The organism is Pseudomonas sp. PvP001 (genome assembly GCF_040546375.1).
Taxonomy (GTDB): Bacteria; Pseudomonadota; Gammaproteobacteria; order Pseudomonadales; family Pseudomonadaceae; genus Aquipseudomonas; species Aquipseudomonas coleopterorum.
The window spans coordinates 515,498-970,185 of record NZ_JBEPNQ010000001.1; the positions used below are offsets into that span (position 1 = coordinate 515,498).

At 63.3% G+C, this 454,688-nt stretch carries 405 protein-coding genes, 5 tRNA genes, 20 pseudogenes and 1 riboswitch (2 of these 431 running past the window's edge); of the genes and pseudogenes, 209 read left to right on the forward strand and 221 right to left on the reverse strand.

Annotated elements, in window-relative coordinates; translation table 11 throughout:
- The 5 genes from ABMD26_RS02270 to ABMD26_RS02290 all read right to left on the reverse strand — a co-directional run.
- Positions 1–1,163 carry the 5' portion of a dipeptide ABC transporter ATP-binding protein gene (locus ABMD26_RS02270; RefSeq protein ID WP_354307435.1) on the reverse strand. Its footprint begins 550 nt before the window's first position, so 1,163 of the gene's 1,713 nt are visible here — the first part of the coding sequence; it begins with the start codon at positions 1,161–1,163; its stop codon lies beyond the left edge, outside the window.
- On the reverse strand, positions 1,160–2,023 hold the full coding sequence (locus tag ABMD26_RS02275; RefSeq protein ID WP_354307437.1) for an ABC transporter permease: 864 nt from the start codon (positions 2,021–2,023) through the stop codon (positions 1,160–1,162). Before ABMD26_RS02275 ends, ABMD26_RS02270 begins: the two co-directional genes overlap by 4 nt.
- On the reverse strand, positions 2,020–3,012 hold the full coding sequence (locus tag ABMD26_RS02280; protein WP_134722641.1) for an ABC transporter permease: 993 nt from the start codon (positions 3,010–3,012) through the stop codon (positions 2,020–2,022). The genes ABMD26_RS02275 and ABMD26_RS02280 overlap by 4 nt, the downstream gene beginning before the upstream one ends.
- Complete coding sequence (locus ABMD26_RS02285) at positions 3,009–4,676, reverse strand: ABC transporter substrate-binding protein (RefSeq protein WP_354307439.1); 1,668 nt, start codon at positions 4,674–4,676, stop codon at positions 3,009–3,011. The genes ABMD26_RS02280 and ABMD26_RS02285 overlap by 4 nt, the downstream gene beginning before the upstream one ends.
- Positions 4,677–4,997: 321 nt before the next feature.
- Positions 4,998–5,177: a helix-turn-helix domain-containing protein gene (locus tag ABMD26_RS02290; protein ID WP_354307441.1), complete on the reverse strand. Its 180-nt coding sequence runs from the start codon at positions 5,175–5,177 to the stop codon at positions 4,998–5,000.
- On the opposite strand from ABMD26_RS02290, the gene ABMD26_RS02295 reads away from it, so the two are divergent.
- On the forward strand, positions 5,103–5,510 hold the full coding sequence (locus tag ABMD26_RS02295; protein ID WP_354307443.1) for a rhodanese-like domain-containing protein: 408 nt from the start codon (positions 5,103–5,105) through the stop codon (positions 5,508–5,510). The two genes, ABMD26_RS02290 and ABMD26_RS02295, sit on opposite strands and share 75 nt — an antisense overlap.
- Before the next feature lie 6 nt (positions 5,511–5,516).
- Here ABMD26_RS02295 and ABMD26_RS02300 read toward each other — a convergent pair whose 3' ends face one another.
- From ABMD26_RS02300 to ABMD26_RS02310, 3 genes are all read right to left on the reverse strand, one after another.
- Positions 5,517–6,287, reverse strand: a complete 771-nt coding sequence (locus ABMD26_RS02300) for a molybdopterin-dependent oxidoreductase (RefSeq protein WP_134722637.1) — start codon at positions 6,285–6,287, stop codon at positions 5,517–5,519.
- Positions 6,280–6,903: a cytochrome b/b6 domain-containing protein gene (locus ABMD26_RS02305; protein WP_320522055.1), complete on the reverse strand. Its 624-nt coding sequence runs from the start codon at positions 6,901–6,903 to the stop codon at positions 6,280–6,282. Before ABMD26_RS02305 ends, ABMD26_RS02300 begins: the two co-directional genes overlap by 8 nt.
- Before the next feature lie 452 nt (positions 6,904–7,355).
- Complete coding sequence (locus ABMD26_RS02310) at positions 7,356–7,961, reverse strand: hypothetical protein (protein ID WP_354311783.1); 606 nt, start codon at positions 7,959–7,961, stop codon at positions 7,356–7,358.
- Positions 7,962–8,184: 223 nt separating this feature from the next.
- On the opposite strand from ABMD26_RS02310, the gene ABMD26_RS02315 reads away from it, so the two are divergent.
- Positions 8,185–8,880, forward strand: a complete 696-nt coding sequence (locus ABMD26_RS02315; RefSeq protein WP_056842950.1) for a heavy metal response regulator transcription factor — start codon at positions 8,185–8,187, stop codon at positions 8,878–8,880.
- Positions 8,853–10,256: a heavy metal sensor histidine kinase gene (locus ABMD26_RS02320; protein ID WP_191999766.1), complete on the forward strand. Its 1,404-nt coding sequence runs from the start codon at positions 8,853–8,855 to the stop codon at positions 10,254–10,256. The genes ABMD26_RS02315 and ABMD26_RS02320 overlap by 28 nt, the downstream gene beginning before the upstream one ends.
- A gap of 7 nt (positions 10,257–10,263) precedes the next feature.
- Here the strand turns inward: ABMD26_RS02320 and ABMD26_RS02325 are convergent, their stop codons facing one another.
- Entirely contained in the window at positions 10,264–10,848 is a 585-nt protein-coding gene (locus ABMD26_RS02325) for a CGNR zinc finger domain-containing protein (RefSeq protein WP_354307446.1), read from the reverse strand.
- Between the two features lie 93 nt (positions 10,849–10,941).
- On the opposite strand from ABMD26_RS02325, the gene ABMD26_RS02330 reads away from it, so the two are divergent.
- Complete coding sequence (locus ABMD26_RS02330; protein ID WP_354307448.1) at positions 10,942–11,883, forward strand: alpha/beta fold hydrolase; 942 nt, start codon at positions 10,942–10,944, stop codon at positions 11,881–11,883.
- An 8-nt stretch (positions 11,884–11,891) separates the two neighbouring features.
- Here ABMD26_RS02330 and ABMD26_RS02335 read toward each other — a convergent pair whose 3' ends face one another.
- The gene (locus ABMD26_RS02335; protein ID WP_177331285.1) at positions 11,892–12,317 is read right to left on the reverse strand and encodes a lysozyme inhibitor LprI family protein; all 426 of its coding nucleotides are present in this window, start codon (positions 12,315–12,317) and stop codon (positions 11,892–11,894) included.
- 67 nt (positions 12,318–12,384) lie between these two features.
- On the opposite strand from ABMD26_RS02335, the gene ABMD26_RS02340 reads away from it, so the two are divergent.
- From ABMD26_RS02340 to fabF, 5 genes are all read left to right on the forward strand, one after another.
- Entirely contained in the window at positions 12,385–12,885 is a 501-nt protein-coding gene (locus ABMD26_RS02340) for a DUF1543 domain-containing protein (protein WP_354307451.1), read from the forward strand.
- Between the two features lie 98 nt (positions 12,886–12,983).
- Positions 12,984–13,601: a TetR/AcrR family transcriptional regulator gene (locus ABMD26_RS02345; protein ID WP_354307453.1), complete on the forward strand. Its 618-nt coding sequence runs from the start codon at positions 12,984–12,986 to the stop codon at positions 13,599–13,601.
- Positions 13,602–13,672: 71 nt separating this feature from the next.
- On the forward strand, positions 13,673–14,779 hold the full coding sequence (locus ABMD26_RS02350; RefSeq protein WP_354307455.1) for an efflux RND transporter periplasmic adaptor subunit: 1,107 nt from the start codon (positions 13,673–13,675) through the stop codon (positions 14,777–14,779).
- The gene (locus ABMD26_RS02355) at positions 14,776–17,877 is read left to right on the forward strand and encodes an efflux RND transporter permease subunit (RefSeq protein ID WP_354307457.1); all 3,102 of its coding nucleotides are present in this window, start codon (positions 14,776–14,778) and stop codon (positions 17,875–17,877) included. The genes ABMD26_RS02350 and ABMD26_RS02355 overlap by 4 nt, the downstream gene beginning before the upstream one ends.
- Positions 17,874–19,163, forward strand: a complete 1,290-nt coding sequence (gene fabF, locus ABMD26_RS02360) for a beta-ketoacyl-ACP synthase II (RefSeq protein WP_354307459.1) — start codon at positions 17,874–17,876, stop codon at positions 19,161–19,163. The genes ABMD26_RS02355 and fabF overlap by 4 nt, the downstream gene beginning before the upstream one ends.
- Before the next feature lie 187 nt (positions 19,164–19,350).
- Here fabF and ABMD26_RS02365 read toward each other — a convergent pair whose 3' ends face one another.
- From ABMD26_RS02365 to ABMD26_RS02390, 6 genes are all read right to left on the reverse strand, one after another.
- A complete protein-coding gene (locus ABMD26_RS02365; RefSeq protein WP_354307461.1) occupies positions 19,351–22,653 on the reverse strand; it encodes a hypothetical protein in 3,303 nt (1,100 codons plus the stop codon).
- 665 nt (positions 22,654–23,318) lie between these two features.
- Positions 23,319–26,621 carry a hypothetical protein gene (locus tag ABMD26_RS02370; protein ID WP_354307463.1) on the reverse strand — a complete coding sequence of 1,101 codons (3,303 nt, stop codon included), beginning with the start codon at positions 26,619–26,621 and terminating at the stop codon, positions 23,319–23,321.
- A gap of 665 nt (positions 26,622–27,286) precedes the next feature.
- Positions 27,287–30,589: a hypothetical protein gene (locus ABMD26_RS02375; protein ID WP_354307465.1), complete on the reverse strand. Its 3,303-nt coding sequence runs from the start codon at positions 30,587–30,589 to the stop codon at positions 27,287–27,289.
- Between the two features lie 443 nt (positions 30,590–31,032).
- Entirely contained in the window at positions 31,033–31,497 is a 465-nt protein-coding gene (locus ABMD26_RS02380; protein WP_354307467.1) for a hypothetical protein, read from the reverse strand.
- Complete coding sequence (locus ABMD26_RS02385) at positions 31,448–33,088, reverse strand: Ig-like domain-containing protein (RefSeq protein ID WP_354307469.1); 1,641 nt, start codon at positions 33,086–33,088, stop codon at positions 31,448–31,450. Before ABMD26_RS02385 ends, ABMD26_RS02380 begins: the two co-directional genes overlap by 50 nt.
- Positions 33,069–33,968, reverse strand: a complete 900-nt coding sequence (locus ABMD26_RS02390) for a hypothetical protein (RefSeq protein ID WP_134721045.1) — start codon at positions 33,966–33,968, stop codon at positions 33,069–33,071. The genes ABMD26_RS02385 and ABMD26_RS02390 overlap by 20 nt, the downstream gene beginning before the upstream one ends.
- Positions 33,969–34,531: 563 nt before the next feature.
- Here ABMD26_RS02390 and ABMD26_RS02395 point away from each other — a divergent pair.
- The 3 genes from ABMD26_RS02395 to ABMD26_RS02405 all read left to right on the forward strand — a co-directional run bounded on the left by ABMD26_RS02395 (position 34,532) and on the right by ABMD26_RS02405 (position 36,595).
- The gene (locus tag ABMD26_RS02395) at positions 34,532–34,681 is read left to right on the forward strand and encodes a hypothetical protein (RefSeq protein WP_167649255.1); all 150 of its coding nucleotides are present in this window, start codon (positions 34,532–34,534) and stop codon (positions 34,679–34,681) included.
- Positions 34,682–34,946: 265 nt separating this feature from the next.
- On the forward strand, positions 34,947–36,173 hold the full coding sequence (locus tag ABMD26_RS02400) for an MFS transporter (RefSeq protein ID WP_134721047.1): 1,227 nt from the start codon (positions 34,947–34,949) through the stop codon (positions 36,171–36,173).
- 149 nt (positions 36,174–36,322) lie between these two features.
- A complete protein-coding gene (locus ABMD26_RS02405; RefSeq protein WP_049859274.1) occupies positions 36,323–36,595 on the forward strand; it encodes a hypothetical protein in 273 nt (90 codons plus the stop codon).
- An 89-nt stretch (positions 36,596–36,684) separates the two neighbouring features.
- On the opposite strand, the gene ABMD26_RS02410 is transcribed toward ABMD26_RS02405, so the two are convergent.
- Together ABMD26_RS02410 and ABMD26_RS02415 are read right to left on the reverse strand one after the other, a co-directional pair.
- Positions 36,685–37,638 carry a FecR family protein gene (locus ABMD26_RS02410; protein WP_122741961.1) on the reverse strand — a complete coding sequence of 318 codons (954 nt, stop codon included), beginning with the start codon at positions 37,636–37,638 and terminating at the stop codon, positions 36,685–36,687.
- Between the two features lie 48 nt (positions 37,639–37,686).
- The gene (locus tag ABMD26_RS02415) at positions 37,687–38,205 is read right to left on the reverse strand and encodes a sigma-70 family RNA polymerase sigma factor (RefSeq protein ID WP_049859273.1); all 519 of its coding nucleotides are present in this window, start codon (positions 38,203–38,205) and stop codon (positions 37,687–37,689) included.
- 183 nt (positions 38,206–38,388) lie between these two features.
- Between ABMD26_RS02415 and ABMD26_RS02420 the strand changes: the two genes are divergently transcribed.
- Both ABMD26_RS02420 and ABMD26_RS02425 read left to right on the forward strand, forming a co-directional pair.
- Positions 38,389–40,845: a TonB-dependent siderophore receptor gene (locus ABMD26_RS02420; protein WP_354307473.1), complete on the forward strand. Its 2,457-nt coding sequence runs from the start codon at positions 38,389–38,391 to the stop codon at positions 40,843–40,845.
- 25 nt (positions 40,846–40,870) lie between these two features.
- Positions 40,871–42,439 (forward strand): PepSY-associated TM helix domain-containing protein, encoded by a 1,569-nt coding sequence (locus ABMD26_RS02425; protein WP_354307475.1) that lies wholly within the window; start codon positions 40,871–40,873, stop codon positions 42,437–42,439.
- 21 nt (positions 42,440–42,460) lie between these two features.
- Here the strand turns inward: ABMD26_RS02425 and ABMD26_RS02430 are convergent, their stop codons facing one another.
- Positions 42,461–42,934, reverse strand: a complete 474-nt coding sequence (locus ABMD26_RS02430; protein WP_049859259.1) for a nuclear transport factor 2 family protein — start codon at positions 42,932–42,934, stop codon at positions 42,461–42,463.
- Between the two features lie 25 nt (positions 42,935–42,959).
- Complete coding sequence (cynS, locus tag ABMD26_RS02435; RefSeq protein WP_134721075.1) at positions 42,960–43,427, reverse strand: cyanase; 468 nt, start codon at positions 43,425–43,427, stop codon at positions 42,960–42,962.
- 126 nt (positions 43,428–43,553) lie between these two features.
- Here cynS and cynR point away from each other — a divergent pair, with 126 nt between their 5' ends.
- Both cynR and tspO read left to right on the forward strand, forming a co-directional pair.
- The gene (cynR, locus tag ABMD26_RS02440) at positions 43,554–44,435 is read left to right on the forward strand and encodes a transcriptional regulator CynR (RefSeq protein ID WP_354307477.1); all 882 of its coding nucleotides are present in this window, start codon (positions 43,554–43,556) and stop codon (positions 44,433–44,435) included.
- Positions 44,436–44,518: 83 nt separating this feature from the next.
- Positions 44,519–44,959, forward strand: coding sequence for a tryptophan-rich sensory protein TspO (gene tspO, locus ABMD26_RS02445; RefSeq protein ID WP_056842973.1), 441 nt, complete (start codon positions 44,519–44,521; stop codon positions 44,957–44,959).
- A gap of 27 nt (positions 44,960–44,986) precedes the next feature.
- On the opposite strand, the gene ABMD26_RS22070 is transcribed toward tspO, so the two are convergent.
- Both ABMD26_RS22070 and ABMD26_RS22075 read right to left on the reverse strand, forming a co-directional pair.
- Entirely contained in the window at positions 44,987–45,850 is an 864-nt protein-coding gene (locus ABMD26_RS22070; protein WP_375143220.1) for a methyl-accepting chemotaxis protein, read from the reverse strand.
- Positions 45,842–46,624 (reverse strand): annotated as a pseudogene (locus ABMD26_RS22075) (MCP four helix bundle domain-containing protein); the annotation flags it as partial. The gene ABMD26_RS22070 and the pseudogene ABMD26_RS22075, both read right to left, overlap by 9 nt.
- A gap of 169 nt (positions 46,625–46,793) precedes the next feature.
- On the opposite strand from ABMD26_RS22075, the gene ABMD26_RS02455 reads away from it, so the two are divergent.
- Positions 46,794–47,984 (forward strand): sensor histidine kinase, encoded by a 1,191-nt coding sequence (locus ABMD26_RS02455; RefSeq protein WP_354307481.1) that lies wholly within the window; start codon positions 46,794–46,796, stop codon positions 47,982–47,984.
- 98 nt (positions 47,985–48,082) lie between these two features.
- Here the strand turns inward: ABMD26_RS02455 and ABMD26_RS02460 are convergent, their stop codons facing one another.
- A complete protein-coding gene (locus ABMD26_RS02460) occupies positions 48,083–48,718 on the reverse strand; it encodes a LysE family translocator (protein ID WP_192065989.1) in 636 nt (211 codons plus the stop codon).
- 110 nt (positions 48,719–48,828) lie between these two features.
- Here ABMD26_RS02460 and ABMD26_RS02465 point away from each other — a divergent pair, with 110 nt between their 5' ends.
- Complete coding sequence (locus tag ABMD26_RS02465) at positions 48,829–49,719, forward strand: dihydrodipicolinate synthase family protein (RefSeq protein ID WP_354307483.1); 891 nt, start codon at positions 48,829–48,831, stop codon at positions 49,717–49,719.
- Between the two features lie 32 nt (positions 49,720–49,751).
- Here the strand turns inward: ABMD26_RS02465 and ABMD26_RS02470 are convergent, their stop codons facing one another.
- Together ABMD26_RS02470 and ABMD26_RS02475 are read right to left on the reverse strand one after the other, a co-directional pair.
- The gene (locus ABMD26_RS02470) at positions 49,752–50,453 is read right to left on the reverse strand and encodes a response regulator transcription factor (protein ID WP_049859251.1); all 702 of its coding nucleotides are present in this window, start codon (positions 50,451–50,453) and stop codon (positions 49,752–49,754) included.
- A 48-nt stretch (positions 50,454–50,501) separates the two neighbouring features.
- Complete coding sequence (locus ABMD26_RS02475; RefSeq protein ID WP_354307486.1) at positions 50,502–52,169, reverse strand: phosphoethanolamine transferase; 1,668 nt, start codon at positions 52,167–52,169, stop codon at positions 50,502–50,504.
- 349 nt (positions 52,170–52,518) lie between these two features.
- On the opposite strand from ABMD26_RS02475, the gene ABMD26_RS02480 reads away from it, so the two are divergent.
- The 6 genes from ABMD26_RS02480 (at position 52,519) to ABMD26_RS02505 (ending at position 57,168) form a co-directional block, all read left to right on the forward strand.
- Positions 52,519–53,265: a phosphatase PAP2 family protein gene (locus ABMD26_RS02480; RefSeq protein ID WP_354307488.1), complete on the forward strand. Its 747-nt coding sequence runs from the start codon at positions 52,519–52,521 to the stop codon at positions 53,263–53,265.
- 55 nt (positions 53,266–53,320) lie between these two features.
- A complete protein-coding gene (locus ABMD26_RS02485; protein WP_134721633.1) occupies positions 53,321–53,653 on the forward strand; it encodes a hypothetical protein in 333 nt (110 codons plus the stop codon).
- Between the two features lie 379 nt (positions 53,654–54,032).
- Positions 54,033–54,491, forward strand: a complete 459-nt coding sequence (locus ABMD26_RS02490; RefSeq protein WP_354307490.1) for a thiol-disulfide oxidoreductase DCC family protein — start codon at positions 54,033–54,035, stop codon at positions 54,489–54,491.
- Between the two features lie 46 nt (positions 54,492–54,537).
- Complete coding sequence (locus ABMD26_RS02495; RefSeq protein ID WP_354307492.1) at positions 54,538–55,149, forward strand: LbetaH domain-containing protein; 612 nt, start codon at positions 54,538–54,540, stop codon at positions 55,147–55,149.
- Positions 55,150–55,269: 120 nt separating this feature from the next.
- Positions 55,270–56,454 carry a DUF2252 domain-containing protein gene (locus tag ABMD26_RS02500; RefSeq protein WP_354307494.1) on the forward strand — a complete coding sequence of 395 codons (1,185 nt, stop codon included), beginning with the start codon at positions 55,270–55,272 and terminating at the stop codon, positions 56,452–56,454.
- 66 nt (positions 56,455–56,520) lie between these two features.
- Positions 56,521–57,168: an FMN-dependent NADH-azoreductase gene (locus ABMD26_RS02505; protein WP_191999789.1), complete on the forward strand. Its 648-nt coding sequence runs from the start codon at positions 56,521–56,523 to the stop codon at positions 57,166–57,168.
- A 56-nt stretch (positions 57,169–57,224) separates the two neighbouring features.
- On the opposite strand, the gene ABMD26_RS02510 is transcribed toward ABMD26_RS02505, so the two are convergent.
- Complete coding sequence (locus ABMD26_RS02510) at positions 57,225–59,249, reverse strand: methyl-accepting chemotaxis protein (RefSeq protein WP_354307497.1); 2,025 nt, start codon at positions 59,247–59,249, stop codon at positions 57,225–57,227.
- Positions 59,250–59,583: 334 nt separating this feature from the next.
- On the opposite strand from ABMD26_RS02510, the gene rbsK (ABMD26_RS02515) reads away from it, so the two are divergent.
- Genes rbsK (ABMD26_RS02515) through ABMD26_RS02525 form a run of 3 tightly spaced genes read left to right on the forward strand, consistent with a single transcriptional unit; the run spans position 59,584 to position 62,937 of the window.
- On the forward strand, positions 59,584–60,510 hold the full coding sequence (rbsK, locus tag ABMD26_RS02515; RefSeq protein WP_320522386.1) for a ribokinase: 927 nt from the start codon (positions 59,584–59,586) through the stop codon (positions 60,508–60,510).
- 31 nt (positions 60,511–60,541) lie between these two features.
- A complete protein-coding gene (gene fucP, locus ABMD26_RS02520) occupies positions 60,542–61,873 on the forward strand; it encodes an L-fucose:H+ symporter permease (protein WP_354307499.1) in 1,332 nt (443 codons plus the stop codon).
- A complete protein-coding gene (locus ABMD26_RS02525) occupies positions 61,870–62,937 on the forward strand; it encodes an aldose 1-epimerase family protein (protein ID WP_354307501.1) in 1,068 nt (355 codons plus the stop codon). The genes fucP and ABMD26_RS02525 overlap by 4 nt, the downstream gene beginning before the upstream one ends.
- A gap of 5 nt (positions 62,938–62,942) precedes the next feature.
- On the opposite strand, the gene deoR is transcribed toward ABMD26_RS02525, so the two are convergent.
- Positions 62,943–63,713: a DNA-binding transcriptional repressor DeoR gene (gene deoR, locus ABMD26_RS02530; RefSeq protein ID WP_354307503.1), complete on the reverse strand. Its 771-nt coding sequence runs from the start codon at positions 63,711–63,713 to the stop codon at positions 62,943–62,945.
- A 119-nt stretch (positions 63,714–63,832) separates the two neighbouring features.
- Between deoR and deoC the strand changes: the two genes are divergently transcribed.
- Both deoC and ABMD26_RS02540 read left to right on the forward strand, forming a co-directional pair.
- Positions 63,833–64,513, forward strand: a complete 681-nt coding sequence (gene deoC / locus ABMD26_RS02535) for a deoxyribose-phosphate aldolase (protein ID WP_056842988.1) — start codon at positions 63,833–63,835, stop codon at positions 64,511–64,513.
- A 111-nt stretch (positions 64,514–64,624) separates the two neighbouring features.
- Entirely contained in the window at positions 64,625–65,596 is a 972-nt protein-coding gene (locus tag ABMD26_RS02540) for an LLM class oxidoreductase (protein WP_354307505.1), read from the forward strand.
- 55 nt (positions 65,597–65,651) lie between these two features.
- Here the strand turns inward: ABMD26_RS02540 and ABMD26_RS02545 are convergent, their stop codons facing one another.
- Positions 65,652–66,383: a GntR family transcriptional regulator gene (locus tag ABMD26_RS02545; RefSeq protein WP_354307507.1), complete on the reverse strand. Its 732-nt coding sequence runs from the start codon at positions 66,381–66,383 to the stop codon at positions 65,652–65,654.
- 115 nt (positions 66,384–66,498) lie between these two features.
- Here ABMD26_RS02545 and ABMD26_RS02550 point away from each other — a divergent pair, with 115 nt between their 5' ends.
- A complete protein-coding gene (locus tag ABMD26_RS02550; protein WP_354307509.1) occupies positions 66,499–67,854 on the forward strand; it encodes a class-II fumarase/aspartase family protein in 1,356 nt (451 codons plus the stop codon).
- A 71-nt stretch (positions 67,855–67,925) separates the two neighbouring features.
- Positions 67,926–69,227 (forward strand): C4-dicarboxylate transporter DctA, encoded by a 1,302-nt coding sequence (dctA, locus tag ABMD26_RS02555; RefSeq protein ID WP_049859236.1) that lies wholly within the window; start codon positions 67,926–67,928, stop codon positions 69,225–69,227.
- 303 nt (positions 69,228–69,530) lie between these two features.
- Here dctA and ABMD26_RS02560 read toward each other — a convergent pair whose 3' ends face one another.
- From ABMD26_RS02560 to ABMD26_RS02580, 5 genes are all read right to left on the reverse strand, one after another.
- On the reverse strand, positions 69,531–70,226 hold the full coding sequence (locus tag ABMD26_RS02560) for a DUF4286 family protein (protein WP_090357652.1): 696 nt from the start codon (positions 70,224–70,226) through the stop codon (positions 69,531–69,533).
- 21 nt (positions 70,227–70,247) lie between these two features.
- Positions 70,248–71,141: a fumarylacetoacetate hydrolase family protein gene (locus tag ABMD26_RS02565; RefSeq protein ID WP_354307512.1), complete on the reverse strand. Its 894-nt coding sequence runs from the start codon at positions 71,139–71,141 to the stop codon at positions 70,248–70,250.
- Between the two features lie 3 nt (positions 71,142–71,144).
- Positions 71,145–71,969 (reverse strand): 2-keto-4-pentenoate hydratase, encoded by an 825-nt coding sequence (locus tag ABMD26_RS02570; RefSeq protein WP_354307514.1) that lies wholly within the window; start codon positions 71,967–71,969, stop codon positions 71,145–71,147.
- Complete coding sequence (locus tag ABMD26_RS02575) at positions 71,966–72,772, reverse strand: IclR family transcriptional regulator (protein WP_354307516.1); 807 nt, start codon at positions 72,770–72,772, stop codon at positions 71,966–71,968. The genes ABMD26_RS02570 and ABMD26_RS02575 overlap by 4 nt, the downstream gene beginning before the upstream one ends.
- 145 nt (positions 72,773–72,917) lie before the next feature.
- Positions 72,918–74,096: a fumarylacetoacetate hydrolase family protein gene (locus tag ABMD26_RS02580; RefSeq protein WP_354307518.1), complete on the reverse strand. Its 1,179-nt coding sequence runs from the start codon at positions 74,094–74,096 to the stop codon at positions 72,918–72,920.
- A gap of 122 nt (positions 74,097–74,218) precedes the next feature.
- Here ABMD26_RS02580 and ABMD26_RS02585 point away from each other — a divergent pair, with 122 nt between their 5' ends.
- The 3 genes and pseudogenes from ABMD26_RS02585 to ABMD26_RS02595 all read left to right on the forward strand — a co-directional run bounded on the left by ABMD26_RS02585 (position 74,219) and on the right by ABMD26_RS02595 (position 77,796).
- Entirely contained in the window at positions 74,219–75,199 is a 981-nt protein-coding gene (locus tag ABMD26_RS02585) for a LysR family transcriptional regulator (RefSeq protein ID WP_354307520.1), read from the forward strand.
- Positions 75,200–75,323: 124 nt separating this feature from the next.
- A pseudogene (locus ABMD26_RS02590) lies at positions 75,324–76,872 on the forward strand (UxaA family hydrolase).
- A 54-nt stretch (positions 76,873–76,926) separates the two neighbouring features.
- A complete protein-coding gene (locus ABMD26_RS02595) occupies positions 76,927–77,796 on the forward strand; it encodes a shikimate dehydrogenase family protein (RefSeq protein ID WP_354307522.1) in 870 nt (289 codons plus the stop codon).
- 54 nt (positions 77,797–77,850) lie between these two features.
- Here ABMD26_RS02595 and ABMD26_RS02600 read toward each other — a convergent pair whose 3' ends face one another.
- The 3 genes from ABMD26_RS02600 to ABMD26_RS02610 all read right to left on the reverse strand — a co-directional run bounded on the left by ABMD26_RS02600 (position 77,851) and on the right by ABMD26_RS02610 (position 80,686).
- Entirely contained in the window at positions 77,851–78,921 is a 1,071-nt protein-coding gene (locus tag ABMD26_RS02600; RefSeq protein ID WP_354307524.1) for a diguanylate cyclase, read from the reverse strand.
- Positions 78,922–79,104: 183 nt separating this feature from the next.
- Entirely contained in the window at positions 79,105–79,581 is a 477-nt protein-coding gene (locus ABMD26_RS02605) for a (R)-mandelonitrile lyase (protein ID WP_354307526.1), read from the reverse strand.
- A gap of 196 nt (positions 79,582–79,777) precedes the next feature.
- Positions 79,778–80,686: a LysR family transcriptional regulator gene (locus tag ABMD26_RS02610; RefSeq protein ID WP_192065944.1), complete on the reverse strand. Its 909-nt coding sequence runs from the start codon at positions 80,684–80,686 to the stop codon at positions 79,778–79,780.
- Between the two features lie 202 nt (positions 80,687–80,888).
- Here ABMD26_RS02610 and ABMD26_RS02615 point away from each other — a divergent pair, with 202 nt between their 5' ends.
- From ABMD26_RS02615 to ABMD26_RS02640, 7 genes and pseudogenes are all read left to right on the forward strand, one after another.
- A complete protein-coding gene (locus tag ABMD26_RS02615) occupies positions 80,889–81,788 on the forward strand; it encodes an arginase family protein (RefSeq protein WP_354307528.1) in 900 nt (299 codons plus the stop codon).
- Between the two features lie 229 nt (positions 81,789–82,017).
- A complete protein-coding gene (locus ABMD26_RS02620; protein WP_049859224.1) occupies positions 82,018–82,719 on the forward strand; it encodes a glutathione S-transferase family protein in 702 nt (233 codons plus the stop codon).
- Between the two features lie 130 nt (positions 82,720–82,849).
- Complete coding sequence (locus ABMD26_RS02625; RefSeq protein WP_122741933.1) at positions 82,850–83,413, forward strand: TetR/AcrR family transcriptional regulator; 564 nt, start codon at positions 82,850–82,852, stop codon at positions 83,411–83,413.
- Between the two features lie 235 nt (positions 83,414–83,648).
- A pseudogene (locus tag ABMD26_RS22080) lies at positions 83,649–84,326 on the forward strand (PAS domain-containing protein); the annotation flags it as partial.
- 114 nt (positions 84,327–84,440) lie between these two features.
- Positions 84,441–84,914, forward strand: a pseudogene (locus tag ABMD26_RS22085) (methyl-accepting chemotaxis protein); the annotation flags it as partial.
- 63 nt (positions 84,915–84,977) lie between these two features.
- The gene (locus ABMD26_RS02635; protein ID WP_134721135.1) at positions 84,978–86,102 is read left to right on the forward strand and encodes an alkene reductase; all 1,125 of its coding nucleotides are present in this window, start codon (positions 84,978–84,980) and stop codon (positions 86,100–86,102) included.
- Positions 86,103–86,156: 54 nt separating this feature from the next.
- Positions 86,157–86,486 (forward strand): ArsR/SmtB family transcription factor, encoded by a 330-nt coding sequence (locus tag ABMD26_RS02640; RefSeq protein WP_049859220.1) that lies wholly within the window; start codon positions 86,157–86,159, stop codon positions 86,484–86,486.
- Positions 86,487–86,510: 24 nt separating this feature from the next.
- On the opposite strand, the gene ABMD26_RS02645 is transcribed toward ABMD26_RS02640, so the two are convergent.
- The gene (locus tag ABMD26_RS02645; RefSeq protein WP_134721137.1) at positions 86,511–86,924 is read right to left on the reverse strand and encodes a winged helix-turn-helix transcriptional regulator; all 414 of its coding nucleotides are present in this window, start codon (positions 86,922–86,924) and stop codon (positions 86,511–86,513) included.
- Between the two features lie 85 nt (positions 86,925–87,009).
- Here ABMD26_RS02645 and ABMD26_RS02650 point away from each other — a divergent pair, with 85 nt between their 5' ends.
- Positions 87,010–87,864, forward strand: a complete 855-nt coding sequence (locus ABMD26_RS02650) for an SDR family oxidoreductase (protein WP_134721139.1) — start codon at positions 87,010–87,012, stop codon at positions 87,862–87,864.
- A 64-nt stretch (positions 87,865–87,928) separates the two neighbouring features.
- Here the strand turns inward: ABMD26_RS02650 and ABMD26_RS02655 are convergent.
- A pseudogene (locus tag ABMD26_RS02655) lies at positions 87,929–89,135 on the reverse strand (MFS transporter).
- A gap of 115 nt (positions 89,136–89,250) precedes the next feature.
- On the opposite strand from ABMD26_RS02655, the gene ABMD26_RS02660 reads away from it, so the two are divergent.
- The 8 genes from ABMD26_RS02660 to ABMD26_RS02695 all read left to right on the forward strand — a co-directional run bounded on the left by ABMD26_RS02660 (position 89,251) and on the right by ABMD26_RS02695 (position 97,087).
- Positions 89,251–89,874 carry a TetR/AcrR family transcriptional regulator gene (locus ABMD26_RS02660; protein ID WP_134721143.1) on the forward strand — a complete coding sequence of 208 codons (624 nt, stop codon included), beginning with the start codon at positions 89,251–89,253 and terminating at the stop codon, positions 89,872–89,874.
- Between the two features lie 264 nt (positions 89,875–90,138).
- Complete coding sequence (gene paoA, locus ABMD26_RS02665) at positions 90,139–90,789, forward strand: aldehyde dehydrogenase iron-sulfur subunit PaoA (RefSeq protein WP_090362117.1); 651 nt, start codon at positions 90,139–90,141, stop codon at positions 90,787–90,789.
- A complete protein-coding gene (locus ABMD26_RS02670) occupies positions 90,786–91,736 on the forward strand; it encodes an FAD binding domain-containing protein (RefSeq protein ID WP_354307536.1) in 951 nt (316 codons plus the stop codon). The genes paoA and ABMD26_RS02670 overlap by 4 nt, the downstream gene beginning before the upstream one ends.
- A gap of 56 nt (positions 91,737–91,792) precedes the next feature.
- Positions 91,793–94,003: an aldehyde oxidoreductase molybdenum-binding subunit PaoC gene (gene paoC, locus ABMD26_RS02675; protein WP_354307538.1), complete on the forward strand. Its 2,211-nt coding sequence runs from the start codon at positions 91,793–91,795 to the stop codon at positions 94,001–94,003.
- Positions 94,004–94,037: 34 nt separating this feature from the next.
- Positions 94,038–94,952: a LysR family transcriptional regulator gene (locus ABMD26_RS02680; RefSeq protein WP_134721150.1), complete on the forward strand. Its 915-nt coding sequence runs from the start codon at positions 94,038–94,040 to the stop codon at positions 94,950–94,952.
- A gap of 99 nt (positions 94,953–95,051) precedes the next feature.
- Positions 95,052–95,540 (forward strand): MarR family winged helix-turn-helix transcriptional regulator, encoded by a 489-nt coding sequence (locus tag ABMD26_RS02685; RefSeq protein WP_134721152.1) that lies wholly within the window; start codon positions 95,052–95,054, stop codon positions 95,538–95,540.
- 155 nt (positions 95,541–95,695) lie between these two features.
- A complete protein-coding gene (locus tag ABMD26_RS02690) occupies positions 95,696–96,115 on the forward strand; it encodes an organic hydroperoxide resistance protein (protein WP_134721154.1) in 420 nt (139 codons plus the stop codon).
- 144 nt (positions 96,116–96,259) lie between these two features.
- Positions 96,260–97,087 (forward strand): EamA family transporter, encoded by an 828-nt coding sequence (locus ABMD26_RS02695; protein ID WP_056843013.1) that lies wholly within the window; start codon positions 96,260–96,262, stop codon positions 97,085–97,087.
- A 16-nt stretch (positions 97,088–97,103) separates the two neighbouring features.
- Here ABMD26_RS02695 and ABMD26_RS02700 read toward each other — a convergent pair whose 3' ends face one another.
- Positions 97,104–98,018: a LysR family transcriptional regulator gene (locus ABMD26_RS02700; protein ID WP_056843014.1), complete on the reverse strand. Its 915-nt coding sequence runs from the start codon at positions 98,016–98,018 to the stop codon at positions 97,104–97,106.
- Between the two features lie 141 nt (positions 98,019–98,159).
- Here ABMD26_RS02700 and ABMD26_RS02705 point away from each other — a divergent pair, with 141 nt between their 5' ends.
- Positions 98,160–98,555: a RidA family protein gene (locus tag ABMD26_RS02705; RefSeq protein WP_122741922.1), complete on the forward strand. Its 396-nt coding sequence runs from the start codon at positions 98,160–98,162 to the stop codon at positions 98,553–98,555.
- Positions 98,556–98,602: 47 nt separating this feature from the next.
- On the opposite strand, the gene ABMD26_RS02710 is transcribed toward ABMD26_RS02705, so the two are convergent.
- Positions 98,603–99,370: an SDR family oxidoreductase gene (locus ABMD26_RS02710; protein WP_134721156.1), complete on the reverse strand. Its 768-nt coding sequence runs from the start codon at positions 99,368–99,370 to the stop codon at positions 98,603–98,605.
- Between the two features lie 121 nt (positions 99,371–99,491).
- Between ABMD26_RS02710 and ABMD26_RS02715 the strand changes: the two genes are divergently transcribed.
- Positions 99,492–100,373: a serine hydrolase domain-containing protein gene (locus ABMD26_RS02715; protein ID WP_134721158.1), complete on the forward strand. Its 882-nt coding sequence runs from the start codon at positions 99,492–99,494 to the stop codon at positions 100,371–100,373.
- A gap of 28 nt (positions 100,374–100,401) precedes the next feature.
- Here ABMD26_RS02715 and ABMD26_RS02720 read toward each other — a convergent pair whose 3' ends face one another.
- The 4 genes from ABMD26_RS02720 to ABMD26_RS02735 form a co-directional block, all read right to left on the reverse strand.
- Positions 100,402–101,910 carry a tripartite tricarboxylate transporter permease gene (locus tag ABMD26_RS02720; protein ID WP_043188531.1) on the reverse strand — a complete coding sequence of 503 codons (1,509 nt, stop codon included), beginning with the start codon at positions 101,908–101,910 and terminating at the stop codon, positions 100,402–100,404.
- A complete protein-coding gene (locus tag ABMD26_RS02725) occupies positions 101,910–102,371 on the reverse strand; it encodes a tripartite tricarboxylate transporter TctB family protein (protein WP_197978988.1) in 462 nt (153 codons plus the stop codon). Before ABMD26_RS02725 ends, ABMD26_RS02720 begins: the two co-directional genes overlap by 1 nt.
- Positions 102,359–103,312, reverse strand: a complete 954-nt coding sequence (locus ABMD26_RS02730) for a tripartite tricarboxylate transporter substrate binding protein (protein ID WP_134721160.1) — start codon at positions 103,310–103,312, stop codon at positions 102,359–102,361. The genes ABMD26_RS02725 and ABMD26_RS02730 overlap by 13 nt, the downstream gene beginning before the upstream one ends.
- A 169-nt stretch (positions 103,313–103,481) precedes the next feature.
- Complete coding sequence (locus tag ABMD26_RS02735; protein ID WP_122741916.1) at positions 103,482–104,165, reverse strand: RraA family protein; 684 nt, start codon at positions 104,163–104,165, stop codon at positions 103,482–103,484.
- Between the two features lie 220 nt (positions 104,166–104,385).
- Between ABMD26_RS02735 and ABMD26_RS02740 the strand changes: the two genes are divergently transcribed.
- Positions 104,386–105,363: a hydroxyacid dehydrogenase gene (locus ABMD26_RS02740; RefSeq protein WP_354307544.1), complete on the forward strand. Its 978-nt coding sequence runs from the start codon at positions 104,386–104,388 to the stop codon at positions 105,361–105,363.
- 43 nt (positions 105,364–105,406) lie between these two features.
- Here the strand turns inward: ABMD26_RS02740 and ABMD26_RS02745 are convergent, their stop codons facing one another.
- A complete protein-coding gene (locus ABMD26_RS02745; protein ID WP_122741914.1) occupies positions 105,407–106,138 on the reverse strand; it encodes an IclR family transcriptional regulator in 732 nt (243 codons plus the stop codon).
- A 249-nt stretch (positions 106,139–106,387) separates the two neighbouring features.
- On the opposite strand from ABMD26_RS02745, the gene ABMD26_RS02750 reads away from it, so the two are divergent.
- From ABMD26_RS02750 to ABMD26_RS02780, 7 genes are all read left to right on the forward strand, one after another.
- The gene (locus tag ABMD26_RS02750) at positions 106,388–106,552 is read left to right on the forward strand and encodes a hypothetical protein (protein WP_167335519.1); all 165 of its coding nucleotides are present in this window, start codon (positions 106,388–106,390) and stop codon (positions 106,550–106,552) included.
- Positions 106,553–106,610: 58 nt separating this feature from the next.
- Positions 106,611–107,513, forward strand: coding sequence for a SctD/MshK family protein (locus ABMD26_RS02755; RefSeq protein ID WP_354307547.1), 903 nt, complete (start codon positions 106,611–106,613; stop codon positions 107,511–107,513).
- A 28-nt stretch (positions 107,514–107,541) separates the two neighbouring features.
- Positions 107,542–107,919, forward strand: coding sequence for a hypothetical protein (locus ABMD26_RS02760; protein WP_354307549.1), 378 nt, complete (start codon positions 107,542–107,544; stop codon positions 107,917–107,919).
- Complete coding sequence (locus ABMD26_RS02765) at positions 107,909–108,301, forward strand: tetratricopeptide repeat protein (protein ID WP_320497292.1); 393 nt, start codon at positions 107,909–107,911, stop codon at positions 108,299–108,301. Before ABMD26_RS02760 ends, ABMD26_RS02765 begins: the two co-directional genes overlap by 11 nt.
- The gene (gene sctV, locus ABMD26_RS02770; RefSeq protein ID WP_354307551.1) at positions 108,298–110,433 is read left to right on the forward strand and encodes a type III secretion system export apparatus subunit SctV; all 2,136 of its coding nucleotides are present in this window, start codon (positions 108,298–108,300) and stop codon (positions 110,431–110,433) included. Before ABMD26_RS02765 ends, sctV begins: the two co-directional genes overlap by 4 nt.
- A 101-nt stretch (positions 110,434–110,534) precedes the next feature.
- On the forward strand, positions 110,535–111,779 hold the full coding sequence (locus tag ABMD26_RS02775; RefSeq protein WP_354311784.1) for a type II and III secretion system protein family protein: 1,245 nt from the start codon (positions 110,535–110,537) through the stop codon (positions 111,777–111,779).
- 4 nt (positions 111,780–111,783) lie between these two features.
- Positions 111,784–112,191 (forward strand): hypothetical protein, encoded by a 408-nt coding sequence (locus ABMD26_RS02780; RefSeq protein WP_354307553.1) that lies wholly within the window; start codon positions 111,784–111,786, stop codon positions 112,189–112,191.
- 3 nt (positions 112,192–112,194) lie between these two features.
- Here ABMD26_RS02780 and ABMD26_RS02785 read toward each other — a convergent pair whose 3' ends face one another.
- Positions 112,195–112,881, reverse strand: coding sequence for a tetratricopeptide repeat protein (locus ABMD26_RS02785; RefSeq protein WP_354307555.1), 687 nt, complete (start codon positions 112,879–112,881; stop codon positions 112,195–112,197).
- Positions 112,882–113,171: 290 nt separating this feature from the next.
- Here ABMD26_RS02785 and ABMD26_RS02790 point away from each other — a divergent pair, with 290 nt between their 5' ends.
- From ABMD26_RS02790 to ABMD26_RS02855, 14 genes are all read left to right on the forward strand, one after another.
- Positions 113,172–113,828, forward strand: a complete 657-nt coding sequence (locus tag ABMD26_RS02790; protein ID WP_354307557.1) for a hypothetical protein — start codon at positions 113,172–113,174, stop codon at positions 113,826–113,828.
- Between the two features lie 42 nt (positions 113,829–113,870).
- Positions 113,871–114,080 carry a hypothetical protein gene (locus ABMD26_RS02795; protein WP_122741907.1) on the forward strand — a complete coding sequence of 70 codons (210 nt, stop codon included), beginning with the start codon at positions 113,871–113,873 and terminating at the stop codon, positions 114,078–114,080.
- A gap of 44 nt (positions 114,081–114,124) precedes the next feature.
- On the forward strand, positions 114,125–114,544 hold the full coding sequence (locus ABMD26_RS02800; RefSeq protein WP_354307559.1) for a hypothetical protein: 420 nt from the start codon (positions 114,125–114,127) through the stop codon (positions 114,542–114,544).
- On the forward strand, positions 114,544–115,338 hold the full coding sequence (gene sctJ, locus ABMD26_RS02805; protein ID WP_354307561.1) for a type III secretion system inner membrane ring lipoprotein SctJ: 795 nt from the start codon (positions 114,544–114,546) through the stop codon (positions 115,336–115,338). Before ABMD26_RS02800 ends, sctJ begins: the two co-directional genes overlap by 1 nt.
- Entirely contained in the window at positions 115,335–116,009 is a 675-nt protein-coding gene (locus ABMD26_RS02810; RefSeq protein WP_354307563.1) for a type III secretion protein, read from the forward strand. The genes sctJ and ABMD26_RS02810 overlap by 4 nt, the downstream gene beginning before the upstream one ends.
- The gene (locus ABMD26_RS02815; RefSeq protein WP_354307565.1) at positions 116,002–116,604 is read left to right on the forward strand and encodes an HrpE/YscL family type III secretion apparatus protein; all 603 of its coding nucleotides are present in this window, start codon (positions 116,002–116,004) and stop codon (positions 116,602–116,604) included. The genes ABMD26_RS02810 and ABMD26_RS02815 overlap by 8 nt, the downstream gene beginning before the upstream one ends.
- On the forward strand, positions 116,601–117,932 hold the full coding sequence (locus ABMD26_RS02820) for a FliI/YscN family ATPase (RefSeq protein WP_502948295.1): 1,332 nt from the start codon (positions 116,601–116,603) through the stop codon (positions 117,930–117,932). The genes ABMD26_RS02815 and ABMD26_RS02820 overlap by 4 nt, the downstream gene beginning before the upstream one ends.
- Complete coding sequence (locus tag ABMD26_RS02825) at positions 117,929–118,408, forward strand: hypothetical protein (protein ID WP_354307567.1); 480 nt, start codon at positions 117,929–117,931, stop codon at positions 118,406–118,408. The genes ABMD26_RS02820 and ABMD26_RS02825 overlap by 4 nt, the downstream gene beginning before the upstream one ends.
- Positions 118,401–119,444, forward strand: a complete 1,044-nt coding sequence (gene sctQ, locus ABMD26_RS02830; protein WP_354307569.1) for a type III secretion system cytoplasmic ring protein SctQ — start codon at positions 118,401–118,403, stop codon at positions 119,442–119,444. The genes ABMD26_RS02825 and sctQ overlap by 8 nt, the downstream gene beginning before the upstream one ends.
- Complete coding sequence (gene sctR / locus ABMD26_RS02835; RefSeq protein ID WP_122741902.1) at positions 119,437–120,093, forward strand: type III secretion system export apparatus subunit SctR; 657 nt, start codon at positions 119,437–119,439, stop codon at positions 120,091–120,093. Before sctQ ends, sctR begins: the two co-directional genes overlap by 8 nt.
- Before the next feature lie 34 nt (positions 120,094–120,127).
- The gene (locus ABMD26_RS02840) at positions 120,128–120,397 is read left to right on the forward strand and encodes an EscS/YscS/HrcS family type III secretion system export apparatus protein (protein ID WP_122741901.1); all 270 of its coding nucleotides are present in this window, start codon (positions 120,128–120,130) and stop codon (positions 120,395–120,397) included.
- A 9-nt stretch (positions 120,398–120,406) separates the two neighbouring features.
- On the forward strand, positions 120,407–121,225 hold the full coding sequence (gene sctT / locus ABMD26_RS02845; protein WP_354307572.1) for a type III secretion system export apparatus subunit SctT: 819 nt from the start codon (positions 120,407–120,409) through the stop codon (positions 121,223–121,225).
- A complete protein-coding gene (locus ABMD26_RS02850; protein ID WP_354307574.1) occupies positions 121,222–122,268 on the forward strand; it encodes an EscU/YscU/HrcU family type III secretion system export apparatus switch protein in 1,047 nt (348 codons plus the stop codon). Before sctT ends, ABMD26_RS02850 begins: the two co-directional genes overlap by 4 nt.
- Positions 122,269–122,366: 98 nt before the next feature.
- Entirely contained in the window at positions 122,367–125,000 is a 2,634-nt protein-coding gene (locus ABMD26_RS02855) for a hypothetical protein (RefSeq protein ID WP_354307576.1), read from the forward strand.
- A gap of 82 nt (positions 125,001–125,082) precedes the next feature.
- Here ABMD26_RS02855 and ABMD26_RS02860 read toward each other — a convergent pair whose 3' ends face one another.
- The 6 genes and pseudogenes from ABMD26_RS02860 to ABMD26_RS22095 all read right to left on the reverse strand — a co-directional run.
- A complete protein-coding gene (locus tag ABMD26_RS02860; protein WP_354307577.1) occupies positions 125,083–126,021 on the reverse strand; it encodes a hydroxymethylglutaryl-CoA lyase in 939 nt (312 codons plus the stop codon).
- Complete coding sequence (locus ABMD26_RS02865; RefSeq protein WP_354307579.1) at positions 126,018–127,208, reverse strand: CaiB/BaiF CoA transferase family protein; 1,191 nt, start codon at positions 127,206–127,208, stop codon at positions 126,018–126,020. The genes ABMD26_RS02860 and ABMD26_RS02865 overlap by 4 nt, the downstream gene beginning before the upstream one ends.
- A 101-nt stretch (positions 127,209–127,309) precedes the next feature.
- A complete protein-coding gene (locus ABMD26_RS02870; RefSeq protein ID WP_049859202.1) occupies positions 127,310–129,169 on the reverse strand; it encodes an ABC transporter ATP-binding protein in 1,860 nt (619 codons plus the stop codon).
- 40 nt (positions 129,170–129,209) lie between these two features.
- Positions 129,210–131,021 carry a putative bifunctional diguanylate cyclase/phosphodiesterase gene (locus tag ABMD26_RS02875; protein WP_354307581.1) on the reverse strand — a complete coding sequence of 604 codons (1,812 nt, stop codon included), beginning with the start codon at positions 131,019–131,021 and terminating at the stop codon, positions 129,210–129,212.
- 130 nt (positions 131,022–131,151) lie between these two features.
- A complete protein-coding gene (locus ABMD26_RS22090; protein WP_414704796.1) occupies positions 131,152–132,210 on the reverse strand; it encodes a methyl-accepting chemotaxis protein in 1,059 nt (352 codons plus the stop codon).
- 72 nt (positions 132,211–132,282) lie between these two features.
- A pseudogene (locus ABMD26_RS22095) lies at positions 132,283–132,792 on the reverse strand (MCP four helix bundle domain-containing protein); the annotation flags it as partial.
- Between the two features lie 208 nt (positions 132,793–133,000).
- On the opposite strand from ABMD26_RS22095, the gene ABMD26_RS02885 reads away from it, so the two are divergent.
- From ABMD26_RS02885 to ABMD26_RS02900, 4 genes are all read left to right on the forward strand, one after another.
- On the forward strand, positions 133,001–133,549 hold the full coding sequence (locus ABMD26_RS02885; RefSeq protein WP_354307583.1) for a TetR/AcrR family transcriptional regulator: 549 nt from the start codon (positions 133,001–133,003) through the stop codon (positions 133,547–133,549).
- The gene (locus ABMD26_RS02890; protein ID WP_354307585.1) at positions 133,546–134,673 is read left to right on the forward strand and encodes an MFS transporter; all 1,128 of its coding nucleotides are present in this window, start codon (positions 133,546–133,548) and stop codon (positions 134,671–134,673) included. Before ABMD26_RS02885 ends, ABMD26_RS02890 begins: the two co-directional genes overlap by 4 nt.
- Positions 134,674–134,769: 96 nt before the next feature.
- Complete coding sequence (locus ABMD26_RS02895) at positions 134,770–136,020, forward strand: MFS transporter (protein WP_354307587.1); 1,251 nt, start codon at positions 134,770–134,772, stop codon at positions 136,018–136,020.
- Positions 136,002–137,243 (forward strand): arsenic transporter, encoded by a 1,242-nt coding sequence (locus ABMD26_RS02900; protein ID WP_354307590.1) that lies wholly within the window; start codon positions 136,002–136,004, stop codon positions 137,241–137,243. Before ABMD26_RS02895 ends, ABMD26_RS02900 begins: the two co-directional genes overlap by 19 nt.
- Positions 137,244–137,264: 21 nt before the next feature.
- Here the strand turns inward: ABMD26_RS02900 and ABMD26_RS02905 are convergent, their stop codons facing one another.
- From ABMD26_RS02905 to ABMD26_RS22105, 3 genes and pseudogenes are all read right to left on the reverse strand, one after another.
- Complete coding sequence (locus ABMD26_RS02905) at positions 137,265–139,349, reverse strand: TonB-dependent siderophore receptor (RefSeq protein ID WP_354311786.1); 2,085 nt, start codon at positions 139,347–139,349, stop codon at positions 137,265–137,267.
- A gap of 134 nt (positions 139,350–139,483) precedes the next feature.
- Entirely contained in the window at positions 139,484–140,347 is an 864-nt protein-coding gene (locus tag ABMD26_RS22100; RefSeq protein WP_414704798.1) for a methyl-accepting chemotaxis protein, read from the reverse strand.
- Positions 140,342–141,124: pseudogene (locus ABMD26_RS22105) on the reverse strand (MCP four helix bundle domain-containing protein); the annotation flags it as partial. The gene ABMD26_RS22100 and the pseudogene ABMD26_RS22105, both read right to left, overlap by 6 nt.
- A gap of 249 nt (positions 141,125–141,373) precedes the next feature.
- Here ABMD26_RS22105 and ABMD26_RS02915 point away from each other — a divergent pair.
- Entirely contained in the window at positions 141,374–142,972 is a 1,599-nt protein-coding gene (locus ABMD26_RS02915; RefSeq protein ID WP_354307596.1) for a putative bifunctional diguanylate cyclase/phosphodiesterase, read from the forward strand.
- Here the strand turns inward: ABMD26_RS02915 and ABMD26_RS02920 are convergent.
- Positions 142,963–143,985 (reverse strand): aldo/keto reductase, encoded by a 1,023-nt coding sequence (locus ABMD26_RS02920; RefSeq protein WP_354307599.1) that lies wholly within the window; start codon positions 143,983–143,985, stop codon positions 142,963–142,965. The two genes, ABMD26_RS02915 and ABMD26_RS02920, sit on opposite strands and share 10 nt — an antisense overlap.
- Before the next feature lie 224 nt (positions 143,986–144,209).
- Here ABMD26_RS02920 and ABMD26_RS02925 point away from each other — a divergent pair, with 224 nt between their 5' ends.
- The 4 genes from ABMD26_RS02925 to ABMD26_RS02940 all read left to right on the forward strand — a co-directional run bounded on the left by ABMD26_RS02925 (position 144,210) and on the right by ABMD26_RS02940 (position 147,297).
- Positions 144,210–144,434 carry a hypothetical protein gene (locus ABMD26_RS02925; RefSeq protein ID WP_090357561.1) on the forward strand — a complete coding sequence of 75 codons (225 nt, stop codon included), beginning with the start codon at positions 144,210–144,212 and terminating at the stop codon, positions 144,432–144,434.
- A 131-nt stretch (positions 144,435–144,565) separates the two neighbouring features.
- A complete protein-coding gene (locus tag ABMD26_RS02930; protein ID WP_354307605.1) occupies positions 144,566–145,510 on the forward strand; it encodes a fatty acid desaturase in 945 nt (314 codons plus the stop codon).
- A gap of 2 nt (positions 145,511–145,512) precedes the next feature.
- Positions 145,513–146,304: a phosphate/phosphite/phosphonate ABC transporter substrate-binding protein gene (locus ABMD26_RS02935; protein WP_354307609.1), complete on the forward strand. Its 792-nt coding sequence runs from the start codon at positions 145,513–145,515 to the stop codon at positions 146,302–146,304.
- Positions 146,305–146,415: 111 nt separating this feature from the next.
- Positions 146,416–147,297, forward strand: coding sequence for an alpha/beta fold hydrolase (locus ABMD26_RS02940; protein ID WP_354311787.1), 882 nt, complete (start codon positions 146,416–146,418; stop codon positions 147,295–147,297).
- A gap of 46 nt (positions 147,298–147,343) precedes the next feature.
- On the opposite strand, the gene ABMD26_RS02945 is transcribed toward ABMD26_RS02940, so the two are convergent.
- The 8 genes from ABMD26_RS02945 to ABMD26_RS02980 form a co-directional block, all read right to left on the reverse strand.
- Positions 147,344–147,895 (reverse strand): DUF2514 family protein, encoded by a 552-nt coding sequence (locus tag ABMD26_RS02945; RefSeq protein ID WP_354307612.1) that lies wholly within the window; start codon positions 147,893–147,895, stop codon positions 147,344–147,346.
- Positions 147,895–148,335 (reverse strand): lysozyme, encoded by a 441-nt coding sequence (locus ABMD26_RS02950; RefSeq protein WP_354307616.1) that lies wholly within the window; start codon positions 148,333–148,335, stop codon positions 147,895–147,897. The genes ABMD26_RS02945 and ABMD26_RS02950 overlap by 1 nt, the downstream gene beginning before the upstream one ends.
- A gap of 89 nt (positions 148,336–148,424) precedes the next feature.
- On the reverse strand, positions 148,425–148,796 hold the full coding sequence (locus ABMD26_RS02955) for a chemotaxis protein (protein ID WP_354307619.1): 372 nt from the start codon (positions 148,794–148,796) through the stop codon (positions 148,425–148,427).
- A gap of 184 nt (positions 148,797–148,980) precedes the next feature.
- Entirely contained in the window at positions 148,981–149,709 is a 729-nt protein-coding gene (locus ABMD26_RS02960) for a polysaccharide lyase family 7 protein (RefSeq protein ID WP_122741879.1), read from the reverse strand.
- A 6-nt stretch (positions 149,710–149,715) separates the two neighbouring features.
- Entirely contained in the window at positions 149,716–149,901 is a 186-nt protein-coding gene (locus ABMD26_RS02965) for a Com family DNA-binding transcriptional regulator (protein WP_082223552.1), read from the reverse strand.
- 282 nt (positions 149,902–150,183) lie between these two features.
- Positions 150,184–150,777: a hypothetical protein gene (locus ABMD26_RS02970; RefSeq protein ID WP_354307624.1), complete on the reverse strand. Its 594-nt coding sequence runs from the start codon at positions 150,775–150,777 to the stop codon at positions 150,184–150,186.
- Between the two features lie 34 nt (positions 150,778–150,811).
- Positions 150,812–151,510: a replication protein P gene (locus tag ABMD26_RS02975; RefSeq protein WP_354307628.1), complete on the reverse strand. Its 699-nt coding sequence runs from the start codon at positions 151,508–151,510 to the stop codon at positions 150,812–150,814.
- Entirely contained in the window at positions 151,507–152,262 is a 756-nt protein-coding gene (locus tag ABMD26_RS02980; protein ID WP_354307632.1) for a DnaT-like ssDNA-binding domain-containing protein, read from the reverse strand. Before ABMD26_RS02980 ends, ABMD26_RS02975 begins: the two co-directional genes overlap by 4 nt.
- Before the next feature lie 106 nt (positions 152,263–152,368).
- Between ABMD26_RS02980 and ABMD26_RS02985 the strand changes: the two genes are divergently transcribed.
- A complete protein-coding gene (locus tag ABMD26_RS02985) occupies positions 152,369–153,196 on the forward strand; it encodes an XRE family transcriptional regulator (RefSeq protein WP_049859781.1) in 828 nt (275 codons plus the stop codon).
- A gap of 42 nt (positions 153,197–153,238) precedes the next feature.
- On the opposite strand, the gene ABMD26_RS02990 is transcribed toward ABMD26_RS02985, so the two are convergent.
- The 4 genes from ABMD26_RS02990 to ABMD26_RS03005 form a co-directional block, all read right to left on the reverse strand.
- A complete protein-coding gene (locus ABMD26_RS02990) occupies positions 153,239–153,583 on the reverse strand; it encodes a DUF1654 domain-containing protein (protein WP_134721233.1) in 345 nt (114 codons plus the stop codon).
- Between the two features lie 184 nt (positions 153,584–153,767).
- Positions 153,768–154,565: a sulfite exporter TauE/SafE family protein gene (locus ABMD26_RS02995; RefSeq protein WP_354307638.1), complete on the reverse strand. Its 798-nt coding sequence runs from the start codon at positions 154,563–154,565 to the stop codon at positions 153,768–153,770.
- Positions 154,566–154,569: 4 nt separating this feature from the next.
- Positions 154,570–156,135, reverse strand: coding sequence for a bifunctional protein tyrosine phosphatase family protein/NAD(P)/FAD-dependent oxidoreductase (locus ABMD26_RS03000; RefSeq protein WP_354307641.1), 1,566 nt, complete (start codon positions 156,133–156,135; stop codon positions 154,570–154,572).
- 41 nt (positions 156,136–156,176) lie between these two features.
- Positions 156,177–156,506 carry an ArsR/SmtB family transcription factor gene (locus tag ABMD26_RS03005; RefSeq protein WP_049859180.1) on the reverse strand — a complete coding sequence of 110 codons (330 nt, stop codon included), beginning with the start codon at positions 156,504–156,506 and terminating at the stop codon, positions 156,177–156,179.
- 92 nt (positions 156,507–156,598) lie between these two features.
- Between ABMD26_RS03005 and ABMD26_RS03010 the strand changes: the two genes are divergently transcribed.
- Positions 156,599–157,462 carry an MBL fold metallo-hydrolase gene (locus tag ABMD26_RS03010; protein ID WP_354307647.1) on the forward strand — a complete coding sequence of 288 codons (864 nt, stop codon included), beginning with the start codon at positions 156,599–156,601 and terminating at the stop codon, positions 157,460–157,462.
- 79 nt (positions 157,463–157,541) lie between these two features.
- Here ABMD26_RS03010 and ABMD26_RS03015 read toward each other — a convergent pair whose 3' ends face one another.
- From ABMD26_RS03015 to ABMD26_RS03040, 6 genes are all read right to left on the reverse strand, one after another.
- On the reverse strand, positions 157,542–158,321 hold the full coding sequence (locus ABMD26_RS03015) for an ABC transporter permease (RefSeq protein ID WP_354307650.1): 780 nt from the start codon (positions 158,319–158,321) through the stop codon (positions 157,542–157,544).
- Positions 158,318–159,199, reverse strand: a complete 882-nt coding sequence (locus tag ABMD26_RS03020; RefSeq protein ID WP_134721242.1) for an ABC transporter ATP-binding protein — start codon at positions 159,197–159,199, stop codon at positions 158,318–158,320. The genes ABMD26_RS03015 and ABMD26_RS03020 overlap by 4 nt, the downstream gene beginning before the upstream one ends.
- A 74-nt stretch (positions 159,200–159,273) precedes the next feature.
- Positions 159,274–160,728 carry an allantoinase AllB gene (allB, locus tag ABMD26_RS03025; RefSeq protein ID WP_354307655.1) on the reverse strand — a complete coding sequence of 485 codons (1,455 nt, stop codon included), beginning with the start codon at positions 160,726–160,728 and terminating at the stop codon, positions 159,274–159,276.
- A gap of 11 nt (positions 160,729–160,739) precedes the next feature.
- Positions 160,740–161,531, reverse strand: a complete 792-nt coding sequence (locus ABMD26_RS03030) for an SDR family NAD(P)-dependent oxidoreductase (RefSeq protein ID WP_354307659.1) — start codon at positions 161,529–161,531, stop codon at positions 160,740–160,742.
- Between the two features lie 21 nt (positions 161,532–161,552).
- On the reverse strand, positions 161,553–162,623 hold the full coding sequence (locus tag ABMD26_RS03035; RefSeq protein WP_354307663.1) for an ABC transporter substrate-binding protein: 1,071 nt from the start codon (positions 162,621–162,623) through the stop codon (positions 161,553–161,555).
- A gap of 4 nt (positions 162,624–162,627) precedes the next feature.
- Positions 162,628–163,455: a cysteine hydrolase family protein gene (locus tag ABMD26_RS03040; RefSeq protein ID WP_354307667.1), complete on the reverse strand. Its 828-nt coding sequence runs from the start codon at positions 163,453–163,455 to the stop codon at positions 162,628–162,630.
- A 350-nt stretch (positions 163,456–163,805) separates the two neighbouring features.
- Between ABMD26_RS03040 and ABMD26_RS03045 the strand changes: the two genes are divergently transcribed.
- The 6 genes and pseudogenes from ABMD26_RS03045 to ABMD26_RS03070 all read left to right on the forward strand — a co-directional run bounded on the left by ABMD26_RS03045 (position 163,806) and on the right by ABMD26_RS03070 (position 166,711).
- Positions 163,806–164,702, forward strand: coding sequence for a LysR family transcriptional regulator (locus tag ABMD26_RS03045; protein ID WP_354307671.1), 897 nt, complete (start codon positions 163,806–163,808; stop codon positions 164,700–164,702).
- Between the two features lie 295 nt (positions 164,703–164,997).
- Positions 164,998–165,120, forward strand: a pseudogene (locus ABMD26_RS03050) (exonuclease); the annotation flags it as partial.
- Positions 165,121–165,177: 57 nt separating this feature from the next.
- A complete protein-coding gene (locus ABMD26_RS03055; protein WP_354307675.1) occupies positions 165,178–165,303 on the forward strand; it encodes a hypothetical protein in 126 nt (41 codons plus the stop codon).
- Between the two features lie 104 nt (positions 165,304–165,407).
- Positions 165,408–165,869, forward strand: coding sequence for a hypothetical protein (locus ABMD26_RS03060; RefSeq protein ID WP_354307679.1), 462 nt, complete (start codon positions 165,408–165,410; stop codon positions 165,867–165,869).
- 72 nt (positions 165,870–165,941) lie between these two features.
- On the forward strand, positions 165,942–166,352 hold the full coding sequence (locus tag ABMD26_RS03065) for a FaeA/PapI family transcriptional regulator (RefSeq protein ID WP_354307683.1): 411 nt from the start codon (positions 165,942–165,944) through the stop codon (positions 166,350–166,352).
- Positions 166,352–166,711: a hypothetical protein gene (locus ABMD26_RS03070; protein ID WP_354307686.1), complete on the forward strand. Its 360-nt coding sequence runs from the start codon at positions 166,352–166,354 to the stop codon at positions 166,709–166,711. The genes ABMD26_RS03065 and ABMD26_RS03070 overlap by 1 nt, the downstream gene beginning before the upstream one ends.
- On the opposite strand, the gene ABMD26_RS03075 is transcribed toward ABMD26_RS03070, so the two are convergent.
- Positions 166,665–167,114, reverse strand: coding sequence for a hypothetical protein (locus tag ABMD26_RS03075; protein WP_354307690.1), 450 nt, complete (start codon positions 167,112–167,114; stop codon positions 166,665–166,667). The genes ABMD26_RS03070 and ABMD26_RS03075 overlap by 47 nt on opposite strands.
- Positions 167,115–167,320: 206 nt before the next feature.
- Positions 167,321–168,235: a hypothetical protein gene (locus ABMD26_RS03080; protein WP_354307694.1), complete on the reverse strand. Its 915-nt coding sequence runs from the start codon at positions 168,233–168,235 to the stop codon at positions 167,321–167,323.
- A gap of 131 nt (positions 168,236–168,366) precedes the next feature.
- Here ABMD26_RS03080 and ABMD26_RS03085 point away from each other — a divergent pair.
- A pseudogene (locus ABMD26_RS03085) lies at positions 168,367–170,437 on the forward strand (DNA cytosine methyltransferase).
- Between the two features lie 274 nt (positions 170,438–170,711).
- Here the strand turns inward: ABMD26_RS03085 and ABMD26_RS03090 are convergent.
- Complete coding sequence (locus ABMD26_RS03090; protein WP_354307698.1) at positions 170,712–170,990, reverse strand: hypothetical protein; 279 nt, start codon at positions 170,988–170,990, stop codon at positions 170,712–170,714.
- Between the two features lie 102 nt (positions 170,991–171,092).
- Between ABMD26_RS03090 and ABMD26_RS03095 the strand changes: the two genes are divergently transcribed.
- The 3 genes from ABMD26_RS03095 to ABMD26_RS03105 all read left to right on the forward strand — a co-directional run bounded on the left by ABMD26_RS03095 (position 171,093) and on the right by ABMD26_RS03105 (position 173,366).
- A complete protein-coding gene (locus ABMD26_RS03095; protein ID WP_354307701.1) occupies positions 171,093–171,833 on the forward strand; it encodes a hypothetical protein in 741 nt (246 codons plus the stop codon).
- A gap of 82 nt (positions 171,834–171,915) precedes the next feature.
- Positions 171,916–172,317, forward strand: coding sequence for a hypothetical protein (locus tag ABMD26_RS03100; protein ID WP_354307704.1), 402 nt, complete (start codon positions 171,916–171,918; stop codon positions 172,315–172,317).
- Positions 172,239–173,366, forward strand: coding sequence for a tyrosine-type recombinase/integrase (locus ABMD26_RS03105; RefSeq protein ID WP_354311788.1), 1,128 nt, complete (start codon positions 172,239–172,241; stop codon positions 173,364–173,366). Before ABMD26_RS03100 ends, ABMD26_RS03105 begins: the two co-directional genes overlap by 79 nt.
- A gap of 69 nt (positions 173,367–173,435) precedes the next feature.
- Here ABMD26_RS03105 and ABMD26_RS03110 read toward each other — a convergent pair.
- The 9 genes from ABMD26_RS03110 to thrS form a co-directional block, all read right to left on the reverse strand.
- Positions 173,436–173,512 (reverse strand) — tRNA-Pro (locus ABMD26_RS03110).
- A gap of 89 nt (positions 173,513–173,601) precedes the next feature.
- Positions 173,602–173,958: a MerR family transcriptional regulator gene (locus ABMD26_RS03115; RefSeq protein ID WP_043188397.1), complete on the reverse strand. Its 357-nt coding sequence runs from the start codon at positions 173,956–173,958 to the stop codon at positions 173,602–173,604.
- Positions 173,939–174,241, reverse strand: coding sequence for an integration host factor subunit alpha (gene ihfA, locus ABMD26_RS03120; protein WP_002553164.1), 303 nt, complete (start codon positions 174,239–174,241; stop codon positions 173,939–173,941). The genes ABMD26_RS03115 and ihfA overlap by 20 nt, the downstream gene beginning before the upstream one ends.
- Before the next feature lie 3 nt (positions 174,242–174,244).
- Complete coding sequence (gene pheT, locus ABMD26_RS03125) at positions 174,245–176,623, reverse strand: phenylalanine--tRNA ligase subunit beta (RefSeq protein WP_354307761.1); 2,379 nt, start codon at positions 176,621–176,623, stop codon at positions 174,245–174,247.
- Between the two features lie 27 nt (positions 176,624–176,650).
- Positions 176,651–177,667: a phenylalanine--tRNA ligase subunit alpha gene (gene pheS / locus ABMD26_RS03130; RefSeq protein WP_043188391.1), complete on the reverse strand. Its 1,017-nt coding sequence runs from the start codon at positions 177,665–177,667 to the stop codon at positions 176,651–176,653.
- Between the two features lie 109 nt (positions 177,668–177,776).
- Entirely contained in the window at positions 177,777–178,133 is a 357-nt protein-coding gene (gene rplT, locus ABMD26_RS03135; protein WP_043188388.1) for a 50S ribosomal protein L20, read from the reverse strand.
- Positions 178,134–178,160: 27 nt separating this feature from the next.
- On the reverse strand, positions 178,161–178,355 hold the full coding sequence (rpmI, locus tag ABMD26_RS03140; protein ID WP_002553160.1) for a 50S ribosomal protein L35: 195 nt from the start codon (positions 178,353–178,355) through the stop codon (positions 178,161–178,163).
- 60 nt (positions 178,356–178,415) lie between these two features.
- Positions 178,416–178,967, reverse strand: coding sequence for a translation initiation factor IF-3 (gene infC / locus ABMD26_RS03145; RefSeq protein ID WP_177327948.1), 552 nt, complete (start codon positions 178,965–178,967; stop codon positions 178,416–178,418).
- Complete coding sequence (thrS, locus tag ABMD26_RS03150; protein ID WP_049859166.1) at positions 178,967–180,889, reverse strand: threonine--tRNA ligase; 1,923 nt, start codon at positions 180,887–180,889, stop codon at positions 178,967–178,969. Before thrS ends, infC begins: the two co-directional genes overlap by 1 nt.
- A gap of 151 nt (positions 180,890–181,040) precedes the next feature.
- Between thrS and ABMD26_RS03155 the strand changes: the two genes are divergently transcribed.
- Complete coding sequence (locus tag ABMD26_RS03155) at positions 181,041–181,535, forward strand: hypothetical protein (protein WP_354307776.1); 495 nt, start codon at positions 181,041–181,043, stop codon at positions 181,533–181,535.
- A gap of 290 nt (positions 181,536–181,825) precedes the next feature.
- Positions 181,826–182,038, forward strand: coding sequence for a cold-shock protein (locus ABMD26_RS03160; RefSeq protein ID WP_032631434.1), 213 nt, complete (start codon positions 181,826–181,828; stop codon positions 182,036–182,038).
- A 64-nt stretch (positions 182,039–182,102) separates the two neighbouring features.
- Here ABMD26_RS03160 and ABMD26_RS03165 read toward each other — a convergent pair whose 3' ends face one another.
- Complete coding sequence (locus ABMD26_RS03165; RefSeq protein ID WP_354307781.1) at positions 182,103–182,420, reverse strand: I78 family peptidase inhibitor; 318 nt, start codon at positions 182,418–182,420, stop codon at positions 182,103–182,105.
- Between the two features lie 149 nt (positions 182,421–182,569).
- A complete protein-coding gene (locus ABMD26_RS03170) occupies positions 182,570–182,875 on the reverse strand; it encodes a hypothetical protein (RefSeq protein WP_192065844.1) in 306 nt (101 codons plus the stop codon).
- 144 nt (positions 182,876–183,019) lie between these two features.
- Here ABMD26_RS03170 and ABMD26_RS03175 point away from each other — a divergent pair, with 144 nt between their 5' ends.
- Complete coding sequence (locus tag ABMD26_RS03175; RefSeq protein ID WP_122742370.1) at positions 183,020–183,259, forward strand: hypothetical protein; 240 nt, start codon at positions 183,020–183,022, stop codon at positions 183,257–183,259.
- Positions 183,260–183,289: 30 nt separating this feature from the next.
- On the opposite strand, the gene ABMD26_RS03180 is transcribed toward ABMD26_RS03175, so the two are convergent.
- From ABMD26_RS03180 to ABMD26_RS03210, 7 genes are all read right to left on the reverse strand, one after another.
- Complete coding sequence (locus ABMD26_RS03180) at positions 183,290–184,309, reverse strand: nucleoside hydrolase (protein ID WP_056843048.1); 1,020 nt, start codon at positions 184,307–184,309, stop codon at positions 183,290–183,292.
- 28 nt (positions 184,310–184,337) lie between these two features.
- A complete protein-coding gene (gene rbsD / locus ABMD26_RS03185; protein ID WP_122741869.1) occupies positions 184,338–184,742 on the reverse strand; it encodes a D-ribose pyranase in 405 nt (134 codons plus the stop codon).
- A complete protein-coding gene (gene rbsK / locus ABMD26_RS03190; RefSeq protein WP_354307794.1) occupies positions 184,739–185,656 on the reverse strand; it encodes a ribokinase in 918 nt (305 codons plus the stop codon). The genes rbsD and rbsK (ABMD26_RS03190) overlap by 4 nt, the downstream gene beginning before the upstream one ends.
- Before the next feature lie 12 nt (positions 185,657–185,668).
- Positions 185,669–186,691 carry a LacI family DNA-binding transcriptional regulator gene (locus tag ABMD26_RS03195; RefSeq protein WP_354307797.1) on the reverse strand — a complete coding sequence of 341 codons (1,023 nt, stop codon included), beginning with the start codon at positions 186,689–186,691 and terminating at the stop codon, positions 185,669–185,671.
- A gap of 1 nt (position 186,692) precedes the next feature.
- Positions 186,693–187,685, reverse strand: coding sequence for an ABC transporter permease (locus tag ABMD26_RS03200; RefSeq protein ID WP_056843052.1), 993 nt, complete (start codon positions 187,683–187,685; stop codon positions 186,693–186,695).
- Entirely contained in the window at positions 187,682–189,226 is a 1,545-nt protein-coding gene (locus ABMD26_RS03205; protein ID WP_134721352.1) for a sugar ABC transporter ATP-binding protein, read from the reverse strand. The genes ABMD26_RS03200 and ABMD26_RS03205 overlap by 4 nt, the downstream gene beginning before the upstream one ends.
- Positions 189,227–189,296: 70 nt before the next feature.
- Positions 189,297–190,253 (reverse strand): sugar ABC transporter substrate-binding protein, encoded by a 957-nt coding sequence (locus tag ABMD26_RS03210; protein ID WP_354307801.1) that lies wholly within the window; start codon positions 190,251–190,253, stop codon positions 189,297–189,299.
- Positions 190,254–190,602: 349 nt separating this feature from the next.
- On the opposite strand from ABMD26_RS03210, the gene ABMD26_RS03215 reads away from it, so the two are divergent.
- From ABMD26_RS03215 to ABMD26_RS22110, 3 genes and pseudogenes are all read left to right on the forward strand, one after another.
- Positions 190,603–191,943 carry a cation:proton antiporter gene (locus tag ABMD26_RS03215; protein ID WP_354307802.1) on the forward strand — a complete coding sequence of 447 codons (1,341 nt, stop codon included), beginning with the start codon at positions 190,603–190,605 and terminating at the stop codon, positions 191,941–191,943.
- A gap of 278 nt (positions 191,944–192,221) precedes the next feature.
- Complete coding sequence (locus tag ABMD26_RS03220; protein ID WP_167649270.1) at positions 192,222–193,667, forward strand: ATPase domain-containing protein; 1,446 nt, start codon at positions 192,222–192,224, stop codon at positions 193,665–193,667.
- 21 nt (positions 193,668–193,688) lie between these two features.
- Positions 193,689–193,883 (forward strand): annotated as a pseudogene (locus tag ABMD26_RS22110) (response regulator transcription factor); the annotation flags it as partial.
- Between the two features lie 200 nt (positions 193,884–194,083).
- On the opposite strand, the gene map reads toward ABMD26_RS22110, so the two are convergent.
- A complete protein-coding gene (gene map, locus ABMD26_RS03230) occupies positions 194,084–194,842 on the reverse strand; it encodes a type I methionyl aminopeptidase (protein WP_338109035.1) in 759 nt (252 codons plus the stop codon).
- Between the two features lie 381 nt (positions 194,843–195,223).
- Here map and ABMD26_RS03235 point away from each other — a divergent pair, with 381 nt between their 5' ends.
- The 7 genes from ABMD26_RS03235 (at position 195,224) to ABMD26_RS03265 (ending at position 201,729) form a co-directional block, all read left to right on the forward strand.
- The gene (locus ABMD26_RS03235; RefSeq protein ID WP_354307805.1) at positions 195,224–196,684 is read left to right on the forward strand and encodes a sugar porter family MFS transporter; all 1,461 of its coding nucleotides are present in this window, start codon (positions 195,224–195,226) and stop codon (positions 196,682–196,684) included.
- A 51-nt stretch (positions 196,685–196,735) separates the two neighbouring features.
- Complete coding sequence (locus ABMD26_RS03240) at positions 196,736–197,065, forward strand: DUF3253 domain-containing protein (RefSeq protein WP_208598845.1); 330 nt, start codon at positions 196,736–196,738, stop codon at positions 197,063–197,065.
- Positions 197,066–197,157: 92 nt separating this feature from the next.
- Positions 197,158–198,381, forward strand: a complete 1,224-nt coding sequence (locus tag ABMD26_RS03245) for an MFS transporter (protein ID WP_192065829.1) — start codon at positions 197,158–197,160, stop codon at positions 198,379–198,381.
- Positions 198,382–198,417: 36 nt separating this feature from the next.
- A complete protein-coding gene (locus tag ABMD26_RS03250) occupies positions 198,418–198,573 on the forward strand; it encodes a hypothetical protein (RefSeq protein WP_192065827.1) in 156 nt (51 codons plus the stop codon).
- 106 nt (positions 198,574–198,679) lie between these two features.
- Positions 198,680–199,930, forward strand: a complete 1,251-nt coding sequence (locus ABMD26_RS03255) for a D-mannose isomerase (protein WP_354307815.1) — start codon at positions 198,680–198,682, stop codon at positions 199,928–199,930.
- A gap of 113 nt (positions 199,931–200,043) precedes the next feature.
- Positions 200,044–200,268 carry a DUF6555 family protein gene (locus tag ABMD26_RS03260; protein ID WP_049859148.1) on the forward strand — a complete coding sequence of 75 codons (225 nt, stop codon included), beginning with the start codon at positions 200,044–200,046 and terminating at the stop codon, positions 200,266–200,268.
- A 171-nt stretch (positions 200,269–200,439) separates the two neighbouring features.
- Positions 200,440–201,729, forward strand: coding sequence for an MFS transporter (locus ABMD26_RS03265; protein WP_090357382.1), 1,290 nt, complete (start codon positions 200,440–200,442; stop codon positions 201,727–201,729).
- Between the two features lie 180 nt (positions 201,730–201,909).
- Here the strand turns inward: ABMD26_RS03265 and ABMD26_RS03270 are convergent, their stop codons facing one another.
- Positions 201,910–203,373 carry a glyceraldehyde-3-phosphate dehydrogenase gene (locus tag ABMD26_RS03270; RefSeq protein ID WP_134721355.1) on the reverse strand — a complete coding sequence of 488 codons (1,464 nt, stop codon included), beginning with the start codon at positions 203,371–203,373 and terminating at the stop codon, positions 201,910–201,912.
- Between the two features lie 294 nt (positions 203,374–203,667).
- Between ABMD26_RS03270 and mfd the strand changes: the two genes are divergently transcribed.
- Positions 203,668–207,117 (forward strand): transcription-repair coupling factor, encoded by a 3,450-nt coding sequence (mfd, locus tag ABMD26_RS03275; RefSeq protein ID WP_056843064.1) that lies wholly within the window; start codon positions 203,668–203,670, stop codon positions 207,115–207,117.
- Position 207,118: 1 nt separating this feature from the next.
- Positions 207,119–209,443, forward strand: a complete 2,325-nt coding sequence (locus ABMD26_RS03280) for a DEAD/DEAH box helicase (RefSeq protein WP_320497330.1) — start codon at positions 207,119–207,121, stop codon at positions 209,441–209,443.
- A gap of 17 nt (positions 209,444–209,460) precedes the next feature.
- Here the strand turns inward: ABMD26_RS03280 and ABMD26_RS03285 are convergent, their stop codons facing one another.
- Entirely contained in the window at positions 209,461–210,387 is a 927-nt protein-coding gene (locus ABMD26_RS03285) for a Gfo/Idh/MocA family protein (protein ID WP_191999855.1), read from the reverse strand.
- A 196-nt stretch (positions 210,388–210,583) separates the two neighbouring features.
- Between ABMD26_RS03285 and ABMD26_RS03290 the strand changes: the two are divergent.
- From ABMD26_RS03290 to ABMD26_RS03320, 7 genes and pseudogenes are all read left to right on the forward strand, one after another.
- Positions 210,584–210,949, forward strand: a pseudogene (locus ABMD26_RS03290) (nitrate- and nitrite sensing domain-containing protein); the annotation flags it as partial.
- Positions 210,950–211,028: 79 nt separating this feature from the next.
- Positions 211,029–211,820 (forward strand): nitrate- and nitrite sensing domain-containing protein, encoded by a 792-nt coding sequence (locus ABMD26_RS03295; protein WP_354307829.1) that lies wholly within the window; start codon positions 211,029–211,031, stop codon positions 211,818–211,820.
- 273 nt (positions 211,821–212,093) lie between these two features.
- Positions 212,094–213,419: a CmpA/NrtA family ABC transporter substrate-binding protein gene (locus ABMD26_RS03300; RefSeq protein WP_134721358.1), complete on the forward strand. Its 1,326-nt coding sequence runs from the start codon at positions 212,094–212,096 to the stop codon at positions 213,417–213,419.
- 27 nt (positions 213,420–213,446) lie between these two features.
- A complete protein-coding gene (ntrB, locus tag ABMD26_RS03305; RefSeq protein ID WP_082484494.1) occupies positions 213,447–214,322 on the forward strand; it encodes a nitrate ABC transporter permease in 876 nt (291 codons plus the stop codon).
- A 9-nt stretch (positions 214,323–214,331) separates the two neighbouring features.
- Complete coding sequence (locus tag ABMD26_RS03310; protein ID WP_043188292.1) at positions 214,332–215,132, forward strand: ABC transporter ATP-binding protein; 801 nt, start codon at positions 214,332–214,334, stop codon at positions 215,130–215,132.
- Positions 215,133–215,795: 663 nt separating this feature from the next.
- Positions 215,796–216,887: an enoyl-CoA hydratase/isomerase family protein gene (locus tag ABMD26_RS03315; RefSeq protein WP_354307840.1), complete on the forward strand. Its 1,092-nt coding sequence runs from the start codon at positions 215,796–215,798 to the stop codon at positions 216,885–216,887.
- A gap of 14 nt (positions 216,888–216,901) precedes the next feature.
- A pseudogene (locus ABMD26_RS03320) lies at positions 216,902–218,054 on the forward strand (acyl-CoA dehydrogenase family protein).
- Between the two features lie 56 nt (positions 218,055–218,110).
- Here ABMD26_RS03320 and ABMD26_RS03325 read toward each other — a convergent pair.
- A complete protein-coding gene (locus ABMD26_RS03325; RefSeq protein WP_122741852.1) occupies positions 218,111–218,884 on the reverse strand; it encodes an enoyl-CoA hydratase in 774 nt (257 codons plus the stop codon).
- Between the two features lie 243 nt (positions 218,885–219,127).
- Between ABMD26_RS03325 and ABMD26_RS03330 the strand changes: the two genes are divergently transcribed.
- Complete coding sequence (locus tag ABMD26_RS03330; RefSeq protein WP_134721361.1) at positions 219,128–220,144, forward strand: alpha/beta fold hydrolase; 1,017 nt, start codon at positions 219,128–219,130, stop codon at positions 220,142–220,144.
- A gap of 9 nt (positions 220,145–220,153) precedes the next feature.
- Positions 220,154–221,113: a D-2-hydroxyacid dehydrogenase family protein gene (locus ABMD26_RS03335; RefSeq protein WP_354307849.1), complete on the forward strand. Its 960-nt coding sequence runs from the start codon at positions 220,154–220,156 to the stop codon at positions 221,111–221,113.
- Between the two features lie 6 nt (positions 221,114–221,119).
- Here the strand turns inward: ABMD26_RS03335 and nagZ are convergent, their stop codons facing one another.
- Positions 221,120–222,118, reverse strand: coding sequence for a beta-N-acetylhexosaminidase (gene nagZ / locus ABMD26_RS03340; RefSeq protein WP_354311789.1), 999 nt, complete (start codon positions 222,116–222,118; stop codon positions 221,120–221,122).
- Positions 222,119–222,175: 57 nt separating this feature from the next.
- Positions 222,176–222,883, reverse strand: a complete 708-nt coding sequence (locus ABMD26_RS03345) for a TetR/AcrR family transcriptional regulator (protein WP_122741848.1) — start codon at positions 222,881–222,883, stop codon at positions 222,176–222,178.
- 229 nt (positions 222,884–223,112) lie between these two features.
- Here ABMD26_RS03345 and lexA point away from each other — a divergent pair, with 229 nt between their 5' ends.
- Positions 223,113–223,721, forward strand: a complete 609-nt coding sequence (lexA, locus tag ABMD26_RS03350; protein WP_049859132.1) for a transcriptional repressor LexA — start codon at positions 223,113–223,115, stop codon at positions 223,719–223,721.
- A gap of 9 nt (positions 223,722–223,730) precedes the next feature.
- The gene (gene sulA, locus ABMD26_RS03355) at positions 223,731–224,207 is read left to right on the forward strand and encodes an SOS-induced cell division inhibitor SulA (RefSeq protein WP_049859131.1); all 477 of its coding nucleotides are present in this window, start codon (positions 223,731–223,733) and stop codon (positions 224,205–224,207) included.
- Between the two features lie 62 nt (positions 224,208–224,269).
- On the opposite strand, the gene ABMD26_RS03360 is transcribed toward sulA, so the two are convergent.
- The 7 genes from ABMD26_RS03360 to ABMD26_RS03390 form a co-directional block, all read right to left on the reverse strand.
- Complete coding sequence (locus ABMD26_RS03360) at positions 224,270–224,503, reverse strand: hypothetical protein (protein ID WP_049859130.1); 234 nt, start codon at positions 224,501–224,503, stop codon at positions 224,270–224,272.
- A 50-nt stretch (positions 224,504–224,553) separates the two neighbouring features.
- Positions 224,554–225,075, reverse strand: coding sequence for a DUF6586 family protein (locus ABMD26_RS03365; RefSeq protein ID WP_354307859.1), 522 nt, complete (start codon positions 225,073–225,075; stop codon positions 224,554–224,556).
- Between the two features lie 126 nt (positions 225,076–225,201).
- The gene (gene topA / locus ABMD26_RS03370; RefSeq protein ID WP_354307863.1) at positions 225,202–227,814 is read right to left on the reverse strand and encodes a type I DNA topoisomerase; all 2,613 of its coding nucleotides are present in this window, start codon (positions 227,812–227,814) and stop codon (positions 225,202–225,204) included.
- A gap of 99 nt (positions 227,815–227,913) precedes the next feature.
- Positions 227,914–228,165, reverse strand: a complete 252-nt coding sequence (locus tag ABMD26_RS03375) for a DUF1653 domain-containing protein (RefSeq protein WP_049859128.1) — start codon at positions 228,163–228,165, stop codon at positions 227,914–227,916.
- A gap of 104 nt (positions 228,166–228,269) precedes the next feature.
- Complete coding sequence (gene fadA / locus ABMD26_RS03380; RefSeq protein WP_043188265.1) at positions 228,270–229,445, reverse strand: acetyl-CoA C-acyltransferase FadA; 1,176 nt, start codon at positions 229,443–229,445, stop codon at positions 228,270–228,272.
- Positions 229,446–229,448: 3 nt separating this feature from the next.
- Complete coding sequence (fadB, locus tag ABMD26_RS03385) at positions 229,449–231,626, reverse strand: fatty acid oxidation complex subunit alpha FadB (protein WP_354307869.1); 2,178 nt, start codon at positions 231,624–231,626, stop codon at positions 229,449–229,451.
- Positions 231,627–231,945: 319 nt separating this feature from the next.
- On the reverse strand, positions 231,946–232,383 hold the full coding sequence (locus tag ABMD26_RS03390; RefSeq protein ID WP_354307873.1) for a hypothetical protein: 438 nt from the start codon (positions 232,381–232,383) through the stop codon (positions 231,946–231,948).
- Positions 232,384–232,492: 109 nt separating this feature from the next.
- On the opposite strand from ABMD26_RS03390, the gene ABMD26_RS03395 reads away from it, so the two are divergent.
- Complete coding sequence (locus ABMD26_RS03395; protein ID WP_134721369.1) at positions 232,493–232,936, forward strand: universal stress protein; 444 nt, start codon at positions 232,493–232,495, stop codon at positions 232,934–232,936.
- Between the two features lie 59 nt (positions 232,937–232,995).
- On the opposite strand, the gene ABMD26_RS03400 is transcribed toward ABMD26_RS03395, so the two are convergent.
- On the reverse strand, positions 232,996–234,909 hold the full coding sequence (locus ABMD26_RS03400; RefSeq protein ID WP_134721370.1) for an ATP-binding cassette domain-containing protein: 1,914 nt from the start codon (positions 234,907–234,909) through the stop codon (positions 232,996–232,998).
- Positions 234,910–235,089: 180 nt separating this feature from the next.
- Between ABMD26_RS03400 and ABMD26_RS03405 the strand changes: the two genes are divergently transcribed.
- Positions 235,090–237,021 (forward strand): transglycosylase SLT domain-containing protein, encoded by a 1,932-nt coding sequence (locus tag ABMD26_RS03405; protein WP_354307879.1) that lies wholly within the window; start codon positions 235,090–235,092, stop codon positions 237,019–237,021.
- A gap of 33 nt (positions 237,022–237,054) precedes the next feature.
- Here the strand turns inward: ABMD26_RS03405 and ABMD26_RS03410 are convergent, their stop codons facing one another.
- From ABMD26_RS03410 to yegS, 3 genes are all read right to left on the reverse strand, one after another.
- Positions 237,055–237,858, reverse strand: coding sequence for an MOSC domain-containing protein (locus ABMD26_RS03410; RefSeq protein WP_134721372.1), 804 nt, complete (start codon positions 237,856–237,858; stop codon positions 237,055–237,057).
- A gap of 65 nt (positions 237,859–237,923) precedes the next feature.
- Positions 237,924–238,853: a chemotaxis protein CheV gene (locus tag ABMD26_RS03415; protein ID WP_354307883.1), complete on the reverse strand. Its 930-nt coding sequence runs from the start codon at positions 238,851–238,853 to the stop codon at positions 237,924–237,926.
- Positions 238,854–238,935: 82 nt separating this feature from the next.
- Entirely contained in the window at positions 238,936–239,838 is a 903-nt protein-coding gene (gene yegS / locus ABMD26_RS03420) for a lipid kinase YegS (RefSeq protein WP_134721374.1), read from the reverse strand.
- Between the two features lie 342 nt (positions 239,839–240,180).
- Here yegS and ABMD26_RS03425 point away from each other — a divergent pair, with 342 nt between their 5' ends.
- Entirely contained in the window at positions 240,181–241,650 is a 1,470-nt protein-coding gene (locus ABMD26_RS03425; RefSeq protein ID WP_122741839.1) for a mannose-1-phosphate guanylyltransferase/mannose-6-phosphate isomerase, read from the forward strand.
- On the opposite strand, the gene ABMD26_RS03430 is transcribed toward ABMD26_RS03425, so the two are convergent.
- Positions 241,647–242,861, reverse strand: a complete 1,215-nt coding sequence (locus ABMD26_RS03430; protein ID WP_354307890.1) for a molybdopterin molybdotransferase MoeA — start codon at positions 242,859–242,861, stop codon at positions 241,647–241,649. The genes ABMD26_RS03425 and ABMD26_RS03430 overlap by 4 nt on opposite strands.
- Positions 242,854–243,393, reverse strand: a complete 540-nt coding sequence (moaB, locus tag ABMD26_RS03435; protein ID WP_056843089.1) for a molybdenum cofactor biosynthesis protein B — start codon at positions 243,391–243,393, stop codon at positions 242,854–242,856. Before moaB ends, ABMD26_RS03430 begins: the two co-directional genes overlap by 8 nt.
- Before the next feature lie 72 nt (positions 243,394–243,465).
- On the opposite strand from moaB, the gene mobA reads away from it, so the two are divergent.
- The 3 genes from mobA to ABMD26_RS03450 all read left to right on the forward strand — a co-directional run bounded on the left by mobA (position 243,466) and on the right by ABMD26_RS03450 (position 244,524).
- Entirely contained in the window at positions 243,466–244,050 is a 585-nt protein-coding gene (mobA, locus tag ABMD26_RS03440) for a molybdenum cofactor guanylyltransferase MobA (protein WP_354307896.1), read from the forward strand.
- 113 nt (positions 244,051–244,163) lie between these two features.
- Positions 244,164–244,385: a YgdI/YgdR family lipoprotein gene (locus ABMD26_RS03445; protein ID WP_049859114.1), complete on the forward strand. Its 222-nt coding sequence runs from the start codon at positions 244,164–244,166 to the stop codon at positions 244,383–244,385.
- A 62-nt stretch (positions 244,386–244,447) separates the two neighbouring features.
- A tRNA-Pro gene (locus tag ABMD26_RS03450) sits at positions 244,448–244,524 on the forward strand.
- A 40-nt stretch (positions 244,525–244,564) separates the two neighbouring features.
- Here ABMD26_RS03450 and ABMD26_RS03455 read toward each other — a convergent pair.
- Together ABMD26_RS03455 and ABMD26_RS03460 are read right to left on the reverse strand one after the other, a co-directional pair.
- The gene (locus ABMD26_RS03455) at positions 244,565–245,455 is read right to left on the reverse strand and encodes a pseudouridine synthase (RefSeq protein ID WP_134721377.1); all 891 of its coding nucleotides are present in this window, start codon (positions 245,453–245,455) and stop codon (positions 244,565–244,567) included.
- Between the two features lie 55 nt (positions 245,456–245,510).
- Positions 245,511–245,825, reverse strand: coding sequence for a transcriptional regulator (locus ABMD26_RS03460; protein ID WP_134721643.1), 315 nt, complete (start codon positions 245,823–245,825; stop codon positions 245,511–245,513).
- A gap of 180 nt (positions 245,826–246,005) precedes the next feature.
- On the opposite strand from ABMD26_RS03460, the gene ABMD26_RS03465 reads away from it, so the two are divergent.
- The 7 genes and pseudogenes from ABMD26_RS03465 (at position 246,006) to ABMD26_RS03495 (ending at position 250,189) form a co-directional block, all read left to right on the forward strand.
- Positions 246,006–246,320, forward strand: coding sequence for an ElaB/YgaM/YqjD family protein (locus ABMD26_RS03465; RefSeq protein ID WP_049859771.1), 315 nt, complete (start codon positions 246,006–246,008; stop codon positions 246,318–246,320).
- 1 nt (position 246,321) lies between these two features.
- Positions 246,322–246,711 (forward strand): phage holin family protein, encoded by a 390-nt coding sequence (locus ABMD26_RS03470; protein ID WP_049859111.1) that lies wholly within the window; start codon positions 246,322–246,324, stop codon positions 246,709–246,711.
- Entirely contained in the window at positions 246,708–247,079 is a 372-nt protein-coding gene (locus tag ABMD26_RS03475; protein WP_049859110.1) for a hypothetical protein, read from the forward strand. The genes ABMD26_RS03470 and ABMD26_RS03475 overlap by 4 nt, the downstream gene beginning before the upstream one ends.
- Before the next feature lie 175 nt (positions 247,080–247,254).
- A pseudogene (locus ABMD26_RS03480) lies at positions 247,255–248,588 on the forward strand (deoxyguanosinetriphosphate triphosphohydrolase).
- 188 nt (positions 248,589–248,776) lie between these two features.
- Positions 248,777–249,403 (forward strand): response regulator transcription factor, encoded by a 627-nt coding sequence (locus tag ABMD26_RS03485; protein ID WP_049859108.1) that lies wholly within the window; start codon positions 248,777–248,779, stop codon positions 249,401–249,403.
- Between the two features lie 8 nt (positions 249,404–249,411).
- A complete protein-coding gene (locus ABMD26_RS03490) occupies positions 249,412–249,741 on the forward strand; it encodes an Hpt domain-containing protein (RefSeq protein WP_134721378.1) in 330 nt (109 codons plus the stop codon).
- A 103-nt stretch (positions 249,742–249,844) separates the two neighbouring features.
- Complete coding sequence (locus tag ABMD26_RS03495; protein ID WP_049859106.1) at positions 249,845–250,189, forward strand: YggL family protein; 345 nt, start codon at positions 249,845–249,847, stop codon at positions 250,187–250,189.
- A 53-nt stretch (positions 250,190–250,242) separates the two neighbouring features.
- Here ABMD26_RS03495 and ABMD26_RS03500 read toward each other — a convergent pair whose 3' ends face one another.
- The 9 genes from ABMD26_RS03500 to rlmM form a co-directional block, all read right to left on the reverse strand.
- Complete coding sequence (locus ABMD26_RS03500; RefSeq protein WP_354311790.1) at positions 250,243–251,154, reverse strand: hydroxymethylglutaryl-CoA lyase; 912 nt, start codon at positions 251,152–251,154, stop codon at positions 250,243–250,245.
- Positions 251,141–253,072, reverse strand: a complete 1,932-nt coding sequence (locus ABMD26_RS03505; protein WP_354307914.1) for an acetyl/propionyl/methylcrotonyl-CoA carboxylase subunit alpha — start codon at positions 253,070–253,072, stop codon at positions 251,141–251,143. The genes ABMD26_RS03500 and ABMD26_RS03505 overlap by 14 nt, the downstream gene beginning before the upstream one ends.
- Positions 253,069–253,869: an enoyl-CoA hydratase-related protein gene (locus ABMD26_RS03510; RefSeq protein WP_354307918.1), complete on the reverse strand. Its 801-nt coding sequence runs from the start codon at positions 253,867–253,869 to the stop codon at positions 253,069–253,071. Before ABMD26_RS03510 ends, ABMD26_RS03505 begins: the two co-directional genes overlap by 4 nt.
- A gap of 33 nt (positions 253,870–253,902) precedes the next feature.
- Positions 253,903–255,510, reverse strand: coding sequence for a carboxyl transferase domain-containing protein (locus tag ABMD26_RS03515; RefSeq protein WP_354307922.1), 1,608 nt, complete (start codon positions 255,508–255,510; stop codon positions 253,903–253,905).
- A gap of 51 nt (positions 255,511–255,561) precedes the next feature.
- Complete coding sequence (locus ABMD26_RS03520) at positions 255,562–256,740, reverse strand: isovaleryl-CoA dehydrogenase (protein ID WP_354311791.1); 1,179 nt, start codon at positions 256,738–256,740, stop codon at positions 255,562–255,564.
- An 80-nt stretch (positions 256,741–256,820) separates the two neighbouring features.
- Entirely contained in the window at positions 256,821–257,189 is a 369-nt protein-coding gene (locus ABMD26_RS03525) for a MerR family transcriptional regulator (protein ID WP_056843100.1), read from the reverse strand.
- Between the two features lie 144 nt (positions 257,190–257,333).
- Complete coding sequence (locus ABMD26_RS03530; protein WP_134721383.1) at positions 257,334–257,939, reverse strand: MiaE family protein; 606 nt, start codon at positions 257,937–257,939, stop codon at positions 257,334–257,336.
- An 87-nt stretch (positions 257,940–258,026) separates the two neighbouring features.
- Positions 258,027–258,272, reverse strand: a complete 246-nt coding sequence (gene tusA / locus ABMD26_RS03535; RefSeq protein WP_134721384.1) for a sulfurtransferase TusA — start codon at positions 258,270–258,272, stop codon at positions 258,027–258,029.
- A 110-nt stretch (positions 258,273–258,382) separates the two neighbouring features.
- The gene (gene rlmM, locus ABMD26_RS03540) at positions 258,383–259,447 is read right to left on the reverse strand and encodes a 23S rRNA (cytidine(2498)-2'-O)-methyltransferase RlmM (protein WP_134721385.1); all 1,065 of its coding nucleotides are present in this window, start codon (positions 259,445–259,447) and stop codon (positions 258,383–258,385) included.
- Between the two features lie 138 nt (positions 259,448–259,585).
- On the opposite strand from rlmM, the gene acnA reads away from it, so the two are divergent.
- From acnA to ABMD26_RS03590, 10 genes are all read left to right on the forward strand, one after another.
- Positions 259,586–262,336 carry an aconitate hydratase AcnA gene (gene acnA / locus ABMD26_RS03545; RefSeq protein ID WP_354307935.1) on the forward strand — a complete coding sequence of 917 codons (2,751 nt, stop codon included), beginning with the start codon at positions 259,586–259,588 and terminating at the stop codon, positions 262,334–262,336.
- 295 nt (positions 262,337–262,631) lie between these two features.
- Positions 262,632–263,846 (forward strand): PepSY-associated TM helix domain-containing protein, encoded by a 1,215-nt coding sequence (locus tag ABMD26_RS03550; protein ID WP_192065753.1) that lies wholly within the window; start codon positions 262,632–262,634, stop codon positions 263,844–263,846.
- Positions 263,843–264,385, forward strand: coding sequence for a PA2404 family protein (locus ABMD26_RS03555; protein ID WP_354307941.1), 543 nt, complete (start codon positions 263,843–263,845; stop codon positions 264,383–264,385). Before ABMD26_RS03550 ends, ABMD26_RS03555 begins: the two co-directional genes overlap by 4 nt.
- Positions 264,382–264,717: a hypothetical protein gene (locus tag ABMD26_RS03560; RefSeq protein ID WP_056843105.1), complete on the forward strand. Its 336-nt coding sequence runs from the start codon at positions 264,382–264,384 to the stop codon at positions 264,715–264,717. The genes ABMD26_RS03555 and ABMD26_RS03560 overlap by 4 nt, the downstream gene beginning before the upstream one ends.
- Positions 264,714–265,277, forward strand: a complete 564-nt coding sequence (locus ABMD26_RS03565; protein ID WP_354307945.1) for a DUF6162 family protein — start codon at positions 264,714–264,716, stop codon at positions 265,275–265,277. Before ABMD26_RS03560 ends, ABMD26_RS03565 begins: the two co-directional genes overlap by 4 nt.
- 26 nt (positions 265,278–265,303) lie before the next feature.
- Positions 265,304–266,233 carry a metal ABC transporter substrate-binding protein gene (locus ABMD26_RS03570; protein WP_049859092.1) on the forward strand — a complete coding sequence of 310 codons (930 nt, stop codon included), beginning with the start codon at positions 265,304–265,306 and terminating at the stop codon, positions 266,231–266,233.
- Positions 266,230–266,979, forward strand: a complete 750-nt coding sequence (locus ABMD26_RS03575; RefSeq protein ID WP_354307951.1) for a metal ABC transporter ATP-binding protein — start codon at positions 266,230–266,232, stop codon at positions 266,977–266,979. Before ABMD26_RS03570 ends, ABMD26_RS03575 begins: the two co-directional genes overlap by 4 nt.
- Positions 266,979–267,878, forward strand: a complete 900-nt coding sequence (locus ABMD26_RS03580; RefSeq protein ID WP_049859090.1) for a metal ABC transporter permease — start codon at positions 266,979–266,981, stop codon at positions 267,876–267,878. Before ABMD26_RS03575 ends, ABMD26_RS03580 begins: the two co-directional genes overlap by 1 nt.
- Positions 267,879–268,757, forward strand: a complete 879-nt coding sequence (locus ABMD26_RS03585; RefSeq protein ID WP_354307955.1) for a metal ABC transporter substrate-binding protein — start codon at positions 267,879–267,881, stop codon at positions 268,755–268,757.
- Positions 268,758–268,904: 147 nt separating this feature from the next.
- Positions 268,905–270,470, forward strand: coding sequence for a methyl-accepting chemotaxis protein (locus tag ABMD26_RS03590; RefSeq protein ID WP_354307959.1), 1,566 nt, complete (start codon positions 268,905–268,907; stop codon positions 270,468–270,470).
- A gap of 57 nt (positions 270,471–270,527) precedes the next feature.
- Here the strand turns inward: ABMD26_RS03590 and ABMD26_RS03595 are convergent, their stop codons facing one another.
- Entirely contained in the window at positions 270,528–271,184 is a 657-nt protein-coding gene (locus tag ABMD26_RS03595; protein ID WP_090357287.1) for an alpha/beta family hydrolase, read from the reverse strand.
- 166 nt (positions 271,185–271,350) lie between these two features.
- Here ABMD26_RS03595 and ABMD26_RS03600 point away from each other — a divergent pair, with 166 nt between their 5' ends.
- The 4 genes from ABMD26_RS03600 to ABMD26_RS03615 all read left to right on the forward strand — a co-directional run bounded on the left by ABMD26_RS03600 (position 271,351) and on the right by ABMD26_RS03615 (position 273,828).
- On the forward strand, positions 271,351–271,560 hold the full coding sequence (locus ABMD26_RS03600) for a DUF6434 domain-containing protein (RefSeq protein ID WP_043188013.1): 210 nt from the start codon (positions 271,351–271,353) through the stop codon (positions 271,558–271,560).
- Between the two features lie 84 nt (positions 271,561–271,644).
- Positions 271,645–272,532: a YghX family hydrolase gene (gene yghX / locus ABMD26_RS03605; RefSeq protein WP_354307968.1), complete on the forward strand. Its 888-nt coding sequence runs from the start codon at positions 271,645–271,647 to the stop codon at positions 272,530–272,532.
- Between the two features lie 37 nt (positions 272,533–272,569).
- Entirely contained in the window at positions 272,570–273,508 is a 939-nt protein-coding gene (locus ABMD26_RS03610) for a class I SAM-dependent methyltransferase (protein ID WP_354307972.1), read from the forward strand.
- Between the two features lie 176 nt (positions 273,509–273,684).
- Positions 273,685–273,828, forward strand: a complete 144-nt coding sequence (locus tag ABMD26_RS03615; RefSeq protein WP_156463138.1) for a hypothetical protein — start codon at positions 273,685–273,687, stop codon at positions 273,826–273,828.
- A 60-nt stretch (positions 273,829–273,888) separates the two neighbouring features.
- Here the strand turns inward: ABMD26_RS03615 and ABMD26_RS03620 are convergent.
- The 7 genes and pseudogenes from ABMD26_RS03620 to ABMD26_RS22125 all read right to left on the reverse strand — a co-directional run bounded on the left by ABMD26_RS03620 (position 273,889) and on the right by ABMD26_RS22125 (position 281,868).
- A pseudogene (locus tag ABMD26_RS03620) lies at positions 273,889–275,950 on the reverse strand (hybrid sensor histidine kinase/response regulator).
- 570 nt (positions 275,951–276,520) lie between these two features.
- Positions 276,521–277,276: a precorrin-6A synthase (deacetylating) gene (cobF, locus tag ABMD26_RS03625; RefSeq protein WP_354307978.1), complete on the reverse strand. Its 756-nt coding sequence runs from the start codon at positions 277,274–277,276 to the stop codon at positions 276,521–276,523.
- Positions 277,277–277,351: 75 nt separating this feature from the next.
- A complete protein-coding gene (locus ABMD26_RS03630; RefSeq protein ID WP_134721396.1) occupies positions 277,352–279,577 on the reverse strand; it encodes a TonB-dependent siderophore receptor in 2,226 nt (741 codons plus the stop codon).
- A gap of 406 nt (positions 279,578–279,983) precedes the next feature.
- Positions 279,984–280,490: a peptide-methionine (S)-S-oxide reductase MsrA gene (gene msrA / locus ABMD26_RS03635; protein WP_134721397.1), complete on the reverse strand. Its 507-nt coding sequence runs from the start codon at positions 280,488–280,490 to the stop codon at positions 279,984–279,986.
- Between the two features lie 69 nt (positions 280,491–280,559).
- Positions 280,560–281,129 (reverse strand): methyl-accepting chemotaxis protein, encoded by a 570-nt coding sequence (locus ABMD26_RS22115; protein ID WP_236707073.1) that lies wholly within the window; start codon positions 281,127–281,129, stop codon positions 280,560–280,562.
- A gap of 9 nt (positions 281,130–281,138) precedes the next feature.
- Positions 281,139–281,354 (reverse strand): annotated as a pseudogene (locus tag ABMD26_RS22120) (PAS domain-containing protein); the annotation flags it as partial.
- Complete coding sequence (locus tag ABMD26_RS22125; protein WP_502948296.1) at positions 281,335–281,868, reverse strand: PAS domain-containing protein; 534 nt, start codon at positions 281,866–281,868, stop codon at positions 281,335–281,337. The pseudogene ABMD26_RS22120 and the gene ABMD26_RS22125, both read right to left, overlap by 20 nt.
- Before the next feature lie 785 nt (positions 281,869–282,653).
- Between ABMD26_RS22125 and ABMD26_RS03645 the strand changes: the two genes are divergently transcribed.
- Both ABMD26_RS03645 and ABMD26_RS03650 read left to right on the forward strand, forming a co-directional pair.
- Entirely contained in the window at positions 282,654–282,875 is a 222-nt protein-coding gene (locus tag ABMD26_RS03645) for a hypothetical protein (protein ID WP_049859078.1), read from the forward strand.
- A 428-nt stretch (positions 282,876–283,303) separates the two neighbouring features.
- Positions 283,304–284,566 carry an OmpP1/FadL family transporter gene (locus ABMD26_RS03650; protein WP_056843121.1) on the forward strand — a complete coding sequence of 421 codons (1,263 nt, stop codon included), beginning with the start codon at positions 283,304–283,306 and terminating at the stop codon, positions 284,564–284,566.
- A 55-nt stretch (positions 284,567–284,621) separates the two neighbouring features.
- On the opposite strand, the gene ABMD26_RS03655 is transcribed toward ABMD26_RS03650, so the two are convergent.
- The 12 genes from ABMD26_RS03655 to cobO all read right to left on the reverse strand — a co-directional run bounded on the left by ABMD26_RS03655 (position 284,622) and on the right by cobO (position 294,855).
- Entirely contained in the window at positions 284,622–284,747 is a 126-nt protein-coding gene (locus ABMD26_RS03655) for a hypothetical protein (RefSeq protein ID WP_274604582.1), read from the reverse strand.
- The gene (locus ABMD26_RS03660; RefSeq protein WP_354307991.1) at positions 284,744–285,952 is read right to left on the reverse strand and encodes an MFS transporter; all 1,209 of its coding nucleotides are present in this window, start codon (positions 285,950–285,952) and stop codon (positions 284,744–284,746) included. The genes ABMD26_RS03655 and ABMD26_RS03660 overlap by 4 nt, the downstream gene beginning before the upstream one ends.
- Positions 285,953–286,049: 97 nt before the next feature.
- Entirely contained in the window at positions 286,050–286,769 is a 720-nt protein-coding gene (locus tag ABMD26_RS03665; protein ID WP_354307995.1) for an adenosylcobinamide-GDP ribazoletransferase, read from the reverse strand.
- 2 nt (positions 286,770–286,771) lie between these two features.
- Positions 286,772–287,344, reverse strand: coding sequence for an alpha-ribazole phosphatase family protein (cobC, locus tag ABMD26_RS03670; protein ID WP_134721401.1), 573 nt, complete (start codon positions 287,342–287,344; stop codon positions 286,772–286,774).
- Positions 287,341–288,396 carry a nicotinate-nucleotide--dimethylbenzimidazole phosphoribosyltransferase gene (cobT, locus tag ABMD26_RS03675; RefSeq protein WP_134721402.1) on the reverse strand — a complete coding sequence of 352 codons (1,056 nt, stop codon included), beginning with the start codon at positions 288,394–288,396 and terminating at the stop codon, positions 287,341–287,343. The genes cobC and cobT overlap by 4 nt, the downstream gene beginning before the upstream one ends.
- The gene (gene cobU / locus ABMD26_RS03680; RefSeq protein ID WP_134721403.1) at positions 288,393–288,914 is read right to left on the reverse strand and encodes a bifunctional adenosylcobinamide kinase/adenosylcobinamide-phosphate guanylyltransferase; all 522 of its coding nucleotides are present in this window, start codon (positions 288,912–288,914) and stop codon (positions 288,393–288,395) included. Before cobU ends, cobT begins: the two co-directional genes overlap by 4 nt.
- Before the next feature lies 1 nt (position 288,915).
- Positions 288,916–290,382: a cobyric acid synthase gene (locus ABMD26_RS03685; protein WP_134721404.1), complete on the reverse strand. Its 1,467-nt coding sequence runs from the start codon at positions 290,380–290,382 to the stop codon at positions 288,916–288,918.
- Positions 290,379–291,371 carry a threonine-phosphate decarboxylase CobD gene (gene cobD / locus ABMD26_RS03690; protein ID WP_134721405.1) on the reverse strand — a complete coding sequence of 331 codons (993 nt, stop codon included), beginning with the start codon at positions 291,369–291,371 and terminating at the stop codon, positions 290,379–290,381. The genes ABMD26_RS03685 and cobD overlap by 4 nt, the downstream gene beginning before the upstream one ends.
- On the reverse strand, positions 291,364–292,257 hold the full coding sequence (gene cbiB / locus ABMD26_RS03695; RefSeq protein ID WP_167649271.1) for an adenosylcobinamide-phosphate synthase CbiB: 894 nt from the start codon (positions 292,255–292,257) through the stop codon (positions 291,364–291,366). The genes cobD and cbiB overlap by 8 nt, the downstream gene beginning before the upstream one ends.
- 11 nt (positions 292,258–292,268) lie before the next feature.
- Positions 292,269–292,916, reverse strand: a complete 648-nt coding sequence (bluB, locus tag ABMD26_RS03700) for a 5,6-dimethylbenzimidazole synthase (RefSeq protein WP_134721407.1) — start codon at positions 292,914–292,916, stop codon at positions 292,269–292,271.
- Positions 292,913–294,247, reverse strand: a complete 1,335-nt coding sequence (locus ABMD26_RS03705) for a cobyrinic acid a,c-diamide synthase CobB (protein WP_354308010.1) — start codon at positions 294,245–294,247, stop codon at positions 292,913–292,915. The genes bluB and ABMD26_RS03705 overlap by 4 nt, the downstream gene beginning before the upstream one ends.
- The gene (cobO, locus tag ABMD26_RS03710; RefSeq protein ID WP_049859066.1) at positions 294,244–294,855 is read right to left on the reverse strand and encodes a cob(I)yrinic acid a,c-diamide adenosyltransferase; all 612 of its coding nucleotides are present in this window, start codon (positions 294,853–294,855) and stop codon (positions 294,244–294,246) included. The genes ABMD26_RS03705 and cobO overlap by 4 nt, the downstream gene beginning before the upstream one ends.
- Before the next feature lie 163 nt (positions 294,856–295,018).
- Positions 295,019–295,239: riboswitch (cobalamin riboswitch) on the reverse strand.
- A 120-nt stretch (positions 295,240–295,359) separates the two neighbouring features.
- Between cobO and ABMD26_RS03715 the strand changes: the two genes are divergently transcribed.
- Positions 295,360–296,673 carry a PQQ-dependent sugar dehydrogenase gene (locus ABMD26_RS03715; protein WP_049859065.1) on the forward strand — a complete coding sequence of 438 codons (1,314 nt, stop codon included), beginning with the start codon at positions 295,360–295,362 and terminating at the stop codon, positions 296,671–296,673.
- Positions 296,674–296,712: 39 nt separating this feature from the next.
- Here the strand turns inward: ABMD26_RS03715 and ABMD26_RS03720 are convergent, their stop codons facing one another.
- The 5 genes from ABMD26_RS03720 to ABMD26_RS03740 all read right to left on the reverse strand — a co-directional run bounded on the left by ABMD26_RS03720 (position 296,713) and on the right by ABMD26_RS03740 (position 301,384).
- Positions 296,713–297,258, reverse strand: coding sequence for a C40 family peptidase (locus tag ABMD26_RS03720; RefSeq protein WP_049859064.1), 546 nt, complete (start codon positions 297,256–297,258; stop codon positions 296,713–296,715).
- 108 nt (positions 297,259–297,366) lie between these two features.
- Positions 297,367–298,002: a C40 family peptidase gene (locus ABMD26_RS03725; protein WP_049859063.1), complete on the reverse strand. Its 636-nt coding sequence runs from the start codon at positions 298,000–298,002 to the stop codon at positions 297,367–297,369.
- 312 nt (positions 298,003–298,314) lie between these two features.
- The gene (hda, locus tag ABMD26_RS03730) at positions 298,315–299,019 is read right to left on the reverse strand and encodes a DnaA regulatory inactivator Hda (protein WP_049859062.1); all 705 of its coding nucleotides are present in this window, start codon (positions 299,017–299,019) and stop codon (positions 298,315–298,317) included.
- Positions 299,020–299,171: 152 nt separating this feature from the next.
- Positions 299,172–300,245, reverse strand: a complete 1,074-nt coding sequence (locus tag ABMD26_RS03735; RefSeq protein WP_049859061.1) for an AI-2E family transporter — start codon at positions 300,243–300,245, stop codon at positions 299,172–299,174.
- A 95-nt stretch (positions 300,246–300,340) separates the two neighbouring features.
- Positions 300,341–301,384 (reverse strand): DUF2066 domain-containing protein, encoded by a 1,044-nt coding sequence (locus tag ABMD26_RS03740; protein WP_134721409.1) that lies wholly within the window; start codon positions 301,382–301,384, stop codon positions 300,341–300,343.
- A 275-nt stretch (positions 301,385–301,659) separates the two neighbouring features.
- On the opposite strand from ABMD26_RS03740, the gene purM reads away from it, so the two are divergent.
- From purM to ABMD26_RS03765, 5 genes are all read left to right on the forward strand, one after another.
- On the forward strand, positions 301,660–302,718 hold the full coding sequence (purM, locus tag ABMD26_RS03745) for a phosphoribosylformylglycinamidine cyclo-ligase (RefSeq protein WP_354308027.1): 1,059 nt from the start codon (positions 301,660–301,662) through the stop codon (positions 302,716–302,718).
- Complete coding sequence (gene purN, locus ABMD26_RS03750) at positions 302,718–303,365, forward strand: phosphoribosylglycinamide formyltransferase (protein ID WP_354308031.1); 648 nt, start codon at positions 302,718–302,720, stop codon at positions 303,363–303,365. The genes purM and purN overlap by 1 nt, the downstream gene beginning before the upstream one ends.
- Positions 303,366–303,373: 8 nt before the next feature.
- Positions 303,374–304,084: a DUF3108 domain-containing protein gene (locus ABMD26_RS03755; RefSeq protein ID WP_354308035.1), complete on the forward strand. Its 711-nt coding sequence runs from the start codon at positions 303,374–303,376 to the stop codon at positions 304,082–304,084.
- Between the two features lie 331 nt (positions 304,085–304,415).
- Positions 304,416–305,774, forward strand: a complete 1,359-nt coding sequence (locus ABMD26_RS03760; protein ID WP_049859056.1) for a dicarboxylate/amino acid:cation symporter — start codon at positions 304,416–304,418, stop codon at positions 305,772–305,774.
- A gap of 253 nt (positions 305,775–306,027) precedes the next feature.
- Entirely contained in the window at positions 306,028–306,210 is a 183-nt protein-coding gene (locus ABMD26_RS03765; RefSeq protein ID WP_049859055.1) for a hypothetical protein, read from the forward strand.
- Between the two features lie 54 nt (positions 306,211–306,264).
- On the opposite strand, the gene ABMD26_RS03770 is transcribed toward ABMD26_RS03765, so the two are convergent.
- The 7 genes and pseudogenes from ABMD26_RS03770 to ABMD26_RS03800 all read right to left on the reverse strand — a co-directional run bounded on the left by ABMD26_RS03770 (position 306,265) and on the right by ABMD26_RS03800 (position 314,479).
- Entirely contained in the window at positions 306,265–306,807 is a 543-nt protein-coding gene (locus tag ABMD26_RS03770; protein WP_354308043.1) for a DUF2058 domain-containing protein, read from the reverse strand.
- A gap of 26 nt (positions 306,808–306,833) precedes the next feature.
- A complete protein-coding gene (mazG, locus tag ABMD26_RS03775) occupies positions 306,834–307,667 on the reverse strand; it encodes a nucleoside triphosphate pyrophosphohydrolase (RefSeq protein ID WP_134721412.1) in 834 nt (277 codons plus the stop codon).
- Positions 307,668–307,704: 37 nt separating this feature from the next.
- Positions 307,705–309,949 (reverse strand): annotated as a pseudogene (relA, locus tag ABMD26_RS03780) (GTP diphosphokinase).
- 76 nt (positions 309,950–310,025) lie between these two features.
- Positions 310,026–311,418: pseudogene (rlmD, locus tag ABMD26_RS03785) on the reverse strand (23S rRNA (uracil(1939)-C(5))-methyltransferase RlmD).
- Positions 311,418–312,320 (reverse strand): cysteine synthase CysM, encoded by a 903-nt coding sequence (cysM, locus tag ABMD26_RS03790; RefSeq protein WP_056843139.1) that lies wholly within the window; start codon positions 312,318–312,320, stop codon positions 311,418–311,420. The pseudogene rlmD and the gene cysM overlap by 1 nt, the downstream one beginning before the upstream one ends.
- Before the next feature lie 81 nt (positions 312,321–312,401).
- Positions 312,402–313,763 (reverse strand): HAMP domain-containing sensor histidine kinase, encoded by a 1,362-nt coding sequence (locus ABMD26_RS03795; RefSeq protein ID WP_354308049.1) that lies wholly within the window; start codon positions 313,761–313,763, stop codon positions 312,402–312,404.
- Complete coding sequence (locus tag ABMD26_RS03800) at positions 313,760–314,479, reverse strand: response regulator transcription factor (protein ID WP_134721415.1); 720 nt, start codon at positions 314,477–314,479, stop codon at positions 313,760–313,762. The genes ABMD26_RS03795 and ABMD26_RS03800 overlap by 4 nt, the downstream gene beginning before the upstream one ends.
- Before the next feature lie 199 nt (positions 314,480–314,678).
- Here ABMD26_RS03800 and ABMD26_RS03805 point away from each other — a divergent pair, with 199 nt between their 5' ends.
- Together ABMD26_RS03805 and ABMD26_RS03810 are read left to right on the forward strand one after the other, a co-directional pair.
- On the forward strand, positions 314,679–317,432 hold the full coding sequence (locus ABMD26_RS03805) for a response regulator (RefSeq protein WP_049859769.1): 2,754 nt from the start codon (positions 314,679–314,681) through the stop codon (positions 317,430–317,432).
- A gap of 50 nt (positions 317,433–317,482) precedes the next feature.
- Positions 317,483–317,914, forward strand: a complete 432-nt coding sequence (locus ABMD26_RS03810) for a hypothetical protein (protein WP_354308057.1) — start codon at positions 317,483–317,485, stop codon at positions 317,912–317,914.
- 598 nt (positions 317,915–318,512) lie between these two features.
- On the opposite strand, the gene ABMD26_RS03815 is transcribed toward ABMD26_RS03810, so the two are convergent.
- A tRNA-Asp gene (locus tag ABMD26_RS03815) sits at positions 318,513–318,589 on the reverse strand.
- A gap of 19 nt (positions 318,590–318,608) precedes the next feature.
- A tRNA-Val gene (locus tag ABMD26_RS03820) sits at positions 318,609–318,684 on the reverse strand.
- Between the two features lie 161 nt (positions 318,685–318,845).
- Here ABMD26_RS03820 and rdgC point away from each other — a divergent pair.
- From rdgC to sugE, 3 genes are all read left to right on the forward strand, one after another.
- Positions 318,846–319,766 carry a recombination-associated protein RdgC gene (rdgC, locus tag ABMD26_RS03825; RefSeq protein WP_049859046.1) on the forward strand — a complete coding sequence of 307 codons (921 nt, stop codon included), beginning with the start codon at positions 318,846–318,848 and terminating at the stop codon, positions 319,764–319,766.
- A gap of 221 nt (positions 319,767–319,987) precedes the next feature.
- Complete coding sequence (locus tag ABMD26_RS03830) at positions 319,988–320,944, forward strand: bile acid:sodium symporter family protein (RefSeq protein WP_354308062.1); 957 nt, start codon at positions 319,988–319,990, stop codon at positions 320,942–320,944.
- Positions 320,945–321,060: 116 nt separating this feature from the next.
- Positions 321,061–321,375 (forward strand): quaternary ammonium compound efflux SMR transporter SugE, encoded by a 315-nt coding sequence (gene sugE, locus ABMD26_RS03835; RefSeq protein ID WP_049859044.1) that lies wholly within the window; start codon positions 321,061–321,063, stop codon positions 321,373–321,375.
- A gap of 226 nt (positions 321,376–321,601) precedes the next feature.
- On the opposite strand, the gene pepN is transcribed toward sugE, so the two are convergent.
- The 4 genes from pepN to ABMD26_RS03855 all read right to left on the reverse strand — a co-directional run bounded on the left by pepN (position 321,602) and on the right by ABMD26_RS03855 (position 326,385).
- On the reverse strand, positions 321,602–324,259 hold the full coding sequence (gene pepN, locus ABMD26_RS03840) for an aminopeptidase N (protein ID WP_354308067.1): 2,658 nt from the start codon (positions 324,257–324,259) through the stop codon (positions 321,602–321,604).
- A 12-nt stretch (positions 324,260–324,271) separates the two neighbouring features.
- Positions 324,272–325,102, reverse strand: coding sequence for a DUF2797 domain-containing protein (locus ABMD26_RS03845; protein ID WP_090362085.1), 831 nt, complete (start codon positions 325,100–325,102; stop codon positions 324,272–324,274).
- Between the two features lie 26 nt (positions 325,103–325,128).
- Entirely contained in the window at positions 325,129–325,389 is a 261-nt protein-coding gene (locus ABMD26_RS03850) for a YeaC family protein (protein ID WP_043187898.1), read from the reverse strand.
- A gap of 72 nt (positions 325,390–325,461) precedes the next feature.
- Positions 325,462–326,385, reverse strand: coding sequence for a LysR family transcriptional regulator (locus tag ABMD26_RS03855; protein ID WP_122741792.1), 924 nt, complete (start codon positions 326,383–326,385; stop codon positions 325,462–325,464).
- Positions 326,386–326,493: 108 nt separating this feature from the next.
- Between ABMD26_RS03855 and ABMD26_RS03860 the strand changes: the two genes are divergently transcribed.
- Both ABMD26_RS03860 and ABMD26_RS03865 read left to right on the forward strand, forming a co-directional pair.
- Positions 326,494–327,696, forward strand: coding sequence for an MFS transporter (locus ABMD26_RS03860; RefSeq protein ID WP_056843147.1), 1,203 nt, complete (start codon positions 326,494–326,496; stop codon positions 327,694–327,696).
- Between the two features lie 280 nt (positions 327,697–327,976).
- Positions 327,977–328,903 carry a DNA-3-methyladenine glycosylase family protein gene (locus tag ABMD26_RS03865; protein ID WP_134721417.1) on the forward strand — a complete coding sequence of 309 codons (927 nt, stop codon included), beginning with the start codon at positions 327,977–327,979 and terminating at the stop codon, positions 328,901–328,903.
- Between the two features lie 40 nt (positions 328,904–328,943).
- Here ABMD26_RS03865 and ABMD26_RS03870 read toward each other — a convergent pair whose 3' ends face one another.
- The 3 genes from ABMD26_RS03870 to ABMD26_RS03880 all read right to left on the reverse strand — a co-directional run bounded on the left by ABMD26_RS03870 (position 328,944) and on the right by ABMD26_RS03880 (position 333,097).
- Positions 328,944–330,650 (reverse strand): amidase, encoded by a 1,707-nt coding sequence (locus ABMD26_RS03870; protein WP_354308080.1) that lies wholly within the window; start codon positions 330,648–330,650, stop codon positions 328,944–328,946.
- A 17-nt stretch (positions 330,651–330,667) separates the two neighbouring features.
- On the reverse strand, positions 330,668–331,048 hold the full coding sequence (locus ABMD26_RS03875; protein ID WP_122741788.1) for a RidA family protein: 381 nt from the start codon (positions 331,046–331,048) through the stop codon (positions 330,668–330,670).
- Between the two features lie 78 nt (positions 331,049–331,126).
- Entirely contained in the window at positions 331,127–333,097 is a 1,971-nt protein-coding gene (locus ABMD26_RS03880; protein WP_122741787.1) for a BCCT family transporter, read from the reverse strand.
- Between the two features lie 244 nt (positions 333,098–333,341).
- Here ABMD26_RS03880 and ABMD26_RS03885 point away from each other — a divergent pair, with 244 nt between their 5' ends.
- Complete coding sequence (locus tag ABMD26_RS03885) at positions 333,342–334,115, forward strand: CHAD domain-containing protein (protein ID WP_354308087.1); 774 nt, start codon at positions 333,342–333,344, stop codon at positions 334,113–334,115.
- 33 nt (positions 334,116–334,148) lie between these two features.
- Here ABMD26_RS03885 and ABMD26_RS03890 read toward each other — a convergent pair whose 3' ends face one another.
- Complete coding sequence (locus ABMD26_RS03890; protein WP_376787083.1) at positions 334,149–335,294, reverse strand: methyl-accepting chemotaxis protein; 1,146 nt, start codon at positions 335,292–335,294, stop codon at positions 334,149–334,151.
- Between the two features lie 727 nt (positions 335,295–336,021).
- Here ABMD26_RS03890 and ABMD26_RS03895 point away from each other — a divergent pair.
- Positions 336,022–336,450, forward strand: coding sequence for a DUF2231 domain-containing protein (locus ABMD26_RS03895; RefSeq protein WP_049859035.1), 429 nt, complete (start codon positions 336,022–336,024; stop codon positions 336,448–336,450).
- Entirely contained in the window at positions 336,447–337,739 is a 1,293-nt protein-coding gene (locus tag ABMD26_RS03900; RefSeq protein WP_049859034.1) for a PQQ-dependent sugar dehydrogenase, read from the forward strand. Before ABMD26_RS03895 ends, ABMD26_RS03900 begins: the two co-directional genes overlap by 4 nt.
- Positions 337,740–337,826: 87 nt before the next feature.
- On the opposite strand, the gene ABMD26_RS03905 is transcribed toward ABMD26_RS03900, so the two are convergent.
- Positions 337,827–339,023 carry an aminotransferase class V-fold PLP-dependent enzyme gene (locus tag ABMD26_RS03905; protein WP_354308097.1) on the reverse strand — a complete coding sequence of 399 codons (1,197 nt, stop codon included), beginning with the start codon at positions 339,021–339,023 and terminating at the stop codon, positions 337,827–337,829.
- A 163-nt stretch (positions 339,024–339,186) separates the two neighbouring features.
- On the opposite strand from ABMD26_RS03905, the gene ABMD26_RS03910 reads away from it, so the two are divergent.
- On the forward strand, positions 339,187–340,368 hold the full coding sequence (locus tag ABMD26_RS03910) for an MFS transporter (RefSeq protein ID WP_354308101.1): 1,182 nt from the start codon (positions 339,187–339,189) through the stop codon (positions 340,366–340,368).
- A gap of 12 nt (positions 340,369–340,380) precedes the next feature.
- Here the strand turns inward: ABMD26_RS03910 and ABMD26_RS03915 are convergent, their stop codons facing one another.
- Positions 340,381–342,069: a Na/Pi cotransporter family protein gene (locus tag ABMD26_RS03915; RefSeq protein ID WP_354308105.1), complete on the reverse strand. Its 1,689-nt coding sequence runs from the start codon at positions 342,067–342,069 to the stop codon at positions 340,381–340,383.
- Between the two features lie 356 nt (positions 342,070–342,425).
- Here ABMD26_RS03915 and ABMD26_RS03920 point away from each other — a divergent pair, with 356 nt between their 5' ends.
- Both ABMD26_RS03920 and ABMD26_RS03925 read left to right on the forward strand, forming a co-directional pair.
- Positions 342,426–344,606 (forward strand): TonB-dependent siderophore receptor, encoded by a 2,181-nt coding sequence (locus tag ABMD26_RS03920; protein ID WP_354308108.1) that lies wholly within the window; start codon positions 342,426–342,428, stop codon positions 344,604–344,606.
- Positions 344,607–344,674: 68 nt separating this feature from the next.
- Positions 344,675–344,836 (forward strand): DUF2986 domain-containing protein, encoded by a 162-nt coding sequence (locus tag ABMD26_RS03925; protein WP_282349772.1) that lies wholly within the window; start codon positions 344,675–344,677, stop codon positions 344,834–344,836.
- Between the two features lie 19 nt (positions 344,837–344,855).
- Here the strand turns inward: ABMD26_RS03925 and ABMD26_RS03930 are convergent, their stop codons facing one another.
- Positions 344,856–345,251, reverse strand: a complete 396-nt coding sequence (locus ABMD26_RS03930) for an NUDIX hydrolase (RefSeq protein WP_354308113.1) — start codon at positions 345,249–345,251, stop codon at positions 344,856–344,858.
- Between the two features lie 125 nt (positions 345,252–345,376).
- Between ABMD26_RS03930 and ABMD26_RS03935 the strand changes: the two genes are divergently transcribed.
- Positions 345,377–346,147 (forward strand): SDR family NAD(P)-dependent oxidoreductase, encoded by a 771-nt coding sequence (locus ABMD26_RS03935; protein ID WP_354308117.1) that lies wholly within the window; start codon positions 345,377–345,379, stop codon positions 346,145–346,147.
- Positions 346,148–346,246: 99 nt separating this feature from the next.
- Here the strand turns inward: ABMD26_RS03935 and ABMD26_RS03940 are convergent, their stop codons facing one another.
- Complete coding sequence (locus tag ABMD26_RS03940; RefSeq protein WP_354308121.1) at positions 346,247–346,945, reverse strand: tRNA (adenine(22)-N(1))-methyltransferase; 699 nt, start codon at positions 346,943–346,945, stop codon at positions 346,247–346,249.
- Positions 346,946–346,999: 54 nt separating this feature from the next.
- Positions 347,000–347,998, reverse strand: coding sequence for an alpha/beta hydrolase fold domain-containing protein (locus ABMD26_RS03945; RefSeq protein WP_354308125.1), 999 nt, complete (start codon positions 347,996–347,998; stop codon positions 347,000–347,002).
- A 138-nt stretch (positions 347,999–348,136) separates the two neighbouring features.
- On the opposite strand from ABMD26_RS03945, the gene ABMD26_RS03950 reads away from it, so the two are divergent.
- Positions 348,137–348,904, forward strand: coding sequence for a substrate-binding periplasmic protein (locus ABMD26_RS03950; protein WP_502948332.1), 768 nt, complete (start codon positions 348,137–348,139; stop codon positions 348,902–348,904).
- A gap of 746 nt (positions 348,905–349,650) precedes the next feature.
- On the opposite strand, the gene ABMD26_RS03955 is transcribed toward ABMD26_RS03950, so the two are convergent.
- Positions 349,651–351,840: an OsmC domain/YcaO domain-containing protein gene (locus ABMD26_RS03955; RefSeq protein WP_354308131.1), complete on the reverse strand. Its 2,190-nt coding sequence runs from the start codon at positions 351,838–351,840 to the stop codon at positions 349,651–349,653.
- Between the two features lie 203 nt (positions 351,841–352,043).
- Between ABMD26_RS03955 and proP the strand changes: the two genes are divergently transcribed.
- Positions 352,044–353,546 (forward strand): glycine betaine/L-proline transporter ProP, encoded by a 1,503-nt coding sequence (gene proP, locus ABMD26_RS03960; protein ID WP_122741775.1) that lies wholly within the window; start codon positions 352,044–352,046, stop codon positions 353,544–353,546.
- 39 nt (positions 353,547–353,585) lie between these two features.
- Here the strand turns inward: proP and mnmH are convergent, their stop codons facing one another.
- Both mnmH and selD read right to left on the reverse strand, forming a co-directional pair.
- Positions 353,586–354,683 carry a tRNA 2-selenouridine(34) synthase MnmH gene (gene mnmH, locus ABMD26_RS03965; RefSeq protein ID WP_134721435.1) on the reverse strand — a complete coding sequence of 366 codons (1,098 nt, stop codon included), beginning with the start codon at positions 354,681–354,683 and terminating at the stop codon, positions 353,586–353,588.
- On the reverse strand, positions 354,683–355,717 hold the full coding sequence (selD, locus tag ABMD26_RS03970) for a selenide, water dikinase SelD (RefSeq protein WP_090357171.1): 1,035 nt from the start codon (positions 355,715–355,717) through the stop codon (positions 354,683–354,685). The genes mnmH and selD overlap by 1 nt, the downstream gene beginning before the upstream one ends.
- Before the next feature lie 144 nt (positions 355,718–355,861).
- Here selD and ABMD26_RS03975 point away from each other — a divergent pair, with 144 nt between their 5' ends.
- From ABMD26_RS03975 to ABMD26_RS04010, 8 genes are all read left to right on the forward strand, one after another.
- The gene (locus ABMD26_RS03975; protein ID WP_354308142.1) at positions 355,862–356,713 is read left to right on the forward strand and encodes a putative selenate ABC transporter substrate-binding protein; all 852 of its coding nucleotides are present in this window, start codon (positions 355,862–355,864) and stop codon (positions 356,711–356,713) included.
- Positions 356,710–357,507, forward strand: a complete 798-nt coding sequence (locus ABMD26_RS03980) for a phosphonate ABC transporter ATP-binding protein (RefSeq protein WP_354308146.1) — start codon at positions 356,710–356,712, stop codon at positions 357,505–357,507. Before ABMD26_RS03975 ends, ABMD26_RS03980 begins: the two co-directional genes overlap by 4 nt.
- On the forward strand, positions 357,501–358,328 hold the full coding sequence (locus ABMD26_RS03985) for a PhnE/PtxC family ABC transporter permease (protein ID WP_122741771.1): 828 nt from the start codon (positions 357,501–357,503) through the stop codon (positions 358,326–358,328). Before ABMD26_RS03980 ends, ABMD26_RS03985 begins: the two co-directional genes overlap by 7 nt.
- The gene (phnE, locus tag ABMD26_RS03990; RefSeq protein ID WP_191999976.1) at positions 358,325–359,092 is read left to right on the forward strand and encodes a phosphonate ABC transporter, permease protein PhnE; all 768 of its coding nucleotides are present in this window, start codon (positions 358,325–358,327) and stop codon (positions 359,090–359,092) included. Before ABMD26_RS03985 ends, phnE begins: the two co-directional genes overlap by 4 nt.
- A gap of 153 nt (positions 359,093–359,245) precedes the next feature.
- On the forward strand, positions 359,246–360,085 hold the full coding sequence (locus ABMD26_RS03995) for an NAD-dependent epimerase/dehydratase family protein (RefSeq protein WP_134721440.1): 840 nt from the start codon (positions 359,246–359,248) through the stop codon (positions 360,083–360,085).
- 42 nt (positions 360,086–360,127) lie between these two features.
- Positions 360,128–361,111 carry a TRAP transporter substrate-binding protein gene (locus ABMD26_RS04000; RefSeq protein WP_134721441.1) on the forward strand — a complete coding sequence of 328 codons (984 nt, stop codon included), beginning with the start codon at positions 360,128–360,130 and terminating at the stop codon, positions 361,109–361,111.
- A 64-nt stretch (positions 361,112–361,175) separates the two neighbouring features.
- The gene (locus ABMD26_RS04005) at positions 361,176–361,703 is read left to right on the forward strand and encodes a TRAP transporter small permease (RefSeq protein WP_134721442.1); all 528 of its coding nucleotides are present in this window, start codon (positions 361,176–361,178) and stop codon (positions 361,701–361,703) included.
- Complete coding sequence (locus ABMD26_RS04010; protein WP_049859016.1) at positions 361,704–362,984, forward strand: TRAP transporter large permease; 1,281 nt, start codon at positions 361,704–361,706, stop codon at positions 362,982–362,984. It abuts the gene before it with no gap.
- Between the two features lie 102 nt (positions 362,985–363,086).
- Here ABMD26_RS04010 and galE read toward each other — a convergent pair whose 3' ends face one another.
- On the reverse strand, positions 363,087–364,166 hold the full coding sequence (gene galE / locus ABMD26_RS04015) for a UDP-glucose 4-epimerase GalE (RefSeq protein WP_354308162.1): 1,080 nt from the start codon (positions 364,164–364,166) through the stop codon (positions 363,087–363,089).
- A gap of 312 nt (positions 364,167–364,478) precedes the next feature.
- Between galE and ABMD26_RS04020 the strand changes: the two genes are divergently transcribed.
- Genes ABMD26_RS04020 through ABMD26_RS04030 form a run of 3 tightly spaced genes read left to right on the forward strand, consistent with a single transcriptional unit; the run spans position 364,479 to position 367,965 of the window.
- A complete protein-coding gene (locus tag ABMD26_RS04020) occupies positions 364,479–365,648 on the forward strand; it encodes a glycosyltransferase family 1 protein (RefSeq protein ID WP_354308166.1) in 1,170 nt (389 codons plus the stop codon).
- A complete protein-coding gene (glf, locus tag ABMD26_RS04025; protein ID WP_354308170.1) occupies positions 365,636–366,847 on the forward strand; it encodes a UDP-galactopyranose mutase in 1,212 nt (403 codons plus the stop codon). Before ABMD26_RS04020 ends, glf begins: the two co-directional genes overlap by 13 nt.
- Positions 366,844–367,965 carry a beta-glucosidase gene (locus tag ABMD26_RS04030; protein WP_502948297.1) on the forward strand — a complete coding sequence of 374 codons (1,122 nt, stop codon included), beginning with the start codon at positions 366,844–366,846 and terminating at the stop codon, positions 367,963–367,965. Before glf ends, ABMD26_RS04030 begins: the two co-directional genes overlap by 4 nt.
- 242 nt (positions 367,966–368,207) lie before the next feature.
- On the opposite strand, the gene ABMD26_RS22130 is transcribed toward ABMD26_RS04030, so the two are convergent.
- From ABMD26_RS22130 to ABMD26_RS04050, 5 genes and pseudogenes are all read right to left on the reverse strand, one after another.
- Positions 368,208–368,972, reverse strand: a complete 765-nt coding sequence (locus ABMD26_RS22130; RefSeq protein WP_414704802.1) for a methyl-accepting chemotaxis protein — start codon at positions 368,970–368,972, stop codon at positions 368,208–368,210.
- Positions 368,973–369,065: 93 nt separating this feature from the next.
- Positions 369,066–370,043, reverse strand: a pseudogene (locus ABMD26_RS22135) (HAMP domain-containing protein); the annotation flags it as partial.
- 141 nt (positions 370,044–370,184) lie between these two features.
- Positions 370,185–372,761, reverse strand: a complete 2,577-nt coding sequence (locus ABMD26_RS04040) for a bifunctional diguanylate cyclase/phosphodiesterase (RefSeq protein ID WP_320522221.1) — start codon at positions 372,759–372,761, stop codon at positions 370,185–370,187.
- A 497-nt stretch (positions 372,762–373,258) separates the two neighbouring features.
- Positions 373,259–374,614, reverse strand: a complete 1,356-nt coding sequence (nhaA, locus tag ABMD26_RS04045) for a Na+/H+ antiporter NhaA (protein WP_354308177.1) — start codon at positions 374,612–374,614, stop codon at positions 373,259–373,261.
- A 116-nt stretch (positions 374,615–374,730) separates the two neighbouring features.
- Positions 374,731–375,627: a LysR family transcriptional regulator gene (locus ABMD26_RS04050; protein WP_134721449.1), complete on the reverse strand. Its 897-nt coding sequence runs from the start codon at positions 375,625–375,627 to the stop codon at positions 374,731–374,733.
- Between the two features lie 118 nt (positions 375,628–375,745).
- Here ABMD26_RS04050 and ABMD26_RS04055 point away from each other — a divergent pair, with 118 nt between their 5' ends.
- The 8 genes from ABMD26_RS04055 (at position 375,746) to dctM (ending at position 384,443) form a co-directional block, all read left to right on the forward strand.
- Positions 375,746–376,618, forward strand: coding sequence for an HTD2 family dehydratase (locus ABMD26_RS04055; protein ID WP_354308182.1), 873 nt, complete (start codon positions 375,746–375,748; stop codon positions 376,616–376,618).
- 33 nt (positions 376,619–376,651) lie between these two features.
- Entirely contained in the window at positions 376,652–377,815 is a 1,164-nt protein-coding gene (locus ABMD26_RS04060; protein WP_049861337.1) for an acyl-CoA dehydrogenase family protein, read from the forward strand.
- 10 nt (positions 377,816–377,825) lie between these two features.
- Positions 377,826–379,175, forward strand: a complete 1,350-nt coding sequence (locus ABMD26_RS04065; RefSeq protein ID WP_134721451.1) for an MmgE/PrpD family protein — start codon at positions 377,826–377,828, stop codon at positions 379,173–379,175.
- A gap of 15 nt (positions 379,176–379,190) precedes the next feature.
- Positions 379,191–380,390, forward strand: coding sequence for a CaiB/BaiF CoA transferase family protein (locus ABMD26_RS04070; RefSeq protein ID WP_122741758.1), 1,200 nt, complete (start codon positions 379,191–379,193; stop codon positions 380,388–380,390).
- 36 nt (positions 380,391–380,426) lie between these two features.
- Entirely contained in the window at positions 380,427–381,251 is an 825-nt protein-coding gene (locus ABMD26_RS04075) for an HpcH/HpaI aldolase/citrate lyase family protein (protein ID WP_134721452.1), read from the forward strand.
- A gap of 174 nt (positions 381,252–381,425) precedes the next feature.
- Positions 381,426–382,424 (forward strand): TRAP transporter substrate-binding protein, encoded by a 999-nt coding sequence (locus ABMD26_RS04080; protein WP_049861365.1) that lies wholly within the window; start codon positions 381,426–381,428, stop codon positions 382,422–382,424.
- A gap of 103 nt (positions 382,425–382,527) precedes the next feature.
- Positions 382,528–383,160 (forward strand): TRAP transporter small permease, encoded by a 633-nt coding sequence (locus ABMD26_RS04085; RefSeq protein ID WP_354308195.1) that lies wholly within the window; start codon positions 382,528–382,530, stop codon positions 383,158–383,160.
- The gene (gene dctM / locus ABMD26_RS04090) at positions 383,160–384,443 is read left to right on the forward strand and encodes a C4-dicarboxylate TRAP transporter large permease protein DctM (RefSeq protein WP_043187778.1); all 1,284 of its coding nucleotides are present in this window, start codon (positions 383,160–383,162) and stop codon (positions 384,441–384,443) included. The genes ABMD26_RS04085 and dctM overlap by 1 nt, the downstream gene beginning before the upstream one ends.
- Positions 384,444–384,487: 44 nt before the next feature.
- Here the strand turns inward: dctM and ABMD26_RS04095 are convergent, their stop codons facing one another.
- The 3 genes from ABMD26_RS04095 to ABMD26_RS04105 form a co-directional block, all read right to left on the reverse strand.
- Complete coding sequence (locus ABMD26_RS04095; protein WP_354308201.1) at positions 384,488–385,723, reverse strand: PrpF domain-containing protein; 1,236 nt, start codon at positions 385,721–385,723, stop codon at positions 384,488–384,490.
- 35 nt (positions 385,724–385,758) lie between these two features.
- A complete protein-coding gene (locus ABMD26_RS04100; RefSeq protein ID WP_354308205.1) occupies positions 385,759–388,680 on the reverse strand; it encodes a PAS domain-containing hybrid sensor histidine kinase/response regulator in 2,922 nt (973 codons plus the stop codon).
- Between the two features lie 361 nt (positions 388,681–389,041).
- Positions 389,042–389,116 (reverse strand) — tRNA-Gln (locus tag ABMD26_RS04105).
- Positions 389,117–389,364: 248 nt separating this feature from the next.
- On the opposite strand from ABMD26_RS04105, the gene yghU reads away from it, so the two are divergent.
- Positions 389,365–390,204: a glutathione-dependent disulfide-bond oxidoreductase gene (gene yghU / locus ABMD26_RS04110; RefSeq protein ID WP_354308209.1), complete on the forward strand. Its 840-nt coding sequence runs from the start codon at positions 389,365–389,367 to the stop codon at positions 390,202–390,204.
- Between the two features lie 215 nt (positions 390,205–390,419).
- Here yghU and ABMD26_RS04115 read toward each other — a convergent pair whose 3' ends face one another.
- From ABMD26_RS04115 to ABMD26_RS04125, 3 genes are all read right to left on the reverse strand, one after another.
- Complete coding sequence (locus ABMD26_RS04115; protein ID WP_320497411.1) at positions 390,420–390,629, reverse strand: hypervirulence associated TUDOR domain-containing protein; 210 nt, start codon at positions 390,627–390,629, stop codon at positions 390,420–390,422.
- Between the two features lie 79 nt (positions 390,630–390,708).
- Positions 390,709–391,842, reverse strand: coding sequence for a metallophosphoesterase (locus ABMD26_RS04120; RefSeq protein WP_354308215.1), 1,134 nt, complete (start codon positions 391,840–391,842; stop codon positions 390,709–390,711).
- A gap of 233 nt (positions 391,843–392,075) precedes the next feature.
- On the reverse strand, positions 392,076–392,981 hold the full coding sequence (locus tag ABMD26_RS04125) for a LysR substrate-binding domain-containing protein (RefSeq protein WP_320522213.1): 906 nt from the start codon (positions 392,979–392,981) through the stop codon (positions 392,076–392,078).
- Positions 392,982–393,183: 202 nt separating this feature from the next.
- On the opposite strand from ABMD26_RS04125, the gene ydiJ reads away from it, so the two are divergent.
- From ydiJ to ABMD26_RS04140, 3 genes are all read left to right on the forward strand, one after another.
- A complete protein-coding gene (ydiJ, locus tag ABMD26_RS04130; protein WP_354308221.1) occupies positions 393,184–396,213 on the forward strand; it encodes a D-2-hydroxyglutarate dehydrogenase YdiJ in 3,030 nt (1,009 codons plus the stop codon).
- Positions 396,214–396,308: 95 nt separating this feature from the next.
- Positions 396,309–397,124, forward strand: coding sequence for an alpha/beta fold hydrolase (locus ABMD26_RS04135; RefSeq protein ID WP_192065610.1), 816 nt, complete (start codon positions 396,309–396,311; stop codon positions 397,122–397,124).
- Positions 397,121–398,290 (forward strand): PAS domain-containing sensor histidine kinase, encoded by a 1,170-nt coding sequence (locus tag ABMD26_RS04140; protein ID WP_354308227.1) that lies wholly within the window; start codon positions 397,121–397,123, stop codon positions 398,288–398,290. The genes ABMD26_RS04135 and ABMD26_RS04140 overlap by 4 nt, the downstream gene beginning before the upstream one ends.
- A gap of 29 nt (positions 398,291–398,319) precedes the next feature.
- Here the strand turns inward: ABMD26_RS04140 and ABMD26_RS04145 are convergent, their stop codons facing one another.
- The 7 genes from ABMD26_RS04145 to ABMD26_RS04175 all read right to left on the reverse strand — a co-directional run bounded on the left by ABMD26_RS04145 (position 398,320) and on the right by ABMD26_RS04175 (position 406,338).
- Positions 398,320–399,447 (reverse strand): catalase family protein, encoded by a 1,128-nt coding sequence (locus ABMD26_RS04145; RefSeq protein ID WP_192000030.1) that lies wholly within the window; start codon positions 399,445–399,447, stop codon positions 398,320–398,322.
- A gap of 46 nt (positions 399,448–399,493) precedes the next feature.
- Positions 399,494–400,591, reverse strand: a complete 1,098-nt coding sequence (locus tag ABMD26_RS04150) for an alpha/beta hydrolase (RefSeq protein ID WP_354308232.1) — start codon at positions 400,589–400,591, stop codon at positions 399,494–399,496.
- Between the two features lie 231 nt (positions 400,592–400,822).
- Positions 400,823–402,067: a saccharopine dehydrogenase family protein gene (locus ABMD26_RS04155; RefSeq protein ID WP_354308236.1), complete on the reverse strand. Its 1,245-nt coding sequence runs from the start codon at positions 402,065–402,067 to the stop codon at positions 400,823–400,825.
- A 27-nt stretch (positions 402,068–402,094) separates the two neighbouring features.
- The gene (locus ABMD26_RS04160; protein WP_134721462.1) at positions 402,095–403,192 is read right to left on the reverse strand and encodes a carboxynorspermidine decarboxylase; all 1,098 of its coding nucleotides are present in this window, start codon (positions 403,190–403,192) and stop codon (positions 402,095–402,097) included.
- A gap of 412 nt (positions 403,193–403,604) precedes the next feature.
- On the reverse strand, positions 403,605–404,477 hold the full coding sequence (locus ABMD26_RS04165) for a rhomboid family intramembrane serine protease (RefSeq protein WP_122741747.1): 873 nt from the start codon (positions 404,475–404,477) through the stop codon (positions 403,605–403,607).
- Positions 404,474–405,448: a metallophosphoesterase gene (locus tag ABMD26_RS04170; protein ID WP_414704778.1), complete on the reverse strand. Its 975-nt coding sequence runs from the start codon at positions 405,446–405,448 to the stop codon at positions 404,474–404,476. The genes ABMD26_RS04165 and ABMD26_RS04170 overlap by 4 nt, the downstream gene beginning before the upstream one ends.
- Positions 405,445–406,338: an NAD(+) kinase gene (locus ABMD26_RS04175; RefSeq protein WP_043187749.1), complete on the reverse strand. Its 894-nt coding sequence runs from the start codon at positions 406,336–406,338 to the stop codon at positions 405,445–405,447. Before ABMD26_RS04175 ends, ABMD26_RS04170 begins: the two co-directional genes overlap by 4 nt.
- Before the next feature lie 167 nt (positions 406,339–406,505).
- On the opposite strand from ABMD26_RS04175, the gene ABMD26_RS04180 reads away from it, so the two are divergent.
- Both ABMD26_RS04180 and ABMD26_RS04185 read left to right on the forward strand, forming a co-directional pair.
- Positions 406,506–407,453 carry a DUF1853 family protein gene (locus ABMD26_RS04180; RefSeq protein ID WP_354308248.1) on the forward strand — a complete coding sequence of 316 codons (948 nt, stop codon included), beginning with the start codon at positions 406,506–406,508 and terminating at the stop codon, positions 407,451–407,453.
- Positions 407,454–407,524: 71 nt separating this feature from the next.
- On the forward strand, positions 407,525–408,073 hold the full coding sequence (locus tag ABMD26_RS04185; RefSeq protein WP_354308252.1) for a cytochrome b: 549 nt from the start codon (positions 407,525–407,527) through the stop codon (positions 408,071–408,073).
- 4 nt (positions 408,074–408,077) lie between these two features.
- Here the strand turns inward: ABMD26_RS04185 and ABMD26_RS04190 are convergent, their stop codons facing one another.
- Positions 408,078–408,968 carry a 1-aminocyclopropane-1-carboxylate deaminase/D-cysteine desulfhydrase gene (locus tag ABMD26_RS04190; protein ID WP_354308256.1) on the reverse strand — a complete coding sequence of 297 codons (891 nt, stop codon included), beginning with the start codon at positions 408,966–408,968 and terminating at the stop codon, positions 408,078–408,080.
- 65 nt (positions 408,969–409,033) lie between these two features.
- The gene (locus tag ABMD26_RS04195) at positions 409,034–411,070 is read right to left on the reverse strand and encodes an oxidoreductase (RefSeq protein WP_354308260.1); all 2,037 of its coding nucleotides are present in this window, start codon (positions 411,068–411,070) and stop codon (positions 409,034–409,036) included.
- A gap of 188 nt (positions 411,071–411,258) precedes the next feature.
- Between ABMD26_RS04195 and ABMD26_RS04200 the strand changes: the two genes are divergently transcribed.
- Positions 411,259–412,374: a nitrilase-related carbon-nitrogen hydrolase gene (locus tag ABMD26_RS04200; RefSeq protein ID WP_354311793.1), complete on the forward strand. Its 1,116-nt coding sequence runs from the start codon at positions 411,259–411,261 to the stop codon at positions 412,372–412,374.
- A 4-nt stretch (positions 412,375–412,378) separates the two neighbouring features.
- Positions 412,379–413,401: an AraC family transcriptional regulator gene (locus tag ABMD26_RS04205; RefSeq protein ID WP_122741740.1), complete on the forward strand. Its 1,023-nt coding sequence runs from the start codon at positions 412,379–412,381 to the stop codon at positions 413,399–413,401.
- An 18-nt stretch (positions 413,402–413,419) separates the two neighbouring features.
- Here the strand turns inward: ABMD26_RS04205 and ABMD26_RS04210 are convergent, their stop codons facing one another.
- The 13 genes from ABMD26_RS04210 to mtnA all read right to left on the reverse strand — a co-directional run bounded on the left by ABMD26_RS04210 (position 413,420) and on the right by mtnA (position 428,533).
- On the reverse strand, positions 413,420–414,268 hold the full coding sequence (locus ABMD26_RS04210; RefSeq protein ID WP_354308266.1) for a DUF2242 domain-containing protein: 849 nt from the start codon (positions 414,266–414,268) through the stop codon (positions 413,420–413,422).
- 131 nt (positions 414,269–414,399) lie between these two features.
- The gene (locus ABMD26_RS04215) at positions 414,400–414,750 is read right to left on the reverse strand and encodes a lipopolysaccharide assembly protein LapA domain-containing protein (RefSeq protein ID WP_354308269.1); all 351 of its coding nucleotides are present in this window, start codon (positions 414,748–414,750) and stop codon (positions 414,400–414,402) included.
- Between the two features lie 21 nt (positions 414,751–414,771).
- Entirely contained in the window at positions 414,772–415,065 is a 294-nt protein-coding gene (ihfB, locus tag ABMD26_RS04220) for an integration host factor subunit beta (RefSeq protein ID WP_049861359.1), read from the reverse strand.
- Between the two features lie 111 nt (positions 415,066–415,176).
- Positions 415,177–415,476: a hypothetical protein gene (locus ABMD26_RS04225; RefSeq protein ID WP_049861360.1), complete on the reverse strand. Its 300-nt coding sequence runs from the start codon at positions 415,474–415,476 to the stop codon at positions 415,177–415,179.
- A gap of 179 nt (positions 415,477–415,655) precedes the next feature.
- A complete protein-coding gene (locus ABMD26_RS04230) occupies positions 415,656–415,955 on the reverse strand; it encodes a hypothetical protein (RefSeq protein WP_090357097.1) in 300 nt (99 codons plus the stop codon).
- Between the two features lie 151 nt (positions 415,956–416,106).
- Complete coding sequence (gene rpsA / locus ABMD26_RS04235) at positions 416,107–417,795, reverse strand: 30S ribosomal protein S1 (protein WP_049861362.1); 1,689 nt, start codon at positions 417,793–417,795, stop codon at positions 416,107–416,109.
- A gap of 121 nt (positions 417,796–417,916) precedes the next feature.
- Positions 417,917–418,603 (reverse strand): (d)CMP kinase, encoded by a 687-nt coding sequence (cmk, locus tag ABMD26_RS04240; protein ID WP_134721471.1) that lies wholly within the window; start codon positions 418,601–418,603, stop codon positions 417,917–417,919.
- The gene (locus tag ABMD26_RS04245; RefSeq protein ID WP_502948298.1) at positions 418,600–420,861 is read right to left on the reverse strand and encodes a bifunctional prephenate dehydrogenase/3-phosphoshikimate 1-carboxyvinyltransferase; all 2,262 of its coding nucleotides are present in this window, start codon (positions 420,859–420,861) and stop codon (positions 418,600–418,602) included. The genes cmk and ABMD26_RS04245 overlap by 4 nt, the downstream gene beginning before the upstream one ends.
- Positions 420,854–421,963: a histidinol-phosphate transaminase gene (hisC, locus tag ABMD26_RS04250; RefSeq protein WP_354308282.1), complete on the reverse strand. Its 1,110-nt coding sequence runs from the start codon at positions 421,961–421,963 to the stop codon at positions 420,854–420,856. The genes ABMD26_RS04245 and hisC overlap by 8 nt, the downstream gene beginning before the upstream one ends.
- Before the next feature lie 17 nt (positions 421,964–421,980).
- Complete coding sequence (gene pheA, locus ABMD26_RS04255; protein WP_043187723.1) at positions 421,981–423,075, reverse strand: prephenate dehydratase; 1,095 nt, start codon at positions 423,073–423,075, stop codon at positions 421,981–421,983.
- Complete coding sequence (serC, locus tag ABMD26_RS04260) at positions 423,075–424,160, reverse strand: 3-phosphoserine/phosphohydroxythreonine transaminase (protein WP_354308288.1); 1,086 nt, start codon at positions 424,158–424,160, stop codon at positions 423,075–423,077. The genes pheA and serC overlap by 1 nt, the downstream gene beginning before the upstream one ends.
- A gap of 178 nt (positions 424,161–424,338) precedes the next feature.
- A complete protein-coding gene (gyrA, locus tag ABMD26_RS04265) occupies positions 424,339–427,143 on the reverse strand; it encodes a DNA gyrase subunit A (protein ID WP_354308292.1) in 2,805 nt (934 codons plus the stop codon).
- A gap of 313 nt (positions 427,144–427,456) precedes the next feature.
- Positions 427,457–428,533 carry an S-methyl-5-thioribose-1-phosphate isomerase gene (mtnA, locus tag ABMD26_RS04270; RefSeq protein ID WP_354308296.1) on the reverse strand — a complete coding sequence of 359 codons (1,077 nt, stop codon included), beginning with the start codon at positions 428,531–428,533 and terminating at the stop codon, positions 427,457–427,459.
- Between the two features lie 107 nt (positions 428,534–428,640).
- On the opposite strand from mtnA, the pseudogene ABMD26_RS04275 reads away from it, so the two are divergent.
- From ABMD26_RS04275 to ABMD26_RS04290, 4 genes and pseudogenes are all read left to right on the forward strand, one after another.
- A pseudogene (locus ABMD26_RS04275) lies at positions 428,641–429,970 on the forward strand (TRZ/ATZ family hydrolase).
- 57 nt (positions 429,971–430,027) lie between these two features.
- On the forward strand, positions 430,028–430,726 hold the full coding sequence (gene ubiG / locus ABMD26_RS04280; protein ID WP_049860980.1) for a bifunctional 2-polyprenyl-6-hydroxyphenol methylase/3-demethylubiquinol 3-O-methyltransferase UbiG: 699 nt from the start codon (positions 430,028–430,030) through the stop codon (positions 430,724–430,726).
- 2 nt (positions 430,727–430,728) lie between these two features.
- Positions 430,729–431,400 (forward strand): N-acetylmuramic acid 6-phosphate phosphatase MupP, encoded by a 672-nt coding sequence (mupP, locus tag ABMD26_RS04285; RefSeq protein WP_354308303.1) that lies wholly within the window; start codon positions 430,729–430,731, stop codon positions 431,398–431,400.
- A 23-nt stretch (positions 431,401–431,423) separates the two neighbouring features.
- On the forward strand, positions 431,424–432,164 hold the full coding sequence (locus ABMD26_RS04290) for a YciK family oxidoreductase (protein WP_134721478.1): 741 nt from the start codon (positions 431,424–431,426) through the stop codon (positions 432,162–432,164).
- Positions 432,165–432,276: 112 nt separating this feature from the next.
- Here ABMD26_RS04290 and ABMD26_RS04295 read toward each other — a convergent pair whose 3' ends face one another.
- The 7 genes from ABMD26_RS04295 to ABMD26_RS04325 all read right to left on the reverse strand — a co-directional run bounded on the left by ABMD26_RS04295 (position 432,277) and on the right by ABMD26_RS04325 (position 440,127).
- Positions 432,277–433,059, reverse strand: a complete 783-nt coding sequence (locus ABMD26_RS04295) for an iron-containing redox enzyme family protein (RefSeq protein ID WP_122741730.1) — start codon at positions 433,057–433,059, stop codon at positions 432,277–432,279.
- 47 nt (positions 433,060–433,106) lie between these two features.
- Positions 433,107–435,569: an EAL domain-containing protein gene (locus ABMD26_RS04300; protein WP_354308313.1), complete on the reverse strand. Its 2,463-nt coding sequence runs from the start codon at positions 435,567–435,569 to the stop codon at positions 433,107–433,109.
- A gap of 149 nt (positions 435,570–435,718) precedes the next feature.
- On the reverse strand, positions 435,719–437,545 hold the full coding sequence (locus ABMD26_RS04305) for an ABC transporter ATP-binding protein (RefSeq protein ID WP_354308317.1): 1,827 nt from the start codon (positions 437,543–437,545) through the stop codon (positions 435,719–435,721).
- A complete protein-coding gene (locus tag ABMD26_RS04310; protein ID WP_354308321.1) occupies positions 437,538–438,173 on the reverse strand; it encodes a DsbA family protein in 636 nt (211 codons plus the stop codon). The genes ABMD26_RS04305 and ABMD26_RS04310 overlap by 8 nt, the downstream gene beginning before the upstream one ends.
- A gap of 4 nt (positions 438,174–438,177) precedes the next feature.
- Positions 438,178–439,116 carry an oxygen-dependent tRNA uridine(34) hydroxylase TrhO gene (gene trhO, locus ABMD26_RS04315; RefSeq protein WP_122741726.1) on the reverse strand — a complete coding sequence of 313 codons (939 nt, stop codon included), beginning with the start codon at positions 439,114–439,116 and terminating at the stop codon, positions 438,178–438,180.
- 160 nt (positions 439,117–439,276) lie between these two features.
- Positions 439,277–439,573: a BolA family protein gene (locus ABMD26_RS04320; protein ID WP_354308327.1), complete on the reverse strand. Its 297-nt coding sequence runs from the start codon at positions 439,571–439,573 to the stop codon at positions 439,277–439,279.
- A 14-nt stretch (positions 439,574–439,587) separates the two neighbouring features.
- Positions 439,588–440,127 carry a DUF2059 domain-containing protein gene (locus tag ABMD26_RS04325; protein ID WP_122741724.1) on the reverse strand — a complete coding sequence of 180 codons (540 nt, stop codon included), beginning with the start codon at positions 440,125–440,127 and terminating at the stop codon, positions 439,588–439,590.
- Between the two features lie 223 nt (positions 440,128–440,350).
- On the opposite strand from ABMD26_RS04325, the gene ABMD26_RS04330 reads away from it, so the two are divergent.
- Together ABMD26_RS04330 and ABMD26_RS04335 are read left to right on the forward strand one after the other, a co-directional pair.
- Positions 440,351–441,727 carry a class II fumarate hydratase gene (locus tag ABMD26_RS04330; protein WP_354308332.1) on the forward strand — a complete coding sequence of 459 codons (1,377 nt, stop codon included), beginning with the start codon at positions 440,351–440,353 and terminating at the stop codon, positions 441,725–441,727.
- Positions 441,728–441,823: 96 nt separating this feature from the next.
- Positions 441,824–442,018, forward strand: a complete 195-nt coding sequence (locus ABMD26_RS04335) for a DUF6316 family protein (RefSeq protein ID WP_122741723.1) — start codon at positions 441,824–441,826, stop codon at positions 442,016–442,018.
- Positions 442,019–442,025: 7 nt separating this feature from the next.
- Here ABMD26_RS04335 and ABMD26_RS04340 read toward each other — a convergent pair whose 3' ends face one another.
- Positions 442,026–442,853 (reverse strand): substrate-binding periplasmic protein, encoded by an 828-nt coding sequence (locus ABMD26_RS04340; protein ID WP_192000046.1) that lies wholly within the window; start codon positions 442,851–442,853, stop codon positions 442,026–442,028.
- A 204-nt stretch (positions 442,854–443,057) separates the two neighbouring features.
- Here ABMD26_RS04340 and ABMD26_RS04345 point away from each other — a divergent pair, with 204 nt between their 5' ends.
- Together ABMD26_RS04345 and ppnP are read left to right on the forward strand one after the other, a co-directional pair.
- Complete coding sequence (locus tag ABMD26_RS04345; protein ID WP_354308340.1) at positions 443,058–443,600, forward strand: 3'-5' exonuclease; 543 nt, start codon at positions 443,058–443,060, stop codon at positions 443,598–443,600.
- A gap of 72 nt (positions 443,601–443,672) precedes the next feature.
- Positions 443,673–443,954, forward strand: coding sequence for a pyrimidine/purine nucleoside phosphorylase (ppnP, locus tag ABMD26_RS04350; protein WP_049860991.1), 282 nt, complete (start codon positions 443,673–443,675; stop codon positions 443,952–443,954).
- 34 nt (positions 443,955–443,988) lie between these two features.
- On the opposite strand, the gene ABMD26_RS04355 is transcribed toward ppnP, so the two are convergent.
- Positions 443,989–445,746: an ABC transporter transmembrane domain-containing protein gene (locus ABMD26_RS04355; protein ID WP_354308347.1), complete on the reverse strand. Its 1,758-nt coding sequence runs from the start codon at positions 445,744–445,746 to the stop codon at positions 443,989–443,991.
- 141 nt (positions 445,747–445,887) lie between these two features.
- On the opposite strand from ABMD26_RS04355, the gene ABMD26_RS04360 reads away from it, so the two are divergent.
- A complete protein-coding gene (locus tag ABMD26_RS04360) occupies positions 445,888–446,067 on the forward strand; it encodes a PA1571 family protein (protein ID WP_049860993.1) in 180 nt (59 codons plus the stop codon).
- Positions 446,068–446,148: 81 nt separating this feature from the next.
- Here the strand turns inward: ABMD26_RS04360 and pdxB are convergent, their stop codons facing one another.
- Positions 446,149–447,291: a 4-phosphoerythronate dehydrogenase PdxB gene (pdxB, locus tag ABMD26_RS04365; protein WP_134721486.1), complete on the reverse strand. Its 1,143-nt coding sequence runs from the start codon at positions 447,289–447,291 to the stop codon at positions 446,149–446,151.
- A gap of 324 nt (positions 447,292–447,615) precedes the next feature.
- On the reverse strand, positions 447,616–448,095 hold the full coding sequence (locus ABMD26_RS04370; protein WP_049860995.1) for a DUF1289 domain-containing protein: 480 nt from the start codon (positions 448,093–448,095) through the stop codon (positions 447,616–447,618).
- A 381-nt stretch (positions 448,096–448,476) separates the two neighbouring features.
- Here ABMD26_RS04370 and acnB point away from each other — a divergent pair.
- Positions 448,477–451,087, forward strand: a pseudogene (gene acnB, locus ABMD26_RS04375) (bifunctional aconitate hydratase 2/2-methylisocitrate dehydratase).
- Between the two features lie 144 nt (positions 451,088–451,231).
- On the opposite strand, the gene ABMD26_RS04380 reads toward acnB, so the two are convergent.
- Positions 451,232–454,688, reverse strand: the 3' portion of a protein-coding gene (locus ABMD26_RS04380; protein ID WP_354308351.1) for an NAD-glutamate dehydrogenase. 1,403 nt of this gene lie beyond the right edge of the window; 3,457 of the gene's 4,860 nt are visible here — the last part of the coding sequence; its start codon lies beyond the right edge, outside the window — the gene reads right to left on this strand; its stop codon occupies positions 451,232–451,234.

Sequence of the window (454,688 nt, forward strand, 5' to 3'; positions counted from 1 at the left end):
CAGCGCGGGTCGAACGAACTGAGCGGGTCCTGATAGATCACGCTGATGTCGCGCCGCAGCGCCCGCCGCTGGCTTTCGGCGACCCGTGCGTCGGCGCTGCCGTTCCAAGGTTGATCGAGGAAGCGCACCTGGCCATCGTCCGTTTCGAGCAGTCCCAGGGCCATGCGCGCCACGGTGGTCTTGCCCGAACCGGATTCACCGACGATGCCCAGGGTCTGGCCGGCGCGCAGTTCGAAATCGACGCCGTCGACCACCTGGCGCACCTGCTGGTCAGGCCCGACATAGCGCTTGCCCAGGCCACGGGCGTGCAATAGCACGGGCTGATCGAGCCGTGGCGCGCGGGCGAGCGTGGCGGCAGGTTGACCGGGGCTGAGGCGGGTACCGCGTTCATGCTCCGCCGGAACCGCATCGAGCAGGCTGCGGGTGTAGGGATGGCGCGGCGCGGTCAGGACCTGATGCATGCTGCCCTGCTCCACCACTTCACCGTGCTGCAACACCAGCACCTCGTCGGCCAGTTGCGCGACCACCGCCAGATCGTGACTGATGATCAACAACGAACTGCCCTGTGCCTTGATCGCCTGCAGTACACCGAGAATCTGCGCCTGCACGGTGGCGTCCAATGCGGTGGTCGGCTCGTCGGCGATCACCAGGCCCGGATCGAGCGCCAGGGCGCTGGCGATCAACGCACGCTGACGCAATCCACCGGACAACTCGCCCGAGCGCTGTCTGGCGCGCAGGGCCGGTTCCGGCACCCCGACCCGTTCCAGCAGTTGCAGCACCCGCGCGGCACGGGAAGCACGATCGCCCCAACCATGGGTCTGCAGCACTTCGAGGATTTCCTTGCCGACCGGCCGCAGCGGGTCGAGCGAAACCAGAGCATCCTGCAACACGAAACCGATGTCCTTGCCGCGCACTCGACGCCACTGGCGGTCGCTCAAGGCCAGCAAATCGAGATCACCGTATTGCAGGCGCCGTGCCCGCACCTGCGCGCCCTCTCCGGCCAAGCCGATCAGGCTGCGCGCGGTAACGCTCTTGCCCGAGCCGGATTCCCCGACCAGGGCCAGGGTCTTGCCCGGTTCCAGGGTGAACGACAGGTTGCGCACCACGCTTTGCCCGGCGAACTCCACGCTCAGGCCTCCGACGATCAGCGTCTTGTGGCTCATGTCAGGCGGCCCTCCAGGCGTTGTTGCAGATAGCGACCGGCGACGGTGGTCGACAAGGTGGTGAGTACGATGAACAGTCCAGGGAAAAACGTCAGCCACCAGGCGTTGGCAATGAAGTCGCGGCCCATGGACAGCATGGTGCCCCACTCCGGCGTGGGCGGCCGCGCTCCCAGGCCGAGAAAGCTCAGCGCCGAGGCCCAGACGATGGCCTGCCCCACACCCATGGTCAGGGTGACGATCAGCGGGCGCATGGCGTTGGGCAGCAGCTGTCGCCAGATGATGCGTCGAGTCGGGTGGCCCAGGGCGCGCGCCGCTTCGATGTAACCGGCGTTGCGCACCGCCAGCACCCGCCCACGGACCATCCGCGCATACCCCGGCGCGGCGCCCAGGCCGGTGGCGATGATCAGCGGGCCGATGCCGCTGCCGAAGATGGCCACGAACAGCAACGCCAGCACCAGGCTGGGAAAGGCGAACAGGATTTCCAGCAACCAGCCCACCCCGCGGTCGGTGCGCAGCCCGCCCAGGCCGCCGAGCAGGCCGAGAACAATGGCGATGCTCATCGCCAGCGCCGTCGCCGCCAGGCCGACGAACAGCGACAGGCGCGCGCCGTGGATCACCCGTGAGTAGATGTCGCGACCGGACTGGTCGGTGCCGAACCAATGCGCCCAACCAGGCGGATGAAAGGCGTCGCGCGGAACGATGGCCAGTGGGTCGCCGTGGGCGAACAGCTGCGGTACCAGCGCGGCCACGATCACCAGCGTCAGGAAACCGATGGCAAGGCTCGCGCCCAGACGGATCCGACGGGGTCGACGTTGAGTGCGCAGCGGCAGCGCCGGGCTCTCCAGAATCAGATCGCTCATGCCAGGGTTTCCTTCTGCCGTGGGTCGATCCACTGGTACACCAGGTCGACCAGAATGTTGGCCAGCACATAACCGGCCGCGACCACCAGGCTGATGCCGATGGTCAATGGCAAGTCCTGCAGTTGCACCGCTTGATACAACTGACGGCCCAGGCCCCTGCGGGAAAAGATCACTTCGATCACCACGGCGCCGCTGATCAGCGCGCCGATCGCCCATCCGGACAACGACACGCCGGGCAGCACGGCATGCCGCAGTGCGTGCTTGAAGCGTACCGCTGCGTCGCTCAGGCCGCGGGTGCGTGCGGTCAGCACGAAGGGCTGGTCCAAGGTCAGTTCCAGGGATTCACGGGTCACCTGGCCAATGAAGCCGGCCAGCGGCACCGCCAGCGCGATCGTCGGCAGCACCAGGGTCCGCCAGCCGTCGCTGCCCGCCGGTGGGAACAGGCGCAGGCCGAAGGCGAACACCGCCAGCAGCACGATGCCCAGCCAGAAATGCGGCAGGGCCGCGCACAGGGTTTCAGCCAGGGATGCCAGGCGCCCGACCCAGCTGCGGCGGCCGGCGGTGAACACGGTCAGGGCCAGCACCAGCAGCCAGGCCAGCACCAGTGCGCTCAAGGTCAGCTCCAGGGTCGGTCCGGCCTGTTCGGCCAGTACCCGCGTGACCGGCATGTGCTGGGAGTAGGAAACCCCCAGGTCGCCCTGCACCAGGCGCACCAGGTACAGCCCGTACTGGACCGCCAGGGGCCGGTCCAGGCCGTACTCGCGGGTGACCTCGGCGATGGTCTCCGGGGTCGGGTTGCCGCTGGGTCCACCCAGGATGGCCTGTACCGGATCGCCCGGCATCAGGCGCAGGGCGAAGAAGGTCAGCGTGGCGACGGCCCACAACACCAGCAGACCACCGCCCAGGCGCACGGCGGCGCGGCGGCCCAGACGAATCAAGCGCTGGCGCCGGGGGTCCGGCGACGAAACGGTTAAAGATGTCGTGGTCATTTGTTCACCCAGGCGTCATAGAGGTAGGTCACCGCCAGCGAGGTTTCCAGACGAACCCCCTGGGTCGTCTTGTAGATGCCCAGCCGGGTGCTTTGTGGGTAGGTGGTCAGTTGCAGATACTGGCTGGAGGCTACGGCCTGCGCCTGGTGGTACAACGCCTGGCGTTGGCTGGGGTCCTGCGTGGCCAGGGCCCGTTGCACCAGCTCGTCGAACTGCGGATCGCTGAAGCCTGCGGTGTTCTGGTGATAACCGCCCACCCCAGCAGGCTGGATGAACGCGCTGCTGAAGATGATCCGCAGCACGTCGGCGGTGTTGGTGTTCCAGTAGCCGACGCGGATGTCGTAGTCCCAATCTGCCTGACGCTTGGTCGCCTGGACGTCGCTCATCTGCTCCATGATCAGCTCGATGCCGGCTTGCCGCGTGGTGGCCTGCACCTGCTCCCACAGAGTGAATTCCGACGGCGGCGTGCGATTGCCCAGCACCACCGTCACCTGCAGGCGCTTGCCGTCCTTGAGGCGATAGCCCTCCTCGTCACGGCCGGTCCAGCCGGCCTCGTCGAGCAGTTGCGCGGCGCGCGCCGGGTCGTAATCCTGGGCGTGTTCGAAGTCGGGGCTGTAGAAGCGGGTGGCTTTGCTCAGCGGACCACCGGCACGGGGAAACTCGCCGAAGTAGACGCTTTTCAAGACACCGTCGATGTCGGCGCTGCGCACGAAGGCTTCACGCACCTTGATATCGTTGAACGGCGCGCGGCGGATATTCAGCGTGCCGTTGGTAGGGTTGCCGGGGCGCTGGGCAATGATCAGTTGCAGGTCCGGGTTGCGGCGGGCCGCTTCGTGGGATTCGGGCGGCAGGACTTCGATCACGTCCACTTCACCGGCCTGCAGTGACGCGAACCGCACGGAAGGCTCCTGAATGAACTTCCAGACGATGCGATCCAGGTACGCAGGCCCCTGATGGTGGGCCGTGGGCGGCGCCGAGTTGTAGTGCGGGTTGCGTTCGAGTACCACCTGGCTTTGCCGGTCCCAGCGCGCCACCTTGAACGGGCCGGTGCCGACCGGGCTTTCGCAGTTGACGTCGCGCGGACGCAGCAGCGCCTGGGGCGATTCGATACCGAGGAAGCCCTGCGCCAGCACTTCCAGAAACGCCGCGTAGGGTGTAGCCAGATGCACCTGAGCGGTATAGGTGTCGAGCACATCGGTGCGTTGGTACTGACGGATGTAGCCGCCGGCGGTGCTCGACTGGGTCTTGGGGTTGGCCATGTGGTCGAGGTTGGCCTTGACCGCTGCGGCGTTGAACGGCGTGCCGTCGGTGAAGCGCACGTCGTCGCGCAGGTGGAAGGTGTAGGTCAGGCCATCGGGCGAAATGTCCCAGCTTTTCGCCAGCCAGGGTCCGATACGCCCCTCGGCGTCCATCGACACCAGCGAGTCGAGGACTTGCTGGGCGAGAAACACTTGCGGCATGTCGCCGGCCACGTGTGGGTCCAGGCAGGTCGGTTCGCGGTCGGTGGCATAGATGAGCGTGCCGCCACTGACCGGGGCGTCGGTGCGTGCTGCAGCGGTGGGATGATTGTCACAACCGCTCAACAGGAAGCTGACGGCCAACAGGCTGGCCCACGCGATACCGCCATGGGGTGTTGCAGAAGAACGCGGATGAAAGTCTGGCATGGGTCGGGCTGCGCCTTGTGTCGATGCTGAAGCTCACAAGGGGTGATTGCACAAGCCATGCCGACCGCCCCGCCACGGTGTTTCGGGGCTTTGCGGGTTTTGCTGAATGGACTGACGGGGCAGTTTGTTGAAGGGGTGTTGGCTGGCAGACAGTTGCTGCTACGGGGATCCCACAGCCGACGCGGCCAAAGGAACACCCCGATCCCCTGTAGCAGCGGCGCAAGCCGCGTCCGGGGGCGCCGCGTTGTTTCAGGCGGACCGCATCCACCGCCGACGCGGCTCGCGCCGCTGCTACAGAAGCGCCGCGTCCGGGGGCGCCGGTTACCGATGCCGTGCTCCGAAGCTGTCGCGGTAGAAGGACGGTGCCAGGCCGACGGTCTTGCGAAACGCCACCCGGAAACTTTCCGCCGACGCGAACCCACAACGTTGAGCTATCTGTTCGGTGTCGAGCCCACTGGTTTCCAGCAACGAACGAGCCCGGGCCATTCGTTCGTGCTGCAACCAGGCTTTGGGCGTCGTGCCGGTCGCATCATTGAAGCGCGCAATGACATTGCGTTCGCCGCCGGCCACGTGCCAGGCGCGATCAACCTGCCAACCCGCACGATCACGCCCGAACGCCTTGCTGCGTTCCCGGCCGATACCCTGTTCGTCGTCTATTGCGCCGGGCCGCATTGCAATGGCGTACACCGCGCAGCGGCGCGATTGGCCGGTCTGGGATACTCGGTCAAGGAGATGATCGGGGGCATCACCGGTTGGCTCGAGGAAGGTCTCCCGCTTGCACGAGCGGATGAGCAACCCGCAGCGACGACAACGGTAACGTCGTGCGCCTGCTGAGCGCCTTCAGATGCCGCTGAACCAGTTGTAGCCTTGATCTTCCCAGTAGCCGCCGGGGTAGTCGTTGCTGACGAAGATTTCGACGATGTGCTTGGGGTTCTTGAAGCCCAGCTTGGTCGGCACCCGAACGCGCAACGGATAGCCGTATTCGGGCGGCAGAGCGACTTCAGCGTAATCCAGGGCGAGCAGCGTCTGCGGGTGCAGCGCGGTGGGCATGTCCAGGCTGGAATAGTAGCGGTCGGCGCACTTGAAGCCGACGAACTTGGCAGTGGTGTCGGCGCCGATATGTTCCAGAAAGGTTTTCAGCGGCACCCCACCCCACTGGCCGATGGCGCTCCAGCCCTCGACGCAGATCAGGCGAGTGATGTCGGTGCGCTGGGGCAGCTTGCGCAGGCCTTCCAGGGTCCAGGGTGCCTTGTCGCGGACCAGGCCGGACACGGCGAGGGAATAGCCGGGTACGTCGATATCGGGAATGTCGTCTTCGCCGTAGAACGCGTTGAACGGGAACGGCTGGGTCATCTGCGCCTTGCTGTAGGTGGGTGCCAGCCGCTGGCCGCTGAACAGCCAGGCCTGCACGCGATCGTTCCAACGCGACATGGCCCACAGCACCTTGTCGACCTGGTCGCCGTCCTGCAGGTTGCAGCCGCTGAGCATCGCCATGGCGCCGACGGTCAGGCCGCCACGCAGGAAATGTCGGCGCTGGAGGTTTTCCAGCTGAGTGCGCTGGGCAGGCTCGAGTCTGATCGGGGGGCTGCGTCGGGGTTTGGGTTCATTCATGGTCGGTCTTCCCGGTGTTCAGCGGTCGTACGCCGCCGGTGATCATCGGTGGCAGGGTCTTGGGCACCAGCAGCACTAGGACCAGGTGCACGATCACGAACGCGCCGATGGCCGACATCGACGCGAAGTGCACGTAGCGAGCGAAGTCATAGCCACCCAGCAGGGCGACCAGTTCCTGGAATTGGATGGGCTTCCAGATGGCGACGCCGGAGATCAGAATCAGCACGCCGGCCGCCAGCACCAGCCAGTACATCAGGCGCTGCACGGCGTTGTAGACGCCCTTTTCGTGGACCAGTCGCAGACGCAGGGCGTCGCGCAGATCACGCTTGACCGCGCTGGGGGTCACCGGCAGCAGGTCGCGCTTGAAGTGGCGGCTGCCCAATCCGTAAAGCACGTAGATCAGGCCGTTGATCACCAGCAGCCACATCACCGCAAAGTGCCAGGCCAGTGCGCCGCCCAGCCAACCGCCCAACGTGAACGAGGGCGGGAAGCGGAAGGCGAACAGGGGGGACGCGTTGTAGATGCCCCATCCACTCATGAACATGCAGGTCATGCCAAAGGCATTGATCCAATGGGTGAGACGTACCGTGAGTGAATGTATGCGTTGCACGGCCATGGAAAGGGCCTCCCCTGTTTAAAAACCACTGCCCCTGGTGGGAGCCCTGCCCTTGTGGGAACCCTGCCATTGTGGAAGCACTGCCCCTGTGGGAGCACTGCCCCTGTGGGAGCACTGCCCCTGTGGGAGCACTACCCTTGTGGGAGCACTGCCCCTTGTAGGAGCACTGTCCCTTGTGGGAGCGGGCTCTGCCCGCGAAGCAGGCGCCGCGGTATGGCTGAAGCACCGCAGCGCCTGCTTCGCGGGCAGAGCCCGCTCCCACAGAGGTTCTCCTCACAGAGGTTCTCCTCACAGAGGTTCTCCTCACAGAGGTTCTCTTCACAGAGACCCTCCTCACAGAGGTCCTCCTCACAAAGGTCCTCCTCACAGAGATCCCCCTCACAGAGATCTTCCCCACAGGGAACCGGCTCGCTCAGGGGCCTGGCACCTATGGGGAGAGCATCACCCGCTGCTTACATCGGCGGCTGGAAGCCGTCCTTGCCTACGGCCACACCGCGTGCGGTCTTGCCGTCGTCAGCTGGGAACACGACGATCTTGGCGCCCTTGACCAGCTGCTCCGCCTTGCCCGCTTCGACGTAGGCGATCGGCACGTCTTCAGGCACCACCACCTGCTTCTCGCCACCCTTGTAGTTCACGGTCAAGGTGCGGCCATTGGTCTGGGCCAGCTTGCCCACGGTGCCGTTGGTCATGGTGCCGGTGGTGCCGTCGGCGTTTTCCCAGCCGTAGTGCCCTTCGCCGCTGCCCTTGAGGCTGGGTTCGAAGACCGTCACTTCCAGCGCCTTCAGGGTGCCGTCCGCCTGAGGCGTGGCGGCCGAGCCGATGAAGCTGTCGGCCTTGATCGAATCGATGTTGGCCTTGGACACCAGGCGGATGCCGGTCTTGTCGGTCAGGCCGATGGTCTGATGCGCACCGCTGCGGGTGGTGAAGGACAAGGTGTTGTTGTCAACGCCATCGACCGTGCCCCGCATTGGTTTCACGACTGGCATGTCCGCAGCCGACGCCATCATGGCGGCACTGAGCAGCAACGTGCCGAGGGTGGTCGACAGGGCAGTTTTGATCTTCATCGGTACGACTCCTTGGGGTAGGTGTGCATGCATCCTCGGCCCTCGATGGGTACGCGTGCATGACCGGGCGATGACATTTCTGTCATTCAAGCAACGACGCTATCGATGACAGGAATGTAACCGACAGCGTCGTGCCGCTCGTTTAGACTGCACGGCGCGGGCCCCGTTCGCCGCGCAGTCTGAAACCGAACCGTCAACGCCCCAGCGAGCCTGATCGATGCACATCCTGTTGATCGAAGACGACATCAAGACCGGCGAGTACCTGAAAAAGGGCCTCGGCGAGTCTGGCTACAACGTCGACTGGGCGCAGCACGGCGCCGACGGTTTGCACCTGGCCCTGGAAAACCCCTACGACCTGCTGGTGCTCGACGTGATGCTGCCCGGCATCGACGGTTTCCAGATCATGGAAGTGCTGCGCGCCCGGCAGGCCGTGCCGGTGCTGTTCCTGACCGCCCGCGACCAGTTGCAGGACCGCATTCGCGGTCTGGAACTGGGCGCCGACGACTACCTGGTCAAACCCTTTTCCTTCACCGAACTGCTGCTGCGCATCCGCACCATCCTGCGTCGCGGCAGCGCGCGGGAAGCCGATCGATTCCATCTGGCTGACCTCGAACTGGACCTGCTGCGCCGTCGAGTGACCCGGCAGCAGGAGGTGATCACCCTGACCAACAAGGAGTTCGCCCTGCTGCACCTGCTGCTGCGCCGCGAAGGGGACGTCTTGTCGCGAACCCAGATCGCTTCGGAGGTGTGGGACATGAATTTCGACAGCGACACCAATGTGGTCGACGTGGCGGTCAAGCGTCTGCGCAGCAAGATCGACCAGCCCTACCCGGTCAAGCTCATCCACACCGTGCGCGGCATCGGCTACGTTTGCGAGGTGCGCGCATGCGACGCCGACGCCCAGCATCCCTGACCCTGCGCTCGACCCTGGCCTTTTCCCTGGTGGCGATGCTTACCGTGGCGGGCGCCGGCTGGTACCTGTACGAGTCGATGAAGACGTCGGTACTTGCGCGCAGCGACAACGCCGTGCTCGGGCGGCTCGATCACTTTCGCAAATTGCTGCACTACGATCTGACCCTGGACAAGCTCTCGAGCAGCCCGCAGATCTTCCAGAACATGCTCGGCAGCGAAGACGACATCTTCGTCATCGCCGAGGTCGGTCAGCCGCCGGTGATCCAGGTCAACCCGCTGCGCGCGACCCTGCCGCCCCTGCCCGAGGTGGCCCAGGACGCCGTGCCCACCGCGTCCGACCTGCGCACCGGTACGGCGCCGTCCGGCATACCGCTGCGCGCCGCGAGCGTCTTGACCACGTCCGGCGGGCGCGAGGTGAAGCTCACCGCCGCACACATCATGGTCAAGGAAATGGCCATGCTCGGCGAGTTCCGCCAGCGCATCTACCTGGCCGTGGGCATGGCCTTTCTGCTCACCGCCCTGCTCGGCTTCGTCCTGCTGCGGCGCGGCCTGCGGCCCCTGCGCGAGATGGCCGCGCACGCCACCGACATCTCCCCTGCCCGCCTGCACAGCCGCATGAGCAGTGACAACACGCCCGTCGAACTCCAGCAACTGAGCGACGCCTACAACGCCATGCTCGATCGTCTGGCCGAGGGCTACCAACGGCTGACCCAGTTCTCCGCCGACCTGGCCCACGAGATCCGCACCCCGGTAGGCTCGCTGATGGGCCATTGCCAGGTCGCCTTGCGCCAAGGCCGCAGCGCCGACGAGTACCAGGCGCTGCTGGCATCGAACCTGGAGGAGCTGGAGCGGATTTCACGCATCGTCGAAAGCATCCTGTTCCTGGCACGCGCCGAAGACACCCAGGCCGTGGTGCAGCGTCAGCCGCTGCAGGTGCATGACGAACTGGAACGGGTGACCGAGTATTTCGAGGGTCTTGCCGAAGAGCGCAGGATTCGTCTGTCGATTGCCGGCGACGCTACCCTGCACGCCGATCCGCTGTTGCTGCGTCGAGCCTTGAGCAACCTGGTGGCCAACGCCATCCGTTATGCCGACCCGCACAGCGAGGTACAGATCGACGTGGCGTCGACGGCGACACAGTGCGTGATCAACGTGGAGAATCAGGGCCCTGCGTTGGACCCGGCAACGCTGACCCACCTGTTCGACCGGTTCTATCGCGGCGACGCGTCGCGCCAGCACAACTCGGACTCCAACGGCCTGGGCCTGGCTATCGTCGCGGCGATCATGCAACTGCACGCCGGTGAAGCCAGCGTCAGCCAGCCGCAGCCCGGACGCATTCGTTTCGCCCTGAGCTTTCCAGTCTTGGGCAGGGCCTGAAACGGGCCTATTCAGGTTTCTTCCGGGCGCGAAAGGCCGCCACCTTCATGCGATTGCCGCAGGTCGCCATGCTGCACCAGCGGCGCCGGTGCGACTTGCTCAGGTCATGGAACAGCAATATGCAGTCATGGGCCTCGCATTGGCGTACGAACTCGAACTTGTCCCCCGTGACCAGGCTGACCAGCGCATCGGCCACCGGCCACAGCAGGCTTGCCGGACCAGCGTCCCTGGGCCGGGTGACGACACGAAACGCCTGGGCTGCATCCTCCCAGCTCAGGTAGCTGACCGGACGCCCTGCTCCCAATACCTGATTGACCACCGAGGGATCGGCTTCCACCCCCGCCATCGCTGCCTCCAGCACCGCCCTGGCATTGCTGCGCAGGGCGTGGGCCTGAGCCAATAGTCCATCGAAAACCTCGGGGCGATCCTGCGCGGCGAGCAGCCCTGCCGACTCAAGCCACGTCAGCACATCCTCGTCGTCGCGCAGGCAGTCCTGGCGTTGCTCGCCGACACCGTACTCGGTATTGAGGAAATCCAGGGCGATATTGTCCGCCACAAAAAGCGTATCGGGCGCAGTGCGGGTCGAGCTCATGATGACCTGTAACTTATGAAATTTGTTTGACAGGTTACCAAATTAGTCCGTAACCTTCAAATACACACATAGAAGGTTACACAAGGAGGCATCATGACTACGCCCACATCCACAGCAGCAGCCGCGCTTGCCGCGTCATTGCTCATCGGCGGTACCCACGCAGCCCAAGCCGACGACACCGTCCACTACCGCCACGAGCAGGTCGGCGACGTGAAGGTGTTCTATCGCGAGGCGGGCAACCCCAGCGCGCCTACCGTGTTGCTGCTGCACGGCTTCGCCGCCTCGTCGTTCATGTTCCGCGACCTGATCCCGCAATTGGCCGACCGCTACCACGTGATCGCCCCTGACCTGCCCGCGTTCGGCTTCACCGAAGCGCCCGCCCGGGGGCAGTACGCCTACACCTTCAGCCAACTGGCGCAGACCATCGGCCAGTTCACCGAACAGCTGAAGCTGGAGAATTACGCGCTGATGGTGCATGACTACGGCGCGCCGGTGGGCTGGCGCCTGGCCGTGGCTCACCCGGAGCGCGTGACCGCGATCATCTCGCAGAACGGCAACGCCTATGAGGAAGGTCTTGGTGCCGGATGGGCGCCGATTCAAACGTACTGGCGCGAGCCTACGCAGGCGCACCGCGACGCCCTGCAGGACTTCCCGACACCGGCGTCGATCAAATGGCAGTATCTGGAAGGTGTGAGCGACCCCAGTGTGGTCTCGCCGGACGGCTACACGCTGGAAGGCCTGCAGATCTCACGCCCCGGCAATGCCGACATCCAGCTCGATCTGGTGCTGGACTACGCCTCCAACGTGGCGATGTATCCCAAGTTCCAGGCGTACTTCCGCGAGTACCAGCCGCCGCTGCTGGCAGTGTGGGGCAAGCACGATCCGTTCTTCCTTCCGGCGGGCGCCGAGGCTTGGAAGCGTGACCTGCCCAAGGCGGACATCCGATTCTACGACACCGGGCACTTCGCTCTGGAAACCCACGGGCGGGAGATCATCCCGGTGATCCGTGAGTTTCTGGACGAGCACCTGAAGTAACGGCGCTACTACAGGTCCTGCGGCTGAAACCGCACCGCCAGCGTGTCGGCGCGGACCTTGGTGGCCTTCAACAGGCACATCTGAGCGTTGATCCGGTCGAGCGTGCCGCCGGTCAGGCCCGCCTCGACGGCGCAGTCGGCGTCGCGAAACTGGATCCACAGCCGCTGCGCATCGCGCATCGCCGTGCGCTTGGTGCCTTCCAGGGTTTTCATGCCGGCCTGGTAGTTGGCATTCAAGCGTGCGTCCTGCCGCTTGGTCTCGTCGGCGGCGCAGCTGACCATGCCGGTGGTGGAACTGTTGCTGTCCATGCAGGTGGTGTACGCCGAGCTGTAGTCGGACGCCGAAGTGGAACCTTCGGCCGAAGCCAGGGTGGCCTGGCCTGCGCAGAGCGACAGCAACGCAGCAGTGAGCAAAGGCTTGCAGAGGGGTGTCATAAAAGACCTTTCGAATTCGTGAAAAAGTCTGGATCTTACCAGCCCCCACCCTCCAAGGATCCCACCCATGCTTTACATCGTTTTACTTGGCGGCAAGCACCCCAGGGCACGCATCGAAGTGCACGACATCGCCTGCGCGGTCGCCGACAGCCTGGAGGCCAGCTACCCGCAGTTGCGCGCAGACTGGTTCGGTACTCAGAAAGGCTTGCACATCGACGCCTGGATGGCTGTGGACGGCGTGGAGCAGTGGAAGGTCGAATTCAGCCCGCTGGCGCCCGCCGCGGGCATGCCGCGTCTGTATGTGATCAATCTGGGCGGGTACGAGGCGCGCTCGTTCGGCGAAGCGCACCACTACGTGCTGGTGGTGGCGCAAAACGCTCGCGATGCCAGAAACCGCGCCCGGCGGCTGTACCTGGAGCAGTGGCGCCAGCCCCACACCGACTCCGTCCTGGATGTGGACGATTGCGTACCGATCGAGCAGGTGGGTGGCCGCTACGTGCACCTGGTCGAAGGGCCTCATCGGGGCGTCGAGCAGCGCAATGAGTACATCGTGCTGCCGGCGGGCTGACCGGAGCCTGGGGTCCGGATCACCCGAGAATGAACTTGTGACCATAACCCGTTACAGTCACGCTCTGTCGATCCACGCCCAAGAGCCCAACAGTCGCCATGACCCGTCAGCCCCCCACGTTCCCCTCACGAGGCCCGTCCGATCACAGCGTTCGCGATCAGATCGTCGAGGCCGCCATGCAGCATTTCGGTCACTACGGTTACGAAAAAACCACGGTGTCGGACCTGGCCAAGGCCATAGGCTTTTCCAAGGCCTATATCTACAAGTTCTTCGAATCCAAACAGGCCATCGGCGAGAGTATCTGCGCCAGTCGGCTGACCATGATCATGGCCGTCGTCGACCAGGCGATGGACGAAGCCAGCGGCCCGTCCGACAAGCTGAGCCGTCTGTTCAAAGCGTTGGTGGAGGCTGGCGCTGAACTGTTCTTCCATGATCGCAAGCTGTATGACATCGCCGCCGTTGCAACCCGTGATCACTGGCCCTCGGCGGAGGCCCACCGCGAGCGCCTGCACCGGTTGATCGAGCAGATTCTGCGCGAGGGCCGGGACAGCGGGGAATTCGAGAGCAAGACGCCGCTGGAAGAAGCCAGTCATGCGGTGTTTCTGGTGATGCTTCCCTATATCAGCCCCGTGCAACTGCAATACAACCTGGAGACCGCCGCCACCGCTGCGCAGCAGCTCCCCGCGCTGATACTGAGAAGTCTGTCGGCGCCATAAGTGACCATTGACTGAATTAGTCACTCGTATCAAAATCGGGTTCCTTTCCGCTTGTGCCCGTAAGGAATCCCATGTCTCGGCTTCGCGCCTCCGCGCTCGGTGTCTGCCTGCTCCCTGTGCTTCTCACGGCCTGCGACCGTCCGCCGAGCGTTGCCGACCCGCGCACCCAGCCGCCCAAGGTCAGGGTGGTCGAGGCAGGTCCTGCGCCAGAGGGTCATCGCGCCTTTACCGGCGTGGTCACGGCGCGCGTGCAAAGCGATCTGGGCTTTCGGGTGAGTGGCAAGGTGATGGAGCGCTTCGTCGATACCGGCCAGGCGGTGAGCCGCGGACAGCGCTTGATGCGCCTCGATCCGGCCGATCTGGCGCTGCAGTCCAACGCCCGCGAGCAGGCAGTCGCCGCCGCCCAGGCATTGGCCACGCAGACCGCGAACGATGAGCGACGCAATCGGCAACTGGTCGCCAGCGGTGCCATTTCCGCCGCCAACTACGACCGCTTCAAGTCGTTGGCCGACACAGCCCGCGCCGACCTGGTAGCGCTTCAGGCCCAGGCCGCCGTGAGCCGCAATGAGCAGAGCTATGCCACCCTGAGCGCCGATTCCGACGGTGTGGTGGTGGCCACCCTGGCCGAACCGGGTCAGGTGGTGAACGCCGGGCAAGCGGTGGTGAGGCTGGCCAAGGCAGGCCTTCGCGAAGCGGTGGTGCAACTGCCCGAGACGCTGCGGCCAGCGCTGGGCAGTTCGGCACAGGCTACCCTGTTCGGCGCCTCCGGCAATGGCGGCATCGCCACGCTGCGGCAGCTGGCCGACGCTGCAGATCCACTGACTCGCACCTTCGAAGCCCGGTATGTGTTGGGCGGCGAGCAGGCCAATGCGCCGCTCGGTTCGACCGTGACCCTGTTCATCGCATCGAACCCTTCCGTAGCCGACGCCCTGAGCGTGCCCATCGCCGCCATCCATGACCCAGGCACCGGGACGGGTGTGTGGACCGTCGAAGGCGAGCCTTCCAAGGTCGTGTGGCGGGCGGTTCAGGTCATTGGCCTGAGCGACGCCATGGCCACGGTGCGTGGTCTGCACCCAGGCGAACGCTTGGTTGCCCTGGGCCCTCACCTGCTGCACGAGGGGCAAGAGGTGCTGGTGGCGCCGCAGGATCTGCGCGCCCAGACCGGGGACCAGCCATGAGCGGTAGCCGCTTCAACCTCTCGGCCCTGGCCGTGCGGGAACGGTCGGTCACGCTGTTCCTGATCCTTCTGGTCGCCGTCGCCGGCACCCTGTCGTTCTTCAAGCTGGGGCGTGCCGAGGATCCGCCGTTCACCGTCAAGCAGCTGACCGTGGTCACGGCCTGGCCCGGTGCGACCGCACAGGAGATGCAGGACCTGGTCGCAGAGCCCCTGGAGAAGCGTCTTCAGGAGCTACAATGGTACGACCGCAGCGAAACCTATACCCGCCCGGGCCTGGCCTTCACCCTTCTATCGCTGCAGGACAAGACGCCGCCGGCCCAGGTCGAACAGCAGTTCTACCAGGCCCGGAAAAAGCTCGGTGACGCGGCGAGCACCTTGCCGGCAGGCGTGGTCGGGCCGCTGGTCAACGACGAGTTCGCCGACGTCACCTTCGCCTTGTTCGCCCTCAAGGCGCGCGGCGAGCCGCAACGCCTGCTGGTGCGTGAAGCCGAATCCCTGCGCCAACGGCTGCTGCATGTGCCAGGGGTGAAGAAGGTCAACATCATCGGCGAACAGTCCGAACGGATCTTCGTGTCCTTTTCCCATGAGCGTCTGGCGACCCTGGGTCTGTCCCCCCAGGACCTCTTCGCCAGCCTGAACGACCAGAACCGTCTCACGCCGGCCGGCTCGATCGACACCCGAGGTCCCCAGGTCGTGGTGCGGCTCGACGGTGCCTTCCAGACCCTGGACGCCATTCGCAACACCCCGGTGAACGCTGGCGGACGCACGCTGAAGTTGGCCGATGTGGCGACCGTGGAGCGTGGCTATGAAGATCCGGCGACCTTCATGGTGCGCCATCAAGGCGAACCGGCGCTGATCCTGGGCGTGGTCATGCGCGATGGCTGGAACGGTCTGGATCTGGGCAAGGCGCTGGCCGCCGAGACGGCGCGGATCAATGCGGCCATGCCGCTGGGCATGACCTTCGCCCAGGTCACCGATCAATCGGTGAACATCGGTTCGGCGGTCGACGAATTCATGATCAAGTTCTTCGTCGCCCTGCTGGTGGTGATGGTGGTGTGCTTCCTGAGCATGGGCTGGCGCGTCGGCGTGGTGGTCGCCGCGGCGGTACCACTGACCCTGGCCATGGTGTTCGTGGTGATGGAGGCCACCGGCAAGCACTTCGACCGCATCACCCTGGGTTCGCTGATCCTCGCGCTGGGATTGCTGGTGGACGATGCGATCATCGCCATCGAGATGATGGTGGTGAAAATGGAGGAAGGCTACGACCGCATCAAGGCGTCGGCCTATGCCTGGAGCCACACCGCCGCACCCATGCTCGCCGGCACCCTGGTGACCGCCGTGGGCTTCATGCCCAACGGCTTCGCGCAGTCCACGGCCGGTGAATACACCAGCAACATGTTCTGGATCGTCGGCATCGCGCTGATCGCTTCCTGGATCGTGGCGGTGGTGTTCACGCCGTATCTGGGGGTGAAGATGCTGCCGACGATCAAGGCCGTCGAAGGCGGTCATGCGGCGATCTACGACACCCATTACTACAACCGCTTTCGCACGTGCCTGAGCTGGATCATCCGCTGGAAATGGCCGGTGGCGGGCATCGTAATACTGGCCTTCGCGCTGGCCATCGTCGGCATGGGCCTGGTCAAGAAGCAGTTCTTCCCGACCTCCGATCGCCCGGAAGTGCTGATCGAGGTGCAGATGCCCTATGGCACGGCCATCGAGCAGACCAGCGCGGCCACGGCCAAGATCGAAGCCTGGCTGCGCAAGGATGACGCGGCCAAAATCGTCACCGCCTACATCGGCCAGGGTTCGCCGCGGTTCTATCTGGCCATGGCGCCCGAGCTTCCCGACCCCTCCTTTGCCAAGATCGTCGTGCTCGCCGACAGCCAGGCGGCTCGGGATGCCCTGAAGCTGAGAATCCGCGAGGCGGTGGCGCAGGGTCTGGCGCCCGAGGCGCGGGTACGGGTCACGCAGCTGGTCTTCGGGCCCTATTCACCCTACCCCGTCGCCTACCGCATCATGGGGCCGGATCCGCAGGTCCTGCGGGACATCGCCGGCAAGGTCGAAGCGCTCATGCAGGGCAGTCCGATGATGCGCACCGTCAATCAGGACTGGGGGCCGCGGGTTCCTGCCTTGCATTTTTCCCTGAACCAGGACCGGTTGCAGGCGCTGGGCCTGAGTTCGGCCGCCGTGGCCGAACAGTTGCAGTTCCTGCTTTCAGGGGTGCCGATCACCGCCGTGCGCGAAGACATCCGTTCGGTGCAGGTGGTGGCCCGCGCCGCAGGGCCGGTGCGCCTCGACCCGGCGAAGATCGAAGGCTTGACCCTGGCCGGCGCGAACGGCCAGCGCATACCGTTGGCGCAGATCGGGTCCGTCGAGGTGCGCATGGAAGATCCCATCCTTCGACGCCGCGATCGCGTACCGACCCTGACCGTGCGCGGTGACATCGCCGAGGACCTGCAGCCGCCGGATGTCTCCACGCAATTGAGCAAAGCGCTGCAACCGATCATGGCGGCGCTGCCCGACGGCTACCGCATCGAGCAGGCCGGGTCGATCGAAGAATCGGCGAAGGCCACCGCCGCACTCGCGCCGCTGTTCCCGATCATGATTGCCATCACCCTGCTGATCATCATCGTGCAGACACGCTCGATGTCCGCCATGGCCATGGTCTTCCTCACCGCCCCCTTGGGCCTGATCGGCGTGGTGCCCACGCTGCTGCTGTTCAACCAACCCTTCGGCATCAATGCCCTGGTCGGTCTGATCGCGCTGTCCGGGATTCTGATGCGCAACACGCTGATCCTCATCGGACAGATCCACCTCAATGAGAAGAATGGCCTGGCGCCCTTCGACGCAGTGGTCGAAGCCACCGTGCAACGCGCCCGGCCGGTGCTGCTGACGGCGCTGGCGGCGATCCTGGCGTTCATTCCGCTGACCCATTCGGTGTTCTGGGGCACCTTGGCCTACACGCTCATCGGCGGCACGTTCGGCGGCACGCTGATGACCCTGATCTTCCTGCCCGCCATGTATTCCATCTGGTTCCGCATCCGCGCGGGTGGCGATACAACCCATCATTCAACGAAAGACCTGGAGAGACACCCATGAACAATCGAGATGGCCAGAAACGCATCGTCGTCACCGGAACCGGTCTGGTCACCCCGCTGGGCTGCGGCGTCTACGAAGTGTGGCGCCGACTGCTGGCGGGCACGTCGGGCATCGGTGCGCTGCCCGCGCATATCGGCGAAGGCACGGGCGTTGCCGTGGCTGGGCAGGTGCCCACCCTGGAAGCGGACCCGGTAGCCGGCTACAACCCGGAAGCGCTGATACCGGCCAAGGAACGCAAGAAAATGGACCGCTTCATCGAGTTCGCGCTGGTCGCCGCCCATGAAGCGCTGACCCAGGCGCAATGGCATCCCACCGACGAAGCTCGGCAACAGCGCACGGCGACCGTCATCGGTTCGGGCGTGGGCGGGTTCGGCGCGCTCGCAGGCGCCGTGCGCACGACGGATGAGCGCGGTCCGCGACGATTGTCGCCGTTCACCGCCCCGTCGTTCCTGGCCAACATGGCCGCCGGACACGTCTCCATCCATAACGGCTTCAAAGGCCCCTTGGGCGCGCCGGTCACCGCCTGCGCCGCGGGCGTGCAGGCCATCGGCGATGCCGCGCGGCTGATCCGCAGCGGCGAGGCGGACATTGCCATCTGCGGCGGCACCGAAGCGGCCATCGACCGGGTCACCCTGGGCTGTTTCGCTGCCGCCCGTGCCCTGTCCACCGGCTTCAACGACCGCCCTGAAGAGGCCAGCCGCCCCTTCGACCGGGATCGCGACGGGTTCGTGATGTCCGAAGGTGCAGGCCTGCTGGTCATCGAGTCCTTGGAACACGCCCTGGCCCGCGGCGCGACACCGCTGGCGGAATTGATCGGCTACGGCACCAGTGCCGACGCCTACCACCTCACGGCAGGTCCGGAAGACGGCAGCGGTGCTCGCCGCGCCATGGAACAGGCCTTGCGCCAGGGCGGTATCGATGCGCAAGACGTCCAGCACATCAATGCCCACGCCACTTCCACCCCGGTCGGCGACAAAGGTGAGATGGCGGCCATTCGTGCGTTGTTCGGCACCCGTAGCGGACTGGCCATCACCTCGACCAAATCAGCCACCGGCCACCTGCTCGGCGCCGCTGGCGGGATCGAGGCCATCTTCACCGTGCTGGCCTTGCGCGACCAGATAGCGCCGCCGACCCTGAACCTGCAAACGCCGGATGAAGCGGCCGACGGGCTCGACCTGGTGGGCCCGATCGCACGCAGGGTGGCGATGACCCACGCGCTTTCCAATGGCTTTGGTTTTGGAGGGGTGAACGCCAGCGCGCTGTTTAGGCGGTGGGAGGGTCGGTGAGTCGCGGCAGGTGGAGCTATCTGCAGGCCTGGTTATAAAAGCCCGCCGCAGCCCTGTAGGAGCGGGCTGCGGCGGCGAAAGGACCGATGAGCAGATTCGATCCGGACGTACAGCCTGCCTCAGGCTGATTAAACCGTAGTTTTATAAGTTTTGCTTAGGTTACGACAACCCTTATCGAAGTCTACAGCTAAACTACGTAGCTGATGTTATCCATATATAGTTTTTTAGAGGCTTTGACATGCAAACTCACTTGCGCCACCTTTCTAAAACAATAATAGGTGCTATCAAGCTGTACCCCGCCACTTATAATAGGCTCCTGAAAACTAATAGATCCACCGCCCTCAAAAACTATAACGATCGTCTCTATCACTGATTCATCCTGACTTACCCCTAACCTAAAATATCTTACCGGCGACTCGAAACTGTAGATGATATATCCCATATAAACTGCATCCGCAGTAAAAACAATTGATTTTCCTGTGACGAATGGGGGCTGTTGGAAGGATTCGCTCAACCCAAAATTACCTCCGCCACTTGCGGTAATCCGGTACCCTGGAAGCCGGATGATTCTGGGGTCTACATTTACAAACGCTTCGAAATCCTCCCTGATCGGCTGCGTGATTGGCATGCCTCTGTCAATCTCTACCGGCGCAGACTTGGAGTCGCTATACAACGCGCCTTGTGTCCGAGCAACCTTGTACTCGAACGTCACCGCCTGACTTTCGTTTTTCAATACTTCAGCTTTGCTGATCTTGAAATCCATGGGCGTTGTCGCATCGACGACTTGAACCGGCGCCGTGGCCTCCTCGGAGCCTGCCTGGCCCGTGAAGTTGGCATAGACCCACTGCCCCGCTGCCCGTCCTTCATAAGCGGGCACCCGTACAGTCACCCCATCCGCAGGAATGGTCGTCGGGTCCAGGTACCCACTCTCGGCACCGGTCACGACAGGTGCAGGCAAATCCAGTTTCACAGTAGCCATGACAGCATCTCCTTCAGGAAACAAGGTAGCGGCACTTTCCAACCCAGTGCCGGACAGGTCGACTTTCAGTTCCACACCCAGCGTGGAGGCGTTTTCCAACCGCAGCAGCAGGCTACGCTCGAGCACCCGGCGGATGCCGGAGGTGACTTCCGACGGTTGCACGGTATAGGGTCCGGACACGCGTTCGCTGTAGGCCTCGCCATCGTCCAGCGTGCCTTTCACATGCATCCAGAATGTCTGCCCTTCAGCAATCAAAGGCCAAGGGGCTACGACCACGGTGGCACTGCCGGCAAAGGTATCGAGGTTCAGCGCGGGAGGCGTGCCTGCGGCTTCGACGAAACGCGGCGCGCTCAATGCACTTTCCGGCAGTGGCAACACCCGCAGGCTCAAGGTCGGCGAAGCCACCCCCGACGTGCCGCCCACCAGGATCACGTTCGTCACTTCCACCGTCTTGCCCAAACTGGCCGCAAGGACGCTCGCCGGCACCGGCGCCCGCGCCTCGCCGTTGGTGGCATCGGCCCAGTCGAATGCCAGATCCCGGCCCTCCACACGCCACACCACCGCAAGGATGTCCCCAGGTTTGAGACGGGCATCGCGCACCACCACGGTCGCCGTGTTGGCGTCGGAGGTGCCGGCTTTCACCGGGTTCAGCGGGTTCACTGGCTTGTCGCTGGCGTCCCACACCTCGGGCATCGGCCACGTCTGGCTGGCGCCGCTGATCACCGAAATCAACACATGCCCCGACCGACCGATTCGGCCATCCGGCCGCACCAGCTCGTACCAGACGTCCACGCTTTGATCCAGATTGGGATCGATCAGGGTGGCGCGATCCACCGATACCCGGATCACCCCGGTGCTGGACACGGGCGCTTCGAGGATCCGAGCAGCGCTTTGCCCCTGCCAGTGCACCCTCAACGTACCGCCGACGAATGCGGCGTTGGTGACATTGACCTTGACGTTGAACAGCCCTGTCAGGTTGTCCACGTCCAGTTGGTCATCGGCACTGAGTTCCGGCTCGAATCCCGGCACGGGCAGCAGGGTGGTTTCCCCGGCGACGTTGAGCGGCAGCATGTCGGACGCGTAGGTTACTGGCGCAGTGCCTGGCACGACCAGGTTGTAGTAGAGCTCGACGCTGCCCCCGGCGATTTCCTCGGCCCAGCCCTTCTGCACCTTGAAGGTCACGGCGTAGCCGGCAGTGGCTGACGTAACCGTGTGGGTCAGCTCATGGTGAAAGATATCGCCCGCGCCGTTGATGCCTTCCCAGACCAGTTGCACCTGGGTGTCGTGCACGAACGCAGTGTTGGCCGGGGCGGTGAGGTCGAAGCTGGCGCCAATGATCTTGTCCGGGTCCAGCAGACCGCCTGGAGCATCGAGGGATTTAGGGGCTGGCAGGTCGATGGCGGTGCCGATCACCTGCGCCTGGGCATTGAATGAACGCGCGGTGGTACCGTTGGTGACCGCTTCGTAGAACACGATCGTCTCGCTGTTGACCAGGCTGCGGCCCAGCACGTTGGGCACGGTGAAGGTGTGGAACGCCGCGCCGCCGAACCTGATCGGGCCAAGACTGAAGTCCAGATAAGGCCAATCCTCAGGCTGGCCGGTGAAGTGCAGGGTGATGTCGGCGGTGGGGCTGATGTTGTTTTGCATCACCATGATGTCGATGTCCGAGCCGGCCAGGCTGTCCATGTTCAAGGTGTCGTTGACTTCGCGCGCGATGAGGGGCGCAAGCAAGGTGGCCACGGGCGTCACGTTGCTGAAGGCGCTTTGGCTGTAGAGCGAATAGTTTCGTACGGCGTCGTAGACGTGGTAGCGCACCACGATGTTGTTGCCGGGACGCGCGGCGACGATCGCCTGCGGCACCTCGACATACACCACGCGCCCCACCTGAGCCGCGGTCAGAGGTGGCGCCACAACCCCGGCCCCGCCCCAGAACACGGTGATCACATCGCCTTCGGCCATGTTGGCGTACGCCGGCACCCCCACCGGCACGGTGGTCACGGCGTTGGGATCTGAAATGCTCTCGGGAACGTCCACAGGCGCACTGAGGTAGGGGTTGACCCCTGGCTCGCCAGGATCGCCCGGCGGGTTGCCCGGCACCGTGGTCTTGACCCGCACGCTGACCGGGTAGGAGGCCTCCTCGTTGACACCGTTGAAGCCGGTGAAGGCGTGGTAGTGCACGGTGTTGTCCGAGTCACCGCGCGGCAGCTCGCGTGCCGGAATGTAGGTCAGCAGCGACTGGTTCTCGTCGATCACGACACGGGTGTCGACGATGTTGTCGTTGAGGTAGAGCACCACGTCCTGACCGGTTTCGATACCGTAATAGACAGGCACCACGACCGGGGCCTCGCCGGATTCGACGTGGCCCTGGTTGAGGCCACCGGAGTGGTTGGCGGGAATGCCGGGCGGTGACAGGGTGGGCGGGATGAGATGGCGCGCGCCCAAAGTGCGTAAGGCCGAGGACGCGTTGCGGTTGAACAGTTTGGCCAGCAGTGCGCGGGGCGGATTTTTCACGATGGTTCACCTCGGAGAAGTTGAGGGAGTATCGAAAGTGTGAGGAGCAGTGCGATGAATCAAGTATCGCCTGGTGAAGGAAGTTAGTCTGGGATATTGATAAAAGCAAACGGCGTCATAACTGGTCAGATAGGCGAGAAAGTGCATATAACTTCATGTATCGAAACGGGTTTTGTGGAGGCGTAGCGCTGATCGCGGCAAGAAAGAAATTAAGTATATTTTTGTACATGGAATCTTGTTGGGAAAAACATAATTCAATGTGGCCATAACTTGCGTGCCAAGGTCGGCATTGATCGGGCGGCTGCCTGGAGTCACTAAAAATACGTGCAGCAATGTCATGCTTTTTTTATTGCAAAGAGAATCGACGCCAGCTTGAACAACCGGGAGTGGTTGGCAGTGTGAAGGAAGGTAAACGGCAGGTTGAACACGTTCAGCTGCTTAAACGCCAGCGCGCTGTTCGGCGGTGGGAGGGTCGGTGAATCGCGGCAGGTGGAGCTATCTGGAGGCCTGGTTATAAAAGCCCGCCGCAGCCAAGTGGGAGCGGGCTGCGGCGGCGAAAGGACCGATGAGCAGATTCGATACGGATGTACGGCAAGACGGTGGCTAAGTGAACCGTTTTTTTACGGCTTTACGTGGCTCACGACTACACTTGTCGAAGTCTACAGCTAAACTACGTAGCTGATGTTATCCATATATAGTTTTTTAGAGACTTTGACATACAATGTCACTTGCGCCACCTTTCTAAAAAAATAATAGGTGCTATCAAACTGTACCCAGCCACTTATAATAGGTTCCTCAAAACCAATAGATCCACCGCCCTCAAACCTTATACCGATCCTATCTATCACTGATTCATCCTGACTTACCCCTAACCTAAAATATCTTACCGGCGACTCGAAACTGTAGGTGATAGATCCCGTATAAGCTGCATCCGCAGTAAAAACAATTGATTTTCCTGTGACGAATGGGGGCTGTTGGAAGGCTTCGCTCAACCCAAAATTACCTCTGTTCCTTAGGGCAATCTCGCACCCTGGAATCCGGATGATTGTGGGGTCTACATTTACAAACCCTTCGAAATCCTCCCTGATCGGCTGCGTGATTGGCATGCCTTGCGCAATCTCTACCGGCGCAGACTTGGAGTCGCTGTACAACGCTCCTTGCGTCCGAGCGACCTTGTACTCGAACGTCACCGCCTGACCTTCGTTTTTCAATACTTCAGCTTTGCTGATCTTGAAATCCATGGGCGTTGTCGCATCGACGACTTGAACCGACGCCGTGGCCTCCTCGGAGCCTGCCTGACCCGTGAAGTTGGCATAGACCCACTGCCCCGCTGCCCGTCCTTCATAAGCGGGCACCCGTACAGTCACCCCATCCGCAGGAATGGTCGTCGGGTCCAGGTACCCATTCTCGGCACCGGTCACGACAGGTGCAGGCAAATCCAGTTTCACAGTAGCCATGACAGCATCTCCTTCAGGAAACAAGGTAGCGGCACTTTCCAACCCAGTGCCGGACAGGTCGACTTTCAGTTCCACACCCAGCGTGGAGGCGTTTTCCAACCGCAGCAGCAGGCTACGCTCGAGCACCCGGCGGATGCCGGAGGTGACTTCCGACGGTTGCACGGTATAGGGTCCGGACACGCGTTCGCTGTAGGCCTCGCCATCGTCCAGCGTGCCTTTCACATGCATCCAGAATGTCTGCCCTTCAGCAATCAAAGGCCAAGGGGCTACGACCACGGTGGCACTGCCGGCAAAGGTATCGAGGTTCAGCGCGGGAGGCGTGCCTGCGGCTTCGACGAAACGCGGCGCGCTCAATGCACTTTCCGGCAGTGGCAACACCCGCAGGCTCAAGGTCGGCGAAGCCACCCCCGACGTGCCGCCCACCAGGATCACGTTCGTCACTTCCACCGTCTTGCCCAAACTGGCCGCAAGGACGCTCGCCGGCACCGGCGCCCGCGCCTCGCCGTTGGTGGCATCGGCCCAGTCGAATGCCAGATCCCGGCCCTCCACACGCCACACCACCGCAAGGATGTCCCCAGGTTTGAGACGGGCATCGCGCACCACCACGGTCGCCGTGTTGGCGTCGGAGGTGCCGGCTTTCACCGGGTTCAGCGGGTTCACTGGCTTGTCGCTGGCGTCCCACACCTCGGGCATCGGCCACGTCTGGCTGGCGCCGCTGATCACCGAAATCAACACATGCCCCGACCGACCGATTCGGCCATCCGGCCGCACCAGCTCGTACCAGACGTCCACGCTTTGATCCAGATTGGGATCGATCAGGGTGGCGCGATCCACCGATACCCGGATCACCCCGGTGCTGGACACGGGCGCTTCGAGGATCCGAGCAGCGCTTTGCCCCTGCCAGTGCACCCTCAACGTACCGCCGACGAATGCGGCGTTGGTGACATTGACCTTGACGTTGAACAGCCCTGTCAGGTTGTCCACGTCCAGTTGGTCATCGGCACTGAGTTCCGGCTCGAATCCCGGCACGGGCAGCAGGGTGGTTTCCCCGGCGACGTTGAGCGGCAGCATGTCGGACGCGTAGGTTACTGGCGCAGTGCCTGGCACGACCAGGTTGTAGTAGAGCTCGACGCTGCCCCCGGCGATTTCCTCGGCCCAGCCCTTCTGCACCTTGAAGGTCACGGCGTAGCCGGCAGTGGCTGACGTAACCGTGTGGGTCAGCTCATGGTGAAAGATATCGCCCGCGCCGTTGATGCCTTCCCAGACCAGTTGCACCTGGGTGTCGTGCACGAACGCAGTGTTGGCCGGGGCGGTGAGGTCGAAGCTGGCGCCAATGATCTTGTCCGGGTCCAGCAGACCGCCTGGAGCATCGAGGGATTTAGGGGCTGGCAGGTCGATGGCGGTGCCGATCACCTGCGCCTGGGCATTGAATGAACGCGCGGTGGTACCGTTGGTGACCGCTTCGTAGAACACGATCGTCTCGCTGTTGACCAGGCTGCGGCCCAGCACGTTGGGCACGGTGAAGGTGTGGAACGCCGCGCCGCCGAACCTGATCGGGCCAAGACTGAAGTCCAGATAAGGCCAATCCTCAGGCTGGCCGGTGAAGTGCAGGGTGATGTCGGCGGTGGGGCTGATGTTGTTTTGCATCACCATGATGTCGATGTCCGAGCCGGCCAGGCTGTCCATGTTCAAGGTGTCGTTGACTTCGCGCGCGATGAGGGGCGCAAGCAAGGTGGCCACGGGCGTCACGTTGCTGAAGGCGCTTTGGCTGTAGAGCGAATAGTTTCGTACGGCGTCGTAGACGTGGTAGCGCACCACGATGTTGTTGCCGGGACGCGCGGCGACGATCGCCTGCGGCACCTCGACATACACCACGCGCCCCACCTGAGCCGCGGTCAGAGGTGGCGCCACAACCCCGGCCCCGCCCCAGAACACGGTGATCACATCGCCTTCGGCCATGTTGGCGTACGCCGGCACCCCCACCGGCACGGTGGTCACGGCGTTGGGATCTGAAATGCTCTCGGGAACGTCCACAGGCGCACTGAGGTAGGGGTTGACCCCTGGCTCGCCAGGATCGCCCGGCGGGTTGCCCGGCACCGTGGTCTTGACCCGCACGCTGACCGGGTAGGAGGCCTCCTCGTTGACACCGTTGAAGCCGGTGAAGGCGTGGTAGTGCACGGTGTTGTCCGAGTCACCGCGCGGCAGCTCGCGTGCCGGAATGTAGGTCAGCAGCGACTGGTTCTCGTCGATCACGACACGGGTGTCGACGATGTTGTCGTTGAGGTAGAGCACCACGTCCTGACCGGTTTCGATACCGTAATAGACAGGCACCACGACCGGGGCCTCGCCGGATTCGACGTGGCCCTGGTTGAGGCCACCGGAGTGGTTGGCGGGAATGCCGGGCGGTGACAGGGTGGGCGGGATGAGATGGCGCGCGCCCAAAGTGCGTAAGGCCGAGGACGCGTTGCGGTTGAACAGTTTGGCCAGCAGTGCGCGGGGCGGATTTTTCACGATGGTTCACCTCGGAGAAGTTGAGGGAGTATCGAAAGTGTGAGGAGCAGTGCGATGAATCAAGTATCGCCTGGTGAAGGAAGTTAGTCTGGGATATTGATAAAAGCAAACGGCGTCATAACTGGTCAGATAGGCGAGAAAGTGCATATAACTTCATGTATCGAAACGGGTTTTGTGGAGGCGTAGCGCTGATCGCGGCAAGAAAGAAATTAAGTATATTTTTGTACATGGAATCTTGTTGGGAAAAACATAATTCAATGTGGCCATAACTTGCGTGCCAAGGTCGGCATTGATCGGGCGGCTGCCTGGAGTCACTAAAAATACGTGCAGCAATGTCATGCTTTTTTTATTGCAAAGAGAATCGACGCCAGCTTGAACAACCGGGAGTGGTTGGCAGTGTGAAGGAAGGTAAACGGCAGGTTGAACACGTTCAGCTGCTTAAACGCCAGCGCGCTGTTCGGCGGTGGGAGGGTCGGTGAATCGCGGCAGGTGGAGCTATCTGGAGGCCTGGTTATAAAAGCCCGCCGCAGCCAAGTGGGAGCGGGCTGCGGCGGCGAAAGGACCGATGAGCAGATTCGATACGGATGTACGGCAAGACGGTGGCTAAGTGAACCGTTTTTTTACGGCTTTACGTGGCTCACGACTACACTTGTCGAAGTCTACAGCTAAACTACGTAGCTGATGTTATCCATATATAGTTTTTTAGAGACTTTGACATACAATGTCACTTGCGCCACCTTTCTAAAAAAATAATAGGTGCTATCAAACTGTACCCAGCCACTTATAATAGGTTCCTCAAAACCAATAGATCCACCGCCCTCAAACCTTATACCGATCCTATCTATCACTGATTCATCCTGACTTACCCCTAACCTAAAATATCTTACCGGCGACTCGAAACTGTAGGTGATAGATCCCGTATAAGCTGCATCCGCAGTAAAAACAATTGATTTTCCTGTGACGAATGGGGGCTGTTGGAAGGCTTCGCTCAACCCAAAATTACCTCTGTTCCTTAGGGCAATCTCGCACCCTGGAATCCGGATGATTGTGGGGTCTACATTTACAAACCCTTCGAAATCCTCCCTGATCGGCTGCGTGATTGGCATGCCTTGCGCAATCTCTACCGGCGCAGACTTGGAGTCGCTGTACAACGCTCCTTGCGTCCGAGCGACCTTGTACTCGAACGTCACCGCCTGACCTTCGTTTTTCAATACTTCAGCTTTGCTGATCTTGAAATCCATGGGCGTTGTCGCATCGACGACTTGAACCGACGCCGTGGCCTCCTCGGAGCCTGCCTGACCCGTGAAGTTGGCATAGACCCACTGCCCCGCTGCCCGTCCTTCATAAGCGGGCACCCGTACAGTCACCCCATCCGCAGGAATGGTCGTCGGGTCCAGGTACCCATTCTCGGCACCGGTCACGACAGGTGCAGGCAAATCCAGTTTCACAGTAGCCATGACAGCATCTCCTTCAGGAAACAAGGTAGCGGCACTTTCCAACCCAGTGCCGGACAGGTCGACTTTCAGTTCCACACCCAGCGTGGAGGCATTTTCCAACCGCAGCAGCAGGCTACGCTCGAGCACCCGGCGGATGCCGGAGGTGACTTCCGACGGTTGCACGGTATAGGGGCCGGCCAGGCGTTCGCTGTAGGCCTTGCCATCGTCCAGCGTGCCTTTCACGTACATCCAGAATGTCTGCCCTTCGGCGATCAAGGGCCAGGGATCTACCGCTATCGTGGCACTGCCGGTGAAGGTATCGAGGTTCAGCGCGGGAGGCGTGCCTGCGGCTTCGACGAAACGCGGTGCGCTCAATGCGCTTTCCGGCAGCGGCAACACCCGCAGGCTCAACGTCGGCGAAGCCACCCCCGACGTGCCGCCCACCAGGATCACGTTCGTCACTTCCACCGTCTTGCCCAAACTGGCCGCAAGGACGCTCGCCGGTACCGGCGCCCGCGCCTCGCCGTTGGTGGCATTGGCCCAGTCGAATGCCAGGTCTCGCCCCTCCACACGCCACACCACCGCCAGGATGTCCCCAGGTTTGAGACGGGCATCGCGCACCACCACGGTGGCCGTGTTGGCATCGGAGGTGCCGGCTTTCACCGGGTTCAGCGGGTTGACCGGCTTGTCGCTGGCATCCCACACCTCGGGCATCGGCCACGTCTGGCTGGCGCCGCTGATCACCGAAATCAACACATGCCCCGACCGACCGATCCGGCCATCCGGCCGCACCAGCTCGTACCAGACGTCCACGCTTTGATCCAGATTGGGATCGATCAGGGTGGCGCGATCCACCGATACCCGGATCACCCCGGTGCTGGACACCGGCGCTTCGAGGATCCGAGCAGCGCTTTGCCCCTGCCAGTGCACCCTCAACGCACCGCCAACGAATGCGGCGTTGGTGACGTTGACCTTGACGTGGAACGACCCGGTCAGGTTGTCCACGTCCAGCTCGTCAGCAGCGGTGAGTTTCGGCTCGAACTCCGGGATGGGCAGCAGGGTGGTTTCCCCGGCGACGTTGAGCGGCAGCATGTCGGACGCGTAGGTTACTGGCGCAGTGCCTGGCACGATCAGGTTGTAGTAGAGCTCGACGCTGCCGCCAGCGATTTCCTCGGCCCAGCCCTTCTGCACCTTGAAGGTCACGGCGGCGCCGGCAGTGGCTGACGTAACCGTCTGGGTCAGCTCATGGTGAAAGATATCGCCCGCGCCGTTGATGCCTTCCCACACCAGTTGCACCAAGGTGTCGTGCACGAACGCAGTGTTGGCCGGGGCGGTGAGGTCGAAGCTGGCGCCAATGATCTTGTCCGGGTCCAGCAGACCGCCTGGAGCATCGAGGGATTTAGGGGCTGGCAGGTCGATGGCGGTGCCGATCACCTGCGCCTGGGCATTGAATGAACGCGCGGTGGTACCGTTGGTGACCGCTTCGTAGAACACGATCGTCTCGCTGTTGACCAGGCTGCGGCCCAGCACGTTGGGCACGGTGAAGGTGTAGAACGCCGCGCCGCCGAACCTGATCGGGCCAAGACTGAAGTCCAGATAAGGCCAATCCTCAGGCTGGCCGGTGAAGTGCAGGGTGATGTCGGCGGTGGGGCTGATGTTGTTTTGCATCACCATGATGTCGATGTCCGAGCCGGCCAGGCTGTCCATGTTCAAGGTGTCGTTGACTTCGCGCGCGATGAGGGGCGCAAGCAAGGTGGCCACAGGCGTCACGTTGCTGAAGGCGCTTTGGCTGTAGAGCGAATAGTTTCGTACGGCGTCGTAGACGTGGTAGCGCACCACGATGTTGTTGCCGGGACGCGCGGCGATGATCGCCTGCGGCACCTCGACATACACCACGCGCCCCACCTGAGCCGCGGTCAGAGGTGGCGCCACAACCCCGGCCCCGCCCCAGAACACGGTGATCACATCGCCTTCGGCCATGTTGGCGTACGCCGGCACCCCCACCGGCACGGTGGTCACGGCGTTGGGATCTGAAATGCTCTCGGGAACGTCCACAGGCGCACTGAGGTAGGGGTTGACCCCAGGCTCAATTGGGTCGCCCGGCGGGTTGCCCGGCACCGTGGTCTTGACCCGCACGCTGACCGGGTAGGAGGCCTCCTCGTTGACACCGTTGAAGCCGGTGAAGGCGTGGTAGTGCACGGTGTTGTCCGAGTCACCGCGCGGCAGCTCGCGTGCCGGAATGTAGGTCAGCAGCGACTGGTTCTCGTCGATCACCACACGGGTGTCGACAGGGTTGTCGTTGAGGTAGAGCACCACGTCCTGACCGGTTTCGATACCGTAATAGACAGGCACCACGACCGGGGCCTCGCCGGATTCGACGTGGCCCTGGTTGAGGCCGCCGGTGTGGTTGGCGGGAATGCCGGGCGGTGACAGGGTGGGCGTGATGAGATGGCGCGCGCCCAAAGTGCGTAAGGCCGAGGACGCGTTGCGGTTGAACAGTTTGGCCAGCAGTGCGCGGGGCGGATTTTTCACGATGGTTCACCTCGTAGAAGTTGAGGGAGTATCGAAAGTGTGAGGAGCAGTGCGATAAATCAAGTATCGCCTGGTGAAGAAAGTTAGTTCGGGAGATTGATAAAAGCAAACGGCGCCATAACTGGTTAGATGGGCGAGAAAGTGCATATAACTCCATGTATCGAAACGAGTTTTGCGGAGGTGTGGGGTTGATGGAGGCAAGGAAGAAATTAAGTATATTTTTGTACATAAAAGCTTACTAAGTAACCAATTATTCAACAGGGTTCCAGGAAATGAATTGCAGACGTGCAACAACTTTGTACGCTGCCAGACAAGGTATTGTGCGTAAAAACGCCCGGACTGACGTGCTTTGCTGCTACTCGCCGAGCTCAAGTAATCTTGGGTCATCAGCTCGCAAGCCTCCGAGTGATAACTGGAGGCCTGCGTATAGCGTCACTTTCCGTTTACCGCGCTTTTGAAAGAGAAATAGTAAACGTACGCGGCGCAGAGGATTCACCGACGCCCTGGAGCTCCTTGGCTGTCAACGAGTGAGGTCCTGTTGCCAGCCCTGTCAGGACCAGGCTCCAGACACCGCTGGCGTCCACGGTGGCGATGCCCTTGGCGGCCTGACCGTCGTAGATCATTACCACCGGGCTGGCCAGGGCCGTGCCTGTAAGCGCAATACGGGTATCGGACGTGCTGCCGCCATTGCTGACTTCGCCCTGCGAATCCCGCACGCTGACGATGACCGGTCGCGTCCCGGCCAGAACGCTGAACGTGCGTGGCGCAGACACAAGGCCGTTGCCATAGATCGCCTTGACGGTGAGCGAGTGAGGCCCAGGCAACAGACCGGTCAGGTTGAAGATCCAGACGCCGCCGTTACCGGCGGTGGCTCTGCCCCTGGAGGTCTGAGCGTCGAAAACTTCCAAGACCTGACCCCGCCGAAGCGATCCCGGCCAGCAGCACATCGGCATCGGATGTGGTGCCACCTTCGCTGACCTCGCCGTGGGAATCGTGCACACTGGAAAGGATGGGTTTCATCTCGGCCAAGGTGCTGAACGTCCGCGCAACCGACACCTGACCGCTGCCGTACATGGCCTTGGCGGTTACCGAGTGAGCGCCGATTGCCAGCCCCGTCAGGTTGAAGGTCCATGCTCCGTTGGCGCTCACATGGGCACTGCCCAATGCGGTCTGGCCGTCGAACAGCTCTACAGCCTGATGGGCTGCAGCTGTACCGGAGATCGTCAGGTGGGTGTCGACCGTTGTGCCACCGTTGCTCACCTCACCCTGCAAATCGCGCACGCTGTCGATGGTCGGTTTGGCATCGACCCAGATGATGAACGTACGCGGCGCCGAGACCAGCCCTGATCCATAGCGCGCCTTGGCCGTGATCGAATGCGTGCCGATCGCCAGATTCGTCAGGGACGCGGTCCACTCGCCATTGCTGCCAACCGCGACAGTGCCTTTCGAAGTCTGGCCGTCAAAGAGCTCCACGCTCTGCGCCGCCATCGCTGCACCTGTGACCGTTACCGACGTGTCGGTGGTTGCCGATCCCTGGCTCAGCTCCTTGCCCGAATCCCGCACGCTGGTAATCGCCGGATTAATTTCCGGCCTGGGTGGGGTGACGGCTTGTTCGCTGACATGAAAGCTGTAAGGCGATGCGGCGCTGAGGTCGACCCGAACCAATGGAATGACCTGGCCCGTCACAGTGAAATAGTCACGTTGTATGAACTGCGCACCTGCCAGGCCGACTTCGCGGGTCTGCTGGGAAAGATAGAACACCGCTTCCAAAGGCAGCGCAGTCGTGGTACCGGTCGGCCATGTTTCGAGCATGACCTCATTGTGATAAGGCCGCTCCTGGCTCGGCACCAGAAAATGATCACGCACCGCCAGGCTTAGAGCAAAGTCGTCAGGGTCAGCACCGAACGAGCACTGGTGATAGTTACGCTGCGAATGATTGCCGCTGCCACCTACAGCGTTGTAATGGGTTTTCCACCGCTCGATAGTATTGACGGGGGGTGTCTGCGCGGCACACGCTCTGCTGTCACGTGGATACAACGAGTGCGGGCCACAGCCTTTTTCGGTTGTCCGACCGTCAGTACTTGCATCGCTCGGGTATGAGCACAACACCCTCACGTCACGTTGGCCATCCTGGGCACTGGCGGCGTTGTTCTTGAAGATGAACCCCTGCGTCTGGTTAGCGATGAACCGTTGAATACCAAGATCTTTTCGCAAGTAGGAAAAGGATATACCGCCAATCGTGATCGATGTGGGGCTTGGGTCCCATGCGTGATAGCGAGTATTGGCACCCGTCGTGCGCATGAAGACACCGTTGCAGAAGTAAGCCGCCTTGCCATTGCAATCGTTGCGAGTGTCCGTGTACCGCCTGTTCAATGCCTCGGCAACGAGCCGACCCTGCTCGAAGGTCTCGGACACAATCGACACACTGATATTGTCGGAACGTATGGTGGTGCCGACGCCGCCCACTTTGTAGGTGTAGTTAAACGGTGTAGCTGACATTGTCTATATAGATTGGTTTTGCACCCGAAGTATAAAGTATCACCTGGCTTATCTTGCCATAAAAGTAATAGGCGCTATCCACTTCAAGCCAGCCATTTATACGGGGAGGCTGAAACCTGATGATTCGATCGCCCTCGAACCGTATTTCAATCACGTCCATGATGGGGGCATCCTGGTTCAGCCCTAGTCTGAACGTGCTGGCCAGCGACTCGAAAATGAATTGAAAGATTGCCCCTCTGCTTGAGCGCGAAGTACAGACAATGGATTTTCCTGTGATGAATGGCGGCTGCTGGAAGGATTCGCTCAGTTGAAATTCCCCATTGCTGTCCGCGACAATCCGGCACCCTGAAAGCTGGATGACTTTGGGATCTACACTTGCAAACCCTTCGAAATCCTCCCTGAACAACTGTTTGATTGGCCTGCCTCTTTCAATATCTATCGGCGCAGGTTCAGAATCGCTGTAAACACCTCCTTGCGTCTGAGCGACTCGATATTCGAATGCCACCGCTCGGTTCTCGTTCTTCAGCACTTCAGTTTTGCTGATCTTGAAATCCAAGGGCGCTGTCGTGCTCACCACTTGCACCGGCGCAGTTTGCTCCCTCGATCCATTCTGCCCCGTGAACCTGGCATAAACCCACTGCCCGGCTGCCTGCCCCCCATAAGCCGGCACCCGTACATTCACCCCATCCGCAGGAATGGTGGTAGGGTCCAGATACCCATTCTCGGCACCGGTTACGACAGGTGCGGGTAAATCCAGTTTCATAGTAGCCATGACAGCATCTCCTTCAGGAAACAAGGTAGCGGCACTTTCCAACCCAGCGCCGGACAGGTCGACTTTCAACTCCACACCCAGCGTCGGGGCGTTTTCCAGTTTCAGCAACAGTGTTGATTGTTCAAGAAACTAGTCCGGACGATTGACAAATGCAAATAGCGAAACCCGTAATAAGACAAACAAGAAAGTGCGCGCAAGCCCATGTATTGAAACGTATTTCGTAGAAATGCCACATCCAAAACCACGAACACAAAATTAAGTATATTTTTGTACAAAAGAGCCAACCCAGAAAACAACCATTCACTAAAACCGCAAATTAGGTATCGATGCCGGCACTGGCCAGGTGACTGACTAAAACAACTACAGTTGGCCGCAGCAAACTTGCACCGTTCTCTAACTTCAGGATTCTCGTGATTTCAGGTCGTTCATGGATCGGTCGCTGTCGATTCGTCAGGCCGTGTACGGCTTGGCAGGAATTCCAGTGGCCAGCAAACCGGAGGCTGGCGTCTCGGACGTTGAACAGAAAGATGAATGGATTCAGCCCCAACCCCAGCGGGCGTTGGGCCGAGCGACCCCTCCCGTGCTGCAGTGAAGATATGTTCATCCTTGCCCCCGCTTTTCCGCCCTAGACTCCAGGGGCAAACATCATGAACTGACAGGAGTTGACCATTATGTTTTCCCACGAAAGCACTGGATTGATCGCGTTGTACATCATCGTCGCGCTGATCGTGGTAAGTACCGCAGGGCATATTGCGCACAGCCACTGGCAGTATCGTCAGGGCAAGCGTGACCGATCTTTGGAGCGTAATGGACGGGACTGACTGGGCTGGGGCCAGGCGCTCGGTTCGTGGGGAGAATGATGTGCTGGATCTTCGGACGGATCGTGCGGCTGGATAAATGAACGCGTGTAGGCAGGCCTCTTCGCGACCAAAGAGCTCGCTGCCTGCCCCGCTGAATCGATCGTGCTGATGATGACTATCAAGGCTCGCGCCTCGGTGATGGTCGCCACCCTGCCTTATACTCGCCGCCAATCCCCCCGTTACCTCCGCTTGCTCGCAGGCGACTGTCTCCTTGGAATCCATTCCCATGCCAAGTCCCCATCAGGCCGCCCCAGGCCTTTCCGAACCCAATTCGCAGAGCGTCAAGCAGCAGTGGCTGGCCATTCTTTCGGTAGCCGTTGGCGCCTTCGCCTTGGTGACCAGCGAATTCCTGCCCGTGGGCGTACTCAACGATGTCGCCAGCGATCTGGGCATCAGTGCCGGGCAGGCTGGCCTGATGGTCACCCTGCCCGGCATCATGGCCGCCCTGGCCGCGCCGTTGCTGTCGGTGGGCATCGGCGCCATGGACCGTCGCTACCTGCTGACCGGCCTGACGCTGATCATGATCATCGCCAACTGCATCGTCTCCTTCGCCAATGATTTCAACGTGCTGTTGTTCGGCCGGGTATTGCTGGGAGTCAGCATTGGTGGCTTCTGGGCGACCGCCATTGCGTTGAGCGGTCGCCTGGCACCCAGGGGTGTCGGCGTGGCCAAGGCCACGTCGATCATCATGATGGGCGTGACCCTGGCCACGGTACTGGGCGTGCCCGTGGGCACCTGGCTCAGCGGCTTGATGGGCTGGCGCATGACTTTCCTGGTCACTGCGCTGGTGGGTGTGCCGGTGCTGCTGGCGCAGATCTTTTTGCTGCCGCCGCTGCACCCGGACCGCGCCATTCGGGTCAGCGACCTGCCGGCCCTGTTCACCAATCCCCAGGCGCGGGTGGGTTTGATCGCCGTGCTGCTGATCGGTCTGGCGCATTTTGCCGCGTACACCTATGTCGCGCCGTTCTTCAAGCAAAGTGCCGGTTTCGACGGGCCGACCATTGGCTCGCTGTTGCTGCTCTACGGGATGGCCGGGGTGCTGGGCAACGTGTTCGCCGGCTTCGCCGCCAACCGCAACGTGCGCTACACCTTGCTGCTGGTGGCGCTGATGATCGGCACCAGCACGGCCCTGTTCCCGCATTTCGCCACCGGCCTTGTCGGCGCCGCGATGCTGATCGCTCTGTGGGGTTTTGCCTTCGGCGCGTTCCCGGCCTGCTCCAGTATCTGGATGTTCGTGGTCGCGCCCAAGGACGTCGAGCGCGGCATGCCGCTGTTCGTCGCGCTGTTTCAGGTAATCATCGCGCTGGGTTCGTTCTTCGGCGGGCAGATCGTCGACCAGCTGGGCAGCTCGGTGCTGCTGAGCCTGGCCACAGCCTTGGTCGGCGCAGGTTTTGCGACGGTGCTGGTGTTGGGCCGCAAGGTCAGCAACAACGTGGTGGCCCAGCCCTGTTGAGCCCGCGTGCGCTGACGATCCCGGCAGGATTGTCAGCGCACCTGCGCAGATTGCAAAAAAATTTTGAACTGACTTTCCGCCCATTCACCTAATGATCAGCCTGTGAATATTCCCACAGGCATTGTGTCAATATCGGCACTCTCCGAGAGGTGGTCAACGTGGCTAAAGACGAAAAGAAAACCAAAAGTGACGCTTCGAAAGCCAGCAAGGAATTGAAGGACAAAAAGTCGTCACCGGAAAAGAAATCTGCCGCAGCCTCAGCGCTTTCGAAGTCCTCCGACAAGGAGAAAAAAGACAAGAAGAAAGACGCCGAGCCGAAGAAAACCGCAAAGAAAGCTGACAGCAAGCCGGAAAAGGCTGAGAAAGCCAAGAAGTCCGACAAAGTGGAAAAAGCTGAAAAGCCTGCGAAGAAGAAAAAGTGACATTCGCTGTCTGCTAGGGCCCCGCGCCCTAGCGTTCCCTCTGTATTCCCCTGCCTCTCCTCCCCCGGCTATCCCGTTCTCGACGCCTTTCACGCGCGCGTCTGATTCACCACCACCACGGTCAGCCAAGGCATTCGATAGATCCGTACCGGTTGAGTCCGGGCAAGCACATCGAGCATGCCGGGAACATCGTCGAGGTTGAACACACCGCTCACCGCTGTGCTGGGCAAGCGACCGGCGATGACCAGCGAGCCGGGCAGGTAACGTTCGATGTCAGCGAATACCTCGGCCAGCGGCTGCCGATTGAAGATCAGCTTGCCGCGCTGCCACGCCGACGCCGTACCCAGGTCCAGAACGCCTGTCGCCGACGGTGTCGCGCCAGCGGTGTAGGCCAGGCGCTGAGCGGCCTTCAACGGCACTACGGCGCCACCGGACGAGACCCTCACTTCTCCTTCCGTTACCCCTACACGCACCTGTTCACCCTGGCGGTCGACATCGAAACGAGTGCCCACCGCCTGCACGCTGCCGCCTAAGGACTGAACCACGAACGGCCGCATGGCATCCTTGCTGACTTCGAACAACGCCTCACCCTTGAGCAGGCTGATCTCGCGCCGCGCTGCCGAGTAATTCACCGACAAGGCCGAGCCGCTGTTCAACCAGACCTGGCTGCCGTCTTCCAGGGTCAACGCCCGGCGTTCACCGACCGCCGTGGCGTAGTCGGCGAAATAGACCTTGGCCGGCTCGCTCAAGCCGGTCAACGCCAGCGCGCCCAGCCCGGCGGCCAATGCCGCCCAGCGCAGCGGCCGTCGCTCGCGCCTGGGTGGAGCGACGAAGGTTTGCGCTGTGTGGGTCTGTGGCAGTGCCTGCCACATCGTTTCGGCCAGCCGTGCTGCGGCTTCATGGTCCGCACTCTGCCCACGCCAACGGGCGAAAGCGTGGCGATCGGCATCACTGGCCTGGCCGGACGTCAGGTGCACCCACTGCTCGATGGCCTGGTCTTCCAGATCAGTGGCGCAAGGGGCGCGGTTCACAGGTTCGGTCATGGTGAGGGGCTCACAGGCGCCGCCGGAAGGAAATCGGTTGCGTGCATTCTAGAGGCACTCCGACTGACGAAGCCAATCGCGGCAATGACGCATGGCGAGCACCAGGTACTTGCCCACCGAGCTTTCCGAGACCCCGAGGCGCAGGGCGATCTGGGCGTGGGTCAGGCCTTCCAGACGGCTGAGCAGCAACGCCAGGCGGGCGTTGCTGGGCAAATGCTGCAGGGCATGGTCGAGTTGCTCGATGGCCTCGGCAGCCAGGAAGGTGCGCTCCGGCGAGGCGATGGGATCGCAGGGCTCTTCGTCCGGCTCCTCGACCTGCAGCGCGCAATAGCGCCGCTCCTGGCGCAGGCGGTCGATGGCCAGATTGCCCGCCACGCGGAACACGAACGCGCGAGGTTCGAGAATCTGCGCCGTGTCTGCCAACCCGGCCAGGCGTACGTAGGTGTCCTGGGCCACGTCGGCCGCCTTCTCCACATTCCCCAGGCGCCGAGCCAGAAAGGCCAGCAGGTCGGCATAGTGCTCCTGAAAGACCATCAGCAAAGGGTTGGAATTGGGTGACACGGACATTCGCACGGCCCCGGCGGTTGAGGGCCGCATCCTATCCCAATTGAGAACTCTTATCATCAGAATGGCGGATGATAATGAAAATAATTTCAATCTGGACGGCAAGGTTTGCCCTGCTCGTTCGTCGTTGGAGAGAGACCCCTGATTCTCGGGCATTTCATCTTCATTCGATAACGGACGTTTCAGATGCAGGCACGTTTTCCGCACTTCGCTCCCGCCGCCGGTCGCACCCTGACCCTGGCGCTGATGCTGGCCATGACGACCGGCTTGCCGATGCTTTCACTTTCGGCACAAGCGGCCGAAGCCAGCACGGCGCTGGACCTGCAATCGGTCGAGCAGTCGCTGGACCAGGCATTGACCCGGTTGGCGGACCAGGCCAACGTGCGGTTGATCTTCAACTCGGCGGACGTGGCCAACCTGCGTGCTCCTGCCTTGAAGGGCCGGTACACCCTCAGCCAGGCCATGGAAATCCTGTTGCGCGGCAGCGGCTTCACCTGGCAACTGCTGGACGAGCGCACCCTGGTGCTGCAGAAACTGCCCGCCCGCGATGACCAGGCCATGGCCTTGGGCGCCACCACCGTCAATGCCATGAACGACCTGGGCAGCACCACCGATGGCACCGGCTCCTACACCACCGGCAGCAGCAGTACCGCCGCCAAGCTCAATCTGAGCCTCAAGGAAACCCCGCAGACCGTCAGCGTGGTGACCCGTCAGTTGATGGACGACAAGAAACTCACCAGCCTGGACAAGGTGCTCGAACAAACCCCAGGCATCACCTTCCAGTACCGCAACTTCGGCGGCCACGTGTACACCTCGCGCGGGTTCTCGCTGCTGGCGGAAAGCTTTCTGGTCGATGGCGTTCCCGGTCAGGGTTACCAGATCACCGGCTGGATGAAGCCCGACACCGCCATCTACGATCGCGTCGAGGTCCTGCGCGGCGCGAGCGGTCTGTTGGTGGGTGCCGGCGAGCCGGGTGGTGCGGTGAATCTGGTGCGCAAACGCCCGACCGCCGAACCTCGGCTGACGGTGCAAGCCAGTGCCGGATCCTGGGACCGTTACCGCATGGACCTGGACGCCAGCGGCAAGCTCAACGATGCCGGCAACGTACGCGGACGGCTGGTCACCGCCTACGAAGACAACGGCTCCTACCTGGACGAGCGCAACACGCGCACGCCGCTGGTGTACGGCATCGTCGAGGCCGATCTCGATCCTGACACCACGGTGAGCCTGAGCCTGCGCCACCAGCAGAACGTCATCAACGGCTATTCGATCTACGGCCTGCCGCGCTACAGCAACGGCAACGCGCTGGACATATCCCGCTCCACCTCCCTGGTGCAGGACTGGAACCGGCACCAAAGCGAGATGAGCGAAGCGTTCGCCGAAATCGAACATCGCTTCAACGAGCGCTGGTCGAGCACCACTTCGGTGACCGTGTCCCAAGGCAGCTTCGATCAGCAGATCGCCTACGCGCGCCGGACCATCAGCCCGGTGACCAATACCGGCTCGGTGTTCCAGGCGGCGCTGTTCCGCCAGGACGAAGTGACCAGCACCGGCCTGGACAGCCATGTCAGCGGCAACTTCGATGCCTTCGGCCTGACCCACGACGTCACCGTCGGCGGCACCTGGTCGCGCCAGGAAGCCAATACCCAGCAGGCCACGGCCAGCCTGCGCAACCAGCCGCTGAACATCTTCGACGTGGATCACCACGCCATCGCCAAGCCCGCCCGGCCGGCGTGGACCACGGACATCGACATGACCGAGGAGCGTGCGGGCCTGTACGCCAACTCCCGGCTGCGCCTCAGCGAGCCATTGAGCCTGGTGCTCGGCGGCCGCGCGAGCTGGTACGACTACACCTACGACATCAAGCGCGGCGCCGCCCTGCCCTATGAGTCCAAGGTGACGCGCAAGGTCACGCCCTACGCCGGGCTGATCTACGACATCAACGATGACTGGTCGTGGTACGCCAGCTACGCGGAAATCTTCAACGCTCAGGGCAACTACGTCGACACCCGCGGCACACCGCTCTCCCCCTCCGAGGGTGACAACTACGAGACCGGCATCAAAGGCGCCCTGTTCGACAACCGCCTGAACCTGTCGATGGCGTTGTTCTACATCAAGCAGACCGACGTCGCCCTGGTGGACCTGGCCAACACCAACTGCACCAGCAACGACTCCGAGGGCACCTGCTACGTCAATGGCACCATCAAGCGCAGCAAGGGCATCGACCTGGAGGCCAGCGGCGAGATCCTGCCGGGCTGGCAAGTGTTCGGTGGCTACACCTTCAATTTGCTGCGCAACAACACCGAGGACGTCGAAGTCGCCTACGAGACGCCCAAGCACATGCTGCGCCTGCAGACCAGCTACAACCCGCCCGGCACCTGGGACCGGCTGACCGTGGGCGGCGGTGTTTCGGCGCAGTCCTACTACAAGGCATCGTCGACCACGGGGCTGGACTTCGGCAGCCAGGGCTACGCCATCTGGGATGCCCGCGTGGCCTGGAAACTGGACGATCACTGGCGGGTGCAACTCAACGCCGAGAACCTGTTCGACAAGCGCTACTACACCACCGCAGTGGCGGTCGACCGTTCGAACGTGTTCGGCGAGCCGCGCAGCTACATGCTGACATTGCGAGGCGATTTCTGATCGGATCGGTACAGGACGCATTGCAGTGAAGGGCTCGCTGCGCCGGTCGATGGCCTGGCTGCACACCTGGTGTGGCCTGGTGTGCGGCTGGGTGCTGTGCGTGATTTTCCTCACCGGCTCGCTGAGCGTGTTCCGCGAACCCATCACGCGCTGGATGGAGGCGCAGCCAATCGCCACGTCCGACGCTGGCGCTTGGGTGAACGAGGGGCTGGCCGCATCCCAGGCGCAGCGCTACCTTGCGACACATGCCTCGGGCGCACGGCTGTGGCGGGTGCAGTTGCCGGCGCATCCGGGTGAAGCGGTGCGCCTGCTCTGGCGGGACGACAGCGGCACCCGGCAGATCGCCCTCGATCCTGCGACCGGCACACCGTTACCGCCGGCGGCGCTGCGCCAGACCGAAGGGGGCCGGCATTTCATGTCGTTCCACTACATGCTGCAACTGCCGGTGCTGGGATTCTGGATCGTCGGCGCACTGACCGTCGGCTTTCTGGTGGCGCTGGTCTCCGGCGCAATCATCCACCGGCGTATCTTCGCCGACTTCTTTACCTTCCGGCCCGGTACCGGCCCGCGTGCCTGGCTCGATGCGCACAATGCCGCGGCCGTGCTGACGCTGCCGTTCCTGCTGATGATCGCCTACACCGGGCTGTGCATCTTCGCCAGCACCTACATGCCCTGGCCCGTGCAAGCGGTGTACGGTTCGGACGATGGCGCCTATGCACGCTTCACCGCCGAGCTCGCCGCCGAACCGACCGAAGCCCGCTCCGTGATGCAACCGATTGGTACGGCGCCGGACTGGGAGAGTCTTCTCGACCAGGCCCGTACGCTCACCGGGCAACCGGCGCAGATGCTGCTGGTGAATGCACCAGGCGCCGCCAATGCGAGCGTACGCATCATCGGCCGTGCGGACCTCGGGCAGCCTGCGGACCACCTGTTCACGCCCCAGGCCAGCGTGCTGTTCGACGCGGCCAGCGGTGACGTGCTGCAGGTCCGGCGGCCAGACCCGGCCAGCGTGTCCCTGGGCTCCCGGATAGAAGGCGTGGTGCGCTCCCTGCACTTCGCCGACTTCGGCAGCTGGGCACTGCGCTGGGTGTACTTCGCCAGCGGCCTGCTGGGTACATCGATGATGGTGGCGGGCACCGTGCTGTTCTCGATCAAGCGACGGATCAAGGGCCAGCGCGAATTTGGCGACGCCACGCGACGCTTCTACCACTGCGTCGAGGCCTTCAACGTGGCATGCAGCGTCGGCATCGGGATGGCGTGCTGTGGTTATTTCTACGCCAACCGCCTGCTGCCGCTCGAGTTACCGGACCGTGCGCAATGGGAAATACGCGCCTTTGTGCTGATCTGGGCGGCGACCTTGTTGCACGCGCTGTGTCGGCCACGCCTGCGGGCATGGACCGAGCAGCTGGGCCTGACCGCGATACTGTGTCTGTGCCTGCCGCTGCTCAACCAATGGACCACGGGCCAGGCGTTGTGGCACTACGCATGCGTCGGCGACTGGCAACGGGCGAGCGTGGAAGCGGTGTGCCTGGGCTTTGGTGCGTTGCTGGTATTTGCCTTGAAGAAGCTGCATCGGCAGCGCTCGCTGCCCTGATTGCTGCCCGTCATCTCCTCCTCAAAGCCCCAGATCACTCAAGCCTGGGTGATCGTCGGGGCGGCGGCCCAGGGGCCAGTGGTATTTGCGCTCGGACTCGGCAATGGGCAGGTCGTTGATGCAGGCGAAGCGCCGTTGCATGAGCCCGTTGGCGGCAAACTCCCAGTTCTCGTTGCCGTAGGAACGAAACCAGTTGCCCGAATCGTCGTGCCACTCATAGGCGTAACGCACGGCGATGCGGTTGTCGGCAAAGGCCCACAGTTCCTTGATTAGGCGATAGTCCAGCTCTTTGCGCCATTTGCGTTCGAGAAACGCCTGGGCCTGGGCGCGCCCTTCGATGAACTCGCTGCGGTTACGCCAGTAGGTGTCCTGGGTATACGCCAGCGCCACCTTGGCGGCATCGCGGGAGTTCCAGCCATCCTCGGCGCCACGCACCTTCTGGATCGCGGTTTCAAGGGTGAACGGCGGCAGTGGCAGGCGTTTCTCTTCGCTCATGTCGATGCTCCTAGAGTCGATGCTCCTAGAAAGGTTTGTAAGGCAGGAATTTGCCGTCCAGCGTGATCACGGCGCGCGATCCGCCTTCTGGGTCTTCGACCTTCTTGATGTCGAGCTTGAAATTGATCGCGCTGATAATGCCATCACCGAACTGCTCGTGGACCAGCGCCTTCAGGGTCGTGCCATAGACCTGGACCATCTCGTGGAAGCGATAGATCGTCGGATCGTTCGACACGTCTTCGGCATTGCCGCGCAGGGGTATGGTCTGCAACTCGACCACCGCTTCGGCGTCCAGCCCCAACCGTTCGGCCACCACTTCGGCCACTGCCTGAGGCAATGGATGCTGGCCCAACAGCGCGGCGGTCACATACACCGTGCTCAACCCGGTGCCTTCGGCCAGGCCCGCCCAGGTCAGGTTGTTCACGGTCTTGGCCTGCAGGACGCGCTCGGTCAGGGTCTGGCGTGGTGCCTTGGAAACGTTGCTCTGGGACATGGTCGATTCTCCGGATGGGAACGCAAGGTCAGGTGTAACGCTTGGAAGCACAGAATCAACAAAACCCACCATAATGGCCAAGACTCATTTCAGATCATTTCCATAATTCCAACTTATGGTGAAGCCGTGCTGCTACGTCATATCCGCTACCTGCTGGCCGTTGCCGATCACGGTAATTTCACCCGCGCCGCCGAGGCGCTGCACGTGTCCCAACCTGCGTTGTCGCAACAGATAAAGCAACTGGAATCGAGCATGGGCGTGCCCCTGTTCGACCGCAGTGGCCGCAGCATCGTCCCCACCGATGCCGGTCGCGTGTACCTGGAACATGCGCGGCGCTCGCTGCGAGAGCTGGAGGCGGGTCGGCGCGCGGTGATGGACGTCAGCGACCTGTCGCGTGGCCAACTGCGCCTGGGCGTCACGCCGACTTTCAGCGAATACCTGGTGGCGCCGCTGATCGACCGTTTCTCGGCACAGTACCCAGGGGTGGCGATCAGCCTCACGGAAATGTCGCTGGAACAGATCCTCGACGCCCTGGCCCGCGATCTGTTGGATGTAGCCATCGGCTTTACCGGCGAGCATGGCGCCGACATCGATGCGCAACCGCTGTTCGAGGAGAAACTGTGCCTGGTCACGGCAGGCTCGGCGCTGGACCCCGGCCTGCAGAACAAGGCGCTGACCCTGGCCGATCTGCAGACGCTGCGCTTCGCCCTGCTGGCCCCGGCCTTTGCCACGCGCATCTCGGTGGATGCCTGGTGCCGCAAACAGCGCTTCACGCCCAACATTGCCCTGGAAGCGAATTCGATCGCCATATTGCTCAAGGTGATCAAGCAGGGGCGCATGGTGACGATCCTGCCCGATGCCATCGTGCGCGAGCAGCCCGACCTCTACGAGCTTCGTACCAGCCCGGTGCTGCCCAGGCGCACGGCGGCCTTGCTGCGGCGCAAGAACGGCTATCGCAGCGTCGCCGCCGATGCGTTCGCCCAGTTGGTAAAAGGTTCGCAGGCGTGAACGCACCGGTACCGGCCGCAAACTTTTTCCGGATTCAGGCGTCAGCTTGATAGCGACCTTTCGCTATAGAACAAGGACTCACCATGGTTTTCTTCATCTTCCTCCTGGCCTGCGCCGCTGCAGCAAGCACCGGCATCATCTTCAAACCCGGCCAGTGGTACGCCTCGTTGGTCAAACCCCGTTTCACCCCGCCGAACTGGGCCTTTCCCGTAGCCTGGACGGTCATCTACCTGCTGCTGGCCTGGGCCGGCTACCGCCTGACCCAACTGACCGGCAGCGAGACGGTCCTGGCGCTCTGGGCCGCGCAGATCGCCCTCAATACCCTGTGGACACCGGTATTCTTCGGCGCCCACCGCCTGCTGGCCGGTCTGGTGATCATCGTATTGCTGTGGCTGGTGACCGCCGCCATGGTGGTTCTGGCCATCCGCCTGGACCTGATCACCGGGCTGATCCTGTTCCCCTATCTGGCCTGGCTGTGCGTGGCGGCCGCGCTGAACTTCTCGATCCTGCGCAACAACCGCTGAGCGCGGTGCCACGCCGCCTGACTCAGGTCAGATGGCGAACTCACCCACCAATGCCGTCAGGCCGACCGCCAGTCGCGACACCTCGCCACTGGCGGTCGCCGTCTGGGTGGCCCCTGCCGCACTCTGCATCGACAGATCGCGAATGCTGGTGATGTTGCGGTCGATCTCCCGCGCCACCTGAGCCTGCTCTTCGGCAGCGGTCGCGATCACGGTGTTGCGTTCGCTGATCAGGTTGATCGATTCGGAGATCTGGCTGAGCGAGGTACTGGCATGCTGCGCCACGGCCGACGAATCGCTGGCCATCTGCTGGCTCTGCTCCATGGCCTGGACGGCCTGCACCGAATCGGTCTGCATCGAGCCGATCATCTTCTCGATTTCCTGGGTCGATTGCTGCGTGCGGTGCGCCAGAGCGCGCACTTCATCCGCGACCACGGCAAAGCCTCTGCCCTGCTCACCGGCGCGGGCCGCTTCGATGGCGGCGTTCAATGCCAGCAGGTTGGTTTGTTCGGCAATGGCACGGATCACCTCGACCACCGTGTTGATCTCCCGCGCCCGAGCCGACAGCTGCTTGACCTGAGTGCTGGTGCTGCCCACGTTGGTCGCCAGCGCCTGGATAGCGGTCAGGGTCTGTTCGACCTTGCCCAGACCATCCCTCGCCAGCGATTGGGTGGTGGCCGAGGCGTCGGCGGCTTCGGCCGCGTTACGCGCCACCTCGTCGACCGCCGAGCTCATCTGGGTGACCGCACTGGCCGCCTGATTGACTTCATCGTTCTGGCGCACCAGACCCCGGCTGGATTCCTCGGTCACCGCGCTCATCTCTTCCGAGGCGGCGGCCAACTGGCTCGAGCTGTCGGAAATGTGCGCGATCGTCTGCCGCAGGTTGGCCTGCATCCGCGCCAGCGCCGTGAGCATGCTGGCGGCTTCGTCCTGGCCAACCACGACGATCTGTTCGGTCAGGTCCTTGCGCGCGATGCGCTGGGCTATCTGCACGGCTTCGTTGATGGGCTGGGTGATGCTGCGGATCAACAGCGCAGCGAGCAGGATGGTCGCCAGCACTGCTGCGGCGATCAGCGCAATGACCCAATTGCGTCCGGACTCGAAGGTCGCCAGCGCCGCATCGCCGGCGTCGGTGGCACCGCGATCGTTCAGCGCCATGAGCTCTTTGACCTTGCCTTCGAGGGTGTTGGTCAGCGGGCGAATGGCCGTGTTGATCAGAGCAGTTGCCGCAGCGGTGTCGGCCGCACGCAGCATGGGCTCCAGCTGGCCCAGCAATTGGTCGTAAGCAACCGCATCGGACCGTATGGAATCGTAGAGTTTACGGTCATCGTCGCTCCCGACGGTGCTTTCGTAGTGCGCGATGGTTTCCTGAAAAGCACGACGATAGCCCGCAAACGCGGCGATCGTCTGTTCACGAAGCGCGGCATCGGTGGTAGTGGCGCCGCGCAAGCTTTCGAGCCGCAACCTCAGCAGCCCGCTGTTCATCTGTCCTGCGTCACGGATACCCAGCATCCAGTTCGTCTCGACGTCCTGCTCGGCCTCGTAGAGCTTGTTCATCTGGACGATGGAAAGGCAACCAAGGAGTATCACGACCACGACAATGGCCGAGAAGAATGCAATAGCGCGGGGGGCGAGGTTCAGGCGTCGAATGATCATGCAGAATTCCATTGCGATCAGGGGTTGATGCCATGAGTCATCGGCCTGCGGCGCAAACACTTGAGCTAGAGGGGCCTGGGTAAATGTAAGCAAGCGCGAGTACGGGGCTGCTGTATGCCTGTACAGCCATTGGAGGGCAACCTATGTATAATCGCCCGCTTCAACGAATATGGGTCCGCGCATGTCCAACGCCGATTACGAGGGTTCGCTCCCACCACCTGCCGAAATGACCGTCATCCCCGTCATTCTGCGCCTGGTCAAAGAGGCGACCGGTCTGAGATTTGCGGCGGTGGCCAGGGTCACGGCCACACGCTGGGTCGCCTACGCAGTGGACGACTCGGCTCATCTGGACATACGGCCGGGCGATCAGCGGCCACTTGCGCAGACGTTGTGCAACGAAGTCCGTCAGCGTCGCCAGTCACTGGCCTATGGTGAAGGCATGCACGGCTTGGCCGACGGGCGCTACGAGCCGGAAACCCAACCGGACCTGGAAACATTCAAAAGCCATATCTCGGTGCCCATCATCACCTCAGCGGGCGTGTTCGTAGGGACCCTCTGCGGACTGGACCCGGAACCGGTCGCGGTCGAAAATGCCAGCGTGATCGACACCCTCGAACTGTTTGCGCAACTGCTGGCCAGCCATCTGGAACTTCACGCGCGGCTGCACGACAGCCAATCGGAACTGGGTGCATCCGAGGAAACCGGGCGCTTGCGCGAGCAATTCGTGGCGGTACTGGGCCACGACCTGCGCACGCCGATCAGCGCCGTGCGGATGAGTGCCGATCTGCTGGAAGGCCAAGTCAGCGACAAGCGCTCCAAGACCCTCGTAGCCGCGATCCAGAGCAGCGCCAAGCGCATGTCGGCGTTGATCGACGACGTGCTGGACTTCACCCGCTGCCGCCTGGGCAGCCGCTTCGTGATCAACCTGAACCGCGTCGACAACCTGTTCGAAGCGTTGATCCCGGTCATAGCCGAAATCCGCCATGCCCACCCGCTGGCCGATGTCAGCTATCACTACACCGATGCCAAACCCGTCCAGTGCGATTTCGGACGCATCAGCCAGCTGGTCTCCAACCTGCTGTCGAACGCCGTACACCACGGCGCACCCGGCGGACCGATCAGCATCGATGGACGCATCGAGCAGGACAGCCTGGTGCTGTCGTTTTGCAACGAAGGCCTGCCCATCCATCCCGACCGGATGGAACTGCTGTTCAAGCCGTTTACCCGCGCCGACAACGACCGGAATAACGAAGGATTGGGCTTGGGTCTCTACATCTGCTCGCAGATCGCCGAATCCCATGGCGGACAGTTGCAGGTCACCTCCAGCGATCTGCATACGGTGTTTACCGTGCGATTGCCGGTACTTGGATAGCGCTGCCACCACGCCCCTATAGCAGCGGTGCAAACCGCGTCACGGCGTGTGCGTTGCATCAGGCCAGCGCCGGATGACACGCCCCACCCACCACCATCTCACGCTCTACCGAACAGAAGCCTCAAGCCTGCTCCGGCAAACACCATCGCCAAGGCGCCCTCGATCCAGCGGCGCGCCTTTTGATAGGCGCGCACCATCGGCGCTGTGGAAAACACCACCGCGTAGCCGCCGAAGATGGTCACGCTGAGCACGGCGCAACCGGCCAGGATGATGGCGACCGTCGAAGTGGTCGCCCCTGGCCCCAGACCGAGGGTCATCGTCGCGATCCAGCTCAAAATCGCCTTCGGGTTGGTGAGGTGCATCAACAGGCCACGCTGATAGAGCTTCCATCCGGATGCCTTGGGCGCCGATGACAACTCGTTGGCAAAGCGTTCGTTGGAGGTCAGCGCCGAGCGGCAGGCCTTGCTGGCAAGAAAGAGCAGATAGGCGCCCCCTATCACCTTCAAGACGATGAGCGCCTCGGCGTATTGAACGATAACGGCGGAAACCCCTGTCGCGGCCATGGATCCCCAGAAGAACGAACCGCTGATGACACCCGCTGCCAGCATCAGCGCCGGCCGTCTGCCCTGGTGCATCGCTACGCTCATGATCCGCATGTTGCTGGGGCCGGGGCTGGCGGCGCCCATGATGTAGGTCACGAACACCAGCAGTAGAAGGTGAATATCGAATGACATTGAAGGACTCCATTCCAAGGCAGCGGCAGGTTATCGGTTCGGATACCTTATAGTACCGTCACGCTTTGAAGTATCCCCAGCCGCCATTTTCAATACCGAGGAGCTCTTGCATGTTCACAGGTCTCAGCGCGTTCCCATTGACCCCGCTGCGCGATGGCAAGGTAGACGAAAACGCCTTCGTCGGCCTGATCGAAAACCTGGTCTCGGCCGAGGTCGATTCCATCGGCGCCTTGGGATCGACAGGCAGCTACGCCTATCTCAACCGCGAGGAGCGGCGCCTCGCCGCCCAGCTGGCCGTTGGCGCGGCAGGTGACGTGCCTGTGATCGTCGGCATCGGCGCGGTCGCCACGCGGGACGTGCTGCTGCTGGCCGAAGATGCCCAGGCTGCCGGCGCGTCGGCGCTGCTACTGCCGCCGGTGAGCTATCAGGCGCTTCGTGCGGATGAAGTGTTCGAACTCTATGAAACGGTCGCCCACCGGGTATCGCTGCCGTTGGTGGTCTACGACAACCCCGGTACCACGCATTTCCAATTCACCGACGAGCTTCACGGGCGCATCGCCGCCCTGCCCAACATCGCGTCGATCAAGATCCCGGCTGTCCCGGCCGACCCGACAAAGGCGTCAGCCAGGGTCGCGAGCCTGCGGGCGGTCATCCCCGGTCACGTCAGCATCGGCGTGAGTGGCGATGCGGCCGCAGTGAACGGCCTGAATGCAGGCTGTGAGTTGTGGTACTCCGTGATGGGCGGCCTGTTTCCGCGAACCGCACGGGCACTGGTCGAGGCAAGCCGATCCGGGCAACCCGAGCGAGGCCTTCAGGAGTCTGCCCGGCTCGAACCGTTGTGGGCCCTGTTTCGCGAGTACGGCAGTCTGAGGGTCATTGCCACGGCCGCCGAAATCCTCGGCCATGCCGCAACGAACTGCCTGCCGCTGCCGCTCAAGGGGCTCGACGGGCCATCGACCCAGCGAGTCGCACAGGTCGTGCAGACACTGCAGCTGGCCTGAGGCGCTTTATCGCCCCGTGACCATGCCCAGGCTCAGGGCCGGGCGGTTACCAAGCCCACGTCCGACGGTGCCTGCAGCCTGTAACCCATGCTATGCACGGTATGCAGCAACGGCACCTCGAACGATTTGTCGATGGTTCGGCGCAGCATGTAGATGCCGGTTCGCAGGCTGTCCGAATCGGGCGTTTCCTCACCCCACAGCGCCAGTTCCAACTCGCGGCGCTTCACGATGGCGGGGCTCTTGCGCATCAACAGCTCCAGCAGCACGAGGGTGGTGGGGTTGAGCTTGAGCAACCTGCCCGCCCGCTTTACCTCCAGTGAATCCAGATCGAAGCTCAGGTCATGGACCTCCAGCACGTTTTTCCTCATCCCGGCCGAGCGCCGGCTCACCGTCTCGACGCGGGCAAACAGCTCGGACAAGGCGAACGGCTTGACGATGTAGTCGTCGGCGCCGACGCGAAATCCCGTCAGCCGGTCTTCCAGCTCGTCACGGGCAGTCAGCATCAGAATGGGCGTGTGCCGCCGGGAGACCGAACGCAGCTTGTGACAGACCTGGTTGCCGTCCATGCCGGGCAGCATCACATCGAGAATGATGGCGTCATAATTGCCGGTCATCGCCAGGTGAAGCCCGGTCACGCCATCCAGTGCGCCGGTCACTTCACACCCCTTGAGCACGAAGTATTCCGAGACGTTGGCGAGGATATCGGCATGATCTTCGATGACCAGTATGCGCATGAGACTCTCTTTTTATGTAAGGCACGAGTACGCAACACAACTACCCACTCAACGCTGGACCGGCATTTGTTTCGTGGCCACCAGCGCATTGCCGCTCACCCCTCTGCAGCCGGCAAACATGTCCAGCGCACTGTTGTAGACCCGCGTCTGGACATTCAACAAGCCTAGCATCGAGTGAAAGAGATTGTCCTGACTCAGCGGATCGTTGCGTGTGCGCTGCAAACAATGAGTGTCGACGGTAAGCGCACGTTGGTAACTGTCGGAAAACCATACCAGCAGCGGGACGTGTTTCTGCTGGTCAGGTGCCAACATGTAGGGCGTGCCGTGCAGGAACACGTTGTACTCGCCGAGAGACTCGCCGTGATCGGAGAGATAGATCATGGCGGTGGCCACACGGTCCTGGTTGTTGCGCAGGGTATCGATCAGCCGCGCCAAAACGTGATCGGTGTACAGCACGGTATTGTCGTAGGCATTGACGATACTTTCCCGGCTGCAGGCGTCCAGCGCGTTGCTCTTGCACACCGGAGTGAAGTGCTCGAAGGCTTGCGGATAGCGCTTGTAATACTCGGGGCCGTGACTGCCCATCTGGTGCAGGACCAACACGGTATCGTTGGAAAGGTGATCGATGAAGGCCTGCAAACCCTGCAGCAGGATTTCGTCCCTGCACTCGCTGTCTGCGCACAGAGCCGGGTCCTTGCCGTGGCTGACATCCAGCTGGGTGACCCGGTCGCAGGTGCCCTTGCAGCCGGACTGGTTATCCCACCACACCACGTCCAGGCCGGCACGCTTGAGCACGTCCAGCAACCCTTCCTGATTTTTCGCGACGGCTGGTTTGTACTGCTTGCGGCCCATGTTGGAAAACATGCAGGGCACCGACACGGCGGTTTCGGTGCCGCAGGAGTGCACGTCGGTGAACGACACCAGGCCCTGCTCAGCGGCCAGTTGCGGTGTGGTATCGCGCCCATAACCCAGGATACCGAAGTTATCGGCCCGGGCACTTTCGCCCACCACCAACACGGTCAGCGATTTGGTGGGGTGGTTGGCCACGTTCACCGCACGCACCGCATCCTCACCCAAGGGCAAGAAAGGATGCTCGACGGTCGACACCTGCTCGCGGGCATAACCGATCGAGGCGCCGATGTAGTTGCTGGGCACCACCATCAGGCGCAACTCGTGGTGATTGCGCAACAGTGACGACAGCCCCTGATAGTCCAGCAATGCAACGCCGGTAACGATGCCGGCACAGCCGGTGCCGATGAGCACTTTGTTGAGCAGCTCGCGATGGGGTTTGCGGTAAGCAATAGGTGTCTTCCACAACAGCACACACGGCAGCACGCCCAGCCCAAGGAGGTAGACCCACAGCAGGGGCGACAGCAGGCCTTCCACTTCGGTGACGTTGGTTTCGATCAGGTTGCGGAACATGCCTGCGTCAACCACGATTCCGTAGTGCCCCATGAAGTAGGTCACACAGGCGCTGACCAGAAACAGCACCATCAACAGCGGTTTCAACAGTTTGGGAAAGGCCAGCATCGTCAACACGAAGTTGAAGACGCACAACAGCAACACCCCAAACGCCCAGGCCAGTTGCGTACCTGCGCCCTCGCCGCCCGTTATGGACGCCAGGTGTTGCCAAAGTGGTGTGTTGAAAGCAATCAAGAGAAACAGGCTTGCAGCCAGTGTGACTAATTCCGGACGAACAGGTTTTATCTTGAACATGCGAGTCTACTGTCAGGCAGATAGGCGGGCCGTGCGCAATGCGCCGGGTATCGACAGCGCGGACTGTAATCTCGAATAACTCAAACTTTCGTGAAAGATTTGCGAGGAAAAGCTTGCTGGAAAAAAACCCGAAGTGTGCTTCACCGGCGCATTGATCATCAGTCGCAGTCACCTGCTGAACGCTGCGCACCTAACGCATTTTTCACATCTTCTTCACCCATCACTGAAGGCCGGAAATCTATCGTCGCCAGCACAGCACGCTGCAGGCAGCACCTCTGGCTGAGCAACGCTTGCGAGACTTCGTGCCTACCGCCCTCATTGATTGTCTACCCACCGATCGGAGCCGTTCATGGCTATCGAAATACCTTCCCGTGCGTCCCGGCCTTTTGACTTTCGTTTCGCCCTGGGTGTGCCACTCGCCCTCATGGCAGTGATGCTGTGGCTGTATCCGCCGGCACTGGACTTTGCGCTTGCACAACTGTTCTACGTACCCGGCAGCGGCTTCATCGGACGGCAAAGTTACTGGCTGGAAAACATCCTGCACGACCGCGCCAAACAGGCCGTGATCGCCTTCGCCGTACTGGCGCTGGCCGGATTCATCGTCAGCCTGTGCAGCCCGAAGTGGCGGCAATGGCGCCGGCCTTTGGGCTACGTGGTGCTGTCGATGGCCCTGACGACTGCGGTGGTAATGCCACTCAAGGTGCTCACCGCCGTGCATTGTCCGTGGAGCTTGAAGGAGTTCGGCGGTCAGGAAACCTACACGCCCCTGCTCAGCCCACGCGCCGAGACCGAAAAACCCGGTTTGTGCTGGCCGGGCGGACACGCGTCGAGCGGCTTCTCGCTGCTCGCGCTGTTCTTCTTCTGGCGCGACCGCCGCCCACGCACCGCGCGAATCGCCCTCGCCGTGGCGCTGGGATTGGGGGCGATCTTTTCCCTGGGCCGCATGGCGCAGGGCGCCCATTTCCTCTCCCACAACATCTGGACCCTGCTGATCGATTGGATGATCTGCGTGCTGTGTTACCGCTGGATTCTCTATCGCCCTGCGGCGTCCCGGATCACCCGCAGCCAGGCCACGATGGTCCCCGGAGATCGCTGAAATGAGCGCCAGACGCCAGCCGTTCAAACAGACGAGCCTGCTGTTGGCTCTGGCAATGGCTGCCGCCCTTCTGAGCGCGTGCCAGACGACACGCGAGCGACTGTTGGCCGAAGGCTACCCCGCGCCGTTCGCCAACGGCTTCGAGGACGGCTGCAGTAGTGGCCGCAACGCGGCGCAGGCGCTGGGTGAGTTTCGCAAGAACGTCCCCACCTACCTCGCGGATCGCCAGTACGCCACCGGCTGGGACGACGGCTTTCGCCAATGTCAGGCCAGCGTCGCCAGCGATTTCCAGCGCCGCATCGGCACCGACAGCAAGGCCGACCGCGACTGGCGGCATGCCCGGGATCAAGACATGGGCAGGGCCTTGGGTCGTACGTCGCATGACTAGGCAGATCGGTTAGATTGCCGTCACTTCGCGACCATCGTTCGGATGCTCCGCATCGACTATTAGCGTCGCGCGGGCCAGACGAATACGCGGCGGCGCCGTCGTAGTGATAGCGCAGATGAGCAAGCGGCATACCGATTGCCGCACGCGGCGATTGCCACGGTTTGCGTGACCTCCGTATCCACCCGCCAACAGTCCTTCCATTCTGCGAGATCCCCAATTCTGCAACAAGCCGAAAGATATGCTGTGTCGTTGAGCTCGCCGCAAGGCAGCAACTGCGTTAAAAATGGCGTGAAAGGCTGAACGTGGTGTCTATGTAGCGTGAAGAACATTGCCCTGTTTTCAGGCGCCGCTTGCCAATACCCACACGGAACGCTCATCGATGCACGAGAACACCCACTGGCCGCTGACACTCTACTTCGACGGTGACTGCCCCCTGTGCGCTCACGAGATCAAGGTCCTGAGCGCTCGCGCCTCACCCGATCGCCTGCGTTTCGTCGACATCAGCGATCCGGCGTTCGATGCCCCATCCCTGGGGTTTACCCGTGCGCATATGGAGTCGCTGCTGCATGCCCGCTTCGCCGACGGAACATGGGTCACCGGCCTGGACGCCACACTCTGGAGCTGGCGAGCCGCAGGCCTGGGCATCTGGGCGGCACCGTTGTCGTGGCGCTGGGCCCGGCCGCTGTTGAACGTGGGCTATCGCCTGTTCTGCCGCTGGCGCCCGCACCTGGCATGGCTGCCCCACCCCGACGGCAGCGCGCGCTGCCGTGGCGACAGCTGTGCGCTTCCCGATACAGATCGTGCGGCGCGCAGGCAGCCGCCTTCTGAGCCTCGGTGAGCGCCGGGGCAGAACACGCGATTTCCATTACTCATGCAGGTTGTCCATGAACACGTTCGAAATCCACACCTTCATCGCTCGCTGGCACTCGCTGGGCCTGCCACGATCGACCCCATGGCAACTGGCTCAGGATTGCGAAAACCAGGTTCTGACATTGCTCGATCGTCTCGGCGAGGGTTATCGGCGTCACGGAAACTGCGCCATTCACGAAAGCGCGGTGGTGGAAGAAGGCGCAGTACTCAAAGGCGCCATCATCATCGGTGAAGGAGCCTTCGTCGCTGCGGGTGCGTACCTGCGTGGCGGCGTCTACCTGGGCAGACAGTGCATCGTGGGCCCCAGCTGCGAGCTCAAGAGCACCTTCATGCTGGACGGCAGCAAGCTGGCCCATTTCAATTTCGTCGGCGACTCGGTGATCGGCGAAAAAGTGAACATCGAGGCCGGCGCGATCATCGCCAATTACCGCAATGAGCTGGACGGAGCGAACATCCGTATTCGCCATGGCGATGACATCATCGACACGGGCGTGAACAAGTTCGGTGCCTTGGTGGGCGACGGCTGCAAGATCGGCGCGAATGCGGTGATCGCACCCGGTGCGCTGCTACAGCCCGACACCCGAATTCCACGTCTGGGCTTGGTCGATCAATTCGCTCATGGTTGATCAGGGCGATGGATGGGGTGCAGGCGAGGGACACAGCCATTGCTCTGAAAAAACGTAGAAACATTTTGAAACACGCGGCGCATCTCCCTACTCCAACGTCTTTCCCTCAAAGACTAATCCATGAAGACGCCCCGTCCTGCCGCACGTTTGGAACCGCTCGAGCAACTGCGTAACTTGAAGATGGCGCGATCCGCCCATGCCTATGTGCGGGGCAGCACGGTGCAGTTTTATGACTGGCTGCAGTCGCAGTCGGGCCGACGCTTGCCCAGTGGTCCGCCGGTGTGGATCTGCGGCGACTGCCATGCCGGCAATCTCGGCCCGACCGGCGATTCGAAAGGCCGCATCGATATCCATATCCGCGACCTGGACCAGACTGTCATCGGCAACCCGGTGCACGATCTGGTGCGGCTGGGTTTGTCGCTAGCGACCGCCGCACGCGGCTCGGACCTGCCGGGCGTCGCCACGGCGCGCATGCTGGAAGAAATGATGGTGGGTTATGAACAGGCCTTCGAGAACAACCACGACGAAGAACCGCAACGCCCCGCTCAGGTGAAGGCCGGCATGCGCAGCGCCGTGCAGCGGACCTGGAAGCACCTGGCTCAGGAACGCATCGAGGACATGCGCCCGACGATTCCATTGGGCAAGCATTTCTGGGCCTTGTCCAAGGCCGAGCGCAGCGCCATCAAGACGCTGTGCGCCACCGATGAGATTCATGCCTTGGTCACGTCGTTGAAAGGGCGATCGGGCAGCGACAGTGTCGAACTGCTGGACTCGGCGTACTGGGTCAAGGGTTGCAGCTCCTTGGGGCTCAAGCGCTACGCCGTGCTGCTGGGCGTGGGCGAAGATGACGATCAGGAGTTGTGCCTGCTCGACATCAAGGAAGCCGTGGCGGCCGCAGCGCCGCGCACGGTTCGCGCAGGCATGCCGCGGGACAACGGCAAGCGCGTGGTCGAAGGCGCCCGGCACCTGTCACCGGGCCTGGGTAATCGCATGCTAGCCACGCGCATGCTTGACCATGGCTTCTTCATTCGCGAACTGCTGCCTCAGGACATGAAGCTTGAGCTCGATCAGTTGAGCGAAACCGAAGCCATGCGTGCGGCGAGTTACCTGGCCAGCGTGGTCGGCACGGCCCATGCCCGGCAGATGGACCTTTCGACCAGAGCCGCCTGGATCCGCGAGCTGCAAACCAACCGCTCCAACACCCTGGATGCGCCTTCCTGGCTTTGGTCCAGCGTGGTGCATCTGGTAGGCAGCCACGAGCAAGGCTATCTGGAACACTGTCGCCGCTACGCGCTGCAGAATTGAACATCGGCGCTTGCGTCGAGGACTAAATTGAAACCTTGCGCAGCCCCTCACTCAGGAACCCCGTGTATGCATATTCTTCACATTGCCAGCTCTCCCCGCGGGGAGCGCTCTGCCTCCCTGAAACTGGCCGATCGCTATCTCGAAACGGCTGCTTCGGTTGAGCCCGACACGACCGTCGACGTACTGGATGTCTGGACCACCGACCTGCTGCCATTCGACGGCCCCGCGTTGAAAGCCAAATACGCGGACCTGGAGGGTGTGGAAATGACCGCCGAGCAGGCGGCTGTCTGGAAGCAGATACATGCCTTGGGCGAGCGTTTTCACCGCGCGGATGTGATCGTGTTCAGCGTGCCGATGTGGAACTTCGGTGTGCCCTACCGCCTCAAGCACCTGATCGACTCGGTGTCGCAGCGTGGCGTGCTGTTCGACTTCGATGACAAGGGCATGGTCGGCCTGCTCAAGGGCAAGAAAGTGGTGGTGCTGGCCACCCGCGGGGTGGCGCTTGGCGAGGATTACCCGACCGAAGACTTCGACCATCAGGTGGCCTTTCTGCGGACCTGGGCCCGCATGGTAGGGATTCCGGCCATCGATACCGTCGAATCGGAAGGCACCCTCGGCGATGCCGCAACCGCCGAGGCCAACTTCAACGCCGCCCTGGATGCAGCCGCGAAGCTGGCCACGACACTGACGTCTTCAAGCGGCCCATCGCACTAGACTTCGGTATGCCGATCCGCCGGTTGGCGCGGATCGGCACCGCTCACCTCCCCTCCTTACACCTTGAACCGCGAGACCACCGTGCGCAGCTCGGTCGCCAGCAAGGTGAGTTCTTCCGCCGTCACGGCGTTGTCCTCGATACCTTCCATGAGCGCCAGGCTGCCATTGCGGATCTGGGTCACGTTGCGGTTGATGTCCTCCGACACCGCGTGTTGCTGCACCGCCGCGCTGGCTATCTGAGTGTTCATGCCGACGATCTGTTCGACGCCATCGCTGATGGCATCCAGGCTGGTCGAGGCGGCATCGGCCGACTGCAAACATTCCTGGGCACGCTGCTTGCCGGCCTTCATCTGCTCGACGGCCGCAGAGGTGGCCGATTGCAGTTCCTGAATGATTCGGCGGATTTCTTCGGTGGAGTTCTGCGTACGTGAAGCCAGGGTCCGCACCTCGTCGGCGACCACCGCAAAGCCACGCCCCTGCTCCCCGGCACGGGCGGCTTCGATGGCAGCGTTCAAGGCCAGCAGGTTGGTCTGGTCGGCGATGTTGCGGATCACCTCGATCACCCCGCCGATCTGCTGGCTGTGCTGGGCCAGTGCCGAGACCTTCTGCGCGCTGCGCTCCACCTCATCGGCCAGGGCCTCGATGGTGACTTTGGTTTCATGCATCTTCGCCAACCCGGCCTGGGACGACTGACTGGCGTGTTCGGCAGCGTGGGCCGCCCCTTCGGTGTTCTGCGCCACGTCGGCCACGCTGGTGGTCATCTCGTTGATGGCCGTGGCGACCTGTTCGGTCTCGCTTTGCTGAGTGTTCATCGATTGCTTGGCCCGATCGATGGACACGCCCATGCGCGCGGCGGCATCGGAAACCGACTGCGAGCTGCGCTCGACCTGGGTCAGCGAGCTGCCGAAGGCCTGCACCATGTGGTTCAGGCTGTTGCCCACGTCGGCCATTTCGTCCCTGCCACGCACCTGGACGCGTGCGCTCAAGTCACCTTGGCCGATGAGCCGGGTGGCCTGCAACACATCCTCGATGCTGCGGCGCATGGCGCTGTAGATGCCGCAGAACACGTACACCAGCAGCAGGCCGACAACGGCGAACATGCCAAGGATGAACAGCCGCTCCGAGGTCTTTTCCTGAGCCCGGTGCGCCAGGCGGTTGAGGAGTTCTTCCTGCAGCGTGTCCTGCGCCTTGTACAGCTCGGCCACGACCGCGTTGCCTTTGGCGGGCACGTTCTGCACGTTGACCAGCGTGTCACTGGTGGAGGACGTGACCGCTTCCAGGTCCGCACGGAAGCCGGTCAGGCTCATGAACGCACTGTCGATAGGTGCCTGAATGCGATCGGCCAGGGCGGGCTCTCGCCGACGCAGCAGCTCCAGGCTTTGCTGAAGCTCCTTGTGGATCAGCAATTCGGTCTTGAGCATCGACTTGATCACGCCCCGCGTCGCCGGGCTCAACGGCTGCCCCTCACGCAGCCCGCTGGCCAACCCGCGCAGTTGCCCGACGATGTTGATCTGGCGGGGCAGACGCAGCGTGCTCAGGTCGATCATGAACAGCGATGCGTAATCCTCATCCAGCACCATGCCCGACGTGGCGGAGACGTAGTAGACGAAATTCAGGGTCTCGATCAGTTGGTCGTTCCATTGATCGAACATGCCCCCAGGATCGACGCCGGGCTTGGCCAGCGACATCAAGCGCGTGGCCGAGGCATGCAGGCGTTCCACGCGATCGCCGGTCTGCAGAGCGTCGTTGAACTGGCGGTCAGTGGTGGCCAGTTTCGAGAAGGCGTCTTCGATCTTTGCCTGATTGGCCAGCACATCGGCCTGTGCGGTCTGATCGCCGCTGAGCAGGCGGTTGGTCAACGCGCGCTGCATCATGGACAGGCGCAGGATCGGCGTCACATCCAGCAGGTAGCGCTGCCCGGTCTGCTCCGAGCGTATGACCGCCAGGCTGTCATTGAGCTGAACGATGAAGCGGGTACCGAGCAGGAGCAGCGGGACCAGAACGATGATGGCGAGCACCGCGAATTTGGTCTTGAAGCGTAATCGGTTGGCGAGCGTTACGGCAGGAGCAAGGATGTTCATAGGGTTCTCACAGCCCGGAATGGACGGTTAGTGGTTAATCGTGAGTGAGAACGGTCCATTTCTCGGACGCCGGGGCTCTGTCCGGCCCCTTGGCCGAGCACAGGTGTTCTGTGCTCAAACGTCCGTATCGGTTGGGTTTCGAATAACTTTACGAGGATTTGTACAGATATCTTTATTTGTACAGGTTTTGAACTTCATGACATGAGTAATGTCGCGGAGACATCACTGCGGGGATCGAAAAAATAAAGATTGAATACTCACAGAAAATGTTATTTAAATAACATAAATAACAGCCGACGGTGGGTCCGTCGGCGCTGGCGAGGTCACAACAACAATGAGCAAGATCGCAGTCATCGGCAGCAACATGGTCGACCTGATCACCTACATCGAGCGCATGCCCGCCCAAGGCGAAACCCTCGAAGCACCGCGTTTCGCCATGGGTTGCGGCGGCAAGGGGGCCAACCAGGCCGCGGCGGCGGCCTTGCTGGGTGCCGACGTCCTGATGCTGAGCAAGGTCGGCGACGACGGCTTCGCCGATACCACCCTGGCCAATTTCCAACGGCTGGGCATCGACTCGCGCTTCGTCGAGCGGGTACCGGGCGTGTCCAGCGGCGTGGCGCCGATCTTCGTTCAGGAGAACTCCCACAACAGCATCCTGATCGTCAAAGGCGCCAATGCCCATCTGCATCCGGCCGACATCGATCGCGCCGAGGCGCAATTGCGTGATTGCGCCCTGATCGTGCTGCAACTGGAAATCGAACTGGCGAGCGTGTACCACGCCATCGAGTTCGCTCGACGCCACGCCATTCCGGTGCTGCTCAACCCCGCCCCTGCCCTGGCCGGCCTGAGCAACGACCACCTGGCGCTGCTGGACTTCCTGATTCCCAACGAGAGCGAACTGGCGCTCATCAGCGGGCTGCCGGTGAACTCTGCCGACGAAGCGGCGCACGCCGCGCGAACCCTGGTGGCCAAGGGTGTACGCCACGTCATCGTCACCTTGGGTGAACAAGGCGCCCTGTACGTCGGCGCCGAAGGCGAGTGGCAGGTCCCGGGCGTCAAGGTCGAGGCGCGCGACACCAGTGGCGCGGGCGACGCCTTCATCGGCTGCTTCGCGAAGCACTGGAGCCAGGACGCCGATATCCGTCAGGCGATGCAACAAGCGGTGGCCTACTCCGCCTGCTCGGTCACCGGCCTGGGCACGCAGTCTTCCTACCCGGATGCAGAAACGTTTGCACGCTTTCTGGATGCATCGGCTCGCTGACACCTCACCAGCACTCTCGCGGAGAACAATAATGAACAAACCTGCGCTGCAACAAACCCCGGACGGGTTCTACCTGAACCGTACGCCATGGTTCGCCTTCATCCTGCTGTGTCTGATCTTCGCCCTGTGGGCCGCCGCGGCTGGCATGAACGACGTGCTGATCGCCCACTTCAAGAAGGCCTTCCTGCTCAGCGACTTCCAGTCGGCCTTCGTCCAGTCGGCGTTCTACCTGGGCTATTTCTTCGTCGCCATACCGGCAGCCCTGGTGGTGCGCCGTTTCAGCTACAAGACCACGATCCTGGTCGGCCTGATGCTGTACCTGTTCGGCTGCGCGCTGTTCTTCCCTGCCGCGTCCACCGCCAAGTACGGCATGTTTCTGATCGCCCTGTTCGTCATCGCCGCCGGCCTGTCGTTTCTCGAGACCGCCTGCAACACCTATTCAACCCTGATGGGTCCGCGGGAAACCGGCACGCGACGCCTGAACATCTCCCAGACCTTTCACCCGTTCGGAGCCATGACCGGGGTGTACGTGGGCAGCTTCGTGATGTTCAAGGACACCGACGCCAGCCACGAGCAGCTGGCGCAGATGAGTGCCAGCGAAGCGGCCGTGCAGCAGTTGCAGATGATCCAGTCGACCTTGCTGCCGTACAAATGGATGATCGCGGTGCTCATTCTGATGTTCATCCTGATCGCCATCACCCGCTTTCCCGCCTGCAAGGGCAACCGCACCAGCAGCGAACCCCGGGCCAGCCTGGGTGAAAGCCTGGGACGCCTGCGCCGCAACCCGCGCTTCTGTTTCGGCGTGCTGGCGCAGTTCCTCTACGTCGGCGCTCAGGTGGGCGTCTGGAGCTTCACCATTCGCCTGGCCATGCAGATGGGCGGCATGAACGAACGCAGCGCCTCATGGTTCCTGCTGATCACCTTTGCCGCCTACTTCGTCGGCAAGATGATTGCCAACGTGCTGATGCGCAAGATGCACCCCGCCAAGGTGCTGGCTCTGTACGGCGTGCTGTGCATCCTGCTGCTGGCCTACACCATCTTCGTACCCAACATCACCGCGGTGTACGCAGCCGTGGGTGTCAGCGTCTTTCTCGGTCCTTGCTGGCCGACCATCTACGGCCTGACCATCGACGGGCTCGGCGAAGATACGGGTGTCGGTGGTTCGCTGTTGGTGATGAGCATCGTCGGCGGTGGCGTGATCCCGATCTTCCAGGGCCTGCTCAGCGACGCCAACAACGGCAACATGCAGATCGCCTATACTGTGCCGCTGCTGTGCTTCGTGGCGATCGTGCTGTACGCGGTGCGCTGCATGCGCCAGCCACAACCGGCCCTGAGCGGCTCGGCCGCGGCGGTGGCGCAATGAGTGCCGAATGCCTGCGCCTGCCGCTGTACCCGCAACTGTGGGACAGCACCCGTCGAACCCTGCTCGAGTCGCGTCAGTTCACCGTACACGCCTGGACCTACCCCAGCGGGGTCAAGGCACTGTCGCTGGAGAACAGCCGCGGCAAGCTGGTGATACTGCCCTGGCAGGGTCAGATGATCTGGTCGGCCGAGTTCGATGGCCGCGACCTGACCATGCGCAACATGTTCAGCCAGCCTCGCCCCAGCGACAGCATCATCGGCACCTATGGCTGCTTCATGTTCCACAGCGGCCTGCTGCGCAACGGTTGCCCAGGCCCGGAAGACACCCACGCGCTGCACGGCGAGATGCCCTGCGCGCCGATGGACGAGGCCTGGCTGGAAAGCGGTGAAGACGAGCATGGCGCCTACCTGCGCCTGGGCGGTACCTGCGAGTACGTGCAGGGTTTCGGCGACCACTACCGGGCCAGTCCCAGCGTCACCCTGCGCCCGGCCAGTGGGGTATTCGAGATCGGCATGGAAGTGGTCAACCTGACGGGCAAGGCCATGGACCTGATGTACATGGCGCACATGAACTATGCCTATGTCGAAGGCGCGCGACTGAGCCAGCCGCTGGGCTGCGAGCGCACCCGAGTGCGCAGCAGCGTGCCGGCCCACGTACGGCCGACGCCAGCCTGGAGCGACTACATGGCGCAGCTGAGCCAGGATCCGCAAGCCTTGGAAGTGCTCGACTCCCCTGCCCTGTACGACCCGGAAATCGTCTGCTTCTTCGATGAAGTCCGCAGTGATGCCAAGGGGCAGGCGCATTTCTTTCTGGAACACCCCGACGGCGCGGCCTTCTACACCGGCTACAGCCCGCAGCAGTTCGAGCATGCCGCGCGCTGGATCCTGCACAACGCGGATCAACAGGTCGCCGCGTTCGTCTTGCCCGCCACCTGCGAACCGGAGGGTTACCGCGCCGAACTGGCCAAGGGCAACGTGCGCAGCCTGGCACCCGGTGCGCGCGCCGAGTTCAGCGTGCGCACCGGTTTTCTCAGCGCCACGGAACGGCGAGCGCTGCCGACGTGACCTGCCTACACCACCAGTTGAGCACCGCCGGCCTGGATGGCCTCGCGGTACGCGCGGGGGATTTTCTTGTCGCTGACCACGCACTGGAAGTCGCTCAACGCGCCGAAATGCGCCGTGCGCACGGCGTCGAACTTGGAGTGATCGGCCAGCAGCAGGCACTGCCGCGCCTGACGCATGACCTTCTGCTTGACCTCCACCTCGTGGAAGTTGAAGCAGGTGACGCCGCACTCCAGGCTGACGCCGGCCGCGGAAACGAATGCCCAGGTGAGCCGTACGCTGTCGAGAATGCTGGCTTCGACCTGGCTCTCGAACACCTGGTTCTTGCGGTGGAAAACGCCACCGCACAGGACGATGTTGCAACGGGTTTTCTGCTGCAGCTTGAGCAGCACGTTCAGCGAGTTGCACACCGCGGTGAACTCGAGATCGTCGGGAATGAAGTCGACCACGAAGGGCACCGTCGTACCGCAATCGAAGAACACCGTGTCGCCCGGCTGAATGAAGGCGGCCGCCAGCTTGCCGATCCGGCGCTTTTCCTCGACATGCCGGGTGTCCTGCTCGCTGACCCGGTAATCCCCAGGCTCAGGGTCGTCGTGGGCGCGCGTGATGTAGCCGCCCAGCAACCGCAACTGTTCCGGATGCCGGCTCAGGTCGCGGCGCAGGGTCATTTCGGACACGTCGAGCAAGGCCGCCATTTCGCGCAGATGCACGGCTTTCTGGTCTTGCAGGACCTGTTGGATCTGTTTGACTCGGTTGGTTTTCTTGACGTCCACGGGCATCCAGGCAATCCGTTGGTGAGGTAGATACGGTTGATACCGCGAACAAAGTAACACCAATTGTTAATTTTATAACGTGTGGGCCAAGGCCCCGTGTTTCCACTGATGACAGGAATCGCTTCATGACTTCACTCGACCCCACCGCACTGGCGCAGACCATCGATCACACCTTGCTGGCGGCCGATGCCAGCCGCGAACAGATTGCCACGCTTTGCGCGGAGGCACGTGAACACGGGTTCTACTCCGTGTGCGTGAATTCCAGCCAGGTGCCCGTCGCGGCCCGGCATCTGGCGGGATCCGCCGTCAAGGTCTGCGCCGTGGTGGGCTTCCCGCTGGGTGCCGGCCTGAGCGCCGCCAAGGCGGCGGAAACCGTGCTGACCATCGCCGCCGGCGCACAGGAAATCGACATGGTGCTGAACATCGGCTGGCTCAAGGAAGGGCTGTACACCGATGTCCGGGACGATATCGCTGCGGTGCTGCAGGCCTGCGGCGAGGTACCGCTCAAGGTCATCCTGGAAACCTGCCTGCTCGACGACGCGCAGAAGGTACGTGCCTGCGAGATCTGCCGCGAATTGGGCGTGGCGTTCGTGAAAACCTCCACGGGTTTCAGCCGCAGCGGCGCCACGCTCGAAGACGTCGCCCTGATGCGCCGGGTGGTTGGCCCGGACATCGGCGTCAAGGCGTCGGGCGGCGTGCGTGACGTGGCCACCGCCCAGGCGATGATCCAGGCCGGCGCCACCCGTCTGGGCACCAGCTCGGGAATCGCCATCGTCACCGGCGGCCAGGCGGGCAGCGGCTACTGAGCCCACGTGCGATTGAGGAATGTTTTTCACCAGTGTCGATCCAAAAGGTCGGAAACAGACGTCAGGCTGACCGTTAGACTGATGTCATCTCTTGAATCTTGGACAGACACCATGAATGTACGAAATCAGGACACTCAATCGCACGATCTGGCTGACCATGACGCGTTCAGCCGTACCTTCCAACCGGACCAGTTGAGCATCGGCTTCATTGCCCCGGCCTGCGGCTACCCCGACAGCCCGTTCCCCAGCCTGTCGGACCAGGCCGAGATCGTGCAGAGCCTGGATCGCAGCGACGCCGCGGCCCTGTGGCTGCGCGACGTACCGTTCTACGACCCCTCGTTCGGCGACACCGGCCAGGTACTCGATCCGCTGGTGTACGCCGGCTGGCTCGCCGCCCTCACCCAGCGCATCGCGATCGGCACCGCCGGATTCGTCACGCCCCTGCGTGAACCGGTGATCACCGCCAAGCAGATCACCACCGCCGACCAATTGCTGGGCGGACGCTTTCTCGCCGGCATGGCCTCCGGTGACCGACCCACCGAATACCCGGCCTTCGGCGTCGACTTCGGCACCCGTGTCGAGCGCTATCGCGAAGCCGTGGCGTTGATCAAGACGTTGACCTCGGTGTCATTCCCACGCCTGAAGACCGAGCATTTCGGCCATCTGCGCGGGGACATCGACCTGGTACCCAAGCCGGCAGCCTCGCGCATCCCGCTCATCGCCATAGGTCGGGCCGGGCAGAGCCTGGAGTGGCTGGCCGAACACGTCGACGCCTGGATCTGGCACGGCGACGCCCAACGCATGCCGGAAGTGGTGCCGCACTGGCGCGAAATGACCGCAGCGCGGGGCTTCGTGCCCTTCGGCTACGGTGCGATGTTCGATCTTGACAGCAATGCCGACGCCCCATTGCAGACCGGCCGAGTCCTGCGCGGCGGCCGCCATGCCTTGAAGCAGTTCTTCGCGCAGCAACGCGATGCCGGCATCAACCATGTCGCCCTGAACCTCAAGCCGACTCGACGTCCGGCATTGGAGGTGATTGCGGAGCTTCAGGAACATGTGCTTCCCGAGTTCTCGCTGGCATAAGGTTCATCAGTCCCTCTCGCCTCGGTGTGCTGTAGGCCGCCTGGGATAGCAGGGTCTAGAGCTTGTCCCGGCGCATCTGTGACACCAGAGTGAAGCGGTCCTGGGGGTGGGTGGTTTCCGAAACCACCATCACCGCCCCGTCCTTGTCGCGGTATTGCCGCAGAATGTTCAGGCCGGGTGAACCGACGTCCGCATTGAGGCTTCTGGCAATCTCGACCGAGAGCAGTACCGCACGCACCTGCTGATCCACCACATCGATGTACCGGCCGAAATGCCGTTCGATCAGGGCGGCAATCAGCTCGTCGGGATGCTGGTTGGCCAGTTCGATCACTTCCGAATAGATGTCCTGAGCGTATACATCGGTCCAGCAGAGCGGCGCGCGCGGGTTTTCCTGATCGACGCGCAGGCTGGATACCCGAAAGTAATGCTCCCCTGGCTCAAGGCCCAAGCGCTTGGCCTGCGCGATGTCGGCCACGAAATGCAGGACGTTCTGAATGCTGCGCACTTGGGTTTCGGCCAGATGCACCAGATCCGATACCGAGGCCAGCGACTGCGAGTATCCACCGATGGGTGTGGCCGACTCGACCCGTGTGCCGACTCGCTTGCGGCGTGACACCAGGCCCTGATTCTGCAGCTGGGTAATCGCCGCGCGCACGGTGTGCCGACTCACCGCATAGAGGTCGCACAGCTCCAGCTCGGTGGGCAGCAAGGTGCCCACCGGAAATCGACCGCTGGAAATCCCTTCCCTCAAGTCCTTCGCAACGACCTCATAGCGCGTCTGGCTCATACCTTCCATCAGTCTCAAGCGATCAACGAGTTGACAGTGTACCAGTGCGCGCGCAATTATTATGTACGTACATATAAATATGTACGGTTAATAACAAACATAACAGGATCCTCTCATGTCCAGCACCGTCTTTGATTCCGCTCTCTTTCGTGACATGTTCGGCACAGCGGAAATGCGTGCCGTGTTCTCCGACCAGGCGCTGATCGAACGCTATATCGAAGTGGAAGTGGCACTGGCGCGCGCGCAGGCACGCTGTGGCGTCATTCCCGGCGAGGCCGCCGAACGCATTGCCGAAAGCGCCACCTATGCATCCCTCGACCTGGCGCTCATGCAGCATGAGACCGAAATCGTCGGGTACCCGATTCTCCCGCTGGTCGAGCAACTGTCGAAAACCTGCGGCGATGCAGGTCGCTACGTCCATTGGGGGGCGACCACCCAGGACATCATGGACACCGCCGTCGTACTGCAAGTCCGCGCCGCGCTGCTGCTGATCGAGCGTGATATCAAAGCGGTGCGGGGCTTGCTCGCCGACCTCGCCAGGCGCTACCGCGACACCCCCATGGCCGGTCGCACCCACCTGCAGCACGCCCTGCCGATCACCTTTGGCTACAAATGTGCCGTGTGGTTGAGCATGTTCGATCGCCACGCCGAGCGTCTGGTCGAACTGCGTCCGCGGGTGGAAATCGGCCAATTCGCAGGCGCCGCCGGAACCCTGGCGTCCCTGGGCGACAAGGGTCTTGAGGTGCAGGAAGCGCTCATGGCGGAATTGAACCTCGGCGTTCCGCAAGCCACCTGGCACGTTGCCCGGGACGGCCTGGCCGAAACCCTGAATTTCCTCGGCCTGGTCACCGCGTCCCTGGGCAAGGTCGCACTGGACGTCATGATGATGATGACCAGCGAACTGGGCGAGGCGTACGAACCTTTCGTCAAGGGACGCGGCGCCAGCAGCACCATGCCGCAGAAGCGCAATCCCATTTCCTGCGAACTGATGTATGCGGCCGCCAAAGGCGTGCGTCAGCAGGCCGGGCTGATGCTCGACGCCATGATTCAGGACTTCGAACGCTCCACCGGTCCATGGCAAGCCGAATGGATCGCCATTCCCGAAGCCTTCGCCTTGAGCGCCGCGTCGCTGGCCCAGGCCAGGTTCATGCTGGCGGGTCTGGAAGTACGTCCCGAGCGCATGCGCAAGAACCTCGACATGACCCAAGGGCTGATCGTGGCCGAAGCCGTGATGATGGGCCTTGCGCCAGCGCTGGGTCGTCAGGTTGCGCACGACGTGGTCTATGCCGCCTGCCGCCTGGCCAACGATGAAGGCACCAGCCTTCTCGACGCGTTGCTTGCCCAGGGCGAAGCCACCGCTGAACTCGATATCGAAGAACTCAAGCGACTGACCGATCCGGCCAACTATCTGGGCCTGGCACCGCAGATGGTGGATATCGCCCTGGCCCGCGAGGGCAGCGTCAAACGCTGATTGTTCGAAGGCTCGCCGCGATCGAGCCCTTCTGCCTATTGCTCGCCTATAACAACAACGAGACTGCAGACATGACGACCCTCAACAAAAAGCCGTTCTACAAGGACCTGACCTTCCAGGTCATCGCCGCCATGGTGCTGGGCATTGCCTTCGGCTTCCTGGCGCCGGAACTGGCAGCCAAGTTCAAGATTCTCGGGGATATCTTCCTCAAGTTGATCAAGACCGCCGTTGCCCCTCTGGTATTTTTCACCGTGGTCCACGGCATCGCTTCGGCGGGTGATATAAAGCGGGTCGGCAAGGTCGGCCTGCGCGCGCTGATCTACTTCGAAATCGTCTCCACCATCGCCCTGGCCATTGGCTTGCTCTGGGGCAATCTGCTGAACATCGGCTCGGGCATGCACGATGCGCATCCGAGCAGCGCCACTGCCGCCGCAGCGACTGCGGCAGTCGCCAAAGGTCACGCGCCGGCCTCGACCCTGGACTTCATCTACGGCATCTTCCCCGACAACTTCGTCGGTGCCTTCGCAGGTGGGCAGTTGCTGCAGGTACTGGTCATCTCGGTTTTGTTCGGCTTTGCCCTGCTGGCGCTCAAGCCTGAACGTCGCAGCGTCATCGAAGATGGACTGAGCCGCATTTCCGAATGCTTCTTCGAGTTCATCAACCTGATCATGAAGTTCGCCCCTTTGGGTGCCTTCGGCTCGGTGGCCTATGCCGTAGGCAGCAACGGCGCAGCGGTCCTGATGTCCCTCGCCAACCTGGTGCTGATGTTCTACGTCTGCATCGCTTTCTTCATCTTCGTTGTGCTCGGCATCGTCTGCCGAATCTCGGGGTTCAGCCTGTGGCGCTTCCTTAAGTACATCAAGGATGAAGTCTTCATCGTACTCGGCACCGCTTCTTCCGAGAGTGCGCTGCCTCGGCTGCTGCAGAAGCTCGAGAAGTTCGGTTGCTCCAAGCAGAGTGTGGGACTGGTGCTGCCGACCGGTTACGCCTTCAACCTGGATGGCACCTCCATCTACATGTCGCTGTGCGTGCTGTTCATCGCCAACGCTTATGGCGTACCTCTGAGCTGGGAACAGCAATTGGGCATTATCGCCATCATGCTGGTGACGTCGAAAGGTGCCGCGGCGGTGTCTGGTGGCAGCTTCGTGGTCTTCGCCGCCACGGTCACCGCCATCGGTTCGCTGCCAGTGGAAGGACTGGCGTTGCTGTTCGGGGTGTACCGGTTCATGTCCATGGCGATCGCCACCTGCAACACCATAGGCAACAGTGTGGCCACGGTGGTGGTGTCGAAGTGGTCCGGCGAGTTTACCGAGCACACCGCGCGGGCGGAGTACCATCGGGTATTGGGGCGCAACCCGCAGGCAGCGCTCTGAGCGTCGGCAAGTCGGACTTGGTGAACAGGGCTCATGGGTTTATCCAGCCGTAGGCCATGGCCACCCATGCGCTTGCTCTCTCTGGCCCTGGACGAAGCCAGCGAGAGCAAGCGCCGAGCCGCGGTGCAGTCGGCCACAGGGGAAGTGGCGCCCAAGCTGGGCGAATACACCAACGACGTTCTACCTGGCCTTCTACGTCGGCTGGACCAAAGCGATATCGGCGGTGCCAGTGTCCAGGGAGGTGGTCACGTCACGGGAGTGAGCGTCCAGCATCGAAGTGGCCATGCTGGAGGCGCTAACGCTTTACCCCGCAGCGCTCGGGGTTTTGCAGCGGGTGTACTCCAACTGGTAAAGGGTCGCTTCCGGGGTGCTGGACTGCCCTTCCAGCAACCGGTGCAGCTCGACCATGAAGGCATCGCCCGCGGCCTCGACATAGTCGGCAGCACAGCCTTCGATCATGACGATCCAGGCTGGAATCTGGGTGCCTTCGGCGCGGGCCTTTTTCTCGGCGGTTTCGACCTTGCTGACCGCCTCGTCAGCCACGCACAAATGCACGCCCGTGATGCCCTGCCTGTCAGCCAGCGGGGCCAGGACCCGTTGACGCAACGCATCGGAAACGGGCTTGTGCTGCTCCTGTTCGACGTCGAAGCGGACAGTCAGTAGATAGGCGCCCTGCCCCACGCCGCTGGTGTACGTCACATCGCAGATCGAGCGTGCGACGTTGCGATAGGATTTCACCGACTGCTGCGTCCAGGGCGTCGGCGTATTGAGACGCGACAGGTAGTCCTGTCCGCCCAGGACCTGCACGCTGTCAGCCTCGTAAAGGTTGAAGTAGGTCGGCCCCGCATTCAGCGCAATGTAGCGACGCCCGCGCAGAAAGCCTGGAATACCGGCACGCTCGGGCATGTGCTCGCGGTTGTGCCATTCATAGAACTCATCCCGCGCTTCCGGCAGAAGATCGTGCCAGATCGCGACCACACCTGTTCCTGCAAAACTCATGGTGTTCTCCTCGGGTAGTAGTCAGTCAACGTTCGGATGGCGACCGGCTACCCAGGCAGCACCCATTTCGGCCACGTAAGGCACCACTGCCTGAGTTTGCTCGCCCAGCCCCTGGCCGCCGACGCGCATCGTGTCACCCGCCTTGAGGAACAAGGGTGGCTTCTGCCCCAGGCCAACTCCCGGTGGGGTACCGGTGATGATCACGTCGCCAGGCATCAGCGGCATGAAACGGCTCAGGTACGCAACAATGTGGGCGACGCTGAAAATCATCGTGCGGGTGTTGCCGGTCTGCAGGCGCTTGCCGTTGACGTCCAGCCAAAGGTCCAGCGTCTGTGGGTCGGCGATCTCGTCACGGGTAACCAGCCATGGCCCCAGCGGCGCGAAGGAAAAACCGCTTTTGCCCTTGGCCCACTGGCCTTCGTATTCGAGCTGGTAGGCCCGTTCCGACACATCGTTGGCCAGGCAGTAACCGGCGATATGATCCAGCGCCTGCGACTCCGGGATCTGCCAGGCAGGCGTGCCGATGACGATGGCCAGCTCCACTTCCCAATCGAGCTTTTCCGCGCCGGTGGGCAGGATGACCGGATCGTTGGGCCCGCTGATGGAGCCGGTGTGCTTGTTGAACACCACCGGCTGGCTCGGGATGGGCGTGTTGGTTTCTGCGGCGTGGTCGGAGTAGTTCAGACCGATGCAGATCAGGTTCGGCACACTGCCCACGCAAGGACCCAGGCGAGTGCCGGGCGCCACCGAGGGCAATTTTTCAATGTCGACGCCGCGCAACTTGTGCAGCACATCCGGGCTGAGGGCCGATGCATCGATGTCATCGACGATGCCCGAAAGGTCGCGGACCTCTCCCTTCGAATCCAGAATGCCTGGTAGTTCCTGCCCCGGTGAACCGAAACGAACTAAGCGCATGTATTACTCCTTGAGCGTTGAGAAATGGACAGACATGGAGCCTGCACGGCCGAACCGAATGTGCAGCGGTTCATTGACGGGTACATCGAGCACACCGGCATAGGATCCGGTGATGATCACCTGGCCTGCCCGCAGGCCTATCCCCTGTGCAGACAGAAAATTGGCCAGCCAGACGATGGGCAGAATGGGGTCGGCGTCCGGGTGGCGCCCGTTGATTTCGATTGGCTGGGCGGCACCGCGCACTGAAATGTCCAGTTCGGATGGCAACCTTGCACAGGACAACGTCGTCCGCGGCCCAAGGACCAATCCGTGGTTGAACAGGCCGTCGGCCAGCAATTGCTCGAACGGCAGCGATTGCGGATCGGCGTATCGGCAGCCGATCACCTCCAGGGCCAAGTGGGTGTCGCCGATGGCAGCGATGACGTGTTCTGCGGTGTAGGGTTCGCCTCGTACCGGCAGATCGCGGGTCAGGATGCAGGCAAGCTCCGGCTCGATCCGCGCCTGCTGGGTATCGGCGGGTACGCCATAGCGCTCGCCGCGGACGATGCTGTCGCTGTAGAGGGGCGCCACGATCCACTTGCCGGTGGGCGGCAATGCACATTTCCATCCGCCCACGGTCTTGCCGGCCAATGGCCCGACGCGCTGCTGAATGGCGAAGCCTTCGGCCAGGCTGGTGGGCCGGCCAGACTCCGGCAGCGCTGTCAGGCGGATACCTTCGCGGCGGGCGTGGACCAGGGCAGCGGCTGCGGTGTCCAGCGCAGTTGCTGTTTCACTATGGACTGTTTCGCTATGGACTGCTTCACTGCGGGCGCAAGGCTGCTCGTTCATGGCCGCACCGAGTGCACATCGTTCTGCCGCGGCCACACCGTGCCCACCTTGTGGGCGGCGTCTTCGAGCAGCGCATACAGCTCTTCGTAGCGCTCCGGCTGCATGCGCATGACCGGGCCTGCGATGCTCATGGTGCCCACCACCGACCCGCCGGGAATGAGCCTGACCGGCACCGCGATCGCCCACACCCCGGCCTCGGCCTCTTCAATGACCAGACCATACCCGCGCTCGCGTGTCAGCTTCAGGTCGCTGAGCAGCGATTCGATGGTGCTGAGCGCTTTGGGCCCTTGACCGGGATTCGCCTCGGTGCTCCCCAGTCCACTGCGCAGCGCAAGCTCGACGGCCTGCTCATCGGGCATCGACGCCAGCCAGGCCTTGCCGTTGGCCGTCGCGTACAGATTGATCGGGTGATCCATGGCGGGCGAATAGACCAACCCAGGCGCCGCGCCTTGCGCCGACGAAAGCCAGGACAGGCTGCCTTCGCTGACGACGGTGAGCCGCACCAGTTCCTGGCACTGCCTGGCAACCTGTTCGATGATCGGCTGAACGCGCTCGGGCAAGCCGATGCCGTGCAGGTAACGCTGGCCCAGCAGCGCCAGCTTCAGGGTCAGGCGATATTGCGACGTTGCCTCGTCCTGCTCCGCCCAGCCTTGCTCGACCAATTGCGCAAGCACGCGGTGAGCGGGCCCCTTTTCCAGACCCAGGTCGGCAGCGATGTCGGACATACGCATCCAGCGGGCTTCACGCGCCAGCAGCTCGATGGCTTCAAGACAACGGTCGACGGCACCTTTGACGACTCTCATATTTTTCTCGACTTATCTTTGACATCACGGTGGATTTGATCAACATTGCTCTTAACGGAACAGTGTTCCAACAGTATGCAGTCCCCGTTGGATAAGTCAAACCGCTGCGGATATTCCATGCATGTACCAGAGAATCCGATCTCGCCTACAGCAAGCCTCGCGCCGCGAGGTTGTGCATCACCGCCCGCAGGCCGTAGGTCCATGGGGCAGCCTCATGGCTATAGGTCACCGTGTTGCGCAGGCTGCCCAGCAGCTCGCTGCCGATGCTGACCTCGTCGCCCTGCTTGTGGGTGAAGCCGCTTCCGGGGGCTTCACGATCCTGGGTGGGCGCAAAGAGAGTGCCCAGAAACAGCATGAAGCCATCAGGGTATTGATGTTCACCGTTCAGCGTCTGGGCCACGAGTTCCAGGGGATCCCGGCTGATCAACGCCATGGAGCTGCTGCCTTCCAGGGTGAAGCCGTCCTCACCCTGAACGTGCAGATCGACCACACAATTGCGCACGTCGTCGAGGCTGAATGTCTCGTCGAACAACCGAATGAACGGACCGATGGCGCAGGACGCATTGTTGTCCTTGGCCTTGCTCAACAGCAGCGCACTGCGACCCTCGAAATCACGCAAGTTGACGTCGTTGCCCAAGGTCACGCCATGCACCAGCCCCTGACTGTTCACCGCGAGCACGATCTCCGGTTCCGGATTGTTCCATTCGGATTGGCGATGGATGCCTATTTCGCTGCCACTGCCGACCGCGGCCATCACCGGCGCCTTGGTGAAGATCTCCGCATCCGGACCGATCCCCACCTCCAGATACTGCGACCACATCCCCTGCTCGATGAGCACGGCTTTCAGACGCATCGCCGCAGGCGAGCCGGGTTCGATGGCGCGCAAATTGTCGCCTATCGCCTCCTGAACGAGCCGCCTCACGCTTTCGGCCTTGGCCGCGTCACCTCGCGCCTGCTCCTCGATCACCCGCTCGATCATGCTGGATGCGAAGGTCACACCTGCGGCCTTGATCACCTGGAAATCGGCCGGCGGCAGCAGCGACGGCTCGTTCGGATCGGCATGGTTGCCGGTATTGGCCAGCAACGCCTCGACGGTGCCGATGTACCGGCCCGGCGTCAGACGAACCGCCGACACCGGCGAGCGGTGCTCCAACAGGTCGCTCATCGTGGAAAAGCTGTCGGAAAGATCGAACACGCCTTCATGACGAATCACGATCGGCGAGGGTCCCGCGATAGCACCTGGGACCCAGGCGCGGCCAATCAGTGTGCCGGCTACGCCATCCACCGGCAGCGTGTTCTGGCGCGTCAGTTTCAAAAGTCCCATCGCAGGCTCCATTTCAGTCGGCTATCGGAGCCTTGAAAGTACTGGACGGGCTTCGAAAATCCCAATGACTCAATCTCACCCATCAATGCTGTTTCGTTATCGACGCGCAGGGGCGCACCTACATGCACAGCGACCACATCACGTTTTCCAGCGTCACCCGGTGGCTGAAGATAAAGCATCTGGTTCTGGTCAACAGCCTGGCCAAGACCCGGAACATGCACACCACGGCGCAACACATGAATGTCACCCAGCCGGCCATCAGCAAGCTGCTGCGCGACCTGGAAGAGTTGCTGGGTTTTGCGCTGTTCGAGCGACAGACCCGCAATCTGGTGCTGACCGAGCTGGGCGTGTTCGTCGCCCGCTACGCACGCGTTACCCTGGAAGACACGGAGTCATTCGTGGACCAGGTCAACAAGCTGCGCAAAGGCGGCCATGGCCACTTGAAGATCGGCACCATCTTCGCAGCCACCTCGGTCGTGCTGCCCGAGGCCATCGCCTGCATCAAACGCAAACGTCCGCTGCTGGCCATCGAGGTGATCGAGCAAACCAGCAATCAGTTGCTGGAGATGCTGGAGCAGAAAAAACTCGACCTGATCATCGCGCGCTTCACCCACGATGATTGTCAGTCGTTCGAATTCGTCCCGCTGGGGCCCGAGCCGTTTTGCCTGGTCGCCAACCATGCCCATCCGCTCTGCCAGCTCGACCATGTACCCTGCGAAGCGCTGAGCGAGTGGCCATGGGTCATGTACCCGTTCAATACCCCCATTCGCAGGCGCATGGAGCGCGCCTTCCGGCTGTTCGACATCGCGTCGCCCACCAATACGGTGGAAACCATTTCGATGCAAACCTTCCTGCAGTTGCTCCAGTCCGGCCCGATGCTGGCCATGCTGCCGGAGTCGATGGTCCAGTCGCACGTGCAGAGCGGACAGTTGCGAGTGCTCAGGACGCCCTTCAGCGTCGAGTCCCAGGATTACGGTGTCATCACCCGAAAGGACGAGCAGGTATCGGAACCGACGCAGAGCTTCATCGATACGCTGCTCGGGTTCGCCAGCCAGAGGCGCGCTGCCTCCGGCGATGCATGCGCGCGTCGACCCCTGCCATGAGACAAAGTTATCGAGCAATCGAAAGCTCTCATTGGGCAGCCTTTGCGCCGAATCCTATAGTGCCGGCACAAGAATGCGGCGCGCACTGGCGACCGCGCATCACCCCGCAGCCCGTGAGGATGCAATGGACCTGATCATGAAAACCGGCGCCGCCCCCGTGCTGCGCTTGAATGCCCTGGACGATGTGTTGATCGCCAGACGGCCCTTGCTCGAAGGCGAAGTACTCGAGCAGGAGGGCATCACCGTTCGGCAATCGATCGTTCCGGGCCACAAGGTTGCCTGCCGCCGTATCGAAGCCGGTCAACCCGGTGAGGCGCTATGGGCAGATCATCGGTTTCGCCATCGCCGCCATCGAACCCGGCGATCACGTCCATGTACACAACCTGGCCATGGGTGAGTTCTCGCGTGATTACGCATTCGGTGTCAATGTACGGGCTGCGTCGACGCCAACCCGGATACCCACCTTCATGGGCATCGTACGCCGCGACGGACGCGTGGCGACGCGCAACTACATCGGCATTCTCACGTCGGTGAATTGCTCGGCCACGGTGGCCCGCGCCATCGCCGACCATTTCCGCAGGGACATCAACCCTGCCGCCCTGCAGGCGTATCCGAACGTGGACGGCGTCGTGGCACTGACCCACTCGGCCGGTTGTGCGGTCGATGCCTCGGGCGATGGCCTGAGCCTGCTGCGGCGGACGCTGGCCGGCTACGCGACCCATCCCAACTTCGCAGCAGTGCTGGTCATCGGCCTGGGCTGCGAGACCAATCAGATCGACGCCTTGCTCAGCACTCAAGGCCTCTCGCGCAGTGACACCCTGCGCACATTCAGCATTCAAGAGACCGGCGGCACGTCCAAATCGATTGCCAAGGGGATCGCCCAGGTCCAGGCACTGCTCGGCGAAGCCAACCGGGTCCGACGCGAGCCGGTCGGCGTGCAGCACCTCACCGTGGGGCTGCAGTGCGGCGGGTCGGATGGCTACTCGGGCATAACGGCCAATCCCGCGCTGGGCAATGCGGTGGATCGGCTGGTGGCCTGCGGGGGCACCGCGATTCTTTCCGAAACGCCGGAAATCTACGGCGCCGAGCACCTGCTCACCCGTCGAGCCGTCAGCCGCGAGGTGGGCGAGAAGCTGATCGCGCGAATCCACTGGTGGGAACGCTACTGCGCGCGCATGGGCGCCGAATTGAACAACAACCCCTCGGCGGGCAACAAGGCAGGCGGCTTGACCACCATCCTGGAGAAGTCGCTGGGGGCGGTGGCGAAGGCCGGCTCCAGCAACCTGACGGACGTCTACGAGTACGCGCAAACCGTGACGGCCCATGGCCTGGTGTTCATGGACACCCCTGGCTACGACCCGGTCTCGGCCACGGGGCAAGTGGCCGGCGGGGCCAACCTGATCGCCTTCACCACGGGCCGCGGTTCGGCCTATGGATGTGCGCCTGCGCCTTCGATCAAGCTGGCGACCAACAGCGCCCTGTGGGCTCGACAGCGCGAGGACATGGACATCAATTGCGGCGAGATCGCCGAAGACAAGCTGACCATCGAAGCCTGCGGCGCGGCGATATTCGACGCGATGCTGCGTATTGCTTCAGGCGAGCGCAGCATGAGCGAGCAACACGGGTACGGGCAGAACGAGTTCGTACCCTGGCAGATCGATGCCGTGACCTGAGTGTGCAGCGACGCTTTCGACACCGCGCCTATCATCACCGGACATTGGGTAATCATGGCCACACACATCAAAGGCTCCACTCGACTCTACGGATTGGTCGGCCATCGGTTGGCCGCCGCCAAATCCCCACAGCTGCTCAATCCAGTATTCATGGACCAGGGCGAAGACGCGGTCTGCATTCCGTTTGAGGTAACGCCCGATGGCTTGTGCAACTTCGTGATCGGCGCCAGAGCCTTGAACAACCTGGCAGGCCTGCTGGTCACCATGCCACACAAGCAAAGCATTTTGGCTCTGGTCGACGAGCTTCACCCAACGGCTCGCCAGGTGGGTGCAATCAACGTGGTCCGATGCGAAAGCGATGGACGCTGGATCGGTGCAGTGTTCGACGGTCTGGGCTGTGTTCTGGGCATGCAACAGGAAGGTCACGAGCCTGCGGGCAAGAGCGTGCTGTTGGTGGGCGCGGGCGGTGCAGGACGAGCGATCGCCTTCGCTGTCGCAGGCGCGGGCGCCCGGTCACTCACAGTGTGCGATGCCGACGAGCAGCGAGCTCGGAGCCTGGCCGAGTCCGTGGCGGCAGAAACGGGCTGTGCCACACGTGTGGGCCCACCCGACCCGCGCGGTCACCATATCGTGATCAACGCAACACCTCTGGGCATGGGCGCAAACGACCCCCTGCCCGTCGACCCGGAACGGCTCGAGCCCGACATGCTGGTCGTCGATATCATCAACTCGCCCCACTCGACACCCCTTTGCCGAGCGGCGCGCGAGAAAGGCTGCAGCACCCAGGACGGCGGCCATCTGCATCGCGGCCAGGCACGCCTGGTTCTGCGGTTCCTGGGATTGAATCAGGACGCGGATGGCGAACCTGGTGGCTTGCCTCCAGAACACGCTCGACCGGATCAGGCCATGACTCGAGCGTCATGAGGGCTGTGCTCGTTCAGGCCAGCGGCGGGACAGCAGTGATGCAGGTTTGCCCCGTCATGCGCCCGCTGTCGACCCGCCAGCTTCGGAATACTGCACACACAGCTGGTTCTTGCCACTGCGCTTGGCGCGGTACAACGCCTCGTCGGTGGCCTTGATCCAGTCGCGCTCGCTGGCGTATTGATGGGAGTACGGCACCAGGCCGATACTCAGCGTCACCTCGATGGGCACGGTCGCATCAACCCAGTCGGAAAACTGCCTGCGGATGTCGTCCAACCGCTGAGTGGCTTCACCCAGGCTCATATCGAACAGCAGCAGACAGAATTCATCGCCACCATAACGCCCAGGGGCAGCCGATGCGCCCAGTCCTGAACGCAGCAGATTGGCCAGGCGGCCGATGATCGCGTCGCCCATCAGATGGCCGTGCTCGTCGTTGATGCGCTTGAAGTTGTCGATGTCTATCAACGCCACCATCGCGATGACCTCACCTCGTCGGCATCGAGGAAAGATCTCTACCAGCTTTTCCATCCACGAAGCGTGGTGCAGCAGGCGGGTCATGCCGTCCAGCTTGCTGATGAGCTTGAAGGCTTTCTTGTGCACCGCTAACTGCACAGAAACGTCGTAGCTGGCGCGGGCCACGATCAGCGGATAGATGATCAGCATGGGCAGGCAGGCCAGTTGCTGCAGCGCGCTGGTCGCCAACGACAACTCGAAGCCCCTCAGGCCCAGGGCCAGAAGCAGCCCCACCCCCTGCAACCCGACAGTGATCCGCAACAGACGCCATCCGCCCGCAGCCATCGCGTTCATGGCGACCATGGACAGCAGCAGCACGGATGGCAGCAGGTTCAGCGCCATCAGCCCCGCCCAGCAGCCGGCGAACAGGCCATCCAGCGCGAGGCTGCGCAGTTCGACCGCGAACGGATCCGCGGCTCTGCGTGCGAGCAGGTAGGCAAAGGTCGGCCAGACCATGAGGTTGGTCAGCATCGCAGCCCACGCCCACATCGGCGTGTCGGGGTCGACCCCCAGCACCGTACCGATGAACGTTGCACTCAACAGGCAGCCGATGGAACGGGGCCCGTAGATGCGGCGTGCAAACGTTTCTCCCAACTCACGACGACTGAGTGGCATTCCAAGGCTCTCCGGCGCTGCAATCGATGTGCCCTATCAGAGCTTGGCAGTGCCGGTGATCCGCCAAGGACTTCAGGTCAGGCGGGGTGGCACTTTGGCATCGATTTTATCGCAAGCCGAGGATGCAGTCAGCAGCCATTCGGTAGACACACACAACTTGGCGACGAGCGCCGGGCCGCCCTTTCACTGCGCCTGGCCGTAGTCCTCGTCGGTGACCTGCTCCAACCACTCCACGACATTGCCGTCCAGGGCTTCGGCAATGGCAATGTGGCTCATGCCGGTATTCGGCGTTGCGCCGTGCCAGTGCTTGACCTGGGGAGGAATCCACACGGTGTCGCCGGGACGAATCGATTGCCGGACCTGACCCTCCTGCTGCACGTATCCGGCGCCTGCGGTCACGATCAGCGTCTGCCCCAGTGGATGAGTGTGCCAGGCCGTACGCGCCCCCGGATCGAAGGTCACGGTGGCGCCGCCGATGCGTGCGCCGTCGCTGCCTTTGAACGGCGCATCGACGCGTACCTTCCCGGTAAAGTATTCAGCGGGTCCGACGGCGGACGGCTGGGAACCTGCAGGCGTGACGGTGATATTCATGGGCTGAGCTCCTTCACTTTCGAAAGCTGACAAGGACAATGAGAGCGCGGCGATCGCGAGTGTTTTCATCGAGCGTCCTTTTGGGGTTCGTGCAAGAGCTTCCAATCTACCGGTTACCTGCCCGTTCGATTAGTCGTGGGAAGCTGCATGCATAAGTGAGCGGAGCTCATCAATGCGGCGGGAAGACAGGCATGGTCTTCCTTCGTCGCCTTTGAACTATCGCAAGGTTTAATGAATGGATTCGCCAATGAAGGTTAGGAAGCGTTCAGTCCCTTTCAGGCGGAGTAAGGCCTTCGTCGTTCAGGGCAGTCTTCAAAAAAGCTATCAACGCTTTCAGTGCGCTAGGCATCCGATGTCTGGAAAGGTAAACCGCATGGATGCCTAGCGGTGACAACTTGGTGTCGGGAAAGAGGCGTACGAGACGTCCGTCTGCAATCTCTTGCGCAACGGCAAAACCAGGTAGCATGGCAATGCCCGTTCCGCTCAGCGCAGCCCGCACCACGATCGCGGCTTCGTTGGTCGTGAAACTGCCCGTGACCGGGACCAAGACCGTGCCCGTAGCTTGCTTGAACTTCCATTCGCTCCGCCCGAAGTGGGCGTAGGTCAGACAGTTATGGGCCGTCAGGTCTTCAATAGCATCAGGTGTTCCGCACCGACCCAAATATTCAGGACTGGCGCAGATGTAGGAGTGAACACTTCCCAGCCTGGTCGCGATCAGAGTGGGATCCAGATCGTTGGTCACTCGGATAGCCAGATCGATACCGTCCTGCGCCAGGTTCGTCATGCGATCCACGACCTGCAGGTCAACAGAAACCTGCGGGTTCAGCTGCAGGAACTTCATCAAGATATCGGTCAGGCAATGTTCTGCAAAGATGGACGATGCAGTCACCCGAACGAGCCCTTTCGGTGTGCAGTGCGACGCAGTACCCACGGCAGACACCGTTTCGCTGAGTCTGATGAGTTCCTCGCAGATCGGAAGCGTCAACTCACCCGCCGGTGTCAGGCTGAGTTTGCGAGTGGTTCGATGCAGCAGACGTGCCTGGGCCCATTCCTCGATCGAACCTACGTATCGTGAAGCCATCGCGCGCGACATTCCCAAGTGCTCTGCGGCGCCGGAAATGCTGCTTCGCTTGACAGCCTCCAAAAAAACCTTGGCGGCGATGATCCGGTCCATTCGCTCGATCCATGCAACAAAGCGTCAACCATAGCCCGGTATATCTGCACTGGACAAGCAAATAGACTGCGGACACAACGCTGGTTATGAAGTTCGAGACTTCCATATTTTTGGACGCAGAGGCTGGCCCTGCCAGTATCCGACTCAAACCAGGGAAAGTCGCACCCATGCCTACTCAATGTTCATCGAGAGTCCAATATCCATGTCTTTTAGCGAAGGTAAAACGCTGCGCTTGATTTTTCCCCAGTGGCAAGGTGGCAACAATGCGCCGTATCACTTGGGTGCAGAGTTGCTTGCCTGGTTGGCGCCCGAGCACTCAGGCCCCACAGAACATGTTCCCGTAGAGCCTCCCTCTGCAGGGGCACCGCTCGAAGAGTTGGGGATCGTTGGGCGCCGCGCGTTGCTGAAACAGCTGAACAGCGCGCAAACACTATTGAGCCGACACTCTGCGGACCGCTTGGTCATACTCGGTGGAGACTGCCTCGTTGACTTGGCTCCATTTGCTTATTTGAACGAACGCTACCAAGGCGACCTTGCTATTCTCTGGGTGGATGCTCATCCCGATATCATGACGCCAGAGCAATTCAACAATGCGCATGCCATGGTCCTTGGCATGCTGCTCGGCAATGGCGATCCGGACTTCGTCCAAGCAGTGGCCCATCCGCTGAAGCCGCAAAACATCCTGTATGTGGGAATGCATGATCCTACCGATTGGGAGGCTTCCGAAATCGATCGTCTGGGTTTGCAGAATGTGAGTCCAGCCCAGATCACTCAGCAAGGAAGCAGCGCCGTTCTTGATTGGTTCAAATCGACGGGTGCAAAGCACTTGGCCATTCATCTGGATCTGGATGTGCTGGACCCCAGACTGTTCCGCTCGCTTCTGTTTGCCAATCCCCATGCCCCAGAAAAATCGTTAGAGGGGGTGGCGCAAGGTCAGCTAAGTATCGAACAGGTACTGGACGTGCTGAGGGATATTGCCAAGATCACTGATGTGGTGGGGTTGGGCATTACCGAGCATCTTCCCTGGGATGCCTTGGCGCTCAAGAACATGCTTGCCAGGCTGCCGCTGATTGGAAACGCAGGAAGATCCAATCCGTCATGAACATCATCCTATCGGGCACCGCCCTTGGTGTGAGCGCGCGACTGACAGTGGTCTTCCTTGCTCTGAGAAGCACCAGCGACGGTCCGAGATTGTCATCTTGAGCTACAGATCTTACGGTCAATAGACCACCTAACGAATGTCAGGTGATCTATTGACCGTAACTCTTGGGAAGTCTATGGTGAGCCTACCTAACAAACGTTAGGTAGGCTAATTTCCAAAGGACGCGCCCATGACCACCAAACTGCAGCTCTTCACCTCCCCCTCCGCCTTCCCCAATCCGCAACGGCTGCGGTTGTTCATGCACGAGAAGGGCATCGCCGATCAGTTCGACGAGGTCATCTACGACATGGCTCCGGGTGGTCAGCAGCGCGGCTGGCGCCACCTGAACATGAACCCGTGGGGCGAAACGCCGACGCTGCAACTGGCCGATGGCAGCTACCTGGCCGAAACGGCGGCCATCGCGCGTTATCTGGACCAGACTTATCCAGGTCGCAAGATCATGGGCGACAGCGCGCTGGAACAGGGCCTGGACACCATGTGGGACAACCGCATCTGGGTGCACATCCTCTATCGCATCGTCACCGCGTTCCATGTGTTGCACACCGGGCTGGGGTTCAAACTCGAACTGACCAGGAACGAAGCATGGGGCGAGCATTGCCGCAAAGAAGCGCTGGCCCATGCGGCCCTGGTAAACCGTCATCTGGCCGATGGCCGTGAATGGCTGCTGGGCGGCGCCGAGCCGACGTTCGCCGATATCACCCTGGCCACTGCCATCGCTTTCTCCAAGTTTCCGGTCAACGCCACCCCGCTCGACGAGCGTTTCGAACATCTGGACGCCTACTGGCAGCGCTGGCAGCAACGCCCGGCCTTCAAGGCGGCCTACGCGGATCGCAGCAGCGGCATCCCGGAGCTGGACTCGCCTGCTGCGTGAGGTGCCGCAAGGGGTATCGATAACCGCGACCGCCAACCCTTGGCGGTCGCGGTGTGAGTCATGCCGGTCCCTTTTGTTTTAAGATGACCGGCTTCCCCGAGAACACGTCCGACGCACACAAGGCACGACAATGAGCATCAATGCCCGCGAGGCCATACTTCTGGCTGCCCGCAACATTGCCCAGTCACAGGGCTACAACGGCCTGAATTACCGCGACCTGGCGAGTGCCGTGGGTATCAAGCCGGCCAGCATCTATTACCACTTCCCCAGCAAGGCCGACCTGGGCATTGCCGTGGCTCGACGGTACTGGGAAGACGGAGCGGCGGCACTTGAAGTCATCTGCGAGCAAACCCCGAACCCTCTGCAGGCACTGCAACGCTTCCCGGAGATCTTTCGGCGCTCGCTCGAGGCAGATAACCGGCTGTGCCTGGGCAGCTTCGTGGGGGCCGAGACCGATAATCTTCCCCCTGCCATGGCCGAGGAGATTCAGGCGTTTGCCCAGGTCAACATCGCCTGGCTGAGCCGTCAGCTGGTCGCTGCACAGGTGTGCGACGCGGGCGACAGTGACGCGCGGGCGCGGGCTATTTTTTCGGCCGTGGCCGGTGCCCAGCTCATTGCCCGAAGCCGGGCGGACATCTCGTTGTACGACACGCTGATCGAATCCTACCGAGCCTATGGGCCGCTGCCGGCGTGAAGCCGTAATGGATTCAACTCCGCGCTGCGGAAATAAAAGCGGTTACTCATCGGCTTTCCCAACTATTTACTAAACGTTGATTGAGCTTTGCGATTACCGGTCGATACCCCTTGAAGATGGATACATCCAATCCGAGGGTAACAACGTGTTCAATTCAGCGCTGAAACGTAAGTTGCAATCCCAGGACGCTGAAATAATCAAACACCAAGGATTGGTGAATGCTCTGGACCGCTCGATGGCAATCGTCGAGTTGGGTCTGGATGGCAAAGTCATTCGTGCCAACGATAACTTCTTGAGGACCATGGGCTATCGCGCCGAGCAGATTCTCGGCGTGGCACATTCGGATCTTTGTCCGACCGCGTTGGTTCGCAGCTCGGCGTATAACGAGTTCTGGGGTCGTCTTCGAGCCGGAGAGTTCGTTTCCGGCACCTTCCAGCGGATCGGTGCGGACGGCCGAAAGGTGTGGCTGGAGGCCAGTTACAGTCCGGTGATGGATGAGCAGGGAAAAGTCTGCAAGGTCGTCAAGTTCGCACTGGATGTCACGCAAAAGGTGCTCCAGGACGCCGAGGCCAACAGCAAGCTCAATGCGCTGGATCGAGCGATGGCGGTCATCGAGTTCGACCTCAACGGCAATATCATTCAGGCCAACCAGAACTTTCTGAATACCATGGGCTATGCCCAGACTGACTTGAAAGGTAAGCATCACAGAATGTTCTGCGAACCCGATCTGGTCGGCAGCAGTGAATACACTGACTTCTGGAAACGACTCAACTCGGGAGAAGTCTTCAGTGGTCAGTTCAAGCGCATCGGCAAGCACGGAAGGACGCTGTGGCTCGAAGCGACCTACAACCCCGTCTTCGATGCGGACGGCACCCTGACCAAGATCGTCAAGTTCGCCAGCGACATCACCGAGCGCGTGGAGAAGTTCGAGGAAGACTCGCGCAGTGCTTCGCGCGCCTACCATATCTCGGCCGAAACCGAGAAAGTCGCCGAGCAGGGCGCCGAAGTCATTCAGCAGACGGCGGTGGAAATGCGCCTGATCGCCGACCATATCGAGTCCTCTGCGCGCCTCGTGGGGCAACTGGGTGATCGCTCGGAGCAGATCACGGCGATCGTCAACACCATCCGCAGCATCGCTGACCAGACCAACCTGCTGGCCCTCAACGCAGCCATCGAAGCGGCGCGCGCCGGCGACCAGGGTCGCGGCTTTGCCGTGGTGGCCGACGAAGTCAGGCAACTGGCGGGGCGCACCAGTCGGTCGACCAGCGAGATCGCCGAGATGATCGGCAAGATTCTGGCCGAGACCCGGGATGCGGTGACCAGCATCAACTCCACCCACGAAGGCGCGCAACGCGGTGTCTTGCTGGCGGAACAGGCCGGCCTGGTCATTCTGCAGATCCGCACCGGTACCAGCGATGCCGTGGAGGCGGTCAGCATGTTCGCGTCCAAACTGGATGAATCGGAGGTCATTCCAAAGACGGCAGTTGGCTGGATGGGCTGATTCACATAAACACATTCGAATGTGTTAATGTATGGCCACTTTCAATAGCCCTACGGAATCACCATGACCGACGCCAGCTTGTTCACCCCTCTCACACTCGGTGGCCTGACGCTCAAGAACCGCATTGCCCTCCCTCCTCTGACGCGGTCCCGGAGCAGCCAGCCGGGCGACGTCCCCAATGCCTTGATGAGCACCTATTACCGGCAGCGCGCGAGCGCCGGGTTCATGATCACCGAAGGCACGCAGATAGAACCACGCGGCCAGGGTTATGCCTGGACGCCTGGCATCTACAGCCAGGAGCAGATTGCCGGCTGGCAACAGGTGACCCGCGCCGTTCATGAAGAAGGCGGTGTGATCTTCTGCCAGCTCTGGCACGTCGGGCGGGTGTCCCATGACAGCCTGCAACCTGACAACCAGCCACCCGTCGCGCCCTCCGCCATTGCAGCAACGGCGGTGAAAGTGTTTATCGAGACCGGCCCCGAAACGGGCGAGCTGGCAGACCCCAGCCTGCCTCGCGCACTGTCCACGGCAGAGGTCAAAGCGCTGGTGGAGTTGTACCGCGTGGCCGCCGTGAACGCGAAGGAAGCAGGCTTCGACGGCGTCGAACTGCATTCGGCCAACGGTTACCTGCTCAATCAGTTCCTGTCCGAACACACCAACCAGCGCACCGACGAATACGGCGGCTCTCTGGAAAACCGTCTGCGCTTTCTGCGTGAAGTGACCGAAGCGGTGATCTCCGTGTTCGGCCGCGAGCGTGTCGGCGTGCGTTTCGCGCCGCTGTTCGAAACCACCGAGGAGGCCCGTGTCTACCTGGGCCTGGTGGAAAGCGATCCTCATGCCACCTACGTTCAGGCGGCGGCCATGTTGAATTCGCTGGGGATCGGTTACCTGTCCATTGCCGAAGCCGACTGGGACAATGCTCCGGAGTTGCCTGTGAGCTTCCGCCAGGCACTGCGCGAAACCTTCGACAATCCGATCATGTATTCCGGCTGCTACACCCGGGAAAAAGCCGAACGGGTGCTCGCTGACGGTCATGGCGATCTGTTCGGATTCGGCCGCACGTTCATCGCCAACCCGGATTTGCCGAAGCGCTTCGCGCACGGCGCACCCCTCAATCCGGTCGACCACGCAACGCTTTATGGCGGTGGAGAACGGGGTTACATCGACTATCCGTTCATGACCCCTTAAAATAAATGCTTCCGGGCGGGTTCACCCTCGCCCATCACAGGGTCAGGCATCCACATGACGGCGTTGAACGAGGCATTGAAAGTTCTATCCAGCCCTACGCGGCGAGCCGTCCTGACCTGGCTCAAGGATCCTCATCGATCGTTCGCAGGCTACAGCCAGCTGTACGATTTCAGTGTCCACGGCGTCTGTGCCAGCCTGATTCAGGACAAGGCCGGGCTGTCGCAGCCGGCCACCTCCATCTGCCTCAAAGCCTTGCTCGACCAAGGTTTCGTCGAAGCCAGCAAAGTGGGCAAATGGACCTACTACAAACGCAACGAGGAGCAGATCACGGCGGCGATGGCCGGGTTGCTGACCGATCTGGAAGTCGACATCGCGGATCGATAGCGGCCGCCGCTGGCGCACGCTCCATCATGCCGAGTTCTGGTCCTGCGCTTCGCGCCCTCTTTTGAAATCCATGATCTGGGGCAGGTTGTCCTCGATCCAATCCACCACCGTTTCCAGCTTCGCAGCGGCCTGAGTGCCCAGCGGCGTCAGGCTGTACTCGACGTACGGTGGTACCACCGGCAGCGCCAGACGCTGCACCAGTCCGTCGCCTTCGAGCCGTTGCAGCGTCTGGGCGAGCATCTTCTCGCTGACGCCGCCGATCTTGCGCCGCAGCTCGCTGAAGCGATGGGTGCCTCCCAGCAGCACCACCAGCACCAGCACGCCCCAGCGACTGGTCATGTGCTGGAGTATTTCCCGCGAAGGACAGTCCGCCTGCAAGACTTCGCCGCGACGCAGCTTCTCGGCAAAACGGTGCGAATCGCTTTCAGCATGAGACATGGCACTTACCTTTTCGTACGTACTTACTTTTCGTAAGCTTCTATTTTAGCATCGGATTTTCTTCAACGAGAATCGAGGTGCTTTCATGATCGCCATTACCGGTGCCACGGGCCAATTGGGCCGCCTGGTCATCGATGCATTGCTGAAAAGCCAGAAACCCGCAACCCTGATCGCGTTGGTGCGTGACCCGGCCAAGGCGCGCGACCTGGTCGCCAAAGGCATCGCCGTGCGGGCAGCGGACTACAACGAACCCGACACTTTGCACAGCGCGCTGACAGGGGTGGAGCGTCTGTTGCTGATCTCATCCAGTGAAGTCGGGCAACGCCGTGCACAGCACCGCGCCGTCATCGAAGCCGCCCGGTCGGCAGGCGTGAAATTGCTGGCCTATACCAGCCTGCTGCATGCCGACACATCGACGCTCGGCCTGGCCTCGGAACATCGCGATACCGAACAGGCACTGGCCGAGTCTGGCCTGCCCCATGTCATCCTGCGCAATGGTTGGTACAACGAGAATTACACGGCCGGCGTTGCACCGGCTGTCGAACACGGCGCGATCCTGGGCAGCGCGAGAGACGGCCGAATTTCCTCGGCAGCCCGTGTCGACTACGCTGAGGCCGCAGCGGCGGTGCTGACCCGCGACGACCAGGCCGGCAAGGTCTACGAACTGGCCGGCGACGACAGCTACACCCTGGCCGAGCTGGCTGCCGAAGTGGCGCAACAGTCAGGCAAGGCCGTCGTCTACAACGACCTGCCGCAGGCGCAGTACCAAGAGGCGCTGGTCAGTGTCGGCCTGCCTGTCGAATTGGCGGCGATGCTGGCCGACTCGGACGCCGGCGCAGCCAAAGGTGACCTGTACGACAACAGCCGGCAGTTGAGCCAACTGCTGGGTCACCCCACGACACCGATTGCTCAGTCGGTCAGCGCCGCCCTGAAACACTGATCAACGCTTCAGGGATCGGCAGGGGCAAGGGCGAGTTTGAAGCAGCGCCCCTGCCCGCCTGCCTTCAATGACCGCTGACCACTTGCGCGGAAACCCGACCTCCTCCGGCAAATCCATGCACTCGCGCCTGGTAGGCAATGCCCAGGCCGATGAGCGTCAAGGCCAGCAACACCCAGGGAAACGTACCCACGCCCCAATGGCCCAACAAGACGCCCCCCAGTAACCCACCGCCTGCAATCGCGCTGTTCCAGACCACGACATTCATCGACAGGGCCACATCGGCGCCCCTACCTGCGGAGTCGGCCAGTGCCGTCTGCAACAGGGTGGCGGCGCCGCCAAAGGTCAGCCCCCAGATCACCACGCCCAGGTAAATCGCGATCGCCGAGGTCATGAACAGGCCGAGGAATACCGCCACGGCAGCAAAGCTGGCCAGACTGAACAGGACCGCTGGGCGCAGATGACGATCGACCAGACGCCCCGTCACCCAGATGCCCACCAGCGCGGCGATGCCGAAGGCCAGCAGGACCAGATCGACATCGTTGGCCAGCCCCGCCTTGGCTACGAAAGGTGCGATGTAGGTGTAGAGGATGTTGTGCGCCAGCATCCAGGTGAACACCACGCCCAGCACCGGCCGCACCCCGGGGGGTGAAAAAGACCTCGTGCAACGCCAGCCGCTGGGTCGAAGACTGCCCCGGATAGTCCGGCACCTTGACCAGCACCCAGCCGATCAGCACCAGCGTCAAGACGGACATCAACGCAAACGCCATGCGCCAGCCCATGAAGCCGCCCAGCCAGGTACCCAGGGGCACGCCCAGCGACAGCGCAATCGGCGTGCCGATCATCGCCACGGCCAGCGCCCGGCCCTGCAGTTGCGGCACGACCATGCGTCGCGCATACCCGGCAATCAAGCTCCAGGCCAGACCTGCCGACACACCCGCAAAGAACCTGGCAACCAAGGTCAGTGCGTAATGGGACGACCAGGCAGTGATGGAATTGAACAGTAGAAACCCTGCGATCGTCAGCAGCAGGACGGTTCTGCGCCGCCAGCTCTGCGTCGCGATGGTCAACGGGATGGCCGCCAGCAACGACCCCAGGGCATAGACGGTCACCATCTGGCCGGCCAGCGACGGCGAGATGCCCAGGCCGCTGCCGATCTGCGGGAGCAGGCCAGCGGGCAGCGTCTCGGTGACGATGCAGATGAAACCGGTCATCGCCAGGGCCAATAAAGCGCCGAGCGGGAGTGTGTCGCGTTGTGTTTCATCCGTGGTCATCCGGTGTGCTCCTCTGGATTTATATATCGATCGATATAAATCTAAACAAGCCGCTCAGCATGGTCAACCACTTATGTATCGTTTAGTATCTATGTACCAACGAAGGAGATCCGACATGGCTCAGATGGGACGCCCTCGCACGTTCGACCGAGACGAGGCAATCACTCAGGCGATGCACCTGTTCTGGGAGCATGGCTACGACGCCACCTCGCTCAGCCAGCTCAAGGCCAGCATTGGCGGGGGTATCACCGCGCCCAGTTTCTACGCCGCCTTCGGCTCCAAGCAGGCGCTGTTCCATGAGGTCGTGGAGCGCTATCTCAGTACCCACGGCCGCGTCACGGAAAGCCTGTTCGATCCCGCCCTGCCTCCCAGGACGGCCATCGAGCGGACCCTGCGCCGCTCGGCCAGCATGCAGTCCGAGGCCGGTCACCCAACCGGATGTCTGGTCGCGCTGGGCCTGATGAGCGCCTGTTCGGCCGAGAGCAGAATCATCTCCAAGCCGTTGGTGAACGCGAGAAATGCCAACCGGGCCGGCCTGCGCACCTGCGTCGAGCGCGGAATCAACACCGGTGAACTCCCGAAAACCGTGATCCCTGAAGTGCTTGCCACCGCGTTCGACAGTTTTCTGCTGGGCCTGTCGACCCTGGCTCGCGACGGTGTGACAGGTGCCACCCTGGACGCAGCGGTCGATCAGATGATGGGACTATGGGACAGCCTGAGCACAGGTCGCGATGTCTGATCGCCGTTCGGGTCAGCCCCGACAGCGTTACGATGAACGCTGGCCTCTGTGATTTTCCCTCCACGCCATTACTGAGCGTCATTCACTACTTCATCCCGCCCATCGACGTTATCGCCACTCGCCTGATGCCTTAACCTTGAAGGGTGTAGGGGATCTGCTTCAGCAACTGCTGGATTCACCTGCCTCAATCCGACGTGTCCTTTGCGTGGGTCATTGTTGTTCGTGCCGACGGACATTGCTGAAGGAGAGAGTGATTTGGATCATCTGCAGCCCAAAGACGGCCTCAGGCTGTCTCGCCGACAGGTACTGGTGGGAACGGCAGGCTCGGCCGTGTCGATGGCCCTGTCGGCTGCGCCCGTGAACGCCGTCGAGCCCGGCAAGACGGCCGCGCAGGCACCGGCGAGCTCTTCTGTGACCTTCACGTTGAACGGTCGCCGGCAGACCCTTGAGGTGGACAACCGAACCACATTGCTGGATGTGTTGCGCGAGCGCTTGAAACTCACCGGGACCAAGAAAGGCTGCGACCATGGCCAATGCGGCGCCTGCACCGTGTTGGTGGAAGGACGCCGGATCAATGCATGCCTGAGCCTTGCGGTCATGCATGAAGGCGACAGCATCACCACCATCGAAGGCCTGGGCACGCCGGAGCGTCTGCACCCGATGCAGGCCGCCTTCATCAAGCATGACGGCTATCAATGCGGCTACTGCACGCCTGGACAGATCTGCTCGGCGGTGGCGGTGCTGGCCGAATTGAAGGCCGGCATTCCCAGTCACGTCACCCAGGACCTGATCGCGCCGGTGGTGCAGACCCCAGCCGAACTGCGTGAACGCATGAGCGGCAACATCTGCCGCTGCGGCGCCTACTCCAACATCATCGATGCCATTGCCGAGGTTGCGACGGGGGAAACCGCATGAGGTCATTTACCTACGAGCGTGCGACGTCGCCCGAGCACGCCGTCGCGGCAGCAGCGGCCAACCCCGCAGCGCGCTTCATTGCCGGGGGCACCAATCTGCTGGATTTGATGAAGCTGGAGATCGAAACCCCACAGCACCTGATCGACGTCAACGGCCTGGCCTTTGATACCCTCGAGGCCACGCGCGAGGGTGGTTTGCGCATCGGCGCGCTGGTGCGCAACACCGACCTGGCTGCCGCGCCCGAAGTCAGGCGCGACTATGCCGTGCTGTCCAGGGCCCTGGTGTCGGGCGCATCCGGGCAGCTGCGGAACAAGGCGACCACGGCGGGCAATCTGCTGCAGCGAACGCGCTGCTCGTACTTCTACGACACCAACCAGCCCTGCAACAAACGCCGTCCCGGTACCGGTTGCTCAGCGCTGGGCGGCATGAGTCGTCAGCAGGCCGTGATCGGTGTCAGCGATGCCTGTATCGCCAGCCATCCCAGCGACATGGCGGTGGCCATGCTGGCACTGGATGCCGCTGTCGAAACCCTGAACGCCAGCGGCCAGACCCGCACGTTTCCGCTCGCGCAGCTCTACAAGGCGCCCGGCGATACGCCTCACTTGGAGTACACCTTGACCCCGGGCGAATTGATCACGGCGGTCATCCTGCCCAAACCGGCAGGCGGCAGACACATCTACTACAAGGTCCGTGACCGCGCCTCGTACGCCTTTGCCCTGGTCTCGGTGGCGGCAGTGGTGCAGCCGGATCGAACGGGACGGATCGCGCTAGGAGGCGTCGCCTACAAGCCGTGGCACGACGTCGCCGCAGACGCTTTGCTGCCTCAAGGCGCGGCCGCAGTGAGCGCCCGCCTGCTCGGCGACGCCCGCCCCACGACGCAAAACGCATTCAAGGTGAAACTCGCCGAGCGCACCCTGGGTCTGGCACTGGCTCAAGCGTCGTCGTAACGCCGCCCATTGCATGTCGCGCTGGCCGACCGGCGAACCGAACAGGAAGACTGCCCATGAAATTCGATACGCCCGCGACGACCAATCCGATCGATCAGCTCAATGTCATCGGCCAGCCCAAAGACCGTATCGATGGCAAGCTCAAGACTACTGGCACCGCCACCTACGCCTATGAGCAGAATGCGGCGGTCACCCATCCTGCCTATGGTTATGTGGTCGGGGCGGCGATCAGCAAGGGGCGCATTTTGTCGATCGACTCGGAGCAAGCCAGGCAGGCATCGGGCGTGATCGCTATCGTTACTCATGAAAATGCCGGCAAGCTGGACAAGGGCGAGTTCTATGTCAGCCGGGCGCTGGGCGGCCCCCAGGTGGATCACTATCACCAGGCCGTGGCCATCGTGGTGGCCGAAACCTTCGAACAGGCTCGCGCGGCGTCTGCACTGCTGCGCATCTATTACGTTCGGGAGGCTGGACAGTTCGACCTGAAAGCACAGAAAGACGCGGCAAAAACGCCGCCGCCCGCCGCCTTCGGTCCCCCCGCGAAAACCGACGTCGGCGATTTCGACGGCGCGTTCCAACGTGCGGCGGTGCAACTCGACGAAACCTACAGCACCCCGGATCAGGCTCACGCCATGATGGAACCCCATGCCACCATCGCTCAATGGCAAGGCGATCAGCTGACCCTCTGGACCTCGATCCAGCAGATGAACTGGGGCGTTCGCGACTTGGCCAAGACACTCGGTATCGCCAAGGAGCAGGTCCATTTGATCTCGCCCTACATCGGCGGCGGTTTCGGCGGCAAGGGTACGATCCTGTGCGACGCGGTGCTGGCGTCGCTCGCGGCCAGAGAGGCCCGGCGCCCGGTCAAGGTCGCCCTGCCCCGGCCGCTGATGTTCAACAATCTGACCCACCGCCCGGCCACCCTGCAGCGTATACGCATCGGTACGGACAGCAATGGCAGCATCACTGCCATAGGTCACGAGAGCTGGTCGGGCAATCTGCGCGGAGGCCGTACCGAACCGGCGACGGCGGCGACCCGCTCGCTGTACGCAGGCGCGAATCGTCTGACGCGCCTGAAACTGGCCGTCCTGGATCTGGCCGAGGGCAACGCCATGCGCGCGCCCGGTGAGGCGCCAGGCATGATGGCGCTGGAAATCGCCATGGATGAAATGGCCGCCAAGCTGAACATGGACCCTGTCCGGTTTCGGGTCATGAACGATACGCAGGTCGATCCCGAACAACCCACCCGACCCTTTTCCAAGCGTCAGTTGATCGAGTGCCTGACCCTCGGCGCCGAGCGCTTTGGGTGGAGCAGACGGCGCCCGGCGCCGGCTCAGGTCCTGGAGGACGGCTGGTTCATCGGCATGGGGGTGGCCTCGGCCATCCGGGGCGCGCCGACGAGCAAATCCGCCGCTCGCGTACGACTCGACCGGCAAGGCCGGGTCACCGTGGAAACCGACATGACGGACATCGGCACCGGCACGTACACCATCATCGCCCAGACCGCCGCTGAAATGATGGGTGTGGATATCGATCGCGTCGAGGTTCGTCTTGGGGACTCGCGATTCCCCGAGTCCGCCGGGTCAGGCGGCCAATGGGGGGCGGCCTCCTCCACCGCGGGTGTCTATGCCGCCTGTGTGAAGCTGCGCGAAGCCGTTGCGCAGAAACTCGGCCTGGACCCGGTGACGGCCGAGTTCGTCGATGGCCAGGTGCGCGACGCCGGCGCCAGCTTTGCGCTGGCCAGCGCTGCGGCGCACGGCGATATCGAGGCTGAGGATCTGATGGAATATGGCGATTTGGCCAAACGCTTCTCCCAGCAGACGCTCGGTGCGCACTTCGTCGAGGTCGGGGTGAATGCAGCCACCGGCGAGATTCGCATCCGCCGCCAACTGGCGGTGTGCGCCGCCGGCCGTATCTTGAATCCGAAAACGGCACGAAGCCAGATCATCGGCGGCATGACCATGGGCGCCGGCGCGGCGTTGATGGAGGACATGGTGGTGGACCATCGCCTGGGTTTCTTCGTGAATCACGACCTAGCGGGTTACGAGGTCCCCGTGCACGCCGACATTCCCCATCAGGAGGTCATCTTTCTCGATGAAGTCGACCCGTACGCAACGCCGTTGAAAGCTAAGGGGGTGGGTGAGCTGGGCATCTCCGGTGCGGCGGCCGCCATTGCCAATGCCATCTACAACGCCACTGGGGTGCGGGTTCGGGATTATCCGATCACGCTGGACAAGCTCATCGATCAGTTACCCGCTTCTGTATGATTGCCCTTTCAAGTGCTCCGCTAGCGGGTGATCCATGCAACTGAGTCGTGCGAACCTGGCTGACATCATCTATTTCCTGGCCATTGCCAAGCACCAGAGCTTCAGCCGCGCGAGCGTCGAGGTCGGCATCAGCGCTTCGGCGCTCAGCCACGCGATGAAAGGCCTGGAGGCACGCCTGGGCGTTCGCCTGCTCAATCGCACCACCCGCAGCGTGACCCTTACCGCTGCCGGCGAAGAGTTGCAGGGGCTCGTCAGCCACCCACTGACCGACATCAGCAACGCCCTGGAGACCCTCAACCGGTTGCGCGACGAGCCCGCGGGTCGCATTCGTTTGAACGTCCTCAGCGATGGCGCGAAATTACTGCTCGGCCCTGTCCTGCCGGTGTTCGTGGAGCGCTATCCCGACATCGAAGTGGACCTGACCGTCACCAACCGGATGATCGATGTGATTGGCGAGGGCCACGACGCAGGTATTCGTTTCGGCGGCACGGTGCCCAGCGACATGATCGCGCAGCGACTGTCCCCGGACGTGCGCTGGAGCGTGGTGGGCACACCCGGCTATCTCGAGCGTTTCGGTGTGCCCACCCATCCCGAGCAGTTGAAAGCCCATCGGTGCCTGAAGATCCGCCTCGGCAATGCGCGATTGTATGACTGGGAGTTCGTCAAGAACGGCCAGAAACTCGAAGTGCAGGTACCCGGCGCGATCACCATCGACGAAACCCGCGTCGGCGTTGCATTGGTCACCCGAGGAGCCGGTCTGATGTACGTACCTGAACGTGTCATCGCCCGGTACGTCGAGGACGGTACCGTGCAGGAGGTCCTGAAGGACTGGGCCCACACCGATCCCGGCTTCCACATCTACTACTCGAGCTTTCGACAGGTGCCCGTCGGCCTCCGGCTGCTGATCGATCTGATCCGGGAGCTGGAGCCCATGGGGCCGCTGCCTTGACGCCGCCAGGACCGTCGGTTGAGAGGGCGACATACGATCTTATTGCGCGCTAAATATATCGACGCTAACTTAGGCTCATTTGCAGTTCAGGATGATTCCATGAGCGTCGACGACAGCTCCTCCATTGCACCCGTCGCAGAGCGCAGCCACCTGTTGCTGGCCAACCAGCTGTGCTTTTCCCTGCACTCCACGTCGCTGATGATGACCAAGGTGTACAAACCGCTGCTTCAGGCCCTCCACCTGACCTATCCGCAGTACCTGGCCATGCTGGTGCTATGGGAGGAGGACGGGCTGACCGTGTCTGACCTCAGCGCCAGGCTGCTCACCGATCCGGGCTCGATGACGCCCCTGCTCAAGCGGCTTGAAGTCGAAGGCTTGATCATGCGCACCCGCAGCAGGGAAGATGAAAGGGTCGTCCGGCTTGTGCTGACCGACGCCGGCAAGGCGCTTCACGAGAAAGCCGAGAACATCCCGGCCTGCATTCTGGCGGCGTGCGGCATCGCGCAGCAGAAACTGGAAGCCCTGCAAGGGGAGCTTCTGACACTTCGCAGCCAGCTTCAGGCGAGCCTGACTCCGCCAGATCAATAAAAAATCCAGGCGAATCAGAGCGTTGTCGCCGCGCATGAAAAACTTCGAAATATTATCTTGCGCACTAAGCATTAGCGCGATAAATTAATCCCAGCTGCCCAGCCCGCACAGGTAAAGCTGGCGGCACCTCAATCCTGTCCTGAAGAGATAAATCCATGAACGTTCTCTATACCGCAACCGCAACTGCCACCGGTGGCCGTGATGGCCGTGCTGTCTCCAGTGACCAGATCCTCGACGTGGCACTGGCAACTCCGAAAGAACTGGGCGGTGCCGGCGGTGCAGCAACCAACCCGGAGCAGCTGTTCGCGGCGGGCTACTCGGCCTGCTTCATCGGCGCCCTGAAATTCGTCGCCAGCCAGAGCAAGCGTAGTGTGCCGGCCGACACCTCCATCACGGCCAAAGTGGGCATCGGCCAGATCCCCGGCGGTTTCGGTCTGGACATCGATCTGCACATCCACCTGCCAGGTCTGGAACAGGACGACGCCGAAGCGCTGGTCGAAGCGGCCCACCAGGTCTGCCCGTACTCCAATGCCACCCGCGGCAACGTCGACGTTCGTCTGCACGTCACCGTCTGATGCACCCCTGCGATCGCTCTGATCGCAATGGCTGGCCCCGCAGTTCGCCTGAACTGCGGGGCCTCCTTACACGCTGCTGATGTGATATCGACGGCAAGCAAACTTCGCTGTCCTGCCTCCTGCTTGCTGGCCTAGAATGCCGCAATGCCCATCTCCACTGTCTCCCTCGTATTATTCGCCGCCCTGTTGCATGCCGGTTGGAACGCCCTCCTGCGCGGTGGCGCGGATCGGCTCTGGTCGATGACCGTCATGTGCCTGGCCGTGGCCGCGACCTGCATCGTGCTGGCCTTGTTCATGCCTGTCCCGGCCCAGGCAAGCTGGCCCTATGCCGTGCTCTCGGGCGTGCTGCACGTGGGCTACAACCTGTTTCTGGTGCGCAGCTACCGGATGGGCGACCTCGGGCAGACCTATCCGGTTGCCCGCGGCTCGTCGCCGATCCTGATCGCGCTGGGTGCAGCGATATTCGCCGGCGAGCACATCCAGGCCAGTGCCTTGGCCGGCATCTGCCTGGTCTCGGGCGGGATCATTCTGCTGGCCTTCAGCAAGGGCAAACTGGCCGTTCCCAGCCTGCCATACGCCCTGGGCACCGGCGCGTTCATCGCGGCCTATAGCGTCACCGACGGCATCGGTGCGCGCCTGTCCGGCGCCCCCATGGCCTATACCGTGTGGATGTGTGTGCTGTGGGGAGTGCTGATGCCGATGGTGTATATCGGTCGGCGCGGAGCGCGCAGCCTGTTTGCCTATCGTCCCGGAATGGCGACGGCTGCCGCCGGTGGCCTGGTGTCGCTGCTGGCCTACGGCATCGTCATCCAGGCGATGACCGATGCGCCCATGGGCATGGTCTCGGCGCTGCGCGAGACCAGCGTGCTGTTCGCAGCCTTGATCGGCTGGTTCTTCCTGGGCGAGAGCCTGACCGTGCGCAAGGTGCTGGCGTGTACGATCATCGCCGCAGGCACCATCATCATCGGTTGACCGCCCAGGCTTGGTATCACCCGCTCGCCGCTCCTTGGAACGGCAACAGTTCCACCACCCACTCGATGAACACCCGCAGTTTCAAGCTGATGTGTCGATTGGGCGGATAGGCGATGTACATCGGCATGGACTCCAGTTGCCAGTCCTGGAACAACGCAACGAGCTCGCCGCGCGCCACGGGTGCGCTGGCCATGTACTCCGGTAGCCAAAGCACCCCCATGCCAGCCAGCCCGGCGGCCAGATAGGCGTTGCCGTCGTCGACCGAAAGCACCGCTTGGCCGCGTACGGTCACGCGCTCGCCGTCGCGCTGCAGGGTGTAGGCCAGCGCCCTGCCCGTCCGCGCCCAGAGAAAGCCGATCACGCGGTGATCGGACGCTTCCAGATCGCCGGGATGCTGGGGCGTGCCGAGTCGGCGCAAATAGCCGGGCGCTGCATAGACCCCCAGTTGCAGGTCGCCCAGGCGGCGCGCCATCAGCGATTGATCGGTCAGTTCACCACCGCGTACGACACAGTCCACGTTCTCACCGATGATGTCCACCATACGGTCGCTGACGCCCATGTCGATCTGGATATCCGGGTAGCGGCGATGAAACTCGGGCAGGGCCGGCATCAGCACATGGCTGGCGAAGGGACTGGGCACGTCGACCCGCAGCCTGCCACGCGGCACGGTGGCGGCACTGGATAGACCGGTCTCGGCGTCGTCCAGATCGGCAAGCAGGCGCACCACCCTGTCGTAGTAGGCGGCGCCGTCGGCGGTGACGTTGACCCGGCGCGTGGTGCGGTTGAGCAGCTTCACCCGCAGACGCGCTTCGAGCTGCTGCACCAGCTGGGTCACCGTGGTCTTGCTCATGTGCAGGGTGTGCGCCGCCTGGGTGAAACTGCCCGTCTCCACCACCCGCGCAAACGCCTGCATGGCATCGAAACGGTCCATCGGTACCTCGTTTTCAGGAGCCATTGTTTGGCAAACGCAAACAGTCCTGTTCAGACTTGCCCGTTTATCGCGCCAAGACAAGCCTCTACTGTTTCCCTTCGATAGATACGGGTCGCCCGGCCCGCTTACGGAGGCAATCCCATGACTCAGCGTGACGTCGTTTTTCCAACCGGCCGCCAGGCCCTTTATGAACGCAACCGCTATTCACCCGCCGTTCGCAGCAATGGCCTGCTGTTCGTGTCCGGCCAGGTCGGCAGCCGCGAAGACGGCTCACCCGAACCGGACCTGCGAGACCAGGTACGCCTGGCCTTCCAGAACCTCAACGCCGTGCTGCACGCGGCGCAGTGCACCTTCGACGATGTAGTGGACGTGACGGTGTTCATCGTCGACCCGCAGTCCCGGTTCGAAACCATCTGGGAAGTGGTGCCTGAATACTGGGGCCAGGCGCCTTTCCCGAACATCACCTGCGTGGGGGTGACGTGGTTGTATGGCTTCGATTTCGAGATCAAGGTGATAGCGAAGTTACCTGAGGTTTGAAGGGACCAAGGCGTCGACCAGGCACGGACCAGAACGTACCTCGTGCCCTACTCCCCCGCCCGCGCCGCAGCCATCTGGTCGTTGAAGTTCGTGAAGAACTGTCCATAGCCGCCATTGGCTTCGGCGAAACGCAGCGGCTTTACCCGCTCGACGAGAATCTCCTCGGCATCCGGCGAGCGTTCGAAAATCGCCATGACTTCGTCGATGAACTCCGCCAGCGGCATCGCATGGGGGTCGTTGGCTTGGCGCTCGCCCATCAGTTCGGTCTGGACGTACGGCGGCACCAGTTCGTGGACCTTCACGGCGGTGTCCTTGAGCTGGTAGCGCAGCGACTGGCTGTAGGAGTGGACCGCCGCCTTGGTTGCGCAGTAGCTGGGGGTCAGGGCCAACGGAACGAACGCCAGCCCGGAGGAGACCGTCACGATGGCCGCGTGGGGTCGAGTGAGAAAGTGCGGTAGCAGCAGGCCATCCAGATGAATGGGGCCCAGCAGGTTGGTAGCGACCGTGGCGTCGAGTTCGGTGGGACCTGCGCGCAGTGACTCGCCGCGCATGATGCCGGCCGAGTGAATGACCGTGTTGAGGTCCGGGTGGCGTTCGATCAGTTGTTCGACAACCCGTTGCCGGTCCTGCGCATCGCTGGTGTCGAGTACGGTGTAGTGCAAGCCCGGATTGGCCGCGACTACCTGTTTGAGCAGCGCTTCTCGGCGTCCCGCGATGATCACCTCGTTACCTTGGGCCAGAAAGGCTTCGGCCAAGGCGCGACCGATGCCGCTGCCGCCACCGGTGATCAGGATCGTGTTGCCCGTGGTTTGCATGGGAGTCTCCAGTAGGGTGGGGAAGTCGTTGTGCACAAGTCTGGTCTACCATAGGACGCCTGGGGGAAAGGCGCCAGTTGCACATTCCTCATCCGTCACATCACTCACTCGCGAGGCCAGCATGCTGATGTCCGTGGTCGTCAACGGCCGACTTGAACTGTATCCACAACCCTGCGAGCCAACGCTGCCCTGGTGGAGCTTCACCAAAACGGTCCTTGCCGCCACCGCACTGACACTGGTGCGCGATGGGCAACTGAGCCTGGACGATCCGTTGGCAGGCAACGACTACACCTTGCGCCAGTTGCTGCGGCACGAGGCGGGACTGGCGGATTATTCCGAGTTGGCCGACTACCACACCGCTGTCGCCAACCATGAGCTGCCCTGGTCGGCGCAGGAAATGCTCGAGCGGTTGCAGGCCGACCGACTTCGGTACAAGCCAGGTGCAGGCTGGCATTACTCCAACGTGGGCTACCTGATGGTGGCAAGGTTGATCGAACACACCAGCAACCTGCCCCTGGCCGAGGCGGTTCGCACGCGAGTGCTGCTGCCACTGGGTATCGACGATGTGCGATTCGCGGCCGATCGCGCCGATCTGCAACAAGCCTGTACTGGGCCTGCGACCTATGACCCGGGCTGGGTCTATCACGGATTGTTGATCGGCCCACTGTCGCAAGCAGCCCTGCTCCTGGACCGGCTGTTGGGTGATAGCCTGCTGCCGGCCGACCTGCTGCTGGCGATGCAGGAGACGCGCACACTGGGCGGCCCGATCGCCGGACGCCCGTGGTCGGCGCCGGGCTATGCGCTAGGGCTGATGCGCGGGCCCGTGGCCGATGGGCAGGTGTTGACGGGGCATACCGGATGCGGCCCCGGCAGCGTTGTGGCGGTGTACAGAGGCTGCGCAGGCGACGTTTCGGCCAGTTGTGCGGTGTTTGCCCAGGGTGCCGGTGAAGGCGCTGTGGAAGCCTGCGTCGTCGAACACATCCACCGACATCTGCACGGCTGAACGTGTTCGAACCACGCCCGGTACGCCTTTACACTTCTTCGTCCTGAAAGGCTTCTTCACGCTTCTTGCGAAACGCCGGCAGCACCATCATGACCAACAGAATGGCCGACGCGGCGAACAGCACCGCACTGATGGGCCGCTCGATGAGTACGGCGGGATCGCCTTGGGAGATCAACAGTGCGCGGCGCAGATTGGTTTCCAGCAGCGGGCCCAGTACGAAGCCGAGCAACAGTGGGCCAGGCTCGCATTTGGCCTTGCGGAACAGATAGCCCAGCAGGCCGAAGATGATCACCAGTGCCACATCGAAACCGCGGTTGTTCACGCTGTACACGCCAACGCAGCAGAACAGCAGGATAGCCGGGAACAACAGGCGGTATGGCACCCGCAGCAGGCGCACCCAGAGGCCGATCAACGGCAGGTTGATGACCAGCAGCATGACGTTGCCGATCCACATGCTGGCTATCAGCCCCCAGAACAGCGCCGGTTGATTGGTGATCACCGAAGGACCGGGGGTAATGCCATGGATCATCATGGCCCCGAGCATCATCGCCATGATCGAGTTGGACGGAATGCCCAGGGTGAGCAATGGAATGAACGAGGACTGCGCGCCGGCATTGTTGGCGGCTTCCGGTGCAGCGACGCCTTCGACCAGACCGGTGCCAAACTTCTCCGGGGTCTTCGACATCTTCTTTTCCAGCGAGTAGGCGCTGAAGGCACTGAGCGTTGCGCCGCCGCCTGGCAATACACCTAGAAACGTACCCAGGGCCGTACCTCGCAGGGTAGCCGGCCACGCCTTGCGGAAGTCCTCGCGAGTGGGCCACAGGCGGGTGATCTTGCCGGCCAGCGACGTCTTGGCCTCGCCGGACTCCAGGTTGACCGCGATCTCGGCAATGCCGAACAGACCGACCGCGATGACCACGAAATCGATACCGTCGTACAGGTCGGTGCTGCCGAACGTCAGCCGCGTCGAACCGCTGCTCACGTCGATGCCGACCATCCCCAGGAGCAAGCCGATGCAGACCATGCCGACCGCCTTGATCACCGAGCCACTGGCCAGGATGGTCGCCGCCAGCAAGCCGAACACGGTCAAGGCCACGTATTCCGCGGGGCCGAAGGAGAGCGCGAACTTGGACAGCAGCGGACCTGCCACGGCCAGGGCCACGGTCGCCACGGTACCGGCGAAGAAAGAGGCCAGCGCCGCAGTCGCCAAGGCCGCACCCGCCCTGCCCTGCTTGGCCATGGCGTGGCCGTCGAGCGCCGTGACGACCGCCGAGGCCTCGCCCGGCAGGTTGACCAGAATGGCTGTGGTCGATCCTCCATATTGAGCGCCGTAGAAGATACCCGCCAGCATGATCAGCGCGGCGAGTGGCGGCAGGAAATAAGTGATCGGCAGCAGGATCGCCACGGTTGCGGTCGGACCGATGCCTGGCAATACGCCGATCAAGGTTCCGAGCAGTGCACCGATCAGACAGAACGCCAGATTGGTCGGACTCATTGCTTCGGAAAAACCCAGGTACAGTGCGTCGAACATGTCCATCAGAAGGGTCCCACCGGCATTTGGACATCGAGTCCATAGATGAATACGAGCAGCCCGAACAGGGTCAATACCGTACTGGAGATGAGCACTTCACGAACACGCCACTCCTTGTCCGCCATGCTGCCGAAGATGATCAGTCCTGCTGCGGCGATGACGAACCCGGCCAGCTCGGCGGCCAGGGCGAATCCCCCTACCGCTGCCAGCAGGATCAGCAGCGGGCGCAGCTTGACGCGATCGATGGCCTCCACCTGCTTGAACATGCCGACCAGGCCCACGACCAAACCCAGAACGATGATCAGCGAGCCAATCATCAGCGGCATGAAGCCGGGCCCCATCATCGCCGCGCTGCCGACCGGCAGGTCGCTGGTCGACCACAGCACCAGGCCACCCAGCCCGATGAAGATCCCGCTTGCCAGCAGATCGGGGCGGCTGCCCCGTGCGGTCATGCTCATTTCACCCATGGCGACGCGCTCCAGAGCTGCTGGAAGCGCTCCGTCTGCGCCGGCATCTGGGCAGCCCAGTCCTCACCGGACAGGTAGGCGATGGGCAAGGACAGGTCCTTGGCCTGCTTGAGAAAAGCCAGATCTTCAAGCACCTCCTTCACAGCCACGGACATGCGTGCAGCGATCTCGACCGGGACCTTGGCCGGTGCCGCAATGCCGCGCTCGGAGGTCATCACCAGGTCGACGCCTTGCTCTTTGGCCGTAGGCAGGTCCGGTTCCTGGGGCATGCGTTCGGCGGAGAACTGCGCCAACACCCGATACTTGCTGTCATCGCTCAGCTCGCTGATGTTCTGTCCGGCCGCACTGATGTGACCTCCCATCAAGGCAGTGCTCGACTCGGATGCGCCACCAAAGGGAACGTGAGTCAGTTCGATACCCGCCAGTTGGTCCAGTTGCACCATCATCAAGTGATCGTCGGTGCCCACGCCCGAGGTGCCCACCGACAACTTGCCTGGAGCGGCCTTGGCAGCCTGTATGAAATCGTTGAGGGTTTTGTAGGGTGAGTCGTTCGGCACGGCCAGCACGGTGGGGTCATCGACGATGCGAGCTACAGGACGAATGGAGTCGGCCGCATAGCCGACCTTGCGCTGCACTCGGGTGCTGAGGAAACCAGGTGTGTTGATGAACGCGAAGGTGTAGCCATCGGGCCGAGCCTTGCTCAATGCCGTGTAGGCGATTTCACCCGCAGCTCCCGGGCGATTGACGATGACCACCTTGGCCCCGAGACGTTTTTCCAGGTACGGCTGCATGGTGCGCGCCATCACGTCGGTACTGCCACCCGGCGCGTAGGCGACGAGAAATTCGATGGGGCGGTCTTCCGGCCAGGCGGCGTGGGCGTTCAGCGCGCTCATGGCAAGGGCCAGGAACGCTGCGGACAAACAGGTGCTGTGGCGTTTCATCTATGTGTTCCTCTGTTGTTTTTATTGGAGGCAACAAACGGGTTGGGACTTGGTGGCAGGTTTCTCGTCTCAAGGAACAATGCATCGAATCTAGCAGAATAGAACGGCATTTTAAAAGCCATTTCCGTCAACGGGTCTGCCGGCTCGCTTTTTAGCGAAGACGCTCGAATCAAGCCTCGCCCGGCAGCGCGCAACCCTTGGTTTTCAGAGCAGCGATCACCCAAGAACGATCATTGCTGCCCTGGGCGATCTGCTCCAGTTGCTTGTGCTCGGCGGCGTACTTGGCAGCGGCACGTGCATACACCTGTTCGACATGGTCGAAGGGCACGCACAGCAAACCGTCTTCATCGCCGATCACCAAATCACCGGGTTCGACCACCATGCCGTCGATGGCGATCGGCACGTTGACCTCGCCAGGGCCATCCTTGTAGGGGCCACGATGGGAAACGCCTGCAGCGAACAGTGGAAAGTCACCCGCACCGATGTTGGCCGCGTCACGAATGGCACCATTGATGACGATTCCTGCCACGCCCCGCTTGACGGCGTAGGCCACCATCATTTCCCCGATCAGCGCATTGGTCAGATCGCCGCCTGCGTCGACCACGATCACATCGCCCGGCTCGGCGATATCCAGCGCGTAATGCAGCATGAGGTTGTCGCCAGGCCGCGCCTTGACGGTCAATGCCGGTCCGGCCAGCACGCCTTGCCGGTGCATGGGCCGTAGACGCGTGCCGGCAGCGGTCATGCGGTTCATGGAATCGCTCACATTGGCGACGGGGAGTTCACGATAGCGCTCGACCCATTGCGGGTCGACCTTGCGCGGGCGCTGCAGGACCTGAAAGCCGATGCTCATGTGACATACCTCTACTTGGCGTTATTCGATGTCGTATTTTTAGAATTGCATTTCATTTAAACCGATGCAACTGCCTTTTATCGCGACAGATCGTGAACAAAAGATTCTTCAGAATCGTTTATTGCAACGTCATTTCATTATGCTAGATTCTTTTCTGGGTCATGTCCGAGCATTGGCAGACTCCTCCCCGCAAGCTTCCAATAAGAACAAGGTATTCACGATGTCCCACACCGTCCTGCTGACAGGTCCCCAGCTCGCTCCCGAAGCCATGCATCTCGCTGCCGCACACGGCGTGAGAGTCATCCCCACCACGCCTTATCTGCCCGAGCAGGAACTGCTCGCCGTTATCCGGGCGGAGCAACCTGACGCGATCATCGTTCGCCAAGGTCAATTGACCCGCGCAATGATCGACGCCTCGCATGCGCTGAAAATCATTGCCAAGCACGGGGTGGGCTACAACACCATCGACATCCAGGCCGCCGCAGACCTCGGCATTCCGGTGACCATCGCAGTGGGCGCCAACGCGCAGTCGGTGGCCGAGCACGCCTTTGCCCTGCTGTTCAGCGTGGCGCGCCAGACGGCATGGCTGGACGCACGCATGCGCCAAGGTCATTGGGACAAGTCGTCGGCCAATGGCATCGAATTATTCGGCAAGACCCTGGGTCTGGTCGGCCTGGGCTCCATCGGCAGCATCCTCATGGATCTGGTGGCGCCGCTGCAGATGCGCGTCAAGGTCTACGACCCCTATCTGCGTGAGCTGCCAATGCGCGCCCATGTCGAGCGTGAGGAAGACCTGGAGCGGCTGTTGGCCGATAGCGATGTCGTCAGCCTTCACTGCCCGCTGACCGACAGCAATCATCATCTGATCGGCGCTGCGCAACTGGCGCGCATGCGTCCGGGCAGCATTTTGATCAACACCGCGCGGGGCGAGCTGGTGGACACTGAAGCGCTGGTCAGGGCACTGCGCGAAGGACAGATTGCCGGTGCCGGCCTGGATACGTTCAGTCCCGAGCCACCGCCAGCGGACAGCGCCCTGTGGGATCTGCCGACGCTGGTAGCCACCCCGCACGTGGGCGCCAATACTGCCGAGGCTCGCGACCGTGTAGGCCTGGTGGCGCTGCAACAGATTCTTGCAGTCTGGAGCGGTGCCGAGCTGGATCCGCGCTGTGTGGTCAACCGTCATTTGTTGGGTCGTTGACCACCTGGGCGTGCAGCTGCGTCGGAGGCACAGGATGTGAAGCTCAGTCGGCGGCGTTCGATTCGCCGCCAGCAGCCTTGTCGTCCACGGGCTTGAAGCCCAGGCTGCGCATGAGGTCGCGGGCGGTGTCGAAGAGCAGCGCCCAGTGGCCTTGGGCGACCTCTTCGGTGAGCCGACTGGCCGGCCCGGAAATGACCAACGCCCCCATCAGCTCGCGCTGCGCGCCATACACCGGCAGGGCAATGGATGATGCGTGGGGATCGGTGGCGCCCTTGGAAAAATAGGGTTGTTCCAGCGCAGTACCGGTTTGTACCGGCACGCGCAGCGCCTGAGCCCCGGCTGCTTCATCCATCGGACGCATGTCGCCGGGCTGCATGTTGAGCCGCAGCCGATGCGCGGAGTTCACCCGGAATTGGCACATCCGGTAGGCGCCATGGCGCACATAGAACGAGGCTGTCTCGCCGGTCTGTTCGGCCAGCAGTTGCAGCCTGGGCATCACGTGGCGCTCCAGGTCCAGGGCCTCCTGATACACCGCGTTCAGGCGCATCACTTCGCTGGCGAGCTGGTAGCGCCCGTCGGCCATTCGGGTGATGTAGCCGTGGTCTTCCAGCGAGACCATGAGCCGCATGATGGTGCTCTTGATCAGCCCGGTGCGATTGACCAGCTCCACCAGGCTCAGCGCGGTATCACCTATTGCGAACGCGGAAAGCACCGTCAGCACCCGATCGGCCGAAGCGACTCCATTTACCGCCGGACGCGGGCGCGCTTTTACCATCACACAATCCTCAGTGGCGAGACCTCGACCGTGCTGGCGAGGCTGCGCGCCATTATCCGACAACCGAGGTATTGCGGCTACAACCCAACGCCGCGCATTTCGCCGCTGACACAATTCCTTAACCGCCTTGCCTGTAGGGTAGCCCTGCAACCACCGGGACTGACCTCGCGGTGGCTGTGGTGACATGCAGTCTGCATCTGTGCAGTAGCAGCGAAACAGACCTACATCCCCTCAACAAGGAGAGACACCATGAGCACCACTACCCCAGCAGCAAGCACCAGCAGCGCCGACGCAGCCATCGAGAAAATGACTGCGGCCTTCGACTCGGCCATCGAGAAATCGGCCAAGGTGACTGAGATCACCACCGAGAAGAAGTCCGAACTAGACGCCGCCAAGCAGCGTCCGCAGAACTGATTCGCTGGCGGGTGGCGCCCTGCGCCATCCGCCCGTTCTAGTCGCCGTCGAGTGATGAATGCCTGTGACTGCTGCACACCGCGCTCTACCACTGGTTGCCCGCCCCCTTCTTCCCGAGCTCAACGTGCTGAGCGGCCTGCATGCCGGTGCGGTCGTTGCGCTTGAAAGCGGCCTGTGTCGCATTGGCGCACACGAAGACTGCGACATCGTACTGCGCGACCCTCAGATTCGGCCAGCCCACCTTACGGTGCACGTGCATCGGCGCTTCCTCGCGATAGAGGCCACCGGTGGCGATGTCATGGTCGGGGCCGTACGGGTGAGTCAAGGCCACGGCTACCGCTGCACGCTGCCGGTGCATATGAGCATCGGTGAGACTTCTCTGCGCCTGGCGCATCCGGCCGGTGCCGAAACGACCCATCCAGCGGCAATCACCCGTTGGGCCATGCTCGCCGTGGCGGGTTTGTCGATCGGCGTAGCCTGTCTTTGGTGGCTTGGCCCCGACGCTGCTCCGGCAGCTGTCGCTGCCAGCGCTCCACCGGGTGCCGCTGCGCCGCGCGCCGTCGCGGCAACGCAGCCAGAACCATTGGCTGCCTTGCGTGATCGCCTGGATCAGGCTGGCCTGCAACCCCTGTCCATCGATACTCGAGGCGACACGCTGCGGGTCAGCGGCCTGGTCGACAGCGACCAACGCACCCGCTGGATCGAGGTACAGAACTGGTATGACCGAACCTGGGGCAATACGCCCGTGCTGCGCAACGACGTCCAGCCGGCGCCGCCGCTGGTCCCGCCACGGGTGCATTTCCAGGCGGTCTGGCTGGGCCCGCAGCCCTATGTCGTCGGTGAACGCGGCGAACGTCTCTATCCCGGTGCGGCCCTGGCCGATGGCTGGGTCCTGCACCGTATCGAACACGATCGGCTGATCCTCGCCCGCCAGGGCAAGGAATTCGAGCTGACCCTGTGAACGGGCTTGCGACGCTGGAGCGACCAGCATGAAGGTCGAAGCACGCAAGGGGCCTGAGCCCGCAGCCGGGAGCCTGCGCAGCGAGCCTGTGCAACCCGCCGCCGCCGGGGCCGCGGCGGCCACTCGCGAGGCCTTCGAGAAACACATCCGCAGCCGCCGCGCCGAGGTCGGTAGATCGCTGCGCGGGCGGCTCGAGCAACTGACCCAGGTGCAGATTCAAGACCCGACGATATTCAGCCCGCATCGCACCGCGCAGATCCTCCAGCACCTGATCGAGGTCATCGTGCCGCGCCTGGGTGCCGACGCTGAGACCGAGGCGGTCGCGTTGGCCTTGCTGCACGAAGAACTGCAACTTCAGCGCGACATCGAGCAGCATCTGGAAGCCGGCGTCGACCATGACGCCTGAACGCGATCTGCCAGGCGACGCCGACCAGACGCGGGCGGCGCAGCTACCCCGTGACTGCGCCCAGTGGCTGCACAGCCGGGGACAGTCGTATGCACGCAGTGGCCAAGAACGACGCGCGCTGACCTACCTGCTCATGGCCTACCGAATCTGCCCTGACGACATTCATATCCTGCGCAGCCTGATCGGTCTGTTCACCCAGTCGGGCGACGGACGCCGGGCGCTCAACGCACTCGACTACCTGATCGGCCTGGAAGGTGATCACCCGTGTCATTCACTGTTGCGCAGCCGTGCACTGTGGGTCAGCGGCGATCATGCCGGCGCACGCGAGTGCTTTTCCCATCATCTGCTGGGGCCTACGCCGCCAAGGACTTCAAACCGATGAATCTCGCCCCCCTCAACCGCCTGGCGGTGCTGGCGTCCCAACGCAGCGACGTGGTCATTGCCGCCTTCATGATGCTGGCGGTGGTGATGATGATCATTCCCCTGCCCACGGCCATGGTCGACGCGCTGATCGCGGTGAACATCGCTTTCAGCCTGCTGGTGCTGGTGGTGGCGTTCTATGTGTCGCGTTCGGTGGACTTTTCCGCCCTGCCGCCGATCATCTTGCTCAGTACCCTGCTGCGCCTTTCGCTGTCGATCACCACCACGCGCTTGATACTGCTGCAGGGCGATGCGGGTGAAATCGTCGCAGCGTTCGGCGAGTTCGTGATTGCCGGCGAAGTGGTGATCGGCCTGGTGGTGTTTCTGATCATCACTGTGGCCCAGTTCCTGGTGATCACCAAGGGCGCCGAACGGGTCGCCGAAGTGGCCGCGCGCTTCACCCTGGACGCCATGCCCGGCAAGCAGATGAGCATCGACAACGACCTGCGCAATGGCGACATAGAACCGGCACAGGCCAAGCAGCGCCGCGCCCTGCTGGAACGCGAGAGCCAGATGTACGGGGCGATGGACGGGGCGATGAAGTTCGTCAAAGGCGATGCGATCGCCAGCCTGGTGATCCTGTTCGTCAATCTGCTGGGCGGCATGGCGATCGGCATGGCCAAGCGCGGCCTTTCGTTCAGCGAAGCCAGCCACACCTACTCTCTGCTGACCGTCGGCGACGGGCTGATCGCACAGATCCCGGCGCTGCTGATCGCAGTGGCGGCCGGGATCGTGGTGACGCGGGTCGCCAGCGATGACGACCAGGATCTGGGCAGCGAGATCATGGGTCAGCTGGGCTCGAACCAGCGCGCATTGACTCTGACCGCCGTGATTCTATTGGCCGTAGCGTTGATTCCCGGTTTTCCCGCAGCTGTGTTCGTGGCCATTTCGGCAATTCTGGGTGCGGCAGCGTTTGCCTTGCATCGACGGCAAACCCGCCCTGCCCTGACACAAGCCCTGCCTGCCACGACCATGCAACCACCGGACGCAGCGGCTGCCGCTGCCCACCATGAAAGCCTGCCGGCGCCGATGGAGCCGGAGCGCCGAATCATGTTGCGCGTCGGCCAGGCACTGGCCCAGCACCTCACGCTGGACGAACTACGCGCGCACGCCGAGGACGCCCGCCAGGCGGTGATGCAGAAGCTGGGTGTCGAGTTGCCCGAGGTGGGCACGCGAATCGACACCGGCATGGCGGCCGACCAGTTCGCGATCCTGCTCGAAGGCGTTCCCATCAGCGCAGGCCCGTTGCCTGCTACCCATCTGTGGGTGCGCGATGACCCGATGCACCTGCAATTGCTGGACGTGGAGCCGCAGCATGGCATGGCCCTGGTCGGGCGCAGCGAAACCCTGTGGGTCGATAATGTCCATCGCGAGGCGCTGGAACAGGCTGGCATCGGCTTTCACGGATTGGAGCTGGCGCTGGGGACCCATCTGCAGACCGTGCTGACCCGCTACGCCGCAGACTTCATCGGCATCCAGGAAACCCGTCGCCTGCTCGACCGGATCGAAGCCGACTACCCGGAGCTGGTGCGCGAAACACTGCGGCACACCTCGCTGCAGCGCCTGGCCGACATCCTCCGGCGCCTGCTCGACGAGGGCATAGCGGTGCGCAACCTGCGTGGCCTGCTCGAGGCTTTGGTGGAATGGGGGCCGCGCGACCTCGAGCTGCATGTCCTCAGCGAGCACGCACGCAGTGCGTTGTCACGCCAGATCTGTCACCGCTATGCCGACGAGCACCGGGTCATCGCCGCCTTCGTATTGGCCCGGCCTGCCGAAGACGCGATCCGCCAGGCCTTGCGCCGAACCGAGTCGGGCCGGGGCGCAAGCCTGCCGGAAGCGCTGGGAAACAGTCTGCTGGAGCAGTTGCGCCAGGCCTTCACCCGCACGGCCGACGATTTTCAGGTGGTATTGATGGTATCGGCCGACCTGCGCCGCTATCTGCGCCAATGGCTGGTTCGTCACGACCTGGAAGTCCCCGTGCTGTCCTATCAAGACCTGACCCGAGAATTCACCTTGCACACATTGCGTTCCATCGCCCTGCCCGGCAACCCTGCCCCCGCACTGGCCGCTCCCGATGCAGGAGTCATGGCATGAACCCACGCTGCGCGCCCGCCTGGGAGCTGACCCGCCTGCTGAGACAGCTAACGCGTACCGTGGCATGCCTGGCGCTTGCGCTGGCAGGTCAGGCACAGGGGATGACGTTCGATCCGGCAGACACCGCTACGGTCCAGTTGAGCGTTGGCGAAGGGCGCATCCTGCGCTTCGCTGCACCCGTGGAATCGGTGTTCATCGCCGACAACGCGATAGCCGACATTCGTATCGTCTCGCCCGGCGTAGCCTATGTATTTGGCAAGACCGACGGCCAGACCAACCTGCTTGCCCTCGACGCCCGGCAAGTGTCACAAGGTGCGGTGCGGGTGAGCGTCAGCCCCGCCATCGGCGCGACGCTGCAACAGCGCAACCCCGACAACCAAGTGCAGGTACACAGCCAGGGCAAGCGCTTGCTGGCCAACGGTGCCGTGGCGGACCTCGACAGCGCGCTCGAGCTCAACGCCCTGCTGGTCAGCAGTGCGCCGCCCGACGTGCCGCCGATCAACGCAGCGACCTACCCAGGCTCGCCTCAGGTGAACATCCGCGTGCGCTTCGCCGAGGTCTCCCGCGAGCAGTTACTGCGCTACGGCGTCAACTGGAATGCCTTGATCAACAGCGGCTCGTTCTCGTTCGGACTGATCACCGGCGGCCCGCTGGCCAGCTCGGCGGTGGCCGGCGCCACCAACCTGTTGTCGGCCGGGTTCAACTCCAGCAGCGCCAGCGTCGATGTGCTGCTCGATGCATTGCAGAGCAACGGTTTCCTGGAGATTCTGGCCGAGCCGAACATCACGGCCCTGAGCGGCCAGACCGCCAGTTTCCTGGCCGGTGGCGAAATTCCGGTGCCCGTACCGGTCGGTAATGAGCTGATCGGCATCGACTACAAATCGTTCGGCGTTTCGCTGCAGTTCACCCCGACTCTGCTGCCCAACAAACGCATCGGCCTGCAAGTGCGGCCCGAAGTCAGCAGCCTCTCCACCACCAGCCAGGTGCAGATCAGCGGGTTCAGCGTACCCAGCTTTCAGGTGCGCCGGGCCGACACCCGCGTCGAAGTCGGCAGCGGGCAGACCTTTGCCATCGCCGGGCTGTTCCAGCGCAGCAGTTCGCAAGACATCGACAAGCTGCCGCTGCTGGGCGATGTGCCGGTGCTGGGCAACCTCTTCAGGTCCAAACGCTTCCAGCGCAGTGAAACCGAACTGGTCATCCTGATCACGCCCTACATCGTCGAGCCGGTCGCCGACCGCAGCCTGGCCACGCCACTGGACCCTGCCCGCGACAACCCGGCCTGGCGGTTGGCCAACGGCAACGTTGCGCTGACCGCACACAGGGAGTTCGGCTTTTATGTGGACTGAGCGTATGTGGATTGACCCTCTGTGGACTGCCCGTTGCAGAACCCTGGCCTGCGCTGTATCCCTGCTGATGCTCGGCGGATGCGCCACCGAATTGGACACGCCGGACGATTCCCTGGACTACCTGATGCTGCGCGAAGATCCGTCGACCGGCGCTGCGCGCACCTTGCCCATGGCTTGCACTGGCGGCGACAACCCTGCGGGACATGCGCGTTTGCCCGTCGGCTGCGCCAACGCCCTGAACCTGCAACGGATGGTGCAGAACCCCAATGACGTGCACCAGGGGCAAACCATGGGGCCGACGCTGGCAGCGCCTGTGGGACGCGCCGCCCAGTATTATCTGTTGGGGGAAACCGCCGATCTGGAACGCAAGCGGGCACTGGAGCGGGAACGACTCGCCGCGCCGGCGCCCTGAGCCTCAGCGCGCCTGGCGACTGAGAATGCCCAAGGCGCGAGCGCGGTCGGCCGGGTCTTGCAGCATCTTGATGGCTCGCGCCTTGCCGATCAGATCCACTCGCTCGCCTGCACCCAGATCAGGCAATTCGGCGGCGATACGCTGCTCCTGGCCGGCCAGGGTCAATACCAGCAGTTGCTGGCGCAAGTGACTGGGGCGTGCCAATGGCGAGCGTACTACCTGTGCCATGCGTTCGATGGCCTCGCCGGGCTGGCTGTCGAGCGCGCAGGCCAGCGCCAGGTTGGTGCTGATATCCAGATTCTGCGGCGCCAGATCGTGCGCCTGTCGCAGCGCGGCAAGTCCTTGCGCCTGCCGGCCGGCGAGCATTGCGGCAGTACCCAGGCGATTGTAGGCACTGGCCGTGCCGATCATCGGCGCCGCCTGTGCCAGGGTCTCACTCGCCCGGCTGACTTCGCCTGCCTGCAACAACGCCGTGCCCAGACCTAGCAGTGCTCGCGGCTCCTGAGCTTGGTTGACCAACACGCCACGGAAGGCCCGTGCCGCGCCTTGCGGATCGCCGCTGGCCAAGCGCGCTTCGCCCAACTGCAGCATGACCTCGGGCGCTTCCTTGGACAGTACCGCAGCACGCTCGTAAAGAGCCACCGCCGATGAGGGGTCGCCGCGTCGATCGACCTCGGCGGCCAGTTGCATCAATCGCGCGCCTTCATCGCTGGGTGGAGCCTGCGTTGCGCAGCCGCCCATCAACAAGCAGGCCGCTGCCAGGGCCGAGATCGGCAAAGACTTTCCGGGTCTTGAAACGCCCACTGAACCGCTCCCCTGAAGGCTGACAAAGGGCTGAGTGAACCCTAAACAGGTGACAGTCCGGTGACAGCGACAGCCCGTATCCGAGGCATTAGTGTGAATGCCTCATCGTCACAAAACCGCAAAGTGTGCACGGCTACACTCGGCCCGTTCCAATAACCGGCAGGAGCCCACAGCGCATGAGCCCACACGGCGCAGAAACGATGTGCATGTCACGCCAGCGCCCACGCAGCACACCGCAGCGGCTGTGCCTGCTGCTGATGCTGGGCGTACTGGCCGGGCACGAGGCAGCCTGGGCAAACACCGACGCCTCGCTGGCCTGGACCGCGCAGCCCTATCCCTATCTGGTCATTGACCAGGACGTGCGTGGGGTCCTGCAGGAGATGGGCAGCAACCTGGGCTTTGCCGTGGTGCTTGCCGACAGCGTCAAGGGCAAGGTGCGCGGCAGGGTGCGCGCCGACAATGCCGCCGATTTTCTCGCCGCGCTCAGCATCGCCAACGGGCTTGGCTGGTACTTCGATGGCAGCACGCTGTTCGTCGACAGTACCCAGGACACTGCGGCACGCACCTTCGACACCGGCACGCTATCGACCGCGGCGGTGCACGGCGCACTGGCGCCGCTGCTGGCCGGCGGCCCGCGCGCCCGGCTGACCGTCGACGCCACCGGCCACCAGGTACGCGCGGTGGGCTTGCCCGGTTACCTGAGCCTGATCGATGAGCAACTCGCCGCCCTGCGTCCAACCGTGCGCCGGACGGTCAGCACCGGGCCCGGCCCTGCCAGCGTGAGGGTCTTTCGCGGCGGCGCCGAGACTCAAGTGGTTTCAGGCCTCAACTGAGTTCTACCCCTGCCTTCGGGCTCAACAGCAAGGAGAACGACCATGGCTACAAATGCTATCGATCCGAACCTGGACCCCTCTGCCGGCACCGACGGCGAAGCGCAGTTCAACGCCGCTCTGGACAGCTCCACGGAGCTGACCGATGCCGAGTTCACCGATCAACTGGTCAGCGGCGCGGTCACCGTGGCGGGCCAGATGATCATCATGCCCAAGGCCAACGAAATGCTGAACGAAGCGATGTCCGACGAGTGATCGCGGCACGCTGAACCGTCCTCTCGTCGAACAGGAGCCTGACCATGCTGCCCATTGCCGCCAACGCCCTACCGGCACAGCCACCCGTCGCCGATGCTGTGGGCACCGGCCAGGTATCGCAGAACCTTTTCGAACACATGGCCCGCCAACCAGCCATCGCCCCTACCGGCACCAGCCCCGCACAGTTGGGGGCTGGTGTTCTGGACAACCTCGACGGCTTCTTCAATCGCACCCAGCGCTTCGCCGAGCGCGCCGCCGACCTCGGCGCCAGGCCAAGCGATAGGCCGGCCGGCGCTCCGACAGTCGGCCACTCGACCCCATCCCCTGGCCCTGCCGATCCGCAACTGCAGAAGGTCGTCGAGTCGTTGAGCCTGATGTTCGATCACTCCATCGAAACGCAAATGGTGGTGCGCGGCGCCACCCAGGTGTCCGGCGCTGCCAACACCTTGCTCAAGGGTCAATGATGAACCTTACGCCACCGACGACTCTGCACCGCGCGGCGCGCCGTCTGCTCGCCATCGTGCTGCTCGCCTGCCTGGTGCAGGGTTGCAAGACCCAGCTGTACACCAACCTCAGCGAGCGCGAGGCCAACACCATGGTCGCCGCCCTGTTGCACGAGGGTATCCCCGCCGAACGGGTGGTGCAGAAAGACGGACGCCTGACCGTCAACGTGGCGCAGGAGCGCTTTGCCCAGGCCATGGCGATCCTGGAGCAGGCCGGCCTGCCGGAGCAGACCTTCGCCAGCATGGGCGAGGTGTTCAAGAGCAACGGTCTGGTGTCGTCGCCGACTCAGGAGCGTGCCCAGTTGATCTACGCATTGAGCGAAGAACTGGCACACACCGTATCGCAGGTCGACGGCGTGGTCTCGGCCCGGGTCCATGTGGTGCTGCCGGACAACGACCTGCTCAAACGCAACATCACCCCCTCGTCCGCCTCGGTGTTCGTTCGCTACAAGGCCGGACTGGACATCAACGCACTGATCCCGCAGATCAAGACCCTGGTCGCCAACGGCATTGCCGGATTGGGCTACGACGGTGTTTCGGTCATTCCCGTCCAGGCTGCGGCCCGTGAACAGGCGCGTCAGGCTCCCGCGTTCTCATCGGTCATGGGCATCTGGGTACTGGACGGCAGCCAGACCCAAGCCAAAGTCCTGTTCGGCGTGATGCTGCTGAGCATCGTGGCCCTCGCGGGCGCACTGGGCTATGTGCTGTGGCAGGCCCGTCAGCCCCGCAGCTATGCCCTGGTGGATGCCACATGAGCGCGGAGCAACGTACCCTCGCCGCAGCCGAACATGAGCGGCGCTGGCAAGCCTTCACCGCCCGACCCCTGCAGAACGTGCACCGAGCGCGCCTGCAGGCCTGCTTCGACAACCTCGACCTGCCCGCCGCCACCCTGGATGCCATGCTCGCCCAGCCACGCCTGCAGGAGCGGCTGACCCGAATGCTGGAACAACGTTTCGCCCTGCAACCACTTGAAGCCTTGCAACCGCCACTGGGTGAGGATGTGCCCATAGCTACCTTGGACACCGCGCAATCGAAGCGCTTGGCGCGGCGCTGTGGGGTAGTGTTCTGGGCCGAGGCGCTGGTTCGGGAAATTCGCGCGCCCGCGGTCCGCGCCCTGCGCGAGCGGTTTGGCGACGCGCTGCTCGAGCTGGCCCTGGCCGAAAAGGCCCTGGCCTGCCCATTGGCACCCGGCGAACTGGCGGCGTCGCTCGATGAACTCGACACCGCGGTCGAGCGTGACGGCCAGGCCTGCGTCAACGCCTGGCTGGCCGAACAGCCTCGCGCCCTGGCCGCCTGGTACCGATTGAAGATCGACGATCCAGCTGCTGCCGCCCCCATCACTGCACGCATCGAACAGTACGGGCCCGCCATCGTGCGCCGGGTGGTACGAAGCGATTCGCCGATCCAGGGGGCGCCGGATGAGTGAAGCGAGCCCGTTGCCGACCCCTGCCAAGCGCATCGTGCGAGCCCATGAGGCTGCACAGTGGATCGACGGCCGACAGTTCCTGGAAGACGCCCGAGAGCAGGCTCGCCAGATGCTCGAACAAGCCGACCGGCAGGCGCAGGATGCACGTGCGGCCGGGTACGCCGAAGGGCTGGCCGAGGGTCAGGCAGCGGCGGGTCGACGGTTGGTCGAGACCGGCACTGCGCTCGACCGCTATCTGGCCACGGTGCAGGTACAACTGGCCGAACTCAGCCTGACACTGCTCCGTCAGGTGCTGGACGACTTCGACGCTGCGCCCTTGATCGCCCAACTCTGCCAGCGCGCCCTGCGCGACTTCCGCGACCAGCAGCACTTGATCCTGCGCGTCCCGACGGCTCAATTGGAGCCGGTTACCACATTGCTGCAGGAACTGCTGGGCGTTGTCGAAGTCCACGGCGACGCCAGCCTGGGCCCGCGCCAGGCCACGCTGTCGAGCCCGGCAGCGCTGGTCGATCTCGACATCGACGAGCAGCTGCGTGGCCTGCGCGCCGCCCTCGGCCTGCCAGACGCGCCTGCCAACCTGGAAGCGGCGCCGTGAACGCGGCGTTCGACGAGCTGCTGCCCGACCTGCTCGCACGGGCGAGGAGCGCCATACCGCGACCGATGCGCGGCAAGGTCCGCCGGATTCGTGGAATCATGGTCTACGCCAGCCTGCCCATGGCCCGCATTGGCGAGTTGTGCTACTTGCGCGACCCTCTGGACCAGCGTCGGATCGCCGCCCAGGTGATCGGCTTCGAGGGCGATGAAGCGTTGCTCACGCCGATCGGCGACCTGCAAGGCATGTCGACGCGCTGCGAGGTCATCCCAACCGGCGCGCCCTTGGCCGTGAGCGTGGGCGATCATCTGCTCGGCCGGGTCATTGACCCCCTGGGCCACTTTCTCGACGGCCCGGCGCCGGCGCCAGCGTCGGGCCCTGCTCGCCACTACCCGGTGCACGGCGAGCCTCCGACCGCTTTCTCGCGTAGCCTGATCGAGCACCCGCTGACACTGGGCATTCGCGCGATCGACGGGCTGCTGACCATTGCCCGCGGACAGCGAGTGGGTATCTTCGGCGAGCCTGGCGTGGGCAAATCTTCCCTGCTGACCAGCATCGTGCGCGGCACCGCCGCCGACGTCATCGTGCTGGGGCTGATTGGCGAGCGTGGCCGCGAGGTCCGTGAACTGCTCGACGTCCAGCTCGGTGCGCAGGCCCGTGCCCGCACGGTAGCGGTGGTCGCCACCTCGGACCGTCCGGCGATGGAGCGAGTCCAGGCTGCCCATGTGGCCACCAGCATCGCCGAATACTTCCGCGATCAAGGCCTGCACGTCCTGCTGTTGATGGACAGCGTCACCCGCTTCGCCCGGGCCCAGCGCGAGGTCGGCCTGGCTGCGGGCGAGCCGCCGACCCGGCGCGGGTTTCCGCCATCGCTCTTCGCCGCGCTGCCGCGCCTGCTGGAACGTGCAGGACCGGCCGCACGGGGCAGCATCACCGGTCTGTATACGGTGCTGACCGAGGGCGACGGCAGCCAGGACCCGGTCGCCGAAGAAGTCACCTCGATTCTCGATGGCCACATCGTGCTGAGCGCCGCCCTGGCGCAAAAGAATCATTTCCCGGCCATCGACGTATTGCGCAGCCGCAGCCGCTTGATGGACAACGTAGTGCGGCCGCTGCAACGCCAGGGCGCAGCGCAGATCCGCCAGTCCATGGCGCTGTACGCCGATGTCCAGCTGTTGCTGCAAGTGGGCGAGTACAGTGTCGGCAGCGACCCTCAGACCGACACTGCGATCGCCCGGCAAGGGTCGATCGAAGGGTTCCTGCGCCAAGACGCGAACAGCTGCAGCGACTATGAACACACGGTGCGCGCCCTGCTCGAGTTGCTCCAATGACCGCTGCCGAGCGCTTGCAGGCACTGCTGCGATTGCGAGAGCTGCGCGAACGCAAAGCCCGCCTGGCGCTCGCCCATCGGGTGCGCAGCCGCGACGAGCTGGAGAAGCGCCTGGACGCCCTGACTCAGGCACACCGCCGACACAGCGAGGACCTGGCCCATCGTGATGCGCGAAATGGCGCAGCGCTGGTGGGTGAAATCGTCGATCATTGGCAGGTCCAGCACTACCAGGGGCAGGCCAGCGAACACGTCCGGCTGGATGAGCAGTTCACGCGGCGGCTGCAAGCGCTGGCCAAGGAACGGGCCCAAATGCTTGCCCACGAGGAAACCCTGCGTCAGCAGCGTCATCAACACCAGGCCCAGTGCGAGGCCATGGCGCAACTGCTGGGACGAGAGCTGCGCCAGGCCAGGTTGTGCGCGCAGTACCATGCCGAATGTGAAACCGAAGACCGGCCAGGCGGCTCGCACCATGGGTGAGGTCCGCTCTATACGCGCCGCGAAACGGTCGCCACTGCCCGTTCTACCGATCGGGCGGGCGCGGTTCCCGTCGGTCGATGTCCACGCGGTCGAGCCGATCAATCAGTGGTTGCGCCCACGCACCGCCCTCGACTTTTCCTGGGGCGGCCAGGCCTGCCAGGTCAAGGTGCAAGCCTGGCCCGAGGCGCTCGGCGACAGCGTGGACGTTACCTTCAAGCTCGGGCCAGACACAGGTGCCTTGCACCTGCCCATGGCCTGGCTGGCCGAGGCGCTTGGCGCCCCAACGAGCACCAGCCTGCAAGGGGCCAACCCCGAGCAGCGCTGCCTGCTGCTCGAGTACCTGTTGCTCGATCTCGTCGAAGCCCTGGAGCAGGCGACCGCACAGCCCTTGCAGTGCATCCCCGAGCCGCCGGCGCAGCATCCGCTTGCGGTGCGCCTGGGGTTGAGCGTGGGCAGCGAATCCTGGCAGGCAACGCTGGGCCTGGCACTCGACCTGGGCGCTGCCGAACGTCTGCTGACCCTCCTGAACACACAGGCTCCATGCGTGCCTGATCGCCTCGACGGGCTAGCGTTGCCAGTGTCGGTCGCCTGCGGCTGGCAGCAGCTGTCCATGGCCGAGCTGCACAGCCTGAAGCACGGCGATGTGGTCATGCTCGATCGGCCCGCGCAAGGCGTGCTGGTGCGCATCGCCGACCGCCTGCACGCCTTCGCCTCACTCATTCCCGGCGGCCTGCGCCTGGACGATCCACCGTACCTGTCCCCTACCTCTTCCTTGCCTGGAGCATTGAGCATGGCGCAATCCCCCGACAACCCCGTGGCGCACCTGCCGGTCACGCTGGTCTGCGAGGTTGGACACCTGGAGCTGACCGTGCAGGCGCTGGGTGAGCTGGTCTCGGGCAGCATCCTGCCCCTGCCTGATCGAGAGGGTCAGCAGGTCATGCTGCACGCCAATGGCAAAGCCTTCGGCTACGGCGAACTGGTCACCCTGGGCGAAGGCCTTGGCGTGCGCCTGACGAGCCGTGTCGCCCATGAATGAGCTGCAACCCAACCTGATCGAAATAATCATCGTGGTTTCCACCATCGGCCTGGTGCCGTTGGTGGTCGTCACCATGACCGGATTCCTGAAGATTTCCGTGGTGCTGTTTCTTATCCGCAACGCACTGGGCGTGCAGCAGACCCCGCCCAATCTGGTGCTGTACGGCATCGCGTTGATCCTGACCGTCTACATCACCACGCCGCTGGTGGGAGAAATGCTTCATCGGCTCGAAGCACAGCCCATCAGCCTGCAAAGCGTGGACGGCCTACGCGAAGCAGGCGACGTGCTGCGCGCGCCGTTGCAGGCGCATTTGTCACGCTACGCCAACCCCGATGAAAGGGCGTTCTTCCTGCAGGCGACCGACAGCATCTGGTCACCGGAAGCCCGCGCCGACCTGCGCGACGACGATCTGGTGGTCTTGATCCCGGCGTTCGTGAGCTCCGAGCTGACCCGCGCCTTCGAGATCGGCTTTCTGCTGTACATCCCGTTCCTGGTGATCGACCTGATCGTCTCCAACATCCTCATGGCGATGGGCATGATGATGGTCTCGCCGACACTGATCTCGATTCCCTTGAAGATCTTCCTGTTCGTGGCCGTCAGCGGTTGGTCGCGCCTGATGCACGGATTGATCATGAGCTACGGCACATGAACGCCGGCCTCCCATTCCCCGCGAGGTAACCGTGATGGGCCAGGACATCTTCCTGACCGTAATGAAAGACGCGCTGATGACCGTACTGTTGCTGTCGGCCCCGGCCCTGTTGGTTGCGATCGTGGTGGGCTTCGGGGTAGGCCTGGTCCAGGCGCTGACGCAGATCCAGGACCAGACGCTGCCCCAGGCCATCAAACTGGTCGCCGTCATGCTGGTACTGCTGGTACTCGGTCCGCTGCTGGCCAGCCAGGTGGTCAACCTGGCCGGACAGATGCTCGACAACTTCCCCGCATGGACACGGTGACGGCGGCCCATGCTCGGTGAGCATCTGGCGGGCTTCCTCGACCTGGCCTACCCCCTGCTCAGCGCCTTCGGCATGGCCGTGGCACGCGCCCTGGGGATGATCATCATCACCCCGGCGTTCAACCGGCTGGGGCTCACCGGCATGATCCGCAGCGCCGTCGCGGTGGTCGTGTCGATTCCGATCGCGCCGGACATCTTCGTGGCCCTGTCCGGCGAGCAGTCTCCCTCGACCCTGATGTTGATGGCGCTGCTGATCAAGGAAATGATCATCGGCGTGGTCATCGGACTGATTTTCGGCATCCCCTTCTGGGCCGCCGAGGTCGCCGGGGAGCTGATCGACCTGCAACGGGGCTCGACCATGGCGCAGTTGCTCGACCCCTTGAGCTCGGGCGAATCGAGCGTCACCTCGACGCTGCTGAGCATCACCTTGATCACCCTGTTCTTCATGTCCGGCGGCTTCACCTTGATGCTCGACGGGCTGTACCGCAGCTACCAACTGTGGCCGGTGCTGGCCGCAGCACCTACCTTGGGCGCAGGTACTGTGATGGAAATCGTAGGGGTGTTGGACAAGGTGATGCAGACCGGTGTGCTGATGATCGCTCCGGTGGTGATCGCCATCCTCACCGCCGACCTGCTGCTGGCCTACCTGGCACGCATGGCACCGCAGCTGCACGTGTTCGACCTGTCGCTGTCGGTGAAAAACCTGCTGTTCTCGTTCCTGATGGTCTTGTACGTCAGCTTCATGATCCCCTACATGCTCAGCCAGCTGGGGGCGATGCGCGGCGCGTTCGACGTGATCAAGGCCACGGTGCAGGCGGGTGCGCGGTGAGCGATCAGCCCAGTGAAGAGAAGTCGCTGCCCGCGTCGCAGAAGAAATTGCGCGATGCCCGCCAGAAAGGCCAGTTGCCCAAGAGCCAGGACATGGTCACGGCCATGGTCATCCTGACCTGCAGCCTGTACCTGATCAGCGTCGTCGACGAGCTGCAACAACGCTGCATGGCATTCGTCGATCTGGTAGCCCAGGTCTGGAGCCAACCCTTTGCAAGCCTCTGGCCCAGGGTGCAGAGCACGGCCGTGGACTTGCTGCTGAGCATCACCCTGCCGCTGCTGGCCGTGACGGTGGCCACCGTGGTGCTGAGCAATCTGGTGACCATGGGTGGACCGGTGTTCAGTGCCGATCCGATCAAACCCGAGTTCGAGCGCATCAGCCCAGTGGCGGGGTTCAAGCGAATCTTCTCGGTGCGCAGCCTCATCGAGTTGCTCAAGGGGCTGTTCAAGCTCGGCGCGCTGGCCGCAGCGTTCGTGCTGGTCTACCGCACCGGGATGCAGAGCCTGATGCAGTCTTCGGGCTGTGGCGCCGAGTGCGTGCGGGCTTCATTCCTGCAGATGTTCCGGCCGCTGCTGGTCACGCTGATCATCGCCTTCCTGCTGGTGGGCGCTCTGGACGTGCTGATGCAACGCTGGCTGTTCGGACGGGAAATGCGCATGACCAAGAGCGATCGCAAGCGCGAAACCAAGGACACCGACGGTGATCCCTTGATCCGCCAGGCGCGTCAACGCCAGCGCAAACAGATGCACGCGTTGGCCACCAAGCGGGGGCTGCACAACGCCACGCTGGTGATCGGTGAAGCTGGCCAGTGGGCGGTTGGCCTGCGCTACGTGCGTGGCGAAACACCGGTGCCAGTGATCGTCAGTCGCGCCAGCGAGGACGAATCGGCGGCGATGCTCGAGCAGGCGCGGGTTCTGGGCATCGCCCATGCCGTGAATGGGCCGCTGGCGCGCCGCATTGCCGTGCGCGCGGCCGGCGACGCCGTGCCCGACGCGACGTTCCAGGAAGTGGCCGACATTCTGGTTGGCGCGCGCCTGATCTGATCGATGACCCAAAAGTTAAACACTCGAGCTGTACGGTAGACATTCGGCGCTTGTCTCGCGCGCTCGCCATTCGCACCCTCCCAAAAGGAAGCAAGCCGATGACCGATACCCTTCAGCCTGCCACGTCGACCGATCCGGTCGTCCCGCAAACCAATCCCGAGCTGACGTTCGACGCCCTGATCGCGATCGCCAAGAGCATCGCAAAACAGGCCCAGCCCCTGCCTATCGAGAACCCCGACACGCGGGAAATGATCGAGCTGCAGGAAAAGCTTCACGACGCCAGCGTGTTGCGCAGTGAGGACGCGCCGAGCCTCGACCAGGTCCGCACGATCGAGCGAGACCCCAGCAACCCCGACGTGCTGATGGTCTACAAGCAGGACGATAGCGTGGTGGTGGTGACCCGCGAGTTGACCCCGGAAGCCTTCGATACCCTGGACGACATGGCCAAGACCCTGGACGGCATCAAGAGCAGCGAGCAAGACGGCTACGAACGCGTCGACGACAACCCCTTCACCGACGCGGATATCGACGGCGCCACCATTGGCGTCAAGGACGAGGTCGGTCCGGGCCTGGTCCGCGCCGAGGTGTTCGATGCCGACGGTGGCAGCCGCAAGGTCATCGTATCCAAGGAGACCAATGCGCAGCTGTACGAGCGTTTCGTGGCTGTGGACGAGGGCCGGCGCAACGACGACGGCAAGATCGACGATGCGCGCAAGGAAGCCGACCTGCCCAGCATTACCGAGCTGGACGCCGGCAACCTGGAAACCGGCACGGTCGACCCCAATGACGCCAACCGCAAACTCACGGTCAGCGAACTGACCTGGCAGAACCTGATAGCCGAATGGAAGACCGGCGTCGACAACGGCAGCATCGCCAAGGACGACGACCGCGCCAAGCTCTACAACGCCCTGCGTGCCCAGGCGGCCAGCGATGGTGGCCTGGACATGGTGGTGCTGGACATGTCCATGGGCCAGAACACGGCCAAGGTCAGTGGCGATGACCTGTCCTCGATCATCGATCGGGTCAAGGTCGACGAGCGGACTGCCGAACTGTTCGGTGCCGAGAGTGTTCAGAAAGACTTCCAGGCGCAGCAGGCCAAGGCCATCGATGCCTTGCCGGACAAGACCGCGGTGCGCGAGAAACTCGAGGAGATGGCCTTCTCCGAGGATTATTCGCGCTACATCGCCGAACTCAAGAAAGACGGCAAGGATGGCCTGGCCGAGGCCGACATCGGCAAGACCTACGCCGCCCTCGCCGCTTTCGATCCCGAAAAGGCCGCACAGTTTTCCCAGCACATGATGATCGATGCCACCACCATGGACCTGGACAAACTGCTGGCCGACCCTTCCGGCATCAATGACCAGAACACGGCGCTAGCCACCCAGGACACGATCAAGACGTTGTTGGCGGCCCTGAAGAAAGGCGGCGTCGACATCCCCCGTCGGACCGTGGAAACCGAGCGCTTCGTTCAGGAGTTTCTTGGCAACAAGCAGACTGCCAAGACCTTCGCCAGCGCCTTGAAGGAGCTGGGTGCCACCTTCAGCCAAAACGGCACGGTGAGCCAGACCGACATTGAAAAGGTCATGGGCAAGGACGTCTACAAGACCCTGGGTGAAGGCGCACATGGCAGCATGCTGCGCACCCTCAGCGAGCTCAACGGCAACGGCGTGCTGGGTTCGGCCGGCGGCCTGATCTCGCTGGCGTCGGGTATCTACCAGTTGGTCGGCAAGGGCGGCAGCCTGGCCGACACGCCTGAAGAGCGCCTGGCCATCGCCAAGGACATGGTCAGCGTGCTCGGTGCCGGCCAGCATTTCGTCAACCTGGGCTCCAACATCGTCGACAGCGTGCGCGGCACCCAGGTCAACCAGATGCTCGGCCTGGACAAATCGCTGCCGCAGATCTTCGGCAACGACAAGCCCCAGGGCGGTGGTCGCCCGTTCAGTATCATGGAAGGCGACCTGAAGAAGTTGCTCGAAGACTTCAACGCGGCTATCGACGCTGCACCGATAGACGACAAGAAGAAGCTGGCCGAAAAGCTCGACCTGTCCGAAGACAACATGAAGACCTTGACCGAGGGCTTTCGCGACGGCTTCGCCAAGAACCCCGGCCTCAATGGCAGCACGCCGAGCACCCGCGCGGTCTCGGCATTTCTGCGGATCATGGACGCCGGCGCCAACACCTTCGCCGGTGTGGCAGACCTGGTGCTGGGCGGCTTGAAGATCAAGTCCGGGCTCAACAGCAACGACCAGACGGTGGTGGCCCAGGGTGCGATCACCGTGGCTGCGGGGGCCTTCAACCTGGCCGGTGGCGGTGCGCAGATAGCGGCGCTGGTCGGCTCCAACGTCGCCCGCGCGCTGACCGGTCCGTTGCTGTGGGCAGGCGCGGCCCTGACCCTGGCACTGACGCCGTTCCTGATCGTCGAGGACATCAAGCACAACAACCGCATGGACGCCCATCGCGACGACCTGCAGGATCTGTTCGCCGAGCTGTCCGAACAAGGCCTGTTGACCGAAGACGGCGACAAGCGCTTCGAATTCCTCGATGCCTACATGTACAACTATGGCCAACGCGACGCGCCCGACGACCAAAGCATCTTCGAGTATCGCGACGGCGAGTATGAGTTCTACGCTGAGGAAGGCCATCTGCCCGAAGCCGGCTTCGACGACGTCAAGCATGATGACTACAAAGGCGACGGCGAAAACCTGGACACCAGCCTGGAACGCGTTGGCTGACCACAGCGGGCCCTGCGCAACTACGCTGCGCTCCTACGGAATGTGCGGTATCCGTAGGAGCCTCACATCAGCAAGACGGCAGTCAGCCGTCGAGTCCCGACGGCAACGGATGAAGGTCCCGATTACGCCCCGCCTTCGCCACCTGCCCCGGCATCTCATGCCCCAACAGTGCCGGCAAGGTGCGGGACAGCTCGAGCAGACGGGGCAGATCGATGCCAGTGGGAATGCCCATTTCCTCGCACAGGTTCACCAGGTCTTCGGTGCAGATGTTGCCTGAGGCCCCGGGTGCGAACGGGCATCCGCCCAAGCCACCCAGCGATGCATCGAAGCGCCGGGCACCGGCTTCATAGGCTGCCAGCACGTTGCTCAGCCCCAGCCCGCGGGTGTTGTGAAAATGCAGCGTCAGCGCATCGGCGGGCAGTTGCTCCAACACCCGCCGGACCAGTCCATACACCTGGCGCGGATTGGCCATGCCGGTGGTGTCGGCCAGGGTCACCCCTTGCAGGCCCAGCCGTTGGTAGGCATCGACCAGGCCCATGACAACCTTTTCATCGATGTGCCCTTCGAACGGGCAGCCGAAGGTCGTGGCAACGGTGCCGTTAAGGCTGACCGACGTGCCGCGAGCCAGCTCGACCACCTCGGCGAAGCCCGCCAGGGACTGCTCCCGACTCATGCGCATGTTGGCGAGGTTATGGCTCTGGCTGGCCGACAGCACCAGGTTGAGCTCGTCGGCCTTGGCTGCGAGGGCCCGCTGCGCACCCTTCAGGTTCGGGATCAATGCCACGTAGGTGACGCCCGGCTGGCGTACGATGCCGCCGAACACCTGCTCACCATCGCGCAAGGCTGGCACGGCCCTGGGCGAAACGAAGGAGCCAGCCTCTATACGGCTGAAGCCGGCGAGCGAGAGCTGGTCGATCAAGGCGATCTTGTCTTCGGTGGCGACCCACATCGGTTCGATCTGCAGACCGTCACGCGGCGCCACCTCCTGAACGATGAGACGTTGCGAGTAATCGCTGATCATTGCACGATCCCCTCATCCTTCAGGCGCTGGATGGCGCTCTCGCTCAAGCCCAGCTCGGTCAGCACGTCCCGGGTGTGTTGTCCCAGGCTCGGCCCTTGCCAGTTGATCACACCGGGAGTTTCGGACAGTTTGGGCACCACGCCGGGCATTTTCGTTTCCACCCCACCGGGCAGTTGCGCGTCGAGAATCATGCCCCGTGCCTGATAGTGCGGGTCGGCGACGATATCGGCGACCGAGTAGATGCGTCCGGCAGGTACCTCTGCCGCTTCCAGCACGCGCAGCACTTCATCGATGGGACGCTGAGTGCTCCACGCGCTGATGGCACCATCGAGCAGATCGCTCTGCGCGGCGCGGCCGTCGTTGTGGGCAAACGCAGGGTCGTCGCCCAGATCGGCTCGACCGATGGCGGTCATCAGGCGCTTGAAAATGGGATCGCTGTTGCCCGCAATCACGACATACCCGCCATCGGCGGTCGGGTAGGTGTTGGACGGCGCGATGCCGGGCAACGCGCCACCGCTGCGTTCGCGGACGTGGCCGAGCATGGCGTACTCCGGCACCAGGCTTTCCATGACATTGAAGACGCTTTCGGCCAGCGACACATCGACCACCTGACCGTCACCCTGGCCGGTCTTGACCCGCAGCAACGACATCAGCGCGCCCATCACCGCATGCATGGACGCCAGCGAGTCACCCAGGCTGACACCCACCCGCGCCGGTGGTGAGTCCGGATTCCCGGTGGTGTAGCGAATCCCGCCCATGGCCTCGCCGATCGCGCCGAAACCCGGTCGGTCACGATACGGGCCGGACTGGCCATAGCCGGAAATGCGCACCAGGGTCAGCTTGGGATTGAGCGCGTGCAGCACATCCCAGCCCAGGCCCAACTTTTCCAAAGCGCCGGGGCGCAAGTTCTCGATCAGAACATCGGCGCTTTCGGCAAGTTGCTTGACGATCTCGATACCCTCGGCGGACTTGAGGTTCAGTGCCAGGGACTTCTTGTTGCGCGATTGCAGGTACCACCACAACGAGGTGCCTTCGTGGAGTTTGCGCCACTTGCGAAGGGGATCGCCCTGCCCCAGGGTCTCGATCTTGATCACCTCGGCACCGAACTCGCCGAGCAGACGCGCAGCGAACGGTGCAGCGATGAGGGTTCCGATTTCGATGACGCGGATTCCGCTCAGAGCAGTCATGGGGGCAGCCTCGATATGCCTTGGAATTTGCACCAAGACTAGAGGCATACCCCCGGCAATTACCAGCCGCGGGTCAACGATCGGTGAACATCCGTCACCATTCAGCCCTGGTTGACACCCTCGGGCACCAGTTGATCCTCGCCCAGGAAACCGCCGCTCTGGTGCTGCCACAACCGGGCATAGATGCCGTTTTTGGCCAGCAATTCGGCGTGGGTGCCCTGCTCCAGAATCCGCCCCTGATCCATGACGATGAGGCGGTCCATGGCGGCGATGGTCGACAGGCGATGCGCGATGGCGATCACGGTCTTGCCCTGCATCATGTGGTCCAGGCTTTCCTGAATCGCCACTTCGACTTCCGAATCCAGCGCGCTGGTGGCTTCGTCGAGCAACAGGATGGGCGCATTCTTGAGCATCACCCGCGCGATCGCCACGCGCTGGCGCTGGCCACCGGACAGCTTGATGCCGCGCTCGCCCACCAGGGTGTCGTAGCCACTGTGGCCCTGACGGTCGCTGAGTTGGCTGATGAATTCATCGGCCTGAGCGCTCGCTGCAGCGCTGCGCACTTGCTCGTCGGTCGCATCGGGACGGCCATAGGCGATGTTGTCGCGAATGGACCGGTGCAGCAGCGAGGTGTCCTGGGTGACCATGCCGATGGCGCTGCGCAGGCTGTCCTGGGTCACGTGGGCGATGTTCTGCCCATCGATGCGGATCTCGCCGCTGTCGACATCGTAGAAGCGCAGCAGCAGGTTGATCAGCGTCGACTTGCCCGCCCCCGAACGCCCCACCAGGCCGATCTTCTCGCCCGCGCGGATGTTCAGGCTCAGGCCGTCGAGCACCTGACGTTCACCGTTGTAGTTGAAACTGACGTTGTCGAATGTCACTGCACCGCCTGTGGTGCTCAGTTCGCCGGCATTGACCGCGTCCTGCACCTTGGCGCCCCGGGTCAGGGTGCCCATGCCATCCTGCAGGGTGCCGATGTTTTCGAACAGCGAAGTCATCTGCCACATGATCCAGTGCGACATGCCGTTGATGCGCAAGGCCATGGCCGTGATCGCCGCCACGGCGCCGGTGCCGATCTCGCCCAGGTGCCAGAGCCACAGGGCATAGCCACCGGCCGCCATGAGCAGCCCGACCACCAGCGCCTGGTTGACGATCTCGAACTGGCTGACCAGACGCATCTGGCGAAAGCCGGTGTTCTTGAAGTCTTCCATGGCCGCGCGAGCGAAATGCGCCTCGCGGTTGGAATGAGAGAACAGCTTGACCGTGGCGATGTTGGTGTAGGCATCGGAGATGCGTCCGGTCATCGACGAACGCGCGTGGGCCTGCTCTTGCCCGACCTTGCCCAGGCGTGGCACGAAGTACCACATCGCCAGACCAAACAGAATGAGCCAGGCCACGAACGGCAGCATGAGCTTGGGCGCGAAGCCGCCGGCCAGCGCGATGATGGCGATGAAATACACGCCGATACCGGGCAGGATCTCGATCAGGGTGAACAGCACGTCGCGCACGGCCAGGGCGGTCTGCATCACCTTGGTGGTGACCCGTCCGGAAAACTCGTCGGAGAAGAACGACAGGCTTTGCCGCAGCATCAACCGGTGAAAGTCCCAGCGCAGCCTGAGCGGGAGGTTGATCGCCAGAATCTGGTGCTGAACCATGGTACGTAGCGCGACCAAGGCGATGCTGCCCACCATGACCAGCCCCATGCCCCACAGCACCCGGCTTTCCTGGGCGGCAGCCTCGCCGCCCTGCTGCCAGGTGGTGAGCAGGTCGACGACCTGGCCCAGAAAGGAAAACAGCCAGGCTTCATAGATCGACACGGCGGCGCTGAGGACGGCGAAGGCGATGATATAGCCCCGCGCACCGCGGGTGCAGGCCCATAGAAAGCGCGCCAGACCGGTCGGCGGCGGTGGCACTTCGTCAGGTGGAAAAGGGTCGAGCCTGCGTTCGAATGCACGAAGCATGGGGGTCTCCATTGGAATCAAGTGGCGCAGATTCTGCCACTTAATGACCGCTTGGTGGGTCGCAATGGATGGCTTTGCCAACAATGGCCTGATTCTGGATCCACGTGACCAGCTCTTCGGCGGGCATCGGCATGGCGATGAAGTACCCCTGCCCCTCGTCGCAACGCCAGCTTTTCACCGCGTCGAAGTTGGCCTGGTTTTCGATACCTTCGGCCACGACCTTGTAGCCCAGGCGCTGGGCCAGGTCGATGAGCGTGATGACCAGGCGTCGATCCCGTTCCTCGTTCTGGATGTCCTTGATCAGCGAACGGTCCAGCTTCACCGAGGTGGCCGGCAATTCGCGCAGGTAGGTCCAGTTGCTGTACCCGGTGCCGAAGTCATCGATGGAAATCTCGACGCCCAAGGCCCGCAGGCGCGTCAGCTGGTTGCGGCATTCCGCGGGATTTTTGATCAGCGCGCCCTCGGTGAACTCGATCTCCAGCGTCGTGGCCTCGACACCATGGCGTATGAGCGCCTGGATCAGCCGGTCGGTGAAGGCCGGCCCCTCGAGGTCACAGGGGCTGACGTTGATCGCCACCTTGAAGTCGTACCCGGCATCTCGCCACTGCCGCGTCTGCTGGATGGCCGCCTCGACCACCCAGACGCTCAAAAGACGGATCAGATCGGTCTTTTCCGCGAGCGGCACGAACTCGTCCGGCCCGATCGGGCCCAGGGTCGGATGGGTCCAGCGCAGCAACGCCTCGACCGCGCAGCAGCGTCCACTGGCGAAATCGATGCGCGGCTGGAACACCAGCCCCAGTTGCTCGGACTCTTCCAGGGCATAGGACAGCGAACTGAGCAACACGAAGGCACGCTGCTGGGCGATGTCCAGCTCGGCCTGGTACCTGGCCCAGCCGATGCCCCGGTCGCGTGCGTAATCGGCAGCGCTGACCACGAGGCGGACCCAGTCGCGGTCGTCGATGGTATGGCGGTCGAGTTCCAGCGCGCCCATGCCGATCTGGGCGCGAATGGGAATGCCATCGTGCTCGACCGGCAGGGCGAAGGCCGTGGAAAACTTTTCGTACAAGGTCGACAGGCACTCGTCCCGCGGCTTGATGAACGCGAAGCGCGTGAGGCCGATTCGATAGAGCACGCACTCAGGCCCGATCAGGCTGGCCACCCGGCGGCTGATTTCACTGACCAGGTGCTGGGAAAACGAATAGCCCAGTGCCTTGACGATATCGTTGACGAAGCCGGGCGAGAGGAAATCCACCGCGATCAGCAGCGGCTCTTCCCGCTGGCTGAGGTGGCGATGAATGTCTTCTTCGAGGCGGATGCGGTTCATCAGGCGCGTGGGCCGGTCGATGAACGACGCGGCACGCAGGTCGTGCAGCCGCAGCACCACCAACTGGGACAGATGATGCAGGCTCGCCAGCTGAGCTGCCGACATCGGCGGGCGCGGTTTCTGATCGATGACGCACAGGCTGCCCAGGGCGAGGCCGTCGTGGGTCAGCAACGGAACGCCGGCGTAATAGCGGATGCCCGGTGCACCGGTGACCAGTTCGTTGTGCCGGAAGCGTGGATCGAGGTGGGTGTCCGGGATCTCGAAGAAGTCATCGACCAGAATGGTGTGGCCGCAGAACGACACGTCTCGCGATGTGGAAGTCGCGCTGATGCCGAACTTGGCCCTGAACCATTGCTGCTGTTCTTCGAGAATGGAGATGAGCGCGATCGGTGCGCCGAACACCTCCACGGCCAGGGCAACGATCCGGTCCAGCACCTCATCATTGACCGCATCGCGGTAGCACAGGTCGGCAACACGCCGAATGCGCTCACGCTCGTTGTCTGGCAAAGGTGGAGCGAAATGGGTCATCACTGTGGTCGTTGCCCGATGGTCAGTCGCAAGGGGAATCACTCGAAACGAGGCTGCATACGATGTATCGGCAGCCTTTCCCCAAACTGTATACGGCTTCGCGCAAACCGTTCCACTGCCCTTCGTCCGTCTAGACCGCGCCGAAGAACGCCACCTTCTGCGACAGTCGATCGGCCAGGCGTGCCAGCTCGGTGCTGGCGGTGGCGACCTGTTGCGAGCCGGTGGCCGACTGCACCGTCGATCCGTGGATCCGTGTGATGTTCTGCGAGACATCGTCGGCCACCGCGCTCTGTTGCACCGAAGCACTGGCGATCTGCGCGTTCATCAGGTTGATCGCGCCCACCTGCTCGCTGATCTTGGCCAGGGCGTCCTGGGCACTGCGGGTCTGGGTGACGGTCTGCCCGACCAGTTCGCAGCTGCTGCGCATGGTCTGCGCCGCCGCCTCGGTGCCCGACTGCAGGGTGCTGATCATCTCGCGGATTTCTTCGGTGGACTGCTGGGTGCGGTTGGCCAGCGAACGTACTTCGTCGGCGACCACCGCGAAGCCACGGCCATGCTCGCCGGCGCGAGCGGCTTCGATCGCGGCATTGAGGGCCAGCAGGTTGGTCTGCGCGGCGATCGAATTGATCACATCGATGACCGACTCGATCTTTTCGCTGTGGCGCGAAACCTGGTCGACGGTGTCGGTGGTCTGTTCCAAGGTCACCGCCAGTTGCTCGATGGCCTGGGTGGTGCTGGCCACCAGCCGGTTGCCGCTTTCCACTTCGACATCCGCCAGCCGTGACGCATCTGCAGCCTGGGCGGCGTAACCGGACACTTCACTCACGGTCGCCGCCATCTGGGTGATGGCCGTGGCCACCTGCTCTGCCTCGCGGGTCTGCAGGCGGATGTGCGCGTCGTTGGACGTCGAGGTGGCGGACAGCTGCGCAGAGGAGTGATTGACCTCCCGCGCTGCTGTGCGTACCTGCTCGATGGTGTCGGCCAAGTGGCCCAGCGCGGTCTTCAGCACGCCCATGACGCTGCCGGGGTGTTGGGTGACGATGGTCTGGTTGAGGTTGCCCGCCGCCAGTTGCTCGATGGCCAGAGCCACTTCGGCCGGCTCGGCGCCCAGTGTCGACTTGACGAAGCGAATGATCACGATCGACAGCACGATGCTCAGCAACAGCGCGATGCCGGTCGCCACCAGCATCAGCGTGCTGAACTGACTGGCTGTGGCCTGCACTGCGCCCAGCTTGGACTTGATCGAGGCCTCCTCGTAATCGATCAGCGCATTGATGCGCTTGAGCCATTCGCTGTAGTCGGCCGAGGTCTGGCGCAGCAGCAAGGCCTGCGCGCCCTGGATATCACCGGAGCGGCGCAGGTCGATCAGGGTACGGCTGGAGTCCAGGGTCTGGCGCTCGATGCTCTTGATCGCACCCAGCAACTCGCGCTCCTGGGGCGTCACGGAGGCCTTGTCGTAGAGCTGATCCATCGGCGCGGCCGAGTCGATGTAAGCCTTTTCCAGGGTGGCCACTTCCGCCAGGTGTTTTTCCAGGTCACGGTCGTTGTCCACCAGCACCGCATCACGGATCGCGATGGCCCGGTTGTGCACACTGCCGCGGAAATTGATGGCGTAGCGCTGGATCTTGGCGGCGTTTTCGCTGACGTCACTCAATGTCGAATCGATGAAGGCGACACGCTGAATGCCGATGGCAGTGATCATGATCAGCAAGGCGAGAATGGCTGCGAAGCTCAGGGCTATGCGCGTGGCCAGGGATAAGGGTCTTTTCATGGGAGGCTCGGCAGTAGTCCTGGCAAGGACTCGATAGGTGCGCGATGCTGAACTGCGATCACGCCGACGTGGCGGACTTTACGGCGCCACCGATCCGGAAACCAATTGCAATTTCACTGAAAAATAATAGCGAAATGCTATCAAACTTATGAAGCCTGCAACTGTATCACGCGCTTGACAGGTAAAACGATCGCTTTACACTCGATTCATGGACAAACGAACCGAAATTCTCGTCAGTGCCGCCCGTACCTTCGAAATCCAAGGCCTGCGTGGTGTTGGCATCGATCAGGTCCTTGCGCCCTCCGGCGCTTCGACGCGAACCCTCTACAAGCACTTCGGCTCCCGTGACGGCCTGGTGATGGCTGTGCTCGAAGACCGCCATCAGCAATTCATGGCCCAACTGGCCAGCGAGCGTGCAGACGGCGGGGCGATCGCATCCTTGTTCGATACGCTGGCGCATTGGGTGAAGGCCCGCGGTGCCAGCGGCTGCATGCTGCTGCGCGCGCGCAGCGAATACGCCCAGGCCAACGAGGCCATCGTCGCCTTGGTGCAGCAGCAGAAAGTGCAGTTCCATGCCGAGATTGCAGCGCGCGTGCACACCGATCTCGGCCGTGAAGAGGCCGCGCTGGCCCTGCAGGTCTGGATGCTATTCGAAGGCGCCACGGCTGCGGCCACCGTCGCCGGCCCGGCAGTCATCGATCAGGCCAGACAGGCTGCATTGACCCTGATGGCGTGTGCCAAAGCCGCTCGGTCATGAAGCGCGGCCTTAATCTGGTCGCGGCCGCTTTCGCCCTCACCGCGCTTTCATATGGGCTGGCGCGCTTCGCCTATGGCCTGTTGCTGCCGCAGATCCGCGCGGAGCTGGCGCTGGACGCGACCGCCGCTGGCTGGATCGGCAGCGGTGCCTTTGCCGCTTACTGCGTCGGTATCGTCCTGACGTTCGTCTGCAGTGCGAGCTTCACCCCACGCACCCTCGCCGCCTTCGCCGGCCTGACCGCCACGGCTGGCATGGCGTGCATCGTGGTCGCCTCGTCGGGCTGGATGCTGGGTGCAGGCGTTGCATTGGCGGGACTGAGCACCGGCTTGACGTCTCCACCGCTGGCGAGCGCGGTCGCCGCGCACTTCGCCGATGAAGGCCGGGCGAAGGCGAATGCCGCGATCAACGCCGGCACGGCCGCTGGCATCGTCTTCTCGGGCGCGGCAGCGGCCATGACGGTGAGTGCATGGCGTGAACTGTATGCCCTCTTCGCCCTGATCGGCGCCGCAGTCACGCTGTGGCTGTGGTTCGCGCTACCGAAAGCGCGACCCACTGAAACCGCCGCAGGCTTCTCGCTGCAGATCCTGCGCCGCCCAGGGCTGGCAGTGCTCTGCGCCAGCGCTTTCGCCATGGGCTTGTCGAGCACCGCCATCTGGACGTTCGGCGCCGACATTCTGCGCGGCACCTTTGGCCTGAGCGACACCGGCATCGCCTGGGCGTGGATCATACTGGGGACTGCCGGTGTCAGCGGCGCGGCCACCGGTGTACTGATCGAGCGTTTCGGTACGGCACGGGTCCACGCCTTTTCGCTGCTGGGCATCGTTGCGGCGATCCTGACCCTGGCGGCAAGCGAATACAGCCTCGCCTTCGGCTTCGTGGCGATGGGCGTATTCGGGGCTGCCTATATCATGTCTTCGGGCACCTACCTGATCCAGGGCATCGCCCTGCTCCCGGATCGACCGGACCTGGGCCTGGGAATCCCGTTCCTGTGCCTGGCGCTGGGACAGGCAACCGGCGCTCCGCTGTTCGGTGCGACCCTGGATGCCGTCGGGGTCACCGGAGCCCTGATAACTTTCACGTTACCCGCCGTTCTGGCGATCTTTTCCAGGCCAAGAGTCGGCTAGAAAAATGTTCGCTTGATCCTGCCGCAAGGTCTGGAACTTACGCCCGTTTCGCCCACTCAGTTCTGTACCTGCCTGCCCTCATCCGAGACCACTGCCTTGGCCACATCTGCCCCCTCGCGGCGTAACGCGCTGTCTCTCGACGGCCTGAATTTCTTCCTGGCCGATGTCCGTGACGGGCTCGGGCCGTATCTGGCGATCTACCTGCTGGCCGTGCACAAATGGGATCCTGGCAGCATCGGCCTGGTCATGACCCTGGCGGGTCTGGCGGCGCTGCTGACCCAGACCCCGGCGGGCGCGCTGATCGACAGGACCCGACGCAAGCGCGCGGTGGTCGTTGCCGCCGCCCTGCTGGTCACTGCCAGCTGCGTGGTCCTGCCGTTCATTACCTCGTTCGGCCTGGTCGCTGCCACCCAGGCACTGGGCGCCATCGCAGGATCGGTGTTCGCACCGGCCATCGCCGCCATTTCCCTGGGCATCACCGGCCCGAAGGCGTTCACCCGCCGTACCGGGCGCAACGAAACCTTCAACCATGCCGGCAACGCTTTCGCGGCCCTGCTCGCGGGTGGTTTCGCCTACCTGTTCGGACCGGTCGCGGTGTTCTATCTCATGGCCGCCATGGCGCTGGCGAGCGTGGTGGCGGTGAGCTGCGTGAAAGCGGACGCCATCGATCACGACGTCGCGCGCGGGCTGGAAGCGCATCACCAGGACGGGCACGACCAACCCTCAGGTTTCAGAGTGCTGCTCGGCAACCGCGCGCTGCTGGTATTTGCGGTCAGTTGTGCGCTGTTCCACCTGGCCAATGCGGCCATGCTGCCGCTGGTCAGCCAGAAGCTTTCACAGATCGACCTGAGCATGGCCACGCCGCTGACCTCGGCCTGCATCGTCGCCGCGCAACTGGTGATGGTCCCCGCCGCCCTGCTGGTGGGTGCGCGGGCCGATCAATGGGGCCGCAAGCCGTTGCTGCTGGCAGGTTTTCTGATTCTGCCGATTCGCGGCGTGCTCTATACGTTTTCCAATGACCCTTACTGGCTGGTTGGCGTGCAACTGCTCGACGGCATCGGTGCCGGCCTGTTCGGCGCACTGTTTCCACTGGTCGTCAAAGACCTCACCCACGGCACCGGGCGCTTCAATGTCAGCCTGGGCGCGCTGACCACTGCGTTCGGCCTGGGTGCCGCACTGAGTAACGGTCTGGCCGGTTTCGTCGTGCAGGAAGCCGGTTACAGCGCAGCCTTCCTGACCTTGGCCGGGGTCGCCGGCGCGGCCTTCCTCCTACTGCTCACCGCCATGCCGGAAACCCTGCGCCGCAACACCGAAGAGGAAGCCGTACCTTGCCCCACGCCAGTCTGATCATCTGGGGCGTCAGCCTCCTCGCCACCTTGGGCATCATCACCCGACCCCTGCGGATTCCCGAATACGTCTGGGCACTGGCGGCAGCGATCGGGCTGGTCGCCGCTGGTCTGATCGCCTGGTCGGCGGCTCTGGCTGCGGTGCTCAAGGGCACCGATGTCTACCTGTTCCTGGTGGGCATGATGCTGCTGGCCGAACTGGCCCGCCGCGAAGGGCTGTTCGACTGGCTGGCGACCGTTGCCGCCCGCCAGGCAAGAGGCAGCGCGCAGCGACTGTTCGATCTGGTGTTCGCGGTCGGCACGCTGGTGACCATCTTTCTGTCCAACGACGCCACGGCCGTGGTGCTGACGCCGGCGGTGTATGCAGCCACACGAGCAGCCAAGGTCAACCCCCTACCGTATCTGTTCGTTTGTGCGTTCATCGCCAATGCCGCCAGTTTCGTCCTGCCGATTTCCAACCCGGCCAACCTGGTGATATTCGGCGAGCACATGCCGCCGTTGCTGGAGTGGCTGGCCATGTTCAGCCTGCCGTCCCTGGCCGCCATCGGCATGACCTACCTGGTCCTGCGCCTGACCCAGCGGCGGCATTTGCAGCAGCGTCTGGAACTGATCGAAGAACTGCCCCACCTGAGTATGGGCGCACGGCTCACCGCCGCCGGGCTGGGCGTCACGGCCGTGGTACTGCTGACCGTATCGGCGCTGGACGAAGCCTTGGGCTTGCCGACCTTCCTGGCGGCCTTCGCCACCCTTGCGGTGGTGCACCTGAACAAGCGCAGTAATCCCTGGCCGGTCTGCAAGGGCGTGGCCTGGGGCGTGCTGCCATTGGTGGCCGGGCTGTTCGTGCTGGTGGAGGGCATCGGCCAGACCGGGGTGACCGCACACCTCGCCAGTTGGCTGGAGCAGGCGGCGAAGCAGGCGCCGGAACAGGCTCATTGGTGGGCTGGAATACTGGTCGCCATAGCCTGCAATATCGGCAACAACCTGCCGGTCGGCCTGCTCAGCGGATCCATCAACGAGCTGGGCCATCTTCCGCCCAATGTCACCGGGGCGCTGGTGGTCGGCGTGGACCTGGGCCCCAACCTGTCGGTCACCGGCTCCCTCGCGACCTTGCTGTGGTTGATCGCGGTACGCCGCGAAGGGGTGCAGATCAGCGCCTGGGCCTTTCTCAAGCTGGGCGCCGTGGTCATGCCCCCGGCCCTGATCGCCGCGTTGTGGCTGCTGTGAGGGCTAACCGGAAGGCGTCTTTCAGAACTTTACGCTGGCCGTGAGCCGCGCCGTGCGCAACGCACCCTCTTCCACCTGCAACGCGCTGCTGCCGGTGGTCGATGGGTAATACTGCTTGTTGAACAGGTTGTCGATGTTCAACTGCAGGCGCGTCTCGTACCCACGGGTCGGCAGATCCCAACGTACGAAGGCGTCTGCCAGGGTGTAGCTGTCCATCCAGAAGCTGTTGGCGTTGTCACCCGGCCGCTCGCCCACGTAGCGCGCACCAGCGCCCACATGCCATTGACCGGTCTGCGCCGGCAAGGCCAGATGGTGGGTCAGGTACAGGCTGGCGGTGTGCATCGGCGCATTGGGCAGACGATTGCCCTCCTGCTCGGGTGCTTCGGCGTTCTTCAACACTTCGGTGTGGCTGTAGGCGTAGGTGCCGATCATGCTCCAGTCCTGCGCGATCTCGCCGGTCACATCCAGCTCGATACCCCGTGAGCGTGCCTTGCCGACGGCCTCGTCGAGGCTGTCGCCATTGCTCTGCAGCACGCTGTTGACCAGGTTCTTCTTCTCGATGTCATAGACCGCCAGGTTGACGTTCAACGCCGCAGTCGGGGTGTACTTGATCCCCGCCTCATAGCTGCGACCCTCGGTCGGCTTGAAGCTGTTGCCCGCGTCGTCGGCATCGTTGGGCACGAAGGAGCGGCTGTAGTTGGCATACAGCGCCACTGTGTCACTGGGCTGGTAGACGATCCCGCCGAACGGAATGAATTCATCGCCATTGGAGTCCGCACCGGGTGCGTACGAGCGGCCCAGACCCTGGTCGCTGTACTGGTCCCAATGCGCCTGACGGCCACCGAATACCAGGATCCAGCGGTCGTTCAAGTGCCAGTTGTCCTTGAAGTACAGCGAGGTGGTGACCAGGTTGTTCTCGGCATTGCTCTGCGCCGCACTGACCGTGCTCGGTTCGGCCAGACGGCCATAAACGGGGTTGCGGATGTCGATGTTGCCGGCGGCAGTGTTGGCGTTGCGGTAGGTCTTGCCGCGGTATTTGTCCAGCGACTCGTTGTCCAGGCCCACCACGATTTCATGGCGCTGACCGAATAGCTGCTGATCGCCCATCAGATCCAGCGCGGTATAGCGGCTTTCGTAATCGTAATGGCCGCCGTTGGCGATGCGTCGCAGCGTATTGCCGTTGAGGGTATTGGGCTGGGCGATGGCAAGGCTGTAGCGGTCCTCGGTCCAACCGTAAGTCAGGCGGCTGCGCCAGGCATCGCTCAACTGGTACTCGAACTTGGCGGTGGTGCTCTGGCTGATGCCGACCGTCTTGGCCCAGCGCTCGTCGAGGCGGTCACGGTAGCTGATATTGGCCGGCCGGCCGCCGACGAACACGGTGCCGCGATCGAAGGGACTGGCATAGTCGTTGTAGGTGTAGGCCAGCGAGGCACTGGCGCGCTCGCCGACCCAGGCGATCGACGGCGCGATCAGCGTATGTTCGTCGGTTCCGTAATTGCGCCAGTAATCCTCATGACTGCGCTCGGCCACCAGTCGGTAGGCCAGATCGGTGTCACCCAGCGGGCCGGTGGTGTCCATCGACAGCGAACCGCCGCCCTCGCTGAAGCCCGAGGCGCTGAGGGTCGTGCTGCGGGTGAACTGGGGCTGCTTGCTGACGACGTTGATGACCCCGCCCGGTTCCAGTGCGCCATACATCAGCGACGCCGGGCCCTTGAGCACCTCGACATGATCGGTGGTCGCGCCCAGGTTGCGGCCGATAGCCGAGCGGATACCGTCGCGCAGGATGGAGTTGTCGTCGTTGCTGCCAAAGCCGCGCTTGATCAGCGCATCCTTGGTGCCGCCCAGGGTGTTGGTCTGGGTGACGCCGCTGACGAAACGCATGGCGTCATTGAGGTCCTTGACCTGATAGTCGTCCAGCGTCCTGGCGGTGACCGCATTGACGGTTTGCGCTTCGTCGCGATTCGGCGTGGCGCTCTTGCTCGCCGTTTCCCCGCGGGCCTGGGTGTAGCTGTCGGCGCCGTCAGCTTCGCCGGTGGCCTGGATGACACTGGAAGGCAGCTCTGTGGCTGCGATGGCCAGGCCAGGCAGGACTGAGCACAACAGCACCCACGAAGGGGCCCGATTCAACGACTTGACCACGCATGTAACTCCGTACTGGATGAAAGACGCGAATGCGTCCCATCTGTATTGTACGGGTTGCCGTGATCATTTGCCGAGCCCGTTGAACCATTTCGAACATTTTACAGACGGAAGCGGCTCACCAGATCGTTGAACGAAGTGGCCAGGCGCGACAGATCCTGGGTCGATGCGCTGGTCTGATGGGCACCGGCCGCGGTCTGCGTGGACAGGTCCTGGATGTTGATCAGGTTGCGGTCCACTTCACGGGCCACATGGGCCTGCTCTTCGCAAGCACTGGCGATCACCAGGTTGCGGTCATTGATCTGCGCGATCCCGGTGGCGATGGATTGCAACGCCTCCCCGGTGGCCTTGGCCAGCACCTGGGTATCGCCCACCAGCCCCTGACTCTTGCCCATGGCCGCCACGGCCTGATCCGCACGCGAACGTACCGCCCCGATCATGCTTTCGATTTCGCCCGTCGAAGACTGGGTCCGCGCCGCCAGGGCCCGGACTTCGTCGGCAACCACGGCGAAACCGCGTCCCTGCTCGCCGGCACGGGCCGCTTCGATGGCCGCGTTGAGGGCCAACAGGTTGGTCTGCTCGGCGATCCCGCGGATCACATCGAGCACCTTGCCGATATCGCGTACCTGTACCGCCAGGTCTTCGACGATGGTGGTCGACGACTGGATCTCGACCGTGGCGTTGTTCACCGCATCCACGGCATTGCGCGCCTGCACAAGACCGTCGGTGGCCTGGCTGCTGGCGGTCTTCGAAGCTTCGGAGGTGGAAATGGCATTGCGCGCGACTTCTTCCACCGCCGAAGTCATCTCGGTCACGGCCGTGGCCGCCTGCTGAATCTCGTCGTTCTGGCGCAGCAGCCCGCGACTGCCGTCTTCGGTGACCGCATTCAGTTCTTCCGCAGCCGAAGCGAGCTGGTTCGAAGCATCGGCGATCTGGTGAATGGTCGCCTTGAGGCCTTCCTGCATCTCGCCCAGCGCCGTCAGCAACTGCCCGGTCTCGTCGCGCGCAGCGCTGCCGATGGTATGGGTCAGGTCACCTTTGGCGATCAACTGAGCGCTGGCCACTGCTGTGGCGATGGGGCGGCTGATCAAGCGGCTGATGAACAGCCCGAGTGCCAGGGCAGCCAGGAAGGCCAAGGCGATGCCGATGTAAAGCACGGTGATTGCCGCCTGTTCCTGCTCTTCGGCGTCACGTGCGCCTTCGCCGATCTGCCGGTTGTTGGACTCGACCATGATGGTCAACTCGTCCATGACCGTACGATAGGCCTGCTGGATCTCGCCGGACATCAGCGCGCGCGCTCCCTGGACGTTGCCGGAATCGAGAACAGTCAGCACTTTCTGGATCTGCGCCTGATAGATCGGCCAGTCGCGTTCCATCTGGTCGCCAGCGGCACGCTCGTCGTCCGCCAGCGGCGTCTTGCGATAGATCGCGAAGGCCTTCTCGCTGTCCGCCTGGTTGGTGGTCATGGCCTGGCGGATGGTGTCCTTGACACCCTGCGCATCGTTCTCCGCGTGAGCGGCTATCAGCGCATACAGATCCTTGAGCTGGGCAATCGCCTTGCTCTTGGCTTCGGCTGTTTTGGAGACAGACACAAGGTTGTTGGAGAACACAAGCTTGAGACTGTCCGACAACTGGCTGACGCCTCGACTGCCCAGCAGGCCGACGCCCAGAGTGATGAGCGCACACAAGCCGAAGGCTGCGATCAATTTGGAAGATAACTTTGCATCGCGCAGCCACGTCATACGAGAGTCCTGTCAGGTCGACCGAAAGCGCCGCAGAGTCGGCGCTTTACATAAAGGTCATGGGCGTTATGAGCGGTCTATCGGCGCTGACGATAGAAGCTTGAATGACATTCGTCGCCGACGCCTTCACTCGCCAGTCCGGTTTCGTGGCGACCAAATGCACATGAATGCCGATCAGCGGTGGGAACACTTATGGAATAATGGCTGTCTGACATCACTCCATCCTCCACCTGGCCCTGCGAGGCCACCATGACCGATCTACACCGCCGAAATCCGTGCCGCCTGCCCACGCTTCTGCTGCTCAGTCTGCTTACCGTGGTGGGTCTTTCCATGCTCTGGGAATTCCACCTCGAAGCCTCCGTCATGCATTGGCTGAACCTGCCCTACGACGGTGATTTCGAAGACGCCGAACGCTGGCGCTTCGTCCTGACGGCCTCGGGCTTTTCGATGCTGTCCCTGATCCTCCCCACCGTTGTGCTCAAGCGCCTGGTGGTCAATACGCAATCGAGCTATCGGCGCCTGCAAATCATCCAGGCGCAGACCGAGACCCTGGCCAAGTACGACGCCCTCAGTGGGCTGATCAATCGACGCGTATTCATGGACGTCCTGCATAAACAGCTGGACGAATGTCGGCCCGTGGCGATCTTGCTGATCGACCTGGACCATTTCAAGGCCATCAACGATCAGCACGGTCACTCGGCGGGAGACAGCGTGTTGGTGGAGATCGCTCATCGACTGCAGGGCATCGCCGCAATCCACGCGGGCACGGCCGCGCGCCTGGGCGGGGACGAGTTCTGCCTGATGTTCCAGGGCCACCGGGAAGAAAGCGAACTCAGCGAAATCGCCGAGCTGACGGTGCGCTGGCTGAGCGAGCCGGTACTCGAAGAAGAAGCTACGCTGTGCGGGCGCCTGGGCGCGACCATCGGCATTTCCCGTTCATGGATGGACGCCAGGGAAGCCTCGTCCCTGCTGCATTGCGCAGACACCGCCATGTACCGGGGAAAAAACACCGGTCGCTCGACGTTCAATTTCTACGACAACGATTACGAGCGGCTGATGCGCGCTCAAGCCGATCTGGATCTGGCGCTCAAGCACGCGGTGGACCGAGAAGAAATCGTGCCGTTCTTCCAGCCCATCGTCACCCTGCCCTCACAGCAGGTCGTGGGTTTCGAGGTGCTTGCACGCTGGCTGAAGCCCGATGGCAGCACCGGCATGCCTGGGGATTTCATACCGATCCTGGAGCGTCTGGGGCTGATTCCGGCAATGACGCGCTCGCTGGTCAGGCAAGCCTGTCGAGCGGCCAGCCGCTGGGATGACCACCTGCATCTGTCGCTGAACGTCAGTGCGACGATGATCACCGACGAGCTGTTTCCGGATCACCTCTTCGATCAACTCAAACAGGAGAACTTCCCGTTCGAGCGATTCGAAGTCGAGATCACCGAAGAAGCGCTGGTGGGCAACCTGGAAGCAGCCCAGCGCAACCTCAGCAAACTGCACGGGCATGGCATCAGCGTCGCGTTGGATGACTTCGGGATCGGCTACTCCGGCCTGTATCATCTGACTCGGCTGTCCATCGACAAGATCAAGATCGACCGTTCCTTCTTCGAAGCCGGAAACATCGACCATCTGCCCATGGTCGAGGCCATCCTGGGGATGGCCCGCAGCCTGAACATGAAGGTGACGGCCGAGGGCATCGAAGATTTCCACCAACCCTACCTGCCCAAATGGCTGGCGGAAAACGGCTGCCACTATGCTCAGGGCTATCTATATGGGTATCCGCAGGCAGGCAGCACGATAGCGACTGCCGTTCACGGGCCTTCGATCGCCTGCATCGCGGCTCAGAACTGAACCCGGCGACCCGTCACCGGGTAGCTCGGGTCGGTGTACCCGGGCGTCGAGCTGTGGCCTGCCACGACCAGGCCATTGACGAACGCCTCGTCTTCTTCGGTGAACCGGTACTGCAACGCTGGCACATAGTCCCTCCATTGTTCCTCGGTGCGCGGGCCGGCGATCGTCGAGCTGATCAACCGATTGTTCAGCACCCACGCCAAGGCAAACTGCCCCGAGGTGATGCCTCGCGCCTGGGCGTGATCCTTGATTCGCTGGGCCAGGTCGAGCGACTCGGGACGCCATTCGGTCTGGTGCAGCCGCGGATCGCTGCGTCCTGCCCGCGTGTCGCTGCCGGGCTCGGCGCCGGGCTCGTACTTGGCGGTCAGCACGCCGCGCGCCAATGGGCTATAGGAAACCACACCGATACCGTAATGCTCGGCCGCCGGCAGATGCTCGCTCTCGATCTGCCGATTGGCCAGGTTGTACAACGGCTGGCTGACGGTGGGCCGCTCGACGTTCAGCAGGTCTGCTACACGGCAGAATTCGGCAAGCTTCCAGCTGCTGTGGTTCGACAACCCGTAACCCCGAATCTTGCCGGCACGTATCAGATCGGCCAAGGCACGCACCGTTTCCTCCACGGGGGTGAACGGGTCTTCGCGGTGCACGTAATACAGATCCAGATAGTCGGTCTGCAACCGGCGCAGGCTGCCTTCCACCGACTCGATCACACTGTGCCGCGATGCCCCACGCCCGTTCGGCCCCGGGACACCGGGGTTGGGATTGACGAACTTGCTCGACAGCACCCAGCGCGAACGCTGGCCGGCGATCAGCTTGCCCACTGTGATTTCCGAGGCACCCTCGTTGTAGTTGTTCGCCGTGTCGATGGCGTTGATGCCCTGCTCCAGCGCATCGTCGACGATGCGCCTGGCAGTGGCCTCGTCGGTCTGGCCGCCGAACATCATGGTGCCCAGGGTGATTTCGGAAACCTGAAGACCATGACGGCCCAGGCAGCGGTATCTGACGTCACTCACAGGTACATTCCTCCATTGACGGGAATAGCCATCGTGATGGCCCGGTTCCTCGATGCTGGCCTATCCCAGGCGATCCATCAAGCGCGAAGCCTATCGCCAGCATCGACAAATACTATTGAAGTTCAGTGGGGCATGGCCGATAGACTGGTTACATCCCTATCAGAACGCCGTGCTCATCGATTGGCCAGGACGCCGAAACGACGATAGAGCCTTTGGAGCAGCTCATGGCCGCCACCCACCTCAAGGAAATGCAAGCTGACGTACAAGACGCCGCACTCCAGCTGGAGATGCTGTATCAGATGCTCAGCGGCCACGCTCTGTTCCTGCGCAGCCGGAACATCGACCACCTGATCGATGACGTGTTGTTGATCGAAAACCAGGCAGGTGCTCTGGCACTGTCGATCCAGGACTTGAAAGGTGCAGCATTGAGAATGGGCAAAGCCGCGTAACTTCGACGCCCATTCTATGCACTCATCATTTATTCCATTCAGTGCTTTCTAGAGAGCCTTTGGTGATTATCCAGACATAAGCGTCAGTGCTACTGTCGGTCCCATAACGATCAGCAGTTGCGTGACTTCATATGCCTAACTACCTGGATACCCACCACCGACACTCCATCCTGCAATTGCAGGCCACCTGGACCGCGCGCAGCGAGTGGCCTACGTGGCTGCTGCTGTTGGGCATCACCGGCGGCTGGTGGACGGTGATCACCCTGACCCCTTCCATCGGGCGTGTGCTGACCCTGCTGCTGTTGATCCCCCTCATCACGCTGTGGATGTCGCTGCAGCATGAACTGCTCCACGGGCATCCCACACGCTGGCGCGCCGTGAACAAGTTGCTGGGCTACGCGCCGCTGGCCATCTGGTACCCCTACACGCTGTATCGCGACAGCCATCTGGCCCATCACCGTGATGAAACCATCACCGTGCCGCAACACGATCCCGAAAGCCGCTACCTTGATGCCCAGACCTGGTCGGGCAGCGCCGGGCTCGGGCGAGCGTTGCACTGGCTGAACAAGACCCTGATCGGCCGTCTGGGTGTGGGCCCGGCGCTGGCGCTGGCCGGGCTGGCCAAGGAACAGTGCGCACGGCTGATGCGCGGTGACAGGCAGGCCTGGCTGATGTGGACGACCCACCTGGCGTGCGTGGCGGTACTGTTCTGGTTCGTCACCCGTCACGGCGTGCCCGTGATCGACTACCTGCTGGCCAGCGTGCTTGCGCTCGCGTTGTCCATGGTCCGCTCCTATTACGAACATCGCCCCGCCGATGCCCCCGAGCAGCGTTCGGTGCTCAACGAAGCGGGCTGGCCGTGGCGCTGGCTGTTCCTCAACCTCAACCTGCACCTGGTCCATCACGACCTGCCGGGGTTGCCCTGGTACTACCTGCCCAGAGTCTACCGCGAGCGGCGGGCAGACTGGCTGCAACGCAGTGGGCATTTTCTGGTCAATGGCTACAGCGAACTGTTCCGCCACTATGCCGTGCGCCCCGTGGACAGCCCCTTGCACCCGCGCAGCGCCAGCGCCTGAACATGAGTCGTGAAGTGATCGCCGAACTGTCGATGTACCCCGCACCCACCGCGGTCGGTAGCGCCTACCAGCGCTGGCTGGAAGAAACCCTGCAGTTGCTGGGCATTCAACGACGGGACAACTGGCAGGGTTCCCTGCACGAGCTCTGGCTGCATCCGCAATTGGTGCTCGCGCAAACCTGCGGTTTCCCGCTGATCACAGAGCTCAAGAAACAAGTCCGCGTGGTGGGCCGACCTTGTTTCAAGCTGCCCCACGCATCGGCGAGACAGCACTGCAGCCTGTTGATCGTTCGTCATGATGACCCTAGGCAGACCCTTCCCGAGTTCTTCGATTGCCGCGGTGCCTACAACAGCATCGACTCCAACAGCGGCATGAACCTGTTGCGCCACGCGCTCATTGCCCATGTGCGCGACGGTCGATTCTTCAAGCACCTCGAAGCGACCGGCAGCCACCGCCAAAGCATCGCCCACGTGGCTCTGGATCAAGCCGACCTGGCCGCCGTCGACAGCGTGACGTTCGCCTACCTGGCTCGGCATGCGCCGAGCGAGGTGGCGGGCGTGCGCGTGCTGGCCCGTACCGCCGATGCGCCGACCTTGCCGTTCATCACCGGCTTTCAGGGCCCGGAGCCGGAATCGATCCGAGCGGCGATGAACGCCGCCCTGGCCAATCTGCCCGAGGTGGCTGAGGTGCTGGGCATCGTGACGGTCCAGGAAACCGCGCTGGAGGATTACAACGTATTGCTGGGGTATCGGAAAGCAGCTCGGCTGGCGATCACCCAGCAGGAATTGTGGTGAGCATCCTCGCCGTGGCGCTGACTTCGTGACTGCATCGCTATTCTGGACGGTAATGCGCTGGGCCCGCCGTTGTCACAGCCTCATCACCCACAGGAGGATGAGCCAGTGAAAATGATTCAAGCAGGCGTGCTCAACGTCGCGTACCGGGACCTCGGCCCGGCCGAAGGGCCTGCGGTCGTGCTGTTGCATGGCTTCCCGTACGACATCCGCGCCTACGACGCGGTGGCCGAACGGATCATCGCTGCCGGTTGCCGATGCATCGTCCCCTACCTGCGCGGATACGGCGGCACGCAGTTCATCGCCGCCAGCACGCCTCGCTCCGGTGAGCAGGCGGCCTTGGGGGCGGACCTGCTGGCACTGCTGGATGCATTGCAGATTTCCCAGGCCGTGCTTGCCGGCTACGACTGGGGTGGCCGCGCCGCGTGCGTGGTGTCCGCCCTATGGCCCGAGCGCGTCGCGGGACTGGTCAGTTGCGAGCCGGGCTACAACATCCAGGACATTGCCCATGCGACCCGCCCCGCCGCCCCGGAAGCCGAGCATCGCTTGTGGTATCAGTACTACCTGCACAGCGCCCGTGGCTACGCAGGGCTTGAAGCCGATCGGGATGCCTTCTGCAAGCTGCTGTGGCAACTATGGTCGCCCAGTTGGACATTCACCGACGAGGTGTTTTCGGCCTCGGCGCAGTCGTTCCACACCCCCGACTTCGTCGACGTGGTCACGCACTCCTATCGCCATCGCTTCGGACTGGTCGACGGCGATCCGCAGTACGCGGCCATCGAACAGAGACTGGCGAAGCAACCGGTCATCGCCGTGCCGACGGTCATCCTGGCCGGTGCCAGCGACGGTGTCACTCCGGTTCAGGATGAGCAGCAAGCGCTACGTCGATTCAGCGGCCCTGTTCGTCGGACGATTCTCGAAGGCGTGGGCCACAACGTCCCGCAGGAGGCACCGGATGAGTTTGCTCGGGCGGTGTTGAGTCTGGTGGGGATTTGAAGGACCGACCGTTCTGCGTACCCGGCAGTTGGCGCCAGGAGTGCCCTCACTCATCAGCGTGCGCAGCAGCGCCATCATGGGCTCGACCGCCGCGCTGCCCGCTGATCACATCATAAGCATGCTCGCACGCCTGACCGGCTATTCGGGCGCGGTCATAAGCCTTCGCCAAGTCTCCCGCTCGCGCATCAGCGCGCTCGAGCAATTGGGAGAGCACCAAGGCGGCGCGGGTGGCTGACGGGCCTCGGTCGGCAGCGACGGCAGTGCTGGCGCAGGTACCAGCGTTGGCGGCAAGCTTTCCGGCCTGGATGCGCAAGCGGTCAGCAGAAGCATCGAGGCCAACAGCATCGGCATTGGCAGCAGCGTTTTCCTTTCTTGCATCGATTCCTACCTGATTGGCTTCGTGCTGGAAGCGTTGCTCATCGTCGCGGGCGGCCTGAACGGCGCGCACCTGTTCGACCTGCTGGGCGGCTACGGCCTGCGCCCACTGTGCGTCTCTGGCAGCATGGGTGACCGTCACCCCATGGCGGTAGGCGCCATACAGCGCGGTGGCGCTCAGCCCCAGCACGATGACGAGCCGGACTTGCGCTACCCCTGACATCAGGTGATGCCCAGAAACAGCGCACGCTCGGCGGCGCGACGCTTGACCAGGCCAGGCAAGACCTTCCCGCCGGCGCTCACCCACCGGCTGAACTGCTCGGCTGCGCCAGCGGTATCGCCCGCATTCAACCGATGCAGCAGGGTCGATTCGGCAAAGCTGGCTTCACCGACGTTGTAGGTGAAGGACACCAGTGCATCGAATTGCCCTTGGTCGAGTGGCACGATCACCTGCCGCTCCACAGCCCGCTCGAATCGAACGAGATCGTCGCCCAGCATTCGCTCAGCCTGGGCCTCGGTGATGACACTGTCAGGGGTAACGCCCGATGTACTGCCGTATCCGATCGTCCAGGGCGGCCCGCCAGTGCCAGGGTCCGGGTACGCTTCGAGTCTCAAACCTTCAGCGGACTTGATCAAAGCAATGCCTTTTGCGGATGTCTTCATGTGTTCCTCCAGACGAAAAAAAGCCCGCACGCGGCGGGATGGGAGATGTGAGCGGTGAGGTGCGATACGCGCCATTGCGCTTGTGTCCATCAAACCGGGCCACCGAGCTGTGATCGCAGTCGAGCGATCTCGGCACTTTGCGTGGTGACCTTGTCCGTGAGCTGGGCGACCTGCCCGGTGAGGGCCTCTATCTTGCCTTCCATGCGGCCCACGGCAGCGGCAAGGGCATTGCGCTCCTTGGCGAATTGATCGGCGCGGGCGTCGGACTCCCTGCGGGCCATGCGTTCGGCGTCGAGCAATTCCGTCAGCCGGCGGACGGTATCGATATCGGCTTTGTCCATTGCCCTGTCAGCGGCATCCCTGGACAGGAACTTGCGCAGCCAGAGAAATCCGCCCAGCAATACGGTGCCCGTCCCGCCCAGCCACGCGGCTGTGCCCGGGCCAAGGTCGTTGGGGTCCATAAGTGCTCCGGTAAGTTTGAAGTGGGATACAAACGCTCTTTGCAATAAAGCGTTTGATGGGGTTGCGAGCCGGTGACACACGCTGCCTACCGGCCTCGCTGAAATAGGGTGTGACGCTTGCTGTTGCGAAGGATGTCGCGGATGCCCGCCGTTATGGCAGCAGCATCCGCGACCTCCAAGGCCGTCAGGCGTGGGTAGTGGTCAGTTTGTAAAACAGCGCTTCGGATTGGTTGGCGTCCTCCACGGTGCTGGTAGCAGTGGAGTTGTTGTAGACACCGGCCTTGAAGTAGAACAGCGGCGCCGTGCTCTGTTGCAGCCACAACGCCAGATCCCCGGCAAAGTTCTCGCGCACCTCGCCCACCTGAACATAGGCGGTGAGTTTCCCGGTCGAACTGACTTTGACGTAGTACTGGATCCGGGCACCCTTCGCGATGCCTTTGAACAGATCACTGTTGACAGGATCCTTGTCCGGATCTGCACGAAAGGAAGCCACCACCTTGTAAGTCGTCGCAGGCGCGCGCTCTTTTTCGTAGGTGAATTTGAAAAGCGGGCTCTCGCCATTGTCGACATGAATCTGGCCGATGTACACCGAGCCTTCTCGCGTGTCTACCTTGTCGGGAACACTGTTCACGACCAGCGAAGCACCCATGGCATGGGTGCCGCCGGACGCTTCCCAGTTCCACTCCTGATTGGTGCCGGGCTTGTATTCCCGGAACTCGCTACGGGTCTTGGTGGATCGTGCGGTGGTGAAACCATTGACCGGCGCCGTGAACCGCAGGTAGCTGTCGGTGATCTCGAAGTACTTGTTGCCGGTGATGGCCGCTACTTGCGAGGGCGTGTAGGTCTTGGCCGAGTCGCCGTCAGCTTCGGGAGTGGTCAGGGACCAGTGAAGATCGATTGGGGAAGTTGCCATGTGATGTCACCTTTGAGTTGAGTTTGATGCGGAGAATTCCGCTTTCGTGTCGCTCACAGGCGATCGCTCGAGGCTCGTGGCCTTCACATGATTCAACGTCCCGCAGCGGGTACATTTGATCTGGAGCTCAGTGAACTCGCCCATGCGGGCAAGCAGTCGTTTGCATTTACCGCATCGGCAATCTTTCAACATCTGCTAAGTCCTTCTATTTCGGTCACGCTCTACTGTTGGGCGTGATAAACGTAGCGAACGGGCAGGCGGGTTCCTTGCGAGTTGCATCACCCGCGAAAGCGACCTTTCGTTTTTGCAAAGTGCAGAAACGCGAAAGCCCCGAAATGTTCGGGGCTCTCAGGTTTCTGTCAGGCATAAAAAAACCCGACGCTGGGTCGGGTCTTTAAAATGATTTTCTTGGAGCAGGGTTCTGAAGACGAAATGCTCAAGATGGGAAAATTATGCCTGAGCGCCGACAAAAGATCAAGCAACTTCTTTCATGGCAGCGATTGTTTTTGCAACAGGCGCCAACGCGGCCTTATCCAGTTGGCTGCAGGCATCGAAACAGCGATCGACGAAACTTCCCCAGTCCCTGGCCCACTGATCACCCACCAGCCGCACCCCTGAAGTTTCCAGGATGTACTCGCGCATCTTTTCCACCGTTGGTAGAGGGTCGATCCCCTCCCCCTGCCCGCCCTGGTTCAGACGCTTGTAGCGCAACAGCACCACTTGAGCCACATACCGTGCCTTCTCGAACTTGCGCGCCGTCATCTTCGGGCCGGCGGCGTAAGCGATGTGGAGCACGCGCTCCTGCGCCTCTTCTTGCTCATCGATATCGCTGAGCGGACTGTACAGATGGTTGCCAAAGGCCTGCAGATAACCTGGCAGCGTTGCGATCGCCTGCTGGATCCGCGCCGAGATCGACTGGTGCATCGCGTGCCGGCTGTTGATCGACTTTGCAGTCTTTTGCACCGAGCAGCCCAGACGGCCGATCTGTTCGAAGTGCGCACCTTGGCGGTCCCATGGGCTATACAAAGCGTCGTGCCAGGCTGACCGGGCGCTGTTGAGTTGCATCATGCTGTGCTCTCCTTGAATTCGCCGCAGTCGGTCATCACGAAATGCTCCGCTTACCCAATGTCGCCATCAGCAGCTCGCGGGCCTGAGCGCCGTCCGCTGGAATACCCTGCTGAATCATCCGCGCCTGCACCTGACGATCGGCGTGTTCATCAGCACGCTGCAGCTCGGTCTTGCGCCGCTCCTGGTCACTCTGGATCACCGCTTCCATGGGTCGACCCGCCTGCGCGCGCAGCAGGATGACCGCATAGTGACGGTCGAAGCGCTGGCGCAGGCCTTTATCGTCCGGCCTGGCCCCACGCAGATCGAACAAACCGGTGGCCCTGGCCGCCAGATGGACGCCCTCATGGCTGTAAGTGCCCATCAGCACTTCGATCCACGCCTCCATCGCCGACGGCATGCCCAGGCATTCGGGGCCTGGCCTGCACATGGCGATGAACTCACCCACGCTCGGTGCGAACGGCTTCTGCGCCTTGCGGCAGTTCTGGATACCGAACTCGATCTGCTCCAGCGAACGGATACCCTGCGCCGCGAAACCCTGGATCCACTCTTCCTTCGCCGCGTTCAGTGCCTCGGTCGATGGCCACGCCTGGCGCCAGGCCGGGAAGATACCGCGCAGCTTGCGAAACAGTGCATTGACGACCGCAGTGGTTTCGGCCGAAACCGGCACAGCCTCGACCGTCTCGACCGCAGGCAGATTGTGAGCGGATGCCAGCAATTGATTCACGGATTTCATGCCTTCACCATCAGCCCTTCGGCCCACGAGGTGTCATCGAAATCAGGCTCGCTGGCTTTGCGCAGTGGGAACGGATGGACGCTCGCGCCGGTGGCCGCATCGCGCTTGATCCACTTCACCAGCAGACTCACCCAGGCCAGCTGCGTCTCGAAACGGCCAGAGGCGGCGTAGTGACAGACGAACGCACCGATGGCCTCATGCGTGAACAGCGCCTCGGCCAGGCCCATGCGTTTGGCGAAGGCGGCCAGCAAGCGCGGGTCGGGCTTCCACTTGAGGCTCATCTGGCAAGCCGCTGTGGGATCGACTGATTCAGGGGGATGTTCAACGCCCGCGCCGAGCGAGTTGTGTTGATCTTCTCCTGTTCCCTTCCCTTCCCTTCCGGCGTCGAGCGGTCGACGATCGCTCGACGACTCGTCGTAGAGCGCCGCCGGAAAAGGCGGATGCCTGAAGTTCTTTTTCTCGATCTTCTGGTGCTTCCAGCCCATGACATGCAAGTACTGCTTGCCCTCGGCGGTGTAGCAACGCGTCAGCTGGGCGCCTTCCAGCTCGCCCAACAGTTCGTTGACCTCATCGCTGGTCATGTCGTCGCCTGGAAACACAAGCGCCTTGATCGTCCTGGGTGACAGCGGATGGTTGCCGCCGTCGTCGCAGAAATTCCAAAGACCAATGAACAGCAGACGGGTCAATGGGCGGCAGGACATGACCTGCTCGCTCGACCAGAACTCGGGTTTGACGGTGCGGATACGGGCCATTTACTGAGTCTCCCTGTAAATATATGCACACGATAATGCACTGGTGCATACTTGTAAACAGAGTGCATCCTTGATGTATGCACCGCCTGAAGCGACGATTGCACTCATGCATAAAACTATCGATAAAATCCTGGCCGAGCTGATGGCTCGCGAAGGACTGAACCAGGCCAGGCTTTCAGCCCTGACGAAGGTCGGTCAGCCCACGATCTCGCGAATACTCAAGCCCAACGGCCCCAAGGGAATCAAGAACCCGACCGACACCCAGGTGCGGCCGATCGCCGATCACTTTCGGATCAGCACCGATCAATTGAGAGGCTATGCGCCACTGGATGCTGCCGCGACCCAGGACTCGGCAGCACAGGCCGAGCCGGCTTCGGCCATAGCGCTGGTGAAGGACATGCTGGCGCGCGCTTCCAAACTGCCGGAAGGCTTGAAGCAAAGGATTCTTGCCACTGCCGAGCATGGAGACAACGTCATCACGGTCGATTTCTCGCGCCCTGGCCAGGTTGGGGATGAGGTGTGGATTGCCCATTACGACGTGCGCGCCGCCATGGGTGGCGGGCAGATCCCCCATGAATACCCGGAAATGCTCCAGGACATCAGGGTCAGCCCGCAGCACCTTCGCGAGATGGGGGTCAGGTTCAAGGAGCATTTTCACCTGAAGATGATCACCGGCTGGGGCCAGTCGATGGCGCCGACGATCAAGGACCGTGATCCCCTGCTGGTGGACGTGACCATTCGCGAGTTCACCGGCGACGGCATCTACCTTTTCTCCCACGATGAGATGCTCTACGTGAAGCGTCTTCAGAAGAAAGGCAAAGATCGGTTCAAGATGATCTCGGACAACGAGCATCACGACCCGGAAGAAATCCGCGTAGACGATACGCACATCCTGGCCCGGGTGTTGTACGTGTGGAATGGGCAGCCCGTTTGACGTGCGACTGAAGCTCAATAAAGGCAGGCGCTATCTGTACATTCAGAATGGCGCCGATCTGGAGTCGGAGGTCCAGGGATCCGTTTCCACCTGGCTATCCTGCTCCCATTCATCCACGCCCGGCCTGCCTTTCTTCTCGGGCTCCTCCCACCGGACCGTTACGCTGCCGTCATCATTGTGCGACAACTCCAGTTCGTCGGTATCCGCCAGTATGCCCAGCACCTCGTGCCACTCCCTGTCGCCATCGCTGTCCAGCCTGGCAATAGTCACCCATCGCTGAAGTTGGGCGATCGGATGATTGATCATTTCGGACACGCGCAAGCTCAGGCGCTCCATCCCTGTCAATCCTTGGCGCTCCTCGTGCGCCGCCTCCACGTGCCCCACCATACCGCCCCCTGAAGCTGTATGCATATCCAGTAGTAGGCAGAAGCATAACGAGGGCTGCGGGAAATGGGAACCCTGCGTTGTGGGATTTTTCCTTCAAGCATGCCGGGGTCGGATGATGCACCGGCGCATGCCCGCACAAGCGGCATCCTTCGGGCAGCACTGCAGCATTAGCTGTCTCGACCGCTCATCCAATGGCAAAGAAAGCCTTGCCCAGCATCAGCAGGCTCACGCAGACGCAGAGCACAGAAAACATTTGCTGCAAAAGCCGTGCAGGCAGGTTCGGCGCCGCAAGGCGACCACCAATCATCCCGACCAGTGCCGATACGGTGAACAAGGCGCCTGCCGATGAAAACGTAACCCCCTGGCTGAACAGATGGCCCAAGGTGCCCAGCGAGACCAGCGTGACGACCATCAACGAGGTGGCGACCACACCGTGCATGCGCACATCGCTGAACTTTCGAAAGGCGGGGACGATGAGAAACCCTCCCCCCACGCCCATCAGGCCGGTCAGAAATCCCGACGCTGCGCCAATCGAGGCGAGGGTGGCCAGGCAGCGGGCATTCCAGTCGAGTCGGCCCGTTGCAGGATCGAGCATGCAGTTACGCTGCAACGTGCCTTGCGCTTCGTTGTCAGCCCTGGCCTGCAGGTACATCCGACAAGCCACCACCAGCATGACTGCGGCGAACAAGATCATCAGCGCTGTGCCAGGGACTCGCGCGGCGACGTAAAGTCCCAGCGGCGCAACCAACCAGCCTACCGCAGCCATCGTGGCTGCCGCCTTGTAGCGCACCAGCCCTTGGCGCAACCCCTGCATCGCGCCGATCAGCGCCGCGCTGCCGACCGCGAGCAAGGCGACGGGCGTGGCCTGGGTCACCGACCAACCCAGCCCCAGGGTCAGCGCCGGAATCGCCAGAATGCCACCACCTGCGCCGGTGAGCCCCAGCACCAGGCCCACGCAGGCCCCCAGCAGGAACGTCAGCATCCGCTCACTTCGAGGCGCAGTCGGTGAACCACTCGCGCCCCTTGAGCATGCCGTTCCAATAGAACCATGGCAGCAATCGCGCCTTGAGGAACCACGCCGACCGGCGCGGTATGGTCGGGTCCATGGGAAACGTCGGCAGCAGTTTCCCGCCATAGCCGAACTCGGCCAATATGACCTTGCCCTTCTCGACGGTAAGCGGACACGAACCGTAGCCGTCGTAACGACGAGGCGGTTCAAGGCCCTTGCGCAATGCCATGAGGTTTTCTGCAACCACCACGACCTGCTTGCGGGCTGCCGCAGCGGTCTTGGCGTTGCTGGTGCCGCAGACATCGCCTGCGGCGAAGATTTCCGGATAGCGCGGATGCTGCAAGGTCGCCGGGTCGACCTCGAACCAGCCTGCCTTGTCGGCCAGTTCGCTGCGACGAATCACATCCGGCGCTTGCTGGGGTGGCACGACGTGCAGGACATCGAAACGCTTCTGCACACGGATCACATTGCCGTGCGCGTCCGTGACATCGAACCAGGCGGTCTTGCCGGGACCGTCGACCTTGACCAGATTGGACTGGAAGGCCAATGCTGCGCCGTACGCTTCGACGTACTTCATCAGCGGGGCGACGAATGTGGCAACCCCGAACAACGCAGGCCCCGCCAGGTTGAATTCCACGGAAATTGACTTCAGCACGCCCTCCTTGCGCCAGTGATCGCAGGACAGGTACATCGCCTTCTGCGGTGCGCCTGCACATTTGATCGGCATCGCCGGCTGGCTGAACAAGACGTTCCCGCTGCGCAGAGCGCGCACCAGTTCCCAGGTGTAGGGCGCCAGGTCGTGTCGGTAGTTCGAGGTCACCCCATGCTTGCCAAGGGTGTCTTCGAGACCCTCGATTTTCTCCCAGGCCAGTTGCAGGCCGGGGCAGACGATGAGCTGCTGGTAACCCAGCTCGGTACCATCGCTGAGCAACACACGCTGACGGCCGGGCGCGAAGGCCGATACCGACGCCTTGACCCAGTGCGCGCCCTGGGGAATGACGCTGGCCATTGGACGCAAGGTGTCATCAATGTTGTAGGCGCCCCCGCCCACGAGCGTCCAGGCGGGCTGGTAGTAATGCTCGCTGGCGGGCTCGACGATCGCAACGCGTAGCGACGCATCCCGCTTGAGCAGACTGGCCGCGGCAGCGATGCCGGCAGAACCACCGCCCATGATCACGACCTCGTACTGCCGGGTTTCGGGGCTGCCCTTGGTTGCCAGCTCGTAGAGCCTGGCGGATCGATTGCCGGTACGGCAGTAGGCAAGAATGGGCTTGGGCAGCCGCTCCAGCAGTGCCTTCAGCGCTTGACCCTGCGCCTCGGTGGCACCAGAACTGGCCACAGGCAGATAGTGAAATTCCAACCCTGAGGCGACGGCCGCGCGCTCCATGGCCAGATGATCGGGCTGCTCCGCCCCACCCTCTTGATCCGGACGATTGCAGATCACGCTGGCGAAGCCTTGCGCCCGCACCTGCGGCAGATCACCCGGCTCGAGCTGGCCCGCCACCGAGAACCCTGCATCTATACGCTTTACCACTTGCTCCATTGCAAACTCCAGGCATGTACGCTGTATGAGGGTGCAGAGGCTTACTTCTTGAGCGCCTGGCCGCAGTACAGGCCCGACAGCGTCTGCATCAACGAGACCACTTCGAAGCTGGCCAACGAGTAGTAGATGTACTTACCCATCCTGCGCGTGTTGACCATGCCCTCGTCACGCAGCACGCCCAACTGCTGCGACAACGTCGGCTGCCTGATCCCGGACAATGCCTCCAGCTCTCCCACGTTGCGCTCGCCCTGCGTCAGTTGGCACAGCAACAAAAGACGGTCCTCGTTGGCCAATGCCTTGAGCAAGGCACACGCCTTGGAGGCTGAATCGCGCAGCAGACCGATTTCCTCGGCAGACAATTGAGCAGACATGGCAAGCCCCCGACGGTGGAAGATCGACAGTCTACGATTGGATAGTATATCTTTCAATATAGTGTAATGACGTGCATTGAAGGAGGCTGCCAATGGCCGCGCAGATCGAAGGTTTCTACGACACCGCCACGGCAACCGTGAGCTATGTCGTTTTCGAGGCCCCGGGAGGACCTTGCGCGATTGTCGACCCGGTGCTGGATTACGATGCCAAGGCCGGACGCATCCACACCGACAACGCAGACCGTATCATCGCGTTCGTGAACGAGCACCGGCTGCAGGTGCAGTGGCTGCTGGAAACCCACGCGCATGCGGATCACCTCTCCGCCAGTGCCTACCTCAGGGATGCACTCGGCGGCCAGATCGGCATCGGTGCGCAGATCACTGCGGTGCAGAAAGTGTTTCGCGACATCTACAACCTCGAACCCAGCTTCCTGCCCGATGGTTCGCAGTTCGACAGACTGTTCGAGGCGGACGAGGCGTTTCACATCGGCGCAATCCCTGTGAAAGTTCTGCATGTACCTGGACACACGCCGGCAGACATCGCCTATCAGGTCGACGACTCACATGTCTTCGTCGGCGATACGCTGTTCATGCCTGACGTGGGCACCGCCCGATGCGACTTTCCGGGCGGGGATGCCGAACAAATGTACGGATCGATCAAACGCCTGCTGAGCCTGCCTCCACCAACCCGACTGTACATGTGCCACGACTACCCTCCCGCTGGCAGAGAGGCGTGCTGGACAACCACCGTGGCCGAGCAGCGGGAGAAGAACATCCACGTCAGCGACGCTTCGGATCTGGCGTCGTTCGCGCGCATGCGCACAGCACGTGATGCCAGCCTGTCGGTTCCAGCGCTGTTGTTGCCGGCGATACAGGTGAACATCCGGGCCGGGAATCTTCCGCCTGCGGATGAAAGCGGTTTGTGCAGCTTGAAGATTCCGGTGAACAGGTTTTGAAGCGCTTCCAAGATGCCCAGCCCGCCTGGCAATGCGAGGAAAGATACCGCTGCACCGTGCAGGTGTTTGTCGGTCGTCATCACATGTCTGCGTGGGTCTTGCGCTGTGTCCAGCCGGTCATGCGGCTCTCCAGCAGGGAGGAAATCGCGTAGAGCGCCACACCGAGAACAGCCAGGATGAACAACCCGGCGAAAACCAGAGCCACATCGAAGTTGCCGCTGGCGATCATCATCACGTTGCCGATGCCCTTGTTGGACGCCACGGTCTCCGACAGCACGGTGCCTACGAAGGCCAGGGTGATGGCAATCTTCAGCGAGGCGAACAGGTACGGCAGGGTCCGCGGCAGGCCGACGTTCCAGAGAATGTCGCGCTTCCTGGCGCCCAGCACCCGCAACACGTCTTCGAGCTCCGGCTCGGTGGACGCCAGACCGGTAGCCACGTTGACCACCACCGGAAAAATGCTGATGACCATGGAGGTTAGGATGGCTGGCACAGTACCCGAGCCAAACCACACCACGAAAATTGGCACCACCGCCACTTTCGGGATGCTGGAGAAACCCACCAGCAGTGGATAAGCGATGTCGTAGGCAAGCTTGGACGAGCCGATCAGCATGCCGAGCAACAGACCCGCAATCACCCCCAGAAAGAACCCGGCCAAGGTAGTCATCAAGGTTTGCAGGGTGTGCGGCCAGAGGATCGGCATCTTCTCGACCAGCACCACCACGATCTGGCTCGGCTTGGGCAGCACCAGGTCGGACACATGCAGGGCCCGGCAGGCCAGTTCCCAGATCAGGAAGAAGCCCACCAGGGCGAAGAACGACAGCAGGTTGCGGCGGTACCGCGACAGTGAAGGGTTCATGGCGTCTCCCCTTCGAGCACGGCAATGGTGGCAGCGGCGTTGCTGCGTTCCTTGGTATCGCTTTCAGCGCGGGCCTCGGCGATGCGCATGCGCAACTGGTGGACCAGCGCCCCGAACTCGGGGGCGTAGCTCGACTCCAGCGAGCGCGGGCGGGCGAAGTCCACCGGGGTGTCCTGGATGATGCGCCCGGGCCGCGAGCTCATCACGCAGATGCGGCTGGCCAGGTAGGCCGATTCGCGCAGGTCATGGGTCACCAGCAGCACGGTCGGCCGCTTGGCCATCCACAGCGCCTGCATTGTGTCCCACAGCTCTTCGCGGGTGAATTGGTCGAGCGCGCCGAACGGCTCGTCCAGCAGCAGAATGTCGGGCTCATGGATCAAGGCCCGGCACAGGGAAGCGCGCTGCAGCATGCCGCCGGAGAGCTGCCAGGGGCGCTTGTCGCCGAAACCGCGTAGCCCGACCTGCTCCAGCAACGCTTCGGCGCGTTCGCGAAATTCGCCTTTTTTCTTGCTGCGATAGTACTGCCGGTAAGGCTCGACGATTTTCAACGGCATCATGACGTTATCGCGGATGCTCAGCCACGGCAGCATGGTCGGGTTCTGGAAGGCCAGGCCGATCTTGCGCTTCTGGGTGCCGACTGCGCCCACCTCGCGTCCACCCACGATCACACCTCCATGGGTGGCGCCGAGCAGGCCGGCCACCAGCTTGAGAATGGTGGACTTGCCGCAGCCGCTGGGGCCGACCAAGGCAATGAATTCACCTTGGTCGATCTGCAGATCGGTCCGGTCCAGTGCGACGGTACCACCGCCGTACTGCACGCTCACGGCAGACAGTTCGATCAGCGGTCGAGGCGCAAAAGCCGTTATGTCTTGGTTCATATTAGTGCCCCACTCAGGAGTCTGATCGCACGCCCTGGCCTTCATGGGCCAGGGCGCGGTATCGCTGGCCGGTCTCAGTCCTCGCGCAGGGGTTCTGCGGTCGGGCGCACTCCTTCAGGCGTCTTGAGAATGGCGCTGATGTAGTGCTCGGTGTTCAGCGGCTTGGCTTTCGGCATCGTCTGGATGGCCTTCACCGAACGCCCCCAGCCGGCGGCCTCGGTCACCAACTTGCCGTCGCGCATCACGAAGCGGCCGCGCAGCAGGGTGTGGATCGGGTAGCCCTTGACCGAGCGGCCGTGCCACGGCGAGATCTTGCTGATGCTCTGCAGCTGGTTCTGCGACAGGATGCCGGTCTTGTTCATGTCGACGATGGCGATGTCGGCGTGCGCCCCCACGGCGATCACGCCCTTGGGGCCGTAGATGCCCCACGCCTTGGCCGGCGCCACTGCGCTCCAGCGCACGTAGTCCATCAGGCTGGCGCGCTCCTGGTTGATCTCGGTGAGCATCAGCGCCATCTGCGTTTCAACGCCCGGGAAGCCGCAATCGCATTCCCAGATGTTCGGTCGGGTTTTCTCGTCCGGTGCATGGGGAGCGTGATCGGTGGCGATCATGTCGATGGTGCCGTCGAGCAGCGCGTCCCATAGCGGCTGGTTGTGCCGCGCCTCGCGGATCGGCGGGTTGAGGCGCAGGATGCCACCCAGGTGATCGGTCAGGTCGGTGTTGAGCAGCACGTACTGCGGGCAGGTCTCGACCGTCACGTCGACGCCACGGCGCTTGGCGTCACGGATCACGAACAGCGAGTCGGCGGCGCTGTGGTGCGCGATATGCACCCGTGCGCCTGTCCATTCGGCCAAGGTCAGCACCCGGCCGATGGCTTCGATCTCGGCCACCACCGGGCGCGCCGCCAGGTGGGCATGGGCGTCGATCCGCCCTTGGGCCTGCATGCGTTTCTGCCGGCGCGCCAGGATCGACGAGTTCTCCGCATGCACCACGGTGCGGATGCTCAGCGGTGCGAGCTTCTCGAAGCCTTCGAGCAAGGCGCCGTCGGTGGGCGACGGCAGGTTGCCGAACGTGTTGCCGACGAAGGCCTTGAAGCTGGTCACGCCAGCGTCCAGCAATTCTTCCAGGTGGCCGACGGTGTCATCCCCCAGCAGGCCATGAATGCCGAAGTCTACATAGGACGACTCGGCGGCCTTCTGCTTGAGGCGCAGGGCTTCGAGGGTCGCGGTGGGCGGGTTGGTATTGGGCATCTCGAACACGGTGGTCACACCGCCACAGGCGGCGGCAGCGGAACCGGTCTTCCAGGTTTCCTTGTTCGGGTAGCCCGGATCGCGGAAATGCACATGGCTATCGATGGCGCCTGGCAGTAGGTACATGCCGTCGGCATCGAGCACTTCCTTGGCGGGCGGCATCTGGCTCTCGCGCCCTACTGCGACGATCAGTTCGCCATCGATGGCCACGCAGGCCTCAATGATCTGATCGGCGGAAACCACTTTTGCACCACGAATGACCAGGTCGACAATTTTCATTTCAATTCTCCTTAAAGCAGTGCCCATCCGCCGTCTACCGGCAGATCGACACCTGTGATTTGCCGGGAAACGTCACTGGCCAGGAACAGGCAGGCGTTGGCGATATCGCTGTCCAGGGACACGCGCTTGAGGGCGTAGTCGGCGGCATGCCGAGTGGCGGCTTCTTCAGGGCTGATGCCCAGTTTGCTGGCCATGTTGGCGCAGACCTTGTCGCGAAAGCGCGGGCCGTCGACCATGCCGGGGGCGACGCAATTGACATTGATGCCAAACTCGCCGACTTCCAGCGCAAAGCTTTTGGTGATGCCGCGCAGGCCCCACTTGGAGGCCGAATAGGCCATTCGACCAGCACGTCCGCGCATGCCGAAGGTGCCACCGACGTTGACGATCTTGCCGCTGCGCCGCTCGATCATTCCCGGCACCACGGCGCGCATGGTGTTGAACGAGCCGGTCATGTTGAGCTGCACTATCTCGTCGAATTCTTCCTGGGTGGTTTCCCAGCCGGTCTTGCCAATCGGCCCGGAGCCACCCGCCACGTTGACCAGCACATCCACTTGGCCGAATTCGGCCAATGCGGCGGCGGCGAGCGCCTGGGTCTGGGACGCCTGGGTCATGTCGCATTTCACCACGAGGGCCTCGGCGCCCAGGGCCCGTACTTCTTCGGCCACCGGTTCGATGGCGGCGGTATCGCGGCCGGCCAGCACCAGACGGGCGCCCTCGGCGGCGAACGCCAGGCTGACAGCGCGGCCCATGCCTTTGGCGGGGCCGGTGATGACGACGACTTTTCCATTCAATTGCAGATTCATGGCGATTCTCCTGAAGAGGTGTTAGAGCGCCGACAAGCGCGTGTCGCGCGGCGGGAGGAAGCTGCGGTCGAACACCGCGTCGGCTGAAGGCGTGGCCGGCAAGGCATTGGTGTCGACGACCACGGCGATGTTTTTGTCGAGGCGTTCTTCGTCCACGTCGCCCAGGCCGATGCGGGCGATCTCCGGGTGGCTCATGTCAGTGGCGATGGCGGTCTTGAGCTTGGCCAGTTCGACGTCGCGCTTGAGTAAAGGCTCGCGCTTCATCACCGCATCGACGCCTGCTTCGGGGTCGGCCACAACGTCCTTGATGGCCTTGTCCAGCGCCGTCAGGAAGCCGCGCACCGCATCCGGGTGGGCTTTGATGAACGGCTGCGAGAAGAAGATGGCGTTGGAGTACAGGTCCATGCCGTAATCGCCGTAGCGAATGAAGCGCAGCTGGGTGGCAGGGTCGATGCCCATGGCTTTGGCGCTGAAGGTGATGGTGGTCAGATAGCCGAACACGGCGTCGACCTGGCCGCGCATCAACAACTGCTCACGCAGGTTGGGCGCCATGTTGGTGAGCGTGACCTTGAGCGGGTCGATGCCGGTCTGTTTGGCCAGCGCCGGAAACAACTTCAGCGCTCCGTCCCCTGCCGGGGCGCCAACCGTTTTGCCTTCCAGGTCCTTGGGGGTCTTGATCGAGCTGTCTGCCTTGACCGCGATCACGAAGGGCGGGGTGTTATACATCATGAACACCGCCTTGGGCGCCTGGGCCGGCTCGCGGGCCACCATCTGGATCAGCGCGCTGGTGTCGCCCACTCCGGCGTCATAGGCGCCGGCAGCGACCTTGGGCACCGAGGCCGAAGAGCCTTCGCCCTGGTCGATGCTCACATCCAGACCCTCGGCCTTGAAGTAGCCTTTGTCCTGGGCAATGTAGTAGAACGCCTGCGGCCCTTCGTACTTCCAGGACATGACCAGCTTGATCGGCGTATCCGCCAATGCAGCGCCCGATACCATCAGCAGTGCTGCACCGAGGCCGAAAACAGCGCCTGCGGTCCGAATTCGGACCGAGAGCGACCTCCAGGCCCGGGGCCCGGAAAAGAACATAGTCATGGCGTTACTCCTGACGAGGTGTACCGAGTGCGTTGATAAGGGATTGCGCCGTGGCGACGAAACCGTGCAATTGCTCGACGATGAAGAGGATGGAGCGCGTGACGTAGGCCGGTGACGGCGTGCTGCAGGCGTCCTTGAGCAGGATGCAGTCGTAGCCCAGAAACGCCGCGTCCTGCAGCGTGGAGAACACACAGCGGTCGGTATTGATGCCGACAAAGAGCAGCGTGGTTATCCCGCGCATCCGCAGCACCGAATCCAGCTCGTTGTCCCAGAAGCCGCTGAGGCGATGCTTGTCGACGGACAGGTCGGCGGCCTCGACCTTGAGCTCGTCGATCACCTGGGCGCCCCACTCGCCGGTCACTACCGACAGGCCGCGGTCGATCGGCGAGCGCTCCGCGTAACCGACACCGGCTGCCGTGCGCTTGCCCTTGAAGTGAATGGTGGGGCTCAGGTTCATGCGGTCGGCGCGAATACCCCAATTCAGCCAGACCACCTGGCCGCCCGCTTCGCGCCAGCAGGGCAACAACTTCTTGAGCAGCGGGATGGGCTTGCGGGTAGCGCGCAGGCTGACGCCCTTCTGCGCGAACCAGCCGTGCTTGTGGCAGAAGTCGTTCTGCATATCCACGACCACCACAGCGCTGCGGGCCAAGTCGATTTGAAGGTTTTTTGGACTGGCGGCGAAGTGCAGAGGGCGAGGCGCCAATGGACGGCGTACCAGGCTCACCGCCGCGTCGCTCACCGACCAGGCATTGTGCTCGGCAGGGCCGAACCTTACGTCGGCGGCAGTGCAGTCGACGGGTGCAGGGATGAGGTCGATCGATTTGATATCCATGCCAGAACCAAAGCACTGCACATGCCAGTGTGGCGATTCGGATATCTGCCTTTTCACGTGGTTGCCGTTGCCGTTTCGGCAACGGTGGGTGTGTGCGCTCGTGATTACGGGGGGTGGCCGGAAACGAGGGCAAAGCCGCGTGCTGCCTGGCTGGCCTGCTCTGATGACATAGGGCAGGCGTCACCTGCGAGCAGCTGTGCCAGGCGACCACCCACTGTGCATGCGCTGCCGCTCCCCAGTGGTGCATTGGTGCGCGCAAATGGCGCGCGCTGCCCTTGCACGCAGCCGGTTGACGCTGCGCAAATGCCTGTGACAGGCTCGGCTATCGCTCACCATCACTGGGTCTGCCCTTGAACCATCTGCGCTTTCTGCACTACCTGGATGAAGTGGCCCGGGTCGGCTCGATCCGCCAGGCGGCCGAGCGTCTCCACGTCGCCCCGTCTGCGGTCAACCGGCGCATACAGGATCTGGAACAAGAACTGGGCACGGCGATCTTCGAGCGCCTGCCTCGCGGCATGCGTCTGACTGCGGCGGGCGAGCTGTTCGTTAGCTACATCCGCACCCGCGCGGCCGACCTGGCCCAGGTGCGTTCCAGGATCGAAGACCTGCAGGGCCTGCGCCGTGGTACGGTCAACATCGTGGTCAGTCAGGCGGTGGCGTCGGTGTTCCTGCCGAGGCACATTGCCCACTTCCGCACGCTGCACCCGATGGTCGAGTTTCACGTGCAGGTCGGTGGTCACCGCCAGGCACTGAATGCGCTGCGCAGCTTCGAAGCGGAATTGGCGCTCGTGTTCAACCTGGCGCCCGAAAACGATATCCAGGTGCTGGCGGAGCAGGAGCAACCGCTCTGCGTGATGATGCACCGCGACCATCCGCTGGCCGCAAAGGCCGGCAAGATCCGCCTGCGCGATTGCGCCGACTACCCGCTGGTGTTGCCATCGGACGAGATGGCCGGGCGGCAACTGCTCAATGATTTCCTGGTGCGCCGATCACTGAAACTGCGCCCTGCCATCGATAGCAACAGTTTCGATTTCATTCGCGGCTACCTGTACTACGAACAGGCCTTGTCGTTCCAAGTGGCGATCGGGGTCATGACCGACGGCGGCCAGTTGCTCAGCCGGGATATCGAAGACAGCGGCTTCCCCAAGGGCAAGCTCATATTGGCAGGGCTGCGCGGGCGGCAGCTGCCGGTGATCGTGTACGCCTTTGCGGAATACGTCTCCCAAGTTCTTGAAAGGGATGAGTGAGCGCCGAGGCTGAAGCCCACGCCAAGCTCTACCACGAAGCGGCGATCGCCCGCGAAGCCGCCGACGCTCAACCTCACGACTCCTGGCGAAGACGACTACGGCCATGTCGTCGTGCCGACCGCAAATATCACTGCGGTCCAGGCCGGCGCTATAACCGCTCTTCTCGCTCGCTGCTCCGAAAAAACGCGCGGCTGGTTCGTGGGTGAGTACGGATCCGTTGAATGCGTGCCCAAGGCGCGCCACGACATCCTCACCGCCCAATTGAACAAAGCGTTCAAGGCTGCGGAGGCCGCAAATGAAAATCGTAACTGACATCGAGCAAGGTACACCTGAGTGGCTGGCCTTGCGCCTCGGCATCGCGACAGCGCCTGAGCTGGACTGCCTGATGGTAAACGGCAAGGGAGAGGCCGGAGCGGGTGAAGACTTTCTACGAAATCCTTGATGAGCGCATGAATCGCGTACTGGGGATTGCAGCATGATCAGCAACGAGAAAATCGCGGCCCTTGCCGAAGAGCAAGCCCGCATCGACGTAGCGCGCGTGGCATTCCTCGCTCGGGGCGGCCGGATTCAGGTTCTGGCCTCCTACGAGTTCAAGCCCTAGCCACCCCGCAAGGCCTGGGTAGACCCTCAAACGGTCCTCAAGCGCCGCAAGCCACCGCCCTCCCGCAGCGATCGCATCGCGCTCCGCCAACTGGCGGCCCAGCTATGAGCAAGGTCCGCAAAGCCTGCAACCGGCGCGTCCAGATCGACCGCGCCCGCCGCGCCTTGGTACGAACCAAACATGCCGCAATAGCCAACGTCGAGCCGGGCGACATCCAGGTCATGGTCAACTGGAAGACCTGCAAGCAGATCTGCAGTCTGCCTGTAGCCAATGCCCTTTGCGATATCGCCCACCGCTGGACGGTTTACATCGCAGTGTTCTGCCAGGACCCCACCGGCGCCCAGTACAGCAAGGCAACGGAGTTCACCACGGCGGGCATGCACCTGGTGGCGAACCTTGAGCCGCTGATGATCGAGAAGCATGGCGAGGTCTGCGCATCGGCGAACCAGAAGCATGTGATCGGGAGCGGCTGGATTGCTGTTCCCGACCAGGTAAGCCTCACCGGGGCCCAGGCCAATGCTGTGTTCACCGCCATGGGCGTCTGGCAGCGAGCCCGCGCAGCATGAGGCGCATCAGCACCATGGCCAACGCCCGGCGCCGCGCCCACAACTTCAACCTCCCACCGAGTGGCATTCAACATGACCCCACTATGGCGTTACCTAACCCAAGCCGCAGGAATGACGGCCCAGAAGCTGGCGGATGCGGCCGGCATGACGATCCAACAGGCCCGCGCAGACCTGGCCGATCTTGAAGCCCAGGGCAAGGCCTGCCGCGAGCGCGGCGCCGTGGGCAAGCCGCACTTGTGGTGGCGCGCTGGAAGTCGGCCGCTGGATGGTCTGGACGTGCTGGTACACATGGCGCCGGCCGCGCACCTCCACCCTTCCGCCGGCGTGTTACGCGAGATGCTGGCCAGTTCTGGCAACCGCGCCAAGGACGCAGGTGTGAAGAAGATCGGGGCCATGGCCGCAATGTCTAAGGCGCCGCATCAGATCGTATGGCAGGCGCTGGACAACTACATGCCCGAGGAACAAGCGCAGGAGGCGGCGTGATGGCGATGGATCAGAAGCAGCGCGATGTACGCCGGCACGAAAAGGCGGCCAGGCTGCAGGAAGAGGATCTACGACTGAAGGTCCGGCCCGGTACGAAGCAGGCGCTGGCCGAGCTGATGCAGTGGGCAGGCATCGAGGAACAGGGCGAGGCGCTGACACTGATGATTCATCGGCTGCATGAATTAGGGCCTGATCGAGCACTGCCGCTGCTGGAAGTGCCGCGCCACGAATACCGACCTTCGCGGATTGTGGCGCTGGCTTTCGAGCGCAAGAGCATGCTCATGATTCAGCAGGATCCGGGGGATGAGGTACTTACGCCGCAGCTTCACGCCCCAATACACGGTGTGCAATCGCGATGACCAGACGGTAGCTAAAATATGAATCATCCCAGTTCAGCAGCGGCTCCTCGTTAACATCGTGGATCGACCCGCTTGGCGATACCAAAAACCTCGACACCTCTGTTTTTTCATCGCTGGTTAGATGGTCTATAAAGACAATCACCTCAGCGTAATTTTCCCGCAGTGTAAGGCGAGGAACGATATGGATAGTGAATCTTCGACCGATGAAATTGCCGACTACCGTTCGCTTGTCATTAATGATGTCGAAGGATGCCCGGTCAAGCAAGATGTCATCGCTCGCAAGCTCTTTCCAATGATTTACATTTTGTAGGAAGTGGTCTCTGGCTACGCTGAACCCTTTCGAAGCTCGAATAATCTCGCGCTCAAAGTTTTGCTGGTTATAGTCAAAATCTGATTTATCCATCTGCTTTCTCCTTGACCCGGCCTCATGCCGGCCACCATCTATACCCCAAACCGACCCCTATTTGCCACTCACCGAGATATCGGAGAGCTAGGCTTGCAAAGCAGACCCCATGGAAGATTATATCCAACAAGTTCTTTGCCTATGGGTGGCAAAGTGCCTTATCTGCTATTGTTTCAGACTTCAACCAAATATCACAACAGCCAAAGCTATTTAACTTCAAAGTACGAGTTACCGCCCTTTCTGTTAGTCAGCAACCTAACTTCAAAATCAAACAGCGCTTCTAAAAACTGAACATCAGCCAGCTCCAAGCTTTTGTTGGACACCACCTTGAAAGCTAGCTCGACACTGTCAGATTTAATAATCGAGACACTAGTCACCCCTGGAAGCGTTCCAAGATAGTCCGAAACCTCATTGTAGTTTTCGATATTTTTAGAACAGCGAACTATATAGGATAAATTGCCACTGGAACGAATGCTCACACCAACTGGAGGCGGCGGTGGAAGAACGCCTCTGAGCTTCACCTCACTAATAAACGACTCAATATAATCTAGCTTTTTGATAAGGAATGTTTGCGCATCGTCTGGTTCAACCGACTCCCTCAGGACTCTACTCTGAGTAACCCGATATACTGGGTTATCTGGTTCTCCCAAGAGCAAAGCAGCATTGATTGCGGTTTCTAACCTAGGAGCCAAATCCACTACTCCGTGCATGTCATTTTGAAAAAAGACCGTTCGCTCGTCAGATATATCAAAAGGTAAACGAGTACCCACCTCAGCCAAAACCACTATGGGTAATCCAACGCAGTGTCGTACAGCAAGCTCGTACATTACATTTGGATTTAACTCACTGAGATTTGCGATTACCAACTCATCATAAATAACATGCTCAACCACCTGACGAGTTATTGACCCCGGACTTGCTATTTCATGAGCCACGAAGGTTTGAAACCCCAGCTTATCTAATACAGGCCGCATGACTGCATTAATCAACCCGTCTGCAGCCCTTCGGGTTGAGGATGCGTCAGCCCCTATCGGAGTCACGATAAAACATTTCTTTTGCTGTCCTAAATCTTCAACTCCGCTATCAGTTTTGGTTTCCTGTGCATCACCTTTCTTGCTCATTGGCTACTCCCCTTCCTAAACCAACTTAAAGATTTATGCCCTGAATGAGAATGACTGAATTTTAAAAAAATTGCTACTGAACTGTCGTATGCAAGCCGCCCTCCCCACTACCATACCAGTGAGTCACCACAATGTCCGCACGTCAAAAGAACATCCTTCTCAACTTCAAAACTCAGTATGGCCTTGGCTTCAATCCGCAAGACGATGAGATCGTGGTGGACTTCTTCTGCGGTGGCGGCGGCGCCGGTACCGGGCTGGAAATGGGCCTGGGTCGAGCAGTGACGGTAGCCAAGAACCACAACCCTGCGGCGATCAGCATGCACACCGCCAACCACCCAGCGGCCAGGCACTACACCACCGACGTATTCGAGGGCGATCCGGACGAGGAATGCGGCGGCCGCGCGGTCGGCTGGTTCCACATGAGCCCGGATTGCACGCATCACAGCCAAGCCGCTGGCGGCCAGCCGCGCAAGCGTGAGATCCGCAACCTGTCATGGATTGGCCTGAAATGGGCCGGTAAGAAGCGGCCCCGGGTCATCAGCTTGGAGAACGTGAAGCAGATCCTGCAGTGGGGCCCGCTGATCGCCAAGCACGACAAGGTCACCGGACGGGTGATGAAGCTGGGCGGCCAGGTCGCCGCGCCGGGCGAAGTGGTTCCTGTGCACCAGCAGTTCCTGGTGCCTGACCCAAAGCGCCGCGGCACCACTTGGCGCCGGTTCGTGGCGCTGCTGGAAGGCATGGGCTATGCGGTCGAGTGGCGGGTGATCAAAGCCTGCGACTTCGGCGCGCCCACCAGCCGCGAGCGGCTGTTCATGATCGCCCGGTGCGATGGCCAGCCCATTGTGTGGCCAGAGCCAACGCACGCTCGCAAGCCCGCCAAGGGCCAACAGACGTGGCGCACAGCCGCCGACTGCATCGACTGGTCGGTGCCGAGCAAAAGCATCTTCGGCCGCAAGAAGGACCTGGCCCCGGCCACGCTTCGCCGGGTTGCCAAGGGCATGAAGAAGTTCGTGATCGACAGCGCCGACCCTTTCATCGTGCCGATCGCGAACTGGTCCGGAGAACTGGCGCAGTCTGCTCATGAACCGCTGCGTACGGTGACGTCGTGGCCACGTGGCGGATCATTCGCCATGGCCAGCCCGATCATCGCGCCAGCCACGCATCAGGGTAGCGACCGGGTCAACGATCCAGGCCAGCCGCTGCCAACTGTGACATGCGCCAACCGGGGCGAACTGACATTGATCAGCCCCGTCATGGTCACCGCAGCACATGGTGAAGGCAAGCCGGGCGGCGTTCAGCGATGGGGCCAGGGGACCAAGGACGCTGCGGAACCTCTCGGTACCGTCACTGCATCCGGTGGCCATGCAATTGCCGCGGCCCACCTGGTGAAGTTCCGGTTCGATGATGCGGGCAAAGCGCTCGATGAGCCTCTGCCAACCATCACCAGCGGCGGCAACTACCAGCGCCCGGCCGGTGCCGCGCATGCCATGGGCGTGTGCACGGCATTCATGGCCCAAATGAACGGCGGATTCAACACCACCGACGCCAAGCCCATGGAAGAGCCCATGACCACGGTCACCAATACCGGAAGCCAGCAGCAGCTGGTCACCGCCAACCTGGTGCACCTGCGCGGTAATTGCGATGCGCGAGACGCCGCCGACCCCGCTGCACACGATCAGCGCCGGCGGCACCCACCACGGCTTGGTCACCGCCTTCATGGAGCGCCAGTTCGGCGCCAGCGTTGGCCAGGCTATCGACGAACCTGCACCGACAATCACGGCCGGTGGTGGGGGCAAGAGCTCGCTGGTGGAGCTGAAGCTGTCGCCCGAGCATGAAGAAGGCGCGCTACGCGTTGCGGCGTTCCTGATCAGCTACTACGGCACGGAGAACGTCAGCGGCTGCAGCAACCCGGCGCCAACGATCACGACCAAGGATCGGCTGGCGCTTGTGACCGTCATGGTCAAAGGCACCCCTTATGTGATCGTCGACATCTGCCTGCGCATGCTGCAGCCGCATGAGCTGTACCGCGCCCAGGGATTCCCGGCTGACTACATCATCGACAAGGGCGCAGACGGCCGGAAGTTCACGAAGACCGAACAGGTGCATATGTGCGGCAACAGCGTGAGCCCTCCGCCGATGGCGGCGCTGGCCCGCGCGAATGATCCATGGCGCGCCGCGGCGCGTGAGGCGGTGGCAGCGTGACCGCCCTGCGCCGCACCACCACAACACGCGCCATGCCTATGCCCTGCCTCGAACTGAACGGGGTATGCGACGAATGCGGCCAATACCGCGCCCACGGAAACCACCGCTCCTGCTCCAAGAAGCGCCAGCAGTGGTATGCACAAGCGAGGAAAAAATGAGCCTACTAGCCGCTCAATGCATCATCGTGTGGCTCTGCCTGCAACTTCCTCTGGGCATGATCCTCGGGCACTTCATCAAAAACGCCAACGCCCAGGTTCGATAAGCCCCCGCCCGCTCAGAAATAAGCCGACAAAAACTTTATGTTTATTACAGCAATAGCGATCGCAGTGACCAAGCCAGGGAAGCGCATCAAGCCAAACATCAAATAGAGAAAAGGACTGTTTAAACCAATCATCAAGGTGGCGAGCACAGCTATCTTAGGTGCTTCAACATCAAATACAGTCCAGATCAAGATCGCGATCCATATCACCCAGAAGGCGTACATCGTCACACCGTCGACACGGTAAAAAGCCCGCTTGAATGTATGTCCAACAGTATCCGTTCCATTAAGCATCCGCGTTTCCTTGCAAAGTCAATTGCCCGAGCGTAACCGACTCGGTACGACAAACTCTACTCCCTCTCTTAAAGTCAGCCGCTGTAGCGGTGTGGCGGAGCTATGTCCATGGAAAATCAAATCAAGGAACGCCCGATCCTGTTCTCGGCGCCGATGGTGCGCGCCATCCAGGAAGGCAGAAAGACGGTCACACGCCGGGCGCTGAATGCGCAAGCGTTGAAGAACATCGGCTACGGAATTCAGCTTGGAGAGTGTCACGAACTGCCCAGCGAAGGCCCACTGCATCCGAACAGCATCGGGTACTACACGGACTTCTGCCCCTTCGGCCAGCCAGGCGACAGGCTTTGGGTGCGCGAGACTTGGGGCGTGATCAGCCATGACTTCGATGAACAGGGCAACATGATCGACTGGAAGCCAGATCGCCCGGCCACGGCAATCCGCGAGCTGCCCTTCGGGCGCGGCTACTACTCTGGGCACGTTATCTACCGCGCCGACGGCGAAGCCGAATGGGCTGGCGATGATGACGGAGGTGGAGATACTCGCTCGGCCTGGCATCCCAGCATCCACATGCCGCGCGCCGCCTCCCGCATCCTCCTGGAGATCACCGACGTGCGCGTGGAGCGGCTACAGGCCATCAGCGATAAGCAGGCCCTAGCCGAAGGTGTGAGGCTCTACGCCGATCATGCAGCGCTCGGCGACTGGTACCACGTCGAAGGAAAGGAGACCTACAGCGCTGATCCCCGCAAATCTTTCGAGCTGTTGTGGTCGTCAATCAACGGTCCGACTGCCTGGGATGCCAACCCGTGGGTGTGGGCAGTCGAGTTCAAGCGGGTGACCTCATGACCAGCTGCGAACGCCTCGAAGCGACCATCGCCAAAGCCACCGAATAACCCCTTCTGCCGCCAAACGCGGCACGGAGCACCACATGGCAAACCTCACTGCGGCGAAGGCTACGGCCATCGCGCCCAGGTTCATCCGCTTTGGCGATGCGCCTGGCTACCTCGGCATGTGCCGGGACGAATTCAACAAGACCGTTCGCCCATTCGTGCGCGAATTTCCCATCGGCAAACAAGGCGTGGCTTTCTGCCGACTTGAGCTGGACGAGTGGGCAGATTCCTACATCCAAGCCAAGTCGATTGAAAAAGCCGCCAATCAGGACAATAATCGGCCCCGCAGCGGGCGCCAAGGAGTGAACACATGGCGCGAAAAGCGATTACCGGTCTCTACGAAAAAGGTGGTGTCTGGCAAATCGACAAGGTCTACCGGGGAGAGCGCATTCGAGAAAGCACTGGAACTGGTGACCGGGAAGAGGCAGAGCAATACTTGATCCACATGCTGGAGCGGTTGAGGCAGGAAAAGGTTTACGGGGTGCGGAAGGTCCGCACCTGGGAAGAGGCGGCAACCCGCTACCTCATAGAGTCCAAGGATCAGCCCTCCATTCATCTGACGGCGCTGTGCATGAAGCAGCTTCACCCATTCTTGGGGCATTTGCCGCTCACACACATCGACGACCAGGCGCTGGAGCCTTTTATCAAGGACAGGCTGACGACGAAGGTTCTGGAATGCGGCAAGGTCGAGAAAGCTGTAACCAACCGCACTATTAATATCGCTATCGAGCGAGCGGTACGGGTTCTGACGCTGTGCGCGCGCAGGTGGCGGGACGACGACCGCCGGCCGTGGTTGGATAGCGTGCCGATGCTGAAGAAGCTCGAAGAGAAGAAATCGAGTCGCAAGCCCTACCCTATGTCCTGGGAGGAGCAGTCGATTCTGTTTGGGGAGCTGCCTGGACACCTGCAGACCATGGCCCTGTTCAAAGTGAACACGGGATGTCGCGAGCAGGAGGTGTGCAAGCTGAGGTGGGATTGGGAGATTGCGGTGCCGGAACTGGGTACCAGTGTTTTCCTGATACCTGCTGACTTCGGCGGGAGGCACGCCCGCTCGGGCGTAAAGAACGGCGACGAGCGCCTGGTGGTGTTGAATAGCGTGGCCAAGTCGATCATTGAAAAGCAGCGCGGCACCAGTCGAGAGTGGGTATTCCCCTACAACGGGACCGCAATGCACAGGATGAACGACTCAGCTTGGAAAAAAGCTCGGGTGAGAGCGGCGAAACTCTGGCAGGAGGAAAACCTTCGCCCCGCTCACCCTGGATATGCCTCGATCAGGATCCACGATCTCAAGCACACCTTCGGTCGCAGACTTCGCGCCGCGGGCGTGACGGAAGAGGATCGAAAGTCATTGCTCGGGCACAAGAACGGCAGCATCACCAGCCACTACTCCGGGGCGGAACTAGGAAAGCTGATTGAAGCTGCGAACATGGTATCAACAACCGACTCGCGCGGGCCGGTCTTGACGATCTTGAAGAGGAAAATCGGATGATGTCCCGAAAAAGTCCCCACGCATGAAAAAGCCCAACCTGTGAAGATTGGGCTAAGTCATTGAAATAAATGGTCGGGACGGAGTGATTCGAACACTCGACCCCTTGCACCCCATGCAAGTGCGCTACCGGGCTGCGCTACGCCCCGACCGAGCGTAAAGCTGTTCCAGAACCTCTGAGAACGTCGAGAAATATACCTTAAGCATTTGAATTATGGAAGTATTTTTTTCCAAAAATTCACTTCTTCAGGACACTCAACACATCTTCGAGCTCGGAGATCGTCTGGCGAATCAATTGCTTGTACTGCGTGGTGTCATCCTTGGCTTCGTCACCGGACAGACGCAGACGCGCGCCGCCGATGGTGAAACCCTGGTCATACAGCAGCGCGCGGATCTGGCGGATCATCAGCACGTCCTGGCGCTGGTAATACCGACGGTTTCCGCGACGCTTCACGGGGTTGAGCTGAGGAAATTCCTGCTCCCAGTACCGCAGCACGTGAGGCTTGACGGCACACAAGTCGCTGACTTCACCGATGGTGAAGTAGCGCTTGCCGGGAATGGGCGGAAGTTCGTCGTTATGACTTGGTTCCAGCATAGGCCTCAACTCGGGCTTTCAGTTTCTGCCCTGGACGAAAGGTGACCACGCGGCGAGCCGTGATCGGGATTTCTTCACCGGTTTTCGGATTGCGGCCAGGCCGCTGGCGTTTGTCCCGAAGGTCGAAATTGCCGAAACCCGACAATTTGACCTGCTCGTTGTCTTCAAGAGCGTGCCTGATTTCTTCGAAGAACAGCTCGACCAATTCCTTGGCCTCTCGCTTGTTCAGGCCCAACTCTTCATAAAGACGTTCCGCCATTTCAGCTTTCGTCAAAGCCCCCATGCGCTACTTCCTTAACGTGGCGTTCAACCTTTGTTCGAGCGAGGTGAGGATGGCTTGTGTCGTGGTATTCACCTCATCGTCGTTAAGAGTGCGCGATGGATGCTGCCAGGTCAAGCCAACAGCGAGGCTTTTTCTATGAGGATCAATGCCTTTACCCTGGTAGACGTCAAACAACCTGAGGTCGGTGAGCCATTCCCCGGCGTTCTCGCGAATGACCTCCATGACTGCACTGGCAGCCACATCACGATCGGCCAGCAATGCCAGGTCACGACGCACTTCAGGGAAGCGCGACAACTCCTGGAATTTCGGCAGGCGACCTTCGGAGACTTCGGCAAGCACCAGCTCGAACACGAAGACCGCGCGGTCCAGACCCAACGACTTCACCAGCTCCGGATGCAAGGCACCCAGGTAGCCTACTTCCTGACCATCGCGTTCGATACGGGCGGTCTGGCCTGGATGCAGCGCCGGGTGCTGACCCGGAACGAAGGTGAAGGCGTCCAGCGCACCGGCGAAGCCCAGCACGGCTTCCACATCAGCCTTGACGTCGAAGAAGTCCACGGTTTCGCGGCCCTGGGCCCAGCCTTCCGGCAGGCGACTGCCGCAGACGACGCCAGCCAGCATGGGCTCCTGCTTCAACCCGTCCAGTTGACCGACGAAGCGCAGGCCGCTTTCGAACAGGCGCACGCGGTCCTGCTGGCGATTGAGGTTGTGCTGCAGGGCCTTGACCAGACCTGGCCACAAGGACGAGCGCATCGCCGCCATGTCGGTCGAGATCGGGTTGGCCAGCAACAGCGGCTCGACGCCAGGGCTGAACAGCTCGAACAGCTTGGGATCGATGAAACTGTAGGTGATCGCTTCCTGATAGCCACGGGCGACCAGCAGGCGACGCAGGGCTGGCAGGTCGGAGCGAGCTTCAGGGCTGGCCTGCGGCGCCAGACGCGCCTGTGGGTAGCGTACCGGCAGACGGTTGTAACCGTAGAGCCGAGCCAGCTCCTCGATCAGATCGACTTCCAGGCTGATGTCGAAGCGATGACTCGGCACTTCCACCGACCACTGCCCTTCCCCACTGGCCTCGACGCCCAGACCCAAACCGGTCAGCAGCGCTTCGATCTCGCTGCTGCCCAGCTCCAGCCCCAGCATCTGGCTGACCCGCTCGGCACGCAAGGTGATCGGTGCGATCTGCGGCAAGTGCTCCGCACTGACGCTTTCGATGATCGGGCCCGGTTCGCCGCCGGCGATGTCCAGCAGCAACGCGGTCGCGCGCTCCATGGCTTCACGGGCGAGGTTCGAATCGACACCGCGTTCGAAGCGATGGGAAGCGTCGGTGTGCAGCCCATACGAACGTGCCTTGCCTGCCACCGAGATCGGTTCGAAGAACGCGGCCTCGAGAAACACATCGCGGGTCTTGGCGGTCACGCCGCTGTTCTCGCCGCCCATGACGCCAGCGATGCCCAGCAGACGAGCATGGTCGGCAATGACCAGGGTATCGCTGCGCAGAGCGACTTCCTGACCGTCGAGCAGGGTGATCTTCTCGCCCTCCTCGGCCATGCGTACCCGGATGCCGCCGTCGATTTCGGCCAGGTCGTAAGCATGCATCGGCTGGCCCAGCTCGATCATCACGTAGTTGGTGATGTCCACCGCGGCATCGATGCTGCGCACTTCGCTGCGACGCAGACGCTCGACCATCCACAGCGGAGTGGCCCTGGACAGATCGACATTGCGCACTACACGGCCGAGAAAACGCGGGCAAGCTGCCGGCGCAAGCACTTCCACCGGACGCACATCGTCGTTGACCGGAGCGACGGCGGCGATGACCGGGCGAGTGACCGGCGCGGCATACAGCGCACCCACTTCACGGGCCAGACCTGCCAGGGACAGGCAGTCACCCCGGTTGGGGGTCAGGTCGACCTCGATGCTGGCATCGTCCAGCCCCAGATACACCCGAAAGTCTTCGCCGGTCGGCGCATCGGCTGGCAGCTCCATCAAGCCGTCATTACCTTCGCCAACCTGCAGCTCGGACTGCGAGCACAGCATGCCGTTGGACTCGACGCCGCGCAGCTTGGCTTTCTTGATCTTGAAGTCACCGGGCAGTTGCGCACCGATCTTGGCGAATGGAATCTTCAGGCCGGGGCGCACGTTCGGCGCACCACAGACCACCTGAAATGTTTCATTGCCATCGCTGACTTGGCACACGCGCAGCTTGTCGGCGTCCGGGTGCTGCTCGGTGGCCAGCACCTCGCCCACCACCACACCGCTGAACTCGCCTGCGGCCAGGGTTACGCTGTCCACTTCCAGACCTGCCATCGACAGACGCGCAACCAGCTCGTCTCGCGAAGCCTGCGGGCTTACCCAGCCACGCAGCCATTGTTCACTGAATTTCATCCTGCTCTCCTGAAAGATTCGTTACGGCTAGCGAAATTGCGCGAGGAACCGCAAGTCGTTGTCGAAGAACAGGCGCAAATCATTGACGCCGTAACGCAGCATGGCGAGACGCTCCGCACCCATGCCGAAAGCAAAACCCTGGAACTCTTCGGGGTCGATACCCGACATGCGCAGCACGTTGGGGTGCACCATGCCGCAGCCCAGCACTTCCAGCCAACCGGTCTGCTTGCAGACCCGGCAGCCCTTGCCGCTGCACATCACGCATTGAATATCGACTTCAGCCGAAGGTTCGGTGAAGGGGAAGAACGAGGGACGGAAACGAACCGCCAGCTCTTTTTCGAAGAACACCCGCAGGAATTCCTCGATGGTGCCTTTCAAGTCCGCGAAGTTGATGTCGCGGTCGATCAGCAACCCCTCGACCTGATGGAACATCGGCGAGTGGGTGATATCCGAGTCGCAACGATAGACCCGGCCCGGGCAGACGACCCGAATCGGCGGCTGTTGCGACTCCATGGTCCGCGCCTGCACCGGAGAGGTGTGGGTACGCAGCAACATGTTGGCATTGAAATAGAAGGTGTCATGCATCGCACGGGCCGGGTGATGGCCTGGGATGTTGAGCGCTTCGAAGTTGTGATAGTCGTCTTCCACCTCGGGACCTTCGGCAATGCCGTAGCCGATATGGGTGAAAAACTGCTCGATCCGCTCCAGCGTCCGGGTGACCGGATGCAGGCCGCCAGTTGTCTGGCCACGGCCAGGCAAGGTCACGTCGATCTGCTCGGCAGCGAGCTTGGCGCTCAGCTCGGCTTCTTCGAAAGCCGCCTTGCGCGCATTGAGGACATCTGTGACACGCTCCTTGGCTTCGTTGATCAGCGCACCCACTTTAGGACGCTCATCGGCAGGCAGGTTGCCCAGGGTCTTCATCACCTGAGTCAGTTCGCCTTTCTTGCCAAGGAATTGAACCCGGATCTGCTCCAGGGCATTGATGTCTTCAGCGTGTTGCACGGCCTCCAAAGCTTGAGAGACCAGCGCATCCAGGTTTTCCATGTACAGACTCCAGATACGAAATAGGGGAAGAGCTTGAAGGCTCTTCCCCTATTCATGACGTTTAACACCCCGACCCGCCGACGGCGGGCCAAGGTGATTGTCGGGGTACTTAGGCCAGCGAGGCTTTAGCTTTCTCGACAATCGCAGCAAACGCCGCTTTTTCGTTCACTGCCAGATCAGCCAGAACCTTGCGGTCGATCTCGATGGACGCTTTTTTCAGGCCGGCAATGAAACGGCTGTAGGACAGACCGTTGACACGAGCACCAGCATTGATACGAGCGATCCACAGGGCGCGGAACTGACGTTTTTTCTGACGACGGTCGCGGTAGGCGTATTGGCCTGCCTTGATGACCGCTTGCTTGGCAACACGGAATACGCGCGAACGAGCGCCGTAGTAGCCTTTAGCCAGTTTCAGAATTTTCTTGTGACGCTTACGGGCAATGACGCCACGCTTAACACGAGCCATGAGTTAGTCCTCTATCTTTGACCGAAATTAACGAAGGCGCAGCATGCGCTCGACTTTTGCCACGTCAGACGGGTGCAGCAAGCTGCTACCGCGCAATTGACGCTTACGCTTGGTCGACATTTTGGTCAGGATGTGGCTCTTGAAAGCGTGCTTGTGCTTGATGCCGTTGGCGGTTTTCAAAAACCGCTTCGCTGCACCACTCTTGGTTTTCATCTTTGGCATGTTCGGGTACTCCACATTCAATTGATAAACATAACCGCAAGGCCTGCCGTGCCCTGGTGGTTACTTCTTTTTCTTGGGGGCGATGACCATGATCAGCTGGCGTCCTTCCATCTTCGGATGCTGTTCAACGGAGCCGTATTCGAGCAGGTCACCTTCGACCCGCTTCAACAGCTCCATGCCCAGCTCCTGATGCGCCATCTCACGGCCGCGGAATCGCAAGGATACCTTGGCCCTGTCCCCATCACTCAGGAAACGTACCAGGTTGCGGAGTTTTACCTGGTAATCCCCTTCTTCCGTCCCTGGACGAAACTTGATTTCTTTTACCTGAACCTGTTTCTGGTTCTTCTTCGCCGCGGCAACCTGCTTCTTCTTCTCGAAGATCGATTTGCCGTAGTCCATCACCCGGCATACGGGCGGGATGGCATCGGCGGAGATTTCCACCAGGTCCAGCTTCGCTTCTTCAGCGATACGAAGCGCTTCATCGATAGAGACGATGCCAATCTGCTCGCCGTCAGCGCCAATTAACCGAACCTCGCGTGCCGAGATATTCTCGTTGATCGGGGCTTTCGGTGCAGCTCGTTTATCTTGTCTCATTTCACGCTTAATAATAATTACTCCGAATCTGGGCGACCACGCCGGGATACCGCTTGTGCCAGGTACTCGGTGAATTGGGCGATGGGCATGGAGCCCAGGTCAGCACCTTCACGGGTACGCACAGCGACAGTTTGCGTTTCAACTTCCTTGTCCCCGATGACCAGGAGATAAGGAACCTTGAGCAAAGTATGCTCACGGATTTTAAAGCCGATCTTTTCATTTCTCAAGTCGGACTTGGCACGAAACCCGCTTTCCGTCAGATTTTTTTCGACGAGCTGCACGAAATCCGCTTGTTTATCAGTGATATTCATCACCACGGCCTGCACGGGCGCCAGCCAGGCCGGGAATGCGCCTTCGTAGTGCTCGATCAGGATACCGACGAATCGCTCGAACGAACCCAGGATCGCGCGGTGCAGCATCACGGGATGCTTGCGCCCGTTGTCTTCGGTGACGTATTCGGCACTCAGACGGATCGGCAGGTTGAAATCGAGCTGCAGTGTACCGCATTGCCAGACGCGACCCAGACAATCCTTCAGCGAAAACTCGATCTTGGGACCGTAGAAGGCGCCCTCGCCCGGCTGCAGGTCGTAAGGCAGGCCAGCGGCATCAAGCGCTGCGGCCAGGGCCGACTCGGCACGATCCCACAGTTCGTCGGAGCCGACTCGCTTCTCGGGACGCGTGGACAGCTTGAGCTGGATGTCCTTGAAGCCGAAATCGGCATAGACGTCCATGGTCAGCTTGATGAAAGCAGCCGATTCGGACTGCATCTGCTCTTCGGTACAGAAGATGTGCGCGTCGTCCTGAACGAAGCCGCGCACACGCATGATGCCGTGCAGCGCGCCGGAAGGTTCGTTGCGGTGGCAGGCGCCGAACTCGGCCAGGCGCAGCGGCAGCTCGCGGTAGCTTTTCAGGCCCTGGTTGAACACCTGCACGTGGCAGGGGCAGTTCATCGGCTTGATGGCGTAGTCGCGATTTTCCGACTCGGTGGTGAACATGTTCTCGGCGTAGTTGGCCCAGTGCCCGGATTTCTCCCACAGGCTGCGATCGACCACCTGCGGCGTCTTGATTTCCAGGTAGCCGTTCTCGCGCTGGATCTTGCGCATGTACTGTTCAAGCACCTGGTAGACGGTCCAGCCGTTGGGGTGCCAGAAGACCATGCCCGGCGCTTCTTCCTGAAGATGGAACAGGCCCAGGCGCTTGCCGATCTTGCGGTGATCGCGCTTCTCGGCTTCCTCGATACGCTTGACGTAGGCGGCCAGCTGCTTCTTGTCCGCCCAGGCAGTGCCGTACACGCGCTGCAACTGCTCGTTCTTGGCATCGCCGCGCCAGTAGGCACCGGACAGTTTGGTCAGCTTGAAGGACTTGAGAAAACGGGTGTTCGGCACGTGCGGACCGCGGCACATGTCGACGTATTCTTCGTGATAGTACAGGCCCATGGCCTGTTCATCCGGCATGTCTTCGACCAGACGCAGCTTGTAGTCTTCGCCGCGAGCGGTGAACACGTCGATGACTTCGGCACGCGGCGTGACTTTCTTGATCACGTCGTACTCGGTGTCGATCAACTGCTGCATGCGCTGCTCGATCGCCGCCATGTCGTCCGGTGTGAAAGGCCGCTCGTAAGCGATGTCGTAATAGAAGCCTTCTTCGATGACCGGGCCGATCACCATCCGCGCGGTGGGATACAGCTGCTTGACGGCATGACCGACCAAGTGGGCGCAGGAGTGACGGATGATTTCCAGCCCCTCTTCGTCCTTGGGCGTGATGATCTGCAAGGTGGCGTCGGCGGTGATCAGGTCACAGGCGTCGACCAGCTGGCCATTGACCTTGCCGGCCACGGTGGCCTTGGCCAGGCCGGCGCCGATGGAGGCGGCTACCTCGGCAACGGAAACCGGGTGATCGAACGAACGCTGACTGCCGTCGGGAAGAGTGATGGTGGGCATGGCGCCTCCTCTCCTAGTGGTGACCCCTACCAAAGGTCACATGGGTTGGGATGAGCCAGTACGCGATTCGCCCGGTATGCCCGCCTTACGTTGGCAGGAGCCTTGCGGCCGACCGGAATACGAACCAGAGTGACTGGAGCAATCGAAAAAGGTGAATCCCGCGCTTCGCGCTGCCGAACAAGGCAGTGCCGAGCGCAAGGCCGAACATCCTAGCACACAAGGTGCGTCGAATTGGTGCGTCATGCGTGCGATGTGGCAACTCAGCGGGTGGCTGAACTTGCGGCCCGTTCCACCCCTCAGATGTGGTGAGTCCAAACCGCCTGAAAACAAGGAGCTATTCATTATGGGTCTCAAACGACTTCTTCCCCTGAGTGCCTGCCTGGCCCTGATGCTTCCATTCGCGGCCCAGGCTGCCGCGCTGTCCGCCGACGCCAAGGCCGAATACACCGCTCAATGTCAGGCTGCAGCCGTGCAGCAAGGCGTCGATGCTGCCAAAGCACAGGCACACTGCAGCTGTGGTGCAAAAGTGATCGAGGACAAATTCACCCAAGCCGAGATCGACCAGTTGACCAACAAGCAGGTCGAACCACCGATGGCGCTACGCCAGAAGTTGATGAAGGAAGTGCTGGTTTGCAAAAACCAGTAACCTCGACAGCCCACCTGAAGAGCACTTCGGGCGTTCTTCAGGCCTGATAACAGCAGACGATCGATTTATTTGCGACGGAATGCGGTTTTTTTTAAAAGAATTTTCAGGTGCAAACCCTAACAAAATAAGGGGTTTAGCCGCTTCGGACAGGTCAAAAGGCGACAACCTTGGCTTCCTGCCCCAATCAAAGGGGGTTCACAGTCCAGCTTTTGGACTATGATAGGGACCGTGTGCCCAGTTGGCCTGAGCAGCACAGCACTACTGAATATTATGTTTCTTGGAGATTCACCATGTCTAATCGCCAGTCCGGCACCGTAAAATGGTTCAACGATGAGAAAGGCTTCGGCTTCATCACTCCTCAAGGTGGCGGTGACGACCTGTTCGTACACTTCAAAGCTATCGAATCCGACGGTTTCAAAAGCCTGAAAGAAGGCCAGACCGTTTCGTTCGTGGCTGAGAAAGGCCAAAAGGGCATGCAAGCTGCTCAAGTTCGCCCAGAGTAATCTCGGCAGCTGAAAAAACCCGTCCATGTGACGGGTTTTTTTTCGCCTGCGATTCGTGCCGCGTTCAGCCGCAGTTGAGGCGAGTGATCTGACCGCTGTCGTCGGCGTTCAGATTAAGACGGTCGGAACGGTACTCTAGGGTGACCATGTCGTGGGGACGCAGTATCCGGGCAACCTGGGCGCCTGCCTTGACCCTGGCCTCTTCGAGCAGGTCGGCGGAAGCTGGCTTGCCGACGGTGTAGCGTGCGCCATCGGCGTTGCAGCGTCCGTCGAACGCGGGTGCAGCAGCGGCAGACGACTGGGTCGACTTATCTGAGGTAGAGCAGCCGCTGGCGGCCAGGGCGGCCATCAGGATCAACAGGGTCTTGCGCGGGAAAGGCATGCAGCCTCCTCTTTTTCCAGTAGGTTTTCGAATAGTCAAGGTTGTGCGACCGCCTGCAACTGGATTGGTTGCACACTGGGCCAGTCTGCCCCAGGGCACCGTAAACGAGTGCCTGCGAATTCGTCACGGGATGTGTGGTGACATTGCATTCAGTACAGATCGATGTAATCGGATCGAGGCACAGGCCAGTGAGTCTGCAACGCGGTATGGATCTGCTGGATCCATTCGGCGTCCTCGGCGGCAGCCGGACCCACGTAGCCCGATCCGGCAGACCAGGTTTCGAGACGGAAACACAGTCCCTGCACGTCCATGCCACCGATCGCCTGAGTGGAAAGGAAAGCGATACCGTCGCGGGTGACGCGTAGCTGGTTATGAACCGCCGGGTTTCCCGAGGCGATCAGGGCGCGGACTGCCTTGAGGGTCAGCGATTCGGGCTGCTTGAGATCGATGTGCACATGTGCCTCCATGCAGAAGATAGGCCCCAAGTTTGGCACGAGGCCGGCCATCTGCCCAAGGGCCGGTGTAAAGCGTGGACGAAAATGCTTTACTGGATCACGTGGAGCGAACGTCGTTCGCTTGTGACCGTTGGCGAGAGCAACATGGCAAACGTATCGATCAAGGCGGACATCAAGGTCCAGTGGCCTCAGGGCCAGAGCTCTTTCAGTCCCGGCACGCCCGAAGAACTGGCGATTATCGGGGTCGACGTGCTGGTCAAGGCACTGGGCACCGAGGCTGCGCGCAGCTTCGTCATGCAGGTGTTCGAGCGCTATGCCCACGAACACGCGACAGCGTCGGTCAACAGCGTGGGCCATCCACTCAAGAACGTACCCACACCGTAGCTCGCTGAAGCCCGTCATGGGCTCGACAGATCAAGGCAGACGCTGCAGCCGTTGCGTCAGCAGATCGAAGAACCCCTGCGCGTTGCCGTCGTTTACCCAGAATACATTCGTGGGCTGTTTGAGTGTGCCGTACCAGTCGGCCACGGTCTGACCGAAGGTAGGGCCTTCGCGGCTGTCGATGGTCAGGTTGACTTGGCGACCGCTGAACAGCTCCGGCGCCAACAGGTAGGCAATCACGCTGGCATCGTGTACCGGGCCGCCGGGCAATCCGTAGTGCTCCATATCGGCCTTGACGTACGCCTGGAGGATATCCACCACCCGAGGACCCGCCTTGTTCGACAACGCGGCCAGTTGCTGCAGACGTGCCGGACTGGTCAGGATCTTGTGGGTGACGTCGAGCGGCACGTAGGTGAGCTTCACCCCGCTCGCCAGCACGACCTGAGCGGCGTGCGGGTCGGCGAACAGGTTGAATTCCGCTGCTGGCGTGATGTTGCCGCCATTGAAGTGGGCGCCGCCCATGACGATCACTTCCTTGATGCCCTGGGTAATGCCAGGGGCCTGGATCAACGCCAGCGCCAGGTTGGTCTGTGGCCCAAGCATGGCCAGGGTGATGCTGTGAGGTTCGGCATGGCTGAGGGTGTCGATCAGGTATTGCACCGCACTGCCTTCGGCCAGGCCCTTGGCCGGCTCTTGGACGACGATACCCGGCACGCCCTCCTCGCCGTGCACATTGGCGGCATAGATGGGCTCGCGGACCAGCGGCTTGGGCGCGCCGGCATACACCGGTACGTCCTCGCGGCCTGCCCATTCACGAGCCAGGCGGGCGTTGCGCGAGGTCTTGTCCAGGCGCACGTTGCCGGCCACGGTAGTGAGCGCGCGAACGTTGATCTGCTCAGGTGAGGACAGGGCCAGCAGCAAGGCGACGAAGTCATCGGCACCCGGATCGGTATCGATGATCAGATCGATCTTGTCGGCCGCCATGGCGGTGGCGCTGGTCAGCAAGGCCATCAGCGAAAATCCTCGGATCAGGGTCAGGAAAAAACGTTGCATATCACACTCCTTGTGCTCATTGATGAATCTAGAAAGTAACGCCTGCCATCAGGGCAATGTTGCTGTAGGGCTGGCATTCGCCGGTCCGCACGATGGCGCGGGCGCTTTTCGACAACTCCTTGAACCGCGCATGGCTGACCATCTGGCGCACGCCCAGTGCGCCTTGATCGTGCAACTGCTGGATCCGGGTCGACGCCGGAGGCAGTACCTGGAGCATCTCTTCGGCGATCACGTGGCTTTCCACCTGCATTTCGCTGAGCAGCACCTCCAGTGTGCTGACGAAGCTGGGGATGCCCGGTGTGAGGGCCAGGTCGATCAAGGGCACGCCAGGTGGCACCGGCAGGCCCGCATCGCCGATCACGACGATGTCGCCATGGCCCAGAGAGGCGACCAACTGTGACAGGGAAATGTTCAGCAATGCAGTCTTTTTCACGATAGCACCTGCTCGACCTGCGCCAGGGTTGGAATGGAAGGCTGCGCACCGGCGCGAGTGACCGACAGCGCCGCAGCGGCCTGACCGAAGGCAATGGCCTGGGACTCGTCCAGGCCGCGGGCCAGGGCCGCGGCAAAGCCACCGACGAAGGTGTCGCCCGCCGCCGTGGTATCCACGGCCTGCACCTTGCGGCCAGGAGAGTGCCGGGACTGCACGCCATCGGCAAACAGGACGCCGCGCTCGCCCAGGGTGACGATGATCTTGCCTGCACCGGCCTCGCGCAGAAGGCTGGCGGCCTGCTCCGCCTCGGCAACCGAGTTCACCGCAAGCCCGGTCAGGGCCTGCGCTTCGGTTTCGTTGGGGATCAGGTAGTCGATCCAGCCCAGCCACTGCGACGGCAAGGGGCCGGTCACCGGCGCGGGGTTGAGAATGACGGTTTTTCCCGCCTCGTGAGCGCGTTGCAGGACAAAAGCCACCACCGGGTAGGGAATTTCCAGCTGGCATACCACCACGTCGGCGGCCTGCAGAAAACCATCGAAGCGCTCGATGTCGGTGGATTCGAGTTGGCCATTGCCACCTGCCACGATGACGATCGCATTCTGGCTGTTGGCATCGACCACGATCATGGCGATCCCGGTCGCCACGTCCTCGGCCACCCGCACGCCCTGACAGTCGATACCTTCATCGGCCAGCGCCTGTCGCAGCGCGTGGCCATAGGCGTCGGCGCCCACACAGCCGATCATTGCCACCTGGCCGCCCAGGCGCGCCGCCGCGACTGCCTGATTGGCGCCCTTGCCGCCCGGAACCGTCGCGAAGGACTGGCCCAGCAGCGTTTCTCCCGCGCGCGGCAAACGTTCGGCCTGTGCCACCAGATCCATGTTCAGACTGCCTATTACCAATACGTTCGCTTGCATCGTGTGCCACTCTCAGCGCAATTCATGGGGAAGACCGGCGTATCGCGCCGTGGACTCGCGCACCACGATCTGTGGCGCGATGATGTGTTGCGTGGCGGCTGTGCCGGCAGCGCCAGCGATCCGGGCCAGGAGCCGCTCGGCGGCGCTCTCGCCCAGCTCGCCGATACGCTGGCCCACGGTGGTCAGGGCCGGGTAGACGTAGCGGCTGAGCTGGATGTCGTCGAAGCCGATGACCGACAGCTGCTCGGGCACGCGGATTCCCTGTTCGGCGGCTGCGCGCAGTACGCCCAGACCGATCATGTCGTTGGCGGCGAAAATCGCCGTGGGCCGCTCGCCCGCCAGCAATTGCACCGCCGCCCGGTAGCCGCCGGGGCTGGTGAAGTCGCTGTGCAGGACATGACCTTTCGCGGGCTGTATACCGTACTCGGCGAGCGCGCGATGGTAGCCGTCCATCCGCAGTTGCGCCACATGGGTATGCGCAGGCCCGCTGATGCAGGCAATGGCGCGATGGCCCAGTTCCAGCAGGTGCAGGGTGGCCAGGTAGCCGCCCTGCTCGTGGTCGATGCACACCAGATCGGCCGTCACCTCGTGCAAGCCGCGGTCGACGATGACCATGGGCGTACGCACCGCCGCCAGCATATCGGTCAGCGCGGCATCGCCACCGACCGAAGCGAACACGATGCCGTCGACGCGCTTTTCCAGCAACACACGCAGGTAGTTGCGCTGCTTCTGCGGATCGTCGTCGGAGTTGCACAGGATCACGCAGTAGCCATTGCGCTCGCAGCAGTCCTCGATACCCCGCGCCAGTTCGGCAAAATAGGGGTTGACGCTGTTGGGCACCAACAAGCCGATGGTCGCCGTGCTGCGCGCCTTCAACGAGCGGGCCACGGCGCTGGGTACATAGTTGAGTTCGGCGATCGCCGACTCGACCTTGCGCCGCACGTGCTCGCTTACCGGGCGGCTGTTGTTCACCACATGGGAAACCGTGGTGTAGGAAATCCCCGCCCGCGCCGCCACATCCTTGATGGTCGCCATGCTAGCTCCGCTTGCGCGCGCGTTGACTGCGGTAGGTGTCCAGGACCACGGCGATGACGATCACGGCACCGGTGATGATGCGCTTGGTCGGTTCGCTGGCACCGATCTGCGCCAGACCGGCAGCGAGCACGGAAATGATCAGCACGCCGAAGAAGGTGCTGATCACCGAGCCGCGCCCACCCATCAGGCTGGTCCCACCAATGACCACTGCAGCGATCACCTGCAGTTCCAGACCGGCCCCGGCGTTGGGATCGGCCGCCTCGAGGCGGGAAATCTGGAACAGCGCCGCCACGCCCGCCAGCAGACCCATCAGGGAGAAGACCAGCACCTTGTAGGGCTTGGGATTGATCCCCGCCAGGCGCACAGCTTCTTCGTTGGTGCCGATGCCGATCAGGTAGCGGCCGAAGACCGTGCGGGTCAGGGTCAGGTGGGCGATGACGATCACCCCCAGCGCGATCAGGAACGAAGGCGCGATGCCGAAGGCCACAGGGTCGGACAGCCAGGCGAAGGCGTCACCGATGTAGGCGGTGCGCGAATCGGTCATCTGGTAGGCCACCCCGCGGGCCATTTCCAGCACGCCCAGGGAGACGATAAACGAAGGGATGCGCCAGGCCACAGTGATCGAACCGGTGATGGTGCCGGCGAGCGCCGCGCAGCCCATGCCCAACAGCGCGGCGGGCAATACACTCCAGCCCCAGCCGAGGATCGCCACACTGACTGCCGAAGCAGCCAGTGCCAGCACCGAGCCTACCGACAGGTCGATGCCGCCGATGATCAGCACGAAGGTCATGCCGACGGCCAGAACCATCAGGTCGGGGATCTGGTTGGCGATGGTGCTGAAGGTGCTGTACGAAAGAAAGTGACTGCTGAGCACGGAGAACAGCACGATCATGGCCAGCAAGGCGCCGGCCAGGCCAAGGTAGGTCCCCAGGCCCAGGTAGGTGCCGCTGGGTTTGGCGCCAGGCGTGGCTTTGGGCAGTGTTGAAGTTTTCATGCAGGGATCCTTGCTGCAGGCTCGGCCAGCAGCGCATCGCGTTTTTGATAACCGGCGAACGCGGCGGCCAGCAGTTCATCCTGGCTCCAGTGTTCGCGCTCGAAAGTGTCGATCAGACGGCCGGCCGAGAGCACCGCGATGCGGTCGCAGATCAGCATCAGCTCGCGCAGGTCGCTGGAGACCACGACCAGCGCCTTGCCCTGACGGGTCAGTTCGCCCAGCAGGGCATAGATGTCGAACTTGGCGCCGACGTCGATGCCACGAGTCGGCTCGTCGAACAGCAGCACGTTGCAGTCGCGCTCCAGCCAGCGGCCGATCACCACCTTCTGCTGGTTGCCGCCCGAGAGCTCGGCCACGGTTTGTGCCGGGCTGGAGCTGCGGATGCGCATGGCCTCGATCTGGCGCTGGGCCAAGGCCCGTTCGGCCTGGTTGTCGACGACACCTGCGGCGGAAATCGCCGGCATGTTGCCCAGGGCGATATTGGCGCTGATCGATTGCGACAGCAGCAGGCCTTCGCCCTTGCGGTCTTCGGTGATCAAGGCGATGCCATGGGCCACGGCATCGGCGGGACTGCGGATGGTGACCGGCCTGGGTGGCTGGCCGATCGCAACGGTACCGGCATCGCTGGCGTCGGCGCCGAAGATCAGCCGCAGCAGTTCGGTGCGCCCTGCCCCGATCAATCCGGAAATGCCGAAGATCTCGCCCTGACGCACCTCGAAGGACACGTCCTTGACCTTGTCGCCGCGGCTCATGCCTTGCACCTGGAACATGGGCGCGCCGATGCGACGCTCACCCAGGTCGATGCGTTCGCCCAGTTCACGGCCGACCATGAGGTTGACCAGTTGCTCGCTGTCGTAGCGCGCCATCGGCTCGACACACACCAGGCGCCCGTCGCGCAGCACGGCGATGCGTTGCGCGACCTGGGCCAGTTCTTCGAGGCGATGGGAAATGTAGATGATCGACACGCCGCGCTCGCGCAGGCGCAGGATCTGCGCGAACAGCATGTCGACCTCGCGCGCGGTGAGCATCGCGGTAGGTTCGTCGAGGACCAGCACCCGGCAGTCGCCGATCAGGTTGCGGGCGATCTCGACCATTTGCTGATGACCGATGCCCAGGTCGCTCACCAGGGTGTCCGGGTCGATGGCGTCGAGGCCCACCTGGGCCATGGCCTGGCGGGCCTGCTCACGCAGGCGCCGACGATCGATCCAGCCACCGCGGCTGGGCAGATCGTGAAGAAACAGGTTTTCCGCCACGGTCAGCGTCGGCAACAGGTTGAGTTCCTGCATGACCATGCGCACCCCGCCACGCTCGGCGGCGGTACGGCTGCCGGGCAGCCAGGCCTGGCCCTGGAACTGCATCTGGCCGGTGGTCGGCGCTTCCAGGCCACCGATTATCTTCGACAGGGTGCTCTTGCCCGCGCCGTTCTCGCCGGTCAGGGCCAGCACTTCGCCGCGGTGCAGTTCAAGGTCGATGTCCCACAGCACGGGCTGGGCATAGGTCTTGCCGATGCCACTGACCGACAGTACAACATTGGATGTCATAGGGTTCTCCAGACGCGCCTGCCGACAGCAGGCCGAGGCAATGCCCAGGCCTGCCGCGAGACGCTCTGCATCAGGGCTTGGTGACGAGCTCGACCGGGGTCTGGATCACGCCATTGGCGTCGACGTCCAGCTTGTCGCCCTTGATCATGCCCAGCGCACTCTGAATGCCGAACACTGCCTGGCGGGCGGCGAACTGGTCGGCCGTGGCCAGTACGCGACCGTCCTTGAGCATTGGCTTGATGGCATTGATGTTGTCGTAGCCCACCACCTGGACCTTGCCCGCCTTGCCTGCGGCACGCACCGCGGAGACCGCACCGAGCGCCATGCTGTCGTTGCCGGCCAGCAGGGCCTTGAGGTCGGGGTATTCATTGAGCATGGCGGAAGCGACGGCATTGCCCTTGTCGATTTCCCAGTTGCCCGACTGCACGGAGACGATCTTCATCTGCGCCGCTTCCATGGCGTCCTTGAAACCGGCCGTGCGCATCTGTGCGTTGGTGGTGGTCGGTACGCCTTCGATGATGCCGACCTGGTCACCGGCAGTGAGTTGCTTGGCCAGGTAGTCGCCGACCAGCTTGGCGCCCTTGCGGTTGTCGGGACCCACGAACGGCACCTGGATGCCTTTGCTTTTCAGCACGCCGGCATCCAGCTGGTTGTCGATGTTGACGACCTTGATGCCGGCATCCATGGCCTTCTTGATGATCGGCACCAGGGCCTTGGAGTCTGCCGGGGCGATGACCAGCGCATCGACCTTGGCCACGATCATCTGCTCGACGATGCGAATCTGATTGGCGGTGTCGGACTCGTCCTTGATGCCGTTGGACACCAGATCGAAATCGGCGGAGTGTTCTTTCTGGTAGCTCTTGGCGCCGTCTTCCATGGTCAGGAAGAATTCGTTGGCCAGGGACTTCATGACCAGCGCGACCTTGGGTTTCTGGGTGTCGGCGAAGGAGGATTGCAGTGGGGCTATGGCGCCGATGGCAGCCATCAGGGAGACAGCGAGCAGGCGTCCAGCAAAGGGCAGCTTCATGGGGTTACTCCGATCTTATGATTGTTTTCGAGCAACGGTTCGCGGGTGGGCCGCAAACGTTTGCGTAAACGGAACTATGGTCAGCGATCAGGGATTTGTCAATTAGCCGGGAACCACGATTCATCACGTAGGAGCGGTCATCGGCCGCGAAAGCCATGGCGCGGTATAGGAGATGTACCGCGGTGAATCATTCGCGGCCAACGACCGCTCCTACAAGGAGGTCGTGGTGACAGGAGAAACGGTATCCGCCCGCGACGTTATGCCGCTCAACTAATGGCCGCGCCAGCAGTCACAGCTGAATCGGTTACATTTTGTAGCCATTTCAGGGGTGCGAGCCCGAAGAGGCCGGATGAGCTTTATCTTGTGGATGGCCGTTCTGGGCGTCCTGCTGTTGATGCTGGCGCTGACAGCGTCCTACCTGCGCTGGTTGCCAGTGACCACCTCTGCGGTGTGCCTGGCGTTCGGCGTGGCCATCGGTCCCATGGGGCTGGGCCTGTTCACCACCGATTTCAAGGACACCGCCTCCTGGCTCGAACGCCTGGCGGAGGCGGCGGTGTTGTTTTCGCTGTTCAGCACCGGCATCAAACTGCGACTCGGATTGGGCCGCAGTGCCTGGCGCGCAGCTTATATGCTGTCGGGCCCGGTGATGATCGTTTCGATCCTGGGCGTCTGCCTGGTGGCGCACTATGCCCTGGGCTTGTCGTGGGGGGTGAGCATGCTACTCGGGGCGATGCTGGCGCCGACCGATCCAGTGCTGGCGTCCATGGTCCAGGTGAACAGCGCGCAGGATTTCGACCGCGTGCGCTTCGGGCTGTCGGGCGAGGCCGGGCTCAACGACGGCACGGCCTTTCCTTTTGTGATCCTGAGCTTGCTGATGCTGCATCATGGCAGCCTCGACAGCCACTGGCTGGGCCAGTGGGCCCTGGAAAATCTGGTGTGGGGCGTGCCGGTCGGATTGCTGATCGGTTACGGGATGGGCCGGGCGATCGGTCACTTGATGATCTACCTGCGCGTGCGCCACGCCGACAGCACCAACTCGCCCAACGATTTTCTGGCGCTGGCCTTGATCGCCCTGTCGTACTTCGCGGCCGCTTCGGTGGGCGCTTTCGGCTTTCTCGCGGTGTTCGCCGCAGGGCTGGGGCTGCGGCAGGCAGAGGTACGCACGTCGAACTCCGAGGTGCCTTCGGAGCACCTGGCCAAGCCGATCAGCGGGCACCGTAACATGGCTCCCGAAGAAGGGACCGTCACCCACCCCAACGATCTGGAAGACGGGCAACTGGCCGCAGGGGTGATGATGGGCGACATCCTGGTGTTCGGCAATCTGGTGGAACGGTCCATGGAGGTACTGCTGATCACCATTCTGGGGGCGACCTTGTCCGCCTATTGGGATTGGCGAGCGGTGGGCCTGGCGGCCGCGCTGTTCTGCGTGATTCGGCCATTGAGTGTGTGGCTGCTGGTGAGCCGGCGGTTGCTCGACGGGCATCAGCGCGCGTTGCTGGGCTGGTTCGGCATCCGCGGGATCGGGTCGATCTATTACCTATGCTATGCCCTCGCCCACGAACTGCCCGAGTCGGTCGAGCAGGTCTGCATCAGCCTGACACTGTCGGTGGTGGCGTTGAGCATTCTGGTGCACGGCATCAGCACCCAGCCGCTGCTGGAGCACTATGAACGGCGGCGAAAGCTGGCTTAATGGTGAATGCACTATGCCAAGGCTGGGACGATCCCTGTAGCAGCGGCGCGAGCCGCGTCAAAGGTATGTGCGGTGTGCCTGGAGGTTTGCGATGTTGCCGGACGCGGCTTGCGCCGCTGCTACAGGGTTACGCGATCCCTGTAGCAGCGGCGCAAGCCGCGTCTATGGGTTCGGATGCACCGGCCCGGTCAAAAAGGTATAGAATCCCCAGCATTTGAAGGATCGGTCCTTGTCATCCAGACGGGACCGATCGCGCATAACCCATACAGGCAGATCGGATATTGGAACAGCTAAAGCGCCTCGCTAGCGGGATTGAAGGGCTCGATTTGTTGCTCAAGGGTGGGTTGGTGGCCGGTGCGTCCTACATCGTGCAAGGCCGTCCCGGCTCAGGCAAGACGATCCTGGCCAATCAGTTGGGCTTCAATCACGTGCGTCAGGGCGGCCGCGTGCTGGTTGCCACACTGCTCGCCGAGTCCCATGAGCGCCTGTTCCAATACCTGTCCACCCTGAGCTTTTTCGACGCTTCGAAGATCGGCAATGAAATCCAGTTCGTCAGCGCTTTCGACACGCTGGAAAACGAAGGCCTGGATGAAGTGGTCAAGCTGCTGCGCCGCGAAATCAGTCGCCAGAAAGCAACCATCCTGATCGTCGACGGTGTGCTGAACGCCCGCTCCAAGGCCGATTCGCAGATCGACACCAAGAAATTCATCTCCGAGTTGCAAGGCCATGCGGCGTTCGCCGGGTGCACCGTGCTGTTCCTGACCAGTTCGCGCTTGGACGACGGCAGCCCCGAACACACCATGGTCGATGGCGTCATCGAGCTGGGTGAAGAACTGTTCAACACCCGTTCGGTGCGCCGCATCCAGTTGCGCAAGACCCGCGGCAGTGGCGCGCTGTCCGGCCTGCACGAGTGCGAGATCACCGACGACGGGCTGGTGGTCTATCCGCGCCTGGAAAGCCTCTACAGCCGCCCTTCCTGCCCTGACCTCACCGATCTGAGCCGGGTACCCAGCGGTATTCCTGACCTGGACAACCTGATCGGTGGCGGGCTGCCGCGTTCCTCGGTGACCCTGGTCATGGGCCCCTCGGGTATCGGCAAGACCAGCCTGGGCATCAACTTCCTGGCGGCGTCGACCCCTGAGGAACCCGGACTGTTGTTCGGCATGTACGAATCCGAGCGCCGCCTGCAAGTGAAGGCGCGGTCACTGGGCCACGACTTCGAGGCCCTGCAGGCCAGCGGCGCCCTGCACGTGTGCTGGCAGCCGACCACCGAAGGCCTGCTCGACGGGTTGGGCGCGCGCCTGCTGCATCAGGTCGAGATTCACGGCATCAAGCGCGTGCTGATCGACAGCCTGGGCGGGATGGCTCGCACCGCGACCAGTACCGTGCGCCTGACCGAGTTCTTCAGCACACTGATGAGCGAGCTGCGCGCCCGTGGTGTGACCGTATTCGCCACCTGGGAAATCCGCGGCCTGTTCGGCCCGGAGATCACCTCGCCGGCTCCCGATCTTTCCAGCATCGTCGACAACATCCTGCTGACGCGATTTGTCGAACATGAGTCTGAACTAAAACGGTTGATTTCCATTCTTAAGGTCAGAGACAGTTTTTATGATCCGTCGCTATTGGAGCTGGTCATCCATGGTCATGGAATCGACCTGAGAAAGGCGTTCAAAAATGCAGAGGCAGTGTTATCAGGTAGCGCCTCCACGATATCGAATCCGTGATGTTGCCGGGGTCGAACTGACATGGCCACTATCCTGATCGTCGACGATGAGTATCTCATCGCCGACATCCTTGGTTACGCTCTTGAAGACGAAGGCTACATGGCCGTGACGGCTGGCAATGGCAAGCGTGCATTGGAGATCCTCGATCGCGAGCGTCCCGCGCTGGTCATTACCGACTTCATGATGCCAGGCATGAACGGCCTTGAGCTGGCGCAAAGAATTCGCGGTAACGAATCGTTTTGCACTGTGCCCATCCTGTTGATGAGTGGCGCGCAAGGCAGCGTCGGGCGTGCCACGCCCGATCTGTTCGCTGCCGTCTACGACAAGCCATTCGATATCAACCAAAGTGGTGGCGAAGGTTCGCGAGCTGGTACCGCTGGAGCCCCTCAAGCCGCTTTGAGTGATAGCTTGCCTTGCTACAGCGTCAGGATCTCGTACCCATCAGCCGTGACCGCCACCATGTGTTCCCACTGCGCGGACAACGACTGGTCGCGCGTGACCACCGTCCAACCATCGGCCAATTGGCGGGTGCCCGCCTTGCCTGCGTTGATCATCGGCTCGATGGTGAAGATCATGCCTTGGGTCAGCCGCATCCCCTCGCCCTTGCGGCCATAGTGCAGTACCTGCGGTTCATCGTGATAGATCTGGCCGATGCCATGCCCGCAGTATTCACGCACGACACTGAAGCCTTCGCGGTGCGCGACGCTCTGGATTGCGTGACCGATGTCGCCCAGGGTGGCGCCCGGCTTGACCACTTCTATACCGGCCAGCATCGCTTCATGGGTGGTTTCCACCAGACGCTTGGCCAATGGGCTCGGCTCACCCACGTAGTACATCCGACTGGTGTCGCCGAACCAACCGTCCTTGATGACCGCCACATCGATGTTGACGATGTCGCCGTCGGCCAGCACGACCTTGTCGCTGGGCACCCCGTGGCAGACCACCTGGTTGACCGAGATGCACGCCGTCTTGGTGAAGCCGTGGTAGCCAACGTTGGCCGGGACCACCTTCAGCTCGTTCACGATGTAGGCGTTGCACAGCTCGTCCAGGTATTGCGTGGTGACGCCTGCCTGCACGTGTGGGGCGATCATGCGCAATACGTCAGCGGCCAGGGCACCGGCGTGGCGGGCCATGGCGATTTGCTCCGGGGTGCGGCTCAGATTCTTGCGGCTCACTGATTTCTCCTGCTATTGGAACCCCTATGCTAGCAGAGCGCCGGTGCATTGCCTCGTCGTGGCGCATCGACCTGATTTAATTACAAACCCCACAAAACTTTTTGTAACCATTTCGTTCATAAGACTCACAGCCCAGCGCCACACCGGCAGATGGTCGCGAAAAGCGCACCAGGCAGTGACTTCGAACGCGGTTCGAAGACTTCAGGCTCCAAGCAGTTCGACATAATCATAATATCCGCTGGCACTGACGGCCCTTGGGACCGTCCCCCTCCATGCCCGGCATCGCACCACCGAACGCTGACACTTGCCTTGCTCTTTTCGTGCGCGATCCTGCGTGACGCATCACGACCTATTGCCTGCGAGCAATGAAAGGAATGAGCCTTGTCCAGTTCCAACACCACTGCACCTGACACTTCGCCAGCGGGCGAAGAAAATGACGCCACCCGTACTTCCCCTGGCCAGATCGTGGTGCGCGTAGCGATCATCGCCACCATGGGCGCTCTGGCCTTCGGCTACGACACCGGGGTGATTTCCGGCGCCCTGCCCTTCATGACCCAAGGGCCGGACCAGGGCGGCCTGGGGCTTACTCCGTTCACCGAGGGCCTGGTAGCGTCCTCGTTGATCCTCGGTGCGGCGTTTGGCTCGTTGTTCGCCGGTCATCTGGCCGACAAATACGGCCGCCTGACCGCGCTCAAGGGCCTGGCCATCCTGTTCATGATCGGCGCCCTGGGCTCGGCCCTTGCCCCGACCGTGGCCATCATGGTCGCCACTCGATTCGTGCTGGGTCTTGCGGTGGGGGGTGCATCGGCGATCGTGCCGATGTTCATTGCCGAGATAGCCGGGCCCAACAAGCGAGCCCGACTGGTCAGCCAGAACGAACTGATGATCGTCACCGGGCAACTGGTGGCCTATATCTCCAACGCCCTGCTGGCGCATTTTGCCCACACCCCCGACGTGTGGCGCTGGATGCTCGCCATCGCGGTGATCCCGGCGGCCCTGCTGTGGATCGGCATGCACTTCGTTCCGACTTCGCCACGCTGGCTCGCCAGCAAGGGACGTATGGAAGAAGCCCGCGAGGTGCTGGAAAAGATCCGCTCGAGCAAGAAGCAGGTCGACAAGGAAATGAAGGAGATCCAGGCTCAGAACGACGAGGAACGTGCCGAGGTGAGCTGGTCTTCGATCTGGGCCGAACCCTGGCTGCGTCGGTTGCTGCTGGTGGGCATGGGCCTGGGCTTCGTCGCCCAGCTCACAGGGGTCAACGCGTTCATGTACTTCACCCCGGTGATTCTCAAGTCCACGGGACTGGGCACCAACGCGGCGCTTACCGCGACCATCGGCAACGGTGTCGCCTCGGTGATCGCTACCTTGATCGGCATCTGGCTGGTCGGTCGCCATGGCCGTCGGCCGATGTTGATGACCGGCCTGTGCTTCGTGGTCCTGGCGCAGGTGCTGCTGTGTGGCGTGCTGACCATGCTGCCCTCCTCGCTGCTGCAGAGCTACCTGGCGCTGGCCTGTATCCTGATGTTCCTGCTGTTCATGCAGACTTTCATCGCCCCGGTCTACTGGCTGCTGATGTCGGAGCTGTTTCCCTCCCATCTGCGCGGCATGATGACCGGTACGGCGGTGTGCTTCCAATGGCTGTGCAATGCGTCGGTGGCGTTCCTGTTCCCCATCGCGCTGGCCGGCTTCGGCCCCTACACCTTCATGCTGTTCGCGGCGATCAACGTCATGTCGCTGATCTTCGTGGCGATGTGCGTGCCGGAAACGCGCGGCAAGTCGCTGGAGCAGATCGAACGGCACATGGAGAAGGAATTCACCCCGGACGAACCCGCCAGCGCCTGAGGCGATACCGATCGCGGCTCGATATGTCCAGTCGGGGGTGTTGCAGGTAACATGGCTGAAGTTGTTTTCATCTTCAGCCTGTCGCCTGCAAGGAAGAACGCCCCCATGACCCACCCCGACGACGTCATCGCCAGCCGCGTTCTGCACCTGCTCGAACAACGCGCCGTGGGCACGTCCATCTGCCCTTCGGAGGTGGCGCGCTCGCTGGAGCAGGACGAGCCCGCGTGGCGCGCGCTGATGCCGGAGGTTCGCCGGGTGGCTCGGGCCCTGGCGGCCGCCGAGATCATCGACCTGACCCAGGGCGATGACCGGCTGAATCCCGACAAGGAACCGGAGGGGCCGATCAGACTGCGCCGGGGTGCGCATTTCAAGCACCCTTGAGGTCAATCCGCGGACGTGCGTTTGCAGACGTATACCTGAGGGCCACAGTTTGCTAGGTTTCCCGACCGCCTTCCCCGATCTGGCCGAAATCAATGACCCGTACTCCTCCCCACGCTGCCACCGGCGCACCTGATCAACCGTCCCACCCGGCGAGCTTCTGGCTGATCGCCGTGGCCTTTCTGATCACCATGGTCGGCACCACCCTGCCGACGCCACTGTACGCCCTGTATCAACAGCATCTGGGCTTCGGTCCGACCTGGGTGACGTTGATTTTCGCCATCTATGCGGCCGGGGTGATCAGTGCATTGCTGGCCGTCGGCAGCTGGTCCGATCAATTGGGTCGGCGACCGATGCTGCTTGCAGGCTTGGCCATGGGCGCGATCAGCGCGGTGATTTTCCTGTGCACCGACTCCATTGGCGGATTGCTGATCGCTCGGCTGATCTCGGGCTTTTCGGCCGGGATCATGACCGGTACCGGTACGGTGGCAGTGATCGAAGCGGCGCCCAAGCGCTGGCAGAACAGCGCAACATTGGTCGCCACGGCGGCCAACATGCTGGGCCTGGGCCTGGGCCCGCTGCTGGCCGGTTTCACGTCACAGTTTCTGCCCTGGCCGGTGCACCTGGCCTTCGTCGTGCACCTGGTCCTGCTGCTGGCGGCCACGGCAGCCATCCTGGCGGTCGGCGAGACGGTGCAGCGACCCGCCAAACCACGTCTGGGATTCCAGCGCCCGAGCCTGCCGGCAGCAGTGCGCGGCCCGTTCGTACCCGCCGCCATCGCCGGCCTTGCCGGGTTCAGCGTGACCGGATTGTTCACCTCGCTGGTACCGGCGATCATGCGTCAGGTCATGGGGCACGCGGGAGGCCTGGTGATCGGTGCAGTGATTCTGGTGCTGTTCGCTGGCTCCATCGTCGGCCAGGCCTGGGTCAGGCGAATTCGCGAAGCCGCGCAGATGACCGTTGGTTGCACTGTGCTGATCCTCGGTGTCGCCTGTCTGGGCCTGAGTATCGCCAGCGCCCAGCTCTGGCTGCTGGTGCTCGGCGGCGCCCTGAGCGGAATCGGCCAAGGCCTGACCTTTCGGGCCGGCATGGGCGCGGTGGCCAATGCCGCGCCCGTCGGCCAGAAGGCCGGGGTCACCTCGGCGCTGTTCATTGTCTATTACCTGTCCATGTCGGTGCCGGTGATCGCGGTGGGCGTGAGCATTCCAGTGTTCGGACTGCATCATTCTGCCGAGTTCTTCAGCGCCGTGGTGGCACTGATAGCGGTGCTGGCAATGCTCAGCATGAACATCGTGCGCGCCCGAGCGTCCAATGCCTGAGTCGACCGTCTGCAGGTCGCCAACAGGAGAATGACCATGACACCTGAAACCGAAGGCAAAGAAGAAAAAGGCCCCAATGGTGTGCCCTTCATCAACGATCCAGGCAGCGAGGACCCAGGCTCGGTGACCACCGAAGACGCCACCGTGCCGCTTCAGGATGAAGATGACGAGGATGACGAGTCCTATCAATAGGCCGAATCGGCCACAAGCCTGACTCTGAGGGTCGGCGCCGCCCAAGCGCCATTGCGCCCCGCTATGCTGGATGCTTCCTGCATCCCCAAGCGAGGCATTCGTACCGATGGAGACCCTCACTCCTGCCGCGAACAGTTGGTTGACCCTTCCCGCCCACCGGCACTGGCTGGCCCAGCAAGGCCAGCGATTGCTGGAGTTCGCCAAGGCGGCGCGCATCGAAGACGGCTTTGCCGACCTCGACAACCGGGGCCGACCGGTGCTGGCCAGCGGTGCATTGACCATCCAGACCGCCCGCATGACCCACAGCTTCGCCCTGGCCTGCCTGCAGGGCATCCCAGGCAGTGCGGCCATGGTCGACCATGGCATCCGCGCGTTGCAGGGTCCATTGCGCGATGCACGGCACGGTGGCTGGCATGCCAGCGCCAGGCCGGCCTCCACGTCGCGCAAGCAAGCCTATCTGCATGCATTCGTGGCCCTGGCGGCGAGCTCGGCGGTAGCGGCCGGACGACCAGGCGCTGCGGCATTGCTGGCCGACGCGGTCGACGTTCTGGAGCGGCACTTCTGGTGCGAAGCCGAGCAGGCATTCGTGGAATCCTTCGCTCAGGACTGGAGCGACCAGGAAGACTACCGGGGTGGCAACAGCAACATGCACGGAGTGGAGGCCTGCCTGGCCCTGGCCGACGTCTGCAACGACGCCAAGTGGCTGGATCGCGCGCTGGCGATCAGCGAGCGGCTGATTCACCAGCACGCGGCTGCCACCGGCTACCTGCCCGTCGAACATTTCGACGCCCACTGGCAAGCGCTACCCGACTACAACCATGACCGCCCCGGGGACGAGTTCCGTCCCTACGGACAAACGCCAGGGCATGCCTTCGAGTGGGCGCGGCTGCTCCTGCACCTGGAAGCCGCACGGCACCGTATCGGCCTGGCCAACCCCAGCTGGCTGGCCGAAGACGCCCAGCATCTGTTCGCCGCAGCCTGCCGGATCGGCTGGGCGGTGGATGGCCAGCCGGGAATCGTCTACACGGTGGACTGGCAACAACGGCCTGTGGTTGCGCAGCGCCTGCACTGGACGCTGGCAGAAGCGGTGGCTGCCGCTGCAGCGCTGTACCAGCGTACCGGCGATGCCAGCCATGAGCGCTGGTACCGTGAGTTCTGGGACTACATCGACCTCTACCTGATCGATCGCGAGCATGGCAGCTGGCACCACGAACTCGATACGGACAATCAACCGGCGCAGACCATCTGGCCAGGCAAACCCGACCTCTATCACGCCTATCAGGCGACCCTGTTGCCAACCCTGCCACTGGCGCCCAGCCTGGCAACCGCGCTGGCGCGCCAGTCGGGGCTGGGATGAGCGCCACACGCTTCATGGGATTGGCGTGGCAGCGCCAATCCGACTGAATTTTTCAGACGGGCCGGACTCCGAAACTCATTGCGACGCACCTCACAAGGAAGATCTTCGGCCCCATGAACAACGCAAAACTGTTCGTCATCGATTACACCCTGCACGGCGACCCCAAATCGTTCATCATCCGAGCCGAGAAAATGGACAGCAGCGAGGCCTGGCATTGGGCAAGCTGCGATGCAGGGGTCGGCCGGATCGGTCGATTCGGCCGTGAGCATGTGAAAAAAACCAGTCAGCCATCGGCCGAAAAATTCGGCATCAATGGTGTGAGCTGGCGTCCGGCTTGAGCGTCAAAGACCTGCGTCACTCCTTGGCTGGCGAACGAATTCACTTTACCTGAGGTTGATCTGGAACATATTGTTACAAGATATGTTCCCGGCGTTGGACCGTTGTGCCCAAAAGCTTGACGCGTCTACCGCCATGGGTCACCTATAAGATCAAGTAAAGTGAGCACAGCCATGACGTCTGAGGTGGGTAAAGGCAAGGCGATCTTTCGCGTTGTCAGCGGCAATTTCCTGGAAATGTTCGATTTCATGGTCTATGGCTTCTACGCCACGGCCATCGCCAAGACATTCTTTCCGACCGACAGTGCCTTCGCTTCGCTGATGCTGTCGCTGGCGACCTTCGGTGCCGGCTTTCTCATGCGCCCCTTGGGGGCCATCTTTCTCGGTGCTTACATCGATCGGCACGGACGGCGCAAAGGGCTGATCGTGACCCTGGCCTTGATGGCTTTGGGTACCGTGTTGATTGCCTGCGTACCTGGCTACGCGACCTTGGGCGTCGCGGCGCCGCTGCTGGTGCTGCTCGGGCGACTGTTGCAGGGCTTTTCAGCAGGCGTGGAATTGGGCGGTGTGTCGGTGTACCTGGCCGAAATCGCCACGCCAGGGCGCAAGGGCTTCTTCGTCAGCTGGCAGTCGGCCAGCCAGCAGGTCGCCGTGGTCTTCGCCGGCCTGCTCGGGGTGCTGCTCAACCACTTCCTCGATGCACAACAAATGGGTGAATGGGGCTGGCGGGTGCCGTTCCTGGTGGGCTGCATGATCGTGCCGGTGATCTTCTTCATTCGTCGTTCGCTGGAAGAGACTCCCGAGTTCGAAGCGCGCACCCATCGACCTACGCTCAAGCAGGTCGTGCATTCGGTGGCGCAGAATTTCCGTCTGGTCCTGGCCGGCATGGCGCTGGTGGTGATGACCACCGTTTCGTTCTACCTGATCACCGCCTACACGCCGACGTTCGGCAAGAACGAGTTGCACCTGTCGGACATGGATGCGCTGCTGGTAACCATGGCCGTGGGCCTTTCCAACTTCATTTGGCTGCCGATCATGGGCGCACTGTCGGACCGGATCGGGCGCAAGCCGTTGTTGCTCGCGGCCACGGTGCTGGCGATTCTGACGGCCTACCCGACCTTGTCGTGGCTGGTGGCGGATCCCAGCTTTGGCCGTCTGCTGACGGTCGAGCTGTGGCTGTCGTTCCTGTATGGCTCGTACAACGGTGCCATGGTCGTGGCGCTGACCGAGATCATGCCCCTGGACGTGCGCACCACCGGGTTTTCGCTGGCCTATAGCCTGGCCACGGCGACATTCGGCGGGTTCACTCCAGTGGCGTGCACCTACCTGATCCACGCGCTGGACAACAAGGCGGCACCGGGCATCTGGCTCAGTGGCGCGGCGGTGTTGGGGCTGGTAGCGACGTTGGTACTGTTTCGCGGCGACCGGCATGCGCAGCGTACGGCTTTGGCGGCGCAGGCCTGATACCGCGGTGCGGCCTTCGCGGGCAAAGCCCGCTCCCACAAGGGCCTGCATCCACATGAGTTTTTTGCATGGATGCGGACTTTGTGTGGGAGCGGGCTCTGCCCGCGAAGAGGCCAGGCCTGACACCCCACAAAAAAACGCCCCGAACCAGTCGGGGCGTTTTTCATTCAGCGCTCAGGCTCAGTGTGGAAAGGCCGGAGGGTTGACGCCCGCCATGTCTTCCATCACACGGACCACCTGGCAGCTGTAGCCGAATTCGTTGTCGTACCAGACGTACAACACGACGCGGTTGTCGTTGCAGATGGTGGCCTCGGCGTCGACCACACCGGCGTAGCGCGAGCCGACGAAGTCGGTCGATACCACTTCCTGGGAGTTGACGAAGTCGATCTGCCGGGACAGGTCCGAGTGCAGCGCCATGTAGCGCAGGTACTCGTTCATCTCTTCGCGGGTGCTGGCCTTCTCCAGGTTCAGGTTGAGGATGGCCATGGAGACGTTCGGCGTCGGCACGCGAATGGCGTTGCCGGTTAGCTTGCCGGCCAGTTCGGGCAGCGCCTTGGCGGCAGCGGTGGCAGCGCCGGTCTCGGTGATGACCATGTTCAACGCAGCAGAGCGGCCGCGACGGTCGCCCTTGTGGAAGTTGTCGATCAGGTTCTGGTCGTTGGTGTACGAGTGAACGGTTTCGACGTGGCCGTTGACGATGCCGAACTTGTCGTTGACCGCCTTGAGCACCGGCACGATGGCGTTGGTGGTGCAGGACGCCGCCGACACGATCTTGTCGTCTGCGGTGATCTGACCATGGTTGATGCCGTGAACGATGTTCTTCAGTTTGCCCTTGCCCGGTGCGGTCAGCACCACGCGGTCGATGCCTGGGCAGGCCAGGTGCTGGCCCAGACCGTCGGCGTCGCGCCAGACACCGGTGTTGTCGACCAGCAGGGCATTCTTGATGCCGTACTGGGTGTAGTCGACTTCGCTCGGGTTCTTGGCGTAAATGACCTGGATCAGGTTGCCATTGACGGTCAGGGTGCTGTTCGCTTCGTCGACATGGATGATGCCGTCGAAGGACCCGTGCACCGAGTCGCGGCGCAGCAGGCTGGCACGCTTGACCAGGTCGTTGTCGGCGCCTTTGCGCACGACGATCGCACGCAGACGCAGGCCGTCGCCGGCACCCGCCTTCTCGACCAGGATGCGCGCCAGCAGGCGACCGATGCGGCCGAAACCGTACAGCACCACGTCGGTACCGGTACGCTCGCCCTGGTTCTGCTTGCCGACCACGTCCGCCAGCTCTTCACGCACGAACTGTTCGGCGCTGCGCCCGTTGCCGCTTTCCTTGAACTTGACCGCGAGCTTGCCCAGATCCACGGAAGCGGCGCCCAGCTTGAGTTCGCTCATCGCCTTGATCAGCGGGAACGTCTCGTGCACCGACAGCTCCGAGGAATCGGACTGGCGGTGGCGAGCGAAGCGGTGCGCCTTGAGCAGCTCGATCACCGAACGGTTGATCAGGCTGCGGCCGTAGATGGAGGTGACTACGTTGTTATTGCGGTAGAGCTGGCCGATCAAAGGAATCATCGCTTCAGCGAGTGCTTCACGATCGATCCATTCACCAAGACACTGGTCGGGCTTCTGAGTCACGGTAACCTTCCACATGTAGGGGCTGAGAAAACGGGCTACATTATGACTTCGCCGCGCGGCCGGAGCAATCTGCGCTTATCGACGTCGTGAAGTTTGGCGAATAGGACCGTCAAAAAAACCGAGGTGCGCCAACGGGGTAGATCATCCCCGGCGGTTTTATGACAAGATGCGGTGCGAAGCCCCATGGCACGCCCTTCGCCGCCCGCTCGAGCCGCCGCAATGGCACAACCCCATCACAGCACCTGACAGCCCACCGTCGCCCCGGTACAATCCTCGTTTTCCGCCGCAACGCTTGGAGCTGAACCTCCCGTGCCTGTTCTGCGCCTTCCGCAACTCCCTGCCTCGGCAGGCAAACACGCCTGGGGCAACCTGCCCGGGGCCGCCCTGAGCCTGGCGATCGCCGAAGCGGCCAATGCCGCCAAGCGCTTCACGCTTCTGCTCACTGCCGACAGCCAAAGCGCCGACCGGCTTGAGCAGGAACTGCGTTTCTTCGCCCCGCAGTTGCCGGTGTTGCATTTCCCCGACTGGGAAACCCTGCCGTACGACCTGTTCTCGCCGCACCAGGACATCATCTCCCAGCGTATCGCCGCCCTCTACCGCCTGCCCGAGCTGGCGCACGGGGTTTTGGTAGTGCCCATCACCACTGCCCTACATCGGCTGGCGCCGACCCAGTTCCTGCTGGGCAGCAGTCTGGTGCTGGACGTGGGGCAACGCCTGGACGTAGAGCAGATGCGCACGCGTCTGGAGGCCAGCGGCTACCGCTACGTCGACACGGTGTACGAGCACGGTGAATTTGCCGTGCGCGGCGCCCTGATCGACCTGTTCCCCATGGGCAGCAAGCTGCCCTATCGGATCGACCTGTTCGACGACGAGATCGAGACGCTGCGCACCTTCGATCCGGAGACCCAGCGCTCCATCGACAAGGTCGAGTCGATCCGCCTGCTGCCGGCCCGCGAATTCCCCCTACAGAAGGAAGCGGTGACCCGCTTCAAGGCACGCTTTCGCGAACGTTTCGACGTCGACTTCCGTCGCTGCCCGATCTTTCAGGACCTGAGCAGCGGCATCACCCCTGCCGGTATCGAGTACTACCTGCCGCTGTTCTTCGAAGAAACCTCGACCCTGTTCGACTATCTGCCCCAGGACACCCAGGTGTTCTCGCTGCCGGGTATCGAACAGGCCGCCGAGCATTTCTGGAGCGACGTGCGCAACCGTTACGAGGAGCGTCGGGTCGATCCTGCGCGTCCGTTGCTGCCGCCTGCCGAACTGTTCATGCCGGTGGAAGACTGCTTCGCCCAGCTCAAGACCTGGCCACGCATCATCGTCAGCCAGGATGACCTGGAGCCGGGGCCGGGCCGTGAACGCTTCGCCGCAGCGGCGCTGCCGGACCTGGCCATCGAGGCCAAGGCCACCCAGCCCCTCGCCGCGCTGGCCGGATTCCTCGACCAGTTTCCGGGCCGAGTGTTGTTCACCGCCGAATCCGCCGGCCGCCGGGAAGTGCTGCTGGAGCTGCTGGAGCGGCTCAAGGTCCGTCCACGCACGGTGGACGGCTGGAACGAGTTCGCCGAGGGCAAGGAGCGTCTGGCGATCACCATCGCGCCGCTCGACGAAGGCCTGCAGATTCTCGACCCGGCCCTGGCGCTGATCGCCGAGAGTCCGCTGTTCGGCCAGCGCGTGATGCAGCGCCGCCGCCGCGACAAGCGCGCCGACGCGGCCAACGACAACGTCATCAAGAACCTCACCGAGCTGCGCGAAGGCGCGCCGGTGGTGCACATCGACCACGGTGTGGGCCGCTACCTGGGGCTGGCGACGCTGGAGATCGACAATCAGGTCGCCGAATTCCTCACCCTGGAATACGCCGAGAACGCCAAGCTCTACGTGCCGGTGGCCAACCTGCACCTGATCGCCCGCTACACCGGTAGCGACGACGCCTTGGCCCCGCTGCACCGGCTCGGCTCCGAGGCCTGGCAGAAAGCCAAGCGCAAGGCCGCCGAGCAGGTGCGCGACGTGGCCGCCGAGTTGCTCGACATCTATGCCCGCCGCGCTGCGCGCGAAGGCTATGCGTTCGCCGACCCGGCCCTGGACTACGCCACGTTCAGCGCCGGCTTCGCTTTCGAGGAAACCCCGGACCAGCAGTCGGCCATCGAGGCCGTGCGCCACGACATGCTCGCGCCCAAGCCCATGGACCGCCTGGTGTGCGGCGACGTCGGCTTCGGCAAGACCGAAGTGGCCATGCGCGCGGCGTTCATCGCCGTGCACGGCGGCCGCCAGGTGGCCATCCTGGTGCCGACCACCCTGCTCGCCCAGCAGCACTACAACAGCTTCCGCGACCGTTTCGCCGATTGGCCGGTGACGGTCGAAGTGATGAGCCGCTTCAAGTCGGCCAAGGAAGTGGGTGCCGCCGTCGAGCAACTGGCCGAAGGCAAGATCGACATCGTCATCGGTACCCACAAGCTGCTGCAGGACGACGTCAAGATCAAGAACCTGGGCCTAGTGATCATCGACGAAGAACACCGCTTCGGGGTGCGTCAGAAAGAGGCGCTCAAGGCCCTGCGCAGTGAAGTCGACATCCTCACCCTGACGGCCACGCCGATTCCGCGCACGCTGAACATGGCCGTGGCCGGCATGCGTGACCTGTCGATCATCGCCACGCCACCGGCGCGGCGCCTGTCGGTGCGCACCTTCGTCATGGAGCAGAACAAGAGCACCGTGAAAGAGGCGCTGCTGCGCGAACTGCTGCGCGGTGGCCAGGTGTACTACCTGCACAACGATGTGAAAACCATCGAGAAATGCGCCGCCGACCTCGCCGAACTGGTTCCCGAGGCGCGCATCGGCATCGGCCATGGGCAGATGCGCGAGCGCGAGCTGGAACAGGTGATGAGCGACTTCTATCACAAGCGCTTCAACGTACTGATCGCCTCGACCATCATCGAGACCGGCATCGACGTGCCCAGCGCCAACACCATCATCATCGAGCGCGCCGACAAGTTCGGTCTGGCGCAGTTGCACCAGTTGCGCGGGCGCGTCGGCCGCAGCCACCACCAGGCCTACGCCTACCTGTTGACCCCGCCGCGCCAGCAGATCACTCCGGACGCCGAAAAGCGCCTGGAGGCGATCGCCAATACCCAGGACCTGGGTGCCGGTTTCGTCCTGGCGACCAACGACCTGGAAATCCGCGGTGCTGGCGAGCTGCTAGGCGAAGGCCAGAGCGGGCAGATCCAGGCGGTCGGTTTCACCCTGTACATGGAGATGCTCGAACGCGCGGTCAAGTCGATCCGCAAGGGCGAGCAACCCAACCTCGACCAGCCCCTGGGCGGCGGGCCGGAGATCAACCTGCGCCTGCCTGCGCTGATTCCCGAGGACTATCTGCCCGATGTGCACGCTCGCCTGATCCTCTACAAGCGCATCGCCTCGGCGGTGGACGAGGACGGTCTCAAGGATCTGCAGGTGGAAATGATCGACCGCTTCGGCCTGTTGCCCGAACCGACCAAGAATCTGGTGCGCCTGACCCTGCTCAAGCTTCAGGCCGAGCAGCTGGGTATCACCAAGGTCGATGGCGGCCCGCAGGGTGGGCGCATCGAATTCGGCCCGAGCACGCCGGTCGATCCGCTGACCCTGATCAAGCTGATCCAGAGCCAGCCCAAGCGCTACAAGTTCGAAGGCGCCACGCTGTTCAAGTTCATGGTGCCGATGGAGCGTGCCGAGGAGCGTTTCAACGTCATCGAAGCGCTGTTCGAGCGCCTGACGCCAAAAGCCGGTTGATATGCCCGATGAGCGCGTGATCGATACGCTGCAACCGCGGCCACGGCTGTGGCTGGGCAGCGTCGAGTTCAGCGCTTTCGAGCCGCGCAACGGCAAGATGCAGCGTTACGTGCAGCATCGTGCGGCGCTGGCCTACGGCTACGCCGGCGAATACGTCAGCGGGCCGCGCCCCACCAGCGTCGCGCGCCAGTGGCAGAACCAGAACGCTCGAATCCTGCGCCAGCCGGCCGCCGAGCGAGCGCTGCGCGAGCAGTTGCAGGGCATCGGCTTCAAGCTGGCGACCCGGCAGAGCAAGGCGCTGCCGGAAAGCGCCGGCGAGATCTTCGAGCTGCCCAGCGATGCTGCCTGGTTGCGCTTCATCCTCAACGAGCTCCCGGGGTTGCGCGAGCAAGGTTGGGAAATCGAATACGCCGAGGCGTTCGCCTTCGACCTGACGCCGGTCGAGCGCTGGTACGCCACCATCGAGGAAGGTCCCGAGCGCGACTGGTTCGATCTGGAACTGGGCATCGTGGTCGACGGCGAACCGCTGAGCCTGCTGCCGATCCTGCTCAACCTGCTGCGCAGCCACCCGGAACTGCTCAACCCGAGCCACCTGGCGCGACGTCGCGACGACGAACAGATCCTGGTGCCCGTGCATACGGCGCAAGACGGCGTTCAGCGAACCTTGCAGGTCGCCCTGCCCTATGGCCGCTTGAAACCGGTGCTGGCAACGCTGGGGGATTTCTACCTGCGCGAACCGGGCGACACCTCGATACGCCTGGCCACCGCCGACGCCACGCGCCTCGAAGGGCTAAGGACGTTGCCTCTGGACTGGCAAGGTGGCGAGCGGGTACGTCACTTTGCCGAACGCCTGCGCGACATCCGCCACTGTCCGGTGGCCGCGCCCGACGGCTTGAACGCCACGCTGCGTCCGTACCAGCTGGAAGGCGTGAGCTGGATGCAGGCGCTGCGGCAACTGGAAGTGGGCGGCATCCTCGCCGACGACATGGGCCTGGGCAAGACCCTGCAGACCCTCGCCCATCTATTGATAGAGAAACAGGCCGGACGCCTGGATCGCCCGGCCATGGTGGTGATGCCCACCAGCCTGGTGCCGAACTGGCAGGACGAAGCCGCCCGCTTCGCGCCCGCACTCAAGGTCCTGGCCCTGCACGGCGCCACCCGCAAGAAACACTTCGCGCATCTGGCCGAGTACGACGTGCTGCTGACCACCTATGCCCTGCTGCCCAAGGACATCGAAGTCCTCGAACAGGTGCCGCTGCACGTACTGGTGCTCGACGAAGCCCAGTACATCAAGACCCCCGGCAGCAAGGCGGCGCAGGCGGCACGTCAGCTGAACGCGCGGCAACGCCTGTGCCTGAGCGGCACGCCCCTGGAAAATCATCTGGGCGAACTCTGGTCGCTGTTTCATTTCCTGATGCCGGGCTGGCTGGGCGACAGCAAGCAGTTCAGCCGCGACTACCGTCTGCCGATCGAGCGACAGGGCGACGAGACGCGCCTGCAGCACCTGAACGCGCGTATCAAGCCATTCCTGCTGCGCCGCACCAAGGAGCAGGTGGCCACCGAATTGCCGGCCAAGAGCGAGATCGTCCACTGGGTCGAACTCAACGAGGCACAGCGCGACGTGTACGAGACCGTGCGCCTGGCCATGGATAAAAAGGTACGCGCCGAAATCGACCGCAAGGGCGTGGCGCGCAGTCAGATCATCATTCTCGAAGCACTGCTCAAGCTGCGTCAGGTGTGCTGTGACCTGCGCTTGGTCAACAGCGTTGCAGCACCGCCACCGGGCCACAGTTCGGGCAAGCTGGCCAGCCTGCTGCGATTGCTCGACGAACTGTTGGGCAGCGGTCGGCGCATCCTGCTGTTCTCCCAGTTCACCTCCATGCTGGGCCTGATCGAACAGGAGCTGCAGCAGCGAGGCATCCCCTACGCATTGCTGACCGGTACCACGCGCGATCGCCGGGCACCGGTCAGGGACTTTCAGGACGGCAGGTTGCAGATCTTCCTGATCAGCCTGAAGGCCGGCGGCGTGGGCTTGAACCTGACCGCAGCGGACACGGTGATCCACTACGACCCGTGGTGGAACCCGGCCGCGGAAAACCAGGCTACCGACCGCGCCTACCGCATCGGCCAGGAAAAACCGGTGTTCGTCTACAAGCTGATCACCCGCGGCACCGTGGAAGAGAAGATCCAGCACCTGCAGCAGGAAAAGTCAGCCTTGGCGGCCGGCATCCTCGATGCCCGGGAAACCGGCGACTGGCGCCTGCAGGACAACGATATCGACGCCCTGCTCGCGCCGCTGCCGAGCCCACCGGCCAAACGCCGATAGTTGCCTGAACGGCGTTTTCAGTCGACGAAATCGGCGACCGTTGCGCGCTCCCCGAGCAGAAACCCGTCGGCCACCAGGCGCAGCGGCTGCAGATCGGTGTCACTGTTACCGGCCTCGATCAGTCGCGCGAAGTGCCGGTAGAGCAACGGGTATTCACCTACCGTTTCGAGCGTCTGCGGCACATCGTCGATGAGCAGCTGCGCACCGCCGTGGGTCAGGCGCAGGCATCCTTCGTCGCAATGTACTTCGATCTGCCAGAGCTCGTCATGACCGTGGTCCCAGTCGAAGGCGGCGCTGACCTGCAGACCGTTCGCGTCGCTCATGCTCAGGTCAGCCGCGATCGGCGCCTGGCGATTGCCGGGAAAGCGCAGGCTGGCCTGGGTGACGAACAGGGCTTCAGGCAGCACGTGGCTGATGATCGACAGGGCGTTGATGCCCGGATCGAACACGCCGAGGCCGCCGGCCTGCCAGATCCACTGCTGGCCCGGGTGCCACTTGCGCACGTCTTCCTTCCACTGCACCCTGACCGATTGCAGGCGTTTGCCCGCCAGCCAGGCGCGGGCGCTTTCGACCCCTGCGGCGAAGCGCGAATGCCAGGCGAACAGGCAGGTCACACCCTGCTCGGCGGCCAGTTCGACCAAGGCCATGGCCTCGCCGAGGCTGGCGCAGGGCGGTTTTTCCACCAGCACGTGCTTGCCGGCCAGCAGCGCTTCGCGGACCTGCGCATAGCGGCCCTGGGGCGGTGTGCAGAAAGCCAGCGCCTGGATATCCGCAGCCTGTTCGAGCAACTCGTGCAGGCTGCCGAAATGCGTGACGCCGGGGCATGGCTCGCCGAGGGTGGCCACGGCGACCAGCTCGAAGGATGGGTCATTGCGCAGGGCGGGGACGTGCTGATCCTGGGCAATCTTGCCGTAGCCGACCACGCCGAGACGAATGGGGGACATCGCTGACTCCTTTTTATTGTTGGGCCTGGGCGTTATAGCAGTTACGCAGCCGTCGGCATACGTGGCAATGCAGGCGACGGGCGCAACGTCGGGACCGGGATTTGCATGCAGCCGTGCCGTCCCTCACCGAAGTTGCGAGCCCGCCATGCCTGATCGCGCCCTGCCTGATCGTCCTATGCCCCCTGCCCTGCGTTTCATGCTGGCCGCTCGCCGCAGCGAGCTCGAAGGCCTGCACGGGCTGGCCGACACCTGTCAACTGGTAACGCTGATCAGCCGCCTGGTGCATGCCCTGCAGCGTGAACGTGGTTACACCAACCTCTATCTGGGCAGCCAGGTGGAAACCCACCGTCGGCAATTGGACCTGCACACCGAGCAGGCTCAGGCGCTGGAGCAGGACGTGCTGCAGCGCTTGCAGGCCGTGGACCTCAATGCAGCCAGCGCGGCCGACCGTGCCCGCCTGTTCAACCGCGTCGCCTACGTTCTGCATGGTTTCGACGAATTGCCCGGCCTGCGGCGGCGCATTCGCGAACGCCTGCTCGCACCCAGCCTGGCCACGGCGGCCCTGACCCGTCTGATCGGTGGACTCATGGCCGTGGTCTTCGAAGCGGCCGACACGGCCATCGACCCCGGACATCACCCGGGTGCTGGTGGCGCTGTTCAACTTCATGCAGGGCAAGGAGCTGGCCGGTCAGGAGCGGGCCACCGGCGTGGCCGGCTTCTCGGCGGGTTTTTTCGACGCCAGTGTGCAGGAGCGCATCCTGCACCTGACGCAAAGCCAGGAGCGCTGCTTCCAGACCTTCAGCGAATTCGCCGACCCGCTGGCCGGTCAGCGCTGGGCCGAGTTGCAGCGCAGCGAACTCACCACACAGTTGTTGCGCCTGCGCGAAGTCGGCATGCGCACCTCGGCGCAACATCCGGTGGACCCGGGCCTCTCGCAGCTCTGGTTCGAACTGCACAGCCAGCGCATCGATCAGATGCACGAGGTGGAGAAGCACCTTGCCGAGCAGCTGTTGGCCAGTTGTCAGAGCAGCATCAAGCTGGCCAATGCCGACCTCGACAACCACCGCGTGCTGTTGCAACGCCTGGCCAGTCTGGAAACCATGGGCTGCGGCGATGCCCGGCTGTTCAGCGTGCATGCCAGCGATCTCGACAGCCCCGCGCCCGACGGCCACGGACCGCAGATGGGCCGCTCGCTGCTGGACCTGCTGCAGGCCCAGACCCACCGTCTGCAGGATGCCAATCTGCAACTGGACGAGGCACGCCAGGCGCTCAATGAACGCAAGCTGGTGGAACGGGCCAAGCAATTGTTGATGAATGAATATGCCCTCAGCGAAAGCGAGGCGTACACCCGACTGCGGCAATCGGCGATGTCGCGGGGGCTGCGCATGGTCGACATGGCGCAGAACGTATTGGCCGTGGCTGGCAAAGGTTGAGGCACAGACTGCGCCCTATTTGCGCACCCTGCCGGTGGCATGCTCCGCATCCGTGCACACGGACGCTTCATTGCGCGGGGACTGCTACGTCCCGTGCGGCTCTCGACGCCTTGGCACGCAATCTGCTTTGAGACACACAGGACCGCAGCCAACTGCGGTCGACTATTCGAATCCTGGACAACGGCGTCCACGCGTTCCGGCAGCACTGCCCGGAGCGCGTGACCGCCGTTTTTTTTTGCATTTTTTTGGCCGCCAGCAGCAGGGGAATCAGCGATGGATGACACGCCTTTCAAAGCACACCCGCACGACGCCAAGCGTCGGCACTTTCTCAAGCAGTCGTTGACGGTGGCCGGTGCCGGTGCAGCCCTTGGACTGCTGCCACCCGGGCTGTCCTCGGCGGTCTGGGCAGCGGGCAGCGACGGTCTGGAAACCACCACGGCCAAGCTGGGCTTCATCGCACTGACCGATGCCGCGCCGCTGTTCGTCGCCGACGAGAAAGGATTCTTCGCCAAGCACGGCATGACCGGGGTGGAAGTGCTCAAACAGTCCTCCTGGGGTACAACGCGGGACAATCTGGTGCTGGGTTCGGCCGCCAACGGCATCGACGGCGCACACATCCTCACGCCCATGCCCTACCTGATCGCTGCTGGCAAGGTCACGCCCAACAACCAGCCAGTGCCCATGTACATCCTCGCGCGGCTGAACCTGTCCGGCCAGTGCATCTCGGTGGGCAACGAACACGCCGACCTCAAGCTGGGCCTGGATTCCGCACCGTTCAAGGCTGCGCTGGCCAGCAAGCGTGCCAGCGGCAAGACCGTCAATGCCGCGATGACCTTCCCCGGCGGCACTCACGACCTGTGGTTGCGCTACTGGCTGGCCGCAGGTGGCATCGACCCGAACAAGGACCTGTCCACCATCGTCGTACCGCCGCCGCAGATGGTCGCCAACATGAAGGTCGGCAGCATGGACAGCTTCTGCGTCTGCGAACCGTGGAACGCCCAGTTGATCAATCAGAAAGTCGGCTACACGGCCAACACCACGGGAGAGATCTGGAACAAGCATCCGGAGAAGGCCCTGGCCCTGCGCGCCGACTACGTGGACAAGCACCCCAACGCGACCAAAGCCCTGCTCAAGGCCGTGATGGAAGCGCAGATGTTCTGCGAGCGGCCGGAGAACAAGGACGAAGTGGCGGAGATCTGCGCCAAGCGTCGCTGGATCAACGCGCCGGTGGCGGACATCATCGAGCGCATGAAAGGCAACTTCGACTACGGCACCGGCAAGGTGGTCAAGGACAGCCCGCACATCATGCGCTACTGGGACGACTTCGCCTCCTACCCGTTCAAGAGCCACGACCTGTGGTTCCTCACCGAGAACAAGCGCTGGGGCTACCTGCCCAAGGATTTCGACAGCCAGGCGTTGATCGCCAAGGTCAATCGCTCCGATCTCTGGCGCCTGGCCGCCGCGGAATTGAACGTGCCGGCGGCGCAGATTCCCGATTCCGACTCGCGCGGTGTCGAGACCTTCTTCGACGGCAAGACCTTCGATCCTCAGAACCCGCAGGCCTATCTCGACAGCCTGTCCATCAAGGCCCTGGCCTGATGTTTCCCGCACTCACCGGAGGTCACCATGAATGCTGAAGTGAAGAAGCTGCACAGCGCCGCCCAGGCCGTCGCCAAGGCCCAGGTCAAGCCGCCGGTGATGGCGAAACTGCTGAAGAACGCCCGCCGCTTCGTGTTGCAGCAGTGCCTGCCCCCGGTGGTGATCGGCGCCCTGCTGTTGCTGGTCTGGCAACTGGTGTGCAGCGGCAAGGGCGCGGCGCTGCCGCCGCCCACTCAGGTGATCAGTGATACCTGGGAGCTGATCGTCGATCCGTTCTACGACAACGGCGGCAACGACAAGGGCATGGCCTGGCAGCTGCTGGCCAGCCTGTCGCGGGTTGCCTACGGCTATGCCCTGGCCGTGGTGGTGGGGATCAGCCTGGGCGTGCTGGTAGGACAGTCGACCTGGGCCATGCGCGGGCTCGATCCGTTGTTCCAGATCCTGCGTACGGTGCCGCCGCTGGCCTGGCTGCCGCTGTCGCTGGCCGGTTTCAAGGACAGCTACCCTTCGGCGATCTTCGTGATCTTCATCACCGCCATCTGGCCGATCATCATCAACACCTCGGTGGGCGTGCGCAACATTCCCGAGGACTACCGCAACGTGGCCAAGGTGCTGCGGCTCAACGGCGTCGAGTACTTCAGCAAGATCATGCTGCCGGCGGCCGCGCCCTACATCTTTTCCGGCCTGCGCATCGGTGTCGGCCTGTCGTGGCTGGCGATCATCGCCGCGGAAATGCTGATTGGCGGTGTCGGCATCGGGTTCTTCATCTGGGACGCCTGGAACGCCTCGCGCATCAGCGACATCATTCTCGCCCTGGCCTACGTGGGCATCGTCGGCTTCTGCCTCGATCGCCTGGTGGCGATGGTCGGACGCCTGGTCACTCGCGGCACTTCGCAAAGCTGAGGAGGCAACATGAGCCATTATCTGAGTATCGAAAACGTCGACAAGCACTTCGAGCGCGATGGTGTCACCAGCCAGGTGCTGCGCGGGATCAACCTGAATGTCGCACGCGGCGAGTACATTTCCATCATCGGCCACTCGGGCTGCGGCAAGTCGACAGTGCTGAACATCGTCGCCGGGCTCATCGAATCGAGCAACGGTGCGGTGATTCTCGACGGCAAGGAAGTGCGCCAGCCGGGGCCGGACCGCAGCCTGGTTTTCCAGAACCATTCGCTGCTGCCCTGGCTGACCGTTTACGAGAACGTGGCCCTGGGCGTGGACAAGGTCTTCAAGCACAGCAAGAGCAAGAGCGAGCGCCATGCCTGGACCCTGCACAACCTGGAAATGGTCAACATGACCCACGCGCTGCACAAGCGCCCGAGCGAGATTTCCGGCGGCATGAAGCAGCGCGTCGGCATCGCCCGCGCGCTGGCGATGCAGCCCAAGGTGTTGTTGCTCGACGAGCCGTTCGGCGCACTGGACGCGCTGACCCGCGCCCACTTGCAGGATGAGGTGATGCGCATCCAGAGCGAGCTGCACAACACGGTGATGATGATCACTCACGATGTCGACGAGGCGGTGCTGCTGTCCGATCGCATCGTGATGATGACCAACGGCCCGGCGGCGACCATAGGCGAAATCCTCACCATCGACCTGCCCCGCCCCCGCAGCCGCCTGGCCCTGGCCGACGACCCGCGCTACAACCAGTACCGCCTGGCGGTGCTCAGTTTCCTGTATGAGAAACAGGGAAAAGTCGTCGAAGCCGTCGCCTGAACCACCGCACCCACCGCCGACGCAAGCGCCGCGTTCCTGTAGCAGCGGCGCAAGCCGCGTCCGGTTTCACCGCGTTGCATCAGACACACCGCATCGACCGCCGACGCGGCTCGCGCCGCTGCTACAGGAACGGCGCAAGCCGCATCGGGCCTCACCGCGGTACCCCTGACCCACCGCAACCACCGCCGACGCGAGCGCCGCGTTCCCCTGTAGCAGCGGCGCAAGCCGCGTCCGGCCTCACCGCGGTACCCCTGATCCACCGCAACCACCGCCGACGCGAGCGCCGCGTTCCCCTGTAGCAGCGGCGCAAGCCGCGTCCGGTTTCACCGCGTGGCATCAGACACACCGCACCCACCGCCGACGCGGCTCGCGCCGCTGCTACAGGAACGGCGCAAGCCGCGTCCGGCCTCACTGCGGTGCCCCAGACCTACCGCAACCACCGCCGGCGCGAGCCGCGTCCGGCCGCATCGCTTCAGGCCCTGAAACGACACCGAACCCCGTTACGATGGCTGGGTCTACTGGATGCCGGCCAGCGTCCATCACCCGTGCAAATTTGCAGGCATTACCTGCATTAATCTGCATTGAAAGCTGCAAACTTGCCTGTCACGATCACCTGGTCCGCTTATTTATCTCAGGAAATCAATAACAAGCAGGGATTCAGCGATGACAACTCAGGTCTTTCCACCTCCCCAGCGGTCTTCCCTGGGGCTCGATGACCAGGTACTCGGCGATGTCCGTAACCACATCGGCCACTTGACCCTCAACCGCCCCGCCGGTCTGAATGCACTCACCCTCGACATGATCCGCGCCCTACGCGGCTATCTCGACGCGTGGGCGCTGGACCCGCACATCCATGCCGTGGTGCTGCGCGGTGCCGGCGACCGCGGCTTCTGCGCCGGCGGCGACATCCGCAACCTCTACCTCAGCTACCGCAGCCAGGAAATCCTGCACGAAACCTTCTTCGACGAAGAATACGCCCTGGACCAGTGCCTGCATCAGTATCGCAAGCCCGTGCTGGCCCTGCTCGACGGCTACACCCTGGGCGGTGGCATGGGCCTGGCTCAGGCGGCTGAACTGCGCGTGGTCACCGAGCGCAGCAAGCTGGGCATGCCTGAAGTGGCCATCGGCTATTTCCCCGATGTCGGCGCCAGCTATTTCCTGAGCCGCATCCCCGGTGAAATCGGCACCTACCTGGGCGTCACCGGGGTCCAGATCGAGGCCGCCGATGCACTCTATTGCGGTCTGGCGGACTGGTATCTGGAAAGCGACCGTTTGACCCTGCTCGATGAACGTCTGGACAGACTGCAATGGGGCGACAACCCTCTCAAGGACCTGCAGGGCGTCCTCGCCCGTCTCGGCGTGCAAAGCCTGCCCGACGCCCCCCTGCACCGGCTGCGGCCGGCCATCGATCACTTCTTCAGTCAGGACGACTTGACCAGCCTGGTCGAGCAACTGGAAAACGTGAACGTCGCCGGCAGTCAGCAGTGGGCGCAGAACACCGCGCAGCTGATGCGCACCCGCTCGCCAGTGGCGATGGCGGTGACCCTCGAACTGCTGCGCCGCGGTCGCCACCTCAGCCTGGACGACTGCTTCGCCTTGGAGCTGCACCTCAACCGCCAGTGGTTCGAGCAGGGTGACCTGATCGAAGGCGTCCGTGCTTTACTGATCGACAAAGACAAGAACCCGCGTTGGAACCCACCGACGCTAGACCGGCTCACGCCTGCGCGCATCGAGCCCTTCTTCCAAGGCCTCTGAGGCCGGAGTCTGCCATGCAAGACCTGGAACTGAGCGAAGAACAGATCATGATCCGTGACATGGCGCGCGACTTCGCCCGCGCCGAAGTTGCCCCCCATTCCCGTGCCTGGGAACAGGCCGGCTGGATCGATGACGCCCTGGTGGCGCAGATGGGCGCCCTCGGGCTGCTGGGCATGGTGGTGCCCGAGCAATGGGGCGGCAGCTACACCGACTACGTCGCCTACGCCCTGGCGGTGGAAGAAATCTCCGCCGCCGATGGCGCGCTGGGGGCGTTGATGAGCGTGCACAACTCCGTGGGCTGCGGCCCCCTGCTCAACTATGGCAGCCCGGCCCAGCAGGACACCTGGCTGGCGGCGCTGGCCAGCGGAGAAGCCATCGGCTGCTTCTGCCTGACCGAACCTCAGGCGGGCTCCGAGGCGAACAACCTGCGCACCCGCGCCGTGCTCGATGGCGAACATTGGGTCATCGACGGTGCCAAGCAATTCGTCACCAACGGTCGTCGGGCCAAGCTCGCCATCGTCTTCGCGGTGACCGACCCGGAACTGGGCAAGAAGGGCCTGTCCGCCTTTCTGGTGCCCACCGACACGCCCGGGTTCACCGTCGACCGCAGCGAGCACAAGCTCGGTATCCGCGCCTCCGACACCTGCGCCATCACCCTGAGCCAGTGTCGCGTCCCTGCCGCCAACCTGCTTGGCGAGCGCGGCAAGGGCCTGAACATCGCCCTGTCCAACCTGGAAGGCGGCCGTATCGGCATCGCCGCCCAAGCACTGGGCATCGCACGCGCGGCGTTCGAAGCGGCGTTGGGTTATGCCCGCGAGCGGGTGCAGTTCGGCAAGCCGATCATCGAGCACCAAAGCGTGGCCAACCTGCTGGCCGACATGCAGGTGCAGGTCAACGCCGCGCGACTGCTGGTGCTGCATGCCGCACGCCTGCGCAGTGCAGGCCTGCCCTGCCTGTCCGAAGCCTCCCAGGCGAAGCTCTTCGCCTCGGAAATGGCCGAGCGGGTGTGCTCCAGCGCCGTGCAGATACACGGCGGCTATGGCTATCTGGAAGATTATCCGGTGGAGAAGTATTACCGCGATGCGCGCATCACCCAGATTTACGAAGGCTCCAGTGAAATACAGGCGCATGCTGATCGCCCGCGAGCTGCGCAACTATCTACTGTAACTGCGCTGTAATCACCGCATAGCGACAGGGCTGGCTATGGACCAGCCCTGTTTCGATCAATTTCCCTTGAACTGCGGCTCGCGCTTGGCGATGAACGCCGCCATCCCCTCTTTCTGATCTTCGCTGGCGAAGGCGGCGTGGAACACCCGACGCTCGAAACGAACCCCTTCGGACAGGCTCACCTCGAACGCGCGATTGACGCTTTCCTTGACCATCATCGCGATCGGCAACGATTTCGCTGCAATCTGTGCGGCAACCTCCATGGCTTCATCCAGCAACCGGTCGGCGGCGACGATGCGGGCCACCAGCCCTGCGCGTTCGGCCTCTTCGGCGCCCATCAGGCGACCGGTCAGGCACAGTTCCATGGCCTTGGCCTTGCCCACCGCATGGGTCAGGCGCTGCGTGCCGCCCATGCCCGGCAGCACGCCCAGCTTGATCTCCGGCTGGCCGAACTTGGCGTTGTCGGCGGCCAGGATGAAGTCGCACATCAACGCCAGTTCGCACCCACCGCCCAAGGCGAAACCGGCCACGGCAGCGATGATCGGCTTGCGTCGGTTGGCGACCCGGTCGCTCTCGTGAAACAGATCGTCGAGGTAGATCTGCGGATAGCGCAGTTCGGCCATTTCCTTGATGTCGGCACCGGCGGCGAACGCCTTGGCCGAGCCGGTGAGAACGATGCAGCCGATCTCGCGATCGCGCTCCAGAGCATCCAAGGCCTGATTCAGCTCGTCGATCAACTGAGCGTTGAGAGCGTTCAGCGCCTGCGGGCGGTTGAGCGTGATCAAACCCACGCGACCGCGGGTTTCCAAAAGGATGGTTTCAAAAGCCATGGCCTATCTCCAGGTGGAGGCATTGTCTGCCTCGATGGTTATTGTTGTAGCGATCCATGGACGGCTCCCCGGCCATGATCGTGCGTCGTGTTTGTAGCATTCTGAAACCTGATGCGGGACATTTCTCGTCGCAGCTGGGCACCACCGGGCCATGTCGGCCTCCAATAGGTGCTACGGTGCTGGCCGGCAACACCCTGCAACCGTACGTCCATCCTGCGCCACCGTCCATTCCAGGAGGTCTCCATGCTTCGCCTGTCCCTGCTGGCGCTCGCCAGTGTCTTCGCCCAGCCCCTGCTGGCCGCCGAATCCTCGCCCGCCTACGGTCCCGAACTGCAGGGCTTTGACTATCCGTACACGCTGCAACATTACGCCTTCGAGTCCCAAGGCAAAAGCCTGCAGATGGGCTACCTGGACGTTGCCGCCAATGGCAAGGCCAACGGCCGCACCGTGGTGCTGATGCATGGCAAGAACTTCTGCGCCGCCACCTGGGAAAGCTCGATCAAGGCGCTCAGCGATGCCGGCTACCGAGTGGTCGCACCGGATCAGATCGGCTTCTGCACCTCCAGCAAGCCGGAACACTACCAATACAGTTTCCAGCAGCTGGCCAACAACACCCATGACCTGCTGACCCGCATCGGGGTCAAGGAAGCGGTGATCATGGGCCACTCCACCGGCGGCATGCTGGCGACCCGCTACGCCTTGATGTTTCCCGAGGACACCGAGCGCCTGGCCATGGTCAACCCGATCGGCCTGGAAGACTGGAAAGCCCTGGGCGTGCCCTATCGCAGTGTCGATCAGTGGTTCGAGCGCGAGTCCAAGGTCACCGCCGAGGGCATCCGCAACTACGAGCGCACCACCTACTATGGCGGTCGCTGGAAGCCGGAATACGATCGCTGGGTGAACATGCTCGCCGGCCTGAACAAAGGCCCGGGACATACCTTGGTGGCATGGAACTCGGCGCTGATCTACGACATGATCTTCACCCAGCCAGTGGTCTATGAGTTCAAGGACCTGAAGGTGCCGACCCTGCTGCTGATCGGCGACGCCGACACCACGGCCATCGGCAGCGATATCGCACCGCCCGAGGTCAAGGCACGGCTGGGCAAGTACGCCGTGCTGGGCAAGCAGGCCAGCCAGATGATCCCCCACAGCACCCTGGTGGAGTTCGCAGGCCTGGGCCACGCACCGCAGATGGAAGAGCCGACGCGCTTCCACAAGGCCCTGCTCGACTGGTTGGATGCTCCCCAGAAACCGCTCTGACAAGAGGCAATGCCCATGCGAATAGCCGTCATCGACGATTGGCAATCGGTGGCTGAAAACGTGGTCGACTGGACCCCGCTGCAGGCTGTCGGCCAGCTCGACTTCATCCACGATTACCCTGCCGACGGCAGCGTTCTGGCCGAGCGTCTGGCGGCCTATACCGTCATCTGCGTGATGCGTGAACGCACCTGTTTCGACGCAGCCCTGCTCCAGCAGCTGCCGCAGCTCAAACTGCTGGTGACCGGCGGTATGCGCAACGCCGCCATCGACCTGCAGGCCGCGGCCCGACTGGGCATTCAGGTCGCCGGTACCGACAGCTACAAGCATGCGGCGCCGGAGCTGACCTGGGCCCTCCTGATGGCCTTGACCCGTGACCTGCTCGGCGAAGCCCATTCGCTGCGCAGCGGTGGCTGGCAAATCGGCCTGGGTGGCGATCTGCATGGCAGCACCCTGGGCTTGCTGGGCCTGGGTAGCATCGGTGAGAAAGTGGCGCGCTTCGGCCAGGCGTTCGGTATGCGCGTGATCGCCTGGAGCCAGAACCTCACGCCGCAACGCGCCGCCGAAGTGGGCGTGGAGTACGTCGACAAACAGCAGTTGTTCGAACAGGCCGACGTGCTCAGCGTGCATCTGGTGCTCAGCGAGCGCAGCCGTGGGCTGGTCGATGCACAGGCTTTGACGTGGATGAAGCCGGGCGCGCGGCTGGTGAACACTTCACGCGGCCCGATCATCGACGAGACCGCGCTGATCCAAGCCCTGCGCGAGGGTCGCCTCGCTGGCGCGGCACTGGATGTGTTCGACGAGGAGCCGCTGCCGCAAGATCATCCGTTCCGCACGCTGCCCAACGTGCTGGCGACGCCCCACATCGGCTACGTTACCGGCAACAACTACCGGCTGTTCTTCACTCAGATGATCGAAGACATACTGGCCTGGCACGCCGGCCAGCCCGTGCGCCTGCTGGCCGGCCAGTAACCGCGTTCAGTCGATCAATGCCGCCGCGCGCAGTGCAGCAGTCGCTTGTTGCCAGCGCGGATGCTGACGGTACTCGACATTGGCGAAGGCCTGGCCGCGCATGGCAGCGATGCGTGGCGAAGGCTGCACGCCCATGCGCTGGGCAGCGCTCAAGGCCAGTTCGGCCGCAGCGCGGTCGTTGCACACCAGGCCCATGTCGCAGCCCGCGCTCAAGGCCGCCTCGATCCGACTGGCAGCATCACCCACGACGTGAGCGCCGGCCATCGACAGGTCATCGCTGAAAATCACCCCTTCGAAACCCAGTTCGTCGCGCAGAATGTCCTGCAGCCAGCGACGCGAGAAGCCTGCCGGGTTGCCGTCGACCTGCGGGTAGATGACGTGGGCCGGCATGACCGCCGCCAGCTGGCCGGCCAACCGCGCGAAGGGCACCAGATCGCATGCGCGAATCTGCTCCAGGGAACGCTCGTCGGTGGGAATCGCCACGTGGGAGTCGGCTTCGGCCCAGCCATGGCCGGGAAAATGCTTGCCGCACGCTGCCATGCCTGCGGCATTCATGCCTCGGATGAACGCCCCGGCGAGCGCCGTCGCGCGCTCGGGATCACCCTCGAAGGCACGGGTACCGACCACGGCGCTGTGGCCATGATCGAGGTCCAGCACCGGCGCGAAGCTCAGGTCCAGGCCCACAGCCAGCACTTCGGCGGCCATCAACCAGCCGCAATGCTCGGCCAGGCCGACCGCATCGGCATGATGCGCCAACTCACGCATGGCCGGCAGACGCACGAAGCCCTGACGCAGACGTTGCACGCGTCCCCCCTCCTGATCCACGGCCAGGATCAGCTCGGGCCGCACAGCGCGGATGGCCGCGGTCAGCTCGCGTACCTGGCGTGGATGCTCGATGTTGCGCGCGAAGATGATCAGTCCGGCGACTTCGGGTTGGCGCAACAGATGCCGGTCCTCGGCAGTAAGCCAGGTGCCGGCGACGTCGACCATCAGGGAGCCTTGCAGACGAGCACTCATGAGGTTTCCTTGTAGAGGGGGATCGGGAGGTTGGCCGTGCAGGCCTCAGGCCTTCACGGCGGCCGGCGTGCTCTTGCTGCGCGGGCGCAGCTGGGCCGCAGCCATGGCCGGGTCGGTCACCGCACTCTGCGCGCGCATGCCCGCCGCGAGGAACGGCACCATCAGGCGCATGACCTGCTCGATCGAGGTGTCCACGCCAAAGTCGGTTTCGGCGATGGCACGCAACGCCTTGATCCCGGACATGCTGAACGCGGCGGCGCCGAGCATGAAATGCACGCGCCAGAACAGCTCGATGGGCGGAATGCGCGGCGCTGCCTCATTGACCAGCAGCATATAGCGGCGGAACACCTTGCCGTACATGTCTTCCAGGTAACGACGCAGGTGACCCTGGCTCTGGCTGAAGGCCAGGCCCAGCAGGCGCATGAAGATGGAAAGGTCGTTGCCACTGCGCGGTTGCACCACCAGGGCCTGCTCGACGAGAATCTCGAGTAGCTCCTCGAGGCTGGCTTTGGGCGTCGCACTGGCCTGACGCCGCTCCAGCTCGCGGTCGAGGCTGGCACAGAAAGGCCCGAGGAATCGCGAGAACACCGCCTGGATGAGCGCCTTCTTAGAGCCGAAATGGTAGTTCACCGCCGCCAGATTGACCCCGGCCTTGCTGGTGATCAGGCGCAGCGACGTTTCCGCGAAGCCTTTTTCCGCAAAAAGCTGTTCCGCGGCATCGAGGATGCGTTCAACGGTTTCCGACTGGGCCATGGCAACTCCGCCTGACAAACACTTGTTTGAAACATACGTTTCAAAGCGCCCGACTGTCAAGTCCGAGCGGGCTGTTCGTGGCCATAGGGTCACGTATTAAAGCATACAAATTCATCGCCTTAGCGCAGCATGCGAACATCCACCGACCTCTGCTCCAGAAAACGATGTTGCCAAGTGCAATCCACTGTATATAATCCCAGTCACTGTACAAAAAGACAGAGCCATCCAAATGTTGAAATTGACGCCACGCCAAGCTGAAATTCTCGCCTTCATCAAGCGCTGCCTTGACGACAATGGCTTCCCACCTACCCGTGCAGAAATCGCCCAGGAACTGGGCTTCAAATCCCCCAACGCCGCTGAAGAACACCTCAAGGCCCTGGCGCGCAAAGGCGCGATCGAAATGACCCCGGGCGCCTCACGCGGCATTCGTATTCCCGGCTCCGAGGCGCGCAACGACGATTCCAGTCTTCCAGTGGTCGGCCGCGTTGCAGCGGGCGCGCCCATTCTGGCGCAGGAACACATCGAGGAGTCCTGCAAGATCAACCCGGGCTTCTTTCATCCACGCGCCGATTATCTGTTGCGGGTACAGGGCATGAGCATGCGCGATGTCGGCATCCTCGACGGCGACCTGCTCGCCGTGCACACCTGCCGTGAAGTGCGCAATGGCCAGATCGTCGTGGCCCGTATCGGCGATGAAGTGACGGTCAAGCGGTTCCAGCGCGAGGGCAACAAGGTTTTCCTGGTTGCGGAAAACCCCGACTTCGCACCCATTGAAGTCAACCTCAAGGATCAGGATCTGGTCATTGAAGGTCTGAGCGTCGGCGTCATTCGTCGATAAGGAGGCGTCATGCAGTTTCCCCTTTCATCCCAACAAGCACAGATGTCGCTGTTCGAAGCTTTCATGTCTGCACCGGTGGCGCCGCGATTCAAGGAGGCCGTCGAGTCGCCCTGGACCGTTGCCGAGCCGGATGTATTCAGCGAGATGTCGCTGCGCGGTGCTGCGGGGAACTGCCTGAACCTGCTGGCCCCCATGCTGCGCGAACTGAGCGAGGAGCAGGACGCGCGCTGGATGACCTTGATCGCGCCACCGGCGAGCCTGACCCAGGCCTGGCTGCGCGATGCCGGGCTCAATCGCGAACGGATACTGCTATTGCAGCCACGGGGCACGCAGAGCGCACAGCAACTGGCGTGCGAAGCGCTGCGTCTGGGTCGTAGTCACACTGTGGTGAGCTGGCTCAATCCGTTGCCGGCCGTGGCCAGGCAACAATTGATCACGGCCGCACGCCAGGGCGGCGCGCAGAGCTTGAACATTCGATTGGGATAGCCAAGAAACACACTGGGTACTGTCCGCCCAGGCAAGCGCGAGGCGCTCGCTGAGCGGCAGCATCAGTGCAGGACGCGCGGCCCGTCGTCCTTGTCGATTTCACCTTCCACCAGCTTGCCGGCCATCTGTACGCCGACACTGAGCATGGCCTTGGCCACTTCCACATGCTGGCCCTGCAGAAATGCCTTGGCATCTTCGGAAAAATTCAGCGTCACCAGCGAACCTTCGTCCTCGGCACGACGCAACTCGATGCGGCCGTCAGGCAGCTCGACAATCTCAAGAAAGGACGTAGGCATAAGGACATGTTCTCCACGAAAGGCGAGCATTGTAGCAGCGCCACGCTGAATCAGCACTCACTCAACCCTTCTCTGAAGCGAACGGTCAAGCCCTTGAGCTGCTGACGCCAGCTTTCGAGCACCTCGCGACTCAGTTCCGGCTCTTCCACCTCGTCCAGACTGACCGCCTGTATCAACGGCTGGGTCACGTCCCCCTTGGGCTTCTTGGGCGCCCTGGGCGGTACGAACAGCGCGCCATGGGCGGCAAGCAACTGCGCCAGCCAGGTATGCGGATGCTGGGCCAGCTCCACCAGTTCACCAAGTTCGGGAATCGACGTGCCATCCAACGCCTGCGGCGTCAGCAGGGTTTCGGCGCGGGCCGTGCCGGCCTGTGGCAGGCGGTAGTAACCGGCGATCTCATGGCAGAGCCCCAGCAAGGCACCGTAGAGGTGGAACAACGCCGACTCGCGCTGCGCCTGCAACTGCGCCTGGGCGTTGATCGCCTGGCCCTGCTCGGCCTTGCCCATGGCTTCCAGCGCCAGCCCGGCAAAATAGATTTTCTGGTTGGTACGGGTGTAGAGCTCATAGGCCATGGTGGCGGTCTCCGCAATGAACACTGATCGCCTACAGTGTCGGGAACCCGCAGAGCCAGTGCAAGCCACAAATGAAAAAGGCCGCACAGTCCTGGCGGACGGTGCGGCCTCTTTGCAACCAGCGACTCAGCGCTTGTCTTCGACCTTCCAGGTCTTGCCGTCGTAGAAAGCCTTCCAACCGGTCGGCTTGCCGTCGACCTCGCTCTGCACGTACTGCTCCTTGGTCTTGCGGCTGTAGCGGATCACGGTCGGGCGTCCGTCCGGGTCCTTGATCGGCGCATCGAACAGGAAGCTGTACTTGGGATCGATCTCGTCCTTGTGCGGAATGATCTCCAGTACCAGCGGTGCGCGGGTCTCACGGTTCTTGGGGAACTGGCTGGCGGCCAGGAACAGACCCGAAGCGCCGTCGCGCAGCACGTAGGTGTCGTTGACCTTTTCGCACTTGAGCTCGGGCATCTTCACCGCGTCCATTTTCGGCGGCGCCGCTTCGCCGCTCTTGAGCAGCTTGCGGGTGTTCTTGCATTCGGGATTGGTGCAACCGAAGAACTTGCCGAAACGGCCGGTCTTGAGTTGCATCTCGCTGCCGCACTTGTCGCATTCCAGGCTCGGGCCTTCGTAGCCCTTGATGCGGTAGTTGCCCTCTTCGATCTCGTAGCCTGGGCAGTCGGGGTTGTTGCCGCAGATGTGCAGCTTGCGCTTCTCGTCGACCAGATAGGCATCCATGGCCGTTGCACAGATCGGGCAGCGATGCTTGCCGCGCAGGATCTGCGACTCGGACTCACCTTCATCGTCGGCCGCGATCTCATCGCCTGGAATCAGGTTGATGGTCGACTTGCAGCGCTCCTTGGGCGGCAACGCATAGCCCGAACAGCCCAGGAACACCCCAGTGGAAGCGGTGCGGATCATCATCGGGCGGCCGCACTCGCGGCAGGCGATGTTGGTCAGGGTCGGCAGGTTGGCGCGCATGCCGCTGTCGGCAGCACCCGCAACATCGAGCTTGCCCTTGAAGTCGCCGTAGAACTCGTCGAGCACGTTCTTCCAGTCGCGCTCACCGTGAGCCACGTCATCGAGATTCTCTTCCATGCCGGCGGTGAAGCCGTAGTCCATCAGGTTGGAGAAGCTCTCGGACAAGCGCTCGGTGACGATGTCACCCATCTTTTCCGAGTAGAAGCGACGGTTGTGCAGCGCCACGTAGCCGCGGTCCTGGATGGTGGAGATGATCGCCGCGTAGGTCGAAGGTCGACCGATGCCGCGTTTCTCCATCTCTTTCACCAGGCTGGCTTCGGAATAGCGCGCAGGCGGCTTGGTGAAGTGCTGGGTCGGGTCAAGGTGCAACAGCTTGAGCTGTTCGCCCTGGTTCATGTCCGGCAGCACGTCGTCGTCGCCCGGCTTGCTCATCTGCGGCAGCACACGGGTGTAACCGTCGAACTTGAGGATGCGGCCCTTGGCGCGCAGCTCGAAATCGCCGGCCGCCACGGTGACCGTGGTGGACAGGTACTGGGCAGGCGGCATCTGGCAAGCCAGGAACTGACGCCAGATCAATTCGTACAGACGTTCGGCGTCACGCTCCATGCCGGCCAGCTTGCTGGGATGGGTGTTCACATCCGAGGGGCGAATGGCTTCGTGCGCCTCCTGGGCGCCTTCCTTGCTGCCGTAGACCATCGGCGCTTCGGGCAGGTACTTCTTGCCGAACTCGCTCTCGATGTAGGCACGCGCCATCTGCACGGCGTCCACCGACAGGTTGGTGGAGTCGGTACGCATGTAGGTGATGTAGCCTGCCTCGTACAAGCGCTGCGCCATCATCATGGTCTTCTTCACGCCGTAGCCCAGGCGGTTGCTTGCGGCCTGCTGCAAGGTCGAGGTGATGAAGGGCGCCGAAGGCTTGCTGCTGGTCGGCTTGTCCTCGCGCTTGACGATGCTGTAGCTGGCGTCCTTGAGCTTGGCCAGCGCGGCCATGGCCTGGGCTTCGTTCAAGGGCTTGAAGGCCTCGCCGTTCTCGCGGGCCACTTCGAAACGCACCTTGGCGGCCTTGGCCGACGCCAGGTCGGCATGCACTTCCCAGTACTCTTCAGGGTTGAACGCGCGGATCTCGCGTTCGCGCTCGACCACCAGCTTCACCGCCACCGACTGCACGCGGCCTGCCGACAGCCCACGGGCGATCTTCTGCCACAGCAGAGGCGAGACCATGTAGCCGACCACGCGGTCGAGGAAACGTCGGGCCTGCTGCGCATTGACGCGGTCAATGTCCAGCTCGCCAGGACGCGAGAACGCCTCCTGGATGGCTTTCTTGGTGATCTCGTTGAACACCACGCGCTTGTAGCGGCTGTCGTCACCACCGATGGCTTCGCGCAGGTGCCAGGCAATGGCTTCCCCCTCGCGGTCCAAGTCCGTCGCCAGATAGATGGTGTCGGCATCCTTGGCCAACCGGCGCAGCTCTTCGATGACCTTTTCCTTGCCGGGAAGGATCTCGTACTTGGCCTTCCAGCCCTGGTCCGGATCCACGCCCATGCGCGCCACCAATTGCTTGCGGGCCTTTTCCTTGGGCGAAAGCGCCGGTGCGTCGCTGGCGGCAGCCTTGCCGCGCTTGGCGGCCGGCTCCTTGCTGGCGCTCGCCGAACCGCTAGTGGGCAAGTCTCGGATATGGCCGATACTCGACTTCACCACGTACTGGTCACCCAGATACTTGTTGATGGTCTTGGCCTTAGCCGGGGATTCCACAATGACCAGCGATTTGCCCATGGATCGGAAAATTCCTGAATTCTTGAAATGAAAGGCATGCGGCGCCTTGCGAGGCCCCGCTATATATAGTGGTGAGAACCTGAGGTCAAGCGCCGGGGTTCAAGCGGTCGGCGCCTGCGGAACTGAAAACAGGCTGGGTTCGGCTTCGATCAAAGCAAAGCGCGGGACGCTCTCGCCGTCAACCTCGACCGACTCCAGAAACATGCTCAGCGGTCGAACCCAGAGGCCGTATTCGCCGTAAAGCGCCTGATAGAACACGACTTCCTGCTCGTCCTCGGAACTGCGCGCGACGCCGTAGACACGATACTCGGGGCCTTTGTAGTGACGATAGAGCCCTGGCTGTAACTGCATGGTGCGCCTCGCTTGAAATACGTGTTGAAAAACTTTTTGAGTAAACCGGAAAAAAGCAAAACCGGGACACTGGGCCCCGGTTCGCTCGACTCCACGCGTCTGGACTAGACGCGTTCGAAAACCGTGGTGATGCCCTGCCCCAGGCCTACGCACATGGTAGACAGACCGAACGTACCACCGTTCTGCTTCATGACGTTGAGCAGCGTGCCGGAAATTCGAGCACCTGAACAACCGAAAGGATGCCCCAGGGCGATGGCGCCGCCATGCAGGTTAACCTTCTCGTTCATCTTGTCGAGCACTTTCAGATCCTTGAGCACGGGCAGGGCCTGTGCCGCGAAGGCTTCGTTGAGCTCGATGAAGTCGATGTCGGCAATGCCCAGACCTGCGCGCTTGAGCGCTTTCTGGGTCGCCGGCACCGGTCCGTAACCCATGATCGCAGGGTCGACGCCGGCAACGGCCATCGAACGGATCACCGCCAATGGCGTGATGCCCAGATCCTGGGCGCGCTGCGCCGACATCACGATCATGCACGACGCACCGTCGGTGATCTGCGACGAGGTACCGGCCGTGACCGTGCCGCCCTTGGGGTTGAACGCAGGCTTGAGCGCAGCGAGGCTTTCCAGGGTAGTGTCGGGACGAATGGTTTCATCGTAGTCGAACACCTTGATGAAGCCGTTTTCGTCACAGCCCTGCATCGGGATGATCTCGTCCTTGAACTTGCCCTGCACCGTCGCCTGGTGCGCCAACTGGTGCGAGCGCACACCGAAGGCGTCCTGTTGTTCACGGGTGATGCCGTGCATTTTCCCGAGCATCTCGGCGGTAAGGCCCATCATGCCCGATGCCTTGGCGGCGTACAGCGACATGTGCGGGTTCGGATCGACGCCGTGCATCATGCCGACGTGGCCCATGTGCTCGACGCCACCGACCACGAACACGTCGCCGTTGCCGGTCATGATGGCCTGGGCCGCGGTGTGCAGTGCGCTCATGGACGAGCCGCACAGACGGCTGACGGTCTGGCCGGCTGCCGTGTGCGGGATCTGCGTCATCAGCGACGCCATGCGCGCGATGTTCCAGCCCTGCTCCAGGGTCTGGTTGACGCAGCCCCAGATCACGTCCTCGACTTCGGCCGGGTCGACCTTGGCATTGCGTTCCAGCAGCTTGCTGATCAAGTGCGCCGACATGTCCTCGGCGCGGGTGTTGCGGTGCATGCCGCCCTTGGAGCGGCCCATGGGGGTGCGACCGAAGTCGACGATCACCACGTCTCTAGGATTCAAGCTCATAAGTCATTCACCCTTGTTCTGTACGTTGGCCGCTTGCCCGAAGAACGTCTGCCCGGCACGTGCCATTTCACGAAGCTTCTGGGTAGGCTGGTACAGCGGACCCAGTTCGGCGTAGCGGTCGGCCAGGGCGACGAATTCGGCAACGCCCAGCGAATCGATGTAACGCAGCGCACCGCCGCGGAAGGGAGGGAAGCCGATGCCGTAGACCAGGCCCATGTCGGCCTCGGCGGCGGTTTCGACGATGCCGTCTTCCAGGCAGCGTACGGTTTCCAGGCACAGCGGGATCATCATCCAGTTGACAATGTCCTCGTCACTGACTTCGCGCTGCTCGTAGATCACTGGCTTGAGCACATCGAGAGCGGCAGGATCGGCGACTTTTTTCGGCTTGCCGCGCTTGTCGGTCTCGTACGCATAGAAGCCCTTGCCGTTCTTCTGCCCCAGGCGATTGGCTTCGTAAAGCGCGTCGATGGCCGAGCGACGCTCGTCCTTCATGCGGTCCGGGAACCCTTCGGCCATCACGTCACGGCCATGGTGGCCGGTGTCGATACCGACCACGTCCATCAAGTAGGCCGGGCCCATGGGCCAGCCGAACTTTTCCATGACCTTGTCGATGCGCACGAAATCCACGCCGGCGCTGACCAGGCGGGCGAAACCACCGAAGTAGGGAAACAGCACCCGGTTGACCAGGAAGCCGGGGCAGTCGTTGACCACGATCGGGTTCTTGCCCATCTTGCGGGCGTAGGCGACGGTGGTCGCGACGGCGACTTCACTGGACTTCTCGCCACGAATCACTTCGACCAGCGGCATCATGTGCACCGGGTTGAAGAAGTGCATGCCGACGAAGTTTTCCGGGCGTTTGAGCGCCTGGGCCAGCAGGTTGATGGAAATGGTCGAGGTGTTGGACGCCAGGATGGTGTCGTCCTTCACCTGCGCTTCGACCTCGGCCAGTACCGCCTGCTTGACCTTGGGATTTTCCACCACGGCTTCGACGACGATGTCGACATGGCCGAAGTCGCCATAGGACAGCGTCGGCCGGATGTCGTTGAGCGCTTCGGCCATCTTCGCTGCGGTCAGACGCCCTTTTTCGACACGGCCGCCCAGCAGTTTGGAGGCTTCGGCCAAGCCCTGCTCGATGCCCTTCTCGTTGATGTCCTTCATCAGGATCGGCGTGCCCTTGAGCGCCGACTGATAGGCGATGCCGCCACCCATGATGCCGGCACCGAGCACGGCAGCCTGGCTCACGTCTCGTGCCACCTTGTCATAGCCACGGGCCTTGCGCTTGAGTTCCTGATCGTTGAGGAACAGACCGATGAGGCTTTGTGCGGCCGAGGTCTTGGCCATCTTGGCGAAACCGGCGGCTTCGATTTCCAGGGCTTTCTCGCGACCGAAGCTGGCAGCCTTCTGGATGGTCTTGATCGCCTCGACCGGCGCCGGGTAGTTGGGCCCGGCCTGGCCGGCAACGAAACCCTTGGCGGTTTCGAACGCCATCATCTGCTCGATGGCGTTGAGCTTGAGCTTGGCCAGCTTGGGCTGGCGCTTGGCCTTGAAATCGAACTCGCCGCTGATGGCGCGCTTGATCAGGTCGAGCGCCGCAGCTTCGAGCTTGTCCGCTGCCACGACCGCATCGACCGCGCCCACCTTGAGCGCATCATCGGCGCCGTTTTCCTTGCCGGAGGCGATCCACTCGATGGCATTGTCGGCGCCGATGATGCGCGGCAGGCGCACCGTGCCACCGAAACCCGGGTAGATGCCCAGCTTGACTTCGGGCAGACCGATCTTGGCTTCGCTGGACATGACCCGGTAGTCGGCGGCCAGGCACATTTCCAGGCCGCCGCCCAAGGCAATGCCGTTGATGGCGGCAACCGTGGGAACCTCGAGGTCTTCGAAGTCGCTGAAGATACGGTTGGCCTGCAGGTTGCCCGCGACCAGTTCGGCCTCGGGCAATTTGAAATTCTCGACGAATTCGGTGATGTCCGCACCGACGATGAAGACGTCCTTGCCGCTGGTGACGATCACGCCCTGGACCGAAGCGTCGGCCTTGATCGCCGCGATCGCTTCGCGCAGCTCTTCGAGCGTGAGGCGGTTGAACTTGTTGACGGACTCGCCCTTGAGATCGAACCGCAGTTCGACGATGCCGCTTTCAAGAGCCTTCACCGAGATGGCTTTACCTTCGTAAATCATCCACTGATCTCCACGATATGGAAGCTGAACAGTACACGCCGGACGCTGGGTAAAAAGGGGGCGGTACATGGCCGCCGCTCTCTGTAGCCAGGCATACCCGTCAGCGCGGTAGTCGGGATAGTGCTGGAGCGTGACAGAAAAACGCTCGATTCATACGCCCGTTTGATTGGGGTGCGTGTACATTCACGGAAATGCGGGCGATTGTCAAATGCCGCGCAAGGCCTTTGAAAACGCGACTTTGCGGTCATTTCTGGAATGGGGGAAAACACGCACCTGCGACAGCCTGCCGCAGGCATATGACGATAGCTGGAGTTCGGGATCAAGCCAGCGCTTGAAGGACCTTGGCAATATTCTGAAGCACCTTTTCATCACCCTTCTCGCCCCAGTACAGGGCCAACATCTGCGGACCGGCTTCGAGCTTGTAGACATCGGGCGGCAGGGTCGCCAGGTGCGGCAGCAGATGCGGATCGACGCAGGTTTCGCGCCATTGGTTGCACCATATGCCCGGCTCGATCTGCCAGTAGCTCCAACTGTCGACCCGGCCCTTGCGGCGTGGCCGATGGTATTGCGCGCAGGGGTCGGGTGGCTCGACCCTCAACCAGTGTGGCCACTGCTGCGGCGCCAGCTGCATCGCCAGGCCCATGCGTCGGGCCTGCATGCGCACGGCCATGCGCCCGCTCTGGCTGCGCGAGGGCCGCAGCCATACCATGGGGCTGAGAATCAGCGCAAGGATTGACACGACTATCCACACCGTCATAAAGAGTACACCCGCTTAGCGCTTCAAAAAGGTCGGCGAGGGATGCGCATGTCGCACCTCGCCCAAACAGTTCATACTCAAGCTATCGTAATCGTCAGGAGTGCTTCTCATGCCCTACCAACACATTCTGGTCGCCGTCGACCTCACCGAAGAGTGTGACCCGGTCATCAAACGGGCCAGGGAGCTGGCGGTCAGTAATCGCGCCAAGCTCTCGCTGGTGCACATTGTAGAACCGATGGCCATGGCATTCGGCGGAGACGTGCCGATGGATCTCTCGCAGTTGCAACAGCAGCAGTTCGACCAGGCCAAGGAGCGCCTGGAAACGCTTAAGCTCAAGTACCCGGACCTGGTGGTGGGCGACTGCCATCTGACCTACGGCCAGCCGCGTCAGGAGATTCACAACCTGGCGAAGAAGTCCGAGTGCGATCTGGTCGTGGTCGGCAGCCATGGCCGTCACGGTTTGGCGCTGCTGCTGGGCTCCACGGCCAACGACGTGCTGCACGGTGCGCCGTGCGACGTGCTGGCGGTACGCCTGGTCAAGCGCGCCGAATGAGGATCATCAGCGGGGCCGAGCAGCAGCTGCGGCCTCGCTGAGGATTCCAGGGTCAGGGCTCAGGCGTCGAGCTCGGCCCAACGCTCGACCATGGCTTCCAGCTCGGCCTGCGAAGCTTCCAGCTTGGCTATCACGGCGGCGGTCTGTTCGGCAGGTCGCTGATAGAACCCGGCATCGGCCATCTCGGCCTCCAGCGCCGCGATTTCCTGCTCCTTGGCGTCGATCTGGCCCGGCAGGGCTTCCAGCTCGCGCTGCAGCTTGTAGCTGAGTTTCTTCTTCGCCGGCGCCGGCGCCTCGACTGGCGCGGGTTCCGGGGCCTTGACCACGGCGCTGTTGAGCTCGGCCTTGCCCGACTTGTTTTCGGTCACGCCCAGCAGCTTCGGCGAGCCGCCCTGGCGGATCCAGTCCTGATAGCCGCCCACGTATTCGCGAACCTTGCCCTCGCCTTCGAACACCAGGGTGCTGGTGACCACGTTGTCGAGGAATGCCCGGTCGTGGCTGACCATCAACACAGTGCCCTTGAAGCTGGACAGCACTTCTTCGAGCAGTTCGAGGGTCTCAACGTCGAGGTCGTTGGTCGGTTCGTCCAGTACCAGCAGGTTGGCCGGCTTGCTGAACAGCTTGGCCAGCAGCAGGCGCGCACGCTCACCGCCCGACAGCGCCTTGACCGGCGTGCGGGCACGCTGGGGGCTGAACAGGAAGTCGCCCAGGTAACTCAATACGTGGCGGCTCTGCCCGTCGATGTCGATGAAGTCGCGGCCTTCGGCGACGTTGTCGATGACGGTCTTCTCCAGGTCCAGCTGGTGGCGCAACTGGTCGAAGTAGGCGACGTCCAGGCGTGTGCCGACGTCGACCGAACCGCTGGTGGGCTGCAGGTTGTCGAGCATCAGCTTGAGCAGGGTGGTCTTGCCGGTACCGTTGGCGCCCAGCAGGCCGATACGGTCCTCGCGTTGCAGGACCATGGAGAAATCCTTGATCAGCATCGGCCCACCCGGATGGGCGAAGCTGACGTTGTCGAGCACCATGACCTGCTTGCCGGACTTGTCGGCGGTGTCGAGCTGGATGTTGGCCTTGCCGGTGCGTTCGCGACGCTCGCCGCGCTCCACACGCAGCGCCTTGAGCGCACGCACACGGCCTTCGTTGCGGGTACGCCGGGCCTTGATGCCCTGGCGGATCCACACCTCTTCCTGGGCCAGGCGCTTGTCGAACAGCGCGTTGGCGGTTTCCTCGGCGGCCAGCATGGCCTCCTTGTGCACCAGGAAGCTGGCGTAGTCGCCGTTCCAGTCAATCAGGCCGCCGCGGTCCAGTTCGAGAATGCGGGTGGCGAGGTTCTGCAGGAAGGAGCGGTCGTGGGTGATGAACAGTACCGCGCCCTGGAAATCCTTGAGGGCTTCTTCGAGCCAGGCGATGGCGCCGATGTCCAGGTGGTTGGTCGGTTCGTCGAGCAGCAGCAGATCCGGCTCGGACACCAGCGCCTGGGCCAGCAGCACCCGACGGCGCCAGCCACCGGAGAGTTGCTTGAGGGTCTTGTCGGCCGGCAATTGCAGGCGGCTCAGGGTGCTGTCGACCAACTGCTGCAGGCGCCAGCCGTCACGGGCTTCGAGGTCCTGCTGGACATGCATGAGCTTGTTCAGGTCTTCGTCGGTGACGATGTTCTGGCTCAAGTGGTGGTATTCGGCCAGCAATGCGCCCACGCCGTCCAGGCCTTCGGCAACCACGTCGAACACGGTCCGTTCGTCGGCCACCGGCAGTTCCTGGGGCAATTCGCCGATTTTCAGCCCGGGCGCGCGCCAGACGGCGCCGTCATCGGGTTTCTGCACGCCCTTGACCAGCTTCAGCATGCTGGATTTGCCAGTGCCGTTGCGGCCGATGATGCACACCCGCTCACCACGGGCGATCTGCCAGGACACCTTGTCCAACAACGGCATCGCGCCGAATGCAAGGGACACATCGCTGAATTTGAGCAGGGTCATGAGCTTCTCCAAAAACCGGGCGCGCATTCTAACCGACTTTTGCCCTGGCAGACCGAAGGCGGCAATAAAATGAATGATCCTGAACGCTTTCATCGCGCCTGCTCTAGAGGCTAAGCTAGGCTCACTTCTTTAGTGCTGGCACTGCCGACACTTGTCACGTCCTCTCTGCCTGGAAGTCTCATGCGCAGTCGCCTGTTCAGCCTGTTTTCCTGCCTCATCCTGTCTGCTTCCAGCGTCGCCACTATCCAGGCCGCCGACCTGGCCACGCAGCGCCAGTATTACGACGAAGCCAAGCGCGCCCTGGCCAAGGGCGACAGCGGGCCGTACATGCGCTACGCCGCCGAGCTGCAGGATTACCCCCTGGAGGCCTACCTGGCCTACGACGAGCTCACGCCGCGCCTGCGCAGCGCGAGCAACGCCGAAATCGAGGGCTTCCTGGCCAAGCACGGCGACCTGCCCCAGGCCAACTGGATGAAACTGCGCTGGCTGCGGCAACTGGCCGAGCGCGGCGAGTGGGCACCGTTCGTCAAATACTACGACCCCAAGCTCAACTTCAAGGAGCTCGACTGCCTGTACGGCCAGTACCAGTTGAGCAACAGCCAGCTGCGCGCCGAAGGCTATGCCAACGCCGACAAGCTGTGGCTGACCGGCAAAACGCTGCCCACGGCCTGTGACGGCCTGTTCCAGCGCTGGGCCAGTGAAGGCCAGCTCACCGAGAACAAGCGCTGGCAGCGCGCCAAGCTTGCCGCCCAGGCGCGCAACTATCCATTGGCTACCAGCCTGGTGCAGGGTCTGACCACGCTGTCGAGCCAGGGTCGCCTGTTGCTCGATGTCGCGCAGAAGCCCGAACTGCTCGACCAGCCTTCGCGCTTCATGCCGGTGGACGAAGCCATGTCCGACGTGGTCGGGCTGGGTCTGCGCCGCCTGGCTCGCCAGGATCCGGACAAGGCCATGCGCATGCTCGACAGCTATGCCAGCAGCATGCGCTTTTCGGCCGAGGAAAAAGTCGCCATCGCCCGTGAGATCGGCTTGACCCTGGCCCGCCGCTACGACCCGCGCGCGCTGGAACTGATGACCCGCTACGACCCGGAGCTGCGCGACGACACCGTCACGGAGTGGCGCCTGCGCCTGCTGCTGCGACTGGGCCGCTGGCAGGAGGCCTACGACTTGACCACCCGCCTGCCCAAGGACCTGGCGCAGACCAACCGCTGGCAGTACTGGCAGGCGCGCAGCCTGGAGCTGGCCCAGCCGCAGAGCGCCAAGGTGCCGCAGCTGTACAAGGCGGTCGCCAAGGAACGTGACTTCTACGGTTTCCTGGCGGCCGACCGCCTGCAGGCGCCCTACTCGCTCAACAACAAGCCGCTGGTGATGAGCCAGGCGCTAGTCAACAAGGTACGCAACACCGCCGGTATCCGCCGTTCGCTGGAGCTGTATGCGCGCGGCCAGATCGTCGATGCGCGGCGCGAGTGGTATCACGTCAGCCGTCATTTCGATCGCGATGAAATGGTCGCCCAGGCCAAGCTGGCCTACGACATGCGCTGGTATTTCCCGGCCATTCGCACAATCAGTCAGGCACAGTACTGGGACGATCTGGACATCCGTTTCCCGATGGCCCACCGCGACACCTTGATCCGCGAAGCCAACGTGCGCGGCCTGCACACCAGCTGGGTGTTCGCGATTACCCGTCAGGAAAGCGCGTTCATGGACGACGCCCGTTCCGGCGCCGGTGCCATGGGGCTGATGCAGCTGATGCCGGGCACTGCCAAGGAGACCTCGCGCAAGTTCAGCATTCCGCTGTCGTCACCGCAGCAAGTCCTGGACCCCGACACCAACATCCAACTGGGCGCGGCCTACCTGAGCCAGGTGCACAGCCAGTTCAACGGTAACCGAGTGCTGGCCTCGGCCGCCTACAACGCAGGCCCTGGCCGTGTGCGGCAGTGGCTCAAAGGTGCGAACCACCTGAGCTTCGACGTCTGGGTGGAGTCCATTCCGTTCGACGAAACACGCCAGTACGTACAGAACGTGCTCTCCTACGCTGTCATTTACGGCGACAAGCTCAATGCGCCACAGCCAGTAGTGGATTGGCACGAGCGCTTCTTCGACGACCAGTGAGTCGATGGCGGCAGCTCCAGGGCTGCCGCCGGCTCACTCCAGGACAGTGATGGGCATGCCCACTTCGAGCACGCCGGCGCCATCGCAGACCAGGTTCTGACCGAACATGGCATGGCCGTCCTGAAGCCGGTAGCCCTTGAGCGTGGTCAACGGCTCGCGATCGGCGCTGCGCTCGCCGGTCTGCGGATCCAGGGTGGTGAGAATGCAACGCGCGCACGGTTTGAGCACGCGGAAATCCACGTCACCGATACGAATGCGTTTCCAGCCATCCTCGGCGAACGCCGGGCTGCCCTGCACCACCAGGTTGGGGCGAAACTGGATCATGTCCAGCGAGCGGCCGACCCGTGCGCACAGATCGTCCAGCGAACCCTGGCCGATCAGCAGCAGCGGAAAGCCGTCGGCGAACGCCACCTTGTCGCCTTCCTTGCCATAGTCGGCACCGACCGTACGGGCGCGTTCGGCGGGCATATAGACAAGCCGCGTGGGTTTGCCGAGGAAATTGCTGACCCATTGCGCGGCAGCGTCGCCTGCGTCAGGCGCTTCGAAGCTGTCGTACCAGACCTTGACCTGGCGCAAGTCACCTGAAACGGGCACCGGTACATGCAGGTCGGGGAAATCCGTTGCACTCAATACCAAGTCACCCTCGGCTGTAACTTGCGTGTGCAACTGTGTCAGGCGTGGCACCGAGCGTTGCGAGAGGAACAGCCCACGCTCCGCGTCGACCAGCATCCAGCGTCGATCACCCACCAGCCCCAGACCGTCGACGGCCGACTGCTGCAGGGACTGACCCAAGGCTGATTTGAGCGGATAACGATACAACGCGGCAAGGCTCGACATGGCCAAGTTCCTTTGAGCAAAAGAACCGAGTCTAGCGGAACCGCCAAGGCCATGACGAGTCGGGATCAGTGTCGATCCATTTCCAGACGCTGGCGGACCACGTCGACCAGCTTGTCGGGCTGGAACTTTGACAGGAAGTTGTCGCAGCCGACCTTTTTCACCATCGATTCGTTGAAGCTGCCGGACAGGGAGGTGTGCAGCACCACGTACAGCTCGCGCAGCCGTGGGTCGTTGCGGATCTCGGTGGTCAGGCGGTAGCCGTCCATTTCCGGCATTTCGGCATCAGTGAAGACCATGAGCAGCTTGTCGGTCATGCGCTCGCCGGTGTCGGCCCAGGCCTTGAGCTTGTTCAGCGCCTTCAGGCCATCGCTGGCCACATGCATCTTGATGTCCAGCTGCGACAACGTATCGCGCAACTGCGCCAGAGCCACCGTGGAGTCGTCCACCAGCAGCACTTCACGGCCACGAGCGCGCGCCAGGATCGGATCGTCGAGCTTGTCCCGGGAAACACGGGCGTTGTAGGGGACGATTTCGGCGAGCACCTTTTCCACGTCGATGATCTCGACCAGTTGCTCGTCGACTCGGCTGATCGCAGTGAGGTAGTGCTGGCGCCCGGCGCTGGCCGGAGGCGGCAGGATCGATTCCCAGTTCATGTTGACGATACGGTCGACACCACCGACCAGGAACGCCTGGATCGAGCGGTTGTATTCGGTCACGATGATGGTGCTGGTGGGCCCTGGCACCAACGGGCGCATGCCGATGGCCTGGGACAGGTCGATCACCGGCAGCGTCTGCCCGCGCAGGTTGATCACGCCGCAGACGAAAGGGTGGCGCTGGGGCATCAGCGTCAGCTTGGGCAACTGCAGGACTTCCTGGACCTTGAACACGTTGATCGCGAACAGTTGCCTGCCAGCCAGGCGGAACATGAGCAGTTCCAGCCGGTTTTCGCCCACCAGCTGCGTACGTTGGTCAACCGTGTCGAGAATGCCGGCCATGTGAAGCTCCAAAGCCCAAGTGAAAGTAGAGGTACCGGGCTATCGGCGCTGACGGGAATATCTTGACTGCGGTCGCTGATCTTTATTGGCTCAATCGGCGGCTGAGCAGCGGCGAGCCGGCGGGCAAATGGACCTTCAACGCCTTGGGCATGGCGCTGAAGCGCAGATTTTCGCCCTGCAGCGGTTCGCCATCGAGGTTGATGTCGAGGTTTTCCTTGCTGTTGATTTCCACCCACGGCAGCCGTGCACGGACGAACAGGGTTTCCAGCCCTCCGCCGCCGAGCAGGCTTTTCAAGGTGCCGACCACTTCGGTGGGCGCCGGCAGGATGCTGATCTCCAGCAGCCCGTCGTCGACCACGGCTTCGGGGCATAGCTCGTGGCCACCTCCGGCCTGACGACCGTTGCCGATGCCCAGTGCCAACAGGTCGCCTTCCCAGTGGAAGTCCGGACCGCTGAGCGACGCGGAGGCGGCGCGCAATTCGCTGAACCGCGACAGACCGGTGAACAGGTAGGCCGCGCCGCCGAGTACCTTCTTCAGGTCTTCGGAGGTGTTGGCCGTGACCTGGCTGCCGAAGCCGCCGGTGGCCATGTTGAGGAACACCTGTCCGCCCACCTCGCCCAGGTCGATCGCCTGAGGCTCGCGGGCAAGCAGCGCCAGCGCAGGTTCGGGTTCCAAAGGCACCCCGGCGGCACGGGCGAAATCGTTGGCCGTGCCCAGGGGCATCAGGACCAGGCTGGCATCGGTCTTGGCCAATGCCATGGCTTCGGCGACATCGCGCAAGGTGCCGTCGCCACCGCCGGCGATGATGTGGGTATACCCCGCTTGCAGCGCCTCCTCGACCAGACGCTGGGCATCACCGCCTTCCCAGGTCAGACGCACGGCCAGGTCATTGCCCTGCTCCCGGTAGCGCTCGACCGCAGTGCGTACCTCTTCGTTGGAAGCCTGTTTGCCGTGCAATATCAGGATTGCCTTGCGCTCGCTCATGTTGCATGTCTCCGGTGACCAATGAGTTGAACTCTGCCTGATGTGACCACAGCCGCAGCAAAAAAAGCCCGGACGAAAAGTTTTTAACCATTCGTGCATTTACCACTCGCCAACGGTTCTCGTTTAGGCTTTACTGCCACGCAACTGGCCATCATCGAAGTGGCCGTTACCCCTCCGATTCCTGCACGTCCGGCCCGTCTCCGGCTGGCGGTAGCATTGTCGAATCGCTGATTCCTGCGTTCTGCCCTTTTTCCATCGACCCTTTCATGCATCCAGCCTGGCTGGTCGTGTACGCCTGCCCATGCAGGTGCCGCCCGCCTTCTCCAACTCGAGGCTCGACCTATGACGACTCTGATTCCCTGCATCATCGCCGGGGGCTCCGGCACCCGCCTGTGGCCCGTATCGCGCGAAGCCATGCCCAAGCCCTTCATGCGCCTGCCGGACGGCGAAAGCCTGTTGCAGAAGACCTTTACCCGTGCATCGCAACTGCCGGGCGTGGATCGGGTACTGACCGTGACCAACCGCGAGGTGTTCTTCCGCACGCTGGACGACTACCGCCAACTGAACGATCGCAACGCCTTGCTCGATTTCATTCTCGAGCCTGCCGGTCGTAATACTGCGCCGGCCATCGCCAGCGCTGCCCTGCACGCGGCCAAGCACTACGGCGCCTCGGCGCAGTTGCTGGTGCTGCCGGCCGACCATCTGATTCGCGACATCGACGCGTTCCAGGCAGCCGTCAGCGCGGCACGCAAAAAAGCCGACGAGGGTTGGCTGGTCACCTTCGGCCTGGTGCCCCAGACGCCGGAAACCGGCTTTGGCTACATCGAGCGCGGCGCCGATCTGGGCGACGGCAGCTACCAGGTAGCACAGTTCCGCGAGAAGCCGGATCAGGTCACCGCCCAGGCCTACCTGGACAGCGGTGACTACCTGTGGAACGCCGGCATGTTCTGCATGCGCGTCGACGTACTCCTGCGCGAGCTGGAAAAGCACGCACCGGACGTGCTGCTGGCCGCCACCACCTGCCTGCAGGTCAGCGACATCAAGCAGGGCAACCGTGAGCTGCAGGTCGAACTGGACAGCAGCACCTTTGCCCTGGCGCCGGACATCTCGATCGACTATGCCCTGCTTGAACGCTCCGACAAGGTCGCAGTGATTCCCTGCCAGATGGGCTGGAGCGACATCGGCTCGTGGCAGGCCGTGCGCGAGCTGACTCCGGCCGACGCACAAGGCAACCAATGCAACGGCGAGACCGTATTGCACGACGTGAGCAACTGCTACATCGACTCGCCCCGTCGCCTGGTCGGCGCGGTCGGCGTGGACAATCTGGTGGTGATCGACACCCCCGACGCGCTGTTGATCGCCGACGGCAGCCGCACCCAGGACGTCAAGCTGCTCGCCCAGCAACTCAAGCGCCAGGGCCACGACGCCTTCCGCCTGCACCGCACGGTCACCCGCCCATGGGGCACCTACACCATTCTGGAGGAAGGCAAGCGCTTCAAGATCAAGCGAATCGTGGTCAAGCCCGGCGGCACGCTGTCGTTGCAGATGCACCACCACCGCAGTGAGCACTGGATCGTGGTCAGCGGCATGGCTCGGGTCACCAACGGTGACAACGAATTCCTGCTCGACACCAACGAATCGACCTTCATCAAGCAGGGCCACGTGCACCGCCTGGTCAACTCCGGCGTGATCGACCTGGTCATGATCGAAGTGCAGAGCGGCGAGTACCTGGGCGAAGACGACATCGTGCGCTTCACCGACATCTACGGCCGCGCACCGGCAGCCGTCGAGTCGGACAAGAGCAAGGTCTAGAACAGCTCGCTGAACGGGATGAAGGTGACCATATCGCCTTCAGCCACGGTGCAGCCTTCGCCGATCTCGACCAGTCCATGGGCCCAGGCGGCGCTGAGCAGCACGCCTGAGCTCTGATTGGGGTAGATCACCGCCCGCCCCTGTTCGACACGCCCGCGCAGGTACTCACGACGCGTGCCGGCGCGAGGCCAGGCGAACCCGGCGGGCAGCTGGAAGCGCAGCGGCGCCACGTCCTGTACACCCAGGCGGCGCAGCAGGTAAGGCCGTGCCAGAAGGGTGAAGGTCACCAGTGTAGAAGCGGGATTGCCCGGCAGGCCGATGACCGGCACGCCACGAAAGTGGCCGAAGGTCAGCGGCTTGCCGGGTTTGATCGCCAGTTTCCAGAGGGCCAACTGACCCTCCTCGCGCAGGGCGATGCCGAGAAAATCGGCTTCGCCCACCGAGACGCCCCCCGTGGACAGAATCAGGTCCACATCACCCAACGCCGCCAGGCGCTGGCGTGTCTGTTGCAGATCGTCGGGCAGAATCCCGGCATCCACCACTTCGCAGCCCAACCCGCTCAAGGCACTGCACAGCACCTGACGATTGCTGTTGTAGATCTGTCCGGGCCCCAGCGGCTGACCCGGTTCGACCAATTCATCGCCTGTCGACAGTACCGCCACCCGTGGTCGGCGAACCACGTCGATATGGGCCTGCCCCATGGACGCCAGCAACCCCAGCTCGATCGCGCCCAGGCGGCTGCCCGCCGTCAGCAGGCGGTCGCCGATACGGGTTTCCTGCCCTTGCGGACGGACGTTCTGGCCAACTCTCAAGGCCTGGTTGAAGCTCACCCGCTGATCATCCTCGATGCGAGCGTTTTCCTGCATTTCCACGCAGTCGGCGCCGTCCGGCATCGGGGCGCCGGTGAAGATGCGTGCACAGGTGCCGGGCTCCAGCGCCTCGGGCACGGCGCCGGCGAAGATACGCTGGCTGACGCGCAGGGGTTGACCCTGCCAGTCCTCTCGGCGCAGCGCGTAGCCGTCCATGGCGCTGTTGGGCCAGGGTGGCAGGTCGAGGGTGGCGATCAGGTCATCGGCGAGCACCCGACCGCTGCCCTGGGCCAGGGCGATCTGCTCACGCTCGCGGATGGGCGCGGCATCGGCCATGGCCAGCAGTTGCGCCAGCGCCTGCTCGACCGGTAGCAGCGGCTGCGCCGCCGGCAACTCAGCCACGGCTGACGCAGGGCTCGGCCTGCTTGAGGTGCACGACGAAGTTGCAGGGCCGGTGACGCACGTCCAACTGCTCGGCGAGAATGCCGTCCCAGCCGGTACGGCAGGCATTGGTCGAGCCCGGCAGGCAGCACACCAAAGTGCCGTTGGCGAGCCCGGCCAGGGCGCGGGACTGCACGGTCGAAGTGCCGATGTCGGCCACGGAGATCTGCCGGAACAGCTCGCCGAAGCCATCGACCTGCTTGTCCAACAGGCAGGCGACGGCTTCCGGAGTGCTGTCGCGACCGGTGAAGCCGGTGCCGCCAGTGATCAGCACCACCTGGCATTGATCGTCGGCGATCCACTGCGCCACCTGGGCGCGGATCTTGTACAGGTCGTCCTTGAGCAGCGCGCGGGCATAGAGGCCGTGACCGGCTGCACTGAGGCGATCGACGAACAACTGACCAGAGGTGTCGGTTTCCACGGTGCGGGTGTCGCTCACCGTCAAGACGGCAATATTGAGGGGCACGAAGGGTACATCTGCCTTGGCTTTCATTGGCGAGGTCCGGTTGTCTGATGGAATGGGCGGTGTTATATCACAGCCCCCAGCCACTGTCCGAGCGCCCGAATGAACGCTGCCGATACCCTGCCCCTGTGCTCTGTCCTGCTCCTGGCAGGTGGCCGCGGCCAACGCATGGGGGGCCGTGACAAAGGCCTGATCAACTGGCGTGGCCAGCCGTTGATCCAGCATCTGCAGCACTGTGTACGGCCAATGACCGATGACCTGATCATCTCCTGCAATCGCAACCACGAGCACTACGCCGCCTTTGCCGATCAGTTGGTGCACGACGAAAGCAGCGACTTCCCGGGACCGATGGCCGGGATGATCGCGGGGCTGGAGGCGGCGCGGCACCCTCTGCTGCTGGTGCTGCCCTGCGACGTACCGGGCGTGGACAGCGTATTGCTCGCTAGCATGCGCCATACCCAGCAGGCGCATCCGGACCGGCCACTGATGGTCCGCCAGGGCGAGTTCTGGGAGCCGCTGCTGTGCATCGTGCCAAAGGCCCATCTGACTGCGATGCGTCAGGCCTGGGATGCCGGCGAACGCAGTCCGCGGCGCGTGCTGTTGGCGCTCGGCGCGCAGGCGCTGCAATGCGCCGAGGATGATCCACGCCTGGCCAATCTGAACACGCCGCAACTGCTGGTTCGCTGACAGCGTTCCCAGGCGCTAGACTGTTACGGTCGGACCAACGGAACTTTGCTGGCACAAATACCGTCTCACCCCCGTATACGCCAGTACCCTTTTTTGTTTTGTGGAGAAACATAATGACTCACCGGATCCTTCCCGCCTTCATGCTCGCGCTGGGCCTGGCATCGCTCGCCGGTTGCGCATCGCCTACCGTGATCACCCTCAATGACGGTCGTGAAATCCAGGCAGTGGATACCCCCTCCTACGACGAAGACGCTGGCTTCTACGAATTCAAGCAGCTGGACGGCAAGACCACTCGGGTCAACAAAGACCAGGTGCGGACCGTCAAGGAGCTGTAATGGCCGGGCGCTGTTTGCGGTGACATCACCGCAGGCGCGCCCTGCAGCACGGTTGAAGATCACGGAGTGTAGCGCAGCCAGGTAGCGCGTCTCGTTCGGGACGAGAAGGCCGCAGGTTCGAATCCTGCCTCTCCGACCATGTGCAAGAAAAAGCCCGCCTTTCGGCGGGCTTTTTCGTTCTAGAACGCCAGGCTCAGGCGCGTATCGAAGCTGCGCAGTCGCCCGTCGAGCGGATCCTGGAACTGCAGCGACCGAGCCAGCAGCTTCAAGGGCCGGGCATAGTCGTCCACCTCGGTGTCGATCAACTGCGGGTAGAACGGATCGTTGCAGATACTGGCGCCCAGTGCGGTCATGTGTACCCGCAGCTGATGGGTCTTGCCCGTCACCGGGTTGAGCACATAGCGCCACAGGTGCTCGCCTTTTTCGGCGACCTCGATGCGGGTTTCGCTGTTGCTCTGCCCCGGCGCCTCGCGCATGCGGAAGAACGGTTCGCCATGTTCCAGGCGGCTCTGGTGCACGAGGGGAAATTGCAACTGGGGCAGCGCGGGCGCGATGGCTTCGTAGCGCTTTTCGATCTGGCGGGTGGGAAACAGTTGCTGATAGGCACTGCGCGTCTGCGGGTTGGCCGAGAACAGCACCAGGCCGGCGGTGTGTCGATCGATGCGGTGCAGCGGCACCAGATGCGGGTTGTCTAGACGACGGATCAAACGGCGCAGCAGCGTGTGCTCGACATATTCGCCCGTCGGGGTCACCGGCAGAAAGTGCGGCTTGTCGGCAACCACCAGGTGTTCGTCGACATGCAGCACCTGCTCTTGAGCAGCAATCGGTCGCTCGTTCGGCACTTCACGGAAATAGTGGATGCGCAGACCTTGCTTGTAGGCATGCGCGGGACCGATGGGCACGCCCTCTGCGTCCAGCACCCGGTCTCGGGCCATCCGGCTCAACCACTGGGCACGGTCGATGGCCTGGAAATGTTCGCAAAGGCAGTCCAGCACGGTCGCCCAGTTGCCAGGGGGCAGGCACAGGGTACTGGCCTGGTGAGCCGCGGGGTCGAACTTGGGTGCAGACATGCCTTGATTCCACGATCGTTTCAGACCGCGATTATCGCCCACGGCGACACGGCTGTCATCGCGCGTAGACGGCCTGGGCCGCGTCGGTGAACTCCTTGAGCCAACGCAGGACGTCCACTGCCTCCCAGCGGGTGGGATCGTACAAGGCATACAGCAAGCCGTTATAGCCCACCACGTCCAGCGGACGGTGGTAGCCGGCGCGCTGGAAAAGTGCTTCTACTTCGGCAAAGCAGGTATTGAAGTGAAGCTTGCTGAAGGGCGTCTTGCCTTCGGTGACCAGGCCGTCGAGACGCAGCTCGAGCACCGCCTCCCGAACCACATCCGGGCTCATGCGGTTGACGCTGTACTTGAGTTGTTCGACGTTGAGCATGGGTGACGAGTTATCCATATACTGTATCTTTATACAGCATAAGCGAGCCGCCAATGGCCAGTCAATTGCACCCTCACTGGCGATTATGGGCTATACAGGAGAAAGCACCGCGTAATGGCACTGAACCTTCGGGATCACCCCTACTCGAAACATCCAGACGCCACCCATATGGAGATCAACATGGCCACCCCGACCACCAAAGCAGCTCAAGAAGTTCTCAAAGCGGATTTTCAAGCACTGGTCCGTGACACCGAAAAACTGCTCGAGCACACCGCGAGCATCGCTGGCACCCAGGCTGAAGAACTGCGTGCGCAGATCAACGAAAGCCTGCTCAAGGCTCGCGAATCCCTGCAGCAGACCAAGGAAACCGCAGCCGAGCGCAGCCAGGAGGCCGTAGTCGCGGCTGAAGGCTACGTGCAGGAAAATCCTTGGCAGTCCGTCGGCATCGCTGCCGGTGTAGGTTTCCTTCTGGGCCTGCTGGCTACAAGGCACTGATATGTCCCTCCTCGACTCCGATACCACAGACAACAGCACCGGCTCCACGTCCCGGCGCCTGGGTGCTGCCATGCTCGGCCTGCTGCGCAGTCATGTCGAACTGTTCGGCATCGAGTTGCAGGAGCAGAAATCACGAACCGTCAGCCTGTTGCTTTTCGCAGGGCTGGCCCTGGTCTTCGCGCTGCTGGCACTGGTCGCGTTGTCCGGTCTCATCCTGATTCTGCTGTGGGACAACTACCGCATGGCCGGCATGGTCGGCCTGGCGGTGTTCTACGTGCTGGCCGGTATCTTCTGCGCCTTCCGCCTCAAGGCGGCGGTGTTCGATGAGTCCTCGCCGTTCAGTGGAACACTGGAAGAACTGGCCAACGACAGGGAGCGACTGCTGCCATGAGCCGAACCGAACCCACCAGCGCGCAATCGCGGCGCGACATGCGCAAATCGTTGATTCGCCTGCGCATGGAAATGCATCGTCAGGAGCTGCGGCATGAGTCGCGGCAACTGGTCAACCCGCTCAACCGCCTGCGCGGTCTGGGTCAGTCGGTGCAGACCGGCATGGGCATCAAGCATGCCTCGCTCTGGGGTATTGCCGGGGTCACGCTGATGGGCTTCCTGACCGGACGCGGGGCTGGCAACAGCGTCCGTGCCCCGGTGGTGGCTCCGGTGCGTGCTCCCGGTCGCCTGTCTCGACTGGCGAAAGTCGGCGCAACCCTGTTGCCGCTGATCAAGCTCGCCATGCAGGGCACCGCGCGCAGACGCTAGCACTGCAGCACAAGGCAACCCGGATGCGGTCTTCACTGCGTCCGGGTTGCTTTTTTTTGCTCGACGTTCAGGCCCGCAGTGCACTTTTCGATACGTTCACGGCCCGCTGCCAGCCTTGCCAGCCGGCCTGCGCAGGCCGACACTGCAGGCTCGATCGGCTCCCGGAGGAATCGCCTTGGATTGGCACACACTGCTTACACGTGAACGCTTGGGCAAGCCCCTGCATAGCCCTGAAGAACTGGGCCGTAGCCCGTTCCACAAGGATCACGACCGCATCATCTTTTCCGGTGCCTTCCGCCGACTGGGGCGCAAGACTCAGGTGCATCCCGTTTCCAGCAACGACCACATCCACACGCGCCTGACCCATTCGCTGGAAGTCAGTTGTGTGGGCCGCTCTCTGGGCATGCGCGTGGGCGAAACCCTGCGCGATCAATTGCCGCAATGGTGCGAGCCCAGCGACCTGGGCATGGTGGTGCAGTCGGCCTGCCTGGCCCATGACATCGGCAACCCGCCCTTCGGCCATTCCGGGGAAGACGCCATTCGCCACTGGTTCCGCCAGGCGGCAGGACGCGGCTGGCTCGATGCGATGAGCGAAGTGGAGCGCGACGACTTCCTCAACTTCGAGGGCAATGCCCAAGGCTTTCGTGTACTCACCCAGCTGGAGTATCACCAGTTCGACGGCGGCACCCGGCTGACCTATGCCACCTTGGGTACCTACCTCAAGTATCCCTGGACCGCGCGCCATGCCGACGCCCTGGGCTACAAGAAGCACAAGTTCGGTTGCTATCAGAGCGAGCTGCCGCTGCTGGAGCAGATTGCCGGCAAGCTGGGCCTGCCGCTGCTCGAAGAGCAGCGCTGGGCCAGGCACCCGCTGGTGTACCTGATGGAGGCAGCGGATGACATCTGCTACGGCCTGATCGACCTGGAAGACTCGGCCTGGAAATGGAGTTGCTCGACTATGCCGAGGTCGAAGCCCTGCTGCTCGATCTGGTGGGCGACGACATCCCCGACACCTACCGCCAACTGGGGCCGCTGGACTCGCGCCGACGCAAGCTGGCGATCCTGCGGGGCAAGGCCATCGAGCACCTGACCAATGCGGCCGCACGCGCGTTCGTCGAACAGCAAGAGGCGCTGTTGGCCGGCCAGCTGAGTGGCGATCTGGTCGAGCACATGCATGGCCCGGCCAAGCGCTGCGTGCTCGATGCCAAGGACATGGCGCGCAAGAAGATCTTCCAGGACAAGCGCAAGACCCTGCACGAGATTGGCGCCTACACCACGCTCGAAGTGCTGCTCAACGCCTTCTGTGGCGCGGCGCTGGAGCAGCACACCACCGGTAAGCTGTCGTTCAAGCACCAACGCATCCTCGATCTGCTGGGTCACAACGCACCGCAACCGGATTGGCCGCTGCACAAGTCGTTTCTGCGCATGATCGACTTCATCGCGGGCATGACCGACAGCTATGCCGCGGAGATGGCCGGAGAAATGACCGGGCGTTCCAGCTCGTTCTAGCAGAGCGTATTGAAATAAACGAATACAAACGATAGTTGACTCTTTCGAATCAAACTATCTTTGTATTCCGTTACGCTTAATTCTGTAGGAAGTTTCCTAGAATCATACTTTGCTGGGTCCGTTCGTATGCCCTTTTGAGCAACTGGGCTAAGGTGCGCGCTTTTACTGGATCGTTCAGGAGAGGCTGCATGCGTAATGTATTCATCATCGATGATCACCCTGTCATTCGGCTGGCCGTCAGAATGATTCTGGAAAACGAAGGCTACTGCGTTGTCGGCGAAAGCGACAACGGGGTGGATGCGATGCAGATGGTGCGCGAGTGCCAACCCGATCTCCTGATTCTCGATATCAGTATTCCCAAGCTCGACGGGCTGGAAGTCCTGACCCGGTTCCACGGCATGAACGTGCCGTTCAAGATCCTGGTATTGACCGCGCAGGCTCCGGCCTTGTTCGCCATACGCTGCATGCAGTCGGGCGCCGCCGGTTTCGTCTGCAAGCAGGAGGCACTCAGCGAGTTGATCAGCGCCGTGCGCGCGGTGTTTTCCGGTTATAACTATTTTCCCAGCCAGGCGTTGATCCCCTCACGCGAAGACGATGGGCAACTTCAGGAACTTGAATTGTTCAAGGCCATCAATGACCGTGAGTTGATGGTTCTGCAATTGTTTGCCCAAGGCCGCAGCAACAAGGAAATAGCCACTGGCATGTTTCTGAGCAACAAAACGGTGAGCACCTACAAGAAGCGCCTCATGCAGAAACTTCAGGCCAATTCGCTGGTGGAACTTATCGAAATGGCCAAGCGCAATGCATTGGTGTGATTGAGCGCATGAACACGATCGACCAACTTCAAGCCCTGACCGGGGGCAACAGGGCATTGACTCGGCGACTGCTCGAAGAAGTACTGCGCAGTTGCACGGACGACGGTCAGCAATTGCTCGCCATTGCCCACGATGATCATCCACGGATGGTGGACATTGCCCACAAGATCCATGGCGCCGCCCGGATCGTGCAGGCACGTGCCGTGTATCAAGCGTGCGAGGCACTGGAAGCGAGCGCGGCACAGGACGACCTGCGGCCCTTGCGCGAAGCCCTGCACACGGCCCTGATGCAATTGCAGGCCGAACTGGGGCAGACCTTGGCCGAGCTGGACCCGTGATTGCCAGGGTCAGGCCGGCAGTGGTTCATTTTGTCACTGAATCGGGCAGGCGCTCGGCTTAACTGGTAGACTGCGCCGCGATATTACCTAAGAGGATTGTTTCATGGCCACTAACCGCTCCCGTCGTCTGCGCAAAAAACTGTGCGTCGACGAATTCCAGGAATTGGGTTTCGAATTGAACCTGGACTTCAAGGAGGATTTGGGTGACGAGGCAATCGACGCATTCCTCGACGCATTCCTGACCGAGGCGATGGATGCCAACGGCCTGGACTATGTTGGCGGCGACGACTTCGGTCTGGTGTGCTCGGCCAAGCGTGGTTCGGTCACCGAAGAGCAGCGCAGCACCGTCGAAGCGTGGCTCAAGGGCCGCGACGAACTGACCCGCGTCGAAGTCAGCGAATTGCTGGACGCCTGGTACCCAGAGAAGCCGATCAACCCGGCTGCTTGATGTACCCCTGAAAAAGGCCATCTGCGGATGGCCTTTTTTGTGGGCGCGATTTGCTACCGCGCCCCGGCCGCGCCGCTCCGGGCGCGTGCCACGCGAGACGCGCTCTGCCGGCCCAGCGCGAGCATGATCGCCTGGCCGGCCTGGACGACCCGATCCAGATCCACACCGGTCGAGATGCCCAACCCGTGCAGCAGGTAGAGGACATCCTCGGTCGCCACATTGCCGCTGGCGCCGGGGGCATAGGGACAACCGCCCAGCCCTGCCACGGAACTGTCGAACACCTGGACGCCTTCCAGCAGGCAGGCGTAGATATTGGCCACCGCCTGGCCATAGGTGTCGTGAAAGTGCCCGGCCAGCTGCCCACGTGGCACCCGCTGCGCGACGGTGTCGATCAATCGCCTCGCCGCTCCAGGCGTACCGATGCCCAGGGTGTCGCCCAACGACAGTTCGTAGCAGCCCATCTGCAGCATGGCATCGGCCACGTTGCGCACCCGCTCCGGCGCGATGTCGCCCTCGTACGGGCAGCCCAGCACGCAGGACACGTAGCCGCGCACCTTGATGCCGTGGGCTACGGCGGCGGCGAGCACCGGCTCGAAGCGTTGCAGGCTCTGCGCGATGGAACAGTTGATGTTGCGCTGGGAGAAGGATTCGGACGCGGCGGCGAACACCGCCACCTCGGACGCGCCTGCGGCGATGGCCGCTTCGAAGCCTTGCAGGTTGGGCGTCAGCGCAGCGTAGGTCACGCCTGGCGCGCGCGCGGTGGCGGCGAAGACCGCCGCGCTGTCGGCCATCTGCGGCACCCAACGCGGCGATACGAAGCTGCCGACCTCCACATGCTCGAGGCCCGCCGCGACCAAGGCCTCGACCAGCGCCACCTTGTCCTCGGCACGCACCTGGCCTTGTTCGTTCTGCAAGCCGTCACGTGGGCCGACTTCGACGATCCGCACCCGCTCAGGCAGCATGATCGGCCTCCTGCATCTCGATCAACACAGTGCCTTCGCTGACCATCTGGCCTTCTTCGCAGCACAACGCCCGGATCACGCCCGCCCGGCTGGCGCGCACGGTGTGTTCCATTTTCATGGCCTCCAGCACCACCAGACCATCGCCCTGCTCGACCGCCTGACCTGGGCTGACCAGCAGGCGGACAATGCTGCCGTTCATGGGCGCCGCCAGCGAACCCTCCAGCACCGCACCCGCGGTACCTGCGGACAGGGCGTCAACCTGGCTGACCTCGTAGGGATCGCCCTGCCAGTACAGGTAAACAACGTCGCCGCGACGGTCGATCAGCCGGGTTTCATCCAGGCCCGATGGCGCTGCCAGGCTAACCGTGCACAATTGGGTCTGCGCGCCACAGCGTAGATCCAGCGTGGCTTTCGCAGGTGCCAGCAGGCGCCAGCCCGTCGGTGCGCTCCAGGGTGAATGCCGATCCTGCTCGCACACACTGTTCGGGGTCGAGCGCAGGTACGCCTGCGCGGCGCTTTGCCAGAAGGCCTGGGTTAACGTCGGGGGGGTAGGCAACAGCGCTGCGGCATGCCGTTCGATGAAACCCGTGTCGACTTCGCCCTGAGCGAAGGCCGGCGTGGCAAGGATGCGTTGCAGCAGCGCCAGATTGCTCTTGATTCCGCCGACCGCGGTTTCGCCCAGCATGGCCAGCAGACGCAGGCGGGCCTCTTCGCGGGTTTCGCCCCAGGCAATCAGTTTGGCGATCATCGGGTCATAGAACGGCGAAATGGTATCTCCTTCCCGCACCGCGCTGTCTACCCGCCGGCCGGGCCCGGCTGCCGGCTCGCGGTACAGCGCCAGTTGCCCGCTGGCAGGCAGGAAGCCGCCCGCAGGGTCCTCGGCGTACAGACGTACCTCGATGGCATGGCCGAGCAAGGGCACCTGTTCCTGAGTCAGCGGCAAGGCTTCGCCGCGGGCAACACGGATCTGCCAGGCCACCAGGTCCAGCCCGGTGATGGCTTCGGTCACCGGATGCTCGACCTGCAAGCGGGTATTCATCTCCATGAAGTAGAAACGAGCGTCGCCATCGAGCAGGAATTCGACGGTGCCCGCGCCGACGTAGCCAATGGCCTGGGCGGCGCGCACGGCGGCTTCGCCCATGGCTCGGCGCAAGGACGCATCGAGCCCCGGCGCCGGTGCCTCCTCCAGCACTTTCTGATGCCGGCGCTGGATGGAGCAATCGCGTTCATGCAGGTAGAGACAGTGCCCGTGACCATCGGCAAAGACCTGGATCTCGACGTGCCGCGGGGCCGCAAGGTATTTTTCCACCAGCATGTGCCCGTCGCCGAAGGCGGCCAGCGCCTCGCGCCGTGCGGAGTCCAGGGCAGGCCCCAGCTGGGCGGCCGATTCGGCCACCTTCATGCCCTTGCCACCGCCGCCCGCCGCGGCCTTCAGCAGCACCGGGTAACCAATGCGCTGGGCAGCGTCGACGAACGTCTGCAGATCCTGGGCCTGGTCGTGATAGCCCGGCACCAGCGGCACCCCGGCCTGTTCCATCAAGGCCTTGGCTGCGGACTTGCTGCCCATGGCTTCGATCGCCTCGGCGGGCGGGCCAAGAAACAGGATGCCCTCGTGCGCCAGGCGCCGGGCGAAGGCGGCGTTTTCAGAAAGAAAACCGTAGCCGGGATGGACCGCATCCGCCCCACAGGCCAGCGCCGCAGCGACCACTTTGTCGATCTGCAGGTAGCTGTCGGCAGGCTTGCTGCCGCCCAGGGGGATGGCCAGGTCGGCCTCGTGTACGTGGCGAGCCTCGGCGTCGGCTTCGCTGTAGATGGCTACGCTGCGGATACCCATGGCTCTGGCAGTGCGGATGATGCGACAGGCGATCTCGCCGCGGTTGGCGATCAGCAGGGTTCCGAGGGTCTGGGTGGAAGGTTTCATGGCAACACCTCGGCCCAGGCGGGCGCGCGTTTTTCGAAAAAGGCCTGCATGCCTTCCTGACCCTCGGCGCTGGTACGCAGGCGGGCGATCAGGGCTTGCGCACAGGCCTGCCGTGGCGCCGTGGCCTGGCCATCGCCGATCTCCAGCAGCAGCGCCTTGCAGGCACGCATGGCTTCGGGACCGTTGCCGAGCAGGCGACACGTCCAGTCCTGCACCGCCTGTTCCAGCTCGGCACGTGGATACACTTCATCGAGCAGCCCCAACTCCCTGGCCCGCAGGGCACCGAAACGCTCGGCGGTCAGGGCGTAGCGGCGCGCGGCGCGCGGGCCCATGGCCTGGACCACGTAGGGACTGATCACCGCCGGAGCCAGACCCAGGCGCACCTCGCTCAGGCTGAACAGCGCATCGTCGGCGGCGATGGCCATGTCGCAACAACTGACCAAGCCCATCGCCCCGGCGAATGCAGCCCCTTGCACCACCGCGATCGTAGGCAGTGGCAGGCGCTGCAGTTGCTCCATGAGCTGGCCCAAACGCGCAGCTTCAGCGAGGTTTTCCGCGTAGCTCAGGCGAGCGCTGGCCTGCATCCAGGCCAGATCGGCGCCCGCGCTGAAGTGGCGGCCATGGCCGCGCAGGAACATGAAGCGCAATGCCGGCTGTTGGCTGACCCACTCGAAGGCTTCATGCAGTTCCTCCAGCATGAGCGCGTTGAAAGCATTGTTCTTGTCCGGCCGATCGAGCCAGACGCTGGCGACCTGGTCGGCGCTGATGTGCAGCTGTACCGTGGAAAATTCGTGCATACCCTGATCCCCGATTCCTGATGAGTGCATGGGCTACATGCGGAAGACGCCGAAGCGGGTTTCGGCCACCGACGCGTTCAACGCCGCCGAAAGCCCGAGTGCCAGCACTGTTCGGGTCTGCGCCGGATCAATCACCCCGTCATCCCACAGCCGCGCCGAGGAATAGAACGCGTGGGCCTGCTCCTCGTACTGTGCCACCAGGGGTTCGGCCAATTGCCGCGCCTGTTCGTCGCTGAACGCCTGTCCCTGGCGCTGCGCCTGCTCCTGCTTGACCTGCACCAACACGCCAGCCGCTTGCTGAGCGCCCATCACGCCGATCTTCGCGTTCGGCCACATCCACAGGAAACGCGGATCGTAGGCGCGCCCGCACATGCCGTAATTGCCCGCGCCGTAGCTGGCGCCAATGATCACGGTGAACTTGGGCACCTGCGCGCAGGCCACTGCGGCGACCAGCTTGGCGCCGTGCTTGGCAATGCCGCCGGCCTCGTATTTCTGGCCGACCATGAACCCGGTGATGTTCTGCAGGAACACCAGGGGAATGCCGCGCTGGCAGGCCAGTTCGATGAAATGCGCGCCCTTCTGCGCAGCTTCGGCGAACAGCACGCCATTGTTCGCCAGAATCGCCACGGGGTAGCCGTGGATGTGGGCGAAACCACAGACCAGGGTCGGCCCGAACAGCGCCTTGAACTCGTCGAAGGCCGAGTCGTCGACGATGCGCGCGATGATCTCGTAGATCGGCAAGGGCTGCTTGGGATCGGTGGGCACCAGGCCGTAGAGCTCATCCGCCGCATGGCGTGGCGGCAAGGGTTCGACGCAGGCCAGCCACCCTTGCTTGCGCCAGTTCAAGCGGGCAACACAGCGACGGGCGATGGCCAGCGCATGCTGATCGTTTTCCGCGTAGTGATCGGCGACCCCCGACTGCCGGCAGTGCAGGTCGGCGCCGCCCAGCGCCTGAGCGCTGACCACCTCCCCGGTGGCCGCCTTGACCAGGGGGGGACCGGCGAGAAAGATGGTTGCCTGATCGCGGACCATGATGGTTTCGTCGCTCATGGCCGGCACATAGGCGCCCCCGGCCGTGCACGAGCCCATGACCACGGCGATCTGGGCGATGCCCTGGGCGCTGAGGGTGGCCTGATTGAAGAAGATCCGCCCGAAATGCTCGCGATCCGGGAACACTTCGTCCTGGCGCGGCAGGTTGGCGCCGCCGGAATCGACCAGGTACAGGCAGGGCAAGCGGTTGTGCTGGGCGATTTCCTGGGCGCGCAGGTGCTTCTTCACGGTCAGCGGGTAATAGCTGCCGCCTTTGACCGTGGCGTCGTTGGCGATGATCATGCATTCGACGCCGGACACCCGGCCGATGCCGGTGATCAGTCCGGCGGCCGCGACCTGTTCGCCGTACACCTCATGGGCGGCCAGCAGCCCGACTTCGAGGAACGCCGAGCCGGGATCGAGCAGCACATCGATGCGCTGGCGCGGCAGGAGTTTGCCGCGGGCGACATGGCGCGCCTGGGCGGCTTCGCCACCGCCCTGGTGGATCTGCGCTGCGCACCGCTGCAGCGTACCGAGTTGCAGCAGCATCGCCTCGCGGTTGGCGACGAAGTCGGCTGAACGTGTGTTGACCTGACTGTGGAGAATGGCCATGGGCATTTCCTGTGCGGGTACGGCACCGATGGGAGGGGCAGCGAGAAAACGTCAGCGCGTCTGCTCGAACAGTTCACGACCGATCAGCATGCGGCGTATCTCGCTGGTGCCTGCACCGATCTCGTAGAGCTTGGCGTCGCGCCACAGACGCCCGGCAGGAAACTCGTTGATGTAGCCGTTGCCGCCGAGGATCTGAATGGCCTCGCCGGCCAGCCAGGTGGCTTTTTCAGCGGCATACAGGATGACCCCGGCGCAGTCCTTGCGGACCTGACGGATCGGTGCCTGGCCCAGCCCATCCAGGTGTCGGCCGACCGCATAGAGATAGGCGCGGCACGCCTGCTGGGTGGTGTACATGTCGGCGAGCTTGCCCTGGATGAGCTGGAATTCGCCGATGCTCTGGCCGAACTGCTGCCGGTCGTGAACATAGGGCAGCACCAGGTCCATGGCCGCCTGCATCAAGCCCAGCGGGCCGGCACTGAGCACGGCGCGCTCGTAGTCCAGACCACTCATGAGCACACCTACCCCCTGCCCCGGCTGGCCGAGCACGTTCTCCACCGGCACCTCGACGTCCTGAAACACCAGTTCACCGGTGTGCGAACCGCGCATGCCCAGCTTGTCGAGCTTCTGCGCGACGCTGAAGCCCGGCGCGCCTTTCTCCACGATGAACGCGGTGATGCCCTTGGCGCCGGCCGCCATGTCAGTCTTGGCGTAGACCACCAGCACGTCGCAGTCCGGGCCGTTGGTGATCCACATCTTGGTGCCGTTGAGCACGTAGCGGTCGCCCCTGAGGTCGGCACGCAGGCGCATGGAGACGACATCGGAACCGGCGTTCGGCTCGCTCATGGCGAGGGCACCTATGTGCTCGCCACTGATCAGCCTGGGCAGGAAACGCGCCTTCTGCTCGGCGCTGCCGTTGCGGTTGATCTGGTTGATGCACAGATTGGAATGGGCCGCGTAGGACAGACCGATGGCGCCCGAGCCGCGGGAGATTTCCTCCATGGCAACCATGTGCGCCAGGTAGCCCATGCCCGTCCCGCCCCACTCCTCAGGCACGGTCAAGCCCAGCAAGCCCATGTCGCCGAACTTGCGCCACAGGTCGGCTGGAAACTGGTCGCTGCGATCGGCTTCGGCGGCGCGCGGGGTGATCTCGCGCGCCACGAAGGCCGCCACCGAATCGCGCAGCATGTCGATGTCTTCGCCAAGGAAGAAATCCAGTCCCGGTACTGAAATCATGTTCATCACTCGCTTTTTTTGTATTTATCAAGGAGATCAAGAAGGTCGAGAAGATCGCAGGGAATGCCCAGCCGCGATCAGGTTTGCAAGGCCACGCGGCACCGCTCCTCGGCGGTGTCGAGTTCCACCTGCATCTGTTCGATGTCGAGCATCTGCTGCTGCAGCTGCGCCCTGCGCTCGGCGATTTTCTCCAGGAACCGATCGAGCTGCTTGCGGTTGCCCGAGGGGTCGTACATGTCGATGAGCTCCTTGCATTCGGCCAGGGAGAACCCGATGCGCTTGCCCCGCAGGATCAACTTCATCGCCACCAGATCGCGCGCCGAGTAGACCCGTTCCTGCCCCCGACGGGTGGGCGCCACCATGCCCTGCTCCTCGTAGAAGCGCAGCGTTCTGGGTGTGACGTCCAGCAGTTGGGATATTTCGGAGATGCTGTAGAGAGTGCTCACGTGGATCTGTTCCCGATGCTTTACGTTAACGTAAACGTCAAGATGCAGTGTGTCAACACGCGGACTGGCATGAAGCGTAGGTCATGTGTGTATTGAAGGAGGGATAGTCAGAAGCGGCGCAACGAATGCGCCGCACGGGCGCGGTCAGGCGAAGGCAGGAACGCCGCTGTGGAAACGGAATTCCGGATCGGGGCTTTCGATCAATTCGGCTTCGGCCACGCGGACCTTGTCGACGGTGCGGGCAATGTCGGCGGCATCGCCGTATTGATGGGCCAGTTTCAGATAGCCCTGGTAGTGCCGCGCCTCGCTCATCAGCAGGCCGTTGTAGAAGGTGCCCAGTTCTTCGTCCAGATGCGGAACCAGCGCCGCGAAGCGCTCGCAGCTGCGCGCCTCGATGAAGGCGCCGACCACCAGGGTGTCGACCAGCTTGACCGGCTCGTGATTGCGTACCTGCTTGCGCAGCGCAGAAGCATAGCGGCCTGCCGACAGCGGTTGCAGCTCGATCTTGCGGCGTTTCATCAGGCGCAGAACCTGCTCGTGATGGACCAGCTCTTCGCGCGCCAGGCGCGACATCATGTTGATCAGGTCAACGTGGGTGCAGTACTTGGCGATCAGGCTCAGGGCCGTGGACGCTGCCTTGAATTCGCAGTTCTTGTGGTCGATCAGCAAGGTGTTCTGGTCGGCCAGCGCGGCCTGGACCCAGGCGTCGGGCGTGGGGCAGCCGAGAAAGGCATGAATTTCAGACAACATGGCCAGGCACCTGGAAAAAAGGGGGCGATTATACCCAGCTCGCCTGCAACTGGGTATGTGCGCCGCACACGGGCCGGGCTGGGGCGATCAGTCGCTTTTCTTGCGGATCCAATAGAGGTAGGTACCGCCCTCCTCCTCTTGCTGCACCAGCTCGTGGCCCAGGAAGACGCAGAACTTGGGAATGTCGCGGCGGGTCGAGGGGTCGGTGGCGATGACTTTGAGCAGGCCACCGGCAGGCAGGTCGCGCACGTGCTGGTGCAGCATCATCACCGGCTCCGGACAGCTCAGGCCAGTCGCATCCAGGGTACGGTCGGCAGACAGGGTTTGGGTCATGAAAAACTCCAGATCAAGCGGGCATTCAGGCAGACGGTCGAGACGGACAGTGTAGCGGCGCAGCGCAGGCCCGGCGCACAGTGCGACCCCAGGCCGCGGCACATCGGGGGTCAGCGTCGGACGCTGTCGAGTCGGCGCAGGTGGCAGGTGACTTCCTCGCGATCATGGTAAAGCTGCTTGCAGCCGATCTGGACCTTGATACCACGGGCCTTGAAGCCATCCTCGATACGGTCGAGCAACCGGCGCACCTCGGCATAGCGCTGTTTCATCGGCAACTTCAGATTGACCACCGCTTCGCGGCAGAGGTTCTCGCCCAGCCAGGTTTCCAGCAGGGCAGCGTTGCGCGCGGGCTTCTCGACGATGTCGCAGACCATCCAGTCCACGGTCTGCTTGGGCTTGTAGGTGAAGCCGTCGGCCATCAGATGAGTGACCAGGCCGGTGTCCATCAGGCTCTGCGCCATCGGCCCGTTGTCGATGGCGGTGACCAGCATGCCGCGGCGGACCAGTTGATAGGTCCAGCCACCGGGCGCGGCGCCCAGGTCCACGCCGGTCATGTCGCCGTGCAGGCGCTCGTCCCACTGCTCGCGGGGAATGAAGTGGTGCCACGCCTCCTCCAGCTTCAGGGTCGAGCGACTGGGCGCCTCGCGTGGGAATTTCAGCCGCGGGATGCCCATCGGCCACATGGCGAAATTGCCCGCCTCGGCTACCCCGAGAAAGACTTCGCGGCCACTCTTGAAGGTGAGCAGCAGGCGCGGCAGGCGGGGATCCTCCACCAGACGGCCGGCACCGAGCAAGGCCTTGCGCAGCGGGGCCTCGAACTTCTTGCAGAAGTTCGACAGCTCCTTGCCATCGTTGGTGTCGAGCACTTCCAGCCACAGGCTGCCGCAGACTGGGTAGGACGACAGCTGTTCGAGCAGCACGCTGATGCGATCGGTTTCGGGCAACTGCACGAAGTCGCCACGCGCCCACTGCCGGGGAAATATCAAGTCACTAAACCGCAACTCGCTCATCAGCCGTGCCGGACCGGCCGGTTCGTGGCAGATGAATTCGGCGCAGGCGGTCTGCGGCTTGGCCTTGGCATAGCCGGCAACCCCCAGCCGTGCGGCGTGTTCAGCGATCTCCGAGCAGACCTCGCCTTCGAAGCCGGGGCGGCAATGCATAAACAACGTATTCATAAAGAGACTTTCACTGCCTGGGGCCGAAATCGGCGCATGATAAAGGAAATCGGAACCCCCGGCATGTACCGGAAGTCCCTCACTGAAAGAACCTGATTATTCAGCCCGTGCCGTGCGGGCCCGAAAAGGAGCTGACAGATGCCTTCCCTCGATAGCCTGAAAACCCTCAACACCCTGGACGTTGCCGGCACGTCCTATCACTACTTCAGCCTGCCCGAAGCCGCCAAGAGCCTGGGCGATCTGCAACGACTGCCGATGTCGCTCAAGGTGCTGCTGGAAAACCTGCTGCGCTGGGAAGACGGCAAGACCGTCACCGGCGAAGACTTGCGGGCCCTTGCCGACTGGCTGCATGAGCGCCGCTCCGACCGCGAGATCCAGTACCGCCCGGCGCGCGTACTGATGCAGGACTTCACCGGGGTGCCGGCCGTGGTCGACCTGGCTGCAATGCGCGCCGCAGTGGCCAAGGCCGGTGGCGACCCACAGCGAATCAATCCGCTGTCGCCGGTGGATCTGGTGATCGACCACTCGGTGATGGTCGACCGCTATGCCAGCGAACAGGCGTTCGAGGAAAACGTCGACATCGAAATGCAGCGCAACGGTGAGCGCTATGCGTTCCTGCGCTGGGGCCAGAGCGCGTTCGACAATTTCAGCGTGGTGCCACCGGGCACCGGCATCTGCCACCAGGTCAACCTGGAGTACCTGGGCCGCACGGTCTGGACCAAGGAAGAGGACGGCCGCACCTACGCCTTCCCCGACACCCTGGTGGGAACCGACTCGCACACCACCATGATCAACGGCCTGGGCGTGCTGGGCTGGGGCGTCGGCGGCATCGAAGCCGAAGCGGCCATGCTCGGCCAGCCGGTTTCGATGCTGATCCCCGAAGTCATCGGCTTCAAGCTCACTGGCAAGCTCAAGGAAGGCATCACCGCCACCGACCTGGTGCTGACCGTGACGCAGATGCTGCGCAAGAAAGGCGTGGTCGGCAAGTTCGTCGAATTCTACGGTGACGGCCTGGCCGATCTGCCCCTGGCGGACCGGGCGACCATTGCCAACATGGCGCCGGAGTACGGTGCGACCTGCGGCTTCTTCCCGGTGGACGACGTGACCCTGGGCTATCTGCGCCTGTCCGGTCGGCCGGAAGCGACGGTGCAGTTGGTCGAGGCCTACTGCAAGGCGCAAGGCATGTGGCGCCTGCCCGGCCAGGAGCCAGTGTTCAGCGACACCCTGGCGCTGGACATGGGCGAGGTCGAGGCCAGCCTGGCGGGCCCCAAGCGTCCCCAGGACCGCGTGGCACTGCCCAAGGTCAGCGCAGCGTTCAACGACTTCATCGGTCTGCAGCTCAAGCCGACCAGCAAGGAAGAAGGTCGCCTGGAAAGCGAAGGTGGCGGTGGCGTGGCCGTGGGCAATGCCGACCAGACCGAGGGCACGCCCTACACCTGGCGTGGCCAGACGCACAATCTGCAACACGGAGCGGTAGTCATCGCCGCCATTACCTCGTGCACCAACACCTCCAACCCCAGCGTGATGATGGCTGCCGGGCTGGTGGCCAAGAAAGCGGTCGAAAAAGGCCTGACCACCAAGCCTTGGGTCAAGACGTCGCTGGCTCCGGGCTCCAAGGTGGTGACCGACTACTACAAGGCAGCTGGCCTGACCCAATACCTGGACACCTTGGGCTTCGACCTGGTGGGTTACGGCTGCACCACCTGCATCGGCAACTCGGGGCCGCTGGACGAACCCATCGAGCAGGCCATCCAGAGCGCCGATCTGACCGTCGCTTCGGTGCTCTCGGGCAACCGCAACTTCGAGGGCCGGGTGCATCCGCTGGTGAAGACCAACTGGCTGGCTTCGCCGCCACTGGTGGTGGCCTATGCCCTGGCTGGCAGTGTGCGCACCGACATCAGCAGCGAACCGTTGGGCACCGGCACCGATGGCCAGCCGGTCTATCTGCGCGACATCTGGCCGACTCAGCAGGAGATCGCCGACGCCGTGGCCAAGGTCGATACGGCCATGTTCCACAAGGAGTACGCCGAAGTCTTCGCCGGCGATGCACAGTGGCAGGCCATCGAGGTGTCGAAGGAGCCCACCTATGTCTGGCAGGCGGATTCGACCTACATCCAGCATCCGCCTTTCTTCGAGGACATTGCCGGTCCGGCCCCGGTCATCGCCGACGTGAAGGACGCCCGCATTCTGGCATTGCTGGGGGATTCGGTGACCACTGACCACATCTCCCCTGCCGGCAACATCAAGGCCGACAGTCCCGCTGGACGTTACCTGCGCGGCAAGGGCGTGGAACCGCGAGACTTCAACTCCTATGGCTCGCGCCGTGGCAACCACGAAGTGATGATGCGCGGCACGTTCGCCAACATCCGTATCCGCAACGAAATGCTCGGGGGCGAAGAAGGCGGCAATACCCTGTTCATTCCGACGGGTGAAAAACTGCCGATCTACGACGCAGCCATGCGCTACCAGGCAGCAGGAACACCGCTGGTAGTCATTGCCGGTCAGGAGTACGGGACCGGCTCCAGCCGCGACTGGGCGGCCAAGGGGACCAACCTGCTCGGCGTCAAGGCCGTGGTGGCCGAGAGCTTCGAGCGCATTCACCGCTCCAACCTGGTCGGCATGGGTGTGCTGCCGCTGCAATTCACCAACGGCCAGAGCCGCAAGAGCCTGGGGCTGACCGGGCAAGAGACGCTGGACATCGTTGGTTTGACGGGTGCGCATCTGCAGCCGCACATGCGCCTGGACCTGATCATCCGTCGCGAAGGCGGCGAGGAGGAAACCGTGGAGCTGCTGTGCCGGATCGACACCCTCAATGAGGTGGAGTATTTCCGCTCCGGGGGGATCCTGCATTATGTGTTGCGTCAGTTGATTGGTAATCCGGTGGTGTGATTGAGCCACGCCTGGCTTGTACGTGGTGAATCTGCGACACCGTGTCTGACGCTGAAGCGGCTTGCGCTGCTGCTACAGGGATCTCAGGTTTCTGTAGCAGCGGCGCAAGCCGCGTCCGGGTACTACTGCTTGATTGAAACATTCGGTTTCAAATAAACGCGCCTCATATTCATTTGGTTCTTGTTCTCATTCTTGTTTATCCAGTGCAATAGCGGCCTTCCAAATCGGTGGCCACCTGTTCGCTGGAGCCGCAGCCTGCCTAGCTGTCGGTGTCGTGAATCGAGAACGTTTTCCCATGTCCAAGAAATCCCGCTCGAAAATCTGGTTTCTGGTGCACAGCTGGTTGGCCCTGCCGATCTGGTTCTTCGTGCTGATCGTTTGCGTCACCGGCACGCTGGCGGTGGTCAGCACCGAAATCATGTGGCTGATCAACCCGGAAATGCGCGCCAACAAGCCGTCCGATGACGCCCAGCCGTTGAACTACGACCAGTTGATGAGCGCCATCCAGCGCGATCATCCCGAACTGCGCGTCAGCAACCTCACCCACCCGGATGGCGACTACTTCGCGGTCAACGCCAGCGTGACCTACCCGGACGGCCGTTCACCCACGGTCTACGTGAACCCCTACACCGGCGCGCTGCAAGGCGTCAGTCCGGCATTCGATTTCCCGGCCTTCACCCGCGCCCTGCATGGCTGGTGGCTGGTGCCCTTCACCAACGGTTTCTCCTGGGGCTGGTACCTGGTGTCGTTCCTCGGGCTGCCGTTGCTGGTGTCGCTGATCACCGGGCTGGTGGTCTACAAGAAGTTCTGGAAGGGCTTCCTCAAGCCCACCCTGCGCCTGAACCAGGGCGCCCGCGTGTTCTGGGGCGATTTCCACCGTCTCAGCGGCATCTGGTCGATCTGGTTCATCGCCGTGATCGCGATCACCGGCGTGTGGTTCCTGATTCGCGCCATCCTCTACGACAACCAGATCAGCATCTCCAGCTATTCACCGGTGACTTCGGTGATCGCGCGGGCCGACGTACCGCTGGTGGCCAATGGCACCCCGGCACCGATGATTCCGGTCGAACAGGCGATTGCCGTGGTCAAGCAGCAGGTGCCCGACCTGGATGCCAGCTACGTGTCCCTGCCGCTCAATGCCTACAGCCCGATGGAAGTCGGCGGTCGCAGCTGGTACCCGCTGATGTTCCAGACCGCCAGCATCAACCCCTACACGGGGCAACTGATCAGCTCGCATTTGCTCGGCGACCGCAACGCGCTGGAGTTCGTCACCGAATCCATGCGCCCGCTGCACACCGGTGACTTCGGGGGCCTGTGGATCAAACTCATCTGGGCCTTCTTCGGCCTGCTGCTGAGCATGATGGTGCTCAGCGGCCTGATGATCTGGAGCAAGCGCACGGCCCTGGCGACGGCCCAGGCGTTCAAGCGCAGCAATCGCCAGGAAGCCGCGCAGATGCCCGTCGGCGACCTGCGTCCGATGGCCCATACCACCGCGGAGCGCAGCCTGTGAGCCGAGTCGTCACTGCCCCTTCGCCCTCGCCGCTATCGCGTTTGTGGCGCAAGTGGCGCTTCCACATCAACGTGTTGCTGGTGCTGATTCCACTTGGCTTCATGCCGCACTACTTTGCCGAAAACGCCATGGATCGCGGTGACAGCGGGTTGGGCGAACGCACCGTCGGCGACATCGCCGTCGGGCCCTGGAGCCTGACCCTGGCCGAGCGCCGCATCGAAGGCCCGACCGCCGAAAGCGGTCAGGACATCAAGTACTTCACCGCTGCCCTGTGCAAGTCCTGCATCGATCAGGTCAAGGCCACCTACCTGCGCATCGGCAAGCCGCGCAGCCTGAGGGCTGCGGGCGTGATCTTCTTCGGCAGCGGCTATCGCATGTTCGCCGGCCTGCCGGTGCCGAGCAAAACCGAGACCGATGCACAGCTGTGGATCACCATGGAAGGCTGGGACGGCTCCATGCATCAGACCTCCATTCCCTTGAGCCAGGCGTCGCCAGCAACGGTGGCCTGGCTGAAGAACCGCCAAGGAACCCAACCATGATCCGCGTTTCATTCCCCCGCTGGCCCGCCCTCATGCTCGGGCTGCTCGCCGCCGCCTGCAGCAGCGTTGCCCTGGCCCACAACCCCATGTGCGAATGCAAACAGATCGACGACCAGCAGATTCGCTGCACAGGGGGGTTCTCCGATGGCAGCGGCGCGCCGGGGGTGACCCTGGACGTGGTCGGCTATGACGAAAGCATTCTGGTGCCCGGCAAGCTGGGCAGCGATTCGACGGTGACCTTCAAGCGTCCCGATGCCGAATTCTATGTGCTGTTCGATGCCGGCCCCGGCCATGTCGTGGAAATCGACCAAGCCGACATCCAAGCCCCATGAGTACGCCAGTCACCCAGATCGTCCGCCCTGCCGGGGCGGGTCATGAAACCCTCTACGTCGGCCTGCTCTGCCTGTTCATCCTGCTGGCCGCAGCCGGCGTGGTGGCCTGGCACGGTGTCAGCCACGAGCCCGTGGCGGTGCCGGCCCATCAGCTCGACGCACGGCGCGACCTGACGCCTGCCGAACAGGGCATCTACGCCGACTTGCGGGTGACCTTGGACGAGGTGCGCCTGCTCGCCGAGGAACAGCCCGAACCGGTGACGCCTACGCAGTTGGCCAGCGAAGGCTTCGCACCCTTCGCCCAGGACGCCAGCTCGGTCAGCCGCGGTGGTCACACCTGGGAAATGGTTCAGAGCTCCTATGTGGGCCTGAGCCAGGCGCCCGAGGTTGCCGGTTCGTTCCTGCTGCGGGTGAACGGGCCCGACGCGGATGTCTGGATCAATCGCGCTTCTTCAGCCAGCACACCCTCGCAGATGGATGACAAGACGCTCGCCGCCGCCGGCTGGCAACAGGTGATCGCCCAGTTCGACACCGGTGTCACCCGCCAGCACCGCCATTGAATACGCCCTCTTCCCCAGGATTTTCCATGCCCCGATCTATCGCCCGCCGTCCGTTGCTGCGACTCCTGTCCGTCGCAGTCCTGGGTACCCTGCTCAACAGCACCGCCTGGGCCGCCGACGGCAAACCGCTGCGCATCGGCATCACCCTGCACCCCTACTACAGTTATGTGGCGAACATCGTCGGCGACAAGGCCGAGGTGGTGCCGTTGATCCCGGCCGGGTTCAACCCCCATGCGTACGAGCCTCGGGCCGAGGACATCAAGCGCATCGGCAGCCTGGACGTGGTGGTGCTCAATGGCGTCGGCCATGACGACTTCGCCGACCGCATGATCGAAGCCAGCGAAAAGCCTGACATCGCCGTGATCGAGGCCAATGCCGACGTGCCACTGCTGGCCGCCACCGGGACCATGGCCCGCGGCGCCGGCAAGGTGGTCAACCCGCACACCTTTCTGTCCATCAGCGCTTCCATTGCTCAGGTCAACAACATTGCCCGCGAACTGGGCAAGCTCGATCCGGACAACGCCAGGTTCTACACCGCCAATGCCCGGGCCTACGGCAAGCGCCTGCGCACGCTGCGCGCCGATGCCCTGGCCAAGCTGACCCAGGCACCCAACGCCGAGCTGCGGGTCGCCACGGTGCACGCGGCCTATGACTACCTGCTGCGCGAGTTCGGCCTGGAAGTCACTGCCGTGGTCGAGCCGGCCCATGGCATCGAACCCAGCCCCAGCCAGTTGAAGAAGACCATCGACCAGTTGCGGGCACTGGACGTCAAGGTGATCTTCTCGGAGATGGATTTCCCCTCGACCTATGTCGAAACCATCCAGCGCGAATCGGGCGTCAAGATGTACCCGCTCTCGCACATTTCCTATGGCCAATACAGCGCCGACAAGTACGAGAAGGAAATGGGCGGCAATCTCGACACCGTGGTACGGGCGATTCAGGAGGCCGGCGCATGACCGCGGCCGAACCCCTCACCCTGGCTCGCTGCGGGCCTGCCATCGACTTCGATCAGGTCGGCCTGGTGCTGGGCCGTACGCAGATTCTCGACGATGTCAGCTTCCGCGTGGCCAGCGGCAGCGTGCATGCGCTGGTCGGGCCCAACGGCGGTGGCAAGAGCTCGCTGATCAAGACCCTGCTGGGGCAGATGCCCCACCGCGGGCAACTGAGCCTGCAATGGCCGGGCAGTCCCGGCGTGATCGGCTACGTGCCGCAGGCGCTGGAGTTCGACCGTGGCCTGCCGATGACGGTCGACGACTTCATGGCCGCCATGTGCCAGCGGCGTCCTGCTTTTCTCGGCCTGTCCAGGCACTATGCCGGCGCCATTGGCGAAGCGCTCGAACGCGTGGGCATGCAGGACAAGCGCAAACGGCGCATGGGCGCGCTGTCCGGCGGTGAACGCCAGCGCGTGCTGCTGGCACAGGGCCTGATTCCGGCACCGCAGTTGCTGATTCTCGACGAGCCCATGTCTGCCCTCGACGAGGCCGGTATCCAGGTGTTCGAGCGTCTGCTGCTGGCCTGGCAGCAGGCTGGCATTACCGTAATGTGGATCGAGCATGACCTGGAAGCCGTCAAGCGTCTGGCCGACCGGGTCACCGGGCTCAACCGCCGCGTGCTGTTCGACGCCACGCCTGCCGAGGCGCTCACGCCGGAGCGACTGCTGACGCTGTTCTCCACCCATCCCCGCGCCGGAGGCCTCGCCTGATGGACTACGAACAGTTTCGTCTGGCCATCCAGGGCCTGGCCTCGGACGGTTATCTGCCCGCTGCGCTGGCCTACGGATTCGTGGTCAACGCCTTGATCGCCGGCCTGCTGATCGGTCCGGTCCTGGGCGGCCTGGGCACCCTGGTGGTGGTCAAGCGCTTCGCGTTCTTCTCCGAAGCGGTGGGCCATGCCGCACTGACCGGCGTGGCCATCGGCATCCTGCTCGGCGAACCCTACACCGGACCCTACGGCAGCCTGTTCGGCTACTGCCTGTTGTTCGGCATCGTGCTCAATTACCTGCGCAACCGCACCGGCCTGGCGCCGGATACCCTGATCGGCGTATTCCTCTCGGTATCCCTGGCCCTGGGAGCCAGCCTGCTGCTGACCCTGGCCGGCAAGATCAACGTGCACATTCTCGAGAACGTGCTGTTCGGTTCGGTGCTGACGGTGAACGGCAACGACCTGCTGGTACTGGCCGTGGTCGGCGCGCTGGTGCTGAGCCTGAGCCTGCCGCTGTACAACCGCATCATGCTGGCCAGCTTCAACCCGCAACTGGCCGCCGTACGCGGCGTGGCGGTAAAAGCGCTGGATTACCTGTTCGTGATTCTGGTGACGCTGATCACCGTGGCGGCGGTCAAGGTCATCGGCGCGATCCTGGTCGGTGCGCTGCTGGTGATACCGGCAGCGGCGGCGCGGCTCTTGAGCCAGTCGCTGAAGGGGTTCTTCTGGATCTCGGTGATCATCGCCACGCTGAGCACGCTGTGCGGGATCCTGCTGCCGATCCTCTTCGATCTGCCGGTACCCTCCGGTGCCGCCATCATCCTGGTCGCAGGCGTGGCCTTCGCCCTCGCCGCCATCGCCCGCGGCACCTTGCCCAGCCTCAGAGGGAACATCGGATAAATGTCTATTCTGCGCAAACTGACAGCGGCCCTGACCCTGTGTGCGGTGCTCGCCCCCGCCGCCTTCGCCGCCGAGCCCGTGAAAGTCCTCGCCAGCCTGCCGATCACCTACGGCCTGGGCCAGTTGCTGCTCAAGGACAGCGGTGTGCAGCTGCAGCGTGCAGCCGCGGCCAACCTGCCCGGCTCCCGGCAGAATGCCTATTTCACCGGCCGCGGTGCAGAAGCCCTGGCCGGCCTGGCCAGCTCCGCCGATGCGGTGATCGGACTGCGCTCGCTGTGGTCCGATGATTCGCTGTACCCGCTGGCGCGTCGCAGTAACATTCGCATCGTCGAGATCGACGCGGCGCGCCCGGTGGACGGGGTACTGCCTGGTATCGCCGTCCAGCCCGGCGTCAGTGGCCTGAACAGCCAGCCTTGGTTGTCGAGCAACAACATGGGGCGCATGGCCGATGTCATGGCTGCCGATCTGGTGCGTCTGGCACCCGCCGCCAAACCGCGGATCGATGCCAATCTGGCCGCGCTCAAGCAGCAGTTGCTCAAGCTCAGCGCCGACAGCGAAGCCCGCCTGGCCAAGGTCGAGAATGTCAGCGTGATCAGCCTCAGCGACCGCTTCGCCTACCTGACCGCCGGGCTCAACCTGGACACGGTCGCCACCCAGGCGCTCACAGACGAGCAATGGGATGCCGCGCAACTGGAGAACCTGAGCACGACGCTCAAGGACAACGACGTCGCCCTGGTCATCGACCATCGGCAACCCCCCGAAGCGGTCAAGGCGGCCATCACCGCCGCAGGTAGCAAACTGCTGGTATTGGCCGAGGAAAGCGATGACCCGGTCGCCGACCTGCAGGCGCACATGAACGCCATCATCCAGGCCCTCTAACCCCTTCCTGGCCAAGGGCGATGCGCATGCTTCGCCCTTGGCCTGACGGCGCACGCCCCCCCGCCCCCGCTCCTGCCGAAATTCGATTCAACCTTTTTCCGACTCGGCCGAGAACCTGTCAAAGCCCCACGGAATGAATGGACACTCATGCGTAACAATCAGCCTATCACCCAGCGCGAACGGACTTTCCCTGCTCAACAGCGCCTGATTTCTACGACCGACACTCAAGGAATGATCACCTACTGCAACGATGCGTTCGTGGAGATCAGCGGGTTCACCCGGGACCAGCTGATTCGCGCGCCGCACAACACCGTGCGCCATCCGGACGTCCCGCCGGCGGTGTTCGAGCACATGTGGGCGACCCTGCGCCAGGGTCTGCCGTGGATGGGTATCGTCAAGAACCGCTGCGAGAACGGCGACTACTACTGGGTCAATGCCTACGTCACCCCGGTGCTGGAAAACAAGCAGGTGGTGGGTTACGAATCGGTGCGAGTCAAGCCGACCGCCGAGCAGGTACGCCGCGCCCAGGCGCTCTACGAGCGCCTGAACAAAGGCAGATCCGCAGTACCCGGCAGCGATCGCTGGATGCCGGTGGTACAGGATTGGCTGCCGTTCATTCTGGTCAGCCAGATCAGCTTCATGATCGGCGCCTGGCTCAATACGTCGTGGGGCTTCGCCCTGGCGGCAGGCCTGTCGATTCCCTTGGGCCTGATCGGCCTGAGCTGGCAGCAGCGCGGCATCAAGCGCCTGCTCAAGCTGGCGGATCAGACCACGTCCGACCCGCTCATCGCGCAGATGTACACCGACAGCCGCGGCGCCCAGGCGCGTCTGGAAATGGCCATCCTCAGTCAGGAAGCGCGCCTCAAGACCTGCCTGACCCGTCTGCAGGACACCGCCGAACACCTGACCGGCCAGGCCCGGCAGTCGGACGCCCTGGCTCACCAGAGCTCCCAAGGCCTGGACCGTCAGCGCCTGGAAACCGAACAGGTCGCCGCGGCGGTGAACCAGATGGCGGCCACCACCCAAGAGGTCGCCAGCCATGTACAGCGCACCGCCGACGCCACTCAGGAAGCCAATCGCCTGACCAGTCGCGGCCGCGACATCGCTGGTGAAACCCGCGAGGCGATCCAGCGATTGTCGGTGGTGGTGGGCGAAACGGGGCAGACCGTGACGCAGCTGGCCAAGGACAGCGACGAGATCGGCGGTGTGGTGGATGTGATCAAGGGCATCGCCGACCAGACCAACCTGTTGGCGCTCAACGCGGCCATCGAAGCGGCGCGGGCTGGCGAAATGGGTCGCGGCTTTGCCGTGGTCGCCGATGAAGTCCGCCAACTGGCGCAACGCACCAGCGAATCGACCGGGCAGATCCACGGGCTCATCGCCAAGTTGCAGCAGACCGCGAACAACGCGGTGCAAACCATGGATGCCGGTCACCGCCAGGCCGAAGATGGCGTGGCCCGGGTGCTGGAGGCCGACCGCGCATTGATCGGCATCAGCGAGGCGGTGGCCAACATCACCGACATGACCACCCAGATCGCCGCAGCCACCGAAGAGCAAAGCGCGGTGGCCGAGGAGATCAGCCGCAACATCACCACCATCTCGCACTTGGCCGATGAAACCAGCGAGCAGGCGCAGAACTCGGCCTTGCTCAGCGAAGAGCTGACCAAGACCGCCAACAGCCAGTACTCGCTGGTGGAGCGCTTCAACCGCTGATCGGCCTCTGGATTAGCGGCGCCGCCTCCACGGCAGCCCGCGCGTCCAGCCTGCAGATCAGGACAGAAAAGCCACGATCCGGTCGGCAGCGGTCTGCAGATGCTGGTCGTGGCTGAACCCCGAGGCCTTCAACGGCTTCAGATCGTGGTCAGCCGCGCTCAACCAGTACATTTCGATCTCTTCCGACAGTTCATAGCCCGCCACCGTCTCGCAGTTGCCCAGTGCATCGCGTTCGCCCTGAATGATCAGGGTCGGCGTGCGCAGCTTGGCCAAGTGCTCGACGCGCGGTTTCTCCGGTTTGCCCGCCGGGTAGAACGGATACCCCAGGCACACCAGCGCATCGGCGCCCAATTCGTCGGCCAGCAGGCTGGCCATGCGTCCGCCCATGGACTTGCCGCCCACCGCCAGGGTTCCGGTCACCAGGGGACGCACCAGGGCGTAGGCCTGTCGCCAGCTCTCCAGCAAGCTCGCCTGCGGGCTGGGCGGACGTTTGCTGCCGCCACTGCGGCGCTGGGCCATGTAGGGAAACTCGAAGCGCACTACGCTGACACCGGTGGCCGCCAGACGCTCGGCCATGGCGTTCATGAACGGGCTGTCCATGGGCGCTCCGGCACCGTGCGCCAGGATCAGGCAAGGCGCCTGGGCGCCGGTCTGGGCGGGATTCCACAGCCAGCCGTTGTCTTGCATGCGTTGGGTCCACTGGTCTTCGCTCATGATCTTTCCATCGACGTTTGGCACTATTGGCGATTTACGGACTCTGAGGCAAAACGCGGCGCAGGAACAGTGCCCGATGCAGGATGGCGCTACACTGAGCCGTCATGTGCAGTGCCATGATCCAGCCACGCCTCTCCCCAACTCTTTTCGCCAAGGATAGCGATTCATGAACTTCGACTGGCACAGCGCGCCCATCACTCGTTACACCCCGTTGGACCGAGGCTATCGCAACACGCAAAACGTGCGGCGCTTCCTCACCGAGGCCTGCGGCCCCAGCTTTCATTTCGACCGCGCCTTCATGGCCTGGCTCAAGAGCGGCGAGGCCAAGACCATGGGCCAGGTCGCAGATCACTGGAAGCTGATGCATCGGCGCTGACGCATGAAGCGGTGGCCGGGTGGCAAAACGCTGCTTTAATGAGTGCAACCCTCACCGCCCAGTGTCCTGCGACAGGAGTACCCGATGGATCGCCTCAGTGCCAAAGACTTCTCCCCCGAGCTGCTCGAGCTGTACGACTTCTACGCTCACGGCAAGATCAACCGCCGCGAGTTTCTCGACCGTGCCGCGTTGTTCACTTTCGGTGGGCTGACCGCGGGCGCATTGCTGGCCAGCCTGAGCCCCAACTACGCGCTGGCCCAGCAGGTGGAATTCACCGACCCGCAGATCATTGCCGAGTACGTCACCTACCCGTCGCCGAACGGTCACGGTCAGGTGCGCGGCTATCTGGTGCGGCCGGCCCAGGCGACCGGCAAGGTCCCTGGCGTGGTGGTGGTGCACGAAAACCGTGGCCTGAACCCCTATATCGAAGACGTCGCGCGACGGGTCGCCAAGGCTGGCTACATGGCGCTGGCGCCCGATGGGCTGACCTCGGTCGGCGGCTACCCCGGCAACGACGACAAGGGCCGAGCCTTGCAGGAGAAAGTCGACCCGACCAAGTTGATGAACGACTTCTTCGCCGCGATTCCGTGGCTGATGCAGCATGAGGGCAGCACCGGCAAGGTCGGCATGACCGGCTTCTGCTATGGCGGTGGCGTGTCCAATGCCGCGGCGGTGGCCTATCCGGAGCTGGCCTGCGCGGTGCCCTTCTATGGCCGACAGGCCGATGCCAAGGATGTGCCGAAGATCAAGGCACCCCTGCTGCTGCATTTCGGCGAGCTGGACACACGCATCAACGAGGGCTGGCCGGCCTACGAAGCGGCGCTCAAGGCTGCGGGCAAGACCTACGAGGCATACATCTACCCCGGCGCCAACCATGGCTTTCACAACGATTCCACCCCTCGCTACGACAAGGTCGCAGCCGACCTGGCCTGGGAGCGTACTCTGGGCTGGTTCGAAAAGTACCTGAGCTGACGTAGAATGCCGGCCCTTTGCAGCCGTGATTTGAACCATGAACGCCGACGCCCTCGCCACCTTGCACCCACACCTGCTCCAGGCCCTCGCCCAGCCACCCGTGGAAACCCGCCGGCTGTTTCACGGCCGCGGGCGGCGCTGGCCAGGGCTTGAGCAACTGACGGTCGATTGGATGCAGGGCATCGTGCTGGTGTCGCTGTTCAAGGAGCCGCCGCCCGAGCAACTGACCGCCTTGCAACATCTGTTGACCCAACTCGGCGAGTCGCCGGAGTGGGCCAGCAGCGGCGCGCGCAGCCTTGCCCTGCAACACCGCTATCTACCCACCAGCGATGTGCAATGGCTGGTCGGCGAGGCGCAAGAGCAGGCGATCCTGACCGAAAACGGTCTGCACTACCGTATCGACCTGGGGCGCAAGCAGAACAACGGGCTGTTTCTGGACATGCGCTACGGCCGCGACTGGGTACGGGAGAACGCCCAGGGCCGACGGGTGCTCAACCTGTTCGCCTACACCTGTGGGTTCTCCGTGGCCGCGATCGCCGGTGGCGCTGCCCATGTGGTGAACCTGGACATGTCGCGCGCCGCCCTGAGCCGGGGACGTGAGAACCATCACCTCAATGGTCACGACCTGGGCAAGGTCAGTTTCCTGGGGCACGATCTGTTCAAGTCCTGGGCGCGAGTCAGCAGGGACGGCCCATACGACATGGTCATCATCGACCCGCCGTCGTTCCAGAAAGGCAGCTTTCTGCTGACCAAGGATTACCAGCGGGTGCTGCGTCGCCTGCCGGAACTGCTCAGCGAATCGGGTGTGGTACTGGCCTGCATGAACGATCCGGCGCTGGGCCCGGAGTTTCTCGTCGAGGAATTGCGTCGCGAGGCGCCGGGCCTGCATCTGGAGCGACGCCTGGACAATCCGCCGGAATTTGCCGACATCGATCCGGCCAGTGGCCTCAAGGCGCTGGTGTTCGTGCAGGGTTGAATGGGTATGGCGAAGGGAGGATCAGAGGGGGCCTAACATACCGTACGGCGACTGACCATCTTAAATATTGAACGCTTTTGCGTGCCTGGCGAACCAAGTAAAAGAGAGCCACCGGGAGGTGAGAGTCCCGGCGGCTCGGGTGACACATCGAATGAAACCCTTGAGAGGTATCCGCCATGTCAGCGCAGGAATATAACACCATCCGCCACACCCCTGTCAGTGCATTGGGTTCGATCCCGGCCAGTCAGTTGATCGCTTTTGTCGAAGCCTGCCGTCCGCTGGTGCGCGACGCGATCCTGAATGCCAGATTGACCCGATGAGCCTGCTGGTAGTGTGCAGCCCCGCCATGGCGGGGCTTTTTAATGTCTGCAGAACCGGTTTCAGGGCTGACGCTGGGTGATCAGGGTGCGCACCCGCTCGCTCAACGCTTCCAGCGCGAACGGCTTGGTCAGCACCTCGGTGCACGGTTGCAGATGGCATTGGTCCAGGGTCAGGTTCTGCGCATAGCCGGTGATGTACAGCACAGGCAGTCCAGGTCGAGTCACCCGCCCCATCTCTGCCATCTGCCGGCCATTCAGGCCGCCCGGCAGGCCCACGTCCGTCACCAGCAGATCGATGCGCACCGTCGACTGCAGCAGCTCGCGCCCCTGAGCGCTGTCTGCGGCCTGCAGGACCACATAGCCCAGACTTTCCAGCAACTCGGCCACGGCGTCGCGCACCGACGCCTCGTCGTCGACCACCAGCACCGTCTCGCCGGCACCGCCCGTGTCGATCGGTGCATGACCGGCATCGACGGGCGCGACATCCATGCCGGCACAATGCCTGGGCAGGTACAGGCTGACCGTAGTGCCGTGGCCTGGCTTCGACTGGATCTTCACCAGTCCGCCGGATTGCCGGGCGAATCCGTAGATCATGGACAAGCCAAGGCCGGTGCCCTCCCCGACCGGTTTGGTGGTGAAGAACGGCTCGAACACCTTGGCCATCACCTCGTCGGTCATCCCCAGAGCCGTTGTCGGTAACATGTAGCGCCAGGTACTCCCCTGCCTGCACCTCGTGGTTGTACTCGTCACTGTAGGGCAACCACTGGTTCGCGGTTTCGATGGTGATGCGGCCACCCGCAGGCATGGCGTCGCGAGCGTTGATGCACAGGTTGAGCAACGCGTTTTCCAGCTGCGTCGGATCGATCAGGGCGGTCCATAACGCAGGGGTATCGCGCACACTCACTTCGATGGCCGGTCCGACCGAACGCCGCACCAATTCTTCCAGGCCACGAATCAGCGCGTTGACGTCGGTCGGCACCGGCGCCAGGGTCTGGCGACGGGAGAACGCCAGCAGGCGATGGGTCAGCGACGCGGCACGCTTGACCGCGCCCTGGGCCACGTCCAGATAGCGCTCCAGATCATCGATACGCCCCTGCTTGAGGCGCATGTGCATCAACTCCAGGCTTCCGGACAGGCCCGCCAGCAGGTTGTTGAAGTCGTGGGCGATGCCGCCGGTCAGTTGGCCCACGGCCTCCATCTTCTGCGCCTGATGCAGCGCCGCCTCGGCCTTTTCCCGTTCGGCGATGGCGATGCGCACGCGCTCTTCGAGGGTCTGGTTCAGCTCCATGACGGCAGCCTCGGCCTTCTTGCGTGCCGTGACGTCGATGGACGAGCCGATCAGGCCGATGACTTCGCCGTCCTCGTCCACGAGAGGCGTCTTGAGCGACAGCCAGGTCGCCGCCGTGCCGTCGGGAAGGCGGACTTCTTCTTCCACTTCCTGGGTGTGGCGGCCTTCCATGATGCGCCGGTCGGTCTCCATGATCACCCTGGCCTGGACCTTGTCTTCCAGAAACTCCAGGTCGGTGCGGCCGATGTACTGCTCGGGCGGTTTGCCGATGAGTTCGCTGGTGCCGCGGTTGGCCACCAGCATCCGCCCCTGGCGATCCTTGGCGTAGACCACACCCGGCACGGCGGCGGTGAAGGTGCGCAGCAGGTGGGTCATGCGATCGCGTTCGGCCTCGGCGGCGCGGCGCTTCTGAATGTCCAGCAGGACACCGGGAAAGCGCTGGGGCCGGCCGGCTGCGTCGAATTCCACATGGCCGTTGGCTTCGATCCAGCGATAGCTGCCATCGCTTTGCAGCACTCGATACTCGCAGCGGTAATGACCGCCGTTGCCGAGCGTCTCGAACACGGCCGCCTCGACCCGGGGCCGATCCTGCGGGTGAACGCCGGCCATGGCCTCTTCCAGCGGCAGGCCTTGTGCGCAGACCTTGGCGGACAGGCCGAAGGTGCGGGCGAAGCGGTCGTCAGCACTGAAGTGGTCGGCTGCGACATCCCACACCCAGGTGCCCACGATCGCCCCGGTGTTGAGGGCCAGCTGCAAGCGCTCGGCCGTATCGGGAGCGTTCGGCTCGTCAGGCGCGCAGGGATCGCGAGGGTGTTCGGGAGGCTGGGTCGGCATATCGGCTCACAGCGGAACGCAGGGTGCGCTGATGGTGACCTTGACGTAGGGGTAATACAAGCCTGAGCAACGCAAAATCCCCGTAGCAGCGGCGCGAGCCGCGTCCGGCTGCACTGCGTGGTATCAGAGAGACCACCTTGTCCGCCGACGCGGCTTGCGCCGCTGCTACAGGCCCGTCACACCACACAACCCCCGTAGCAGCGGCGCGAGCCGCGTCCGGCTGCGCCGCGGAGTGTCAGACAGATCACCTCGTCCGCCGACGCGGCTTGCGCCGCTGCTACAGGCCCCTCACACCACACAACCCCCGTAGCAGCGGCGCGAGCCGCGTCCGGCTGCGCCGCGGAGTGTCAGACAGATCACCTCGTCCGCCGACGCGGCTTGCGCCGCTGCTACAGCCCGTCACACCACACAACCCCTGTAGCAGCGGCGCGAGCCGCGTCCGGCTGCGCCGCGGAGTGTCAGACAGATCACCTCGTCCGCCGACGCGGCTTGCACCGCTGCTACAGACCCCTCACACCACACAACCCCTGTAGCAGCGGCGCGAGCCGCGTCCAGCTGCGCCGCGGAGTGTCAGGTACGCCGCCTGAGCAGATAGCTGTCCATGATCCACCCATGCCGACGCCGCGCCGCCTGCCGCGCCTGAACGATCGCCTCGGCCACGTCATCGAGCCGTCCGCTCAGCAGCACTTCATCCACGGTTCCCACATACGCGCCCCAATAGATGTCCAGGTTCTCCCCGAGCAAGGCCAGGAAGCCGTCCTGCGCATCGAGCATCACCACCACCGTATCGACCCCATCGGGCATCCCCGTCGCCAGACGGCGCCCCGTGGTGATCTGCACCGCGCCGGCAATGCTGTTGAGGGTGATCCGATGCGCCGCCGTCAGCGCCTGAACGCTGGTCACGCCGGGGAACACTTCATAGTCCAGCGCCCGCACCCCGTCGGCAGCAATCGCCTCGACGATGCGCAACGTACTGTCATACAGCGACGGATCGCCCCACACCAGCACCCCGGCGCACTCGCCATCGGCCACTTCGTCGTCCAGCAGTTGCTCGAAGACCGCGCGCTTGCGCGTGTTCAGAACATCCACCGACGCCCGATAATCCGACCCGGCCGGGCGCTCGGGCTGAAGCACCTCGACCACTCGATACGCGCCAGGCGTTGTGTGACGTTCCAGAATGTCGCGACGCAGGGCATTGAGCTTGCCCTTGTGCTCGCCCTTGTCCAACAGGAAGAACACATCCACCCGCCCCAGCGCACGGGCGGCCTGGACGGTGATGTGTTCGGGATGACCGGCACCGATGCCGATGATGAGGAGTGTCTTCACGAATGTCCCGGATTGCGCTTGAAGCACCGGCATCCAAACCATGGGCCTATTTCAGGCCCATGGGGGCAATCGTCTCTACAGGGACCACTTCAACGAGAACATCACGTTGCGCGGATCGCCATAGGTACCGCTCCCCGAGCCTGTCGGTATGCCCTGCCAGTACTTCTCATCGAAAACGTTGTTGAAATTGACGCGACCGTCCCAGTGCTCGTCGAACTGATAGCCCGCCATCAAACCAACCACAGCATACGAATCCTGAGTGGCATAGCCACTGCCGACCCGATTGAAGGTATCGCTCTGGGCGATGACATCCGCACCAATACGCAATTTGTTCAGGTTACCCTCGAAGTTGTAACTGGTGGCTGCCTTGAACAGATGCTTGGGCTGATCGGGCGCGAACTTGCGACCCTCGTTCCTTTCGACAGCATCCTTGACGTATTGACTGAGGATGAGCGTATAGGCAGCCGAGAATTGCCAGTTCGGCGTAAGCGCGCCGGTGATTTCCGTGTCGATGCCGCGGCTGCGTACTTCGCCGGCCGAACCGTAGCAACTGGTCGCAGGGAACGTCGCGCAATTGGATGCGTTCTGGTTGGTCAGCAGGTAGGCCCGCTTCTCCTGAGTCATGTCGAACAATGCAAAGGAAGCGTTCAAGGCTCCGTCGAAGTACTCGCCCTTGAGTCCGATCTCATAGCTCTTGCCGGTCATCGGATCCAGTACCGAGCCGCCACTGTCCTGCTCGGTCTGTGGTTTGAAGATTTCGGTGTAACTCGCATACACCGAGTAGGTGTCATTGAGGTCGTAGATCACGCCCGCGTATGGCGTGACTTCCTGAGTCACCTTGTAGTCGCCTGGACCGGTCCGGTTATCGTAGTCATACCAGCTCAACCGACTGCCGACGATGATGTGCAGGGGATCGATCGGATTGAAGCGCGCAACGGCGTAGGCAGCGTCTTCGGTGGCCGTATTCTTGCTGGCATAGGGCGACCGATCGGCCCTTGAAGGTTTCGGCACCAGTTCGGGACGAATGTTGTAGGGATCCACTGGATACCCAGCCCAGTAGCCGCCAGTCTGGTCGAACTTCTCCTGGCGATGGCTCACCCCGACACTCAACTCGTGCTCGCGACCAAACAGCTGGAACGGGCCGGACAGCGAGCCGTCCAGGTTGGTCTGGGTATCGGTGGTGTCGTACTGACCGGCGCCTTGCTCGTAGCCCGAACCCAGGTAAGGAAAGGGAAAGCTCAGGTAATTGGAGAACGTGTTGGACTCGGCCCAGATCTTCGAACCGGCCAGACGGGCGTTCCAACCATTGTCGAAACGATGGGTCAGGTCGGTGAAAACGCTGACGTTGTCGCGATCCCAGTAGGCCCAGTCGCCGCTGAGAAAGGTCGAGCGCGGCAGGCCGAGGTATTCACCATTGTAGCCGGACGGCAGGCTGCCCCAGTCCGAGGTGGCATCGTCGCGCTGTTTCGACGCGCCGATGGTCCACGTGGTCGAGTCGCTCAGATCAGCTTCAAGGACACCGTAGAAGGTCTGGCGCTGCTTGTCGCGCTCATCGATAAAGCTCTTGTCATCCTGATAGGCCGCCACCACCCGACCGCGAACGGTACCGGAGTCATTCAGCTTGTTCGATGCATCCACCTCTGTGCGATAACGATCCCAACTGCCGGCGCTGGTGGTGATGCTCACCTGCGGAGTGGCTGTCGGGCGCTTGCGCACCAAGTTCAGCGTGGCCGAGGGACTGCCGGAGCCGGTCATCAAGCCGGTCGCTCCCCGTACAACCTCGACGTGGTCATATATCGCCAGGTCAGCCTCAGCCAACGTGTCCTGAGTGAACGTGCTGAGAATGGTCGGCAAGCCGTCGTACATGAGGTTGTCGATGGTGAAACCACGCGCCAGGAACTGCTGACGGTCACCGCCGAACTTTCGAAGGGTGACGCCAGGTGCGTACTTGACCACGTCGTTGACGTCGTTCAGCCCTTGATCTTCGATGCGCTGGCGAGTGATGACGCTGACCGACTGTGGCGTTTCACGGATCGACAGCGGCAGCTTGGTCGCGGTGCTCATGCTGCCGGTGGTGTAGGAACCGGAATGTTCAGTGGTGCTCGCGCCGGCAATGGAACTGCTGGTGGCCGATACGGCCGTCGCACCCAGCTCGATCGCCGCACCGCTTGCAGCAGTGTCCGTCGGTGCTTCAGCCAACGGCTGTGCAGGCGAATTCGCCGCGATGGGTGCTGCCTGGGCCAGGCCGGCGATGGACAAAGAAATGCAGAGCGCAATCGGGCGCAACGGAAATTGATTCATGGCATGACCTCAGGAACCCACACAAGGCGGTCTGCCCCCCCCGGGCGAAGACTCGAATGCGGGCTGTAGGAGACCTCGCAAACTTGTGTGCGAAACCGCGTTGAATGCGGAAGCGCGGCAAGGCTATGCAAATGTGAAAAAAATGTAAATGCTAATTCATGTCACCTGACATGAATTCGCGCATGCCATACGCACGCGTTTGCAGCCGAGGCTCGCTACTGGTAACGGAAACAGGGTTGGGAACCAACGAAGAGATACCTGGTACAAGGCCTGGAGAGCACAGCGGCTGCGGTCTGCATGGGGAGGGAGAACATCGAAGAGGCCTGCGACAGCAAACGCCCCGCCCTGGCGCGCACCAAGGTCGGGGAATTATGTCTGGATGTGTCTAACTTTGGAGGTGTAACGCTCAGCCGCGCGCAGGAAGCTTCCAGTTCGGCCGTATGAAATGACAGGTGTAGCCGTTGGGAATACGCTCCAGGTAGTCCTGATGCTCAGGCTCGGCTTCCCAGAAATCACCCGCCGGGGCCAGTTCGGTCACGACCTTGCCGGGCCACAGATCCGATGCGTCGACATCGGCGATGGTCTCCAGCGCCACACGCTGCTGTTCTTCACTGGTGTAGAAGATTGCCGAACGGTAGCTCAGGCCCACGTCGTTACCTTGGCGGTTGGCAGTGGACGGGTCATGGATCTGGAAGAAAAATTCGAGGATCTGACGGTAGCTGATCACGCTGGGATCGAAAACGATCTCGATGGCTTCAGCGTGAGTGCCATGGTTGCGGTAGGTGGCGTTGGGCACATCGCCCCCGCTGTACCCGACCCGCGTTTTCAGGACGCCTGGATAACGACGAATCAGGTCCTGCATGCCCCAGAAGCAGCCACCCGCCAGCAGAGCGGTTTCGGTCTGGACTGTCATATCGATTACCTTCGCTGAATGAACGTCGCCCATTCTAATACAACCGTCGCGAAGGCGCCGTACAGGCCGTCAGAGGTTGGTGAAACGAGCGACCGCCTCCACCACCTTTTTTGCCCCATCCTGGATTTCGACGATCACGTCACCGGCCTGCCCGGCCAGTTGAACGCCCTGCTCGGCCTGCAGCCTGCTGTTGGCCATGTCGCGTACCGTGCCATCGACCAGCGCCTGGTTCTGCTGAACCACCGCGGCGATCTCGTCGGTCGCGGTGCTGGTGCGCCCCGCCAACTGCCGGACTTCATCGGCCACCACGGCGAACCCGCGCCCCTGCTCGCCGGCACGGGCCGCTTCGATGGCAGCGTTCAAGGCCAGCAGGTTGGTCTGCTGCGCGATGCTGCTGATGGTCTGGATGATCGAACTGATCAGCAGCGACTGCTTGCCCAGCGCCTCCACACCGCTTGCCGCCGACTGCATGTCGTCGGCGATCTTGCGCATGGTCTGCACCGTATCGGTCACCACCACCGCGCCCCGTTGGGCGCTGGTGTCGGTACTGCGCGAGATATCGTAGGCGGTCTGCGCCGCCTGGTTGACTTCGGCCTCGCGCTCGACCTGATCGGTGACCACGGTGGCAAACTTGACCACCTTGTAGAGTTTACCTTCGGTGTCGTAGACCGGGTTGTAGGTCGCTTCCAGCCAGATGGTGCGACCCATGCTGTCCAGGCGCTTGAAGCGTCCGGCCATGAACTCGCCGCGGTTGAGGCTCGCCCAGAACTCGCCGTAGCTCGGAGCGCTGGTATCCTCGCTGTGACAGAACATGCGATGGTGCTTGCCTTGCACCTGCGCCAGGTTATAGCCCATGCCGCGCATGAACTGATCGTTGGCCGACAGCACGTTGCCTTTCAGATCGAATTCGATGACCGCCGTGGACCGCAGCAAGGCGTCGATGAACGAGGCGTTTTCCGCGGCCTTCTCCATGCTCTGGGTGACATCGGTTGCAAAGCACTTGATGTGCATGAGCACACCCCGCCGCGTTTCTGATGGGTTTCCAGTGGGCGTTGACCCAGACCAGGCTGCCATCGGCCTTGAGGTAGCGATAGTTGTCGGACACCGACGTACCCGCTGCCACCGCCGAGCGGAAGTTGTTGTAGCAAGGCAGCTTGGTCACGTAGCTGGGAACCAGCTCGGTCATCAACCGGCCCACCAGCTGCGCCTCGGTATAGCCCAGGGTGGTGGCGAACAATTCATTGCAGGCGATGATGCGCAGCGACGTATCGATGTCGAGGCTGAGCATTTCATTCGTCATGCCGGCGACCAGTTGGCGCAGCTCCACCAGTTCGTCGGCCTGGGCGCTGAGTTGCTGTTTGAGTTTATTGTTGAACATAGGGCACCGGCATCAGGGTCATGTGCACGTTATCGGCGGTATCTCGCCAGGGTTTAGGCGTTCACGGTAAATGTTCTTGCTGCCAGCCGAGCTGATCCCGTGCTAGAGCGGGCCGTCGGGACAATCCACAGAAGCTGTGGATAAGTCAGTGGACAACACCCCCCCGCCCCTCGCAAACCCGTATGGAATGGGGCCTGAAGTCAAACTGTCGATTTTTTCACCAACTCGAAAAGACGTTTTTTTTCATTGACTTAAGCGACTGATAACGAGTAGCCATGATCCAGGAGCGCTTGGCAGGCCCTGCAGACACATCTTCGTACACAGACGGCCCTCAACGCTTCGTTTGCATCTGCATCGGTGCCATAGTGCATTTTTTTGCAAAAGAGCTTGCGTATCCTGCGCCGGCTGCGATAGTCTTCGACCCGTTAGTACCAAGCTGAAAGTCAATTCAGGTCGACCACCCTGTTCACACGGGATCGGCCAACATGATGGTCTCCAGGTAACGCCCCCCGACTTGCGAACAAGTCCGGCATCAAGCGAATTACTCTGCCCCGACCAACCTACGATTGATCAGGATCTGCTTCCAGGGCCATGAACCTCAGCCCGGAATGTTGCCTGCCCTCCTAAGTACCTACCAGTCAGTCCAACAGCCATATCAAAGCGGCGCTGTTCACTGGCTGTCTTGTTCCAGACAGGTTCTTCGCCCGGCCAAAAGGCCCGCGTCACTGGAACGTTTTTATCGATCACGGCTCCAAGTCGTGACCATTGCAGGAACACACAACAACATGACTCATATCCAGACCCAGGATGCTATCCGCACCCTCACCCACGCCTTCGCTCCGATGAACTGCCTGATCATGGCAGCGCGCAAAGGCTGCTTCAGCTTCACCATCGTCAACGAACACGGCATTGCCCGTCACAGCGAGCGTCTGTACCCGGAACAGTATTCCAGCGCAGAACCGCTGCAGGCCGTGATCGAACGCACGCGTCAGGCACTGGTTGCCTGATCGCCGCGGCGACGCACGAAAAGCCCCGACATCCGGGGCTTTTTCTTGCCCGGGATTTGACCTTCGGCGCATGGCATTGCGGCCATTTGTGACGACCAACTGTAAACGCAAGTTACCGCACACCTGTCTTGGGTTGAACCCTTTGTGGAACCGAAGGCCAGGTCCGGCGTAATTCTGACGTCATTTCTTTTTTCCTGAGTACAACCCCAAGTGACCGGTCTAGACGGCTCGACCTGACCTGCCAGATGCCCGTTCGTGCCCGCAGCACGGGCACCACAGGCACAGGCAGCATGCAGAACTGATTTGAACGCTCGCGAAATCTGGTCGGATTGTCCTACAAAACCGCTCTAGCCGGAGTGTTTCAGGCTATAGCGTTGCGATCAAAATGTTGGTAGCTTGCGCCTCAGTGCCCCCCTAGAGTTAAAACAATGAAAAGACTAATGCTCAAGACCACTCTCGGCCTCGCTGTCACTCTGGCATCCGGCCAACTCTTCGCTGCCGGCTTCGCCCTCAACGAACAAAGCATCAGCGGCATGGGCACCGGCTTCGCCGGGCGCTCGTCATCCGCCGAAGACGCCAGCACCGTCTATGGCAACCCGGCCGGCATGTCGCGTATCAAGCGTGAGCAGGTCAGCGTCGGCGCCGCAGCCATCGTCGCCAAGACCGACCTGAGCGGACGCGGGACCTTCGGCGGCAGCAACGACGGCGACATGGTGCCGTTCGTTGGCGTTCCGATGGGCTACTACGTCAAGCCGCTGGATGACAACTGGACCGTCGGTCTGGGCCTCTACGCCCCGTTCGGCCTGGTCACCGACTATGAAAGCGGCTTCGCTGGCCGCTACTGGGCTGACAAGAGCCATGTGGCCGTCGTCACCCTGCAGCCCACCATCAGCTATGCCTTCAACGACCGCGTCTCGATCGGCTTCGGCCCGACCATCAATCGCCTCGAAGGCGAGCTGACGTCGGCCACGCTGAACCGCGCCACACCCGGCCGCAACGACGGCGAAGTCAAGATCAAGGGCGACGACACCGCCGTGGGCTTCAACGTCGGCGTGCTCGTGCAGGCCACTGACGACACCCGCCTGGGCCTGACCTACCACTCCAAGGTCAAGTACAAGCTCGATGGCCATACCAAGGTCGAAGGTTCGGGTTTCGGGCCGTTCAACGGCAGCAAGTACGACGCCTCGCTCGACATCGACACGCCTGAGTCGGTGGACTTCTCGGTCACCCACGAGCTCAACCAGGACTGGACCCTGTACGCAGGCAGCACCTGGACCCGCTGGAGTCGCCTGAAGGAAATTTCGGTCGAGAACGACGGCGTGCCTGCACTGCTGCGTCCCTCGATCGGCACCATCACCGAAGAGCAGAACTGGCATGACACCTGGTCCCATGCCGTGGGCGCCGCCTACAAGCTGAACAAGCAGTGGACGTTGCGCACAGGGTTCTCGGTCGACCAGTCGCCGACCAACAACACCAACCGCTCGCCACGCATCCCGACGGGTGACCGCGCCATTCTCAGCTTTGGTGCTGGCTGGAGCCCGACCGACGACCTGACCTTCGACTTCGCCTATTCCTACCTGAAGGAAGAAGACACGAAGATCAATCTGGTCAGCGCTACCAAGGGTGCCTACCAGGCCAAGTACGAGAACAGCGCACATGGCTTCGGTACTTCCGTGACCTATCGCTTCTGATCGATCGGCTCACCGCAAAAGCCCCGACAGGTTCGGGGCTTTTTCATGTTCAGGCTCAGCACAGGCTCATGTTCAACTGCAGCAAGGCCAGACCGCCCTGCTGCCAGCCCCACCACGCCAACCCAACCAGCCCCAGCAGGACGGCCGCCACAGCCAGTTGCAGACTGCGCAACCTGTTCATGCCGTCGCACCCTGCGCTTGCAGCCGTGCAACAGGCCGCTCGCGCACCGGCCAATTGAGCGCTCCTGCAAGCAGGCTCAGGGCAATCGACAACTGCCAGACCAGGTCATAGCTGCCGGTCTGGTCGTATACCAGGCCGCCCAGCCAGCCGCCGAGAAACGCTCCCAACTGGTGAAAGAGAAACACGATGCCACCGAGCATCGACAGGTTGCGCACGCCGAACAGGGTCGCCACCGTGCCATTGGTCAAGGGAACCGTGGACAGCCAGAGCAAGCCCATCGCCATGCCGAACAGACAGGCGCTGAAGGTGGTCACCGGGAACCACAGAAACAGCACGATCACCACGGCACGCAGCAGGTACAACGCGGTGAGCAAGCGCGGCTTGGACATGCGACCGCCCAGCCAGCCGGCGGTGTAGGTGCCGACAATGTTGAACAGGCCGATGAGCGCTAGCACGGTGGTGCCCACGCTCGCGGGAAGGTGCTGATCGACCAGATAGGAAGGCAGGTGCATGCCGATGAACACCACCTGGAAACCACAGACGAAAAAGCCCAGCGCCAACAGCCAGAAGCCCGAGTGAGTGCAGGCTTCGCGCAGCGCCTGGCTCAGGCTCTGCTCAGGACCCTGGCTCGGCAGTGGTCGGTCCTTGAGCAGGCGCACCAGCGGCACGATGAACGCTACCAGCACCCCCATCACCAGCAAGGCCGCGGACCAGCCCAGCCAACTGATGAGGCCGAGGGTGCCCGGCAGCATCGCGAACTGGCCAAACGAGCCGGCCGCGCTGGCGATCCCCATGCCCATGCTGCGATGCTCGGCTGGCAGGGCTCGCCCGACCACCCCCAGGATTACCGAGAAGGACGTGCCGGAAAGCCCCAGACCGATCAGCAGACCTGCGCTGAGGGTCAGGCTCAGCTCGGAATCGGCCAGGCCCATGCAGCCCAGGCCGACCGCATAGAGCACGCCACCCAGCGACACCACTCGCCCGGCGCCGAAGCGGTCAGCCAAGGCGCCGGCGAAGGGCTGGGCCAGCCCCCAGATCAGGTTCTGCAGGGCAATGGCCAGGGCGAACACGCCTCGCCCCCAGCCGAACTCTGCGCTCATGGGCGCGAGGAACAGGCCGAAGCCGTGACGGATGCCCAGGGACAGGGCGAGGATCAAGGCTGCACCGAGCAGCACCCAGCCGCTGGTACGCCATACCGATGTCATTATTGTGTGCTCCGGGCAGGAAGGGACAGGCTGCCCGATTGTATGCCTGTTCAGCGCCGACAGGCAGCATCCCGTGCACGGCCATCAAGGGGGAGGTCTACAGCGCGGCGCCGAGCAGCACCAGCAGTTCAAGCAATTCGAGCATGGCACCGGCGGTGTCACCCGTGGCGCCACCCAGGCGCCGGATCATCTGGCGCCGCAATGCCCAAAAGCCCACCAGCACCCACAGGCTGATCCAGACCCCACAGAACCCCAGACTGGCGAGCGCGACAGCGCCCAATACCCAACGCCCGGCACGGCGTGGCAAGTGGTCGGCCAACGCCTGGCCCAACCCACCGGCACGCACGTACGGCGTGCTCATGAACAGGCCGAGCATGGCGGCTCGCGCCAGCACCGGAGCCAGGATCAGCGCGGCCTGCTGGCCCTGTTCGAGCAAGGCCAGCAGCGCGCAGAACTTGAGCAGCAGCACCAGCACCAGGGTGACCACGGCCATGGGTCCGCTGCGCGGGTCCTTCATGATCAGCAAGGTGCGTTCGCGGTCGCCGAATCCACCCAGCCAGGCATCGGCGCTGTCCGCCAGCCCGTCCAGGTGCAGGCCGCCGCTGAGCACCACCCACAGCGTCAGCAACAATGCCGCATGCAGAAGCATCGGCGTTCCAGCGAGCAGAGCGTTGGCGACCCACAGAAGTGCACCGAACAGCAGCCCTACGGCCGGATAGAACAACAGCGAACGGCCCGACGCCTGGGCGCTGGGCATGCCAGGCAAGCGCACTGGCAGACTGCTGAGAAACTGCAGGGCGATCCAGAAGGGCAGCATGCTCAGGACCGCTCGCTCAAGCGGCCGTCGGCCGCCATCGTCACGCTGACCAAGGCACCGTGGCCGACCTCGACCTGGAGCAGCTGTTCACGTGGCAGGCCGCGCGCTTCGGCCAGCAGCAGGCGCATGACCCCACCGTGCACCACCAGCAGCAACCGCTCGCCCGGATACTGCAGGTGCAGCCTGCTCAACGCAGCATGGATGCGCGCGGAGAAATCCAGCATGGGCTCGCCGTCGGGCGGCGTGAACGCATAGGGATCGTTCCAGAACAGGCCCAGGCCGGCCTCATCGGTCTGCATCAACTGCGCGGCGCTCAGCCCTTCCCAGGCCCCGAAGTGCAGCTCTTGCAAACCGGCGTCGACGCTCATCGGCAGCCCGCGTTGCTCGGCCAGCACCTGGGCAAAGCGTGCACAGCGCTGCAGTGGCGAGCTGACGATCCGGTCCCAGCCGGAGCGCTCGGCGACTGCCGCGTGCAACTGCGCCCAGCCGCGTTCGGTCAGGGCATCGTCGAGGCTGCCGCGAAAGCCGCCGATCTCGGTTTCGCCATGGCGCAGCAGGTCCAGGTGCAGCATCATGCCGGACGGTCCGCTACGGCCGCTTCGGCGAAGGTCGCCATCTGTCCGTGCAGGTCGCACGCCAGGCGCAACAGCGGCACCGCCAGTGCCGCACCGCTGCCCTCGCCCAGACGCAAGCCAAGCTGCAACAACGGTTGCCCGTCGAGCGCCGCGAGCACATGACGATGACCCGGTTCGGCGCCGTTGTGCGCGAACAGCAGCCAAGGCCGAATGGACGGATTCAACTGCACCGCCACCAGCGCAGCGACGCTGCAGATGAAGCCGTCGACCAGGACCGCAATGCCCTCCTGAGCACAGGCCAGGTAGGCGCCGACCAGCGCGGCGACTTCGAAGCCGCCGAAGCAGAACAAGCGTTGCAGGGGCTCGTCGGGCAGGTCGGCGTGAACCTGCAAGGCCCGCTCGATGACCTGCACCTTGTGCGCCACACCGGCAGCGTCCAGGCCCGTGCCCGGCCCTGCCAGGTCGGCCACCGCGCACCCCAGGGACGCACAGGCCAGGGCGGTGGCGGACGTCGTGTTGCCGATGCCCATTTCACCGCCGATGAACAGTTCGCTGCCGCCGGCCTTGGCTCGCAACACGCTGTCGCGACCGGCCTGCAGTGCCTGCAGGCCTTGCTCGAAGCTCATCGCTGGAGCCTCGATGAAATTGCGCGTACCGGCGGCGATGCGCACATGCTGCACGCCGGGCCGATCGTTGAGTGGCGTGGCGGTCCCCAGGTCCACGACTTCCAGGCGCGCCGCCAGGCGACGGGCCAATACGCTGATGGCCGCCCCACCATTGACGAAGTTGTGCACCATCTGCGCGGTGACTTCCTGCGGATAGGGTGAGACACCCTCGGCGACGATGCCGTGATCGGCAGCGAACACCGTGATCCAGACCTGTTCGACCGAAGGTTTGAGTCGACCTTGCAGCGCCGCCAGTTGCACGGCGGCCTGCTCGAGCGCGCCCAGCGAGCCGGCTGGCTTGGTCAACTGCTGCTGACGCTCCAGTGCCTGGCGATGAACGTTCGCATCGGGTGCACGGGCAGTTTGCAGCCACCAGGCTGAGTTCATAACGCAGGTCCTTTCAGTATCATGGGGAGGCCGGCCACCGTGAACACCACTCGCTCGCAACGTTCGGCCAACGCCTGGTGCAGCAGGCCGGCCTCGTCGACGAAGCGCCGGGTCAGCTCGCCCAAGGGCACCACGCCCAGGCCGGTTTCGTTGCTCACGAAGAGGATCTCACCCGGCAGGCTGGATAAGGTTTCAAGCAGCGCCTCGCGCTCTGCGTTCAGACGCTGTGCATCGTCGAGCATGAGCAGGTTGGTCAACCACAGGGTCAGGCAATCGACCAGCAGACAGCGATCCGCCCGCGCCTGGGTGCGCAGCACCTGCGCCAGGGCCAAGGGCTCTTCCACCAGCCCCCAGTGATCGGGACGACGTGCACGGTGCAAAGCCACACGTTGGTCGAGCTCGCCGTCCAGCGGTTGGCTGGTCGCGATGTAGATCACCTCGAGCTGGCTGTCGGCAGCCAGGCGTTCGGCCAGGCGGCTCTTGCCCGAGCGGGCGCCACCCAGAATCAGTTGCAGCATGTCAGTCACTCCCGCCGGGGAGGCTACACAGTTCACGCAGGCGAGCGGTGTCCAGATGCCGCTCGACCAGATCGGCCAGGCGCTCGATGTCCGCTTCGCGCAGCGCGTGGTAGTCCACCGATTGCACGTCGGCGAGCCCCGCCCAGCGCAGCAGTGCCACGGACGACTGCGGCGCTTCGAACAGTCCATGCAGGTACGTACCCAGAATCTGCCCATCCGCGCTGATCGCGCCGTCGCACCGACCATCACTGAGCTGCACGGCCGGACGCTCAAGTGCCGCGCCGACGGTGACGCCGGCGTGAATCTCGTAGCCGCTGACGGCAGCCTGTTCGAGGCTCAGTTGGCCAGTGACGTTGCGCAACTGTTTTTCCGCATGCAATTGGGTGGTGAACTCCAGCAGGCCCAGGCCTGCACTGGAACCGGCGGCGCCTTCGAGTCCCAAGGGGTCATCGATGCGCGTGCCGAGCATCTGCAGTCCGCCGCAGATCCCCAGCACCTTGCCGCCGTAACGCAGGTGGCGGTTGATCGCTTCTTCCCAGCCCTGGGCCCTGAGGTGGGCCAGATCGGCGCGCACGCTCTTGGAGCCGGGCAGGATGATCAGGTCAGCCGGGGGGATATCGTCGCCTGCGCCGATGAACTGCAGGTCGACCTGCGGGTGCAGGCGCAGCGGATCGAAATCGGTGTGGTTGCTGATGCGTGGCAGCACCGGCACGATCACCTTGAGCACGGTGTCGGCCTTGCCCGACTGACGCCGATCCAGGCCGTCTTCGGCTTCCAGGTGCAGGTCCATGACGTAGGGCAGCACACCGATCACCGGCTTGCCGGTGCGGGCCTCCAGCCAATCCAGGCCAGGTTGGAGCAAGGCGATGTCGCCACGAAAGCGATTGATGATGAAGCCCTGCACTCGGGCCTGCTCACTGGGCGACAGCAATTCCAGGGTGCCGACCAGATGGGCGAAGACGCCGCCACGATTGATGTCGGCGATCAGCAGCACCGGGCAGTCGACCGCTTCGGCAAAGCCCATGTTGGCGATGTCGCCGGCGCGCAGGTTGATCTCGGCCGGCGACCCGGCGCCTTCGACCATCACCACATCGTACGTGTCGTTCAAACGCTGGTGCGATGCCAGTACCGCCTGCATCGCGATGGCCTTGTAGTCGTGATAGGCGACCGCGTTCATGGTGGTCACGGCACGGCCGTGAATGATCACCTGGGCACCGGTGTCGCTGTTGGGCTTGAGCAACACCGGGTTCATGTCGGTGTGCGGCTCAAGGTACGCGGCCTGGGCCTGCACGGCCTGGGCGCGACCGATCTCGCCGCCGTCGGCGGTCACCGCGCTGTTGAGGGCCATGTTCTGCGGCTTGAACGGCACCACGGCGACACCCTGGCGGGTCAGCCAGCGGCACAGCGCGGTGACCAGGGTGCTTTTGCCGGCATCGGACGTCGTGCCCTGGACCATCAATGTGCTCATGCCAGGTGCTCCCGATAGTCGCTCAGGGCAGCTTCGAGTCGCGCCCAGTCACCCTCGTCGGCGGGCAGGCCGAAGCGCAGGCGGCTGTCCTGTTTGAACAGCCGCACCAGAATGCCACGCTGAGCCAGAAACCCCTGCAGGTGCTCGGCCTGCGCGCACGATACCGACTGGAACAGCGCGCAGCCGCCCTGAGGCGCCAGGCCGTGATGTTGCAGGCACCGCGCGAGGCGCTCACTGGCCTGCGCGCAGCGGGCAATCTGGGCACGCTGCGCCGCCTGGTCGAGCAGGCACGCCTGGCCCAATCGTCGTGTCGGGCCGCTGACGGCCCAGGGCCCGATCAGGTCGGCCAGCGACCGCAGCAGGCGCGGCTCGCCCAGGACAAAGCCCAGGCGCACGCCTGCCAGGCCGAAGAACTTGCCGAACGAGCGCAGCACGATCAGTCCGGGCTGCACACCGTGCCGGGCCAGACTGCCCTGCGGCGTGTTGTCCATGAAGGCCTCGTCGACCACCAGCCAGCCGCCGCGACAGTTCAACCGGGCGTTCCAGGCCAGCAGCCGCTCGGTGGACAGCAACCGCCCGGTCGGGTTGTTCGGGTTGACCACGACCAGCACGTCGAGGCTGTCGATGAAGTGCTCGACTTCCTCCTCGTTGATTTCCCGCACCACATGCCCAGCCTGGCGCCAGCCTTCGGCGTGTTCGGCGTAACACGGCGACAGCACCCCTACCCGACCGCTGCGACGCAGGCGTGGCAGTGTCTGGATCGCCGCCTGCGAACCCGGCACCGGCAGCACGTGCTGGAAGCCGTAATAGCCGCGTGCAGCGTCTTCCAGGCCGTCGTCGTTTTCCGGCAGCCGGGCCCAGGCGCGGGGCGCGATGTCGGGAATGGGGAACGCCCAGGGGGCGATACCGGTGGACAGGTCGACCCAGTCCGCTTCGGCAATGCCGTAATCGAGCACTGCCTGGCGCAAGCGCCCTCCGTGTTCAAGCATCGATCAAGCCTCCCAGGCACAGTACCAGCAGCCATAGCCAGACGCCGTGCCGAACCAGGTTCCAGCCGCGCTCGATTGCGTCGGCATCGGCCGGCACGCCCTCGCCCAGCACGGCGCGCTCATGCAGTTCACCGTGGTAGATCGCCGGGCCACCCAGTTGCACACCGAGCGCGCCGGCGCCTGCAGCCATCACCGGGCCGGCGTTGGGGCTGTCCCATTGCGGCGCCTGTTGCCGCCAGCAACGCAGGGCCAGGCGGGTCTTGCCCAGGACTGCGTAGGTGAGCGCGACCAGGCGCGCCGGAATGTAGTTGAGCACGTCGTCGATTCGCGCCGCGGCCCAGCCAAAGCGTTCGAAACGTTCGTTGCGATAGCCCCACATGGCGTCCAGCGTATTGCTCAGCCGGTAGAGAACGACACCAGGGGCGCCGGCCACGACGAACCAGAAGATGGCCGCGAACACGGCGTCACTGCCGTTTTCCAGCACCGATTCGGTACCGGCGCGGGCCACCGCTTCGGCGTCGAGCGCTTCGGTCTGGCGGCTGACCAGGTAGCCGACCCGCTGACGCGCAGCGTCCAGGTCGTCGCTGCGCAGCGCCTGGGCCACGGGCATCACGTGCTCACCCAGGCTGCGCATGCCCAGCGCCAGGTACAGCGCGAAAATCTCGACCAGCCAGCCCACCAGCGGCAGCCAGGACAGCACCGTGGCCAGCAGGGTCAAGGGCACCACGGCCAGGAACCAGGCGGTGACGCCGTGGCTGCGCCAGCCACGCCCGGCGCGGTTGAAGCGTGTTTCGATGCGATTGGCCAGACGGCCGAAAGCCACCAGCGGATGGTGCTTGCGCGGCTCGCCCAAGAGGGCATCGAGCGCCACCCCGGCGACCGTCATCAACGCGATACTCACAACGATGTTCCCCACTGGTTTTCGTACAGCATCTGTTCGAGTGGCTGGCCTGCCGCCCAGCCCTGCAGTTCCAGCATGGGCGCTTCGTAGAATTGCTCGACCGGCCCCAGGCACAGCACCGCCACCGGCTTGGCCCCGGCAGGCATGCCCAGCACCTCGGCCAGGGCCTGGGGATCGAACAGCGATACCCAGCCCATGCCCAGGCCTTCGGCGCGTGCGGCCAGCCACAGGTTCTGGATGGCGCAGGAGACCGAGGCCAGGTCCATTTCCGGCAAGGTCCGGCGGCCGAACACATGGCGCTCGCGATCGTCCATCAGCGCAGCCACCAGCACCTCGGCGCAGTCATTGATGCCCTCGACCTTGAGCTGCATGAACTGGTCGGAGCGCTCGCCCATGGCCTGCGCGGTGCGCAGCCGCTCCTCCTCGACCAGGGCCTGGATGCGGCTGCGCAAGGCCCGGTCGCTGATGCGGACGAAGCGCCACGGTTGCATCAGGCCGACACTGGGCCCTTGATGGGCAGCCGCCAGTAACCGGGCGAGCAGCGCGGGAGGCACGCTGCCGCCGATGAAGTGGCGCATGTCGCGGCGTTCGGCGATGACGCGGTAGATGGCGGCGCGCTCGCTGTCGCTGTAGGGCTGGTTCATGACGCGTCCCGATGCTCGGTAGCACGCGCGCAATCAGCGGGGGCGAACAGCCCGGCCACCGCCGCCGGATTGGACGGGAAATAGAAATGCACGTAGGAGGCCGTCATCCGCCCCTGGCGGTAAACCGCCTCGGCGCCACGCCCGCCATTGGGGCTCACGCCACGCGCGATCGGCTGCAGTTCGGTACTGGTCAGCGAATGGTGGTAGGTGTGCCCGCGCAACACGCCCTCAGGCAGCTCGACCGCCTGCAACGCGAGGGCGGCCAGGCGTTTCTGCATGACCGCCTCGCCCGGCAGCAACCCCAGCAGCTCGGCGCGGGCGCCGTCGACATCGGTCAGCGCGTCGAGCAGGTAAAGCATGCCGCCGCATTCGGCCAACAGCGGTTTGTCCGCTGCGTGATGAGCACGAATGTCGGCCAGCATCGAAGTATTCGCGGCGAGCACCAGGTGATGCAGCTCCGGATAGCCACCGGGCAGGTAAAGGCTGTCGCACGCTGGCAGGTGTGCATCGTGCAGCGGCGAGAAGAACACCAGCTCGGCGCCCATGTCGCGTAGTACATCAAGGCTGGCGTCATAGACGAAGGCGAAAGCGGCATCGCGGGCCACGGCGATGCGCACGCCGTCGAGCAGCCGCGCGACTCGGTGCTCGACCGGGACGGCGAACGTGACCGCGGGTGGCAAGGCCACCTGGCACGTCTGCGCAAGGGCTGCGGCCGCGGCATCCAGACGGGTGTCCAGATCGTTGAGCTCGCTGGCCTGCACCAACCCCAGATGGCGGCTGGGCAATTCGATCCCGGTTTCCCGGGACAAGGCGCCGTACCAGCGCAGCCCCTGGGTCAGGCTGCCTTCGAGCAACTGCGCATGGCGCACGGTGCCGACACGGTTGGCCAGGACCCCGGCAAACGGCAGGTCAGGCTGGTAACAGGCCAGACCCAGCGCCAGGGCGCCGAAAGTCTGCGCCATGGCCGTGCCGTCGATCACCGCCAGCACAGGAACACCGAAATGGCGCGCCAGGTCAGCGCTCGAGGGTGTACCGTCGAACAGGCCCATGACCCCCTCGATGAGGATAATGTCGGCTTCCTCGGCCGCTTCCCATAGCAACCGCCGGCTGTCCTGCTCGCCGACCATCCACATGTCCAATTGATATACCGGAGCACCGCTGGCCCTGGCCAGGATCATCGGATCGAGAAAATCCGGGCCACACTTGAACACCCGCACGCGGCGGCCCTGATTGCGATGCAGGCGCGTCAGAGCGGCGGTGACGGTGGTCTTGCCCTGCCCGGAGGCCGGCGCGGCGATCAGCACCGCCGGGCACTGGCGCGGTTCGGTCATAGCTCGATGCCCTTCTGGGCACGGATGCCAGCCTGGAAAGCATGCTTGATCATGCCCATTTCGGTCACCGTGTCGGCCAGCTCGATCAGCTCGGGCTTGGCGCCACGGCCGGTGACGATCACATGCTGCATGGGTGGACGCGCCTGCAGATCGCTCAGCACGGTGTCCAGGTCGAGATACCCGTGCTTGAGCGCGATATTGAGTTCGTCGAGTACCACCAGGCCAATGGCTGGATCGCGCAGCAGTTGCCTGGAGACTTCCCAGGCCGCTTCGGCCGCCGCGATGTCACGCTGGCGGTCCTGGGTTTCCCAGGTGAAGCCTTCGCCCATCACGTGGTAGCGCACCTGTTCGGGAAAGCGCCGGAAGAACAGCTCCTCGCCGGTGCTGTTGCGCCCCTTGATGAATTGCACCACGCCGCACTGCAGGTCGTGGCCCATGGCCCGCGCGAGCATGCCGAAAGCCGAGCTGCTCTTGCCCTTGCCGTTGCCGCTGAGCACCAGCAGCAAGCCACATTGGTTGGGGGAGTTGGCGATGCGTTCGTCGATCACGGCTTTCTTGCGCAGCATGCGCGCCAGGTGACGGGCGTCGCGCTCGGCTGTTTCGTTCATGGTGGCTCTCCGCTACACCTGCGCGCAGGCGGCATCGACGCGACACCGTGGCCGACTGGCCGGACAGTGAACGTCAATGCCGCTCTCCCCGCGCGACAGAAGATGAATCAGGGCACGCCCCAGGCCCACGCCACCGTGGGATGAGCGCAGGTTCTGCAACGAGCCGTAAAAAGTGCACCAGGCCGGTCTCCGGGCTCACGAGCGGGGTCTGTACACCCAGGCGACACGCCTTCCCGAATCGCTTCAGTGGCATCGTGTGCAGCCTTGACTCGTCTACCGTTGCGGGGGCAGCGCCGGCATGGCGCGTAAACGCTGCGCACCGGCTTCCCTGTTTCACTCGGGTCGATCGCCTGATCGCCGAGCACCTGGAACAGCCGCGCAGGTTAGAGGGTTGCGCCCGGAGCGTCAATTGATCCACCACCGCTGCTGACGGACAACGCGGTTGAACCTTGCCCAGGCCCGGTGCCTCTACCCTGTGTGAACAAAACCTCAGAGAGCTCGACCATGCACAAGACCCGCCTCGCTACATTGATCCTGCTGGCAGCCGGCCTCGCCGCCTGTGGTGAAACATCATCGTTGCAGGTCAGCGACGGGACCGGGCCCTCGCCCAAACTGCCCGAACCCAACAAGACCCTGATCCCCACCGTCAATATCGCACCGGCCGTAGGCTGGGCCGAAGGGGGCAAGCCCACGGCGGCGCCCGGTACTCAGGTGGCCGCCTTCGCCGCGGACCTGGACCACCCACGCTGGCTGTACGTGCTGCCCAACGGGGACGTGCTGGTGGCTGAAACCAACTCCCCGGCCAAGCCGGACGACAGCAAAGGCATACGTGGCTTCGTCATGGAGAAGGTGATGAGCCGCGCCGGCGCGGGCGTGCCCAGCGCCAACCGGATTTCCCTGTTGCGCGACAAGGACGGTGACGGTGTGGCCGAGACCCGCACGGTCTTCATCGCCAACCTCAACTCGCCCTTCGGCATGACCCTGGTCGGCAACGACTTCTATGTGGCGGACACCGACAAGCTGCTGCGCTTCAAGTACACCGACGGCGCCACCTCGATCAGCGGCGCGGGCGAGAAAGTCGTCGACCTGCCGGGCGGCACGCTCAACCACCATTGGACCAAGAATGTCATTGCCAGCCCCGACGGCAAGAAGCTGTATGTCACCGTTGGCTCGAACAGCAACGTCGGCGAAAACGGTATGGACCAGGAACAAGGCCGTGCAGCGATCTGGGAAGTGGACGCTGCCACCGGCCAGCACCGCATCTTCGCCTCGGGTTTGCGCAACCCCAACGGCATGGCCTGGGAACCGAAGACCGGCAAGCTGTGGACAGCCGTGAATGAACGTGACGAAATCGGCAGCGACCTGGTACCCGACTACATCACTTCGGTCAAGGACGGTGGCTTCTATGGCTGGCCCTACAGTTACTACGGTCAGCACGTAGACGTGCGTGTCGAACCGCAGAATCCTGAACTGGTGGCCAAGGCCATTGCTCCCGATTACGCAGTCGGCCCGCACACCGCTTCGCTGGGCCTGAGTTTCGCCGACGGCAGTGGCTTGCCCGCACCTTTCACCACCGGCGCCCTGATCGGCCAACATGGTTCCTGGAACCGCAAGCCGCACAGTGGTTACAAGGTGGTGTTCGTACCGTTCGTGGACGGCAAGCCGAGCGGTCAGCCGATCGATCTGCTGAGCGGCTTTCTCAATTCAGACGAGAAGGCCATGGGTCGCCCGGTCGCGGTATTGCCCGATCACAAGGGTGGAGTGCTGGTTGCAGACGATGTGGGCAACAAGATCTGGCGAGTCACTGCCGCCAAGTGACATGGCTTGAACAGGGCGAGGAAACTCGCCCTGTTGCCGTCACGGGTTACGGGCCAACTGGCCGGGTTGCAGCACCCGCTTGGCGTTGAGGTAGGCTTTCTGCCAATAGGGCTTGTTCAGGTAATCGAGCTTGACCGTACCGCCACTCGACGGTGCGTGCACGAAGCGTCCCTCACCCACATAGATCCCCGCGTGGCTGACCTGCGAGCCGCCGCTGGTGGCGAAGAACACCAGATCACCGGACTGCAGGTGGGACTGGTCGACATCGGGGGAGCGCATGACGATCATTTCCCGAGTCGAGCGCGGCAAAGCGATACCGGCGGCGTCGCGGTAGACGAAGCTGATCAGGCCGCTGCAGTCGAAGCCCGAGTCGGGTGTATTACCCCCCCAGCGATACGGCGTGCCCACCAGACCCAAGGCCCGAAACAGCACGTCGTCGGCAGCGCCGACCATGTCGTTGTTCGGGTTCTTGACGATCGGGTTGATGACCTTGGGCCTCACCACTTTGGCCGGAGGCGCGCTGGCGCACCCGGCGAGGATGGCGGCCATTGCGATTGAAGCGAACACGCGTGCCTGGGTAGACATGTACCGAACCATCCTGAGCCAACTGCCGTAATAGACTAGATTCATTACCCGAAAACACAAACGGCGCTGAGGTTTTCACCTCACCGCCGCTTTGTTGCGCTGCGTCTGTTATTTGCTGGAGATCATCGTGGCAGGCGCCATGGCCAAGGCCCGCTTGGCCTCGATGAAGGTCTTGCTCCAGTAGCTGTCGCCCAGGCTGTCGACTCGTACACCACCGCTGCGGCGGCTGCTGGAGTGAATGAACTGGTCATCGCCCAGGTAGATACCGGCATGGCTGACACGACCGCGGCCATTGGTGCTGAAGAACAGCAGATCACCCGGCTTGAGCTTGTTGCGTGCGACCAGAGGCGCCTTGACGTTGATCATTTCGCGAGTCGATCGCGGCAGGTTCATGCCCGCCTCTTCGCGAAACAGATAACCGATGAAACCGCTGCAATCGAAACCCGACGCCTTGTCGGTGCCACCGAAACGGTAACGGGTGCCGATCAGGGATTTGCCACGTTCCAGAATGCTGTCGGCCAGGATCGGCAGGCTGTAGGCCTTGCTGCCGTCGAACTGGGCCAGTTCGTCTTCGGTGGCGATTTCGTCTTCGAAAACCAGCGAGGCTTTCGAGGGGGATTGATGCGGCTGGACGGCGGTGACCGGGTCCAGAACCTGCTGCTGGGAGACCGGGGCTTGCGCCGCGCAACCGACCAGAAGGGTCAACAGTGCGATGGGCACGAGGGGTGCTAAGCGATTGAGCATGGGCACGACCGTGACGAGGAATAGTTGAGAAGTGGCGACTATACCCGTCTGGCGATTATTTGCAAATTCAATCGAACGAAATGTGACTCCGGAGAATTATGCTGACATCTAACGCCCCGTTTTGCAGCCCTGCGGATGGGCCTTTGCACGGTAATGGCCCAAAATCCCCGGAATCATTGGGCGATAAATGGTCGCACATAGCCATCACTGGAACTGGACAGGTATACAGATAAACCGGGTGTGCAAGTTCCGTTAGAACCGAATGGAACATCCATGAAACAGGTCATAGAGCGGTTGAATCGAGTCGCCCAACTACCAGCCCAGCGTTTCCTTGAGGAAGGGGATGGTCAGCTTGCGCTGCGCCTGCAGCGAGGCCTGGTCGAGACGCTCCAGGAGGTCGAACAGGGCGCTCATGCTGCGCGTGCCACGGGTGAGAATGAAATGCCCGACCTCGTCGGTCAGGTGCAAACCGCGACGCGACGCACGCAATTGCAGGGCGCGCAGCTTGTCCTCGTCGGACAGCGGACGCATCTGGAATATCAAAGCCAGGGTCAGGCGGGACTTGAGGTCGGCGAGCTTCACCGGCAGTTCGCGAGGCGAGTGAGAGGCGGCGATCAGCAAACGGCGGCCGCTGTCGCGCAGGCGGTTGAACAGGTGGAACAAGGCCTCTTCCCATTCCGGCTTGCCGGCCACCACTTGCAGGTCATCCAGGCAGACCAGCTCGTACTGGGCAAGGTCATCGAGAATGCCCACGCCGCGATCGAGCAACTCGGCCAGGGGCAGGTAGACCGCCGGTTCGCCCAACTGCTCGAAGCGCAGGCAGGCAGCGTGCAACAAATGGGTGCGCCCTACCCCATGCTTGCCCCACAGGTAGATCAGGCTTTCGGTCCAGCCGGCCTCGGCTTCGCACAGGCGCTCGACGTAGCCGAGTGCCGCAGCATTGGCGCCTGGATAGTAATTGATGAAGGTCGCGTCATCCCGCAGACGCACACCTAAGGGCAGCTGAATCGGTTTCATGCTGGCTGAACAGCCCTGGGATCGAGCTGCAACGGGCCTCAATGTGAAGTGTGCAAAGTCTATACCTGCCCGAGCAGCCGCACAATGCGCAACACTGCTTGATAAATCAACGGTTTACCTGGGCCTGCGAAGGCCCAGGCGGCCGGTCGGGTTCAGAGGTCTGGATCCTCGGACCCGGCATAGATGTCCGATTCCTTGTACAGGTCGTGCATGTGCCGTACCAACACCATGATCACCGCCGCCACCGGCAAGGCCAGCAGCACACCGGTGAAACCGAACAGCTCGCCGCCGGCCAGGATGGCGAAGATCACCGCCACCGGATGCAGGCCGATGCGATCGCCCACCAGCAGGGGTGTCAGCACCATGCCTTCGAGCGCCTGGCCAATCATGAACACGGCGACGATGGCAATCAGGTGGAAAGGATCCAGACCGAACTGGAACAGACCGGCGATGATCGCCGAACCGATGCCGATGACGAAGCCCATGTACGGCACGATGGCCGCGAGCCCCGCCACGACGCCGATCAACAGGCCCAGTTGCAGGCCTACCAGCATCAACCCGGTGGCATAGATCACGCCCAGGGCCAACATCACCAGCAACTGACCGCGAACGAACGCACCGAGCACCTCGTGACACTCGCCCGCCAGGCGTACGATCTGCCCTTCACGCTGGCGCGGGAGCAGGCTGCGGATCTTAGCCATCATCAGGTCCCAGTCGCGCAGCAGGTAGAACGCCACCACCGGGATCAGCACGAAGTTGGCCAGCCAGGCCATCAGCGCCAGCCCCGAGGCAGTGGCCTGGGACAGGATCACCCCGACCACGTCGGTGGTCTGCCCCATGTGGCTGCTGATGGCAGCCTTGATCTGGTCGAATTTCCAGAAGCCTTCGGCCAGACCCAATCGGGTTTGTACCCACGGCAGGGCTGTGTGCTGCAGCCAGTCGAGCATCTGCGGAGCCATCTGGTACAGGCTGACGAGCTGCTTGGCGAGCATGGGGATCACCACCAGCAGCGCCAGCACCAACAGCAGCGTGAACAGAGCGAACACCACCACCACACCCCAGGTCCGCGACAGCTTCCATTTCTCCAGCTTGTCGACCAATGGATCGGCCAGATAGGCCAGCAGGATACCCACCAGGAACGGCGAGAGAATCGGGTGCAGTACATAGAGGAAGACGCAGAGCAGCAACACTGCCCCCAGCCAGAACCAACGGCGCATATCAGTCATCAGGCAGCTCAGCTATATATAGAAGAGATGAAAAGCGGATTCAGTCAGCGAGAAACGAATGCGCCACACGAGCGGCGGCGCATCTTCTCGACCACTTACCAGCGGAAGTTCAGGTCCGGTGCGGGTTGCGCCGCCGGTGCCGGTGCGCCGGGGACGGCCTGGGCATCGACCGGTACGACCGGCGCCTGGTACGGCACTTCCTGCAGTTTGGCCAGACCCAGCTGGGCGCGCAGTTGTTCGGCGCTGCCGGTCACGCGATAGACCACCTTGTCGCCGTCCACAGTACGCACTCGCGCACCGTAGGATTCAAGCAGGCGGCCCATCTGCGCGTAACGCTCCAGGTTCATGCCTTCCACCGCCAGGATCATTTCGGTGCTGGCGCCGGGTTTGGCGACGAAGCGCGTGGCCAACCTCTGGCTGACGGCCAGGAGCACGGCATCGGCAAGGGCCGCTTGATCCGCGCCCTCGGCCTTGCCCTGCTCACGCTGGTTGCCCAGCCACAGGCGCCAGGTGCCCGACCATTTGCCCTCTTCTTCACGGGCATGTACGGCCAGTAGAGCATCGGCGCCGTAGCGCTCGGAAGCGCTGCGCAACGCAGCTGGATCGCTGGCCTCGATGTTCTGCGCGGTGCCGACGCCCTGCTCGCCGAGATCGGCCAGGGGCAGGCGCAACGGCAGGCCGCGGTGCTGAGCCGCACGGCGCAGCGGCTCGGCGGCCGATTGCCCGTCGCCGACCAGGCTGCTGCCCTCGACGCTGTCGCTCAACCACCAGCCCAGGATCGAAGGGCGGTTGCTGCCCCATGTCGGCAGGCCGGCCGAGCGCAAGGCATTATCGGTACTGGCAATGTCGAAATCGACCTGCAGCGACTCAGGCGGGCCGGCGTCGTAGCCATACTGGCTGATGATCTGCTGCGGATCCTGGCGCACGCTGGCCAGGCCGGGGTTGGCAATCGCCTTGGCATCACCGGTCAGGCGCAGCACCAGGGTCTCCAGCGCCCGCTGGGTGGCCTGGGTACGCTCCTCGGGCGTCTGGCTGGCCACAGGCTCGCGCACCTGATACAGGTTGCTGATGGTTTCGGCGTGAAGCTGAACGCTCGACAGGGTGATGCAGGTGGCTAGCAGGCAGTGGCGCAGACGCATGGACGTTTCCCGACGGTAATAGCGGATTGTGGCTGTGACCGTGCAATCGGCAAAAAGCTCAGTGGTCGATCTCGACGCACAATATCTCGGCACACAATATCTGGGAACACAATGTAGCATGCCCGCGCGCCCCTTGGCTGCGGCCGACCCGGGGCCGGCAAGGGCACAACCGGCGAACCGCGCTGGTGACGTTCGGGCAAGCCTGATAAAATCGCGCGCCTTCGTGGATCGACGACGGTCGACTCCCCCGACTCCCTCCTTTAAAGGCCTGGATCATGAGCAATAAACCCTCCGTGAGCTACAAGGACGCCGGTGTAGACATCGACGCCGGTGAAGCATTGGTCGAACGCATCAAAGGCGTCGCCAAGCGCACCGCGCGCCCGGAGGTCATGGGCGGCCTGGGCGGTTTTGGTGCCTTGTGCGAAATCCCGGCCGGCTACAAGCAGCCCGTACTGGTGTCGGGCACCGACGGTGTGGGCACCAAGCTGCGTCTGGCGCTGAACCTCGACCGCCATGAAAGCATCGGCATCGACCTGGTCGCCATGTGCGTCAACGACCTGGTGGTGTGCGGCGCCGAGCCGTTGTTCTTCCTCGACTACTACGCCACCGGCAAGCTCAACGTCGACACCGCTGCCACCGTGGTCACCGGTATCGGCGCCGGTTGCGAACTGGCCGGCTGCTCCCTGGTGGGCGGCGAGACGGCCGAAATGCCGGGCATGTACGAAGGCGAAGACTACGACCTGGCCGGCTTCTGCGTAGGCGTGGTCGAGAAAGCCGAGATCATCGACGGCAGCAAGGTCGCCAACGGCGACGCGCTGATCGCCCTGCCCTCCTCGGGCCCGCACTCCAATGGCTATTCGCTGATCCGCAAGATCATCGAAGTCGCCGGTGCCGACATCGAGAACGTCCAGCTCGACGGCAAGCCGCTGACCGACCTGCTGATGGCGCCCACCCGCATCTACGTCAAGCCGCTGCTGCAACTGATCAAGGACACCGGCGCCGTCAAGGCCATGGCCCACATCACCGGTGGCGGCCTGCTCGACAACATCCCGCGCGTTCTGCCAAAAGGTGCCCAGGCCGTGGTCGACGTCGCCAGCTGGCAGCGTCCTGCGGTGTTCGACTGGCTGCAGCAGCAGGGTAATGTCGATGAGCACGAAATGCATCGCGTGCTGAACTGCGGTGTCGGCATGGTCATCTGCGTGGCTCAGGCCGACGTCGAGAAGACCCTGGCCTCCCTGCGCAGTGCCGGTGAGCAGCCATGGGTCATCGGTGAAATCGCCCAGGCCGCCGAAGGCGCCGCTCAGGTCGAACTGAAGAACATCAAGGCTCACTGATGCCTTCGACCTGTAACGTAGTGGTGCTGCTGTCAGGCACCGGCAGTAATCTGCAGGCGTTGCTGGACAGCATGCAGGCGGGCCACCCCGCCCGCATCGCCGCGGTGATTTCCAATCGCGCCGATGCGCTCGGCCTGCAGCGCGCCCGCGATGCAGGCATCGAGGCACGGGTGCTGGAGCATCAGGGTTTCGCCGACCGCGAAGCCTTCGATGCGGCCCTGATCGATCTCATTGATCAGTACCAGCCGCACCTGGTGGTGCTGGCCGGCTTCATGCGCATTCTCAGCCCGTCCTTCGTGCGCCACTATCACGGCCGTCTGCTCAACATCCATCCCTCCCTGCTGCCGCGCTACAAAGGCCTGCATACCCACCGTCGCGCCCTCGAGGCAGGTGATACCGAGCACGGCTGCAGCGTGCACTTCGTCACCGAGGAACTCGATGGCGGACCACTGGTCGTACAGGCAGTGATTCCGGTACAGTCGACCGACACGCCAGAGACCCTGGCGCACCGGGTGCATGCCCAGGAACACCAGATCTACCCGCTGGCAGTGCGCTGGTTCGCCGAAGGCCGTGTGCGCTTCGACGGACGCGGCGCATTGCTCGATGGCCAGCCCCTGCCGGCTTGTGGCCATTTGATTCGACCCTAGGAGTTTATATGCGTCGCGCCCTGCTCTTCGCCGCTGCCCTGCTGGCCCTTCCGGTCCATGCCACAGAGCTCAAGCCTTTTTCCGCCAGCTACACCGCCGACTGGAAGCAGTTGCCCATGAGCGGCACTGCCGAGCGCAGCCTGAGCAAGAACGCCAGTGGCGACTGGACCCTGGCTTTCAAGGCCTCGATGATGATCGCCAGCCTGACCGAAGTCAGCACCCTGCGCGTCGATAAAGAGGCCATGCTGCCGGAAACCTACACCTTCGAACGTGGCGGCCTGGGCAAGGCCCGCAAGGTCGACCTGGACTTCGACTGGGCAGCCAAGAAAGTCACCGGTACCGACCGTGGCGATCCGATCAACCTGCCGCTCAACAATGGCGTGCTGGACAAGTCGACTTATCAGCTGGCCCTGCAACACGACGTGGCCGCCGGCAAGAAGAGCATGAGCTATCAGGTGGTCGATGGCGACGAGATCGACACCTATGATTTCCGCGTGCTGGGCACCGAAAAGGTCGAGACCAAGGCTGGCCAGGTCGATGCGATCAAGGTCGAGCGTGTGCGTGACCCCACGCAGAGCAAGCGCATCACCGTGCTCTGGTTCGCCAAGGACTGGGACTACCTGCTGGTGCGCCTGCAACAGGTGGAAACCGATGGCAAGGAATACAACATCATGCTGCTGGACGGCACGGTGGACGGCAAATCGGTGAAAGGCAGCTGAGCGGCTGCACCGTACTGAAGCCGAAAGGGCCCTGCGGGGCCCTTTTTCGTGGGCGGATATCCGCCATGCACAGCCCCCTCAGGGGCGACTAGGGCGGATTCCCGCCACTTGTACAGCTATGTGACGACAACCATACCCCTGCCTAGGCCGCAGCCACTCGCGCTATGGCCATCAGTACGCAACTATGGCACGGCACCTGCAATACAGTCGGCAGAGGCCTGCCAATGCGCAACTCGCCCACAACAAATCCCTCCAGACAGGAGGGTTCGTGCTTTAGGTGTCGCGACCACTCCGGAACGGGTGCCAGGCGATACACTTGAGGAACTTGCAAATGACGACTCGTCAGCCACTGTACAAATCGCTGTATTTCCAGGTGATCGTCGCGATCATCATCGGTATCCTGATCGGCCACTTCTACCCTCAGTTCGCGGTCAAGCTCAAGCCTTTCGGCGACGGCTTCATCAAGCTGATCAAGATGGTCATCGCCCCTATCATCTTCTGCACCGTGGTCAGTGGTATCGCCGGTATGCAGAGCATGAAGTCGGTCGGCAAGACCGGTGGCTACGCCCTTCTGTACTTCGAAATCGTCTCGACCCTGGCACTGATCATCGGCCTGGTCGTGGTCAACGTGGTCAAGCCGGGTGCCGGCATGCACGTCGACGTATCGACCCTGGACGCCAGCAAGATCGCCAGCTATGTCTCGGCAGGCGCTGACCAGAGCATCGTCGGCTTCATCCTCAACGTGATCCCGAACACCATCGTCGGCGCCTTCGCCAACGGCGATATCCTTCAGGTGCTGATGTTCTCGGTGATCTTCGGCTTCGCCCTGCATCGCCTGGGTGCCTACGGCAAGCCACTGCTGGACCTGATCGATCGCTTCGCGCACGCCATGTTCAACATCATCAACATGATCATGAAGCTGGCCCCGCTCGGTGCGTTCGGTGCCATGGCCTTCACCATCGGTGCCTACGGCGTGGGTTCGCTGGTGCAGCTGGGCCAGTTGATGATCTGCTTCTACGTCACCTGCGTACTGTTCGTGCTGCTGGTGCTGGGCGCCATCTGCCGCGCACACGGCTTCAGCGTGATCAAGGTGATCCGCTACATCCGTGAAGAGCTGATGATCGTTCTGGGCACTTCCTCCTCGGAATCGGCACTGCCACGCATGCTGATCAAGATGGAACGCCTGGGCGCTCAGAAGTCGGTGGTGGGTCTGGTCATTCCGACCGGCTACTCGTTCAACCTGGACGGCACCTCGATCTACCTGACCATGGCCGCTGTGTTCATCGCTCAGGCGACCGACACCACCATGGACATCACCCATCAGATCACCCTGCTGCTGGTACTGCTGCTGTCCTCCAAAGGCGCCGCCGGCGTCACCGGTTCGGGCTTCATCGTGCTGGCCGCCACCCTGTCGGCCGTAGGCCAACTGCCGGTGGCTGGCTTGGCGCTGATCCTGGGTATCGACCGCTTCATGTCCGAAGCACGTGCACTGACCAACCTGGTCGGTAACGCTGTCGCCACCCTGGTGGTTGCCAAGTGGGTAGGCGAGCTGGACGAGAAAGTCCTGCAGACCGAACTGGCTTCCGGTGGCCGTGGCATAGTCGATGGTCGTCCGGAAGATGATCTGGGCGTGGCCGAAGGCCGCGATCCGGTTCAGGACACCACGACTCAGGGCACTACCCTGCGCTGATCGGCTGTCGAACTGAAAAAACCCATCTTCGGATGGGTTTTTTATTGGATGAAATTTGTTTCACCGCCGTGAACTCGCTGCGACAATCCGCCGCAGGGCGCGTGGTGCGGGCGTTTGCGGATTGTCTCTAGTTCGGTAAAAAACTGTTGCAGAAAACGTCTGTTTACTTAGCAAGCTACTCAAATCTATAACAAAGACCTGCACACGCCACGTGCAGATATTCGAGGCAGCTATTCGAGACAGGAGCTTTCCCATGACAGTAAAAGTGACCGAACGCGACGAAGCCCACATGTCCCACGAAGGCGTGGCGGCAGGCATCCAGATCTGGGATGTCTATCAACAGGACCTGTTGGTGGGGATGTTCCATAACGAGAACGACGCTCAGAGCTACAAGAACGAACTGGAAACACTCGAAAGCCAACGCGCTTCGAATTGACCGTTCGCCGCGCAAGAAAAACCCCGCTCAGGCGGGGTTTGTCGTTTCAGTGGGTTACCACATCAAGTCGTCCGGAATCTTGTAGGCGGCGTACGGATCTTCCGCCGAGTCGACTTCTTCGGTCGCCACGTTGAGCATCACGATGCGCTGCGGCGCGCGTTCCTGCACCTTGAGCGCAGCCTCGCGCGGGATGACCTCGTAGCCACCTCCATGCTGGACGATGGCCAGCGAACCGTTGCTCAGCTTGCTGCGCATCAGGTTGTTGACCGACAGGCGCTTGACCTTCTTGTCGTCGACGAAGTTGTAGTAGTCCTCGGTGGTCAGCTTGGGCAGGCGGGTCGCTTCGATCAGTTGCTTGACCTGGGCAGCGCGTGCCTTCTCCTCGACCTTCTCATGCTGCTGGCGATTGAGCTCCTGGTCGCGGCGCGCCTTCTCGGCCATGGCTTCCTGGGCGATGCGCTTCTGCGTGTCGTCGATTTCGACCTGGCCCTTGTTCTCAAGGCGCTTCTGTTTCTGCTTGTCCTTGCTGACTTGCTTGACCTGCTTCTGGTTGACCAGTCCAGCTTTCAACAATTGGTCGCGGAGGGAAAGGCTCATGGTGTTCTGCTCACTTATAAAACGGCTCAGCCACAGCTGGGCAGATTCTGTTCCTGACGTTTGGCCTCGCCCCACAGGGCGTCCATGTCTTCCAGGGTGCAATCTTCGATGTTGCGGTGGGTGTCGCGCAATGCCTGCTCGATGAAACGGAAGCGCCGGTCGAACTTGACGTTGGCGCCGCGCAGGGCGCTCTCCGGATCCACCTTGAGGTGGCGAGCCAGATTGACCACGCTGAACAACAGGTCACCGATTTCCTCGGCGACTGCCGGTGCATCGTCTGCGGCCATGGCCTGAAGCACTTCGTCCAACTCTTCGCGGACCTTGTCCAGCACCGGCAACGGCCCTGGCCAGTCGAAGCCGACCATCGCCGCGCGCTTCTGCAACTTGGCTGCGCGCGCAAGAGCGGGCAGCGCGGCAGGTACGTCATCGAGCAGGGACAACTGCTCACCCACCCCGCCTTTTTCCGCGCGTTCCTGGGCCTTGATCTCTTCCCAGCGCTGCTTGACCTGGTGTTCGTCCAGGCGCGGCGTGTCCAGCGCGGCGTACAGATCGCCGGTGGGGAACACGTGGGGGTGGCGTCGAATCAGCTTGCGGGTGATACCGTCGACCACGCCGTCGAATTCGAAGCGGCCCTCCTCGCGCGCCAGCTGGCTGTAATAGACCACCTGGAACAATAGATCGCCGAGCTCGCCCTTGAGGTGCTCGAAGTCTTCGCGCTCGATGGCATCGGCCACTTCGTAGGCTTCTTCCAGGGTGAACGGGACGATGCTGGCGTAGGTTTGCTTCACATCCCACGGGCAACCGTGCTGCGGGTCACGCAGCCGGGCCATGAGGTTGAGCAGGTCTTGCAGTGTGTACATGCTCGGACTCGTTGCAGAGGTGTCGGGATCCGCGAATTCACGGCGTGCGGTTACGCCGTGTCTCGATGATGTTCGGCAGCTGCGAGATCCTGCCGAGCAGACGCCCGAGGGCGTCCAGGCCAGGGATCTCGATGGTCAGCGACATCAGCGCGGTGTTGTCTTCCTTGTTCGAGCGGGTGTTGACCGCCAGCACGTTGATCCGCTCGTTGAGCAGGATCTGCGAGACGTCGCGCAGCAGGCCCGAGCGGTCGTAGGCGCGGATGATGATGTCGACCGGATAGGTCAGCACCGGCACCGGCCCCCAACTGACCTGGATGATGCGTTCCGGCTCGCGACCGCCAATGCTGCAGCACCGAGGCGCAATCCTGGCGGTGGATGCTCACACCGCGCCCCTGAGTGATGTAGCCGACGATGGCATCGCCGGGCAGCGGCTGGCAGCAGCCGGCCATCTGCGTCATCAGGTTGCCCACGCCCTGGATCTGGATATCGCCGCGCTTGCCGGGCTTGTAGCCGGTGGCCTTGCGCGTGATCAGTTCCACCGGCTCGTTGCCGCGCTCGGGCTCGACCAGTTGCTGCGCCGAATTGACCAGATGGGCCAGGCGCAGATCGCCTGCACCCAGGGCGGCGAACATGTCTTCGGCGCCTTTGTGGTTGGCTTTTTCGGCAAGCTGGTCGAAGTCGACCTGGGGCAGGCCCAGGCGGCTGAGTTCGCGCTCCAGCAGCGACTTGCCGGCGGCGACGTTCTGGTCGCGTGCCTGCAGCTTGAACCAGTGGACGATCTTGGCCCGCGCCCGGGACGTGGTGACGTAGCCGAGGTTGGAGTTGAGCCAGTCGCGGCTGGGCGTGCCGTGCTTGCTGGTGATGATCTCGACCTGCTCGCCGGTGTTCAGGCTGTAGTTGAGCGGGACGATGCGGCCGTTGATCTTGGCGCCACGGCAGTTGTGGCCGATCTCGGTGTGCACGCGGTAGGCGAAGTCCAGCGGGGTCGCGCCCTTGGGCAGGTCGATGGCGTGGCCGTCGGGGGTGAACACGTAGACCCGGTCAGGCTCGATGTCGACCCGCAACTGGTCGGCCAGGCCGCCGATATCGCCCAGTTCCTCGTGCCATTCCAGCACCTGGCGCAACCAGGAGATCTTTTCTTCGTACTGGTTGGAGGTGGACTTGACGTCGGTGCCCTTGTAGCGCCAGTGCGCGCAGACGCCCAGCTCGGCTTCCTCGTGCATGGCGTGGGTACGGATCTGCACTTCCAGCACCTTGCCCTCGGGACCGATCACCGCCGTGTGCAGCGAGCGATAGCCGTTTTCCTTGGGGTTGGCGATGTAGTCGTCGAACTCCTTGGGAATGTGCCGCCACAGCGTGTGGACGATCCCCAGCGCGGTATAGCAGTCGCGCATTTCCGGGACCAGCACGCGCACCGCGCGCACGTCGTAGATCTGGCTGAACTCCAGGCCCTTGCGCTGCATCTTGCGCCAGATGGAATAGATGTGTTTCGCCCGACCGCTGATGTCGGCCTTGACCCCGGTCTCGAGCAGCTCGTTGTGCAACTGGCTCATCACCTCGGTGATGAACCGCTCGCGATCCAGCCTGCGTTCGTGCAGCAGCTTGGCGATCTGCTTGTACTGATCGGGCTCAAGGTAGCGAAACGAGAGGTCTTCGAGCTCCCACTTGATGTGGCCGATGCCCAAGCGATGCGCCAGTGGCGCGTAGATGTCGAACACCTCGCGCGCGACCCGGTTGCGTTTTTCATCGTCGGCGCCTTTCACCGCGCGGATCGCGCAGGTGCGCTCGGCGAGCTTGATCAATGCGACGCGGACATCGTCGACCATGGCCACGAGCATCTTGCGCAGGTTCTCGACCTGCACCTGCGAGCCCAGCACCATGGACTGGCGCGGGCTGAGGCTGGCGCTGATGGCGGCCATGCGCAGCACGCCGTCGATGAGCTTGGACACGGTGCTGCCGAAGCGTCGGCCGACGTCTTCAAGGCTGGCCTTGCCCTCGCGGACGGCCCGGTAGATCACCGCGGCCATCAATGAATCCTGGTCGAGCTTGAGATCGGCGAGGATCTCGGCGATCTCCAGGCCCGCCTGGAAACAGGAGGTGCCGTCGGCCCAGGAGTGCTGGGCCGGGTTGCCCTGCAGCTCGGCGGCCTGGGCAAATTCACAGGCCTGCTTCAGGGCTTCGCGATCCAGCACCAGATCGACGCTGACGATATGATCCAGCCATGCATCGAGATTGATACTGCCGTCCGTATTGATCGGCTGGTGTGCTCTCACCTGTACCATGTTGCTTACCTTTCCCTACAACACGCCGAAGCGCATCAACAGTCGCTGGCTATGACCGATGCTGGGCCGGCATCGATCAGGCGTTTCGCGCGCCAGTCGGATTGGACGGGCCGTCCTGGCCCGCTTCAAATAACGCCATGGCCTCGACATGCGCGGTCTGCGGAAACATGTCGAGGATCCCGGCTCGTTTTAGCCTGTAGCCCTGCCTCAACAATTCGACCGTGTCGCGGGCCAAAGTTGCCGGGTTACAGGAGACATACACCAAGCGTTGCGCACCCAGTGCACGGATCGTGCGCACCACCTCGAACGCGCCATCTCGGGGTGGATCCAAGAGTACCGCAGAAAAACCCTCGCGGGCCCACTCGGCGGCGTCCAGAGGCTGCGACAGGTCGCTCTGGTAAAAGTCAGTGTTATGCAAATTGTTGCTGGCGGCGTTGTCGGCAGCCCGCTGCACCATGGCCGCGACCCCTTCGACTGCCACCACCTCGCGCGAGCGCTGGGCCAGCGGCAGGGCGAAGTTGCCCAGCCCGCAGAACAGGTCAAGGACCCGCTCCTGGGGGGGTGGGCGCCAGCCAGTCCAGCGCCTGCGCGATCATTGCGTCGTTGACCGCCGCATTGACCTGGACGAAGTCGCCCGGCCGGTAGGCCAGCTCAAGGTTCCAGGGCGCCAGGGCGAAACCCAGCGAGGCGTCCGCCTGCACGGGCGCTGGCTCGCCTTCGCCCTGCAGCCACAGTTGCAGGCTCGCGGCAGCGCAGAAAGCCTGCAGCGCTTGCAGGTCAGTATCGGCCAGCGCGGCGGTGTGGCGAAGCAGCAGCGCCAGTGAAGTCCCTGCGTACAGCTCGACGTGGCCGAGCACCTGGGGTTTGGCAAAGCTGCGCAGCAGCGTCGGCAGCTGTTCGACGACCGGTTGCAGGGCAGGCACCAGCACCTGGCATTGGGTGATGTCGACGATGTCCTGGCTCGCCGCCGCGCGAAATCCCACCGCCAGGTGACGGGCCTTGGGGTCCCAGCGCACGGCCAGCCGAGCACGCCGGCGATAGCCCAGCTCGGGCCCGCTCAGCGGCGCCGCCCACTCCTGCGGCTCGATGCCGGCCACGCGCGACAGCTGTTCTGCGAGCAGGCGCTGCTTGAGGGCCAACTGCTGATCATGGGGCAGGTGCTGAAGGCTGCAGCCACCACAGGTGCCAAAATGCGGACACGGCGCCGGGCGGCGCAGCTCGCTGGCGACCAGCACGCGCTCGCAGCGCGCTTCGACGATCTTGCCGTGGGCGTTGAGCACCCGGGCTTCGACCTGCTCACCGGCCAGGGCGCCGCTGACGAACCAGGTGCGCCCCTCGAAAAAGGCGATGCCGCGTCCGTCGCTGGCCAGGCGTTCGATCGGCAGGCGCTGTTTCTTGCCGGTCGGCACTTGCGGCGCACGGGTTCCGCCTGTCGGCTGGAAGCGCAGGCCAGGTTTGGTTCTGGCCATCAGTTGGGTGCGTCGAAGATGCCGCTGGACAGGTAGCGATCACCGCGATCGCAGATGATCGCGACGATGACCGCATTGCTCACTTCCCGCGACAGGCGCAGCATGCCGGCCACGGCGCCACCGGACGACACGCCGCAGAAGATGCCTTCTTCACGGGCCAGGCGGCGGGTCATGTCCTCGGCTTCCTGTTGCGCCATGTCGATGATCCGGTCGACCCGGTCGGCCTGATAGATGCGCGGCAGGTACTGTTCCGGCCAGCGGCGGATACCTGGAATGGCAGCGCCTTCCATGGGTTGCAGGCCGACGATCTGCACCGCAGGGTTCTGCTCCTTGAGATAGCGCGAGGTGCCCATGATGGTGCCGGTGGTGCCCATGGAACTGACGAAATGGGTCACGGTACCTGCGGTCTGCTGCCAGATCTCGGGGCCGGTGCTGCGGTAGTGGGCCTCGGGGTTGTCGCCGTTGGCGAACTGGTCGAGGAGCTTGCCGCGCCCTTCGCTCTGCATGCGTTCGGCCAGATCGCGCGCGCCTTCCATGCCCTGCTCGCGGGTGACCAGGATCAGCTCGGCGCCATAGGCGGTCATCGCCGCCTTGCGTTCGGCCGTCGAGTTGTCGGGCATGATCAGGATCATCTTGTAGCCCTTGATCGCCGCGGCCATGGCCAGGGCGATGCCGGTATTGCCGGAGGTCGCTTCGATCAGGGTGTCGCCGGGCTGGATCTGCCCACGTTCTTCGGCGCGGCTGATCATCGACAGCGCCGGGCGGTCCTTCACAGAACCGGCCGGGTTGTTGCCTTCCAGCTTGAGCAGCAAGGTGTTGCTGGTCTCACCGGCCAGGCGCTGCAGGCGCACCAGCGGCGTGTTGCCGACGCAGTCGGCGATCGTTAGGTACTGCGGGGTCATGGCGTATTCGCAATCCGGACTGCGGGGGTCGCCTATCATACCGGCAAACGCCGGATACCCATATCACGCAAAGTGCGCACCTTATAGCGTGAAAGCATAAGCAGCCGGCAAGCGCATGTTCAGCCGCAGGCCACGCGCGGTATTCTGCGCCCACAATGCACCGCCCTGGCGGGTCAGGGCATTGCGCGCAATGCTCAGCCCGAGGCCGAACCCCCCGTCGCCAGGCCGCGATCCGTCGAGGCGCGTGAAGGGATCGAAGATTCTCTGCAGGTCGGCCTCGGCGACACCACCGCCCTCGTCTTCCAGCCACAACAGCCAGTGATCGCCATCACGCTGACCACTCAAGGTCACGCGACCGGCGCTGGGCGAGTGACGAATGGCATTGCGCAAGAGGTTTTCCAGCGCCTGGGCCAGGCTGTCGAGATTGCCCTGCACCCAGCAATCGGCGTCGACTTCGCAGTGCAGTTGGCGGGCCGGCCACTGGCTTTCGAAGCAGGCATTCTCCGCCAGTATGTCCCACAGCGCCTGCACCTGAATCGCTTCGCTGGCCAGCGGCGCACGCTCGGCATCCATCCAAGCCAGTTGCAGGGTATCTTCGACCAGCCGCTGCATGCCGTCGATCTCGCGACTCAACCGTTCGCGCAGGCGCTGCTCGTCGAGTTCACCTTCGCAGGCCACGCGCAGGCGGCTCAAGGGTGTGCGCAGCTCGTGGGACAGGTCCCGCAGGATCTGCTGCTGCAGGGCGACGGTGCCTTGCAGGCGCTCGGCCATGTGGTCGAAGGCGCGCCCCAGCTCACCCAGCTCATCGCTGCGCGCAGTGGTATTCGCGCTCAGGCGGGCGTTGAGCTGATCGGCACGCCAGGCGTTGGCCTGCTCGCGCAACTGGTTCAGCGGCACGATGAGCATGCGGTACAGCCCGATGCACAACACCAAGGTGAACACGCCGGGAACCAGCGCGTTGGTGAGCAACGCCCACAACCAGGCGTGCCGACCGGGTGTGAAGCGCTCGGGCAGGGCCAGTACCAAGCTGCCCTGCTCCGGATGTTCGATGAAAGGGATCTGCATCCAGGGCGCGCCCCGCGAGCGGCGACTCATGGGCATCTCCAGATGGCGCAGAAACGTCAGGCGCTGCTGCTGTGCGGCTTCCAGCGGTCGACTGCTCAAGGAAGTGAGATCAGGCCCTACCACGGCGATGAAACCAGGCTCGCGTGCCGACATATGTGCAAGCCAGGCATCGACCCCGGCTCGTCCACCTTGCCCGTGGGCCTGCTCGGCGGCTGCCGCGTACTGGCGCAAGGCATGGCGTGCGTCGGCGCTCAGGTAGGCATTGCGTTCCTGCAGGTACTGGCCCCAGTACCAGCTCAGCCAGATCATCAGCAGGCAGAATGCGACCAGCAGTATCGACAGCTTCCAGAACACCGAATGGCGATGGGGCAGCTTCATGCCTCGCCGCCGCCGAACAGGTAGCCCTTGCCCCACACCGTGCGCAGTTGCTGGCGCTGGTAGCCCAGCGCCTTGAGCTTGCGGCGTATCTGGCTGACATGCATGTCCAGGCTGCGATCGTGCTGCGAATAGCCGCGCTGCAGCACATGCTGATAAAGGAAGGGTTTGCTCAGCACTTCCTCGCGCTGACGGTGCAGGGTATCGAGCAGACGGTATTCGCTGGGCGTCAGCCCCGCCGGCTGGCCGTTGACCGACACATCGGCACTGCGCTCGCAGAACTGCAGCTCGCCCTGTTGCACCACGTCCTCTCGCGGCTGCACGCGCAGACGCTCCATGGCCACCCGGCGCAGGATGGCTTCCACACGCACCTGCAGCTCGGCCATGCTGAAGGGCTTGGGCAGATAGTCGTCGGCACCGCGACGAAAGCCGCTGATGCGATCGGCTTCGGCGCCCAGCGCCGACATCAGAATCACCGGGGTGGCCGAGCTGCGGCGCAGGGCGTACAGCACATCCAGACCGTTCATGCCCGGCAGCAGGATGTCCATCAGCACCACGTCGAACTGGTTTCGCTCGGCCAGCGCCAGCCCTTCGCGGCCGTTCTGGCACCAGGTCACTTGAAAGCCGCAGCGCCCGAGCTGCTCATGAACGTAGCTGCCCAATACCTGGTCGTCTTCAATGGCCAGGATGGTATGGGCGCCTGCTTGGACGGGATTCATTTTCGCCTGCTAGTGGGTGTCATTCTCAAGTGCGGATTATTGGAGATCGCGCCGCGGCAGGCAACCTCAGCTGATCGCTGTTCGCCCACTGACCGCGTTGCACTGCCCTCTTGGGTCCGCCGTCGGTGCGCGTGACTGGCGCATCGTCCCTCCCCCCTGTATTTTCCCCCTATTGCTCAGTCAGAAAGGCGCCTGCGGCGTGTTGAAGAAACTCGGTATCAAAAGCCGCGTGCTGTTACTTGCGCTCACGCCGGCCACTTGCATGGCGCTGATTCTGGGCGGCTATTTCACCTGGATGCAGCAGTCCGACCTGCAGCGCCAGTTGCTGCAGCGCGGCGACATGATCTCCGAACAGCTGGCGCCGCTGGCGGCACCGGCGCTGGTGGCCAAGGATCGCGAGCGGCTGGAACGCATCGCTGCGCAATCCCTGGAGCTGACCGACGTGCGCTCGGTGACCTTCCTGGGCGCAGACCGGACCCTGCTCGCCCACGCCGGGCCCATGATGCTCAACGCCGTGCCCATCGGTAACAGCACCCACTCGCTGCAACGCAGTGGCTTCGATGCGACGCGCTACCTGATGCCGGTGTTCGGCCGCCACCGCGACCTGGCCAGTGACGAGGTGCCTGCCGAGGTCGACCACCTGCTGGGCTGGGTCGAGCTGGAGCTTTCCCACGATGGCACCCTGCTGCGTGGTTACCGCAGCCTGTTCGCCAGCCTGCTGCTGATTCTGACCGGTCTGAGCATCACCGCGTTGCTGGCGGCACACATGAGCCGCAGCATCAGTGCACCGATTCGGCAGATCAAGGACACCGTGACCCAGATCAAGGACGGTAACCTGGAAAGTCGCGTACCGGCCATGGGCAGCCACGAGATGGACGCCCTCGCGGCCGGCATCAACCGCATGGCCGAAACCCTGCAGGACGCCCAGGAAGAACTGCAGCACAGCATCGACCAGGCCACCGAAGACGTCCGGCAAAACCTGGAAACCATCGAAATCCAGAACATCGAGCTGGACCTGGCGCGCAAGGAAGCGCTGGAAGCGAGCCGGATCAAGTCCGAATTCCTCGCCAACATGAGCCATGAGATCAGGACGCCACTGAACGGCATTCTGGGCTTCACTCACCTGCTGCAGAAAAGCGAGCTGACCCCGCGCCAGCTGGATTACCTGGGCACCATCGAAAAATCCGCAGACAGTTTGCTGGGCATCATCAACGAGATCCTCGACTTCTCGAAGATCGAGGCCGGCAAGCTGGTGCTCGACAACATTCCCTTCAACCTGCGCGATCTGCTTCAGGACACCCTGACCATCCTGGCGCCGGCCGCCCATGCCAAGCAGCTCGAACTGGTCAGCCTGGTCTATCGCGATACGCCGTTGTCACTGATCGGCGATCCGTTGCGGCTCAAGCAGATCCTGACCAATCTGGTGAGCAACGCCATCAAGTTCACCCGCGAGGGCACGATCGTCGCCCGTGCCATGATGGAAGACGAGAGCGAAGACGGTGTGCAGTTGCGCATCAGTGTGCAGGACACCGGCATCGGCCTGTCCGGCCAGGACGTGCGGGCGTTGTTCCAGGCATTCAGCCAGGCCGACAACTCACTGTCGCGGCAGCCTGGCGGCACGGGCCTGGGGCTGGTGATCTCCAAGCGGCTGGTCGAACAGATGGGTGGCGAGATCGGGGTCGACAGTGCTCCGGGCGAGGGTTCGGAGTTCTGGATCAGCCTCAACCTGCCCAAGGCTCGCGACGACGCCGAGGACTTGCCGTCTGCGCCCCTGCTCGGCCGTCGCATCGCCATCGTCGATGGCCATGAACTGGCGCGGCAGGCCTTGCAACACCAGCTCGAAGACTGCGGTCTGGACGTGACCGACTTCAAGTCGCTGGACAAGCTGGTGCTGGCCACCCATGCCGCACGGCAGGCGGGCCAGCCGCTGGACCTCGCGGTGCTGGGCATCACCGCCCACGAGATTTCGCCGGAACGCCTGGCCGTGCAGATCCGCGAGATCGAACAGAGTGGCTGCCAGGTGCTGGTGCTGTGCCCCACCACCGAGCAGGCCCTGTTCCACGCCGCGGTCCCCAACGCCGACCGCCAGCTGCAGGCCAAGCCCAGCTGCACGCGCAGGTTGCGTCGCGCGCTGGCCGACCTGATCAACCCCAAGCAGCTGCGCTACGAAAGTCCCGAGAACAGCGGCGAACGTGCGCCGCGCGTACTGTGCGTGGATGACAATCCGGCCAACCTGCTGCTGGTGCAGACCCTGCTCGAAGACCTGGGTGCCGAAGTGCGCGCGGTGGACAACGGCGCAGCGGCGATCAAGGCGGTACAGGAAGGCGGGCTCGACCTGGTGCTGATGGACGTGCAGATGCCGGAAATGGACGGCCGCGAAACCACCGAGCGTATTCGCGTGTGGGAGAGCGCCCAGCTCGGCGCTGCATTGCCCATCGTGGCGCTGACTGCCCACGCCATGGCCAATGAGAAGCGCGCCTTGCTGCAGAGCGGCATGGACGACTACCTGACCAAACCCATCAGCGAACGGCAGTTGGCGCAGGTCGTGCTGAAATGGACGGGGATGGCGTTGAACCCGCAGGCGTTGGACAAAACGGCTGAGCAGCCATTGGATACCAATACCCTGCAGGTGCTCGATGCCGCCGAGGGCCTGCGGTTGGCGGCCGGCAAGGCCGACCTGGCTGCCGACATGCTGGCGATGCTGCTGGCCTCGCTGCAGGCCGATCGCGAAGCCATCCAGTTGGCGCGAATCAACGCCGATCAGAATGCCATGATCGAGCGCGTGCATCGGCTGCACGGTGCGACCCGCTATTGCGGCGTACCGCAGTTGCGCGCGGCGTGCCTGCGCAGTGAGACGCTGCTCAAGCAGAACGATCCGGCGGCCCTGTCTGCGCTCGACGAGCTGGACGAGGCCATCGTGCGGCTCGAGGAGCAGGCCCGGGCGATGGCCTGAGGCCGCGCCATGACCGGCGTGCTAGCATGTCGCGTCTATTTGGAGGACCCATGGTCGAACACGATTTCCGCTTCAGCTTGCTCAACCCCCAGCACACCCTGATCGAGTGCCGCGCGCTGATGCCCGGCCGCTACCAGGTCACCGGCAACGGCGGCTCGATCCACAACGGCGACACCCTGCTGGTGACCCTCAAGGGCAGCAAGGACCTGTCCATGCGCTTGGTGGTGGAAAAGGTCCGTCACCTGATCAACCCGCCTGGCCAATGGGTGGCAGTGGCCACCGGCCCGGTGTTCGGCGAGCTGGCGATCCATCAATGGAAGGTCAACTGCGACAGCTGCGGCAAGGTGCTCGACTTCGAGTTCGCGGTGGATGCCAAGCTCGGCACCAAGGCGCACAAACCGGCGGCGGAAGCCCGCATTGCCGAGCTGGGCTGGAGCACCGCCAACGGCAAGCACCTGTGCCGTCAGTGCAAGGTGGCTTGAGCGAGTTGATGGTGTTTGCCTGATTCAACGCGACGGACCTGGATCCGGATTGCGCTGTACTTGATCGATTGCGGTGCGGCCGGACGCGGCTTGCGCATACCCTGTAGCAGCGGCGCGAGCCGCGTCATCGGTGCTTGCGGTGTATCCGGATGAATGCGGTGCGGCCGGACGCGGCTTGCGCCGCTGCTACAGGGGGCGCGGTGTCGGCGGGTGTGGCGGGGTGTCTGTAGCAGCGGCGCGAGCCGCGTCATCGGTGCTTGCGGTGTATCTGGATGAATGCGGTGCGGCCGGACGCGGCTTGCGCCGCTGCTACAGGGGGCGCGGTGTCGGCGGGTGTGGCGGGGTGTCTGTAGCAGCGGCGCGAGCCGCGTCATCGGTGCTTGCGGTGTATCTGGATGAACGCGGTGCGGCCGGACGCGGCTTGCGCCGCTGCTACAGGGGCGCGGTGTCGCTGGGGGTGGCGGGCATCGATGCTTGCGGTGTATCGGGATAAATGTGGTGCAGCTGGACGCGACAGAAATTGCAGGCACAAAAAAAGCGACCCGAAGGTCGCTTCTCTTGTGCTTCAGAGAGTTCAAGGGCTCTGAAGCGGAATTAATGGCGCAGCGGACGGGACTCGAACCCGCGACCCCCGGCGTGACAGGCCGGTATTCTAACCGACTGAACTACCGCTGCGCGTAACACTGAGAGAGATTGGTGGGTGATGACGGGATCGAACCGCCGACCCTCTGCTTGTAAGGCAGATGCTCTCCCGGCTGAGCTAATCACCCTTTGTCTCTCGGTGTGGCGCGCATTCTACGGAGCGACCCAAACTCTGGCAAGCACTTTTTCAAAAAAATTTTCGAGCGCTTCCAAACACTTAGCACAGGGATGGCGTCAGCTCCGCACACGGAGAATAATGCCCCCCTAATGTTGAGGAGTGCTTCACCCCATGTGGTTCAAAAACCTGCTTGTCTACCGTCTTACCCAGGATATCCCTTTCGACGCCGAGGCTTTGGAAACCGCACTGGCCAGCAAACCGGCACGCCCCTGCGCCAGCCAGGAACTGACCACCTACGGTTTCGTCGCGCCGTTCGGCAAGGGTGAGGATGCGCCGTTCGTTCATGTCAGCCAGGACTTCATGCTGATCGCCGCACGCAAGGAAGAGCGCATCCTGCCGGGTAGCGTGGTGCGCGACGCGGTCAAGGAAAAGGTCGAGGAGATCGAGGCCGAGCAGATGCGCAAGGTCTACAAGAAGGAACGCGACCAGATCAAGGACGAGATCATCCAAGCCTTCCTGCCCCGCGCCTTCATCCGCCGCTCGTCGACCTTCGCCGCCATCGCGCCCAAGCAAGGGTTGATCCTGGTCAACTCGGCCAGCCCCAAGCGCGCCGAAGACCTGCTGTCGACCCTGCGCGAAGTGATCGGTACCCTGCCGGTGCGTCCGCTGACCGTGAAGATCGCGCCGACCGCGACCATGACCGAGTGGGTCAAGACCCAGAAAGCCGCCGACGACTTCTATGTGCTGGATGAATGCGAGCTGCGCGATACCCATGAAGACGGCGGCATCGTGCGCTGCAAGCGTCAGGACCTGACCAGCGAGGAAATCCAGCTGCACCTGAGCACTGGCAAGCAGGTCACCCAGCTGTCGTTGGCCTGGCAGGACAAGTTGTCGTTCGTGCTGGACGACAAGATGGTGGTCAAGCGTCTGAAGTTCGAGGAACTGCTGCAGGACCAGGCCGAGGAAGACGGCGGCGAGGAAGCGTTGGGGCAGTTGGATGCCAGCTTCACCCTGATGATGCTGACCTTTGGCGAATTCCTGCCGGCCTTGTTCGAGGCCTTGGGTGGCGAAGAGTTGCCGCAGGGGATTTGATCGGTTACACCTGTTTTGCATTTCTTTCGTGGGAGTGGTGTAGGGTCGCGAACCGGGGTTTGCGGTGTATCAGGTATACCGCGGTGCGGCTTTCGCGGGCAGAGCCCGCTCCCACAAGCGGGGCTGCATGCAACAGGGTTTTGGCACAGGGGTCTCCCACAGGGTTCGTTGGGATCCTGTGGATGTCGACATGATCAATCTATATAAGAAGGAACTACCCCATGCGCGCGCTCGCCGCTTTGAGTCGCTTTGTCGGCAATACCTTTGCCTATTGGGTGTTGTTGTTCGCCGTCCTGGCGTTTGTGGCGCCTGAATGGTTCATCGGTCTCAAGCCGTTGATCGTGCCGCTGTTGGGCCTGGTCATGTTCGGCATGGGCCTGACCCTCAAGCTCGACGATTTTGCCGAGGTCGGTCGTCATCCATGGCGCGTGGCCCTGGGTGTGGTGGCGCATTTCGTGATCATGCCGGGGGTCGCCTGGCTGCTGTGTCAGGCGTTTCACCTGCCGCCGGAAATCGCCGTCGGGGTGATTCTGGTCGGCTGCTGCCCGAGCGGCACCTCTTCCAATGTGATGACCTGGCTTGCCAAGGGCGACCTGGCCCTGTCGGTGGCGATTGCAGCGGTGACCACCCTGCTCGCTCCATTGCTCACCCCGGCGCTGATCTGGCTGCTGGCTTCGGCATGGTTGCCGGTCTCGTTCATGGAGATGTTCTGGTCGATCCTGCAACTGGTGATGCTGCCGATCGTGCTTGGCGTGCTCGCGCAGAAACTGCTGGGCGCACGGGTACAGGTGGCCGTCGATGTGCTGCCGCTGGTGTCGGTGGTCAGCATCGTGCTGATTGTCTGCGCCGTGGTCGCGGCCAGCCAGGCACGCATCGCCGAGTCGGGATTGCTGATCATGGCGGTGGTGATTCTGCACAACAGCTTCGGCTTTGTGCTGGGTTACTTCACCGGCAAGGTGTTCAAGTTGCCACTGGCGCAGCGCAAGTCGCTGGCACTGGAAGTGGGCATGCAGAACTCGGGCCTGGGCGCTGCGCTGGCCAGCGCGCACTTCTCGCCGCTGGCAGCGGTGCCCAGCGCGTTGTTCAGTGTCTGGCACAACATTTCCGGGGCGTTGCTCTCGACCTATTTCCGCCGCATGGAAGGGACCGAGCCCGGTGGATTGAAGACCGACCCTTGATCCGCTGCACTTGATCCATCGCCCAAGGATGGGCAACATAGTGTTCGGCGCCGGGACGACCCGGCGCTCTCTTTCCTGCAAACGGGGACGACCCCATCTTCGATGAGGGTTTTTCCATGTCCTGGTTTCTGTTGTTTCTCGCCGGTCTTTTCGAAGTGTGCTGGGCCATTGGCCTCAAGTACACCGATGGCTTCAGCCGTCCCCTTCCCACTGTGTTGACCGTGGCCGCCATGGCGGCAAGCTTGGGCCTGCTCGGCCTGGCCATGCGCGAGCTGCCGCTGGGCACGGCCTATGCGATCTGGACCGGTGTCGGTGCGGTGGGTACGGTGATCGCCGGAATCGTGCTGTTTGGCGAGTCGATGGCGTTGATGCGGATGATCAGTGTGGGTCTGATCATCCTGGGACTGGTGGGTTTGAAGGTCAGCACCTGACCCTGTAGCAGCGGCGCGAGCTGCGTTGGAAGTCGCCGAGGCCTCTTCGCGGGCAGAGCCCGCTCCCACAGGATCTGCTTCCACAGGATCTGCTTCCACAGGGCCTGCTATTACAAAGCCCCCCACAAGGTCCTCCCCCACCATGAATGCATGTACACCGCTTCATTGTGGGAGCGGGGCGGGCGGCGAGCCCTCTGCCCGCGAAGAGGCCCTACGGATCAACCCATCAAGCCAGGCTTTTGCTGACCACTTCGTAGACGTCGCTGGACAGCGGGCCTGAGGCCAGGATTCGCTCCAGCTCGGCTTTCATCAAGGCCTGACGCTTGCCGTCGTACTTTCTCCAGCGGGTCAGCGGCGACAGCTGGCGCGAGGCGATCTGCGGGTTGAGGGCGTTGAGTTCGATCACCAGATCGGCGAGGAAACGGTAGCCCGAGCCATCGGCGGCGTGGAAGTTGATCAGATTCTGGCCAGCGAACGCGCCGATCAGCGCACGCACCTTGTTCGGGTTCTTCAGGGTGAACGCAGGGTGCTGCATCAGCGCCTTGACCCGCGCCAGCCCGCCCGGCAAACCACTGGCCGCCTGGACGCTGAACCATTGGTCCATGACCAGCGGGTTGTCCTTGAAGTGCTCGGCGAACGCTTGCAACGCGCGGGCCTTTTCCGCTTCGAACGGCGAGTTGACCAATACCGCCAATGCCGTCAGGCGTTCGGTCATGTTGTCGCAGGCATCGTATTGTTCGAGGGTAGCGGCCAGTACTTCCGGGCGCTCACTGAGCATCAGGTACGACAACGCGATGTTCTGCAGCGCACGGCGGGCGAAATGTTCCTTCTCGGCCACGTACGCCGTGCTCCGGGACACCTCGCGGTTGGCCTGATAGCGCGCCCACAACCCATCGAACAGGCCATCGGCCAACTGCTTGCGGGCGAACTCGCGGGCCGCGTGGATCGCATCGACGTCGGCGACCTCGCTGATTTCGGCCAGGTACGCCTCGCTGGGCAGCGAGAGCATCTCGGCCACCATCGCCGCGTCCAGATCGGTGTTGTCCAGCACGCTGGCCAGGGCCGTCAACAGACGCGAATCCATCGCCAGCGACTCGCCGCGCTGGTACTGGCCGATCATTTCCTGCAGCACCTGCACAGACAGTTGCTGGCCCGCATCCCAACGGTTGAAGCCGTCAGTGTCGTGCTGCATGAGGAACATCAGCTGGTCACGGCTGTAGGGGAAGCTCAGCTTGACCGGCGCGCTGAAGCCGCGCAGCAGCGACGGCAGCGGTTGCTCGGCGATGTCGACGAAGGTGAAGGTCTGCTCGGCATCGGTCACCGCCAATACCCGGCTGGTGCCGACCGCCGTGGCTTCGTCGGCCAGACGCAGGGGCAGCTCCTGACCGCTGGCGCCGAGCAGGCCCAGCGCAACCGGGATCACGAACGGCAGCTTCTCGACCTTGTCCGGGGTTGCTGGACAGCTCTGGCGCAGGGTCAGGCTGTAGGTGTGGGCCTGGGCATCGAAATGCTCGCTGACCTGCAGGCGCGGCGTGCCGGCCTGGCTGTACCAGCGCTTGAACTGGCTCAGCTCGACACCGTTGGCGTCTTCCATGGCGCGGATGAAATCATCGCAGGTCACGGCTTGGCCGTCATGACGCTCGAAGTACAGGTCGCTGCCCTTGCGGAAGCCTTCGGCGCCCAGCAGGGTGTGCAGCATGCCGACCACTTCCGAGCCCTTTTCGTACACGGTCAGGGTGTAGAAGTTGGAGATCTCGATGAAGCTGTCCGGGCGCACGGCGTGGGCCATGGGGCCTGCATCTTCGGCGAACTGGTGGGTGCGCAGGTAGGCGACGTCCTGGATGCGCTTGACCGTCGGCGAATGCATGTCGGCGCTGAAGCCTGCATCGCGGTAGACGGTGAAGCCTTCCTTGAGCGACAGCTGGAACCAGTCGCGGCAGGTCACGCGGTTGCCCGACCAGTTGTGGAAATACTCGTGGGCGACGATCGCCTCGACGCGCTGGTGGGCGGCATCGGTGGCGGTTTCGGCGCGAGCCAGCACGGCGCTGGAGTTGAAGATGTTCAGGCCCTTGTTTTCCATGGCGCCCATGTTGAAGTCGTTGACCGCGACGATCATGAAGATGTCCAGGTCGTACTCGCGGCCGTAGGCCTCTTCGTCCCAACGCATGGATTTCTTCAGGCTAGTCATGGCGTGGGCGCACTTGTCGATGTTTTCCGGCTCGACATAGATGCGCAGCGCCACATCGCGACCGCTCATAGTGGTGAAGCTGTCTTCGACGCACCACAGGTCGCCCGCCACCAGGGCGAACAGGTAGGCCGGTTTCTTGAACGGGTCTTCCCAGGTCGCCCAATGCCGTCCGTCTTCCTGGGGGCCGTTGCCGACCGGATTGCCGTTGGAGAGCAGGATCGGGTACTGCTGCTGGTCGGCGATCAACGTGGTGGTGAAGCGGCTCATCACGTCGGGGCGGTCGAGGTAATAGGTGATCTTGCGAAAGCCTTCGGCTTCGCACTGGGTGCAGAACATGCCGGTGGACTTGTACAGGCCCTCCAGCGCGGTGTTGGTTTCGGGGTGAATGCGCACGCTGGTGTCGACGGTGAAGGCATCGCTGCGCGGTTGCAGGGTCAGACTGTCCGCCGCCAACTGGTACTGATCGGCCGTCAGGTCGGTGTCGTCGAGCTTGACGCCGAGCAGCTCCATCAACTCGCCGTCGAGCACCAGCGGCGGCAGGCCGGCCCCGCGTTCCGGGTTGCGGCGCATGACCAGTTGCGCATGGACCAGGCTGTGATCGTCGAACAACTCGAAGGTCAGGTGGGTCTCGTCGATCAGATAATCGGGCCCCTGATAGTCTTTCAGGTAGATCATTTTCGGTTGTTCGGTACGCATGCCAAAACCCTTCTACTGATGCACGGCCAGTTGGTAAGCCGTGTATTTGCGAATATTGATGACGCCGGAATCGAATATCAGGTATTGACCCTTGATGCCCAGCAACGTGCCTTCGGCGACGGGGTTCTTGTCCAGGTTGAAGCTGGCGATCTTGCTTGGGTAAGTGTGCACCGGATAGCGGATCTCGATCGGCTCGACATCGTTCAGTGCCTGGATCGCCTGCAGACCGAAGCGGTCCTGGAGCATATGAATGCCGGCCGCGCAGCTGTCGAACAGCTGTTCGCGGATCGCCACCAGATCCACCGCCGGGGCGTCGCCCTTGAGCAGCGCGCGCCAGTTGGTGCGGTCCGCCACCTGGGAGCGGAACAGGTCTTCGACCAGGCCCGACTGCTGTCGGGTCGCCACGCGCATGATCGGCAGCGCCTGGCTGGCGCCCTGGTCGAGCCAGCGGGTGGGCAGCTGGCTGGCCCGGGTGATACCGACCTTCACCCCCGAAGAGTTGGCCAGATAGACCACATGATCGGTCATGCAGAACTGCTCGCCCCAAGCCGGATCGCGGCAGGTGCCGGCGTCGTAGTGGCATTTTTCCGGGGCCATGATGCACACGTCGCACTGCGCCAGCTTGGTCATGCACGGGTAGCAGTAGCCCTGGCTGAAACTGGTCTTGGTCTTGCGACCGCAATTGACGCAGTGGATGGCGCCGAGAAATTCCAGGCGTATGCGGGTGCCGATCAGGGGGTTGGCGGCTATCTGGGTTTCGCCCAGACGCAGCTGGTATTGCACCACCGGCGCTTCGAGGCGCGCGGACATCTTGCTGGCCGAACCACGGCCAAGCTCTTGCAGGGTGTCTTGCGTGAAGAGATCGCTGGTCAATGGATCGAGTCCGACTTGAACAGGATGTTCTCGATCGGCGCGGACTTCGAGGCGCATTCCTGCGGGCCCATGTAGCCGGTGCGCTGGTCTTCGGGCAGGTTCTTCGCTTCCCAGGCGATGATCGCCTGCAGGGTCAGTTCCTTTTGCTCGGCGGTCAGCTTGCGGCCGTCGGACCATTTGCCGATCTCGACCGCCAGCTTCAGGCTTTCGTAGATATCAGGGGTGATGTTTTCGATCATGTGGGCGAATGACGACATGCGGAAGCCTCCAATGGATGCTGGCATTTTAAACGCTGTGCCGGGTGCGTAAAGGGAAATCCCGGCGGCCCTTCACCCAACCGTGCCTGCCGGGGTCAGCCGGGCGGTGAGGAACTCCAGCAGGGCATGCACCTTGGGCAGGCTTTCGCGGCTTTTCAGCCACACCAGGTTCATCGCCAGGCCATCGGTGGCCAGGGGCGCCAAGACCTCGACCAGGGCGCCGCTGTCCAGATGGCGCTGTACCAGCCAGGTCGGCAGTTGGGCGATGCCCTGCCCGGCCAGCACCGCCATGACCTGCCCTTCGCCATCGCCGACCGCCACGTGGGGATGAATGATCCGCCGCTCCATGTCGCCGGCCTGGCGGCCCTTGAAGTACCAGGGATAGACCGAGCCATCGGTCTGCCCGTAGCCGACGCAGCGGTGCTGTTCCAGCTCACGCTCGCCCTGGGGCGTGCCGTGTTCGCGCAGGTAGGCGGGTGCGGCGCAGAACACCAGGCGCTGGCGACCGAAGAAGCGCCGCCCGACGTTGCTCGGCCAGGCATCCGAACCGCCGATGCGCACGACGATGTCGATGCCTTCCTGAGCGGGGTCGACGAAACGGTCCGAGAAGGATATGTGCGGCTGCAGCCGGGGGTGCTGGGCGGCGAACTCGAGGATCAGCGGCAGCACGTGCAGCCGACCGTAAGACGCCGGCAGGTCGATGCGCAGCCGACCATGGGGCTCATGCTGTTCGGCGCTCATCGCCAGCTCGACTTCTTCCAGGTCGGCGAGCACGCCGGTGCAGGTGCGGTAGAAGGTCTGCCCCGCTTCGGTCAACGCCAGCCGCCGTGTGGTGCGCTGGAACAGCCGCACGCCGAGCCGCGCTTCCAGGCGCGCCACGCCTTTGCTGACCGCCGAGTTGCTGAGGTTCAGGCGTTCGGCGGCGGCGGTGAAACTGCCCAGGTCCGCGACGCTGACGAAGACATCGATACCCTTGAGGCGCTCCGAAGAAAACATAGCCGCTCCGATTGGTGAATTCAGTTCAATTCACAAGGTACCAGATGACCGGAATATGCCGGAGATTCTTCAATAGACTATTGCAAAATCCTTCCGGAGTTAAGTTCGATGCCTTCTTCCCCTATCGCCGGAGCCGTGCCCTCGGCTTCGGTCAACACCGCCTCGGGCATACAGATCCTGATCATGGCCGTGGCGGCGTTCATTATCGTGACCACGGAGTTTCTCATCGTCGGTCTGCTACCGAGCCTGGCGCGCGACCTGGACATTTCCATTGCCCTGGCAGGCCAGGTGGTGACCCTGTTCGCCTTTACCGTGATGCTGTTCGGGCCTTACCTGACGGCGAGGCTGGCGCACGTCGAGCGCAAGAAGCTGTTCACCCTGATTTTGCTGGTCTTCGCTGCGTCCAACGTGTTGGCGGCAGTGTCCACCAATATCTGGGTACTGGCCATCGCGCGCTTCATCCCGGCCCTGGCGCTGCCAGTGTTCTGGGGCACCGCCAGTGAAACCGCAGGGCAACTGGCTGCGCCGGGGCAATCGGGCAAGGCGGTAGCCAAGGTCTATCTGGGCATTTCCGCAGCCCTGGTGTTCGGCGTGCCGCTGGGCACCGTGGCCGCCGACCTGATCGGCTGGCGCGGCAGCTTCTGGGTACTGGCCGGGGTATCGTTGCTGATCGGCGTGCTGATGCACCTGGTGATGCCGAAGTTGCCAGGCTCGCCGGTCGCTGCGGCCGGCGAGAAGCAGACGGCGATCTTGCGTCAGCCGCGCTTTCTGGCCCATGTGCTGCTGTCGGTGCTTACCTTTACCGCCATGTTTACGGCTTACACCTATCTGGCGGATATCCTGGAACGCCTGGGCGGTGTGCCAGCGGGTCAGGTGGGCTGGTGGCTGATGGGCTTCGGTGCGGTGGGCATGCTGGGTAACCACCTGGGCGGCAGCATGGTGGACAAGCGTCCGCTGGGCGCCATGGTGGTGTTCCTGGTGGTGCTGGGTGCGGGCATGACGGCGGCCGTGGCGTTCGCCGAGCAGCGTGCCTGGTTGATCGCTGCGCTGATCGCCTGGGGCATCGCGTACACCGCGCTGTTTCCGATCTGCCAGGTGCGGGTCATGCAGGCCGGTGCCAAGGCTCAGGCCCTGGCGGCTTCGCTGAACATTTCGGCGGCCAATGCGGGTATCGGTCTGGGCGCCATTCTCGGTGGCCTGGGCATCCGTCAGTTCGGCCTGGACTCCCTGGGCCTGCTGGCCACCGGCATGGCAGTCCTGGCGTTGATCGTGGCACTGCTGATGATCAAGCGCCCGGCCACCGCCAAGTAAGTACACCCTGTAGCAGCGGTGCAAACCGCGTCCGGCGTTGACGCGGTCTTCCAGATACACCGCGTGCACCACAGGAACACCCCGATCCCCTGTAGCAGCGGTGCAAGCCGCGTCCGACCTTGACGTGGTTTTCCAGGCGCACCGCGTGGACCGCCGACGCGGCTCGCGCCGCTGCTACAGGAACACCTCGATCCCCTGTAGCAGCGGCGCGAGCCGCGTTGGCGGTGGATGCAGCAAAGTGAGGGGATGCATGGTCTGAACCCGCAAGGAGTTTTTTGCCATGCCCTCACGCCATACCGACATCGAATTGTTCTATAAGCCGCCCTTCGACTGGCAGCGTCTGCTCAGGTTTTACGGCGGTCGCTCCAGTGCGTTGGTCGAGACGGTCATCGACGGTGTGTATCTACGCACCGTCGAATGGCAGGGCGACGAAGGCTTGCTCAGTGTCCGGCAGGACGCGAGCCGTAACTGCCTGATCGCGCGAGTCGATGGGCCGGCCAGCGTTCACCTGCCTGCCCTGGTGCCGCGTCTGCAGCGAATGTTCGATCTGGATCTGGACCCGCAGCAGCTGCATGCCGCACTCGACGGCGACCCCTGGCTGGGCCGTCTGCTGCTGCAGACGCCGGGCTTGCGCGTGCCAGGGACCTGGTCGACCTTCGAGCTCATCGTGCGAACCATCGTCGGCCAGCAGGTCAGCGTCAAGGCGGCGACAACCATTGCCGGGCGCCTGGCCGAGCGCGCCGGGCGGGCCGTGGCGCATCCCCAACACGCACAGGTGGCGTGGCAATTTCCGACCCCGGCCGCCCTGGCCGACGTCAATCTCGAGCGGATCGGCATGCCCAGCAAGCGGGTGGCGGCGTTGCAGAACTTTGCGGCGGTGGTGGCCAACGATCAACTGCAGATCGAAGCCTTTGTCGATGAACACACCCGTGCCGACCTGACACCCCTGCGCAAGGGCCTGCTGGCGCTGCCGGGGATCGGCCCGTGGACGGTCGAATACGTGGCCATGCGGGCCTGGCGCGACCGCGACGCCTGGCCAGGCAGCGACCTGGTGATCATGCAGGAGATCACCCGCGAGCATCCGGAGCTGCTGAAACTGGGGCACCAACGGTTGCGCAGCGAGGACTGGCGGCCGTGGCGCGCCTACGCCGTCATGTACATCTGGAACGAGCTCATGGACCGCACCGACGGCCAGCGCGGTGGCTGAAAGCGTGGGCGCCACAGACGCCACGTTTTCAGCCAGACGCTCAGCGCTGCAGCGGTGGCGTGCGCGGCGGGATCACCCGGCGCTGACCGGTGGCCTCGAAGGCCGCGGCCAAGCGCAGCAGTTGGGTGTCGTCGTAGGCACGGCCAGCAAAGGTCAGCCCCACCGGCATGCCGATGTCGGCCATCAAGCCCATCGGCACGGTCACAGTCGGCACGCCCAGGTGACGGATTGCCAGATTGCCGTTGGCCACCCAAACGCCATTGCTCCAGGCGATGTCCGCTGCTGCCGGATCGACATCAGCCTTGGCCGGAGCCACGTCGGCGACGGTGGGAAACACCACTGCATCCAGCTTCAGGGCCTGCATCCAGTCTTCCAGGTCGATCTTGCGGGTGTGCTCCAACGCGCGCAGACCGTCGGCCAGGGTGTCGATCTGGTCCCAGGGCGTAATGCCACGCTGCGCCATCTTCACGTATTCGTCCATGCCGGCGGCCAGGTCGCCCTCGCGGTTGGGCAGCGTGCCGGGGTCATGGGGGAAGATCAGCGGGCCGTCGACATCCACCAGCCGATTCAGGGCTGGATCGCCGTTGGCGCGCAGAAAGTCGTCGAAGGCCCAGGCGGTCAGGTCCCACAACTCATGATGCAGGAACGCCGGGTCGACGATGCCGCGATTGAACACGGTCGGCGCACCCGGTCGATCGCCTTCGCAGTTGGAGACCAGCGGGAAGTCCACTTCGACCACCTCGGCACCTGCCGCTTCGAGAGCGCGGCGGGCCTGCTGCCAGAGGTCGATCACCGAAGCACGGGTGTGAATGCGCTGCCCGGTCGGGCCGCCTATGCCCGGCTGCTCGGCCGTGCCGGCCAGCGGGTCGGCATTGATGTACATGCGCGGCACTCCGAAACGCTTGCCCGCCAGCGCCGCAGGGGACCCGGCCAGTTGCACATAGGACGCCGGGCGCACACTGGCCACCTTGGGTATCGGCACCCAGGGTTGCAGACGCCACAGGTCGCCACGGGTGTCGGGGTCGTCGGCGACCACCACATCGAGGATTTCCAGCAGATCGGCCATGGTCCGCGCAAAGGGCACGACCACGTCCATGGTCGGCGTCAGCGGCCAGTTGCCGCGCACCGAGATGATCCCGCGCGAGGGCGTATAGGCACACAGGCCGTTGTTGGACGCCGGGCCGCGTCCGCTCGACCAGGTTTCTTCGGCCAGGCCGAACGCGGCGAAGCTGGCTGCGGTCGCCGTGCCAGCACCATTGGACGAGCCGGAAGCAAAGGGCGCGGTGAGGAACTTGGCGTTGTACGGGCTTTCGGCACGGCCGTAGACGCCGCGCTGCATGCCGCCGTTGGCCATGGGCGGCATGTTGGTCTTGCCCAGGCAGATCGCTCCGGCAGCGCGCAGGCGCTCGACGGTGAACGCGTCGCGCTGGGCGACCAGCCCGGCAAAGGCCGGACTGCCGGAAGCCGCGGTCAGGCCCTTGACCAGGTAGCTGTCCTTGGCCGTGTAGGGAATGCCATCGAGCGGGCCCAGGGTCTGGCCGCTCGCGCGCCGTGCATCGGCCGCCTCGGCTTCGGCCAGGGCCGAGGGATTGGGCACCACCACGGCGTTCAGCGCGGTGGCCGTGTCGGCGCCGTCATAGGCCGCGATGCGTTCCAGGTAGGCCCGGACCAGTTCGACCGCCGTGGTCTGCCCGCTCTCCAGAGCCGCGCGCAGTTGGGCGATGGAAACCTCGGTGACTTCGATCATGCTGCTCTCCTGCACGATCAGCCCTTGGCGGCCATGGCGGTGACTTCGACACGCATGCCGGGGGCGGCCAGCGCAGTGATACCTACGGCGGCACGCACCGGCCAGGGCTTGGCGAAGAAGCGCTGGTAGACCTCGTTGAAGGCCGGGCGGTCAGCCATGTCGGTCAGGTAGATGGTCAGGTGCAGGACGCGATCCAGCGAGCTGCCCGCCGCTTCCAGCGCCACTTTGAGCGCCTGCAGCGTGCATTCGCTCTGGGCGGTGATGCTGCCCAGTTCCAGGCTGCCGTCGGCATGGGTCGGAATCTGGGTGGTCACCAGCAGGCCGCCGAAGCCTGCGACGTCCGAGGAAATCGACTCCGGGTCAGGGTCCGGCACAAAGGTGATGTCTGAATGGGCCATGGGAATCTCCTGAGGTCAATGATGGGCAATGGCGGGCATGTTACAGCCCAGCCATTGCAAATTGAAACGCCAGAGGGCTCAGCCCACCAGGTGCAGGAAGTGCATGTGCCGCTCGTAGTGATCGAGGATGTCGCCGATCACCTCGTCGCGCGACCAGCCCATGACATCGTGGTCCTGGCCACCCTCGCGCAGGTGCACTTCAGCGCGGAAATACTTGCGCTCCTCGCCGGTGGGTCCGCTCATGACGAAGCTTGGGGTGGCGTAGGCATGGGGCCGGATTTCATAGATGAAGGCATCGTCGGTCGGGCCGACACTCAGGCGCACACCGCCCTCCTCGCCGTCTTCCACCGTGCAATCGTAACCCTGCAGGCGCCATTCCTCGGCGACGCTGAGGCAGGCCGGACGGGCCACTTCCTCGATGAAGCGCACCACGTGGGCGCGGCGCGGGAACATGGCCAGGGTGCGCAGACGACGCTGCCAGTTACCGCCAGCCCGTGGCGTGCTTGGGGAAATGGCCAGGGCCTGATGGCGCAGACCGCGCTTGGTGGCGTCCAGCTTGAGCGCCTTGAGCAGGCCGCGCATGCTCAGCAACAGCGCCAGGGTGAACGGCAGCGCACTGGCGATGGTCGCCGTTTGCAACGCCTTGAGGCCGTCGGCCAGCAATAGCGCGATGGCCACCAGGCCCATGCTCGAGGCCCAGAAGATGCGCTGGCGCACCGGGGTGTTTTCCGAGCCACCGGAGGCGAGCATGTCCACCACCATCGCGCCGGAGTCGGCCGAGGTGACGAAGAACACCACCACCATGATGATCGCCAGGGCGCTGATCACGCCGGAGAACGGAAAGTGCTGGAGAAACGCGAACAGCGCCAGCGAGGTGTCCTTGTCCACGGCCATGCCCAGGTCGGTCATGCCCTGTTCGAGAATCATGTGGATCGCGGTGTTGCCGAACACGGTCATCCACAGCAGGGTGAACGCGGTGGGCACCAGCAGCACCCCGGTGACGAATTCGCGGATGGTACGACCGCGCGAGATGCGCGCGATGAACAGCCCCACGAACGGTGACCAGGCCAGCCACCAGCCCCAGTAGAACAGGGTCCAGCCGCCGATCCAGTCGGTGGGCTGGTAGGCGTTGAGGTTGAGGGTGCGGCTGACGATCTCGCTGAGGTAGCCACCGGTGTTCTGCACGAACGTCTGCAGGATCAACACGGTGGGGCCGAGGATCATGACCATCGCCATGAGCAGGACGGCCAGGCCCAGGTTGAGCTCGGACAGCCGACGGATGCCCTTGTCCAGCCCGGACACCACCGACAGCGTGGCCAACGCGGTGGTGCCGATGATCAGGGCGATCTGGATCGGGATCGATACCGGAATGCCGAACAGCGCGTTGAGACCGGTGTTGATCTGCGCCACACCAAAGCCCAGCGAAGTGGCCACCCCGAGTACCGTGCCGATGATGGCGAAAATGTCCACGGCATGCCCGATGGGGCCGTAGATGCGCTCGCCGATCAGCGGATAGAGGGCCGAACGCAGGGTCAGCGGCAGGCCGTGGCGAAAGCTGAAATAGGCCAGGATCAAGGCGACGATGGCGTAGATGGCCCAGGCGTGCAGGCCCCAATGGAAGAAGGTGATCCGCATCGCCTCACCCGCGGCGGCAACGGTGTCGCCCTCGCCGTAGGGCGGATTGAGGAAGTGCATGACCGGCTCGGCGACGCCGAAGAACATCAGACCGATGCCCATGCCCGCCGAGAACAGCATGGCAAACCAGGTCATGCTGCTGTAGTCGGGCGTGCTGTGGTCCGGGCCCAGCTTGATGTCACCGTAGCGGCTGACGCCCAGGAACACCACGGTGCCCAGGATCACCGCCACGGCGAGAATGTAGAACCAGCTGACGTTGGTGAAGATCCAATCCTGCACATGGGCGAACAGGGTTTGCGCCTGTTGGGGCATCAGGCTGGCGAACAGCACCAGCAAGAGCAGCAGGATGGCCGATATCCAGAAGACCGGCGGATTGAGTGTCGAGGCCTCGACGGGGTCTGACTTCACAGTCATTGAAAAGCTCCTGATGGGACGGTGCAGCAGTGGGTGTGTGGCTAGCTGTGACCGCACTGCGCGGCTGGGGTTTACCGACACGCTTCGTCCAGTCCGCCTTTGATGGAACGATTATGTGTCTGGATGTATTTGCTCACATATTCGCGCGGCGGGGCCGGCACGATTACCGGTGGCGCTCTGTCTATCAGTGACGCTGCAACCTGTTCTTCGATCATCAACCGCTCGACCATCAACCGGAGGATCCATGGCATTCGTCGACACTTATGTGAAAGAGATCATCGCGCTGGAGGTGGCGCTCTTTCATGCGCGGGCTCGTCTGGAAAGCGCGGCGGATGCCGAAGCACTGCACGACCTGCGTATCGCCGTGCGGCGCATCCGCAGCCTGTTGATCCCGGTGCGTGCGGAACCGGCCATGGGCCCGCTGCTGGCGGCGGCCAAGGCCGTGGGGCAACTCACGACCCCTACCCGCGACCTGGAAGTGATGGCCCAGGAACTGGAGAAACGTGGCATGGACGGTGCCGCCGCCAGCCGCCGGGCACGCCTGGAACTGGAGCACCAACTGATCGCCGAGCATGCCACCCTGCAGGCCTTGTTCACGGCGCTGGACGGATGGCCCGCCGCATTCCGCGCCAGTGAGCCGGGCCAGGATTCCAGACACTTCGAAAAGGGGGTGGTGAAGACCCTGAACAAGCACGTCGACAAGCTGCGCCGCGCGCTCAAGGATGCCCAGTTCGATCGGCACGAGCTGCGCATCCTGGTCAAACGCACGCGCTACCTGACCCAGGCCTTCGCCGACCTTTCTCCGCTGTCATCCAAGGCGGAAAAATCGCTCAAGGCCGTGCAGTCGGCGCTGGGCTCGTGGCATGACCACCATCAATGGTGCCTCAAGGCCAGGGTCGAAGCCGATCTGCAACCGCTGGCGCAGGTCTGGGCCGAAGACTCGGCCGCCCAACTCGAGCGAGCCGAGGCCGAGCTCGACACCCTGGCGCGTCTGCTGCCCAAGCGCAGCAAGCGCTGAGGGCAGCCACGCGGTGGCCGGACGGCGCGCCGGTCACGCCGCCTTGATGCGCGCCGTGACCTGCCCCAGTTCCGTCGACAGTTGATGCAGGTGGCCGCTGGCGCTCTGGGTGCGGTCGACGTTGGCCTGGTTGGTGGTGGCGATGGCGGTGATTTCGACCAGGTTCTGGGCGATGTCGTCGACCACCGCGTTCTGCTCTTCGGCGGCCGTTGCGATCTGCCGGTTCATGTCCCTGATCGCCTCGATCGACTGGGTGATGCGGGTCAGTGTCTGCCCTGCTTCCACCACCTGCTCGACACCCTGATCGCTGCGTTGCTGGCCATTTTCGATGGCTTGCACCGCGTTCACTGCGCCGGTCTGCACCGTGTCGATGATCTGATGGATTTCCAGGGTCGAGGCCGCGGTACGCTGCGCCAGGGTGCGCACCTCGTCGGCGACCACGGCGAAACCGCGACCGGCATCCCCGGCGCGCGCCGCCTCGATGGCGGCGTTGAGCGCCAGCAGGTTGGTCTGGTCGGCGATGCCACGGATCACCTCCAGGACCTTGCCGATCCGCCCGCTGTCGTCGCGCAGCTGACGAATCACGTCGCCGGTCAGGGCGATCTCGCCGCGCATGCGGGTGATGGTATGGATGGTGGCCTGCATGGACTGCTCACCGCTTTGCGCCTCGCGGTCGGCATCGGCGGCGGCGGTGGCCGCGCCGGCGGCATGGCGGGCGACTTCCTGCGCGGTGGCGGACATTTCCTGCATCGCCGTGGCCACCTGATCGGTGCGCTCGAACTGCTCGTTGGTGCCCTGCAGCATCACCGCAGCGATGGTGTTCAACTCGCCGCTGGCCTGGTCCAGATCGGCCGTGCTGCGTTGCAGGCGGGTGAAGGTATCGGCGAGAAAGTCGCGCAGGGTGTTCGCTGCTACGGCGAGATTGCCCAACTCGTCACGCCGCTGGCTGACCACGCGCTCGGCCAGATGGCCCTGGCTCAGGCGCGCCACGTAGTCGATCAGGTCGCGCACCGGCGTGACCAGGTTGCGGTTGACCAGCCACAGGCTCAGGGCGGTGATCAGCAGACCGGACAACAGCATGATGCCGATGCCCCAGACGATCGCCTGGTGGCCCTGCTCGTTGATCAACCGCGACTGCTCATCGGCCAGCCCGCGCAGCTCGGTCACCAGGGCGTTCATCTGCTCGCTGGTGGCACGGTCGACGCCGGCCACGGCGCGGTCGCCGCTGGCGGCTTCGGCCCCGCTGGCCAGGAAGGCTTCGCGACCCTGACGATAGGCCTTGCCCAACGTAGCGTGTTCATCACGCAGGCGCTGGGCGTTCTGGCTGACGCTGGCGGGTACGCCGGGCAATTCGCTCAGGGCCTGCAAGGTGGCCGCCACCGCCCGCTCCTGCTCCTCGAACTGGGCCCAGTACTTGTCCGCGGCCTTGGGGTCCTTGCCACGCAGCAGCACATTCTTCCATTCCTGCACCTGGGTCTTGAACTGAACGTTGGCACGATCGACCAGTTCAGTGGCCCGCAGCGGTCCGGCCACCAGGTGTGTGTAGTCATCCAGGCTTCCTGCGAGGAATTTGAAGCTGCCCAGAGCAATCAGCAGCAGGATGAGCAACCCACCGGCCAGCAAGGCCAGCACCTGGGCGCGCAGAGACGTTTTGAACATGACGAACCTCATGATTGGAAGCCCTTGCGAACGCGTGGGCAATCGCTATATCGGCAGGGCTCGGGCGTTGCTTGAGCGCGCCGGCGACGGGGCGACGTCCGGTGGCGAGTCTCGGGGCGCCCGATAATATTTCGACACGAACGCTTGTGAACTAACGGTTGGCGGCGGCGATCCTCTCTATGCGCAATAAGCGCGTCTGACCCGCCGGTGCATCCGTGCCGATGTTGTCCTTTGATGAGGGATTGTCGTGACCACTACTACCCAACTTGCCTATCGACACAGGCCAGGTCCGCTGCATGCGATCTTCCTGGCCGGTACCGTTCCGCTCTTTCTGGGCGGGCTGCTGAGCGATATCGCCTATTACCAGAGCTACCAGATCCAGTGGAGCAACTTCGCCGCCTGGCTGATCGCCGGTGCCTTGGTGTTCTGTGGCCTGGCGCTGCTGTGCGCCCTCATCAACCTGGTCCGCGCGGAACATAAGGGCGGTCGTCCAGTCGTGTACTTCCTGCTGTTGCTGGTGACGTGGGTACTGGGGCTGGTCAACGCCTTCGAACATGCCAAGGACGCCTGGGCAGTCATGCCTTCGGGGCTGATCCTGTCGGTGATCGTGACGGCACTGGCGCTGATCGCGGCCTGGGTCGGCTTGACCAATCTGCGTTCCGGAGGTGTTCGATGAACTATTCAGGCGCCTTGACGGCCATCAGCGTGGCCTTGCTACTCGCCGGTTGCGGCAGCGAAGCCGACAGCACCCAGGCCCGCGGGCCCGATCCCAAATTGCCGGAAGCGCAGCGCGGCCTGCTGCCGAGCATGAAGATCGCCGAGCCGGTGGCCTGGGGCGACAGCAAACCGACCGTGCCACAGGGCTATACCATCAGCGCGATTGCCACCGACCTGGCGATTCCGCGCCAGACCCTGGTCCTGCCCAACGGTGACATCCTGGTGGCCGAAGGCCGTGGCGGCAGCGCTGCCAAGCTCAAGCCCAAGGACGTGATCGCCAGCTACATCAAGGCCAAGGGCAATACCCAGGTCAAGGGCGGCAACCGCCTGACTCTGCTGCGCGACGCCGACGGCGATGGCACCTACGAGCTGAAGACCGTGTTCGCGGAAAACCTCAACGCGCCCTACGGCCTGGCCTATGCCGACGGCAAGTTGTACGTCGCCAACCAGGATGCCCTGGTGCGCTTCGACTACACCGACGGCCAGACCAAGGCCAGCGCGGCACCGACCAAGCTGGCCGACCTGCCCTCGGCGATCAACCACCACTGGACCAAGTCGCTGGCCATCAGTGACGACGGCCGCTACCTATACGTGGGCATCGGTTCCAACAGCAACGTGACCGAACGTGGCATGGAGGTCGAAATCGACCGCGCCATGGTCTGGCAGATCGATGCCCAGACCGGCGCGCACAAGCCCTATGCAACGGGTATCCGCAACCCGACGGCGCTGACCATCCAGCCGGGCACCGGCCAGCTGTGGGCCGTGGTCAACGAACGTGACGAGCTGGGTCCGGACTTGGTGCCGGATTACCTGAGCTCGGTCCGTGAAGGGCAGTTCTATGGCTGGCCGTACAGCTATTGGGGCCAGAACGTCGACCCCCGTGCGCAGCCACAGAATCCGGAAAAAGTCGCGGCGGCGGTCAAGCCCGATTACAGCCTTGGCTCGCACGTCGCCGCACTGGGTGTGGACTTCTCGATCCCGGCCATGGGCGAGAAGTTTGCCCAGGGCGCCTTCGTTGGCGAGCACGGTAGCTGGAACCGCGACAACCCCGTGGGCTACAAGGTGATCTTCGTGCCGTTCGCCGGCAACAAACCCGCCGGCGAGCCCATCGATTTCGCCACGGGCTTCCGTGGTGACGATGGCAAGACCCGTGGCCGTCCGGTCGGTGTAACGGTCGATCCGCGCGGCGCGCTGATCATCGCCGACGATCTGGCCAACACCATCTGGCGCGTCACGCCCAGCCGTTGAGGCTGGCTTCGGGGCGCCCTGCCCCGAGGTGTTGTCCACCGGCGCGCGTTCAGCGCGCCGGTTGTTTGTTGCCCCCCTGCTTCCCGATCAGCGACTCATCACCGTCAAGGCATCGACCAGGGCGTGCATGTCGGCGGGCGTCGTGTTGATCCCCGGTGTCACCCGAATGCAGGGCCCGCAGGCCGAGCCGTCACGGGCGACGGTGAAGATATCGAACTGGGCGAGGAGCTGGTCGATCTTGCTCTGCTGGTCCTGCACGTCGCGGAAACGGAACGAGGCGATGCAGCAGGACAGGCGCGGGTCTTCGGGCGTGAGCACTTCGATGCCCGGCAGCCTTCGCGCAGGCGCCAGCCACAGGTCACGCAGGTAACGCAGGCGCGCGCCCTTCACTGGCCAGCCGCCCAACGCCTGGTGTTCGGCAAACACCGTGGGCAGGCTCATCAACGCGGGGACGTTGGGGGTGCCGTAGGGGCTCAGGCAGCGAATGTCGTCGGCTGGATAGCTGGGGTTGCCCATGTCCGGCGAGAAATCGGCCAGGCGTTCGCGGCGAACGTGAATGACCCCCAGGCTGAGCGGCGCGCCGATCCATTTCTGCAGGTTGAAGCCCGCCAGCTCGATGCCCAGGTCGTGCAGATCGACCTCCATCTGACCGAGCGAATGGGCGCCGTCCAGAATCACGTCGATGCCGTGGGTACGGGCCTCGGCGGCAATGGCCTTGACCGGCATGACCAGCCCGGTACGGTGGGTGACGTGGGTCAACGCCATGAGCTTGAGCCGCGGATGGGTGGCGAAGGCCTGGCGGTAGGTCTGGAGCAAAGCCTCGTAGCTGGCGGGGTGCTCGTGGACCAGACGTACCAGCTCGACACCGCGGGCCTGCTGCAGCCAGTCGAAGGCACCCTGCACCGAGCCGTAGTCCAGGTCGCTGATCAACACCTGATCGCCCGGCTGCAGACGCGTGTAGTTGCGTATCAGCGAATACAGGGCTTCGGATGCGCTGCGGGCGAAGGCCAGCTCACCTGCGGGCACGCCCATCAGCTCGGCGAGCTGCTGGCGGATGGCGTCGGCCTCATGCTTGTCGAAGTGCTGGCGCACGTGCACCGAGTTGCTGCGGTTGACATGACGGATCGCGTCTTCATAGGCGCTCACCACGCCTTCGCTCATGCGACCGAAATAGCCGCCGTCGAGGTTGATCGGTCCGTCGTCGCGTGGGTAGCGTGCAGCAACGTCCGTCCAGAAGGTTTCATCCATGGCCAATTCGGCGGGGCTTTGCGTTACGCAGGGCATGACAGCACGCTCTTGAGGGGAAGACACCGAGCATCGCTTCGCCGGACGTGGGATGCAAGGGGCAAGGCCGGTCGTCGCCGACATGAACAGAGCGCCCTTGGTTATTTGACCATTCGTTCAACAATCCCTAGGGTAGCCAGCTTCATTTTTGTCCGAGATGCTCATGACCACCCGTTCCAAGCTTCCGCCGACCGTCTACCTGTTGGGGTTGACGATTTTCTCGCTGGTGACCGCCGAGTTCATGGTGGCCGGGATGATGCCGGCGCTGGCCGCTGCGTTTTCCGTGAGCCTGGCCCAGGTCGGCAACCTGATTGCCCTGTATGCGCTGGGCATGGCCCTGGGCGGACCACCGGTCACGGTGCTGTTGCTGTCGCGCGGCATCAGCAACCAGCGCGCGCTGGTCGGGCTGCTGGCGGTGTACGTGCTGGCCGGCGCGCTGGCCGCCGCGGCGCCGACCTATACGGTGCTGGCCGTGGCACGCATCGTCATGGGCGTGTCCAGCGCCGCCTGCATCGGCCTGTGCATGACCCTGTGCGCCGGGCTGGTCAGCCTGCAGGACCGCGGCCGGGCCATTTCGGTGGTGCTGGCCGGGCTGATGCTTTCGCCCGTGGCCGGCGTGCCGGCGACCGCCTGGGTCGAACATCACTATGGCTGGCGGGCCAGTGCCTGGCTGGTGGTGGCGCTGGCCTCGCTGTGCACGGTGCTGGTCGCCACGCGCCTGCCGCGCGCCGAGGCCGGCGACGAGCCGTCGCTGGGCAGCCAGTGGATCAGCCTGAAGAACCGCAGCCTGTGGGGTGCCTACATCACCAGCGGCCTGATCATCGGCGCGACCTTCGCTGCGTTCAGTTATTGCACGCCGATCCTGATCGAGGAAGTCGGCGTGGCTCCCGCCCAGGTGGCGCCGTTGCTGGCGCTGTACGGCGTGGCCAACGTGCTGGGCAACATGGTGGTGGGCCGGATCGCCGATCGGCATACCTTCGCCGCCCTGGGTTGGGGCTTGGCCTTGCTGGTGCTGGCGCTGGGCGGATTCGCCCTCGCCGGTCAGGTGTTCTGGCTGAACCTGGCCTGCTTCCTCACCGTTGGCCTGACCGGGGTCGCGCTGAACCCGGCCATGGTCGCGCGGGTGATGAAGGCCGCCGAGCCCGGCGCGCTGGTCAACACCCTGCACACCTCGGTGATCACCGCCGGGCTGGCCCTGGGCAGTTGGGCCGGTGGTGCGGTGATCGATGCCGGTCTGGGGCTGCGCGCCCCATTGTGGCTGGGCGCCGGAATGGCGCTGCTGGGCCTGCTCAGTCTGCTGCGGCCCTGGTACAACGCCACCGCGCCCGCCGCCGCAGCACGCTGAGACCAACCTAGCCTACAGCGGCTTGGCCAATACGCCGGAGGGGGCATGGTCGGCCGCCGACGCTGGGTCGGTCTGATCCAGTTCTCGTGACACCGAAAGACGTTCCTCGGCGATGCGCTGAACCAGATTCAGCGCACGCTCGGCACTGCCCAGCAACGCCAGGATGGCGCCGCGTTCGTCCCAGCCCAGTTTCTGCTCGGGCTGCAGGCAGCGCTCGCGCAGGCCCAGCAGGTCCCTGGCGTGGGCGTTCGGCAGGTAGGCGCCCTGTGGCCCCTTGCGCACGGCCGGCTCGACGATATCGAGAATAGCGTCGACGATTTTCCGCGCATTGGCGCAGAACACCTGGCGCTCGATGCGGCGGGCGATCTGCGACAGGGTTCGGGTCAGGCTTGCGCTGAAGTCTTCTTCCTCGATGAGGCTGGCGAGCAGATTGGTTTGCCGCGCCGTGACATCGTTCTTGAACATCTGCGCGGTGTAACCGCGAATTTCCTGGCTCAGGGTGTCCAGCGCATGCTCATGTTCCGCGGCGTTCTTCAGCGCCTGGGATTGGCCGCGCGCTGCGTCCAGCAGCAGGCCCATGGCCTGGCTGTAGCGGGTCAGTTCCTGGCTGACGGCGGCCACGCCGGTGTTGACGTTGGCCAGCGCGGCACGGTCGAGATGACGCGGTACGGCATAGTCCTCCGCGTCGCTGCGGCTGGCGCCGATGCGCGAGAGCACGCGCTCGAACACGCCGATGAAGGGAAACATCAACGCCGTGTTGAAGATGTTGAAGCCGATGGAGTAAAGCCCCACCGCCACGGGCACCATCGGGAAGCTTTCCTTGCCATCGACCGTACTGGTACGGGTCACGTCCATGCCGAACAGGCCCATGGTCCCTTGCAGGATGTCCATGGACACAAAGAACAGCGGAAACATCACGGCAACGCCGATGAAGTTGAAGGCGATATGGGCATAGGCCGCGCGCTTGGCGTTCTTCGACAGGTTGAGCGAGGCCAGCCATGAGGTGACGGTGGTGCCCAGGTCGGCGCCCAGGGAGAACGCCACCGCCGTCTGCCAATCCAGAATGCCGGCTGCCCCCAGGCCCATGACGATGCCGATGGTGGCCGACGAGGAATGGATCATGGCAGTGATGCCGGCGGCGGTCAGCACGCAGATCGCCAGGCCGGTGTAGCTGTCGGCGCGCAATCCGGAGATGACCGACATCACTTCCGGCAGGTCGCGCAGGGGCTTGAGCCCGCCGGTCAACAGGTTCAGGCCGTAGAAGATCAACGAGAAACCGATGATGGCAATGGCGAGATGACGGGTCTTTTCGTTCTTGCTGAAGACATAGACCAGGGCGAACAGCCCGGCGAAGATCAGTCCCAGTGGCCCCAGCGGCATGGCGATCAAGCCGTTGCCCAGGGTGGTGCCGATGTTGGCACCCATGATCACGCTGATGGCCGGCCGCAGCCCGACCACGCCGGCGTTGACCAGCCCGACCGTCATGACGGTCATGGCCGTGCTGGATTGCAGCACGCCGGTGATCACGGTTCCGGCGGCCAGGCCCTTGGCGGGCGTGCCGGCCAGCTTGGCCAGCCAGGCGCGCATGCGGTTGGCCGCCAGGTTGTTGATGCCGTCGGACATGAATTCCAGCCCGAGCATGAAAATGCCCAGGCCACCGATGACAGGGACCAGCAGGTCTTTGAAGATATCGATTTCCATGGCGGCTCTTTGCGGTAGGGAGGATGGCCGGCGCGCCCGGGGTGTGATCCTCGAAGCTAGACATGAAATGTGACATATGGGTGACGCGCGGCCGCCATTCCCCCTTGCTGCGACCATCGGTGTAGTGGCCGAGTGCGGGGACGCCGCAAGGAAACCGATCCACCGTATGCACCGTGACGCGGCTCGCGCCGCTGCTACAACGGATCGCGTTCCCCGTGACGAGGAGGGGATGAGGCACTGCATTCGCAGTGACGCGGTTGCAGGACATTTTTACCAGGGTGGACGACGCGCGTAGGAAATTTCTGACACAATAGTGCAAACGATTCGCATTATCTTGTCTAGCCAGGAAGCTTTGCATGTCTCGCATATCCCGTTCGCCGCTCCCCTACCCTCCGCAAAACCTGCTGGCCCTGGCCATCTGCATGGCAACGATTACGCCGGCCCTGGCCGACGACAGCACCGCAAGCCAGCAGCAGGCGGCGCCTGGAGTCATCGAACTGGGTGCCAGCGAGATCACCTCGAACGCATTCCAGCTGGGCAGCTACACCGAGGGTTCCCAGTCCTACACCACCGGCAGCATGGCGACGGCTACCAAACTGCCGCTGAGCCTGCGTGAAACGCCCCAGGCGGTGACCGTGATCACCCGTCAGCGCATGGACGACCAGGCCATGACCAGCATCAACGATGCGGTGCGTGCCACCCCTGGCCTGTTCCTCAGCTATGCCAACGGTCCCGGTCGCCAGGCCTATACGGCACGCGGTTTCGACATCGACAACCTGATGTACGACGGCATCCCCAGCGGCTACTCGGGCGTCACCATCGGCGCCCAGCCCAACCTGGCGATGTTCGATCGGGTCGAGGTCGTGCGTGGTGCGACGGGCCTGGTCACCGGTGCCGGCAACCCCTCGGCGGCCATCAACTTGGTGCGCAAACGCCCGCTCGCCGAGCAGAAGGTCACCCTGACCGGCGCCGCTGGCAGCCACGACGACTACCGTGGCGAAATCGACGCTTCCAGTCCGCTCAATCAGGCGGGCACGCTGCGCGGTCGCGTGGTGGCATCCTACCGCGACGCCAACAGCTTCATCGATGATGTGGAAGAGGATCACGGCCTGTTCTACGCGGTGACTGAAGCGGACCTGAGGGAAGACACCTTGTTGACCGTGGGTTTCTCTCACCAGAAGGACAAGACCAACTATTTCTGGGGTTCGTCGATGATCGGCCAGAACGGCCATCATCTGGACCTGCCCCGCTCGTACAATCCGGGCACCAAATGGGAGAACAAGGACCAGGAAATCAACACCGTGTTCGCTGAAGTGCGCCAGCGCCTGGCCAACGACTGGAAGCTGCAGGTCAACGCCAACTATGCCGAGCAGAACGGCTTGTTCTCGGGCTCTTATCAATCGCGCTGGTTCGAAAATACCCTGGCACGTACCGTGTACCAGTCGGCACACGATGAAAATCAGGCTGGCCTTGATGCCTTCGTCAGCGGGCCGTTCCAGGCGTTCGGACGCACTCACGAACTGGTGGTCGGCGCCAGCAGGCGCATCTACGACATGACCACGCACAACTACGATCCCTACGACACCAACTGGCCGATCAACGCCGGCAAGCCGAACTTCACCCATACCGACAACGACCGCGAAGTCACCACCCAGGATGGCCTGTACATGACCACACGCCTGAGCCTGGCCGACCCGCTGAAGCTGATTCTCGGTGGCCGCCTGGACTGGTACGACTATGACAACCGCGATGGCGAAGGCGACTACAAGGTCACCCGCAATGTCACCCGCTACGCCGGGCTGATCTTTGATCTGGACGACCACCATTCGCTGTATGCCAGCTACAGCGACATCTTTACCCCGCAAAGCGCCCAGGACACCAGCGGCACGCCGGTGCGGCCGATTCAGGGCAAGAACTACGAGATCGGCATCAAGGGCGAGTATTTCGATGGCGCTCTGAATGCCAGCCTGGCGCTGTTCCGGGTCGATCAGGAAAACCGCGCGGTGCAGATCTTCGTCGAGAACTGCCCGCAGCTCAGTTGCTACGAAGCGTCGGGCGAAGTGCGCAGCCAGGGCATCGACTTCGAGCTGCAGGGGGCGCTGACCGAGAACTGGCAGGTGGGCGGTGGCTACACCTACGCGCGGGTGCACACGCTCAAGGACAGCGCCAACCCACAGAACGAAAACCAGCGCTACGACACCGACATTCCCGAGCACCTGTTCAAGGTCACCACCACCTACCGCTTCCAGGGCCCGCTGGAGAAACTGCGCGTGGGCGGTACCCTGTCCTGGCAGAGCCGCCTGTACAACGACGTCGACCTGGCCGATGGCGGCAGCTACCGCCTGGAACAGGGCAGCTATGCCGTCACCGACCTGATGGCCGGCTATCAGGTGAGCCGCAACCTGGACCTGCAGGTCAACGCCAACAACGTGTTCGACCGCAAGTACTACAACGCCATCGCCACCTCGACCAGCTATGGCGGCGACAGCTACGGCAACCCGCGCAACCTGATGCTGACGGCCAAGTACACCTTCTGATCGGCAGCCGCGAGCGGGTCGATGGGCCGTACTGGTATCATCGACCCACTTCTCCCCTGGGCCACGCCATGAATCGTCGCAAGAAGATCAAACAGCTGTTGCAAGCACATGCCAAGAAGGCCAGCGCCAAGTTGGCGCCGCAGAGCAAGGACCGTTACATCAGCAAGGCGGACCGGGCGAAGCTGGCGCTTGAGGCCGAAAGCGCAAGTCCCGCTGTCGATCAGGCCTGAAGCGGATCGGGCCTGCGCTTCAGAGGAAATGCAGCGGCAAAATCTGGTCGCGCGTCAGCGGCGCCAGGTCGAGCTTGGCCACCGTTGTGGCATCGACCCACAGCGCTTCTTCGATTTCCGCAGCGGGGCTGACCTGGGCCTTGATGCGTACTTGAAAAAGCTCGCAATGCACTTCATGGCCGGGCTCGTTGGCGGCCACGGCTGTGTAGGTACCCAGAAATCTGGCTTCGGCGGGATCCACCGCGATGCCCAACTCCTCCTCCAACTCACGAACCAATGCCTGGGCAGGCTGCTCGCCGGATTCGATCTTGCCGCCTGGCTGCATGAAGGCGCGCGTGTTGCGCTTGCGCACCAGCAACGTTTGCCCTTGCTCGTTGAGCAGCAGTGCGGCAGCGATATGGATAGTGGCGGCCATGGCGTCTCTCCTAAAAAAAGGTGGGCACCATGGCACGCCGTGCAAGAGCTGGCAATTGCCGCTGGAGAACGTTTGAGGGTAGTTCTCGGTCCTATCGGTACGATCTTCTGGCAGGGCGGTGGACCATGGCGTTGATACCCGATCTATCCGGCAGTGCGTCTGCGCTGATCTGTGGCGCCAGCCAAGGCATCGGCCTGGCGTTGTGCGAGCAGTTGTTGCAGCGTGAAGATGTCGCCCAGGTGTTTGCGGTTTCCCGGCAGGCCACGACCAGCGCCGAGCTGGCGGCGTTGGCTGAGCGCCATGGGCCTCGTCTGGTCAACCTCGATTGCGATGCCCGAGATGAACAGGCCCTGCAGCGGCTGGCCGATGCGGTGGCGGCCGATTGCGCTCATCTGCATCTGGTGATCAGCACGCTGGGCATTCTGCATCAGGACGGCGCGCGGCCGGAAAAAGGGCTGGCCCAGCTGGATCTGAGCAGCCTGCAGGCCAGCTTCGCCACCAATGCCTTTGCCCCGGTCCTGCTGCTCAAGCATCTGCTGCCCCTGCTGCGCAAACAGCCCGCCACCTTCGCCGCGCTGTCGGCCAGAGTCGGTTCGATCGGCGACAACCGCCTGGGTGGCTGGTACAGCTATCGCGCCAGCAAGGCGGCGCTCAACCAGCTGTTGCGCACGGCCAGCATCGAGCTCAAGCGTTTGAACCCCGCGGCCACGGTATTGGCTTTGCACCCTGGCACCACCGACACCCGGCTCTCGCAGCCCTTCCAGGCCAACGTCCCGGCGGGCAAATTGTTCGACCCCAATTTCGCCGCCCGTTGCCTGCTCGAATTGATCGGCCAGCACGGACCGGCGCAATCCGGCAGCTTCTGGGCCTGGGATGGCCAGCCCATACCGTGGTGAATCTGACGCATTTCCCTGTAACAGCGGCGCGAGCCGCGTCCGGGACCGCCGCAGGGCAACTGACACACCGCGTGCGCAGTGACGCGGCTTGCACCGCTGCTACAGCGGATTGAGGGATTCGATCCATTGGATGTGTTGGGCGAGCTCGAGGCGTTTGCCGTCGAGTCCGCTTTGGCGAGCGTAGGCCAGGCGTTCGAGGGTGCGGCGCTTGAGGTGCAGCAGGCGTTGCCATTTGGCCAGGAACGCCGGAGTACGCTGGCGCAGCTGCAAGGGTCCGAAAAACAGCTCCTGGGGGCTGTAGGTCACCGGTTCGCCGTGATCGGCCACGATGATCTCGTAGTCGAAGCGGTTTTCCCGCAGCACTTCTTCATGCCGGATGCGATAACCATTGTCCATCAGCCACTGGCGCAGATCGCATTCGCCGCCATTGGGCTGCAGGATCAATCGCTCGCCACGGGTCAAATGCGCCCTGCCCGCCTGCAGAATGTCGCGGATGGTTTCCCCGCCCATGCCGCACAGGCTCACCGCCGTGATCCGATCGCACGCTTGAATCGCCGCCAGCCCGTCGGCCTGACGCACGCTGATGCAGTGCTCCACCCCGCTCTCGCGGACGCTGCGCCGGGCCGCCAGAAACGGCGTCTGGGCGACCTCACCGGCAACGGCCTGGGGGATGACACCACGCAGCACCAGCGCCACGGGCAGGTAGGCATGATCCGAACCGATGTCAGCCAGGTGCGCGCCGACGGGGACCTGGGCGGCCACGCGCTCCAGACGATGGGACAAGCTGAGCGGATTCACGAGCGATCGGTTCTCTTGATTGGGCGCGCATTCTGGCGAGCGCGCCCGTGTATTTCAACTCAACCCGGCAGGGTCCGCCGCAACCTGTGCCGCCAGCAGCCGGACGATCCACTCACGGCTGTGGACCAGAGCCCTGTCGGCCATGGGCGTGGGGAAGTGGATGAAACCGTGGGGCGATACCGGCAGCAGGCGCAGGTCCACCGGAGCCACCTTGCCCCAGCGTTCGGCCATCAACAGGGTGTCGTCGCGCAGCGGATCCAGCTCCCCGACGAACATCAGCGCGGGCGGCAGGCCGTCCAGGTCACCGTACAGGGGGGATACCACCGGCTGCTGTCTTTGCTGATCGTCCAGGTCCGGGGTCAGCAGACGCAACGCCTCGACCATGCCCGGACCGTCCAGCACCAGCGTGTCGGGCCCGGCGTTGCGCACGCTGGGGGTGCCGGTCAGGTCGAAGACACCGTAATACAACAGCGCCCCGCACACGCGCTGCAGCAACGCGGGCCATTGTTTGAGCTGCAACAGAGTGGCGGCGGCCAGATGCCCACCGGCGGACTCGCCGACGACGATCACCGGCAGGTCGGCAAACTCGGGAAAGCCATCGCCCAACACGCAGCGCGCGGCCACCAGGCAGTCGTCGAGCAGGCCTTGCAGGGGCGTCGAGACAGCCAGGCGATAGTCGACCGAAACGACAGCAACATCACAGGCCTGCACCAGGGCGATGTTGAGGTCATCGTTCATCTGGGCATTGCCGATGACCCAGCCGCCGCCGTGGAAATCCAGCACCAGACCCTTGGGCGGCCGGGATGGCCGCAGGATGCGCACCTTCACCGGGCGGGCGTCGGGCAGGCGCAGCAGGCGCTCTTCGATTGCCACGCCATGGCGCACGGGCTTGAGCGAGCTGGCCAACTGCCCTGCACGGAGCAGGGTCTGAATCAGCATCGGGGTGACGCGATTGCGGATACGGAACCGCGGCAGGCGGCTCAGGGTCATGTTGAAGCGCTCTGCCTGCGCGATCTGTGCTGAATCGAACGACCAGCTTTGCTTGGTCTCCACCAGGGGTGTCCTCATACATGAGTAGATGTCAGATAGGAGGGTCTGCGCGTGGTGCGGTTCCCGCATGAGCAGATAACGCGATTAGCGACTATGCTGGCTCTCTTGGTGCCCGTCACCGAATACCGTCGGATCGTTGCAATGGATCATCTGAACCGCTTGCGCGGGTCGCTGTTCAAGTCGGTCTGCGGCGTGCTGCTGTGCAGCGCCATCCACACGACCGCCTGGGCCGCGACGCCGCGCACCTTCGATCTGTACACGGCCGAGGCGCCGCCGCTGAGCATGGCCGGCGCACCAGGCCTGCAGGGCATCGTCGGTGATGCCGCGCACCAGGCGATGGTGCTGGCAGGCTATCGCGTGGATATCCATGTACTGCCTTGGCTCAGGGCACAACGGACGGTGCAGCAGGGGCAGGACATGCTGATCGTGCCGCTGTCGCGTACCCCCGACCGGGAGGCCAGCTATACGTGGATTGCGCCGATCATGAGCATGGACCGAGCCTTTTTCAGTCTCGACAAGCGGGTCGACAGCTTCGAACAGGCGCGTCGCACCTATCACCGGATCGCGGTGGGCCTGGGCAGTGCGCAGGAACGCAAGTTGCAGGACGAGGGGTTCGACGCTTCGCAGATCTATCCGTTGCGCATCGGGGAAAATCCGGCGCAGATGCTGCTGCTGGGACGTGTCGATGCCTGGTTCAATGGGGTGCCGGAGTCGCAGTACATCTGGCGTCAGGTGTCCGAGCGGCCGTTGCTGATGAGCCCGGCGTTGATGACCACGGACTTGTATCTGGCCTGTTCGAAGAGCTGTTCGCCGCAGATGGTGCGCAGTCTGCGCGACGCGGTGCAGACCCTGCATCGCGACGGTTCGATAAAGCGGTTGGTGGAGCGATACCTGAGCGCTCCGCTTTGAGCACGGTGGTGCTGCCGGGACGCGGCTTGCGCCGCTGCTACAGGGGCCGTGCATGCCGCGTCGGCGGTGCAGGCAGGGGGCAAATACGGCTTGCACCACCCGTGTAGCAGCGGTGCAAGCCGCGTCGGCGGTACACGCGGTCGGTCAGGGTGAACGCGGCGTTCCCGGACGCGGCTTGCGCCGCTGCTACAGGGACCGTGCATGCCGCGTCGGCGGTGCAGGCAGCGGATCTGGGCAAATCCGGCTTGCGCCACCCGTGTAGCAGCGGTGCAAGCCGCGTCGGCGGTACACGCGGTCGGTCAGGGTGAACGCGGCGTTCCCGGACGCGGCTTGCGCCGCTGCTACAGGGACCGTGCATGCCGCGTTGGCGGTGCAGACAGGGGGCAGCTCCGGCTTGCACCACCCGTGTAGCAGCGGTGCAAGCCGCGTCGGCGGTGTACGTGGTGGATCAGGATGAACGTGGCGTTCCCGGACACGGCTTGCGCCGCTGCTACAGAGACCGTGCATGCCGCGTTGGCGGTGCAGACAGGGGGCAAATCCGGCTTGCGCCACCCGTGTAGCAGCGGTGCAAGCCGCGTCGGCGGTACACGCGGTCGGTCAGGGTGAACGCGGCGTTCCCGGACGCGGCTTGCGCCGCTGCTACAGGGGCCGTGCATGCCGCGTCGGCGGTGCAGGCAGGGGGCAGATCCGGCTTGCACCACCCGTGTAGCAGCGGTGCAAGCCGCGTCGGCGGTGTACGCGGTGGGTCAGGACTGGGCGCGGGCGCTGTGGAGTTTCTTGTAGCTGTCGATCAGGCGCAGATGACGATCCAGGCCTTCGAGCTTCATGCTCGTGGGCGTCAGGCCATGGAAGCGCACGCTGCCGTCCACCGAGCCCAGCGCTGCATCCATCCGCGCATCGCCGAACATGCGGCGGAAATTGACCTCGTAATCGGCCATGTCCAGATCGCTGTCCAGTTCAACCTCGAGCACCACGTTCAAGGCCTGGAAAAACAGCACACGGTCCAGGGTATTGGCGTTGTACTGCAGGAACATCTCGACCAGCTCCTTGGCGTCGTCGAAGCGCTCCAGCACCAGTTGGATCAGCACCTTCAACTCCAGAATGGTCAACTGCCCCCACACCGTGTTCTCGTCGAACTCGATGCCGATCAAGGTGCGGATATCGGTGTAGTCGTCCAGCTCCGATTCCTCCAGGCGTTGCAACAGATCGCCCAGTGCATCGTCATCCAGACGATGCAGATTGAGAATGTCTTCGCGGAAAAACAGCGCCTTGTTGGTGTTGTCCCAGATCAAGTCTTCGATCGGATAGATCTCCGAGTACCCCGGCACCAGAATCCGGCACGCCTTGGCGCCCAGGTGCTCGTAGACCGCCATGTACACCTGCTTGCCCATCCCGTCGAGGATGGCGAACAGCGTCGCCGCTTCCTCGGCATTGGCGTTGTCGCCCTGAGCGGTGAAGTCCCAATCGGCAAAGGCGAAGTCGGCCTTGGCACTGAAGAAACGCCACGACACCACGCCGCTGGAATCGATGAAGTGCTCGACGAAGTTGTTCGGCTCCATCAGGGCATGGCTTTCGAAGGTCGGTTGCGGCAAGTCGTTGAGCCCCTCGAAACTGCGGCCCTGGAGCAGCTCGGTGAGGCTGCGCTCCAGCGCCACTTCCAGGCTTGGATGGGCGCCGAACGACGCGAACACGCCGCCGGTTCGCGGGTTCATCAAGGTCACGCACATCACCGGGAAGCGCCCGCCCAGGGAGGCGTCCTTGACCAGCACCGGAAAGCCCTGCTCTTCCAGCCCCTGGATGCCTGCCACGATGCCGGGATAGCGCGCCAGCACCTCGGCCGGAACGTCGGGCAGCGCCAGTTCGCCTTCGAGAATTTCGCGCTTGACCGCCCGTTCGAAAATCTCCGACAGGCACTGCACCTGAGCCTCGGCCAGGGTATTGCCGGCACTCATGCCGTTGCTCAGGTACAGGTTCTCGATCAGGTTGGACGGGAAATACACCGTCTCGCCATCCGACTGACGCACGAAGGGCAGCGAGCAGATGCCGCGCTCGATGTTGCCCGAGTTGGTGTCGTACAGATGGGAGCCACGCAGCTCACCGTCGGGGTTGTAGATGGCCAGGCAGTGGGCATCGAGGATCTCGCTGGGCAAGGCATCCTTGCGGCCCGGCTGGAACCAGCGCTCGTCGGGGTAATGGACGAAGTCGGCCTGGGCGATGTCCTCGCCCCAGAACTGGTCGTTGTAGAAGAAGTTGCAGTTCAGGCGCTCGATGAATTCACCCAGGGCCGAAGCCAGCGCGCTTTCCTTGGTCGCCCCCTTGCCGTTGGTGAAGCACATCGGCGAGTAGGCATCGCGGATGTGCAGGGACCAGACGTTGGGCACGATGTTGCGCCACGAGGCGATCTCGATCTTCATGCCCAGCCCGGCGAGGATGCCGGACATGTTGGCGATGGTCTGCTCCAGCGGCAGGTCCTTGCCCAGCACATAGGTGCTGGCGCCCGCCTGCTGGGTCGGCATCAACAGGGCCTGGGCATCGGCGTCAAGGTTGTCGACTTCTTCGATGATGAAGTCCGGCCCGGTCTGCACCACCTTCTTCACGGTGCAGCGATCGATGGAGCGCAGGATGCCCTGGCGGTCCTTGGCTGACATGTCCGCGGGCAGCTCGACCTGGATCTTGAAGATCTGGTTGTAGCGGTTTTCCGGGTCGACGATGTTGTTCTGCGACAGGCGAATGTTGTCGGTGGGAATGTTGCGCGTGTTGCAGTACAGCTTGACGAAGTACGCCGCGCACAACGCCGACGACGCCAGGAAATAGTCGAAAGGCCCCGGCGCCGAGCCGTCGCCCTTGTAGCGAATGGGTTGGTCGGCCACCACCGTGAAATCGTCGAACTTGGCTTCAAGTCGAAGGTTGTCGAGAAAATTGACCTTGATTTCCATGGGGGAGCACCTGATGCAAGCAAAAACGAATGGCGCGCATTATCCGGTTTTTTCACCTGTGCGTCTCGGGCGATCACCGGCAGCGGTGGACGGGCTGGCGACCGGACCGCTGCGGCGATACTAAATCGCCGCCACCAGTGAATTTTTTGGTGTCAATTTGTATCTCATGGGGACAAGCCGCTTTGACACAAAGAGAAACATCGATGAAATCTCGTAGAAAAAAAGTCAACCCGATCGGGTTGAACGACATCACCATCGTCGACGACGTCAAGATGCGCAAGGCGATCACCGCCGCCGCGCTTGGCAACGCCATGGAATGGTTCGACTTCGGCGTCTACGGCTTCGTGGCCTACGCGCTGGGCAAGGTGTTCTTCCCGGGTGCCGATCCCAGCGTGCAGATGATCGCGGCCCTGGCTACCTTCTCCGTGCCTTTCCTGATTCGCCCCCTGGGTGGCCTGTTCTTCGGCGCACTGGGCGACAAATACGGCCGGCAGAAAGTTCTCGCCGCCACCATCGTGATCATGTCGCTGAGTACCTTCGCGATCGGCTTGATTCCGTCCTACGACTCCATCGGAATCTGGGCACCGATCCTCTTGCTGCTGGCGAAGATGGCCCAGGGCTTCTCGGTGGGCGGCGAGTACACCGGCGCATCGATCTTCGTCGCCGAGTACGCCCCGGACCGCAAGCGCGGCTTCCTCGGCAGCTGGCTGGACTTCGGTTCGATAGCCGGTTTCGTGCTCGGCGCCGGTGTAGTGGTCGGGATTTCTGCTGTGATCGGCGAAGAGAAGTTCCTCGACTGGGGCTGGCGCGTGCCGTTCTTCCTGGCCTTGCCGCTGGGCATGATCGGCCTGTACCTGCGTCACGCGCTGGAAGAAACCCCGGCGTTCCAGCAACACGTCGAAAAACTCGAACAAGGTGACCGCGAAGGCCTGGCCGGTGGCCCCAAGGTCTCGTTCAAAGAGGTAGCGACCAAGCACTGGCGCAGCCTGCTGACCTGCATCGGCATCGTGGCGGTGACCAACGTCACCTACTACATGCTACTCACCTACATGCCCAGCTACCTGTCGCACAACCTGCACTACAGCGAAAGCCATGGTGTGCTGATCATCATCGCGATCATGGTCGGCATGCTGTTCGCGCAGCCGGCGATCGGTTATGCCAGCGACAAGTTCGGCCGCAAGCCCTTCATTCTGTTCGGCAGTATCGGCCTCTTCTTCCTGGCCATTCCGGCCTTCATGCTGATCAACAGCGGCAAGATCGGCCTGATCTTCGCCGGCCTGCTGATGCTGGCCGTGGTCCTGAACTTCTTCATCGGCGTCATGGCCTCGACGCTGCCGGCGATGTTCCCCACGCACATTCGCTACAGCGCCCTGGCCAGCGCCTTCAACGTTTCGGTACTGATCGCCGGCCTGACGCCGACAGCGGTCGCCTGGCTGGTGGAAAGCACCGACGACCTGTACATGCCCGCGTACTACCTGATGGTGTTCGCCGTGATCGGATTCGTCACCGCCATCACCATGAAGGAAACCGCCAACCGCCCGCTGCGCGGTGCGGCACCGGCGGCGTCGGACATCGAGGAAGCCCGTGAGCTGCTGGTCGAACACCACGACAACATCGAGCAGAAAATCGAAGACATCGACACACAGATCGCCGAGCTGGAAGCCAAGCGCAAGTCCCTGGTGGAACAGCATCCGCGCATCAACTAAGCCTCGACCTGGCTTGGCTGCGAACCGCGACTGCGGTTCTCAGCCTCTGGCCAGGCGCTCGAGCAGGTAGTCGACCACGGCGGCCTGGTCGCCGGCGAATTCGATCCGCGACGCCTTGCTTTCACGCTGATAGGCGTACATCGGATCGTAGTACTCGTGCAGCAACCCCTCGATCCACCCGCGATGCAGATCGACCTGACCACTGCGCTGCTGTTCGTCCAGCGCGGCCTGCATCAGGCCCTGCAGACGCTGATGCCGCTCGCCGCCCAGGCGCTTGTAGATCCGATCCAGGCTTTGCAACAGACGCTCGGCAAACAGCTCATGACCCTCCTCGCCGTGCAGGCTGACGAACTCCGCGCACAGGTCCACCACGTAGTCACGCAGAATGCGCTCGACACGGTTGTCGAAGCTGTCTTCCAGCCACACCAAAGGATAACCCTGCATACCCTGATGCAAGGACAATGGCACGTTGCAGCTGCCGACCAGACGGCTTTCGTCTTCGAGCACGAACTGCTCGATGCCGGCGGCGCGCTTTTTCAGCACGTCGATGGCCAGGCGGTTCTCGAAATCAATCTGCGCCGGCTGCCCGGTCGCGCGCTTGCCGAAGCTGGAGCCGCGGTGGTTGGCATGCCCTTCCAGGTCCAGGGCATTGCTCAACTGCGCCAGTACGTCGGTCTTGCCGGTGCCGGTCATGCCGCCCAGCACCACGAACCGGCATTGCTCCACCGCCTGTTCGAGGGTGTCGAGCAGGAAGCTGCGCATGGCCTTGTAGCCGCCCAGCACTCGCGGGTAGTCGATCCCGGCTTCTTGCAGCCAGCGTTGCACGGTCTGCGATCGCAGGCCGCCGCGGAAGCAGTACAGGTAGCCGTGCGGATTGGCCTTGGCGAATGCCGCCCAGGCCGCGATCCGGCGTTCCTTGATGTCGCCCGACACCAGGCGGTGGCCCAGGGCGATGGCCGCCTCCTGGCCGTGCTGCTTGTAGCAGGTACCGACCTTCTGCCGTTCCAGGTCGTCCATCAGCGGCAGGTTGTGCACACCGGGGAAGGCGCCCTTGTCGAACTCCACCGGCGCGCGGGCATCCATCATCGGCACATCGCCCAGGAACAACGCGCGGTAGTCGCTGCTGTTGTCACGCATCAGATCACCTCGACCGCATGGGGCAGACGTTCGATCAATCTGCCGATGGGTGCCAGTTGCAGGCCCAGTTCCGCGGCCAGGGCGACGAACTCGGCCTCGCCGGCGGCGCTGACCGCGACCAGCAGGCCGCCGCTGGTCTGCGGGTCGCAGAGCAGGTCACGCTGCTCATCGGTCAGGGCAGCGATGCGATCGCCGTAGCTTTCAAAATTGCGTTGGGTGCCGCCGGGCACGCAGCCCTCGCGCAGGTAGTGATCGATGCCAGGCAGGCGCGGCACGGCGGCGTAGTCCAGGCGTGCGGTGAGCTGCGCGCCATCGGCCATCTCGACCAGGTGCCCGAGCAGGCCGAAACCGGTGACGTCGGTCATGGCGCTGACCCCGGCCAGTTTGCCGAAGCGACTGCCGGGCTTGTTCAGGGTGCACATCCAGTCGCGGGCCACGCCGACGTCTTCGTCGCGCAGCCTGGATTTCTTCTCGGCGGTGGTGAGGATGCCGATGCCCAGCGGCTTGGTCAGGTACAGGCGGTCGCCGACCTGGGCGGTGTCGTTGCGCTTCATGTGGCGCTTGTCGACCAGGCCGGTCACCGCAAGGCCGAAGATGGGTTCGGGGGCGTCGATCGAATGCCCGCCGGCCAGCGGAATGCCGGCGGCGTCGCACACCGCGCGGCCGCCGCGGATCACTTCGCGAGCCACTTCCGGCGGCAGCAGGTTGACCGGCCAGCCGAGAATGGCGATGGCCATCAACGGATCGCCGCCCATGGCGTAGATGTCGCTGATCGCGTTGGTGGCCGCGATGCGCCCGAAATCGAACGGGTCATCGACGATGGGCATGAAGAAATCGGTGGTGGACACCACTCCTCGTTCCTCGTCGATCGCGTACACCGCAGCATCGTCGCGCGAGGCATTGCCGACCCACAGTCTGGGGTCCAGGTTCTGCGCGCCGCTGCCGGCCAGGATCACTTCCAGGACCTTGGGCGAGATCTTGCAGCCGCAACCGGCACCATGGCTGTATTGGGTCAAACGGATGGGCGAATTCATGGCAGCCTTCTCGAGGTCCGGGAAACAGGCTGCGAAGTCTATCAAAGCTGGCCTTTCCTGCAGTGACTCTTATAATCGCGCCTTTTCTATCCTCGCGTACCGGGCCTGGCCCGCGCGCCTTGCGCCACCTTTCGGAGACCCACCATGTTCAAGCGCTCCCTGTCACTGGTTGCCGGCCTTGCCCTGTGCGCCAGCGCGGTCACCAGCTTCGCCGCCGACGTTCTGCGGGTGTCCGCCATCCCCGACGAGGCGCCCACCGAACTGCTGCGCAAGTTCAAGCCGCTGGGTGCGTACCTCGAGCAGCAGACCGGCATGAAGGTCGAGTTCGTGCCGGTGGCCGACTACCCGGCGGTGGTCGAGGCGCTGGCCACCGATCGTCTGGACATGGCCTGGCTGGGTGGCTTCACCTTCGTCCAGGTCAACCAGAAAACCGGCAACGCCATTCCCCTGGTGCAGCGTGAGCAGGATGCCCAGTTCACCAGCAAATTCATCACCAGCGATCCGAACGTCAAGTCGCTGGCCGACCTCGAGGGCAAGAGCTTCGCCTTCGGCTCGATCTCGTCGACGTCCGGCAGCCTGATGCCGCGCTATTTCATGCTGCAGGACAACATCAAGCCGGAAACCTATTTCAGCCGAGTCGCCTACTCCGGTGCCCATGACGCCACCGCGGCGTGGGTGCAGGCAGGCAAGGTCGATGCCGGCGTGCTCAATGCCAGCGTCTGGCAGAAGCTGGTCGACAGCGGCAAGGTCGACACCAACAAGGTCAAGGTGTTTGCCACCACGCCGACCTACTTCGATTACAACTGGACCGTGCGCGGCACCCTCAACCCGGCGCTGGCGGAAAAGCTCAAGCAGGCGTTCCTCGCCCTCGATCCGGCCAAGCCCGCAGACAAGGCGATCCTCGACCTGCAGGCAGCCAGCCGCTTCATCCCCACCAAGCCTGAGAACTACAAGGGCATCGAGGACGCCGCCCGCGCTGCCGATCTGTTGAAATGACCCTGCGCCTGACGGCCGTCGACCTGCGCCACCGCAACGGGGTACAGGCCCTGCGCGACGTGCATCTGAACATCGCCGCCGGGGAGCGCGTGGCGATCATCGGCCCGTCGGGCGCCGGCAAGTCCAGCTTGCTGAATGTGCTGGCGACCGCCCTGCAGCCCAGCGCTGGCGAGCTGGCGGTGCTGGGCGTGCAGCCCTGGCAGCTGAGCAGTCGCGCGCGACAGCGCCTGCGGGCGCGCATCGGTCTGATCCATCAGGCGCCGCCGCTGCCGCCCCGGCAACGGGTGGTCACGGCGGTGCTGGCTGGCAAGCTGGGGCAATGGGGTCTGGGCAAGAGCCTGCTCAACCTCCTGCATCCGGTGGACATTGCCGGCGCCCGTGCGCTGCTGGCGCGGCTGGACCTGGACGACAAGCTGTTCGCCCAATGCCAGCAGCTGTCGGGCGGGCAATTGCAGCGCGTTGGCATCGCTCGCGCCCTGTACCAACAGCCAGCGCTGTTGCTGGCCGACGAGCCGGTCTCGGCGATGGACCCCAGGCTGGCCCGGCATACCCTGGACCTGCTCTGCCAGCACGCCAGCGAACAGCGCGTCACCCTGGTGGCCAGCCTGCACACGGTGGAGCTGGCATTGGCCTGCTTCCCGCGGATCATCGGCGTGCGCGACGGCCGGATCGCCTTCGACCTGAGCGCTGCCGAAGTCACCCCACAGCGCCTGGATGACCTGTATGCCAACGCGCAGCTGAGCCCTGCCCCCACGACAGCGGACACCGCGACGCCCTGGCTGCCGCGATGCTGATTCGGCACCACCGCGATCCGGCCGCTCTGCCGCGGCTGCTGCTGGCCGCCCTGGCCGTACTGTTGCTGTGGCCCGGCATCCGTCTGGCCGAGCTGAACCCAGGCGTGCTGTTCGATCCGGCCGTCAGCCGATCCACCGGTGCCTTCCTGGCCGGTTTCTGGCCGCCGGCCCATGACCGGGACTTTCTGGCGCTGCTGTGGGACGCAACCTTGCAGACCTTGGCCATCGCCACGGCGGGCATGTTTCTGGCGCTGGTGCTTGCGGTGCCCGCCAGCCTGCTGGCCAGCCGCGCCTTGTCGCTGTCCGCGGCCAGCATCGGCGCTCGCCCTGGCTGGGCGGGCACCTGCGTGCGCTGGCCGGTGCGTGGCGTGCTGATCTTTCTGCGCAGCGTGCCGGAGATCGTCTGGGCTCTGCTGTTCGTCCGCGCCGTGGGCCTGGGCCCGACCGCCGGTGTGCTGGCGATTGCCATCACTTACGCGGGTATGCTCGGCAAGGTGTATGCCGAGATCTACGAGTCGGTCGATCAACGTCCGGCCCAGGCCCTGATGCGTGCCGGCGCCGGGCGCCTGGCCGCGTTCGCCTATGGCACGCTTCCGGCCGCGGCGGCCGAACTGATGTCGTACACGGTGTACCGCTGGGAGTGCGCAGTGCGCGCCTCGGTGGTGATGGGCTTCGTCGGTGCCGGTGGGCTGGGTCAACAGATCGACCTGTCGATGCGCATGTTCGCTTCGGCCGAAGTGGCCAGCATCCTGCTGACGTTCATCGTGCTGGTGCTGTTCGCCGACCTGCTCAGCCGGGTGCTGAGAGGGCGTTTCACATGAGGCGCCTGGGCAATGCGGCACTGGTACTGGCCATCATCCTGGCGGTGGTGGCCTCCTTCGCCTATCTGGGCCTGAACCCATTCAACCTGGGCGATGCCGACAGCCTGGGTCACATGGCCCGTTACGCGGCGCGCTTCCTGTCTCCGGATTTCACCGCCGCACACCTGTGGGCCGTGGGCCATGCCTCACTGGAGACCCTGGCGATGTCGGCCCTGGGCACCTTGCTGGCCGCAATCGCCGCCTTGCTGCTGGCTATTCCCGCTGCCGGCCGATTGGGCTGGCCCCTGCAGGGCCTGGCCAAGCTGCTGCTCAATGCCCTGCGCGCGGTACCCGAGCTGGTCTGGGCGGTGCTGATGGTGCTGGCTGCCGGGCTCGGGCCCAACGCCGGCACCCTGGCGCTGGCCTTGCACACGGCCGGGGTGCTCGGCCGGCTGTTCGCCGAAGCGCTGGAAAACACCCCGCCCGAACCTGCCAACGCGATCCGCCTGCAGGGCGGCAACGCCTGGCTGGCGTTCTGCTACGGCACCTTGCCTAACCTCTGGCCTCAGCTGCTGGCCTATACCCTGTACCGCTGGGAAAACAACATTCGCATGGCCAGCATCCTTGGTTTCGTCGGTGCCGGCGGGCTGGGACAGATGCTCTATGTCAGCCTCAGTCTGTTCCAGGAAGCGCGCGCCAGCACGCTCATTCTGGCCATGCTGCTGCTCGTGCTGGGGGTGGATGCCCTGAGTGGCTGGATGCGCCAGCGTTGGATTCGCCTCTAGACCCTGGCAGTCACCCGCCTGTCGGCAACGGCTGAGCTCACGCGCGGCTTTCGACATTAGTCGCGTTGACAAGATCGTCAAGAGCTGTCGATAATCCGAGCCAAGTCATACGACAACAGATGACAAAAACAATAACGACAAAAGGACTCGCTCATGACAGGCATTCACACCGTCCAGAATCCCTTCAATCGCCTTCTCCTGACCGGCGCCGCCGGTGGTCTGGGGAAGGTGCTTAGAGAAAGTCTGAAACCCTTCGCCCGCACCCTGCGGCTCTCCGATATCGTCCCCCTTCCCGCCGCTACCGACACCCATTCCGACACCTCCGAAGAATTCCAGTTGTGCGATCTCGCCGACAAGCAGGCCGTGCACGAACTGGTACAAGGCGTGGACGCCATCGTGCATTTCGGCGGCGTATCGGTGGAGCATGCGTTCGAAGACATCCTCGGCCCTAATATCTGCGGGGTCTTTCACATCTACGAAGCGGCGCGCCGGCATGGCGTCAAGCGCGTGGTGTTCGCCAGCTCCAATCATGTGATCGGTTTCTACAAGCAGGATGAAACCATCGATGCCCATTCGCCGCGGCGTCCGGACAGCTACTACGGGCTGTCCAAGTCCTACGGCGAGGACCTGGCGACCTTCTACTTCGATCGCTACGGCATCGAAACCGTCAGCATCCGCATCGGCTCCTCGTTCCCCGAGCCAGCCAACCGTCGAATGATGAGCACCTGGCTCAGCTTCGACGACCTGACCCGCCTCATCGAACTGAGCCTGTTCACCCCCAACGTCGGCCACACCGTGGTCTACGGCGCTTCGGCCAACCGCGATGTGTGGTGGGACAACCGCTATGCCGCGCACCTGGGTTTCGCCCCCAAGGACAGCTCGGAAGTGTTCCGCGACAAGATCGACGCGCAACCGATGCCCGCCGCCGACGATCCGGCCATGGTCTATCAGGGTGGCGCCTTCGTCGCTGCCGGACCGTTTGGCGACAACTGAATCCTTTGCGACACCAAAACAACAACAACGCTGGAGTTATCCATGGATTTCAAACGCACGTTACTCGTAGCAGCACTCCCGCTCGCCTTCTGCCTGTCCGGGCTGGCGCAGGCCGCGATCAACATCAAGTTCGCCGAAGTGCACCCGGCCGGTTATCCGCCGGTGGTGGCCGAGCAGGAAATGGGCAAGAAACTCGTAGAACAGAGCAAGGGCGAGATCACCTTCAAGATGTTCGCCGGTGGTGTGCTGGGTTCCGAGAAAGAAGTGGTCGAGCAGGTTCAGAGCAACGCTATACAGATGACCCGGGTCAGCCTAGGCATCGTCGGCCCGGTGGTGCCGGACGTGAACGTGTTCAACCTGCCGTTCATCTTCCGTGACCAGGCGCACATGCGCAGCATCATCGACGGTGATATCGGCCAGGAGATTCTAGACAAGATCACCAATTCCGAATTCAACCTGGTGGCATTGGGCTGGATGGATGGCGGCACGCGCAACCTCTACAGCAAGAAGCCGGTACGTCAGATCAGCGACCTCAAAGGCATGAAGATCCGCGTACAGGGCAACCCGGTGTTCATCGACACCATCAATGCGATGGGCGGCAATGGCATCGCCATGGCCACCGGCGAGATCTTCAGCGCCCTGCAGACCGGCGTGATCGACGGCGCGGAGAACAACCCGCCGACCCTGCTCGAACACAACCACTACCAGAACGCCAAGTTCTACACGCTGACCGAGCACCTGATCCTCCCCGAGCCCATCGTGATTGCGAAAGGCACCTGGAACAAGCTCAACCCGGAACAACAGGCGCTGGTGAAGAAGCTGGCCCGCGAAGCGCAGATGGAAGAGCGCGTGCTGTGGGACAAGAAATCCAGCGAGGCGGAAACCAAGCTCAAGGCCGGTGGCGTGGAGTTCATCACCTTGACGCCAGAGCAGAAGAAAGCCTTCTACGACGCCACTCAACCGGTGCGGGACAAGTACGGCGCGCCGTACAAAGAGCTGATCACCCGCATCGAAGCCGTCAAGTAAGCCTGTCCGTCAACACCAAGGGGGAGCCGGCAGTCGCCCGCTCCCCCGCCGCTGGGTGAGCCTCATGAAAAACACTGTGCTGCGTTTGAACGACTTGCTGTACCGGGTCTGCATCGGGATCACCGGCTTGTCGGTCCTGACCATGACCCTGATCATTCCATGGGGCATCTTCACCCGCTACGCGCTGGGCAGCGGTTCCAGCTGGCCGGAGCCGGTGGCGATCCTGCTGATGGTGGTGTTCACCTTCTTCGGCGCGGCGGCCAGCTACCGCGCCGGCGCGCACATGGCCGTGGCCATGGCGGTGGAACGCATGCCGGCGCAGGCGCGCCGGGTGGCGGCGGTGGCCGTGCAGATCCTGATGGCGGTGGTCGCGCTGTTCATGATCGTCAAGGGCTTCAAGCTGTGCGCCAACACCTGGAACCAATACCTGGGTGAGATTCCTTCCCTGCGAGTGGGTATTTCCTACTTGCCCATCCCGCTCGGCGGCATCGTGACCCTGGTGTTCATCCTGGAAAAGCTCTTCCTGGGTGACCAGAGCCACCGCGCCGTAATGCGGTTCGACGTCGTTGAAGCCAGTGAAGGTGCTGCGTAAATGGATGCTCTCATACTGTTGGGCAGCTTCATCGCCCTGATCCTGGTGGGGATGCCGGTGGCCTATGCGCTGGGCCTGTCGGCCTTGATCGGGGCCTGGTGGATCGAGATCCCGGCCGACGCGCTGATGATCCAGATCGCCGGTGGGGTCAACAAGTTCTCGTTGCTGGCCATTCCGTTCTTCGTGCTCGCCGGCGCGATCATGGCCGAGGGCGGCATGTCGCGACGGCTGGTGGCCTTCGCCGGCGTGCTGGTGGGGTTCGTGCGCGGTGGACTGTCGCTGGTCAACATCGTCGCCTCGACCTTTTTCGGCGCCATCTCCGGCTCGTCCGTGGCCGACACCGCCTCGGTGGGTTCGGTGCTGATTCCGGAAATGGAGCGTGCGGGTTATCCGCGCGATTTCTCCACGGCGGTGACGGTCAGCGGCTCGGTACAGGCCCTGCTCACGCCGCCCAGCCACAACTCGGTGCTGTACTCGCTGGCCGCGGGTGGCTCGGTGTCGATCGCCTCGCTGTTCATGGCCGGGGTCATGCCGGGGCTGTTGCTCAGCGCGGTGATGATGGGCCTGTGCATGATCTTTGCGCGCAAGCGCAACTATCCCAAGGGCGAAGTGATCCCGATGCGCCAGGCGCTGAAGATCGCCGGTGAAGCGCTGTGGGGTCTGATGGCGCTGGTGATCATTCTCGGCGGTATCCTGTCGGGCGTGTTCACCGCGACCGAGTCGGCGGCCATCGCCGTGCTCTGGTCGTTCTTCGTGACCATGTTCATCTACCGCGACTACAAATGGCGCGATCTGCCCAAGCTGATGCACCGGGCGGCACGGACCATTTCCATCGTGATGATTCTGATCGGCTTCGCTGCCAGCTTCGGCTACATCCTGACGCTGATGGAAATCCCGATGAAGATCACCACGGCGTTCCTGACCCTGTCGGACAACCGCTACGTGGTGCTGATGTGCATCAACGTGATGCTGCTGATGCTCGGCACGATCATGGACATGGCGCCGCTGATTCTGATCCTGACGCCGATCCTGCTGCCCGTGGTCGTCAGCGTGGGCGTGGATCCGGTGCATTTCGGCATGATCATGCTGGTCAACCTGGGTATCGGCTTGATCACACCACCGGTGGGCGCGGTGCTGTTCGTCGGTGCGGCGATCGGCAAGGTGACCATCGAGGCCACGGTGAAGGCGTTGCTGCCGTTCTACCTGGCGCTGTTCCTGGTGTTGATGATGGTCACCTACATCCCCGCCATCTCGCTGTGGCTGCCGAGCGTGGTGTTGTAAATCCGATTGCCGCAGTGTGTGCGACACACCGCGGCAGTCCGTCACGCCAAAATCCCTGTAGCAGCGGCGCAAGCCGCGTCGGCGATACATGCGGTCAAGCTGTCACACCGCGGCTAATTCGGACGCGGCTTGCGCCGCTGCTACGGGGATAATGCGCGTGGTGTAAAGGATGGGGCGGTGTTGGGCTGCCAATCGGCACTCCCAGCGCCAGGCATCGCGCAACATGTCTTCCAGGGTGCGTCGGGCCTGCCAGCCCAGTTCACGGCGCGCCTTGTCCGGATCGGCCCAGCACTGGGCAACGTCACCCGCGCGCCGGGGCTCGAACACGAGCGGCACGGACACCCCGCACGTGCGCGTGAATGCATCGACCACCTGCAACACCGAATAGCCCTGCCCCGTCCCCAGGTTCCAGATCTGCACCCCGCTGCCCCCCATCAAGGCCTGCAAGGCCAGCCAGTGCCCCTCGGCCAAATCCATGACGTGCACGTAGTCACGCACCCCGGTGCCATCCACCGTGGCGTAGTCGTTGCCATACACGTGGAGCACGTCCCGCTGCCCGCTGGCCACCTGCAACAGGTAAGGCAGCAGGTTGTTGGGTACCTGCGCAGGCGCTTCGCCCAACTCACCGGAATCGTGCGCACCGATGGGGTTGAAATAGCGCAGCAGCCCGACCGACCAGCGCGCATCGGACGCGGCCAGGCTGGTCATGACGTTCTCGGCCATCAGTTTGGAAAAACCGTAGGGGTTGGTCGGCAGCCCGGTCGCACAGCGTTCGTCGATGGGCATCCGCGGACTGTCGCCATAGACCGTCGCCGACGAACTGAAAATGAGGGTAAAGACCCCAGCGGCCGCCATGGCCTGACACAGCGTGATGCTGCCGCCGACATTGCTGTCGTAGTAGCGCAACGGCTCGCGGACGCTTTCGCCGACCGCCTTCAACCCCGCACAGTGAATCACCGCGGTAATGGGAAAGTCGGCGAACAGCGCGTCCAACTGCGCCCGATTACGCACGTCGCCCAAGACGAAGCGGGCCCGCCGTCCGCCCAGCCTGGCGATGCGTTCCAGGCTGGTGCGCGAGCTGTTGCACAGGTTGTCGAGAATGACCACCGTCTGCCCGTGGCCCAACAACTGCAAAACGACCTGCGCGCCGATATAACCCGTACCGCCTGTGACCAGAATCATCGTCGTCGCTCCCGGCGCCCGCAGGCACACTGGTCAAGATCAAGGGATAGCACCTGCGTGATACGACGACGGGATCAGGCCTATGAAGCTATGCCCTCAGGCCCTCCATGGAGTTCCCATGCAGTGCCGGACGGTCGCTCGGGGAAAGTTGAACGAGCGCAGCTTCGGCAGCGTCCAAACCTTGGCAACGCACAGATCATGACCTTCCCCACCGGGTCTGTTCATTGCCGCGCACAATCCATACGGGTGGCGTCGAAGCTCAGTCCCCGCTGACTTCAGTCCCGATTCAGGCTCTGAAACAAGGACACCCCCATGAACGATGTGGCGCCGAACGGCTCTACCCCCGCTGCTCATTCCCGCGCCCTGCGCGATCCTGCGCCGACCCGTCGGCCGCTCATGCTGTGTCTGTCCCATCTGCGCTGGGGCTTCGTCTACCAGCGCCCGCAGCACGTCATGTCACGCCTGGCGCAGAGCTATGACGTGCTGTTCTTCGAAGAACCGCTGTTCGCCGACCACGTCGAGCCGCAGTTGCTGACCAGCCAGCCCACCCAGGGGGTGACCGTGCTGGTGCCGCAGTTGCCTGCGGGCGTGCCCCATGAGCGGGTCATCGCCCTGCAACGTGAACTGCTCGATGCCTACCTGGCCGAGCATCGCCACGATGAACTGCTGCTGTGGTACCTGACGCCGATGAGCCTGGCGTTCACCGACCACCTGCAGGCTCGGGTGACGATCTTCGATTGCATGGACGAGCTGTCGGCGTTCATGGGTGCGCCACCGGAGCTCATCGAAAGGGAACGTCAACTGCTGGCGCGCGCCGACGTGGTGTTCACCGGCGGGCACAGCCTGTGGGAGGCCAAGCGCCACCAACACGCCAACGCCCACGCCATGCCCAGCAGCGTCGATATCGCCCATTTCGCCCAGGCCCGAGAGCTGCTCCCCGATCCGACCGATCAGGCGGCGATCGGCCACCCGCGCCTGGGCTTTTTCGGGGTGATCGACGAGCGCTTCGACATCCAGCTGGTCGATGAACTGGCCCGCCAGCGGCCGCAGTGGCAGATCGTGCTGATCGGCCCGGTGGTCAAGATCGACCCGCAGACCCTGCCGCGACGCGCCAACATTCACTACCTGGGCGGCAAGCCGTACAGCGAGTTGCCGCGGTATCTGGCTGGCTGGGAAGTCGCTTTGATGCCCTTCGCCATCAATGCCTCCACAAGCTTCATCAGTCCGACCAAGACCCCCGAATATCTCGCCGGTGGACGCCCGGTGGTGTCCACGCCGATCACCGACGTGATCAACGATTACGGTGACAGCGGGGTCGTGAGCATTGCCGACACACCGGCTGCCTTCATCGCCGCGGTAGAACATGCCCTGGGTGCCGAGGCACGTGACAGTGTGCTGGCCCAGGCCGATGCAGCATTGAACGGCATGTCGTGGGACAAAACCTGCGCGGCCATGAAGGAGCAGATCGAATGCCTCAGGTAAACCTCGAAAGCGCCAGTCGCGGCCCATCCGCCCATGGCGACGGCCGTCCCTACGACTATGTAGTCGTGGGCGCCGGCTTTGCCGGCAGCGTCATTGCCGAGCGCCTGGCCGAAGGGCTTGGCCTGAACGTGCTGGTGATCGACCGCCGCGAACACATCGGCGGCAATGCCTACGACCATCTGGATGCAGCCGGCGTGATGGTCCACCGCTATGGCCCGCATATCTTCCACACCAATGCCCAGCGCATCGTCGACTACCTGTCGCGCTTCACCCAGTGGCGCCCCTACGAGCACCGAGTGCTCGCCCAGGTCGACGATCATCTGGTGCCGATTCCGATCAACCTCACGACCCTCAACACGCTGTTCGGCCTGCAGATGGATGAGGCTCAGGCCGAACGCTTTCTGGCCGAGCGCGCACAGCCGGTGGAGTGCATCCGTACCTCCGAGGACGTGGTGATCAATCAGATCGGCCAGGAGCTCTACCAGAAGTTCTTCCAGGGCTACACCCGCAAGCAATGGGGCCTGGACCCGTCGCAGCTGGACAAGTCGGTGACCTCGCGCATCCCCACGCGCACCACCGAGGATGACCGCTACTTCACCGACAGCTTCCAGGCCATGCCGCTGGAAGGGTACACACGCATGTTCGAGAACATGCTCGACCACCCGCGTATCAACGTGCTGCTGGACACCGATTTCGCCCAGGTTCGCGAACAGTTGTCCTACGCCCAGCTGATCTACTGCGGCCCGGTGGATGAGTATTTCGGCTTCCGTCTGGGCCGCCTGCCCTACCGTTCGCTGCGCTTCGAGCACAAGACGTTGCAGCAACCCCAGCTGCAAGCGGTGGCCGTGGTCAATTACCCGGACGAAGCGGTGCCCTACACGCGCATCACCGAATACAAGCACCTGACCGGGCAGCAACACCCGCAGACCAGCATCACCTACGAGTACCCGTGCGCCGAAGGCGACCCCTACTACCCCATCCCACGGGCCGAAAACGCCGCGCTGTATCAACGCTACAAGGCGCTGGCGGACGAAACGCCGGGGGTCACCTTTCTCGGGCGACTGGGCACCTACAAGTACTACAACATGGATCAGGTAGTCGGTCAGGCGCTGGCGCTGTATCAGCGAATCGAGCAGGCGGGTGCGCCCGTCCCCGGTGCGACGGCTGCCGTGGAACTGCTCGACGAGCGCGGCGCTTGAGCGCGTGTGGCCTGTTCGACACGTTCATCATGGCCGGTTACGAATGCGCCGCTCAGCGGCGGCGCGATGGCGAGCGAGTCGATGTCCAGGTCAGCACCGGGCATCAACGCTGGGCGGCTGAAGATTATCGACAGTTGCGGGCCGATGGTATCGGCAGCGCCCGGGATGGCCTGCGCTGGCACGAGATCGAACGGCGTTGCGGGCACTACGACTGGAGCAGTTTTCTACCCCTGCTGCGCGCGGCGCGTGAGTGCAATCTGCAAGTGGTGTGGGATTTCTGTCATTACGGCTACCCCGACGGACTGGACATCTGGCGGCCGGAATTCGTCGAGCGCTTTGCCCGCTTTGCCGGTGCCGCAGCGCGGCTGATGGTCGATGAGGGTTTCGAGGTGCCCTTTTGCTCCCCGGTCAACGAGATGTCGTTCTGGAGCTGGGCCGGCGGCGACGTCGGCTACTTCAACCCCGGCGCCCACGGTCGCGGGCTGGAGCTCAAGCACCAGTTGGTGCGGGCCAGCATCGAGGCCATCGAGGCGATCCGCACGCACGCGCCCCAGGCGCGCTTCGTGCAGTGCGATCCATTGATTCACATCGTGCCCGATTCACCGCGCGCCGTGGACCAGGAGCGCGCCGAAGGTCATCGGCTGGCGCAGTTCCAGGCCTGGGACATGCTCGCCGGGCGCCAGTGGCCGGGGTTGGGCGGCTGCGAGGCGTACCTGGACATCATCGGCGCCAATTTCTACCCGCAGAACCAGTGGCGACAGAACGGCGAACGGATCCTGCTGGGGCATCCCGAGTTCCGCCCGCTGGCGGGGTTGCTGGCTGAACTGAATCGGCGCTATGGCCGACCCATCCTCTTGGCCGAAACCGGTGCCGAAGCGGATGCGCGAGGGCCGTGGCTGGAATACGTGGGTGAACAACTGGCGCTGGCGATTGCGCGTGGCGTCGATGTGCAAGGGCTGTGCTGGTATCCGTTCCTGGACTATCCCGGTTGGGACGATGGCCGCTACTGCCCCGCGGGTGTGTACGGCGCAGCCGACGGTGAAGGCTCACGGGCGCCCTATCATCCGTTGCGGGTGCAATTGCAAACGCTGGAGCGCCTGCACGGTCGCCGCCCATAACCCACCGCATCCCACCCACAAATTCGCAGCGCCCCCGGACGCGGCTCGCGCCGCTGCTACAGAAATTTCGTATGCCGTCCCAGACGCGTCACGCGGATGTGCGGAACGCGCATGCCGCCCCCGAGCCGCGTCCGGCCGCACCGCGCAATACCTGCCTGAACGCATGCCGCCCCCAAGGCACGCACAACCCCTGTAGCAGCGGCGCAAGCCGCGTCCGGCCGCACCGCGCAATACCTGCCGGATCAGATGCGGAACCCACCCACCAGCTGCTGCAATCGTGCGGCTTCCTGTTCCAGCGCCGTACAGGCGCTCAGGGTGGCCTCCAGGTTACTGACACCCTGCTGGTTGAGCAGGTTGATCTCGCTGATGTCCAGGTTCAACGTCTCGACCACCGCTGTCTGCTCTTCGGTCGCCGTGGCCACGGACTGGTTCTGGCCATCGATTTCACCGATGCGCTCGGTCACGGTGGTCAGGCGCACGCCGGCCTGCTCGGCGACCACCATGCTGTGGGCACTCTGCCGCTGGCTTTCCTGCATCAACGCCACGGCATCGCGCGACCCGCCCTGCAGCTCCTCGATCATCTGCTGAATCTGCTGCGCCGAGCTCTGCGTACGGCTGGCCAGTGAGCGCACCTCGTCGGCCACCACGGCAAACCCGCGCCCGGCTTCACCGGCGCGCGCCGCTTCGATGGCGGCATTGAGCGCCAGCAGATTGGTCTGTTCGGAAATCCCCCGAATCACGTCGAGGATCTGGCCGATATTGGCCGCCTTGCCGTCCAGCGCATCGATGTGCTCGCAGCTGCTGCCGATCTTCTGCGACAGCGCCTGCATCGCCTGCAGGGCCTCACCCAGCACGGTGCGACCTTCCTGGCTCTGCACACGCGCATCGCTGGCCTGCCCCGACGCATGCGCGGCGTTGCGCGCGATCTCTTCGGCGGCCGCGCCCAACTGGTTGATCGCCGCCGCCACGCTCTGGGTGCGCTGCGCCTGCACGTCGGACTGCTGCATCGACGACTGTGAAGACTCCAGCACCCGACGCGTGCCTTGGGTCAACTGCTGAGTGCTGTGCGCGACATCGCGAATCGAGCCATGGACACGTGCCACGAACGAGTTGAAGGCCGTGGCCAGCGCGCCGAATTCGTCGCGCGCCTCCACCGGCAGACGCCGGGTCAGATCCCCTTCGCCCTCGGCAATGTCGTCCATCGCGCGAGTGAGCTCGCGCAGCGGTCGCAGCAGGATCTGGATCAGCAATCCGAGCAAGGCGATGATCGCAACCACTGCCACCACCGTGGCGATGATCGCCAGATTGCGCGCCCGGGTCACCGGCGCATAGGCCTTGGCCTCGTCGATCGACAGCCCCAGGTACCATTTCACCGACGGCAGCCCTTCCACAGGGGTGAAGCTGACCAGCCGCTGCGTGCCATTCTGCGGCACCGAACTGAAACCCGGCGCCAGGTTCGGCGTGCCTTCGGTGAACACTTCGGGCAGGCGCTTGAGCACCTGTTCGGGATGACTGCTGACCAGTATCTTGCCTTCCGCATCCACCAGGAAAGCTTCGCCCAGGCCGCCGGCGTTGAGCGAGCTGATGATGGTGACCAGCGTCGACAGGTCCAGATCGCCGCCGACCACACCGGCCATGCGGCCATCACGCATCAACGGCGTGGCGATGGTGATGCCCAGCTTTTTCGACGAGGCCGACATATAGGGTTCGGTCACGATCATGCCACCGGCCTTGGCCGCCGCCGCATACCACGGCCGCTGGCGCGGATCGTAACCGGCCGGCAACGGGCCGTGGGGACGCTTGGTGTAGGTGCCATCGACCTCACCCAGGTAGGTGAGGTCGAAGTTGTCGGTGTACAGCTTCTGCTCGAGCAGACCGGTCAGGCCTTCTGCGCTGCGATCGCGGGCCAGGACCTGAGCCTGGCTGTCGATCAGCTTGATGCGCGCGTCGAGCCAATAGGCAACGTTGCCGGCCGTGACGCGACCGGTTTCGGTCAGCGACGCACGCAGGCTCTGGTCGATGGCCTGGCGTTGCAGGTAGGCATTGAAACCGGCGAAGGCGGCCAGGGCCGCCGTCACGACCAGAGCGGCGGCCAGCAGTATTTTATGGCTGAATTTCAGGTGTTTGATCAAGGGTCGAATACCGGCAGGAGAGAAGAAGCAGCGTCAACGGATACCGCCGTGCTATCGGCTCGCCTCTGTGCTTCTTGAATGACCCGCTCAGCCCGTTGGCAAACTGATGGAAAGCAGCAGCGCATCGAAGCTGGCACCCTCGAGCGGGCGGCTCAGGTAGTAGCCCTGGCCTTCGTCGCAGGCCACGGAGTCGAGCAACTTGAGATGTTCCAGGGTTTCCACACCTTCGGCGGTTACCGTCAGCGACAAGGCCCGGCCCAGGCCGATCACGGCCTCGATGATGGCCAGGTCCGTCTGGCTCTCGCCGAGTCGGCTGACGAAGCTGCGATCGATCTTGAGCCCATCGAAGGGAAAGGAGCGCAGATAGCTCAACGATGAGTAGCCGGTACCGAAATCATCCATGGTCAGGCGCACGCCCAGTGCCTTGAGGCTGCGCATCAGTATCAGGGCATTGTCGGCATCTTCCAGCATGACGCTTTCGGTGACCTCCAGCTCGAGCCTGTTCGCGGCCAGCCCAGAGCGCTGCAATGCCGCCTTGACCCGCTCGACCAACTGCCCGCTCTGAAACTCCCTGGACGATACGTTAACCGACACGAACAGCGTTTCGGGCCATTGGCTGGCCTGCCTGCACGCGGCGTCCATCACCCATTCGCCTACGGCAGTGATCAATCCCACCTCCTCGGCGATGGGTATGAACGCATCGGGGGCCAGCAGTCCGCGCTGAGGGTGTTGCCAGCGTACCAGGGCCTCGGCGCCGACCATGCGCCCGTCGGCGATGCGAAAGCGCGGCTGGTATTCCAGACGCAATTCGCCATGTTTGACCGCATAGCGCAGATCGCCTTCCAGGCGGCGACGCTCGACGATTCGCGCGTTCATGTCACAGTCATAGAAACGCCAGGTACCGCGCCCGCTGGCCTTGGCCTCGTACAGCGCGATGTCGGAATAGCGCAACAGCTCGGGCGCATGTGCAGCATCCCCCGGAGACACGGCGATGCCAATGCTGGCGCTGACATGAATTTCCTGCTCGTCGACATCGATCACTTGCTCGATCAAGTCGATCAGCCGTCGACACAAGGCTTCGATCTCCTGATGCCCGACCATGCCCGACACGACCATGACGAATTCGTCACCGCCGACCCGGGCGACGATGTCCTGGCTGCGCACACACTGCCTGATGCGGGCACCGATTTCGTGCAGCACCAGGTCGCCGGTGGCGTGTCCGAGCAGATCGTTGACGGGCTTGAAGCGATCCAGGTCGATGGTCAGCATCACCAGGGGCTGGCTGGCGGCCAGGGCATTTTCGAGGCGGCTTTCCAGATAGTCGCGCAACTGACTTCGATTGGGCAGGCCGGTGAGCACGTCGTGGCGCGAGAGGTACTCGACCCGTCGCCGGGCCTCGATCTCCTCGGTAACGTCGGTGGCGGTGCCGCGAAACCCTTGGGTACCGCTGGTGCGTGCGGCGATCCTGGCTGTGCGTTGCTGCAGGTGCTTGTCGACATAGCTGCATTCGGTGACCAGGTTGCTCTGCCCGACATTGCTGCGCAGCCGGTCCAGCAAGGTGCCGTCGGGCAGGTCCACGAGTTGGTCCAGCGAAGTTCCCAACCACTGCGCCTTGTCCAGCCCGGTGACGGCTTCGAAACGGTCGGACAAGTAGGTGAGGCGCCCCTCGCAGTCGGCCTCCCAGATCCAGTCGGAGCTGGCCTCGGCGACATCGCGAAAGCGTGACTCGCTCAGCGTCAGCGCCGCCTGGCTGGTGCGCAGCAGTTCGTGACTGCTGTCCAAGGCACGGGCCGCGCGGGTATTGCGGCGCAACATGACCCAGGTCATGCCGAAAATGATGAGCGTCGCCAGAATGATCAGCGGCAGCACCACAATGATCATCTGCCGCCCGGGCCGGGTGGCATCCCACTGCAGATCGAAGTGCGTCCCGTGCTCGCCCGTCAGTTCGGCGTGAGCGAACGCAGGGTCATCGGCCCGGCCCAGGCGTACTCCGCGCAATCCCATGTTGGCGCCCAGCTCTTCGAGGCGCCGCGGATCGAGTCGGTTGACCACGAGCATGACCGATGGCGGCCGGTCGTCGGCCTGCACGGTAGGGTCGGTACTGGGCGTGATGGCTGCTGCCACGACCAGCGCCGGCGTGCCGGCCAGGCTGGTCAGCGTTGTGAAGACCTTTTCGTCATCGGCGAGCGCGCGGGCTTCGGCCACCCATTCGTCGACGGAGCGCCCCAGCCACTGCGCCGCTGCCACGGTCTCGTAGCGGCCTTCGATCACCGCATAGACGGAGCGGCCGCTCGGGCCGATGACAAAAGCCGCTTCATAGCCAAAATCATCGTACAGCGCCGGGCCGAAGTTCTCCCGCACGAAGGCCCACTCCATGTCGACCTTCAGGTGCAGATGCCGATACGCCTCACCCCAGAACGAGTAATCCTTGATGGTCAGTTGCAGGAGTCGACGTTCGGCCTCGATGCTTTTCTGTATCAGTGACTGCCCTTGGGCCTGCTCTGTACGATCCAGGCCGTGGGCGAAATACAGTGACAGCGAGACCGCCAGTGCGAAGACCACGGCAAGGCTGGCGCAGAACGTGACCAACGACGCCTGTGCCAAGGAGGTACTGCTCGCTGGCTGTGCGCTGGATGCGGGAGAGATGAAGCTGGACTTGAGCATGAAGGGCCTGAAGAAGAGTACTGCGCAGCTGATACGGGGTGTATCGGCCGCCCTCGAGCTTCCATGAACACACGGGCGCTTCAGGACAAGCGCTTTCTGTGAACCTGCTCATTGTAGGCTCAGCCTTTCTGTGGACTCAGCCTTCCTGTGGGAGCAGCCTTCCTGTGGACTCAGCCTTCCTGTGGGAGCAGCCTTCCTGTGGACTCAGCCTTCCTGTGGGAGCAGCTTTTCTGTGGGAGCAGCTTTTCTGTGGGAGCAGCTTTTCTGTGGGAGCAGCTTTTCTGTGGGAGCAGCTTTTCTGTGGGAGCAGCTTTTCTGTGGGAGCAGCTTTTCTGTGGGAGCGGGCTCTGCCCGCGAAGGGTTCGCCGCTGAATCCTTCGCGGGCAGAGCCCGCTCCCACAAAGAGCCCGCTCCCACAAAGAGCCCACTCCCACAGAAAGAGGCCTGCCCCACAAAGAGCCTGCCCCCACAGAAAGAGGCCTATCCCACAAAGAGCCCTACCCCACCCGCCCCCTGCCGAACACCAGCTTGCCCCAGACCAGCCCCAGCACCGCCGCCACCGTGGAAGCCGCCAGTACGCTGAGCTTGGCCGAAGCCAGCAGGGTCGGGTCGGTGAAGGCCAGCGCGGCGATGAAGATCGACATGGTGAAACCGATCCCGGCGAGCAGGCCGACCAGCCCCACCCCACCCCAGGTCACGCCCTCGGGCAGCCTGCAGATGTTCAGTTTGACCAGCAGCAGACTGGCCAGCAGCACGCCCAGCGGCTTGCCCAGCACCAGGGCGATCATCACCCCGGCAAACACGTGCTGCGACATCGCATCGCTCAGGTTCGCCCCACCGAAGCTCACCCCGGCGTTGGCCAGGGCGAACAGCGGCATGACCCCGAAAGCGACCCACAGGTGCAGACCGACCTGAATCCGCTGCACCGGTGGCAGCACTTCGCGTTGCGCATCGCGCAGCTGCCTGAGCGGCTCGACCACCGCTTCTCGATTGTCGCTGCCCGGAGTGAAGCGCTCCATCAACTCGTTGAAGTTGCGGCGGATGACGTCCACCGGCCGCTCGGCCATCGGCTTGGAGTAGACCGGCGTCAACAAGCCCAGAATCACCCCGGCAAGGGTGGGATGAACGCCCGTCTTGAGCAGGCCGAACCAGACGATCGCCCCAGGCAGCACGTAGGCAGATGCCTTGCTGATGCCCATGCGCTGGAACACCAGCACCAGCAGCACACCGGCCACGGCCACCAGCAGGCCGAGGTAGTCGAGGCTGGCGGTGTAGAACACCGCGATGATCAGAATGGCCACGATGTCGTCGATGATCGCCAAGGCCAGCAGCAGAATCCGCACGCTGGCCGGGATCGACTTGCCCAGCAACGCCAGCACGCCCACCGCAAAGGCGATATCGGTTGCGGTCGGCACCGCCCAGCCGGCGCTGGCGGCGGTGCCATGGTTGAGCATGGTGTAGAGCAAGGCCGGCATCAGCACGCCGCCCAGCGCCGCGCCCAGGGGCAAGGTCGCCAGTTGCAGGTTGGCCAGGGCGCCGTCCTTGATTTCCTGGCGTATCTCCGCGCCCACCACCAGAAAGAAGATGGTCATCAGGCCATCGTTGACCAGAAAGTGCAGTGAGCGCGACACGCTGAAATCGCCCAGCCCCAGAGTGACCTGGGTGTGCCAGAAATGCTCGTAGGACTCGGCTGCCGGGCTGTTGGCCCAGACCAGCGCAGCGATGGCGGCAAGCAATAACACGATGCCGCTGACGGCCTCGATGTGGGAGAAGCGTTCAAGCGCCGCCAGGGCGCGCTCGGTGAGCTGTTGCGGGCGGGGAATGACAGGCACGGCCGGTTTGGTTTCGGACACGGGGAGTCTCCGTTGGCGGCCCGACCAACGCTGAACTTTAACCTGCGCCGTACCCTATGCAGCGGCGCACCCGCGGCGATGATAGAAAGCCTGGGGCCAAGTTGCAATGCGTCATCTCAATCCGGCGGTGGGGGCGGCATCAGGGTGGCGATCAGCGCGCGGACCGTGCCCGGCAGCGCCTCGAGTTCACGCACCAGAATGCTGCGTTCGCGCACTGCCCAGGGCTCGTCCAGTTCGATGGTCACCAGGCGCATGGTGCGGCTGTGCCGCAGGGCAGCCGATTCGGGAATGATGCCGATGCCCACGCCCGCCTCGACCATCCGGCAGATCGCTTCGAAGCTCGAAACCTGAATGCGCAGCGACAGCCCCTGACCGCTCCGCTCGACCTGTTCGCGCAGAAAGCTGAGCAAGGTGCTGCCCTCGTGCAGGCCAATGTGCTGGAACGCCAACGTCTGCTTGAAACCGATGCGCTTGCACCGGGCCAGCTCGTGCCCTAAGGGCACAGTGAGTACCAGCCGGTCGGTGCTGAAGTGCATCACCTGCAACCCCGCCGCCTCCACCGGCCCGGCGATGATGCCCATGTCGGTGCTGCCGTCGAGCACGCCACGCACGATGTCGCGCGACAGTCGCTCCTGCAGGTCGACACTGACACCAGGCCGTTGTGCAAGAAAACCGGCCAGCACTTCAGGCAGAAATTCCGTGACCGCCGTGGTGTTGGCAAAAATACGGATGTGCCCTGCCGAGTCGCCCCCCAGGTGGGTGAAATCAGCTTTCAGGTATTCGACCTGACGCATGATCAACCGCGCATGCACCAGCAGCTTCTGGCCCGCGGGCGTCAGTTCCACGCCACGGCTGTCGCGGTACAGCAAACGCGTCTCGAGCTGTTGCTCCAGCGCCTTGATCCGCGCGCTGGCAGCAGCCGGCGACAGGAACGCCCGGCGTGCGCCCTGGGTCAGGCTCGGCGATTCGCCGATGTGGATGAAAAGGCGCAGGTCAGCCAGGTCGAAATGCATGGTGGGATCCTACCGTCGGGCGTTCGGCAAATATGAACGCCGCCTTACGCAAATGCAAATTCACAGAATGCGTCGGGCCTCGCATCATCGCTGCACAACAACAACGCAGAGGCCGACCATGAGCGCTCCAGATTCAGCCATCGACTACAGTGCCTGGACGGGCCGCACCGAGCAGGCGCGCGATGTACTGAGCCAGAACATCGTCGAACGCATTGCCGCGACGTTCGGCGAGCCTGCGCCGAAAGACGGCGAGCCCCTGCCGCCCTTGTGGCAGTGGTGCTTCTTCCAGGCGCCGGTCGCGGAAAGTCGATTGGGCCCGGATGGGCATCCGCTGCGCGGCGGCTTTCTGCCCGCTGCGGATGACCGCAACCGCATGTGGGCCGGTGGCCGTCTCGAGTTCATCGAACCATTGACGGTCGGCTCTGCTGCCGAGCGTGTCTCCACCATCCTGCGCATCGAAGAAAAACACGGCCACACCGGCGCGTTGCTGTTCGTCACCGTACGCCACGACTACAGCCAGAACGGTCGCCTTTGCCTGCGCGAAGAGCAGGACATCGTCTACCGCGAGCCGAACCCGCCCAAGCTGACCAGTGACCCAGCGCCGGTTGCCGCGCAGTGGAGTGAAAGCGTGACGCCGACCCCGACCCTGCTGTTTCGCTACTCGGCCGTCACCTTCAATGGTCACCGGATCCATTACGACCACCCCTACGTGACCGGCACCGAAGGCTACGCCGGTCTGGTGGTGCATGGGCCGCTGATCGCCACACTGCTGCTGCGCAGTTTCATTCGCGCCAACCCCCAGGCGCGGGTGCGGCATTTCGCCTATCGAGGCGTGCGTCCCCTTACCGTACCCACCCCGTTCCAGCTCGGCGGCTGCCTGCTCGAACAGGGCAAGGCGCGCCTGTGGGCCGGCAACGAGGCCGGTGTCGCCCAGAGCGCCGATGTCGCTTTCGACACTGTCACTACCGGCTCGCCACAACCTGGCCAGTAACCGCTCACTCAACACCGACTCCGAGATCCGCACATGCCTGCCTATGACGAAGAAGACCTCAATGCCATCCGCGAAGGCGTTCGTGCCCTGTGCGCCGAATTCGACGCCGCCTACTGGCGCAAGATCGATGAAGAAAAGGGTTTTCCCGAAAGCTTCGTCAAGGCCCTGACCGATGCCGGCTGGCTCTCGGCGATGATCCCCAGCGAATACGGCGGCTCGGGCCTGGGCCTGGCCGAAGCCTCGGTGATCCTCGAGGAAGTCAACGCCTGCGGCGGCAACTCGGGGACCGTACACGGCCAGATGTACAACATGTTCACCCTGTTGCGTCACGGCAGCGAGGCGCAGAAGCGCCACTACCTGCCCAAACTGGCCAGCGGGGAACTGCGCCTGCAATCGATGGCCGTCACGGAGCCGACCACCGGTACCGACACCACCAAGATCAAGACCACCGCCGTGCGCCAGGGCGACAAGTACGTCATCAATGGCCAGAAGGTGTGGATCTCGCGGGTGCAGCATTCGGACCTGATGATTCTCCTGGCACGCACCACGCCGTTGGCCGAAGTCACGCGCAAATCCGAAGGCATGTCGATCTTTCTGGTCGATCTGCGCGAAGCCATCGGCAAGGGCCTGACCGTTCAGCCGATCGCCAACATGGTCAACCACGAGACCAACGAACTGTTCTTCGACAACCTCGAACTGCCTGCCGACAGCCTGATCGGCGAGGAAGGCAAGGGTTTCCGCTACATCCTCGACGGCCTCAACGCCGAGCGCACGCTGATCGCTGCCGAGTGTATCGGTGATGGTCGCTGGTTCATCGAAAAGGCCAGCGCCTACGCCCGCGACCGGGTCGTATTCGGCCGGCCGATCGGCCAGAACCAGGGCGTGCAGTTCCCCATTGCCGAGGCGCACATCGAAATCGAAGCGGCCGACCTGATGCGCTGGCGCGCCTGTGAGGAATACGACAGCGGCAAGAATGCCGGCGCCAGCGCCAACATGGCCAAGTACCTGGCTGCGAAAGCGTCGTGGGAGGCCGCCAATGCCTGCCTGCAGACCCATGGCGGCTTCGGTTTTGCCTGCGAATACGACGTCGAGCGCAAGTTTCGCGAAACCCGCCTGTACCAAGTGGCGCCGATTTCCACCAACCTGATCCTGTCCTACGTGGCCGAGCATCTGCTCGAACTGCCACGCAGTTTCTGAGGGCCTGTCCATGAATGCCACACAGCGCTTGGCCCGGTTTCTCGCCGACCTGCAATACGCCGACATTCCAGAGCCCGTTCTGGCCCGCTGCGAAGACCTGTTCCTGGACTGGGTCGGCTCGGCACTGGCCAGCCAGGGTGCCCATCCCATCCCCTTGTTCGAACGCTACGCGCAGCGCATGGGGCCCGGCGATGGCCCGGCGAGAATGCTGGTCAACGGTCGCGGTACTTCGCCCTACTTCGCCGCCTTGGTCAACGGCGCCGCGTCGCACCTGGTGGAGCAGGACGACCTGCACAACAGCTCGGTGCTGCATCCCGCCACGGTGGTGTTTTCCGCCGTGCTGGCCGCGGCGCAGGAGCGTGGCAAATCGGGGCGGGAGTTGCTCTTGGCGTCGGTGGCCGGCTACGAAGCGGGCATCCGCATCGGCGAGTTCATGGGCCGCTCCCATTATCGAATCTTCCACACCACCGCCACGGTGGGCACCCTGGCCGCCGCAGTCGCCGTGGGCAAACTGCTGGGGTTCGATCGCGAGCAGTTCATCAACCTGCTGGGCAATGCCGGCACCCAGGCGGCTGGGCTCTGGGAATTCCTGCGCGACGCCGCCGACTCCAAGCAGTTGCACACCGCCAAGGCCGCCGCCGATGGCTTGCTCGCCGCCTACATGACCGAAGAGGGCCTGACCGGAGCACGCAACATCCTGGAAGGCGAGCAGGGTCTGGCTGCCGGCATGTCCAGCGACGCCGACGCCAGCCGTCTGGACGATCGCCTGGGCAGCCGCTGGGCACTGGCGGAAACCTCGTTCAAGTTTCACGCCTCGTGCCGCCATACCCATCCGGCCGCCGATGCCCTCCTGCACTTGATGCAGCGTGAAGGGCTGCACCACGAGCAGATCGCCAAGGTGGTCACCCGCGTGCATCAGGGCGCCATCGATGTCCTGGGCCGAGTGGTCAAGCCCAGCACGGTACACCAGGCCAAATTCTCCATGGGCGCGGTGCTGGGCCTGATCGCCGTTCATGGCAGCGCACAGCTGATCGAATTCCGTGACCTGGCGCTGACGGATGCGGCAGTCGACGGCTTCCGCCAGAAAGTCAGCATGGAGCTGGACCCCGAGGTCGATGCGGCCTACCCCGCGCGCTGGCTGGGGCGAGTCATCGTCACCACCACTGACGGCCGTACCCTGAGCGCCGCCATCGACGAGCCCAAGGGCGACCCCGGCAATACCCTGTCGCGGCCCGAACTGGAAGCCAAGTTCCTGCGCCTGCTGGCCTTTTCCGGTGCACGCACACCGGCCGAAGGACAGGCGCTGATCGACCGCATCTGGCAATTGCGCGACGCCCAGACCATGACCGATTTGATCTGACCCACAGGTGACCCCATGACCGAGCTCAATCCGCGTCCGCTGGACGGCATCACCGTCATCAGCCTGGAACACGCCATCGCTGCACCCTTCTGCACCCGTCAATTGGCCGATCTGGGGGCCCGTGTGGTGAAAGTCGAACGCCCCGGCAGCGGCGACTTCGCCCGTGGTTACGACCAGCGAGTCGACGGCCTGGCCTCGCACTTCGTCTGGACCAATCGCTCCAAGGAGAGCCTGACACTGGATCTGAAACAAGCGGCCGCCGATGCCGTGCTGCACGGACTGCTGGCCAAGGCCGACGTGCTGGTACAGAACCTGGCGCCGGGTGCAGCGGCGCGCATGGGACTGTCGTTCGAAGCGCTGCACGCGCGTTACCCGCGCCTGATCGTCTGCGACATCTCCGGATACGGAGAAGGCGGTCCTTACGAGAAGAAAAAAGCCTACGACCTGCTGATCCAGAGCGAAGGCGGTTTCCTCTCCGTAACCGGCGGACCCGGCGAAGAGGAGCGGGCCAAGGCCGGCTGCTCGATCGCCGACATTGCCGCCGGCATGTACGCCTACACCGGGGTGCTCTCGGCACTGATGCTGCGCGACAAGACCGGCGTCGGCAGCCGCATCGACGTGTCGATGCTGGAAAGCCTGGTGGAATGGATGGGCTACCCGCTGTACTACGCCTACAACGGCGCGCCACCACCGGCCCGCGCCGGCGCGGCGCACTCGACCATCTACCCCTACGGCCCCTTCCCCACCGGCGAAGGTGGCACGGTGATGCTCGGCCTGCAGAACGAGCGCGAATGGGCGCTGTTCTGCGAGAAGGTACTGCTCGATCCGGCGCTGGCCGCCGACCCGCGTTTTTCCAGCAACTTCGAGCGCTCACGTCACCGCGATCAACTGCGGCAGATCATCGTCGACAGCTTTGCGACGCTGTCGGTCGAGCAGGTGCTGGAGCGCCTGGACACCGCGCAGATCGCCAACGCCCGGGTCAACGACATGGCTGGCGTCTGGGCGCATCCGCAACTGGCCGCGCGCGACCGTTGGCGCCAGGTGGACAGCCCGTCCGGCAAGCTCCCTGCCCTGCTGCCGCCGGCCAGCAACGCGGCGTTCGCACCGCGCATGGATGCGGTCCCCGACCTGGGCCAGCACACCGCAGGCATTCTTGACGAGCTGGGTTATTCAGCCGAACAGCAGACGCACATGGCGGCGGCCGGCGTGATCTGATCCGTCTGCCACCGCCTCCACCGGGAACCATGAACCATGCCGATACCTACCCTTCGCTCGGCTCTGTTCGTGCCGGGCAGCCGCCCCGAACGGTTCGCCAAAGCCTTGGCCGCAGGCGCCGATGCGGTGATCGTCGATTTCGAAGACGCCGTCGAAGAGGTCCTCAAGCGCCAGGCGCGGGAACATCTTGCCCAGTTTCTGCAGCAGACCGACACGGCCCGCGTATGGGTTCGGGTGAACGCCCCCGGGCATGCCGAACACGCCAGCGACCTGGCTTTCTGCGCCAGCCACCCAGGTGTCGTCGGGGTCGTGTTGCCCAAGGCCGAAACCTGCGCCCAGCTGACCACGGCGAGCCAGGCCGGCAAGCCGCTGTGGCCGATCATCGAAAGCGCCCGGGGTGTGCTGGCGCTGGAGTCCATCGCCAACGGCCCCGGCGTCGAGCGGCTGTGTTTCGGCAGCCTGGACCTGGCCCTGGACCTGGGCCTGAACAATGGCACGCCATCGGCAGAAGCCTTTCTCGACCAAAGCCGCATGAGCGTGCAGCTGCATTCGCGCGCTGCCAACCTGCTGCCGCCACTGGACGGGGTGTTTGCCGTCCTTGATGACACGCCGGGGTTGCAGCGCGCCATCGAGCACGCGCGCAACCTGGGCTACGGCGGCGCACTGTGCATCCATCCGCGTCAGGTGGCGGTGATTCATGCGGCCCTGGCGCCCAGCGTCCAGGATCTGGAATGGGCCCGTGCCGTACTGGCGGCCAGCACCGCCGCCGGGGGTGCGGGCGCTTTCCGGTTCGACGGCCAGATGGTCGATGCGCCGGTGTTGCAGCGCGCCAGGCGTTTGCTCGACGCCCCGCAGGGCTAGGCCTGTACTGAAGCGTTCGGTAATGCCGAACGCCGGCTTACGCAAATACAGATTTTCGGCACGGCGTCGATTGAGCCATCCTCAAACTGAAAAACGCCTACGCTGCAAAGGGCCGGTTGGTTCGGTAAAACCGCCCTGAATGGATTGTCCTACAACAATAACAAGGTGATCTCCATGTTCAAGCTGACCCAGGCGCTGCTGTGCGCCGCCGCCGTTTCGATGGCAACCCTGGCCCAGGCCGCCGATCCCGTCGTCATCAAGTTCGCCCATGTGGTGGCGGAGAACACGCCCAAAGGCCAGGGCGCGCTGATGTTCCAGAAACTGGTGGCCGCCGATCCCAAGCTCAAGGACAAGGTGAAGGTGGAGGTCTATCCCAACTCCTCGCTGTTCGGCGATGGCAAGGAGATGGAGGCGCTGCTGTTGGGCGACGTGCAGATGCTTGCGCCATCACTGGCCAAGTTCGAGCATTACACCAAGCAGGTGCAGATCTTCGACCTGCCATTCCTGTTCGATGACCTTGCCGCAGTCGACCGTTTCCAGCAAGGGCCCCAGGGCAAGGCGCTGCTGACCTCCATGGACGACAAGGGCATCCACGGTCTGGCCTACTGGCACAACGGCCTCAAGCAGCTGTCGGCGAACAAGAAGGTCATCCTGCCCAAGGATGCCCGTGGCCTGAAATTCCGCGTCCAGGCGTCGAGCGTACTCGAAGAGCAATTCAAGGCGATACGTGCCAACCCCCGCAAGATGAGCTTCGCCGAGGTCTATCAGGGCCTGCAGACGGGCACGGTGAATGGCACCGAGAACACCTGGTCCAACTACGAGAGCCAGAAGGTCCACGAAGTGCAGCCCTTTTTCACCGAGACCAACCACGGCCTGATCGACTACATGGTCATCACCAATTCCAAGTTCTGGAACGGCCTGCCCGACGATGTCCGTGGCGAGCTGCAAACGCTGATGGACCAGGTCACCGTCGAGGTCAACAAGCAAGCCGAAGCGCTGAACCAGACCGCGCGGCAGAAGATCATCGACGCCAAGACCAGCGAGATCGACCCACTCACTGCCGAGCAACGCCAGCAATGGCGCGAAGCGATGCGCCCGGTGTGGGACAAGTTCTCCGAGCAGATCGGCCCCGACCTGATCAAGGCCGCCGAAGCCTCCAACAAAGCCTCGTGAGGGGCTGACCCGTCCCCTGCACTGGCTTGGCTACGGCCGCCAGTGAAGCATGCGCGGCTGCCCGCTCGCCGGCGGCCGCTTTCTCGACGCTCGGAGAATTCCTATGCAATCGCTCAGGCAAGTCTGGGAGCACTTCGAGGAAGGCATGATCGCCTTCCTGCTGGCTGCCATGACGCTGGTGACGTTCGTCTACGTCGCGCTGAACAACCTCTACACGATGTTCTACACCCTCAGCGACAAATGGGCGTGGAGCAGCGACCTGTTCGCCGGCATCGGCGACCACCTGATGGGCTATGCCCAGGAAATGACCTGGAGCATCGCCTTGACCAAGGCGCTGTTCGGCTGGTTGATCTTCTTCGGTATCGCCTACGGCGTGCGTACCGCAGGCCACTTGGGAGTCGACGTGCTGGTGAAGAAAACCAGCAAGCCTGCGCAGCGCACTCTGGCGATGATCGCCTGCGGCTGCTGCCTGGTGTACGCCGGCCTGTTTCTGATCGCCAGCATCAAGTGGGTGTCGGCGGTGCTGGTCGCCGGCATCGGCGCCGAGGACCTGGATCGCTACGGCATCCAGATCGGCCATATCGCACTCATCGTGCCGATCGGCTTCGCCCTGATCATCGCCCGCTACCTGGAAATCATGTACCGCATCTATACCCATCGGCAGACCGGACTGGGCCTGGCCGACGAAGCGGCAGAAGCCAGCAAACTGGCCAACCCTGGCGAGGAGCACCGCTGATGACCGTTATCTGTCTGTTCCTGCTGCTGTTCGTGTTCATGTTTCTGGGCGTGCCCATCGCTATCTCCCTGGGCCTCTCCGGCGCGGTATCCATTCTGCTGTTCAGTCAGGACTCGCTGAGTTCGCTGGCGATCAAGTTGTTCGAGACCTCGGACAGCTACACCTTTCTGGCGATTCCGTTCTTCCTCTTGTCCGGCGCCTTCATGACCACCGGGGGCGTCGCGCAACGGCTGATCGATTTCGCCAACGCCTGCGTCGGCCACATTCGCGGGGGCCTGGCGATTGCCGCGGTGCTGGCGTGCATGCTGTTCGCCGCCCTGTCCGGCTCCTCGCCAGCCACCGTCGCAGCAGTCGGCTCGATTGCCGTGGCCGGCATGGTGCGCTCCGGCTACCCCCGCGAATTCGGCGCCGGCATCATCTGCAACGCCGGTACCCTGGGCATTCTCATCCCGCCCTCGATCGTGATGGTAGTGTATTCGGCGGCGACCGAAACCTCAGTCGGCAAGCTGTTCATGGCCGGTGTGATTCCGGGCATCCTGCTGGGCGTGATCCTGATGGTGGTGATCTACATCGTCGCCCGGATCAAGAAACTCCCAGCCCAGCCACGCGCTACCTTCCGTGAATGGCTGACCACCGCACGCCGCGCCTTCTGGGGCCTGCTGTTGCTGGTGATCATTCTGGGCGGCATCTACAGCGGCATGTTCACCCCCACCGAAGCGGCCGCCGTGGCGGCGGTCTATTCGGCGTTCATCGCCCTGTTCGTGTACAAGGACATGCGTCTGGCCGAGTGCCCGAAAGTGCTGCTCGAATCCGGCCGCCTGACCATCATGCTGCTGTTCATCATCGCCAACGCCATGCTCTTCGCCCACGTGCTGACCACCGAACAGATTCCCCAGCAGATCACCAACTGGGTGCTGTCGGAAGGACTGACGCCGCTGGGCTTCTTGATCATGGTCAACATCGTGCTGCTGGTGGCCGGCAGCTTCATGGAGCCCTCGGCGATCATCCTGATCCTGGCACCGATCTTCTTCCCGATCGCCATGGAGCTGGGTATCGACCCGATTCACCTGGGCATCGTCATGGTGGTCAACATGGAGATTGGCCTGGTGCACCCGCCAGTGGGCCTGAACCTGTTCGTCACCTCCGCGGTCACCGGCCTGACCCTGGGTCAGACCATCCGCGCGGCCCTGCCGTGGCTGTCGATCCTGCTGATGTTTCTGCTGCTGGTCACCTACGTGCCGTTTCTTTCCCTGGCTTTGCCCAACTGGCTGGGCATGCCGTAACGGCCCGGGCCCACCGAGCCGCTCTGGAGTTCGGTGGGCCAGGATCAGGAACCGAGCAGTGCGCTCCGCAATTCGCTGGAAGCAGCATAAAGCGGCACATGACCACGCATCAGAATCTGCGTACTGCGGCGGTAGGCCGCACTGCGGATCTGCAGTTGCCCATCGGTCAGCGCCGCGACCACCGTGGTGTCCAGGCGCCCGGCGGGGTTTTCGATGCTGACGTGGATGTCCGCGAATGTCGCTCCGGGAGCGGCGATGTCACGGGCTACCTGGTGCGCGGTGGTGCCTGGGATCAGGCATGCTGCTGCCAGGCAGCAGCCGCCGGACACCGCCATGGAGGCATGACCGGTCTGCGGGGTGAAGTAGCGTACGGCGATATGACCGCCCTCGCGCGGCGCGCCGACGATGCAGATCTTGGGGATGGTTTCGCTGCGCGCCAGCTCGTCGCGGGTCATGGGCACACCGTCCTTGCGGCGCAGCCCCATTTTCAATCCGGCCTCGGTCCACAGTGTGCGCAAGGTAGCCATGAAGGCCGCATCCGCCACGAGCGATGCGACGGGTTCGTGCCCGGTCTTGCCCAGGCTGCGCGCATCGACGATGACCATCGGCACCGCCACATCGACGCAGGACACCTCGATGCCAGCCACGTGGTCGATGACCGCGCCGGTCGGCAGCAAGGCACCGGTCTTGTTGCCGACCGGCGCCTGGAGAAACAGGTCCACGGCGGGGTAGTCACCCATCACGCCAGGAATCTGCGCCTTGACGAAATGCCCCTGCTCGTCGCACTGCATGCGCGCCGTCGTGACCACGCCTGTGTTGGTGTTGCGGATATCGACTTCGCACAAGCCGCCGACCGGAGCCTGGAGCAGACCGACATCCAGCGCCCACAACAGCAGCGCGCTGGACATGTTGCCGCAATTCACGCTCCAGTCGATCTCGGCATGGTCACTGGCCAGTTGCGCCAGGGTGCTGACCAGACGCAGCTGGCCGTCCACGCGTTCGGTGCTCATCACGAACACCTTGTTACTGGTCGCCGGACCGCGGCCCAGACCGGTGATCTGCCGGTTGCCGGGATGGCTGCCTGCCGTGGGCACTCCCATCAACTGGCGCAGCAGTTGCTCACGCAGAACCGTCTCGGTCGGCAGCAACGGCTCCCAAAGGACTACACCGGTTGAGGTACCGCCGCGCATGTAATGCACCGGCACCTCGACCGAGCCGAGTCGGCGTTGGGAGCGCCAGCCCGGCACAAGTCCAAAGCTGTTAGAGGTGACATCGTTCATCGGCTACTCCTGTGAGTCGGGCAGCACCGCAGGGCTCAGGGACTCATCAGCTCGCGGACCCTGGACGCCAGCGTGTCCATGGCGAACGGCTTGGTCAACACCTGCATGTCGGGCCCCAGGTAACCATTGCCGATCGCTGCGTTTTCCGCATAGCCGGTGATGAACAGCACCTTGAGCTCAGGCCGCACCTCACGCCCGGCGTCGGCCATCTGCCGACCGTTCATGCCGCCGGGCAACCCGACGTCGGTGATGAGCAGATCGATGCGTACGTCCGATTGCAGCAGCTTGAGGCCTGCCAGGCTGTCGGCCGCCTCGATCAAGGTGTAGCCCAGATCGCCCAGCACGTCGGTCAAGAGCATGCGCACGGTCGGTTCGTCGTCGACGATCAGGATGGTCTCCCCGGCATGTGCTGCGGCGGCCAGGGATTCGCGGGTTTCCGGTATCTCGTCATCGACTTCGCCGTAATAGCGCGGCAGGTAGATGCGCAAGGTGGTGCCCTCGCCCACCTCCGAATAGATCCGCACCTGGCCGCCCGACTGCTTGGCGAAGCCGTAGATCATCGACAAGCCTAGTCCGGTGCCCTGACCGATGGGCTTGGTGGTGAAGAACGGGTCGAATGCCTTGGCAATGACGTCCGGCGCCATACCGGTGCCGGTGTCGGTGACACTGACCGACAGGTACTGACCTTCGGGTATGTCGTAACTGCGCGCGGCCTCGCGATCCATCCAGCGGTTGGCGGTCTCGATGGTGATGCGCCCGCCGTTGGGCATGGCATCGCGGGCATTGATGCACAGGTTGAGCAAGGCGTTTTCCAGCTGGCTGACATCCACCAGCGTGGGCCACAGATTGGTCGCGCCGACCGTTTCCACGCGAATGCTGGGGCCTACCGTGCGCTGAATCAGCTCGGTCATGCCTTCCATCAGCGCATTGACATCGGTGGGCCGTGGATCGAGGGTCTGGCGTCGGGAAAACGCCAGCAACCGGTGCGTCAGCGCCGCAGCGCGCTTGGCCGCGCCCTGTGCGGTGCTGATGTACTTGTCGGTTTCCATCCAGCGGCCCTGGGCGATGCGCGTGCTCATCAGCTCGAGCGCACCGGAAATGCCGGCCAGCAGGTTGTTGAAGTCATGGGCCAGGCCGCCGGTGAGCTGCCCGACCGCTTCCATCTTCTGCGACTGGCGCAGTTTCTCTTCGGCCTGAATCAGCTTGACCGTGCGCTCGGTCACGCGCTGTTCCAGGGTATCGTTGAGAGCACGCAGCGCAGACAGGGCGCGATCGCGCTCGGCCTCGACCGAGCGCCGCGCCTCGACGTCGATGAGCACCCCTGGAAAACGCAGCGGTTTGCCTTCGGCGTCGTTCTCGACACGGCCGTTGGCCTCGATCCAGTAATAGTGGCCGTCGGCCCGGCGAACGCGATACTGATGGGAATAACTGCCGCCACGCTGGATCACTTCGCTGATCGCGGCACTCAGGCCTTCGCGATCGTCGGGATGCACGGTCGCCACGATCGTTTCCAGGCTCAAGCCTTCACGGCCCAGCGCCGGATCCAGCCCGAACGCCAGGGCAAAGCCTTCGTCGACCGCGAAGCGATCGGTCGGCAGGTGCCAATGCCAGGTGCCGATGATGGCCCCTGCAGCCAGGGCCAGTTGCACCCGTTCGATGTTTTCCCGCGCCACGGCTTCACTGGTGCGCAGACGATCCTCGGCATTGCGTCGGGCGGTGACGTCGCTGAAGATCACCGCGATCTTGCGTTCTTCGGGAAGGCCGACTTTCACGGCTCGCACATCGAACCAGCGTTTGAACGCTTCGGCATAGTTCTCGAAAGTAGCCGGCTCGCCGGTCTTGGCCACATGGCCATAGGTGTCGAACCAGAACTGCTCCAGGTCCGGGGCGAACTCGGTCACCCAACGCCCGCGCAGGTTGACACCGGCCTGGCGTTCGAAGGCCGGGTTGGCTTCGATGAAGCAGTAGTCGATGGGCCGATCTTCGGCGTCGAACTTAACCTCGACGATGGCGAACGCCGATTCGATGTTCTCCAGGATCTTGCGAAAACGTTCCTCGCTCTGCCGCAGCGCGCTCTCGGCGTTGCGCACGCGGGTCAGGTCGAGCATCGCGCCGATCATCCGCACCGCCCGCCCTTCGGCATTGCGAATGACGTGCCCACGGTCGAGCACTTCGGCGAACGAGCCGTCGTGACGCTGAAACCGATATTCGCCGGACCAGGCCGATTGGCTGCCGTCGATCACGGCATGAATGGACTCGTAGACGCCCACGCGATCGTCAGGGTGAATATGCCCGATCCACCAGTCACCGGTCGGTTCGACCGACGCCAGAGGATGGCCGTAGGCCTGCTCGAGCGCCTCGTTCCACACCACTTGGTTGCCGCTCAGGTCCCAGTCCCAGATGGCATCGTTGGTGGCCTTGACGGCCAGGCGGTAGCGTTCCTGGGTTTCCTTTATGGCCAGGCCGGCCAGGTGCTCGTTGGTACGGTCGCGCAGAATCTTGACGAAGCCCAGGTGCAGGCCGTCGTCATACAGCGGCATCATCTCGCCAGATGCCCAGAAGCGCTGGCCATCCTTGCGCAGATGCCAGCGCTCGTCATTGGCACGCCCGTCACGCAGCGCCAGGCGCATTTCCAGGGCCAGCCGGCCCTGCTCGCGGTCTTCGGGCGTGAAAAACGGTTCGGCGCTGCGGCCGCACATCTCATCCGAGGTCCAACCCATGACGTGGGTCGCCCCCATGTTCCAGTCGGTCACGATGCCTTGGGTATCGATCACCACCATCGCAAAATCGATGGAGCTGTCGAATACGGCGCGCTGGCGAGCCTCGTCGGTCACATGCGGGGAACGGCTGGGCTTATCGAGGGCGGCCTCGGGCGCAGGCGATCGGGCCAAGGCCTGCAACTGGCTCAGCACAACATGAGTGTGTGGATCGTGCAGGTCGAAACCGGCTTCTTCCATTACTTTGCGCAGGCGCTCGACCTGGAATGCGCGAGCTGCAACTGTCGTGTCGTTCAGAACGCCTCCAACTACCTTATACTCCAACTACCTTATAAAGGTGCCATTGACCCAATGCATTGCTACGTGTGTGTGTTAGGCAGTGACCTGGCAGCGGGGTTCCCGAACGCGCGCGGCGTCAAGGGTGTCCGGTGGTTCACGTGAAACGACTTGCAGACAGCGCCACACCTTGAACAGGCCACGTATCCTGAAAGCGAGACGAGCGTGTACAGCGGGTGGAGAAATCATGTGCGAACAGGAAGGTGAAGCAGAAGGTGCACGTCATGTGCCGGGTTCATGTGCAGTGTCGATATGACGTGGATAATGGCAGGGGCGGCTGGATTCGAACCAACGCATGGCAGGATCAAAACCTGCTGCCTTACCGCTTGGCGACGCCCCTGTATCCGGTGCGAGAAAGCCAGTTGCTGGCCTCTGCATGAACGAGCGGGAATTTATCAGGTTTCTTTCGCGCAGGAAACCCCAATTGCAATAAATATTCTTCAAAAACAGCCGGTTGCTTTCCGGCGTCACTGTACCCGGCTTCAAACGGTGCAGGGATGAACTGTACGCGCCTGTGCCAAGTCCTATCTTCATCGCCCACTTGCCACGCCCGGCGTGCATCTTCAACCCTATCAGGAGGCATACTTCATGAGCCCTACCCCCTACGTTCCACCCAAGGTCTGGAAAAACGACGCGGAATCAGGCGGCCAGTTTTCCAAGACCAACCGCCCGACCGCTGGCGCTACCCATGAGCAGACCCTGCCCGTGGGCAAGCACCCGTTCCAGCTGTATTCCCTGGCGACCCCCAACGGCGTCAAGGTGAGCATCATGCTCGAAGAGCTGCTGGAACTGGGCCACGCCGATGCCGAATACGACGCCTGGCCGATTCGCATCGGCGAAGGCGATCAATTCTCCAGCGGGTTCGTCGAGATCAATCCGAACTCGAAGATCCCGGCGCTGGTGGATCACAGTGAAGGTGCCGGCGTGCGGGTGTTCGAGTCAGGCTCCATCCTGATCTACCTGGCGCAGAGGTTCGGCGAGTTCCTGCCCACCGATGTGGCAGCACGCACTGAAGCCATGAACTGGCTGTTCTGGCAGATGGGCGCAGCCCCCTATCTGGGTGGCGGCTTCGGGCACTTCTATGCCTATGCGCCGGAGAAGCTGGAGTACCCGATCAACCGTTTCACCATGGAAGCCAAGCGTCAGCTGGATGTACTGGACAAGCGACTGGCCGAGACACGTTTCATAGCCGGCGACGAATACACCGTGGCCGACATTGCGATCTGGCCGTGGTATGGGCAGCTGGTGCGCGGCAATCTGTACGAAGCAGCGCAATTCCTGGCGGTTGACGAGTATCCTCACCTGCAGCGCTGGGCTGAAGAGATCGCCCAACGTCCCGCCGTGCAGCGCGGTCAACGCGTCAATCGCACCTGGGGCGATGAAGCGACCCGAGTCCCCGAACGCCATAGCGCCGCCGACTTCAAATAACCCCGTCCCGGCTTGCACCGCCCCTGTAGCAGCGGCGCAAGCCGCGTCCGGCCCCACCGCAATACATCTGACACTGCGCATACGACGCCGACGCGGCTTGCTTATCCCCTGTAGCAGCGGCGCAAGCCGCGTCCGGCCTCGCCGCAATACGCCTGACACTCCACGTATAACGCGGACGCGGCTTGCGCCGCTGCTACAGGAGGCGCAGAAGGGGTTCATGATTTATGCAAGGCATCACCATGGTGAAGGGCGGAATGCCCGGTCTTGTCGCTCTTGACCTCGTACTGCGGCTCATCCTTGGACGCCGGCCGATGTTTGCCCATGAACTCCACGTCCTTGACATGAACCTTGGTCACCTTGCCGTGGATCTCCCCCGCCTCGGAATTCCAGCGCACCGCATCGCCCACCTTGAATGCATGGCTCATGGTCTTGCTCCTCATGTGATGAAAAACCCTTCAAGAAAAGGAGTGCAACGCACTCCATTGATTCACTCCACATAGCGACTCAACGTCCGGACGGCACTGCGCGCAAGGTGAACTCGGTGATTTCCGACGGCACCCCCAAACGAATCGGGAAGCCGTTCCACAACCCGCTGCCATTGCTGACATACAACTGCAGGCCGGCGCGGCGGTACAACCCGGACACGAACCCCTCGTTGGCCTTGGCCACCACCTGATCGAAACCGCGAATCATCCCGCCATGGGTGTGCCCGGACAGTTGCAGATCGACCCCGGCGGCGATCGCCTGGTCGATCGCGGCGGGTCGATGGTTGAGCAGCACGATCGGCGCATCGGCCGGTGCACCGCGCAGGGCCAGATCCAGGTCCGGTGCGCTACCTCCGTACCGGGTGGCGACCTTGTCGGTGATACCGGCGATGACCAGTTGCCCGCGTGTATCGCCGACCACCTCATGCTGGTTGATCAGGCTGTGCATGCCCGCCTCGCGAAACTTGGCCATCCAGCCTTCGTTGCCGAAGTAATACTCGTGGTTGCCGGGAATCGCGATCACGCCATCGCGGGCGCGCAGCTTCGCCAGCGGTCGCACGTCGGTGGCCCGTGCCTGCAGGGTGCCGTCGATGAGATCCCCGGTGATCACCACCAGATCCGGGGCCAGCGCGTTGGTGCGCGTGACGACTTCTTCCACCCAGGGCTCGGGAAACAGCACGCTGATGTGCAGGTCGGACAGCTGCACCAGCCGGAACCCATCCAGCGCCGGCGCCAGCCCGGGTATCTGGATGTCCACCTGACGCACGTCCGGCACGCGAGTGGCCTGGGCCACGCCGAAGCCGGAGACCACCACCGCAAGCGCTCCCACGCCATAGCGCCATTTGGCCAGGGCGCTGCGTGACAAAGCGCGGCGACGGACCAGGCGGGTCAGCAGGATGCCCAGATCCAGCACCAGCACGAAAGCGAACAGCAGGGCAAACCCGGTAAAGGCCCAGCCAGCGCTGTACGCCACCCAATAGGGGACTTCAGGCGAGTACATGGTCCCGGTGAACGCCAGAATCAGCATGTGGTATTTGGACGCGGCCAGCAGCACCAGACCGATCAGCAAACGCCAGCCGGTGGCCAGGGGCAATGGGTAGATGAAACGCAGCGCAACATACAGAAACGCGACAGTCGCATAGATGTGGAACACGGCTATTCCTCATGGTCAGTGGCACTCTGACAGCCGGCCCCTTCGATGGTTTGTCAGCGAGTTGCTACAGAACGTGTGCAACCCCTCGACCCACCTGATGCGCTGCGCCCCCCCTGTAGCAGCGGCGCAAGCCGCGTCGGCGATCCACGCGGAGTGTCAGGCGAATTGCGGTAAGGCCGGACGCGGCTTACGCCGCTGCTACAGGGGATCGGGGTGTCTGCGGGCCTGCAACCTCAACTGTCCGGAAACGGAATGGACAGCAACCACTCGCGAAAGGCCACCAGCGACGGCAGTTGCTGATTGTGGGTGGGATACGCCAGGTAATACCCGCGGCCGCTTTCCATGGGCTCGAAGAGGGTCACCAACTCACCCTGGGCGATTTCGTCCTGTACCAGAATGCGCGGCACCAGCCCGATGCCGATCCCGGCGATGACCGCCTGGATCAGGTGCGCCGTGTGTTCGAAGCTCGGCCCCAGGCGCGGGGTCGACGAGCCGGTCAACCCGACGCTGGCAAACCAGTCCGACCACGCGTGTGGCCGCGACACCACGCCCAGCAGCAACTGCCGCCCTGCATCCTGCACGGACATCTGCTCATGAGCGGGCAAAGCCTTGGGGCTGGCCACCACCACCAGCTTCTCCGAGAGCAATCGATGCGCCACATAGCCCGGCCACTGCCCCGACCCCGCGCAGATGATGGCGCTCATGTCCTGCGCGCCTTCGGACAGGTCACCGCGCACGATGCGCGAATGAAGATGCACCAGACTGCCGGGGTGGCGCCCATAGAAGTCCCCCATCCGCGGCATCAGCCATTTGGACGCGAAGGTCGGCAGCACCGCCAGGTGCAGGGTATCGGCCTCGATGCGATGGGAAATGGTCTGCAGGGTGGCGCCGCGAATCCGCGCCAGGGCGCCGGCCAGCTCGTGCTGGTACAGCGCGCCTGCTGCGGTCAACTCGATGTGCCTGCCTTCACGTTTGAACAACGCCACCTCCAGCAGCGCTTCGAGGGCCTGCACCTGTCGACTCACCGCGCTCTGGGTCAAGGCCAGTTCGGCCGCCGCCCGGGTGAAACTGCCGTGGCGACCCGCAGCTTCGAACGCCAGCAGCAACGACATGGAAGGTGTGAGCCGTCGAGGATTCATTCATTGAGCTCATGCAAAAAGCGAAGGATATACGTTTGCCCGGTGGGCCCGTGTCGGCGAAAATACGGTCACGCACGTCATGATGCAAGGCCCCTGCGCTAGATACGATCGGCTTTTCGAACTCGATCACCGCGCGCCTCGGCCCATTGCACGCATGCCTGTTTCGAATGCAAATCCACTGCCCCGCCGGATTCCGACTGCCATGATCGCCGAACTGTCCCGCCAGAAAGCTCCCCTCGCGCCCTATCAGGCGCTGCTGCGTCAGCTCGAACGTGCAGGTTTCCAGGGCGAGATCGTCGACGACTACGCCATGCGCACGGTGCTGGCCACGGACAACTCGATCTATCAGCGCCAGCCCCAGGCCGCCGTATTCCCTCGGCACGAGGCTGACGTGCAACTCCTGACCCGCCTGGCCAGCCAGCCGGAACATCGCAGTGTAGTGCTGACCCCACGCGGCGGCGGCACCGGCACCAACGGCCAGTCGCTGACCGATGGCCTGGTGGTGGACCTGTCCCGGCACATGAACCAGGTGCTGGAGATCAACGTCGAAGAGCGTTGGGTGCGAGTCCAGAGCGGCGTGGTCAAGGATCAGCTCAACGCAGCCCTGAAGCCCCATGGACTGTTCTTCGCCCCCGAACTGTCGACCTCCAACCGCGCGACCATCGGCGGCATGATCAACACCGACGCCAGCGGCCAGGGCAGCTGCACCTACGGCAAGACCCGCGACCACGTGCTGGAGCTGACCACCCTGCTGCTGGGCGGCGAGCGCCTGCACAGCCACAGCCTCGACGCGTCGCAGTTACAAGCCAACCGCGCGGGCGACGGCCGCATCGCCGAGGTCTATCAGTGCGCAGCGACCATCGCCGACGAGCAGGCCGAACTGATCGACGCGGTCTTCCCCAAGCTCAACCGCTGCCTCACCGGCTATGACCTGGCCCACCTGCGCGAGGCCGACGGGCGCTTCAACCTCAACAGCGTACTCTGCGGCTCGGAAGGCTCGCTGGGCTTCATCGTCGAAGCCAAGCTCAACGTGCTGCCGATCCCCAGGCATTCCATTCTGGTCAATGTGCGCTATGCCGGCTTCATGGACGCGCTCAACGACGCCAATGCCTTGATGGCGCACCAGCCGCTGTCGATCGAAACCGTGGATTCCAAGGTCCTCCTGCTGGCCATGAACGACATCGTCTGGCATGGCGTGGCCGAATACTTTCCCACCGACACACAGGCGCCGACCCTGGGCATCAATCTGGTGGAATTCAGCGGTGACGACCTGGCCGTGGTCGAGCAGCGTGTCGAACAGTTCATTGCCCACCTGCAGCAGGACACCACGGTGCCGCGCCTGGGCCACACGCTGGCGGTCGGCGCCCTGGCGGTGAGCCGGGTCTACGCGATGCGCAAGCGCGCGGTAGGCCTGCTCGGCAACGTTCAGGGCGAAGCGCGGCCGCAGCCGTTCGTCGAGGACACCGCCGTGCCGCCGCAGAACCTGGCGGCCTACATCGGCGAGTTCCGCGCCTTGCTCGACGGTCACGGCCTGCAGTACGGCATGTTCGGCCATGTCGATGCCGGCGTGCTGCACGTGCGACCGATCCTGGACATGAAGGACCCGCGCCAGGCCGCCCTGATCCGCCCCATTTCCGACGAGGTCGCGGCGCTCACCCAGCGGCACGGCGGCCTGCTCTGGGGCGAGCACGGCAAGGGCCTGCGCTCGCAATACGTGCCCGAGTACTTCGGCGAGCTGTATCCGGCCCTGCAGGCACTCAAGGCCGCCTTCGATCCGTTCAACCAGCTCAACCCGGGCAAGATCGCCACACCGGCCAGTGTCGCCGATGCGCGACTGACCCAGGTCGACGAAGTGACCCTGCGTGGCGAACTGGACCGCAGCATCGACGAGCGGGTCTGGCAGAGCTACGACAGCGCCGTGCACTGCAACGGCAACGGTGCGTGCTACAACTTCGACCCGAACGACGCCATGTGCCCGTCGTGGAAAGCCACACGCAACCGTATTCATTCGCCCAAGGGCCGTGCCTCGCTGATCCGCGAATGGCTGCGCCTGCAGGGCCTGCACGGCGCCAACGTACTGCAGAGCGCGAGCGGCAACCTGTTCCAGCGTGCGCGCAACAGCCTGGCCCGGCGCATGGGCCGCGACGACTTTTCCCACGAGGTGTACGACGCCATGGCCGGCTGCCTGGCCTGCAAGTCGTGCGCGGGGCAGTGCCCGGTCAAGGTCAACGTGCCGGAATTCCGTGCGCGCTTTCTGCAGCTCTACCACGGGCGCTATCTGCGACCGTTGAAGGATTACCTGATCGGCTCGCTGGAATTCAGCATCCCGTACCTGGCGCGCTTCCCCCGCGCCTACAACGCGGTCATGTCCTTCGCGCCGGTGCAACAGGCGCTGCAACGCGTGGCCGGCATGGTCGACAGCCCCCTGCTGAGCCTGGTCGATTTCCAGGCTCACTGTCGCGACTGGAACGTGCGCGCGGCGACTGCCGATCGTCTCGCCCGACTGACCCCCGAGCAGCGTCAGCGCAGCGTGATCCTGGTGCAGGATGCTTTCACCCGCTACTTCGACACGCCGGTAATGGCCGACTGGCTCGAGCTGATTTCGCGCTTGGGTTTCGACATCTACCTGGCCCCCTTCGCTGCCAACGGCAAGCCGTTGCAGGTACAGGGTTTCCTCGGTGCGTTCGACAAGGCCGCCCGGCACAACGCCCAGTCGCTGCGGCAATTGCAGGCCAGCGGCATCGCCCTGGTCGGCCTGGATCCAGCCATGACCCTGGTGTACCGCCAGGAGTACGCGAAAACCCTGGGCCACGACCAGGCACCGACCGTTCTGCTGCCACAGGAATGGCTGGCCCAGGTACTGCCGCAGACCGGCGAGCCCGGCACCGGCGGCGTCTACCAGCTGTTGCCGCATTGCACCGAGAAGACCAACGAGCCGAACAGCATCACCCATTGGCAACAGGTGTTCAGCCGTCTGGGCGCGACCCTGCAGGTATTGGCCAGCGGCTGCTGCGGCATGTCCGGCACCTATGGCCATGAAGCGCGCAACGTCGCCACCTCCAAGGTCATCTATGGGCAATCCTGGCAGCCGTTGCTGGCCCGCTACCATAGCTCGGGCAATCTGCTTGCCGACGGCTATTCCTGCCGCAGTCAGGTCAAACGCGAAGAAGGTCATACGGTCCGTCACCCGCTACAGGCCTTGCTGGAGCACGTGAGAAAAAACACCGTTTGAAAACGCTGGCGAGCCTGACGTCGGTGACTATGCTCGGGTAGACTAGTCGGCTAATCGACCCCGCATGCTCGCTTGCGCACACAGGAATTTCTCGGATGTCCGTCCAGGCTCGCAACAATGTGGTAGTCAAGGGCCAGGGGCCTCTGACGCTGGTGTTCGCCCATGGGTTTGGCTGCGACCAGAACATGTGGCGCATGGTCGAACCCACCTTTGCCAAGCGCTACCGCACCGTGTTGTTCGACATGGTCGGATGCGGCAAGTCCGATGTCGGCGCCTATGACATCGACAAGTACTCAACGCTGGCGGGCTATGCCGAGGACATCGTCGAAATCATCCAGGAATTCAAACAGGGTCCGGTGGTGTTCATCGGCCATTCGGTCGGCGCGATGGCCGGCGTCATGGCCGCCAACCTGAGCCCCGGGCTGATCAGTGCCCACGCCATGGTCGGCCCCTCGCCGTCCTACATCACCGACGAGGACTATCCCGGCGGCTTCACCCGCGACGACATCGACGCCCTGCTCTCGACCCTTGAAAGCAACTACCTGGGCTGGTCCAGTGCGATGGCGCCACGCATCATGGGCAACTCGGAAACGCCGGAACTGGGCGCCGAACTGACCAACAGTTTCTGCCAGACCGACCCGAACATCGCCAAGCGTTTCGCGCGTGTGACCTTCCTCACCGACAGCCGCGAAGACGTACGCCAGTTACGCGAGCCGGTACTGGTCATCCAGTCTTCCGACGACTTCATCGCGCCCAGGGCCGTTGGCGAATACCTGACTCAAGTGATCGACGATTGCCGCATGGTGCTGGTCGAGAACGAAGGCCACTGCCCGCACCTGAGCCAGCCTGCCGCCTGCATCGAAGCCATCCAGACCTTCCTCGACCAGACCTGCGGCCATCTGCCCGCATGAGCGTCGAGGCCACGGGCATCCCGAATGCCGAGGCGCTCTATCAACAGGCCCCCTGCGCCCTGCTGCTCATCAACGAAAAGGGCTTGATCCTCGAGGTCAACCAGACGTTCTGCCAGTGGCTGGGCCATACCCGCGAGCAACTGATCGGCACACGCAAGCTGCAGGAACTGCTGACCGTGGGTGGTCGCATGTTCTACCAGACGCACTGGATGCCATTGCTGGCGATGCAAGGTTTCATCACCGAGGTCAAACTGGACTTCTTGACCGCGCAAGGCACCGTCGCGCCGATGGTGCTCAATGCCGGAAGACGCGAGCATGAAGGCCAGGTGCTCAACGCCGTATCGGCGTTCATCGTGGCTGACCGCATGCGTTTCGAACAGGAATTGCTGCAGGCCAAGCGTCAGGCCGAGGACGCCCTGCAGCGGCATGTGGTGCTGGAACACGAACTGAATCGACAGCGCGAGCTCGCCGTGGATCGCGCACTGTTCGCCGAGCAGATGATCGGCATCGTCAGCCACGATCTGCGCAACCCGTTGCAGGTCGTGTCCATGGCAGCGCAGTACCTGCGTTCACAGGACATGACCGAACGGCAGGACACCATGCTCGGCCACATCAGGGAGGCCACGACACGTTCGCAACGCCTGATCAACGACCTGTTGGACTTCACCCAGGCGCGAATCGGCCAGGGTTTGGCGGTGAGCCGCGCGCCCATACAACTGGACCGTGTCATCGCTGCCGCCGTCGCCTCGTTGCGCCTGCTTCACCCACACCGCGAAATCGCTTTCAGCGCCAGCGACGAAGCCTTGTTCTGCCAGGCCGACGCGGACCGTCTGGCGCAATTGCTCGGCAATCTGGTGTCGAATGCGGTGACCTATGGCGATGGCGCCAGCCCTATCGACGTGCGAGTGTCGGCAGCACAGGGAACAGTGGAAATTGCCGTGCACAATGTCGGCAACCCGATCGACGAAGCCCAGTTGAGCACGATTTTTTCTCCCATGACACGAGGGGCAGAAGCGGGTCGCGAAGTACGCAGTGTCGGGTTGGGCCTGTTCATCGTCAGCGAGATCGCCAAGGCCCACGGGGGTGTAGTCGAGGTCGTTTCTACCGCACAGGCAGGGACCACCTTTGCCGTGCGTTTTCCGGCGTATGCCTCAGGCGGTCACTGACCGCCATCGGCAGACTGGCTGCCAGAACCTCAGCGTGGCTCGTGCATCGGGCAACCATTGTGGGTGGCGCGGAAGCCGGATGACATCTCGTAGGCGGGTTTGCGCACACGCATCACACCCCCCAGCGGACGGTGCGCCGCCAGACCATGCCAAGGGCTGAACGACATCCGCTCGTTGATCGTCTGAATGCTTTCCTCCGACCATGCGGCCTGGGCCGGGACTTCGATGCGGGCGACGGTCACGAAGGGGCTCAGTTCTTCCGACCATTGCTTTGAGGCATCCTCGATCGGCATTTCCTCAAGGTCGGTTGCCAGCTGGATACGCACTTCCCACGTACCCCCCTGGGTTGCGAAATATTCGGTGACCGCTTCACGCAGTCCGTCCGGCTTGCCGTCCAGATCGACGGGTTGATCGGTCAAATCGGTCAGCGATTGGGCCACTGGCACCACTTCCAGCTTGGCGTAGTGGTTACCGTACAGAAACGGCACAACCGTATTGAAGGTTTCGCCCAGCACATGGGTCAGCGGATGCCCGCCCATGCTCTTGAGCGTACCGCTTTCACCGCCCATGGTTTCGATCACCGACTCCACGCCACGAAGCAGCGCCGAAAACGCTTTCTTCAAGCCAGGGCCTTTGTCGGTGGTCTTGGCCAGGAGCTTGAGACTCTTCAAAAACGCCTTCGGCGTGGCAGCGGTGAACGCCTTGGCGTTCTGCATCACGAAATCCTGAGTCACATCGCCTTCACTGCCCGGCAAACGCTCGCCCTGAACGCCAACGATCTTCAGCCCCAAGCCGCGAGGTGTGGAAACCTTGTCGTCCAGAATATCACCCGGGTTGGTGGAAAAGCGCATCACCACCGGCAGTGTGCCAGGGACGGCAAAAGCGCCCTGCGCCAGAGGCGCAGGAAGACCGTCGAGTACCGTGATATGACCCCGTACCAGCCCGTGAGCCTTGGCATGCACGCCACGCAACGCGTGGCCGCCGTCTTCGAACGTCGTATCCAGGATGCTGCGCATCACCTGGTTTAGCTCTTGGCTGGTTTCAGCCTCGTCATCGGGCACTTGCTCGAATGAAGGCTCAAACACCAGCGGAGTGACGGTCAATCCACCTTCCGACAGTGGACGGTCCGCCAATGGGTTATCCGAAGAATGGTTCATATGCATGCCTCTACTCAGGTCGTACGGTTATCACGCTGGATCTTTATTATTTGGCCAGGTCGGCTTTCAGACGCTCGCCTGCATACATCTGGGCTTCCTCGGCTTTTTTCACCACTGCAGCGGTGCCGAAGAATTCGTGGGTCACGCCGGGATAGACCTTGCGCTCGACACTGACACCCGCAGTACGCAGCGCCTTTTCCAGCTCGGCGCCATCGTCGCGCAGCGGGTCGATTTCGGCGTTGATGACTGTCACCGGCGGCAAGCCCTTCAGGTCGGCGTGGACCAGATCGATGCGTGTGTCTTTCACGTCAGCCGGACCCCTGGTCACGTTGTCGATGAACCACAGCATCATCGGACGGTTGAGCGGCATGGCATCGGCGTACTTGCGATAGGACTCGGTCTCGGTATTGGACTGAGCCACCGGGTAAACCGACAGCACATGCTTGGGCTCGGTCAGACCGGCCTTGTGGGCTGCGACTGCGGTGGCCACGGCCAGGTTGCCGCCAGCGCTTTCGCCAGCCAGTGCCAAACGTTTCGCATCGCCATTGACCGCGGAAGCGTTCTTGCTCAACCAGCGATAGGCTGCCAACGCATCATCGTGAGCAGCGGGGAACTTGTTTTCAGGGGCGCGGCGGTAGTCGACGGACACGACCACGGCGTTGGCTTGTTTAGAGATGCCGCGTGCACCGCCGTCATACACCTTGCGATCGGCGAATACCCAGCCGCCACCGTGGAAGTACAGGACCACCGGGAACGGTCCTTTGCCTTCGGGGGTGTAGACGGTAGCCGGCAGTGCGCCTGCTGCGCCCGGTACGGTGATATCACGAGTGGTCACACCAGGGACCAGGGCGGTCGGAGTGCTGTCACGTTTCTCATCGGCGAGCACGCCTTTGACGGCATCGGCGATGGTGGGTTGCTGCCGAGCCTCGACGGCCGTGATTTTCTCCACGGCCTTGGCGTCGAAACTGGCGAATTTGTTCAGGACGGTCTGCATGTCCGAATCGGTGCGGAACATGCTCTTGGTACCGCTCACAGCGAGTTCGGAAACCGAGCGTTTTTCCGGATCTCGAGCGCAGCCGCTCAAAGCCATTGCCACGCCAGCAGCGCACAGCGCTACCATCAACTTACGGCCAGTCTTGATCATTGTTTTTTGCCTCGCACGAGAGTGGGAACGTTACGAAATATCAGGCCGCTGATAGCAACTTGATGTTCCAAAATTCCCACCTGTACCCAGACCGACGGTAGTCCTCCAAATACCACGACCCCTGTAGCAGCGGCGCAAACCGCGTCATCGGCCACAGAGGTGTGTCTGGAAAAACTTGGCGACCCCTGACGCGGCTTGCGCCGCTGCTACAGGGGTCGCGGTTGGCGGGGCTTACGCAGTGGCGTCCCAGGCGCGGTCGCCGGAGGCGTCCTTGATGCGCGTCGGCAGACCCATGGCGTCGAGCGCCTTGAGGAACGGCTCTGCGGGCAGCTCTTCGACGTTGGCCATGCGCTGCACGTCCCATTCGCCACGGGCAACCAGCAGGGCGGCAGCCACGGGCGGCACACCGGCTGTGTAGGAAATGCCCTGGCTGTCGGTTTCGGCGTAGGCTTCTTCGTGGTCCGCGACGTTATAGATGAACATCTCGTGGGGCTGCCCATTGCGGCTGCCCTTGACCAGATCGCCGATGCAGGTCTTGCCGGTGTAGCCCGGCGCCAGAGACGAGGGATCCGGCAATACCGCCTTGACCACCTTGAGCGGGACCACTTCCAGACCTTCGGCGGTCTTCACCGGCTGCTCCGACAGCAGACCGAGATTCTTCAGCACCGTGAACACATTGATGTAGTGCTCACCGAAACTCATCCAGAAGCGCACGTTGGGCACATCGAGATTCTTCGACAGCGAGTGCACTTCGTCATGCCCGGTCAGGTACAGGTTCTGCGAACCCACCACCGGCAGATCGTCGGTGCGCTTGACTTCGAACATGGTGTTGCTGGTCCACTGGCTGTTCTGCCAGCTCCAGACCTGCCCGGTGAATTCCCGGAAATTGATTTCCGGATCGAAATTGGTGGCGAAATACTTGCCGTGGGAACCGGCGTTGACGTCGAGGATATCGATCGAATCGATACGATCGAAATGCTGTTGCTGCGCCAGCGCGGCATAGGCATTGACCACGCCCGGATCGAAGCCCACACCCAGGATGGCGGTGACGTTCTTCTGTTGGCACTCTTCCAGGTGCTTCCACTCGTAGTTGCCGTACCAGGGCGGCGTTTCGCAGACCTTGCCCGGCTCTTCGTGGATGGCGGTGTCCAGGTAGGCCACGCCGGTGTCGATGCAGGCGCGCAGCACCGACATGTTCAAAAACGCGGAACCGACGTTGATGACGATCTGCGACTCGGTCTGCACGATGAGTGCCTTGGTCGCCTCGACGTCCAGCGCATCGAGCGCGAACGCCTGGATGTCGGCGGGCTGCTTGAGGCTGCCCTTGGCCTTGACGCTGTCGATGATGGCCTGGCATTTGGAGATGTTGCGCGACGCGATGGCAATACGACCAAATTCATCGTTGTGCTGCGCGCACTTGTGGGCCACCACCTTGGCGACACCTCCTGCACCAATGATAAGAACGTTCTTCTTCAATTTATTCACTTCTCCTCGGCTGTCCGCTTACGAAAGGCTGGACAGGTAGTCTTCGAAACCAAACTCACGAACCACCTCGACTGTACCGTCGAGTTGTTTCACTACGATGGACGGCATCTTCAGGCCGTTGAACCAGTTCTTCTTGACCATGGTGTAACCGGCGGCATCGACGAACGACAGGCGATCACCGATGGCCAATGGACGCTCGAACGGGTATTCGCCGAAGATATCGCCGGCCAGGCAGGATTTGCCGCACACCATGTAGGTGTGTTCGCCACTGCTGGGGGCCAGCTTGGCATTGAGCCGGTAGATCAGCAGGTCGAGCATGTGCGCTTCGATCGAGCTGTCGACCACGGCCAGGTGCTTGCCGTTGTAGAGAGTGTCGAGCACAGTGACTTCCAGCGATGCGCTGTTGGTGATCGCCGCTTCGCCAGGTTCCAGGTACACCTGCACGCCGTACTTCTGCGAAAAGGCCTTGAGCCGGGCGCAGAAGTCGTCCAGTGCGTAACCTTCACCCGTGAAATGAATACCGCCGCCGAGGCTGACCCATTGCACCTTGTGCAACAGATGACCGAAGCGCTCCTCGATGGTCCCCAGCATCTTGTCGAACAGGGCGAAGTCGCCGTTCTCGCAGTTGTTGTGGAACATGAAGCCGGAGATCTGCTCGATCACTTCCTCGACCTTGACCGGGTCCCATTCGCCCAGACGGCTGAAGGGTCGCGCCGGATCGGCCAGCAGGTAGTCGGAACTGCTGACCTGCGGGTTGACCCGCAGGCCGCGGGTCTTGCCTTGCGAAGCCTGGGCAAAACGCTGCAGTTGGCCGATCGAGTTGAAGATGATCTTGTCGCAGTTGGCGAGCATCTCCTCGATTTCGTCGTCGGCCCAGGCCACGCTGTAGGCGTGGGTTTCACCGGCGAACTTCTGCCGACCCAGCTTGAGCTCGTACAGCGACGACGAGGTGGTGCCGTCCATGTACTGCTCCATCAGGTCGAACACCGACCAGGTGGCGAAGCACTTGAGCGCCAGCAAAGCCTTGGCCCCGGACTGTTCGCGCACGTAGGCGATCTTTTCCAGGTTGCCCAGGAGCTTCTGTTTGTCGATGAGGTAGTACGGCGTATTGATCATTTCGAGGCCCCCGGCATGGCCAGCCAAAAAAAGGACCCGCATTGTGCCCTCAGTTACCCCGGACCGAAAGAGCGACCGCCCGATTTCCACGCGATACCACCCCACCGACCGCACCACCGGACACACCGCACCCACCACCGACGCGCATCAGGCACACCTCATACCCCGCGGCTTGCTTCCCCCTGTAGCAGCGGCGCAAGCCGCGTCCGGCCTCACCGCACAGCATCAGGCACACCCCTACACCACCAACGCGGCTCCCGCGCCCCTGTAGCAGCGGCGCGAGCCGCGTCCGGCCTCACCACACAGCATCAGGCACACCCCTACACCACCAACGCGGCTCCCGCGCCCCTGTAGCAGCGGCGCGAGCCGCGTCCGGCCCCACCGCACAGCATCAGGCACACCGCCGACACGCTTACCGGGACTTGCGCCGGGCCAGCAGGCCGCCCATGAGGCCCGTGGCGCAGCCGATCAACAGACCGCCAACGTGCGCACCATTGGCAATTTCGCCGAAGCCCAGCACGCTCACCAGCCCGCTCAGACACAGCCCGAGCCATATCAGCATCATCACCAGCACACCACGCGGCAAACGGTAGATCGGGTTGGGCGCCAGCCACTGGTACAACCAGCAGTGCCCGAGCAAGCCATACAGCACCCCCGACAACCCGCCGAACAAACTTGGCCCACTGACCAGGTACTGGACCACGTTCGAGACCAGGCTGAACGACAGGGTCAGCCCGAGCAGATTGATCCGCCCCTGCAACGCCTCGATACGCCGCCCCAGCTCCCAGTACCACAGCGCGTTCATCGCCAGGTGCAGCAAACCGAAATGGATCAGCATGGGGCTGAACAGACGCCACCACTGCCCGCTCGCCAGGGTATCGGCCAGCGGCGTGAAGTAGAGGTACTCGCCCTGCACCTGAAAGTCGAGAAAGGTCAGCCAGCGCAGACTGCCCAGGTTGTCTCCCAGCAGGGTCACTGCCGCCACCACCAGGCACGCCAGCAGTACCGCAGCCGTGGCCGGGCTGGCCTTGAGCTGCTGCACGAAACCCGGCCTCTGCACCGGCGCATGCCGGGCCATCAATTGCGGATCGACTTCGGCGTTGCCTTCCGGATAGCGCTGGTACAGGTCGCGAATATCCTGCGCCAGGCGTTCGTCGGGCACCCAAAGCACTTGGCTACCCTGCTCCTCGCTGACCCGATGGGGTACCTTCAGACGTCTCAGCAAACCTACGAAACCACTCAGGTCAGTGCTCAGCGGCAGACGCAATACGGCGATTGCACTCATGAAAACGCCTCCGGGCGTTCGACTTCGACCCACACGAACTTGCGTGGGTCGATTCGGGTTTCCTGGTCCAGACGGTACGCCACCAGCTTGCCGTACAGCACCGCGCTGTAATCCAGGCAAGCCAGGTTGGGCCGTATCGCCGCCGGTCGCCCACTGCGCCAGTAATGGCCGACGAACAGCAACGGCTCGTCGACTCCATAGCGCAGCAAGGCGTTCTTCTGCTCCTCGCTCAACGGCGCGCAGGCCACCTCGTCTGGCAGGGCATCGGGCTGAAACACCACATCACCGTAGGTTTGCGGATCGTCTTCCCAGAACTTGGTCCGAAAGAAGGCCCGACTCAGGCCGTCGGCCCCGGTCAGGGTGAGACCACCGGGCAGACGCATGTCGGTGCCGCGCAGCAGGCGGTCGAACACCTGGCTGGCAAAGCTGCCCTTGACCGCCGATGCCTGAAGAAAATGCGCGTCGATGCAGCCATCCGGGTGCTGTCGGCGCAGCGGCTCGATGAGGCCTGCGTCCCAGCACGCGTGCACCAGCCGGAAGCGCTCGGCATCCAGAAACAACGGCAACTCGTAGAACCAGCCAAGAAAATCATGCCAGTCGCCAGGGTGCTGAGCGAACTGGTCGAGGGTCGCCTGGATCAGGCGTTCGTGCCGCGGCACATGTTCGCGCACGTACTGCTTGCCGCTACCCGGCAGGGCCGGCGTACTCCAGCCCAGGGCGTTGAACTCGTGATTGCCCATGATGCAGCGCGCCTGATCGGCCACGACCATGTCATGGACGATGTGCAGGGACTCGCGGATCCGTGGCCCGCGGTCGATGATGTCGCCGAGAAACAGCGCCTGGCGCGAACCATGGCGCCAGACGCCGCCCTGCTTGCGATAGCCCAGCCTGTCGAGCAGATGTTCGAGGGTGTGTGCGCAACCGTGCACATCGCCGATCAGGTCGTAACTTCGCGCCGGGTCGAGCATCAATCGCCTCCGGTGTTGCCGAGCCGGCTGCCCCAGCCGAGTTTGGTCCGGCACACTTCGTAATAGTTGTGGTCCAGCGGGTGGATCAGGCGCAGTTTCTGCGATTTCTTGCGCACCGTGAGGGTATCGCCCGGGGCACAGGTAAAGTGGTTCTGGCCATCACATGAGACTTGCGGATAGATCTGCATGTTCTTTGAGACAACGATTTTCATCTCGCTGTTGCCATCGACGACGATCGGCCGACCCGAAAGCGTGTGCGGGTACATGGGCACGATCACGATCGCATCGAGCTTGGGGTGCATGATCGGCCCGCCCGCCGACAGTGCGTAGGCGGTCGAGCCGGTCGGCGTGGCGAGGATCAGGCCGTCGGCCTTCTGGCTACAGACGAACTGCCCGTCGATGTAGATCTCGAACTCGATCATGCGAGTCGACTTGCCCGGGTGCAGCACGACGTCGTTGAGCGCATCGCCCTGGCCGATGGCCTCGCCATGCCGGCGCACTTCGGCCTCGAGCAGGAAACGGTTCTCGACCAGATAGTGCCCGTCCAGCACCTCGGCGACTTTCACTTCGAGCTCGTCGGGGCGGATGTCGGTGAGAAAGCCCAGGCTGCCGCGGTTGATCCCCAGCACCGGGGTGTTGTGCCGCGCCAGCGCCCGTGCCGCACCCAGCAGGCTGCCGTCGCCGCCGACCACGATCACCAGATCGCAGACTTCGCCGAGCATCTTGCGCGACGAGGTCTGCAGGTTGTGGCCGGGCAGTACTTCGGCGATGGTGTCCTCGAGGATGACATGCATGTGCCTGTCCAGCAGGAAGCGCTTGAGGCGGCGAATGGTATCGAGCACCTGCGAGCTGCCGAGGCGGCCGATGATACCGATATTGCGAAATTGCTCCATGAGGCTCCTGCTCGGGTCTGTTCTGGCTATCGGGATGCGCCAGGCACATTCCACAACGCTGTCGCGCAACCAGCGGTTGCGGACACAAATACGGATCTGGATTATGGAGTAAAGCCGTTGCCGCACAAAACCCTTTCAGCCACCGCGCCATTGACCGGGATCGTCCCATGAATCCATTTGCCGCCCTCGCCGACTTCCCGCGCCACCTGCGCCAGCCCCAGGTGCGCGATCTGGCGTGGGTCATCCTCGCCCCGCCGCTGCTGCACACAGCGCCCTGGACGCAACGCCATCCCCTGGCCGGCAGCCGCTGGGCCGAACGGCCCGAAGACCTGCAGGCGTGGCTGCAGGCCCTGGACGATGCCAGCCAACCCCTGGTCGACTGGCTGGCCCAGGCACCCACGAGACGCCTTGGCCTGTACTACGAACGCCTGTGGCAATTCGCCCTGCAGCAGGCGCCCGGTATCGAGCTGCTGGCCGCCAACCTGCCGATCCGCAAGGGTGGACACACGTTGGGCGAGCTCGACATAGTGATTCGCGACCGTGACGGTGTGCATCACCTGGAACTGGCCATCAAGCTGTACCTGGGCCCGGTGGCCGCCGACGGCCACGACGCCTTCCAGTGGCTGGGCCCCAACACCCAGGATCGGCTGGGCCGCAAGCTCAACCACCTGGCCGAGCACCAGTTGCCCATTTCCACGTCCAGTCAGGGCCGCGAAGCCTTGCACGAGCTGGGCATAGAGCAGTTCGACGCCCACCTGTGGCTGGCCGGCTACCTGTTCTACCCCTGGCCAGGTGCGGCGAGCGCACCCGAACATGCCCACCCCGACCACTTGCGCGGACGCTGGGTGCATCAGCGCGATTGGCCGATCTTCGTCGAGCAACGCCCGGACGGGCGCTGGCAGCCGCTGCCGCGCGATGCCTGGCTGGCACCGGCTCGCCTCGCTGCCGCCGACGCCTGGGCACCCGATCAGCTCCACGCCTGGCTGCAGCAACTGGACCCACTCGCCGCCGCGCAGATGCTCGTGCGGCTGACCCACGACGCTCATGGTGACTGGCAGGAAGCCGAGCGGGTCTTCCTGGTCGCCGACCCCTGGCCAGCCCTGCCGGGCGTATAAAGCACGGGGCTGGCTAAAGATGTCCACGGCCGGCCCGATACCCTGTGCATGACCGCTCGAGTAGTCGCCCGATGACCTGGAGAAACACCCACGCGCGTTACGGCAGCCTGTCCATCGCCCTTCACTGGTCGATGCTGGTCCTGCTGGCCGCCACCTATGCGTGTATCGAGTTGCGCGGACAATTCGCACGAGGCAGCGGCGCGCGCGTACTGATCGTGCAGTTTCACTTCATGCTGGGCCTGAGCGTGGGTTTGCTGGTGTGGCTGCGTCTGCTGGCACGAAGCCTGGGCGTCACCCCGAGCATCGTTCCGCCTCTCCCCGCCTGGCAGACCCGCCTGGCCAGCCTGATGCACCTTGCACTCTACGCCTTGATGATCGGCCTGCCGTTGCTCGGCTGGCTGATCCTCAGCGCGCAGAACCGGCCCGTCTCGTTCTGGGGCATCGAGTTGCCTCACCTGATCGGCGAGGACCGTGACCTCGGTGGGCGCCTGCAGGAATGGCACATGCGCATCGCCGGCTGGGGCTATTGGCTGATCGGCCTGCACGGCCTGCTGGGCCTGGGCCATCATTATCTGCGCGGCGACAATACCCTGCGCCGCATGCTGCCGCAGCGCGACTGAAACATCACGGTGCGGCCCGCCAACCCTGCAGGCCACCGGTGTGCACGAACACCACGCGGTTGCCTGCAGCGAGCACGCCCGCCGTTGCCGCCTCGCGCAAGGCCCACAACGCCTTGGCCGTGTACACCGGCTCCAGGGGAATACCGGCCTCGGCTTCACAGTCGCGCATGAACGCCAGCAGCGCGCTGTCCGTTTTGGCAAAGCCGCCACGGCTGGCATCGAGCAGGGTATGACCCTGTTCGCCGCACAGCGCATTCACCTGCTCCTGCACGCCATGCCCCGGCCCGACCGCCAGCGCTCCGTAAACCCGGCGCTGCCCGTCTTCGGCCAGGACCAGGCCAGCCAGCGTCGTACCAGTCCCTACCGCCAGCCACCATGCCTCGAAATCGTCCCAGCCGATATCTGCCAGTTGCGCCTGCACTTGAACCCTCAGAGCTGCACACCCCTTGGCCCCCAGCAACCCTCCGCCACCCTCGGGCACCGGCAGCAGATCGGGGTAGCGTGCCTGCCAGGGTGCCCAGAAATCCTCCCGGTGGCGCTGTCGATACCCCTCGTAACCCAACCAGTTCAGCTCCATTCCCCACCGCTGCAGGTCAATCACGGTCGGCGTAACCTGGGCGTGGCCGCGAAGCAAGCCGACCGTGCGCAGACCCAGGCGCTCACCGGCCGCCGCCAGGGCATGCAGGTGATTGGAATGGGCACCGCCCAGACTGATGACCCCCCTGCAGCCAGCGGCCCGAGCGGCCAGCAGGTGATGCTGCAGCTTGAACGACTTGTTGCCGCTGATCAGCGGATCGATGAGGTCCAGCCGGAGTATGGCCGCCTCGATGCCGGCCTCGGCGAGCCAGGACAATCGCAAGGGTTGCAACGGGGCGCGTGGTAGATCAAGAAGCATGGGGGCCTGACAAGCTGGACGTGGGAATGCAGCGGCGCCGGGACCGACCCGGCGCGCTGCTCATTCTACAGCACGGCTGCCAGGCGCGAGCCCTGGTCGATGGCGCGTTTGGCGTCCAGTTCAGCGGCCACGTCCGCACCGCCGATCAGGTGCACTCGCTGCCCGGCCTCGATCAGCCCCTGTTCCAGCTCGCGCAACGGATCCTGCCCGGCACAGATCACCACGTTGTCCACCGCCAGCACCCGCGGCTCGCCCCCGCCCACGCGTACATGCAGACCGGCGTCATCGATCTTCAGGTACTCGACGCCGTTGACCATGCGCACGCCCTTGCTCTTCAGTCCGGCGCGATGGATCCAGCCGGTGGTCTTGCCCAGGCCTTCACCCACCTTGCCCGCCTTGCGCTGCAGCAGGTAGACCTCGCGCGCCGGCGCGTGGGTCTGCGCCGCAACCCCAGCCACACCGCCGCGGGCGTGCAGCGTCAGGTCGATGCCCCACTCCTTCCAGAATGCCTCACGATCAAGGCTGGTGAACGGGCCTTGATGCACCAGGAACTCGCTGACGTCGAAGCCGATGCCACCGGCGCCGATCACCGCCACACGTTGCCCCACCAGGCGCCGTGCCAGCAACACGTCCAGATAACTCAGCACCATGGGATGGTCGATACCCTCGATGTCCGGCAGCCGCGGGGCGATGCCGGTGGCCAGCACGATCTCGTCGAAACCTCCGGCTGTCAGCGCGGCTACGTCGACCCGCACGCCCAGGCGCACGTCCACGCCGAGCCGCGTCAGCCTGCGATCGAAATAGCGCAAGGTTTCGTTGAATTCTTCCTTGCCCGGAATGCGCTTGGCCACGTTGAACTGACCACCGATCTCGTCGCGCGAGTCGAACAGCGTCACCGCATGGCCGCGCTCGGCCGCCACGGTGGCCGCCGCCAACCCGGCCGGCCCGGCCCCTACGATGGCAATCCTGCGTACCTGGGTCACGGGCAGATAGTTGAGTTCGGTTTCATGGCAGGCGCGCGGGTTGACCAGGCAACTGGTCAACTTGCCGGCGAAAGTGTGATCCAGGCAGGCCTGGTTACAGGCGATGCAGGTGTTGATCTCGTCGCCCCGGTCGGCAGCGGCCTTGTTGATGAATTCAGGGTCGGCCAGGAATGGCCGCGCCATCGATACCATGTCCGCGTCGCCATCGGCCAGGATGCGCTCGGCCACCTCCGGGGTGTTGATCCGGTTGGTGGTGATCAGCGGCAGCCGCACCGCCGTGCGCAACTTGGCCGTGACCTTGCTGAACGCCGCGCGGGGCACCTTGGTGGCGATGGTCGGAATACGTGCTTCGTGCCAGCCGATACCGGTGTTGATCAGCGTGGCTCCCGCCGCCTCGATGGCCTGGGCCAACTCGACCACTTCCTCCCAGATGCTGCCGCCTTCGATCAGGTCGAGCATGGACAGGCGGAAGATGATGATGAACTCGCGACCGACCGCTTGCCTTACCTGACTGACGATCTCGACCGCCAGGCGCATCCGATTGGCGTAGCTGCCGCCCCAGCGATCGGTGCGCTGGTTGCTGTGGGCCGCCAGGAACTGATTGATGAAGTAGCCTTCCGAGCCCATGATCTCGACACCGTCATAGCCCGCCGACTGGGCCAACCGAGCACAGGCGACGAAGTCGGCGATCTGCTTCTGAATGCCTTCTTCATCCAGCTCGTGTGGCTTGAACGGGTTGATCGGCGCCTGAATGGCACTTGGCGCCACCAGCTTGGGGCTGTACGCATAGCGCCCGGCATGCAGGATCTGCAGGCAGATCTTGCCGCCGGCCTCATGCACCGCCTGGGTCACGATCCGATGCTTTAGCGCCTCCTCGGGCGTGCTCAGCTTGGCCGCCCCGGCATACACCCCACCTTCTTCGTTCGGAGCAATGCCGCCGGTGACGATCAGGCCCACACCACCCCGCGCACGTTCGGCGAAATACGCCGCCATGCGTTCGAACCCACCAGGTTTTTCCTCGAGGCCGGTGTGCATGGAACCCATCAGACTCCGGTTGCGCAAGGTGGTGAACCCCAGGTCCAGAGGTGCCAGCAGATGAGGATAGGGAGCAGCGGCCACGGGATCTCCACAGGCAGGATCACGGATAGGTGCAGAGCCTCTTTCAGCGGGCTCGGTCACGACGAGTGTCTGACAGTAAAGACCCGAGCCGCCTGCCTCAATGACCAGAAATAACAAGTCATTGATCATGCCGCACGCGACGTCTACCCTAGTGCGGATTCACCAACAGGAGCTGATTGTTGTCCCTCATGCGTAAAATCCTGATGTCCGTGGTCGCCCTGCTTTGCCTGGCGGCGTTGACCACCTATGCGCTGTGGACGACCCAGCGGCCCGTGGGCCACTACCTGTCGGACCTGCGCGTCACGTTCGAGGGGGTCGACGGCGTGCCGGCCGGGCGGGGCAATCTACTGGGCGTTCAGCCCGAACTGTTCCCGGCGGACTACCAGAGTGTCGAACGCCTGCGCCTGAAACTGGCCGGTTATCTGCAACACGCCCAGGACGCCGGCCTGCTCAACGGCAAGACCATCGTCGTGCTGCCCGAGCACATCGGCACCTGGTTGTGGGCCGTGGGCGAGAAGAACGAGTTCTACCAGGCCGCGCAACGCCGCGATGCCGAACAATGGCTCGCCGCCAGCAACCCGCTGGACCTGCTCGCCGGATTGGTCCAAGCCCATGGCGACGACCGCTTCGCCGACGCCTACCTGCGCATGAAGGCGGCGCGCATGGCCGATCAATACCAGCAACTGTTCGGCGGCCTCGCCAGGCAGTTCGGTGTGACGCTGGTCGCAGGCTCCATCATTCTGCCCAAGCCTTCGGTTGCCGACGGTCGGCTGCGGACCGACAGCGGGCCGTTGTACAACGCCAGTGTCGTGTTCGCCACCGATGGCTCCATCCTCGGTCAGCCACAGCTCCAGCATTTCACCAGTCACCCTACCCGGCGCTATGTGCAATCCCTGGGCGATGCGCCATTCAACGTTTTCGACACCCCGGCGGGAAAACTCGCCGTACTGATCGGCACCGACAGCTGGCACCCGGCCAGTCACGCCCAACTACGCCAGCAGGACGTGCAACTGCTGGCGGTGCCGGCATCGGTGCTGGGCCGGGGCCGCTGGTCCAGCCCGTGGCGTGGCTTCCGCATCAGCCCGGCGCCCACCGATGTTGCCTTGTCACCTCGCGAAGTCAGCGAGGCACACGCCTGGCAACGTCTGAACGAAGCCAGCGCGCCCTTGGCCAGCATGACCGTGTTCATGGGCGGGCATTTCTGGAATCAGTTCTACGAAGGGCAAAGTTTCGCGCGTCAGCGCGAACGGTTCGGGCAAGTCGGCGATGGGCGCGGCGCGCGCCTGATCAACCTGTGGCTCTAGGCGAGTGACGGGCCAGCGCATCAAACTCGGCGACCTGTCGGTCGGCTTCACTCAAAGCCTGGCCGAGGCAGTACGTAGCCACGGTCATGACCCCTCGCCCCTGTTGACCCAATATGGACTGGAGCCCAGTCGGCTCAACGTGGCCGGTGCACGGTTGACCATCGCCCGCTATATGCGCCTGGGGCATGCGGCCATCGCACTCACCGGCGACCCTGCCCTGGGCCTGCGCATCGGTCAGGCCAGTCGCTTGAGCCAGGCGGGGTTGGCGGGTATCACGGCCGCACAGGCGCCAACGGTGCGCGAAGCCGCCCGTACGCTGATTCGCTTCGAAGCTCTGTATGCAGCCAACTACCGCGGGCAGTCGAGCTTTCATGAAGACCGCGAAGGCGCCTGGCTACGTTTCTATTCGATCAGCCCCTACAACGCCTATAACCGGTTCGTGGTGGATTCGCTGCTGACCGGCTGGCTGCGGCAACTGAGCGTCCTGGCGGGGCAAGACGTGCGTGCGCAGCGGCTGGAGATCGAGTTCGCCGCGCCGGAGTACGCTGACCACTACCCTGCCAACACCAGCTTCGGCTGCGAGCACAATCAACTGCGTCTCACCCACGCCAGCCTCAGCCTGCGCAACCCCGAGCACTGTCCCAGCACCTGGCAGCATCTGTTGCAGTTGTGCGAGCAGGAACTGGAACGGCTGACCCGTATCCGGACTTTAGCCGAACGGGTCAGCCAGTTGCTCGGCCCCTTGCTCAATGGCGGGCGCGAGCCCACGCTGGACGAAGTCGCCGCTTGCCTGAAAATGCCGGCCTGGACCCTGCGCCGCAAGCTGACCCAGGAAGGCACGCAATTTCGCTCGATTCTCAACGACACTCGTCGGGACCTGGCACAGACCTACATCCGTGACACCGAGCTGGCCTTCGGCGAAATTGCCTATCTACTGGGATTCACTTCGGCCGAAGCCTTCCAGCGTGCGTTCAAGCGCTGGTGCGCAGTCACGCCCGGAGAGTACCGCCGCACGAACCGTCAATGATCCGTACGCGCATTGGCTTCAATGCTGCGGGACCGGCGTGTCGGCGGCAGGCGTTTCAGGGGCGGCATCGGGGGCTGCCTGCGGCGTTTCGGGCTGTGTCATGATTTCGATCGGCGCCGGTTGCGCCGGTGGTGCCACCGGCTGCGAGGCCTCCTGTTCAGGCACCGCGTCTACCCCAGGCGCCTGGATGACCGCCGGCGTCGGCTGCGCCAACGGCGTTTGCGCAGCCGATGGCGCCGCTACTGCAGGCGCCAGGGAAGCGGCGGGTGCGGTGTCGGGCACACCCAGCTCATCCTGGGCTGGCTGCGGCGCTGCCGCTTTCTTGGCTTTGACCGGCATGAAGCTCTCGACCAAGGCGAAATAGCGGTCGTAGAACGTATCCGACGCCACCGTTTCACTGGCCACCTTGACCATGGAGTCGTCGGTGGACCCGATCGGCATCGACACCGAACCCAGCACCCCCACGCCCACACTTGCGGAGTTGTTGACCTTCTTCAGCGCGTAGCGATCCTGCAGGGCGTTGGCGAACACGGTGGAACTGTGATCACTGCTGGCATCGGCTACGCACACCACATTGAAGCTGATTTCCAGATGACTCTCGCCGGTTTGCTGGAAGCTCTTGTGGCCGCTGACCTGGCGCGGATCATTGCTGGTGATGATGTAGCCCTGACTCAGCAAACCGCGGCGCGCAGCCTCGCAGGAGGCCACGTCACTGACGGGGTAGTTGCGCGAGAAGGTGCCCGAGTCGGCAAAGTTTTCGTGTTCGTAGATGGCGGTCTTGGGTGAGGAACACCCTGCCAGGCCAAGCCATGCAATTGCCAGCAATGCGCCTGGGAGGCGACGTCCGAAAGGAAATGGGAGTGACATTTGGAGTCCTGGAAAAACGTTCTGCGGCTATTGTGCAACAGAACATGCGCATCAGGCGCATGAAATACCGTTCAATCAGGACGTGCGGTGATACGCGATGTTTCCATGGGCGGTTTCCATGGACTGCGTGCTTACTTGACTGCGGGCGGCTGAGTCACAGGCTGCGCAGGCGTGTCGGTAGCAGTTGCAGAATCGAGGGGCGCGGTCGCGAGTGCGGCGCGTTGCTCGGCGCGAGCCTTGGCACGCAACTGCTTGCGCCAGCGCCGCTTGCTGCTGGCGGCAATGTACCAACCGAACAACGGACCCAACAACATGCCGGCCAGCACACCTGCCAGTATGAAGACCGAAACCGGCAACGACGGGCTGGACCACCCAAGAACGCTCAACGCCACGGCCTGCTGGTTCTCGAGCACGAATATCAGCACAGCGGCGGCGACTGCCAGGAAGATCAGCACCAGCAGCAACTTCTTGAGATTACGCAAAGCCTTCTCCTTCAACGTCGATCAAACGAGTTCTTCATCCTCGTTCACCCGGTCGCGCAATTCCTTGCCGGGCTTGAAATGCGGAACGAACTTGCCGTCCAGGCTCACCGACTGACCTGTCTTCGGGTTACGCCCGACACGCGGCGCGCGATAATGCAGGGAAAAGCTGCCGAAACCGCGTATCTCGATCCTGTCGCCCGTGGCAAGGCACTGGGACATTTGTTCAAGCATGGTCTTGATGGCCAGTTCCACATCCTTGGATGAAAGTAGACCTTGATGGGTGACAATACGTTCGATCAATTCCGACTTCGTCATATTTTTCCCTTCTTTATCAAGCAGCTAGATCAGCGCTTAGAAGGTTTTAGCATGGCTTGACAGATTTGAACAGCCCGACTCTTGACTTCTTCGCAATCAGTTGTCGGTGCACTATTTGAACGCACTGCTCTTGCGGCATTTGACGATCATGCTGCGCGTGGAATAACCGGCAGGGTTGAGACCGAAGACGTAGTCATCAGGGTCTTCCTTGGCGTCACTGGACTTGGCCAGGGTGCGGTAGCCCGCAGGCCCGCAGGCGGACTCCGCCTCTTTCTCGCACTGTGCCCAGGACGAAGTGAGCCCGGAACAGTTGATGTGCAACCCGCGGTTGCCACGCTTGCCGTGGGAGGTGGAGGTGGCGGCGCAGGCGGTCACCAGCAGCAATGCTGCGATGAGCAAGGTAAATTTCATGACTCGGGCCTTGTCTACTTCAGGATGGACACGGGTTCAGGAGTAACGGCGAAATCGATCAACAACCACAGGCCATCTACCCTATCCAAGTAGCTGGCCGATTGCTAATTTACTTCAGGCGGGTTTCAGTGCGATGACTCGGAAGATTGTAACTATTCGTACAACACCGCCCTGACCTGTCATCCCTGGCTGTTGCAGCGCACGAACATGGTCCGACTGGCCATGCCGGGATTCCAGCCCAGGAAGCCATCCTCCGGGTCCTCCTTGATATCCGATGTCTTTGCCAAGACCTTGTAGCCTGCCGAGCGGCACGATTGATGGGCCTTGTCATAGCACTTGCCCCATGACGAACCCAAGCCACTGCAGTTGATTTGCAACGCCTGCATGCCCCGATAATCTCGTTTGACCACCGATGTGGTGGAGCACCCGGACGTCAGGCCAACTACTACGAACAGCATCGCGGTTACTACGGTTTTCATCCCTGGAAGTCCTTGGGTATTCACTTATGCCTTTGAGCCTCCCAGGCACTTTTAAGTTCGGCATCCGTTTCTGCTGAACGGTACGAAACACAAATCGCAGGCACAAAAAAGGGCGACCGAGGTCGCCCTTTTTCTACAGGTCAAACAGAACTTAGTTCTGCTTTTCCATCTGTGCACGCAGCAGGTCGCCCAGAGTGGTCGGACCGGCAGCGATATCCGAAGTGGCTGGCTTGTCGCGCAGGCTCTGGATAGCTTCTTTCTCGTCTTCAACGTCTTTCGATTTGATCGACAGTTGGATGACGCGGGACTTGCGGTCGACGCTGATGATCTTGGCTTCGACTTCTTCGCCTTCCTTCAGGACGTTGCGCGCGTCTTCAACGCGGTCACGGCTGATTTCGGAAGCTTTCAAAGTGGCTTCGATGTCGTCGGCCAGGGTGATCACAGCGCCCTTGGCGTCAACTTCCTTAACGGTACCGCGAACGATGGCGCCTTTGTCGTTGACAGCAACGTAGTTGGAGAACGGATCGTCTTCCAGCTGCTTGATGCCCAGGGAGATGCGCTCGCGCTCTGGATCTACCGACAGGATGACGGTGTCAAGCTCGTCGCCCTTCTTGAAACGACGTACGGCTTCTTCGCCCACTTCGTTCCAGGAGATGTCGGACAGGTGAACCAGGCCGTCGATGCCGCCGTCCAGACCAATGAAGATACCGAAATCGGTGATCGACTTGATGGTGCCGGAGATCTTGTCGCCCTTGTTGAACTGGCCAGAGAAGTCTTCCCACGGGTTCGACTTGCACTGCTTGATGCCCAGGGAGATACGACGACGCTCTTCGTCGATGTCCAGAACCATGACTTCCACTTCGTCGCCGACTTGTACGACTTTCGAAGGGTGGATGTTCTTGTTGGTCCAGTCCATTTCGGAAACGTGTACCAGGCCTTCCACGCCTTCTTCCAGCTCTGCGAAGCAGCCGTAGTCGGTCAGGTTGGTCACGCGCGCCATGACGCGAGTGCTTTCTGGGTAACGTGCCTTGATGGCAACCCACGGGTCTTCGCCCAGTTGCTTCAGGCCCAGGGATACGCGGTTACGCTCGCGATCGTACTTCAGAACCTTGACATCGATCTCGTCGCCAACGTTGACGATTTCCGATGGGTGCTTGATACGCTTCCAGGCCATGTCGGTGATGTGCAGCAGGCCATCGACGCCACCCAGATCGACGAATGCGCCGTAATCGGTGAGGTTCTTGACGATACCCTTGACTTGCTGACCTTCCTGCAGGGATTCCAGCAGAGCTTCGCGCTCGGCGGAGTTCTCGGCTTCCAGGACACTGCGACGGGAAACGACAACGTTGTTGCGCTTCTGGTCCAGCTTGATGACCTTGAATTCGAGCTCTTTACCTTCCAGGTGGGTGGTGTCGCGCACAGGGCGGACATCGACCAGGGAACCAGGCAGGAACGCACGGATGCCGTTAACGTCGACAGTGAAGCCGCCTTTAACCTTACCGTTGATAACGCCCTTGACCACTTCCTCGGCGGCGAAAGCTGCTTCCAGAACGATCCAGCACTCGGCGCGCTTGGCTTTTTCGCGGGACAGCTTGGTTTCGCCAAAGCCGTCTTCTACCGCGTCCAGCGCAACGTGGACTTCGTCACCGACCTTGATGGTCAGTTCGCCAGCGTCGTTGTAGAACTGCTCGAGCGGGATGACACCCTCGGACTTCAGGCCGGCGTGGACAGTAACCCAGTCACCGTCGATATCGACGACGATACCGGTGATGATTGCGCCTGGCTGAAGATTGAGAGTTTTTAGGCTTTCTTCAAAGAGTTCTGCAAAGCTTTCGCTCATTTTAATTCCTGTAGATTTGGGCGAAACATACGCCCATCAGCCACGCTCCAGACAACGTGGGTTTCGTTCAAGTAAAAGAAAGCCACCGGGATGTTGACTGGGTTCCCGTATGGCTTCTTCGTCACCCGGCGATATCGCGAAGTGCGATCTCGCTCATGATGCGTTCCAACACCTGCTCGATGGACAACTCCGTGGAATCCAGCTGTATGGCATCGGCCGCCGGCTTGAGCGGGGCCACTGCGCGCTGGGTGTCACGCTCATCGCGTGCACGTATCTCATCTAGCAGACTCGACAGACTAACATCGTTGCCGGCTGTCTTCAACTGCAAGTAACGTCTGCGCGCACGTTCCTCGGCGCTCGCGGTCAGGAACACCTTGAGCGGCGCATCGGGGAACACCACCGTGCCCATGTCGCGACCATCGGCGACCAGGCCAGGCAGTTCCTGAAACGCCCGCTGGCGCTGCAGCAAGGCATCGCGTACCGCTGGCAGGGCAGCGACCTGGGAAGCGCAGGCGCCGATCTGCTCGTTACGAATGTCCCGGGTGACATTGTCGCCTTCCAGGACGATGCGCTGTGGCTGGCCATCGGCGGCGGCAATGAACTGCACGTCCAGGTGCGCAGCCATGACCTTCAGTGAATCTTCGTTGCTCAAATCCACGCCGTGGTTGCGTGCGGCGTAGGCCAACAGCCGATACAAAGCGCCCGAATCGAGCAGCTTCCAGCCCAGACGCTTGGCCAGGATACCGGCGACGGTACCCTTGCCCGAACCGCTGGGCCCGTCGATGGTGATGACTGGCGCCACGTTCACGACTTGCCCTCTTCGGCTACGTTGATACCCACTTGGGCGCACAGACCGAGGAAGTTGGGGAACGACGTGGCGACGTTGGCACAGTCGTGGATGCGGATCGGCGCGCTGGCGCGCAGGGAGGCGACGCTGAAGGCCATGGCGATGCGGTGATCACCGTGGCCGTGAACTTCGCCACCGCCCATGGCTGGCACCCCGTGACCGACGCCGTCGATGATGATGCCGTCCGCCGTCGGCTCGCATCTGACTCCCAGGGCTTGCAAGCCGTCGGCCATGACCTGGATACGGTCGGATTCCTTGACCCGCAGCTCTTCGGCGCCGCGCAACACGGTGCGCCCCTCGGCGCAGGCGGCTGCCACGAACAGCACGGGGAATTCGTCGATCGCCAGCGGCACCAGCGCTTCGGGAATCTCGATGCCCTTGAGCCGGGCAGCCCGCACGCGCAGGTCGGCAACCGGCTCGCCACCGACTTCACGCTGGTTTTCCAGGGTGATGTCGGCGCCCATCAGGCGCAGGATATCGATGACGCCCGTACGCGTGGGGTTTATGCCGACATGCTCCAGGGTCAGGTCCGAACCTTCGGCGATCGAAGCGGCCACCAGGAAGAAGGCGGACGAGGAGATGTCGCCCGGCACTTCGATATGGGTCGCGGTCAACGTGTGCCCGGACTCGACCGATGCCTGGGGGCCGTCGACGTGCACGGGGTAGCCGAAACCACGCAGCATGCGCTCGGTGTGGTCGCGGGTCGGTGCAGGCTCGGTGGTGGTGGTCTTGCCTTCGGCCCACAATCCAGCCAGCAACAGGCAGGATTTGACCTGGGCAGAGGCCATCGGCAGGGTGTAGTCCAGCGCCTTGAGGCGCTGTCCGCCGCGAATGACCATCGGCGGACGACCCTCGGCAGCGGTCTCGATGACCGCGCCCATTTCCCGCAGGGGGTTGGCCACGCGGTTCATGGGGCGCTTGGACAGCGAGGCATCGCCGGTCAGCGTGGTGTCGAAGCTCTGCGCTGCCAGGATGCCGGCGAGCAGGCGCATCGAGGTCCCGGAGTTGCCCAGGTAGATCGGCCCCGGTGGAGCCTGCAACCCGTGCAGACCGACGCCGTGGATGGTCACGCGGCCCTGGTTCGGGCCTTCGATGACCACGCCCATGTCGCGGAAGGCCTGCAAGGTCGCCAGAGCGTCCTCGCCTTCCAGGAAGCCTTCGACTTCGGTAGTGCCTTCGGCCAGCGAGCCGAGCATGATCGAACGGTGCGAGATGGATTTGTCGCCCGGTACGCGGATGCGGCCATTGAGGCTGCCGCCGGGTTTGCCCAGGAAGATCAGGTCGTCATTGGAGTTCATAGCGTCCACATAGGCCCGACGGGCCAGGATTTTACTGAAATGCTCGCGGGCCACCCTGGCGCGTGTGAACACGCCCAGCAGGTGATGCCCATCCCCTGCATCGACCGCGTCGCGCAAGGCGTCGAGATCGCTGCGAAATGTATCGAGTGTGCGCAGCACCGCCTCGCGGTTGGCGAGGAAGATGTCGTGCCACATGACCGGATCGCTGCCGGCGATTCGGGTGAAATCACGGAAACCGCCCGCAGCGTAGCGGAAGATTTCCAGGTTTTCACTGCGCTTGGCCAACGAATCGACCAGACCGAACGCCAGCAGGTGCGGCAGGTGACTGGTGGCGGCAAGCACCTCGTCGTGGCGCTCGACCTGCATGTGCTCCACGTCCGCCCCCAGGGCGCGCCACAGGCCGTCGACCCGGGCCAGCGCCTGAGGCGAGGTTTCGGCCAGCGGGGTGAGGATCACCTTGTGCCGCTTGAACAGCTCGGCATTGGCTGCCTCCACCCCGCTCTGCTCGGAACCAGCGATCGGATGGCCAGGCACGAAGCGTGACAGATCGCCGCCAAAGGCGTCGCGATAGGCCCGAACCACGTTGCCCTTGGCACTGCCGACATCGGTGATCACCGCCCGACCCAGATCGAGTCGAGCCAGCGCCGCCAGCAGTTTCTCCATGCCCAGGATCGGCACCGCCAGCTGGATCACATCGGCACCGACACAGGCGCTGGCGAGCTCAACTTCGCAGCGGTCCACCACACCCAGCTCGACGGCGCGCTGGCAGGAGCGTGGATCGAGATCGACCCCGACCACTTCGTCGGCCAAGCCGCTCTGCTTGATGCCTTTGGCGAAGGAGCCGCCGATCAACCCCAATCCCACTACCACCAGGCGGCCTATTCTGGCAGCGCCCAGTTGCAATTGCGTGAAATCAGACACGAGCCAGCACCTGGCGCAGTGCCTCCAGGAAGCGGCTGTTTTCTTCGGCCAGGCCGATGGTCACGCGCAGGTGATTGGGCATGCCATAACCGGCCACCGGGCGCACGATCACGCCCTCGCGCAGCAGCCCCTGAAACACCGGACCGGCGTCGCGCCCCACGTCCACGGCAATGAAGTTGCCCTTGGACGGAATCCACTGCAGACCCAGCTCGGTGAAACCGGCTTCCAACTGCTGCATGCCGGCGCTGTTGAGTTCGCGGCTGCGCTGCAGATATTCGGTGTCGGTCAGCGCGGCGCACGCGGCGGCCAGCGCCAGGCTGTTCACGTTGAATGGCTGACGCACGCGATTGAGCACGTCGGCGATGGTCGGCGACGACAGACCGTAGCCCACCCGCAGCGCAGCCAGGCCATAGGCCTTGGAGAACGTGCGCGACACTAGCAGGTTGGGATAGCGCGCCAGGTAATCCAGGCCGTCGGGCAGGTCGCCGCCCACGGCGTATTCGATATAGGCCTCGTCGAGCACCACCAGCACGCCGGGCGGAACCGCCGCCAGGAAGTCTTCCAGCGCCTGCGGCCCGAACCAGGTCCCGGTCGGGTTGTTCGGGTTGGCCAGAAACACGATGCGGGTCTTGTCGTCGATCGCTGCCAGCATCGCGGGCAGGTCATGGCCGAACTGCTTGGCCGGGACGACCCGCGCGCCGGCGTTCACGGCCTGCACGACCAGCGGATAGACGGCGAAGGCGTGCTCGCTGAACACGGCGTTCAGGCCGGGCGCCAGGTAGGCGCGGGCAACCAGTTCGAGAATGTCGTTGGAGCCGTTGCCCAGGGTCACTTGGTCGATCTGCACGCGGCACTGCCGAGCCAGCAGGGTCTTGAGGTCGAAACCGTTGCCATCGGGGTAGCGCGTGAGTTCGGCCAGCTCGCGCTCGATCGCGGCACGGGTCTTGGGGCTTGCGCCCAACGGGTTCTCGTTGCTGGCCAGCTTGATGATGCTGGCCGGGTCCATGTTCAGCTCTCGCGCCAGTTCGTCCACCGGTTTGCCGGGAACGTACGGGGACAGCTGCTGAACACCGGTCTGGGCCAGGGCAAGGAAATCGGTCATGCGTGCTAACCCTTCTGTTAGAGAACCGCTTTGGGGTACGAGCCGAGCACCTTGAGTGCCACGGCTTCCTGACTGATCTGTTCCAGCACGCCCTTGATCAACGGGTCGCGATGGTGGCCAATGAAGTCGATGAAGAACACGTAGGTCCACTTGCCGCTGCGCGACGGACGCGTCTCGATGCGTGTCAGGTCGATGCCGTTGTCATGGAACGGCACCAGCAGCTCGTGCAGGGCACCGGGGCGGTTGCTCATGGACACGATGACCGAGGTCTTGTCGTCGCCGGTCGGCGGTACTTCCTGGTTGCCGATGATCAGGAACCGCGTGGCGTTGTCCGGGCGGTCCTCGATCTTTTCGGCCAAGCGCTCCAGGCCATACAGGCCGGCCGCCATGTCGCCGGCGATGGCCGCCGAATTCCATTCGCCCTTGACCCGCTTGGCCGCCTCGGCGTTGCTGGCCACCGCGATCCGTTCCACATTCGGGTAGTGTGCGTCCAGCCATTTGCGGCATTGCGCCAGGGACTGTGCATGGGAGTAGATGCGAGTGATGCTGTCGGTCTTGGTGTTGTCGCCGATCAGCAGATGATGGTGGATGCGCAACTCGACCTCGCCGCAGATCACCATGTCGTGCTCGAGGAAGCTGTCGAGGGTGTGGTTCACCGCGCCTTCGGTGGAATTCTCCACCGGCACCACGCCGAAATTCACCGCGCCGGCGACCACTTCGCGGAACACCTCGTCGATCGCAGCCATCGGCTTGCTGATCACCGCATGGCCGAAATGCTTCATCGCAGCGGCCTGGGTGAAGGTGCCCTCCGGACCCAGGTAGGCCACCTTCAACGGGTTTTCCAAGGCCAGGCAGGAGGACATGACTTCGCGGAACAGACGCGCCATTTCCTCGTTGCTCAGCGGCCCCTTGTTGCGCTCCATCACACGCTTGAGTACCTGCGCCTCGCGCTCGGGCCGGTAGAACACCGGCACCTCGCCTTCTGCCAGCGCCGCCATCTTGACCCGTGCGACTTCTTCGGCACAGCGGGCGCGATCGCTGATCAGCTCGAGGATCTTTTCGTCGAGGCTGTCGATGCGGACCCGCAGGGCCTTGAGTTCATGTTCGGACATCAGCCGTTTTCCTTTTCGAACTCCGCCATGTAGTCGACCAGCGCTTCGATGGCGTCAAGGCCCAGGGCGTTGTAGATGGAGGCGCGCATGCCACCGACCGAACGGTGACCCTTGAGGTTGAGCAGGCCGCGCGCATCGGCGCCGGCCAGGAACGCCTTGTCCAGGCGCTCGTCGGCGAGGCGGAACGGTACGTTCATCCACGACCGGGCGTTGACCGAGATCGGGTTGCTGTAGAACGCGCTGGCGTCGATGAAGCCGTACAGGCGGTCTTTCTTGGCCCGGTTGCGCGCTTCCATGGCGGCAACCCCGCCCTGCTCCTTGAGCCAATCGAACACCAGGCCCGAGAGGTACCAGGAGTAGGTCGCCGGCGTGTTGTACATCGAGCCGTTGTCGGCCGCGATCTTGTAGTCGAGCATGGTCGGACAGGCGCTGCGGGCCTTGCCCAGCAGGTCGTCGCGCACGATGACCACGACCAGGCCGCTGGGACCGATGTTCTTCTGCGCACCGGCGTAGATCAGGCCGAACTGGGAGACGTCGACGGGCCGCGAGAGAATGTCCGAGGACATGTCGACCACCAGCGGGGTGTCGCCGGTCTGCGGAATCCAGTCGAACTGCAGGCCGCCGATGGTTTCGTTCGACGCGTAGTGCACGTAGGCCGCATTGGGCGTCAGTGTCCACTCGTTCTGGCCGGGAATGGCCTGGTAGTCGTAGGGTTTGGCACTGGCCGCGACGTTGATGTGGCCGTAGCGACGGGCTTCCTCGATGGCCTTCTTCGACCAGATACCGGTTTCGACGTAGTCCGCCGTGCCGCCTTCGGGGAGCAGGTTCAGGGGGATCTCGGCGAACTGCTGGCTGGCGCCGCCCTGCAGGAACAGCACCTTGTAGTTGGACGGGACGCCAAGCAGATCGCGCAGGTCCTGTTCGGCCTTTTCGGCGATGGCGGTGTAGTCCTCGCTGCGATGGCTCATCTCCATCACCGAGAGACCCTTGCCACGCCAGTTCAGCATCTCAGCCTGGGCGCGCTGCAGTACGGCTTCGGGAAGCGCAGCGGGGCCTGCGCAGAAGTTAAAGGCTCGATTGCTCACATCCACTCTCGCTCTGCTTGAATTCGGGGCTGACCCGGGTGTGTCTGTCGGAAGATCGGCGGTGCGCCCTTCGCAGGCAGAGCCCCGCTCCCACAGGATCCGTGAATACCTGTGGAAATCATGTGTGGGAGCGGGCTCTGCCCGCGAAGGCCGCACCGCCGATCTACTGCCCTACAGCTTACTCCTCGGGCGTTTCGTCCGCGGCATCGGGCTCGACGTCACCCTGAGCCAATTCGGAATCGTCCGGCTCTAGAGCTTCGACACCTTCAACGCCTTCGACACCTTCTTCCAGCTCGTCTTCCTCGACTTCCGATGGCTCCTGAACCCGCTCCAGGCCCACCAGCTTCTCGTCGGTGATCAGCTTGATCAGGGTCACGCCCTGGGTGTTTCGGCCGAGGCTCGACACTTCACCGACGCGGGTACGCACCAGCGTGCCCTGGTCGGAAATGAGCATGATCTCTTCGCCTTCCTGGGACTGGATCGCGCCGATCAGCTTGCCGTTGCGCTCCTTGGTGACCATGGCGATCACGCCCTGACCGCCGCGACCGCGACGAGGGAACTTGCTCAGCGGCGTACGCTTGCCGAAGCCGCGCTCCGAAGCGGTGAGGATCTGTGCACCGGATTCGGGGATCAGCATGGAGATCAGCTGCTGACCCTTGCCCAGACGCATGCCACGAATACCGCGAGCGCCACGGCCCATCTGACGCACGACGCCTTCGGCGAAGCGGATCACCTTGCCGGCATCGGAGAACAGCATGACTTCCTTGGCGCCGTCGGTGATGGCAGCGGCGATCAGGGTGTCGCCTTCCTTGAGCTTGAGCGCGATCAGGCCGCTGGAGCGCGGACGGGCGAACTGGGCCAATGGGGTCTTCTTGACGGTACCGAATGCGGTCGCCATGAAGATGTAGGCACCGGTCGGCTCGGCCACCAGCTCGGGCGTGTCGCCGTCTTCGCCTTCGGCGGCCTCGGCGACCTCCTCCGGCTCGACGATCTCGCCTTCGAGCACGGTGTCGTCGGCATCGTCCAGCTCTTCGTCGGCACCGGCGGTGGCCTGCAGGGCCTCCAGATCGATCTGCAGCATGGTGGTGATGTACTCGCCATCATCCAGCGGCAGCAGGTTGACCAGCGGACGGCCGCGGGCGGCACGGGAGGCCTCGGGAATTTCGTAGGTCTTGAGCCAGTACACCTTACCCTTGCTGGAGAACAGCAGCAGCGTGGCGTGGCTGTTGGCGACCAGCAGGTGCGAGATGTAGTCCTCGTCCTTGACGCCGGTGGCCGACTTGCCCTTGCCGCCACGGCGCTGGGCCTGGTAGGCGGACAGTGGCTGGGTCTTGGCGTAGCCGCTGTGGGAAATGGTCACCACGCGCTCTTCTTCCGGGATCATGTCACCCAGGGTCAGGTCCAGACGCGAGTCGAGGATCTCGGTACGGCGCACGTCGCCGTATTCGGCGCGGATCAGTTCCAGCTCCTCGCGGATCACTTCCATCAGGCGCTCGGCGCTGTTGAGGATGCGGATCAGCTCGGCGATCTGGTTGAGGATCTCCTGGTACTCGGCCAGCAGCTTCTCGTGCTCCAGACCGGTCAGCCGATGCAGGCGCAGCTCGAGGATGGCCTGGGCCTGTTCCGGCGAGAGGAAATACTTGCCGTCGCGCAGACCGTACTGCGGATCGAGGTTTTCCGGACGCGAGGACTCGGCGCCGGCACGCTCGACCATCGCCACCACGGCGCTGGATTCCCACGGCGTGCTGACCAGCGCTTCCTTGGCTTCGGACGGGGTCGGCGAGGCCTTGATCAGGGCGATGACCGGATCGATGTTGGACAGCGCGACCGCCTGGCCTTCGAGAATGTGCCCACGCTCGCGCGCCTTGCGCAGCTCGAACACGGTGCGACGGGTGACGACTTCGCGACGGTGGCGCACGAAGGCTTCGAGCAGGTCTTTCAGGTTGAGGATGCGCGGACGGTTGTCGATCAGGGCGACGATGTTGATACCGAACACGGCCTGCAGCTGGGTCTGTGCATAGAGGTTGTTGAGGATCACCTCCGGCACTTCACCGCGGCGCAGTTCGATGACGATACGCATGCCGTCCTTGTCGGACTCGTCGCGCAGCTCGGAGATGCCTTCGAGCTTCTTCTCTTTCACCAGCTCGGCGATCTTCTCGATCAGGCGGGCCTTGTTCAGCTGGTACGGCAGCTCGGTGACGACGATCTGCTGGCGACCACCGACCTTGTCGATGTCCTCGACGTGCGAGCGGGCGCGCATGTAGATGCGGCCGCGGCCGGTGCGGTAGGCCTCGATGATGCCCTGGCGACCGTTGATGATGGCGGCGGTCGGGAAGTCGGGGCCGGGGATGAACTGCATCAGCTCATCGATGGTGACGTCCGGGTTGTCGATGACCGCCAGGCAGCCGTCGAGCACTTCGCCCAGGTTGTGCGGCGGAATGTTGGTCGCCATGCCCACGGCGATACCGCTGGAGCCGTTGACCAGCAGGTTGGGGATACGCGTCGGCATGACCGCCGGGATCAGCTCGGTGCCGTCGTAGTTGGGCACCCAGTCGACGGTTTCCTTGTGCAGGTCGGCCAGCAGCTCGTGGGCCAGCTTGGTCATGCGCACTTCGGTGTATCGCATGGCCGCGGCGTTGTCGCCGTCCACGGAACCGAAGTTGCCCTGGCCGTCGACCAGAAGATAGCGCAGGGAGAATGGCTGGGCCATGCGCACGATGGTGTCGTAGACCGCGGTATCACCGTGCGGGTGGTACTTACCGATCACGTCACCGACCACACGGGCCGACTTCTTGTAGGGTTTGTTCCAATCGTTGCCCAGTTCACTCATCGCAAACAGAACGCGGCGATGCACGGGCTTCAAGCCATCACGTGCATCAGGCAGTGCACGACCCACGATCACGCTCATGGCGTAGTCGAGGTAGGACTGTCTCAGCTCGTCTTCGATATTGACCGGGAGGATTTCTTTGGCCAGTTCGCCCATGAGAAGCCTGATTCCTTTTTCTGGTGAAACTCCGTTGCCTCCCTGTGAGAAGAACGAAGCTTGCCACCGCTGGCCGATGCCAACGGCGACTTACGACAAATCAACGAGTTACGCCTTGGACCGACGGCGCTGGGGGAGCACCTCGATGCACCCCCGAAAACCGCCGGATGTTAGCACAATCGCCGTCAGACACCTATCCCCTTAAACCCTGACAGGACCCTTGATCGAGTCGTATCGAGCCTCTGGCATGGCGCTGCGGCGCTTGCAGACCTTTCTTGAGGAAAAAAGTGAGCGTTTTGCCACTGCGGCGAATTCAATGCAGGCGTCGACGGCACATCAATTGCGCCAGCTTCGCCGCATCGGGTCGCTCGACGATGCCTTTTTCGGTGACGATCACGTCGATCAGATCGGCCGGTGTCACGTCGTGGATCGGATTGAATGCATCGACGTCGGCGCCGATGCGTGTTCCGGCCACTTCCAGCAACTCGCGACCATCGCGTTCGAGCAAGGGAATGTCCTCGCCGCTTTCCAGGGCCAGGTCGATCGCCGCGCTGCTGGCCACGACCATGAAACGAACGCCGTGATGCATGGCGCAGACCGCCAACTGATAGGTGCCGATCGGGCCGGCGATATCGCCATTGGCGGCAATCCGCTCGGCGCCAACGATCACCCAAGTGATGCCCTTGCTCTTCATCAGGTGCGCCGCCGCCGCGTCCGCGCTTACGGTCACTGGAATCCCCTCGCTGGACAACTCCCAGGCCGACAGGCGCGAACCCTGCAGACCCGGCCGGGTTTCATCGGCATAGACGCGTTCGAGCATGCCTTCATGGAACGCCCCGCGCACCACTCCGAGGGCCGTGCCGAAGCCGCCGCTGGCCAGCGCGCCGGCACTGGCGTGGGTCAGCACGGTCTGCAGATTGCCCTGGTGCCGGCGGATCACGTCGACGCCCAGCTGGGCCATGGTCAGGTTGGCTTCGCGATCGCTCTGATGAATGGCCAGGGCTTCGGCTTCCAGGGCCGGCACCGGGTCTTCGTCGGTGCGCACTCGGCCCAGACGTTCGCGCATGCGCTCCAGCGCCCAGAACAGATGGGCCGTGGCCGGGCGGATCGCCGCCAGCAGGCGCAGGTCCTGGTCCAGCGCGGCACGCCAGTCGGCTGCGGCGGTGCGATGCAGACGCGCGGCGAGCACCACGGCATAGGCAGCGCAGATGGCGACCGCCGAAGCCCCGGACACCACGCCTGAGCGGATCGCGCCAGCGACGCCGGGCACATCGACGAAAGCACGCCAGACTTCCTGACCCGGAAGCGCACGCTGGTCGATCAGGTGCAACGCGTCACCTCGCCAATCAACGGCTTTGACCCGTTCCGCCGCCAACAATCGATCACGCATGACCCAACTCCGTACTCAGACGCCAAAAGCGCTCGATTATAGCGAGCCCCCGTCCAAGACGCTCGGGTATACTTCGCCACCACCTGCACAAGCCCCCGGAACTTGCCATGCCCGACGTCGATACCGCCCTGGACCTGCTGCTGCTGCCGACCTGGCTGGTGCCGGTCGAGCCCGCCGGTGTCGTGCTTCAGGAGCATGCCTTGGGCATCCGTGATGGGCAGATCGTCTTCATTGGCCCGCGCAGCGCGGCTGCCCGGCTGCAGGCACGGGAAATCCGCGAATTGCCCGGACAGTTGCTCGCGCCGGGGCTGGTCAATGCCCATGGTCACGCCGCCATGACCCTGTTCCGCGGCCTGGCCGACGACCTGCCACTGATGACCTGGCTCGAACGCCACATCTGGCCCGCCGAGGCCCGCTGGGTCAGCGAGGCATTCGTGCGCGACGGCACCGACCTGGCCATCGCCGAGCAGCTGCAAGGGTGGCATCACCTGTTTTTCGGACATGTACTTCTTTCCCGAAGTGGCCGCCGAGCGTGTGCACGCCAGCGGCATGCGCGCCCAGATCAGCGTGCCGGTGCTGAATTTCCCCATCCCCGGCGCGCGGGATGCGGACGAGGCGCTGCACAAAGGCGTCGAGCTGTTCAATGACCTCAAGCACCATCCCCGCGTGAGCATTGCCCTCGGCCCCCATGCGCCCTACACGGTGAGCGACGAGAACCTGGAGAAGGTCCGCGTGCTGGCCGATGAGCTGGACGCCGCCATCCAGATGCACGTCCACGAAACCGCCGGCGAAGTGCACGATGCCCTACAGCAGACCGGCGAGCGTCCGCTGGCCAGACTGGCCCGGCTCGGCTTGCTCGGCCCGCGGTTCCAGGCGGTGCACATGACCCAGGTGGATGACGACGACCTCGCCCTGCTGGTGGAAAGCAACAGCAACGTCGTGCATTGCCCGCTGTCCAACCTCAAGCTGGCCAGTGGCTTCTGCCCCGTGGAAAAACTCTGGCAGGCCGGGGTCAATGTGGCGGTTGGCACCGACGGTGCAGCCAGCAACAACAGCCTCGACCTGCTCGGCGACACACGTACCGCAGCGCTGCTGGCCAAGGCCGTGGCGGGTTCGGCGACTGCGCTGGATGCCCATCGCGCGCTGCGCATGGCCACCCTCAACGGTGCCCGTGCGTTGGGCATGGAAGCGAACATCGGTTCGCTGGAAGTGGGCAAGGCGGCGGACCTGACGTCCTTCGACCTGTCCGGACTGGCCCAGCAACCGGTGTACGACCCGGTGTCGCAACTGATCTATGCCAGCGGCCGCAATTGCGTCCGCCATGTGTGGGTGGCGGGCAAGCACCTGCTTGAAGAAGGCCGTCTGACGCGCCTGGACGAAAACAGGCTGCGCGACATGGCCGGCGCCTGGGGCGAGCGCATTGCCGCAGGGCAATGAAGGCTGAAGCCCCCTGCACTCTCGAATTCTGGAATCACAACGTTTAGAGGACACCCAATGAGCAACGTCGACCACGCTGAAATCGCCAAGTTCGAAGCCCTGGCGCACCGCTGGTGGGATCGCAACAGCGAGTTCAAGCCGCTGCACGACATCAATCCGTTGCGCGTCAACTGGATCGACGAGCGTGTCAACCTGGCGGGCAAGCAGGTGCTGGACGTCGGTTGCGGCGGCGGCATCCTCAGCGAGGCCATGGCCCTGCGCGGCGCCAAGGTGACCGGCATCGACATGGGCGAGGCGCCGCTGGCGGTCGCTCGCCTGCACCAGCTCGAATCCGGCGTGGAAGTGGAATACCGCCAGATCACTGCCGAAGCCCTGTCAGCCGAATGCCCGCAAAAATTCGACGTGGTCACCTGCCTGGAAATGCTCGAGCACGTGCCGGACCCTTCGTCGGTCATCCGCGCCTGTTTCCGCATGGTCAAACCCGGTGGCCAGGTGTTTTTCTCGACCATCAACCGCAACCCCAAGGCGTACCTGTTCGCGATCATCGGCGCCGAATACATCATGAAGCTGCTGCCACGCGGCACCCATGACTTCAAGAAATTCATCCGCCCTTCCGAGCTCGGTGCCTGGAGCCGCGAGGCCGGACTGACCGTCAAGGACATCATCGGCCTGACCTACAACCCGCTGACCAAGCATTACAAGCTGGCCGCGGACGTCGACGTCAACTACATGATCCAGACCCTTCGCGAGGAATGAGCATGCGCCTTCGAGCGGTACTCTTCGACATGGACGGCACGTTGCTCGACACCGCGCCGGACTTCATCGCCATCTGCCAGGCCATGCGCGCTGCGCGCCAGCTGCCGCCCATCGACGAGCAACGGGTACGCGACGTGATATCCGGCGGCGCCAAGGCCATGGTCCAGGCCGCGTTCGACCTGTCGCCGCAGGCGCCGGAGTTCGAAGCGTTGCGCCTGGAATTCCTCGAACGCTATCAGGACGGCTGCGCCGTGCACAGCCACCTGTACGACGGCATGGCGCAATTGCTGGCGGACATCGAGCAGGCCAGGCTGATCTGGGGTGTAGTGACCAACAAGCCGCTGCGCTTCGCCGAACCCATCATGCAGCAACTGGGCCTGGCACAACGCTCGGCCATCCTCATCTGCCCCGACCATGTGACCCGCAGCAAGCCGGACCCCGAACCGCTGCTGCTGGCCTGCAGCAAGCTCGAGCTGGACCCGGCCAGCGTGCTGTTCGTCGGTGACGATCTGCGCGATATCAAATCAGGCCGCGATGCCGGGACCAGGACCGCAGCGGTGCGCTACGGCTACATCCACCCCAACGACAACCCCGATCACTGGGGCGCCGATGTGGTGGTGGACCACCCGTCCGATCTGCGCCGCGTGCTGGACCAGGCCCTCTGCGGCTGCTGAGCCACCTTTTTCCAGGAGATCCCATGTTCGATTACTCAGCCCGCCCCGACCTGCTGGCCGGGCGCGTCATACTGGTCACCGGTGCCGGCCGCGGCATCGGCGCCGCCGCCGCGAAAACCTATGCTGCCCACGGCGCCACCGTGCTGTTGCTGGGCAAGACCGAGTCCAACCTGACGGCCGTGTATGACGAGATCGAAGCGGCCGGGCATCCCCAGCCGGTGGTTATCCCGTTCGATCTGCACAGCGCACACACCGCGCAGTACGCCGAACTGGCGCAGATGATCGAGAAAACATTCGGCCGCCTGGACGGACTGCTGCACAACGCCTCGATCATCGGTCCGCGAACGCCCCTCGACGTGCTGCCCGACGACGAGTTCATTCAGGTGATGCAGGTCAACGTGAATGCGACCTTCATGCTCACTCGCGCGCTGCTGCCCCTGCTCAAGCAGGCCGAAGATGGTTCGGTGGTGTTCACCTCCAGCAGCGTCGGTCGCAAGGGACGTGCGCACTGGGGGGCCTATGGTGTGTCGAAGTTCGCCACCGAGGGCCTGATGCAGACCCTGGCCGACGAACTGGAAGGAGTCAGCGCCGCACGCTCCAACAGCATCAACCCGGGTGGAACACGCACGGCCATGCGCGCGCAGGCCTACCCGGCCGAGGATCCGGGCCGCAATCCGCTACCCGAACAGATCATGCCGGTGTACCTGTATCTGATGGGACCCGACAGTGCCGGGATCAACGGGCAGGCGTTCAACGCCCAGTGAAAAGTGTCCTCAGGACGGGCGCCATCCCGTGCGACCGGCCAGCCAGCCTGTCGCGCAACCATGGCGCCGCCTGAGGTGATCCTGCTAGACCTTCATCAAGCCACTACGGCCTTCACGCCACGACCCTGTTGTCCAGCGTCGTGGTGCGCTGCTGCTCCAGCGCCATGCAGCGCTCCAGGAACAGAAACATGAAGTCGTAGCTCTTGCAGATGGCGTTGCGCAGCTCGGTCTGCTGCGCCTCGGTGGCGTGGTTGCCGATCAGCGTGCAGATGATTTCCAGGGCTTCCCATGGATGCTCATCGTCGTACTGGGCGTGCAGGCTCAACCAGCGCATGGCGCGCTTGCGGTTCTGCTCGGGGAACGCCTGGGCGTAGGTATCGTCGGCGCAGACCACGGCCGACCACTCGCCGGTTGCACCCTCGATGGCATAGTTGGTCGCCGCCATGGCAACCGCCAGCGAATCGGTGGCGCAGCTCTGCCAGCACCAATGGCTGAGCGCATGCAGCTCGGCCGGTACGTCCTGGGCAATGAGGTCCTGCAGGCTGACGCCATGGGCCTGGCTCCAGTGCACCCAGTAATCGGCATGGTTGAGCTCGACACGAATATTGCGCATCAGCCAGCGCCGCGCCATGTCCTCGCCCGGATGCCGGGCGAAGCGGGTCTTGGTCAGGTTCTGCGCCATGTACAGCGAGAATTGCTCCACCACCGGCCACCCGCCGATCAGGTAGTGGCGCATGGTGCGCGAGCTCAGCTGGTTGTCGCGCATTCGTGCATAGAGCTCATGCTCGACGACCCGACGCTTGTTCGGCGCACAGTCTTCGATCAGTTTCTGCGCCCACTCGGGATAACTCTTTGCGTCCATCAGCGGACCCAGTCGAATAAAAGGATCGTTCACTGGCAAACCTCCATTTAATTAAGTGAAGAACAGCGGCAAATTTGCCCTTACCGAAAAGTGTCGGGAACGCCGAATCGCAACGGCCGGAGTCTGCCCAGATGCCGGCGCAAACTGTCACAGGTGAATACCTGCGGTCGCTCGATCAAGTATCCCTGTGCGTAGTCCACACCAATTTCCAGCAAGGCCTGTTCTATCAAAGGCGTCTCGACAAACTCGGCAATGGTGCGTTTGCCCATGACGTGGCCAATATGATTGATCACTTCCACCATCGCCCGATTGATCGGGTCGTCCAACATATCTTTAACGAAGCTGCCATCAATTTTCAAATAATCGACAGGTAAATGTTTCAGATAAGCAAAAGAGGACATACCGGCACAGAAGTCATCAAGGGCGAAATGACACCCTAAGCCTTTCAATTCATTGATAAAGCGGATCGCGCTGCCCAGATTTGCGATGGCGCTGGTTTCGGTGATCTCGAAACATATCAACTCGGCCGGAATGGCGTACAGACGAAACTGTTCGCGCAGGAACTCGAGGAACTCATCGTCGCCTATGCTGATGCCGGACAGATTGATCGCACAGACCGCCAGCGGTCCCTGGTCGGGCTGGTCGAGGGTCTGGCGCACTACCTTGAATACGTTCTGTACCACCCAACGGTCCAGCGCGGTCATCAGACCGTAGCGCTCGGCGGCGGGAATGAACACGTCGGGCATGATGATGCGGCCGGTTTCATCGCTCAGGCGCAAGAGGATTTCAACGTGGCCACCGGGCGGGCCGTCCTGAATGCCCAGTGCGGCGATTTCCTGGGCGTAGAGGCAGAAGCGGTTTTCTTCCAGCGCCATGTGCAGCCGCTGGACCCAGGCCATTTCATCGACTCGCACGGTCAGCTCGCTGTCCGCGGCATGGTAGACCTGGACCCGGTTGCGACCGCGCTCCTTGGCCAGGTAGCAGGCCATGTCGGCGGCGCGCATGGAGGCTTCGAGGGTGATCGGGGCCTGGGTCAGGTGCACCATGCCGACGCTTACCGTGGTCACGAAGGGCCGCCCCTTCCACACGAAATGCAGATTCTGCACGGTCTGGCGCAAAGTTTCCGCGAGCTTTTCCGACTCGGTCGCCGTACAGTTCTCGATGAGAATGCCGAATTCGTCCCCGCCCAGACGCGCCAGGGTGTCGCCTTCGCGCAGCCCGGATTGCAGCAGCGCACAGATGTGGCGAAGCAGTTCGTCGCCGGCAGCATGGCCGCAGGTGTCGTTGACCAGCTTGAACTGGTCCAGATCCAGGAACATCAGCGAATGGCAAGCCGGATAGCGCTGCAGCGCGGTGAGGGCCTGCTCGAGGCGGAACTCGAATTCGCGACGGTTGGCCAGTCCGGTCAGTGCGTCGTGGGTGGCCTGCCAGGACAGGTTGGCGATGTACTGACGTTCCTGGGTCATGTCGTGCAGGACCAGTACCGTACCGCTGATGTGCTGGTCGGTCTGGATAGGAGCGCCCACCAGCGTCACCGAGACCGTACTGCCGTCCAGGCGCTGGATCAGCTTGGCGTGCTCGCTGCCGCCGCGCAGGTCGCCGCTGACGATGTGGTCGATGAGGGTGAAGCTGTCCTTCTCGGCGTTCTCGTCGAGCAGGTTGAACAGCGCTGCCAGCGGCAGACCCATCGCCTGGTCGGCGCTCCAGTGGGTGAGGCGCTCGGCGGCCGGGTTCATGTAGAGAATCGCGCCTTCGACATCGGTGGTGATCACGCCATCGCCGATGGACGCCAAGGTCACCTGGGCACGGTCCTTTTCCAGCTGAAGCGCATAGGCGAAAGCATGGCGCTGATTGAGCAGCTTGTGCGTGCGCCACAGGGCCAGCACGATCAGCAGCAAGGCAACCAGCAGATTGCTCACCACCAGGAGGTATTGCACCGCACGCGAGCCTTCGCCCAAGGCCGCACTGAAGGCCATGGCAGCAGGGGTGACCGCGTCGTTGATGGTCATGATCTGGTGTTTCCAGCGCGCCATGTCCGCTTCGGTTGCGGTGCCGGCCTGCTGTGCGGCGTGCATACGCTGCGCCAGCTCGTCGAGCTGGACCAGGTAGGTATCACCGGTCTTCCAGAGCGCGATGGCCCTGGACATGTAGCTGACATCGCTGAAATGGCGGTACAGCCAAATGATGTTCTGCATGTCGTCAGGGTGGTTGTTGCCCTTCAGAATGCCGGCACGCGCCGCGGCCAGATCGGGCTCGGGCTGGTCGAGGGCCAGGCGCAGCTGATGACCGCCCTGGGGAATGGCGATGGCGCGCAGGTATTTCTGGAATACGTCCTCGTCACGGCTGTCGGCATACAGGTTGAGATAGTAGATTGCGTCTTTCTGACCTTTGGACCAGAAACTTTCGCCCGCGACATAGCTACGCACGGCGGACAGTGCGTAAAGGCTGATGCAACCCAGCATTGCCATCAACCCTACAACGGCGATGAATGGCCAGACGATCCCCAGTAATCTCGGCGTATCGAGAGTCTGCGTGTGCTTCATGAGGTTCCTTGCTTCAGCAATCCAGGCAACGTCCAAGTCAGAACTTCAATCACGGCTGGCACACTTTAGGCTAGTTTAGGAAAGGACCGGCACCGTTTTCTTCGGTGCCGAATGTTTTTTCCATAGCTCGTCGTGACGCCAGGGGCGAACTAAACCTGTTGCAGATAACCGTACAGACGCGCATACAAACCGCCCTCCGCGATGAGTTGCTGGTGGTCGCCATCTTCGGCGATCCGGCCGCCGTCGAATACGAGTACGCGGTCGGCCTGTTTCACCGCAGACAGCCGGTGGGCAATGATCAATGTAGTGCGTCCTCTCAGGAAGCGCCCGAGGGCCTGATGCAGGTTGTACTCGGTGGCCGCATCGAGTGCCGAAGTGGCCTCGTCGAGGATGACCACCTTGGGCTCGGCGAGCACCATCCGGGCAATCGCCAGGCGCTGACGCTGGCCTCCGGAAAGGCGCACCCCCGAGCGGCCGACGATGCTGTCCAGCCCCTGCGGCATTTCCCGTACGGTGCCGTCCAACTGGGCGATCCGCAAGGCGTCCCAACATGCGTGGTCGCCGACATCGCGCCCCATGGTCAGGTTGGCGCGAATGGTATCGTTGAACAGTGCCGGATGCTGCAGCACCACCGCGACGTTATCGCGCAGGGTCTCAAGGCCAATGGCCTGCTGCAGCGCGCCACCGAAACGCACTTCTCCTGCCTGCGGCGTGTAAAGCCCGAGCAGCAACTGCACCAGGGTGCTCTTGCCGCCTCCGCTGGCGCCGACGATGGCGACCTTTTCCCCGGCCGCGATGGACAGGTCCAGGCGGTCCAGCACCTTGTCTTCGGCGTAGGCGAAGCTCAGGCCACGAATATCGATACCCACCGTCTCGCGGTCGCGGAACGGATCGCTGCCGCCCTGATACCTGGGTTCATCGGCACGGGCGAGCAATTCATTAATCCGGTTCAGTGCCCCGCCTGCTGCGTAGTAGGCATATTGCAGATTGAGCAACTGCTCGACCGGGGTGATCATGAACCAGAGGTAGCTGAACACTGCCAGCATCTGGCCGATGCTGAGGTCGGAGAACAGCACCGTGAGCATTGCAGCGGCGCGAAAGATGTCGATGCCGAACTGGAACAGCAGTGCGCTGGAACGGCCCGATGCGTCGCTTTTCCACATGGAGGCGACGGCGAAGTCGCGAACTTCGCGAGCCCGCAGGCCCAGGCGCCCCAGGAAATAACCCTGACGATTGCTGGCGCGCACTTCCTGAATGGCGTCCAGGGTTTCGCTGAGCGCCTGGGTGAAGCGTGCCGTACTGTCGTTCTCGAGTTTTTTCAGGTGTTTGACACGCTTGCCCAGCACCACCGTGGCGTACACCACCAAGGGGTTGAACAGCAGGATCAGCAGGGCCAGTTTCCAATGCATCCACATCAGGATGCCCGCAGTGCCTGCCAGGGTCAGCATGGCGACCAGGAAGCGGCTCAAGGTCTCGCCGACGAATTTGTCGAGGGTGTCCAGGTCGGTGACCAGGTGCGTGGTGACGGTGCCGCTGCCCAGGCTTTCGTATTCGCTGAGCGAGATGCGCTTGAGCCGCTCGATCAGGCGCAGGCGCAAGCGATAGACCACGTCCTTGGCCAATCCGGCGAACAGCCGCGCCTGCACGACGTTGAACAGCAACGCGCCACAGCGCAGGGTAAAGCTGACCACCAGCATGAGGCCGATGAAGCCGACGGGGATCTGCCAGTCGCTGGGCAGCACCTGGCTCATCCATCGCGTGGCACTGCCGGTATGGCCGAGTAGCACTTCATCGACCAGCAGCGGCAACAGCAGCGGAATCGGTACGCTGCACAGGGTGGCCAGCACGGCGACCCCATTGGCGGTCCACAGCGCCCGCTTGTGCTGCAGGGCCAGGCGGCGAATTTCACCCCAGCTCAGGCGGTCTGCCGTTCCATGCGCAGCTGTTTCCCCGACGGGGTCGGGGCGCTCATGCATGGGCAGCACGTTCCAGCCAGCGGGCCAACAGCGGCGCCAGCTCGGCCAGCGGTCGATAGCCATTGGTCAGCAAGGCCAGCTGCCCCTCCCGCTCGGCCAGCAGCGTCGGGAAACCCGCGATGCCCAACCCCTGTGCCCAGGCGAAATCCGCCTGAGTGGTCCGCACCCGCTGATCGCTGTCGAATGCCTCGACGAATTCGATGCGCGGCACCCCTGCCCGCTCGGCCAGGCCGGCCAGTTGCGCTGGCTGGGTCACGTCCAGGCGCTCGGTGTAGAACGCCTGCTGGATCAGTTGGACCAGCGGCCAGGCCAGGTCGGGCGCCAGCTCCCGGACTGCCACGATCGCCCGACATGCCGGCTCCGTGTCGTAGACGAAGCCAGCCGGCAAGGCCCCATCGAACGCGAAGGGTTGACCGGTAGCTTCGTGCACCGCGCGCCAGTGCTCGAGGATGTAATCACGGGTAGCAGGCTCCAACGCCGCGCCACCGCGGCGCAACCCGCCGACCACGATGTGGGTCTGGACCCCTGCCGCCTCGGCTTGCTCGATGAGGCTCCTGGCCACCGGCGCAAAGCCCCAGCACCAGGAACACATCGGGTCCATCACGTAGATCAGGCGGTTGCGCGACATGAACTCAGTCCTGAGCGGCTTTGCGGTAATTGTGCCCGATAGGGTGCGGCAGATTGCGTTCGCGAGCCAGTTCGATCTGTTTCTGGCGATCGATGGCGCTCTTGCGGGTCTTCTCGCTCAGGCTGTTCCAGCAATGCGGGCAGCTGACGCCAGGTACGTAGTGCTCGCTGGCACGGTCTTCGACACTGATCGGTGTGCGGCAGGCGTGGCATTGGTCGTAGTCGCCTTCGCTGAGGTCATGACGCACGGTGACGCGATTGTCGAAGACGAAGCAGTCGCCTTCCCACTTGCTTTCCTGCTGGGGCACCTCTTCCAGGTATTTGAGAATGCCGCCCTTGAGGTGATAGACCTCTTCGAAGCCTTCTCCCAGCATGTAGCTGGAGGCTTTTTCGCAGCGGATACCGCCGGTGCAGAACATCGCGACTTTCTTGTGCACGGCAGGGTCGTAGTGGGCCTTGATGTAGTCGGGAAACTCGCGGAACGAGGCTGTCTTGGGGTCCACGGCGCCCTGAAAGGTGCCGATGGCGACCTCGTAGTCGTTGCGGGTATCGATCAGCAGGACTTCAGGGTCGTCGAGCAACGCATTCCAGTCCTGTGGCTCGACGTAGGTACCGACCGTACGGTTGGGGTCCACGCCGGCAACGCCAAGGGTGACGATTTCCTTCTTCAGCTTGACCTTGGTGCGATAGAAGGGCTGTTCGTCGCAGTACGATTCCTTGTGGTCGATGTCGTCCATGCGTGGGTCCAGCTTGAGCCAGGCCAGCAGCCCATCGATGCCTTCACGTGTGCCGGACACCGTGCCGTTGATGCCTTCTTCGGCAATCAACAGGGTGCCCTTGATGCCGTTGTCGAGCATGGCCTGCAGCAGTGGCTCACGCATCTCGACGTAATTTTCCAGGGTGACGAACTTGTACAGTGCCGCCACGACGATCGCTTGGGTCATGGGTAAAACGCTCCAGGTGGTCGACCGCGCAAAGGCCGGACCGGTATGTTTCAGGGGTTGATACAGGGTTTTGCCAGGGGCTTGAATGAAAAAACCCGCCAGCGGCATGCCACTGGCGGGTTCTGGATTCTAGCAAGTTTCGAAGCCCAGTGCTCAGGGCTCAGTTCCCACCGCCAGCGCAGGTGGGCGATGCCGGTGCAGCACCGACCTGCGCCCATTCCTGCGGCGTGTAGGTGTGCAGAGCCAGGGCATGGAACTCGCCCATCAGCTCGCCGAGCGTGCCATACACCAACTGGTGGCGCTTGACACTGTTCAGACCAGCGAAACGCTCGCTGACCAGAACCGCCTTGTAATGGGTTTCGGTGCCACGGCTGTGCATGTGGCTCTCGTCCAGCACCTCAAGATGCTCGGGTTGCAGCATCTGCAGCGTGGATACGATGCGTTCCTTCATCGACATCGACAGCGACTCCGTTATGGCTTCGCAGGCTTGGCAGGACCGGCAGCCGCCTTGGCGGCGCCCTGCGGGTCCAGTTCCTTGGTCATGTCAGCCAGCAGGTTGTTGACCACGGGTACCGCGCTTTCCAGCTTCTGCTGGGTCAGCTGCGCGGACTGCTGAGTCACGGCCGGCATTTTTTCCAGGACTTTCTTGCCCAGTGGCGACTGGTAGAACTTGACCAGGTCCTTGAGCTCCTGCTCGGAGAAGTTGCTGGTGTACAGCTTGACCATGTCGGGCTTGAGCTTCGGCCAGCCGATGGCTTGATCCAGCGCGGCGTTGGCCTTGGCCTGGTAGGTTTCCAGGGTGGCCTGCTTGCTGGCCGGTGCCTTGGTCTGCTCGAAGCGCTGGGCGAACATTTGCTGTACTTGCATGTACACCGGTGTACCCAGCTTGTCCGCATGAGCCATCATCAGGAAGGCTTCGGCGCTGGCGTTGTGGCTGGCGGTGTCGGCAAGGACCTGGCCACTGGCACAGACGAGAACAGCCGCGGTGCAGATGGCGCGAAAACGAGTCATCGAGTTTCCTTATCTAGCAGGCGAGGTAGAACCCCAGAAACGATCATTCTGCGCTCATGTTCGTGCGTCACTCAACCCCGGGCTACGAACGGCAAGTACAGTTTCATGGAACCTGAAGCAGGGTGCGTACCCTAACAGCCAAGGCTGCCGGTGAACCGCAGCGAGACCCGCCCGTGCATCTTCGGGGTGTGACGCGAGATCGACAACAAGGAGCATGAACAGCATGAGTCGTATCGAAACAGACAGCCTGGGACAGGTCGAAGTTCCTGAAGAGGCCTACTGGGGCGCCCAGACCCAGCGTTCGCTGGTGAATTTCGCCATCGGCGAGGAACGCATGCCGCTGCCGGTTTCGCACGCCCTGGCGCTGGTCAAGAAGGCCGCCGCGCGGGTCAACGATCGCAACGGCGACCTGCCGGCCGATATCGCTCGATTGATCGAGCAGGCCGCCAACGAAGTGCTCGCCGGCGAGCATGACGATCAGTTCCCTCTGGTGGTCTGGCAGACGGGCAGCGGCACCCAGAGCAACATGAACGTCAACGAAGTGATCGCCGGGCGGGCCAACGAACTGGCCGGCAAGGGGCGTGGCGGCAAGTCGCCAGTGCATCCCAACGACCACGTCAACCGCTCGCAGAGCTCCAACGACTGCTTCCCCACTGCCATGCACATCGCTGCCGCCCAGGCCGTGAACGCCGATCTGTTGCCGGCCATCGCCGTGCTGGGTGAGGGCCTGGCCGAACTGGCCGGGCGACATATGCAACTGGTCAAGACCGGTCGCACGCACATGATGGACGCCACGCCGATCACCTTCGGCCAGGAAGTCTCGGCCTACGTGGCACAGCTGGAGTACGCACAGAAAGCCATCCGCAACGCTCTGCCCGCGGTATGCGAGTTGGCCCAGGGCGGTACGGCGGTGGGTACCGGGCTCAACGCACCCAAAGGGTTCGGTGAAGCGATCGCTGCCGAGTTGGCGGCGCTCTCCGGGCTGCCCTTCGTCACCGCGCCGAACAAATTCGCGGCACTGGCCGGCCACGAGGCGCTGACCAGCCTGTCGGGCGCCCTCAAGACCCTGGCCGTGGCCTTGATGAAACTGGCCAATGACTTCCGCCTGCTGGGTTCCGGACCCCGTGCCGGCCTGGCCGAGATCAAACTGCCCGCCAATGAGCCGGGCAGTTCCATCATGCCCGGCAAGGTCAATCCGACCCAGTGCGAAGCACTGTCCATGCTCGCCTGCCAGGTCATGGGCAATGACGTGGTGATCGGCATCGCCGCGAGCCAGGGTCACCTGCAGCTCAACGTGTACAAGCCGGTGATCATTCATAACCTGCTGCAGTCGATCAAACTGCTTGCCGATGGCTGCCGCAACTTCCAGGAACATTGCGTGGCCGGCCTGGCGCCTGATGCGCAGCAGATGGGCGAGCACCTGGAACGTGGGCTGATGCTGGTCACGGCGCTAAATCCGCACATTGGCTACGATAAAGCCGCCGAGATCGCCAAGAAGGCCTACGCTGAAGGCCTGACCCTGCGCGAATCGGCACTGTCGCTGGGCTACCTGAGCGAAGCCGAGTTCGATCAGTGGGTACGACCCGAAGAAATGCTTTAAGCTCTTGCCGCCGCCGTCATCGTAACCCCACGATGGCGCCGGCGGTGGACACACCCGATCCACGTCCAAGATCGATTTTCAAACAGGATGCCCATCATGTTCGGCAAGCGTGAGCAGGACCCCGTTGCAACCACGCATTTTCGTGCCGAACGGTTCAGCACGGTCAACGGCTTCTACTTTTTCAGCACGCGTGAGAACACCCTCGAGGGTCCGTTCGCGACTCGCGAAGAGGCCGAACGCGAGAGCCGAGCTTACGTCATTCGCGTATCAGGGCGTCAATCCTACCGCTAGCCCCCCTTCAGCGCTTGGCTGCCGGGTGGCGCACGGCGACTCGAGGGGCGGGTTGCTCCAGCACCGCTACCTTGGCGGGTGTGAAGATGGGCTGCAACCTGCCGCTGGCGTGCATCTGCTGCATCAGCGTGGTGAACTCCTCGGCGCTGATCGGTGCGCCCGGACGCACCAGCGCATAGTGCCGATAGATTTGATCCACCCGCTGCGACACCAGCAGTTGCGAGCCGACTTCCGGATTGCGGGTGATGAAATCCGCCAGGAACGAGCGCGTCACCAGCGCAACGTCGGCACGTTTGCGGACGATCATCATCAGGTTGCTTTCATGTGAGTAGGTCAGCACGGCGCTGAAGCGGCGCAGCAGGTACTGCGGGTTGGCGTCGAAATCCGCGAACGCGTAGTGATAGCCGTAGAACAACGCCATGCGCTTGCCATCCAGATCGTCGAAGAACTCCTGATCGTTGCCTTGCTTGAGCGCCACGAAGACCTCGGCATCCTCCAGCCCCAGGTCGACCGCGCTGTGCTTGATGCGCTGCCAGCCCCACGCCGGGTTCTCGAACATCGCCATGTCGACCCTGCCCTTCTCGAAGTCCTGATAACGTCGAGCGATCGAGGTGGGCACCAGAACGAAGTGCCAGTTGGTCTGCACCTGATTGAGCTGATCGATGAGCAGGGGCAGCAGGCCTTCGTTGCTGCCTTGTTCGGGATGCACCACATAGGGCGGAAAGTGCGCAGCGCCCACACGCACTTCCTGGGCCGCGTGCGCGCCCAGCCCGCAAAGGGCCAACCCGGCCAGCAACAGACGTGGCAGGGCCGCCTTAACATAACCGTACTTCAAGACAGAGAACCCTCACCAGCCGTTTCGCGAAGCACGTACGCTAGGGGTTTTATGTCGGGCTGACAACTGCTAAACCCTGTATATGCGCCTGACACCCTCGACCCCGCCTGCGGCGGCCTGCCCCGCTCTCCTGTTCCCGGATCTCGGAACTCTTTGCATCAAGTTGGGCTCTAGCCTCTAAGCGCATGTGCCTGGGAGCCTGGTATGCCGCATTGGCTGGTCATCGACCTGGAAGCCACCACCGACGAAGGTGGTTGGCCGGTCACTGAAATGGAAATCATCGAGATCGGTGCGAGCCTGGTCAATCGCGACGGGCACGAGGTCGACCATTTCCAGCGCTTCGTCAAACCGGTGCGCCGCCCCAGTCTGACGCCGTTCTGCCGTGAGCTGACGCACATCGGCCAGGCGGACGTGGACACTGCAGCGGTCCTGACCCAGGTCTGGAGAAGCTTCGAGCAGTGGCTGGCGCCTCATCGGGGGCAACTGCAGGGTTGGGTCAGCTGGGGCGACTATGACCGCCTGCAGCTGCTGCAGGACTGGCAGCGGCACAACCTGGAAAGCGTGCTGGCGCGGGTGCCGCACATCAATCTCAAGCAGCGCTTCGCCAAGTCTCGGCAATTGCCGCGCCCGCTAGGCCTGACCAGCGCCTTGCAACTGGCCGGCTTGCAATTCACCGGTCAGCAGCACCGGGCCCTGGAAGACGCGCGCAATACCGCGCGCCTGCTGCCCATGGTACTGGCGCCGTAAAGCGGATGACGACCTGCCAGGGCTTGGGCATACTGGCCAGCCCTTTCCACCCCCTTCGCAAGGAACCGACTCATGTTCAAGGTCAACGAATACTTCGACGGCACCGTCAAGTCCATCGCTTTCACCGAAGCTGACGGCCCCGCCACCATTGGCGTCATGGCGCCGGGCGAGTATGAATTCGGTACGGCCCAGAGCGAAGTCATGCACGTGGTATCCGGCGCCCTGACGGTCAAGCTGCCCGATGCCAGCGACTGGCAGACCTTCGCCGCCGGCAGCCAGTTCGATGTACCGGCCAACAGCAAGTTTCAGCTGACCGTGGAAGTGGAAACCGCCTACCTCTGCCAGTACCGTTGATGATTCCGGCCCCCAGCCCTGGGGGCCGTCCGCTCTAACGCCCGAACTGCAGGTGCGCAAGGCGCGCGTACAGAGCATTGCTGGCCACCAGCTCGGCGTGGGTTCCCAGCGCCACCAGACACCCTTGATCAATCACTGCAATGCGGTCGGCGTTCTGCACCGTGGCCAGACGGTGGGCGATGACCAGCGTCGTGCGGCCCTGCATCAACGTAGGCAAGGCCTGCTGGATCAGGTGTTCGCTCTGCGCATCCAGGGCGCTGGTGGCTTCGTCCAGCAACAGGATGGGCGCGTCGACCAGCAAGGCCCGAGCAATCGCCAGGCGTTGGCGCTGTCCGCCTGAAAGTCCCATGCCGGCATCGCCCAGCGGTGTCTGATAGCCCTGCGGCAGTTGCACGATGAAGTCATGGGCATGGGCGATGCGCGCAGCCGTCTCGACCTGCTCGGCGGTGGCGTCGGCGCGACCATAGCGGATATTGTCCTCGACGCTGCCGAAGAACAGCGCCGGCGTCTGCGAAACGATGGCGAAATGTCGACGCAGGTCCTGCGGGTCGAGCTGGCGCAGGTCGATACCGTCGATGAGCAGGCGGCCCTGCTGCGGATCGTAGAACCGCAGCAACAGTTCGAACAGCGTCGACTTGCCGGCGCCGGAGGGCCCGACCAAGGCCAGGGTCTCGCCCGGCCGAACCGTCAGGCTCATGCCTTGGATGGCCGGTGCGTCCTCTCGCGTCGGGTAGGCAAAGACCACCTCCTCGAGAGCCAACGCGCCGGCCACCCGAGACGGCAACTGCTGCAAGCCCTCGGTGGGCGGCTGAATCGCGCTGCGCGCCTGCAACAGTTCGGCGATCCGTTGCGCAGCGCCAGCGGCCCGTTGCAGTTCACCGACCACCTCACTGAGGGTGCCGAAGGCGCTGCCGACGATCAGGCTGTAGAACACGAACGCAGCCAGCTCGCCGGCCGAAATGCGCCCGCCGATCACGTCCATGCCACCCACCCACAGCATCACCGCCACGGCACCCAGAACCAGCACGATCACCAACGCGATCAGCCAGGCACGCTGGACGATGCGCCGTCTGGCCGTATCGAACGCCTGCTCAACGGTCACGGCAAAACGGCGCTGGTCCTCGGCCTGGTGGTTGTAGGCCTGCACCGTCTTGATCTGGGTCAGGGTTTCGGCGACGTAGCTGCCAACGTTGGCGATGCGATCCTGGCTCTGTCGCGACAGACGCCGCACCTGGCGACCGAACATCAGGATCGGCGCCAGCACCAGCGGCAAGGCGACCACCACAATGCTGGTGAGCTTGGGGTTGGTGATGAACAGCAGCACCACACCGCCGATCACCATCAGCAGGTTGCGCAGGAACATCGACAGCGACGAGCCGATGACCGATTGCAGCAAGGCCGTGTCAGTGGTCAGCCGCGACTGGATTTCGGAGCTGCGGTTGTTCTCGTAGAACGCCGGGTGCAGGTGGACCAGATGGTCGAAGACCTGCTTGCGGATATCGGCGACGCAGCGCTCGCCGATCCAGGACACCAGGTAGAAACGCGCGAACGTCCCCGTCGCCAGGGCCAGTACCAAGACCATGAACACCGCGATCGAGCGGTTGAGCAGGTGCGTGGACTGGGTCATGAAGCCTTGGTCGACCAGCATCCGAATGCCCTGCCCCATGGACAGGGTGATACCGGCGGTGACCAGCAACGCCAGCAGCGCGCCGATGGCCTGCCATCGATAGGGACGCACGAAGCGCCACGCCAGGCGCAGGCCGCGACGTTGACTGGAAGACAATAGCTGCAAGGGGGATGATCCGTATTCAGAGGGTCCACAAGCCTACACCCAGACGCGGGATCGACTACAGTGGAACTCCATGAAACGCACAAAGTCAGCTAGAAAGCAGGCCGTAGCAAACGGCGCAAACACCTGAAGAGGAGACAGGCCATGAGCTCGCATGACGACACGCAGAAAAGCATCGAAGTGGTACGGGTGCACCCCCACGAGCCCGTCGGTGGCTCGATCATCGATGAGCAGGGCCGTGAAGTGCCCATCACCGAAGACATGGTGCAGGAAGCCTGTCGCGAACTGGAAGAGCACGTCGTCAAACCTGCTGGCAACGTCTGATCGAACCACCCGCCTCACTGCCTTCCAAACCCGGCCCTGACAGAAATGACAGACGGCCGGATTCGTGTTTCTTGGGCTCGGCTAGACCAGGACCGCACCCAGGGCGGCGGCGATGCGTTCGAGCACAGGTGCCGGGCCGTCGATACGCACGCGCAGGCCTTCGATCTCGCGGCGTGGCGGGTAATGCTTGCGCAACTGGTCGAAGGCAAGTCGCTGTCGATCGGTATCTGCATCCAGGCTGCGGCGGAAATCGGCGTCGTCACGACGAGGGTCGTAGACACCGCGGCACAGCATGGCCAGCGCCCAGTCCGGATCGGTGTCGGCGCTCAGGCTCACCTCTCCCAGCCAAGGTTTGGGCAACAGGTCTTGCAACTGCACGTCGGCATTGCGCCCGAGGAACTCGCACAAGGCCTGATAGATCTGCGCCGTGCCACGGCGGCGACCGTCAAGGCTGTAGCCGGCGATGTGCGGCGTGCCGATCACGCAGCAGTCGGCCAGCTCGCGATCGACCGCAGGTTCCCGCTCCCAGACGTCGAGTACCGCTTGCAGGTCTTCACGCGCCAGCAGGACGTGACGCAGTGCGACGTTGTCGATCACCGGGCCGCGCGCGGCATTGATCAGCCAGGTGCCCGGCTTGAGGGCGCGCAGACGCGCATCGTCGAACAGGTGCCAGGTCGGATGAGGGCCGCTGTGGGTCAGCGGCGTGTGCAGGCTGATCACGTCGCAGTGGTCGACGATGTGTTCCAGGCTGACGAAGTCACCGCCCTCGCCGGCCTCGCGCAAGGGATCACACACCCGCACGTCCCAGCCCAGCCCGCGCAGCACCTGGACCAGTCGCCCGCCGACCTGCCCGGCGCCGACGATGCCGTAGCAACGCCCGCTCAGCGGCAGACCTTCGACCTCGGCCAGGGTCAGCAGGCTGCCCAGCACGTAGTCGACCACACCACGGGCATTGCAGCCCGGGGCGCTGGCCCAGCGGATGCCGGCCTCGGCGAAGTGGTCGAGGTCCAGATGGTCGGTGCCGATGGTGCAGGTGCCGACGAAGCGCACCGGGCTGCCTTCAAGCAAGGCACGGTCGACCTGGGTCACCGAGCGCACCAGCAGAACGTCGGCCTCGGCAACCGCCGCGCGATCGATCGACCGGCCGGGATAGCGGCGGATTTCTCCAAAGCCTTCGAAGAAAGCGTCGAGCAGCGGGATGTTTTCGTCGGCGACTATGAGCATGGGGTATCCAGAATTATAGAGTGATCGGGGTAGTCTATTCGCGGGCAGAGACCCGCTCCCACACTAGAGCGAACGCGGTTCCTGTGGGAGCAGGGTGGCCTGTTCGCGGGCAGAGACCCGCTCCCACACAAGAGCGAGCGCGATCCCTGTGGGAGCAGGGTGGCCTGTTCGCGGGCAGAGACCCGCTCCCACACAAGAGCGAGCGCGGTCCCTGTGGGAGCAGGGTGGCCTGTTCGCGGGCAGAGGCCCGCTCCCACACTAGAGCGAACGCGGTCCCTGTGGGAGCGGGTCTCTGCCCGCGAAGGCATCACCACGCAGTCAGCATCAGATAATGCGCTGTTCGGTCAGCTCGCGCACGAACGATGGCGCGATGTAGCGCTGGTAATGCGCCTCCGAGAGAATGAAGAATTCCCGATCGATGGCATCACGCAGTTGTGGCAGATCCCAGTCGCGGAACTCGGGCAGCAGCACCAGGCCATAGGCTTCCAGGTTGTTGATCACCCGCGCACCACGGGCGATCAACTGATAGGCCCAGCAGTACTCCGACTGCCGCTCGACGAAACGTATCTTGCGTTGTTCCAGTTGTTGGCGCAGCTTCAAGGGGTCGAACACTTCCAGCTTGGCCACCATGACCTGCACCAGCAACTGCTCCAGCCGCACCCACACCGCGCGTTTCTGCGCCTCGTCGTAGCCGTTCCAGTGGATGACTTCATGGTGGTAGCGCTTGCAGCCACGGCACACGAGGTCCCCGTAGACGGTCGAGCACAGGCCCACGCAGGGCGTCTTGATGGAATGGTTGGACATGGCGAATCGGCACACTGGACGGTGGAACACCGGGCGCATGTTAGTCCTTTGTCTAACAGGGGTCACCCCAGAAATCGTGGGGCTTAACTTAACTTCCTGCGCGAATTAACGTAGAATCATGCAGCCTTTTTAGGCGCCAATGTCCATTGGAAGCTGTTTTCAAAGCGTCACGAGCACAGTCGATCCAGTAGAAGGGTGTTGGCACCGTTCATCCGGTGCCAGCCCTCATCAGTTTTCCCTTCTACAGGCGTAAAACTTTGAAAACAGCTTCTGTAAGGAATACCTGCCCTCCTGGCTGAACGGCCGAAAAGCCCGTGCGCATGGATGCAGGCATTCCCTGGATGAGCGTCCCTTCCGGGACCACTGATGAGGGTAATAACTGTGCTTGAAGCCTATCGCAAACACATCGAAGAGCGTGCCGCCCAGGGTATCGTGCCCCAGCCGCTTAACGCCGAACAAACCGCAGGCCTGGTCGAGCTGCTGAAGAACCCTCCCGCCGGCGAAGAAGCCTTCCTGGTCGACCTGATCACCAACCGCGTACCACCAGGGGTGGACGAAGCCGCCTACGTCAAGGCCGGTTTCCTTTCCGCCGTGGCCAAGGGCGAAGCCACCTCCCCGCTGATCGACAGCAAGCGCGCCGTTGAACTGCTCGGCACCATGCAAGGCGGCTACAACATCGCCACCATGGTCGAACTGCTCGACGACGCCACCCTGGCGCCGGTGGCTGCCGAACAGCTCAAGTTCACCCTGCTGATGTTCGATGCCTTCCACGACGTCGCGGAAAAAGCCAAGAACGGCAACACCCACGCTCAAGGCGTGCTGCAGTCCTGGGCCGACGGCGAGTGGTTCAAGAAGCGTCCGACCCTGGCCGACAAGATCAGCCTGCGGGTCTTCAAGGTCACCGGCGAAACCAACACCGACGACCTCTCCCCGGCGCCTGACGCCTGGTCGCGCCCGGACATCCCGCTGCACGCCCTGGCCATGCTGAAAATGGCCCGCGAAGGCATCGTGCCCGACGTCCAGGGTTCGATCGGTCCGATGAAGCAGATTGCCCAGATGTACGCCGACGGCTACCCCGTCGCCTACGTGGGTGACGTGGTCGGTACCGGTTCGTCGCGTAAATCGGCGACCAACTCGGTGCTGTGGTTCTTCGGTACCGACATCCCGTACGTGCCGAACAAGCGTGCCGGCGGTTTCTGCTTCGGCACCAAGATCGCTCCGATCTTCTACAACACCATGGAAGACGCCGGCGCCCTGCCGATCGAGTTCGACGTGTCGAACATCAACATGGGCGACGTGATCGACCTCTACCCGCACCAGGGTAAAGTCTGCAAGCACGACAGCGACGAGGTGATCACCACCTTCGAACTCAAGACACCCGTACTGCTCGACGAAGTCCGCGCTGGCGGCCGATATCCCGCTGATCGTCGGCCGCGGTCTGACCGACAAGGCACGCGCCGAGCTGGGCCTGGGCCCGACCGATCTGTTCAAGCTGCCCGAAGCCCCGGTCGACACCGGCAAGGGCTACACCCTGGCGCAGAAGATGGTCGGCAAGGCCTGTGGTTTGCCCGAAGGCAAGGGCGTACGTCCCGGCACCTACTGCGAACCGAAGATGACCACCGTCGGCTCCCAGGACACCACTGGCCCGATGACCCGCGACGAACTCAAAGACCTGGCCTGCCTGGGTTTCTCGGCCGATCTGGTCATGCAGTCCTTCTGCCACACCGCGGCCTATCCAAAGCCGATCGACGTGACCACCCACCACACCCTGCCGGATTTCATCCGCACCCGTGGTGGCGTGTCCCTGCGTCCAGGCGACGGCATCATCCACAGCTGGCTGAACCGCATGCTGCTGCCGGACACCGTCGGCACCGGTGGTGACTCGCACACCCGCTTCCCGATCGGCATCTCGTTCCCGGCCGGTTCCGGCCTGGTGGCTTTCGCAGCCGCCACCGGCGTCATGCCGCTGGACATGCCCGAGTCGGTGCTGGTGCGCTTCAAGGGCACCATGCAGCCAGGCATCACCCTGCGCGACCTGGTCCACGCGATTCCGTACTACGCCATCCAGAAAGGCCTGCTGACCGTCGAGAAGAAAGGCAAGATCAACGCCTTCTCGGGTCGCATCCTGGAAATCGAAGGCTTGAACGACCTGACCGTCGAGCAGGCATTCGAACTTTCCGACGCCTCGGCCGAGCGCTCCGCCGCCGGTTGCACCATCAAGCTGCCGGAAAAGGCCATCGCCGAGTACCTGCAGTCGAACATCACCCTGCTGCGCTGGATGATCAGCGAAGGCTACGGCGATGCACGGACCATGGAACGTCGTGCCCAGGCCATGGAAGCCTGGCTGGCCAACCCGGAACTGCTGAGTGCCGATGCCGACGCCGAATACGCCGAGATCATCGAAATCGACTTGAGCGACTTGAAAGAGCCGGTCCTGTGCGCACCGAACGACCCGGACGATGCACGTCTGCTGTCCACCGTTCAGGGCGAGAAGATCGACGAAGTGTTCATCGGTTCGTGCATGACCAACATCGGCCACTTCCGCGCTGCCGGCAAGTTGCTCGACAAGGTCAAGGGCCAACTGCCGACCCGTCTGTGGCTGTCGCCGCCGACCAAGATGGATGCCCATCAGCTGACCGAAGAAGGCTACTACGGCATCTACGGCAAGGCTGGCGCGCGCATGGAGATGCCGGGCTGCTCGCTGTGCATGGGTAACCAGGCACGCGTGGAACCCAACTCCACCGTGGTGTCGACCTCGACCCGTAACTTCCCGAACCGCCTGGGCGATGGTGCCAACGTGTACCTGGCGTCCGCCGAGCTGGCTGCCGTTGCCTCCATCCTGGGCAAGCTGCCGACCGTCGAGGAGTACATGGAGTACGCGGCCAGCATCGACAGCATGGCTGCCGATGTGTACCGCTACCTGAGCTTCGACCAGATCGCCGAGTTCCGCGATGCCGCGGCCAACGCGAACATTCCGGTGGTTCAGGCTTGATGCCACGCTGAAATGAGCTGCACAAAAAAACCCGTCATTTGACGGGTTTTTTTGTGGGTGGAGGTAAATGTCGTAGTCAGCAGGTCCGACGCTTTCGCGGGCAAAGCCCGCTCCCACAAGGACCTGCAGAAATCAACGCTGGCCTCAACTGACCTGCACACCCCCGCTCAACGCCAGGTCCATCAACTCGCGATTCGCTACCGCATACATGGCGTAATCGGTCCCTGTTGCCGCCTTGATCTCGTCGAGCATGGCGCGCCAGCGCTTGACCATCACCTCATGCTGTTCCAGCCACAGATCCAGGCGTTCCTCGACGTCTCCAGGCGCGTCCTGCATCTTCAGCACGGAGATGGTGATCGCCCGTTGCTGCAGGTCGATGTCGTCGCGGAAAGCCTCGCGGGCCAGCGCCTGCCAGTTGTTCTCCACCGGCAGGCTGCTGATCTGCTGCAGGTACCAGGTCAGATCCAGCTTGCTGCCCACGGCGAAGAACGCCTTGGCCACTTCGGCGGCATTCTGACCGGTCACATCCGACGCCTCGATGATCGGCAGCAGCGTGTACAGGTGGCTGGTGCCGGCGACCATGCGCGCCAGCAATTCCGGCACGCCTGACTCGACGTAGCCCTGGTAGCGGGCCTGCCAGCGCTCGCGGGTCGGCCCCTCGAGCAGTTCGTCGAGCTTGAGGCCCAGCGCCGCGATGTGCGGACCGAAGTGCGCCACGTCGCGACCGGCGTCCAGCTCGTTGCGGCGGCTGCGCAGGAACCAGCGGGTGGCGCGACGGCCCAGGCGCATCAGCTCGCCCATCAACGCCAACTGCACATCGGCGGAGACCTGATAGTCCAGCGCCTCGATCTGGCGGAACCAGTGCGGCAGGTGGAAGATATCGCGCACGATGGCGTAGGCGCCGACCACGCTGGCCGGCGTCATGCCAGTGGACTCCTTCAAACGCTGCACGAAGGTGATGCCCATGTTGTTGACCAGGTCGTTGGCGATCTGGGTGCTGACGATCTCGCGCTTGAGGCGGTGGCTGCGCATGGCCTCGGCGTATTTGCTGACCAGCGACGGTGGGAACGCCGTTTCCATGTCGCGGGTCAGGTAGACGTCGTCGGGCACCGGCGAGGCCAGCAGCGCCTCGTTGAGGTCGATCTTGCTGTAGGAGATCAGCACCGACAGCTCGGCCCGGGTCAGGCCCTGCTTGTTCGCGACGCGCTCGTTGAGCTGCTCCTCGGTCGGCAGGAATTCGATGGCCCGGTCGAGCTTGCCACGCGCCTCGAGGTCGGCCATCAGACGACGGTACTCAGCCAGGCGCTCATAGGCCTTGCGCGCCGCCAGCGACAACGCCTGGGTCTGCTTATAGTTGTTGCCCAGCACCAGATGGCCGACTTCCTCGGTCATGCTGCCCAGCAGCAGGTTGCGCTGCTTCTCGGTCATGTCGCCGGCCTGCACGGCTTCGTTGAGCAGGATCTTGATGTTGACCTCGTGGTCGGAGCAATCCACCCCGGCCGCGTTGTCGATGAAGTCGGTGTTGGTGGCACCGCCGTTGAGGCCGAACTCGACACGCCCCAGTTGGGTCATGCCCAGGTTGCCGCCCTCGCCCACCACCTTGCAGCGCAGCTCGTTGCCGTTGACGCGCAGCGCATCGTTGGCCTTGTCGCCCACATCCGCATGGCTTTCGTCGCTGGATTTGACGTAGGTACCGATACCGCCGTTCCACAGCAGGTCGACCGGTGCCTTGAGCAGCGCATTGAGCAGTTCGGTCGGGGTGAGCTTGTCGGCCTTGATGTCGAAACGCTCTTTCATCTGCGCGCTGATGGCGATGCTCTTGGCACTGCGCGAGAAGATCCCGCCGCCAGCGGACATGATCGAGGTGTCGTAGTCGCTCCACGCCGAGCGCGGCAGGTCGTACAGGCGCTGACGTTCGGCGAAGCTGCTGGCCGGTTCCGGGTTGGGGTCGATGAAGATATGTAGGTGGTTGAACGCCGCCACCAGTTGCAGCTTGTCGGACATCAACAGGCCATTGCCGAACACGTCGCCAGCCATGTCGCCGATGCCGATGACGGTGATGCTGTCTTTCTGCACATTGATGCCGCGCTCGCGAAAATGCCGCTGCACGCCGACCCAGGCACCCTTGGCGGTGATGCCCATCTTCTTGTGGTCGTAGCCTGCCGAACCGCCCGAGGCGAACGCATCGCCGAGCCAGAAACCGTAGTCGATGGCGATGCCGTTGGCGATGTCGGAGAAGGTCGCGGTGCCCTTGTCCGCAGCCACCACCAGGTACGGGTCATCATCGTCGTGACGCACGACGTTGGCCGGCGGCACGACGCTGCCATCCTTGAGGTTGTCGGTGATGTCGAGCAGCCCGGAGATGAAGATACGGTAGCAGGCCACCGCCTCGTTCTGCACCTCGTCGCGGCTGCCGCCCAGAGGCAGGCGGCGCGGGACGAACCCGCCTTTTGCGCCCACCGGCACGATCACCGAGTTCTTCACATGCTGCGCCTTCACCAGGCCCAGCACTTCGGTGCGGAAGTCTTCCTCGCGGTCCGACCAGCGCAGGCCACCACGGGCGACATTGCCGAAACGCAGGTGAACACCCTCGACCCGTGGCGAGTAGACGAAGATCTCGAACTTGGGTACTGGCTTGGGCAGCTCGGGAATCAGCTTGGGGTTGAACTTGAAGCTGAAGTACGACTTCACCTGGCCATTGCTGTCCGGCTGGTAGAAGTTGGTGCGCAGGGTGGCCTTGATCAGGTCCAGGTAGCGACGCAGGATGCGGTCTTCGTTGAGCACCTGAACGTCGTCCAGGGCGGTGAGAATCGCCTGTTCCAGACGCTGCTGCTTGTCGTCCAGGTCGTCGCCGGCCAGCTTGCGTGCCAGGTAGAAGCGGGTCTTGAACAACCGCGTCAGTTCGCGGGCGATGTCGGTGTGGTTGTTCAGGGTGCTGGCGATGTAGCCCAGATCGAAGCCCAGGCGAATCTGCTTGAGGTAGCGCGCGTAGGCACGCAGCAGGGCGACGTCGCGCCACGGCAGGCCCGCGGTCAGCACCAGCCGGTTGAACGCATCGTTCTCGGCGTCGCCGCGCACGATATGGACGAAGGCGTCCTGCAGGGTGTCGTTGAGTTGCTGAATGTCCAGGTTCAAGCCTTCGCTGTAGGTGAAGGCGAAGTCGTGGATCCAGTACTCGCGGCCGCTGCGATGACGCAGGCGGTACGGGAACTCGCCGAGCACGCGCAGACCCAGGTTCTCCAGGATCGGCAGCACGTCCGACAGCGCCAGCGGCGTGTCGGCGTGGTACAGCTTGCAGTGCAGCTGGCGTTCACCGCTCTGCGCCAGTGGCTGATAGAAACTCATCACCAGCGGGCGGGCTTCGGACAGGGCCAGCAGGTGCTGCATGTCCACCACCGCCGAGTGCGCCGCGAAGCGCTCGCGGAAACCGGCCGGGAAGCCTTTCGGGAAATCGGCCAGCACGTTGGTGCCGGCGGCCTCGCCGAAGCTTTCGATGGTCAGGCTGGCGTAGTCGTCCTGCCACGAGCGGCAGGCCTGGATCACTTCGTTTTCCAGCTGCTGCGGGTCGATGTCGATGCGGTTCTTCGGATCCACACGCAGG

Bases quoted from the DNA above. Each gene is read 5' to 3' on its own strand.
- ABMD26_RS02275 (WP_354307437.1), bottom strand. From the start codon at position 2,023: ATGAGCGATCTGATTCTGGAGAGCCCGGCGCTGCCGCTGCGCACTCAA.
- ABMD26_RS02280 (WP_134722641.1), bottom strand. From the start codon at position 3,012: ATGACCACGACATCTTTAACCGTTTCGTCGCCGGACCCCCGGCGCCAG.
- ABMD26_RS02285 (WP_354307439.1), bottom strand. From the start codon at position 4,676: ATGCCAGACTTTCATCCGCGTTCTTCTGCAACACCCCATGGCGGTATC.
- ABMD26_RS02300 (WP_134722637.1), bottom strand. From the start codon at position 6,287: ATGAATGAACCCAAACCCCGACGCAGCCCCCCGATCAGACTCGAGCCT.
- ABMD26_RS02305 (WP_320522055.1), bottom strand. From the start codon at position 6,903: ATGGCCGTGCAACGCATACATTCACTCACGGTACGTCTCACCCATTGG.
- ABMD26_RS02315 (WP_056842950.1), top strand. From the start codon at position 8,185: ATGCACATCCTGTTGATCGAAGACGACATCAAGACCGGCGAGTACCTG.
- ABMD26_RS02320 (WP_191999766.1), top strand. From the start codon at position 8,853: ATGCGACGCCGACGCCCAGCATCCCTGACCCTGCGCTCGACCCTGGCC.
- ABMD26_RS02325 (WP_354307446.1), bottom strand. From the start codon at position 10,848: ATGAGCTCGACCCGCACTGCGCCCGATACGCTTTTTGTGGCGGACAAT.
- ABMD26_RS02330 (WP_354307448.1), top strand. From the start codon at position 10,942: ATGACTACGCCCACATCCACAGCAGCAGCCGCGCTTGCCGCGTCATTG.
- ABMD26_RS02335 (WP_177331285.1), bottom strand. From the start codon at position 12,317: ATGACACCCCTCTGCAAGCCTTTGCTCACTGCTGCGTTGCTGTCGCTC.
- ABMD26_RS02340 (WP_354307451.1), top strand. From the start codon at position 12,385: ATGCTTTACATCGTTTTACTTGGCGGCAAGCACCCCAGGGCACGCATC.
- ABMD26_RS02345 (WP_354307453.1), top strand. From the start codon at position 12,984: ATGACCCGTCAGCCCCCCACGTTCCCCTCACGAGGCCCGTCCGATCAC.
- ABMD26_RS02350 (WP_354307455.1), top strand. From the start codon at position 13,673: ATGTCTCGGCTTCGCGCCTCCGCGCTCGGTGTCTGCCTGCTCCCTGTG.
- ABMD26_RS02355 (WP_354307457.1), top strand. From the start codon at position 14,776: ATGAGCGGTAGCCGCTTCAACCTCTCGGCCCTGGCCGTGCGGGAACGG.
- fabF (WP_354307459.1), top strand. From the start codon at position 17,874: ATGAACAATCGAGATGGCCAGAAACGCATCGTCGTCACCGGAACCGGT.
- ABMD26_RS02385 (WP_354307469.1), bottom strand. From the start codon at position 33,088: ATGTCAGCTACACCGTTTAACTACACCTACAAAGTGGGCGGCGTCGGC.
- ABMD26_RS02395 (WP_167649255.1), top strand. From the start codon at position 34,532: ATGTTTTCCCACGAAAGCACTGGATTGATCGCGTTGTACATCATCGTC.
- ABMD26_RS02400 (WP_134721047.1), top strand. From the start codon at position 34,947: ATGCCAAGTCCCCATCAGGCCGCCCCAGGCCTTTCCGAACCCAATTCG.
- ABMD26_RS02410 (WP_122741961.1), bottom strand. From the start codon at position 37,638: ATGACCGAACCTGTGAACCGCGCCCCTTGCGCCACTGATCTGGAAGAC.
- ABMD26_RS02415 (WP_049859273.1), bottom strand. From the start codon at position 38,205: ATGTCCGTGTCACCCAATTCCAACCCTTTGCTGATGGTCTTTCAGGAG.
- ABMD26_RS02420 (WP_354307473.1), top strand. From the start codon at position 38,389: ATGCAGGCACGTTTTCCGCACTTCGCTCCCGCCGCCGGTCGCACCCTG.
- ABMD26_RS02430 (WP_049859259.1), bottom strand. From the start codon at position 42,934: ATGAGCGAAGAGAAACGCCTGCCACTGCCGCCGTTCACCCTTGAAACC.
- cynS (WP_134721075.1), bottom strand. From the start codon at position 43,427: ATGTCCCAGAGCAACGTTTCCAAGGCACCACGCCAGACCCTGACCGAG.
- tspO (WP_056842973.1), top strand. From the start codon at position 44,519: ATGGTTTTCTTCATCTTCCTCCTGGCCTGCGCCGCTGCAGCAAGCACC.
- ABMD26_RS22070 (WP_375143220.1), bottom strand. From the start codon at position 45,850: ATGCAGGCCAACCTGCGGCAGACGATCGCGCACATTTCCGACAGCTCG.
- ABMD26_RS02455 (WP_354307481.1), top strand. From the start codon at position 46,794: ATGTCCAACGCCGATTACGAGGGTTCGCTCCCACCACCTGCCGAAATG.
- ABMD26_RS02460 (WP_192065989.1), bottom strand. From the start codon at position 48,718: ATGTCATTCGATATTCACCTTCTACTGCTGGTGTTCGTGACCTACATC.
- ABMD26_RS02465 (WP_354307483.1), top strand. From the start codon at position 48,829: ATGTTCACAGGTCTCAGCGCGTTCCCATTGACCCCGCTGCGCGATGGC.
- ABMD26_RS02470 (WP_049859251.1), bottom strand. From the start codon at position 50,453: ATGCGCATACTGGTCATCGAAGATCATGCCGATATCCTCGCCAACGTC.
- ABMD26_RS02475 (WP_354307486.1), bottom strand. From the start codon at position 52,169: ATGTTCAAGATAAAACCTGTTCGTCCGGAATTAGTCACACTGGCTGCA.
- ABMD26_RS02480 (WP_354307488.1), top strand. From the start codon at position 52,519: ATGGCTATCGAAATACCTTCCCGTGCGTCCCGGCCTTTTGACTTTCGT.
- ABMD26_RS02485 (WP_134721633.1), top strand. From the start codon at position 53,321: ATGGCTGCCGCCCTTCTGAGCGCGTGCCAGACGACACGCGAGCGACTG.
- ABMD26_RS02490 (WP_354307490.1), top strand. From the start codon at position 54,033: ATGCACGAGAACACCCACTGGCCGCTGACACTCTACTTCGACGGTGAC.
- ABMD26_RS02495 (WP_354307492.1), top strand. From the start codon at position 54,538: ATGAACACGTTCGAAATCCACACCTTCATCGCTCGCTGGCACTCGCTG.
- ABMD26_RS02500 (WP_354307494.1), top strand. From the start codon at position 55,270: ATGAAGACGCCCCGTCCTGCCGCACGTTTGGAACCGCTCGAGCAACTG.
- ABMD26_RS02505 (WP_191999789.1), top strand. From the start codon at position 56,521: ATGCATATTCTTCACATTGCCAGCTCTCCCCGCGGGGAGCGCTCTGCC.
- ABMD26_RS02510 (WP_354307497.1), bottom strand. From the start codon at position 59,249: ATGAACATCCTTGCTCCTGCCGTAACGCTCGCCAACCGATTACGCTTC.
- rbsK (WP_320522386.1), top strand. From the start codon at position 59,584: ATGAGCAAGATCGCAGTCATCGGCAGCAACATGGTCGACCTGATCACC.
- fucP (WP_354307499.1), top strand. From the start codon at position 60,542: ATGAACAAACCTGCGCTGCAACAAACCCCGGACGGGTTCTACCTGAAC.
- ABMD26_RS02525 (WP_354307501.1), top strand. From the start codon at position 61,870: ATGAGTGCCGAATGCCTGCGCCTGCCGCTGTACCCGCAACTGTGGGAC.
- deoR (WP_354307503.1), bottom strand. From the start codon at position 63,713: ATGCCCGTGGACGTCAAGAAAACCAACCGAGTCAAACAGATCCAACAG.
- deoC (WP_056842988.1), top strand. From the start codon at position 63,833: ATGACTTCACTCGACCCCACCGCACTGGCGCAGACCATCGATCACACC.
- ABMD26_RS02540 (WP_354307505.1), top strand. From the start codon at position 64,625: ATGAATGTACGAAATCAGGACACTCAATCGCACGATCTGGCTGACCAT.
- ABMD26_RS02545 (WP_354307507.1), bottom strand. From the start codon at position 66,383: ATGAGCCAGACGCGCTATGAGGTCGTTGCGAAGGACTTGAGGGAAGGG.
- ABMD26_RS02550 (WP_354307509.1), top strand. From the start codon at position 66,499: ATGTCCAGCACCGTCTTTGATTCCGCTCTCTTTCGTGACATGTTCGGC.
- dctA (WP_049859236.1), top strand. From the start codon at position 67,926: ATGACGACCCTCAACAAAAAGCCGTTCTACAAGGACCTGACCTTCCAG.
- ABMD26_RS02560 (WP_090357652.1), bottom strand. From the start codon at position 70,226: ATGAGTTTTGCAGGAACAGGTGTGGTCGCGATCTGGCACGATCTTCTG.
- ABMD26_RS02565 (WP_354307512.1), bottom strand. From the start codon at position 71,141: ATGCGCTTAGTTCGTTTCGGTTCACCGGGGCAGGAACTACCAGGCATT.
- ABMD26_RS02570 (WP_354307514.1), bottom strand. From the start codon at position 71,969: ATGAACGAGCAGCCTTGCGCCCGCAGTGAAGCAGTCCATAGCGAAACA.
- ABMD26_RS02575 (WP_354307516.1), bottom strand. From the start codon at position 72,772: ATGAGAGTCGTCAAAGGTGCCGTCGACCGTTGTCTTGAAGCCATCGAG.
- ABMD26_RS02580 (WP_354307518.1), bottom strand. From the start codon at position 74,096: ATGGGACTTTTGAAACTGACGCGCCAGAACACGCTGCCGGTGGATGGC.
- ABMD26_RS02585 (WP_354307520.1), top strand. From the start codon at position 74,219: ATGCACAGCGACCACATCACGTTTTCCAGCGTCACCCGGTGGCTGAAG.
- ABMD26_RS02595 (WP_354307522.1), top strand. From the start codon at position 76,927: ATGGCCACACACATCAAAGGCTCCACTCGACTCTACGGATTGGTCGGC.
- ABMD26_RS02600 (WP_354307524.1), bottom strand. From the start codon at position 78,921: ATGCCACTCAGTCGTCGTGAGTTGGGAGAAACGTTTGCACGCCGCATC.
- ABMD26_RS02605 (WP_354307526.1), bottom strand. From the start codon at position 79,581: ATGAAAACACTCGCGATCGCCGCGCTCTCATTGTCCTTGTCAGCTTTC.
- ABMD26_RS02610 (WP_192065944.1), bottom strand. From the start codon at position 80,686: ATGGACCGGATCATCGCCGCCAAGGTTTTTTTGGAGGCTGTCAAGCGA.
- ABMD26_RS02615 (WP_354307528.1), top strand. From the start codon at position 80,889: ATGTCTTTTAGCGAAGGTAAAACGCTGCGCTTGATTTTTCCCCAGTGG.
- ABMD26_RS02620 (WP_049859224.1), top strand. From the start codon at position 82,018: ATGACCACCAAACTGCAGCTCTTCACCTCCCCCTCCGCCTTCCCCAAT.
- ABMD26_RS02625 (WP_122741933.1), top strand. From the start codon at position 82,850: ATGAGCATCAATGCCCGCGAGGCCATACTTCTGGCTGCCCGCAACATT.
- ABMD26_RS02635 (WP_134721135.1), top strand. From the start codon at position 84,978: ATGACCGACGCCAGCTTGTTCACCCCTCTCACACTCGGTGGCCTGACG.
- ABMD26_RS02640 (WP_049859220.1), top strand. From the start codon at position 86,157: ATGACGGCGTTGAACGAGGCATTGAAAGTTCTATCCAGCCCTACGCGG.
- ABMD26_RS02645 (WP_134721137.1), bottom strand. From the start codon at position 86,924: ATGTCTCATGCTGAAAGCGATTCGCACCGTTTTGCCGAGAAGCTGCGT.
- ABMD26_RS02650 (WP_134721139.1), top strand. From the start codon at position 87,010: ATGATCGCCATTACCGGTGCCACGGGCCAATTGGGCCGCCTGGTCATC.
- ABMD26_RS02660 (WP_134721143.1), top strand. From the start codon at position 89,251: ATGGCTCAGATGGGACGCCCTCGCACGTTCGACCGAGACGAGGCAATC.
- ABMD26_RS02670 (WP_354307536.1), top strand. From the start codon at position 90,786: ATGAGGTCATTTACCTACGAGCGTGCGACGTCGCCCGAGCACGCCGTC.
- paoC (WP_354307538.1), top strand. From the start codon at position 91,793: ATGAAATTCGATACGCCCGCGACGACCAATCCGATCGATCAGCTCAAT.
- ABMD26_RS02680 (WP_134721150.1), top strand. From the start codon at position 94,038: ATGCAACTGAGTCGTGCGAACCTGGCTGACATCATCTATTTCCTGGCC.
- ABMD26_RS02685 (WP_134721152.1), top strand. From the start codon at position 95,052: ATGAGCGTCGACGACAGCTCCTCCATTGCACCCGTCGCAGAGCGCAGC.
- ABMD26_RS02690 (WP_134721154.1), top strand. From the start codon at position 95,696: ATGAACGTTCTCTATACCGCAACCGCAACTGCCACCGGTGGCCGTGAT.
- ABMD26_RS02695 (WP_056843013.1), top strand. From the start codon at position 96,260: ATGCCCATCTCCACTGTCTCCCTCGTATTATTCGCCGCCCTGTTGCAT.
- ABMD26_RS02700 (WP_056843014.1), bottom strand. From the start codon at position 98,018: ATGGACCGTTTCGATGCCATGCAGGCGTTTGCGCGGGTGGTGGAGACG.
- ABMD26_RS02705 (WP_122741922.1), top strand. From the start codon at position 98,160: ATGACTCAGCGTGACGTCGTTTTTCCAACCGGCCGCCAGGCCCTTTAT.
- ABMD26_RS02710 (WP_134721156.1), bottom strand. From the start codon at position 99,370: ATGCAAACCACGGGCAACACGATCCTGATCACCGGTGGCGGCAGCGGC.
- ABMD26_RS02715 (WP_134721158.1), top strand. From the start codon at position 99,492: ATGCTGATGTCCGTGGTCGTCAACGGCCGACTTGAACTGTATCCACAA.
- ABMD26_RS02720 (WP_043188531.1), bottom strand. From the start codon at position 101,910: ATGGACATGTTCGACGCACTGTACCTGGGTTTTTCCGAAGCAATGAGT.
- ABMD26_RS02725 (WP_197978988.1), bottom strand. From the start codon at position 102,371: ATGGGTGAAATGAGCATGACCGCACGGGGCAGCCGCCCCGATCTGCTG.
- ABMD26_RS02730 (WP_134721160.1), bottom strand. From the start codon at position 103,312: ATGAAACGCCACAGCACCTGTTTGTCCGCAGCGTTCCTGGCCCTTGCC.
- ABMD26_RS02735 (WP_122741916.1), bottom strand. From the start codon at position 104,165: ATGAGCATCGGCTTTCAGGTCCTGCAGCGCCCGCGCAAGGTCGACCCG.
- ABMD26_RS02740 (WP_354307544.1), top strand. From the start codon at position 104,386: ATGTCCCACACCGTCCTGCTGACAGGTCCCCAGCTCGCTCCCGAAGCC.
- ABMD26_RS02745 (WP_122741914.1), bottom strand. From the start codon at position 106,138: ATGGTAAAAGCGCGCCCGCGTCCGGCGGTAAATGGAGTCGCTTCGGCC.
- ABMD26_RS02750 (WP_167335519.1), top strand. From the start codon at position 106,388: ATGAGCACCACTACCCCAGCAGCAAGCACCAGCAGCGCCGACGCAGCC.
- ABMD26_RS02755 (WP_354307547.1), top strand. From the start codon at position 106,611: ATGCCTGTGACTGCTGCACACCGCGCTCTACCACTGGTTGCCCGCCCC.
- ABMD26_RS02760 (WP_354307549.1), top strand. From the start codon at position 107,542: ATGAAGGTCGAAGCACGCAAGGGGCCTGAGCCCGCAGCCGGGAGCCTG.
- ABMD26_RS02765 (WP_320497292.1), top strand. From the start codon at position 107,909: ATGACGCCTGAACGCGATCTGCCAGGCGACGCCGACCAGACGCGGGCG.
- sctV (WP_354307551.1), top strand. From the start codon at position 108,298: ATGAATCTCGCCCCCCTCAACCGCCTGGCGGTGCTGGCGTCCCAACGC.
- ABMD26_RS02775 (WP_354311784.1), top strand. From the start codon at position 110,535: ATGACGTTCGATCCGGCAGACACCGCTACGGTCCAGTTGAGCGTTGGC.
- ABMD26_RS02780 (WP_354307553.1), top strand. From the start codon at position 111,784: ATGTGGATTGACCCTCTGTGGACTGCCCGTTGCAGAACCCTGGCCTGC.
- ABMD26_RS02785 (WP_354307555.1), bottom strand. From the start codon at position 112,881: ATGCAACTGGCCGCCGAGGTCGATCGACGCGGCGACCCCTCATCGGCG.
- ABMD26_RS02790 (WP_354307557.1), top strand. From the start codon at position 113,172: ATGAGCCCACACGGCGCAGAAACGATGTGCATGTCACGCCAGCGCCCA.
- ABMD26_RS02795 (WP_122741907.1), top strand. From the start codon at position 113,871: ATGGCTACAAATGCTATCGATCCGAACCTGGACCCCTCTGCCGGCACC.
- ABMD26_RS02800 (WP_354307559.1), top strand. From the start codon at position 114,125: ATGCTGCCCATTGCCGCCAACGCCCTACCGGCACAGCCACCCGTCGCC.
- sctJ (WP_354307561.1), top strand. From the start codon at position 114,544: ATGAACCTTACGCCACCGACGACTCTGCACCGCGCGGCGCGCCGTCTG.
- ABMD26_RS02810 (WP_354307563.1), top strand. From the start codon at position 115,335: ATGAGCGCGGAGCAACGTACCCTCGCCGCAGCCGAACATGAGCGGCGC.
- ABMD26_RS02815 (WP_354307565.1), top strand. From the start codon at position 116,002: ATGAGTGAAGCGAGCCCGTTGCCGACCCCTGCCAAGCGCATCGTGCGA.
- ABMD26_RS02825 (WP_354307567.1), top strand. From the start codon at position 117,929: ATGACCGCTGCCGAGCGCTTGCAGGCACTGCTGCGATTGCGAGAGCTG.
- sctQ (WP_354307569.1), top strand. From the start codon at position 118,401: ATGGGTGAGGTCCGCTCTATACGCGCCGCGAAACGGTCGCCACTGCCC.
- sctR (WP_122741902.1), top strand. From the start codon at position 119,437: ATGAATGAGCTGCAACCCAACCTGATCGAAATAATCATCGTGGTTTCC.
- ABMD26_RS02840 (WP_122741901.1), top strand. From the start codon at position 120,128: ATGGGCCAGGACATCTTCCTGACCGTAATGAAAGACGCGCTGATGACC.
- sctT (WP_354307572.1), top strand. From the start codon at position 120,407: ATGCTCGGTGAGCATCTGGCGGGCTTCCTCGACCTGGCCTACCCCCTG.
- ABMD26_RS02855 (WP_354307576.1), top strand. From the start codon at position 122,367: ATGACCGATACCCTTCAGCCTGCCACGTCGACCGATCCGGTCGTCCCG.
- ABMD26_RS02860 (WP_354307577.1), bottom strand. From the start codon at position 126,021: ATGATCAGCGATTACTCGCAACGTCTCATCGTTCAGGAGGTGGCGCCG.
- ABMD26_RS02865 (WP_354307579.1), bottom strand. From the start codon at position 127,208: ATGACTGCTCTGAGCGGAATCCGCGTCATCGAAATCGGAACCCTCATC.
- ABMD26_RS02870 (WP_049859202.1), bottom strand. From the start codon at position 129,169: ATGCTTCGTGCATTCGAACGCAGGCTCGACCCTTTTCCACCTGACGAA.
- ABMD26_RS02875 (WP_354307581.1), bottom strand. From the start codon at position 131,021: ATGACCCATTTCGCTCCACCTTTGCCAGACAACGAGCGTGAGCGCATT.
- ABMD26_RS22090 (WP_414704796.1), bottom strand. From the start codon at position 132,210: ATGCTGGTGGCGACCGGCATCGCGCTGTTGCTGAGCATCGTGCTGTCG.
- ABMD26_RS02885 (WP_354307583.1), top strand. From the start codon at position 133,001: ATGGACAAACGAACCGAAATTCTCGTCAGTGCCGCCCGTACCTTCGAA.
- ABMD26_RS02890 (WP_354307585.1), top strand. From the start codon at position 133,546: ATGAAGCGCGGCCTTAATCTGGTCGCGGCCGCTTTCGCCCTCACCGCG.
- ABMD26_RS22100 (WP_414704798.1), bottom strand. From the start codon at position 140,347: ATGCAGGAAGGCCTCAAGGCGACCATTCACCAGATCGCCGATGCTTCG.
- ABMD26_RS02915 (WP_354307596.1), top strand. From the start codon at position 141,374: ATGACCGATCTACACCGCCGAAATCCGTGCCGCCTGCCCACGCTTCTG.
- ABMD26_RS02925 (WP_090357561.1), top strand. From the start codon at position 144,210: ATGGCCGCCACCCACCTCAAGGAAATGCAAGCTGACGTACAAGACGCC.
- ABMD26_RS02930 (WP_354307605.1), top strand. From the start codon at position 144,566: ATGCCTAACTACCTGGATACCCACCACCGACACTCCATCCTGCAATTG.
- ABMD26_RS02935 (WP_354307609.1), top strand. From the start codon at position 145,513: ATGAGTCGTGAAGTGATCGCCGAACTGTCGATGTACCCCGCACCCACC.
- ABMD26_RS02940 (WP_354311787.1), top strand. From the start codon at position 146,416: ATGATTCAAGCAGGCGTGCTCAACGTCGCGTACCGGGACCTCGGCCCG.
- ABMD26_RS02945 (WP_354307612.1), bottom strand. From the start codon at position 147,895: ATGTCAGGGGTAGCGCAAGTCCGGCTCGTCATCGTGCTGGGGCTGAGC.
- ABMD26_RS02950 (WP_354307616.1), bottom strand. From the start codon at position 148,335: ATGAAGACATCCGCAAAAGGCATTGCTTTGATCAAGTCCGCTGAAGGT.
- ABMD26_RS02955 (WP_354307619.1), bottom strand. From the start codon at position 148,796: ATGGACCCCAACGACCTTGGCCCGGGCACAGCCGCGTGGCTGGGCGGG.
- ABMD26_RS02960 (WP_122741879.1), bottom strand. From the start codon at position 149,709: ATGGCAACTTCCCCAATCGATCTTCACTGGTCCCTGACCACTCCCGAA.
- ABMD26_RS02965 (WP_082223552.1), bottom strand. From the start codon at position 149,901: ATGTTGAAAGATTGCCGATGCGGTAAATGCAAACGACTGCTTGCCCGC.
- ABMD26_RS02970 (WP_354307624.1), bottom strand. From the start codon at position 150,777: ATGATGCAACTCAACAGCGCCCGGTCAGCCTGGCACGACGCTTTGTAT.
- ABMD26_RS02975 (WP_354307628.1), bottom strand. From the start codon at position 151,510: ATGAAATCCGTGAATCAATTGCTGGCATCCGCTCACAATCTGCCTGCG.
- ABMD26_RS02980 (WP_354307632.1), bottom strand. From the start codon at position 152,262: ATGGCCCGTATCCGCACCGTCAAACCCGAGTTCTGGTCGAGCGAGCAG.
- ABMD26_RS02985 (WP_049859781.1), top strand. From the start codon at position 152,369: ATGCATAAAACTATCGATAAAATCCTGGCCGAGCTGATGGCTCGCGAA.
- ABMD26_RS02990 (WP_134721233.1), bottom strand. From the start codon at position 153,583: ATGGTGGGGCACGTGGAGGCGGCGCACGAGGAGCGCCAAGGATTGACA.
- ABMD26_RS02995 (WP_354307638.1), bottom strand. From the start codon at position 154,565: ATGCTGACGTTCCTGCTGGGGGCCTGCGTGGGCCTGGTGCTGGGGCTC.
- ABMD26_RS03000 (WP_354307641.1), bottom strand. From the start codon at position 156,135: ATGGAGCAAGTGGTAAAGCGTATAGATGCAGGGTTCTCGGTGGCGGGC.
- ABMD26_RS03005 (WP_049859180.1), bottom strand. From the start codon at position 156,506: ATGTCTGCTCAATTGTCTGCCGAGGAAATCGGTCTGCTGCGCGATTCA.
- ABMD26_RS03010 (WP_354307647.1), top strand. From the start codon at position 156,599: ATGGCCGCGCAGATCGAAGGTTTCTACGACACCGCCACGGCAACCGTG.
- ABMD26_RS03015 (WP_354307650.1), bottom strand. From the start codon at position 158,321: ATGAACCCTTCACTGTCGCGGTACCGCCGCAACCTGCTGTCGTTCTTC.
- ABMD26_RS03020 (WP_134721242.1), bottom strand. From the start codon at position 159,199: ATGAACCAAGACATAACGGCTTTTGCGCCTCGACCGCTGATCGAACTG.
- allB (WP_354307655.1), bottom strand. From the start codon at position 160,728: ATGAAAATTGTCGACCTGGTCATTCGTGGTGCAAAAGTGGTTTCCGCC.
- ABMD26_RS03030 (WP_354307659.1), bottom strand. From the start codon at position 161,531: ATGAATCTGCAATTGAATGGAAAAGTCGTCGTCATCACCGGCCCCGCC.
- ABMD26_RS03035 (WP_354307663.1), bottom strand. From the start codon at position 162,623: ATGACTATGTTCTTTTCCGGGCCCCGGGCCTGGAGGTCGCTCTCGGTC.
- ABMD26_RS03040 (WP_354307667.1), bottom strand. From the start codon at position 163,455: ATGGATATCAAATCGATCGACCTCATCCCTGCACCCGTCGACTGCACT.
- ABMD26_RS03055 (WP_354307675.1), top strand. From the start codon at position 165,178: ATGATCAGCAACGAGAAAATCGCGGCCCTTGCCGAAGAGCAAGCCCGC.
- ABMD26_RS03060 (WP_354307679.1), top strand. From the start codon at position 165,408: ATGAGCAAGGTCCGCAAAGCCTGCAACCGGCGCGTCCAGATCGACCGC.
- ABMD26_RS03065 (WP_354307683.1), top strand. From the start codon at position 165,942: ATGACCCCACTATGGCGTTACCTAACCCAAGCCGCAGGAATGACGGCC.
- ABMD26_RS03070 (WP_354307686.1), top strand. From the start codon at position 166,352: ATGGCGATGGATCAGAAGCAGCGCGATGTACGCCGGCACGAAAAGGCG.
- ABMD26_RS03075 (WP_354307690.1), bottom strand. From the start codon at position 167,114: ATGGATAAATCAGATTTTGACTATAACCAGCAAAACTTTGAGCGCGAG.
- ABMD26_RS03080 (WP_354307694.1), bottom strand. From the start codon at position 168,235: ATGAGCAAGAAAGGTGATGCACAGGAAACCAAAACTGATAGCGGAGTT.
- ABMD26_RS03090 (WP_354307698.1), bottom strand. From the start codon at position 170,990: ATGCTTAATGGAACGGATACTGTTGGACATACATTCAAGCGGGCTTTT.
- ABMD26_RS03095 (WP_354307701.1), top strand. From the start codon at position 171,093: ATGTCCATGGAAAATCAAATCAAGGAACGCCCGATCCTGTTCTCGGCG.
- ABMD26_RS03100 (WP_354307704.1), top strand. From the start codon at position 171,916: ATGGCAAACCTCACTGCGGCGAAGGCTACGGCCATCGCGCCCAGGTTC.
- ABMD26_RS03115 (WP_043188397.1), bottom strand. From the start codon at position 173,958: ATGCTGGAACCAAGTCATAACGACGAACTTCCGCCCATTCCCGGCAAG.
- ihfA (WP_002553164.1), bottom strand. From the start codon at position 174,241: ATGGGGGCTTTGACGAAAGCTGAAATGGCGGAACGTCTTTATGAAGAG.
- pheT (WP_354307761.1), bottom strand. From the start codon at position 176,623: ATGAAATTCAGTGAACAATGGCTGCGTGGCTGGGTAAGCCCGCAGGCT.
- pheS (WP_043188391.1), bottom strand. From the start codon at position 177,667: ATGGAAAACCTGGATGCGCTGGTCTCTCAAGCTTTGGAGGCCGTGCAA.
- rplT (WP_043188388.1), bottom strand. From the start codon at position 178,133: ATGGCTCGTGTTAAGCGTGGCGTCATTGCCCGTAAGCGTCACAAGAAA.
- rpmI (WP_002553160.1), bottom strand. From the start codon at position 178,355: ATGCCAAAGATGAAAACCAAGAGTGGTGCAGCGAAGCGGTTTTTGAAA.
- thrS (WP_049859166.1), bottom strand. From the start codon at position 180,889: ATGCCCACCATCACTCTTCCCGACGGCAGTCAGCGTTCGTTCGATCAC.
- ABMD26_RS03160 (WP_032631434.1), top strand. From the start codon at position 181,826: ATGTCTAATCGCCAGTCCGGCACCGTAAAATGGTTCAACGATGAGAAA.
- ABMD26_RS03165 (WP_354307781.1), bottom strand. From the start codon at position 182,420: ATGCCTTTCCCGCGCAAGACCCTGTTGATCCTGATGGCCGCCCTGGCC.
- ABMD26_RS03175 (WP_122742370.1), top strand. From the start codon at position 183,020: ATGGCAAACGTATCGATCAAGGCGGACATCAAGGTCCAGTGGCCTCAG.
- ABMD26_RS03180 (WP_056843048.1), bottom strand. From the start codon at position 184,309: ATGCAACGTTTTTTCCTGACCCTGATCCGAGGATTTTCGCTGATGGCC.
- rbsK (WP_354307794.1), bottom strand. From the start codon at position 185,656: ATGCAAGCGAACGTATTGGTAATAGGCAGTCTGAACATGGATCTGGTG.
- ABMD26_RS03195 (WP_354307797.1), bottom strand. From the start codon at position 186,691: ATGGCGACCATCAAGGATGTGGCGGCGCGGGCGGGGATTTCCTACACC.
- ABMD26_RS03200 (WP_056843052.1), bottom strand. From the start codon at position 187,685: ATGAAAACTTCAACACTGCCCAAAGCCACGCCTGGCGCCAAACCCAGC.
- ABMD26_RS03205 (WP_134721352.1), bottom strand. From the start codon at position 189,226: ATGACATCCAATGTTGTACTGTCGGTCAGTGGCATCGGCAAGACCTAT.
- ABMD26_RS03210 (WP_354307801.1), bottom strand. From the start codon at position 190,253: ATGAAGCTGCCCTTTGCTGGACGCCTGCTCGCTGTCTCCCTGATGGCT.
- ABMD26_RS03215 (WP_354307802.1), top strand. From the start codon at position 190,603: ATGAGCTTTATCTTGTGGATGGCCGTTCTGGGCGTCCTGCTGTTGATG.
- ABMD26_RS03240 (WP_208598845.1), top strand. From the start codon at position 196,736: ATGGCTGAAGTTGTTTTCATCTTCAGCCTGTCGCCTGCAAGGAAGAAC.
- ABMD26_RS03245 (WP_192065829.1), top strand. From the start codon at position 197,158: ATGACCCGTACTCCTCCCCACGCTGCCACCGGCGCACCTGATCAACCG.
- ABMD26_RS03250 (WP_192065827.1), top strand. From the start codon at position 198,418: ATGACACCTGAAACCGAAGGCAAAGAAGAAAAAGGCCCCAATGGTGTG.
- ABMD26_RS03255 (WP_354307815.1), top strand. From the start codon at position 198,680: ATGGAGACCCTCACTCCTGCCGCGAACAGTTGGTTGACCCTTCCCGCC.
- ABMD26_RS03260 (WP_049859148.1), top strand. From the start codon at position 200,044: ATGAACAACGCAAAACTGTTCGTCATCGATTACACCCTGCACGGCGAC.
- ABMD26_RS03265 (WP_090357382.1), top strand. From the start codon at position 200,440: ATGACGTCTGAGGTGGGTAAAGGCAAGGCGATCTTTCGCGTTGTCAGC.
- ABMD26_RS03270 (WP_134721355.1), bottom strand. From the start codon at position 203,373: ATGTGGAAGGTTACCGTGACTCAGAAGCCCGACCAGTGTCTTGGTGAA.
- ABMD26_RS03280 (WP_320497330.1), top strand. From the start codon at position 207,119: ATGCCCGATGAGCGCGTGATCGATACGCTGCAACCGCGGCCACGGCTG.
- ABMD26_RS03285 (WP_191999855.1), bottom strand. From the start codon at position 210,387: ATGTCCCCCATTCGTCTCGGCGTGGTCGGCTACGGCAAGATTGCCCAG.
- ABMD26_RS03300 (WP_134721358.1), top strand. From the start codon at position 212,094: ATGGATGACACGCCTTTCAAAGCACACCCGCACGACGCCAAGCGTCGG.
- ntrB (WP_082484494.1), top strand. From the start codon at position 213,447: ATGAATGCTGAAGTGAAGAAGCTGCACAGCGCCGCCCAGGCCGTCGCC.
- ABMD26_RS03310 (WP_043188292.1), top strand. From the start codon at position 214,332: ATGAGCCATTATCTGAGTATCGAAAACGTCGACAAGCACTTCGAGCGC.
- ABMD26_RS03315 (WP_354307840.1), top strand. From the start codon at position 215,796: ATGACAACTCAGGTCTTTCCACCTCCCCAGCGGTCTTCCCTGGGGCTC.
- ABMD26_RS03325 (WP_122741852.1), bottom strand. From the start codon at position 218,884: ATGGCTTTTGAAACCATCCTTTTGGAAACCCGCGGTCGCGTGGGTTTG.
- ABMD26_RS03330 (WP_134721361.1), top strand. From the start codon at position 219,128: ATGCTTCGCCTGTCCCTGCTGGCGCTCGCCAGTGTCTTCGCCCAGCCC.
- ABMD26_RS03335 (WP_354307849.1), top strand. From the start codon at position 220,154: ATGCCCATGCGAATAGCCGTCATCGACGATTGGCAATCGGTGGCTGAA.
- ABMD26_RS03345 (WP_122741848.1), bottom strand. From the start codon at position 222,883: ATGGCCCAGTCGGAAACCGTTGAACGCATCCTCGATGCCGCGGAACAG.
- lexA (WP_049859132.1), top strand. From the start codon at position 223,113: ATGTTGAAATTGACGCCACGCCAAGCTGAAATTCTCGCCTTCATCAAG.
- sulA (WP_049859131.1), top strand. From the start codon at position 223,731: ATGCAGTTTCCCCTTTCATCCCAACAAGCACAGATGTCGCTGTTCGAA.
- ABMD26_RS03360 (WP_049859130.1), bottom strand. From the start codon at position 224,503: ATGCCTACGTCCTTTCTTGAGATTGTCGAGCTGCCTGACGGCCGCATC.
- ABMD26_RS03365 (WP_354307859.1), bottom strand. From the start codon at position 225,075: ATGGCCTATGAGCTCTACACCCGTACCAACCAGAAAATCTATTTTGCC.
- topA (WP_354307863.1), bottom strand. From the start codon at position 227,814: ATGGGCAAATCGCTGGTCATTGTGGAATCCCCGGCTAAGGCCAAGACC.
- ABMD26_RS03375 (WP_049859128.1), bottom strand. From the start codon at position 228,165: ATGCAGTTACAGCCAGGGCTCTATCGTCACTACAAAGGCCCCGAGTAT.
- fadA (WP_043188265.1), bottom strand. From the start codon at position 229,445: ATGAGCTTGAATCCTAGAGACGTGGTGATCGTCGACTTCGGTCGCACC.
- fadB (WP_354307869.1), bottom strand. From the start codon at position 231,626: ATGATTTACGAAGGTAAAGCCATCTCGGTGAAGGCTCTTGAAAGCGGC.
- ABMD26_RS03390 (WP_354307873.1), bottom strand. From the start codon at position 232,383: ATGACGGTGTGGATAGTCGTGTCAATCCTTGCGCTGATTCTCAGCCCC.
- ABMD26_RS03395 (WP_134721369.1), top strand. From the start codon at position 232,493: ATGCCCTACCAACACATTCTGGTCGCCGTCGACCTCACCGAAGAGTGT.
- ABMD26_RS03400 (WP_134721370.1), bottom strand. From the start codon at position 234,909: ATGACCCTGCTCAAATTCAGCGATGTGTCCCTTGCATTCGGCGCGATG.
- ABMD26_RS03405 (WP_354307879.1), top strand. From the start codon at position 235,090: ATGCGCAGTCGCCTGTTCAGCCTGTTTTCCTGCCTCATCCTGTCTGCT.
- ABMD26_RS03410 (WP_134721372.1), bottom strand. From the start codon at position 237,858: ATGTCGAGCCTTGCCGCGTTGTATCGTTATCCGCTCAAATCAGCCTTG.
- ABMD26_RS03415 (WP_354307883.1), bottom strand. From the start codon at position 238,853: ATGGCCGGCATTCTCGACACGGTTGACCAACGTACGCAGCTGGTGGGC.
- yegS (WP_134721374.1), bottom strand. From the start codon at position 239,838: ATGAGCGAGCGCAAGGCAATCCTGATATTGCACGGCAAACAGGCTTCC.
- ABMD26_RS03425 (WP_122741839.1), top strand. From the start codon at position 240,181: ATGACGACTCTGATTCCCTGCATCATCGCCGGGGGCTCCGGCACCCGC.
- moaB (WP_056843089.1), bottom strand. From the start codon at position 243,393: ATGAAAGCCAAGGCAGATGTACCCTTCGTGCCCCTCAATATTGCCGTC.
- mobA (WP_354307896.1), top strand. From the start codon at position 243,466: ATGAACGCTGCCGATACCCTGCCCCTGTGCTCTGTCCTGCTCCTGGCA.
- ABMD26_RS03445 (WP_049859114.1), top strand. From the start codon at position 244,164: ATGACTCACCGGATCCTTCCCGCCTTCATGCTCGCGCTGGGCCTGGCA.
- ABMD26_RS03455 (WP_134721377.1), bottom strand. From the start codon at position 245,455: ATGTCTGCACCCAAGTTCGACCCCGCGGCTCACCAGGCCAGTACCCTG.
- ABMD26_RS03460 (WP_134721643.1), bottom strand. From the start codon at position 245,825: ATGCTCAACGTCGAACAACTCAAGTACAGCGTCAACCGCATGAGCCCG.
- ABMD26_RS03465 (WP_049859771.1), top strand. From the start codon at position 246,006: ATGGCCACCCCGACCACCAAAGCAGCTCAAGAAGTTCTCAAAGCGGAT.
- ABMD26_RS03470 (WP_049859111.1), top strand. From the start codon at position 246,322: ATGTCCCTCCTCGACTCCGATACCACAGACAACAGCACCGGCTCCACG.
- ABMD26_RS03475 (WP_049859110.1), top strand. From the start codon at position 246,708: ATGAGCCGAACCGAACCCACCAGCGCGCAATCGCGGCGCGACATGCGC.
- ABMD26_RS03485 (WP_049859108.1), top strand. From the start codon at position 248,777: ATGCGTAATGTATTCATCATCGATGATCACCCTGTCATTCGGCTGGCC.
- ABMD26_RS03490 (WP_134721378.1), top strand. From the start codon at position 249,412: ATGAACACGATCGACCAACTTCAAGCCCTGACCGGGGGCAACAGGGCA.
- ABMD26_RS03495 (WP_049859106.1), top strand. From the start codon at position 249,845: ATGGCCACTAACCGCTCCCGTCGTCTGCGCAAAAAACTGTGCGTCGAC.
- ABMD26_RS03505 (WP_354307914.1), bottom strand. From the start codon at position 253,072: ATGAAACCTTCCACCCAGACCCTCGGAACCCTGCTGATCGCCAACCGC.
- ABMD26_RS03510 (WP_354307918.1), bottom strand. From the start codon at position 253,869: ATGCACGAATTTTCCACGGTACAGCTGCACATCAGCGCCGACCAGGTC.
- ABMD26_RS03515 (WP_354307922.1), bottom strand. From the start codon at position 255,510: ATGGCCATTCTCCACAGTCAGGTCAACACACGTTCAGCCGACTTCGTC.
- ABMD26_RS03530 (WP_134721383.1), bottom strand. From the start codon at position 257,939: ATGTTGTCTGAAATTCATGCCTTTCTCGGCTGCCCCACGCCCGACGCC.
- tusA (WP_134721384.1), bottom strand. From the start codon at position 258,272: ATGACCCAAACCCTGTCTGCCGACCGTACCCTGGATGCGACTGGCCTG.
- rlmM (WP_134721385.1), bottom strand. From the start codon at position 259,447: ATGAATACGTTGTTTATGCATTGCCGCCCCGGCTTCGAAGGCGAGGTC.
- acnA (WP_354307935.1), top strand. From the start codon at position 259,586: ATGCCTTCCCTCGATAGCCTGAAAACCCTCAACACCCTGGACGTTGCC.
- ABMD26_RS03550 (WP_192065753.1), top strand. From the start codon at position 262,632: ATGTCCAAGAAATCCCGCTCGAAAATCTGGTTTCTGGTGCACAGCTGG.
- ABMD26_RS03560 (WP_056843105.1), top strand. From the start codon at position 264,382: ATGATCCGCGTTTCATTCCCCCGCTGGCCCGCCCTCATGCTCGGGCTG.
- ABMD26_RS03565 (WP_354307945.1), top strand. From the start codon at position 264,714: ATGAGTACGCCAGTCACCCAGATCGTCCGCCCTGCCGGGGCGGGTCAT.
- ABMD26_RS03570 (WP_049859092.1), top strand. From the start codon at position 265,304: ATGCCCCGATCTATCGCCCGCCGTCCGTTGCTGCGACTCCTGTCCGTC.
- ABMD26_RS03575 (WP_354307951.1), top strand. From the start codon at position 266,230: ATGACCGCGGCCGAACCCCTCACCCTGGCTCGCTGCGGGCCTGCCATC.
- ABMD26_RS03580 (WP_049859090.1), top strand. From the start codon at position 266,979: ATGGACTACGAACAGTTTCGTCTGGCCATCCAGGGCCTGGCCTCGGAC.
- ABMD26_RS03585 (WP_354307955.1), top strand. From the start codon at position 267,879: ATGTCTATTCTGCGCAAACTGACAGCGGCCCTGACCCTGTGTGCGGTG.
- ABMD26_RS03590 (WP_354307959.1), top strand. From the start codon at position 268,905: ATGCGTAACAATCAGCCTATCACCCAGCGCGAACGGACTTTCCCTGCT.
- ABMD26_RS03595 (WP_090357287.1), bottom strand. From the start codon at position 271,184: ATGAGCGAAGACCAGTGGACCCAACGCATGCAAGACAACGGCTGGCTG.
- ABMD26_RS03600 (WP_043188013.1), top strand. From the start codon at position 271,351: ATGAACTTCGACTGGCACAGCGCGCCCATCACTCGTTACACCCCGTTG.
- yghX (WP_354307968.1), top strand. From the start codon at position 271,645: ATGGATCGCCTCAGTGCCAAAGACTTCTCCCCCGAGCTGCTCGAGCTG.
- ABMD26_RS03610 (WP_354307972.1), top strand. From the start codon at position 272,570: ATGAACGCCGACGCCCTCGCCACCTTGCACCCACACCTGCTCCAGGCC.
- ABMD26_RS03615 (WP_156463138.1), top strand. From the start codon at position 273,685: ATGTCAGCGCAGGAATATAACACCATCCGCCACACCCCTGTCAGTGCA.
- ABMD26_RS03630 (WP_134721396.1), bottom strand. From the start codon at position 279,577: ATGAATCAATTTCCGTTGCGCCCGATTGCGCTCTGCATTTCTTTGTCC.
- msrA (WP_134721397.1), bottom strand. From the start codon at position 280,490: ATGACAGTCCAGACCGAAACCGCTCTGCTGGCGGGTGGCTGCTTCTGG.
- ABMD26_RS22125 (WP_502948296.1), bottom strand. From the start codon at position 281,868: ATGTTCAACAATAAACTCAAACAGCAACTCAGCGCCCAGGCCGACGAA.
- ABMD26_RS03645 (WP_049859078.1), top strand. From the start codon at position 282,654: ATGACTCATATCCAGACCCAGGATGCTATCCGCACCCTCACCCACGCC.
- ABMD26_RS03650 (WP_056843121.1), top strand. From the start codon at position 283,304: ATGAAAAGACTAATGCTCAAGACCACTCTCGGCCTCGCTGTCACTCTG.
- ABMD26_RS03655 (WP_274604582.1), bottom strand. From the start codon at position 284,747: ATGAACAGGTTGCGCAGTCTGCAACTGGCTGTGGCGGCCGTCCTGCTG.
- ABMD26_RS03660 (WP_354307991.1), bottom strand. From the start codon at position 285,952: ATGACATCGGTATGGCGTACCAGCGGCTGGGTGCTGCTCGGTGCAGCC.
- ABMD26_RS03665 (WP_354307995.1), bottom strand. From the start codon at position 286,769: ATGCTGCCCTTCTGGATCGCCCTGCAGTTTCTCAGCAGTCTGCCAGTG.
- cobC (WP_134721401.1), bottom strand. From the start codon at position 287,344: ATGATGCTGCACCTGGACCTGCTGCGCCATGGCGAAACCGAGATCGGC.
- cobT (WP_134721402.1), bottom strand. From the start codon at position 288,396: ATGAACTCAGCCTGGTGGCTGCAAACTGCCCGTGCACCCGATGCGAAC.
- cobU (WP_134721403.1), bottom strand. From the start codon at position 288,914: ATGCTGCAACTGATTCTGGGTGGCGCCCGCTCGGGCAAGAGCCGCCTG.
- ABMD26_RS03685 (WP_134721404.1), bottom strand. From the start codon at position 290,382: ATGAGCACATTGATGGTCCAGGGCACGACGTCCGATGCCGGCAAAAGC.
- cobD (WP_134721405.1), bottom strand. From the start codon at position 291,371: ATGCTTGAACACGGAGGGCGCTTGCGCCAGGCAGTGCTCGATTACGGC.
- cbiB (WP_167649271.1), bottom strand. From the start codon at position 292,257: ATGACGGTCGCCGGGGTGGCGCTCGATGCCCTCTTGGGCGAGCCGCGC.
- bluB (WP_134721407.1), bottom strand. From the start codon at position 292,916: ATGAACCAGCCCTACAGCGACAGCGAGCGCGCCGCCATCTACCGCGTC.
- ABMD26_RS03705 (WP_354308010.1), bottom strand. From the start codon at position 294,247: ATGACCGAACCGCGCCAGTGCCCGGCGGTGCTGATCGCCGCGCCGGCC.
- cobO (WP_049859066.1), bottom strand. From the start codon at position 294,855: ATGAACGAAACAGCCGAGCGCGACGCCCGTCACCTGGCGCGCATGCTG.
- ABMD26_RS03715 (WP_049859065.1), top strand. From the start codon at position 295,360: ATGCACAAGACCCGCCTCGCTACATTGATCCTGCTGGCAGCCGGCCTC.
- ABMD26_RS03720 (WP_049859064.1), bottom strand. From the start codon at position 297,258: ATGTCTACCCAGGCACGCGTGTTCGCTTCAATCGCAATGGCCGCCATC.
- ABMD26_RS03725 (WP_049859063.1), bottom strand. From the start codon at position 298,002: ATGCTCAATCGCTTAGCACCCCTCGTGCCCATCGCACTGTTGACCCTT.
- hda (WP_049859062.1), bottom strand. From the start codon at position 299,019: ATGAAACCGATTCAGCTGCCCTTAGGTGTGCGTCTGCGGGATGACGCG.
- ABMD26_RS03735 (WP_049859061.1), bottom strand. From the start codon at position 300,245: ATGACTGATATGCGCCGTTGGTTCTGGCTGGGGGCAGTGTTGCTGCTC.
- ABMD26_RS03740 (WP_134721409.1), bottom strand. From the start codon at position 301,384: ATGCGTCTGCGCCACTGCCTGCTAGCCACCTGCATCACCCTGTCGAGC.
- purM (WP_354308027.1), top strand. From the start codon at position 301,660: ATGAGCAATAAACCCTCCGTGAGCTACAAGGACGCCGGTGTAGACATC.
- purN (WP_354308031.1), top strand. From the start codon at position 302,718: ATGCCTTCGACCTGTAACGTAGTGGTGCTGCTGTCAGGCACCGGCAGT.
- ABMD26_RS03755 (WP_354308035.1), top strand. From the start codon at position 303,374: ATGCGTCGCGCCCTGCTCTTCGCCGCTGCCCTGCTGGCCCTTCCGGTC.
- ABMD26_RS03760 (WP_049859056.1), top strand. From the start codon at position 304,416: ATGACGACTCGTCAGCCACTGTACAAATCGCTGTATTTCCAGGTGATC.
- ABMD26_RS03765 (WP_049859055.1), top strand. From the start codon at position 306,028: ATGACAGTAAAAGTGACCGAACGCGACGAAGCCCACATGTCCCACGAA.
- ABMD26_RS03770 (WP_354308043.1), bottom strand. From the start codon at position 306,807: ATGAGCCTTTCCCTCCGCGACCAATTGTTGAAAGCTGGACTGGTCAAC.
- mazG (WP_134721412.1), bottom strand. From the start codon at position 307,667: ATGTACACACTGCAAGACCTGCTCAACCTCATGGCCCGGCTGCGTGAC.
- cysM (WP_056843139.1), bottom strand. From the start codon at position 312,320: ATGACCCCGCAGTACCTAACGATCGCCGACTGCGTCGGCAACACGCCG.
- ABMD26_RS03795 (WP_354308049.1), bottom strand. From the start codon at position 313,763: ATGAAGCTGCCCCATCGCCATTCGGTGTTCTGGAAGCTGTCGATACTG.
- ABMD26_RS03800 (WP_134721415.1), bottom strand. From the start codon at position 314,479: ATGAATCCCGTCCAAGCAGGCGCCCATACCATCCTGGCCATTGAAGAC.
- ABMD26_RS03810 (WP_354308057.1), top strand. From the start codon at position 317,483: ATGGTCGAACACGATTTCCGCTTCAGCTTGCTCAACCCCCAGCACACC.
- rdgC (WP_049859046.1), top strand. From the start codon at position 318,846: ATGTGGTTCAAAAACCTGCTTGTCTACCGTCTTACCCAGGATATCCCT.
- ABMD26_RS03830 (WP_354308062.1), top strand. From the start codon at position 319,988: ATGCGCGCGCTCGCCGCTTTGAGTCGCTTTGTCGGCAATACCTTTGCC.
- sugE (WP_049859044.1), top strand. From the start codon at position 321,061: ATGTCCTGGTTTCTGTTGTTTCTCGCCGGTCTTTTCGAAGTGTGCTGG.
- pepN (WP_354308067.1), bottom strand. From the start codon at position 324,259: ATGCGTACCGAACAACCGAAAATGATCTACCTGAAAGACTATCAGGGG.
- ABMD26_RS03850 (WP_043187898.1), bottom strand. From the start codon at position 325,389: ATGTCGTCATTCGCCCACATGATCGAAAACATCACCCCTGATATCTAC.
- ABMD26_RS03855 (WP_122741792.1), bottom strand. From the start codon at position 326,385: ATGTTTTCTTCGGAGCGCCTCAAGGGTATCGATGTCTTCGTCAGCGTC.
- ABMD26_RS03860 (WP_056843147.1), top strand. From the start codon at position 326,494: ATGCCTTCTTCCCCTATCGCCGGAGCCGTGCCCTCGGCTTCGGTCAAC.
- ABMD26_RS03865 (WP_134721417.1), top strand. From the start codon at position 327,977: ATGCCCTCACGCCATACCGACATCGAATTGTTCTATAAGCCGCCCTTC.
- ABMD26_RS03870 (WP_354308080.1), bottom strand. From the start codon at position 330,650: ATGATCGAAGTCACCGAGGTTTCCATCGCCCAACTGCGCGCGGCTCTG.
- ABMD26_RS03875 (WP_122741788.1), bottom strand. From the start codon at position 331,048: ATGGCCCATTCAGACATCACCTTTGTGCCGGACCCTGACCCGGAGTCG.
- ABMD26_RS03880 (WP_122741787.1), bottom strand. From the start codon at position 333,097: ATGACTGTGAAGTCAGACCCCGTCGAGGCCTCGACACTCAATCCGCCG.
- ABMD26_RS03885 (WP_354308087.1), top strand. From the start codon at position 333,342: ATGGCATTCGTCGACACTTATGTGAAAGAGATCATCGCGCTGGAGGTG.
- ABMD26_RS03890 (WP_376787083.1), bottom strand. From the start codon at position 335,294: ATGAACGCCCTGGTGACCGAGCTGCGCGGGCTGGCCGATGAGCAGTCG.
- ABMD26_RS03900 (WP_049859034.1), top strand. From the start codon at position 336,447: ATGAACTATTCAGGCGCCTTGACGGCCATCAGCGTGGCCTTGCTACTC.
- ABMD26_RS03905 (WP_354308097.1), bottom strand. From the start codon at position 339,023: ATGCCCTGCGTAACGCAAAGCCCCGCCGAATTGGCCATGGATGAAACC.
- ABMD26_RS03910 (WP_354308101.1), top strand. From the start codon at position 339,187: ATGACCACCCGTTCCAAGCTTCCGCCGACCGTCTACCTGTTGGGGTTG.
- ABMD26_RS03915 (WP_354308105.1), bottom strand. From the start codon at position 342,069: ATGGAAATCGATATCTTCAAAGACCTGCTGGTCCCTGTCATCGGTGGC.
- ABMD26_RS03920 (WP_354308108.1), top strand. From the start codon at position 342,426: ATGTCTCGCATATCCCGTTCGCCGCTCCCCTACCCTCCGCAAAACCTG.
- ABMD26_RS03925 (WP_282349772.1), top strand. From the start codon at position 344,675: ATGAATCGTCGCAAGAAGATCAAACAGCTGTTGCAAGCACATGCCAAG.
- ABMD26_RS03930 (WP_354308113.1), bottom strand. From the start codon at position 345,251: ATGGCCGCCACTATCCATATCGCTGCCGCACTGCTGCTCAACGAGCAA.
- ABMD26_RS03935 (WP_354308117.1), top strand. From the start codon at position 345,377: ATGGCGTTGATACCCGATCTATCCGGCAGTGCGTCTGCGCTGATCTGT.
- ABMD26_RS03950 (WP_502948332.1), top strand. From the start codon at position 348,137: ATGGATCATCTGAACCGCTTGCGCGGGTCGCTGTTCAAGTCGGTCTGC.
- ABMD26_RS03955 (WP_354308131.1), bottom strand. From the start codon at position 351,840: ATGGAAATCAAGGTCAATTTTCTCGACAACCTTCGACTTGAAGCCAAG.
- proP (WP_122741775.1), top strand. From the start codon at position 352,044: ATGAAATCTCGTAGAAAAAAAGTCAACCCGATCGGGTTGAACGACATC.
- mnmH (WP_134721435.1), bottom strand. From the start codon at position 354,683: ATGCGTGACAACAGCAGCGACTACCGCGCGTTGTTCCTGGGCGATGTG.
- selD (WP_090357171.1), bottom strand. From the start codon at position 355,717: ATGAATTCGCCCATCCGTTTGACCCAATACAGCCATGGTGCCGGTTGC.
- ABMD26_RS03975 (WP_354308142.1), top strand. From the start codon at position 355,862: ATGTTCAAGCGCTCCCTGTCACTGGTTGCCGGCCTTGCCCTGTGCGCC.
- ABMD26_RS03980 (WP_354308146.1), top strand. From the start codon at position 356,710: ATGACCCTGCGCCTGACGGCCGTCGACCTGCGCCACCGCAACGGGGTA.
- ABMD26_RS03985 (WP_122741771.1), top strand. From the start codon at position 357,501: ATGCTGATTCGGCACCACCGCGATCCGGCCGCTCTGCCGCGGCTGCTG.
- phnE (WP_191999976.1), top strand. From the start codon at position 358,325: ATGAGGCGCCTGGGCAATGCGGCACTGGTACTGGCCATCATCCTGGCG.
- ABMD26_RS03995 (WP_134721440.1), top strand. From the start codon at position 359,246: ATGACAGGCATTCACACCGTCCAGAATCCCTTCAATCGCCTTCTCCTG.
- ABMD26_RS04000 (WP_134721441.1), top strand. From the start codon at position 360,128: ATGGATTTCAAACGCACGTTACTCGTAGCAGCACTCCCGCTCGCCTTC.
- ABMD26_RS04005 (WP_134721442.1), top strand. From the start codon at position 361,176: ATGAAAAACACTGTGCTGCGTTTGAACGACTTGCTGTACCGGGTCTGC.
- ABMD26_RS04010 (WP_049859016.1), top strand. From the start codon at position 361,704: ATGGATGCTCTCATACTGTTGGGCAGCTTCATCGCCCTGATCCTGGTG.
- galE (WP_354308162.1), bottom strand. From the start codon at position 364,166: ATGATTCTGGTCACAGGCGGTACGGGTTATATCGGCGCGCAGGTCGTT.
- ABMD26_RS04020 (WP_354308166.1), top strand. From the start codon at position 364,479: ATGAACGATGTGGCGCCGAACGGCTCTACCCCCGCTGCTCATTCCCGC.
- glf (WP_354308170.1), top strand. From the start codon at position 365,636: ATGCCTCAGGTAAACCTCGAAAGCGCCAGTCGCGGCCCATCCGCCCAT.
- ABMD26_RS22130 (WP_414704802.1), bottom strand. From the start codon at position 368,972: ATGCAGCAGTCCGACGTGCAGGCGCAGCGCACCCAGAGCGTGGCGGCG.
- ABMD26_RS04040 (WP_320522221.1), bottom strand. From the start codon at position 372,761: ATGCTCAAGTCCAGCTTCATCTCTCCCGCATCCAGCGCACAGCCAGCG.
- ABMD26_RS04050 (WP_134721449.1), bottom strand. From the start codon at position 375,627: ATGCATTTCGACCTGGCTGACCTGCGCCTTTTCATCCACATCGGCGAA.
- ABMD26_RS04055 (WP_354308182.1), top strand. From the start codon at position 375,746: ATGAGCGCTCCAGATTCAGCCATCGACTACAGTGCCTGGACGGGCCGC.
- ABMD26_RS04060 (WP_049861337.1), top strand. From the start codon at position 376,652: ATGCCTGCCTATGACGAAGAAGACCTCAATGCCATCCGCGAAGGCGTT.
- ABMD26_RS04065 (WP_134721451.1), top strand. From the start codon at position 377,826: ATGAATGCCACACAGCGCTTGGCCCGGTTTCTCGCCGACCTGCAATAC.
- ABMD26_RS04070 (WP_122741758.1), top strand. From the start codon at position 379,191: ATGACCGAGCTCAATCCGCGTCCGCTGGACGGCATCACCGTCATCAGC.
- ABMD26_RS04075 (WP_134721452.1), top strand. From the start codon at position 380,427: ATGCCGATACCTACCCTTCGCTCGGCTCTGTTCGTGCCGGGCAGCCGC.
- ABMD26_RS04080 (WP_049861365.1), top strand. From the start codon at position 381,426: ATGTTCAAGCTGACCCAGGCGCTGCTGTGCGCCGCCGCCGTTTCGATG.
- ABMD26_RS04085 (WP_354308195.1), top strand. From the start codon at position 382,528: ATGCAATCGCTCAGGCAAGTCTGGGAGCACTTCGAGGAAGGCATGATC.
- dctM (WP_043187778.1), top strand. From the start codon at position 383,160: ATGACCGTTATCTGTCTGTTCCTGCTGCTGTTCGTGTTCATGTTTCTG.
- ABMD26_RS04095 (WP_354308201.1), bottom strand. From the start codon at position 385,723: ATGAACGATGTCACCTCTAACAGCTTTGGACTTGTGCCGGGCTGGCGC.
- ABMD26_RS04100 (WP_354308205.1), bottom strand. From the start codon at position 388,680: ATGGAAGAAGCCGGTTTCGACCTGCACGATCCACACACTCATGTTGTG.
- yghU (WP_354308209.1), top strand. From the start codon at position 389,365: ATGAGCCCTACCCCCTACGTTCCACCCAAGGTCTGGAAAAACGACGCG.
- ABMD26_RS04115 (WP_320497411.1), bottom strand. From the start codon at position 390,629: ATGAGCCATGCATTCAAGGTGGGCGATGCGGTGCGCTGGAATTCCGAG.
- ABMD26_RS04125 (WP_320522213.1), bottom strand. From the start codon at position 392,981: ATGAATCCTCGACGGCTCACACCTTCCATGTCGTTGCTGCTGGCGTTC.
- ydiJ (WP_354308221.1), top strand. From the start codon at position 393,184: ATGATCGCCGAACTGTCCCGCCAGAAAGCTCCCCTCGCGCCCTATCAG.
- ABMD26_RS04135 (WP_192065610.1), top strand. From the start codon at position 396,309: ATGTCCGTCCAGGCTCGCAACAATGTGGTAGTCAAGGGCCAGGGGCCT.
- ABMD26_RS04140 (WP_354308227.1), top strand. From the start codon at position 397,121: ATGAGCGTCGAGGCCACGGGCATCCCGAATGCCGAGGCGCTCTATCAA.
- ABMD26_RS04145 (WP_192000030.1), bottom strand. From the start codon at position 399,447: ATGAACCATTCTTCGGATAACCCATTGGCGGACCGTCCACTGTCGGAA.
- ABMD26_RS04150 (WP_354308232.1), bottom strand. From the start codon at position 400,591: ATGATCAAGACTGGCCGTAAGTTGATGGTAGCGCTGTGCGCTGCTGGC.
- ABMD26_RS04160 (WP_134721462.1), bottom strand. From the start codon at position 403,192: ATGATCAATACGCCGTACTACCTCATCGACAAACAGAAGCTCCTGGGC.
- ABMD26_RS04165 (WP_122741747.1), bottom strand. From the start codon at position 404,477: ATGAGTGCAATCGCCGTATTGCGTCTGCCGCTGAGCACTGACCTGAGT.
- ABMD26_RS04175 (WP_043187749.1), bottom strand. From the start codon at position 406,338: ATGGAGCAATTTCGCAATATCGGTATCATCGGCCGCCTCGGCAGCTCG.
- ABMD26_RS04180 (WP_354308248.1), top strand. From the start codon at position 406,506: ATGAATCCATTTGCCGCCCTCGCCGACTTCCCGCGCCACCTGCGCCAG.
- ABMD26_RS04185 (WP_354308252.1), top strand. From the start codon at position 407,525: ATGACCTGGAGAAACACCCACGCGCGTTACGGCAGCCTGTCCATCGCC.
- ABMD26_RS04190 (WP_354308256.1), bottom strand. From the start codon at position 408,968: ATGCTTCTTGATCTACCACGCGCCCCGTTGCAACCCTTGCGATTGTCC.
- ABMD26_RS04200 (WP_354311793.1), top strand. From the start codon at position 411,259: ATGCGTAAAATCCTGATGTCCGTGGTCGCCCTGCTTTGCCTGGCGGCG.
- ABMD26_RS04210 (WP_354308266.1), bottom strand. From the start codon at position 414,268: ATGTCACTCCCATTTCCTTTCGGACGTCGCCTCCCAGGCGCATTGCTG.
- ihfB (WP_049861359.1), bottom strand. From the start codon at position 415,065: ATGACGAAGTCGGAATTGATCGAACGTATTGTCACCCATCAAGGTCTA.
- ABMD26_RS04225 (WP_049861360.1), bottom strand. From the start codon at position 415,476: ATGAAATTTACCTTGCTCATCGCAGCATTGCTGCTGGTGACCGCCTGC.
- ABMD26_RS04230 (WP_090357097.1), bottom strand. From the start codon at position 415,955: ATGAAAACCGTAGTAACCGCGATGCTGTTCGTAGTAGTTGGCCTGACG.
- rpsA (WP_049861362.1), bottom strand. From the start codon at position 417,795: ATGAGCGAAAGCTTTGCAGAACTCTTTGAAGAAAGCCTAAAAACTCTC.
- hisC (WP_354308282.1), bottom strand. From the start codon at position 421,963: ATGACCGATTTCCTTGCCCTGGCCCAGACCGGTGTTCAGCAGCTGTCC.
- pheA (WP_043187723.1), bottom strand. From the start codon at position 423,075: ATGTCCGAACATGAACTCAAGGCCCTGCGGGTCCGCATCGACAGCCTC.
- gyrA (WP_354308292.1), bottom strand. From the start codon at position 427,143: ATGGGCGAACTGGCCAAAGAAATCCTCCCGGTCAATATCGAAGACGAG.
- mtnA (WP_354308296.1), bottom strand. From the start codon at position 428,533: ATGCGTGATCGATTGTTGGCGGCGGAACGGGTCAAAGCCGTTGATTGG.
- ubiG (WP_049860980.1), top strand. From the start codon at position 430,028: ATGAGCAACGTCGACCACGCTGAAATCGCCAAGTTCGAAGCCCTGGCG.
- mupP (WP_354308303.1), top strand. From the start codon at position 430,729: ATGCGCCTTCGAGCGGTACTCTTCGACATGGACGGCACGTTGCTCGAC.
- ABMD26_RS04290 (WP_134721478.1), top strand. From the start codon at position 431,424: ATGTTCGATTACTCAGCCCGCCCCGACCTGCTGGCCGGGCGCGTCATA.
- ABMD26_RS04300 (WP_354308313.1), bottom strand. From the start codon at position 435,569: ATGAAGCACACGCAGACTCTCGATACGCCGAGATTACTGGGGATCGTC.
- ABMD26_RS04305 (WP_354308317.1), bottom strand. From the start codon at position 437,545: ATGCATGAGCGCCCCGACCCCGTCGGGGAAACAGCTGCGCATGGAACG.
- ABMD26_RS04310 (WP_354308321.1), bottom strand. From the start codon at position 438,173: ATGTCGCGCAACCGCCTGATCTACGTGATGGACCCGATGTGTTCCTGG.
- trhO (WP_122741726.1), bottom strand. From the start codon at position 439,116: ATGACCCAAGCGATCGTCGTGGCGGCACTGTACAAGTTCGTCACCCTG.
- ABMD26_RS04320 (WP_354308327.1), bottom strand. From the start codon at position 439,573: ATGTCGATGAAGGAACGCATCGTATCCACGCTGCAGATGCTGCAACCC.
- ABMD26_RS04325 (WP_122741724.1), bottom strand. From the start codon at position 440,127: ATGACTCGTTTTCGCGCCATCTGCACCGCGGCTGTTCTCGTCTGTGCC.
- ABMD26_RS04330 (WP_354308332.1), top strand. From the start codon at position 440,351: ATGAGTCGTATCGAAACAGACAGCCTGGGACAGGTCGAAGTTCCTGAA.
- ABMD26_RS04335 (WP_122741723.1), top strand. From the start codon at position 441,824: ATGTTCGGCAAGCGTGAGCAGGACCCCGTTGCAACCACGCATTTTCGT.
- ABMD26_RS04345 (WP_354308340.1), top strand. From the start codon at position 443,058: ATGCCGCATTGGCTGGTCATCGACCTGGAAGCCACCACCGACGAAGGT.
- ppnP (WP_049860991.1), top strand. From the start codon at position 443,673: ATGTTCAAGGTCAACGAATACTTCGACGGCACCGTCAAGTCCATCGCT.
- ABMD26_RS04360 (WP_049860993.1), top strand. From the start codon at position 445,888: ATGAGCTCGCATGACGACACGCAGAAAAGCATCGAAGTGGTACGGGTG.
- pdxB (WP_134721486.1), bottom strand. From the start codon at position 447,291: ATGCTCATAGTCGCCGACGAAAACATCCCGCTGCTCGACGCTTTCTTC.
- ABMD26_RS04370 (WP_049860995.1), bottom strand. From the start codon at position 448,095: ATGTCCAACCATTCCATCAAGACGCCCTGCGTGGGCCTGTGCTCGACC.